Below are 454,628 nucleotides of genomic sequence, written 5' to 3' on the forward strand. Positions count from 1 at the left end.
GCGTGCCGTCGGGGCGGGGGCGGGGGCGGGGGGGGGGGGGGGGGGGCGGCCCCCCCCCCCCCCCCCCCCCCCCCCCCCCGCCGACCGCGCCGGGCCCGGATGCGGGGCCTCGCACGCCCCCCTCACGACTGCAGCGCCTCCGTCGGCGGGATGCGCGCCGCCCGCACGGCCGGCCAGAGCCCGGCCAGAGCCCCGATCACGAGCGTCGCGACGAGCCCGGCGACCAGCACCACGGGCGGTATCGCCGTCGGCCACCCCCGCAGCGCGGCGAACGCCGCGGTCACCGCCGCCCCGAGCAGCACCCCGGCGACCCCGCCGAGCAGCGACAGGACGAGCGCCTCGGCCAGGAACTGCCGACGGATGTGCGACCTCGTCGCCCCGAGCGCCCGCCGCAGCCCGATCTCGCGTCGACGTTCGAGCACCGAGATCACCATCGTGTTCGCCACCCCGATGCCGCCGACCAGCAACGCGACCCCGCCGAGGCCGACCAGCAACCCGGTGAACGCCTGGTCCGCGGCCTGCTGTGCGGCCAGCGCGTCGGACGGCCGCGTCACCTCGACGTCGGACGGGCTCCGCGGCTGGATGGACCGGGCGAGCAGGTCGCGCACCTCCTGCACGTGGGCGGGGTCGGCCCGGACGTGGACCGCCGTCGGGTGGACGGGCGCACCGGCCAGCGCCTCCGCGGCCCGTTCACCGATGAGCGCCGACGAGTCGATCTCGGCCGCCAACGGCACGGGTTCGAGGATGCCCGCCACCACGTACTCGGTGCCGCCGACGATCACGTGGCGCCCCGGCACGGTGATGCCCAACCGGGCCGCCGCCTCGGCCCCGAGCACGACCACGGGGTACCGCGCCATGCCGTCGGTGAGCCAGACGCCCGACGCCACGCGGGCCTCGAGCACCTCCAGCAGCGTCGGCGACGCCGACCGCACCGTGATGCCGTTCGTGTTGCCCGCGGGCACCGCGCTGCTGCGGTAGACGCCGACGTCGGCCACCGTGCCGGTCGTGGCGGCCGACCGGACCCCCTGGGTGTGCCCGGCCGACGCCCCCGCGGTGAGTGGCAGGTCGACCGCCTCGCCGAAGAAGTCCTTCCCCTGCGAGGCCGAGAGCAGGTTCGTGCCGAGCTCGTCCAGGGTCGCCGCGAGCGTCGCCTGGCTCGACGTCGAGATGCCGACCACGGCGATCATGGCCGCGATGCCGATGGCGATGCCGAGCGCCGACAGCACGGCCCTGGTGGGTCGCGACGCCAGCCCGGACACCCCCAGTCGCACGACGTCCGACCAGAGGAGGCGCGAGGGCGTCTCCGAGGCGTTCATGCGGTCACCCCCGCCCGCGTCGCGCTGTCGTGTTCGAGGTGCCCGTCGCGGATGGTCACCCGCCGCGGCAGCCGCCGGGCGAGCTCGACGTCGTGGGTGATGACGACGATCGAGGTGCCCTCGGAGTGCAGCTCGCCGAGGAGCGACACGATGCCCTCGCCGGCCTTCGTGTCGAGGTTGCCGGTGGGCTCGTCGGCGAGCAGCAGCGGCGGGCGGTGCACGACCGCCCGGGCGATGGCGACCCGCTGCCGTTCGCCACCCGAGAGCTGGTTCGGACGGTGCGTCAGTCGGTGGCCCAGCCCGACGCGCTCGAGCGCCTCGCGCGCCCGCGCCCGTCGCTGCCGGATCGGCACCCCCGCGTAGAGCAGGCCGTTCGCGACGTTGTCGGTCGCGCTCACGCCCTCGCTGAGGTGGAACTGCTGGAAGACGAAGCCGATGCGGTGCGCCCGCAGGGCCGACAGCTCGCGGTCGTTCCGGTCCGCCACGTCGACGCCGTCGACGAGCACGGTGCCCGAGGTGGGCCGGTCGAGCGTGCCGAGGACGTTCAACAGAGTCGACTTGCCCGATCCCGACGGGCCGACGATCGCGACGAACTCGCCGCGCTCGACCCGGAGCGACACCGACGACAACGCGGTCGTCGGGGGTCGGCCGTACTCGCGCGTCACGTCACGCAGCTCGATCACGGCGTTCATGCGGGCACCACGACCTCGTCGCCGGCCTCGAGGGCTCCGGACACCTCGACCCGGTCGCCGGCGAACAGGCCGGCCTCCACCGGCACGGCCGTGGTCGTGCCGTCCGGCTGCAGCACCTCGAGGACGAACCCGTCGCCGACGGCCGCACCCAGGGCGAGCACCGGCACGTGCAGCACGTCCTCCTCCACCTCGGAGACGAAGTCGACCTGCACGGACGCCTCGGTCAGGTCGCCGGCCGCCGCCGGGTCGTCGAGCGACACCGTGACGGGGACCGTCGTCGTGCCCGTGGTCTCGTCGGCCACGGCCGCGCCCACGTCGGACACGCGCCCGGGAACGCTGCCGTGGCCGGGCAGGTCGACCGACACGACCCCGTCGACGGCGGCGAGCGGCGACCCGACCGGCAGGTCGACCGACACGACCGCGTCGTCGCGCGCCGTGCCGTAGAGGTCGCCTCCCGAGGCGTCGCCGACGGCCGCCGTCAGGGTGCGGACCGTGAACGATCCCGTCACGAACTGCAGAGTGCCCTGGTCGATCGACCCGGTGCGCTCCTGGCCGGTGTCCTTCTGCCAGGCCGAGACGGCGGTCGCGGTGCGCCGGTCGAACCGGTCGTCCGGCGTGCCCGTGAAGTACCCCCAGGCTCTGAGGTTCTCCTCGACCTGCCGGACGTCCGGGCCCTCGGCCATGCCCTGTCCGAAGGCCCGCCACTGCGGCAGGGCGCCCTCGAACGCGGTGACCGGTTCGTCGTCGACGCGGAAGAGCTCGCTGCGTGCCGCGAGGACGTCGCCGACCTCCGGCAGCGACGTGATCGTGCCGGGTGCGGACCCCGTGATCGTCGGGCCGTCGAGGCGGCTGAGCGTGCCCGCCCTGGTCGTCGTGCCGGTCAGCGTGCCCTGCTCGACGACGGCCGTGGTCGGCCTCGGCGTCGTGCCCGCCGCGGCCTCCGCGTCGTCGTCACCAGACGCTCCGGGGGGCCCGACCATCAACACGGCGGTGACGGCCGTCCCGACGACGGCCACACCGGCGACGGACCACCAGGCGACGGCTCGGCGCGACGGCCTCACCGGGTCACCGTCGTGGGCATGCTGCCGAAGGCGCCGCACTCCTCGAGCACGCCCGCGGGGACGTCGTCCATCGTGGCCGTGCCGCCCGCGCCGTCGAGCTGGTCGGTCACGTCGTATCCCGCCTCACGCACGCACTCGGCCGACTCGCGCAGCCTCGCGTCGAACTCGTCCTGGCTCTTCTTCTCGGACGCGGTCACGGGGCGCTCGCCGAGTTCGTCGGTCGTCGCCTCCGTGCACCGCTCCGACGCGGCCAGCAGGGCGTCCATGTCCACGGCGTCGCCGCGGGAGATCGACACGCCCCCGCCGTCGCCGGAGGGGTCGCCGATGTCGACGCCCTCCTCGCGGAGGCAGTTCGCGTTCGCGAGGTCCCACGCCTGGGCGTCGGCGGCGATCTGCGACTCGGACTTCGTCTCGGCGGTGGCGTCGTCGGCGGCGGTCGAGCAGCCGGCGAGGGCGACGACGAGCAGGGGGAGGGCGGCGAAGAGGGTGCCACGGGTTCTGGGCATGAGGGGACTCCTGGTCTTCCACGGTCACGGGCCGCGACCGGCGGTCGCGGCGTCGCCCTCGTCGGGCGACGGGGTCCAGACCACCGCACGGCTCGTTGCCGGCCCGTAAACGGCGGGCTTTACGTTTCGGTGACATCCGACATGTCACCCTGGAGGAGGGCGTCCGCGTCCCGTCCGTCCCGACCCGAACAGGAGCCACCATGCGCGTACTCGTCGCCGAGGACGAGGTCTACCTCGCCGAGGCCGTCCAGAGCGTCCTCGAGCGCCATGCGATGGCCGTCGACGTCGTGCACGACGGCGACGCCGCCCTCGAGGCGATCGCGCTGAACGACTACGACGTCGTGCTGCTCGACCGCGACCTGCCGGGCACGCACGGCGACGACGTCTGCGCCGCGGTGGCGGCGGCCGGCGACGGTCCGGGCATCGTGATGCTGACCGCGGCCGGGCGCACCCGTGACAAGGTCGACGGTTTCGAGCTCGGTGCCGACGACTACCTCGCCAAGCCGTTCGAGTTCCCCGAGCTGATCGCCCGGATGCGCTCGCTCGCCCGGCGCCCGCGTCGGTCGCGCCCGCCGGTCACGGTCCGGGGCGACCTGCGGTACGACGCGTTCCGCCGCGAGGTCTACCGTGACGGCCGGTACGTGAGGCTCACCCGGAAGGAGTTCGCGGTGCTCGGCGTGCTGCTCGAGGCCGACGGGGGCGTGGTCAGTGCCGAGCGCCTGCTCGAGAAGGCCTGGGACGAGAACGCCGACCCGTTCACCAACTCGGTGCGGGTCACGATCTCGAACCTCCGGCGACGCCTCGGCGAGCCCTGGGTGATCCACACCGTCCCCGGCAGCGGCTACCGCATCGCCGCCGAGGACGCCGAGCACGCCGAGGACGCCGCCGACGGGGTCGACCGGTGACCGTCGAGACCCGGTCCTCGGCCGTAGAGCCCAGGAGGCGCGGGCTGCGTCACCGGGGCAGCGCCCGTCTCCGGCTCACCGCCACCGTCAGCGCGGTGCTGACGGTCGTGGGCCTGTCGATCGTGGCGTCCGTGTTCCTGGTGATGCGCTTCGTCCCGGACTACCGGATCACCGCCCTGCACCCGCCGGGCGCCGGCGCGGGCGACCCCGCATCGCCGACGGCGACGTGGGCGCCGGCGGGCGACGGCGGCGTCGCCACCGCCGGGCCGTCGCCCGTCGCCGAGACCGCCGAGCTGCGCGCGGCGGTCACGATCTCGGGCGAGAACGACCTCCTGCGCGTGCTGCTCACGACGTCGTCGATCGTGTTCGTCGTCGCGCTGGTCGTCGGCGTCTGGTTGAGCTGGGTCGTCGCCGGGCGCCTCCTCCGCCCGGTCGAGCACCTCGCGAGCGCGGCGCGCGAGGCCGAACACGGCGCCGCAGGGTCGTTCCGGCAGCGGCTCGCCGCGCTCGCACCCGGGCGCCCCGACGACGAGTTCGGCCGTCTCGCGACGACGTTCGACGACATGCTCGACCGGCTCGACCGCTCGTACGAGGCCCAACGTCGCTTCGCCGCCAACGCCTCGCACGAGCTCCGCACGCCCCTCGCGACGACGCAGGCGATGCTCGACGCGGCCCTCGCGGCCGGCTCGCCGCCGTCCCTGACGATCCGACGCCTGCGCGAGATGAACACCCGCAGCATCGAGACGGTCGAGGCCCTGCTGACGCTGTCCGACGTGCAGTCCGGTGACGGCGTCGCCGCCGACGCGGTCGACCTCGTCGCCGTGGTCGACGAGGTGGTGGCCGCCTCGGCGTCCGCCGCCGCCCGGGCGCGGGTCGAGGTGCACTGCGTCGCCCGCCCCGCGCAGGTCACGGGCGACCGGGCCCTGCTCTCGGTGCTCGTCGGCAACCTCGTCCGCAACGGCATCGGCCACAACGAACCCGGCGGCCGGCTCGACGTGACGGTCGGCACCGACGGCTCGGGGGCGCCGACCCTGATCGTGTCCAACGGCGGGGCCGTGCTCGACCCGGCCGAGGTCGGGCGACTGACCGAGCCGTTCCACCGGCCGGCGGGTCGGGTCGCCGGCTCCCACGGACTCGGCCTGGCCCTGGTCGCGGCCGTCGCCGAGACGCACGGGGCGACGCTGACCCTCGACGCGCCTCCTTCGGGCGGTCTGGTCGTGCGCGTGGTGTTCGCCGCGCCCGCGACCGGCCGGTGAACCGGCCCGGCGGGCACGCCGTCGCGTCGGTCCGGCCCCTGCGGGGGACACCGCGGTCGGCCAGCCAGCCGACTGTGCGACCGGCTCGTCGCTCCTAGGCTCGGAACGTGCCCGCGAGGCGGGCCGACCGGCCAGGGGCGCCGGCGCCGCGACCGGGGGTGGGACGTTGACCGAGCAGGGTGGCGTCCCCGCGGACCGCCCGACGACGGGCGGCGCCGCGACGGGCCGCCCGACCACGATCATGCGTCCGGGTCAGCCCCTCGGGTTGCGGCTCGACGCCCGGCACGACGAGTTCAGCGACCTGCTGCTCGACTGCTCGCTCGAGGACGTCGGGGCGACCGGCCGGTCGTGGCTGCGCGACCGGTACGCCGAGATCGTGCCGATCGTGCTCGGTCCGGCCCTCGCCGCGGTCGAGCACGGTCGTCCGGTGTCGGCCTCGTGCCTCGACGAGCTGCGTGCCGTCGCCCGCCGCAGTGCGGCCTGCCCCGACGTCGACCTGGCCGTCGTCCTGCGGGGCGCCCTGCCCGCGCTGCGCATCTTCTCGCTCGTCATGCACTCGGCATCGGGCGGGCAGGCCGGGGCGCTCGTCCTCGCGATGGCGCGCGCCTCGCAGGTCGCCCACGAACTCGGGACCTGCTGGGCCGAGGAGTGGGCGCGGCACCGGCCCCGTCTCGTCGCCGCCCCGCCGGGCGGGGGACCAGGAGGCGCGGGCGGCCCCCAGCCACCCCCTGCGGCCCCGGGGCCCGACGTCGTGCTCGACCTCGTGGCCGACGCCCCCGACCTCGACGACGTCGAGCGGCAGATGCTCACGCTCACCGCCTACGGCCTCTCGAACGCCGAGATCGCCCGCGAGACGGCCTACAGCCGCCAGGCCGTGGCCTGGCACCTGGCCCGTCTGATGCGGACGTGGAGCGCCCCGAACCGGACGGCGCTCGTCTCGGTCGCGTTCGTCAAGGGCGTCATCCGGTCGCGCATCGTGCGGCGGGGGCGCCGTCGGGACGGCCAGGCGGCGGTCGAGGCGCCGAACCGACCCGCGCCTCCTGCCCTGCCGCCGGCCTGACGGCGCACGCGGAACCGCCCCGGCGTCCGGTGAGGACGTCGGGGCGGTTCCGCGGTGCCGCGGCGGGGTCAGCCGCCGTTGATGCTGATGACGTTGTCGGTCTTGACGTTGTTGCCGAGCACGCCCCAGTTCAGGTAGCCGCCGTCACCGTTGTTGGTGACCTTGCCGGGGCCGTCGAACCAGTAGATGACGTAGCTTCCACCCTTGATGTCGATCGGCTGGGCGTCGGCGATCGAGCCCTCGACGGTGATGTCCTGGTTCTTGTTCACGACCGCGACCGTGAGCCGGTCGGGGTTGCCGGCGTTGTAGTAGCCGACGTCCAGGGCGGCCAGCACGGCGCCCGACCGGTCGCCCTGGTCGTTGACGGCGGCGCTGATCGCGCTGACGATCGCCAACGGGTCGAGGGTGACGCTGCCCGTGATCGGGCTGCCGGTGCTGGACTCCGGCGAGGCGGGGGCGGTGGTCGCCGCCTGTGCGGGAGCGGCGGCGAATCCGCTCAGCCCCGTGACGGCGACGCCGCTCACGGCGACGGCGGCGATGATCGTGGCGGTCTTCGACTTCAGCTTGCTCATGGTTCGTCCTCTTTCGTTGTCGTAGGAGTTCGAGTTGCGGTGCTTCGTGTTGTCGAGTGGAACTGCCTTGCGAGAACGATCCTGTGGCCACAGGCGGCGCGATGCACGCGATCACGGTCGACGTTGGTCGGGTGACCAACGATGGGCCCCGGTGGCGCGTCACCGGAGTACGACGCCGGCTCGTCGGGCCCGCGCGACCTGCTCAGAGGCTGCCCTCGGACACCACCCACTGCTACTGGAGGCGATGGAGGCGTCCCTCCACGGGCGCACGCCTTCGGGCACGCTCGGCGCCCTTCTGTGGAGGAGGCGATGGACGGGCGGTGACGCGTCAGTCCGACCGCGCCGCGACGCCGTCGAACAGCAGGTCCACCGTGGCCTGGAGCGCGGCCGGCCCGGGATCGCGGCGCGTCACGACGTGCAGCAGCACGGTGCCGATCAGCGACTCGACGAGGGCCTCGAGGGGGGCGCCGTCCCGGATCTGCCGCGCGCGCCTCCCGGACTCGAGGCGGGCGAGCAGTGCCGCCCGCGTGACCGAGGTGACACGCTCCTCATAGTGCTCGGCGACGGCGGCGTCCTCGGCGGTCGCCGCGATGGACGCGCGGATCAGCCCGCCCGCCGCGGGCGAGGCGAAGGTCGAGAAGGAGGCGCGGAGCCAGTCGAGCACGTCCCGACGGACGTCGCCCGTGTCGGCCACCTCGAGGTGGGGCAGCAGGTGTCCCGTGAGCATCCCCTCGGCCACCAGCGCCGCCTTCGCCGGGTACCAGCGGTAGATCGTCGCCTTGCCGACCCCCGCCGCCGCGGCGATGCGGTCGAGCGAGAGCTTGTCGTAGCCGCGCTCGGCCAGCTCGTCGCGGGTCGCGTCGAGGATCGCGAGGCGGGCGGCCTCGCTGCGGGCGCGGCCGGGGCGTGCGGTGGTCACCGGTCCATCCTCCCGCACGCCCGCCGCGGCCCCACCCCTCCTACTGGACCGACCAGCCGCCGTCGCTCGCGAGGATCGCGCCGTTGACGTTCACCGCGTCGTCGCTCAGCAGGAACGTGATCGACGCCGCGAGCTCCTCGGCCGTCGCGATCGTCGGGATCGCCGCCTGGAACGGACGGAGCCGCGCCGACCCCGCCTCGGACACGTTCGCCGGGAACGGGATGCCCGTCGCCACGCCGCCTGGTGCCACCGCGTTGACCCGGATGCCCTGCTTCGCGTACATGAAGGCCGCCGACTTGGTCAGGCCGACGACGCCGTGCTTCGACACCGTGTACGCGTTGCCCGACGCGTTGCCGCGCAGTCCCGCCTCCGAGGCCACGTTGACGACCGAGCCGCGCCCGGCCCCGAGCATCACGGGGATCACGGCGCGCGACAGCTTGAACCCGCCGGTGAGGTTGATGCCGATCACGCGGTCCCACATGGCGTCGCTCGTCTCGTGCAGGGGCGAGAAGTCGTCGTTGATGCCGGCGATGTTGGCCAGGGCGTCGATGCGGTCGCCGGCCGCCGCGACGATCGCGTCGATGTCGTCCTGCTTCGTGATGTCGCCGGCCACGGTGACCACGTCGGCGTCGGGCAGGGAGGTGACCAGTGCCTCCAGCTTGTCGGCGAAGAGGTCGACGGCGACGACGCGACCGCCCTCACGTGCCACCCGTGATGCCGTCGCCCGGCCGATGCCGGATGCCGCTCCCGTGACGATCACGGTCTTGCCGGCGAAGCGGCCGGGGGTGACGGTCTCGCGCCACGGACCGTCGGTCTCGACCGCTTCGTCGGGCACGACGCCGCCGTTGACCTGCAGCACCAGGCCGTCGACCAGCTCCTGCGGCACCTGCCCCTGGCTCATCGCGACCAGCTGCTGCAGCGGCAGGCCGCGGACCGGGGCCAGCGCGCCCTCGTCGAACGCGCCTCCCTGCCCGAGGGCGGCACGGAGCGCCGGCCCGCCCTCGGGGTGGTCGAGCCAGGTGCCGATGGTGCGGGAGCCGGTCAGGGGGGCGGTGGCGTCGGACATGTCGTCTCTTCTCTGAGGAGGGTCGGGTCACGGCGCGGAGACCACGCCATGAATCGAGACACTTCGTCTCGTAATGCGACGCTACCGCGGGCGGAGGCCCGCGCGGCTGTACGCCTGCCGAGAGAACGCCGACCGCCGACCCGGCCCCGGCGCATCCCGCCTAGCGTCCCCTGCATGACCGTCACCCTGCCTCCCGCCGCCCGCCTCGACGACCGGACCGTGGTCGTCACCGGAGCCAGCTCGGGCATCGGCCGCGCCGCCGCCCGCGAGCTCGCCCGCCTCGGAGCCACCGTCGCCGTCGTCGGCCGCAACCCCGACCGCACCCGCACCGTCGCGCACGAGATCGGAGGCACCGCCTACCTCGCCGACTTCTCCGACCTGTCGACCGTCCGTGACCTGGCCGAGCAGCTGCTCGCCGAGCTGCCGCGCATCCACGTCCTGGCGAACAACGCCGGCGCCACGATCCCCGAGCGCTCGCTGACCGTCGACGGCCACGAGACGACGTTCCAGGGCAACCACCTCGCTCCGTTCCTCCTGACCGCGTTGCTGACGCCGCGCCTCCTCGAGACGGCGAAGGAGGCGCCGGCCGGGTCGGTCCGCATCGTCCAGACCTCGAGTGCCGGCAACCTCTTCGGCAAGGTCGACCTCGACGACCTCGACAACGCACGGGGTGCGTGGGCCGGCGGCTTCCGCGCCTACGGCACCTCGAAGCTGCTCAACGTGCTGTTCACCCGTGAGCTGGCCCGACGCCTTCCCCGCGCCGGCGGCGGGGTCGACGCGTTCGCGTTCCACCCCGGGTTCGTCGCCTCGGGCTTCGGTGGCGACGGCGCGTTCATGACCGCGGCCAAGCGCCTGGCCGTCTCGACCGAGGACGGAGCCGAGCCGCTGATCCGCCTCGCGGGGGCGGCGACCGTGCCCGCGCCGAGCGGCAACTACTTCGACCGCCTCAAGGCCCCCGGTCGCGTGGCCCGTCAGGCGGCCGACGCCGACCTCGCCCGACGCCTGTGGGACGAGAGCGCCCGTCTGCTCGACCTCGACGAGACGATCTAGCGCGGCCCCGGCGGCGCCCGACCGGACGCCCCGGCCTCGACGGGCCGGTCGAGTGGGCAGAAGACGTCCTTCCGCCGCAGGGGACGAACATCTTCTGCCCACTCGATCGCATCGACGAGAAAGTACTTGCTTATCGGGAAAGTACTTTCTAGAGTGGGAGTCCTACGAGAGGACGACCACCATGACCGCTGACATCACCGGCACGACCGGCACCCCCGACTCCGCCGAGGCCCGGCGCCTGCTCGACCGGGCGGACGCCGTGGGCCGCAGCGCGACGTCGGCGGCGAGCTGGCCCGCCGTCGCCTTCCTGCTCGGCCTGGGTGCCGCCGCGTCGATGGGCACCCTCGCCATGGGGCTCACGACGGGCGCCGCCTACTTCGTCGCGATGGGTGGCCTGCTCGTCTGGATCGCCGTCCTGGTCGTGGCGTTCGTCCTGCTGAGGAGGTCGGCCCGCGTCGGCTTCGGCCGACGCTGGATGGCCTACCTGGCCGCGTTCTTCGCCTGCTACGTCGGGGCCATGCTCGTCGTCGGCTTCTCGCAGGGCCAGGACGTCGTCGGCAGTGCCGTCATGGCGGCGGTCCTGCTCGCGGTGTCGGTCGCCTGCGCGGCCGTCGAGGTGCGCGAGGCGCGACGATGACCGCGCGACCGCACCCGCGCCTCCGGCTGTCCGAGTTGTTGCACCAGCCCGTCCGTTTCTCGATGATGGCGGCGCTCGCCGCGGCCGAGGGTCTCGACTTCCGCGACCTGCGCGACGCCGTGCAGGTGACCGACTCGACGCTGAGCAAGCAGGTCAGCGCCCTCGAGGCCGCGGGCTACGTCGCCGTGACGAAGGGGTTCGTCGGCAAGCGGCCCCGGACGAGCCTCAAGGCGACGCCGGCTGGGCGCGAGGCCTGGGCCGCGCATCTCGCCACCCTCCGCGAGATCGCCGCGGACTAGCCGCCGGGGCAGGGGCGTCCCGTGGCCGTGCGCCGGGGGCGCCCCTGCTCGTCCGGTCGGCCGGACGGGGAGGCGCGGGGCGGCGGGGTACGGCGGCCGCGTCCCGGCCGCGCAAGTCCCAGCGACTCCCCAGCCGCTGTGGGTGCACCGAGTGCGTCGCTGCACTTAGTGTAGGCAGGTGACCGTCAAGACCCTGGTGCCCGACCGCCGTGCCGCCCTCAAGGCGAAGCACCGCCAGGCGATCCTCGACGCCGCCGACGCGCTCATCGCCGAGCGCGGGGCGCCCCGCTTCAGCGTCGACGAGCTCGCCGAGCGTGCCGACGTCTCGCGCCGCACGGTCTTCAACCACTTCTCGTCGCTCGACGAGGTCGTCATGACGGCCTGCACCCGCGTGCTCACCGGTGCCGTCGACGAGTTCCGGGCCGCGACCGCCGCGACGCCCGTCGGCGACGGCAGCCGCGCCTCCCTGTTCGCCGAGATCATCCAGGCCATGCAGGGCATCGACCTGCCGGCCGTCGTCTCGTACCTCTGGGGCGTCCTCGGCGACGACGGCGGCGACCCGCGGTCGCACAGCCTGATCCAGGACGTCTTCACCCGCGTCACCGAGCAGCTCTCGATCGAGATGGCCGAGCGCAGCCCGGCCACCGACCCGCTCGAGGCCGAGGTGCTCGTCAGCTCGCTGATGAACGGCATCGCCGTCGTCGCGCGCCACTGGATCACGCGGACCGGCGCCGTGGTCGACGCGGACAGCCGCGACGTCTGGGCCGATCTGCTCGACCGGGTGACGACGAGCATCCGCGCCGGCTACGGGGCGCCGCCGGCGGGCGCCCGGACGCCCGCGGTCGATGCGGCGCCCTCGGCCGCCGAGACCCCCGCGGCCGGCCCGATGGAGCCCGACCCGACCACCCCCTGACCCGTCGGCCGGCACGCCCGGCCGACCCGCACCTCCTTCTCGACGACGCGACGTGAGGCCCACCCCCGCAACCCGCATCACCCCGCACCACCCCTGGAGGAACAGACACCCATGGCATCCCTGCTCTATCGACTCGGCCGGTTCTCGGCCCGGCGGGCCTGGCTCGTCATCGTGGCCTGGCTGGTCGTGCTCGGCCTCGCCGGCGGCGCCTTCGCGCTGTTCGGCGGCACGCTGACCACCGCCGTCAGCATCCCCGGCACGGCGACCCAGAAGGTCAGCGACGAACTCGCCGAGAAGTTCCCCCAGGCGAGCGGCGGCACCGGCACGGTGGTCTTCACGACCACCGACGACTCGGCCTTCACCGACCAGCAGAAGTCCGACATCGCGGCCCTGCTGACCGACGCGAAGGACCTGGACGACGTCAAGGGCACCACCGACCCCTTCGCGACCCAGCAGCAGATCGACGACCAGGCCCAGAAGATCACGGACGGCCGCGCGCAGATCACCGCGGGCGAGGCCCAGATCACCTCGGGTCAGGCCCAGATCGACGCCGCGAAGGCTCAGATCACCGCCGGTCAGCAGCAGCTCGACGCCGCCAAGGCCCAGGCGCAGGCCGCCGGTGGGGCCGCCCTCGCCGCCGCCACGCCGCAGCTCGAGGCCCAGCAGGCCCAGCTCGACGCGGGCACGCAGCAGATCGCCACGCAGCAGTCCACCCTCGACGCGAGCAAGACCGAGCTCGAGACCCAGAGCGCCACGCTCGAGCAGGGCGCCTCACTGCTCGAACTGACCGACGGCATCCGCCAGGTGTCGACCGACGGCACCACGGCCGTGGCCAGCATCCAGTTCGACAAGGCCCTCAACCTCGTCACCAGCGAGAACAAGGAGGCCGTCGTCGAGGCGATGAACGACGCCGACATCGACGGCGTCGAGGTCGAGGTGTCGAACGACATCGCGGCCAGCATCCCCGAGATCCTCGGCCCGGGCGAGGTGGCCGGCGTGGTCATCGCGGCCATCGTGCTGTTCGTCATGCTGGGCACGCTCATCGGTGCCGGCCTGCCCCTCGTCAACGCCCTGATCGGCGTCGGCGTCGGCGTGCTCGCCTCGCTGTCGCTCTCTGGTGCCGTCGAGATGCTGTCGGTCACGCCCGTGCTGGGCGTGATGCTCGGCCTCGCGGTCGGCATCGACTACTCGCTGTTCATCCTCAACCGCCACCGCACCCAGCTGAAAGAAGGGGTGCCGCTGCACGAGTCGATCGGCCTGGCCAACGGCACGTCGGGCAACGCGGTCGTCTTCGCCGGCTCGACCGTGCTGATCGCCCTGCTCGCACTGAACCTGACCGGCATCCCCTTCCTCGGCCTGATGGGCACCGTCGGCGCCGTCTGCGTGTTCGTGGCGATCCTGATCGCCATCACGCTCACCCCGGCGCTGCTGCGCCTCGTCGGCCTGCGCATCCTCACCAAGAAGGCCCGGAAGAACGTCGGCAACACGGGCGCCGTCCGCGTGCCGACCAAGCCGATGAGCACCACCCGTGCCGTGCTGACCCTCGTGGCCGGCGTCGCCGTGCTGCTGATCGTCGCCATCCCCGCGCTCTCGATGCGCCTCGGCCTGCCCGCCGGGTCGTCCGAGCCGGTCGACTCGAGCGCCTACAAGGCCTACAAGCTGATCGACGAGAAGTTCGGCGCCGGCGTCAACGGCCCCCTGGTCGTCGTGGCCGACCTGCCGACCGCGATCTCGGACGACGACCTCGTCTCGGAGCAGGTGCGCATCGGCACGATCCTCAAGGACCAGGACGACGTCGCCGCGGTCGCCCCCATCGGCGCCTCGGACGACGACACCCTGCTGGCGTTCCAGGTCGTGCCGAAGGGCGGTCCGACCGCCGAGTCGACCGAGCAGCTCGTCCGCGACCTGCGTGGCCTCGACATCGACGACGTCTCGTCGCTCGGCGTGGCCGGCAACGCCTCGGGCAACATCGACGTCAGCGAGAAGCTGGCCGGTGCCCTGCCGCTCTACCTGCTCGTCGTGGTCGGGCTGTCGTTGATCATCCTGATCTTCGTGTTCCGCTCGATCCTCGTGCCGATCACCGCCACCATCGGCTTCGTGCTGTCGCTGTTCGCCGCGTTCGGCGGCGTCACCGCGGTGTTCCAGTGGGGCTGGCTCGGTCCGGTCTTCGGCGTGCACGACCCGGGGCCGATCCTGAGCTTCCTGCCGATCCTGATGGTCGGCGTGCTGTTCGGGCTCGCGATGGACTACCAGCTGTTCCTGGTCAGCGGCATGCGCGAGGCGTACGCCCACGGCTCGCCGGCCCGCCTGGCCGTGCAGCGCGGCGTCCACGCCGGTCGCACGGTGGTCACGGCAGCGGCGCTGATCATGACGGCGGTCTTCTCGGGCTTCGTGTTCTCGAACTCGGTGATGATCCAGTCGATCGGCCTGGGCCTCGCCCTCGGCGTGCTGGTCGACGCGTTCGTCGTGCGCCTGCTGCTCATCCCGGCCGTGATGCACCTGCTCGGCGACGCCGCGTGGTGGCTGCCGAAGTGGCTCGACCGCATCCTGCCCGACGTCGACGTCGAGGGCGCCTCCCTTGAGCGGTCGCGGCCGCACGCCTCGGCCGGCGACGCGTCGGGCTCGGGTTCGGGTTCGGCCGCGGGCTCGGGCTCGGGCTCGGGTTCCGGTGACGGGCACGTCTCGCACGTCGACCCGACCGCTCCCGTGGACGCCGTCCCCGACGGCAGCGACCCCGACCACCACGGGCGCCACGCGGGCTGACCCCGCACGTCGCACCGCCGACTGGACGTCGCACCGCCGAACTCGGCGGTGCGACGTCCATTTCGTGGTGCGTTGTGGCTGTGGCCGTGGCTGTGGCCGTGGCTGTGGCTGTGGCCGTGACTGTGGCCGTCGCCGGCCTCGGGGACGCGACCCGCGCCTCCTGGTCGGGACGCACCATCGTCGCGTCGTCGAACCGCCCTCGAGCGTGGTTCGACGACGCGGGCGTGGTGCGACCCGGCCAGGACGAGGAGGCGCGGGCGTCGTTGCCGAGGAGCGCTCACGGTCATAGGGTGGCCGGGTGATCATCTCGTCCGCACCTGCGACGCCCACCGGGCGTGAGGGGGTCGTCGGCGCCGCGTGCGCCGGCTGCAGGTAGTCGCGTCTCCGCTGCGGATCGACCGTCGAGGTCCGACCGCGCACCCGTGCCGCGTGGGCTGGAGCCCCGGCACGATCCCACGAGAACACCCGGGTCGGCCGACGCGTCGACGGCGGGCACCCGCGCGGTCGCCGATCGCGCGGGTGTGCGCGTCGACGTCACCGTGCCCGGGGCCCGACGACCGGAGAACCACATGATCCCCCTGACCGAGAAGACCGTCCGCGCCTCGTTCGTGAACGCGAGCCGCCGAGAAGCAGCCGACCTGACCCTGCCGCCCGACTTCGCCGACCTCGACTGGACCGACCTCGAGTACCTCGGTTGGCGAGACCCCAGGCTCGCCCGCCGGGCCTACGTCGTCGTGCCGACGCTCGACGCGGACGGCGAGCCGGGCCCCGCGGTCGCCGGCGTCGTGCTGCGGCAGGCCGAGGCCTCGCCCCGGCAGCGTGCGCAGTGCACCTGGTGCCAGGACGTCCGCCTGCCGGCCGACGTGTTGTTCTACGGCGCCAAGCGTGCCGGCGCGGCCGGACGCAACGGCGACACCGTGGGCACGCTCGTCTGCGGCGGGTTCGAGTGCTCGGCCAACGTGCACGTGCTGCCGCCCGAGGCCTACCTCGGGTTCGACGCCGAGGCGGCCCGACTCGAGCGCATCGCGAGCCTGCGCGTGCGGGCCGCGGGCTTCGTCGAGAACGTGCGCCGCGCCTCCTGACGTGCGCCGCGCCTCCTGACCGCCGCCGCGCCTCCTGGTCCGACGAGAACCGGGTGGCACCACGCCCGCGTCGTCGAACCACCCTCGTGCGTGGTTGGACGACGCGGGCGTGGTGCGACCTCGACCGGTCGGGCGCGGCGGCGGCCCGGTCGCCTGACCGCAGGAGGCGCGGGTCGCACCGCCGACTGAACGCCGCACCGCCGAAACACGCGGTGCGACGCTCAGTTGGCGGTGCGCTCCGCCCCGAGAGCGCAGGAGTCCCGCCCCGAGAGCGCAGGAGGCGCGGGTCGGCACCGTGGGACCCGCGGGTGGGCGGCGTCCCGGCCCGCTCCCCGGGGCCCGGCGGTACCCTGGTGGGCATGTCGTCACCCGCCTGCCCGTCCCGCGCCCCGCGCCGGGCGCGCACGGCGCAGCAGGCGTTCCCGAAGCGGCTCGTGCTGACGAAGCGCACCTGCGGCACGAACGGCTGGATGAGCCTGTGGGGCAGCAACGCCCACGGCGAGATCGCCGGGTGCCCGCCGCCCGTGGCCTAGCACCGCTCCTCGTCGTCGACGGGTCGAGCGGACGCCCCGCCCTGCCCGCCGACGCTCCCGAAGGACGACGACCATGACCGACCGCACGCCCGCCGACCGCACGCCCGCCGACCCCACTCCCGCCGCCCCCGCTCCCGCCACCGACCCGACCCCCGCCCCCGCCACCGACCCGACCGCCGCCCCTCCTGCCCCCGCCCACGCGCCCCGTGCCGAGGGCCGGGGTGCACGGCTCTCGCGGTTCCTCAGCCGCGACGCGACCGGCGGACTGCTGCTGCTCGCGGCGACCGTGCTCGCGCTCGTCCTGGCGAACAGCCCGGCCGGCTCGTTCTACTCGGCCGTGCGCGACGTGTCGTTCGGCCCCGAGGCGCTGCACCTGGACCTCAGCATGGGCAGCTGGGCGGCCGACGGGCTCCTCGCGATCTTCTTCTTCGTGGTCGGCCTCGAGCTGAAGCAGGAGTTCGTCGCCGGCTCGCTGCGCGACCCCCGGGTCGCCGTGCTGCCCATCGCCGCGGCGGTCGGCGGGGTCGCCCTGCCGGCGCTGCTCTTCACGCTGATCAACCTCGGAGCCGGCCCCGACGCCCTCCAGGGGTGGGCGATCCCGGCCGCGACCGACATCGCGTTCGCCGTCGCCGTGATCGCCGTCGTCGGCAAGCGGCTGCCCCCGGCCCTGCGCACCTTCCTGTTGACCCTCGCCGTGGTCGACGACCTGATCGCCATCACGATCATCGCGGTGTTCTACACGGCGGGCATCGCCTTCGTCCCCTTGCTGCTGGCGCTGCTGCCGCTCACCGCGTTCGCCGTGCTCGTCCGGCGTGGCGTGCGGGCGTGGTGGCTGCTGATCCCGCTGGGCGTCCTCGCCTGGGCACTCGTGCACGCCTCGGGGGTTCACGCCACGATCGCGGGCGTGCTGCTCGGCCTGCTCGTGCCCGCGGTGGCGACCGCCCGGGCCGGCGTCACGCACGTCGGACCCGACGGCCACGAGGTGCGGCACCCGCTGACCCACCACTTCGCCGAGCGCTGGAGCCCGGTCTCGTCGGGCGTGGCGGTGCCCGTCTTCGCGTTCTTCTCGGCAGGCGTGACGGTCGGCGGATTCGACGGGCTGGTCGAGTCGCTGAGCGACAGCGTCGCGATCGGCATCGTCGTGGCGCTCGTGCTCGGCAAGTCGATCGGCATCACCGGGGCGTCCCTGCTGGTGACGCGGCTGCCCGGCATCCGGCTCGATCCGAGCCTGCGCTGGGGCGACGTGCTCGGACTGTCGTTCGTGGCCGGCATCGGGTTCACCGTGTCGCTCCTGGTCGGTGAACTCGCCTACGGCGCAGGCAGCGAGCAGGACGACGTGGTCAAGGTCGGCGTCCTCGTCGGCTCGCTCCTCTCGGCCCTGGTCGGCGGCGCGATCCTGGCCGTGCGCGGCCGGGCCCGCGGCCGCCTCGACACCTGACGGTCCGCCGACCCGCGCCTCCTGCGGTCGCGTGCCTCGGTCACGGCAGCGCAGGAGGCGCGGGTCAGCTCGCGGGACGCGTCGCGACGATCGCCTCCGCGGCCGCGACCAGCTGGGCTTGCAAGCCCGCCTGGTCGAAATTGCCCGCACCGACCTGCAACCACGAGTTGTCGGTGAGGACGTTGACGTAGCAGCTGCTGCCCTCGCCGTACACGCAGACGTACTCGGCCTTCTCGGCACCCGCCACGGTGACCGGTGACCGGTCGACCTGGGGGGCCATCGAGTCCACCCGGTCCACCGCCCAGCCGCTGCCCGACGACACCATCACGGTCACGCTGTTGATCGGCGGGTCGGCGTCACCGTCCGATGGCGGTGCGTACCAGTCGCACTTCACGGTCCGATCGGCGGCCTGGGTGATGGCGCCCGGGAACTCGAACTGCAGTTCTCGCGGACCCTCGAGGCCGGGGGATCCGAGGACGTCGGCCAGGGGGACGTCCGGGGCCAGGGCCGAGCAGGCGTCGACGCTGCTCCACGAGGACGTCGGCCGGGTCCAACCGCGTGCCGGTGACGCTCCGTCGAGCTGCGCGGCCATGCTCGTCAGCGCCGCGGACGCGTTCGCGGCTCGCGTCTCGATCGACACCGTCTCGTCCGTGGCGTCGACGTCCGAGGTGAAGAACTCGAGCCACCAGGTGCCCGACACGACGGTCGCCTCACACCCCTGCGCGGTGCAGGACACCGCCGAGGCCTCACCTGCCCCTCCCTGCCGGGCCCCGCTGGCGAGCATGTCGCCTACCGCTCTCAGCCCTCTCTCGCGATCGGGCGACACCGAGACGGTGCTGATCGAGTACGGCTGCTCGGTCGAGCCCCACTCGCACCTGAGCACCCCGGCCTCGACGAGGGAGGCGTCGAACGGGTGGAGCAGGTCGGCCCGTCCCTGCAGGGACGACGGGATGAACAGGTCCATCCGCACGCCGCTCGCGAGCGTCGCGCAGTCGATGGGCAGGGCGGGCACCGGTGCCACCACCGGCGCCACCGTCGGCGTCGGCCGCGGCGTCGCCGTCGGCCGGACCGTCGGCGTCGGGGTGGGCGTGCTCGTCGGCGTGGCCGGAGCCGACGCCTGGAACGGCGAGGGCAGCATGCCGAGCGCCAGCGCTCCCGAGCCGCCGCCGATCGCCAGCAGGGCGGCCAGGCCGAGGCCGAGGCCGAGGTTCCGGTTGCGCTTCCGGCGCGGGGACTCCGTGGTGCGTTCGAGGACGTTCTGCTTCATCGTGACGAGCATGCGGTTCAGCTCGTCTCCGGTGGGGGGCTCAGAGTTCATCGTTCATCACCGCCTTCTTCTTCAGTCGCGATCGGGTGCGCGACACGCGTTGGGTGACGGCGCCGATGCTCAGGCCGACCTGGGCGGCGGCCTCGCCGTAGGGGCGCCCCTCGATGAGGCAGAGCTCGACGATCTGCCGGTCGACCGGGCCGAGGGCGTCGATCTCGTCGCGGACCCAGCGCAGCCGGTCGCGCGCCTCCTCGCCGTGGTCCGGGGCGACGAGGTCGTCGGGCAGTTCGTCGGTGGCGGCGCGGGCCTGCTTGCGGCGCAGGTTGGCGGCGTGGTTGCGGCAGACGACCAGCAACCAGGGCAGCAGCGAGTCCTCGGGCAGGTCGATCTGGTCGACCTTCTTCCAAAGGGTCACGAACGTGTCCTGCACGATCTCCTCGACGTCCATCCGGGTGGCGGCCAGCGCCCACGCGTAGCGGGTCACCGTCGCGGCGTGCCGGTCGAACAAGGCCGACAGCGCCCGCTGGTCACCCCCGACCGTGCGTCTGACGAGCTCGTCGTCGCCTTCCGTGTCGTGATCCACGTCCACCCCCTTCACTAGAGGAGTGTCGCGGAACCGGCGAACCTGACACGGGACCCCCGACGGATCGGCGGGCGGCGCGTCCCGACGGCACGGGACCCGGCCACCCGGGGTCGGTACGGTGTCCGCATGACCCAGACCCGCGCCTCCGTCCTGTTCGTCTGCCAGAAGAACGGGGGCAAGTCGCAGATGGCCGCCGGGCTGATGCGTGACCTCGCCGGCGACGACGTCACGGTCGTGTCGGCCGGCACGACGCCCGGCACCGACCTCAACGCGCAGTCGGTCGAGTCGCTCGCCGAGCTCGGCATCGACCTCGGCGACGAGCACCCCAAGGCCCTCACCGAGCAGATGGTGCGCGACGCCGACGTGGTCGTCGTCCTCGGTCGGGAGGCGCGGGTCCACGAGGTCCCCGGCACCCGCTTCGAGACCTGGATCACCGACGAACCGTCCGAGCGGGGCGTCGAGGGCATGGAGCGCATGCGCCTCGTCCGCGACGACATCCGCGCCCGCGTCGCCGACCTGCACGCCCGCCTCTGACGCCGGGACGAACGAACGGAGGCGGTGGTGACCTCTCAACGTCACCACCGCCTCCCGGGCCGCCGCTGCCACGGCCACGGCCCACCCGCTCCGACCTCCACCGTGAACCGGGGGTCGGGGCGGGAGTCCGACCGGCTACCCCTTGACGCCGCCGGCGCTCAGGCCGGACTGCCAGAAGCGCTGGAGGAACAGGAACGCCACGACCAGCGGCAGGATCGACACGAACGACCCGGTCAGCACGGTCGAGAACAGCACCTGGGCGCCGCCGCCGCCGGTCGCCGCCTGCTGCCACTGCGCCAGGCCGACCGTCGCCGGGAACAGCGACGGGTCGTTCAGCATGATCAGCGGCAGGAAGTAGTTGTTCCAGGTCGAGACCAGGGCGAACAGCAGCACCGTGACGATGCCCGGCGCGAGCAGCCGGGACGCGATCGTCAGGAAGATCCGCAGTTCGCCGGCCCCGTCGATGCGGGCCGCCTCGAGCAGGCTGTCGTCGACCGCCTCGCTCGCGTAGACGCGCATCAGGTAGACGCCGAACGGGCTGACCAGCGACGGCAGGATGATCGCCCACGGGGTGTCGACGAGGTTCGCCGCGCTGAACAGCAGGTAGGTCGGGATCGCCAGCGCCGTCAGCGGCACCATGACCGCCCCGAGGATCAGCCCGAAGACGAACGACCTGCCCTTGAAGACGTACTTGGCCAGCGAGTAGCCGCACATCGTGGCGAGCACCGCCGCACCGACCGAGCTGACCACGGCGTAGAGCACCGTGTTGCCCATCCACTGCACGAAGATGCCGTCCTGGAACGTGAACAGCTGCGCCAGGTTGTCGCCCAGGGCGAAGGTGCGGCCGAAGGCCAGGCCGAACGTCGAGAAGATGTCGCCGTTGGTCTTCGTCGCCTGGATCGCCAACCACACCAGCGGCAGCAGGAAGTACGCCAGCGTGATCCAGAGGATCACGGTGAGGATCGGCGTCTTGCGCTTGGACCGCTCGACGCGACGTCGCGGACGGCGATTGCCCGCGCCTCCCGAGCCCTCGAGGCGGCGGACGGGACGGTCGACGGACGTGGCCCCGGCGGTGTCGACGGGGGCGGGTGCGATCGTCACGACAGTCGCTCCTTGCGTGAGGTGGCGAGCTGCACCACGTAGCTGATGATCATGATGAGGAACCCGAGCAGGAAGGCGATGGCCGCGGCGTAGTTGACGTCCTGGTTCTTGAACGCGACGTTGTACGCGTAGAGGTTCGGGGTGAAGTCCGACCCGATCGCGTTGGGCGCGATGCTGTAGAGCAGGTTGGGCTCGTTGAAGAGCTGGAACGACCCGATCACCGAGAAGATCACGGTCAGCAGGATCGCCGAGCGGATCGCCGGGATCTTGATGCTCCACGCCACCCGCCAGGGCCCGGCGCCGTCGATCTCGGCGGCCTCGTACATCTCGGTCGGCACGCTGCGCAGGGCGGCGTACAGCACGATCATGTTGTAGCCGATGAACTCCCAGCTGACGATGTTCATCGTGCTGCCGAGGACGTTCTGCGGCGACAGCAGGTCGGGCGGCGTGAGGCCGACTCCGCTGATCACCTGGGCGATCAGGCCGGACTCGCGGCCGTAGAGGTAGCCCCACATCAGCGTCGCGACGACGCCGGGCACGGCGTACGGCACGAAGATCGCGAGGCGGACGAACTTGCTGCCGGCCACCCGGCCGGTGTCGAGGGCGAGGGCGACGAACAGGGCGATCACGAGCATGATCGGCACCTGTACGAAGAGGAACAGCGCGACCCGCCCGAGGCCGGCCCAGAAGCTCGGGTCGTTCAGTGCGCGGCTGTAGTTGGCGAGGCCCGAGAAGACCTGACCGCCGACGAGCTGCGAGGTGAAGGTGCTCAGGTAGCCCGCGTAGCCGAGCGGCACGAGGAACATCGCCGCGAAGACGAGCAGGAACGGGATCGCCAGGGCCCAGGCCGCGACGAGCTGCGGTCGGTGCAGCGAGCTCGTGCGCCGCGGGGTGGCGGGCTGACGGGACGAGGAGGCGCGGGTCGCGTCTCGACGAGGGGTGACGGAGGTGGACATGGGGCTCCTTGCCGGGCCGAGGGGGTGCCGCCCGAGGGCGGGCGGCACCCCGTGAGCGCTACTTGACGGTGAAGCCCTGCTGCTTCGCGTAGGCGGTGACGTCGTCCTGCCACGCCGTGAGGGCGGCGGAGAGGTCGGAGTGGTCGGCGATCGCCTTGCCGAGCGTGTCGTTGAAGCTCGAGTAGACGTAGTCCATGAACGGCAGCCACTGGAAGTCGGTGCTGACCGTGTCCGAGACGCCGGCGAAGAGCTCGTTGACCTTCTGGCCGCCGTAGAAGTCCGAGGCGGTGTCGGTGAAGTCGCTGCTCGAGAGGGTGTCGGTCGTCGTCGGGAACAGGAACTGCTCGTTCGCGAAGGCGAGGGTCGACTCGGGGTCGCTGTTCAGGAACTTGCTGAACTCGGCCGCGGCGATCGGGTTCTGCGTGCCCGTGATGACGGCGTCGCTCGATCCGCCCCAGTTGCCCGAGACGTCCTCACCGGCCTTCCACTGCGGGATCTTCGCGGCGGTCCACTTGCCGCTCGTGTTCGCGGCCGTGCCCTGCAGGAAGACGGGGCCCCAGGCGGCGGTCTGCCAGCTGGCGTACTTGCCCGACGAGAAGCCCTGGTACCAGGCGTCGTTGAAGTCGGCGTCGGTCGAGACGAGGTCCTTGTCGATCAGGTCCTGCCAGAACGTGACGACCTTCTGCGTCTCGGTCGAGTCGAGGTCGATGCCGACGGTCTTGTCGCCGTCGTACGAGAACGGCTTGGCGCCGGCCTGCCAGAACAGCCCGACGATCTGGCCGGGGTCGTTGCCGGGCAGGTTCGAGATGTACGAGTCCGTCTTGTCCTTGATCGTCTGCGCGTCGGTCGCGAAGTCGGCCCAGGTCTCGGGCGCCTCCGTCAGCCCCGCCTGCTCGTAGATGTCCGAGCGGTAGAGGTTGCCGAGCGGGCCCGAGTCCTGCGGCACCGACCAGACGCCGGTGTCGTCCGCGACCTGGTTCCAGACCCACGGGACGTACTTCGACTCGAGGTCCGCGCCTCCGTAGGGGGTCAGGTCGACGAGGCTGCCGGTCTGGCGGAAGGACGGGATGTACTGGTACTCGATCTGGGCGACGTCGGGTGCGCCCTTGCCGGCCTTCAGGGCCGTCCGCAGCTTCGGGTACTGCGCGGTGCCGGTGCCCACGTTGACGACGTCGACCTTGATCTTCGGGTACTTGGCCTCGAACAGGTCGACCTCCTTCTGGACGTCGGGCACCCAGGTCCAGAAGGTGAGGGTCGTGTCGGTGTCCATGGCCTTGTCGATGTCGGCCTGCGAGACGGGCGCGGTGTCGCCACCGCCACCCGCGCCTCCGCCGGACGGGGCGCAGCCGGTCAGCACGAACGCCGACACGACGGCGAGTGACACGAGCGCCTTTGCTGTGGTCTTTCTCTTCATGGTGGTTCTTCCTCGAGGGGGTGGGGGAGTGGTGTGGGGGATCGGGTGGTGCAGGGGGGACGTGGTGCGGGTCGGTGGGGTGGGGTGGTGCGGGCCGGGTGCTGCGGGGGACGTCGTGCGGGTCGGGCGGCCGGGTCGGGGAGGCCGGGTCGGGCCCCCTACGAGGCGTCGGCGTCGACGAGCTCGTACACGTGGGCCGCGCGCGGGGCGAGGGTCACGGTGGTGCCGGCGGCGACGACCTCCCGGGTCTCGAGGTCGCGCACCGCGGAGGGCGTGGTGACCGTTCCCTCGTGGGCCGACCAGTTCGACACGAACGCGAGCCCGGGGGCTCCGGCCCGTGAACCGGTGGTGACCGTGACCGTCTCGGTCGCCGCCCACGTGCCCGCCGCCGTGGCGGGCACGAGCCACCGGGCGATCGAGCGCGAGAGCTCGGGGTTGGGCACGGTCGCGACGTAGCTGACGCGGCCGGCTCCGGAGGCGCGGGTCGTCAGCATCGCGTCGGCCCCGATCTCGGTCGGCGCGGCCCGCAGCACGACGGTGGCGTCCTCGACGTGCAGGACGTCGGCCCAGCGGGTGCCGGCGGAGCCCGGCTCGAGGACGAAGGGTGCGTCGGCGGGGGAGGCCGGGGCGGTGACGTCCTCGGTGGCCGCGCCCGCGCCTCCTGCGGTCGTGCCGTCGGTGCGCTCGGCGGTGCCGGCGTCCGCGACGTGGACGGCGAGGGGGTGGTCGAGGTTGGTGTACTCCTCGTACCAGACCCCCGCGGGGCCCGAGAGCCGGGCGGGTGCCGGGTCGCGGCGGGCGCGGGCGAGCTCGTCGCCGTAGGCCGTGCGGATGCCGACCACCAGGTGGCCGCCCGCCTCGGCGTACGCGGTGAGCGCGGTGAGCGTGGCGTCGTCGACGACGTACAGCGCCGGCACGACGAGCACGGGGTGCGCCGCGGCCAGCTCGGCCGGGTCGGCGGCGAGGAACTGTGTCACGTGCTGGATGCGCACCTGCACGCCCGCCTCGGCGAGCCCGCGGTAGTGCGCGTCGAACAGGTGGAGGTACGACTCCGGGTCGGGGGTGCCGTCGGGCAGGGCCAGCGGCGGGTACGTCTCGAACGACCACTTGGTCTCGGTCGACCAGAGCATCAGCACGTCGGCGTCGGGCTCGAGGCCGTCGACGGCGCCGCCGACCGCCTTGAGCGTGGCGCCCAGGGCCGAGACCTCGCGGTGGATGCGACCGGGACGCTGGCTGTGCGGCAGCACGCCGCCCCAGTAGGTCTCGACGCCGAAGTGCAGCGTGTGCCAGTGCCAGTACTCGACCATGCGGGCACCGCGGGAGACGAGCGCGAGCGCGGCCTGCTTGATCTGCCCGTCGAACGGCGGGTGGTTCTGCCAGGGGCCGCCGATCGACTGCGCGTTGGTCTCGGTGACGAGGAAGGGGGCCTGCGCCGACGAGAACGCCCGGTCGCCCCACTGCTGCAGGGCCCAGACGCCGGTGTGCCACCAGCCGGCCTCGCGGGGCACCTCGACGCCGAGCGTCAGGCCGTCCTGCATCTTGTAGTACGGGTTCCCGGCGGTGACGTCGAGGCTCTCGACGAGCCGCTCGTCGGCGACCTGCGGGCGCGAGTACGAGATGCAGGTGGTGACGAACTGGTCGTCGCGGGCGTACTCGCGGACGACGTCGGCCTGCCAGGCGATCAGCTCGTCGGCCAGCTCGCCCTGGAAGCGCCGCCACTCGAGGTCGTACTGCGGCTGCACGTTGCCGTCGGGACGCCAGAGCTGCGACCACTCGGTCAGCCGGTGCGACCAGTAGACCAGGCCCCACTCCTCGTTCAGGCGCTCGACGGTGCCGTACTTGCGCTGCAGCCAGGCCACGAAGCGGTCGAAGACCTGGTCGTTGCGCGGGCGCTCGTTGCCGGGCTCGTTGTCGACCTGCCAACCGATCACGGCGGGGTGCTGCGCGTAGCGCTCGACGACCTTGCGCACGACGCGCTCGGCGTAGAAGCGGTAGGCGGGGTGGCTCTGGTCCATCTCCTGGCGGGCGCCCCAGCCGGCGCGCACGCCGGTCGTCCGCTCGGCGGCGATCTCGGGGTGGCGCACCTGCAGCCACGGCGGCACCGCGTAGGTCGGGGTGCCGAGCACCACCGCGATGCCGCGGGCGTGGGCGCCGTCGAGCACGGGCTGGAGCCAGTCGAGGTCGAACTCGCCCTCGCGCGGCTCCCACGTCGACCAGACCGACTCGCCCACGCGGATCACCGTGAAGCCCGCCTCGACCATCAGGTCGAGGTCGCGGTCGAGGGTGCCCGCCTGCTGGTACTCGGCGTAGTAGGCGGCTCCGAAGAGCACCCCGGAGTGGCGTGGAGCAGAAGTCATCGTTGACCCGTTCGTGTGTGTCGGCTGCGGTGGCGACCGCCGACGTCGTCCCGCGCGTGCTCGGGACGTCGATCGATGTTCGGTGGATGTTGTCGATAACATCGGCGTCTGCGGAGAACGTAACCCACGAGCCGCCACCTGCGCAAGACCCCGTCGTCGACGGGTCCCCGAGGGGGGAGGCGCGGGTCGGCCCGCGCGGCTCGGCCTGCGCCGGTGGGCCTGCGCCGATGGGCCCGCGCCCGGGGGCGTCAGCCGCGCGCGGGTGCGGTCGAGGCGCGCGCGACGAGGGACGGCACCGGCAGGCGGCTGGCCGTGTCGGGGCTGCGTCCCTCGATGTGGGCGATCAGCGACGTCATCACGTGTGCCCCCTCGAAGCCGAAGTCGAGTGCCACGGTGGAGAGCGACGGCACCATGAACCGCGCCTCGGGAGTGTCGTCGTTGCCGACCACGCTGACCTCGTGCGGCACCGAGACGCCCTCGGCGGCGAGGGCGGCGAGCAGCCCCATCGCCATGGCGTCGTTCGCGACGGCGATGGCGGTGAAGTCGTCCGTCCGGGCGGCCAGTCGCAGCCCGATGTCGTAGCCGGCCGCCGCGGACCAGTCGCCGACGTCGGTGACCGCCACCGCGCCTCCGGACCCGGTCACCGCCTGGCGGAACCCGTCGGCGCGCTCGCGGGCGGCCAGCCACTGGTCCGGCCCGGCGACGTAGGCCACACGGCGGTGGCCGAGGCCCACGAGGTGCTCGGCCGCGACCCGGCCGGCGTGCTCGTTGATCGACTCGGTGGTGCCCTCGACCATCAGCCCGAAGTCACGCGCCACGGGCACCGAGATCGCCCGGCGTTCGAGCGCCGACCGGGCGACGGCGGTCTGCGCGGTCACGACGATGCCGGCGATCTGCTGCCCGAGCATCAGGTCGAGGGCGTCGTCGACCGAGCGCTCGTCGCCGCCGTCCATCGAGACGATGTCGGTGACGTAGCCGAGCGAACGCGCGGCCTCCGTGGCCCCGGCGATCGTGCGGGCGGGCCCCGACTGGTGCATGTTGTCGGCGAGCAGCCCGATGCGGTTCGTCCGCTGCAGGCGCAGGTACCGGGCCGCCGAGTTGGGGCGGTACTCGAGCTCGGCGAGGGCCTGCTCGACCTTCTCGCGGGTGGCGGGACGGATGCCCTCGAACCCCCGCAGGAACCTGCTGACGGTCTGGTGCGAGACGCCCGCGCGCTTCGCCACGTCGTAGATCGTGGCGTCCTTCATGCCCCGAGGGTAGCGGTGCCCGGAGGCCCGTGCCCCGCCCGGGGGCGAGCCCGGGGCGTGGGCGAGCCCGGGGCGTGGACGAGCCCGGGACGTGGACGAGCCCGGGTGTGGACGCGCCCGGCTAGGCGGTGCGCTCGATCTCGCGGGTGATGCCGACGAGCACGCGGCGCATGTACGGCGCCCAGGCGAAGCGCACGATCCCGCGCACGATCGCCCCGCGCCCCGGTCGGGCGAAGAACGAGTAGGTCCAGTCGACCCGCGTGCGCCCGCTCGGGGTCGCCCGGTAGCTCCAGTCCGCGCGGCCGCCCGTCACCAGCCGCCCGAGCAGCCCGGTGAACTCGCTGAGCTCGTAGACGAAGACCCCGTCGGGCTCCACGCGCACGAGGCTCTCGACGACGCTGCTGCCGTCCGACAGCTCGAGCCGACGGGTGCGCCCCACGGCGTCCCACGGGCCGGTCTGGTCGTGGACGGCCACGACGGCCGGGATCACCCCCGCCCGCGGATAGAACCCGACGGGGGTCAGCGGCGTCGCGATGCTCCACGCCCGGTCGAGCGGAGCGGCGGCGACGCGCGCGGTGCTCGCGCTCGCGGTGACGGTCATGCCGGGGGGTTCGGAACGGAGGGCGCGAACGACGGGACGGGTCCTCCCCAGGCGCCCCGCGCCTCCTGACCGTCCCCCCAGGAGGCGCGGGTCGGCTCCCGGGGACGCCGGACGAGAGCAGACTGGCAGCGTGAAGACGACGACGTTACCCACCACCGACCGCCCCGCCTCGACCATCGTCCTCGGGCTCATGCGCATCTCGGGCATGACCGACGACGCGATCCGTGAACTCGTGGCCGAGGCCCGAGACCTCGGCATCGACTTCTTCGACCACGCCGACGTGTACGGCGACCACCCCCACCACTGCGAGCAGCGCTTCGGCGACGCCGTCACCATGACCTCGTCCGAGCGCGACGCGATCCAGCTGCAGAGCAAGGTCGGCATCCGTGACGGCTTCTGGGACTTCTCGACCGAGCACATCCTCGAGTCGGTCGACGCCTCGCTCGCCGCCCTGCACACCGACCGCCTCGACGTGCTGCTGCTGCACCGGCCCGACGCCCTCGTCGAGCCCGACGAGGTGGCCGCCGCCTTCGACCAGCTGCACGCCTCCGGCAAGGTGCGCCACTTCGGCGTCTCGAACCACACGCCCGGCCAGGTCGAGCTGCTGAAGCGCAGCGTGACGCAGCCGCTGATCGTCAACCAGGTGCAGCTCAGCATCACCCACGCTCCGCTGATCGCCGCGGGCGTCGCGGCCAACATGGCGGGGCTCGACCAGTCCGTCGACCGCGACAACGGCATCCTCGACTACAGCCGCCTCAACGACATGACCCTGCAGGCCTGGTCGCCGTTCCAGAAGGGCTTCTTCGACGGAGTGTTCCTCGGCGACCGCGACGGCTACCCCGAGCTCAACGACGTCATCGACGAGCTCGCCGCGAAGTACGACGTGCCGACGTCGGCGATCCCGGTCGCCTGGATCACCCGGCACCCGGCCGAGATGCAGGTCGTGCTCGGCACGACGAGCGTCGCGCACCTCCGCGACAGCGCCGCGGGGTCGGACGTGCCGCTGACCCGGCCCGAGTGGTACCGGCTCTTCACGGCCGCCGGGCACACGCTGCCGTAGCGCGCTGCCGTAGCGCGCTGCGCTGCCCTGCGCTGCCCTGCGCTGCGCTGCGCTGCGCTGCGCTGCGCTGCGCTGCGCTGCGCTGCGCTGGGCTGGGCTGCCCTGCGCTGGCCTGGGCTGCGCTGCGCCCGCCGGTCCGCCCCCATCCCTTTCCCCCCGCTCGCCGCCACGAAGTAAACACACCGCCACGAAGTAAACACGCCGCCATCTTTTTGCGTGGCGGGTTGTTTACTTCGTGGCGGGGTGGCGGGGTGGCAGGCCGAGCGGCCGAGCGGCCGAGCGGCGGAGCGGCGGGGCAGCGGGCCGCATGCGGGGTCACACTCCGACCGGCACGGAGGGAATGTCCTAGGGTCGACAGGGCGTTGGGACGCAGAGATCGGTGCAGAGACCGAGGTGCCTCCCGCGCCCCGTCCGCACCCCGAAGGGACCATCGTGACCCAGCCCAAGATGAACGTCGAGTCGTTCAACCTCGACCACCGCACCGTCGCCGCGCCCTACGTGCGCGTCGCCGACCAGAAGACGTTGCCGCACGGCGACGTCATCACCAAGTTCGACGTCCGGTTCACCCAGCCGAACGAGGCTCACCTCGACATGGCGTCGGTCCACTCGCTCGAGCACCTCTTCGCCGAGCACTCCCGCAACCGCTCCGGCGACGTCATCGACTTCTCGCCGATGGGCTGCCAGACCGGTTTCTACCTGATCCTGCAGGGCGATCCCGCGATGGACGACGTCCTGTCGCTGATCGAGGGCACCCTCACCGACATCACCACCGCGACCGAGGTCCCCGCGGCCAACGAGGTCCAGTGCGGCTGGGGCGCCAACCACACGCTCGAGGGTGCCCAGGGCGTCGCCCGCGACTTCCTCGCGGCCCGCGACGAGTGGTCGACCGTCACCCGATGAGCGGGACGCACGCCGCGCCTCCGGCCGACGGGGTCGCGGTGGTCGCCGTCCCCCCGATCATCGTCGTCGTGGCGATGGCCGACGAGGCGGCGCCGTTCGTCTCCCGGGCGTCGCGCGTCGACGAGCCGGTCGCCGTCGGCGGGTCGCTGCAGCGGGTCGTCGAGATCGACGGGGTCGAGCTGCTGCTCGTGCAGAGCGGCATCGGGTTCGTCAACGCCGCCGGAGCGGCCACGTCGGCCATCGTGCGAGCCGGTTCGCTCGAGGGTGTCGTGCCGACCGTGATCAGCGCCGGCACCGCCGCGGGCATGGGCGCCGGCATCGAGATCGGCGACGTCGTCGCGGGCTCGGAGTACGTCAACCTCGACGCCGACGCGCGCGTGTTCGGCTACCGGCTGGGGCAGGTCCCCGGGATGCCGGCCAGCTTCCACGCCGACGAGTCCCTGATGGAGGCGGCGGTCGCGTACGACACGTCCGTCCCGTCCGACACGTCGGCCGGCTCGGGCGAGACGTCGGCCGGGTCGGACGGCACGGCCGGTGGTCCGTGGGCCGTGCGCCCGGGGTTGATCGCGTCGAGCGACGCGTTCATGACCGCCGAGCGCGTGATCGGCGTGCGCAGCGCCTTCGCCGACGTCGTCGACGTGGACGCCGTCGACATGGAGTCGATGGCGATCGCGCAGACCTGCCACGTCCACCACGTGCCGTTCGTCTCGGTGCGCGGCATCAGCGACCTCGCCGGTCCGGACGCCCACGACGTGCACGACGAGAACCTCGCCCTGACGGCGGGGCGATCGGCGGACGTCACGATGCACCTCGTGCGGGCGATCACCGCGCGCTGAGCGACGGGCTGCGCCGGCCGCGCTGCGCCGGCTGCGCTGCGCTGGCTACCGCGCGGTGCGGCGCTGCGCGGCGCCGCGCCGCGCCCGCGTCGCCTGGTGACGGCGCCGGCTGCCGTCGCGCTCCTCGGCCGCCAGCCCGCGCCTCCTTCTCGATGCACCCGGTGTCGAACGATGCACCCGCTTGCTCGTGGGTGCATCGTTCGGAGGCGGGTGCATCGGCACGAGCGGCACCGAGCGCATCCACCCCGCTGACGACACGAGCCTGAAACACGCGTGCCGTCGCGACGAAACGCGCGTTTCGTACGCTGGCGGCGACCACCCGACATCCCCACGATCAGGAGTCCCGATGTCACAGTCCTCGCCCGAGTCACCCGAGCCGCCCGCTTCCCCGGTCGCGACCGCCGGGCCGCCCGAGACGACACACCCCGTCGACCGCGTCCCCCCGCTGCGGAGGCTCTTCCCACTCGGCCTGCAGCACGTGCTCGCGATGTACGCCGGGGCGGTCGCCGTGCCCCTCATCGTCGGCGGAGCGCTGGTCGGCATGGGCCAGCTCGAGCCCGGCGACATCGCCTACCTGATCAGCGCCGACCTGTTCGTGGCCGGCATCGCGACGATCGTGCAGTCCGTCGGGTTCTGGCGCTTCGGGGTGCGGCTGCCCCTGATGCAGGGCTGCACCTTCGCCGCCGTCGGACCGATGATCGTGATCGGCGGCGAGTACGGCATCACGGCCATCTACGGCTCGGTCATCGCGAGCGGCGTCTTCATGATGCTGCTCGCCCCGTTCTTCTCGAAGCTGGTGCGGTTCTTCCCGCCGATCGTCACGGGCACGGTCATCCTGATCATCGGCGTCTCGCTCATGGACGTCGCCGCCGGCTGGGTCGGAGGAGGCGCGGGTTCCGACGACTTCGGACGCCCGCTCGACGTCGCCTTCGCGGCGGGCACCCTGCTGCTGATCATCCTGATCGAGCGGTTCGCGCCTCCTGCGCTCCGCCGCCTGTCGATCCTGCTGGGGCTCGTCGTCGGCACCCTCGTCGCGTGGCCGTTCGGGCTGACCGACTGGAGCGGAGTGGGCGAGAGCGCCTGGTTCGGGCTCGCCCTGCCGTTCCACTTCGGGCTGCCGACCTTCCCGGTGAGCGCGATCGTGTCGATGTGCATCGTCGGCCTGGTGATCATGACCGAGACCACCGGCGACATCATCGCGGTGGGCGAGATCGTCGACCGCCCGGTGACGCCGCGACGACTGGCCGACGGGCTGCGGGCCGACGGCCTGTCGACCGTCATCGGCGGCGTCTTCAACACGTTCCCGTACACCGCGTTCGCGCAGAACGTCGGCCTGGTCAGCATCACCGGTGTGAAGTCGCGGTACGTGGCGACGCTGGCGGGGGGCATCCTCGTGGTGCTCGGGTTGGTGCCCGCGCTCGGGGCCGTCGTCGAGGGCGTGCCCGTGGCGGTGCTCGGCGGGGCGGGCGTCGCGCTGTTCGGCATGGTCGCAGCGAGCGGCATCCGGACGCTGTCGAAGGTGCGGTTCACGAACTCGAACATCCTGATCGTGGCGGTCGCGCTGGGCGTGAGCCTGCTGCCGACGGTCAGCCCCGAGATCTACGCGCAGTTCCCGACCTGGTTCACGATCGTCTTCGACTCGGGCATCAGCGCCGGCGCGATCGTCGCCGTGCTGCTGAACCTGCTGCTCAACTCGCCGCGGATGCAGGCGCGCGACGAGGGTGCGGACCGTGACGTGTCGGCGCACGACGCCGTGCGCGGGCCCGCGGCACCGGCCGGAGCGACCGAGCGCGAGGGCTGAGCCCGGGCCCCGGTCCAGCCCGCGCTCGCGTCGCACCACCGAGTGAACGTCGCACCGCGCATGTCGGCGGTGCGACGTTCACTCGGTGGTGCGACGCGTGGTCCGGCCCCGGCCCGCCCCGCTCTGCCCGGCTCAGCGACCGCCGGCGAGGCGCCAGAGGCGGTCGCGCGACATCGGCAGTTCGTGGGGCCGCACGCCGAGGGCGTCGCGGATCGCGTTGGCCAGGGCGGGTGCCACCGGGTTGTACGGCGCCTCGCTCATCGACTTGGCGCCGAGTGGACCGAGGTCGTCGTGCGTGGTCGCGAAGTGCACCTCGGTCTGGGGCACGTCGCCGAACTTGGGCATCCGGTAGTTGCGGAACGCCGTCGTCAGCACGCGACCTTCGTCGTCGAGCATCATCTCTTCGTAGAGGGCCGTGCCGATCGCCTGCGCCGTGCCGCCCTCGACCTGCCCCCGCAACTGCTCGGGGTTCAGCACGACGCCGGCGTCCGCCGCCTGCACCGAGCGCAGCAGGCGCACCTCGCCGCTCGCCCGGTCGACGGCGACCTCGAAGCCGTGCACGTTGAACGCCACCGAGCGTGGGGTGCCGTCGTGGGAACCGTCGGCGGTGAGCGGACCGTCGGCCAGCAGCCGGTCGCCGGACACCAGGACGGTCGCGTCGACACCGGGGCCGACCCGCACCACGACGCCGCCCGCGACCACCTCGGGGGCGGTGCCGGTGTCGACGGCGTGACCCGCGCCTCCGGCGATCGCCAGCGCGCGGTCGACCATCGCCGCTCGTAGCTTGTGGGCGGCGGCGAGCAGGGCCTTGCCGGCGACGACGACGCCGGCCGACCCGTACGCGCCCGTGTCGTACCGGGCCACGTCGGTGTCGGACTGCCGGACGACGACCCGGTCGGGCGTGGTGCCGAGCGCCGAGGCGACGAGCTGGGTGTGCACGGTCGTCGTCCCGTTGCCGAACTCGGCCGTGCCGACGCCGATGTCGTAGCGGCCGTCGGGCAGCAGCTCGATCGAGGTGTCGGCGAAGTGACCGCGTGGCGGGATCGTCGCGATCATGGCCAGCGCCATGCCGCGCCCGGTGACCCAGGTCGGGCCTACGGGGGCAGGAGGCGCGCCCTCGGGGGCAGGGGACTCCAGCGCCTGCTCGACCAGGTCGAGGCACTGGTCGAGACCGTAGCTGCCGATCAGCAGATCGCTCTCTTCGTCGGGGTCGGTGACCACCATCGGGTCGCCGGGGACGATCACGTTGCGGCGGCGCAGCTCGAACGGGTCGATGCCGAGCTCGCGGGCCAGTTCGTCCATCGCGGACTCGACGGCGAAGACGACCTGCCCCAGCCCGTACCCGCGGAACGCCCCCGAGGGCAGGTTGTTCGTGTAGACCGACTCGGCGTCCACGCGCTTGTTCGGACAGCGGTAGACGCTCGTCGACTCGTGCACCGAGTGGTACATCACGCCGACGCCGTGGTTGCCGTAGGCGCCCGTGTCCATCAGCTGGTCGACGTGCAGCGCGGTCAGCACCCCGTCGCTCGTCGCGCCGACGCGCACGCGGACGCGCATCGGGTGGCGGGTCGGCGCGATCGTGAACTCGTCCTCGCGGGTGAACTCGTACTGCACGGGTCGACCGGTGCGCAGCACGGCGAGGGCGACGAGGTCTTCGGTGATGAGCTCTTGCTTGCCCCCGAAACCGCCGCCCACGCGGGCGGCGAAGACCCGGACCTGTTCCTGCGGCAGTCCGAAGACGTGGGCCAGCTCGTCCCGCACGAGGAACGGCACCTGGCTCGCCGTGCGGACGACGAGGCGCCCGTCGTCGTCGAGCCAGCCTCGAGAGGCGTGCGTCTCGAGGGCGCCGTGCGAGACGCGCTGCGTGCGCCAGGTGCCCTCGACGACGGCGTCGGCCTGCGCCAGGCCGGCCTCGACGTCGCCCGTCTCGTCGTGCATCGCGGCCACGGTGTTGCGCTCGGGGAACGCGATGCGCGACGCCTCGACGGTCTTCTCGCCGTGCAGCAGTGGGGCCCCGGGGGAACGCGCCGTCTCGGGGTCGAACACGGCGGGCAACGGTTCGTACTCGACCACGATCGCGGCCAGGGCGTTCGTCGCCGTGCGGACGTCGTCCGCGACGACCGCGGCGACGCGCTGACCACGGAACCGCAGCACGGGGTCGAGGACCAGGCCGTCGTCCGGGTCGTCCTCGCGGTCCTCGTGGCGACCGGTCGAGAACAACGTCGCGGGGGAGTCGCGGTGGGTCAACACCAGGTGCACGCCGGGCAGCGCCTCGGCGGCACTCGTGTCGATCGAGGTGATGCGGGCGTGGGGGTGCGGGCTGCCGAGCACGGCGAGGTGCAGCAGCTTCGTCGTGCTGCGGAAGTCGAGCGTGTACGGCTCGCTGCCGGCCGCCACGCGCAGGGCCGCCGGGGCCTTCACCGACCGACCGGCCGCCTCGCCGTCGGCCGGGGCCACCGTGTTCGAGACGCCGCAGATCGCGTCTCCGATCGCCCGGTACCCCGTGCACCGGCAGAGGTTGCCCTTCAGGAGGCGCGGGAGGTCGTCCCCGTCGGCCTCGGTGAACGTCGAGGCCGTCACCACCATGCCGGCCGTGCAGAAGCCGCACTGGAACCCGGCCGCGTCGGCGAACGCCTGCTGCACGGGGTGGGGGTGCTCGGGGGTGCCGAGACCGGCCGCCGTCGTCACGGCCCGGCCCTCGAGCCGGTGCGCGGGATAGATGCACGAGTGTACGGGTTCGCCGTCGACCAGCACCGAGCACGCGCCGCAGTCGCCCGCGTCGCAGCCCTTCTTGACCGAGTGGACGCCGTGCTCGCGCAGCACCGTCCGCAGCACCTGGCCGGGGTCGACGTCGGCGTCGAGCGGGAGGCCGTCGACCTCGAACGTGACGTGTCTCGGGGTCATCGCGCGCCTCCGGGGGTCGTGGTGGTGGGCGGCGTCCGCCTCGCGCGGGCTGCCGCGCTGCGCGGGTCGTGGGTCGACTCGCGCGCGGGTCGCACCGGTGCGTCGGTGGCGGGCCGTCCGAGCTCGACCCGCAACTCGTCGGCGAAGCGGGCGCTCATCGCGCGGCGCCAGTCGGGGTCTCCGTGGGGGTCGGAGTACCAGCAGTCGATGCGGCCGAGAGCGTCCGCCAGGGCCCGCTCGCCGGGCACCTCGTCGAAGCGCAGCTGGACGGGACGGGTCGTCCCCGCCGTGATCGTGACCACGAAGTCGCCGTCGAGGCCGAGCCGGGCCGTGACCAGCGTGCCCGAGCGGCCCAGGGGGCTCAGCGAGATGCGCCGGAACCCGGTGCGGGAGCGCAGGGACCCGAGCGGCACCTCGAGGGTGCGCAGCACCTCACCCGGCTCGAGGGTGTTCTGCACCACTCCGGTGACGAAGGTGGACACGGGCTGGCGGCGCTCGCCGCCGTCGGTCGTCCAGACGGCGGCCGTGGCGTCGAGCGTGGCCATCAGCGACGTCATGGCGCCGGCCGGCAGCCCGAGGGCGACGTTGCCGCCGACCGTCGCGACGTTCCAGATCTTGAACGAGGCGAGCAACGAGTTCGCGCACTGGTCGACGAGCGGGTGGGCGACCCAGTCGTCGTCGGCGGGCAGTCGCAACAGCTCGGCGATGGTGCAGGTGGCGGCGACGCGGAGGACGTCGCCACCGCCGTCGACGTCGACTCCGCGCTCGACCGGCGTCCACCCGAGCGAGGTCAGGTCGACCAGGCCGGTCAGCCCGGGCTGCCGCTCCGAGAACAGCCACGTGCCGCCGCCGAGGGGGCGCTCGCCGGGCGCGAAGACGATCTCGTCGCGGCGTGAGGGGGTGCGGATCTCTCGAACGGTGGTCAGGTCCATGGGAGACCCCACTCTGCACGACCGGGGTTTCGAGCATGTGTCGGCTCGCTCGGCGTCGAACGACCGGCCCCGGCGCGGAGCCGCCGACACCGCAGCCGCGTCGGGTGGAGGGCCGGGACGGGAGCCGGGGCCGCGGCGAGGGCCGGGGACGGGGTCGCACCACCGTCGTGTGGTCGAACCACGCTCGCGGGTGGTTCCACGACGCGGACGTGGTGCGAGCGGACGCGGACGTGGTGCGAGCGGCCGCCCGGCCCGGCGCGCCTGGGTGCCGCGTCGCCCGACGCCCGGGAGGCGCGGGTCGGCCAGCCGTGCCCGTCGCCTCGGAGCACCGTCGCTAGGGTGTGCGTCATGATCGAGCTCGACGACGCCACCCTGCGTTCGCACCTGCTGGCCGCCCTGAACGTCGAGCGGTGGGCCGACGACGTCGCCGCGCAGTCGCCGTTCGCCGACGCCGACGCCCTGATCACGGTCGCGGCCGCCGCGGCGACGCCGCTCAGCGCCGCCGAGATCGACGAGGCGATGGCACACCACCCGCGGATCGGCGAGAAGCCGGTCGGCGACGGGGCCGCCCAGGAGTTCAGCCGACGCGAGCAGGGTTCGGCGGCCGACGCCGACGACGAGACCCTCGCGCAGCTGCTGGTCGAGGGCAACGCGGCGTACGAGCAGCGCTTCGACCGGGTGTTCCTGATCCGTGCCGCCGGTCGGAGCCGGGCCGAGATCGTGGGTGAGCTGCACCGCCGGCTCGGGCTCGACGACGACACCGAGCTGCGCATCGTCGGAGCCGAGCTGCGCGACATCGCCCTGCTGCGGCTGCAGTCGACCTTCGCCGGGTCGGCACCCGCCGGGTCGGCACCCGCCGGATCGGCACCCGCCGGATCGGCACCCGCCGGGTCGGCACCCGCCGGGTCGGCACCCGCCGGGTCGGCGTCCGCCGGGTCGGCACCCGCCGGGTCGGCGTCCGCCGGCCACGACGAGGCCCGAGCATGAGCCACGTCACGACGCACGTCCTCGACGCCGCACTGGGCCGTCCGGCCGCCGCCGTCCCCGTCGCGCTCTACGACGCACGGGGCAGCGAACTCGCCACCGGCGTCACGAACGCCGACGGGCGCGTGCCCGAACTCGGCCCGGACGCCTTGCCCGCCGCCGACTACCGGCTGGTCTTCGAGACCGCCGCCTACTTCGCGGCGGCCGGGCGTGACACGTTCTACCCGCGGGTGACCATCGACTTCACCCTCGCCGACGAGTCGAGCCACTACCACGTGCCCGTGCTGCTCAGCCCGTTCGCGTACTCGACCTACCGCGGCAGCTGACCCCCCTCGCACGACGGCTCAGTAGTCGGTGCGGTGGTCGTGGCTCGCCCACGCCTCGAACGGCGCCGGTGCGTTCGCCGGGCGCACCTCGTCGACGGGGAGGTCCCAGGTCGACCGGTCGCGCGCGAACAGTTCGTAGAACTCGAGGTCGTCGAAACCGCCTCGCGCGGCGTCGTGCCGGTCCGCGGCGTACACGACCCGGTCGACCCTGGCCCAGAGCGACGCCGAGAGGCACAGCGGGCACGGTTCGCACGAGGTGTAGAGGGTCGTGCCGGCGAGGGAGAAGTCGCCGACCGCCCGGCACGCCGCCCGGATCGCGGTCACCTCGGCGTGTGCCGTGGGGTCGAGGTCGGCCGTCACGCGGTTCCGACCCTCGGCCACGAGTTCGTCACCCCGCACGATGACGGCCCCGAACGGTCCGCCCCCGTTCGCGACGTTCTCGACGGCCAGTTCGATGGTGCGGGCCAGCCAGCGGGCGTCGTCGGCGTCGGTCACGGTGTCTCCTCGGGGTGGGGCGGGGGTGGGGCGGTTCGGCTCGACGAGGCTCATGCGAGACCCGCGGAGGCGCGCCACGCGTCGTGGGCCGGCGGGGCGTCGTCGCGCAGCACGGTCGCCTCGATCAGACCGTACGGGCGATCGGCGGCCCAGAAGACCTCGCCCGGGTTCTCGAGGCCGAAGGGCGACAGGTCGTAGGCGAAGTGGTGCTTGTTCGGTGCCTTCAGGCGCACCTCGACGATCGAGGGGATCGCCTCGAGGACGGCCGTGCCCATGTGCCACAGGGTCTGCTGCAGGGCGAGCGACTGCAGGGTGGCGAACTCGCGGACCATCAGGCGCTTGACCTCGGCGTACGTGGCCTCCCAGTCGACGTCGGTCGTGCCGAAGCGCCACTTCGCGTCGAGCGCCGTCGCCATGACCCGGTCGTGCGTCTCGGGCAGGGTCGTGAACTCGTCGGTCAGGAAGCCGGCGAACTCGGAGCCGGTCGACTTGAGCAGGACCAGGTCTTTCAGCCCGCCCACGACGTACTCGCCGGTGCCGTCGACCGTGACGGCGGCGGTGCGCACCTCTTGACCCGAACGCAGCCAGGTGTGGTCGTGCTCGCTGCCGTCGACCACGGCCCGCTGCCAGTCGTACTGCTCGATCTCGATGCGGGCACCCGTCACGGGTTCGACGTCGTGCACGAAGTGGCGGGCGAGCTCGAGCCCGAAGCGCTCGACGGCTTCGACGCCCTTCGACTTCGCGAACGCGAACGCGGTGTTCTTCTGGGTGTCGGTCGGCAGGACGGCACTCTGGTCGCCGCGGAGGTACGCCGCGTCGAAGGGGCCCCGCAGTGCCGTCGTGACGTTGACGTCGCGGATCTCGTGTCGGGGCCCGTCGCGGTAGAAGCGCACGAGCCGCGACTCCGCCTTGCCGTACTGGTTGTCGCCGAGGATGATCGCCATGCGGCGATGATCACACAACCGTGTGAACGACTTGTTTCACGATCGGCGATTTGTGAACAACTCGTTTCAGGGGGCTTATCGGGACGAGGCGTCCACTCGCTACTGTGCTGGGCATGGCGATCTCCGAGGCGACCCCCGCACCCCCGTCGGGCCCCGTTCCCGCGACTCCGATCCTGCAACCCCTGTCGCCCGGCGACCGTGGCGATGCCCTCCCCTACGTGCCGGCGACACTCGCCACGACCCTGTGGGGGCGCTTGCCCTGCGCCTCCGACGAGCCCGTGCTCACGATCGACCCGGGCACGGCCGTCCTCATCGACACCCTCAGCCACGAGGGCGTGCTCGACGACCAGGGCCGTGATCCTCGGGCCTTCTTCGCCCGCCACGGGGTGCCCCCCGAGCACGTGCTCGACGACGCGGTCGCCCTGGCCGCCGCGAGCGACGACCAGCACGGTCGCGATCCGGGTGCCGACGGCCCGCACGTCGTGACGGGCCCCATCGCGATCCGCGGTGCCCAGCCCGGCGACGTCGTCACGATGACCCTGCTCGACGCGACACCTCGCGTGCCGTACGGCGTCATCTCCAACCGCCACGGTCGCGGGGCCCTCGCCGGCGAGTTCCCGCTCGGCGCCGATCCGGTCAGCGTCTTCGCGGCCGTCGACCACGAACCCGACGGCTCCCTGGTCGGCACGTTGCCGCTCGTGCCCGGTGCCGGCCACACGGTGCGGTTCCCGCTGCACCCGTTCCTCGGCATCATGGGGGTCGCCGTCGCGGGCGACGAGCGACCGCACTCGGTGCCACCGGGTCCTCACGGGGGCAACGTCGACATCGCCCTCCTGACCGAGGGTGCGTCCCTGCACCTGCCGGTCCAGGTGCCCGGGGCGCTCGCCTACGTCGGCGACCCGCACTTCGCCCAGGGCGACGGCGAGGTCGCGCTCACCGCGATGGAGGCCAGCCTGCGCGTGACCGTCCGGTTCGACCTGGTGCCGCGCGCCGAGGCCGTGGCGATGTTCGGCGAGATCTCCGGGCCGCTCGCCAAGACCGCCGAGTCGCTGGTGCCGACCGGCCTCGACGAAGACCTCGACGAGGCGGTCCGCGCCTGCGTCCGAGCGGCGATCGACCTGCTCGAGGCCCGCTACGGCATGGACCGCAGCCTCGCCTACGCCTACCTCTCGGCGGCGACCGACTTCGACATCTCGCAGGTCGTCGACCTCGTCAAGGGCGTCCACGCCCGCATCCGCAAGGCGGACTTCGGTGGCTGACGCGACGCCCACCGACCTGCTCGGCCCCGAGGAGGCGCGGGTCGGCTCGGGCACCGTCCCCACCTCGGTCGAAGGCGAGCTGCCCGACGGCCTGCTCGAGGCGTTCGACGCCTACGAGCGCGCACTCGCCGCCGACGACCAGGCCGCGCTCGCCGCGGCCTTCGAACCGACCGCCACCGTCATGCGCGCCGACGCCGGTGGGCTGCTGGTGGGGCACGACGCGATCACGGCCTTCCGGGCGAGGCGCGGGTCCGGCCCTGTGCGACGGGTGGTCGAGTGCCACGTCCAGGTCGTCACCGCCGACGTGGCGACCGTCGTGTCGGTCAACGCCCCGGCCGCCGGGGGTCGTGGTGTCGTCACGCAGCTCTGGCGCCGCGATCCGGATGCCGGCCCGGGGGGTGCCCGCTCCTGGCGGATCGCCTCGGCCCAGGTGCAGGCGTCGCCGCCGGCGATCGACCGCCGGGTCTGGCGGGTCGTGGGCGAGCCGCTCGTCTCGGGAAGCCGAGGGGACGACCCGACCGGCACGGCGCCTCCTGCCCTCTCGGGCGAGACGGTCGCCGTGAAGGACTTGTTCGCGGTCGCAGGCCACGCGATCGGGGCCGGCGTGCCTGCCCGGCTCGCGGGTGCGGCCCCCGAGTCCCGGCACGCGGCCGCGGTGCAGCACCTGCTCGACGCCGGGGCCGACCTGCGCGGCATCGCGCAGACCGACGAGTTCGCGTACAGCATCGCCGGACGCAACTCGGCCTACGGCACCCCTCCCAACCCGGCCGTGCCGGGTGCGATCCCCGGCGGCTCGACCAGTGGCCCGGCGGCGGCCGTGGCCCTCGGGCAGGTGAGCATCGCCCTGGGCACCGACACCGGCGGATCGCTCCGCGTGCCCGCGTCCTACCAGGGGCTCTGGGGCATCCGCACCACCCACGGGGCGGTCGATCGCGCCGGGCTGCTCCCGCTCGCGCCGAGCTTCGACACGGTCGGCTGGCTGACCCGCGAGGTCGACACCCTCCGTCGGGCGGCCCGGGCATCGCTGCCCCTGGCCGACCAGGTGTCGGTCGAGCCGTCGTACGTCGTCGATCCGCGGGTGCTCGCGACGGTCGAGCCCGGCGTGCGCGCCGAGTTCGTGAGGGCTCTCGACGAGGCGACCGCCGCGGGGCGGGTCGAGCGTCCCGAGGAGGTCGTGCTGGGCGACGTCGCCCACCTCTTCGAGCTGTTCCGCGTGCTGCAGGCCTTCGAGGCCTGGCAGTCCGACGGCGACTGGATCACCGAGCACCCGGGCGAGCTCGCCGCCGACGTGTCGGCCCGCTTCGCGTTCGGCGCGACGGTCTCGCCCGGGCAGGCCGAGGAGGCGCGGGTCGCCCTCGGCCACGAACGTCGTCGTCTCGAGGCCCTGCTCGACGGCCGGGTGCTGCTCCTGCCCAGCGCGTCCTCGGCCGCGCCCGCGCTCGGTGCGACCGCTGCCGAGGTGGACGCCGTGCGCTCGGCGACCCTCGGGCTGACCTGCATCGCCGGCGTGCTCGGCGCCCCCGCCGTGTCGGCGCCGGTCCTCGAGGTGCCGCTCGCCTCCGGGCGGAGCGCGCCCGTCGGGCTGTGCCTCGTGGGCCCCCGCGGGGCGGACCTGTCCCTGCTCGATCTCGCGGCGACCTGGGCGACCTGATGCCCGCCCCGGCCTGTGCCCGACGAGTTCACCTGGTTGAAACACGGGTTGCGTAGGGTGGGACGGGTGAAACGCGTCTTCCAGCCGATCGACCCGCCCGCCCGCCTCCTGATGGGCCCCGGCCCGATCAACGCCGATCCCCGGGTGCTCCGCGCGATGTCGGCGCAGCTCGTGGGGCAGTACGACCCGGCCATGACCGCCTACATGGACGAGACCCAGGCGCTCTACCGCGAGGTGTTCCAGACCTCGAACGAGCAGACCCTGCTCGTCGACGGAACCTCGCGCGCCGGCATCGAGGCCTCGCTCGTGTCGCTGATCGAACCGGGCGACAAGGTGCTCGTGCCCGTCTTCGGTCGCTTCGGCCACCTCCTGCGCGAGATCGCGGAGCGCTGCGGGGCCGAGGTCCACGTCATCGAGGTGCCCTGGGGCCAGGTCTTCCCGCTCGAGACCATCGTCGAGGCGATCGAGCGCGTCCAGCCGAAGCTGCTCGCGGTCGTGCACGGCGACACCTCGACGACGGTCGCCCAGCCCCTCGAGGGGCTCGGCGAGGTCTGCGCCCGTCACGGCGTGCTGTTCTACACCGACGTCACGGCGTCGATCGTCGGCAACGCCTTCCGCACCGACGAGCTCGGCCTCGACGCCGTCAGCGCCGGCCTGCAGAAGTGCCTCGGCGGCCCCTCGGGCTCGTCTCCCGTCACCTACGGCGAACGGGCGGTCGAGGTCATCCGGGCCCGCACGTCGATCGAGGCGGGCATCCGCACCGACGGCGACACGACCAGCAGCCGACGCATCGCGTCGAACTACTTCGACCTCGCGATGATCTTCGACTACTGGGGTCCTCAGCGCCTCAACCACCACACCGAGGCGACCACCATGCTCTGGGGCGCCCGCGAGTGCGCCCGCCTCGTCGTCGACGAGGGCGTCGACGCCGTGGTGGCACGACACGAGCTGCACGGCCGCGCGATGCTTGCCGGGGTGCAGGGGCTCGGCCTCGAGACGTTCGGCGACCTCGTGCACAAGATGAACAACGTGGTCGCCGTGGTCATCCCCGACGGGGTCGACGGCGACCGGGTGCGCGGTGCCCTGCTCACCGACTTCGGCATCGAGATCGGCACCTCGTTCGGCCCGCTGCACGGCAAGGTCTGGCGCATCGGCACGATGGGCTACAACGCCCGTCGCGACACCGTGCTCACGACGCTCGCCGCGCTCGAGGCCGTGCTCCGCCGCGAGGGCGCACCGATCACGAGCGGGGGCGGCGTCGGGGCCGCGTACGACGTCTACCTCGACGCCGACCGGGCAGGAGGCGCGGCGTGAGCGACGAGGCCCGCCTCGTCCTCGAACGCTGCGACGCCCTGGCCGCGGTCTCGAGCAGCCCCACCGGCATCGAGCGCGTGTACCTCTCGCCTGAGCACGCCCGGGTGAACGCGATGGCCGGCGAGTGGATGCGACGGGCCGGCATGACCACCTGGCAGGACGCGGCCGGCAACCAGCGCGGCCGCTACGAGGGCACCGAGCCCGGCCTGCCCGCCCTGCTGCTCGGCTCGCACCTCGACACGGTGCCCGACGCCGGACGCTACGACGGCATCCTCGGCGTGCTGCTCGGCATCGCCCTGGTCGCGCGGCTCGAGGCGTCCGGCACCCGTCTGCCGTTCGCGATCGAGGTCCTCGCCTTCGGCGACGAAGAGGGCACCCGTTTCGGCACCGCCCTGCTCGGTTCCCGCGCGGTCGCCGGCACCTGGCTGCCCGAGTGGTGGTCCCTGGCCGACGCGTCCGGCACGACGCTGCGCGAGGCCTTCGTGGCGTTCGGTCTCGACCCCGACCGGGTCGGCGAGGCCGCCTACGAACCGGCCGACGTGATCGGCTACCTCGAGACCCACATCGAGCAGGGCCCCTACCTCGAGGAGGCCGACCGGGCGCTCGCCGTCGTCTCGTCGATCGCCGGGGCACGACGTTTCGAGCTGACGCTGACCGGGGTCGCCGGTCACGCGGGGGGCGTCCCGTTCCACCGTCGGCACGACGCGCTCGCCGGGGCCAGCGAGATCGTCCTCGCGGTCGAGCGACTGGCCCGAGAGGCCGACTGCATCGCCACGGTGGGTCGCCTGCAGGCGTTCCCCGGCGGCGTCAACGTCATCCCCGGGCTCGTCGAGTTCAGCCTCGACCTCCGCGGCGAGCGCGACGACCGACGCGACGAGGTCTGGGCCGGCATCCAGGCCGTCGCGGCCGAGGTCGGCGAGCGTCGAGGGCTGACCCTCTCGGTGGACGAGACCCACCGCGCGCCGGCCGTGGTGGCCTCACCGCGCCTCCGCGGGTTCGTCCGCGACGGCATCGTCGCGACCGGCGACACCGACCCGATGGTGCTGTTCTCGAAGGCCGGGCACGACGCCATGGCCGTCGCCGAGCTGACCGGGTGGGCCATGCTGTTCGTCCGATGCGGCAACGGCGGCATCAGCCACCACCCCGACGAGATCGTCTCGATCGACGACGTGGCCGTCGCGCTCGACGCCTTCGAGACCGCCGTGCACGCGGTGGCGGCGGCGCACCCGGTCGCGGCGCGGGCGTCCGCGTGAGCGGCCGCCGCGGAGACGGTGCTCACGGCGACGACACGCACGGCGATGTCGCCGCTGCCACCGCTGCCGCCGGCGCGGACGCGGCCGAGGGTGAAGGAGGCGCGGGCCCGGTCGAGGGGGCGGGCATCCGTGACCGCATCGACTCGGGCTACGGCCGCCTCTCGCCGCAGGAACAGCGAGCGGCCGACTTCATCCTCGACCACCTGGACGATCTCGCCGTCTACACCGCCACCGAGATCGCCGAGCAGAGCGGCGTCTCGAAGGCGACGGTGTCGCGGCTGTTCCGGCGGCTCGGCTTCACCGACGCGCAAGAGGTGCGCGACCAGGCGAGGGCGTCGCGCAGCCGTGGCGTCCCGGTCGGGCCGACCCGCGCCTCCGGTGGGCTCGCCGAGCACGCCGAGGCCGAACGTCACAACCTCGACGTGATGCTCTCGGGGCTCTCCGACGGCCGACTCGAGCGTGCCGCGGCGTTGGTCGCCGGGGCCGAGCGGGTCGTTGTGGCCGGGTTCCGCAACAGCTACCCGGTGGCGCTCCACCTGCGGCAGCAGCTGGTCCAGGCGCGGGACGACGTGCGCGTGGCGCCGCAGCCGGGCCAGTCCATCGGCGAAGAGCTGGTCGGGCTCGGGGCGCGCGACGTCGTCGTCCTGGTGGGGTTCCGTCGTCGGCCGGCCGGGTTCGCCGGCGTGCTGTCGTCCCTGGCTGCGCGCGGCGTGCCCGTGGTGCTCGTGGCCGATCCGTCGCTGCGTGGCGTCGACGTGACGGTGAGGCTCGACTGCCCGGTCGAGACCCCTGCCCCGTTCGACAGCTACGCGAGCGCGATGAGCCTGGCCGCCCTGCTGGCCGGGGCGGTGCTGACCGAGACCGTGCGCGCCGGCCGGCCCGAGGGTGGCCGCAGCCGCGTCGCCGAGATCACCGAGCTGTACGCCGAGCTGTCCGAGCTCGAATGAGCCTGACGTCAGCTCACGGGGCTGACCTCACGACCTCGGCTCGCGTCCAGAGTGGCCTGGGCCGGGTGGGTGGCACGCCGGGCGGCCGGGCGGCGGGGCGGCCTGCTCGGTGCCTCGCGGGTTCGCCCGGGCGCTATGTTGTCGGACGGAAACACCGGTCTCGGCTCGAGCGGTGGGGGTGACGAGAGGCGACGAGATGAACGAGATCGTGACGACGCGGCGGACGATCGGGGCATTGGTGGCCACGGCGGCGCTGACCGCCGTGTTCTGCACGTCGATCCCCGTATCCGCCCGGGCTGCGGAAAGCGACGCGGTCGTCGTCCGTGTCGCCGGCGACGACCGTTTCTCGACGGCCGTCCGCATCAGTCAGAGCGTCTTCTCGGACGACGAGACGCCCGTCGAGCCCGTCGGGCCTGCGATCGACAGGACCCGGGAGGCGCGGGTCGTCTACCTCGCCTCGGGACGCGGTTTCGCGGACGCCCTGAGTGCCGCCCCCGCGGCCGCACACCTCGGCGGGCCGTTGCTCTTGTCCGACACGACTGAGGTGCCGGCGGTCGTCCTCGCCGAGATCGCGCGGCTCGACCCCGAACGCGTCGTCGTGGTCGGTGGCGAGACGTCGCTCTCGCCCCGGGTCGTCGACCAGGTCGAGCGCGTCGTTCCCGGCGCCACCGTCGACCGTGTGTTCGGAGCGGACCGCTTCGCCACGTCGCGCGCCATCTCGATCGACGCGTTCGTGGACGACACCTGGCAGGCGCCGGCCGTCGGGAGGCCGCGAGACGTCATCTCCCTCTACGACCCCGCCGACCACACCGGCTACGACGTCAGCTTCGACGACGGAGCGCTCTTCGTCGCCACGGGTCGATCGTTCCCCGACGCCCTCGCGGCCTCGGCCGCTGCCGGCGCCCACGACATGCCACTCATCCTCGTACCCGGAGAAGCACCGTCACTCGACGAGCCGACCCGAGACCTCATCGCCGCCGTCGATCCGGGCTACCTGTATCCGGTCGGCGGTCCCGCGGTCATGAGCCAGGGCATCGTCGACGACCTGAGACGCGTCGCGCCCGTCGACGGCACGGCCCATGAAGTGGAGAGGCTGTCGGGTGGCGACCGCTACGAGACCTCGCACTGGACAGGGTCGACCGCTTTCTCGACGCACTGGGGACTGCCCTACGGCGTCGACCACTTCACCGAGACGAGCGTCTTCGTGGCGAACGGGGAGAACTTCCCCGACGCCCTGGCCGGTGCTGCCGCTGCGGGGTACCTGCGCCAACCCCTCTTCACGTCGCGCGCCGCGTGCATGCCCAGCGCGACGTACCATGCCGTGGACTTCCAGCAACCCGACGAGGTCGTGCTGCTCGGCGGTCCGTCCGCCCTCGCAGATCGGGTCGCGGACCTCAGCCGGCTCTGCTGACCGGGATCGCGCGCGTCGCCATGACCGGGGCCGGCGGCCGGCACGAGCCGGACGGCCCCGTGCTGTGTCGTCAGCGGCGCAGCACCGGCCCGTGACCCGGCAGCACCACCCGTGCCCCTCGGTCGACCAGCCGCCCGTAGGTGCGGCCCGCCTCGGCGAGGTCGGAGTGGAAGATCGGGTGCAGCATCTGCACGCCGTCGAGCCGTGAGGTCGGGTGGCCGGTGACAAGGGCGTCGCCCGTGATCAGGACGTCGTCGTCGGGTAGCGCGAAGACGGTGTGCCCGGGGGTGTGACCGACCGCGGCCGTCGGCACGACACGGTGACCGCTGAACGTGCGCGACGCCCCGAGGTCGAGCGGCACGACGTCGGTCACGGCCACGTCGCCCAGGCCTCCGGCGCGCACCGCGTGCAGCACCCAGCGGGCGAACCGCGGCTTGTACAGGTGCGGCAGGACGTCGCCGACGGTGACCTGGTGCAGCTGCTCGCGGGTCACGTTCGGCACCTCGGCGTGCGCCGCGAAGACCTCGAAGCCGTGCCGCCGACGCAGGGCCGAGACGGTGCCGATGTGGTCGCTGTGCCCGTGCGTCACGAGCACCGACGTGAGCCGGGCGTCACCGGCGCCCGTCGCCGACGCCACGGCCCGGAGCGACGACTCCACCAGCTCGAGGTCGGCCGGGTAGCCGGCGTCGACCAGCGTCAGGGTGCCGTCGCCCGCGAGGATCGTCCAGTTCGACGCGGGACCCTCGACGAAGTGCACGCCCGGTGCGACCTCGACGGGAGCCGCCGCCTTCGTCGGACTCACGCCGCGACCTCGGCGAAGGCGCTGGGGCCGCCCCTCACGAGGCGACCCCGGTGTCGGGACGGACGAGCAACCGCGCAGGAGGCGCGCTCGGCCCCGCCAGCCGGCCGCCCACCCACGTCGCCGCGACCTCGCCGAACAGGCGTGCGTCGTCGTACGCGGTCACGGGGTTGCGGTGCGAGAGGTCGTCGACGTCGATCGTCACGGGCGTCTCGGGGGCGAAGGCGACGAGGTCGGCGTCGGCGCCGACCGAGATCCGCCCCTTCGTCGGCAGGCCGACGAGCGCCGCCGTGCCCCGGGACATCCATCCGACGACGGCCTCGAGGGGGATGCCGCGCTGCCGTGCCCCGGTCCACACGGCGCGGAAGCTCAGCTCGAGGCCCGAGATGCCGCCCCACGCCACGTCGAAGTCGCCGTGTGCGGCGTCGGGGCCGCCGGCGAACTTGAGCTCGCGGGTCGACGGCGAGTGGTCGCTCGCGACGACGTCGATCGTGCCGTCGACCAGCGCCTGCCAGAGCAGTTCGCGGTTGGCCTCGCCGCGGATCGGCGGGCAGCACTTGAACTGCGTCGCCCCGTCGCCGATGTGCTCGGCGTCGAAGGTCAGGTAGTGCGGGCAGGTCTCGACCGTGAGCCGCAGCCCCTCGGCCTTGGCCGCCCGGATGGTGTCGAGCGCCGTCGCCGACGAGAGGTGCAGCACGTGGGCGCGTCCACCCGTGGCGCGCAGGGCGTCGACCACGTGCTCGATCGCCGTGCGCTCGACCACGTCGGGACGCGAGCGGACGAACGCCTCGTAGGCCGCGCCTCCTGCTGCGGGCACCTCGGGCACCTCGGTCGGGGAGGCCGCGGCGGCGTCGAGGCCGTCGGGGTCCTCGGCGTGCACGATCAGCAGACCGTCGAAGACCGCCAGTTCGGCCATCGCCTGGTGCAGCTGCTCGGTCGACAGGTGCGGGAACTCGTCGACCCCCGACGGTGACAGGAAGGCCTTGAACCCGAAGACGCCGGCCTCGTGCAGGGCCCGCAGGTCTCCCGTGCCGAGGTTCGCAGGGATCGCCCCGCCCCAGAACCCGACGTCGACGACCGACTGGGGGCCCGCGGCGGCGCGCTTCTGCTCGAGGGCCTCGACGGTCGTCGTCGGCGGGATGCTGTTGAGGGGCATGTCGACGATCGTCGTGACGCCCCCGGCGGCGGCGGCACGGGTCGCCGTCGCGAAGCCCTCCCACTCGGTGCGTCCGGGCTCGTTGACGTGCACGTGGCTGTCGACGACGCCGGGCAGCAGCACCTGGTCGTCGGGCAGGGTCACGTCGACGGTGGCGTCGACCTCGTCGGTGAGGCCGCCGATCGCGACGACGCGGCCGTCACGGATGGAGACGCTCGCCTCGCGCCAGACGCCGTCGACCCAGGCGCGACGGGCCCGGACGACCAGGTCGTGCCGCACGGCGTCAGCCACGGGTCGCCCCGGCCGTCGCCGCGGCCGCGGCCGCCTCGGCCTCGCGCGCCTCGAGCTCCCTGCGTCGCTCGCGCAGGAGGTGCCCGGTCAGGGCGACCAGCAGCGTCAGCCCGCCGGCGACGCCCATGCCCACGCCGATGTGCACCTGCAGCAGCAGGGCACCGACGGCCGCACCGGCGAGGATGAGCACCACGGCGAGCACGCGCCGGGGGAAGTTCTTGCCCGTGCCGCCGGCGAGCTTCGACTCGGACGCGAGCCCGACGATGGTCGACGTGACCACCACGGTCGTGACGTCGGCCACGGCGATCTTGCGCGCGGCGGCGGCCTGCAGCCCCATCGCGGCGCCCAGCAGGCCGGTGATCGTGAAGGCCCACGGCGTGTTCTCTTCGGGCACGACGAAGAAGGTCGAGATGCCGAGGCCGAGCAGCACGCCGCCGGTCACGCCGAACGAGGTCGTGCTGCGGCCCGACCACCCGGCACGGCCGCCGCGCAGCACCCGGCCGCCGATCGCCGCTCCGAGCAGGAACGCGGCGAGGGCCACGATCGGGCCCACGATCGGCAGACCGTCGGCCTGGGCGATGGCCATGCCGAGGATGACCACGTTGCCGGTCATGTTCGCGGTGAACACCCGGTCGAGGCCGAGGTAGCCGACGGCGTCGATGATGCCGGTGGTGAACGTCAGCGTCAGCATCATGACGAGGTGCATGCGCGCCTGGTTGCGGCGGAACTTCTTCACGGGGGTCCTCAGGTGCTCGGCGCCGGGGCACGGCGGGGCGGGCGAGTACGGCGACGTCGGCGCATCGGTTCTGCCGTCGATCGTATTGTCGCGGCTCGCTCGCACGCGAACCCCGGGCCGCGCCTGTGGATGAGAGGAGCCGCGCCTGTGGACGCGAGGAGCCGTGCCCGGGGACGAGAGGAGGCGCGGGCGAGGGCACCCAGGACGGACCGGCTCAGCGGCGGTGGACGACCAGGGTGTCGGCGAGGCCGGCCGTCGCGTCGGCTGCCACCGTGCCGGTGCGGGCGAAGTCGGCCCAGATCTGGCGCACCTTTCGGCCGCGGCGGTCGACGTCCTCCCAGTCGGTGGTGCCGACCAGGCGGGTGTGCGCCCAGGCCTCGCGGCCGCCGAGCAGCAGCGGCAGCTCGGTGATGTGGGCGGCGCCGAACGCCGTGCCCTCGGGCTCCCAGGTGAACTCGAACGTCGAGACGCGCCCGCCCGCGGCGCGGTGCCGCTCGGCGAAGGCCCGACCGGCCCGGTGGTAGACGGCCTTCGTCGTGGCGTCGATCATCAGGCGTCGGATCGCCCGGCCGACCACGGGCAGGCCGAACATCCGCTGCAGCAGGGGGGAGAACTCGGCGAACACCGCGGTCTCGTCGGCCGTCGCGCCGATCAGCAGGTCGATCTCGGGCGCGACCTCGCGCCACGCGGCGTCGGCGGCGGACTCGGTCGGCAGCGGTGCCCGCCCGTACTGCAGCCCGAAGGCCATGCCGCCGCGCAGGCCGAAGCGCTTCGCCGCCCGCTCGGCCACGGACTGCCCGGCGAGCAGCTCGTCGAGCGGAGCGTCCTTGCGGGGCGTGCCCACCGCCTCCGTCATCGCCTTCACCATGCGGCTGCGGCCGCGCACGATGCCGAGCGGGGCGCTCTGCACGATGGCCCGGGCGAAGAGCCCCCGGGCGCCCTCGCTGATCATCAGGTGCGCGATCGCGTCGCCGCCGGCCGACTGGCCGAACAGGGTGATGCGGCTCGAGTCGCCCCCGAACGCCTCGATCGTCTCGTGCACCCAGCGGACGGCCGCGAGCTGGTCGAGCAGTCCGAGGTTGGCGGGCAGCTCGTCGCCGACGCCGAAGAAACCGAGCATGCCCAGCCGGTAGGTCACGGTGACGACGATCACGCGCTGCTCGGCGACGAGGGCGCGCGGGTCGTAGACGCGCAGGTCGCCCGCCCCCGAGACGTACGAGCCGCCGTGGATCCACACCATGACCGGCACGCGCTCGTCGGCGAGGAGGTCGGCGGGCAGGGTGATCGAGAGGCGCTGGCAGTGCTCGTCGTCGACCATGCCGACGGCGGCGCCCTCGATCAGGGCGTCGAGCCCGGGCGACGCGACCTGCGGTGAGGCGGGGGCGCGGTCGAAGGCGAGCAGCGGGGAGGGCCAGGGTGCGACCGGACGCGGCGGCTCGAAGCGGTCGGCTTCGGCGTAGGGCACGCCGAGCACCCGCACGACCTCGCCGTCGACCCGACCCACGATGCGGCCCGACGGGGTGTCGAACTCGCGGCGGGCGGCGCGGTCGTCGGTGTCGACGACCGGTTCGCCGGGGGCGGTCGGCGTGCTGGCGGTGGGGCGGGGGGCGTCCTGGGTCACCCGACCATGGTGCCCCTCACCGCCCGTCTAGGCTCGCGGGATGACCGCCGACACCCCTCCCGCCCCCGGGTTCTACCGCCACTTCAAGGGCGGCCGTTACGAGGTGCTCGGCACCGCCCGCCACAGCGAGACCGACGAGCCGCTCGTCGTCTATCGCGCGCTCTACGGCGAGCAGGGCCTCTGGCTGCGGCCCCTCGCGGCCTGGTCCGAGCACGTGCGACGTGACGGGCACGACGGCCCGAGGTTCGCGCCCGAAGCCTGACCGGCCCACCCGGTGGCCGGTGCGCCCACCGTGCGGCGGTCGAGGGCGAGCCGAGGAGGCGCGGGGCGGGTCAGCGAAGTCACAGCCGGTTGATAGCCCCGCGGCCGGACACTCGGCTCATGAAGTTCTCACGTCGCTCCCAGCACCCCCAGGGTGCAGCCACAGACGGGGGCGTCGCGGACGACGCGACCCGCACCGCCGACCCGGCCGAGGCCGCGCCGCCCTCGGCCGTGCCGCCCGTGGCCGTGCTGCCCCCGGCCACGCTGCCCCCGGGCATGCTGATCGCGGGGGCCTGGGCCTGGCGCCTGCTCGCGGTCGCCGCGGCGCTGGCCGTGCTCTTCTGGCTGATCGCCACGCTCGAGGAGATCGTCGTGCCGCTGTTGATCGCGATCCTCGTGTCGGCGTTCCTGGTGCCGGTCGCGGGGTTCCTGCACCGGCACCGGTGGCCGCGGTGGCTCGCCATCGTGGCCGCGTTGCTGGCCGGGGTGGTCGTCGTCGGGGGCCTCGTGCTGCTCGCCGTGACGCAGATCCGGGCCGGACTGCCGCAGATCGAGAAGCAGTCCGTCGCGCAGTACGACCAGCTGACGACCCTGCTCCAGGGACCGCCGTTGAGCCTCACGAACGCCGACGTGACCGGCTACCTCAAGGACGCGCAGAACGCGCTGCAGACCGAGAGCAAGGCGATCCTCAGCGGCGTTCTGTCGATCGGCACCGCGGCCGGGCACCTGCTGGCCGGGGGACTGCTGACCCTGTTCGCCACGATCTTCCTGATGATCGACGGTCGCGGGGTCTGGGCCTGGACCGTCCGCCTCTTCCCGAAGGCGGCGCGCCCCGCCGTCGACGGGGCCGGCCAGGCCGGCTGGCACACGCTGACCTCGTTCGTCCGCGTGCAGATCGTCGTCGCCGCGGTCAACGCCGTCGGCATCGGCCTCATCGCGTTCTTCCTCGGGCTGCCGCTCGCCGTGCCGATCGCGATCCTCGTCTTCCTGGCGTCGTTCATCCCGGTCGTCGGGGCCATCGTGACCGGCGCGCTCGCCGTGATCGTCGCCCTCGTCTTCGCGGGGCCGGTCCAGGCCGTGGTCATGCTGGCCGGAGTGCTCGTCGTGCACCTGCTCGAGGCCCACGTGCTGCAGCCGCTGGTCATGGGTTCGGCCGTCCGCGTGCACCCGCTCGCGGTGGTCTTCGCCGTGGCGGGAGGGTCGTACGTGGCCGGCATCCCGGGCGCGCTCTTCGCCGTGCCGACGGTCGCCGTGCTGAACGTGATGGTCAAGTACGTGGCGACGGGGGCCTGGCGTCGAACTCGCGTCGCGGAGGACCTCGTGGCGGCACCCGAGGCGTCGTGATCGCGAGCCGCTGACCTGCCCGGCCCGCGCCTCCTTCGCTCGGATGAGGGAGGCGCGAGCCGATGTCATCCGCTGGGATGATGCGCCGGACTGCCCGGTTCGACAGTGCATTGTGTGGTTCTACTCAGGAAGTCTCTGCATACTCGTCACTTCGCCCGGGCGCGTGCGCCCCTCCCGACCGAGTCCCGACTCGGCAGGGCAGCTGCGGCGGACGAGTCGAGGCCCCACGGCCTCGCGAGACCGACACCGACCTGTCACGGCTTCCCCCGCCTCTGCCGCGGGGTCCCGCCGCCCCGAGCGCCCCGCGCCCGTGCGGCACCGCCGTGTGCGCCCTGCCCGAACGGAGGCGCGGGTCGGCCGAGCACGAGGACCACATGACCCCCGAGAACACCCCTGCCTCCGGCGCGGACGCCGCGGCCGCCGCCGAGGCTCCCGCCACGCGCCGCTCGCTCTCCGCCGGACGCCGTCGCACCGCCCGTCGTCGCCTCTCGCTGATCGGTGGCGTCGCCGCGGTCGCCCTCGTCACGGGCACCGGCTTCGCGGTCACCTCGATGTCGGCCGCCGGTGCCGACACCATCTCGGCCGAGCAGCACGCCGCCGACGTCAAGCAGCAGAAGGCGGACATCGCCACCTCGTTGGCCCAGGCCAAGGCGCGCTCGACGATCCAGATCGCGAACCAGGTCGTGGCCTCGACCTCGAGCCGGACCGACGCCAGCGACTTGCAGACCCAGGTCGCCTCCCTGGCCGACTACGAGAAGCTCGACGCCTCGACGCTGAACGACCGCGTCGAGAAGACCGCGCTCTCGGCGCAGACCGTCCAGTCCGCCGCCGCCGAGGCCGACCGACAGGCCGCTGCCGCCGCCGCTGCCGCGCAGGCCGCCGCAGAGGCCCAGGCCGCCGCCGAGGCGAAGGCCGCCGCCGACGCCGCGGCCGCCGCCGAGGCCGCCCGCGCCGCCGCCGACAACTCGGTCGACGGGGCCAAGGCCACGGCCCAGTCCCTCGCGTCGTCCCAGTACGGCTGGGGCAGCGACCAGTTCTCGTGCCTCGTCTCGCTCTGGACGAAGGAGTCGGGCTGGAACTACAAGGCCTACAACCCCAGCGGCGCGACCGGCATCCCGCAGGCGCTGCCCGGCAGCAAGATGGCCTCGGCCGGGAGCGACTGGGCCACGAGCGCCAAGACCCAGATCACCTGGGGGCTCGGCTACATCAAGTCGGTCTACGGCACCCCCTGCGGCGCCTGGTCGCACTCGCAGTCCGTCAACTGGTACTGAGCGGGTCGGCCCGGGCTCGGGTCGCACCGCCTGCCGGACGTCGCACCGCGGAGATCCGCGGTGCGACGTTCAGTTCGTGGTGCGATGCGACGCCACGGGGGCGCACTGCCGCGCCACGGGCCTGCACTGCCGCGACACGGGGGCGCACCGCCGCGCCACGGGGGCGCGACCGCTAGTTCTGCGGGGGGATCGTCTGCCGGTCGGTGGGCTTGTCGGTGGTGACCGGTGTGGGACGCGGGCTCGGGCTGGTCGGGCCCGGCGAGGGGGTCACGATGCCGTCGGTGGGAGGCGCGGGCGCCGGTGTCGGGCTCTCGGGCGTCGCCGACGGGCTGACGCTCGGGCTGACGGTCACCACGGGGTCGCCGTCGTCGTCGCTGCAGGCCGTCAGCAGCCCCGAGACGAGCAGGACCGTCGCCGCGGTCACCCCCGTGCGAGCAGTGGTCGTGAGCAGCGTCCGCGTCGTCGTCCCCATGTCGGGAGCCTACGCGCGGCGGGTTCCGTGCATCGAGGGATGCCGGCCCGACGTCACCCGGGTCAGACCGCGCCCACCAGCGTCCACGCCCCGCCGTCGCGGCGCGTCACGCGTCCCTGGACCACGTCGGCCAGCTCGCCCACGGTCGCCTCGACGACGGCCCCGATGCGGTGCGCGGGCTCGTCGGCGGCACATTCGTAGCGCACCACCAACCGCGGCTCACCGCGCACGAGCGTGACGTCACTGGCCTCGACGGTCGTCAACCCGGCCGCACTCGCAGCGGCCGCGGGCAGCACCGAATCGGGCCGCACCCCGGGGCGCAGGGTGCCGACGGTGAGCGTGACGCGGTACGAGGGCATGCGCTCATCCAACCCGCCACCACCGACATCGAGCGACGGTCCCAGCAGGGTCGCAGCCGCTTCACGGCGGACCCCGAAACACGTTCGACTCACGACCGTGCCACCCTCTGGTCATGAAGCGCACCGCGTCCGCCCGGCTCGAGTTCGACGTCGACGGCCCCGCCGAGTTCGTCCTGTCGATCGCCGCCTCCCGCGCCTACGCCGCGCCCGACGCGGTGGCGCAGGTCGGCACCGCCCGCATCACCGAGGAGGCGCTGGCCGTCACCCAGCACGGCGCACCCCTCGAGATCCGCGAGCTGCACGACCACCACGGCACCCTCCTCCACCTGTGCGAGGTCGGGGCCGGCCGGGTCACCGTCGACTACCGGGTCGTCGTCGACGGACGACTCGACGAGCCCGCCGTCGACGACCTCGACCTCGTGCGCTACCGGCGCCCCAGCCGCTACTGCGAGTCGGACACGCTCAGCCCGACCGCCCGCGCCGAGTTCGGCGGGCTCGAGGGGCGCGAGCTGCTCGCCGCGGTCGCGACGTGGGTCGGCTCGCACCTCGCCTACGTGCCCGGGGCCAGCGCGCCGACCGACGGCGCGGTGCAGACCCTGCTCGACCGGCAGGGCGTCTGCCGCGACTACGCGCACCTCGTGATCGCCCTGCTGCGGGGGCTCGACGTTCCCGCGCGGCTCGTCAGCGTCTACGCCCCGGGCCTGTCCCCGATGGACTTCCACGCCGTGGCCGAGGCCTTCGTCGACGGTGCCTGGCACGTGGTCGACGCGACCGGGCTGGCCCCGCGTCAGACGCTCCTGCGCATCGCGACCGGACGGGACGCCTCCGACACCGCGTTCCTCTCGAGCCACGGCGGCCGCGTCACGGTCGCGGGGATGCAGGTGGGAGCCGTCGCCGACGAGCTGCCGCGCGACGACGTGAGCACCTTCGTCAGCCTCGGATGACCGCCCGCCGGCACCGCGCCTCCTGCACTCGCGCCGCCCCTGCCTGCCGCCCCGCCCTGGCCCCGACCCACTCCGCCACGAAGTAAACACGCCGCCACACGATCGCGTGGCGGATCGTTCACCTCGTGGCGGCGTGCGCGAGGCGGCGTGCGCCTGCCGGGTCCGGCTCAGTCCTCGCGGTGCGCCAGCTTCGCGCCCTCGCGCGCGCGGACGGCGGGCTCGTTCTGGTGGACGCCTGCGGGCCAGGACGTCGGTCCGGCCGACCCCGCCGGGTACTCGTCGATCGCGACCTCGCCGGTCTTCCAGGCCTTGACGACGGGGGCGACGATGCGCCACCCCTCCTCCGCCGAATCGCCGCGCACCGAGAGCGTCGGGTCGTCGTCGAGGATGCCCTCGAGCACCTCGCCGTAGGCCGTCAGGTCGGCCGCGCCGAAGTCGGCGTGCAGGGAGGCGCGCGACAGGTCGTACGAGTCGCCCGGGCCGTTGACGTTCAGCTCGAGCGACATCTCGTCGGGTGAGATCGCGATGCGCAGGCGGTCGGGGGTGCCTCCGCCGACGAACTCCTTCGGGACGTGGGTGGGCGGCCGGAACGTGATGACGATCTCGCGGCGACGCGAGGCCAGGGCCTTGCCGGAGCGCAGCAGGATCGGCACGCCGGCCCACCGCCAGTTCGCCACCTCGACGACGACCTCGGCCAGCGTCTCGGTCTCGAGCGACGCGTCCACGCCGTCCTCGTCGACGTAGGCGGGCAGGGTGCGGCCGTCCACCTCGCCCTTCCCGTAGCGGGCACGGCGGGAGTTCGCGACGGCGTCGTCGTCCCAGACGTGGGTCGCGCGCAGCACCAACTCCTTCTCGTCGCGCAGGTCGGCCGCGCCGAGCGTGGCGGGGGCGTTCATCGTCAGCACGGCCATCACCTGCAGCAGGTGGCTCTGGATCATGTCGACCATGGCGCCGGCGTGGTCGTAGTAGCGCGCGCGGTTCTCGAGGCCGAGTTCTTCGTCGTAGACGATCTCGATGCTCTCGACGTGCTGGTTGTTGAGCATGGGCTCGATCAGGCGGTTCGCGAACCGCAGGCCGAGCAGGTTGAGCACGGTCGAGCGGCCCAGGAAGTGGTCGACGCGGTGCACCTGGTCCTCGTGCACGAGCTTCAGCACCTCGCGGTTGAGCTTCTTCGCGCTGGCGAGGTCGGTGCCGAACGGCTTCTCGAGGGCGAGCGCCGTGCCCTCGGGCAGGTCGACCTCGCGGAGGGCGGCACAGGCCTTCTCGGTGATGGCCGGCGGCAGCGCGAAGTAGATGGACGGAGGCGCGTCACAGGCCTCGAGGAGGCCGCGGAGGCCGTCGGCCCCGGTCACGTCGGCCGTGACGTACGTGGTCGACTCGAGCAACGCGTCGACGGCGGGGCCGCTCGCGTGGACGCTGTCGAACGACGTCTTCACGCGTGCCTTCCACTCGGCATCGGTGTACTCCTCGACGCCGGCGCCGATCAGCTGCACGCGCCGGGGCGGCTCGATCGACAACAGGCCGCCGAGGCCGGGCATCAGGAGGCGCGCGGCGAGGTCCCCGCTCGCGCCCAGGATCAACAGGGTCGCCGGCTCGGGGGCCTTCTTCTCGCTCATGCCGTGAACGGTAGTGGGCCGCGCCCGGCCGCGCCCGGGAGGGGGTGCCACGGACCGCCTCGGAGCACCCGGCGTACCGTCCACGCCATGAGCGACCAGACCTACACCGCCCGCTTCGTCGGCCACGACGAGACCACCACCGAAGAACTCACCCTCATCGACGGGCTGCCGCAGAAGAGCGTCACGCGTCCCGGGGCCTCCGACGGCGAGGACCTGATGTGGGAGCTCGACGACGACGCCAGCGAGGGCGGCGAGTACGTCTACCGCTCCCTCGGCGTCTCGGGCCACGACTACAGCTGACCCACCCGCGGTCGGCACCACCCGCGGTCCGCACCGCCCGCGGTCCGCACCACCCGCGGTCCGCACCACCCGATGGGCGTCGCACCGCCTGATGAACATCGCACCGCCGAAGTGGGCGGTGCGATGCTCAGTCGGCGGTGCGACATCCGTCCGGCGGTGCGATGCCCGCCCGGCGATGCGGCATCGGTCCGGGCAGGTGCCGGCTGCATCACCTTGGCGGGGGAGGCGCGGGACGCCACCCTGCCCTTAGCCTCGTCGGCATGTGGTTGCTGCTGTGGCTCGTGGTGCTCGTCTTCGGGGCCGCCCTCACGACGAACGCGACGGCGCGAGAACTCGCGGCCGTCGGCGACCGGCGGTTCCCGTGGTGGCGGCAGTCGCCGCACACGCCAGCGGGCCTCCGGTGGGGGCGCGGGCTCGGCACGGGCATGACCCTGCTGGGAGTCTTCGGCATCCGCGAGACCACCGACCTCGGCTTCTCGACCGTGGTCGTCTTCCTTGCCGTGGCCGCCGCCCAATGTGGTCAGATCGCCTGGCACAACCGTCGCGTCGCCCGTCTCTCCGACGTCGAGTCCGGCACTGCCGACGCCTCGGCCTCGCGTCGGTCCTCCTGACCCGGCCGGCGCCGCCAGCGCGCCCGGCGCGGGCCGGGCCGCGGCCGCTCGGCCCCGGCGGGTCAGGCGCGGCGGGTGGGGCGCACCGAGACGACCTCGGCGGTCGCCCCGTGCGGCAGGTCGACCACGAGCCGCACCGCGTCCGCGACGGACTGCGGTTCGAGGTAGAGCGACGTGTCGTACGTGCCGCCCTCGGCCGTGACCAACTCGTGCTGCATGTCGGTGTCGACGCGGCCCGGGTGCACCGAGCTGACCCGGACGCCGTGCGGACGTTCCTCCTCGCGCAGGGCGTCGGTCAGCGCGCGCAGGGCGAACTTGCTCGCCGCGTAGGTGCTGCCGTCGGCCCCTGCCGTGAACCCCGAGCCGCTGTTGATCGACACGACCGTGCCCTGCACCGCCCGCAGCGCCGGCAGCAGCTGCCGCGTCACCTCGGCGACGGCGAACACGTTGACCTCGAAGACGCGCCGCCAGTCGTCGCGCTCCGTGTCGGCGACGGCGCGCCCGCCGATGACACCGGCCGCGTGCACCAGCACGTCGAGTCCGTCGAGCGGCGGCACCGTGAGGGCCGGGCCCGAGAGGTCCGCGGCCCACGCCGTCGCGGACGGGAGGTCGGCGGTGATCGCCCGCAGCGCCTCCTCGTCCCGTCCGTGGACGATCACGTGGTGGGTGCGGGCGAGGTCTCGGACGACGGCGAGGCCGATGCCCCGCGAGCCCCCGGTGACGAGTGCGGTCTTCATCGGACCAGTCTGCCGGTCCCGCGGGCCGCCGGTCGGCCCGGTCGGCCGCCGGGCCGGTCGCCGGTCAGGCCAGCGGGTCGTGGCCCCAGTTCATGAGCGACCAGCGCCACTTCGTGTCGGTGACGTCGCCCGAGGGGCGCTGCTTCGAGTGCCGCGCGACGTAGCCGTGGACCTTCTCCATGTGCTTCCAGTCGGCGTCGGTCAGGTCGGCCTTCTTCTTCTCGAGGATGCGCACGATGTGCCGGCCGCTCTCGTGCCCGACGGACTCGCCGCCGTCCTTCTGCCCCACCTCGCGCGACTCGTCGGTGTCGAGCCACTCGCGCAGCGTCGAGGCCGTCATGTTCACGTCGTCGTGGAACTCGTCCCAGGTCTGCTGTCGTCCGTCGTCTGCCATGCGACGAGCCAAGCACGCCCCGCGCCGCACCGCCCCGCTCCGCACCGCTCCGCCGGATCGACGAAGATGGCACGGTGCGCACCCTGACCGCCGGCACCGCCGCCCTGCTGCTCGCCGCCTCGCTCGCGGTCACGATGTCGTCGTGCTCGGCCGACGGGAACAACCCGACGGTCGCGCCGCAGGCGAAGATCCCGGCAGGGCTCGCGGTCGAGGGCTACGCCATAGCCTCACCCGACGCGACGACGGCCGCCGTCGAGGCGCTCGACCGCAGCGGGTCGGCGATCGACACGGTCGGCGTCTCGGGCGTCGCGATCACGACCGGCGGGGCCGGGGTCGCACCGAGCGACGAGTCCGCCAACTCCCTCCGCGAGGCCGCCCAGTCGGCGGGCGGGAAGGCCGAGCTGCTCGTCGTCAACGCGGGCCAGGACGGCTTCAGCGGTGAGCTCGCGTCGCAACTGCTGTCGAGCCGGGCCAACCGCGAGTTCGTCGTGTCGGGCCTCACGGGAGAAGTCGTCAACGGCGGCTGGGACGGCGTCCAGATCGACTTCGAGTCGCTCTCGGCCGCGGACGCCCCGGGACTGGTGGACTTCGCCGCCGAGCTCCGCGACGCCCTGCCCGACGACGCGAGCATCTCGATGGCCCTGCAGCCCAGCACCGACCCGGCGGGGTACGCGGACCTCGGCTACGACCTCGCCGCCCTGTCCGACTCCGTCGACCGGTTCGTGCTCATGGCCTACGACCAGCACGGCGCCGGGTTCAGCGAACCGGGGCCCGTCGGCGGCCTGCCCTGGGTCGGCGAGGTCCTCGACGCCGCACTCGAGTCCGTCCCGGCCGACCGCCTCGACCTCGGCGTCGCGGGGTACGGCTACCGGTGGACGGGCGACGGCACCGCAGGAGGCGCGCTGTCGGTCGCCGAGGCCCGCACCGCTGCGCAGTCCACGGGTTCGTGGGACGCCGACCAGGCCGAGTACACCGCCTCGCCCGGCGACGGCTCGACCCTCTGGTGGTCGGATGGTCGCTCGATCACCGCGCGCGCCGATCTGGCCGAGTCGAAGGGGCTCCACGGCGTCGCGATCTGGCAGCTGACGACGGGCGACCCGATCCGCCGCGGCTGACGTCCGGGCGACGCGCCGCGCTGCGGCCACGGATGCGGCTCGTGCCGGATCGCCGCCGGAGGGTGCCGCCTACGGCGTGACGACGCCGATCGGGCCGGTCAGCTGGGGGATGTCCCGGTCGCTCAGCAGCCAGTGTTCCCCGCGGCCGGTGATCAGCAGCGCGAGCGGACCCGGACGGCAGACGACGAGCGCGCCGCCTTCTTGGTGCAGCACGCCGTCGAGGGCGCCGCCGAGGTCGCGGTCGTCTTCGGAACCCGACGCCGACAGGACGGCGCAGCGGCCCTCTGCTCCCATCGCCTGCAGCAGTCGGCGCATGCCCTCGGGGTCGCTGCGGTCGGGACCGAGCGGGTGGGCGACGGCCATGTCGACCCACTCGACCGACCCGGTCAGGTCGGCGAGGGCCTGCTCTTCGGGGCCGGCAGGGTCGACGGCGAGGTCGTGCACGGATTGTTTGCGATCGGGTGCGGCGAAGGCCTCGAGTGCGGTGATGACGGAAAGGGGGAGCGACGCCACGGGTGATCTCCTGTCGAGGGGTTCCCACCATCCTCCCACCCGAGCTGCCCTCACAGGTCCGTCCACAGGCGGAAACCGGAGCGGGCGCCGAGTCGAGCCGCCGCACTACGCTGCCGGAGAGCGGCCCGACGCGCGACGACGACCCGACCTGCCCACCCACGACGACGACGGAGACACCGTGAGCGACGCCCCCGGCCAGCAGCCCTGGCAGAACCCCCAGAGCCAGCAGAACCCCCAGAACCAGCAGGACCCCCGGTACTCCCCGCCGTACCAGGGCCAGCACCCCCAGGCGCAGCAGCCGGGGCAGCAGCCCTACCCCGGGCCCGGTGGCTACGCCGACCCGCTCAAGGGCACCAACCCCGGCGTCAGCACCTCGACCCCGTTCGTCTGGGTGCTCGTCCTGCTGCCGCTGGTGCAGCTGATCGGGCTCGCCTTCTGGGACGTCGGCGACTACCTCGAGCGCACCGCCACGATCACCCCGGGCGTCTACCAGTCGCCGTTCACGCCGGGCTACCTCGCCTACATGGGCATCGGCCTGCTCGTCTACGCACTGACGGTCGTCTTCGCCTGGCTCGACCACCGGGCGTTGACGGCCCGGGGCATCGTGAAGCCGTTCCCGTGGCCGTGGGCGTTCCTCACGGTCGTCTACGTCGTCGGTCGCTCGGTCGTCGTGAAGCGTCGCACCGGTGGCGGGCTAGCGCCGCTGTGGCTCTTCATCGCCGTCTACCTGATCACGATCGTGGTCGCGTTCTCGGTGTTCATCGTGGCCTTCGCCGAGTTCGTGCGGACGATGCCGTCCCTGCCGACCGCCCCGTAGCCGGACCTGCTGCGAGGATGGTCCCGTGACCTCCTCCAGCGCACCCCGACTCGGCCTGCTCCTCGACGTCGACGGCCCGATCGCCAGCCCCGTGACCCGCAGCATCGCGCTGCCCGCGATCACGCGCGACCTCGTGGCGCTCGCCGCCCTGGGCGTGCCGATCGTCTTCAACACGGGGCGCTCGGACGCGTTCATCCGTGAGGAGGTCGTCGGTCCGCTGCTCGCGGCCGGACTGCCCGAGGGGGCGCGGGTGCACGGCGTCTGCGAGAAGGGTGCCGTCTGGTTCACGATCGGCCCCGAGCACGGTGTCGACGGCATCGGCCCGATCGAGGTCGACTCGTCGCTCGCCATGCCCGCCGACTTCGGCGCCGAGATGCAGGCGTTGGTGGCGGACGAGTTCGCCGACCTGGTGTTCTACGACACGACCAAGCACGCGATGGTCTCGATCGAGCAGCTCACGAGCGTCGAGTCGTCGACCTACCTGGGCCGGCAACGCGACCTCGACGAGAAGGCGATGCAGGCGCTGGTCCGCCGGGGCTTCGGCGTGCGCCGACTCGACGACGTGCGGCCCGACGCCTCCGGGGCCGTGCAGTGGCGCGTCGACCCGACGATCATCTCGACCGACATCGAGTCGGTGCGGCTCGGCAAGGACCTCGGGGCCGAGCGGGCGCTCGAGCTGCTGGCGGCCGACGGCGAGCCCCCGCTCGCCTGGCGCACGGTCGGCGACTCGCGCAGCGACTACGCCATGGCCGACTGGCTGCACGCGCAGGGTCACGCGGTCGCGCACGTCGACGTCCGCCCGGCCGACGGCGTGCCGGCGACGCCGTACCCGGTGCTGACGAGCTCGACGGGCGCGATCCACGACGAGGCCGGGGCCGAGTTCCTGGCCGGTTGGCTGGCCGACCTCACCGTCTGACGCCCGGCCGCGACGCGTCCGGGTCCGCGACGGGCCCTGCCACGACGGGCGCGGGCCGCGACACGCCCGGGCGTGGCCGTCCTCGAGGACACCACCCGCGCCTCCTCGGCCCGCCCGCCGGGGTCGGTGCCACCCGCCCTGCGGCGTGCCCCCCGGACGGGTGAGACGGGTGAGCCTCGGGCCGGGACGGGTGTCACCTCCCCGCTGTCCATGCGGCCTGTGACCCCTTCGAGGGGGCGTACCCCCCGAACGGGTGTCGCGAATCGGCAGGAACGACCCTGTACTGTTTCGACACGTCCCCGGAACGGTCCCCCGAAAGGCCCACACCGGAGGCGAACCCGTCGATCGAGTGGCCCGAACCGCTCGCAGTCGACGGACCCGAAACGGGAGCCCCTGGCTCCCACCCGACCGCCGCCCACCCCGGCGCGTCACCTCGAGTCGCCGCCGTCGCCGACGCCCCTCCGGACGTCCGACGGCGGTCACCCACCGCCGCCGGCGTCCGGTCGTCTCTCAGACCCGAACCCGGAGAGAACACGCATGTCCCGAACCATGCGCGTCCGCGACAGCGACGCCGAAAACCGACCCGACACCGGTGCACCCGACACCGGCCCCGCCCTCGACGTGGCACCTCGCTCGCGCAGCGAACTGAGGCGCCTGGCACACCACGACGAGGAGCGGGGATCGCGGGCACGCCCCACGACGCGCATCACGAGCGACCACCACGCGTCGGTCGTCTCGCGCACCGAGGGGCGTGCCCACTCACCCTTCATGGTGCTGCTCGTGCTCGCCTGCACCATGGGCATCCTGCTCTACGGGCAGTTCCTGCTGAACCCCGCCAACCGCGGTGACCTGCTGCCCTACGTCGCGGTGATCATCGCCGAGGCCGTCCTGGTGCTGCAGGCCCTGCTGGCCATGTGGACGATCCTCTCGGGCGGTCAGAACCCCCGGGACTTCGACTTCCACTCGACGCAGGACACGCTCTACGACGAGGACGCGATCGACCGGCTCGGCGTCCGCGACCAGCCGCACCTGTGGCCGATCGTCGTCGACGGGAAGACCGTCGTCGTCGACGTCTTCGTCACGGTCTACGGCGAAGAACTGTCGAAGATCGCGATGACGGTCCAGGCCGCCGTCGCGATGCAGGGCGCGCACCGCACGTGGGTGCTGGACGACGGTCGGAGCGACGAGGTCAAGGACCTCACCGCGAGGCTCGGCGCCCGGTACATCCGCCGGCTGACCAGCCACGGCGCCAAGGCGGGCAACGTCAACTACGCCCTGTCGGTGGCCAAGGGCGACTACTTCGCCATCTTCGACGCGGACTTCGTGCCCAAGCCGATGTTCCTGCACGAGACCGTGCCGTTCTTCATCGACGAGAAGGTCGCCTTCGTCCAGACCCCGCAGTCGTACGGCAACCTCGTGAGCATCGTCAGCCGCGGCGCCGGCTACATGCAGGCCGTCTTCTACCGGTACATCCAGCCCGGCCGCAACCGGTTCAACGCCGCGTTCTGCGTCGGCACCAACGTCATCTTCCGCCGTGCGGCGATCGACGAGGTCGGCGGCATCGACACCGACTCGAAGTCCGAGGACGTCTGGACGAGCCTGTTCCTGCACGAGGCCGGGTGGCGCTCGATCTACATCCCGATGACGCTCGCGATCGGCGACGCCCCCGAGACCATCGAGGCGTACAGCAAGCAGCAGCTGCGCTGGGCGACCGGCGGCTTCGAGATCCTCTTCCGGCACAACCCGCTGAGCCCCCGCCGCACCCTGACGATGGACCAGCGCTTCCAGTACACGCTGACGGCGACCCACTACCTGACGGGCATCGCCCCGCTGCTGCTGATCATGGTGCCGCCGATGGAGATCTTCTTCGACCTGCGCCCGATGAACCTGCACATCTCGGTGCTGCAGTGGCTGCTCTTCTACTCGGGCTTCTACCTGCTGCAGATCGCGCTCGCCTTCTTCACCCTCGGGTCGTTCCGCTGGGAGGTGCTGATGCTCGCGTCGGTGTCGTTCCCGATCTACGTCAAGGCGTTGTGGAACGTGCTGAGCGGCAAGGACACGGCCTGGCACGTGACCGGCGGAGGCAAGGCGTCGAGTCCGTTCAACGTGCTCGTGCCCCAGGTGCTGTTCTGGCTCTTCCTGTCGCTCACCTCGCTCGTCGCGATCTGGCGGGACTGGGACAACCGGGTGCTCACGCTCGCCACGGTCTGGAACCTGATCAACACCGCCGTGCTCTCGGCCTTCTTGCTCGCGGCCCTGCGTGAGGCCGGAGCCATCAAGCGTGCCGCCCGCTCGGGGTCGAGCGCTCGCACGACCGTCGCCGGTCCGATCACGACCGGGCCCGTGGCCACTCAGACCCTCCGCACCCAGGTCGCCCGGCCCCTGCCCCGGAGCCACGACGAGTTCCTCGAGCTGTCGTCCGAGCAGCGACTCGAGCAGCGCCGGCGCGACGACGAGCGGCGTCACCTGCTCGAGGCCCGACTGGCCGTGGCCGACGACCAGCACGCCCACGAGGCGCAGCACGGCGACGAGGCGTCGCACACACCGCACGCGGGACCGGTGTCCGGACCCGACCGACACGACACGAACGACCGAGAGAAGGTGGTCTCATGACCTGGGGCAACAGGATCAAGATGACCGTCGGCATCCTGGTGGTGCTCGCCCTCGTGGCCGTCTTCACCGTCATCTTCACGCAGCGGCAGGCCCAGGTCATCAGCACCAGTGCCGCCATCGCGAGCCAGGACTTCTCCGTCGGCACCGACTACAGCGGCACGGTCACCTCGACCGACGCCGAGGTCGGCGACCGGGTGAAGAAGGGCGACGTGCTCTTCTCGCTGCAGAGCCCCTCGCTGCAGAAGGACCTCGCGGACGACGTCGTCGTCCCCGACACGGACGCCTACACGGTGGACGACGACGGCACCATCACCTTCATGGCCACCGTCGACGGCACGCTGTCGCAGCTCGACGTCCGCGAGGGCGGGTTCCTCGGTTCGGGCACGTCCGTCGCGACCATCGAGAAGGCCGGCACGCTCTTCGTGGACGCCGACTTCACGCTCACGCCCCGCGACTACGAGCGCATCCAGGACGGCGCGACCGTCGACGTGATGCTGCCCAACCAGCAGGTCGTCGAGGGCAGCGTCGACCTGGTCAGCGTGCAGACCAAGGACGGCGCGGCCGCGGCCACCGTCCGCGTGGTCAGCGACCAGCTGAGCGAAGGGGCCTACAACGGCCTCGTCGCGAGCGGCACGCCGGTCGAGGCGACCATGCACCTCCGCGACGACGGCATCCTCGCCGGGCCCGTGGACACCATGCAGGACTTCCTGCGCCAGATCGGGGTCTGACGATCCCCGGCGCACGGAGAAAGACGACGGGTCGGTCCGGCCGACGGGATCGTTCGGGATCACCGATCGGTTCCGGGCCGGCTCGTCACCCCCGGGAGGCGCGGGTCGAGATCCGACCCGTCCCGCGCCTCCCGACCCTCCGCCGGGTCCTCGCCGGCGTCGCCCTCGGCACGGCCGGCGTGCTCGTGCTGGCCGGCTGCATAGGCGGCTCGGACACGGACGGCGACACCACGGGCCGCCCCGACGCCGGAGGCGACGTGTTCCCCTCCTCGCAGGTCGACCCCCTGGTCGCCGCCCTGCCCCACGAGTCGGTCGGCACCGTCCCGACCATGCGCCTCGCCGACGGCCTCGTCCCGCCCACCAACACCTGGTTCTCGGGGCTGGTCTTCGGTGACGAGCCGACGCCCGTGTTCCCGTTCCCGATCTCGTTCCAGCTGACGCAGGCCGGCTTCGCCGCGGGACTCCCGGTGCCGGTGGCCTCCGAGAAGGCGATCGTGTCGCCCGCCCTGCCCGACGTCACCCTCGACGTCCAGGCCTCGGCGACCGAGATCAGTGCCTACGACGACGTCTCGGTGACGATCGCCCACCTCGACGGCGACGCGGTGCTCGGTCACACGACCGTCGCCGAGGGCTCGCCGGTCGTCTCGTACACCGCCGCGACCGCGCAGACCGACACCCTCGGGACTGCCGTCACGACCGTCGGCGACGGGCGCGGCACGTTCACCGTCGGCAGCACGACGTGGGGCGTCGCCGTGACGGACGGCAGCCTCGACGGCACGGCGGTCCGGCTCGACGAGGGCGGCTCGGTCGTCCTCGTGCCGCTGCCCGACGGGGCCACCGACGAGCAGGTGCGGACGGTGCTCGACGCGGCCGCCTCGCCGCTGACGTCGGTGACCACCGCGCACCGCGCCTCCGGGTCCGGGTCGTCGGCGGTGTCGACCACCGAGCTCGGCTACGAGACGGCGGCCGGGGGAGACACCCTGCTCGTCCCGGCCCCGCACATGGGCGGCGCGGCGACGGGTGGCGGCACCGGTCTGGGCTACGACACGATCTACGGCACCGTCCCGTTGTCGATCGGCTCGACGCTGGCGTTCGACGCACCGGTCACCACGGCCTCGACCGGGCTCGACCTCTCGGGGCTGAGCGACGACCAGAGGACGCAGCTCGAGGACCAGGTGCAGGTCGACGTCGCCCGCACGGCGGAGACGCCGGTCGACACCTACTACGGCGGCAAGGCGCTCTACCGGTCGGCGATGCTCCTGCAGCTCGCCCGGCAGCTCGGGGACGACGCGTCGGCCGAGACCCTCCGCGCGTCGGTCGTCGACCGACTCGACCGGTGGACCGACCCCTCGGGCTGCGAGACGCGCGAGCAGGAGTGCTTCGTCTACGACCCCGCCGTGAAGGGCGTCGTCGGCAAGGCGGCGTCGTTCGGCTCGGACGAGTTCAACGACCACTACTTCCACTACGGCTACTTCCTCTACGCCGCCGGCGTCGTCGCGGCCGACGACCCCGAACTGGCCGAGCGCTGGCGTCCGGTCATGGACCTGCTCGCCGCCGACATCGCCTCGGGCGCCGACAACGGGTCGTTCCCCGACCGTCGCGCCTTCGACCCCTACTGGTCGCACAGCTGGGCCTCGGGCTACTCGCCGTTCGCCGACGGGAACAACCAGGAGTCGTCGTCCGAGGCCGTCAACGCCTACGCGGGCCTGTCGCTCTGGGCCGCGGCCACGGGTGACGACGCGCTCGGCGACGAGGCGTCGTGGATGCTCAGCGGCGAGGCCTCGTCGGCGCTGGCCTACTGGCTCGCCCCCGACCTGACCGGCCCGACGTCCGCCGGCTACGGACACGCGATCGTGTCGCTGACCTGGGGTGGCAAGCGCGACTACGGCACCTGGTTCTCGGCCGAGCCGTCGGCGATCGCGGGCATCCAGTTGATCCCGCTGAGCCCGACCTCGGTGTCGTACCTGACGTCGTCGGCGGGTGGAGGCGCCCGGCAGATCGCGCGCGTGGTCGACGAGGCGAGCGCCTCGGGCTTCGACCGGCCGCTCGGCGACTACGTGCTGATGTACTCGGCCCTCGAGGGGCCCGACCAGGCCGCGGCGGCCCTGACGGCACTGGCCGACCTGCCCGAGACGGGCATCGACGACGGCAACTCGCGGGCCTACGCGATGGCCTACGTGATGACCGCCGGGGCGCGGTAGGGCCGAGCGCAGGAGGCGCGGGTCGGCCAGGGCTGGCCCGGCTCAGCCGACGAGGCGCACCGGCTCGACCAGGCGCACCGGGTCGACGAGGCGTTGCACGCTGCCGTCGGGGTGGTTCGCGACGAGCGTGCCGCCCCAGAAGCCGAGCTGGTCGCGCTCGGTGTCGAGCTGCCAGAGGCGGCGGCCGTCGGACAGGTCGAAGGCCGTGACGGTCGAGGTGCGACCGCTCGAGGCGGTCGTGGCGTAGCCGGTCGTGCGGCCGACGAGCGCGATCTGGGACTCGCCCGGCACCACCGCCCGGGCCAGCTCGTGGCCCGACGCCGCGTCGAGCAGGCGGACGGTGCGCTGGGCCGCCTCGTCCGACGTGAGGTCGCCGGACACCGCCGCCGCGCCTCCTGGTTCGAAGGTCTGGGCGAAGACGAGCGACCCCCGGTCGCCGGCCGGGTCGGTGGTCACCCGCGCGAGCCCGTGGCGGCGGTCGCGGGGCGGGGTCGTCCAGAGCTCGGCGCCCGTGCGGCGGTCGACGCAGACGACCCCGGGCGTGGTCGAGAAGACGAGGCAGTCGCCGGTCGCCTGCACCCCGCGGTCCTGGCGGAAGCCGTGTCGCCAGAGTTCGCGCCCGTCGAGCGAGAGCGCCACCACCGTGCCGTCCGTGTCGTCGGTCGAGGTGGGGATCGCCGGGTCGAGGCCCACCACGACGAGGTCGCCGTCGACGACGAGGGTCGTGGCGGTCGGCAGGTCGGGCCCCCAGTCGTGCGTCTCGCCGGTGAGTCCGTCGACCGCGGTGATGGTGCCGCCGTCGAGGACGAGCAGGCCGTCGGGGGTCAGGGCCTCGTCCTGGCTGCCGGTGGTCTCGCCCGTCCACACGGGGGTGTCGAGGTCGTCGGCCGCGTAGAGCGAGAACTCGCCCGTGCCGGGCTCCGCGTCGTAGTAGACGCGGGAGTCCTGGTACGAGAACTGCGGGTCGCTCGAGACGAGGGCCCAGGAGGCGGTGGCGTCGGTCAGGCGCGCACGCCCGTTCGGCGAGGTGGTCACGTCGGTCAGTTCGCCGGTCCCGAGGTCGAGGCGGGCGTACGACGAGGCGAACCCGTCCCCGCCGAAGCCCAACGTCGAGACGAGGGCGGTGTCGGTGGCGCCGTCGGCGGGCCAGACCTGCACGAAGCCGCTGCCGGCGTCGAGCTCGGTGCCGAGGTCGACCCACCAGCGGACGGTGCCGTCGACGGGGTCGACCCGTGCGAGCCGGCTGACGGCCTGCGCGGTGCTGCCGAAGCCGCCGTCGAAGCGGCAGTCGGCGCCGACGTCCGTGGCGGCGCTCGTGCCCCTGCCGTCGTCGCCCGCGGCACCGCCGGCGCTGACGAGGACGTCGCCGTCGAGCCGGTCGGGGCCCACCGCGGGCTCTGCCTGCCAGAGCAGGCACCGACCCTGGTCCGCCGGCACGCCGACGTCGGCGGGCGTCAGCGTCCACGACCCGGGGACCGGCTCGTGCCGCAGGTCGTCGCCGACGACGCCGTCGAGCGCGGCGGCCGACGAGTACCGCGGTGCCTCGACCAGGCCGGCGGTGGTCACGAGCGCCGCGGCGGCGACCACCGCGGCGGCCACGAGGGCGAGACGGCGAGGGCGGGAGGCGCGGTGCCAGACGGCGGCCCCGCGGCGGCGGGCGCGCGCGAACGGCTGGTCGCTCGGTCGGGCGTCGTCCGTCACCCGGCCATGGTACGAGGCGGGCGTGCGGGCGGGCCGTGAGCGGTCCCGGGGTCGCGACCCGCGCCTCCTGGGCTCCCGGGGTCGGCGGTTAGGCTGGTGCGGGCCGTCCGGTCCCGCCCGCCGGTGCACGAGCGGCTCCGCCCGTTCGCCCTCTCGTCGCCCGTCCCCCGAAGGAGCCGTGCCATCGAAGCCGTCGTCATCTCGATCCTCGCCCTGGCGATCGTCGTGCTCGTGGTCATCCAGGTGATCTACCGTCGCCGCGTGTTGCAGCGCCGCGAGGCCTCCGGTCAGCGGGTCGTCGGCCGCGGCACCTACGTCGTGTTCGGCGTGATGGCGGCGTTCTTCCTCTTCGCGGTGTTCGTGTTCCCGCTGCTGGTGCGGGGGTAGCCCGTGTCGAACCGGGTCGTGTCGCACCGGGTCGTGTGGCACCGCACCGCGTCTCGTGCATCCCACCGTGTCTAGTCGCGGTGCCGTGCACGAACTGCGGTGTGCTGTGCCGGCCGACGTCGAGGCGTGCCTGGCCGTCTGGGTCGCGGCGTGCGCCGCACGCGACGGGCAGGCGTTCGAGGGGGTCGCCGAACGGGCCCGACCGAAGTTCGACGCGGGCGTAGTGTGGCTGGTCGCGGACGGTCCCGACGTGGACGGGCCCGACGTGGACGGGCTTCGTGGCGTCGACGGTTTCGTGCTCGCGACGCGGCCCGGCAGCGGTTTGCCGGGCGACCCCGAGGACGCCCCCGTCGTCGGCCTGCTGGCTACCAGGCCCGGCGCCCAGGCGCGCGGGCTGGGGCGTGCCCTCTTGAGGGAGGCGACCCGCCAGCTCGGCGCGCTCGGCCACCACCGCGTCGTCTTGCACGCACTCCTCGACAACGTCGCCGCGGTCGGGCTCTACGAGAGCGAGGGGTGGGTGGCCGCGGGCGCCCCGTTCGAGCACTCGTTGCTGAAGCGGCCCACGCAGCGGTTCGACCGGCTGCTCTGAGCCGAGCTCGTCGGCGCCGCAGCCGTGTCGTCAGCGGTCGGCCACCGCCGTCGGATCGCCCAGGCGTCGGACGACGCCGTCCTGGGTCACGACGACCAGGTGCTGCCCCCAGAACTCGTACGTCAGCACGTCGTCACGCGACGTCCGCCAGAGCTCGCGGCCGCTCGACCGGTCGAGGGCGACGATCGCCAGACGCCCGTCGACCCCGAAGGCCTGTTGGTAGACGGTCGTGCGGGCCTGGGCGAGGGGTGCCGAGTACCCCGGCAGGGTCGCCTCGAAGACCACGCGCCCGTCGTGGGCGTCGAACGTCGTCACGGTCGAGGTCTCGTCGCCGAAGTCGCTGGACGGTGAGACGGTGACCTGCACGTCGTCGAAGGCGGAGCTCGGCGAGGGGTTCCACCCCGACTGCACCGTCTGTCCGCGGGCGACCGGGACCGTGGTCGACCACACGGTCTCGCCCGTCGAGGGCGACAGGCAGGTGACCGCGCTCCGACCCACGGGTCCGTCCGCGTCGGCGGTGCCGCCCGCGTCGTCGGAGCCCCTCGGCCCGGCGACCACCGGGTCGCCGCTCACGACGGGGGCCGTGACCGTGACGCACCGGTCCGACACGATCAACGAGGCGTCGCCCGACAGGTCGGCGGACCAGTCCACGGTGCCCGGCCGATCCTGCGAGAAGGCGACGAGCTGCTGCCCGGAGGGGGCGGCGAGCGTCACGACGACGTGGTCGCCGGCCGCCTCGGGCCAGCCGTAGGTGTCGTCGTCGATCGGCAGGCGGTGCACGTCACCGGTGGCGGCGTCGATCACCCGCGACCCGTCGCCGGCCGTCGTCAGCACGTAGAACTCGTCGTCGACGAGCCTCACGGTGGCCTGCGACGGTTCGTCGGCCCGCCACGACACGGCGTCGGGGGCGTCGAGGGCACGGAGCTCGTACCCCGTCACGTCGCCCTCCTCGGTGGTCGGCCCCGAGCCGTCGGGCCCGAACCTCGCCCGGGGCTGGTGCGAGACGAGGACGGTCGTCGACGAGACCTCCTCGATGCGCGTCACCTGGTCGGGATCGGACGACTCGACCGCCGCCGACCAGTCGGCGACCTCGCCCGTCCGCAGGTCCAGCCGGGCCAGGGTCGAACCCGCGTCGACCTCGACGACCAGGGTGGCGGTGCGTCCGTCGGCGTCCGGCGTCACCCGGACCGACCGCACCGCCCGCCCCAGGGCCGTGGCCACGTTCGCGCTCCACACCACGTCGCCGGTGTCGCCGTCGACCCGGGCCAGGCGTCCTCCGGCACCCCCGCAGCGGTCGGACTGCTCGGCCGACTGGGCGGTGACGAGCGCGTCGTCGCCGACCATCCCGGCGAACGCGTAGTAGGCGCACCCCGAGGGCATGCCGGGCGTGGCCGCACCGGCCAGGTCGGTCCGCCAGACGGTCGCCGTGGGCTCGGACCGCAGGTCGTCGACGAGCATCGCGGGGCGCACCGGCTCGTCGTACCGCGGCTGCATCGCGAGGCCCGCGCCGGCGACGAGCGCGGTCACCACGGCGACGGCGCCGACCGTCAGCCCGAGGCGGCGAGCCCGGGAGGCGCGGCTCCACCCCCGGCGCAGCGCCCGACCCGTCCGGCGTCCGACCGCCTGCAGCGGGGGTCGCCCCGCGCGCCGTCCTGCTCCGGTGGCCTCCACCCCGTCGTACCCGTCGCGAGCATCGACGTCGGCTGCGTGCTCGTCGGGGTGACCGGCCGCGGAGGCGGGCGTCGCCGGGGAGCCGGCCCGCGCCTCCCGGGCTGCCGCCGGGCGCTCGGGACGCGTCGGCTGCCACGGTCGTCCGTCCACGATGCCCCCCTCGCCCGCCATGCTACGAGACGCGGCCGGTCCGCCGGTATGCTGGCGCGTCGTCCCCCGAGACGGGGCGACCCCATCGCCCGCACCACCCAGGAGGCAGCATGAGCACCGTCCCCAAGGCCCGGGGTCTCAGCACCCTGTGGCGCACGAAGTCGGTCGAGTCGTCGCTCGCCGACTCGACGGGACCCGAGAACGGGCTGAAGCGCTCGCTCGGCGTCACCGACCTGACCCTCATGGGCATCGCCGTCGCCGTCGGGGCCGGCATCTTCTCGGTGGGCGCCAACGCCGCCGCGAACTTCGCGGGCCCGGGCGTGACGCTGTCGTTCATCCTCGCGGCCGTCACCTGCGGCCTGGCGATCATGTGTTACGCCGAGTTCGCCTCGACCATCCCCGTCGCGGGAAGCGCGTACACCTTCACCTACGCCACCCTCGGCGAGTTCCTGGCCTGGATCATCGGGTGGGACCTCATCCTCGAGACCCTCACCGGCGCGGCCGTGCTGGCCAAGTACTGGGGCATCTACCTCAGCACCGTGTTCTCCGGCTTCGGTCTCGACGTGCCCGACACCCTGTCGATCGGGCCGCTCGAGCTGAGCTGGGCGCCGTTCGTCATCGTCGCGTTCTTCACCGTGCTGCTCGTCCTGGGCACGCAGCTCAGCTCGCGCGTCGGCAGCGTCTTCACCGTGATCAAGGTCGCGATCGTGCTGTTCGTCATCGTCGTCGGCTTCTTCTTCGTCAAGTCGTCGAACTACACGCCCTTCGTCCCGGCGTCGCAGCCCCGCCCGGCCGGCGAGGGAGACGTCTGGACGCAGTCCCTCTTCTCGTTCGTCTCGGGTGCCGAGCCCGCGCAGTACGGCGTCTTCGGCCTGCTCGCCGGCGCGTCGCTCGTCTTCTTCGCCTTCATCGGGTTCGACGTCGTCGCGACCAGCGCCGAAGAGGTCAAGAACCCGCAGAAGACCATGCCCCGCGGCATCTTCCTGGGCCTGGCCATCGTCACCGTGCTCTACGTCATGGTGTCGATCGTGCTCACCGGCATGGTGTCGTACCGCGACCTCGCCGCCGTCGAGGCCCCGACCCTGGCCACGGCCTTCGACCTGGTCGGCGTCGGCTGGGCCGCTCAGGTCATCGCCATCGGAGCCCTCATCGGCCTGACGACGGTCATCATGGTGCTGCTGCTCGGCCTCGCCCGCATCGTCTTCTCGATGGCACGCGACGGCCTGCTGCCCCGCTGGCTCGCGAAGACCTCGGCCGTCCGCAAGACGCCCGTGCGCGTCCAGGTCATCGCCGGGGTGCTCGTCGCCCTGATCGCCGGGTTCACCGACGTCGGCGTCCTGGAGGAGATGATCAACATCGGCACGCTGTCGGCCTTCGTGCTGGTCAGCATCGGCGTCATCGTGCTGCGGCGCACCCGGCCCGACCTGCCGCGGGCGTTCCGGGTGCCGCTGTCGCCCGTGCTGCCGATCCTGTCGGCGGTGCTCTGCGTCTGGCTGATGTTCAACCTGACCACGCTCACCTGGGCACGGTTCGCCGTCTGGCTCGTCGTCGGCGTCGTCGTGTACTTCGCCTACGGGCGCCGGCACTCGCGGGTCGGTCTCGGCGAGGACGCCGCCGCCCCGGCACCCGCCGTCGACGCCGGTGGCCGTCCGAACTGAGCGGCACCGCCGACCGACGGAGGACCCCGTCCCGGACGATGCATCCCGATCCTTCGGGGGCCGTCGTCGGGGACGGGGTCCTTCGCTGTGTGCCCGGGGCGTGACCGGCGGGGCCGGGCCGGGCGCGCCTCCTCGGCCTCAGGAGGCGCGGTGCGGCCTCAGGAGGCGCGGTGCCGGTCAGGAGGCGCGGTGCGGCGCAGGAGGCGCGGTGCCGGTCAGGAGGCCGGGGGCGTGTCGAGCGCGTCGACGGCGGCGACGATCTCGTCGACCTCGGTGCGGGTCGTGTAGTCGACGTGGACGTCGGCGAAGACGACCTTGCCGTCGCGGTCGACGACGAGGACGGTCGGGAACGGAACGTCGGCGGTCGCGTCGGCGTTGCTGTCGGCGACGTCGAATCCGAGGTCGGAGTGCACCGCACGGGCGGCCGCGACCGGCTCGGTCTGGATGCCCAGGGCCCGGACGAACACGTTGCCCGGGTCGGACAGCACCGGGAACTCGAGGCCGCCGTTCGCGACGGACCGCTCGCTGCCCTCGGGCGTCTGGGGGCTGATCGCGACCAGGGCGACGCCGCGCTCCCGCAGTTCGGGCAGCAGGTCGGCCTGGTAGGTCTTGAGCGTCAGGTTGCAGTACGGGCACCAGGCGCCGCGGTAGAAGACCAGGACGGCCGGGCCCTCACCGACGGTCTCCGACAGCGAGACCTCGTCGCCGGCGGTCGTGACGAGCGTCGCGTCCACGATCGTGTCGCCCACCCGGACGGCGGCCGCGGGGACCCCCGAGTCGCGCAGTCCCGACTGCTCGTCGTCGAAGACCCTCGTGGCGTCCGCGCCGATCTCGGCGTTGAAGCCCTCGTTGAACTCGGTCACCTGGTCGGCGATGCGGGTGGGGATGGGGGAGTCGGCGTTCGACATGGGGTCCTCTCGACCGTGACGGGGTGCACCGGGTTCGGGCCGGTCACCTCGATCGAGGGTAGGCGGATGCGCGCCCGGGGGACCGCACGGGGCGGGGTGGTGTTCGCAATCGTCCGGCCGCGGCCCGGCTCGGGACCGGCCGCGCGCTCGTCCTCGACGGCCGCACGGCGCCCCGCACGGGCGTGTTGGCTGGTGCGGTGCAGACGTTCCTCCCCTACGCCGACTTCCGTGCCAGCGCCGAGGTGCTCGACGACAAGCGGCTCGGCAAGCAGCGGGTCGAGACGCTCCAGGTCATGCGGGCGCTCGTCGTGCCCGGCTACGGCTGGCAGAGCCATCCGGTCACCGCGATGTGGCGGGGGTACCGGCCGGCGCTGATGGCCTACCAGGTCGAGACCTGCGCGGCCTGGGTCGCTCGGGGCTTCGCCGACACCTGCCTGGACAAGACGCTGGCCACCCTCGACGAGGTCCCCGCCGACGCGGCGGCGTTCCGCGCGGACGAGTTCGAGCTGCCTCCGTGGTTCGGTCGGGAGGACGTCCACCGCTCACACCGGTCGAAGCTGCTGGCGAAGGCACCCGAGGCCTACGCCGCGGCGTTCGGCGACGAACCCGTCGACCTGGACTACGTCTGGCCCGTGCCGACCTCGGGCGACGCGTCGCGGTGACCGCGCGGGGTGACCGGGCGGGGTGACCGGACGGGGTGACCGGACGGCGTGACCGGGCGGGGTCAGGCCGGGCGCGGTGACCGGGCGAGGTCAGGCCGCGCGCGGTGACCGGACGGGGTGACCGGACGGGGTGATCGGGCGGGGTCAGGCCGCGCGCGCCTCCAGCAGGTCGAGGGCGGCGACGATCTCGTCGACCTCGGTCCGCGTCGTGTAGTCGGTGTGGACGTCGGCGAAGACGACGACCCCGTCGTGGTCGATGACGAGCACGGTGGGGAAGGGGATGTCGCCCGTCGCGTCCGCGTTGCTGTCGGCGACGTCGAACCCGAGCTGGGTGTGGACGGTGCGGGCGTCGGCACTCGGTTCGGTGCGGATGCCGAGCGCGCCGCTCAGCACGTTGCCCGGGTCGGACAGCACGGGGAACTCCAGGCTGCCGTTCGTCACCGACGCCTCGGAGCCCTCGGGGGTCTGCGGGCTGATCGCGACGAGCGCGACGCCGCGCTCCCGCAGGCGCGGCAGCAGCTCGGCCTGGTAGGTCTTGAGCGTCAGGTTGCAGTACGGGCACCAGGCGCCGCGGTAGAAGACGAGCACGGCGGGCCCCTCGCCGACGGTCTCGGCGAGCGAGACCTCGGTGCCCTGGGGCGTCAACAGTGTCGCCTCGACGACGGTGTCGCCGGGTCGCACGGCGTCGTCGGGCACGCCGGCCTCGCGCAGGGTGCTCTGCTCGTCGTCGAAGACCTTCGAGAAGTCGGGGCCGATCTGCGCGGTGAAGCCCTCGTTGAACTCGGTCACCTGCTCGGCGATGGTGGTGGGGGTGCTGGCGGTGCTGCGGGTGTCGGTGGGGTTGCTGTTCGACATGGTCGTCCTCTCGCGCTGACGGGCTCGCCGGGTACGGCCGTCGGGTGTCGCTGATCGTAGGCACGTCACCTCGGACCGACGCCGGGCCGCGTCACGGGGCGTCACACGCGGCCTGCTGCTCGGGCGCTCGGACCCTGCCCTGCCGATCGCCCCTGCATCCCGGCGCTGCTCGGCCGCCGACCCATGCCGCCACGATGTAAACATCCCGCCACACGATTGCGTGGCGGGATGTTTACATCGTGGCGGCGTGGCGGCGTGGCGGCGTGGCGGCGTGGCGGCGTGGTGGCGTGGCGGCGTGGCGGTCGGGCAGGCGACCGTCAGCTCTGGCAGTGAGGGCACCAGTACGTGTCGCGCAGCTCGAGTTCGCTCTCGCCGAGCTCGCCCCTCTTGATCTTGGTGCCGCAGCGCAGGCACGGTTTGCCCGCCCGGCCGTAGACCCAGTCGGTGGTGCCGCGGAGGTTGCCGGTCGTCGTGCGGTCGACGCGGTCTTTGTTGGCCTGGATCAGCCGGTGGGCGAGGTCGATCATCTTGGGTCGGTTCTCGACCTCGCCGACGGGACGGGTCGGGAGCACGCCCCTCAGGAAGCAGAGTTCGTTGCGGTACACGTTGCCGACACCCGCCAGCACCCGTTGGTCGAGCAGCGCGAGCCCCACCTCGCGGGACGGGTCGGCCTCGAGGTTGGCGAGGGCGCGCGCGGCGTCCCAGTCGGGGCCGAGGAGGTCGGGGCCGAGGTACGAGACCACGCTGTCGTCGTCGTCGCGGGCCACGAGCTCGACGATGCCGAGGTCGAACCCGACGGCGACCCAGTCGGCGGTCTCGAGCACGACGCGCGCCTGGTAGGCCGGACGTCTCCACTTCGTGCCGTGCCGGTAGACGTGCCACGAGCCCTCCATCTTGAGGTGCGTGTGCAGCGTCAGGTCGCCGATGTGGTGCAGCAGGTGCTTGCCACGGGCGATCACGTCGTCGATCACCTCACCGCTGAGGTCGACGGTCGCGAACGCCGGCACCCGGAAGTCGCTGGCGGTGAGCGTCTGACCGTGCAGGACCGCGTCGAGGTTCTTGGCGGCGCGGTAGACGGTGTCTCCTTCGGGCATCGGTCAGGCCCTCAGCCGGATGCCGCTCGGCGTCGGTGCGAACCCCGCGTCGCGCAGGGCGTCGCCGAGGGCGGTACCCAACACGAACTCGCCGTCGACCCGTTCGACCGCGAGCTTGCCGATGCGGTTGCGCACCGTGGCGGCCAGCGAACCCGCGGCCAGGGCGAGCTCGCGCTCGTCCGGCTCACCGAAGGTCAGCACCGTCTTGCCGCCGCGCTCCACGTAGACGACGAGCCGCCCGTCGACGAGCACCACGAGCGAACCGGCCTTGCGCCCCGGGCGGTGACCGGACTTCTTCTTGCCGCCCGCGCCTCCTGGGGTGTCGCTCGTCGCACGGTCGTCGCCCCCCGAGGAGGCGCGGGTCGAGCCGGCGGCGGAGCCCGCCTCGGCGCGCTCCCCGGCTCCGGTCGCCGTGGTCGCCGCCGCCGCGGTGGCGGCTCGTGCCGCCGCGCTCGCCACGGCCGCGGCCTCGTCGGCGGAGGCGCCGTCGAGCGTCTGCCCGGGCCAGGGCAGGGCCGCCCCGTAGGGGTTCGCCGGGTCGGTGGCGGCCAGGGTCACCACGGGCACGTCGCGCTGACGACCCGCGGCGACGAGGGTGTCGTCGTCGCGGCGGTCGCCCTCGTCGCGCACGAACGACCGCAGGCGGTCGACCGTGGGCCCGGTCGCGAACTGGGCCGCCCCGAGGCCCTCGACGAAGTAGCCCCGTCGGGCCCGCCCCGTCTCTTCGAAGCCGCTGAGCACCTTGTAGGCCGTCGAGAAGCCGCCACGGACGCCCTCGTTGACGACGGCGCCGCGGGTGACGACGCCGTGCCGCTCGAGGAGGATCTCGGCCGTCGCGGCGGCGCGCACGGTGCCGTCGGGTTCGGCCAGCGGCAACAGCGACCAACGGCCGCCGACGGTGGGCGGGCCCGCCTGTCGAGGCATGGCGACCCGGCCGCGGCTGCGGTACGACGAGCGCGACCGCGTCGGGGTGCGCGGCCTCGGCGTGCGTCCGCCGCCCACCTGGGTGCGCAGGGGCGCGAACGTGTCGTTGGTGATCTGCCCGGCCCAGACGAGCTGCCAGATCGCGGTGACCAGGGCGTCGTCGTCGGTGCTGCCCACGGCGTCCGACAACTGGCGGAAGAAGTACGCCCCGCCACCGGCCAGGGCCGCCAGCACCTCGCGTTGCAGGTCGTCGGTCTCGGCTCCGGACGGCTCGGGCAGGGTGACCTGGGCGCCGTCGGCGAGGTGCAGGCTGACCCAGCCGTCGTTGCCGGGCAGGGTGCCGGTGCCGGACCAGATGACGTCGCCGGTGGCCGTGAGCTCGTCGAGCATCGACGGGTTGTAGTCGATCACGCGCGCCGGCAGGATCAGGGACTCCCAGGCCGAGGCGGGCAGCGAGACCCCGCTGAGCTGGTCGACGACCTGCACGACGCCGTCGAGGCCGCGCAGGCCCGACCCCTTGAGCCCGGTGGCGACGTGCTGCCAGGCGGGCAGGAAACGCCCGAGCGTCTCGGGGGCGACGGGCTCGACCTCGTGCCGGAGCGCGGCCAGCGACTTGCCACGCAGTCGGCGCAGCACCTCGGAGTCGCACCACTCGCTGCCCTGCTGCCGGGGCCGGAACTCGCCCTCGACGACGCGACGCTGGGTGGCGAGCTTCCGCAGGGTGTCCATCACGACGGCGGTGCCGAGGCCGAGACGGTCGGCCACCATGGCGGGAGTGAAGGGGCCGTGGGTGCGGGCGAACCGGCCGATGAGGTCGCCCAGCGGGTCGTCGACCGGTTCGACGAAGGCGGTCGGCACGCCGATCGGCAGGGCGACGCCGAGGGCGTCGCGGAGGCGCGAGGCGTCCTCGATGCCGGCCCAGCGCACCGTGCCGGCGTGGGTGAAGCGCAGGACGCGGTTCGACCAGGCGAGGTCGGTCAGGGCGGTCTCGAGCGCGCGGTGGGCGTCGTCGCGGGCGGCCACGTCGCCGGCGACGAGGGTGGCCGCGAGCCAGCTGCGGTCGATGATCTCGTCGGTGGTCAGCGGGCCGAGCAGTCGCAACAGGTCGACGACGCCCTCGATGTCGCGGGCCCGGCGGTCGGGGGCGAGGCGCTGCAGTTCGAGCTCGTGCTGGTCGATGACGTCGGCGTCGAGCAGCTCGCGCAGCTCGGCCCGGCCGAGCAGCTCTTGCAACAGGCTCGAGTCGAGCGACAGGGCGGCCGCACGACGCTCGGCGAGCGGCGAGTCGCCCTCGTACATGAAGGCCGCGACGTAGCCGAAGAGCAGCGACCGGGCGAAGGGCGAAGGCACCTCGGTCTCGGTCTCGACGATGCGCACGGTGCGGCTGGCGAGGTCGCGGGTGAGGCTCATCAGGGCCGGCAGGTCGTACACGTCTTGCAGCACCTCGCGCACGGCCTCGAGCACGATCGGGAACTGCGGGTACTTGCGGGCGACGTCGAGCAGCTGCGACGAGCGCTGACGCTGCTGCCAGAGCGGCGACCGCTTGCCGGGGTTGTACCGGGGCAGCAGCAGGGCCCGGGCGGCGCACTCGCGGAAGCGTGACGAGAACAGGGCGGAGCCGCCGACCTCTTCGGTGACGATCTCGTCGAGGTCGTCGAGCTCGAACGAGAACAGCTCGGCCCCGGGAGGCTCGGCGTCGGTGTCGGGGATGCGCACGACGATGCCGTCGTCGGCAGCCATGGCCCCGCCGTCGACCCCGAGCTGGTCGCGGATGCGGGCCGAGACCGCCAGTGCCCACGGCGCGTGCACCTGCATGCCGTAGGGGGAGTGCAGGATGAGGCGCCAGTCGCCGAGCTCGTCGCGGAAGCGCTCGACCACGAGGGTGGTGTCGGTCGGCACGTACGACGTGGCGGCCTTCTGCTCGCCGAGGAACGCGATGAGGTTGCGTGCCGCGCGCTCGTCGAGCCCGCCGGCGGCGACGCGGGTGGTGGCGTCGGCCTCGCTCGAGTTCGACAGCTCGCGGACGTAGCCGCCGATGGCCTTGCCGAGCTCGGCCGGGCGGCCGATGCCGTCGCCCTTCCAGAAGGGGACGCGACCGGGCTGGCCGTAGGCGGGAGAGACGAGCACGCGGTCGTGGGTGATGTCCTCGATGCGCCAGCTCGTGGCCCCGAGGGCGAACACGTCGCCGACCCGGGACTCGTAGACCATCTCTTCGTCGAGTTCGCCGACGCGGGCGGCCTTCTCGCCGACCATGAAGACGCCGAACAGTCCCCGGTCGGGGATGGTGCCCCCGCTCGTCACCGCGAGGCGTTGGGCCCCGGGGCGACCGGTCAGGGTGCCGTGCACGCGGTCCCAGACGATGCGGGGTCGCAGCTCGGCGAACTCGTCGGAGGGGTACTTGCCGCTGAGCAGGTCGAGGGTGGCGTCGAAGGCGGAGCGCGGCAGGGTGGCGAACGGGGCGCTGCGACGCACGGTGTCGAACCAGGCGTCGGCGTCGAGCTCGTCGAGGGCGACGGCCGCGACGGTCTGCTGGGCCAGCACGTCGAGGGGGTTGGTCGGCACGCGCAGCTCTTCGATGAGCCCGGCGACCATGCGCTCGGCGGCGACGGCGGAGTGGATCAGGTCGGCCCGGTGCTTGGGGAACAGGACGCCGCGGGAGGTCTCGCCGACCTGGTGCCCGGCGCGGCCGACGCGTTGCAGGCCGCTGGCGACCGACGGCGGCGACTCGACCTGGATGACCAGGTCGACCGCACCCATGTCGATGCCGAGCTCGAGCGAGCTCGTGGCGACGACGCAGCGCAGTCGGCCGCTCTTGAGGTCGTCCTCGATGAGGGCGCGTTGGTCTTTCGACACCGAGCCGTGGTGGGCCCGGGCGAGCAGGGGATCGCTGCCGGCGGTCTGCCCCGAACCGCCCATGAGCTGGGCCGGCGCCCCGCCGCCGACGGCCGGGTTGCGCTGCGCGGCGGGTGCCGGGGCGAAGGGGTCGACGGCGTCGGCGGCCGCGTCGTCGCCGACCGGGCCGGCGGTGACCAGCTGGCCCCGCGCCTCCTCGGTGGCACGCTCGGCGGCCTCGAGGTCGCCGCCCTGGCGTTCGATCCAGATGTCGTTGAGGCGGGCCGTGAGGCGTTCGGCCAGGCGGCGTGAGTTCGAGAAGACGATGGTCGAGCGGTGCGCGGCGATCAGGTCGACGATGCCCTCTTCGACGTGGGGCCAGATGGAGCCCTGCGGCGCGGCGCCGGCGGCCGAGCCCTCGAGCGGGGCGGCGGTGCCGAGCTCGGTCATGTCGTCGACCGGGACGACGACCCGCAGGTCGAACTTCTTGTCGGCGCGGGGGTTGACGATGGTGACCGGTGCCGGGCCGGCGAGGAACCGCGCGACCTCTTCGGGCGGCCGGACGGTCGCGCTGAGCCCGATGCGCTGGGCGGGTTTCTCGAGCAGGGCGTCGAGGCGCTCGAGCGAGAGGGCCAGGTGAGCACCGCGCTTCGTCGAGACGACGGCGTGGACCTCGTCGATGATGACCGTCTGCACGCCCTTGAGGGTCTCGCGCGCCTGCGACGTGAGCATGAGGTAGAGCGACTCGGGCGTCGTGATGAGGATGTCGGTCGGCGTGCGGGCGAGACGGCCGCGGTCGCTCGAGCTCGTGTCGCCGGAGCGCACGCCCACCGTGATGTCGGGAGCCTCGGTGCCCAGGCGTCTCGCGGTCTGGGTGATGCCCACGAGCGGTGAACGGAGGTTGCGTTCGACGTCGACGCCGAGCGCCTTGAGCGGCGAGATGTAGAGGACCCGGGTGCGGTGCAGCTTCTCGTCGGGCGGGGGTGACGAGGCCAACGAGTCGATCGACCAGAGAAACGACGCGAGCGTCTTGCCCGAACCGGTCGGCGCGATGACGAGGGCGTGGTCGCCCTGGCTGATGGCCGTCCAGGCGCCTTCTTGAGCCCGGGTCGGCGCGGCGAACGCCCCCCGGAACCACTCACGGGTCGCGGGGGAGAAGCGGTCGAGCACGTCGGTCATCGTTGCCATCCTGCTCTGCACCACCGACATTCCGCCGAGGGGCTCAGCTCAGCACGGTGGCCTCGCCTCGGCGTCCCGAGCGTGCCGCGAACGCGTCCAACGCCTCGAGGACATCGTCCGCGCGCCAGATGGTGCCCATCTTGTACTCGGCCTTCTCCTTCAGCACTCCCGATTCGACCAGCCGTCGGAGCAGGGGGTAGACGTTGCTCGGGGCGAGCGAGAGCCGGGAAGCGGCCGTCGTGGCGTCGAGGACGGGTTGGTGGACGAGCAGGTCGAGCAGGCGCCAGACCGACGAGTCGCTCCGCGCGGTGACGCGGGTCGACCAGGATGCCCGGACGTCGTGGAGCTCGTCGACGAGCGTCCGGGCGTTCGCGACTGCCCGGAGGGACGCCTCGGCCGTCAATCGCACGATGGGGTCGAGTTCACCTGCCCGGTACGCCGTCAAGGCTCGGTGGTAGGCATCGACGTCGGTCAGCAGGCCTGCCGAGACCGGCACCGTCACGGACCGCGTGACCCCCTTGGACCGCAGCATCGCCTGGGTGAGGGAGCGCCCCGTCCGACCGTTTCCGTCGGTGAACGGATGGATCGTCTCGAACTGGGCGTGCGTCACGGCCGCCTGGACGAGGACGGGCAGGTCGTCGCGTCGTGCGAATTCCAGGCAGTCGTCGAGGAGTCCGGGGACCCGCGCGCTGACCGGGGCGACGAACTCGGCACCGAGGGGGCTGGCACTGCTCCGACCGATCCAGACCTGCTCGTTCCGGAGGGCGCCCGGAGTGTGTCGTGGGTCCGCAGCCATCAGCGTGGCGTGCATCGTGAGGACGGACGCCCTGGTCAGTTCGTCCGCCAGGTCGATCGCGGCCGACATGGCGCGTGTGTTCGCCGCGATCAGGGTCGCGTTGCGCTTGCGTTCATCCCCGAGCTCGGCCGAGAACACGGATCGGGCGTTGGCGGTCAGGTTCTCGATGCGCGACGAGGCGAGGGCCTCGCTGCGGAGCAGCAGCGGGGCGAAGGCCGCCACTTCGCCGCCGAGGGTGGCATCGAAGCGAGTCAGTTCGAGAGAGGCGTCCTCGGCCAGAGCGCGGACCTCGGGCGACGGAGCGGGGTCGAGTGCGCCGATGAGGGGCGGCACCGCCGCGCGGAACACGGTCGACCCGAACGGCTCGGCACGGAATCCGGCCGTCGGGCGACCGGACGGCACCCATGCGACCTCTTCGTGGTCGAGCGGCGGCCAGGTGGCGGTCACGGCACCTCACAAGTCAGAATCCGAGCGCGTACTTTTATGACTTATCACCTCAAGTCATAATTCGCTGGCACGAGATTATGGTGTCTCCACCCGGTGTGCAACCTCGCCGACCGTGTCGGTCGCCCCGGCTACGGTGGGCGCATGCCGAACCTGCTCCACCTCGACTCGTCCGCCGACCTCACGACGAGCCGCTCCCGTGCGATCACCGCCGCGTTCGCCGACGCCTGGCGCGACCTCGGCGCCGACCACGCGGTCACCCGGCGCGACCTGCACGTCGACCCGCTGCCTCACCTGAGCGACAGCTCGTTGCACTGGCCGCCGCGGCTCCGGCAGCCGGGCGACGCCCCCGATCCCGCCCACGAGGCCCTGCAGCAGGCCCTGATCGCCGAGCTCGTCGCCGCCGACGTCGTCCTGATCGGTGCGCCGCTCTACAACTACTCGCTGCCCTCGACGCTCAAGGCCTGGGTCGACAACGTCCACCTGCCCGGCGTCACCGCGCCCTTCGACGGCGACGACCAGCAGCCGATGCTCGGACGACCCGCGGTCGTGGTGACCAGCCGCGGCGGCGCCTACGACGACGGCACGCCCACGGCCGGCTGGGACCACGCCACCCCGGTCCTCGAGATCGTCCTGGGGGCCACGCTCGGCATGCGCGTCGAGACGATCGCCACGAACCTCACGCTCAGCGACCGGCTGCCCATGCCCGAGGCCGCCCGCGAGCGAGCGACGCGCGAACTGCGAGAGGCGAAGGAGGCGGCGGTCGCCTCGGCTCGTCGCCTCGGGTGACCGTGTCGTCGCGTCGACGAGGCGGCCGTCGGGCCGGGGCCGCACGCCGCGTGAAGTCGGTCGTCGCGCGCGTGTTCGGCATGCTGGCCGCTGCTCTCGCGATCGTCGGGCTCGTCCGGCTCCTGCAGGGGCAGGCCGGGTTCGGGGCGGCGTTCCTCTTCGCGGCGTTCGTCTCGGTCGTCGTCGCCTACGCGCTGGTCCGCAGCGTGAACGCGTCGCGCCGCTGAGCCCTCGAGGTCTGGGCGGGTCGACGTGCGGCGTGGCTAGGCTCGACGGCATGCAGAGCCGCACCCTCGGAACCCGTTCACCCTTCCTCGCCGACCGTCCCGTCTCGGTCATCGGTCTCGGCACCTGGCAGCTCGGTGCCGACTGGGGCGACGTCAGCGAGAGCGACGCGCTCGACGTGCTGGGCGCCTCCGTCGAGTCCGGGGTGACCTTCTTCGACACCGCCGACGTGTACGGCGACGGGCGCAGCGAGCAGATCATCGGGCGCTTCCGTGCGTCGAACCCCGACGTGCCCCTCACTGTCGCGACGAAGATGGGCCGTCGGCTCGACCAGGTGCCGTCGAACTACGTCCGCGACAACTTCGTGGCCTGGACCGACCGTTCGCGTCGCAACCTCGGCGTCGACACGCTCGACCTGGTGCAGCTGCACTGCCCGCCCACCCCCGTCTTCGAGAGCGATGCGGTCTACGACGCCCTCGACGAGCTGGTCGAGAACGGTGCGATCCGTGCCTACGGCGTCAGCGTCGAGGAGACCGCCCAGGCCCTCACCGCCATCGCCCGACCGAACCTCGCGACCGTGCAGATCATCTTCAACGCGTTCCGTCTCAAGCCCCTCGACGAGGTGCTGCCGACCGCACGACGGGCCGGCGTCGGCATCATCGCGCGCGTCCCCCTCGCCAGCGGACTGCTGTCGGGCAAGTACACGACCGAGACGACGTTCGCCGAGAACGACCACCGCACGTACAACCGCCACGGCGAGGCCTTCGACCAGGGCGAGACCTTCAGCGGTGTCGACTTCGAGCAGGGCGTCGCCGCCGCGCAGGAGTTCGCCGCGGCCGTGCCCGACGGCGTCACCGTGCCGCAGGCCGCCCTCGCGTGGATCGTCGAGCAGCCGGGCGTCAGCACGGTCATCCCCGGAGCGCGCAACGTCGCGCAGGCCACGGCGAACGCCGCGGCCGGCAGCGTCGGCGAGCTCGACGACGGGCTCGACAGCGAGGTCGTCCGCATCTACGACCAGTACTTCCGCGAGGCCGTCCACCCCCGCTGGTAGACCGGGTGCCGGCGGGCCGGCCCGGGGTCAGCGCCCGCGCGGTGCCGACACGAGTCGGCCCAGCAGTGCGACGCCCGACCCGATGAGCAGCCCGCCGACGACGTCGGACGTCCAGTGCGCCCCCACGTGGAGGCGCGACCACGAGACCGCACCGGCCAGCGGCAACAAGGCTGCCGCGGCTCCCGGCGACTCGATCGCGACGCCCGTCACGAAGCCGGCGGCACAGGCCGCGTGGCCGGACGGGAACGACGCGGACAGCGGCTGGCTGCGCAGACGTCGCTCGATCGGGACGTCGTCGATCAGGGGCCGGTTGCCGCCGAAGATGCGCTTGCCGACGATGTTCGCCATGGCGCTGGCGAAACCGAGCGACAGGGTGCCCCGCACCGCGGCACGACGCTGGCCGACGAGGGCGAGTCCTGCGGCGACCGCGGCCCACAAGAGTCCGTGGTCGGCGAAGTGGCTGAGGCGGCTGAGGTTGCGGTCGACGACCGGCACTCCTCGGACCGAGTTGATGCGTTTCGCGGCCCGTCGGTCGGCGCGCAGCACCCAGGCGGGCAGGACCTGACGGGGAGTCTCGGAAGGCAGTGGCAGCAGGGGCACGCGACCACCGTATCTTTCCCCGGGGGTGGTGCCGCGCCTCCTCGGTTACTGTCGTCGCTCCGCGCCGTCGACGTCACCCCCGACCGGGGTACAAGCTGGGCCGGCGCGCCCACTCCGCCGCGTACACCGGGGGCATGGCAGACAACATGTACACCCCGCAGAACCCCGTCACCCAGTACCCCCAGCCTCCGTTCGAGCACCAGCAGCAGAGCGCTCCCGGCGACGTCCACGCCATGAAGCCCGAGCCCGACCACGGCGAGACCAGCTACGTCGGCAGCGGTCGCCTCGCCGGCCGCAAGGCCCTCGTCACCGGTGCCGACAGCGGCATCGGCCGCGCGACGGCCATCGCCTTCGCCCGCGAGGGTGCCGACGTCGCGCTGAGCTACCTCGCCGAGGAGCAGTCCCAGGCCGAGGAGGTCGCCGCACTCGTCCGCGAGGCCGGTCGTACCGCCGTGCTGTTGCCCGGCGACCTGCAGGTCGAGCAGACCAACGTCGACGTCGTCGAGAAGACGGTCGCCGAGCTCGGTGGCCTCGACATCCTGGCGATCATCGCCGGCGTCATGCCGACCGTCAGCAGCATCGACGACTTCGAGACCGAGACGCTCGACCACGTCCTCAAGGCCAACATCTACCCGCTGTTCTGGTTGACCAAGGCCGCCTCGACGCACCTGAAGCCAGGGGCCTCGATCATCACGACCTCGTCGATCCAGGGCTTCCAGCCCTCGCCCGACCTCGCCGAGTACGCCGTGTCGAAGGCCGGCATCGCGAACTGGACCCGCGCCATGGCCCAGCAGCTGGCCGAACGCGGCATCCGCGTCAACGGCGTCGCGCCCGGCCCCGTCTGGACGCCGCTGCAGCCCGCCTTCGTGCCGAACGAGAAGATCGAGAGCTTCGGCTCGGAGGCCGCCTACGGCCGCCCGGGCCAGGCCGTCGAGCTCGCCCCGTCGTTCGTCTTCCTGGCGAGCCAGGAGTCGAGCTACATCAGCGGCGAGACCATCGCCGTCACGGGTGGCACGCCGATCCACTGATCACCCTTCGCCCTCGAGGACGCCGCCCAGCGAACGAGCCCCGCGACGCCACGCGGTGCCCCATTCGCTGGGCGGCGTCCTCGCGCGCGAGGCGGACGAGGTGGGCGACGTGACCCGCCCCGGTCCTACTGGTGGGCGGGGGTCTACCCGGTCCGTACCGGCGGGCGTGGGTCTACCCGGCCCGCACCTGCGGGCTTAGGTCCGACAGGCCCGCATCGCCTGGCCCGGGCCGGGCCCGGCTCAGGGGTGTCGCACGCCCTCGCCCGCGATCACGGCCCGGTACCCCTCGCGGAAGGTCGGGTATTCGAAGGTGAACCCCGTACCGCGCAGTCGTGCGTTCGACAACCGCTTGTCGCCGCCCGCCTGACGACCCCGAGGAGGCGCGCTCGGCGGCACGGGCGACCCCAGTTCGTCGGCCACGAACGCCAGCACGTCGTCGAGCCTCGACGGCTCGTCGTCGACCCCCACGTACAGGACGTCGGTCGGCGCCGAGGTGGTGGTGAGGTGCACGATCGCGGCCGCCGCGTCGTCACGGTGGATGCGGTTCGTGTGGGGGGAGCTGCCGGCCGGCTCGGCCAGTCGCGCGTCACCGTCGCGCACCTGGGTGATGAGCCGCTCCCGGCCCGGGCCGTAGATGCCGCCGAGGCGCAGGACGATGCCGTCGGGACGACGCGCGTGCAGCAGGGCCTCGGCCTCGAGGATGACCTCGGCCGTGGGGGAGGCGCCGGTCGCCGGCGTGGTCTCGTCGACGACGCTGCCGTCGTCGACGTCGTACACGGCGGTCGACGAGACGAACAGCACCTGGGCGTCGACCGCCCCGGCCTCGTCGAGTGCGTCGAGGACGTTCCTCAGGCCGTCGACGTAGGACGCCCGGTAGGTGTCGACGTCGCGGGACCCGGCCGAGAGGGCGACGACGACGATCTCGGTGTCGGCGGGCAGCGTAGGCCGGGTGGCGCCGAGGTCGATCGACACGCCGTCGATCGACGCGGGCAGCTTCTCGGCCGAGCGACGAAGCCCGAGGACGTGGTGCCCCAGGGCGGCGAAGCGCAGGGCCGCCTCGGTGCCGAGGTCGCCGCAGCCGGCGAGGACGACGGTCATCGGCTCGCCTCGTCACGCGAGGGCGTCGACTCGGACGCGAAGCGGTCGGTCGCCGTGATGAGCGCGTCGAGGATGCCCGGCTCGTCGTAGGCGTGGCCGGCGTCGTCGACCAGGACGAACTCGGCGTCGGGCAGGGCGGCGTGCAGGTCGAAAGCCGTCGTCGCCGGTGTGCACAGGTCGTAGCGGCCCTGCACGATGACCGTCGGGATGTGCGAGACGAGGTGTGCGTCGCGGATCAGCTGGCCCTCGTCGAGGAAGCCGCGATGGACGAAGTAGTGGTTCTCGATGCGGGCGAAGGCCAGCGCGAACGCCGGGTCGGAGTACCGCTCGACCAGGTCGGGGCGGGGCAGCAGGGTGATCGCCGAGGCCTCCCACGACGACCAGGCCACGGCGGCGGGCCCGTGGACGGCAGGGTCGGGATCGGCGAGGAGTCGCGCATAGGCCTCGATCAGCCCGCCGGGGCGCCGCTCGTCGGGGGGCACCGGGGCGAGGTAACCCTGCCACCGGTCGGGCAGGACGTTCGACGCCGGGCCCTCGTAGAACCAGTCGAGCTCGCTCTGGCGCAGGGTGAAGATGCCGCGCAGCACGAGCTCGGTGACGCAGTCGGGGTGGGTCTCGGCGTAGGCGAGCGCGAGGGTCGAGCCCCACGAGCCGCCGAACACCTGCCAGCGGTCGATGCCCAGGTGCTCGCGCAGGGTCTCGAGGTCGGCCACGAGGTGGCGGGTCGTGTTCGTCGAGAGGTCGGTGCCGAACGTGCCGGCGTGGGGCGTGCTGCGACCCGCCCCGCGTTGGTCGAGCAGCACGATGCGGTACCGGTCGGGGTCGAACAGGCGGCGGTGCGCGGATGACGACCCACTGCCGGGCCCGCCGTGCAGGAAGACCACCGGCTTGCCGTCGGGGTCGCCGCATTCTTCCCACCAGACCTGCTGGCCGTCGCCGACGTCGAGCAGGCCGGAGTCGTGGGGTTCGATCTCGGGGTAGAGCTGGCGCATGCGGACGAGCGTAGCCGGGGGAGCCGACACCGGCAGGGGAGGCGCGGCGCCTGGGGGCGACGACCCGCGCCTCCTCGTCCGGGGAGGAACCGTCGCCGACGGACGGTCGCGGACGGGCTCAGAGGCGGGCGACGGTCAGGTCGTCCTCGACGCCGTCGAACCATCGATCGAGCACGGCCCGGAACTCGGGTTCGGCCGGGTCGGCCCGCGCGAACAGGGTCATCGACGAGCGCAGCTTGAGGGCGTCGATCCCGCCCATCAGCTCGCCGGCGCTCGCGGCGTCCGCCCGGGCCGCGACGCCCGCCGCCTCGCGCAGGCGCGGGCCGAGCAGGGGATGGGCGAGGTAGGCCCGCGCCTCGTCGAGCGATCGGATCGCGTAGGTGCGGTCCATGCCGCTGCGGCCGAGGCCGGCGATCTGCGGGAAGACGAACCACATCCAGTGCGAGGTCTTCCGCCCGCGGCGCAGCTCGGCCAGGGCCTGGTCGTGGGTGCCGCCGGCGTCCTGCGCGTCGACGTACCGTCCGAGGTCGAAGGGATCGCTCATCGCCCCGTTCTACGCGCCGCGGGTCGAGCCGTCTCCCCCCTGGCGCGGAGGCCGAGGACGGCGCTACCCTGGTCGGCTGCCCTGCCGGGCGGCGGACCACGTCCCCGCCTCGACCCCGGAGCCCCCGTGACCGACATCGTGATCGACGAGATCGTCGTGCCCGACACCCTCGAGCCCCGTTCCGACGCCGGAGCCGACGCCGATGCCGGCCACGACGCCGATGCCAACCGCGCCGACCGCGCTGACCACGCCGCACGCGTCGCCGCCTACGTCGAGGCCATCGGCCTCGAGAACGCCGTCCAGGCCGAGGTGCTCGGCTTCGGCGACCTCGACTTCGGCCCGGCCGAACAGCTGCCGCAGTGGCACGACCGGTTCACGCCGCGGCGGCTGTTCGTGGTGCGGTCCGGTGGTCGCATCGTCGGCCAGGCCACCTACGAGACGCTCGCCGACCCGACCGTCACGACCTGCTGGCTCTGGGTCGCCGTCGCCCCCGAGCACCGCCGCCGGGGGCTCGGCACGGCCCTGCTCGACCACGTCGAGGCCGTCGCCCGCGCGGCGGGCAGGACCGACGCGATCTCCTTCGTCGCGTCCGGCCAGGGCTCGCGCCCCGCCCCGGGCGACCGCCTCGAGGCCTCGACCGGTCACGGATGGGTGCCCCGCGCCTCCTCGGAGGTCCGGTTCGCGCTCTCGCGCGGCTATGCGCTCGGCCAGGTCGAGCGCATCAGCCGCCTGCCCCTGCCGGTCGACGAGGAGGCGCTGGCCGCGATCCGCTCCGAGGCGCTCGCCGCGGCGGGGGACGAGTACCGCGTCCACACCTGGTCCGGCCCCACGCCTCCGCGCTGGCGGTCCGACGTCGCGGCGATGGCGACCGCGTTGAGCACCGACGCACCGATGGGTGACGTGCCGGAGCCCGAGGACGTCTGGACCGTCGACCGCCTGGTCGAGGCCGAGCAGCGACGCGCCGCGAGCGGGCGGGCCTCGCTGACCGCGGCGGCCGAGCACGTGCCGACCGGCCGACTCGTCGCGTGCTCCGACCTCGCGGTTCCCGACGACGCGTCGCGGCCCGCGATGCAGCAGATGACCCTCGTGCGGCGTGAGCACCGCGGGCACCGGCTGGGCTGGCTCGTCAAGGTCGCCAACCTCGACCGACTGATCGCGGAGAAGCCGGGACGCCCGTCCGTGCTGACCTTCAACGCCGAGGAGAACCGGCCCATGCTCGCGGTCAACGAGGCCGTCGGGTTCGTGCCGATCGGCGTCGAGGGGGTGTGGCACCGGCTGCTGTGAGGCGGGAGGCGGGCCTGCCGGTCGGTCGGGCCCGGAGACGGGTCAGGCGACGAAGTCGGCGCTGACCTCGGCGGTGACCTCGATGTCGTCCGGGTGCAGGTCGAACGCCACGGGGCCGCCCGACGAGAACGTCGCGACGGCACGGGCCAGGCCGAACGGGCTGCCTCCACCGGGAGCGCCGGGCCGCAACCCCGGCTCGAAGACCGACTGCAGCGTCGGCCGACCGAGCCCGAGCGCCTCGGCGTAGTCGCCGGCCCGGGTGACCGCGTCGGCGATCGCGGCGACCCGCACGGCCTTCTCGACCTCGGGCCGGCGGTCGTGGCTGAGCGACCACTCGATCCACTCGACGGTGACGCCCGGTTCGACGGCGACGTCGCCCACCCACGACGCCAACGCGTCGAAGTCGCTGAACCGCACGTCGACGGCGGCCCGGGTGCGGAACCGCACCACCGAGGAGGCGCGGGTCGCGTCGGCCCCGTCGCCCCGGTCGGTCGTCGCCTCGGTCTCGACCGCGACCGTGACGCTCTGTGCGCTCCACCAGGTGGCGGCCTCCTGGCGGCGCCAGGCAGTGGCCTGTTCGGTGAGGCGGGAGTGCACCGCGGCGGTGTCGCGGACGACCTCCTCGCGGTCGTCGCCGTCGAAGCCCACGGCGAGGTGGACGACGCCGCGCTCGGCACGGTGGCGGTGGGTGGCGGAACCGGACACCGAGAGCGTCGCCATCGCGCGCCTCCTTCGTTCGTCGGGTGGTGCGGGGCCGGGTGGGGCCCGGTGGTCAGTCGGCGGAGGCGGCCTCGCCGGCCACCACGGAGGCACCGCCGTCGACCACCGGCGCGGCGGTGACGCGACCGATGAACGCGTTGAGGTCGTCGAGTTCTTCTTGCGAGATGCCGTGGGCCAGCCCGGGGTAGACGGTCTGCTCGGCGTCGGCGTGCGTCTCGAGCCAGGCGGACGTGCGCTCGACGGCGTCGGCGGGGATGACCTGGTCGACGTCGCCGCGACCGTAGAAGACGGCGGGGCGGGCGGCCGTGACGGCGTCGTCGCGTGCGGCCGCGCGCTCGAGCGTGGCGTCGTCGCCCGCGGCGGGGACCACGAACCCGGCGAGCACGGCCGCGAACGCGAACCGCTCGGGCGCGTGACGGAGCAGCTGCAGCGAGAGCGACCCGCCCTGCGAGAACCCGAGCAGGCTGACGGACGGATGGTGCGCCCCGAGCGAGTCGAGCCAGGCGAGCACGGCCTCGGCCGCGTCGTCGACGGCGCCCGGATCGGGTGCGCCGGGAGTCGACAGCGGGTACCACGAGAAGCCGTCGCCGTGGGGCAGTGGTGCCCGCAGCGACGCGACCACGAACTGCTGCGGCAGGTAGGGGGCGAGCGCGATCAGGTCGCCCTCGTGCGAGCCCACGCCGTGCAGCAACACGAGGAGGGGACGCCCGTCACGCTCGGCCTCGACGGCGGACCACTGGACGAGGGACGGGTCGATCTGCACCATGGGCCGAGCCTAGCGACGGGTGCCGACATCGGGGCCGGTGCTGTTCGCCCGTAGCGTCACGTCACGCGATCGGGCCCCCGAGCCGGTAAGAATGGCCCATGAGCTCCGTGCGGACACCCGACCCCGACCCCAATCCCGGCTGGCTCTCGGAGGACGAGCTCTTCCAGGCGCGTCAGCACCTGCCGATCCTCTACGTCGAGGCCGTGCCCGTGCGGACCGACGGCCTGGGGGTCGTGACCGAGGTCGGGGTGCTGCTCCGCGCCTCCGACGAGGGGTCGATCTCGCGCATGCTCGTGTCGGGCCGGGTGATGTACGGCGAGAGCCTGCGCACCGCGCTGTTCCGCCACCTCGAGAAAGACCTCGGGCCGATGGCCTTCCCCCAGCTGCCGCCGTCTCCGGTGCCGTTCCAGGTCGCCGAGTACTTCCCGCTGCCCGGTTCGTCGGTCTACACCGACCCGCGTCAGCACGCGGTGTCGCTCGCGTACGTGGTGCCCGTCACGGGCACGTGCGACCCGCGGCAGGACGCCCTCGAGCTCACCTGGCTGACGCCGCACCAGGCCGCCTCCGACGAGGTCGCCGCCGAGATGGAGGGCGGGCGCGGCACCCTGCTGCGCAGCGCCCTCGCCTCCGTCGGCGCCCTGCACTAGCGCCGCTCGCAACACCCCCGATGCGGCGTGACACCCTCGGATCTCGGGGTGTCTCGCCGGTTCGGGGGTGTCGCCTGGCGCCTCTCCACAGGCGAGGAGGCGCGGGCCGCGTCCCGGGCGGCGCTCGGCCACGCTGGACCGATGCGCGACACGTCAGGCCTGCTCATCCGTCGTTCCCGGCTCGTCGACGACGGCGTGGATGCCTCGTCCATCGAGCGGGACGCGCGACGTGGCCTCGCGGTGAGGCTCGCCGCCGGCGTGTACGTCCGGACGGACGACTGGCGGTCGCTCGGCCCGGCGTCGCAGCACACCGCCCGCGTGCACGCGGTGCTGCCCCGGCTCGGACCTGACGCCGTCGTCTCCCACGAGTCCGCCCTCGCCATTCGGGGGTTTCCGCTGCTGGGCGAGTGGCCTCGACGGGTGCACGTCGTGGCACGTCAGCGCGCTCGCGACAAGGTGACCGGGTCCGTCCACCAGCACGCGGCGCCCCTCGGCGACGGCGAGATCGACACGGTCGACGGGCTGCCCGTGGTGGGTGCCGCCCGAGCGGCCGTCGACAGCGTGCGCCGGCGCGACCTGCGCGGGGCGACCGTCGTGCTCGACCACGGGCTGCACGCGGGCGCGTACGACCGGTCCGCGCTCGAGGCCGCCCTGGCCGCACGGCCCGGGGTGCCCGGGCGTCGACGGGCGGCGGTCGCCGTCGCGTTCGCCGACGAGCGGTCCGAGTCGCCGGGTGAGTCGCTGAGCCGGGCGGGCATGAGGGCTGCGGGGCTCACGGGGCCCGAGTTGCAGGCCCGGTTCCCGGTGACGGGCCCCCTCATCGGCTTCGTGGACTTCTGGTGGCCGCAGTTCGGTATCATCGGCGAGTTCGACGGCGAGGTGAAGTACCGCGACGAACGGATGCGGGCCGGGCGCAGCCCCGAGCAGGTCGTGATCGACGAGAAGCGGCGCGAGGACGATCTGCGAGCGCTGCCCGGCGTGCGCACGGTCGTCCGATGGACCTGGGGCGACGCCCTGCGCGCCGAGCCCATGGTGCGGGCCCTCGCGCGCGCCGGGGTGCGCTGAGGGGGCTGGCAGCGCAACACCCCCGAACCGGCGTGACACCCTCGGATCAGAGGGTGTCACGCCGGTTCGGGGGTGTGGCAGCGGGTCGGGTCAGCGACCGCCGCGCTGGCCGCCGCCGGTGCGGGCCTTGCCGCCGACGAGGCCGCCGACCTTGAGCGAGCCGGGACGGCCGCCCTCGGACGAGGCGCGGCGTCCGCCGCTGCGCTGGCCGCCGTCACGCTGGCCGCCCTCGCGCGAGCCGCCGAGCGATGCGGCGAACTCGGCCTGGTCGTTGCGGACGGCGTTGGTGCGGCTCTGGCCGCCGTCGCTCTGGGTGCCGCTGCTCTGGGCGCGGCGACCGGTCTGGCGGGTGCCACGGGTCTCGTCGCGAGCACCGTCGCGCGTGCCACGGGCGTCGTCGCGGACGGGCGTGGACGAACCGCGGCCCGACTCGGTCGAGTAGAAGGTCGAGGCGCCACCGCGGGGAGCGGCGTCGCGGCGGGCGCCGTCGCGGCCACCCTGGCGGCCGCCGTCACGCGAGCCACCCGAACGACCGGCACCGGCACCGGCGCGACCGGCGTCGGAACCGCGACCCGCGCCTCCTTGGCTGGGGCGACCCGAACGGTCCTGGCGGGCGATGGGGTTGCCCTGCGAGTCCTGACGGGCGGCGCGCTTGCGCTGGGCGTTCGCGCCCTGCGAGCGTCCGCCGCCACCCTGCTGCTGCTGGACGGCAGCCTTGGGCGAGGGCTTGACGTAGGCGGCGACCTGGCCGACGAGGGCGTCGACCTCGGGCGAGTTCGGCGTCACGGCGGTGATGGTCGGGCGGATGTCCGCCTTCTTCATCAGCTGGGCGACGTCGCGCTTCTGGCTGGGGATGACGAGGGTGACGACGTCGCCCTCGGCTCCGGCGCGGGCGGTGCGGCCCGAGCGGTGCAGGTACGCCTTGTGCTCGGTCGGCGGGTCGACGTGGATGACCAGCTCGATGTCGTCGACGTGCACGCCACGGGCGGCGACGTCGGTGGCGACGAGCACGCGGGCCGAACCGTCCTGGAAGGCGGCGAGGTTGCGGTCGCGCTGCGGCTGCGACAGGTTGCCGTGCAGGTCGACCGAGGGGATGCCCGACTCGGTGAGCTTCTTGGCGAGCTTCTTCGCGTGGTGCTTGGTGCGCATGAAGAGGATGCGACGGCCCTGGCCGCTCGCGAGCTTCTGGATGAGCGCGTTCTTGCTGTCGACGTCGGGCGTCTCGAAGACGTGGTGGGTCATCTTGGCGACGGGCGAGTTGGCCTCGTCGACCGAGTGCAGCACCTCGTTGTGGAGGAACTGCTTGACCAGCTTGTCCACGCCGTTGTCGAGGGTGGCGCTGAAGAGGAGGCGCTGGCCGTCGTTCGGGGTGGCCTTCAGGATGCGCGTGACGCCGGGCAGGAAGCCCAGGTCGGCCATGTGGTCGGCCTCGTCGAGCACGGTGATCTCGATCGCGTCGAGCTTGACGAAGCCCTGCTTCATGAGGTCTTCGAGGCGGCCGGGGCAGGCGATGATGATGTCGACGCCGGCCTTGAGGGCCTGCACCTGACGGTTCTGCGAGACGCCGCCGAAGATCGTGGTGGTGCGCATGCCGTAGGCCTCGGCGAGCGGGGCGAGGACGGCGTCGATCTGCGTGGCGAGCTCGCGGGTGGGGGCGAGGACGAGGCCGAGGGGGCGTCCGGCGCGGCGGTTGCCGCCGGCCAGCTTGCCGCCGAGGCGTGCGGCCATGGGGATGGAGAAGGCGAGGGTCTTGCCCGAGCCGGTCTTGCCGCGGCCGAGGACGTCGCGACCGCCGAGGGTGTCGGGCAGGGTGTCGACCTGGATCGGGAACGCGGTGGTCTTGCCCTCCGCGGCGAGGGACTTCACGATCGGGGCGGGCACGCCCAGCGAGCTGAAGGTGACGGCGTCGGCCGTCTCGTCGACGCTCGTGGCGCCGGTGGTGTTCTCGGTGTCGAGGGTGTTCGTTGACATGTGGTGCACCTTTCGGGGCATCGGTGTCGAGCCGGGCCGAGGCTGCCTGGCCGCCTGCTGGTGAGGAGGCACGTCGGGGACGTGCTCGCACGAGGGCGGGGCAGTGCCGGGAGGACGGCTGTCGTAGCCGGGCTCGAGGTGTGGCGACGGTGCAGGTGTGCACGATCGTTTCGCCGCAGAGTGAGCTTCGCGCGCCTGCTGGTCTGCCTGGGTGTGTGCCAGGACGGAGAGGCGGTGAGGGGCGTGCTACGACGCAGGGAGCCGATCGGGCCGGCTCGCAAGTGAACCCAGCCTAGCGGCTGGCGCCGGAAAACGCGACGGGTGTGGTGTGCACGGCCGTGCGGGGCGCCGCGTGGCGGCGCCGGGGACGAGCCGAGGAGGCGCGGGTCGGCCCCTCGGGACGCCTCGCCCCCACCGCGCCTCCTGACCTCCGACGACCGTCCGCTACGAGAACAGGCGCCGGATGGCCTTGCCCAGCGCCGTGCGTCGGCGGTGCCAGCCGTGGGCTTCGAGGGTGCGCTTGACCGGGCCGACGACCTTCGCCGAGTTGAACGTGTACGAGCCGCTGACCGAGCCGCGCTGCCGCTCGACGCCGATCTCGGACCTCTTGTACTCGGAGGTCTCGGGGATCAGCGTGATGCGCAGCCGGTACGACTGCTCCCGGCTGCCGAACGGCCCCGACGCCTTGTCGTAGACCCAGGTGAAGACGATGCGTCCGCCCTCGATGCTCGTGGTGAAGGGGTGCTCGGGTCGCGAGCCGAGGTCGAGCAGCGCCTGCGTCACGACCTCTGGGCTCGACGGGCTCGAGGGGCTCGACGGGGTGGTGGGCGGCGTCGTCGGGGTCATGATCCGACGCTAGTCGACGTGTGCGCGAGGATCGACCTGTCGTTCTACCGACCGGACGACGTGGTTGGCTACACGTCGGGGGCGCGAAGGCCGCGGCTCCGGGGGCACGCACCGCGGTCCCCTCCTCGTCCGGGAAGGCCTGCCCCCATGCGCACATCGACAGTCGTCTCGAGCGTGATCACCGCCTCCGTCCTGGCGACGGCCCTGGCCGGCTGCACCGCTTCGGCCTCGATCGACCGGACCGTGTCGTCCAGCGCCTTCGCCACCACGGTCGCCGACGCCCTCGAGAAGGAGGTCGGCATGCGCCCCGACGTCGACTGCGGCGACGACGCGGTCTCCGTCGTCGACCAGGCGGAGGTGCACTGCGACGTCAGGACCCCGGGCTCCGAGGTCGTCTACGACTCGGTCTCGGTGATCAGCACGGACGGCGGTGACGACTACGGCGTCGCGGTGGAGGTCGACTCCGAGCCGAAGGGCTAGGCGCGCGTCCCCCCGCGGGGTTCGAGCGGTGCGCGCGTCCGCCCGCGGGCCCCGATCAGTGCGCGCGCCCGTACCGTTCGCCGACGGGGATCTCGACCGCGACCGTGTTGCCGGGCTGGGCGAGCGGGCAGGCCCAGGCGGGGTCGTAGGCGCAGCTGGGGTTGTACGCGAAGTTGAAGTCGAGCACGATCGTGCCGGGTTCGCCGCCGGCGCCGAGGTCGGCACCCTTGACCGAGTCGATCAGGTAGCGCCCGCCGCCGTAGGTGCCGCCGGGCCCGCCCGCCAGCGCGTCCTTGACGGGGATGAACAGGCCGCCGGCGTACTGCGCCAGCTTCCACACGTCGAGGCTGCCGACGCCGGGCACGTCGGCCACGCCGACGAGGTCGAAGAGCACGTCGCCGTCGGTGCCGGTCTCGACCACCATGCGTCGCGGTTCGGCCGGCTCGACCGACACCTCGAAGCGCCAGGCCGGGTCGTACGGCTTCGTCGGCAGGCCGGTGAAGTCGGGGCGGTCCTCGGGCAGCAGCGGGGTCGAGGGGTGCGTCGAGAACAGCTCGTCGCGGGTGCGTCGCCACAGGTCGTGCGCCGCCGCCAGGTCGGTCGCCTCGCGCACGTCGCGGTAGAGCCCGTGGATCGTCCGCCGCCACGAGGCGATGTCGAGCGCTCCCTGGGCGGGCGTCGGGGAGGTGCTGTCGTCGGCGTCGGCGGTGGTCTCGGCAGAGGCGTCGACGCCGGCGTCGGCGGAGGTCTCACCGGTGGACGAGGAGGCGCGGGTCGGGTCGGTCACCTCTGCCACCGTACGCAGGCGGTCGCCCCGGTGCCCGTGGCTCGCTCACAGGCAGGTCGCCCGTCCACAGCTCGCCGTCCCGGCCGCGGCGGACGGTGCTCCCTGGCTACGCTCGCCCCATGACGACCGACACCACGACTCCCGACCCCACCGTCACCTCGGCCGACCTGGCGCGGTTGCACCGCGCGATCGTGGTCGCGCAGCAGGCTCGCGACCACGGCAACCATCCCTTCGGTTCCCTGGTGCTCACGGCCGACGGAGACGTGGTCGAGGCCGAGAACACGGTCGTCACCGAGGGCGACCCGACGGGCCACGCCGAGACGAACCTCGTCCGGCTCGTCGCGCAGCGCTTCGACAAGCCGACGCTCAAGGCCGCGACCCTCTACACGAGCACCGAACCGTGCGCGATGTGTGCCGGAGCGATCCACTGGGCCGGCATCGGCCGGGTCGTCTACGCGCTCGCCGAACAGCAGCTGCTCGGCATGGTCACCGAGCAGGAGGGCGAGGCGACGCTCGACCTGCCCTGCCGCGAGGTCTTCGCGCGTGGAGGAGGCGCGGTGTCGGTCTCGGGACCGGCCCTCCTCGACGAGGCCTCGGCCGTGCACGCCGGCTTCTGGGGCTGACGCGGAGCGGTCGACCTGCGACGGCCGACCTGCCACGGCTGAGTGCTGCTGCGGACCGCGGAGCGGGTCAGACGTGCTTCGGGTGGGTCGACGCCCCGCGCCAGGTCGGGGCGAGGGCCTTCATCCGCAGGGCGCGCCACTGCCAGGTCGCCCAGAGCCCGGGCCAGAGCACGAGGCCCAACGGCCCGGCGTGGAACTCGAGCCGGTCGCGCAGCAGCGTGTGGCCCGGACCGTCCGGCACGACGGCCATCCGGTGGTTGATGCGCATCCGGGCGAACTGGCCGCTCGTGCCCCGTCCGGTGTCGCGCTGGATCCACGCACCGTCGCGTTCGTGCCAGTCGAGGTCGACGTGCGTGCTGCCGAGCGGCAGGACGCCGAGGATGCTCGCCGACACCGGGTGCGCCTCCTCGGTCCAGCGGTCGGGGAAGCCCGACGGCGACTCGGACCGGTAGACCACCAGCGGCTTCGTCACGGCGACCATGACCCGAGGGTCGCGCAGGGCGTCGGTCGCGACATCGACGGGGCAGGCGAGGCGGAGCTTGAGCTGCACGTGCATGCCCCGATCCAACTCCCGCCGCCTGATCGCACGTCACGTCGCGTCACGCACGGGCGGCGTCCGAGTGCGGCTGCCTACGCTGGTCGGATGAGTCCGCACGGCCAGCAGAAGTACCAGGTGAGGTTCGACCACGGCGTGGCCGGAGCCGCCCGCATCGCCCCGGGCGCGCACGTCCTCGTCGTGGTCGACGTGCTCGACGGGCACGGCACGCTGACGCGGGACGAGACCGTGCGCGTCGTCGCCGGTCTGCCCGAAGTCGCGAGCGGGGCCGACGTCCTGGTCGTCACCGGCGCCGGGGCGGCACCCGAGGTGGCCCGGCACGTGGTCGAGCGTCAGGCCCGACGAGGCGACCGTGCCCTCGTGGCGATCGTCGCCGCGGGGGCGGTCGACGCGGACGGGTTCCGGCCCGCCGTCGAGGACCAGCTCGCCGCCGGAGCGGTGGTCGACGCGCTCGCCGCGGTCGGCATCGACTTCTCGTCCCCCGAGGCCGCCGTCGCCTGCGCCGCCTCCGGGGCGCTCGCCCGGGCCTCGTCGCACCTGCTGACGGCCTCGGCCTCGGCGGCCGAGCTGGTCGCCACCGACCGGGGCGACGTGGTCGACGCGGCCCGCGCCTCCTCGTCCTCCGCTGCCCTCGCCGTCGTGGCCCCGTCGGGCTCCCGAGGGGAATTCACCCCCTCGGCGTAGCGTTGCGGCCAGAGCGACCCGAACGTCGCCCCGACCGCAGGAGGAACCATGAAGGCAGTGCTCACCGACGGAACCGTCGTCGCCGAGGCCCCGAGGGACGAGCTGATCTCGATCGAGGGCAACTGGTACTTCCCGCCCGCGAGCGTGAACTCCGACCTGCTGACCGAGAGCCCCACCCAGTACCACTGCCCGTGGAAGGGCGACACGCAGTACTTCAGCGTCACGTCGGGCGACGACCTGCTGCAGGACCGTGCCTGGAGCTACCCGACCCCGATCCCGACCTCGTTCGATCGCGTCGGCAAGGACTACTCGGGCTACGTCGCCTTCTGGAAGGACGTCTCGGTCGTCGACTGACCGACCGTCGCCCGTCGCCCGTCGACCCCGCACCTGTTACGCCGCCACGAAGTAAACAGCCCGCCACGCGATTACTTGGCGGGTTGTTTACTTCGTGGCGGGGAGAGCGTGGCGGGGAGAGCGTGCGGGGTGCCGGGTGGCACGCCGGGCTGGGTGCCTGCGCGGAGGCTGAGCGGGTCAGCCGGCTCGGGCGGTGGCCGAGCGGGCCGGACAGGGTGGCCGAGCGGAGCGGCCGAACATCGTGCGCGACTCCGACCTCGGCCGGGGGAGGCTCAGCCCCTCGCGGCCCGGGCCCGGTGCGCCCGCACCTTGGCCCGGTTGCCGCACCGCTGCATCGAGCACCAGCGGCGGCTGCCCGCGCGCGACTCGTCGAAGAAGACGAGTCCGCACGCCTCGTTCGTGCACCGACGGAGGCGCGAGTCCGGTCCGCCGACGAAGCCGACGGCCGTGAAGAGGGTCACCGCGTCGCGCGCGACCGACGCCATCGCCTGCCCGAGCCGCAGGCGCCCGGCCCCGGCCTGGCGTCGTCCGCCCTCGAGCGACGGCGGGACGTCGGGCAGGGCCGCGAACAGGTTGAGGGTGTCGACGTCGTCGGGGTCGGTCGAGGTGCCGTCGGCCGCGGCGACCGCGAGCCGGGCGACCGCGTCGCGCAGGCCCCGGGCGTCGGCGAGCTCGCGGTCGCCGGCCGAGCCCGCGATGCCGTCGAAGCGCTCGCCGATCCAGTCGTCGAGGTCGGCGGGCAGCAGGAGGCCGTCCCAGGGGGTCGACCCGTCGGCGGGCAGGTCGAGGCCCGACTCCGGGCCGAAGCGCGACCCGGCACGGAACCCGCCGAGGTACGCGAAGTCGAGGCTGAGCGCGCCCGAGTCGAAGAACCACCGGGTGTCGGTGTCGGATCTGAGCCACTGTCCGGTCTGCACCTGACCACCCTAACCGGTTACGCGCTTCCTGACGGCCCTCGTCCGGCGCGGACCGGGCCCGGGAGGCGCGGTGTCAGACCGCGCGCTTCGTCCAGGTGATGAGGTGGGCCGGGTCGTACCGCCGCGAGCACTTCCCGCAGGCGAGGGGTCGCGCCGGTTGGCGGTAGCGGAAGTGCTCGTGCCCCGCCGGACAGACCCCGACCCACGGGGCGAGCTCGCTGGCGATGGCTCCGTCGTGCAGGCGCGAGCCGACGTAGCCCAGGTCGGTGGCGACGGCCTTCCACCGGGGACCGTGACCGGCGCGGGAGCCGGCGAGGGCGTGGGCGACCTCGTGGAGCAGCACCTGGTGGATCTCGTCGTCGTCGTAGCGGCCGGCGAGGTGCCGCGAGACCGTGATGCGCTTGGTCGTGTAGTTGCACAGGCCCGCGCGCGTCTTGGCGTTGTCGAAGCCGAAGGTCCACACGGCGGGGTCGAGGTGCAGGTCGATGAGCGCGGCGGCCCAGCGCCGCACCCGGTCGAGGTCGGCCACGTCGAGGTCAGGAGGCGCGGATCAGCGCCGCGGGAACGGCCAGGTGGTGGGCTCGTCGTCGCGCGGGAGGCCGTCGACCACGCCCGTCACGCCGGTGCCGCCCGTGCGGGGGCGGTCAACGGTGCGGCCCTCGTCGGCGCCGCGACGCCCGGCGTCGCCCCGCCGCTCGGCGTCGAACTCGTCGGAGTCGCGGTCGCGGTGACCCGCGGCACGCTCGGCGAGGTGGCTGATCTTGCCCCAGAGCCCACCGTCGCGTGGTGCGGCCGGAGCCGTCGCGGCGACCTTCTCGGCGCGGGCGGCGGCGGCCTCGGCCACCGGCGACGCCGCGGCCTCGTCGGGCATGGACTCGGGGTCGAAGCTGATCGCGGCGGTGCGCGCGGCGTCCATGGGCTGGCGGGCGGGGACGGCCTCGGCCCCCGCGCCGTCGCCGGAGGCCGCGGTGCCCGCGGGCACCTCCGGAGCAGAAGCCGGGGCGGGAGCGGACGCCGGCGTCGACGTGGGCGCACCACCGTAGAGCGAGGCGATGCCGTCGAAGCGGGGCACCTGGGTCCGGCCCTGGGATCGGGCCGGGGCAGTGGCCGACGTCGGCGACGCGGTCAGGGGCTGGAGCGGCACCGGGTTCGTGTCACCCACGGCCGGGGCCTCGAGTCGTGGCTGGGGGCCGGTGTCGCTGAGGTAGGCGCGCATGACGCCCTCGATCGCGACACGGAGGCCGTTCGTCCGGTCGCGCGGGGCACCGGACGCCTCGTACGCCTCGAGCGCCTTGGCCAGGGTCTCGCGCGCTTCTTCGTTGCGGCCCAGGTCGTAGAGCGTGTAGCCCTCGAGCTCGGCGGCGGCGGCCTCGAGCTCGCGCCATTCTTCGGTGGCGGCCGTGATGCGGCTGGTGTGCAGGTCGTTCAGTGCACGGTCGAGCTTGCCCTGCTCGCGGAAGATGTGGGCCCGTCGGATGCGGGCCGCCGTCGAGTCGGCCCGGTCGCCGGTGAAGTGCGCCAGACGGAACGCCTCTTCGGCGATGGCCAGGGCTTCGTCGAGGCGGCCGAGCAGGCGCAGCAGGTCGGCGCGCTCGCCGAGGGCGGCGGTGCTGCGGCTCTGGCCCAGGGCGGCGAGGCGGGCCTCGGCGACGGGCACGTCGACGGCCGTGCGCAGGCTGACGGGGTCGAAGCCGCCGGCGCCTCCGGTCCCGCGCACGACGGGCGCGGCGAACCCCGGCGGCACGGTCTGGGGGCGGGCGCTGCCGGGTGCTGTCGTGTCGGGTCGGTCGTGCTGGCTCATCGAGTACGAGGGTAACCGCCCGGCCCCCGAACGGGCCGCGCGGCGCGCAGCGTGTGAGCGAGTGTCGGGGCCGGTGTGCGGAACCCGACCCGCGCCTCCTGGGGCCGGTGTGCGGAACTCGACCCGCGCCTCCTCGGGTCGAGCGCGGAACTCGGCCACCGCCTCCACCGGTGGCGCCCGCCGGGTCAGGGGGCCGGGGTGAGGGTGACGCTGACGATGCGGTCGTCGCCGGCGCTCGGCGTGCCGCGCCCGTCCGTGTTGTTCGTCACGAGCCAGAGGGTGCCGTCGGGACCGGGCAGGACGTCGCGGATGCGGCCGAGCGACCGGTCGCCGGCGAATAGTTCGGTCGGCACGGCCTCGGAGCCGGGCGCCACCTGGATCTCGAACAGCTTCTCGCCGCCGAGCCCGGCCAGGTAGAGCGTCGTGCCGACCGCCGTGAGGCCGCTCGGGCTGGCGTCGTCGGTCGACCACTGCAGCACCGGGTCCGCGAAGCCCGCGACGTCGCCGCGCCCCTCGACGTCCGGCCAGCCGTAGTTCGCCCCGGGCTCGAGGGCGTTGAGCTCGTCGTAGGTGTTCTGCCCGAACTCGGCCGCCCAGGCGGCGCCGGTGGCGTCCCAGGCGATGCCCTGCGGGTTGCGGTGGCCGAGCGAGTAGACGAGCGACCCGGGTTCGGGGTTGTCGTCGGGCACGCCGCCGATCGCGGTCGCGCGCAGCACCTTTCCGCCGAGCGAGCCGGGGTCCTGGGCGTTCGGCCGCTGGTTCGCGTCGCCGGTCGTCACGTACAGGGCCCCGTCCGGGCCGAACGCGATGCGGCCGCCGTCGTGGTTGCTCGCCCTGGGGATGCCCGTGATCACCGTCTCCTGCTCGCCCAGGCCGTACGAGCCGACCTCACCCGTGATCGGCGCGCGCACGACGCGGTTGTCGTCGGCGGTCGTGGCGTAGGCGTAGAGGTACGACGGCGAACCCGCGAGCACGGCCAGGCCGAGCAGCCCGCCCTCGCCCTCGTGCACGACCCCGCCGATCGTGCCGGCCTCGCGGGTGCTGCCGTCGGCGAGCAGTTCGAGCACGGTGCCGGTGTCGCGCAGGCTGACGAACGACGACCCGGTGTCGAGTCGCACGACCGACCAGGGGGCGGCCAGGTCCGTGGCGACGTCGATCGTCACGGCGTCGGCCGCGACGGTGACGGCGGTCGCGTCGGTGGTCGGCGCGACCGGGCCGGGTCCGGCCGCGGCCGTCGGGTCGGTCGGGGTCTCGGACGCCGGACGCGTGGCGGCCGGGCCGCCCGAACCCGATGCGTCGTCCCCCGTGGAGCAGCCGACGAGCAGGACGGCGGTGACCGCCGCCATCGTGCCGACGGCGAACCGGTGCCGTGTGGTGCGGGGTGTCGTGATCATGATCGCGCCTCCTGGGTCCCAGGCAAGCCGATGGGCGCGACGGCCGCATCGGTCGTCACCACACCGTGACCGCCTTCGCAGCCCGTGCCCAGCCGAGGGGCGAGCCCGTGCCCAGCCGACGGGCGACCCGGTGCCCTCCCGCCGGCAGGCGGCTACGCGCGGGGGCTCAGCTCGGCGCGCAGCGGCCAGTCCTGGCCCTCGAGGATCAACTGGGCGCCCGCTCCGGTGCGCACGTTGACCACGATCGGCGCGAGCAGGTTGACCGTCATGCCGGTCGACGCGGGCGTCGCGACGACGAGCAGCAGGGCGTCGGCGGCGTCCTGCAGGTCGAGGGTGGCGGACTGGTCGTCCGACACGACGGGCGAGTAGTCGGGCAGGTGCACCGACGCGTCGAGCACGAACAGTCGCACCTCGGACCCGCTCGCCCGCAGGGCGAAGAGCCCGTGGGCGCCGTCGATGCGCTCGAGCGAGAAGTCGGTGAGCGGCTCGAGACCGAACGGAGGCGCGACGAACGTCACGACGGAGCCCGCGACCTCGCGGGCGGCGTTCGCGCTCATCGGAGGAAGTCCATCAGCGTGGGCTGCAGCACCTTGGCGGTGACCGCGAGGGCCGCCTGGTACGAGTTGTTCTGCATCTGCAGGTCGAGCACGGCCTCGCCGAGATCGAGGTCCATGATGCCGGCGCGCTGCGCCTCCAGCGTGGTCTTGGTGTCCAAGAGGGTGTCCTCGGCTCTCAGGATCTGGGACTGTCGTGCCCCGATGTCGGACTGTACGCCGCGCACGGCCGTCAACCGGGCGTCGACCTCGGTGAGCCGCGTGCCGACGTTGACGCCGGCGCGCAGGTCGGTGGCGATGCGGTCGAGCATGCTGAAGACCGAGTCGGCGCCGGTGCCGAAGGCGGCGGCTCCGTCGGCGTCGACGCGCACGTCGGTCTCGACGCCGATCTGGCGGGTGACCGACGAGCCCGGGGTGCCGGTGTAGCTGAAGTCGGGGCGGAAGGCGACGCCCGCGTCCGACGTGCCGGCGAAGACGCTGCGGCCGTTGTACGAGGTGTTCGCCACGGCGAGCAGGTCGGCCTTGAGACCGTCGATCTCGGTCGCGATGGCGTCGAGGGCGGGTTGCGACAGCGCGCCGGTGTTGGCGCCCTGCACCGTGAGGTCGCGCACCTTCTTGAGCACGTCGTCGGTGGACGACAGCGCCGAGTCGGCCAGCGAGAGCCACCCGTTGCCGTCGCCGACGTTGCGGGAGAACTGCACGTTGGCCGCCTGCTCGGCCTTGACCCGCAGGGCGTCCGCCGTGCCGGCCGGATCGTCCGACGGCTTCGAGATGCGGTCGAGGCTCGCGGCCCGCTGCTGGGCCTGGTCGACCCGGTACGAGCTGGTCTGCAGGTTGCGCTGCGCGGTGAGCATCGCCATCTGGTTCGTGGTGCGGGTGATCATCGGTTACCTCCCGACCCGTCCCATGCCGTTGATCAACGTGTCGAGCATCTCGTCGATCGCGGTCATGACGCGGGCCGCGCCCTGGTAGGCGTGCTGATAGGTGAGCAGGTTGACGTTCTCCTCGTCGAGGCTGACCCCGGCGGTCGAGAGCTGGCGCCCCTTGGCGGACGTCGCCGCGAGGTCGGTTAGGGTCGAGCGGTCGGCCTCGGTGCGGGCCGTGGCCCCGATCGTGCTGACGATCGAGCCCCAGGCGCGGTCGGGCGATCCGGTCGAGAGTCCGATCCGGCCGACGGCGCGGGCGATCGACCCGTCGAGGGCGCCCCCCGTGCCGTTGCCCGACGCGATGGTCGAGGCGCCGGTCGGCAGCACGGTGAGGCCGCGCGCCGCGGGCACCCCGGCGGTGAGGGCGAAGAAGTCGTGGCCCGTGGTGCCGTCGGCGGTCGTGCCGGTCGCGTGCACGGCGTTCACCTGGCTGGCGAGCTGGGTCGCGAGGGCGTCGTAGCTCGCGGCGGCCTCGGCCAGCACCCCGCCGGTGCCGCCGGGCGCGGCCGGGGCGAGCACCGACAGCGAACCGGCGATGCTGCCGCCGTCGAGCGAGATCGGGTCGCCGGCGCGGTGGGTCCATTCGAGCGAGACCCCCGAGGAGGCGGTGGCCAGGGTGTAGTCGCCGGTCACCTTCACCTGGCGGGCCGAGTCGCCCGACACCAGGGCGTTGCCGCCGACCAGGACGTCGACCGTGCCGTCCGCGTTGTCGCGCACCGTGCCTCCGGCGAGCGTCGCGATCTTCTCGGTCAGTGCCGAGCGGGCGTCCACCAGTTCGTTGGTGCTGACGCCCTGCTGGGTCGCGGTGCGGATGCGCACGTTGAGGTCGGCCACCTGGGTCGCGGCCGAGTTGAGCTGCGAGGCGAGGCCGTCGAGCTGCTGACGCTGCGAGGTCCACTGGTCGTCGACGGCCTTGTAGCCGGTCGAGAGGGTCTGGGCGATCGTGTTCGCCTGGCCGAGCAGGACGGCCGCAGGGGCCGCAGCCGAGGGGTCGTTCGACACGTCCTGCCAGGCGGACCAGAACTTCGTCAGCTGCGAGGCGATGCCGGTCGTGCTGGGCTCGTTCAGGGACGACTCCAGGGCGGCCGTGACCGACGCCCGCACGCCCTGGTAGCCGGCTGCCCCGGCGGCGCCGCGGACCTGGGCGTCGGCGAACCGGTCGCCGATGCGGGCGATGCCGTCGACCGACACGCCCTGTCCGGGCTGGACGCCGTTCGAGAACACGCCCACGCGGGCGGCCGCCTCGATCGAGGACTGCGTGACCCGTTGCCGCGTGTAGCCCTCGGTGTTGACGTTGGCGATGTTCTGGCCGACCACGTCGAGCCCGGTGCGGGCCGCGGTCAGCCCGCGGTATGCGGTGGCCAGGCTGCCGAAGGTGCTCACCACGTCAGAGCCGCCCGTCGAAGAGGTGACCGCCGGAGGCGCTGGCCGAGCTCGCGTGACCGGTCTGGCCCGTCGCGTCGTACGTCGCGGTCGCGGGGCCCGTGGACGCGGTGGCCAGGGTCTCCTGCGTGGCGCGGGCGGCGGCCCGCAGGAAGCGTTCGTTCTCGTCGCGCAGCTGGGCGATGCGCCCGGTCAGCTCGGTCATGGCGCGGAGGTGGGCGGTGAAGATCTCGCCCCACGGGCCGGACGGTGCCGCGGAGATGATCTCGCGCAAGGGGGCCTCCTCGTCGGTGCCCCACTCGCGGGCGACGGCCGACACCTCGACGCTCCGCTCGAGCCCCGCGGAACGGAGGCGACCGAGCACCTGCTCGACCTCGCGCGTGGCGTGGTCGACCCAGCGGCTGCGGCCCGCGGTGAGCAGCAGTTGCTCCTCCTCGAGCTTGAAGGTCAGCAGCTCGAGCAGCTCGCGCTCTCGCCAGAGCAGCGCGGAGAGTTCGTTCGCGCCCATGGGGGCCTCCTCGGTCGGTCGCATCGGGGTGTCGGGTTCGTCGTCCGTCGGCGAGGAGTGCCCGGCGTCCTCTGCACCGGTGACTATCGGCGGAGGCGCGGGGCCCGTTAGTCATCGGCCCGAACCCTGCGCCTAGCCTTAAAGCACCGCTCGGAGGAAGGGGCGGTCCGACCCAGTACGGGGGTGAGGGCACGAGGTGTGTCCCCCGAAGAGATGACGGTCGTTCCCCCGCACTGGGGGCAGTCCCGGCCTGCCGCCGCCCCCCTCCGGCTCGGTAGCGTTGCAGAGCAGCGACGGGCCCCCGACGGGTCGGTCGCCACGCATCATCTGCGGTCCGGACGACGTCTCGTCCGGTGCACCGCGCCTCCTCGGCGAACCCTGTCGACGTGCCCTGATCAGAGGGCCGTTCGTCGCGCCCGGAGTCACGATCACCGGACCACGAGGTCCCCTATCGCACTGGGAGTCGCGATGAACCGCACCGAACGGAACGCCATGGTGGTGGAGAACCTGCCACTGGTCGGCTACCTCGTCTCGGAGGTCTGCGCCCGCGCCACCCACCTGTCGCGTGACGACCTCGCCTCGGTCGGGGCCGTCGCCCTCGTCCAGGCCGCGGACGCCTTCGACCCCACGCTCGGCATCCCGTTCGGCGCCTACGCCCGCACCCGCATCGTCGGCGCGTTCGCCGACGACATGCGCTCGGGGGACTGGGCCAGCCGCGGCACCCGCAAGCGCATCAAGGAGACGCTGGCCGTCCAGGAGGCGCTCACCGCGACCCTGGGACGCGCCCCGAGCGTCGACGAGATCGCCGGAGCCCTCGGCGTCGACCGCCAGACGGCGGCCGGTGCCCTGACCGACGCGGCCCGGACCGTCTCGGCCCTCGACGACACCGTCGCGGACCACCTCGCGGCCGACCTGCCGCTGCCCGAGGAGAACCTGCTCGTCTCGGAGCGCAGCCGCTACGTCGCCGCCGCGGTCGAGGCCCTGCCCGAGCGCATGCGCCTGATCGTCGAGGGCGTCTACTTCGGCGACCGCACGGTCACCGAGATCGCCGACGAGCTCGGCATCACCCACAGCGCCGTCTCGCAGCAGCGCACCGAGGCGGTCCGCCTGCTGCGCGACGCCCTCGAGTCGCACTACGCCGACGACCCCGACGCCGAGTTCACGCCGGTCTCGAAGACCGCGCCGGCCCGCCGCAGCGCCTACCTGTCGCGCGTCGCGACGAACGCCGCCGTCGGCATCGCCCGCGCCATGCGCGAGCCCGACGCCGCCGGCATCAGCACGGCGGTCTGAGATCGCCCGAAAAAACTTCTGCGGCTGACTTACAGCCGCGGTCGACCGGCCGACAGTAGCCGGTGTCAGCCCACGGATGGGCCGACGAACACCACCCAGTCACGGAGGAGAACACCATGGGTATGCAGATCAACACCAACCTCGCGGCCAACAACACCTACCGCAACCTCAACAGCACGCAGAACGACCTGTCGAAGAGCCTCGGGAAGCTCTCCAGCGGTCTTCGCATCAACCGTGCCGCTGACGACGCGGCGGGTCTCGCGATCTCCGAGGGCCTGCGCTCGCAGGTCGGCGGACTCACGGTGGCCGCACGTAACGCCCAGGACGGCATCTCGGTCGTCCAGACCGCGGAAGGCGGCCTGACGGAGGTCCACTCGATCCTCCAGCGTGTCCGCGACCTCGCTGTCCAGTCGGGCAACGACTCGAACAACGCCGACGCTCGTACGGCGATCCAGACCGAGGTCACGGCCCTCGGCGACGAACTGACCCGCATCGGCAACTCGACCAACTTCAACGGAATCGACCTGCTCAACAGTGCCGGCTCGCTGACGTTCCAGGTCGGAGCCGGCTCGACGGCTGCGAACGACCAGATCTCGGTGAACCTCACCGACATCACGGCCGTCGCGACCGCCGTCAAGGCGCTCACGTTCGACTCGTCGGCCAACGCCCTCACCTCGATCGCCGCCATCGACACGCAGATCAAGGACGTGTCGTCGGCCCGTTCCGAGCTCGGTGCCGTGCAGAACCGCTTCGAGCACTCCATCGCGTCGACCAACGTCGCGAAGGAGAACCTCACGGCGGCTCAGTCGCGCATCCGCGACGTGGACATGGCCGAGGAAATGGTCAAGTACACCCGCTCGAACGTGCTCAGCCAGGCCGGCACCGCGATGCTGGCCCAGGCGAACCAGAGCAGCCAGGGCGTGCTGTCGCTCCTCCGCTAGTCGTAGCCGAGGAGGGTCCCGAGCTCCCAGCCCGGGCCTGACCCACCACCTCACCGCGGTTCGAGACCGGGTGGCGTCGACGGTGCAGCTGATCCTGCGCCGTCGGGCCACCCGGTCTCAGCGCTCCCCCCCCCACTTCGATCTGCCCCACGGTCCGACCCGGACACCCCACCTCGACAGGAGCACCTGATGGCCTCGCTCGGCATCGACGGCCTCGTCAGCGGGCTCGACACGACCACGCTCATCAACACGTTGATGCAGTCCGAGGCCGTGCCCCAGACGATCCTGAAGAACAAGGCCACCGTCGGCCAGACGCTCGTCACGGCCCTGCAGGGGCTCAACACGAAGATCGCCGACCTGGCGACCCTCGCGACCTCGACCGCCAAGGCGGGCTCGCTCTCCCTCTTCACCCCGACCAACAGTTCGACGGCGGTGACGGCCACCACCGCTCCCGGTGCCGTCTCCGGCTCGGTCGACCTCGTGGTCGGGGCCACCGCGTCGTCCAAGACCGCGGTGACCGCGGCGATGACGGCGTGGCCCGACTCGCCCGCGACGCTCACCTTCGTCTCGGCCGCGGGAACGACGACCGAGGTGACCGCCGCCTCCTCGTCGCTCGACGACGTCGTGACGGCGATCAACGCCTCCGCCGCCGGCGTCTCGGCCGTCAAGGTCGCCTCGGGCAAGGACGCCTCGGGTGCCGTCCAGTACCGTCTCCAGCTGTCGAGCCAGAAGAGCGGAGCCGAGGGTGGCTTCGACGTCTTCCGCGGCACCACCGCCGACGTGGCCGCCGGCACCGCCCCCGACCTCATCGCCCAGCCCGGCGCCGCCGTGATCTCGCAGGCGCGCGACGCCTCGATCACCCTCTGGGCGGGCACGGCGGCCGAACAGGTCGTCACGAGCAGCAGCAACACCTTCACCGACGTCCTGCCCGGCGTCTCGGTCACGGTCTCGGCCACGACGACCGAGCCGGTGCACCTCGCGATCGCCCGGGACGCGACCGCCGCCACCAAGGTCGCCACCGACCTGGTCGCCGGCGTCAATGCCGCGTTGAGCCTGATCAGCACCAGGAGCGCGGCCACCACCACGACCAACGCGTCCGGCGTGACCACGGTCACCGCGGGCGTCTTCGGTGGCAACTCCACCACCCGTGGCATCACACAACGCTTGACCGACTCCGTGCTCAGCCCCGTCGACGGGCAGTCGCCGAGCGTCATCGGCATCTCGATCGACGCCAAGACCGGCCAGTTCGCCGTCGACGCCACGAAGTTCGCCGCCGCCCTCGCGGCCGACCCGGCCAAGGTGCAGGCGACGATGAGCGCCATCGCGGCCCGGGTCGCCTCGACGGCCACGGCCGTCTCGGACAAGTTCGACGGTTCGCTGACGAAGACCATCACGGGGCAGCAGTCGGTCGTGAAGGACCTCAACAACCGCGTCAGCGACTGGGACGACCGTCTCTCCGCTCGGCGCGCGAGCCTCCAGAAGACCTATTCGGCCCTCGAGACCTCGCTCAGCGCCCTGACCGCGCAGCAGAAGTACATCTCGAGCCAGCTCGCCACCCTCTCGACGAGCAGCAGCTGATGGACGCCACCTCGTTCGCCGCCTTCGCCGCGGCCTCGGCCGGCCCCTCGGCCGTCGTGCAGAAGCAGCGCGCCCAGTACACGAGCGACGCCGTGCTGTCGGCGACGCCCGTCCAGCTCGTCACGATGCTCTACGACCGCCTCATGCTCGACCTGTCGCGCGCCGAGGCCGCGCAGGTCGCCGCGAACTGGGCCGCCGCCTCCGAGCAGTTGCTGCACGCCCAGGCGATCATCGCCGAGCTGTCGTCGTCGCTCAAGATCGACGTCTGGGACGGCGGCGAGGGCCTGCTCGCCCTGTACACCTACACGTCGACCGCCCTGGTCAACGCCAACGTGCACCGTGACGTCGCGCAGACCCGCGAGGTCGCCGGGCTGCTCGAGCCCCTGCGCCAGGCGTGGCACGAGGCCGCGGCCTCGCTGCAGGCCGGCGCCGCCTCGGCGGTCCCCGGCCTGGCCGGAGGCGTCGGTGTCGCCTAGGACCGAACGGACGCACGCCGCCTGGCGCGCGGCCCTCGACGAGCTGGAGGCGCTGGTCATCGAGGCGGACGCCTCGCTTCCCGCCGGCGACGGCGACCCCACCGCGCTGCCGACTCCGGCCCGTCGGTGGACGCCGCCCGTGGGATTGGGGCCGTTGCCGCAGGAGTTGGCGACCCGCGCCTCCTCGTTGGCCGAGCGCCAGCGCGACGTCCTCGGCCGCCTCGAGGCCGCCCGGGTCGCCGTGCTGCAGCACCTCGGAGCCGTCCGCACCGTCGAGGCGTCGCACGAGCCGTCGCGCCCGGTCTACCTCGACGCCACCGGCTGACCCCGCCCGGCTGACCCCGCCCGGGTGGCCTCAGCCGAAGGGGATGACCCCGACGACGACGGCGACCACGAGCATGACGACCGAGACGACGGCCGCCCGCCAGAGCACCTTCTTGTGGTGGTCGCCGAGGTTGACGTTCGCCAGGCTGACCAGCAGCAGGATCGCCGGCACGAGCGGGCTCTGCAGGTGCACGGGCTGGCCGATCACCGAGGCTCGCGCCATCTCGACCGGTTCGATGCCGAACGCCGCGGCGCTCTGGGCGAGCACGGGCAGGATGCCGAAGTAGAAGGCGTCGTTGCTCATGAAGAAGGTGAGCGGAAGGCTGAGCAGTCCCGTGATGACGGCCAGGTACGGACCCAGTTCGTTCGGGATCACCTGCACGAGCCACTGCGCCATCGCGTCGACCATGCCCGTCCCGTTGAGCACGCCGATCAGGACGCCGGCGGCGAAGACCATCGAGACGACGCCGACGATGCTCGGCGCGTGGGCGACGATCTCGGCCGACTGCTGCTTGACCTTCGGGAAGTTGATCAGCAGCGCGACCGCGACGCCCACCATGAACACGTAGGCCAGGGGGAAGAGGTCGAGCACGAGCAGCACCATCACCACGACGGTCAGCGCGAAGTTGAACCAGATCAGCCCGGGGCGCAGGGTCTCGCGAGTGGGGTCGAGCATCGTGTCGGCCATCGTGCCGGTCAGGGGCGTGCCGTTCTCGCTGGCGCCGCTGCCGCCGGGGTTGTCGACCGCGCGCTCGCCGGGGGCGTCTGCGCGGCTGCCGTCGGCGCGACCGCCGCGCAGGCCCAGGGCGACCGTGGGGCTGGTGAACATCGAGACGCCGACGCCCGCCTTGCCCGGTCCGCCACCGCGGGCGGCCGTGGCCAGCTCGCGCGACAGGGGCGACATCTTCTCGGCCGCGGCGGCCAGCACCGACCCGCCGAGCTCGACCGTGCCGAGGCGGCGGCGCTCGCGCAGGCCCATCAGCCAGGCGAACACGAACACGATGACGAGGCCCGTGATCAGCGACGGCACGAGGGGCACGAAGATGTCGGACGGCGCGACGTTGAGCGCCGCGGCGGCCCGCACGGTCGGCCCGCCCCACGGGACGATGTTGAGGGTGCCGTTGGCGAGGCCGGCGACGCAGGTCAGCACGACCGGGCTCATGCCGAGCTTGAGGTAGATCGGCAGCATGGCGGCGGTCGTCACGATGAAGGTCGTCGACCCGTCGCCGTCGAGAGAGACGGCCCCGGCCAGCAGGGCCGTGCCGAGCACGATCTTCGCGGGGTCGTTGCCGGTGACGCGGAGGATGAAGCGCACGAGCGGGTCGAACAGCCCGACGTCGATCATCAGCCCGAAGTACATGATCGCGAACATCAGCAACGCCGCGGTCGGGGCCAGGTCGCCGATCGCCTCGATCACCATGTCGCCGATGCCGAGGCCGGCCCCCGCGAACAGGCCGAAGATGGTCGGCACCATGATCAGGGCGAGCATCGGCGAGAGCCGCTTGGTCATGATCAGCACCATGAAGGTGGCGATCATCAGATAACCGAGGATGACGAGCATCTGGACTCCTTCGTCCGGTTCGTGTGTCCGGGCACGCTAGCCGCGCCTCCCGAGCCGCGTCGCGCTTGTGCGCATTGGCCGACTATCGCGCGTTGGCACCGTTCTGCGCGTTCTGCTCACGCCCGGCCTGCCCCCCGACCCCGACCCCACCCCGGCTTGGCACCGCGTTTCGTGCACCACACCGTGCCTAGACGAGGTGCGATGCACGGGACGCGGTGCGGCGCGTGCGCGAGGGCTGGGCGGGGCCGCGAGGAGGCGCGGGTCGCGTCGGCCGCGCCGGGTACCCTGGCGGGCGTGACCGACGACAGCTCACCACGGGGACGCCGCACGCCGGCGAGCCGTCGGGCGGGTGCGCGAGGCGGGTCGGGGCAGGGGACGGCGCCGCGCCTCCGGAAGCGGCGTTTCGCCACCGAGGTGCTGTTGCTCCAGCTCGCCGTCGTCACCGCCATCGTGCTGCTGACCAGTGCCGTCTTCGCGACCATCGCCGTCCAGCGCCTGGCGCGCGAGGCCGAGTCGACCGCGCTCGCCGTGGCGCAGAGCGTCGCGAGCGACACCGACGTCCGGGAGCAGGTCGCCCTGCTGAGCGTCGACGGCACCGAGATCGACCAGGAGGCGCTGGCCCGGGGAGCCCTACAGCGCACCGCGGTCGCGGCCCAGCAGCGCACCGGGGCGCTCTTCGTCGTCGTGACCGACGATCGCGGGGTGCGGCTGGCGCACCCGGACCCCTCCCGCATCGGCGAGCGGGTGAGCACCAGCCCCGACGCCGCCCTGCGAGGGGAGGAGGTCGTCGCCTGGGAGCGCGGCACGCTCGGCGACTCGGCCCGCGCGAAGGTGCCGATCTACGCTCCGGGCGTCTCGGTCGGCGCGGCGTCGGTGGCCTCCGGCTCGGCGGCGGACGTCGTCGGCGAGGTCAGCGTCGGGTACGCGCCGACCCGGGTCTACGACACCCTCGTGCAGGACGCCCTGCCCGTCGTCGGGGTGGCCGTGCTCGCCCTCGCGCTCGGCGTCGTCGCGTCGGTGCTGATCCGTCGGCGGCTCGACCGCGCCACCCTCGGGCTGCAGCCCGAGGAGCTGTCGAGCCTCGTCCAGAACCAGCAGGCCGTGCTCGGCGGGGTCGGCGAGGGGGTGCTGGCGGTGTCCGGCGACGGCGTCGTGACGGTGTGCAACGACCAGGCCGCGCGACTGCTGGCGGTCGACGCATCGACCGCCGTGGGGAGGCCGCTCGCCGGGCTCGGCCTGCCCGAGGGGCTCGTCGCGCTGCTCGGTCCGAGTGAGCCGCGCAGGCCGCGCGACGCCGTCGACGAGGCGTCGGCCGGCACCTCGGCGGGCACCCCGGCCGACACCACGCTCGTGGTCGGCCACCACGTGCTGCTCGTCGACGTGCGTCCGGTGTCGCGCGACGGGGTCGACCTGGGCCGGGTCGCGGTGGTGCGCGACCGCACGGCCGTCGAGGCCCTGACCCGCCGGCTCGACGCCGTCGGCGCGATGACCACGGCCCTCCGCGCGCAGCGACACGAGTTCGCCAACCGGCTGCACGCCCTGTCGGGGATGCTCGAGCTCGGTCGCGCCGAGCAGGCCCGCGCCTACCTCGCCGACGTCCTCGACCACGGGCCGTTGCGCTACCCGGTCGCCCACGCCGACCGGCTGACCGAGCCGTACCTGCAGGCGTTCCTCGGGGCGAAGGGCGTCGAGGCTGCCGAGCGGGGCGTCCTGCTGAAGCTCGGGCCCGAGACGCTCGTGACGGGGTCGGTCGTCGAGCCCGGCGACGTGACGACCGTCCTCGGCAACCTGGTCGACAACGCGGTCCGGGCGGCCGTCGCCGGACGGGTCACGCCCGCCTGGATCGAGGTCGAGGTGCTCGACGACGGCACCGACCTGCACCTGTCGGTGATGGACTCGGGCGACGGCGTCGCCGACGTGGACCAGCTGTTCGATCGTGGGCCGCACCGTGCCGACGACGAGCCCGACCCCGCACGCGTGCACGGTCTGGGGTTCGGGCTGCCGCTCTCCCGGGACATCGCCCGACGCCGCGGCGGCGACGTCTGGCTCGGCTCGCCGGGCGGCGACGGGCACGGCGCCGTGTTCTGCGCGAGGCTCGTGGGCGCGGTCTCGCGCGAGGCGGTGGCGACGGGCGAGGCGGTGGTGACGGGCGCGTCCGGGCCGGCCCGCGCCTCCTCGTCCCATGGCGGCGACGACCCGCGACCGCCCGGCGTCGGCACGTCCGCCGGCAGCGCCCCCGCCCCCGGACCGCCCGCCCCCGACACCCCCGAGAGGACCACCCCGTGACGACCGAACTCACCGTGCTCGTGGTCGACGACGACTTCTACGTCGCCGACCTGCACCGCCGCCAGGTCGAGCAGCTGCCCGGCCTGCGGGCGTTGCCGGCCGTCGGCACGGTCGCCGAGGTGCGCCGCGTCCTCGCCGAACGGCACGTCGACCTGCTGCTGCTCGACGTCCACCTGCCCGACGGCAGCGGGCTCGACCTGCTGCGCGAGGTCGACGTCGACGCGTTCGTGCTCAGCGCCGCGTCGGACGCCACGACCGTGCGGCGGGCCCTGCGGCGCGGGGCGCTGGGCTACCTGATCAAACCGTTCGCGTCGGGCACGCTGGTCGACCGGCTGCGCGCCTACCAGCGGTACCGCAACGTGCTCGACGAGCGGACGGCCGTCGACCAGGAGGCGCTCGAACGGGCCCTGCGCATCCTCCATTCCGGCGACGCGGCGAAGGCGGCCTCGCCGTCGCGGTCGGCGACGGAGCAGGCGGTGCTCGAGCAGTTCGGAGCCGAGGCGGATGCGGACGCCGCGGACGCCGACACCGAGGTCGGGGCCGGGGCCGGGGCCGGGGCCGGCGTCGGGCCGCTCGAACTGTCGGCGGCCGACGTCGCCGCCCGGGTCGGGGTCTCGCGGGCCACGGCGCAGCGGTACCTCGCGGCGCTCGCCGCCGACGGTCTCGTCACGATGAAGCTCAGCTACGGCACCACCGGCCGCCCCGAGCACCGCTACTCGCGCCCCTGACCCGACCCGCGCCTCCTGCTCGTCGCCCGCTCGCTCGTCCGCCTGCTCGCCACCGCGTCGCACCGCCCACTGAACATCGCACCGCCCACTGAACATCGCACCGCCCACGTCGGCGGTGCGACGTCCAGTCGGCGGTGCGAAGCCCCCCCGCTCGTCGGGGCGGGCCGCCGAGGAGGCGCGGGCCGGCTCAGTCCGCCGGTGCGGTCTCGACGACCGGACCGTTCACCTGCACGTCGACGAGGCGGCTGAGGGAACTGTCGGGTCCGCCCTGGAGGGTCACGGTGTAGGGCTCGTCCGCACCCTCACCGGGTCCGGTCACGATCCGCCGTGAGCCGCTCGGCGTGGTGTCGTCCTCGAAGACGGTGAAGCCCTCGGCGACGAGGGCGTCGACCAGCGCTGCCGTCGTCTCGTCCCGTGAGGCACCCGGGACGAGCACGACGGAATGCGCGACGGTCCACTGTCGGATGCTGCTGTCCGGGTCGTTCGGCGTGCCGGCCACACCGGCGTCGCCGTCCTCGAACACCTCGACGCTCTCGACGACGGCCGGGTCGACGAGCGCGACCACCCGGTCGACGAGGTCGTCGGCACGTCGGCCGGTCTCTTCGATGGAGGGGGTCGACTTCCCCGTGGGGGTCTCGTCGACGGTCGGTCCGACCACGCCGAGGAGGACGTAGTTCTGCCCGGTCGACGCCCCGTTGTCACCGGCCTGCACGGTCAGCTCGAAGCCGTCGTAGCGGTCCTCGTCCGAGGTCAACGTGACCCAGCGACCTCCCGCGTTCGACGTCTCCCGGTCGAGACCCACCGTCCAGCCGTCCGCGACGCGGGCATCGATCACGGACTCGGCGACGTCGAGCTGGGGTGCGTCCGGCACGAGGTTCACGTACCGCAGCACCCGCCACTCCTGGATGCTGCCGTCGGCGTCGTCCGCGGAGCCGCCGATCGACGCCGCGCCGTCCTCCTGGGCCTCGACGCTCGCCACGAGCGTCGGGTCGACCTGGGCCTGGAGGCCGTCGATCAGTTCCGTGGCGATCGTGCCGGTCTCCTCGAGGGTCCTTCCGTCGTCCACATCGCGAGGGCCCGTCGTGCCGGTGCTGCACGCGGTGAGGAGGGCGATGCCCAGCGCCGCGAGGCAGAGCGCTCGTCGATCACCCATGGAGACCCACGAACCACCAGAGCGACGCGATCTCGGCGGGCTGCCGCTGGAGGCCGATCCACAGACCGACCGGCCACAGGAGCAGGGGCAGCACGACCCCGACCGCGACCACCGCGACCACGAGGGCGAGGAACACGAGTCCGACCGCGGCACCGACCGACCGGCGACCCAGAGCGGCCTCCGCGGCCGCCTCGTCGTCGTCCACGACGATCTCCTCGTCCGGGTCGGGAGCGTGCTCGTCCCCGAGGCCCCACAGCCGTCGACCGTCCTCGTCCATGCGCGCGCCTCCGTCCCCCCGGTCCTGGGCGCGACGCTAGCAGCAGGGGCGGCCCGCCCCCAGTACGGGGCAGCCGCCTGCGCACCGCTTACGTCGCCCCGCGCCCCGCCGATAGAGCGCCGTGAGCACGGATCGCTCGCACACCGGCCACGGATCGGCCCCTCGCACTCCATCGACCCCACCGGGACAGGCATGCCACTCGAATCCGTGACGCAAGCGGCGCTGCAGAGCGCCCTCGACGGTCTCTCGCTGCGTCAGAAGACGATCGCCGCGAACATCGCGAACGTCAACACCCCGAACTACACCGCCAAGCGGGTGCAGTTCGAGGAGGCGCTGGGCCGGTCGGTCGCGTCCGGCAGCGGAGCGGTCCAGGCGTCCACGTCGCGCAGCCTCGAGCCGACGCGTCTCGACGGCAACAACGTGAACCTCGACACCGAGACCCTGTCGAACGTCGACACCGTGCTGCGGTACCAGTTCGCCACGCAGGCCATGAACTCCGAGCTGACGGCCGTCCGCGCCGCGTTCCGGACGAACTGATGACCGCCTTCGACGCGATCGGCATCGCGAGCACCGGCCTGACCGTGCACCGCAAGTGGCTCGACGCCGTGTCGGACAACATCGCCAACGTCAACACCGTGAAGTCGATGGACGACACCGCCTTCCAGGCGCGCTACGTCGAGGTGCAGGAAGGCGCCGGCACGTCCGGCGTCTTCGTCAAGGCCGACCGCTACGGCAGCGAGGCCGGCCGCGTCACGTACCTCCCCGACCACCCGCTGGCCGACGCCGAGGGGTACGTGCGCATGCCCGACATCGACCTCGGCGCCCAGATGGGCGACCTGATCATGGCGCAGCGTGGTTACCAGGCCAACGCCGCCGTGGTCGACCGTGCCAAGACGGCCTACGAGGCCGCACTCCAGATCGGACGTGGCTGATGCCCATCGCAGGAATCCAGGCCCTCGGGGCCGTGCAACAGACCGGCTTCGCCGACGTGGGCTCGCTCATGGGGGCCGGCGGTGCGTCCGACGTGACGGGCGTGGCCGGCGCGACCGGCGCCTCCTCGGCCTCGGGCGCGACCTTCGGCGCGACCATGACCGGAGCCGTCGAGGGGCTGCAGCAGCTGCAGTCGGAGGCGAAGACCCTCGCGGTCAAGGCCGTCACCGGTGACCTGACCGACATCCACGACGCGACCATCGCGGCGACGCGTGCCCAGGTCACGCTCGAACTGGTCAGCGCCGTCCGCAACAAGGGCGTCGACGCCTTCAACGAGATCATGAGGATGCAGGCCTGATGCCGAACGCCGTCAAGGGCCAGCTCGCCAAGCTCGGTGCCGCCCTCCAGAGCTTCACGGTCGCGCAGCGCACGATCGCCGTCATCCTGGTCGCCGCCCTCGTGCTCGGCGTCGTCGCGCTCGTCAGCTGGCTGGGCAAGCCCACCTACACGCCTCTGTTCAGCGGCATCGACCCGACCGACGCGAGCGCCATCGTCGAACTGCTGCAGACCGACGGCGTGCCGTACGAGCTGACCGCGGGCGGCGGCACGATCCTCGTGCCCGAGAACGTCGTCTACGACGAGCGCCTCAAGGCCGCGGCCGCGGGGCTGCCCGCCGCGAGCTCGGGCGGCGGCTACTCGCTGCTCGACACCATGGGCGTCACCTCGTCCGAGTTCCAGCAGAACGTCACCTACAAGCGTGCGATCGAGGGCGAGCTCGCCAACACGATCAAGGCGATGGACGGCGTCAAGAACGCCAGCGTGCAGCTCGCGATCCCCGAGGAGTCGGTGTTCGTCGCCGAGCAGCGCGACCCGACCGCCTCGGTGTTCGTCGAGACCCAGGCCGGTGCGACGCTGGACTCCAAGCAGGTGCAGGCCATCGTCAACCTGACCAGCGCCTCCGTCGACGGCATGAAGGCGACCGACGTCGCCGTCACCGACGCCTCGGGCACGGTGCTCTCGGCCGTCGGCAGCGGAGCGGTCGGAGGCGCGGACGGCGACGCGAGCGACTACGAGTCCAAGGTCCAGGCCTCGGTCCAGGCCATGCTCGACAAGATGGTCGGCCCCGGCAACTCGTCCGTCGTGGTGGCCGCCGACCTCGACCAGAGCTCGGGCACCAAGGTGACCGAGTCGTTCTCGCAGCCGACCTCGGGGCCGATCGCCCTGAACGAGTCGGGCACCACCGAGCAGTACGGCTCCGGGGCGAACGGGGCGAACGGCACCGGTGCGACCGGCGTGCTCGGCCCCGACAACATCGCGGTGCCCAACGGCACGGCGGCCGACGGCACGACCACCGCGGGCACCGGCGCCGACGGGGGCTACACCAACGAGTCGACCACCAAGAACAACGCCGTCGACAAGGTCACCGAGAGCCTCAACGTCCCGGCTGGCGAGGTCAGCCGCCAGACGGTGTCGGTCGCGCTGAACTCGGCCGCGGCCAACGGGGTCAACATGCAGAGCGTCCGCGACCTCGTCGGTGCCGCCGCCGGCATCGACGCCGCCCGCGGCGACACCGTCCAGGTCGCGCAGGTCGACTTCGACACCTCGGCCGCGGACGCCGCCGCCGAGGCGCTCAAGGCCGCCGACGCGGCGAGTGCCAGCGAGGCGATGTGGGGCACCATCCGCACGGTCGGCATCGTCGCGGCCATCGCGATCGCCGCCATCGTGGGGCTCATCGTCTTCGCCCGTCGCAGCCGCCGCCAGGACCGCGAGGACGTCGACCTCGGCGAGCTCTCCCCGCAGAACGGCGCCCAGACCTGGGACGCCACGATGCCGCTGTCGCTGGACGACGCCGTCGCCACCTCGCGCCTGACCCTGCCCGGCATGGGCGAGCCGAAGACCGAGCTGCTCGAGGTCGACGCCCCGACGCCGTCGCCCGAGTTCGTCTCGGCCGAGCGCCGCCGGGCCGAGATCGACGCGATGGCCGAGCGCGACCCGGGCAAGACCGCCGAGCTGCTCCGCGGCCTGATGGACGACCGGCAGCCCGCATGAGCCTCGTCCCCACCACCTTCGGCGCCCCCGCGGTCCCCGGGGTCGGCAAGCCGTTGACCGGCGCCCAGAAGGTCGCGGTCATCCTGATGCAGATGGACCAGTCCCGCGCGGCCGCGGTCATGAAGGAGTTCAGCGAGGTCGAGGCCGAGGAGATCGCGGCCGAGATCGTCCGCCTGCGTCGCGTCGATCCCGCGCTCGCCGAGGCCACCGTGGCCGAGTTCCACGACCTCAGCGTGAGCGGCCGCTACCAGCGCCGCGGCGGCCACGACGTCGCCGTCGGTCTGCTCGAGGCGTCGTTCGGTTCCGAGCGTGCCGCCGGCGTCATGGAGCGCATGGCCTCCAACATGGCCGGCAAGTCGTTCGAGTTCCTCGACGAGGCCGAGGCCGGTCAGGTCGTGGCGCTCCTCGACGGCGAGCTGCCGCAGACCATCGCCCTGGTGCTCGCGCACCTCAGGCCACAGCAGGGTTCCGCCGTGATGTCGGGCCTCGACGTCGAGCTGCGCGCCGACGTGGCCCAGGCCATCGCGACGATGGGCACGGCCACCCCCGAGTCGGTCGGCATCGTCGCGGCCACCCTCAAGGTCCGGGCCGGCGCCGTCGTCGCCCCGCGGGACCAGGTCGAGGTCGTCGGGGGCATCCAGCCGCTGATCGAGATCCTCAACCGCAGCGACGTGGCGACCGAGAAGGCGCTGCTCGAGGGCCTCGACGAACGTGACCCCGAGCTGGCCGAGGAGGTGCGCTCGCGCATGCTCACCTTCGAGGACATCGTCAAGCTCGAGTCGCGCGACATCCAGCAGGTGCTGCGCGGCATCGACGCGGCGATCCTCGCCACGGCGATGAAGGGCGCGCCGGCGGCCGTCACCGAGGTCATCCGCGGCAACGTCTCCGAGCGCAACCGCGAACTGCTGGACGACGAGCTGCAGTCGATGGGTCCGGTCCGCAAGTCGCAGATCGAGGAGGCGCGGGCGTCGGTCGTGCGCGCCATCCGCGAACTCGAGGCGATGGGCGCGATCACCATGCACCGCTCGGACGACGACGCCCTCGTCGAGTAGCCCGGCCCCCCTTCGGGGCAAGGGCTAACGCCGTCCCGGCCGAGGTCGAGAGTCGCCGGTGAGCACGGATCGCTCACCCACCCCAGGCCACGGATCGGCCGTCACCCCCAACGCCGAACGGCCCTGTGATGCTCGATTCCGTGATGACCCCCGAGGGCGCCGCCCCGGCCTTCGCGCGCGTCAGCTATCCGTCCGTCACGCGGCCGGGGTCCGACGCCGCCACCACGCGACAGGCGCACGACGCCCGCGCCGAGGCCCGGGGGCACGCCGCCGGGTACGCCGCCGGCCTCCGCGCGGCCGAGCTCGAACTCGCCGCCCGCCGGGCCGTCCTCGAGGCCGAGCACTCCGACCTGCTGCACCGCCTCCAGGCCGCCACCGTCTCGGCCGTCGAGGCCCTCGCCTCTTCGGCCCGCGCGCTCGACGCCCGCGTCGCGCCCGTCCTGGACGACGCCGAGGAGGCGCTGGTCGCGACCGCCTTCGAGCTCGCCGAGGCGGTCCTCGGCTACGAACTGCGCGCCTCCGAGTCCGTCGACGGCGGCCCGTACGGGGCCGACGCCACCGCCCGGGGCGCCGCCGACACGGTCGACCCCCGCGAAGGACGGACCGCCCGTGCGGCGGTCGCCCGCGCCCTCGCCGTGACCGATCCCGGCGACGTCGTGACGGTCCGCCTCCACCCCGCCGACCTCGCCCAGCTCGACGCGGCGACCCGCGACTCCGTGGCCGCCGAGGTGGCCTTCGTCGCCGACGCGACCCTGGCCCGCGGCGACGCCGAGGCCGAGCGTCGCATCGGCCAGGTCGACGCCCGCCTCGGCACCGCGCTCGACCGGGCGCGGACGGCCCTGCTCGGCGACCCGGCGTCGGACGGGGGCGCCTCGTGACCCTCACCGCGCCTCCTGCCGTCGTAGCGACGGGTGCCGTCGTCGACGGCGGGCGTCCGCGCGTGCCGGCCGTCCTCGCTCCCCGTCTCGCCGCCGCCCGCGTCGCGGCCCGTCCACAGCGCGTGGGCCGGGTCAGCTCGGCCGTGGGCCTCGGCCTCACCGTGCAGGGCCTCGACGCGGCCGTCGGCGAGATCGTCGCCGTGGGCGACGCGACCGCGACGTCCGGGGGCACCACCGCCGGTCCGGACCTCGCCGAGGTCGTCGCGACCACGCCCGACGGCGTGCGCTGCATGCCGCTCGGCCGTCTGACCGGCATCACGACCGGCACGCCCGTCCGGTCGACCGGCCGTCCGCTGCTCGTCCCCACCGGCACGGGCCTGTTCGGGCGCGTGCTCGACGGCCTCGGCCGACCGATCGACGGCAAGGGGCCGCTCGTCGGCGCCGACGGGGGTCGCGTCGACCTCGTGCCGCTCGACCACGAGACCCCGTCCGCGATGCACCGCGCGCGCATCGACACGCCCCTGCAGCTCGGCGTGCGCGTGCTCGACACCCTGACCACGGTCGGCAAGGGACAGCGCGTCGGCCTGTTCGCCGGCTCGGGCGTCGGCAAGTCGTCGCTGCTGTCGATGATCGCCCGCGGCTCGGACGCCCAGGTCAGCGTGATCGCCCTGGTCGGCGAGCGCGGCCGCGAGGTGCGGGAGTTCCTCGAGGACGACCTGGGGCCCGAGGGCCTCGCCCGCTCGATCGTCGTCGTCTCGACCAGCGACGAGCCCGCCCTGATGCGCCTCCGCGCCGCCTTCGTCGCGACCCGCATCGCCGAGTCGTTCCGCGACCAGGGCGCCGACGTCGTGCTGATGATGGACTCGCTCACCCGCGTGGCGATGGCCCAGCGCGAGATCGGCCTGTCGGTCGGCGAACCGCCCGCGACCCGCGGCTACCCGCCGTCGACGTTCTCGGTGCTGGCCGGACTGCTCGAACGAGCGGGGACCGACCGCATCGGCTCGGTCACCGGGCTCTACACGGTGCTGGTCGACGGCGACGACCACAACGAGCCCATCGCCGACGCGGCCCGCAGCATCCTCGACGGGCACGTCGTGCTCGACCGCAAGCTCGCCGTGACCGGGCACTTCCCGTCGGTCGACGCGCTCGGCTCGGTCTCGCGCGTCGCCTCGAAGGTGACCAGCCCGCCCCAGCGCGCCGCCGCGACGACGCTGCGCAAGGTCATGGCCGCGCGCCGGGCCGCGCAGGACCTGCTCGACGTCGGTGCCTACCAGCGCGGCACGAACCCGCTCGTCGACGCGGCGGTCGACCACCAGGGCGCGATCGACGCGTTCCTGCAGCAGGGCATGGACGACCGGGCGGCCTCGGCCGACTCGTGGAACGCCCTGGCCTCGCTGACCTCGCGGTTCGGAGCGATCTGATGGCGCGCCCGTTCTCGCTGCTCGGCCTGCTGCGGCTGCGTCACGCCCAGCAGGACCAGGCCGGTGCCGTCCTCGCCGAGGCCAACGACCGTCTGCGCGAGGCCGCCGACGAGCGCGTGCGCGCCAAGCGCACCCTGGCCGACGAGCCGTCCGAGGTCACCGACGCGGCCATGCTGAGCGCGCTGGCGGCCTCGCGGGCCTCGTCGCGCGGCATGCTCGCCGAGCTCGACGCCGTCACCCAGCGCCGTCAGGCCGACGCCGACGCCGCCCAGGCCGCCTTCAACGAGGCCCGTCGCGCGGCGATCGGCCTCGAGAAGCTCGAGCACAAGCACGCGGTGGCCGAGGCGGCCGCCGACCTGCGCGACGAGCAGATCGCCCTCGACGAGATCGCCTCGCGCCCCCGCGCCGACGGCTCGCCGTCCGGCACCGACCCCGAGAACCCAGGAGGCGCGGCGTGAGTCCCGTGACCGAGGTCCTGTCCCGCATCCAGGACATCCAGGCGACCATCGCCCAGCTGCGCGCCGGCACCACCGGTGCGACGTCCGCGACGGCCACCGCCGCGTCCGCGACGTCGGCCACTGCCTTCGCCGACGCGCTCGCCGGCACGTCCGGCACGGGGGCGACGGCGACCAGCGCCTCCGTGGACGCCGTGGCCGGGTCGGTCGCGAGCGGCAGCGGAGCCGACGGCTCGGACGTGGTCGAGTCCGCGAAGAAGTACCTCGGCGTGCCGTACGTGTTCGGCGGCGAGGACCGGACCGGCATGGACTGCTCGGGCCTCGTGCAGACCGTGTTCGGGGACCTCGGCGTCAGCATGCCGCGGGTCGTGCCCGACCAGGCGAAGATGGGCGCCGAGGTGCCCTCGCTCGCCGAGGCGAAGCCCGGCGACCTGCTCGTGCCGAAGGGCGAGGGCCACATCGTGATCTACCTCGGCGACGGCAAGGTGCTGCACGCACCCCGCCCGGGCAAGGACGTCCAGATCGTCGACAACTGGTACAAGGACTCCGACCTCAGCACGATCCGGCGCATCGTCCCGGCCGAGGGCGCGACGGGTGCCGCCTCGGCGTCGTCCGCCTCGTCCGCGTTGTCGAGCCTGTCGGGCCTGTCCGGCCTGTCGGGCTTGTCGGGTCTCTCCGGCGCCGCCGGTGCGTCGAGCGCGTCCTCGTCGGGGACCGACCTGATGACCGCGGCCCTGCAGAAGCTGATGAGCGCGGGGGTGGCCTCGTGACCCTGTCCCGCACCCTGCCGTTCGCGCCTCCTGCCTTGTCCGATGCGTCGTCGCTCCGCCCTTCCGCGGGGTCGCGGGGCCCGGGGGCCGGCACCGCCCGTGACGCCGACCGCGCGGCCACCGGCTTCGGTGCCGCCATGCGCGACGAAGGCTCCTCGACGCGAGGTGCCGACCGGAACGACCCTGTCGCGTCTCCTCCTGCCCCCACCCCGGCTCCGGCGTCCGCCTCGGCCGTGGCCGGGTCGTCGTCGCTCGACGCCCCGTCCGTCGTCCCCTGGCGCTGGCCCCTCGCCGAGGCGACCTCGGCACCGACCGCCCCGGTCGACGAGTCCGACACCGCGACCACCACGACCGAGGCCGCCTCGACGACCGGCGGCACCCCCGCCGTGCCGCGTGACGCGGTGGGCGACGCGTCGGTAGCCGGGGGCTCCGTGTCGGTCGAGGTCGCGACGTCGGCCGAGACGGTCGCCGCCGCCCTCGCCGCTCTGCTGCGCCCCTCCGCCCTCACCGCTCCGGTGCGCGTCGCGTCGCCGGCCGCCGGTGGCGCCGGGGCCGAGCCGCTCGACCCCGCGCGCGACGGATCGGCGCCCGATTCGTCCGCCGCCGCTCTCGCTCCGACGGCACCGGCTGTGCCGGCGGCACCGGCGGTGCAGGCAACCGCAGCTCCCGCCGCGGCCGCCCCCGCCGCAGCCCCCGCCGCGACCGTGCAGCCCGCGTCCGCTCCTGCCCCGGAGCCCGTCGGCACATCCGCGGTCGCGGCGAGCCCCGCGGCCGCCGGCGCGGGTGTGCCCGTCGCGCCCGGCGAGCCGACGCCGTCCGCTCCCGGTGGTGCGGTCCGCGCCGAGTCGGCCGCCGGTCCCGACACGGCCGCCGCCGTCGGCGACTCGTCCCGGAACGGTTCGCCGATGCGGGCACCCGCTCCCACTACCGTCCCGGCAGTGGTCGACCGCGCCCTCGCGCCGGCCGCCCTCGTGCTGCCCGGCACGCCCGGTCCGTCGAGCGCGACGACCGGTGCACCGTCAGCGACGCCCGCCGCGGCCTCCCCGGCCGGAGCCTCCGCCCCCGCGGCCTCCACGGCGACGGCTGCAGCCTCCACGGCGACGCCCGCGGCGTCCACCTCCGCACCCACCCCGGCACCCGCGACCACCGACCCGATCGTGTTCGCCGCCCCCGCGGTCGGCGCGACGTTCCCCGTCGCCGCGACCGCCGCCTCCTCGTCCGCGACCTCGTCGCCGGTCGCCACCCCGCCGGCGCCGTTGACCTCGCAGCTCTCCCGGCCCCTGTTCACGCTCGCCGCGGCGGGCCCCGGGGTGCACGTCGTCACGGTCGACGTCGCCCCCGAGGCGCTCGGCCCGGTCACCGTCCGGGCCCACGTCTCGGCGCACGGCACGCACGTCGAGATGTTCGCCGCGTCGGACGCCGGCCGTGACGCCGTGCGGGCGATCCTCGGCGACCTGCGCCGCGACCTCGCGACGGCCGCCTCCACGACCGCGGGAGGCGCGGGTCACCAGACCAGCGTCGACCTCTCGTCCCAGGACCAGCCGTCCGACGGCCGGGGGGACCGCTCCGGTCAGCTCGGCTCGCCCGGGGCGCAGGCCGGTGCCGACGGAGGCGCCGGGCGACAGGCCCGTGACGCCGCCGAGGCGCGCGGCGCCACCGGCCGCGCGCCGCGCGACGGAACCGACCCCCTCGACGCGACGGGCGCGGTCGACCGTGCCCGCGCCTCCTCGTCCCTCTCGACGTCCCTCGACGTCCTGGCCTGAACCGGAGACCCCATGCCCTCGATCGACCAGATATCGGGAACCGTCGACGTCGCGACCCAGATCGCCGCCGCCAACGCCGCGAAGAGCGGCTCGAGCCGTGCGACGGCGAACACGATGGACAGCGAGATGTTCATGAAGCTGCTCGTCACGCAGCTGAAGAACCAGGACCCGTCGACCCCGATGGACACCAACGCCATGATGTCGCAGACCACCCAGCTGGCGATGATGGAGCAGGTCACCGCGCAGACGACGACGGCCAACGAGAACTTCTCGCTGCAGATGCGCATCGCCGCGTCGAACCTGGTCGGCCGCGAGGTCAGCTACACGGGACCCGACGGCGTCGAGGTGAAGGGCACCGCGACGAGCGTGTCGTTCGCCGAGGCCGTCCCCAAGGTCTCGGTCGGTGGGAAGGAGGTCGCGTTGGATCTCATCTCGGGCATCGCCACCACGAAGGCGTGACACGCGTCCCCAGCGCACACCCCGCAGCACCAGCACCACCCGCACGACCCGCACGACCCGCACCACCCCTCGAACCACACCGGGAGCAGGACGCGACCGGCACCACCCGCGCAGGACGCGCCTCCAGATCTCTCCCCAGCTGAAAGGCAGCACCCATGCTCCGCTCCCTCTACTCCGGCATCTCGGGCCTCCGCTCGCACCAGACGATGCTCGACGTCACCGGCAACAACATCGCCAACGTCAACACCGCCGGCTTCAAGTCGTCGACCACCCAGTTCCAGGACACGCTGTCGCAGATCACGCAGGGCGCCGGCGGCCCGCAGACCGGCATCGGCGGCACGAACCCCGCCCAGATCGGCCTCGGCGTGCAGGTCGCCGGCATCTCGACAAACTTCGCCCAGGGGTCGGCGCAGGCCACGGGCAAGGCGACCGACCTGATGATCTCGGGCGACGGCTTCTTCGTCACCCGCCTCGGCAACGACACCGTCTACACCCGCTCGGGCGCCTTCGACTTCGACGCCGACGGCCGTCTCGTGTCGTCCGACGGCAAGATCGTGCAGGGCTACTCGGCCACGAACGGCGTCATCAACGACGGAGGCGCGCTCGGCGACATCACGCTGCCCCTGAACGCGGCGGCCCCCGCGACGGCGACCTCGAGCGCCACGGTCGGCGGCAACCTGCCGAGCGAGTCGGCGGTCGGCGACAAGATCGTCCGCGACACCAAGGTGTTCGACGCCAACGGCCTCGAGCGCACCCTGACGCTCACCTTCACCCGCACGACGGCCGGCTGGGACGCCTCCGCGACCGACGGCAACGGAGGCGCCACGGCCTCGCTGGCCTTCGCCGACGGCAAGCAGGCGGGCGCGGCGTCGCTGCGACTCAACGGCGTCACCGTCGACCTGTCCGGCATCACCGGGTTCGCGGCGCTGAACACGACGTCGATCACCGAGCAGAACGGCCGTGCGGCCGGCACGTTGCAGGGCTTCTCGCTGTCGAAGGACGGCACCCTGATGGGCCAGTTCAGCAACGGTTCGACGGTCGGCCTCGGCCGCGTCGTCCTCGCGACCTTCACGAACCCCGGCGGCCTCGAGAAGGAGGGCAACTCGGGCTACCGCGCCACCGCCAACTCGGGTGCCGCGACCGTCGGCGCCCCCGGCTCGCCCGGCATCGGCTCGCTCTCCAGCGGCTCGCTCGAGATGTCGAACGTCGACCTGTCGCAGGAGTTCACCAACCTGATCGTCGCCCAGCGCGGCTTCCAGGCCAACGCCCGCATCATCACCACCTCGGATGAGGTCCTGCAGGAGCTCACCAACCTCAAGCGCTAGTCGCCTGGCGGCAGCCCGCCGCTGGCCGCGGCTGCCCGCGGCAGTCCGCGGCACCCTTCGCACCGCGTTCCGTGCACCACACCCGATCTCGTCGCGGTGCGGTGCACGGTACGCGGTGCGTTCGTCATCAGGAGGCGCGGTGCCGGTCAGGAGGCGCGGTGCCGGTCAGGAGGCGCGGCGCCGGTCACCGGGGGACGCGCGCGAAGGCGGCGCGCAGCCGGGCCCCGCGCCCGGGGTTCAGCTGCTCGACCCAGCCGATGCGCCCCCAGAGCTGGGCCGCGAAGTCCGGGTGTCCGGCCCGGTTCTGTGCCTCGAGCCCGGTGGTGGCGGCGTTGTGCAGCACGGCCCGCAGCCGGTCGTACTCGGAGCGCATCGTGTTCGTGCCCGCGTTGACCACCACGCCGGTGACGACCTGTCGCGTGGCCGCTCCGCGCACCCGGGTCTTCGTCGCGTTCAGCAGGTGTCCCTCGTCGCCGACGATGCGTCCGACGCCCCGCACGAACGCGTCGGCCCGCCCCGCCAGCGTGCCGTCGCCGCTGAACGCCAGGTCGTCGGCGTACCGCGTGTAGGTCGCTCCCGCGGCCCGGGCGTAGCCGGCGAGCCGCGAGTCGAGCCTCCGGACCGCCACGTTCGCGAGGGTCGGCGAGGTCGGGGCTCCCTGGGCGAGGTGGGCGGCCGAGAGCGCGTGACGCAGGGCGAACCGCTGCTCGGGGCTGCCGCCCGGCGGCATGCGCGACAGCACGCCCGGCGGCACGGAGGTCGTGCAGAGCCCGGTGAGCACGTGGGCGACGGCGTCCGGCAGGCCCTCGCGGCGCAGCGCACCGAACACCTGCCCGGCGGTGACCCGGGCGAAGAACGAGGTCAGGTCGAGGGCGATGACGACCTCTCGGCCGACGTGCCGTCGCGCGCCGGTGACGGCGCTGCGCCCCGGGACGAAGCCGTGCGCCGCGTCGTGCAGCGGCACCGCCGCCAGCACCTCGTCGAGCACGACGCGTTGCAGGTCGCGCAGGCGGAACCCGGGCACCTCGAGCAGCCGCGGCGTGCGTCCGGGCCGTGCCCGCCACTCGTACCGGTGGTGCTGCAGCGGACCTCGCTCGATCCGGCGGTTCCACCGGCCGGGGTCGGCGAACCAGTCGAGCTCGCCCACGGTCAGGTGCAGCAGTCGGGCGACGTCGGCCACGGTGCCCAGACGCAGGAGGCGCGGGTCGGCCGAGCGCGCCTCCTGCGTCACGGGCACGTGGTGGACGATGCGCAGGGGCCGGCCGCGCCTCCCGGCCTCGGCCACCGCCTCGGTGAAGGCCGGATCACGGCGGATGAGGGCGGTGAGCGTGCGGGGGTCGTCGTGCGGTGCCCGGGGCAGGGCGCGGACGAGGCCGCGGGCGAGCGGACGCCAGAACCTGGCCGGTCCGTCGACGGCCTCGCCTGCGGCGGCGGCCAGTGCGCCCACGGTCCACTCGGCCGAGAGCAGGGCGTCGGCGAGGGCGGTCGCGACGGCATCGGGGCCCGGGTCGGGCTCGCGGGCGCCCACGGCGGACGCGGGGGAGTGGGCGGTCACCCGGTGGTCGTCCGACCGCCGGCCGCGCGGGTCGCGGTCGGGTGCCGCCGGGGCGGGTGCTGAGTCCGTGTCGGGGGTGACCCGCCTGCGTCCGCGGCGGGTGCGGTGGGGTGGCTGCGGCGGTGCCTCGGCGACTCGTGCATCGGTGCGGGCCGCGAGCCGCGCGGAGCGCGGTCACCGGCCTGCGGAGCGGTGCCGTGGTCGATCTGCGTGCCCCGGGGTGGCCCCGGAGAGGACGGCACAGCGCGTGTGCCCTCCACCTCGCCGAGACACCGTCGCATGCCCACACGCTAACGGCGACCCCCGACGAACGCGATCCCCCGCAGGGCCCCCCCCCCCCCCCCCCCCCCCCCCCGGGCGGCCCCCCCCCCCCCCCCCCCCCCCGTAGGGCGGGGCCCCCCGCAGGGCTGAGCCCTGTGCGTGATCGGGCCCACGGGCCCGCGACGCGAAGGAGGCGCGGTGCCTGCTCTGCAGACACCGCGCCTCCTGTGCTCCCCGGCTCGTGCGCCGGGTCGATCGACCTAGTAGGTCTGGACCTGTGCCATGCCGGCGCTGAACGCCGAGATGCCGATGATGATGCCGCCGACGAGGAAGACGGCGCTGAGGATCACGCCGGCCAGGGCGAGGCCGTGGCCGCGCTCGCCTGTCTTCTTGATCTGCGACAGGGCGATCAGGCTGACGATGAGGCCGGCGAGGCTGAAGACGAAGGCCAGGATGAACCCGACGATCGCGAGGACGTTGTAGCCCGCGGCGGTGCCGGCGGACTGGGGCATGGCGGTGTTGTTGGACATGGGACTCCTAGGTGGTGTGACGTCCGGAGACGTGCAAGAAGAAAGTGACCGCTTCGAGACGAGAATGCCTCAAACAGACCGGTCGTGCACGGAAGTCTGGCAGAAAGGTGTGATCACGTGTGTCCGACGTACCGGCCGGCCTTGTGGTTCATCGCCAGTACGAGGTTCAACACGACGGCGCCGAGGGCCGAGAGCAGCACGATCCACGGTGAGACGACGGTCAGCGAGGTCAGCACGATGACCACGTCGAAGCCCATCTGGACGTAGCCGGCGCGCAGCCCGGCGCGTTCCTGCAGCACCAGGGCGAGGATGTTGATCCCGCCGAGGCTGGCCCCGTGCCGGAACAGGATGAGCAGGCCGACGCCGACGAGCAGGTTGCCGGCGAGGGTGCCGTAGATCGGGTCGATCCCGTCGATGTCGAACATCAGCGGGTGCAGGTACGAGAAGGCGGACAGCATGACGACGGTCAACACCGTGCGCAGGGTGAACGGCCAGCCCTTCTTCCACACGGCGAGCGCGAAGAACGGCACGTTGACGAGGACGAACAGCACGCCGAAGGTCCAGCCCGTGGCGTAGCTCGTCAGCAGGGCGAGACCGGCCGTGCCGCCCGACACGGCCCCGCTCGTCTTCAGCAGGAAGAGTCCGAACGAGGCGAGGAAGACGCCGGTCACGACACCCATCACGTTCTCGGCGAGCGTGTGTTTGTTGACGTCGACGGTCTCGATCGAGCCGGTCAGGGCCGGGTCGTCGATGCCGTGCCGGGCGGGGGCTGCGGCGTCCGGGGTCGCGGCGTCCGGCAGGCCCGCGGGGGAGGACTCGGGGGCGGGCCCGTCGTCGTTGCCGACGGCGTTCCGCTCGGAGCTCGCGGCGCGGGACATGCTCGCGGTCGGGGTGGGGGAGGAGGTGCGGGTGACGTCGTCGGCGCGGGCGGCGGGGGTGGTGCCGGGGCGCGACTCGTCGAGGGGTTCGTGGGTCACCGGCACATCCTGCCAGCCCCCTGTTTCGTGCACGTGACGCGCCGCGCGCCCGCTTGTCAGCCTGCCGCACCGTCGAGTGGACGTGACGCCGCCGCATGCCGCGGTGTCTCGTCCACACGGCGGTGTCCTTCCGGAGCGATCAGGCCGCGCCGCTCATCACCATGGCGATCGGCACGACGACGGCGATCAGACCGGTGACCGCCACGAGGGCGCAGAGCACCGGACGGCGGGTCGTCAGCGGGATGACCCCGGGCACGATGGCGGCGGCGTTCTTGCCCGAGAAGACCTCATCGGCCGGCATGATCGTGAGTCGTCCGTGCTGGGCGATCTCGAGCAGTTGTCCTCCGGGCCAGTTGGCCTCGGTGAGGACGAGTCGGCGGCCCTTGCCGTCCCGGACAGCGAGGTATCCGAGCGTCTGCACGCCCTGGTTGAGCATGCAGAGGATGCCCTGGTGGTCGCCGTCCAGGGCGACGGTCGTCGTGCGTCCCCAGCGCCGACGGGCGACCGCCGTGCCCGACATCGAGAGGGTCGTCGTCCGAAGGTAGATCCCCAGGCCCACGGCCATCACGACCACCCCCGCCACGAGGTAGGGCAGGGCGGAGACGCCCATCCTGTTGATGCACACGAGGAAGGCGAGGGGGACGAGGAACACCCTGCCCTTGGCCTTCGACCAGAAGTGCGACCACGTCGGTCGGTAGGTGACGGGGGTTCTGAGGGGAGTGGTGGTCATCGGTCTTCTCTCCGGTCGGACGAGGCGTGGGGGCTGCCCTGCCGGTCGGAGCGCGTCGCGGCGTCCCGTCATCCGACATGAGCAATGTCACCAACCTACCGAGCGTCGAGCCGGGCACGGCAGGGCTGTGGACAACCGCGACCCGCACCTAACGCCCCGCCACCCCCGGCCGATAGTCACCCGTAGCCGCTCAGGACGAGCAGCGACACCTGCCCCACGGATGGCGGCAGGAGACACAGACCTAGGACGGGCCGATGATCGTCGTCACGCGACTCAACGACAGCAGATTCGCTGTCAACCCTGACCTCATCGAGCGCATCCACGAGACGCCCGACACGGTCCTGATCATGGTCGACGGCGCCAAGTACGTCGTGACCGAGCCGATGGCCGAGGTCATCGAGATGATCGCCCGTTACCGGGCCCGCATCGTCTCGCTCGCCTACGACGAGCCGTCCGCCACCGCGCCGACGCCTCAGGCGCTCGGCAACCGCACCTCCACCGGCCCGCAGCTCGGCATCGTCCGCGGCTCGTCGGGTGCAGGAGGCGCGGGTCGCGTCACCGAGTTCCGTCCCGCCGTGCAGGCTCCCGCCGTCCACGCGCCGACCGCGCCGGCTGCGCCGTCCGTGCCGACCGCGCCGTCCGTGCCGTCCGTGCCGGCCGCATCGGCCGACACCACGCAGGGACGCTGACCGTGGATCCCGCAACGATCATCGGCATCGTCCTCGCCCTGGGTGCCCTCTTCGGCATGATCCAGCTCGAGGGCGTCAGCATCGCCGGGCTGCTGTTGCCCGCCCCGATCATCCTCGTCTTCGGCGCCACCATCGGCGTCGGCATCGCCGGCACGACGATCAAGGACGCGATCCTCAGCTTCAAGAAGATCTCCCGCGCCTTCACCGGCAAGGTCGTCCCTCCGCAGTCGGTCATCGACGGGGTCGTGTCGCTCGCCGAGAAGGCCCGCAGCGAGGGCCTGCTCTCGCTCGAGCAGGAGGCCGAGAAGCTCGACGACCCGTTCATGAAGGGCGCCCTGCAGAACATCGCCGACGGCACCGACGGCGAGGAGCTGCGCATCCTGCTCGAGGACGAGATGGAGTCCCGCCTCGCCGCCGACCGCACGGCCAGCAAGTTCTTCATGAGCCTCGGCGGGTACGCCCCGACGGTCGGCATCGTGGGCACGGTCGTCAGCCTCACCCACGTGCTCGAGAACCTCGCCGAGCCCGACGAGCTCGGCCACATGATCGCCGCGGCGTTCGTCGCGACCCTGTGGGGCCTGCTGACGGCGAACTTCCTCTGGCTCCCGCTCGGCGCGCGCCTCAAGAAGCTGGCCGACCTCGACGAGCTGCGCATGACGCTGCTGATGGAGGGGGTGCTGGCGGTCCAGGCCGGAAGCCAGCCGCGCCTCCTCGGCGAACGACTCAAGGCCATGGTGCCGACGCACGCGCTCGACGGCGGCGACGGCAAGGGCGGCAAGGCCAAGGCCAAGGCCGGCGCCAAGACCGGTGGCGACGACCAGGGGCTGGCCGCATGAGCGGGGCACGCGGCGGTCGCAAGAAGAAGGGGCACGCCGAGGACGAGCACCCCGACGAGCGCTGGATGGCCTCGTACATGGACATGATCACCGTGTTGATGTGCATGTTCATCGTGCTGTTCGCCATGTCGAACGTCGACCAGGACAAGTACATCGCCCTGCGCAACTCGCTCGCGACCGGCTTCGGCCAGACCGACGTGGGCAAGGTCGACACGGCCTCGGGCACCGTCGTGAACGCCGCCGACGTGACGAAAGAGGGCAAGGGCTACTCGTCGGGCGACGAGACCGACCTGAGCAAGGCCGCCGCCTCGGGGGAGGCCCAGACCGCCGAGCAGGCCGCCGCCGCCACGGTCGCGGCCCAGGGCGAGCTCGACGACCTCACCGCCATCAAGGCCGCGATCGCCGCGAACCTCGAGGGCTCGGGGCTCAGCGCCGACGTCGAGTTCGCCGTCGACGCCCGGGGTCTGACCGTCCGCCTGATCGGCTCCGAGACCTTCTTCGGCACGAACAGCGCCGACCTCAGCGGCACGGCCGTGAACGTCATGAACGCCATCGGGCCGGTGCTGAAGACCTCGGGTCACGACGTCTCGGTCGAGGGCCACGCCGACCAGCGCAGCTCGACCGCGCCCTTCGCGACCAACTGGGAGCTCTCCTCCGCCCGCGCCACCCAGGTGCTGCGCGACCTCGTCGAGCGGGGCGGCGTGGGTGCGGACCACATCCAGTCGGTCGGCTTCGGCTCGTCGCGTCCGCTCAGCACCGGCACGACCGACGCCGACCTCGCGTCGAACCGCCGCGTCGACATCGTCGTCCTGTCGAACCAGTCCGACACGGTGAGCGCGCTGCTGCCGCAGCTCGAGCAGGCCGCCGCCGCCGCAGGAGGCGCGGTGACCGACGGTCGCAACCCCACCGTCCAGCAGGCGGTCGACACCTCGACCACGGCCGAGTCGGGTGACACGTCGACGGCGGACGCCGCGGCCGAGACGAAGACCGAGACGAAGACCGAGAAGAAGACGGAGAAGAAGACCGAGAAGAAGGAGGAGTCCTCGGGCCACTGACCCCCGACGGGCCCCTCCGGCCCGGGAGCGCGACCCCGCGCCGCAGCACGACGACGGCAACCCAGTCCGGGGGGTACGACCGATCCTGGGCTAACGCCCAGGTGGGGCGGGCCGATAGCTCCGTCCGTGACACTCCTCGACGCCCCGACGGGCAGCAGCGCACCGACCTCGACGGTCGGTTCGTCGACGCGCCCGCAGAAGACCGTCGAGGTCTACGACTTCCGCCGTCCGACGACCCTCGCCCGTGAGCACTCGCGCGTCCTCGAGCTCGCCTTCGACACCTTCGCGCGGCAGTGGGGCACCCAGCTCACCGCCAAGGTCCGGGTGCTCTCGCAGGTGACCTGCGACCAGGTCCAGATGCTCACCTACGACGAGTACGCCTCGTCCCTGCCGCCGACCACCGCCATGGTGCTCTGCACCCTCGAGGGCGTCTCGGCGAAGGCCGTCATCCAGTTCCCGTCGTCGGCCGCGCTCACCTGGGTCAGCCACATGCTCGGCGCCGTCAAGCCCGCCACGCTGCCCGAGCGCACCTTCACGCCCATCGAGCAGGCCCTCGTGCGCCGCCTGATGGACGACGCCCTCGACGACCTGCGCTACTCGTTCGGCACCATGCTCGCCGACCCGATCAGCGTCGGCGGGTTCCAGTACAACTCGCAGTTCGCCCAGGCCGCCCAGAAGTCCGACCTGATGATCGTCGCCTCGTTCGAGATCCGCGTCGGCGAGCGCGTCGCGCCCGGCACGGTCGCGATCCCCGCCGACGTCCTGCTGTCGCAGCTGGGCGAGTCCAACCCGACGATCGACGCCGCCGACGCCCGCGACCTGCTCGGCGCCCAGCTGGCCTCGGTGCCGGTCGGCGTCTCGCTGACCTTCGCCCCCGCCGCGGTGCTGCCGAGCGTCGTGCTCGGGCTGGCCGTCGGCGACCTGCTGCCGCTTCCCCACCCGCAGCACCGCCCGCTCGAGATCAGCGTCGACGGCCAGCCCGTCGGCCGTGCCGCCGTCGGAGCCGCCGGCTCCCGTCTGGCCGGCATCGTCGTCTCCACCTCCCTCACCGGCACCGAAGAAGGAACCTCATGACCGGCACGACCATCACCCTGCACACCGCGGCGGTCGAGGCGCTGGTCGCCCAGCTGCCGACGCCCACGCCCCTGCGTGCCGTGGCCGTCGACCCGGCCTCCGCGCACGGCCTCCGCCTCGCGGGCCCGTCCGTCGTGGTCACGTCGTTCGTCGGGTCGGTCTCGGCCGACACCGCGGTCCTGCTGGCCGACATGGACCAGCTCGCCGCCGCGGCGGGCACCGACAACCCGATGGTCTCGGTCTCGGACGTCCTGCGTCCCGCGCTCGAGGCCGCGACGGGCGTGCTCGGCACCGGCGTGCTCGGCGAGAGCCGTCGCGAGTCGGCCGACGCGCTCCTGACCGACCCCGAGACGGTCGTCTTCGAGCTGACGGCCGCGGGTCAGCCCGCCGGCTGGTTCGCCCTGCGCCTCCGCGAGACCGGCACGATCGGCGGCTCGTCGCCCGTGGCGCCGACCGTGGGCGCGGTGTCGACCGGCAACCTCGGTCGCATCAACAACGTCGAGATGGCCCTGACGGTCGAGATCGGCCGCACCCGCATGTCGGTCCGCGACGTCCTGGGCCTCGAGCCCGGTGCCGTCATCGAACTCGACCGCTCGGCCGGCGCCCCCGCGGACGTGCTGCTCAACGGTCGCCTGATCGCGCACGGCGAGGTCGTCGTCGTCGACCAGGACTACGCCGTCCGCATCACCAAGATCCTCGACGTCGCCGACGGCATCGCCTGATCGTGGACACCGTCGTCGTCGGCCTGCGGGTCGTCCTCTCGTTGGGCGTCGTCCTCGCCCTGCTCTGGGTGCTGCAGAAGCGCCTGGTGAAGGGCGGTCGTGCGGGCTCCCGCGCCACGTCGCAGGTCTCGGTCGTCGCCCGTCAGGGCGTCGGCGCGAAGGCCAGCGTCGTGGTGGTCGACGTCGAGGGCGAGCGTCTCGTGCTCGGCGTCACCGAGTCGTCCGTGACCGTCCTCGCGGCCGCCGACCGTCCCGTCGACGCCGGCGCCCTGACGCTGGTCCCCGAGCCCGAGGAGTCCGCGACCGAGTCCGTCACGCAGGAGGCGCGGGTCACGTCGATCGCCCCCGTCGCGTTCGCGTCCGTCCTGTCCGCCGAAGGCGCCGCGGCCCGCGACGAGCTGCCCGCCCGCCCGGCCGACGCGACCCCCGTCGACACGACCCCCGTCGAGTTGCTGCGCCCCCGCGGCGCCGCCCGCCGTGCCGCCGTCTCGCGTCCTCGTGACCTCGACGCACGTCGTCGCGGTCGCACCGCCAAGTCGATCGAGGGCTCGATCCTCGCACCCGACACCTGGCGTCAGGCGGCCGCGGCCCTGCGCAGCGGACGAGCCGGATGACCGGCCGCCGGTCGTCCGCGTCCCCGACCCGCCCCTCCTTCGCGTCCGCCCTGCGTCGCCTCGTCCGCCCGACGCTGCGGGACGGCCTGCACGGGGCCCCCCTCGGCCGCTCCCTGGTGGCCGCACCCGCGCGCTTCGCCGACACGCGCTTCGCCCGGGCCGTCGTCGTCACACTGCTCGCGCTCGTCGTGGCGTCCGCCCTCGTCATGTTGATCGGTCAGCAGGCGAACGCGGCCCCCGTCTCGCCGACGGCCCCCACCGCTCCCACCGCCCCGGCCACGGACGGCACCGAGGCCACCACCGGCACGACCCCCACCGACTTCACCGACACCGACCAGACCACGTCGGACGGCACCGGCTCGGGCGGCCTGAGCATCGACATCAACGGCCCCGACGGTGCGCCCAGCCAGGCCGTCGTCACCCTGATCGGCATCACGCTGCTGAGCGTGGCGCCCGCGCTGGTGCTGATGATGACGTCGTTCACGAAGATCTTCGTGGTGCTCGCGATGACGCGGAACGCGCTCGCGCTGCCGTCGATCCCGCCGAACCAGGTGCTCGCGGGGCTCGCCCTGTTCCTGAGCCTGTTCATCATGGCTCCGATCCTGACCCACATCAACACGGACGCCGTGCAGCCCTACCTCGACGGCCGCCTCGACCTGCAGGGCGCGATCGACGCCGGCATCGCGCCGTTGCGGGAGTTCATGCTGGCCCACACCCGCGAAGAGGACCTCGCGCTGATGACCCGGTCGGCGAACCAGCCGAACCCCGACAGCCAGGCCGACGTGCCCATGCTGACGCTCATCCCGTCCTTCATGATCAGCGAGCTGCGCGCCGCGTTCATCATCGGCTTCGTGATCTTCATCCCCTTCCTCGTCATCGACCTCGTCGTCAGCGCCGCGCTCATGTCGATGGGCATGATGATGCTGCCGCCGGTGATGATCTCGCTGCCGTTCAAGATCCTGCTGTTCGTCCTCGTCGACGGCTGGGGCCTCATCATCAAGAGCCTCATCGAGAGTTACCAGGTGGGTGCCTGATGGATTCCAACGCCGTCCTCGACCTCTCGATGCAGGCCCTGATCATCACGGGCAAGCTCGCCGCGCCCGTGCTGATCACCTCGCTCGTCGTCGGTTTCGCGATCTCGCTGCTGCAGTCGATCACGCAGATCCAGGAGGTCACCCTCTCGTTCGTGCCGAAGGCCGTCGCCGTCGGCATCGCGCTCATCGTCACCGGCCACTGGATGATCAGCGAGATGGTGTCGTTCACGACGATGGTGTTCGACCGCATCCCCCAGCTGCTCAGCGGCGGGTAGGGACGCACCGTGTCGTTCGACCTCAGTTGGCTCGAGGCCACCCTCCTCGCCGCCGTGCGCATGACCGCGTTCCTCGTGATCGCGCCTCCGTTCTCGTACCGGGCCTTCCCGGCGAGGGTGAAGGCCATGCTCGGCATCGGGCTCGCGCTCGCCGTCGCGCCCCGCGTCGCCCCCGGCTACGTGTCCCTCGAGACGGGACCGTTCGTCATGGCCCTCGTGCTCGAGCTCGTCGTCGGCGCCGTGCTGGGCTTCCTGGTGTTCGTCGCCTTCGCCGCGGTGCAGGCGGCCGGCAGCCTGATCGACCTCTTCGGCGGCTTCACGCTCGCCCAGGCGTTCGACCCGCAGTCGATGGTCAACGGCGCGCAGTTCACCCGGTTGTTCCAGATGACCGCGCTCGCCCTGATGTTCGCGACCGGGGGGTACCAGCTGATCATCGGCGGCCTCACGCGGTCGTTCGACGCCGTGCCGCTCGGCCTCGGCATGGACCTCTCCCGTCCGGTCGAGCTGCTGACGACCGGCGTCAGCCAGCTCTTCCTCTCGACCATCCAGATCGCCGGGCCGCTCTGCGTCGTGCTGTTCCTCGCCGACGTCGGCCTCGGGCTGCTCTCCCGCGTCGCGCCGGCCCTCAACGCCTACGCGATGGGCTTCCCGCTCAAGATCCTCATGACCGTCATGCTGGCCGGCGGCGTCTTCCTCGCCCTGCCCGGCGTCGTGGCCTCGTTGACCGGCGACGCCGCCGACATGCTGCTGGGGGTGGGCTGACATGGCGGACGACTCCGGCGAGCGCTCCGAGGCCGCGACCGAGAAGCGGATGAAAGAGGTCCACTCGAAGGGTCAGCTGTCCCGGTCGCAGGACCTCAGCGCCTGGGTGGGCGTCGGCGCCGCCGCCGTGATGATCCCTTCGACCATCGAGCGCGCCTCCTCGGCGGGCGTCGACCAGATGTTCTCGATCCGCCAGGCCATCACGCACCCCGACTCGGCGACCGTGGTCACCGAGCTGATGCAGGGCGCGGGTTCGATGGGGGCCACGATCGGGCCCATGCTGGCCGTCGTCGGCGTGGCCGTCCTCGCGACCGCGATCGTGCAGGGCGGCGTGCACATCAAGCGCATGACCGGCAACTACGAGCAGTTCAACCTGCTCAACGGCCTCAAGAACACCTTCGGCACGCAGGCGCTCTGGAACGGCGCGAAGGCGTTGATCAAGACGACCGTCGTCGGCCTCGTGCTCTGGTTCGCGATCCAGGGTCTGATGCCCGTGCTCATGAGCGGCGGCGGCCTCAGCGTCTCGGCCGTGCTCGAGGAGGCCAAGGCCGGCACCGGCATCCTGATCAAGGCCGCGATCGCGGCCGGCCTGCTGCTCGCCTTCGCCGACGTGTTCGTCGTCATGCGCCGCAACCGCAAGAAGACCCGCATGACCAAGAAAGAGGTCAAGGACGAGAACAAGTCGAGCGACGGCGACCCCCTGGTCAAGTCGCAGCGGCGTTCCCGTCAGCTCGCGATGAGCCGCAACCGCATGATCGGGGCCATCGCCGACGCCGACGTCGTCATGGTGAACCCGACCGACTACGCCGTGGCGGTCAAGTACGAACCCGGCAAGTCGGCTCCGCGCGTCGTCGCGAAGGGCGCCGGCACGGTCGCCGCCCGCATCCGCGAGCAGGCCACCGCCGACGGCGTCCCGCTCGTCGTCGACGTCCCGCTGACCCGAGCGCTCCACGCCGCCTGCGGCCTGGGCGAGGAGATCCCCGTCGACCTCTACACGCCGGTCGCCCGGGTGCTCACCTTCGTCATGGCGCTCAAGGCCCGCGGCACGCTGAAGGGGACGCACACGCCGCCCCGCGTCACCACGGCCGACGAGGTGGCCGGCGTCCTGGCTCCCGAGTCGCTCGAGGCCGACGCCGTGCCCCGCCGCCTCCGCATCGCCCGCGAGGCCGCGACCGGCGCGACCGGCACGACCGGCGCGACCTCCGCACCGTCCCGCACCGCGCCTCCTGCGCTCTCCCGCTCCGTCCGCCCCGCCACCCCTGGAGGCACCCGATGAAGTCCACCCTGCCCAAGCTCGCCGTCCCGGTCGGCATCGTCGGCATCGTGCTGCTGCTCGTCGTGCCGGTGCCCGCGCCGATGCTCGACGTGCTGATCATCCTCAACATCCTGTTGGCGCTGGTGATCCTGCTGACGACGCTGTTCGTCAAGAAGCCGCTCGACTTCTCGGTCTTCCCGTCGCTGCTGCTCGTGGCGACGCTGTTCCGCCTCGGGCTCAACGTGGCCTCGACGCGCCTCGTGCTCGGCGACGGCTTCGCCGGCGACGTCATCGCGGCGTTCGGGCACGTCGCCGTGAGCGGCTCGATCATCATCGGCTCGGTGATCTTCCTGATCCTCGTCGTGATCCAGTTCGTGGTCGTGACCAAGGGTGCCGAGCGCGTCGCCGAGGTGGGCGCCCGGTTCACCCTCGACGCCATGCCGGGCAAGCAGATGGCCATCGACGCCGACCTCAACGCGGGCCTCATCACCGACGAGGTCGCCAAGCAGCGTCGCGCCGACGTCAGCGCCGAGGCCGACTTCTACGGCGCCATGGACGGTGCGTCGAAGTTCGTCAAGGGTGACGCCATCGCCGGCATCATCATCATCATCATCAACCTGGTCGGCGGCATCGCGATCGGCGCGCTGCAGAACGGCATGGCCATCGGCGACGCCCTCTCGCACTACGGACTGCTCACCATCGGCGACGGCCTGACCACGCAGATCCCCGCCCTGCTGATGGCCGTCTCGACCGGCATGATCGTCACCCGCTCGGGCGCCGACACCGAGATGGGCGCGCAGGCCGCGTCGCAACTCGGCCAGTCGCGCATCGCGCTCGCCGTGGCCGGGACCGCCGCCATCGGCATGGGCTTCATCCCCGGCATGCCGATCGTCGCGTTCCTGCTGATCGGTGGGGCACTGCTGCTCGTCGCCTACCGGCTCGGCGTGGCCGCCAAGGCCGAGGAGGCGCGCGCGGCCCTCGCAGAGCAGCAGGCGGCGGTCGTCGCCCCCACCGACACGACCGACGACCTGCTCGAGCAGATGCGGGTGCACGCGCTCGAGATCCTGCTCGCGCCCGACCTCGTCGACATGGTCGGGGGAGCGTCGGACGACCTGCTCGGCCGGGTCAAGGCCCTGCGTCGCAAGATCGCGGTCGACCTCGGCATCGTCGTGCCGCCCGTCCGCACCCGGGACAGCGTCGACCTGCCGCCGGCCACCTACTCGATCCGCATCGCGGGCGTCGAGGCCGGTCGCGGTCAGGCGCCGGCCCGCTCCGTGCTGGCCCTCGGCGACGCGCTCGACGGCCTGCCCGGCACCGCCACGGTCGAGCCGGTCTTCGGCCTCGCCGGCAAGTGGGTTCCCGCCGAGATGCGCCACAGCGCCGAGATGACCGGCGCCACGGTGATCGACCGCGTCTCGGTGCTCGTCACGCACCTGTCGTCGATCATCGCCGACAACGCCGCCCGACTGCTGACCCGCGAGGACGTCCGCGTGCTGACCGAGGGCGTCAAGCAGGTCAACGCCCCGGCCGTCGACGACCTCGTGCCGAACATGCTGTCGCTCGCCGAGCTGCAGCGCGTCCTCCAGGGCCTGCTGTCGGAGCGCATCCCGATCAACGACCTCGCGCGGATCTGCGAGGGGCTGACGCTGCGGGCGAAGGTGTCGACCGACCCGGAGGGACTCGTCGAGGCGGCCCGCGCCTCCTTGGGCCCCGCGCTCACGGCGCAGTACCTCGACGGTCGCGTGCTGCGGGTCATCATGATCGACCCGACCCTCGAGCAGTCGATGCTCGAGGGGCTGCGACCGAGCGACCAGGGGACGCAGATCCTGCTCGACGGGCACCGGGTCGAGCAGGTGCTCGGGTCGCTGCGCGAGGCCGTGCAATCGGTCGAGGCGCAGGGTCTCAGCGCGGTGCTGGTCTGCGCTCCGGCGTTGCGACCGGCCATCCACCGGCTCGTGTCGGCGCAGCAGAACGGCCTGCCGGTGCTGTCGTACCAGGAGGCCACCGCCGCCGGCTCGACCATCGAGACCGTCGGCGTCGTCCGCGCGACCGACTCGATCGTGGCCTGAGATGCCGACCACGATCGTCATGACCGGCGAGACGCTCGACGGGCTGCGCCGCGAGGTGCGGGCGACCCACGGGGCCTCGGCGCGCATCGTCGCGGCGCAGAAGGTGACCGTCGGGGGAGTCGGCGGCTTCTTCGCCCGCAAGCACTACGAGGTCACCGTCGAGGTGCCCGACCCCGCGATCGACCTGCCCGTCGCCCGGGTGCGCATCACGACGCCGGTGCCGGCCGAGCGTGCGGGCATCGCGGCGTTGCTGGCGTCGGCCGACGAGGCCGAGGACGCCCTGCAGGCGGGGGCTCCGGCAGCCCGGGCCGCCTGGTCGGCGTCGCTGGCCGCGGGGGACGCGGCCGCGACGGCGGCGACGCCCGCGCGCGACGGCTTCGACGACGTGCTGACCGGTTCGGCCGTGCCCGTGAGCCCGCGTCGGGCCGCCCGCGCCGCGGCGGCCGCGGCGACGGGTCCCGGCGGGGCCTCGGCCTCGCCGTCGAGCGCAGGAGGCGCGGTGCCGGTCGCGTCCCCGGCCGACGTCTCGACGCGCACCGACGCGTTCGCCTCGATCATGGACGACCTCACCTTCAACGGCATCGCTCCGGCCGCCGGTGCCGCCGCCGGCCTCGGAGCCGGTGTCGCGGCGACGGGCCCGGGCCCCACCGCCTCCGCCGACGGTGACGCCGCCGACCCCGACGCGCCGCACGGGGCCGCTCCCCGTCGGACGGCGGCGTCGCTCGCGGCCGTTGCCGACGCCCTCGCCGCGCAGGCCCGGGCCGTGGCCTCCCCGGGCGTGCCGCCCGCCCCCGACGTGTCGCGCGGGGCAGGCGACCTCGTCGTGGTCGTCGGCCGCCCCGGCGACGCCTTCCGCGTGGCCGCCCAGATGGCCTCGACGTTCGGGCTGCGCTCCGTCGACGTGTCGGATCGCCGGAGCGGCATCCTGGCCCGGGCCACCGGCGTGCACGAGAACTCGGCCGTCGTGACGGCCCTCGCCTGGGACGCGGCCGCACCCGCCGCCCTCGAGGCGATCGCCGCCGACCAGGTCTGGGTCGCGGTCGACGTCGGGCGCAAGCACGACGACACGGCCCGCTGGGTCGAGGCCGTCCGGGCGGTCGCGCCCGTGGTCGCGGCCGCCGTGGTCGGCGAGGACGACACGGCGACCCCGGGCACGGTGCACCTGCTCGGCGTGCCGGTGGGCTGGCGCGAAGGAGGCGCGACCCGCTGAGTCGCGCCTCCTGTGGTGGTCGTCCTCCCGCGGTGGTGCCTCGTGGCCGGTGTCGTCCTGCGATCGCCGACCCGCGCCTCCTGCCTGTCGTCGTGGCCGGTGCGCCCCGCGCTCGGTAAGCTGGTCCGATGCTGGTGCTGACACGCAAGGTCGGAGAACGCATCGTGATCGGCGACGACATCGTCATCACGGTGCTCGACTCCCGTGGCGACGGCGTGCGCATCGGGATCGACGCACCGCGCGGGGTCAAGATCCAGCGCGAAGAGGTCATCAAGGCCGTGACCGAGGCCAACGTCGAGGCGTCGAAGGCCCCCGACGACGCCGAGGCCCGCCTGCGTGCCGCCCTCGGCGCCCCCGCCCCCCGCGCCGACCAGTAGCCCGCCGCGCGGCCCCCTCCGCACCTGGCCCGGGCCGCTCTGGCCTCGTGCCGCGGCGCGCTCGTGCCGCCACGCCGCCGTGCCCTCACGCCGCCACGAGATGGACACAGCGCCACCTTTTCGCCTGGCGTCGTGTCCACATCGTGGCGGGTTGCCGGAGAGAACCGCAGCCTCTGACGGTTCTGAGTAGTCGCGGCACTGTGGCTCGTGTTCCTCTCACCTGTCGCGCCCCTCGCCTCGGCCGCCGTCGTGGGCGCCACGGGGGCGGCCCACCGGCTGGAGCGGGGCGTCGTCAGCGCGCCCCGAACACGCTCCGTGACGGCTCGGGCGAGGGCACGGCCGTCGCGTCGGTGACGACGGGCGCCCCGGCGACGAAGTCGCGCAGCTCACGGCCGTGGACGACCTTGGCCGGCAGCGGGTCCGACGAGTAGAGCCGGGGCATGCGGTCGGTCGGCAGCGGCGACGGCGAACCGATCAGCACGACGTTGCCGAAGCGACGGCCCTTGAGCGTCGCGGGGTCGGCCACGGCGACGACGTGCTCGAACACGGTCGCGAGGGTCGACGCCTGGCCGCGGGCGAAGGCCAGCCCCGCGCCGTCGGCCGAGTTGACGATCAGCATGCCGGTCGGCGACAGGAACTCGGCCGCCGCCGTGTAGAACTCGAGCGACGTGACGTGGGCGGGGATCTGCGAACCGCCGAACACGTCGACGATCAGCAGGTCCACCGTGCCGCGCAGTCCGGCGGGCAGCTTCACCATGACCTCGCGGGCGTCGCCGTAGCGCACCCGGATCGAGGCCCCCCGCGGCAGCGGCAGGGTGTCGCGCACCAGGGCCACGAGGTCGGCCTCGAGCTCGATCACCTGCTGGCGCGAACCCGGTCGGGTGGCCTCGACGTAGCGGGGCAGGGTCAGGGCGCCGGCGCCGAGGTGCAGTGCGGTGACCGGCCCCTCGGGCAGCAGGTCGACGGCGTGCCCGATGCGCCGGACGTACTCGAAGGCCAGGTGCGTCGGGTCGTCGAGGTCGACGTGCGACTGGGGCGTGCCGTCGACGACGAGGGTGTACGAACCGGGGCGGTGCCGGTCCTCGTCCACGCGGGCGAGACCTGCCCCGATCGAGATCTCGACGGGCGGGTCGTCGTGCTGTGCGGCCATGCCCCAAGCCTCCCATCCCGGGGACGAGGAGGCGCGCGCGGCCCTCGATCCCGTGGAATGCCTGTGCATGCGCCCGGGTTATACCGAAGCTCGGGCGAAAGGTCAACGACAGGGCTTGCCAGGCGTGTCCGGGGCGACCTAGTATGGACCTTTGCGCTCCCCGTGCGTCCTGTCGTCATATTGCGGTCGACAACGTCTCGAGACACCCACCCCCGAATATGACGGCGGGGTGGATGGTGTCCGCCGGGTAGGGCCGTTCACTCACTCACCACATACTGTCCGACAGTGATGACCCGACGGGGTCCACGGAGGTTACTTCCTTGGCTGCTGCGAACAACGCATCCACCAACTCACCCAAGAACGGTCGCAACGCATCGCGGCTCTCGTTCGCCAAGATCACCGACACGCTGACGGTCCCCGACCTGCTGGCGCTCCAGACCGAGAGCTTCGACTGGCTCGTCGGCAACGACATCTGGAAGGATCGCCTCGCCGAGGCGACCGAGCAGGGTCGCACCGACCTGGCCCTCCACTCGGGCCTGGAAGAGATCTTCGAAGAGATCTCGCCGATCGAAGACCTCGGCGAGACCATGCAGCTCTCGTTCACGGCCCCCGAGCTCGAAGAGCCCAAGTACACGATCGACGAGTGCAAAGAGCGTGGCAAGACCTACGCCGCGCCGCTCTACGTGAACGCCGAGTTCATGAACCACCTCACCGGTGAGATCAAGACCCAGACGGTCTTCATGGGCGACTTCCCGCTCATGACCGAGCGTGGCACGTTCATCATCAACGGCACCGAGCGTGTCGTCGTCTCGCAGCTCGTCCGCAGCCCGGGCGTCTACTTCGAGCGCGCCTCCGACAAGACCAGCGACAAGGACATCTACTCGGCTCGCGTCATCCCGAGCCGTGGTGCCTGGCTCGAGTTCGAGATCGACAAGCGCGACCAGGTCGGCGTGCGCATCGACCGCAAGCGCAAGCAGAGCGTGACCGTCTTCCTCAAGGCCCTCGGCCTGACGAGCGAAGAGATCATGGAGGAGTTCAAGGGCTTCGCCTCGATCGAGGCCACCCTCGAGAAGGACGCCATCCTCACCAAGGAAGAGGCGCTCAAGGACATCTACCGCAAGCTCCGTCCGGGCGAGCAGGTCGCTGCCGAGGCCGCGCGTGCGCTCCTCGACAACTTCTACTTCAACCACAAGCGCTACGACCTGGCCAAGGTGGGTCGCTACAAGATCAACCGCAAGCTCGGCATCGACGCGCCCCTGGGCGACTCGGTCCTGACCGTCGACGACATCGTCGCGACGATCAAGTACCTCGTGTCGCTGCACGCCGAAGAGAAGTCGATGAACGGCACGCGCGACGGCGAGCCCGTCCAGCTGCGCCTCGACGTCGACGACATCGACCACTTCGGCAACCGTCGCATCCGCGCGGTCGGCGAGCTGATCCAGAACCAGGTCCGCACCGGTCTGTCGCGCATGGAGCGCGTCGTCCGTGAGCGCATGACCACGCAAGACATCGAGGCGATCACGCCGCAGACCCTGATCAACGTGCGCCCCGTCGTCGCCGCGATCAAGGAGTTCTTCGGCACCTCGCAGCTCTCGCAGTTCATGGACCAGAACAACCCGCTCTCGGGACTGACGCACAAGCGTCGTCTGAGCGCGCTCGGCCCCGGCGGTCTGTCGCGTGAGCGCGCCGGCGTCGAGGTCCGCGACGTCCACCCCTCGCACTACGGCCGCATGTGCCCGATCGAGACCCCTGAAGGCCCGAACATCGGCCTGATCGGCTCGCTCGCGTCCTTCGCGCGCATCAACTCGTTCGGCTTCATCGAGACGCCCTACCGTCGCGTGGAGAAGGGCAACGTCACCACGACGATCGACTACCTCACCGCCTCCGAAGAGGACGACTACGTCGTCGCCCAGGCGAACGCGCCCCTCGACGACAAGTTCGACTTCGTCGACGACAAGGTGCTCGTCCGCAAGAAGGGCGGCGAGGTCGAGCTCGTCGACAAGGCCGAGGTCGACTACATGGACGTCTCGCCGCGCCAGATGGTGTCGGTGGCCACGTCGCTGATCCCGTTCCTCGAGCACGACGACGCGAACCGCGCCCTGATGGGTGCGAACATGCAGCGTCAGGCCGTCCCGCTCGTCCGCAGCGAGAGCCCCCTCGTCGGCACCGGCATGGAGGGCTACACCGCGATCGACGCCGGTGACGTCGTCACCGCCGACGCCGCGGGCGTGGTCTCCGAGGTGTCGGCCGACGTCGTCACCGTCCAGCTCGACGACGGCGGCACGCAGGACTACTACCTGCGCAAGTTCGACCGCTCGAACCAGGGCGCCAGCTACAACCACCGCGTGATCGTCGACGCCGGCCAGCGCGTCGAGGTCGGCGAGGTCATCGCCGACGGTCCCGCGACCGAGAACGGCGAGCTCGCGCTCGGCAAGAACCTGCTCGTCGCGTTCATGCCCTGGGAGGGCTACAACTACGAGGACGCGATGATCCTGTCGCAGAACCTCATCAAGGACGACACGCTCTCGTCGATCCACATCGAAGAGTACGAAGTCGACGCCCGCGACACGAAGCTCGGCAAGGAGGAGATCACCCGTGATCTTCCCAACGTCAGCCCCGACCTGCTGGCCGACCTCGACGAGCGCGGCATCATCCGCATCGGTGCCGAGGTGCGCCCCGGCGACATCCTCGTCGGCAAGGTCACGCCCAAGGGCGAGACCGAGCTCAGCGCCGAAGAGCGCCTGCTGCGTGCGATCTTCAACGAGAAGAGCCGTGAGGTCCGCGACACGTCCCTGAAGGTGCCCCACGGCGAGCAGGGAACGGTCATCGGCGTCAAGGTCTTCGACTCGCAGGACGGCGACGACGAGCTCGGCTCGGGCGTCAACCAGCGCGTCGTCGTCTTCATCGCCCAGAAGCGCAAGATCACGGCGGGCGACAAGCTCGCCGGTCGTCACGGCAACAAGGGCGTCATCTCGACGATCCTGCCGGTCGAGGACATGCCGTTCCTCGCGGACGGCACGCCGGTCGACATCATCCTCAACCCGCTGGGCGTCCCCGGTCGGATGAACTTCGGCCAGGTGCTCGAGATCCACCTCGGGTGGATCGCGGCGCAGGGCTGGAACGTCGAGGGCGTCCAGGAGTGGGCGAAGAACCTGCCCGAAGAGGCGCTCAGCGCCGCTCCCGGCACGAAGGTCGCCACCCCGGTGTTCGACGGTGCCGCCGAGCGCGAGATCGAGGGTCTGCTCGACTCGACCCTGCCGACCCGCGACGGTGAGCGTCTGATCGGTTCGTCCGGCAAGGCGCGCCTGTTCGACGGTCGCTCGGGTGAGCCGTTCCCGAACCCGATCTCGGTCGGTTACATGTACATCCTGAAGCTGCACCACCTCGTCGACGACAAGATCCACGCGCGTTCGACGGGCCCGTACTCGATGATCACGCAGCAGCCGCTGGGTGGTAAGGCACAGTTCGGTGGCCAGCGCTTCGGTGAGATGGAGGTCTGGGCCCTCGAGGCCTACGGCGCCGCGTACGCGCTGCAAGAGCTCCTGACCATCAAGTCGGACGACATCCTCGGCCGCGTGAAGGTGTACGAAGCCATCGTCAAGGGCGAGAACATCCAGGAGCCCGGCATCCCCGAGAGCTTCAAGGTCCTCATCAAAGAGATGCAGTCGCTCTGCTTGAACGTCGAGGTCCTCTCGGCCGACGGACAGACGGTCAGCCTGCGCGACACGGACGACGAGGTCTTCCGTGCCGCCGAAGAGCTCGGCATCAACATCTCCTCCCGCTTCGAATCGTCGAACGTCGACGAGATCTAAGCCCCCTTCCCACAACGACACGTCGATACATCTGACAAGGGATTAAATTTTGATCGAAGCAACAACTTTCGATGAGCTGCGGATCGGCCTCGCCACTGCCGAGAACATCCGCGCCTGGTCGCACGGTGAGGTCAAGAAGCCGGAGACCATCAACTACCGCACGCTGAAGCCCGAGAAGGACGGCCTCTTCGGAGAGCAGATCTTCGGGCCGTCGCGTGACTGGGAGTGCGCGTGCGGCAAGTACAAGCGCGTCCGCTTCAAGGGCATCGTCTGCGAGCGCTGCGGCGTCGAGGTCACGAAGTCGTCCGTGCGTCGTGAGCGCATGGGCCACATCGAGCTCGCCGCTCCCGTCACGCACATCTGGTACTTCAAGGGCGTCCCCTCGCGCTTGGGCTACCTGCTCGACATGGCCCCGAAGGACCTCGAGAAGGTCATCTACTTCGCGGCCTACATGGTCATCTCGATCGACGAAGAGGGCCGTCACGCCGACATGCCCGGGCTCGAGAACGAGCTCCGCCTCGAGATCAAGCAGCTCGAGTCGCAGCGCGACACGCGCATCGCCGACCGCCTCCAGAAGCTCGAGGACGACCTGGCCGTCCTCGAGGAAGAAGGCGCGAAGAGCGACCAGAAGCGTCGTGCGAAGGACGGCGCCGAGAAAGAGATGTCGCAGACGCGCAAGTCGTTCGACGAGGACATCAACCGCCTCGAGCGCGTCTGGGAGGACTTCCGCAACCTCAAGGTCGGCGACCTCAAGCCCGAGGACGCCGTCTTCCACGAGCTGCAGGACCGCTTCGGCATCTACTTCGAGGCCCACATGGGCGCCGAGGCGATCAAGAAGCGCCTCGAGGGCTTCGACCTCACCACCGAGGCCGAGAACCTCCACCTGCAGATCTCCGAGGGCAAGGGTCAGAAGAAGATCCGCGCCATCAAGCGCCTGCGCGTCGTGAGCTCGTTCCTGGCCACCGGCAACTCGCCGGCCGCCATGGTCCTCGACGTCGTCCCGGTCATCCCGCCCGAGCTGCGCCCGATGGTGCAGCTGGACGGTGGCCGTTTCGCGACCAGCGACCTGAACGACCTCTACCGTCGCGTGATCAACCGCAACAACCGCCTCCGTCGCCTGCTCGACCTCGGTGCTCCCGAGATCATCGTGAACAACGAGAAGCGCATGCTGCAAGAGGCCGTCGACGCCCTGTTCGACAACGGTCGTCGCGGTCGTCCCGTCACGGGTACCGGCAACCGCGCCCTGAAGTCCCTGAGCGACATGCTCAAGGGAAAGCAGGGTCGCTTCCGCCAGAACCTGCTCGGCAAGCGCGTCGACTACTCGGGTCGTTCGGTCATCATCGTCGGCCCGACGCTGAAGCTGCACCAGTGCGGTCTGCCCAAGCAGATGGCCCTCGAGCTGTTCAAGCCGTTCGTCATCAAGCGCCTGATCGACCTGAGCCACGCTCAGAACATCAAGTCGGCCAAGCGCATGGTCGAGCGTTCGCGCCCGCAGGTCTGGGACGTCCTCGAAGAGATCATCCGCGAGCGCCCCGTGCTGCTGAACCGTGCGCCCACGCTGCACCGTCTCGGCATCCAGGCGTTCGAGCCCCAGCTGGTCGAGGGCAAGGCCATCCAGCTGCACCCGCTCGTCTGCGCGGCGTTCAACGCCGACTTCGACGGTGACCAGATGGCCGTGCACCTGCCGCTGTCCGTCGAGGCCCAGGCCGAGGCGCGCATCCTGATGCTCGCGTCGAACAACATCCTGAAGCCGTCCGACGGCCGTCCGGTGACCCTGCCCGCACAGGACATGATCATCGGTCTGCACTACCTCACGACGGTCACCGAGGGTGCCGAGGGTGAAGGCCGTGCCTTCTCGTCGGTCGCCGAGGCGATCCTCGCCAAGGACCAGGGCACGCTCGACCTCAACGCGATGGTCAAGATCCGCATGAACGGCGTGCACTTCGCCGAGGGCGAGGCTCCCGAGGGCTACGAGGTCGGGCAGGACATCCTGCTCGAGACGACCCTCGGTCGCGCGCTCTTCAACGAGAACCTGCCGGCGGACTACCCGTTCGTCCAGCAGGTGACCGACAAGGGCATGCTCTCGACGATCGTCAACGACCTCGCCGAGCGCTACCCGAAGGTCGCCGTCGCGGCGGCACTCGACAACATCAAGGACGCGGGCTTCTACTGGGCCTCGCGTTCGGGTGTCACCGTCGCGCTGTCCGACGTGCTCACGCCTCCGCGCAAGCCCGAGATCGTCGCGGGTTACGAGAAGCAGGCCGCCGCCGTGCAGTCCGAGTTCGACAAGGGCTTGATCTCGGACGCCGAGCGTCGCGCCGACCTGATCAAGATCTGGACGGAGGCCACGAACGAGGTCGCCGCCGAGATGCGCGCGAACTTCCCGATCGACAACACCATCAACCGCATGGTGACGTCGGGTGCTCGTGGTAACTGGCTGCAGGTGCGCAACATCGCCGGCATGCGAGGCCTGGTGAACAACCCGAAGGGTGACATCATCCCGCGCCCGATCATCTCCTCGTACCGCGAGGGTCTGTCGGTGGCCGAGTACTTCATCGCGACGCACGGTGCCCGCAAGGGTCTGGCCGACACGGCCCTCCGTACGGCCGACTCGGGGTACCTGACCCGTCGTCTCGTCGACGTGTCGCAGGACGTCATCATCCGTGAGGACGACTGCGGCACCTCGCGCGGCCTCGAGATGCCGATCGCCGCACCCGACGCCAACGGCGTCATGGTGCGCGACGCGACCGTCGAGAACACCGTGTTCGCACGGTCGCTCGCGGCTGCCGCGGTGGACGCGAATGGCACGGTGCTGGCCGAGGCCGGCGCCGACGTCGGAGACGTGCTGATCGACGAGCTCGTGGCGGCCGGTGTCGAGACCATCAAGGTCCGCTCCGTCCTCACCTGTGAGGCCGCCGTCGGTGTCTGCGCCCAGTGCTACGGCCGCTCGCTGGCCACCGGCAACCTGGTCGACATCGGTGAGGCCGTCGGCATCATCGCCGCCCAGTCGATCGGTGAGCCCGGCACGCAGCTGACCATGCGTACCTTCCACACCGGTGGTTCGGCCTCGGCCGACGACATCACGCAGGGTCTGCCCCGCGTGACCGAGCTGTTCGAGGCTCGTACCCCCAAGGGTGCGTCCCCGATCGCCGACTCGGCCGGTCGCATCACGATCGAGGACACCGACAAGGCTCGCCGCGTCATCCTGCAGCCCGACAACGGCGACGAAGAAGTGATCTACCCCGTGCTCAAGCGTTCGACCCTCCTCGTCGAGGACGGTCAGCACGTCGAGCTCGGCGAGCAGATCATCGCCGGTGCGGTGGACCCGAAAGAGGTCCTGCGCGTCAAGGGCGTCCGTGCGGTGCAGCAGCACCTCGTGGGTGGCGTCCAGGACGTCTACCGCTCGCAGGGCGTGCCGATCCACGACAAGCACATCGAGGTCATCGTCCGTCAGATGCTCCGCAAGGTCACCGTCGTCGACCACGCCGACACCGACCTGCTGCCCGGTGAGCTCGTCGACCGGTCGAAGTACAACGAGATCAACCGTGCGGCACTGACCGAGGGCAAGCGGACCGCGTCCGCCCGTCAAGAGGTCATGGGCATCACGAAGGCCTCGCTGGCGACCGAGTCGTGGCTGTCCGCCGCGTCCTTCCAGGAGACGACCCGCGTCCTGACGCAGGCCGCCATGGAAGGCAAGAGCGACCCGCTGGTCGGTCTGAAGGAGAACGTCATCATCGGAAAGCTCATCCCCGCGGGCACCGGCCTGTCGCGTTACCGCGACGTGTCGGTCGAGGCGACGGAAGAAGCGAAGGCGGAGCGGTACCCCAACCGCGTCTTCACCGACGACGCGTCGTTCAACGAAGCCGACCTGAGCTTCGTGGACTTCGACTCCTTCTCGTCGGACGACTTCACTCCCGGCACCTACAACTGAGAACCCCGTCAGGAGGCGCGGTGAGGGTCTGACCCCCACCGCGCCTCCTGAGGGCCTCACCTCGAAGGGCCCCGGCTCGCACTCCGTGCGGACCGGGGCCTTTCGTCGTCCCTCCCGGTCGGGGCGGTGACGCGAGCGGGAGGTTCCCCCGCCGGGCTGAGGCGACGTCGGGAGCCGACCCGGCAGGATGGAGGGATGCCTGACGACCAGCCCGCCGAGACCGCCACCCTGACGAGCGGCGTCGCCGCCACGGCTGCTGCCGCCACGGCCGACACCGCCGACACCGCCGTCGGAGCACCGGCCACACCGCCCCCGGTCGTCGTCGGCCGAGGCGAGGCCGCCGAGGGGGTCGGCATCGGCACGGCCGACCGCCCCGTCCGCGAGCGGGTGACGGCACCCGACGTCGTGGCGTCACCGGAGCCCGTCGCCGGTGTCACCTGGCGACCGCTCACCCTCGACGACCTCGTGCCCCTGCACGCGCTCTGTGCCCGCATGGGGTCGGTCGACCACCCCGACCGCGGCCATGCGCTCGAGGTCGTGCGTGACGACCTCACGTCGCCCGGCATCGACCTCGTGCGGGACAGCATCGTCGGGGTGGACGCCGAGGGCCGCTTCGTCGCCTGGGGCCTCAGCCACCTCGGCCCGACGCGGGTCAGCCTCGTGCGGGTGGGGGTCCCCGGCGGTGTCGACCCCGGCCGACGCGGCGAGGGTCTCGGTCGCCGCCTCCTGGACTGGCAACGGGTCCGGGGCGAGCAGCACCTGGCCACCTGTGACGAGGTGCTGCCGGCCGGTCTCGTGACCGACGTCGAGGAGGACGCCCTCGCCACGCGGGCGGCGTTCCGTCGGGCGGGGTTCGACGAGTCGCGGTGGTGGACCGAGCTGCGGCGCGACCTGACGGAACCGATCGAGCGCGTCGCGCTCGACCCGGCCGTCCGCCTGGTCACGATGACCGACGAGTGGGTCGAGGCGACGCGCCAGGCCCGCAACGACGCCTTCCGTGACCACTGGGGCAGCCAGCCGACGAGCGAGGAGCGATGGGGGCGGATGGTCGGTGCCGGCACGTTCCGGCAGGACCTCTCGCTGCTGGCCGTCGCCCGTCCCCTCGACGACCCCGAGGCCGCCGAGCAGGTCGTCGCGTTCGTGCTGAGCGACGTCGACCCCGAGGACTGGGCGGCCCTGGGGCGGCGGTGCGCCTACGTCGAGTACGTCGGCGTCCGGCGCTCCTGGCGGGGACGACACCTCGCGCAGTCCCTGCTCGCGTCGACGCTGGAGGCGCACGTCGCCGAGGGGCTCGAGGTCACCGTGCTCGACGTCGACTCCGTGAGCCCGACGGGCGCCCTGGGGCTCTACGACCGGGCCGGGTTCGTCGCCGCGAGGCGCTCCGCCACGGTGGTCCGCGCCTACTGAGTCCGACCGGGGGGCGACCGGCGCACCCCTTCGAGGGGCACCCGCTCTGGGACGTGCCGCCGACGGCGTCGCCACCGTAGCGTGAGGCAAGCTCGGACCCGACCCCGAGCGTCGAACGGCCTCGTCGTCCTACCCCCGAGGCCCTGTACTTCCGAGGAGGTACGCGTGGCTTCCATGACCGAGATCCTGATCTTGCACGGGCTGTTGCCGATCGAGCAGCTCGACGTGATCCCGCGCGGCCCTGCCGAGGAAGAGGCGTCCATCCGCGACCTCCTCTCGCGGGGCGTCGTCACCGAGATGCAGGTGGCGAGGGCCCGGGCCACCGCCGCCGACCTCGACTTCGTCGAGCTGATCGACTACCCGGTCGACCGCTCGGCCGTGACGATGGTGCCCGCGGCCGTGTGCCGACGGCACAAGGTCCTGCCGATCGGCGTGCGCGACGGTGCGTTGATCCTCGCCATGGAGGACCCGGGCGACGTCTTCGCGATCGACGACGTCCGCGCCGGCCTGCGCATGGGCGTCGACCCCGTCGTCGCCGAGAAGAACGACCTGCGCGCGGCCATCGACCGGTACCTGCGTGCCGACGACGAGTTGAACGACCTGACGTCGACCCTCGAGGAGGAGAGGGCGCACGAGACGGCGGCCGACATCACGGACGGCCCCGACGACGACGTGCCGATCGTCCGGTTCGTCAACCTGCTCGTCAGCCAGGCGATCACCGACCACGCCTCCGACATCCACATCGAGCCGTCCGAGACCGACGTGCGCATCCGGTACCGCATCGACGGCGTGCTGCACGAGATGCAGCCGGCGCCCAAGGCGATCCAGAACGGCGTGATCTCGCGCCTCAAGATCATGAGCGAGATCGACATCGCCGAGCGCCGCAAGCCGCAGGACGGCCGCATGTCGGTCCGCCACGGCGGCCGGCAGATCGACCTGCGGGTGGCGACGCTGCCGACCGTCTGGGGCGAGAAGGTCGTGATGCGCATCCTCGACAACTCGAACACCTCGATGAGCCTGCGCGACCTCAACCTGCTCGAGCGCAACTTCGACGTCTACGCCGAGTCGTACTCGAAGCCCTACGGCATGATCCTCGTCACCGGCCCCACGGGTTCCGGCAAGTCGACGACGCTGTACACGACGCTGAACGCCGTCGCCCGTCCCGAGATCAACGTCATCACGGTCGAGGACCCGGTCGAGTACCGGATGAAGGGCATCAACCAGGTGCAGGTCAACCCCAAGGCGGGCCTGACCTTCGCGAGTGCGCTCCGCAGCATCCTGCGGTCCGACCCCGACGTCGTCCTGCTCGGCGAGATCCGCGACCACGAGACGGCGCAGATCGCGATCGAGGCGTCGCTGACCGGCCACCTCGTGTTGAGCACGTTGCACACGAACGACGCCCCGAGCGCGATCACCCGACTCACCGAGATGGGCATCGAGCCCTTCCTCGTCGGGTCGGCCATCGACTGCGTCGTCGCCCAGCGCCTCGCGCGCCGGCTCTGCGACCGGTGCAAGACGCCCACGGCCTACTCCCCGTTGCAGCTGGCGCACCTGAAGTTCCGGGTCGAGCCCGACGAGAACCCCACGGTGTACCAGCCGGTGGGCTGCCAGCAGTGCTCGAACACGGGCTACCGCGGCCGCATCGCGCTGCACGAGGTGATGAGCGTCTCCGAGGACATCGAGCGGCTCGCGGTGAGCCGCGCGTCCAGCGCCGAGATCGGCCGGGTCGCCCGCGAGCAGGGCATGTTGAGCCTGCGTCAGGACGGATGGGAGAAGGCCAAGCTCGGCCTCACCAGCGTCGAAGAGATCCTGCGGGTCGTCGCGTGACGCCCGCCTCCGGCCGAGCCCGGACCGACCACGAGGAGCCCCTCTCATGAGCGCTTCGATCTACGACATCCCCGACGACGCAGCCGCCGAGGACGCCGCCCTCGCGGGGTGGACGCCGGGCCGTCCGGGCAACGAGGTCCGGTCCGCCACCGCGACCGCGACCGGCTCCGCGACCGCGTCGTCGACGGCTCCGGCCGACGCGTCGCCGTTCCCGTCCGCTCCCGCGTCGCCCGGCGGTGCCGCGACGGGCCCCGTCTACAGCCTCGACGGAGGCCAGGACCCGGTCATGGGCTGGACGCCCACGCGTGCCCCCTCGAGTCGTCGCGCCGCGCGGCTGGCCGAGGCGCTGGTCGACAAGGCCGCGCTCGCCGACCAGGAGGCCCTGCTCGTCCCCGACACCGGCCCCTCGCCCGTCCTGCCCCGATCGGCCGTGGCCCCGTCGTCGGTCTCCGCGCCCTCCTCCGTGGCCTCGTCGCCCTCGGCAACCGCCCCGGCGCCGCTCAGCCCGCCCCCCGCCGGCCACGTGCTCACCTCGACGCCGCGACCCGGCTGGGTCGACCCGCGCTTCGAGGAGCCGATCCGCGCCTCCCGGGCTCAGGCGTCCTCCCTGCAGGAGGCGCGGGCCGGCTCCGCGACGGACCTCGCCGCCCCCGCCCCCACCGTCGCGAACCCGGCCGCGGTCGGCACCCCGGCCGGCACGACGGCCACGTCGGCGTCGCTCGCGTCGTCCTCGCCGTTCGCCGCCCAGGGCGTCGTCCTGCCGAGCCCTGCCGGCACCTCGGCCGGCCCGACCGCGACGGCCCCCTGGGACGCGCCGGCTCCGCAGCACGTCGCCGCTGACGCGCCGACCGCCGTCCTCGCGACGGCCGAGGACGCGGCCGACTTCCACGGCATCGAGCTGCACCGCCACCCGCGCGACCACGCGCACGCCGGGCTCGTCTCGGCGCTGATCCAGGTCGTGCTGCAGAACGCCTCCGACCTCCACGTCACCACCGACGCCATGCCCACGATCCGCGTCGACGGCGACCTCCGACCCGCCCTCGCCGGCGGTACGGTCTGGGACGCGGCCATCGTCCGCACGGCGCTGGAGAGCCTGCTCACGCCCGAGCAGCAGCAGCGCTTCGACGAGGAGCTCGAGCTCGACTTCGCCTACTCGCTCTCGGACGAGTCGCGTTTCCGCGTGAACTTCTACCAGCAGCGCGGCTCGTTGGGGGCGGCCTTCCGGTTGATCCCCACCGAGATCAAGCAGCTCGGCGACCTGGGCGTGCCCGAGTCGGTGTCGACCTTCGCCAAGCTCCCGCGCGGTCTCGTGCTCGTCACGGGCCCCACGGGTTCGGGCAAGTCGACGACCCTCGCGGCGCTGATCGACCTCGTCAACCGCACGCGGGCCGACCACATCGTGACGGTCGAGGACCCGATCGAGTTCATGCACCAGCACAAGAAGTCGCTCGTGAACCAGCGAGAGGTCGGGCACGACACCCACAGCTTCGCGGCGGCGCTCAAGCACGTGCTGCGGCAGGACCCCGACGTCATCCTCATCGGCGAGCTCCGCGACCTCGAGACCATCTCGGTCGCGCTGACCGCCGCCGAGACCGGCCACCTCGTCTTCGCGACGCTGCACACGCAGAGCGCGGCGCAGACCATCGACCGCGTCATCGACGTGTTCCCGCCGTACCAGCAGGACCAGGTGCGCACCCAGCTCGCCTCGACGCTGCAGGGCGTCGTCTGCCAGACGCTGCTGCCCAAGGCCAGCGGCCGCGGCCGGGTCGTGGCGACCGAGATCATGATGATGACCCCGGCCATCGGCAACCTCGTGCGCGAGGGCAAGACGTACCAGATCGCGTCGTCGATGCAGGCGGGCCGCGACCTCGGCATGCACACGATGGACCAGAAGCTCGCCGACCTGGTGAACACCGGCGTCGTGACGCACAAGGCCGCGATGGAGAAGGTGCACGACCGTGAAGGGTTCGACCGCCTCGTGACGCGAGTGATCAACAAGTCCGAGAGCCAGGGGCTCGACAGCGGCATCGACTTCGGCGACTCGTTCTCGGGCGGGGCCGCCTGATGGCCGGGGCAGTCGCCTACGCCTACAAGGGGCGTGACGGGGCCGGCAAGGTCGTCAAGGGCAAGGTCGACGCGTCGAGCGAGGGCGCGGTCATCACCCGCCTCCGCACGATGGGCGTGCAGCCGATCTCGATCAGCGAGGCGGGTGCCGGCACCGGCCTGCAGCGCGAGGTGTCGATCCCCGGGCTCGGCGACCGTGCGGTCAAGATGAAGGACATCGCGGTCATGTCGCGCCAGATGGCGACCATGATCGGTTCGGGGCTGTCGCTGCTGCGCACCCTGACGATCCTCGCCGACCAGGTCGACAACAAGCGGCTGGCCAAGATCATGGCCGAGGTGCGCGACGACGTCGAGACCGGCGTCTCGTTCTCGGACGCGGTCGGCAAGCACGACAAGGACTTCCCTCCGCTGATGATCAACATGATCAAGGCGGGCGAGACCGGCGGGTTCCTCGACAAGGCGCTCGAGTCGACGGCCGAGAACTTCGAGAAGGAGGTGGCGCTGCGGTCGACGATCAAGTCGGCCATGACCTACCCCGTCGTCGTGCTCGTCATGTCGCTCGTCGCGGTCGTCATCATGCTGCTGTTCATCGTCCCGATCTTCCAGGACATGTTCACCAACCTCGGCGGCCAGCTGCCGTTGCCGACGATGATGCTCGTCTACGCGTCGCGGGCGATGCCGTACGTCGTGCCGGCCGGCATCGTCGTGGGGATCGCGTTCTCGATCTGGTGGCGGACGAACAAGAACTCGGTCAAGGTGCGGGCGTTCCTCGACCCGCTGAAGCTGAAGCTGCCCGTCTTCGGCGCGCTGTTCCGGAAGATCGCGATCGCGCGGTTCAGCCGCAACTTCTCGAACATGATCGGCGCCGGCGTGCCCATCCTCACGGCTCTGCGCATCGTGGGCGAGGTGTCGGGCAACTACGTGCTCGAGGAGGCGCTGGTCAAGGTGGCCGAGTCGGTGCGGCAGGGCGAGTCCATCGCCGGCCCGCTGACCGAGTCGGGCGTCTTCCCGTCGATGGTCACGCAGATGATCTCGGTCGGCGAGGACTCGGGTTCGCTGCAGACGATGCTCGAGAAGGTCGCGGACTTCTACGACCAAGAGGTCAAGTCGACGACCGAGTCGCTGACGGCCCTGATCGAGCCCCTCCTGATCGCCTTCCTCGGCGTCGTCGTCGGCGGCATGATCGTGGCGCTGTACCTGCCCATCTTCCAGATCACCTCGCTGATCAAGTAACGCACCAGGCACCCCCGCAGGAGGCGCGGGCCGGCTCACGAGGCCGGCTCGCGCCTCCTTCTCGTCCCGGACGTCCGGCGACCGTGCGGTCTACCCCGCAAACGGGTGCTGACCAGCGATTTCCGGCCTTTCGGGGGATACCCGAACTGGGGCCGTGTCGCAGGCCAAAACCCCCCTTCCAAGGGATTCTGGGGCACTTTCCCAGGTGGCACCATCGATCTCGGCGGGAGCTCAGTGACCGCCTCACCCCCTCACCGGGCATCACTCCCGCACCCGATCGAACAGGACCAGCGACATGTACTTCACCCTCATGGGCAAGCTCAGCGCCCGCCGCCAGAACCTCACCGAAGACAAGGACAAGGGCTTCACCCTGATCGAGCTCCTCGTCGTCGTCATCATCATCGGCATCCTCGCCGCGATCGCCATCCCGGTGTACCTCGGCGTGCAGAACAACGCCAAGGACTCGGCCGTGAAGAGCGACGTCACGAACCTCAAGACGGCCATCATCAGCCTGCAGACGAACGCGACGAGCACGCTCCCCGCCACGGCCACCTTCACCCAGACGGCAAAGCCTGCTGCGGGAACGGCGACGACTCCCGACTGGGCCGGTGCTGGTGCGACGATCAGCGACAACACGACCGAGCTGAAGTTCGGCAAGTCGTCCACGGACTCCTTCTGCATCATCGGGACGAGCTCGACCAACAAGAAGTTCTACGCCACCGGCAACTCCGGTGTCAGCGAGACGGCCTGCACCATCTCCTAGCCCTCCGGCTCCCCCTGAGGCGGGACGGCGGCTTGGCCCTCGTCCCGCCTCTTCCAACGTCCTCGCTGCATGAGGACACCCACGCCCTCGACCCGACCGGGAGGTGAACCACCATGCTCCAGCGCCTCAGCGCCCGTCTCCGCCCCCTCGACCCCGAGGCCCGCGACGCCGGCCTGTCGATCGTCGAGGTGGTGGTCGCCCTCCTGGTCTTCGCGATCATCACGGTCGGCTCGATCGTCGCCGTCGGCACCACGCTGACGATCTCGAGCGACAACCGCAGCCGCGAGGTCGCCACCAACCTCGCCGCCCAGGCCGTCGACGTCGCCCGCGCCGTGACCGACGTGATCGCGGTGGCCTCGGGCACCACGACGACCGTCGTCAACGGCACCACGTTCACCGTGGTCCAGACGGCCGCCTGGATCACCACCACCGGCGTGGACGCGACCTGCACCCCGGCCGCGTCGTCGGGCAACGGTTCGCTGTTCTACAAGCGCCTCCAGGTCGCGGTGACCTGGTCGGGCATGCGGAAGACGACCGCTCCCGTGCGCAGCGACACGATCCTGGCCCCCAACAGCCGCCTGAACGACCAGGACACCGGCACGATCGTCATCGGCGTCAAGGACACCAAGGGCGGCCCGGTCCCGGGCCTCGTGGTCACGGTCGAGCCCGACACCGGATCGAACGCCCCCGGCAAGGCGCTGACCTCGGGCTCCAAGCCCGGGGCGACCAACGCCGACGGCTGCGCCGTCGCCATCAAGGTGCTGGAGGGCTCCTACAAGGTGACCGTCTCGCGCGCCGACGCCGCGCCGTACCGCGACTCCCGGCAGCAGCCCGCACCGGTCAAGACAGGCACAGTCGTCGTCAAGGGCGACACGGCCGGCGTCTCGTTCACCTACGACCTCGGCGACGACTTCGAACTCGGCTACGCCTCGAACTACACCGGTGGCACCGTGCTCCTGCCGAACGACCTCAAGACCACCGTCCTCGGCGGGCCCGACCCGTACGTGCTCAACGGCCCGGTGAGCGACGCGTACCTCTTCCCCCTGACGACCGGCTACCAGTTGATCGCCGGCACCTACCTGCCCGCCGGCACGTCCGGCGGCAGCTGCCTCTCGCCCGACCCGGCTGCGTGGCCGGCCAACGCCGCCGGCAAGACGGCCACACGCCAGCCCTTCGTCGCCGCGTCGGACAAGACCGCTGCCTATCCGCTGCCGATGGGCGTGACGACCGTGAAGCTCGCCTCGAGCGGCGACACCCTCGTCCAGGCCCGATCGACCACCGCGCTGAACGGCGACCCCGGCTGCGCCGCCTCCCAGACCTACACCTTCACGGTCAAGAACAAGACGTCGGCCAACGAGGTGACGATCGCGCTGCCCTACGGCACCTGGGCGATCAGCTCGGGCACGTCGACCTCGAACCTCCGGTCGCTGACCATCAGCGGGTTGATCGGCAGCATCATCGGCGCCGTCTTCGGCGGCAGCGGTGGCACGGCGAACGTCGTCACACTCGACCCGAGGCCTGCCAAGTGACCGCGCTGCGGCGACTGATCGCCCGGGCCCGCCGTGACGACGGCATCAGCCTGGCCGAACTCCTGGTGGCCATCATGGTCTTCGGCATCGTCCTGACCGTCGTCTCGACGACGTTCGTCTCGCTGACGAAGGCCACGGCCCAGGCCCGGTTCATCGACGCCAACACCCGCGTCGCCTCGAACGGCCTGAACGACCTCAGCCGGACCATCCGGGCCGCCCGGACGATCGCCCAGCCCGGGGGCACCGAGGCGTCGGCGTTCACGCTCGCGACGACCGAGAGCCTCACCCTCACGACGGCCGTGAACACCGCCGACTCCCTGACCACGGTGCCGCGTCGCGTGACCTACCGCCTCGAGGCCGACCGCACCCTCAGTTCTTCGACCGTCGTGGCCACGCCCCTCCAGACCGACTTCTGGCAGTTCACCTCGCCGGCGACCAAGCGCGCCCTCGGGGGCACCGTCGTCACGGCCGCGAGCAGCGGTTCGCCGCTGTTCACCTACCTCGACTTCACGGGCAAGACGCTGACCCCCGACGCCTCGGGTGCGCTCACGGCGTCGCAGTTGCCTTCCATCGCCGCGGTGACCATCTCGTTGACCATCGACCGGACCAGCTCGATGTCGAGCCAGGCGGTCACCCTGCAGAACACCGTCTCGCTGTCCAACCTCGCCGGAGGGGCGACCACATGACCTCCTTGCGCACCCGTCTCGGGCTGGCGGGCCCGTCCGCCGAGAGCGGCATGGCCATGGCCATCACCCTCATCTTCGGCATGGTGCTCGTCATCATGGCCGCCACCGCACTGACCGTGGCCACGAGCGGGCTCAAGAAGGCCGACGGCGACCAGGACTTCAACGGTGCCCTCGCCGCGGCCTACGCCGGCGTCGAGGAGTACCAGTCCCGCCTCGCCAACGACAACAGCTACCAGCAGTACGGCGACTCCGACGCCCCGTTCAGCAAGGCGACCGCCAGCAAGCTGACCCTGCCGTCCGGCACTCAGGCCAACAAGGCGTTCGGGTCGGGTCCGTCGGGCTCGTGGGCCTCGGTGCCGGGCAGCGCCGACCTCGCGCAGTTCCGCTACGAGGTCGACAACTCGAAGTACGTCGGGTCGGGCGCCCTGCGCATCCGCTCGACGGGCAAGGTCGGTTCGGCCACGCGGTCGGTCATCGCCGACCTGCGCCAGAAGGGCTTCATCGACTACCTGTACTTCACCGACATCGAGTCCCAGGACCCCACGCTCACCCGCAGCACGAACGCGGACTGCACCAAGCACGCCTGGGAGGGACGCACCCAGGGGGACGACTGCGGCGAGATCGCGTTCAGCGGTGGCGACACCATCTACGGCCCGGCGCACTCCAACGACACGATGCGCGTCTGCTCGGCGACCTTCAAGGAGGTCGTGACCACGGCCGACCCGACCCTCGGCCGCACGTACGCCAAGGTCGACTCGAACAACAGCGCGTGCTCGGGTCAGACCTTCGACAAGGGCGTCCCCGGCCAGGTGGCGACCGTGCAGATGCCCGACACCAACAACGACAAGGTGCGCGAGACCCGCACCGACATCCCCTCCGAGGTCCCGCGCCCCGGCTGCCTCTACACCGGGCCGACCGACATCGTCTTCACCGCCGACGGCAAGATGACCGTCAAGTCGCCGTACACGAAGATGACGCAGCTCGCGAACGCCGAGGCCACCGAGGGCAGCGCACCGGCCGAGTGCGGCCTGCCGGGCACCGGGAAGGGCCAGCTCGGCTCGGCCGCCGGCGCGACCATCACCGTGCCCGTGAACAATCTGGTCTACGTCCAGGACATCCCGGTCCCCGCGTCAGGCAAGGGCAAGTCCAACGTCAACGCGTGGGCCTCCACGGGCGACCTCACCGAGACCTCGTGCTCCAACAACCACGTCGGCTACCCCCTGGCCGGCGAGTCCGTGCCGACGGCGACCACGGCCGGTGGTCCGGGCTCCGGGGCCTGCGCCTACGGCGCCCGCAGCGGAGACGCCTTCGTGAAGGGCACCTTCCAGGGGCAGCTGACCATCGCGGCCAAGAACTACCTCTACGTCACGGGCGACCTCACCTACGCGTCCACGAACGCGAGCACGAACATCCTCGGCCTGGCCTCCGACGGCGTGACCTGGGTGCACAACCCGGTCAACGCGTTCGGCGGTTCGATGCTCGGCGACCGTGACCGCGAGATCGACGCGGCGATCATCTCGGTCCAGCACTCGTTCCTCGTGCAGAACTACGGGCGCGGTGGCGACCGGGGCACGCTGACCATCAAGGGATCGATCTCGCAGGCGTACCGCGGCGTCGTCCGGAGTGGCTCCAACGGGTACATCAAGGCCTACGCGTACGACACGCGCCTGCGCTACCTCGCGCCGCCGAAGTTCCTCAGCCCGGTGACGACCTCGTACGGCGTCACCACGCAGACCGAGGTCAAGGCCGCCTTCACGTCGACCGGGGCCGCCTCGTGATCGCGGCCCCCTGGATCACCGCCGTCCTCGTGGCGGGTGGCTTCGGTCTGCTCATTGGGTCGTTCCTCAACGTCGTGGTGTACCGCGTCCCCGCGGGCATCTCGGTCGCGCGACCCGCGAGCGCCTGCCCGGGCTGCAGCACGCCGATCCGTCGACGCGACAACGTTCCCGTGGTCAGCTGGCTCGCCCTCGGCGGGAAGTGCCGTGACTGCCGCACGTCCATCTCGGCCCGGTACCCGATCGTCGAGCTGGCCACCGGCCTGTTCTTCGTGCTCGTCGCCGCCCGCCTGTGGCCGCTCGTCGGCGTGCCGACCGAGGCGCTGCCGCTCGTGGCGCGCCTCCTGTCCCTCGTCGCCTTCCTCTGGCTGGCCGGCGTGAGCGTCGCGCTCGCCGTCATCGACCTCGAACACCACCGGCTGCCGGACGCGATCGTCCTGCCGTCCTACGCGGTCGGGGGCGTCCTCCTCGCGGCGTCGAGCATCCTCGTGGGGGACTGGCCGGCGCTCGTCCGCGCCGCCATCGGCCTGGCCTCCCTCTTCGCCTTCTACCTGATCGCCGCCCTGTCGTACCCGGGTGGCATGGGCTTCGGCGACGTCAAGCTCGCCGGCGTGCTCGGCCTGTACCTCGCCTGGCTCGGCTGGGGCGAGTTCGCCGTGGGTGCCTTCGCGGCGTTCCTGCTCGGCGGCCTGTTCGCCGTCGTCCTCCTGGTCACCCGACGCGTCGAACGCACCGGTGGCATCCCCTTCGGCCCCTGGATGCTCGCGGGCGCCTGGGTCGGCGTCTTCGCCGGCGGCACCGTCGCCACGGCGTACCTCACCCTCCTCGGCCTGGCATGACCGGGCGAGCTGACAGAGAGCAGAACTGATGGGCAAGAACATCGTGGGCATCGACATCGGCAGCCGCTTCGTGCGCGCGGTCGAGGTCGCCGACGTCGACAAGGCCAAGCCGACCATCGTCCGGTTCAGCGAGGTGTCCCTGCCCGACGGTGCGGCGAGCCGCGGAGAGGTGATCGAGTCGCAGACCATGGCCGGCACGCTCAAGCAGCTGTGGTCGGCCGGGGGCTTCAAGAGCAAGCGCGTCGTGCTGGGCATGGGCAACCAGCGGGTGCTCGCGCGCGACATGACCGTGCCCAAGGCGTCGCACAAGCGCATCCGCGAGATGCTTCCGTTCCAGGTGCAGGACATGCTGCCCGTCCCGGTCGCCGACGCCCTGCTCGACTTCTACCCGTACGCCGAGGGGCTCGGCGAGAACGGTCCCGTCGTCCACGGGCTGCTGATCGCGGCGGTCAAGGACGCCGTCCTCGGCAACGTCCAGGCGAGCAAGCTCGCCGGCCTGACCACGCTGGGGGTCGACCTGATCCCGTTCTCGAACACGCGCCTCCTCGTCACCCGCCCGCGCATCGCGGGCACGGTCGCGCTGGTCGAGATCGGTCACAGCACGACCTCGGTGATCATGATCGCCGACGGGGTCCCGCAGTTCGTCCGCATCATCCCCTCGGGGGGCGACGACGTCACGCAGGCCGTCGCGACGAAGCTCGAGGTCTCGACCCAGGTCGCCGAGGGCATCAAGTTCGGCCGTGGCCTCGCCACCACCGTCACGACGCCCGACGAGCAGGCCGCGTCGTCCGCCATCTTCGAGTCCGTCAACGAGCTGCTCGGCAGCCTGCGCAACACGATCCAGTACTACGTCAACACCCGCCCGACCGAGACCGTCGCGGGCATCATGATCGCCGGCGGGGGAGCGGCCCTGCCGGGCCTGCCCGAGGCGCTCAGCGAGGTCACCCGCCTGCCGGTGGCCCTCGCCGACCCGTTCGCGACGGTGGGCTTCGCGAAGAACCTCGACGAGGCCGCCCTGCGGTCGCGCTCGACCGACCTGACCGTGGCCCTCGGCCTGGCCCTGGGGAGCGCAGCATGAGAACCCGCGGCAAAGACACCGGCATCACCGTGGGAGGCGCGCCCCGCGTCGACCTGCTGCCTCCCGAGGTCCGCGCGGAGCGTCGCGCCGCCGCCCTGACCCGTCGGGTCTGGGCCGGCGTCGTCGTGGTCGCCGTCGTGGTCGGGATCGGATCGGGTGCGGCGTTCCTCCAACGCATGCAGGCCGAGGACGGGTTGATGACCGCCCAGGGCGAGACCCAGTCGCTGCTCATGTCGCAGACGAAGTACGCGGACCTCAAGACCACGCAGGGGCAGCTCGACCTGGTCGAGGCCGCCCAGAAGGTCGGCGGTTCGACCGACATCGACTGGCCGACCTACCTCGAGAAGGTCCAGGGCACCCTGCCCGTCGGCGTGACCATCGTCAGCGTCTCGCTCGACCAGGCCTCGCCGCTCGTCCAGTACACGCAGCCCACGGCGCCGTTGCAGGGTTCGCGGGTGGCGACCCTCACGTTCCAGGCGTCGAGCCCGACCCTGCCGTCCGTGCCCGACTGGCTGAACGGGCTCGCGACCCTCCCCGGCTTCGCCGACGCCCAGCCGGGCTCGGTGACCCTCGAGGAAGGCGTCTACAAGGCGGACATCACGATGCACATCACGGCGGACGCCTTCTCGGGCCGCTTCGACCAGAAGGCTGGCGAGTGACCATGGACCGCAACCGGATGATGCTGATCGCCGCCGCCCTGACCGGCGTCGTGGTGCTGGCCCTCGGATTCTTGGTGGGGGTGCAGCCCCAACTCGTCGCCGCTTCGTCCGCCGAGTCGCAACAGCAGAGCGTCGAGGCGCAGAACGAGACCCTGCGCGAGAGCCTCGCGACCCTCGAGGCCGACAACGCCAAGCTCCCCGACCTGAAGTCCGAGCTGGCGACGCTCGACACGTCCGTGCCGTCCCAGGCCGCACTGTCGTCGTTCCTGACCGAACTCGACCAGCTGGCCGGGGCCTCGGGCACGACCGTGACGGGGTTCACCTCGTCCGACGCGACGGCCTACGAGCCGACGACCACGGACGTCGCCGCCCCCGCCGCGACCGACGCGGCGGCATCCGACGCGGCCGGGACCGCCCCGGCCGCCACCGCCCCGGCCGCGCCCACCGCACCCGAGCTCGTCACCGACCCGCTCGTCACCGCGACGAACTTCTCGTCGATCCCGATCACGGTCAGCATCCAGGGCAGCTACGCCCAGGCCCGCGACTTCCTGTCGAAGCTGCAGGGCGGGTCGCGGCTCTTCCTCGTGACGACGTTCGCCAGCACCGGCAGCTCCGAGGCCGGCGACGCGACCGGCGTCCCCGACCAGTGGACCGTCGGCGGCCTCGTCTACGTCCTCCAGGACGCCGCCGCCACCCAGGCCGACCAGGCCGCCGAGACCCCCGCCACCACGGCCGAGGGCGCCGACGACGCGAGCTCGGACACGGCCGCGGGCGAGTAGCCGCGCGCCCCCCGCACCCGCGGGCCCCCGGCACGCCCGCGGGCGCGTAGCCTCGAAAGATGTCCCGAGCCGTCTACGCCGTCATGGGCACCGTCCTCTTCGGTGCGCTCGTCATCATGGTGGCGGGGTTCGAGGCGCTGCTCCTCGACCGCGACCCGATCGACGAACCCGACGCCGGCACCCTGCTCGGCCCGTTGATGGTCGCCGCCGCCGTGTTCGTGGTGTTGCTGTCGCTGCTGCGGTCGGCGGCGGTCTCCGACGCCCGCGACGACAGGGCTCCGGAGGTGCGGGGCACGTTCCCCGCCCAGCCCGTCGTGTTCGCCCGCCCGGCCGGCGCGGGTGGGTCCCGCTCCGTCACCGGTGACGAGGTGGCCGGCCCTCGCGGGCCCGGACCGCACCTCCTCGTCGCCGCGCTCCTCACGGCCGCGCTCGTCTACGTGTCGATGCTCGCCGTCGGGGGAGTCGTCTACGGCCTCGTGCGAGAAGAGATCGTCTGGGTGCTGCTCTTCGCCGCCCGGTACGCCGTGTCGCCGTTCGTGATCGGTTCGGCGGTCTGCGCCGGGCTCGTGGTCGGGGGCACGCTGGCGGTGTCGCGCATCGACCCGGGGCGTTCCGACCCTCGACCATTTGATTAAGGCCCTACCTCAAGATAAGCTCTTTCGGGTGTGCGCCTGACCGCGCGCCCGAATAAAAGCCCCCTCGACCTCGCGGCCGAGACGGGCAGACCGTCTCGATCACCGAGACGAGGATGCCGGCTGATCAGCCGGACAGAGCAGAGCGATGCGAGAGCAGCGCGACTCGGCGTGTTCGCAAGGGCAGCGTCGAGATCCGATGAGGAGAACCAGTGCCAACTATTCAGCAGCTGGTCCGCAAGGGACGCACGCCGAAGGTCGTCAAGACCAAGGCCCCCGCCCTGAAGGCCAACCCCCAGCAGCGTGGCGTGTGCACCCGTGTGTACACCACCACCCCCAAGAAGCCGAACTCGGCGCTCCGCAAGGTCGCCCGCGTCAAGCTCTCCAACGGCACCGAGGTCACCGCCTACATCCCCGGCGAGGGCCACAACCTGCAGGAGCACTCGATGGTGCTCGTCCGCGGCGGTCGTGTGAAAGACCTCCCCGGCGTGCGCTACAAGATCGTCCGTGGCGCGCTCGACACCCAGGCCGTCAAGAACCGCAAGCAGGCCCGCAGCCGCTACGGAGCGAAAGCAGAGAAGAAGTAATGCCTCGTAAAGGACCCGCTCCCAAGCGCCCTGTCGTCGCCGACCCGGTCTACGGTGCGCCGATCGTCAGCCAGCTCGTCAACAAGATCCTCCTCGACGGCAAGAAGGGCCTCGCCGAGCGCATCGTCTACGGTGCTCTCGCCGGCGTCACCGCCAAGAACGACCAAGATGCAGTGGCCACGCTGAAGAAGGCGCTCGACAACGTGCGCCCCACGCTCGAGGTCCGCTCGCGTCGCGTCGGCGGTTCGACCTACCAGGTCCCCGTCGAGGTCAAGCCCCACCGCGCCAACACCCTGGCCCTCCGCTGGCTCACCAGCTACGCCAAGGCCCGTCGCGAGAAGACGATGACCGAGCGTCTCATGAACGAGATCCTCGACGCGTCGAACGGTCTGGGCGCCGCTGTGAAGCGTCGCGAAGACACTCACAAGATGGCCGAGTCGAACAAGGCCTTCGCGCACTACCGCTGGTAACCGGCACGAGGAGGCGCGGTGTGCGCACGACGCGCACCGCACCTCCTCGTCCCCCCAACTTCCCCACCTACCCCTTCGGAGGAACCTGTGGCACAGGACGTGCTCACCGACCTGAACAAGGTCCGCAACATCGGCATCATGGCGCACATCGATGCTGGCAAGACGACGACCACCGAGCGCATCCTGTACTACACGGGCATCACCCACAAGATCGGTGAGGTGCACGACGGTGCGGCCACCATGGACTGGATGGCGCAAGAGCAAGAGCGTGGCATCACGATCACCTCGGCGGCGACGACCTGCTTCTGGAACAAGAACCAGATCAACATCATCGACACCCCGGGACACGTCGACTTCACGGTCGAGGTCGAGCGTTCGCTCCGCGTGCTCGACGGTGCCGTCGCCGTCTTCGACGGAAAAGAGGGCGTCGAGCCCCAGTCCGAGACCGTGTGGCGTCAGGCCGACAAGTACGACGTGCCGCGCATCTGCTTCGTCAACAAGATGGACAAGCTCGGTGCCGACTTCTACTTCACGGTCGACACGATCATCAACCGCCTCGGCGCCAAGCCGCTGGTGATGCAGCTCCCGATCGGTGCCGAGAGCTCCTTCGAGGGCGTCGTCGACCTGGTCGAGATGCGTGCCCTCACGTGGCGTGGTGACGCCAAGGGTGACGTCGAGCTGGGTGCGAAGTACGAGATCGAAGAGATCCCCGAAGACCTCAAGGAGAAGGCGGCGGAGTACCGCGCCAAGCTCCTCGAGACCGTCGCCGAGTCCGACGACGTGCTGCTCGAGAAGTACTTCGGTGGCGAAGAGCTCACGATCGCCGAGATCAAGGGCGCCGTCCGCAAGATGACGGTCAACTCCGAGCTCTACCCGATCTTCTGTGGTTCGGCCTTCAAGAACCGCGGCGTGCAGCCCATGCTCGACGCGGTCATCGACTACCTGCCCTCGCCGCTCGACGTGCCTCCCATGGAGGGCCACGACGTCCGCGACGCCGAGAAGATCATCATCCGCAAGCCCGAGTCGACCGAGCCCTTCTCGGCTCTCGCCTTCAAGGTCGCGGTGCACCCCTTCTTCGGTCGTCTCACCTACGTCCGCGTCTACTCGGGCTCCATCGAGTCCGGCGCCCAGGTCATCAACTCGACCAAGGACAAGAAAGAGCGCATCGGCAAGATCTTCCAGATGCACTCGAACAAGGAGAACCCCGTCGACAGCGTGACCGCCGGTCACATCTACGCCGTCATCGGGCTCAAGTTCACCACCACGGGTGACACCCTCTGCGACCCGTCCGAGCAGATCGTCCTCGAGTCGATGACGTTCCCCGAGCCCGTCATCGAGGTCGCGATCGAGCCGAAGACCAAGGCCGACCAAGAGAAGCTGTCGCTGGCCATCCAGAAGCTCGCCGAAGAAGACCCGACGTTCCGCGTCGAGCTCAACGCCGAGACGGGCCAGACGGTCATCAAGGGCATGGGCGAGCTCCACCTCGACATCCTGGTCGACCGCATGAAGCGCGAGTTCAACGTCGAGGCCAACGTGGGCAAGCCCCAGGTCGCGTACCGCGAGACCCTCAAGAAGGGCATCGAGCGCTACGACTACACCCACAAGAAGCAGACCGGTGGTTCGGGTCAGTTCGCCAAGGTGCAGATCGCTCTCGAGCCCTTCGAGGTCACGGCCGAGTCGACCTACGAGTTCGTCAACAAGGTCACCGGTGGCCGCATCCCCCGCGAGTACATCCCCTCGGTCGATGCCGGCATCCAGGACGCCATGCAGGTCGGCGTGCTCGCCGGCTACCCGACGGTGGGCGTCCGCGCGCTGCTGCTCGACGGTGCGGCGCACGACGTCGACTCGTCCGAGATGGCGTTCAAGATCGCTGGGTCGATCGCCTACAAAGAGGCGGCTCGCAAGGCCCAGCCCGTTCTCCTCGAGCCGCTCATGGCGGTCGAGGTCCGTACGCCCGAGGAATACATGGGCGACGTCATCGGCGACCTCAGCTCGCGACGCGGGCAGATCTCGTCGATGGAAGACGCCAGTGGTGTGAAGGTCGTTCGGGCCAGCGTGCCGCTGTCGGAGATGTTCGGTTACGTCGGAGACCTGCGGTCGAAGACCTCGGGCCGGGCCGTCTACTCGATGACGTTCGAGTCGTACCAAGAGGTGCCCTCGGCCGTCGCCGAAGAGATCATCCAGAAGAACAAGGGCGAATAGTCCTGAACCGCGTGGTCGTCCGACGACCGCGTAACATGTACACACACCAATCCGCAGGGCGACCGGTAGGCCGGGTCATCGACCCGGCCCCCGGGCCGCACTGCAACCGAGTCCTGAGGAGGACCCACAGTGGCTAAGGCCAAGTTCGAGCGGACCAAGCCGCACGTCAACATCGGAACCATCGGTCACGTCGACCACGGCAAGACCACGCTCACCGCGGCGATCACCAAGGTCCTGCACGACAAGTACCCCACCCTCAACACGGCGTCGGCGTTCGACCAGATCGACAACTCGCCTGAAGAGAAGCAGCGCGGCATCACGATCAACATCTCGCACGTCGAGTACCAGACCGAGAAGCGCCACTACGCTCACGTCGACGCTCCCGGCCACGCCGACTACGTCAAGAACATGATCACCGGTGCGGCTCAGATGGACGGCGCGATCCTCGTCGTCGCCGCCACCGACGGTCCCATGCCCCAGACGCGTGAGCACGTCCTGCTCGCCCGCCAGGTCGGCGTGCCCTACATCGTCGTCGCGCTGAACAAGGCCGACATGGTCGATGACGAAGAGATCATGGAGCTCGTCGAGCTCGAGGTCCGCGAGCTCCTCTCGAGCCAGGAGTTCGACGGCGACAACGCCCCGATCGTCCAGGTCTCCGCTCTCAAGGCCCTCGAGGGTGACGAGAAGTGGGCCGAGACGGTCGCCGAGCTGATGAACGCCGTCGATGAGAACGTGCCCGAGCCCGTTCGCGCCACCGACCAGCCCTTCCTCATGCCCATCGAGGACGTCTTCACGATCACCGGTCGTGGCACCGTCGTCACCGGTCGTGTCGAGCGCGGTCAGCTCAACGTCAACGAAGAGGTCGAGATCGTCGGCATCCGCCCGACCGTCAAGACCACCGTCACCGGCATCGAGATGTTCCGCAAGCTGCTCGACTCGGCTCAGGCCGGCGACAACACCGGTCTCCTCCTCCGCGGCACCAAGCGCGAGGACGTCGAGCGCGGCCAGGTCGTCGTCAAGCCCGGTTCGGTCACGCCGCACACCGAGTTCGAGGCGAACGTCTACATCCTGTCGAAGGACGAGGGTGGGCGTCACAACCCGTTCTACGCGAACTACCGTCCGCAGTTCTACTTCCGCACCACCGACGTCACGGGTGTCATCACGCTGCCCGAGGGCACCGAGATGGTCATGCCCGGCGACACGACCGAGATCAGCGTCCAGCTGATCCAGCCGATCGCCATGGAAGCCGGTCTGCGCTTCGCCATCCGTGAGGGTGGTCGCACGGTCGGTGCCGGTACGGTCACCAAGATCAACAAGTAAGTCCTGTTCACGCAGAACTGCTGATCTGACGAGAGAGGTCAGGCCCTTCGGGGCCTGGCCTCTTTCGCGTCAGCAGGGCACGATGGGGGAGACGCCGGACGGACCGGCGCCGACGGGAGGACGTCATGGCAGGTTTCGACGACATCACCAAGAAGGCCCAGGCCTTCCTCAAGGACGGAAAGGTCCAGGAGGCGCTCAAGAGCGAGAAGGCCGAGGGTGTCAGCGACAACATCCTCGACGCGGTCGCCTCCGCGGCCGACAAGGCCACCGGCGGCAAGCACGCCGACAAGATCCAGCAGGCCAAGGAGCAGGCCGACAAGAAGCTGGGCAACCAGTAAGGCGCGAGCGATGCCCCCGCCGTCGAGCGGGGGCTTCGCTGTACCCCGCCCAGGCCCCTCGACGACGTGCGGTGTTCACTCGACCGATGCCGCGCCTCCGGAGGACCGATTCGAGCCGACCCGGGCTGACGCGGGTCCGGGCAGGACGAGGGTTCTCGTACCGGACGGCCGACGGGACCGCCGTCGCCGACGCCGAGCTGCGGGCCCGCATCGAGCACCTCGCCATCCCACCGGCCTGGACCGACGTCTGGATCTCCCCTTACGAGAACGGCCACATCCAGGCCACGGGAGTGGACGCCGCGGGTCGGCGTCAGTACATCTACCACCCGACGTGGCGTGAGCAGAAGGACCGCATCAAGTTCGACCGGGCACTCGCCCTCGCCGAGTCGCTGCCGACCGCGCGTCGATTCGTGACGCACGACCTGCGCGTCCAGGGGGCCGGCCGTGAGCGGGTCCTGGCCGCCGCCTTCCGCATGCTCGACACGGGCTCCCTCCGGGTGGGCTCCGAGCGCTACGCGCAAGAGCACGGCAGCCACGGGTTGTCGACCCTGCTCTGTGCGCACGCGACCGTCTCCGGCGACACGGTGTCGCTGGCGTTCCCCGGCAAGAGCGGCCAGGACTGGGACTCCGAGATCCGCGACGCCGACCTCGCCGCCGTCGTCCGCAGCCTCAAGCGGCGGGGCGGGCGGGCCCGGTTGCTCGCCTGGAAGGCCGACGGCGGGGGAGCGGGGGAGGCGCGCGCGGCCTGGCACCCGCTACGAGCGACCGAGATCAACGACTACGTCAAGGAGCGGGCCGGCGACGAGTTCACCGCCAAGGACTTCCGCACCCTGCACGGCACCGTCGCCGCCGCCGTCAGCCTGGCCCGCTCCGGGCCGCAGGCGTCGGCCTCCCGGCAGTCGAAGTCCCTCGCCCAGGCGATGCGGGACGCCGCCGCCGTGCTCGGCAACACCCCGGCCATCGCGAAGTCGTCGTACGTCGATCCCCGACTGGTCGATGCGTACCGGCACGGGGAGACCATCGATCCGGCCCGCCTGCACGCGGCCGAATCCGAGGTCCGGGCATTGCTGTTCCGCTGAGCCGTCGCACACCCGAGGTGGTCCGCGGTCTGCGAACGGTGCGCGTCGTGACGTAACCTAGAGGGTCGCGTCCCGTTCGGGTCGCCCGAGAGGAACAACTGCAGTGACTGACGAGTGCATCCACGGATTCGAGCGAGAGTTGTGCGACATCTGCGCTCCCCGCAAGCGCGAGGGCGTCGCCGACGGCATGCCCTCGACCGCCGCACGGTCGGTCACCACCCGCCGCCGCCCCTCCAACCGCAAGCCCGAGTCGCTGCGCAGCACGCCCGCACTCGCCCGTGACTCGGCCGCCGTCGCCGTGGCCGCGCAGGCGGCCGCCACACCCGTCCCCGAGTTCTCGACCCAGCGTGCCTACCACTGGACGCACGTGTCCAACCTGCCCGGCATCCTCGAGGCCGGCGCGCTGCAGGCCGGCGCGACTCCCGTGCTCGACGTCAGCTCCGAGGCGACGCGGGCCCTCCGCGCCTCCGTCACGACCGCGTCGGGTCAGCCCGTCGCTGCGCACGTGCCGTTCTCCCTGTCGCCTCATGCGACCGCCTGGGACGCCGTCCGTACCGGAGCCGAGGGCTACGAGTGGTCTGATGCGGCACGTGAGGCCCGTGCCATCGATTTCGTCATGCTCGTCGTTCCCGTCGCCTCGCTCGGCGACGACTTCGTCGTGACCGAGGGTGACGCGGCCGTCGAGGGCGTGCGTGCGGCCGCAGGGCTCGACGACGCATCGTCGATGGTGCGGCGGTTCAGCCTCAAGGACCCCGACCTGCTCGCTCCAGAAGTGCTCGTGCCCGGTTCCGTGCCCTTCTCCTCGGTGACGCTCGTCGGCGTCCCGAACGACAAGGTCCGCGACGCCGTGAAGGAGACGCTCGCCGGGCTGGGAGCCGAGGCGCCGCGCGTCGCCGTCTACCCGCCGTGGTTCCGGCCTGCACCGGTCGTCGAAGCCGTCTGACATCCGCGACACGCCCGGGTTGCAGCAAATGCAGGCGTGTGGCAAAATCGTCTAGTTCAACATTTCGAGCCTGGCCTCTGCGCCGGGTGTCGGATCACTGCCAGGCAGTGCACAGACGCAAGGCGTCTGGGCCGCGGGTAGCAGGACGCATCTCACAACGAAACCACCGCCGTGACCTCAGGTCGCGGTGTGCCGGGGCGAAGCCCCGGGTGCGGGTGGCGGTGGCGAAGATGGCCCTCCCCGGGTCCTTCCTCGCGGGCACCGGCCGGTTTCGGCAGATGGATTGACACAAGAACAGCGGTACGCGAGAGACACGTAGTGCCAACAGATGTTCGCCCAGCGAACAGCGTCAGGCGGCCCCCGAGGTGCGCGACGTCCGAACGAGAGAGAGTCACACATGGCGGGACAGAAGATCCGCATCCGACTTAAGTCGTACGACCACGAGGTCATCGACACTTCCGCGCGCAAGATCGTCGACACGGTCACCCGCGCGGGCGCTACGGTCGTCGGCCCCGTGCCGCTCCCGACCGAGAAGAACGTGGTCGTCGTGATCCGTTCGCCCCACAAGTACAAGGACTCGCGCGAGCACTTCGAGAAGCGCACGCACAAGCGCCTCATCGACATCGTCGACCCGACGCCGAAGGCCGTCGACTCGCTCATGCGTCTCGACCTGCCTGCCGACGTCAACATCGAGATCAAGCTGTAGGGGGGCGACCATGACCATCAGCACCACCAAGAACGTCAAGGGCCTGCTCGGCAAGAAGCTCGGCATGACCCAGGTCTGGGACGAGAACAACAAGCTCGTCCCCGTCACCGTCGTCGAGATCGCCCCGAACGTCGTGACCCAGGTCCGCTCGCTCGAGAAGGACGGCTACACCGCCGTCCAGATCGCGGCCGGCCAGATCGACCCCCGCAAGTCGAACAAGCCCTCCACGGGTCACTTCGACGCCGCGGGCGTCACCCCCCGTCGCCACCTCACCGAGGTCCGCACCGCCGACGCCGCCGAGTACGCACTCGGCCAGGAGCTCACGGTCGACACCTTCGAAGCCGGCCAGAAGGTCGACGTCGTCGGAACGTCCAAGGGCAAGGGCTTCGCCGGTGTCATGAAGCGTCACAACTTCAAGGGCGTCAGCGCCTCGCACGGTGCGCACCGCAACCACCGCAAGCCCGGTTCGATCGGTGCCTCCTCGACCCCCAGCCGTGTCTTCAAGGGCATGCGCATGGCCGGTCGCATGGGTGGCGAGCGCGTCACCATCCTCAACCTCACGGTGCACGCCGTCGACGCCGAGAAGGGTCTGCTGCTCGTCAAGGGCGCCGTCCCCGGTGCTCGTGGCCGCATCGTTTTCGTCCGCACCGCCGTGAAGGGGAAGTAGCTCATGGCCACCACTACCGCATCGGCCGCTTCGGTCGACGTCGTCGACGCCAAGGGCCAGAAGACCAGCACGGTCGAGCTCCCCGTCGAGCTCTTCGACGTCGTCACGAACGTCCCGCTCATCCACCAGGTCGTCGTCGCCCAGCAGGCCGCCGCACGTCAGGGCACGCACAAGACCAAGCGTCGCGGCGAGGTCTCCGGCGCCGGTCGCAAGCCGTTCAAGCAGAAGGGCACCGGCCGCGCCCGTCAGGGTTCGATCCGCGCTCCTCAGATGACCGGCGGTGGCATCGTCCACGGCCCGCAGCCCCGCGACTACGCCCAGCGCACCCCCAAGAAGATGATCGCCGCAGCCCTGCTCGGTGCTTTGTCCGACCGCGCTCGTGGCGCCCGCGTCCACGTCGTCGAGAGCTTCGTCGCCGACTCGATCTCGACCAAGGTCGCTCTCGAGCTGCTCGCGTCGATCGCCTCGAGCAAGCACGTCCTGATCGTCACCGACCGCGACGACACGCTGACCCTCAAGAGCGTCCGCAACGTGCCCACGGTCCACGTGATCACGTTCGACCAGCTGAACGCCTACGACGTCCTCGTCAGCGACGACATCGTCTTCACGAAGAGCGCCTTCGACGGCTTCGTCGCCTCGAAGACCAAGAAGGAGGCCACCGCATGAGCGGCTACGGAAAAGACCCCCGCGACGTCATCATCGCGCCCGTCGTCTCCGAGAAGAGCTACTCCCTGATCGACCAGGGCAAGTACACCTTCCTCGTGGACCCGCGTTCGAACAAGACCGAGATCAAGCTCGCCATCGAGAAGATCTTCGACGTCAAGGTCGACAGCATCAACACGCTCAACCGAACGGGCAAGACCCGTCGCACCCGCTTCGGCACCGGCAAGCGCAAGGACACCAAGCGCGCCATCGTCACGCTGAAGTCCGGTTCCATCGACATCTTCACGGCTGTCGGCTAGGGAGCAGAGGCATAAATCATGGCAATTCGTAACTACAAGCCCACGACCCCGGGTCGCCGCGGTTCGTCGGTCGCCGACTTCGCGGAGATCACGCGTTCGACGCCCGAGAAGTCGCTGCTGCGCCCGCTCTCGAAGTCCGGTGGCCGTAACAACGCCGGCCGCATCACGACCCGTCACATCGGTGGTGGCCACAAGCGCCAGTACCGCGTCATCGACTTCCGTCGCAACGACAAGGACGGCGTCAACGCCAAGGTCGCTCACATCGAGTACGACCCCAACCGCACGGCTCGCATCGCGCTCCTGCACTTCGTGGACGGCACCAAGCGGTACATCATCGCGCCGAACAAGCTGAAGCAGGGCGACGTCGTCGAGTCGGGTGCCGGCGCCGACATCAAGCCCGGAAACAACCTGCCGCTCAAGAACATCCCGGTCGGTACCGTCATCCACGCCATCGAGCTCAAGCCCGGTGGAGGCGCGAAGATGGCCCGCTCGGCCGGTGCCTCGGTGCGTCTCGTCGCCAAGGACGGCCCCTACGCGCAGCTCCGTCTGCCGTCGGGCGAGGTCCGCAACGTCGACGCCCGCTGCCGCGCCACGATCGGCGAGGTCGGCAACGCCGAGCAGTCGAACATCAACTGGGGCAAGGCCGGCCGCATGCGCTGGAAGGGCGTCCGCCCGACCGTGCGTGGTGTCGCCATGAACCCCGTCGACCACCCGCACGGTGGTGGTGAGGGCAAGACCTCCGGTGGACGCCACCCGGTCAGCCCGTGGGGCCAGAAAGAGGGCCGCACGCGTCACCCCAACAAAGAGAGCGACAAGCTCATCGTCCGTCGTCGTAACGCTGGCAAGAAGCGTAAGTAGGAGTTGTAGAAGATGCCACGCAGTCTTAAGAAGGGCCCCTTCGTTGACGACCACCTGCTTCGCAAGGTCGTCTCGCAGAACGAGGCCAGCACCAAGAACGTCATCAAGACCTGGTCGCGCCGTTCGATGATCGTCCCCAACATGCTTGGGCACACCATCGCCGTGCACGACGGACGCAAGCACATCCCCGTGTTCGTGACCGAGAGCATGATCGGCCACAAGCTCGGTGAGTTCGCGCCCACCCGCACCTTCCGTGGTCACGTGAAGGACGACAAGAAGGGTCGTCGCCGCTAACGCGGCGACGTGAAGGAGGAGAGAAATGGTGGAGTCGATCGCACGCGTGCGTCACATCCGCGTCACCCCCATGAAGGCCCGTCGTGTCGTCAACCTGATCCGCGGCAAGCAGGCCGCCGAGGCTCTGGCGATCCTGAAGTTCGCACCTCAGGGCGCCAGCGAGCCCGTCTACAAGCTCGTCGCGTCGGCCATGGCCAACGCCCGGGTGAAGGCGGACGCCTCGAACAGCTACCTCGACGAGCAGGACCTGTACATCAGTCGTGCATTCGTCGACCAGGGCGCCACCCTCAAGCGGTTCCAGCCGCGTGCACAGGGCCGCGCCTTCAAGATCCTGAAGCGCACCAGCCACATCACGATCGTCCTCTCGACGCCTGATGAGGTCGAGGCTGCCGACGCTACGAAGAAGGCGAGCAAGTAATGGGCCAGAAAGTCAACCCGTACGGCTTCCGTCTGGGCATCACCACCGACCACGTGTCGCGGTGGTTCACCGACAGCACGAAGCCGGGACAGCGTTACAGCGACTACGTCGCCGAGGACGTCAAGATCCGCACCCTGCTGAAGACCTCGCTCGACCGCGCCGGCGTGGCGAAGATCGAGATCGAGCGCACCCGTGACCGCGTCCGCGTCGACATCCACACGGCCCGTCCGGGCATCGTGATCGGTCGTCGTGGCGCCGAGGCCGAGCGCATCCGCGGCGACCTCGAGAAGCTCACGAGCAAGCAGATCCAGCTCAACATCCTCGAGGTGAAGAACCCCGAGGCCGAGGCCCAGCTCGTCGCCCAGGGCATCGCCGAGCAGCTCGCTGCTCGCGTGGCGTTCCGTCGTGCGATGCGCAAGGGGCTCCAGGGCGCCCAGCGTGCCGGTGCCAAGGGTGTCCGCATCCAGGTGTCGGGCCGTCTCGGCGGCGCCGAGATGAGCCGCTCGGAGTTCTACCGCGAGGGCCGCGTCCCCCTGCACACGCTCCGCGCCAACATCGACTACGGCTTCTACGAGGCCAAGACCACCTTCGGTCGCATCGGTGTCAAGGTCTGGATCTACAAGGGCGACATCACCAACAAGGAGCTCGCGCGCGAGCAGGCGAACCAGAAGTCGTCTCGCCCCGAGCGCCGCAACGACCGTGACGGCGCCCGCCGCGGCGGGGGCGACCGCGCTCCCCGCGAGCAGAAGGCACCCGCCACCACAGGAGCTGAGGCGTAACCATGCTTATCCCCCGTCGTGTCAAGCACCGCAAGCAGCACCACCCCGGCCGTAGCGGCCAGGCCACTGGTGGCACCAAGGTCAGCTTCGGTGAGTACGGCATCCAGGCCCTCACGCCCGCTTACGTGACCAACCGTCAGATCGAGTCCGCTCGTATCGCCATGACGCGTCACATCAAGCGTGGCGGAAAGGTGTGGATCAACATCTACCCCGACCGTCCCCTCACGAAGAAGCCCGCCGAGACCCGCATGGGTTCCGGTAAGGGCTCGCCCGAGTGGTGGGTCGCGAACGTCAAGCCGGGTCGCGTGCTCTTCGAGCTCAGCGGCGTGAGCGAGGAGATCGCCAAAGAGGCACTCACTCGCGCAATCCACAAGCTGCCCCTCAAGGCACGCATCATCAAGCGCGAGGAGGGCGACGCATAATGGCGATCGGTTCCAAGGAGCTCCGTCCTGTCGAGCTCGACACATTCGAAGACGAGCGTCTCGTCGATGAGCTGAAGAAGGCGAAGGAAGAACTCTTCAACCTCCGCTTCCAGTCGGCCACCGGCCAGCTCGAGAGCCACGGCCGCCTGCGTGCCGTGAAGCGCGACATCGCTCGCATCTACACGGTCCTGCGTGAGCGCGAGCTCGGCATCCGTGCCACCCCCGCCCCGGTCGAGGCGGCCCCCAAGGCCGCCAAGAAGTCGACCAAGAAGGCTGACAAGCCGGCCGAGACGGCTGACGAGACCGCCGAGGAGAGCAAGTAATGGCCACCGAGAACAAGACCGAGGTCGACTCGGCTGCCGTCGAGGTCCGCGGCTACCGCAAGACGCGTCGCGGCTACGTGACCAGCGACAAGATGGAGAAGACCATCGTCGTCGAGGTCGAGGACCGCGTGAAGCACCCCCTGTACGGCAAGGTCATCCGCCGCACGTCCAAGGTCAAGGTCCACGACGAGGCCAACTCGGCCGGCGTCGGCGACCTCGTCGTGATCAGCGAGACCCGTCCGCTCAGCGCCTCCAAGCGCTGGCGCCTGGTCGAGATCCTCGAGAAGGCGAAGTAGGCCTCGCGGCCTGCTTGCGTAGAAGGAGACACAAGTGATTCAGCAAGAATCCCGCCTCAAGATCGCCGACAACACCGGGGCAAAAGAGATCCTCACCATCCGCGTGCTCGGTGGCTCCGGCCGTCGTTACGCCGGCCTGGGTGACGTCATCGTCGCCACGGTGAAGGACGCCATCCCCGGTGGCAACGTGAAGAAGGGTGACGTCGTCAAGGCCGTCATCGTCCGCACCAAGAAAGAGGTCCGTCGTCCGGACGGCTCTTACATCAAGTTCGACGAGAACGCCGCAGTGATCCTGAAGGCCGACGGAGACCCCCGCGGAACCCGCATCTTCGGACCGGTCGGTCGCGAACTCCGCGACAAGAAGTTCATGAAGATCATCTCGCTGGCGCCGGAGGTTATCTAAGTCATGGCAAACATCAAGAAGGGTGACCTCGTGCAGGTCATCACCGGTGCCTCGCAGGCCCGCGGCGGAGACCGCGGCAAGCAGGGCAAGGTCCTCGAGGTGCTCGTCGAGCGCAACCGCGTGGTCGTCGAAGGCGTCAACTTCGTGACCAAGCACGTGCGCGTCGGCCAGACCCAGCGTGGTTCCAAGACCGGTGGCATCGAGACGCACGAGGCTCCGATCCACGTGTCCAACGTCGCCGTCGTCGACCCCAAGACCAAGAAGCCCACCCGCGTCGGCTTCCGCGAAGAGACGGTCACCAAGGACGGCGTGTCCAAGACCGTTCGCGTCCGTTACGCCAAGAAGTCTGGTGAGAACCTCTGATGACCGACACCACCACGCAGGCCGCCACGGCCCTCCCGCGGCTGAAGGCCAAGTACCGCGCCGAGATCATCGAGCAGCTGAAGTCCGACTTCGGTTTCACGAACGTGCACCAGGTGCCCGGGCTCGTGAAGATCGTCGTCAACACCGGTGTCGGTGAGGCCGCACGCGACAGCAAGATCATCGACGGTGCCATCAAGGACCTGACGGCCATCACGGGCCAGAAGCCCCAGGTCACCAAGGCACGCAAGTCCATCGCGCAGTTCAAGCTGCGCGAGGGTCAGCCGATCGGTGCCCACGTCACGCTCCGCGGTGACCGCGCCTGGGAGTTCCTCGACCGACTGCTGTCGCTGGCGCTGCCCCGCATCCGTGACTTCCGCGGTCTGAGCGACCGCCAGTTCGACGGAAACGGCAACTACACCTTCGGTCTCAACGAGCAGAGCATGTTCCACGAGATCGACCAGGACCGCATCGACCGCGTCCGTGGCTTCGACATCACCGTCGTCACGACCGCCAAGAACGACGACGAGGGTCGCGCGCTGCTCAAGGCGCTCGGGTTCCCGTTCCGTTCGGCCGACTCGGCCAACTAAGATCGTCCGGTCGGCAACTCTCTCGTAGAGTTGCCGGCCGTTCCCCTGAGGTCGACGAGAACCGCTTGTCGACCAATCGATCGCCCAGGTCGGCACCCGGTGTACCGGATGTCGAAACCGGACGAGAAAGTGACAAACCGCATGACGATGACAGATCCGGTCGCAGACCTGCTGACCAGACTGCGCAACGCGAACTCGGCTTTCCACGAGACCGTGTCGCTCCCGAGCAGCAAGCTCAAGTCCCACATCGCCGAGATCCTCAAGCGCGAGGGTTTCATCGAGTCGTGGAAGGTCGAAGACGCCCGCGTCGGCCAGACCCTCACGATCGACCTCAAGTACGGCCCCGCCCGTGAGCGCTCCATCAAGGGCATCAAGCGCGTGTCGAAGCCCGGCCTCCGCGTCTACGCCAAGTCGACCGAGATCCCCCAGGTGCTCGGTGGCCTCGGTGTCGCCATCCTGTCGACTTCCTCCGGTCTGTTGACCGACCGTGAGGCCCAGAAGAAGGGCGTAGGCGGAGAAGTCCTCGCCTACGTGTGGTAACTCGTCATGTCCCGAATCGGAAGACTCCCCATCTCGATCCCTGCCGGGGTCGACGTGAAGATCGACGGCCAGGCCGTCAGCGTCAAGGGCCCCAAGGGTGAGCTGTCGCTCGTCGTCAAGAGCCCCATCGAAGCCAAGATCGAAGAAGGCACGGTCGTCGTGACCCGTCCGGACGACGAGCGCGAGTCGCGTTCGCTCCACGGCCTCACGCGCACCCTGATCGCCAACCAGATCATCGGCGTCACCGAGGGCTACACCAAGGGCCTCGAAGTCGTCGGAACCGGTTACCGCGTCCAGGCCAAGGGCTCGAACGTCGAGTTCGCCCTGGGCTACTCGCACCCCATCACCGTCGAGCCGCCCGCGGGCATCAGCTTCACGGTCGAGGGCAACAACAAGCTCACCGTCGTCGGGATCGACAAGCAGGCCGTCGGCGAGATGGCTGCCAACATCCGCAAGCTGCGCAAGCCCGAGCCCTACAAGGGCAAGGGTGTCCGCTACGCCGGCGAGGTCGTCCGCCGCAAGGCCGGAAAGTCAGGTAAGTAATCATGGGTCTCGGTACACGAGGAAAAAGCAAGTCGGCTGCCACCAAGCGCCGTCACACCCGCCTGCGCAAGAAGGTCGTGGGCACCGAAGAGCGCCCCCGTCTCGTCGTCACCCGTTCGGCCCGGCACGTGTTCGTGCAGGTCGTCGACGACAGCAAGGGCTTCACCGTCGCCAGCGCATCGACCCTCGAGGCCGACCTGCGTACGTTCGACGGTGACAAGACCGCGAAGTCCCGCAAGGTCGGCGAGCTCGTCGCCGAGCGTGCGAAGGCTGCGGGCATCGAGGCCGTCGTGTTCGATCGCGGCGGCAACAAGTACGCCGGACGCGTCGCGGCCATCGCCGAAGGCGCCCGAGAGGCTGGTTTGAACCTGTGAGCGACGCTACGAACACCACTCCCCCCGCAGAGACCGAAGCGACCAAGGCACCGGCTGAGGCCGTCGTCGAGCGTCCCGTCGAGACCGCTGCCGGCTCGGAGTCGAACAACCGCGAGGGTGGTCGCACCGACCGCCGTGGCGGCCAGGGTCGCGGTGACCGCAACCAGGGTGGCCGCGGACGCGGCGACCGTGACGACAAGAGCCAGTTCCTGGAGCGCGTCGTCACGATCAACCGCGTGTCGAAGGTCGTCAAGGGCGGTCGTCGCTTCAGCTTCACCGCACTCGTCGTCGTCGGTGACGGCAACGGACTGGTCGGTGTCGGCTACGGCAAGGCCCGAGAGGTCCCCACGGCCATCAGCAAGGGCGTCGAAGAGGCAAAGAAGAACTTCTTCCGCGTCCCGCGCATCGGCAACACGATCCCGCACCCCGTGCAGGGTGAAGCCGCTGCAGGCGTCGTCATGCTGCGTCCGGCCTCGGCCGGTACCGGTGTCATCGCCGGTGGTCCCGTCCGCGCCGTGCTCGAGTGCGCCGGCGTGCACGACGTCCTGAGCAAGTCGCTCGGTTCGTCGAACACGATCAACATCGTCCACGCCACGGTCGAGGCGTTGCAGCAGCTCGAAGAGCCGCGTGCCGTCGCCGCCCGTCGTGGACTCGACATCGACGCTGTCATGCCGGCCTTCATGGTCCGTGCCGAGCAGGCAGCCCGTACCGCCGCGACCGAGAAGGCAGGTGCCTGATGGCCGCCAACCTCAAGGTGACCCAGATCAAGTCCGTAATCAGCGAGAAGCAGAACCAGCGTGACACGCTGCGGAGCCTGGGCCTCAAGCGCATCGGCCAGTCGGTCGTTCGCGAGGACACCAAGCAGAACCGCGGCTACGTCAACACGGTCGCCCACCTCGTGAAGGTCGAGGAGATTGACTAATGGCTGACGAGAAGAACGAGGCCGCCGCGAAGGCCGCCCCGAAGAAGGCCGCCGCCCCCAAGGCGACGACCACCAAGGCAGCAGCTCCCAAGGCTGCCGCCAAGAAGCCCGCAGCCGACAAGGCCGCTGCTTCGACGGGTTCGACCACCAAGGCCGCTCCCGCCTCGACGACGTCCTCCGACGACGTCGCGCGTCCCCAGGTGCTCAAGGTGCACCACCTTCGTCCGGCTCCCGGTGCCAAGAAGGCGAAGACGCGCGTCGGCCGTGGTGAGGGTTCGAAGGGTAAGACGGCCGGTCGTGGCACCAAGGGTCAGAAGGCCCGGTACCAGGTCAAGGTCGGATTCGAGGGTGGCCAGATGCCGCTCCACATGCGTACTCCGAAGCTGCGCGGGTTCAAGAACCCGTTCCGCGTCGAGTACCAGGTGGTCAACCTCGAGAAGCTGAACGAGCTCTACCCGCAGGGTGGTGACGTCACCGTCGGTGACCTCGTCGCCAAGGGTGCCGTTCGGAAGAACGAGAAGGTCAAGGTCCTCGGACAGGGCGACCTGAGCGTCAAGCTCACCGTCGCGGTCGACAAGGTCTCCGGCTCCGCCGAGGACAAGATCGTCGCCGCCGGCGGGTCCGTCAGCAAGTAAAAATCACCTGAGGGGGTGGTCCGCCAGGGCCACCCCCATCAGTCGTCTATCCTTCATACCGGGAGGCCCCACGTGTTCAGAGCTGTCGCGCGCATCATGCGCACCCCCGACCTGCGTCGCAAGATCGGGTTCACGCTCGGCATCATCGCGCTCTTCCGGTTGGGGAGCTTCATCCCCGCGCCGTTCGTCGACTACCAGAACGTGCAGGCCTGTCTCGCGGGCAACCAGGGCACCTCGGGTCTCTACGAGCTCGTCAACCTGTTCAGCGGCGGCGCTCTGCTGCAGCTGTCCGTGTTCGCGTTGGGCATCATGCCCTACATCACCTCGTCGATCATCGTGCAGTTGCTGCGCGTGGTCATCCCTCACTTCGACACCCTCTACAAAGAGGGCCAGTCCGGGCAGGCGAAGCTCACGCAGTACACGCGGTACCTCACCATCGCTCTCGGCGTCCTCCAGTCGACGACGCTCATCACCGTGGCCCGCTCGGGTGCCCTGTTCGGTTCGTCCGGCATCGCGGAGTGCAGCCAGCTGATCACGAACGACGCCTGGTACGCCGTCATGCTCATGGTCGTCACGATGACCGCCGGTACCGGCCTCATCATGTGGATGGGCGAGCTCATCACCGAGCGCGGCATCGGTAACGGCATGTCGCTGCTGATCTTCACCTCGATCGCCGCGCGCTTCCCGACCGCCCTCTGGAGCATCGCGCAGTCGCGCAGCTTCGAGATCTTCCTGCTCGTCATCGCGGTCGGACTGATCATCATGGCGCTCGTGGTCTTCGTCGAGCAGTCCCAACGGCGGATCCCCGTCCAGTACGCCAAACGCATGGTCGGTCGGCGCACGTACGGCGGCAACAACACGTACATCCCGATCAAGGTCAACATGGCCGGCGTCGTGCCGGTCATCTTCGCCTCGTCGCTGCTCTACCTCCCCGCCCTCGTCGCCCAGTTCAACCAGCCCTCCGACGGAACGGCTCCGCCCGCCTGGGTCAGCTGGGTGCAGGCCAACCTCACCTCGGGCGACAACCCGCTGTACATGGTGCTGTACTTCGCCCTCATCGTCGGGTTCACCTACTTCTACGTCGCGATCACCTTCAACCCCGAGGAGGTCGCCGACAACATGAAGAAGTACGGCGGGTTCATCCCGGGCATCCGGGCCGGTCGCCCCACGGCCGAGTACCTCGATTACGTCCTGACGCGTGTGACGCTGCCCGGTGCCCTGTACCTCGGCATCATCGCGCTCATCCCGCTGATCGCGTTGGCCACGGTCGGTGCGAACCAGAACTTCCCCTTCGGAGGCGCCAGCATCTTGATCATCGTGGGCGTCGGCCTCGAGACGGTCAAGCAGATCGACTCGCAGCTGCAGCAGCGTCACTACGAGGGCCTGCTCCGATGAGCGCCGCTGAGACCCGACTCAGCCCGCGCCTCCTCATCGTCGGTCCCCCCGGGGCCGGCAAGGGCACCCAGGCGGTCGCGATCGCCGAGTCGTTGGGCATCCCCGCGATCTCGACCGGCGACATCTTCCGCGCCAACGTCAAGAACGAGACCGAGCTCGGTCTCAAGGTCAAGGCGATCCTCGACGCGGGCGACTACGTACCGGACAGCCTCACCAACGAGCTCATCTCCGACCGGCTGTCGCAGGTCGATGCGAGCGAGGGCTTCCTCCTCGACGGCTACCCACGCACGCTGCAGCAGGTCCAATTCCTCGACGAGCACCTCGCTGCGCAGGGGCAGTCCTTGACGACCGTCGTCCAGCTGGTCGCCGAGCGGGACGAGATCGTCGAGCGACTGCGCCGGCGTGCCGTCGACCAGGGTCGTTCCGACGACACCGAGGACGCCATCCGCCACCGCCAGGACGTCTACCTCCGCGAGACCGCACCCCTGATCGACACGTACCGAGATCGAGGAATCCTCGTCGAGGTCGACGGTCTGGGCAGCATCGACGAGGTCGCCGGGCGCATCGAGTCGGCCTTGGCCGCTCGCGGCTTCACGTCCGTCGCCTCGGCCTCCTGACCTCGTGGCGTTCCGCCGCTCCGGCATCTACAAGACGGCCGACGAACTCAGACGTCTGGTCGCGCCGGGGCTGTTGACGGCCGCGTCGCTCGACGCCGTCCAGTCCGCCGTTCGTCCCGGCGTGTCCACGCTCGAACTCGACGCCGTCGCCGAAGCCGTCATCCGAGACGGTGGGGGAGAACCCAACTTCATGTTGGTGCCCGGCTACCGTCACACGGTGTGCGCGTCGGTCGGTGACGAGGTCGTCCACGGCATCCCCGGTGCGCGCGTGCTGGCGGCGGGGGACCTCGTCTCCGTCGACAGCGGAGCGCAACTCGACGGCTGGAACGGCGACAGCGCACGGAGTTTCGTCCTGGACGATGCCGGCCGCCCCGACGTGGTGGCCGAGCGGCGTCGGTTGAACGAGGTCACCGAGCAGTCCCTCTGGCACGGCATCGCCGCGCTGGCGTCGGCCTCGCACCTCAACGAGGTGGGGGGCGCCATCGAGGACTACATCGACGGGCAGGGCGACTTCGGCATCATCGAGGACTACACCGGCCACGGCATCGGTCGTTCGATGCACGAGGACCCGCCGGTGTTCAACTACCGCGTCCGCGGACGTGGCCCCGCCGTCCGGCCCGGCCTGGTGATCGCCATCGAGCCCATGGTCACGTCGGGCGGAATCGACACGGTGACCCACGACGACGGGTGGACCGTCAGCACGCGCGACGGCTCGATGGCCGCGCACTGGGAGCACTCGATCGCGGTGCACGACGGTGGCATCTGGGTGCTCACGGCACAGGACGGCGGCGCCGCGGGTCTGGCGCCGCTGGGAGTGACACCCGTCCCGATCGCCTGACCCGCGCCTCCTCGGCTCACGCCGACGACGCGAGGAGGCGCGGTGCGGCTCAGCGGGACGAGCCGACGCTGCAGGTGGCCTCGGCCGCCGACTGGCCCGTGATGGTCGAGGGCAGCGTGGTCGTCGGCGCGTCCGTCGCGGCCGGGGCGGCCGGCACGGCGGACTCCGACGTCGTGTCGGACGGCGTCGACGTCTCGCTCGGTGCGGCGGGGGGCGTGGTCGCGACCGGGGCCGTCCCGTCCGAGACGGAGCCACGTCCAGCGCTGTCGTCACCGAGGGTGAACTTCTGGTCGGCGTTCAGGGCGGCGTTCAGGGCCGCGGCGTCGGTCGTGGACTGCACCACCCTGTTCGGGTCCCGCGGATCGTCGACGACCGGGTACTGGACGAAGACGATCCCCGCGGGCTGGATGTCCCTCAGTGCGAGGGCCAGGCGCACGAGCGTGTCGGGGGAGTCGAGGGTGGACGACAACGTCATGTTGCTCAGGGCGGCCGAGGCGAGCTTGTAGAGCGTCGTCACGTCGCCGAGGGTGCCGCCCGAGATGATCTTGCGCATCATCGACGACAGGAAGACCTGCTGCGAGCTGATGCGCGCGATGTCGCTCCCGTCGCCGACGCCGTGTCGGGTCCGCAGGAAGGCGAGGGCCTCGGCGCCCTGCAGGGTGTGGGTGCCCGCAGTCAGGTCGATGCCCGAGTCGGTGTCCCGGATCGTCCGCGTGACGCAGACGTCGACCCCACCGATGGCGTTCGACATCTCGATGACGCCGTCGAAGGTGATCTTGCCGGCGTAGGGGATCGCCAGTCCGGTCATGCCCTCGACCGTCTTGACGGTGCACGAGAGCCCACCGCGTCCGAGGGTCGTGTTGAACTGCACGTAGTCCTCGGCCGGGTACACCTGGCCGTCGTCGCCGACGCATTCGGGCACGTCGATCATCAGGTCGCGGGGGAAGCTCACGGCCGTCAGCTGGGTGTGGTCCGCCGAGAGGTGGGCCAGGATCGTCACGTCGTTGCGGATGCCGTCGACCTCGCCGGCGTCGACCTGGCTGCCGTCGTCGCGTTCGTCGCTGCCCACCAGCAGGATGTTGGCGCCGCCCTGGATGGCCGAGATGTCGACCCCGGCGACCTCGTCCTCGTTGCCGAGAGAGACCGTCTGCACGCCCGAGGTCGCGGAGCGGACCGCGATGGCCGCGACGGACACGCCGCTCACGAGCACGACGGCCATCGTCCCGGCGACGAGCCCCAGGAGCATGCGGGCGGGGCCGCCGCGGCGGAGTCGGCCGTGACGAGCGACCCCCCGAGGGGAGGAGGGGGTGGTCGAGCGGTCAGGCATGGTGCTCCCGGCAGTCGTGACGCGTACCCGACGAGACGACGGCCGAGGTGGGCGGCAGAGGTCGGCGGGTGCTCCGGCGTGTCGGGTTGACCAGCCGGGTTGCTGAACTATACCGGCATCACCTAGGATCGACCTTTGGTGTTCCGTGTGCGTTTCTGCGCGCCTGGGCATCGCATCCCCGCACGACCAACACCCCTATTCTTAGCGACAGTGAGGCTATGGCCAAAAAAGACGGTGTCATCGAAATCGAAGGCGCAGTGATCGAAGCTCTGCCCAACGCGATGTTCCGCGTTGAGTTGACCAACGGACACAGGGTCCTCGCGCACATCTCCGGCAAGATGCGGCAGCACTACATCCGCATCCTGCCCGAAGACCGTGTGATCGTGGAGCTCAGCCCCTACGACCTGACCCGCGGCCGGATCGTCTACCGCTACAAGTAGGGCGTGCTGGAAAGGAACGGCCCCACGCACCCGTGGGGCACGAAGCCAGCGAGATCAAGGAATCAGCAATGAAGGTCAACCCCAGCGTCAAGCCCATCTGCGAGCACTGCAAGGTCATCCGCCGCAAGGGCAACGTCATGGTCATCTGCAAGAGCAACCCGCGCCACAAACAGCGCCAGGGCTGACTCGTCCGTCGCTCCGGCGACGTGCCGATGCCGACCCGGCCGAGCCGGGTCACACAGCAACACCCTCCCAGCAGCACCAGAACTCGTCACGGACGCCCGACAGGGTCGACGGAGGCGGGGGACACCCCGGGTCGGAGGCCCGGGCACCGGTGCTGTGACAGACCTCCACCATCTCTGAAAAGAGGCCATCATGGCACGTCTAGCAGGCGTTGACATCCCGCGCGACAAGCGCGTCGAAGTCGCACTGACCTACATCTACGGAGTCGGCCGCACCAGCGCGCTCAAGACTCTCGCCGAGACCGAGATCGACGGCAACATCCGCGTCAAGGACCTCACGGACGACCAGCTCGTCCTGCTCCGCGACTACATCGAGGGCAACTACAAGGTCGAGGGTGACCTCCGCCGCGAGGTGGCCGCCGACATCCGCCGCAAGGTCGAGATCGGTAGCTACGAGGGCATCCGCCACCGCCGCGGCCTCCCCGTCCGCGGCCAGCGCACCAAGACGAACGCTCGTACCCGCAAGGGCCCGAAGCGCACCGTCGCCGGCAAGAAGAAGGCTCGATAGGCCTCGGCTCCCGCCGTACGCCCCTCAAGGTTGTAGGAGAAAAAATTGGCAGCACCGAAGACGGCCGCGCGTAAGCCCCGCCGCAAAGAGAAGAAGAACGTCGCCGTGGGCCAGGCCCACATCAAGAGCACGTTCAACAACACGATCGTCTCGATCACCGACCCCTCGGGCGCCGTCCTGAGCTGGGCCTCGTCCGGCGCCGTCGGCTTCAAGGGCTCGCGCAAGTCGACCCCGTTCGCCGCGCAGCTCGCCGCCGAGTCCGCCGCCCGCCAGGCGCAGGAGCACGGTGTCAAGAAGGTCGACGTCTTCGTCAAGGGCCCGGGTTCGGGTCGCGAGACGGCGATCCGCTCGCTCCAGGCCGCAGGCCTCGAGGTCGGTTCGATCAACGACGTCACCCCCCAGGCGCACAACGGCTGCCGCCCGCCGAAGCGTCGTCGCGTCTAACTGAGTTACCGCCCGCCGTGCCCGACGGGCCCCGTCACCGGGGTCCGTCGGGTTCGGCGGGCTCCCCCGCGTCAGCACCGCCTCCCGCGTGTTCGCCCGAGGTGCCCACAACTCAACAGACCCGACGGGCCAGCCACCTGTCGTACCGCCAAGAGTCATATAGCGGACTCTTCGCCGAAAGGATTAAACAGTGCTCATTGCACAGCGCCCCACCCTCACCGAGGAGAACATCTCGGAGTTCCGCTCCCGCTTCGTGATCGAGCCCCTCGAGCCAGGCTTCGGTTACACCCTCGGCAACTCGCTGCGCCGCACGCTTCTCTCGTCGATCCCCGGCGCTGCTGTCACCAGCATCCGCATCGACGGTGTGCTGCACGAGTTCACGACCGTCCCCGGAGTGAAAGAGGACGTCACCGAGGTCATCCTCAACATCAAGCAGCTGGTCGTCGCCAGCGAGCACGACGAGCCCATCACGGCCTACCTGCGCAAGCAGGGTGCGGGTCAGGTCACGGCCGCCGACATCTCGGCTCCGGCCGGCGTCGAGATCCACAACCCCGAGCTCGTCATCGCCACGCTGAACGACAAGGCGAAGTTCGAGCTCGAGCTCACGATCGAGCGTGGCCGTGGTTACGTGTCGGCCGTGCAGAACCGCAGCGAGTTCAGCGAAGCCGGTCAGATCCCGATCGACTCGATCTACTCGCCCGTGCTCAAGGTCACCTACCGCGTCGAGGCGACGCGTGCCGGTGAGCGCACCGACTTCGACCGCCTGGTCGTCGACGTCGAGTCGAAGCCGTCGATCTCGCCCCGTGACGCCATCGCCTCGGCCGGTCGCACGCTGACCGAGCTGTTCGGCCTCGCCCGCGAGCTGAACACCGCCGCCGAGGGCATCGAGATCGGCCCCGCGCCGGTCGACGCCGTCCTGTCGAGCGAGCTGCAGACCCCGATCGAGGACCTCGACCTGTCGGTCCGCAGCTACAACTGCCTGAAGCGCGAGGGCATCAACACGGTGTCCGAGCTGGTCGCCCTGTCCGAGACCCAGTTGATGAACATCCGCAACTTCGGTCAGAAGTCGGTCGACGAGGTGAAGGACAAGCTCGTCGAGCTCGGCCTCTCGCTCAAGGACACGGTCCCCGGGTTCGACGGAGCCCACTTCTACAGCGGTTACGACGAAGAAGAGACCACCAACTAGGTCTCTCCGCCCGACGCCCTCCACTCTCGACTCACTTAGGAACAGACAATGCCCAAGCCCACCAAGGGACCCCGCCTCGGAGGCGGCCCGGCGCACGAGCGCCTCATGCTGGCCAACCTGGCCGCCTCGCTCTTCGAGCACAAGACGATCAAGACGACCGAGACCAAGGCCAAGCGCCTCCGTCCCGTCGCCGAGCGTCTCGTGACCTTCGCGAAGCGTGGCGACCTGCACTCGCGTCGTCGCGCCATGCAGACCCTGCGCAACAACAAAGAGGCCGCCCACATCCTCTTCACCGAGATCGCCCCGCTGGTCGAGAACCGTGACGGCGGCTACACCCGCATCACGAAGCTCGGCTTCCGCAAGGGTGACAACGCGTCGATGGTGTCCATCGAGCTCGTCCTCGAGCCCGTGAGCCCCAAGGTCAAGAACTCGAAGACCACCGCCGCGGCGGCTCCGGTCGCCGAGCCCGTCGCCGAGGAGCCCACCGAGGCTCCCGTCGACGAGACCGAGACCGTCGGGGAGTCGGCTCCCGTCGAGACCGAGACCGAGACGGCTGCCGCCGACGAGGTCGAGGCCGACGCCGCGGCGAAGTCGGACGACGAAGCAGCCAAGTAGTCCCACCAGCACCACCCGGAGGGCCCGTCACCGCGAGGTGACGGGCCCTTCGTCGTGCAGGGAGCAGGAGGGGGTCCGCACAAGAGAGGACTGGCCCCCCGGGCGGGGGTCGTTTACCTTGGCGATTGTTCTGCGACACCTGTGGTGCACCTGTGCCGCCTACGGTGACCGGAGCCCGACCCGATCACGAAGGACGTCATGTCGCCACGCCCCCGCCCACTCAAGGCCCTCGCCCTCACGACGGGCATGGCCCTCGCGCTCGGGCTCGCCCCTCTCGCGACCGCCGCGCCCGCCCTCGCCGCGCCCGACGGTTCGTCGGTGGTCATCAACGAGGCCTACCTCAAGGGAGGCAGCGCCAACGCTCCCTTCAACCGCAAGTTCGTCGAGCTATACAACCCCACGACGGCGTCGGTGTCGCTGGCCGGCTGGTCCCTGCAGTACCGCTCGGCGACGGGCGCCGGGCAGTTCTCCGCCGCCGAACTCGCCGGCACCATCGCGGCCGGTGGCTACTTCCTCGTGGCGATCCCGGGCAACGGCACCACGGGCGCCGACCTGCCCGCCCCCGACGCGAGTGCCTCGCTCAACCCGAGCGGCACCACGGGAACGGTCCTGTTGTCGAACGGCGCCGTTCCGTTGACGCTCGCACCCGGTTCGGTCCCCGCCGGGACGCCGGGCGTGGTCGACCTGCTCGGCTACGGCGCCTCGAACACCTTCGAGACGACCGTCGCTCCCGTGACGGGAACGAACCCGACGCCCAATTCGTTGGCCCGCACCGCTGGTGTCGACACCGACGTCAACGCGGCCGACTTCTCGACGCAGACCACCGTCACCCCGCAGAACTCCGGCGGCACGGGCACCGAGCCCGGTCCGGAGCCCGAGCCGCAGCCCGAGCCGACCCCCGAGGCCGACGTGACGGTCGCCCAGATCCAGGGTGCGACCGGCACGAGTCCTCTCGTCGGTCGCACGGTGACCACGCGGGGCGTCGTCACGGCCACCTACCCCACGGGTGGTCTCGACGGCTACGTCATCCAGACCCCGGGCACCGGAGGCGCACTCGACCTGGCGACGCAGGTCGCGTCGGACGCGCTGTTCGTGTACTCCGCGAGCACCGCCCCCTCGGTCGCCGTCGGCGACTACGTCGAGGTCGACGGGACCGTCACCGAGTTCTTCGGCCTGACGCAGATCACCGTCACCGGTGCGGCGTCGCTCCGGGCGCTCGACGCCTCGACCGTCGCGGCACCCCAGGCGGCGACCGTCGGCCTGCCCGCCACCGACGCCCAGCGCGAGACGCTCGAGAGCATGCTCGTGCTGCCTCAGGGCGAGTTCACCGTCGCGGACACCTACACGACGAACCAGTACGGCGAGGTCGAGCTCGCCTCGGGTGACCGGCCGCTGATCCAGCCCACCGAGGTCGCCCGACCGGGTTCGCCCGGCTACGCGGCGGTGGTCGCCGACAACGCGGCCCGTGCCGTGACCCTCGACGACGGTGCCACGACGAACTTCTTCACCGCGGCCAACCAGTCGATCCCGCTGCCCTACCTCTCGAACGAGAACCCCGTCACGGTGGGCGCCTCGGTCGCCTTCACGAAGCCGGTCGTGTTCGACTTCCGCAACTCGGCCTGGAAGTACCAGCCGACTGCCCGTCTCACCGGAGACACCGCCTACGGCGACCTGCCGGTCACGTTCGAGGACATCCGCACCGACGCCCCGCGCGAGGTGGGAGGCGACCTGAAGCTCGCCAGCTTCAACGTGCTCAACTACTTCACGACGACGGGCGACCAGCTGCGCGGCTGCACGTTCTACACGGACCGCGCGGGTGCGCCGGTGACGGTGAACAGCGGCTGCGACGCTCGTGGTGCCGCGAACGCCGAGAACCTCGCCCGCCAGCAGGTGAAGATCGTCACGGCGATCACCGCCCTGGGCGCCGACGTCGTGTCGCTCGAGGAGATCGAGAACTCGGCCCGCTTCGGCGAGGACCGCGACTCCGCACTCGCGACCCTGGTCGGGGCGCTCAACGCCGCGGCCGGCAGCGAGGTCTGGGACTACGCGCGCTCACCGGAGGCGCTGCCCGCCAACGAGGACGTCATCCGTCTGGCCTTCATCTACAAGAAGGCCGTCGCCGAGCCCGTCGGAGGGTCGACGATCCTGACCGGATCGGCCGCGTTCAGCAACGCCCGGCAGCCGCTCGCGCAGGCCTTCCGGCCCGTCGGCGGTGACGCCGGGTCGACCTTCGTCGCGATCGCGAACCACTTCAAGTCGAAGGGCAGTGGTTCGGGCCCGGACGCCGACCAGGGGGACGGTCAGGGCGGTTCGAACGGCTCGCGCGTCAACCAGGCGAACGCCCTGGTCGCCTTCGCCGCCGAGCGTGAGGCCGCTGCGGGGACCGACAAGGTGTTCCTGCTCGGCGACTTCAACGCCTACAGCCAGGAGGACCCGATCGAGGTGCTCCGCCAGGCCGGCTACGTCGACCTCGGCTCGACCGGGACCGACGAGTACAGCTACGTCTTCAGCGGTCTCAGCGGGTCCCTCGACCACGTGCTCGCCTCGCCCGCCGCGGCCGAGGCCGTCACGGGCGTGGACATCTGGAACATCAACTCGGGTGAGGGCATCGGCCTCGAGTACAGCCGCTTCAACTACAACGCCGAGCAGCTGTACCAGCCCGACCAGTTCCGCTCGAGCGACCACGACCCGGTCGTCGTCGGGGTGTCGCTGCTCGCCGCTCCCGTCGACCCCGCCCCGCCGGTGACCGACCCGGGCGCGACGCCCGGAGCCGGAGCCGGTCCGACCGTGCCGGGTGCCGGTCCCGGGGCGGTCACCCCGGGCACGACCGCACCGACCGCGGACGGCTCGCTCGCCTTCACGGGCTCCGCGCCCCTGGCCGGGTGGCTGGCGCTCGCCCTGGTGCTGATGGCGATGGGTGGCACGGTCCTCGTGGTCCGGCACCGCGCCTCCCGCATGGGCTAGGCGGAGGCGCCCGACGGCGGTCGTGACCCGGGTGACCGGGTCGCGGCCGCCGTCGTCGTCCGCCCACCCGGCAGGCCGAGGAGGCGCGGTGTCGGCCCCGTAGGATCGTCGGGTGACGATCGACGCCCCGGCCCTGACGCGCCTCCGCCTCGGGGTGGCGTACGACGGCACCGGCTTCTCGGGCTGGAGCGAACAACCCGGCCGCCGCACGGTGCAGGGCGAGATCGAGGCCGCTCTGCAGACGCTCTTCCGTCGGCTGGGGGACGTGCCGACCGTGACCGTGGCGGGTCGCACCGACGCCGGCGTGCACGCGCGCGGGCAGGTGGTGCACCTCGACCTCACCGACGCCCAGATCGCCCAGCTGCAGAAGCCGCACCGCGGCATGCGCGACCAGTCCCCGCTCGACGCCCCGACCGTGCTGGCACGGCGGCTGAACGGGCTCGCGGGCGCGTCCGACGAGATCGTGATCTCGGGTGCGCGAGTCGCGCCTCCGGGTTTCCACGCCCGTTTCGGCGCCCTCTGGCGCCGGTACGAGTACCGCATCGCGGACCGGGGGGCCGAGCGCGACCCCACGAGGCGCAGCCACACCCTCTGGTACGACCAACGCCTCGACCTCGAGCTGATGAACGCGACGGCGTCCGGCCTGCTCGGCCTGCACGACTGGGCCGCGTACTGCCGACACCGCGACTACGCGACCACCATCCGCGAGCTGCAGGAGTTCTCGTGGAGGCGCGAGGCAGACGGCGTGCTCGTCGCCTCGGTGCAGGCGGACGCGTTCTGCCACAACCTCGTGCGCAACCTTGTGGGCGCCTGCGTGGCCGTCGGCGAGGGAGCGATGGAGGCGCATCGTGCGGTGGGCGTGCGGCGCGAGGCCCAGCGCAACGGCGAGTTCCGGGTCGTGCCCGCCCACGGACTCACGATGGTCGAGGTCGGCTACCCGCCCGACGCCGAGATGGCCGCCCGGGTGGCCCTGACGCAGGTGAAGCGGTCGCACGATCAGCTGGGGGAGTGACTCCCCGGGGCGAGGCGGGCGATGGTTGACCGTCCGGCCCGTGTCGGGTAACGTGAACCCTTGGTGTCTGCGCAACTGCGCGCTTTCGCCCGAAGTTGAGCCCTCCACCTGACTCGTTCTCATCGCCTCTGCGGTGACAACGGCAACGGAGCGGGATTCACGAACCTCTCACCTCGACCAGAAAGCAGCACTACTGTGACGCGCACTTTCTCCCCCAAGCCGGCTGACGTTCAGCCGAACTGGCTGATCATCGACGCCAACGACGTCGTGCTCGGCCGCCTCGCGAGCCACGTGGCAGCCCTGCTGCGCGGCAAGCACAAGCCGACCTTCGCCCCCCACATGGACATGGGCGACTTCGTCATCGTCATCAACGCCGACAAGGTGGCCCTCACCGGCTCCAAGCTGGCCGAGAAGCTCTACTACCGTCACTCGGGTTACCCGGGCGGCATCACGGCCACCACGTACTCCGAGATGGTCGAGAAGCACCCCACCCGTGCGGTCGAGAAGGCCATCCGTGGCATGCTGCCGAAGAACTCGCTGGGCCGTGCCCAGATCAAGAAGCTGAAGGTGTACGCGGGTGCCGAGCACCCCCACGCTGCTCAGCAGCCCACGGTTTACACCCTCGACCAGGTCGCCCAGTAGCGTCCGCCTTCAGACTTAAGGACCCCCACACAGTGGCTCAGATCGCAGATTCCATCGACCAGGCTCCCGAGAGCTTCACCACCGAGAGCTCGGCCCCCGAGGCCGCCGCGACGCCCCGCCCCGTGCTGAGCGTCGGCGGTTCCGCCGTCGGTCGCCGCAAGGAGGCCATCGCTCGTGCGCGCCTCACGCCCGGCTCCGGCACGATCGTCGTGAACGGTCGCACCCTCGAGGACTACTTCCCCAACAAGCTGCACCAGCAGCTGATCAACGACCCGTTCAAGGTCCTCGACCTGCTCGGCTCGTACGACGTTGCCGTCAAGGTCACCGGTGGTGGCCCCTCGGGCCAGGCCGGTGCCCTCCGTCTCGCCATCGCCCGTGCGCTGAACGAGATCGACCGCGAGAACAACCGCGCCACGCTCAAGAAGGCCGGCTTCCTCACCCGTGACGCCCGCGTCATCGAGCGCAAGAAGGCCGGTCTCAAGAAGGCCCGCAAGGCCTCGCAGTTCTCGAAGCGCTAACCAGCACCACACAAGGCAGGTCTCGCGATGTCGCGTTTGTTCGGTACCGACGGTGTCAGAGGCCTCGCCAACCGTGAGCTGACCGCCGCGCTCGCCCTGGGGCTCTCCCAGGCGAGCGCGGTGGTGCTCACGAAGGGGCATCACGCCGATGCCCGTCGTGCCGAGGGGCGGCGCCCCGTCGCCGTCGTCGCGCGCGACCCCCGTATCTCCGGTGAGTTCCTCACCGCGGCCGTCTGTGCCGGGCTCGCCAGCTCGGGTGTCGACGTGCTCGACGCCGGAGTCATCCCGACCCCCGCCGCGGCCTTCCTGGTCGACGACATCGGCGCCGACTTCGGCGTGATGATCAGCGCATCGCACAACGCCGCGCCCGACAACGGCATCAAGTTCTTCGCCTTCGGCGGAACCAAGCTCCCCGACGAGGTCGAAGACCGCATCGAGGCCGCCATGTCCGATCCGCAGCTGATGCCGATCGGTGGCGACGTGGGCCGCATCCGTCGGTTCGCCGACGCCGAGGACCGCTACGTGCTGCACCTGCTCGGCGCCCTGCCCAACCGACTCGACGGCATCCACGTCGTCCTCGACTGTGCCCACGGGGCCGCCTCGGCCGTCTCGCCCGAGGTGTTCACCGACGCCGGCGCGACGGTCACCCTGATCGGCGCCGATCCCGACGGCGTGAACATCAACGACGGCGTGGGGTCGACCCACCTCGACAACCTCGCGAAGGCCGTCCTCGAGCACGGGGCCGACGTCGGCATCGCGCACGACGGCGACGCCGACCGCTGCCTGGCCGTCGACGCCACCGGCGCCGTGGTCGACGGCGACCAGATCATGGCCATCATCGCCCTGGCGCAGAAAGAACGTGGCGCCCTCGTCGACGACACGCTCGTCGCCACGGTGATGAGCAACCTCGGCCTCATCCGCGCCATGGCCGAGCACGGCATCACGGTCCGCCAGACCAAGGTCGGCGACCGCTACGTGCTCGAGGACATGAACGAGCACGGCTTCACCCTCGGCGGCGAGCAGTCCGGCCACATCGTCTTCGCCGACTACGCCACCACCGGCGACGGCATCCTCACCGGTCTCTCGCTCGTGGCCCGCATGGCCGCGACCGGCAAGAGCCTGGCCGAGCTCGCCTCGGTCATGACGGTCTTCCCGCAGATCATGATCAACGTGCGGGACGTCGACCGCTCGCGAGCCGCGTCCGACGAGGGCGTGGCCGAGGCCGTCCGCCGGTTCGAGGCCGAGCTCCGCGACACCGGCCGCGTGCTGCTCCGCCCCTCGGGCACCGAGCCCGTGGTGCGCGTGATGGTCGAGGCCGCCGACCAACCGACCGCCGACCGCGTCGCCCACTCGCTGGCCGACGTCGTGCGCGAGCGACTCGCCCTCTGACCCGGGCGGCGGACGGGGCGCGACGTCCCGGTGACGTCACCCGCGCCTCCTGACCGGACGCGGCGCGCGACCGGACGCGGTGCGCGACCGGACGCGGCGCCCGACCGGACGCGGTGCGCGACCGGCTGCGGCGCCCGCCCGGACGCGGCTCCTCAGCCGACCCGGCGTCGCCGCGGATCAGATCTTGCGCAGCAGGACCGAACTGACCTTGTGGTCGGCCGCCTTCCGCAGGACGAGCGTCGCCCGTGACCGGGTCGGCAACACGTTCTCGATCAGGTTGGGCTCGTTGACCGACTTCCAGATGCCCGAGGCGAACGACCGCGCCTCGGGTTCGCTCATGTCGGCGAAACGGTGGAAGAACGAGCGCTCCTGGGTGAACGCGCCCTTCTGCAGCGCGAGGAACCGTTCGACGAACCAGTTCTCGATGTCGCCGGTGCGGGCGTCGACGTAGACCGTGAAGTCGAACAGGTCGCTCAGGGCGAGCCGGCCGGCGACGGCGGGCTGCAGCACGTTCAAACCCTCGACGATCAGGATGTCGGGCCGCCGCACGACGACCTCGGCGCTCGGCATGATGTCGTAGCTGGTGTGCGAGTAGAACGGCGCCCGCACCTCTTCGGCGCCGCTCTTGACCTGCGAGACGAACCGCAGCAGGTGGCGGCGGTCGTACGACTCGGGGAACCCCTTGCGGCTCATGATGCCGCGGCGTTCGAGTTCGGCGTTCGGGTAGAGGAACCCGTCGGTGGTCACCAACTCGACGCGGGGGGTGTCGTCCCAGCGGCTGAGCAGCTCCCGCAGGAGGCGCGCGACGGTCGACTTGCCGACGGCCACCGACCCGGCGACGCCGATCACGAAGGGCGTGCGCTGGGCCCGTTCGCCGAGGAAGTCGCTCGTGGCCCGGTGCAGGTTGCGGGCGCCGGCGGCGTAGAGGTTGAGGAGGCGGCTGAGCGGGACGTAGACGTCCTGCACCTCGCGCATGTCGAGGCGGTCGCCGAGGCCGCGCAGCTGGACGATCTCGGTCTCGGTCAGCGGCAGGCGCGTCGTCGGGGCCAGGTCGGCCCAGGCGTCGCGCCCGATCTCGACGAAGGGGCTCGCGTGCACGGCGGAGGGCGCGGTCGTCGGGTTGGCTTCGGCCATGCGCACGAGGCTACCGGTCCGGGGTCGACGCGAGTCGGCACGGCCCGCCGGGCTCTCGGACGGGAACCTCTAGGATCGACCCCATGTGTGGAATCGTGGGATACGTCGGAACGGGTGACAAGAGCATCGAGGTGCTGCTGGGCGGCCTCAAGCGACTCGAGTACCGCGGGTACGATTCGGCGGGAGTCGCCGTGATCGACGCCGCGGGCGACCTCGGCACCCGCAAGAAGGCCGGCAAGCTGCAGATGCTCGTCGACGACCTCGAGGCGACGCCGCTCACCGACGGCACGACCGGCATCGGCCACACCCGGTGGGCGACCCACGGTGGCCCGACCGACGCGAACGCGCACCCCCACCTCGCGGACGACGGCAAGCTCGCCCTCATCCACAACGGCATCATCGAGAACTTCTCCGAGCTCAAGGCCGAGCTGCTCGCCGAGGGCGTCGAGTTCCTCAGCGAGACCGACTCCGAGGTCGCCGCGCACCTGGTGGCCCGGGCCTACCGTTCCTCCGGTGACCTGACCGAGGCCCTGCGCACGGTCGTCAACACCCTCGACGGCGCCTTCACGCTGCTCGTCGTGCACGCCGACCAGCCGGGCGTCGTCGTCGGCGCCCGCCGCAACTCGCCCCTCGTCATCGGCCTGGGCGAGGGCGAGAACTTCCTCGGCAGCGACGTCGCGGCCTTCGTCGCCCACACCCGTCGGGCCATGTCGATCGGGCAGGACCAGCTCGTGACGATCCGTCCCGACTCGGTCGAGGTCGTCGACTTCTCCGGGGCGCCCGTCGAGACGACCGAGTTCGAGGTCGACTGGGACGCCTCGGCCGCCGAGAAGGGCGGCTGGTCCAGCTTCATGGCGAAAGAGATCAGCGAGGAGCCCGAGGCCGTCGCCAAGACGCTGCTCGGCCGCATCACCGCCGAGGGCGCCGTGACCCTGACCGAGCTCGACGGCGTGCGCGAGCGCCTCCTGACCGTCGACCGCGTCATCGTCATCGCCTGTGGCACCGCCGCCTACGCCGGAATCCTCGGCAAGTACGCCATCGAGCAGTGGGCCCGCATCCCCGTCGAGGTCGAGCTGGCGCACGAGTTCCGCTACCGCGACCCGGTCCTCGACGAGAAGACCCTCGTGGTGTCGATCAGCCAGTCGGGCGAGACGATGGACACCCTGATGGCCGTCAAGTACGCCCGAGAGCAGGGCGCCCAGGTGCTGTCGATCTGCAACACGCAGGGCTCGACGATCCCGCGCGAGTCCGATGCCGTGCTCTACACGCACGCGGGCCCCGAGGTCGCCGTCGCGTCGACCAAGGCGTTCGTCGCCCAGGGCACCGCGCTCTTCCTGCTGGGCCTGCACCTGGCGACCCTGCGCGGCACGCTCAGCGCCGAGGCCATCGCCGAGCAGGTCACCGACCTGCACGAGATCCCCGGCAAGATCGAGCAGGTGCTCGAGTCGTCCGAGCGCATCAAGACCCTCGCCGGCTGGATGGCCGACACCCGGTCGGTGCTGTTCCTCGGGCGTCACGTGGGCTACCCCATCGCCCTCGAGGGTGCGCTCAAGCTGAAAGAACTCGCCTACATCCACGCCGAGGGCTTCGCCGCCGGCGAGCTCAAGCACGGCCCGATCGCCCTGATCGAGCCCGGTCAGATCGTCTTCGTCGTCGTCCCCAGCCCGCGCGACCCGCGGTCGTTGCACCCCAAGGTCGTCTCGAACATCCAAGAGATCCGCGCGCGCGGCGCCCGCGTCATCGCGATCGCCGAAGAGGGCGACGCCGCGGTGCTGCCCTTCGCCGACGAGGTGCTGCACATCCCGCTGGCGGCCCCGCTCTTCGAGCCCCTGCTGTCGGTCGTGCCGCTGCACATCTTCGGCATGGAGCTCGCCGCCGCCAAGGGCCTCGACGTCGACCAGCCGCGCAACCTGGCCAAGTCGGTCACCGTCGAGTAGCGGGTCGTGCAGCCGGGGCAGGGCGTCAGGCGAGTGAGGACGTGATCGTGGGCATCGGCGTCGACGTCGTCGACCTCGGGCGCTTCGACCGCTCGATCGAGCGCACGCCGGCGCTCGCCACGCGTCTGTTCCGAGCCGACGAGCTCGTCCTCCGGGACGGCAGCCCCCGCGGGCGCCCGTCGCTCGCGGCCCGCTTCGCCGCCAAGGAGGCGCTGATCAAGTCCCTGGGCGGCTCCACCGGGGTGCGCTGGCACGACGTCGTGGTCGTCTCCGACGACCAGGGAGCCCCGTCGCTCGTGCTCAGCGGGGGAGCGCGGTCGCTCGCCGACTCGCGAGGCGTCTCGCGCCTCCATCTGTCGCTCAGCCACGACGGCGGGGTGGCGGTCGCCTACGTCGTCGCCGAGGGCGACGGCCGGGCCCCCGTCGACCACGACGCACACCACGAAGGGGCGGGCCGATGACCCACGACGTCACCATCACCGTCGACACGGCCGCGCTGCGCCACAACGTCGAGGTCCTCCGGGCCGCGGTCGCGCCGTCGGCCGTCATGGCCGTGGTCAAGGCGAACGCCTACGGCCACGGTGCCGTCGAGTGCGCCCGGGCCTTCGTCGAGGCCGGCGTCGACTGGCTCGGGGTGGCCGACCTGACCGAGGCCGTGGCCCTGCGTCGAGCCGGTGTCGAGGCGCCGGTGCTCGCGTGGCTGCACGCTCCCGACGAGGACTTCGTCGAGGCCGCGGCGCTCGGCATCACCCCCGCGGTGTCCAGCGTCGACCAGCTCGAGGCGGCCGTGGCGGCCGGCGTCCGCGCGGTCCACCTGGCGATCGACACGGGTCTGAGCCGCAACGGGGCCGTCGAGTCCGAGTGGCCCGAGCTGTTCGACCGCGCGGCCGGCCATGACGCCGTCGTGCCGGTCGAGGGCCTCATGACCCACGTGTCGAACGCGTCGTCCGAGGACGACGGCCTGCAGACGGCCCGCTTCGCCCGGGCGTCCGCGATGCTCGACGAGCGGGGGGTGCGGCCGCCCCTGCTGCACGTGGCCGCCTCGGCGGCGGCGCTCGACTACGTCGGGACACGAGCCACGATGGTGCGCTTCGGCCTCGCGAGCTACGGGCTGAGCCCGTACGCCGACCGCACGTCCGCCGAGCTCGGCCTGCGCCCGGCCATGACCGTCACGGCGCCGGTGACCACCGTCAAGCGCATCCCGGCGGGCGAGGGCGTGTCGTACGGCTACCTCTTCCGTCCCGAACGCGACACGTCGATCGCCATCGTGCCGGTCGGGTACGCGGACGGCATCGACCGGGCCGCGAGCGAGCGCGCCTCCGTCACGATCGGTCGGCGCACCTACCGCGTCCGGGGGCGCATCGCCATGAACGCCCTCGTGATCGACGTGGGCGACGACCCCGTCGAGATCGGCGACGAGGTCGTGCTCTTCGGCGACCCGGCGCTGGGTCGGCAGTCCGCCGCCGACTGGGCCGAGGCGATGGGCGGCATCACCTACGAGGTCGTCGCCTGCCTGGCCGCCGGCCTCACCCGGAGGTACACCGCATGAGCGCCGCGACGTCCCTGCGACGGGCCACGGTCGACCTGGCCGCGTACCGGGCGAACCTCGAGTCGTTGATCGCCCGTGTCGACCCGGTCGAGATCCTGGCGATCGTCAAGGCCGACGCCTACTCCCACGGCGCCCACGTGCTCGTGCCCGAGGCCGTGGCGGCGGGCATCCGCTGGTTCGGCACGGTCGAACTCGCGCCGGCCCTCGAGATGCGACGGCTGGGCATCGGCGGCGACGCCTCGTTCTTCGCCTGGCAGCTCAGCCCGTCCGACGACCTCGAGGCGGCCGTCGACCTGCGCGTCGACCTGGGGGTGTCGACCTTCGACCAGCTCGACGCCGTCGCGGCGGTCGCGCGGGCCCGCGGCGGTGTCGCCCTCGTCCACCTGACGATCGACACGGGCCTGCACCGCGAGGGGTGCCTGCCCTCGGACTGGCCGGCCTTCGTCGCCCGTGCCGTCGAGTTGCGCGACGAGGGGGTGGTCCGCCTGCGCGGCATCTTCTCGCACGTCAGCGAGACGAGCGAGGCCGACGACCAGGCCGCGGCCCGCGTGTTCGAGCAGGCCGTGGCCGAGGCCGAGGCGCTCGGGGCCACCGTCGAGAAGCGGCACATGTCGTCGAGCTCGGCCGCACTCGAACACCCCGAACGACGCTTCGACATGGTGCGCATGGGGTCGAACGGCCTGGGCATCCCCGTGACCGAGGGCGTCACCGCCGCCGACCGGGGACTGCGGCAGGTGCTCACGCTGAGCGCGTCCGTGGTCAAGGTCAAGCGCGTCGCCGCGGGCACCGGCGTCTCGTACGACTACACGTTCCGTGCTCCGTCCGACACGACGCTCGCGCTCGTGCCCCTGGGGTACGCCGACGGCGTCAGCCGGCGGGCGCAGGGCACCGTGCACGTCATCGTGAACGGCGCGCCCCGCCCGATCGTGGGCCGGGTCGCGATGGACCAGTTCCTCGTCGACATGGGCGACGACCCCGTCGCGGTCGGTGACGAGGTCGTGTTGTTCGGGCCGGGCGGCCAGGGCGAGATGACCATCGGCGAGTGGGCCGACGCCACCGACACGATCCCCGAAGAGGTCGCCTGCCGCGTCGGAGCCCGGGTGCCCCGCGTCTACGTCGGCGGACGGCCGTGACCGTCCAGGGCGACCCCGTCGAGCTGACCGTCGCCGACGCCGACGCCATGGAGGCGCTGGGGCGTCGGATGGCCGGGTCGCTGCGGGCGGGTGACCTGCTGGTGCTGACCGGACCGCTCGGCGCCGGCAAGACGACCTTCACGCGTGGCCTCGGCGAGGGGCTCCAGGTGCGCGGCCAGGTGGCGAGCCCGACGTTCGTCCTGGCGCGCACGCACCCGACCGCGTCGGGCACGCCCCTGGTGCACGTGGACGCGTACCGGCTGTCGGGCGAGGCCGAGCTCGACGACCTGGACCTCGACTTCGAGGGCTCGATCGTCGTGGTCGAGTGGGGAGCCGGGCTGCTGGACGGCGTCGCCGAGTCGTGGCTCGACATCGTCGTCGAGCGTCCGACCGGGGCGGCCGAGGCGCCGGTCGTCGACGCGTCGGACGACGGGTCGGCGGGGCACGGGCCGGACGACGAGCAGGAGGCGCCCGCTCCCGAGGTGCTGGACGAGCCGAGACGCGTGACGATCACGCCGCACGGCACCCGCTGGGCCGACACGGCCCTGCTCGCGGACTGACCGTCACGGGCACGGGCACCCCCTCCGGGGGTCGTGAGGACCTCTCTGCTCCGGGTATGCTCGCCAGGTTCCACCACCTCAACCCGGGAGTGTCCGTTGGATCCTCAGCACTACTGGCGCGCTCTCCTGAAGAGTTGGCCCCTCGTCGTCGTCCTCGCCCTCGTCGGCGGAGGCGCGGGTTACGCGTACGCCCAGACGCAGCCCGACTCGTTCCGGGCCACGAGCAGCGTGTTCGTCTCGGCGACCGAGGGCTCCGACCCCAACGAGCTGTTGCAGGGGTCGTCGTACACGCAGAACCTCGTGCAGAGCTACACGCGTCTCGCCACGTCGTCGGTCGTGCTCGAACCCGTCATCCAGCAGATGGGACTCGACGTGACCCCGACGCAGCTGGCACGTCAGATCACCGCCGAGAACCCCCTGAACACCGTCATCATCGACGTCGCCGTGGTGGACGGCGACGCGCAACGGGCGGCCGACGTCGCGAACGCGGTCACCATCTCGTTGAGCCGGCAAGCCCGGGCGCTGTCGCCCGAGAACACCGCCGGCAACTCGACGCTGAGCGTCGCGCCGATCGCCGAGGCCACGCCCCCGACGTCGCCCATCAGCCCGAACCGCCGACTGATCGCCCTGAGCGGTCTCGCCGTCGGAACCGTCCTCGGCATCGCCCTGGCGCTGCTGCGATCGGTGGTCGACACCAGGCTCCGCACCGCCCGCGACGTCGAGGACCTGCACCTCGTGCCGTTGCTCGGCAGCGTCACGCGCCGCAACCGTGGCGTGCTGGCTCTCTCCGACGAACCCCAGGGCGCGGCGGCGGACGACTTCCGTCGCATCCGGGCCCAGCTGCAGTTCGCGGACGTCGACCGGGCCACCCGGACCATCGCCGTCTCGTCGGTCGCGGCCGACGAACGCGAGGGGAGGGCGGCGGTCGCCCTCGACCTCGCGCTGGCCTTCGCCGAGCGGGGCCTCGAGGTGCTCGTGGTGGACGCCGACCTGCGTGGCAGCGGACTCGCCGAGCTCGCCGCCGTCTCGGACGAGGTCGGCCTGACCGACGTCGTCGTCGGCCGACTCGAGTTCGCCGCCGCCGTGACGTCGTGGCGCGACGGCGTCGACATCCTCACGGCCGGCGACGTGCCGCCGAACCCGAGCCCGCTGCTGAGCTCGCGATCGATGGCCCTGCTGCTCGAGACCGCCGGGGAGCGCTACGACGTCGTCGTGGTCGACGCCCCCGCGGTGCTCACGTCGTCCGACACGCTCGAGATCGGTCGCCTGACCGACGGCGTCGTCATCGTCGCCACGGCGGGCCGGTCGACCCGGCCGCGGCTCGTGTCGGCCGTCCGCGCGCTGACGAACGTGAAGGTGCGCGTCATCGGCGTCGTGTTCGACGGGGTGGCCCCGGGCCGTCAGCGGGCGTCGCACGACCTGCCGCCGTCGGTGCTCGTGCCCGTCTCGACGTCGTCCGACGAGCAGACCTATCCCTTCGGCACCGCCACGACGGCCGACGCGACCGCCACGACGGCCGCCACGAGGGCCGCCACGACCGACGCCGCGGCCCCGGGCAGGTCCCGCCGTACCGCGGGCCGCCAGGGCGACGCCACGTCGTGAGCCCCACCCGCCTGGCCCGCCCGTCCCGGGGGCGCACGCCGCGCCTCCCGGCGGTCCGCCTCTACGAGTCCGTGCGCACGGCCCACCTCGAGCGGGCGCACGAGCTGGCGCCCGCCAGCATCGTCTACCGCGTCACCCGCTACGACTTCGACGACTCGCTCGCCGCGGGGCTCGACCTCGTGCAGGCCGGTCCGCTCGCCTCGGCCTGGCTGATCGCGCGGTCACGGGTCGAGACGCTCGAGGTGAACGAACCGCTCATGACGTCGAGCCTGCCGACCACGGCGCTGGTGCTGGCCGCCCTCGCGGTGCGACGCCGGCTGACCGGCCGCCGCACGGTCGTCGTCAGCTACCTGATCGGCAACGCCGACCCCTTCGACGCGGCCACGGCTCCGCGCCTGCGGACGCGACTGCGCCGACGAGGCGAACGCGTGCTGGCACGCGCGGTCTGGCGCCGTCTCGACCGGGTGGTCTTCGGGACGGACGCCGCGCGCGAGACGTACGCGCGCCTCCTGGGGGCCGCCTCGCCCCGTGTCACTATGACCACCGTGCCGGCCCTGCCGACCCGGCACGCGGACGCCCGCGGTGGCGGCGTCCGCCCGCCCGCGGTGGCCTTCGTCGGCTCGTTCGTCGAGCGCAAGGGGCTGCGCGTCCTGGCGGCGGCCTGGCCGCTCGTCGTCGCCGCCCGCCCCGAGGCGACGCTGACCCTGCTCGGCAAGGGCGCCCTCGAGCAGGAGGCGCGGGCCCTGTCGGTCGCGCAGCCCTCGGTCGCCGTCGAGGTCGACCCGCCCCGTCCCCGCATCCACTCCGTGCTCGAGGAGGCGCGCGTGCTCGTGCTCTGGTCGCAGCCCAGCCCGACCTGGCGCGAACAGGTGGGGCTGCCGATCGTCGAGGGGCTGTCGCACGGCTGCACCGTCGTCACGACCACCGAGACGGGGCTCGCCGACTGGCTCGACGCCCACGGTCACGTGGTCGCGTCCGACCCCCGCGCACCACAGGTGTTGGCCGACGCGATCGTCGAGGCGCTCGACGCCGGACGCTCCGCCGACGACGTGCTGGCCGACCTGCCCGACCGGGACGGGCGCCTCTCCGCGGACGACCGACTGTTCAGGAGCGCCTCGTGAGCCGGTCGACGACGGGCTCGGCCGGTCGTCCCCGCCGGGGCGGCGCGATGGCCGCCGTGGGCTCGACCGCGGCGACGAAGGTCATCGTGATGGGCCTGTCGGGCGTGCTCGGCATCATCACGAGCCGCATGATCATCCAGAACTTCGGCACCGACGCCTACGCGCAGTACGGGCTGCTCTCGACCTTCCCGACCCTGTTGCCGTTCGCCGACCTCGGCATCGCGGCCATCGTCATCAACGCGGTGGCCGGGTCGTCGTCGGTCCGCACCGACGACTTCGTCAAGCGCTCGATCGTCACCGCCTTCCGCGTGCTGCTGGTGTCGGGCGGCATCATGGTCGCGGTCGCCCTGCTCATCACCCTCGCGGGCTGGTGGCCCGTGCTGCTCGGCGAGGGGTTGCTGCCCGACGGCGGCTCGCTCGCGGCGGGACTCTGTCTCGCGGTGTTCGGCCTCGTGATCCCGCTCACGGTCGGGCAGCGCATCCTCGTGGGGCTGAAGAAGACCAGCACGCAGGTCGCCAGCCAGGCCGTCGTGGCACCGTTCATGCTGCTCGCCATCGGTTCGGCCGTCATGTTCAGCGTGCCGGTCGGCAGCTACCTCGCGGTCATCTCGTACGTGGCCAACAGCCTCGTCTCGGTGATCTGCCTGATCGTGGCGGCGCGCGCGCTGTCGCCGCAGATCGGGTCGGCCGTCAAGCTCGTGCCCCGCATCCGCAGCTACCGCGGCGTGCCCGCGCTGGGCCTGGCCTGGCCGATGCTCGTGCAGATGATCGCCCTGCCGGTCGCGATGCAGACCGGCCGCCTGCTCCTCAGCCACCTGGCCGGGCCGGACGAACTCGCGCAGTACAACCTCGCCTCGCAGCTCTTCGGCATCGTGCTGCAGACCGTCGCGGCCGCGGGCATCGCCCTCTGGCCGGTGTACGCCGCGGCCCGCTCGGCCGGGCGGGTGGAGTCGCCGACCGTGCCGACCCTGTGGTTCCTGCTGGGGGGACTCGTGCTGGGCACGGCGCTCGCCGTGCTGAGCCCGTTCCTGGCGCGCTTCGTCTCGGGCGGGGCGATCACGCTCGACGGCTGGATGCTCGTCGGCTTCGTCGTGTTCGTCGGCCTGCAGGCGGCGAAGTACCCGGTCGGCATGTACATGACCGACAAGACCGGGCTGGTCTTCCAGGTGCTGCCGATCGTGCTGATGGTGCCGCTCAACCTGGGGCTGTCGTGGTGGTTCATCGGGCAGGTCGGGGCCGCCGGACCCGTGCTGGGGTCGGCGATCTCGGTGGCGCTCTGCCAGCTCGTGCCGAACCTCTGGTACGTGTCGCGCGACCTCGGTCGCCGTCGGGCCGAGGCGGCAGCGGGCGGAGCGGCCGGCGACGATGCCGACGACGACGGCACCGTCGGCCTCGACGTCGACGAGCAGCGTGGCGACGAGACGGCGACCGACCAGGCCATCGTCGAGCGGGCGGCGGCCGAACAGGCCTCCGACGCACGGTCCGGCGACGGGCGTGGCGACGGACCCGAGGAGGCGCGGTGATCGAGGTCCTGTTCGCGAGCGAACGCGACGTCCCCGGTTGGGCGGCCGACCACGCGGCGGGCCTCCGCCCCGGCCTCTGGCCGTACGGCCTCGAGGCGCTGCGCGACGCGGACCCGGAGGCGCGCATCGCGTCCGTCCCGGAACCCGGCCGCCTGCAGGTGCTGCGCGACCGGGTGGTGCCGCGCCGCGCCTCCTCGTCCGGGGTGCCGTCCGACGACGTCGGGGTGACCTGGGACGAGAACGTCGCGCGTCGGATGCTGCTGGCACGGCCGCACGAGCACATGTACACGGGCGTGATCTGGGTGACGGACCGGGTCGAACGCGGGCAGGACGTCGGGCGCATGCGTGACGTGCTGCGACGCATGAGCGGGCTCTGGGTGATCAGCCGCGGGCAGGTCGAGCCGTTGCGACGGTTCGTCGGCGAGGACGGCCCGCCGGTCGGGTTCTTCACCTTCGGGGTCGACGAGGGCTTCTTCGCGGCGCGCCCGTGGCCCGCCCGGCCGATGGTGCTGAGCATCGGAGGCGACCGCGACCGCGATCCGGCGACCCTGTTCGCGACGCTCGAGCAGGTCCACGCCGAGCGACCGGACGTCGAGCTGGTCGTGCAGACGACGAGCGACGCGGCCCCGCCCGAGGGCGTCACCGTGGTGCCGCACGTCTCGCACCGCGAGCTGGCCGAGCTGTACGCCCGTGCCTCGCTCGTCGCCGTGGCGACGCGCGACAACCTGCACGCGTCCGGCATGACGGTCAGCCTCGAGGCGATGGCCACGGGTCGTCCCGTCGTGATGACGGACACGCCGGGCATCGAGGACTACGTGGTGCACGAACGCACCGGGCTGCTCGCGCCGGTGGGGGACTCGGCGGCCCTCGCCGGGCACGTGCTGCGGCTGCTCGGCGACGAGGCCCAGGCACGTGCGTTCGGCGCGGCGGGACGGGCCCTCGTCGAGGAACGGCTGACGACGCGGCACCTCGCGGCGTCGCTGGCGGAGTTCGTCGGCGCCTCGGCATGAGCTCGGGGGCGCCGAGGGGCATGGCCCGGTTGTGGCCGTTCAAGCGCAGGGACGCGAAGGTGCCGGGTGTCGGTGGCGGAACCGTCCGGACCGAGGCGAGCGAGGCCGTCGAGGGTGCCACGCACGTGAAGGTCCGCGTCCTGCTCGACCAAGAGGACGGGTGGCCGGACACGGAGTCCGAGGGGCTGTGGGCGCTGCCGCTGATCTCCGGTGACTACCGCCTCGAGAACACGCCGTTCTTCGCCTTCGGGATGTCGAACGGCGACGAGGTCGCGGTCTCGTCGGATGCTGACGGCGTGCTCTGGGTGAGCGGAGTCGTCTGGCGCAGGGGACGCATGACGGTCCGCATCATCACGAGTGATCGAGACGACTCGCTCGAGGGCATCCTCGCGGAGTTCGCGCCCCTCGGCGTGATGGGTGAGGGCTTTCAGCAGTTCCGGTTGCTGTCGTTCGACCTCGGCCCGGAGTCGGACGTCCCCGCCGCGAAGAGGCTGCTGGCGCACGGTGCGGCGTCCGGGCGCTGGGAGTACGAGGAAGCCGACGTGTCGGACGCGTGGCTGGCCCTCTGAGGTAGTCAGCGAGCGGCCGGCGGCTGCACATGTGGACCCCCAGGACTTCGTTCGCATCGCTGGTGGGCGACCGCGGTGACGACTTCGCGACGACGAGCTCCATGGTGGGCCCGTGTTCGCCTCGACCTCGATCTCAGCCGGCGGGCCGGCTCTCGACGCGGCCGAGCAGCACGAGGCGGTGGGCTCATCTGTCAACCCCCCGACGGTGAACGGCGGCTGTCATTTGCATGAACTGCAACCTTGTGATCGGCTATGAGTTCGCCCACACCGCCGTGGCTCAGGAAGGCCGAGATGACGACCGAACACCGCACCCCCACCGAGACACCGTCCCGCCGAGGCCTGACCGCCTTCCTCGCTGCTCCACCGCCCGCACCCCGGCTCGACGACGCGAGCGTCGCCCGTCGCTACCCGCGCCTCCGTCTGCAGGTCTTCATCGGGATCTTCATCGGGTACGCCGCCTACTACCTCATCCGCAACAACGTGCCGTTGGTGTCGACCATCCTCAAGGACGAGAACGGCTTCAGCACGCTCGGCCTCGGCGTCATCACGAACGGCGTCCTGCTGGCTTACGGGTTCAGCAAGTTCCTGAGCGCCATCGTGAGCGACAGGAGCAGCGCACGGTTCTTCCTGCCCATCGGCCTGGCGTTGTCGGCCCTCGCCAACCTCGTCATCGCCTTCGTGCCGGCGGTGGGCGCCTCGGTGGCCCTCTTCGCCGTCGTGATGATCGTCAACGGGTTCTTCCAGGGCATGGGCTGGCCGCCCAGCGGCCGCACCCTGGTGCACTGGTTCTCGACGTCCGAACGTGGTGGGAAGACCGCGATCTGGAACGTCGCCCACAACGTGGGAGGCGCGGGTGCCGGTGGCCTCGCAGGTGTCGCCCTCGCCTCGTTCGGCACCTGGCAGAGCGTGTTCTGGTTCCCCGCGATCGTCTGCCTCGTGATCGCCGTCGTGGCGCTCGTGCTCCTGCGCGACACCCCGGAGTCCGAAGGGCTCCCGCCCATCGAGGAGTACCGGAACGACCCGGCCCCCGTCGAGGCCGACGCCGCGGACGAGGGTGCCTCCACCTGGACCACCATCCGTCGATACGTGCTGACGAACCGCACCATGGTGAACCTGGCGCTGGCCAACGTCTTCGTCTACACGCTCCGCTACGGCGTGCTCGTCTGGGCGCCCGTGTACCTGTCCGAGGTCCGCGGCGCGAGCCTCGGCGAGGGCATCGCCGGGTTCTCGCTGTTCGAGCTGGCGGGCATCCCCGGCACGCTGCTCTGCGGCTACATCAGCGACAAGGTGTTCCGGGGCCGCCGGTCGCCGACGGGCATCCTCTTCATGAGCGCCGTCGGAGTCGCCGTCGCGGTCTACTGGCTTTCGCCGGTCGAGGGCCCCCTGTGGATCTCGCTCGCCATGCTCGTCGCCATCGGTGGCCTGATCTACGGCCCGGTCATGCTGATCGGCCTGCAGGCCCTCGACCTCAGCCCGCGATCGGTCGCCGGCACCGCGGCAGGGTTCACCGGCCTCTTCGGTTACGTGCTCGGCGCCACGCTCGCCTCCACCGGCATCGGCCTGGCCGTGCACGCGTTCGGCTGGGACGTCACCTTCGTGCTCATCCTCGTCTGCGTCGTGCTCGCGATCGTCCTGCTCGCGATCGTCGGACGCGACGAGCGGGCCCTGAACGCGAGGAAGCGCGCCCGCGAGGCGCAGTCACCGACGGCACGGTGATCCCGTCGCTCCGGGCGGCCGGCCCGGCCGTCGTCACGCGGTCGTGGTGGACACGGGCTGCGTGGCGTCGGGTCGGGCCGCCCGGACGACGAGCGCCAGCTGCACGCGGTTGCCGACGTCGAGCTTGTCGTACGCGTGGCCGACGTGGGTCTTCACGGTCGCGACGCTGACGAAGAGGTCGGCGGCGATCTCGGCGTTCGACGCCCCCTCGGCCACCGCGACGGCCACCTCCCTCTCGCGGTCGGTCAGCAGGGCCAGCCGGGCGCGGGCGTCGGCGGCCGAGCCCGCCTCGTCCGCCGAGGTGGTCCGGGTGGCGGCGGCGATGACGCGGTCGAGCACGCTCGGCGAGAGGATCGATCGCCCCCGCGCGACGGCGAGGACGGCCTCGACGAGTTCGTGCGGAGGGGTGTCCTTCACGAGGAACCCGCGGGCGCCGCGCTGGAGGGCCCCCAGCACGAGGTCGTCTGCCTCGAAGGTCGTCAGCACGATCACCCGCAGGTCGGGCCGTCGGACCAGTTCACGCTCGGTCGCCTCGAGCCCGTCGCAGCGCGGCATGCGGATGTCCATCAACACGACGTCCGGTTCCGTGCGGTCGATGACGTCCTCGGCGTCGAGCCCGTCCACGGCCTCGCCCACGACGTCGACGTCCGTGTGCCCGCCCAGGATGAGGCGCAGCCCCGACCGCACCAGGGCGTCGTCGTCGACCACGACGACCCGCACCGGACGCACGACGGTCATCGCGTCCACGGCAGGTCGGCCTCGACGACGAAGTCGTCCCCGTCGGGGCCGGCCCGGAACCGACCGCCCACCAGGCGGGCGCGTTCGGCCAGCCCGGCGAGGCCGTGGCCGTCCCTCGCGGCGTCGGACGGCCCGTGGGGCGCCGGGTTCGTCACGCGGATGCGGACGACGTCCGTCGGAGCCGCCTCGACCGACACCGTCACCCGGACCGGCTGCCCGGGAGCGTGACGTCGGGCGTTCGTGAGGGCTTCCTGGACGATGCGGTAGGCGTGCCGTCCGACGGCGGTCGGCACCTCGGCCGAGCGGGCCGCGTCGTCGATCACCGACGTGACCGGTGAACCGGCCTCCCGCGCCTCCTCGACCAGGGCGTCGAGCTCGCGCAGCGTGGGTTGAGGAGGCGCGGTGACCGTGACCTCGGAAGCTCCGCCCGCCTCCGGGTCGCGCAGCACCCCCAGCACGTCCCGCAGGTCGGAGAGGGCCGAGTGGGCCTCGGCCCGGACGACGGCCGCGGCGGCGACGGTCTCGTCGGGGTCGAGGTCGCGGCCCCGGTACTCGAGCGCCCCGGCGTGGAGGGCGACGAGGGATAGCCGGTGGCCGAGGAGGTCGTGCATCTCGCGGGCCAGGTGTGCCCGCTCTCCGTCGCGGGCCCGCTCCTCGCGGAGCACCTGGTCGCGTTCGACGAGGAGGGCCCGTTCGCGCAGCGAGGCGATCAGGGCGCGTCGGGAGCCGACGACCACCCCGACGAGAGCGAGGAGAGCGTAGGCGAGGGCGACGACGGCCAGGGCGACCGCCGCCCACCCGGCGGACCACCCGTCCTCCCACGAGCGGAACACGAGGAGTTCCGCGACCACCGTGGCCGCGACGAACACGACACCGGCGGCCACGATCTCGCCGGGCCGTCGGCGCGTGGCCAGCGACACGACGACCAGGACGGCGGCCCCGACCGCGAGCGTCGAGAACGATCCCAGGGCGAGGACCACGAGGCCGACGACGAGCGGTGCCCGGTGGCGGAAGGGGACGAGGGCGAGGGCGGTCAGCCCGGCGAGCACGTCTCCGACCAGGGAGGCCCCGAACCGGGCGTCGCTCCAGCCGCTCACGTCCGTCGACGGCCAGACCACGGCGAAGGAGACCAGCCCGACGAGGACGGCGACGGCGAGGCGCCACGAGCCCGCCCAGAGCCGGCGGGCGCGCGACGGCCCGGCACCACCCGCCGACCCCTCGCCGTCGGCGCTCGCCGGTGTCGCGGTCTCGGGTCGTGCGGTGGCTGTGCTCATGGGTCGAGCTTAGGAAGCGCCCAGCCACCGGGGATCGACCGATGGTCGGAGATCGTGGTGGCACCGACCCCCACCGGGGTGCGACTCCTGGTCGGGCTCAGGCGGTCCGGGGCCAGTCCGTCGTCAGGTACGCCTCGACGGCACGGTTGCGGAACGCGTACGGCTTGCCCCGGCTCACCACCCCGCGCACCGTGTCGAGCCGTTGCGACGTGGGCCCGAGCTGGGCGCCCGAGGCCAGGCCCATCGCCTCGGCGATGGCGTTCAGGGTGCGCTCTGCCGGGGGCAGCGACGCCATCGCCCGGAGGAACTCGTGCTCTCGTGGGGGGAGGCGGTTCAGGATGCGCTCGACGTGGGCCGACGCTTCGCCCTCGGCTCCGCGCCAGCCCGCCACGACGTCGTCCTCGGACACGACGGGTGCCGTCCCGAGGTTCCACGCCCGCTGCCCGGCGAGCTGGAACAGGAAGGGCTCTCCGCAGCTGAGGGCCGCGATGGCCCTGGCCGCCGCGGGGTCCATGCGGACGGTCTCGACGACGCCGTGTTCGCCCGGGGTCTCCCAGCCGGCGATCACGAACGGCTGGAGTGCCTCGAGGATGTCGCCCTCGTCGAGGGGGCCCAGCGTGGTGGTCCGGAACCGCCGGGCGAAGGTCGCCCCCTTGCGGGCACCCGCCATGTCCTCGAAGTCGGGGAGGCCGGTCAGGTAGACGGCGACGGGCAGGTGCCGGGACACGGTGCCTCCACCGGGGACGGCGACCTCGACCTCGTGCGAGAGGGTGTCGCCGAGCGCGATGAGGAGCTGCGAGAGGGCGGCCTCGTCGCCGATGTTCTGCACCTCGTCGACGTGGATCACGACGACGGCGTCCTGCTCGATCGCCGCCTGCCCGAGTTCGACGAGGAGTTCGAAGAGCGCCGTGAACGGCTCGGGGCCGTCGGCGCCGCGCGTCGTCACCGAGAAGCCGGTCACGGCCACCTGCTCGACCCTGGCGAGCAGGTCCAGCACGCCCCGACGGGTCGAGGCACGGAGCCCGGCGCCGTCGGCCAGACGCAGGACGGCGGAGGCGATGATCTTGAGCGGATCGGCCCCGGTGGGCATGCGCAGCTGAGGCGTGACCCAGTCGCCGGCCTCGGCGGCGTCGCGGGCGATGCGTCGGACGAGGCTCGACTTGCCGGTGCCCGGTTCGCCGAGGATCGTCCGTCCGGTCTCGTACAGACCCGCACGTCGTCGGGGTCGCAGGACCTGGTGCCAGTCGCTCAGCTGCTCGGTTCGGCCGGCCCAGACGTCGGGGACGACGTCGGAGCCCGCCTGGAACGGGTTGGTGAGGGGAGATCGCACGGTGATAAATTTATCAGAGCCCGGGTCGACCGTTGATAAATTTATCAGACCCTCTCTCGGGCTCGTCGTCGACGCAGCTCGGTCGCCACGATCCGTCGCCCCTCGAGGACGGCCCGCAGTCCGACGAGCAGCGTGCCCGGTGACCGGACGAACTGGCGCCGCCCGCCCTGCAGCAGCACCTCCCACGCGATGCGGGGGGTCAGTCGGCGCCACCGGCGGACGTCGTCGTCGCCGAGGTGCTTCGCGGCGAACAGCAGCCGGTTGCGGATGTTGTACCGGTAGTACCCCGCCGATTTCGCCTGCCCCGACCGGTCGGCCCCGCCGTCGGTCTGCGTGCCGCCCTCGGCGTGGACGACGGTGACGTCGTCGAGCAGCCGCAGCGCGCCTCCCGAACCGACGACGCGACGCGACAGGTCGACGTCCTCCCAGTACAGGAAGTAGTCGTCGTCGAAGCCGCCGCAGCGCTGCCAGAGGTCGTCGCTCAGCACGAGGCAGGCGCCGCTCAGCCACTCCTCGACGCGGGCGCCGGGCAGCCGTCGTCGCCGCGAGCGGATGCGGCCGTCGTCGAGGTACAGGTCGCTGCCCGCCGACCAGACGCTGCCGTCGGGGCGCAGCACGGTCGGCGCGCTCATCGTCAGCGGGTCGGACGAGGAGGCGCGGTGCAGGGCGGCGAGGGCTCCCGCGTCCGCGACGGCGTCCGGGTTGAGCAGCACGTGGTGACGCGCCCCGGCCTCACGGGCCCGGGCGACGCCGAGGTTGACGCCGGTGCCGAAGCCCTCGTTGCCGTCGGGCGCGACGAGGTGCCAGCCCTCGGCCGCAGCGAGCTCGCTCACGCGGGCGCGCTCGGCCGCTCCCGACCAGTTGTCGACGACGACCACGACGAGGCCCTCCGTCGCCCGTGAGACGGGCGCGAGGTTCTGGCGCAGCAGGTCGGTCGAACCGTAGTTGACGACGACCACCGAGAGGCCGGCGAGCGACTCACCCACGGTTCGTCCCCCGTCCACCCGCAGGAGGCGCGGTGCAGGGCCCGTCGCCCCTCACCGACCTGACATGCTGGGGGCCGTGACGACCGACCCGACCACGCCGCGCCTCCTGACCATCGCCGTGCTGACCTTCCGCCGGCCGCGCGATCTCGACGCGGTGCTGCCGCTGCTCGTCGAGCAGGCCCGCAGCGTCCGCGGACTCGGCGTCGAGGCGCGCGTGCTCGTCGTCGACAACGACGCGAGCGGGTCGGGCCGTGGACGCGTCGAGGAGGTGGCGCTCGCGGCGGCCGACCCGGGCGACGGTGCCGGACCCGTGACGGTCGACTACGTCGTCGAGGCCACGCCGGGCATCGCCTCGGCCCGCAACCGTGCGCTCGCCGAGAGCGGCGACGGCGACGTGCTGGTCTTCATCGACGACGACGAGCGGCCGTCCGACGGGTGGCTGGGCGCCCTGGTCTCCCTGCAGGCCGAGACGGGTGCCGCGGCCGTCGTCGGTCCCGTGCGCAGCGAGTACGAGGTCGAGCCCGAGCCCTTCATCGTCGAGGGACGCTTCTTCGTGCGACGCCGACTCGCGACCGGCACGCCCGTCGACGTCGCCGCCACCAACAACCTGCTGCTCGACCTCGTCGAGGTGCGTCGCCAGGGCCTGGCCTTCGACGTGGCCCTCGGCCAGCTCGGTGGCGAGGACACCCTCTTCACCCGCAGCCTGGTCGCCGGTGGCGGCACGATCCTGTGGTGCGCCGAGGCGGTCGTCACGGACGTCGTCCCCGCCCACCGCGTCACGCGGCGATGGGTCGTGCAGCGTGCCTACAGCAGCGGCAACGGTTGGAGCCTCACCTCGGTGATGCTGTCCGCGCGAGGGGCCTCGCGACTGTCCACGCGCCTCCGGCTGTCGGCCAAGGGCGGCGTGCGCGTCGTCGGCGGGCTGGGCCGGTACGCGGTCGGCACGGTGACCCGCCCCCTCGGTCGACGGTCGCTGGGGCAGCGGGCTCGCGGCATCCGGACGATGGCCCGGGGCGCCGGCATGGTGGCGGGCGCGTGGGGCGCGGGGTACCGGGAGTACGGCCGCGTCGACGGCTGAGCTCACGGGCGCGCCCGGCGTCCGCCGACGGCACGTCGACCACGGGTCGCGGCGATCGCCCGACGGTAGGCCGCGACGTGTGCCTCGCCGGCGCGGTCCCAGTCGCGGGCCGACAGGTCGGGGCGCGCGTCGTCGTCGAGCCGCGAGGCCGCGTCGAGCGCGTGCTCGACGTCGTCGGGACCGAGTTCGTCGGCGTACTGCCGGACCCAGTCGGCTCCGACCTCGTCGGCCAGGCGGGCGTTGACCTCGTTGGCGGGCACGAGCACGGGCCGGCCGAGCGACAACGCCGTCAGCACCCCGCCCGAGTTGTGCATCTCGCGGTAGGGCAGCACGACCAGCTCGGCCCGGCGCACCACGTCGATGAGGTCCTCGTCGTCGAGGAAACGCAGGTCGAGGCTGACCCGGGGATCGTCGGCCGCGAGCTGCTCGAGCCCGTGGGCGAGCTCGGGCGTCGAGGGCTTGCCGGCGGCGTGCAGCCTCCGGTCGTCGCCCCGGACGCCTCGGAAGGCCCGGACGAGGCCGTCGACCCCCTTGTAGCGGCGGATGAAGCCGAAGTACGACACCCGGCCTGCCTCGCGCGACGGCCACGGCCAGCGGGCGAACCAGTCGACGTAGTGGCCGTGGGGGATGAGCGCGCCGAGTGCGTCGGCGTGCTCGGGCGTCTCGTCGTTCAGCCGCACCCAGAGCGCGGTGCGTCGCTCGATCCAGCGCAACAGGACGCGCTCGCGCCGGGAGATGCCGCTCGGCAGCTCGAGGTTGTGCTCGGTGCGGACGATCGGGGTGCGCGTCAGCCGCAGCTTCGTCACCAGGGCGACGGTCAACGCCTGACGCACGAGCGCCTTGAGCGGGCTCTGCCCCGAGACGAGGATCTCGGGCCAGTGCACGTGGAAGACGTCGTAGCGGCCCAGGAGGGCGCCCTTCCAGTCGAAGGTGCGCACCTCCACCCCGGGCACCGCGCCGACGGCGTCCCGGAGCATCACGAGGTAGGGGTTCGTCGTCGGTCGCGGTCGCGGGAACGACTGCTGGACGACGAGCCTGCTCGCGTGCTCCGGGGCGGCGTCGGTCACGGCTTGAAGACGCTCAGGTCGTCGAACGAGACCGTCTGGGGGGCGTTGGTGGTGCTTCCCGAGGTGTAGGCGCCGAGGGCGACCCAGCCGGGTGCCTGCAGGCCGGCGAAGGTGTCGGTGGTCGACACCGTCCAGGCCGTGGGCTCCGCGGTGCCGTCCGCCCAGACCTTGGCGCGGATCGTCGTCGTGCCCGAGCCGCTCACCTCGAGTCGGACGTTGAGCTTCGCGCCGGGGACGATCGTGCCGGGCACGAGCGTCTCGCCCACCAGGTTCACGCCGGAGGCCGATCCCTTGAAGGCGGTCAGGGCGACGACGGCGCGTCCGTCGGAGCGGTAGCGCAGGGTCGCACGATACTCCGAGTTCGTCGCCACCTTGCGGCCGGTCACGTAGACGAAGGTGCCGCCACCGGTGGCCGCCTTGTCGAGGCTCACGCTGGTGCGCAGGTCGGCGTCGGTCGTGCTGACGCCGGTGAGTGCCATCGAGGTGTTGTAGCCCGCTGCCCCGAGGAACTGCGTGCCGACCCCGCCGGTCACCGCGTACTGCGACGCGCTGCCGGTGCGGGCCCAGGTGCCGCCGACCTCCGCCGTGCCCCAGCCGCCCGTCACCGAGCGTCCGAAGCCGTCCTTGACCGCGGCCGTGACCACGGGAGGCGCGGTGACCGTCACCGTGGAGGTGCGGGTCGCGGTGGCTCCCTTGTCGTCGGTCACCGTGAGGGTCACGGTGTAGGTGCCGCCGACGGCGTAGTCGTGGGCCGCCGTGCTGCCGGTCGCCGTGCCTCCGTCGCCGAAGTCCCAGGCGTACGCCGTGACGGTGCCGTCGGAGTCGGTCGAGGCGCGTCCGTCGGTCGAGACCGAGAGGGCCTTGGCCGACGTCGTGAACGAGGCCGTCGGAGCAGCGTTCGGGATCGGCGCGACGGTCACGCTGCCGGTCGAGGTGCCCGTGGCGCCCTTGTCGTCGGTCACGGTGAGGGTCACCGTGTAGGTGCCGGCCGCCGCGTAGGTGTGCGCGGCCGTCCTGCCCGTGGCCGTGCCTCCGTCACCGAACGTCCAGGCGTAGGCCGCGACGGTGCCGTCGGGGTCGGTCGACGCGGTGGCGTCGGTCGAGACGGCCAATCCCGTGGCGGCGCTCGTGAACGAGGCCGTCGGGGCCATGTTCACCGGGGGAGCCGGGGCGACCGTGACCGTCCCCGTCGAGGTGCCGGTGGCACCCTCGGAGTCCGTCACGACGAGCGTCACCGTGTAGGTGCCGGCAGCGGCGTACGTGTGGTTCGCGGTCGGGCCCGTCGCGGCCACGGTGCCGTCACCGAAGTCCCAGCGGTACGACGCGACGGTCCCGTCGGAGTCGGTCGAGGTGCTCGCGTCCACGGCGACGGCCAGGTGGTCGACCACCGAGGTGAACGAGGCGGTCGGTGCCGCGTTCACCCGGGGCGCCGTCACGGTGACGGTGGCGGTCGACGTGCCGACGGCTCCCTGGTCGTCCGTCACGGTGAGGGTGACGGTGTAGGTGCCCCCCGCGGCGTAGGTGTGCGAGGGGGTGGCGCCGCTGGCCGGGGCGCTCCCGTCGCCGAAGTCCCAGCCGTACGAGGCGATCGTCCCGTCGCGGTCGACCGAGGTGCGGCCGTCGAACGCGACGCCGAGACCGGTGGGCGTCGAGGTGAAGGCCGCCGTGGGCGCGGCGTTCGGCTTGTTCGCACCGAGCGCGTAGTGCTGCGCGACCGTGGTGGCGTCGAGGGGGCGGGCGTAGACCGCGGCCTCGTCGAGGCTCCCGGCCCAGTAGCCCGAACCCGAGTTCCACGAGCTGTCGCCGCCGAGGCGCCAGAACCCGCGGTAGCCGTCCGAGGCCGTGGTCGGGTTCGACCCGACCTGGGCGCCGTCGACGTAGAGCTTCATGCCGTCCGAGCCCTGCGTGGCGACCACGTGGTGCCAACGGCCGTCGTTGTAGCTCGCCGTGCTGCTCGCGAGGTTCATCCGACCGGTCCAGTTGCCGAACTGCAGGCGACCGTCCTGCTCCATGTACACGTGGCGGTCGTAGTTGCCGCTGTAGCCGGTCTGCTGGTTGCCGAAGCCGATCAGCTTGCCGCCCGAGGTCGTCGTCGTGTTGAACCAGGTCTCGAGCGTGTAGTTGTTCGGGGTGTCGTACGAGGTGGTGGTCGCGACGCCGGCGTCCTGGCCGTTGAACGTGGCCGACTGGCCGGAACCGCCGACGGCGGACGTGCCGCCCGTGGTCACGCCACCGCTGACGACGCCGTTGGTGCCGACGGGCGACGAGTCGGCCGAGACGGTGGAGGCGTCCCCGTCGAGGCGGAAGTACGCCTCGGGGTCGTCCTGGAACACCCGGGCGCCGTAGGCATCGGCCGGGGCCTTGGGCAGCTTGCTCGTGCGGCCCGAGGCGACCCACTGGCCGTCGACCTGCTTGGCGCTCAGGGCGGCCGGGTACACGGAGACGTCGTCGATGTCGCCCTGGAAGTACGGGGCGCCGTCCCAGTTGTTGTCACCGCCGATGCGCCAGTAGCCCGTGTAGTCCTGGCCACCCGTCGTGCCGGCGTCGGTCGCGACCTTCTTGCCGTCCACGAAGAACGACTGGCCGGCCGAGCTCAGCGTGCCCACGACCTGGTGCCACTCACCGTCGTTGAGGGCGGTCGGGCTGGTGATGATGCGGGACGAACCCGGGTAGACGCCGAAGGACACACGGCCCCGGGGGTCCATGTAGAGGTGCCGGTCGTACGAGTTCGAGGCGCCGGTGCGGTTGCTGCCGAAGCCGACGATCTTGCCACCGGTGGTCGACGTCGTGCGGAACCAGGCCTCGACCGAGAAGGTCTGCGGGCCGGCGATGGCCGAGGTCGTGGACGAGAGGCCCGTGTCGGTTCCGGAGAAGGTGCTGGCGCCGTCGGAGTCGGACGTGGTCTGACCGGTGGTGCCGCGGGTCACGCCGGCCTGGGCCTGCTGGTCGTCGTAGCCGACCCAGTCGTAGACGGTCGAGCCGCTCTTCTCGCCGAGGCGCCAGAGCGAGGTGGCTCCGTCGGCGGCGACCTGCTTGACGTAGGGCGAGGCCTTGTCGGCGGTCACGGTGACGTCCACGCCGTCGCCCAGCACGGTGTTGCCGAGCGGGTCGGTGGCCCGGATGCGGTAGCTGTGCGTGCTGCCGGGCGCGAGGTCCTTGTCGACGAAGCCGAGGGCGGGACGCTTCCAGAAGGTCGAGGCGGAGGTCGTCGTGTACACGGGGTTGGTGAGGTCACCGTCGCGGTAGACGGCGTAGCTCAGGTTCGCGTTGTCCTTGTCCCAGTTGGACTGCCAGCTGACCCGGACCGTGCCGGACGACAGCGAGACCAGGCTCGGGGTGAAGAGGGCGCCGGAGGCCTCGGGGCCCGTCTTGTTCGGGGCGATGCTCGACACCGCGAAGCGCACGAGGCCGTTCTGCGCCTTGCCGTTGACGGACGGGAACTCCCCGCCGTAGACCACGTACTTGTCGTTGGCGGCGACGCTCCACGGGCCCTGGCTCAGGCCGGTGTAGGTGCCGGTGGCGAAGTCGGGGAACCAGTTCAGGATGCTGGGGGCGGGAGTGCCGGCGAAGTTGTAGTAACCCATCGGGTCGTTGGTGATGGTCTGCGTGGCCGAGTCGCTGAACGCCATGGCGCGCTGGAAGGTCCAGGGGTTGGTCTGCGGCTGTCCGCCGATGTTGCCGCAGTAGTGCGGGTGGCCGGCGACGTAGACGGCGGTGCTGTTGGCCGCGACCGAGTAGGTGTCACCGTGGCAGTCCTCGACCCACTGGAGGTCGCCGTTCCAGGTCGCCTTGAAGGCGCCTTCGAGTCGACCGCCGCCGCCGAACGTGTAGCCCGACCCGTAGAAGCCGTTGGCCGTGGCGCTCAAGCTGTAGATGGCCGCCTGGCCGCCACCGTTGCGGACGACGTCGTTGGCCTGGACGGGCAGGTTGGCCGCCGAGGTCGCGTCGACCATGGCGAGACCGTACCCGGGCTGCGACGAGCCGTTCACCGAGCTGAACGAACCGCCGAGGACGATCTTCGAGCCGTCGGGGCTGGCGACGAGGCCGAGCACGTCACCGCCGGCGATCTGCGGAGCCCACGGGAGGTTCGTGCCGTTCGAGGCGGTGACCGCGGCCGCCTTGGCGCGCGTGTCCTTGCCGATGCTCGAGAAGACGCCGGCGATGTAGACGTTGGGGCCCACGGCGGCGATCGCGTTCACCGTGGCGTTCGTGCCGGGGTTCCAGCTGGTGACGAGGGCGCCGGTGGTCGGGTCGAGGGCCGCGAGGCGGTACTTGTTGACGCCGTTGACCTTCGTGAAGGCGCCGCCGATGTAGAGACGTTTGCCGTCGGGGGACGCGGCGAGGGCCTTGACCTGCCCGTCGATCACCGGCGCGAACGTCGTCGAGAGCGCTCCCGTGGTGATGTCGTACGCGAGCAGGTAGCTGCGGGGGACCTCGTCGACGCCCGCTGCCGAGCCCGCCGGGCGGGCCTTCGTGAACTTGCCCGCGGCGTAGACGGTATTGCCCACGATCACCTGCGTGAAGACGGACCCGTCGATCTGGGGTGCGGGGAGCGCGTCGGCCGTGACGGTCGCCGGCGTCGACGGCGACGTCGGGTCGAGGGGGGCGGAGTCGGCCGCAGCGGGCTGGACTCCGACCAGGACGGACAACAGCACGGCGGACGCAGCGACGATCGCGGGGAGACGAAGGCGCGACGAGACGGTTCTTCCCATGGGGGAGCCTCATTCGGGTCGGGTAGGCGTCATCGGCATTCGGGTACCGATGGCTTGACGACTATAAGGTCCCCCCAAGGGGGGACAATGGCCCCCGTTGTGGGTACAGGGGTATTACGAGGTCGATCCCTCGAAGACGACGACCGGCACGTCGACGGCGTAGTCGAAGGTCAGGCGGAGGTCGGAATGCCCGTCGACGGGCACGGCGAAGACGTAGACGCCGTCGGCCGTGGCGCCCGCGGCCACGCTCGCCGGGAACGAAGAAGTCCCGGTCGAGAACGTGTTCGCGGGTGTGCGGTCGGCACCGTAGGCCAGGTTGACCACGACGGTCGAGAGGTCCACGGGAGCAGCCGACGAGTTGTACACCTCGAGTTCGGCACGGACGGCCGGGCCGGTCACCTCACCGGGCAGCGCGGCCTCGCCGTCGACCGCGTCGAGGCTTTTCACCCGGACCGTCACCCCGTCCACGACGGCGGGCGACTCGTCGAGGCCCACGGGTGGTGCCTCGGGTGTGTCCGGCCCCGCGGCGGGAGGCACGGTGTCGGTCGGGGCCGTCGTCCCGTCGTCCGACGACTCGCCGGTCGTCGGCGAGCTCGAGCCCGACCCCGGTCCGGCGGCGCCGGGCTCGTCGGCGTCGCCGCCCGAGACGGCGGGCACGACCACGAAGGCGACGACGAGGGCGAGCGCCACGGCGACGGCGGCCAGCGCGATCACCAGGCGCCGACGGGACCTCGTCGGTGTGGGGTCGGGCGTCTGGTCGTCTGACGACATGGTGGCTCCTCGGTCGGGTGGCCCGTCCCGCCGGACGCCGGTGGGGTCCAGGGCCGCTGCTAGCATGCCAGCACTCCGGGCCACCCGCACCCGACCCGTCGGTCCGGTCGCCCTCTCCCTCGTCCACGAGGCGAGGGCTCGCGGTCGGCACGCACGAGGACGGCCATGACGACCACCACCCCGACGACGACCCGCCCGGCCGGGTCCACGGCGTCCTCGAGACGACCTCGCGCCTCCTCGATCGGCGTCCCGCTGGCGCTGGGTCTCGCCGGCACCGCCGTGGCGCTGGTCGGTTCGTCGACGGTGTCGCTGTGGACCGACGAGGCCGCGACGGTCTCGGCGGCCACCCGCAGCCTCCCCGAGCTCTGGGCCCTCGTCCAACGCATCGACGCCGTGCACGCCGCCTACTACCTGCTGATGCACGTCTGGACGACCGTCGCCGGGACCTCCCCGGTGGCTCTCCGCCTCCCGAGCGCGGTCGCGGCCGGAGTCGCCGTCGTCGGCGTCCACCGGCTGCTTGTCGTGCTCGGACGCCGGGACGCCGCCGTCGCGGGTGCGGTGGTCGCCGTCGTGCTGCCGCGCATCACCTGGATGGGGATCGAGGCGCGTTCCTTCGGGCCCAGCGCGGCCGTGGCCGTGTGGGCGACCGTCCTGCTCGTCGTCGCGCTGAACCGAGGAGGCGCGGCGCGGTGGATCGGGTACGCCGCCCTCGTCGGGGTGGGCACCGCCCTCAACATCTACGTCGCCCTGCTGGCCGTCGCCCACGCCGTGACCGTGGCCGCCTGGCGTCGGGTCCCGGTGAGGCGCCGCCTGGCCTGGCTCGCCTCCGCCGCGGCGGGCGGTCTCGTGGCGTCGCCGGTGGTGCTGCTGGCCGCCGGTCAGCAGGGGCAACTGGGCGACAACGACCTGGGTCTCGTGCAGATCGCCCGGGGGATCGTGGTCAACCAGTGGTTCCTCGGGGGGACCCCCACGCGCGTGGACTCGACGGCGTCGCCCACCGAGCCCTGGGCGCTCGCCTCCCTGGCCCTGGCCCTCGTGGGGTGGATCGCGATGGCGGCTGCGATCGTCGCCGGGGTGCGCGGCCGTCGTGCCGGGCCGCTGTGGGTCCTCGTCCCCGTGCTCGTCGTGCCCACCGCCGTCGTGGTCGGCTACAGCCTGCTGGTGAGCCCGCTCTACAACCCCCGCTACTTCACCTTCGCGGCGCCGGCGTGCGCGGCGCTGGTCGGAGTCGGCGTGACCGCACTCCGCCACCGTGGCGCCCGGGTGGTCGCCCTCGCCGTGATCGTCGCCCTGTGCGTCCCGGTCTGGCTGTCGCAACGTCAGGTCACGGGGAAGAGCGGCACCGACTGGTCCGAGGCGGCGGCGGTGGTCGAGCGGGGCGCGCGGCCCGGCGACGGGGTCTACTTCGCGCCTCTCGACGCCGATCCGCCTCGGGTCGTCGAGCGGTCGACGTCCAACGTCGCCGTCGTCTACCCGGATGCCTTCGACGGTCTCGTCGACGTCACGGTCCGCAGCCGGCCCGTCGACCAGGACAGCCTGCGGGGGACGGCCTGGCCCCTCGGCTCGCCGGAGGCGAGGCTCGACGCGGTCGACCGCCTCTGGGTCGTCGAGCCCGCCGACGAGCCCACGGCCCGCGCCGACGACGTCGTCCTCGAGACCGCCGGCTTCGAGGTCGTCAGCCGGTGGGCTGGCGGGATGACGGCAGTCGAGGAGTGGCGCCGACCCTGAACCGGTCGATCCCGTCGCGGGCCACCGGCACGAATGCCAGGGCCAAGGCGACGACCAGGGTCGGGAACGCGCTGTAGAACGGCGCGAAGAAGAGGTTCCAGCTGCTCTGCGCCGCGGTGTAGAGCAAGATGCCGCTGGCGGTGCCGTCCGCGATGCGACGGACGACGCCGACCCCGAGGACGCCGAGGACGACGGCGGACAGCACGAGCCCGACCACGCCCGACTGCGCCCAGAGGTCGCCGACGACCGAGTGCAGCTCGAAGTGCCCGCCGAACATGAACCGCTCGACGTAGCCGTTGTCGGGTTGGTACCCGATGCTGCTCATGCCCTCTTTGGCGATCTGGATGTCGCCCGCCGTCGGGACGACGCCGGCCCCGAAGCCCCAGGGGTGGTGCTCCATCAGGGCGGCGGTGGCCGCGAGCTCGGGGCGCCCGCCCAGGATGAGGGAGCCCGACACCCTGAGCTGCTCCACGCTGCGCGACTGGGTCGCGAGGCCGAGGTAGCCGTCGAGGATGAGGGCCTGACCGAGCTGGAAGACCACGACCCCGAGGACGCCGAGCCCGATCAGGACGGCGGCGGCCGACGGGCGCCGGTGCGGGCGGACGATCGCCAGCTGGGCGAAGACCAGCAACGCCGCGAGGAGCAACAGGCCGAACGCCGAGCGGAAGTCGCTGAGCGCGGCGACGATCGTCAGGGCGAGCAGGACGGCCAGTTCCCACCGGCGTCCGTACCGGGCGGCGAGGGCGAGGGCGATGACCGTCACCGGCAGGGCGAACCCGAACTTCCAGGGGTTGCTCGCGAAGAGCGGTGTGCCCGTGCTGAAGCCCAACGCCAAGCCGATGCCGAACCAGAGGACGGCCCGCTCGGGCGTCAGGACCTCCGTTCCCCACAAGAAGAGGCCGACGCCGAGGAGGGTCCCGAGGAGGATGACCGTCATCGGCACCGTCGAGGGCGACGACGAGACGTGGTCCCCCGAGTTGGCGACGCCCAGCCAGAGCCCGAGCGCGACGGCCAGGAGGCCCGCCACCATGAACGCGACCCCCCAGTGGTGGCGCCGCAGCGAGCCCCACCACACGGGCAGCAGCAGGGCGGCCACGACGAAACCCGCCTGCATGCCCTGCGGCAGGGTGAAGCGCATGCCGAGCACGACGAGCGCGGCGGCGGCGATCGCCCGGACCCAGGCGCGCGCGTCGCCGGGGGAGGCGCGGGACCGCTCGGGACGGCCGGCCGCCGGCGCCGACGGGGCGGCTCGGAGCAGCGTCATGGGACGAACTCTAGGCGACGCCCGCGACCTCGACGACCCCCGTCCTGGTGTCCCCCACAGTGCCGACACCCGAGGGGGAGCCACCTTGTTGGGGGCTGACGCCCCCTTGCGGAGTACGCGTGAATGTAACAAGATCACCTCTTGTCCTGACCGGGTGAGATTCCGTCCCCTCAGATCCATCCCGCGCAAGCCCCCGTCCTGGGGGCACGGCGTGGTGTTCTTCCTCTCGCACGAGCCTCCGTCCCCGAGGCATGTCGCGGGATCGCCCACACCTTCCCTTGATGAAAGCAGTGACGATGCCCAGCGCCCCCGAGCACCGCCTCTCTCCGCCCGTCCGCGTCCGCACCGCCGTGGGTGCCCTGGCGACGGCCCTCGCCGTCGTGGCCGGGGTCCTCGTCCCGGTCACCAGCGCCTCCGCGGCCCCGACCACGGTCGCCACCGACTCGTCGGCGCGCACGTCGACCACCGGTTGGGGGTCCGCCGACAAGGGAGGGGCCTGGTCGACCTGGTCCGGTCCGTCGAAGGCGTCCTTCACGGTCGGGTCCGGCACCTCCACCATCTCGGACCTCGCTCCCGGTTCGACCGCGACGGCGACCCTCGCGAGCGTGTCGGTCAAGGACGTCGAGGTCGAGGGCACGGTCTCCCTGCCGAAGACCAAGGCCGGCTTCTACCAGGGCTGGGAGCTCCGTCGCCAGGGTGACGGCTCCGCCTACCGAGGCCGACTGGAGTCGGGCAGCTCGGGCAAGGTGGCCCTCGCGGTGACCAAGGTGAAGAAGTCCGGCGAGACCCTGCTCGGCCGCGTCGCCCTTCCCGCCAGCGTGACTCCGGGTTCGACCCTGGCCGTCTCGTTCCGTGCCGAGGGCACGACCGCCGTCGCCCTCAAGGGCAAGGCCTGGGTCGACGGTTCCGCCGAGCCGGGTTGGCAGCTCGCCGTCTCGGACTCTGCGGCGGACCGCGTCTCGCAGGGCGGGTCCGTGGGCCTCTGGCAGTACGCCAGCGCCGGCAACACGGCCCGCTCGAGCACGTCGTTCGACGACCTCGTCGTCATCGGCAGCCCGTCGGACGCCACGCCGGCGCCCACGCCGACGCCCACGCCGACGCCGACGCCGACGCCTGCACCTGCACCTGCACCTGCTCCTGCTCCTGCGCCTGCTCCGGCACCCGCGCCCGAGGTCGCTCCCGTCGGCTCGCGGGGTTCGCTCCCGGTCGGCTCGGCCTCCTACCCCGTTCCCTCGGGCGCGATCGTCGTGTCGCCGTCGGGCGACGACGGCGCGGCCGGGACGCAGGCGGCGCCGCTGCGCACCCTCGCGGCAGCCGTCGCCAAGGCGAAGTCCGGGGCGACGATCGTCCTCCGTGCCGGCACCTACAACGAGAGCGTCGTCGTGCCCTTCCAGAAGAAGGTCACGATCCAGTCCTACCCCCGCGAGGCCGTCTGGCTCGACGGCTCCGTCCCGGTCACGTCGTGGTCGCGGTCGGGTTCGGGGTGGAGCACCCCGTGGTCGGCGTTCCCGTCGTCGGTCATGGACAACGTGGCGGACAACCCCCGCTTCGTGTCGCCGTCCTTCCCGCTCGCCGCTCGTCCCGACCAGGTCTTCCTCGACGGGGTGCAGCTCACCCAGGTGACTCCCGACCGTCTCGTCCCGGGCACCTTCGCGGCCGACCCGGGCTCCGGCCGCATGCTGATCGGCAGCGACCCGGCCGGTCACTCGATCCGCATCAGCAACAAGGCCCAGGCCATCTGGGTGCAGTCGCCCGACACGACGGTTCGTGGCTTCGGCGTCCGGGGATACGCGACTCCCTACGCCGAGCGAGGCGCCATCCGCCTGGGCAACACCGGGGCGACGGCCGAGAACCTCGTGATCCAGGACAACGCCATGATCGGCATCAACCTCGAGAACAACGGTGGCACCCTGTCGAAGCTGACGGTCGAGCGCAGCGGCCTGCTCGGCATCGGCACCAACGCCTCGTACGACCTGAGCATCACCGACTCGGTGATCCGTCAGAACAACTGGCAGCGCTTCAAGGAGGCGCCGGTCTCGGGCGGCATCAAGATCACGCGATCACGCGGTGTCACCGTGTCGAACAACGACATCAGCCGCAACTACAGCTCGGGTCTCTGGCTCGACGAGTCCGTCTACGACAGCAAGGTCATCGGCAACACGGCCGAGGGCAACGAGTGGACGGGCATCCAGCTCGAGCTCTCGAGCAAGGCCGTCGTCGCCGGCAACACCATCACGGGCGGCAAGGCCGGACTGCAGATCTTCAACACCGACGACGTCCGCGTCTACAACAACTCGATCGGCGGCTTCAGCCAGTTCGGCATCAAGGTCACGCAGGACGAACGTCGGCAGGCCACGGCCTCCACCGGCCAGGACCGTCGCCGTCCGTTGCCCGATCCGACGGTGACCTGGGTGACGGGCAAGATCACCATCGCCAACAACGCCTTCGGCAGTGGTGGTTCGTACCAGATCTTCGTCCTCGACGGCAAGACGAACCGGTCGGCCGACTCCATGGGCATCACGGTGACGGGCAACGCCTTCAACCAGCGACGCACCACGGCGCAGGCGACGCTCGTCGGCTGGGGAGCCGGGGACAACAAGACCGTGACCCGCCTCGACTCGGTCGCCGCCCTGTCGGCCAAGAACGGGTCGTGGCGCAACGTCGAGACGTCCGGGGTGCTCGACCTCGGCGGCATGGGCAGCCTGCTCGCCTCGTCGCTCGGCATCGTGTCCACCCTGCCGGCGGACGTCGCGGCGCTCCTCGGGCAACCCGGGACCGCCCGCCGCATCGGCGCCTTCTGATCGACCGACGACGCCCGGCACCTCGTGGTGCCGGGCGTCGTCGCGTCCGGTCCGGGGTCGACGGGGCACCGGTCGAGGAGGCGCGGGTCGCCTCGTCGACACCGCCTACGATTGACCCCGTGATCCTGGCCATCGACACCTCCGCCGGCTCGTCCGTCGCCGTCGTCGACCGCGACGGCGGCGTCCTCGCCGAGCACACGGTCGCCGACACCCGGCGACATGCCGAGGTGATCGGCCGTCTGATCGACGACGCCCTGCGCGAGGCCGGCGTGACCCCGTCCGAACTCTCGGCCGTGGTGGCCGGTCGGGGCCCGGGCCCCTTCACCGGCCTGCGGGTCGGCATCGCCGCCGCCCGGGCCTTCGCCTTCGGTGCGGGGGTGCCGTGCCTCTCGGTCGGCAGTCACGACGCCGTCGCGTTCGAACGACTCTCGGCGGCGGCGGGCCGTTCCGTCGGCGCCTCCGGCGGGTCCGTCGACTCGCCGCTCGTCGTCGTCACGGACGCCCGTCGCCGCGAGGTGGCACACAGCTCGTGGTCGGGGCTCGACGACGACGGCCTGCCCGTGCGGGTGGCCGGCCCCGCCCTCGTGAGGCCGGCCGACCTCGACGAGGCGACCGGCGCCTCCTCGTCCTGGCCGCGCACCGACCCCGACGCGACGACGGTCTCGGCGGCCGCGCTGGGAATGCTCGCCGAGCGGCTCTTCGAGCACGGCCGCGCCTTCGCCGCCGCCGAGCCGCTGTACCTGCGCGAACCCGACGTCACCCCGTCGGCCGGCCCGAAGCCGGTCACGCAGTGAGCGTGCTGCTGCGCACGGCCACCCTCGACGACCTCGACGGCATCATGGCCATCGAGACGTCGACCTTCCTCACCGACGCCTGGTCGCGGGCGAGCATGACGCACGAGCTCACCGCCCCCGGCGGTCGCTACCTGGTCGCCACAGCCGAGGGCGACGACACCACCGTCATCGGTTACGCGGGCATGCTGGCGCTGAAGGGAGCTCCCGAGGCCGACATCCAGACCATCGCCGTCCTCGCCGAGCACCAGGGGCGCGGGCTCGGACGGGCGATGCTGACCCAGCTGCTCACCGAGGCCCGTCACGGCGGGGTGCGCGAGGTGTTCCTCGAGGTGCGGGCCGACAACCCCGGAGCGCAGCACCTCTATGAGACGCTCGGCTTCGAGCGGCTCGCCGTCCGTGCCCGGTACTACATGCCCGACGGGGTCGACGCGGTCGTCATGCGACTGCGCGTCCCGCCGGCCGTCACCGAGACCACGGCGGGCGCCCTCGAGCCGATCGACGACGTGCCCCTCGACGAACAGGACGTCCGCCCGTGACCGCGACCCGCGCCTCCTCGTCCGCCGCCGAGCAGGCGGCCGCCGAGCCCGCCGTCCGCGAGCCCCTCGTGCTCGGCATCGAGACCAGCTGCGACGAGACCGGCATCGGCATCGTCCGCGGCCGAACCCTCCTCGCCAACGTCATCTCGTCGTCGATGGACGAGCACGCCCGCTACGGCGGCGTCGTGCCCGAGGTCGCCGCGCGCGCGCACCTCGAGGCACTCGAGCCCGCCCTCGCCGCGGCGCTCGCCGAGGCCGGCGTGACGACGGCCGAGCTCGACGCGATCGCCGTGACGAGCGGACCCGGGCTCGCCGGGGCGCTCATGGTCGGCGTCGGTGCCGCCAAGGCCCTCGCCCTGGCGACGGGCAAACCCCTCTACGCCGTGAACCACCTCGTCGGCCACGTCGGGGCGGACGTGCTCCGCGCCGACGGCAGCGAACTCGAGTTGCCGACCATCGCGCTGCTCGTCTCGGGCGGTCACACCTCGTTGTTGCACGTGCGCGACCTCGTCGACGACGTCGAACTGCTCGGCGAGACGATCGACGACGCCGCGGGTGAAGCGTTCGACAAGGTGGCCCGCCTGCTCGGCCTGCCCTACCCCGGCGGGCCGCAGATCGACCGTGTCGCCGAAGGCGGCGACCCGAGGGCCGTCCGCTTCCCGCGCGGGTTGACCCTCCCGAAGGACCTCGCGAAGCACCGGTACGACTTCTCGTTCTCGGGGCTGAAGACGGCCGTCGCCCGCTGGGTCGAACAGCGTCGCAGCGAAGGAGGCGCGGTGCCCGTCGCCGACGTCGCCGCCAGCTTCCGCGAGGCCGTCGCCGACGTCCTGCTCACCAAGGCCCTCGCGGCCTGCGCCGACCGAGGCGTCCCCCGCCTGCTGCTCGGCGGGGGAGTCGTCGCCAACGCCCGCGTGCGCGAGCTCGCGGCCGAACGCTGTGCGGCGGCCGGGGTCGAGCTGCGCGTGCCGCCCCTCTCGCTCTGCACCGACAACGGCGCCATGATCGCGGCACTCGGTGCCGAGCTCGTGTCGCGGGGTCGGGCGCCCTCGCCTCTCGACTTCGGGGCCGACTCGACGCTGCCCGTGACGACGGTCCAGGCCGTCTGAACCCCTCGGCGGGGCCCGGGCGACCCGCCCCCGGTCACAGGCCATGGGCCGCCGATAGCATGGGCGCTCGACCGACCGCGGCCGTCACCGGCCGACCCTCAGCAGAAGGACGTCTCCGATGACCGACCAGAACCCCACGCCCCACGGCCAGCCCTCGCCGCAGAACCCCTACCAGGGCCAGCAGCCGGCCTACCCGGGGCAGCCCTCCGGTGGTCAGCCCTCTTACCAGGGGCAGAACGGCGCTCGTCCCGGTCAGCGCAACACCCTCGCCCTCGTGTCGATGATCCTCGGCATCGCGGGCTTCGTGACCTCGATCACGGCCATCGGTGCCATCGTCACCGGCCACATGGCGTTGAGCCAGATCAAGAAGCGGGGCGAAGAGGGCCGGGGGATGGCCCTGACGGGGCTCATCCTCGGCTACGTCGTCGTGGCGCTGACGATCCTGACGATCATCCTGCTCTTCGTCGTCTTCGGTGCGATCGCCAGCAACCCCGACCTCTACGACGGCAGCTACAACTCCTGAGGCCGCGGGCGCGCCCGCGTGGGCGACGCCTCCCAGGGGCCGCTCATCGGCGGCCTCGCTAGCATGACGGGGTCCGCACCGGACGGTGCGGGCCCTTTCGTGTCCCGGGACGCGACCGTCACGGGTGTGACCGGCCGCCCCGATGGCACGACCGACGCACCGCTCGCGAAAGGCAGCTGATGGCCACCGACGACACCACCCCCGAGAAGCCGTCCTCGGCGCCGACCGCGCCCTCGGCTCCGACGCCGCCCGCGGCACCCACCGCGCCCCCGATGCGCCCGACCGAGGGTGGCGACGCGGCCACCGCCCCACCGCCGCTGCCTCCCACCGCCTTCCCGGGAGCCGCTTCCCAGCAGCCGTCGTCCCAGCCGCCCGCGTCGTCGCCCTACGCCGGGGCCGGCGTGCCGCCGACGGGGTCGGCGCCGTACGGGGCACCCCAGGGCGCCCCGGCGCCGCAGTCCCGTCCGGGGCAGGTCCCGCCGGGTGCTCCTCAGCCGCCCCGGCCGCCCTACGGCCAGCCGGGTGCACAGCCGCCAGCGGGGTACGGGCAGCAGGGCTACGGGCAGCAGGCGCAGAACCGGCCGCAGGGCTACGGGCAGCAGCCGGGGTACGGCCAGCAGCCGGGGTACGGCCAGCAGCCTCAGGGTCAGCGACCTGGCTACGGGCAGCCACAGGGGCAGCCCTCGGGCCAAGGCCAGCCTCAGGGCCAGCAGCCGGGGTACGGTCAGCCCCAGGGCTACGGCCAACAGCCCCAGGGGCATCAGCCCTCCGGGCAGTCCGGTGCGCCGTACGGTCAGCAGTCGTTCGGTCAGCAGTCTTTCGGCCAGCAGGGTCAGCCCGTCGGACAGTACGGTCAGCAGCCCTACGGCCAGCAGCCGTACGGCCAGCAGGGCCAGCCCGGCGGAGCGTACGGCCAGCAGGCCTACGGCTCGCCCTACCCGCCGTACGCCTCGGCCGGCGCCGCACAGCCCCCGCGCCTCCTCAGCCTCCTGGCGATGATCGGCTCCATCGCCGGTCTCGTGCTCGCGCCCTTCACCTTCGGGCTCTCGATCGTGGCGTCCATCGCGGGCATCGTGCTCGGGCACCTGGGCATGTCGCGTGAGCGTCACGCGAGGGGGTTCTGGCTCACCGGGCTCATCGTCGGCTACGCCGGCGTCGTGCTCATCGTGATCGGCTGGATCGCCTTCGGCCTCTTCATCGCCGGCTTCTCGTCGGGTTCCGACTACTACGGCGGGTACTGAGCCCGGCCCCACCTCGGTGGGGCACGAGTGGGCAGGAGGCGTCGCCGCAGGGGCGAGAAGCGTCTTCTGCCCACTCGTGCGTCACCACGAAGGCGCGACGGCGGGGGTCGGACAGCAGCGAGACCCGCCGCTCTCGCGTCCCGCCCGGCGTCAGACCAGGCGCTCGCAGAGCAGGGCGGTGTGCCGCCCCGCGACCCGGGTGAGGACGAGGGTCGCCGACCCGGTCCCCTGCAACGAGAGTCGCTTGCGGAACGTCGCGGGGTCGACGTCGACTCCGCGCTTCTTGATCTCGAGTCGCCCGATGCCCCGGGCCCGCAGCTCGCGCTTCAGCGTCCGCTCGTCGAGCGGGAACGTCTCGAGCACGCGGAATCCCTGTGCGAAGGGGGTCTCGACCCGCGCCTCCGTCGTCAACCAGGCGATGTCGCGACTGATCATCCGGGCGTCGATCGAGCGGGCCAGGTCGCCGATGAGGCGTGCCCGGATCACGGCGCCGTCGGGTTCGTAGAGGTACTCGCCGAGGTCGCCCGGGTCGACGTCGTCCGAGTCGGCGGCGGCCGTCAACTCCGACGCCCCGGAGGTGCCGATCACCAGGGCGGACCGACCCACTCCCGGCCGCGCGAGCGGCCCGAACCACACGCCCACCTCGACCACGTCGCGGTCGACCGAGATCCACTGGCACTCGGCGTCCGTCGGCAGGAGCTCGCGGTCGACGCCCGGACCGAGCTTGATCCCGGTGGGCAGGCGGTCGGCGAAGCCGAAGGCGACGTCGAGGCCGGGGGACCAGTCGGCCGGATCGGCGAGGCGCTTGGTGGCGGTGTGGCCGGACGTCCGTCGCGCCGGGTCGAGGAAGACCCCCTCGACGCCTGCGAGGTCGGTCGTGGCGGCGTCCCCCTGCTCGACCCGTGACGACGGCCACGGCGCGAGGTTGTACGAGGCGACGGCCGCGGTCACCTCGTCGCGGTCGACGGCGAGCACGTCGAGGTCGAGTGCGGCGAAGGCCAGGGCGTCGCCCCCGATGCCGCAGCCCAGGTCGGCGACGCTGCCGATCCCCGCCGCGGCGTAGCGTCCGGCGTGGCGGGCGGCGACCGGGAGGCGCGTGGCCTGTTCGAGGCCCGCCTCGGTGAACAGCATGCGGCTCGCGAACTCGCCGAACTTGGCCACGGCCCGGCCGCGGAGCCGGGCCTGTGTGAGCACCGCCGACACGAGGGCGGGGGAATGGCCCTGCTTGCGCAACGCGGCCACCGTGCCGACGACGTCGTCACCGGAGGCGCCGCCCGCCGGCAGCGAGTCGAGCAGCCGCAGCCCCTCGGGCGAGAGGACTTCGAGCAGCTCGGAGGAATCCATGTCGTCCAGTGTGACGCACGCGGGCAGACGCGTTGGCACTCGGATTGACCGAGTGCCAGTCTCGTCCTACAGTTGTTCTGGCACTCGCCCCCGGCAAGTGCCAGCCCCCATGTTTTCGTAGCACCGAGAAAGAAGAGGTCACCCGTGTCGGTCAGCATCAAGCCGCTCGAAGATCGCATCGTCATTCGTCAGGTCGAAGCCGAGCAGACCACTGCTTCGGGTCTCGTGATCCCCGACACCGCCAAGGAGAAGCCCCAAGAGGGTGAAGTGGTGGCGGTCGGCCCGGGCCGCATCGACGACAACGGCAACCGCGTGCCGCTCGACGTCGCCACCGGCGACAAGGTCATCTACAGCAAGTACGGCGGAACCGAGGTGAAGTACGGCGGAGAAGACCTCCTCGTGCTCTCGGCTCGCGACGTCCTGGCGGTCATCGTCCGCTAGCACCCCGGCACGGCTCCGGCCGTGCTCCGCGACCCCGGTCGCCGTCCCGAAGGCCCCTGCTCCGGCAGGGGCCTTCGCCGTGTCGGCACCGTGCCGGCCGACGAGGGCCCGTCCCCAGGCGTCGTCGTCCGTCGATCGATCCACGGTGGCAGGAGTGGCCGTTCCGGCGGCGGGCGCAGCCACCTAGAGTCGCCTGGTGACCTCGACCCGCGCCTCCTCGTCCCCCTCCGCCCCGACCTCGGGGCTCGGCGTCGACGGGGCCGGCGGGGCGGGCCTCGCCTACGCCCTGGGGGCCTACGGGCTCTGGGGCGTCCTGCCGGTGTACTTCCTGCTGCTGGCCCCGGCCGGCCCGTTCGAGATCGTCGCCTGGCGGGTGCTCTTCTCGCTCGTCTTCTGCGCGGTGCTGCTCGTCGTGACGGGGGCGCTGCGCTCGTTCCTGGCCCTGCTGCGACAGCCGCGCCTGGTGGCCACCATGGGGGTGGCCGGCGCGTTCATCGTCGTCAACTGGACGGTCTTCATCTCGGCGACGCTCAGCGGGCACGTGGTCGAGGCGGCGCTCGGGTACTTCATCAACCCGATCGTCACCGTCCTGCTCGGCGTGGTCGTGCTGCGCGAGCGTCTCCGCACGACCCAGTGGGTGGCCGTCGGGCTGAGCGCCGTCGCCGTCCTCGTGATCGCCGTCGGGGCTGGCCGGCCGCCGTTCATCTCGCTCGTTCTCGCGTTCTCGTTCGGGCTCTACGGCCTGGTCAAGAAGCAGGTCGGCGGTCGGGTCGACGCGGTCGGCGGGCTCACGCTCGAGACGCTCTGGATCGCCCCCTTCGCGGCCGTCACCCTGATCGTGCTGCACGTGACGGGCCTCGGCGGCGGCGTCGTGCTCGGCACCGTGAGCGTCGGGCACACCCTCGCCACGATCGGCACGGGCGTGATCACGGCCGTGCCCCTGTTGCTCTTCGCCTCGGCGACGCGTCGGTTGCCCCTGACGACCGTGGGGTTGACCCAGTACGTCGCTCCCGTGTTGCAGTTCGTCGTGGGGGTCGTCGTGCTCGGCGAGCACATGTCGACCGCGCGGTGGGTCGGCTTCGCCATCGTCTGGGTCGCATCGATCGTGCTGACCGTCGACATGGTCCGTGCAGGGCGACGATCGCGCCGGCCCCTCGCCGTGGCCCCGACCACCTAGAAGCGACCATCCCTCGCAAAGTCACGAATGGCTAACGAAACGTCACTTTGACGTCGAGAACACACGCCAGAAACATTCGACCCCTAGTTTCGGACCAATCGCGGCAGGTTCGACCGCCACCGGTCGGGCTGCACTGCCGCTGTCCACGAAAGGGTTCCACGGATGATCCGATCCAGCACCGCCCTCCGAGCACTGGCTCTCGCCGGCGCAGCCTCCGTGCTGCTCGCTGCCTGTTCGACGGCATCTCCCTCTGACGACGCCTCGTCGTCGTCGTCGGCCAAGGCCGATCCCGCCGCCAAGTGCGAGGTCGGGACGCCCAGCACCGATCCCTTCGCGATCGGCACCATGCTGCCGCTGACCGGAACCCTGGCCTACCTCGGCCCGCCCGCCATCGCGGGCGCCAACCTGGCCATCAGCGACATCAACGCCGCCGGCGGCGTGCTCGACCAGCCGGCCGAGATCTCGACCAGCACCGACTCGGGCGACAGCAACGACATGACCGTGTCGAGCAACGCCGCGACGCAGCTGATCGACGCCAAGGTGCCCGTCGTGCTCGGTGCCGAGTCGTCGAGCGTCACGCTCAACGTGGTCGACCAGCTCACCAGCAACTGCATCATCGAGATCTCGCCCGCCAACACGGCGAGCTCGCTCAGCGGCTACTCGTCCTACTACTACCGCACCGCTCCGCCGGACTCGGTGCAGGGCTCGGCGCTCGGCCAGCAGATCACGGCCGACGGCAACGCCAACGTCGCGTTCCTCGTCTTCAACGACACCTACGGCACGGGTCTGCGCGACTCGACGCAGAAGTCGATCGAGAGCTCGGGCGGCACCGTCGTCTACGGCGGCACCGGCAAGGGCGAAGAGTTCCCTCCCGGTCAGACCACCTTCTCGTCCGAGGTGTCGGCGGCCATCGCCGCCGAGCCCGACGCGATCGTCATCCTGGCCTTCGACGAGACCAAGTCGATCGTGCCCGAGCTGAAGAGCCAGGGCTGGGACATGAGCAAGGTCTACATGTCCGACGGCAACACGGCCGACTACAGCGCCGACTTCGAGCCCGGCACCCTCGCGGGCGCCAAGGGCACGATCCCCGGTGCCGACGCGAGCGCCGACTTCAAGTCGAAGCTCGTGGCCGGCTACAAGGCGAGCGAAGGCGGCGACCTGGCCGACTTCTCGTACGCGGCCGAGTCGTACGACGCCGTCATCCTGACCGCTCTCGCGGCACAGGCCGGTGGCGGCACCGACGCCGGGACGATCCAGGCCAACATGGCCGCGGTCTCCGGAGCGGACGGCGGCACCGAGTGCACGACGTACGCGGACTGCAAGACCGCGCTCGACGCCGGTGACGACATCCACTACACCGGCCCCTCGGGCATCGGAGCGTTCAACGACAACAACGACCCGTCGTCCGCCTCGATCGGCGTCTACACGTTCGACGACGACAACAAGCCCGTCTACCAGACCGGCATCGAGGGCAAGGTCGAATAACGGCACCTCGCACCACCCGGGGCCCGGCACGAGTCATCGTGCCGGGCCCTTCGGCGTGCCGAGGAGGTGCCGTGTCGGGTCTCGGCCCCGGCCCCGGCCCAGCACCTGTCCGCCCCGCCCCACACCTCGTCACACCGCGTTTCGTGCACCGCACCGCGTCGAGACCGGGTGCGGTGCACGAAACGCGGTGTGCACGACGGCACGTCCCGGCGCCAAGGCCCTTCTGCGTGCCAGGGAGGCGCGGAGGCGGGCCGCAGGACGGTCGCGACGTCCGCGCCCTCCGGGGCCGCGCCTCCTCGTCCCCTGGCCCCACCGGGCGTGGCGTCGCACTCCCTCCGCACCGCGTCTCGTGCACCGCACCGCGTCGAGACCGGGTGCGCTGCACGAGACGCGGCGCGCAGCACCCGCGTCCCCGGCGCCCGGCGCCAGACGCCGGCGCCCGGCCCCTGGCGCCGGACGCACGCACGAGGCCCCGACCACGCCGGGGCGTGATCGGGGCCTCAGGGCGCCACCGGGGGCGTCAGGACGCGTCGACGTCCTTCGCCAGGGTGCCGAGGTAGAGCTCGATGACCTTGGGGTCGTCGGCCAGCTCGCGGCCGGTGCCCGAGTAGGCGTTGCGGCCCTGGTCGAGGACGTAGCCGCGGTCACAGATCTGCAGGCAGCGGCGGGCGTTCTGTTCGACCATGATCACCGAGACGCCGGCCTTGTTGATGCGGCGGGTGCGGATGAACGTCTCGTCCTGGCGCACGGGCGACAGGCCGGCGGACGGCTCGTCGAGCAGCAGCACCTTCGGGTCCATCATCAGGGCCCTGGCCATGGCGACGGACTGCCGTTCACCGCCCGAGAGCGAGCCGGCACGCTGGCCGCGACGGTCGGCGAGCACCGGGAACAGGTCGTAGATGACCTCGAGGCGTTCGGCGAACTTCTTGGGCCGCAGGAACATGCCCATCTGCAGGTTCTCCTCGATGGTGAGCGAGGGGAACACGTTGTTGGTCTGCGGGACGAAGCCGACGCCCGCCTCGACCAGCTTGTTGGCCTTGAGGTTCGTGATGTCGGTCCCGCCGAGCGTGACCGATCCCGAGTGGATCTTGACCTGGCCGAAGAGCGCCTTGAGCAGCGTCGACTTGCCGGCGCCGTTCGGGCCGATGATGCCGATCAGTTCGCCCGGGTAGCAGACGAGGTCGCACCCGTTGAGGATGTTGACGCCGGGCAGGTAGCCCGCGACGAGGTCCGTCGCGTTCATCACCGGCTCGACGCCCGCGAACTTCTCGGTGCCCGGGTGCTTGGCCGCGGTGGTGGCGCCCGCGCCGTCCTGTGCCGTGCTCATCGCTTGTCTCCGCTCTGCCGTCCGTCGGACAGCTGGTCGTCGGCCGCGTTCGTGGCCTGCGGGGTCGAGGGGTCGGGGTGGCCGGGCAGGTCGCGTCCGGCGACGCCGCCCGTCGACGAGGAGGCGCTGGTCGCCTCGGCCGCGCGGGCCGCGTCCTCGCGTGCCACCTCTTCTTCGAGCTGTTCGAGCGTGGCGTCGTCGAGCAGCGAGTCGTCGCCCAGGTCGGTGTCGTGGTGTGCACCCAGGTAGGCGTCGATGACGGCCTGGTCGTCCATGACCGTGTCGGCCGGGCCCTCGGCCACGATGCGTCCCTCGGCCATGACGATCACCCAGTCCGAGATGTGGCGGACCATGTGCATGTCGTGCTCGACGAAGAGCACCGTGGTGCCGTCGTCGCGCAGGCTCTGGATGTGCCCCAGCAGCGACTGCGTCAGTGCCGGGTTCACGCCGGCCATCGGCTCGTCGAGCATGATCATGGCCGGGTCGCTCATCAGGGCACGGGCCATCTCGAGCAGCTTGCGCTGGCCGCCCGAGAGGCTGCCGGCGAAGTCGTCCTTCTTCTCGAGCAGCTTGAACCGGGCGAGGAGGTCCTCGGCCTTGGCCTCGATCTCGCGCTCGCGCTTGCGCCAGAGCGGCGCGACGATCGCGACGAAGAAGTTCTCCCCGGGCTGGTCCTTCGCGCCCAGGAGCATGTTCTGCATCACCGTGAGCCGCGAGAGCGCCTTGGTGAGCTGGAACGTGCGCACCATGCCCGAGCGGGCGACCTTGGCGGCGCCGACGTTGCCCATGGCCTTGCCCTCGAACACCCACTTCGCGACGCCCGGGCCGCTGCGCTTGAACGCCGTGGGGGCGGACGAGGCCTTGTCGAAGCCGGTCAGCAGGTTGAAGAAGGTCGTCTTGCCGGCGCCGTTGGGGCCGATCAGTGCCGTGATGGCACCGCGCTGCACCTCGACGTGGCCGACGTCGACGGCGGTCATGCCGCCGAAGCGTCGGACGACGTTGTCGACCGTGAGGATCGGGTCGGGCTTGGCGGACCCGGGGGTCCGCTCGACCGTGGTGAGCTTCGAACGCAGGACGCTGCGGTCGTAGTCGTAGCCCTCGCGGCGGGGCAGCGTGCTGCCGCTCGAGGCCGGTCCGTTGGTGGTGCTCGAGGTGTCAGACACTGAACGCCAACTCCTTCTTCTTTCCGAGGATGCCCTGTGGCCTGAAGATGATCAGCAGCATGAGGGCGATGCCGACGAGGATGTACGAGAACTGCTCGGCCTGCTGGCCGTTCATGATGCTCGACGGGATGAAGTCGCCGGCGAGGGTGCGCACCAGCAGGCGGGTGACGAAGAACAGGATCGCTCCGAGCACCGGGCCGAAGACGGTGGCGGCACCACCGAGCAGCAGGGCCGTCCAGATGAAGAAGGTCATCGACCGTCCCATGCTGTCGGGCTGCACCGAGCTCGGCAGCACGTAGATGATGCCGGCGAGCGACCCCATCAGCGCACCGAGCACGAGCGCCTGCATCTTGTACGAGTAGACGTTCTTGCCGAGGCTGCGCACGGCGTCCTCGTCCTCACGGATGCCCTTGAGCACGCGGCCCCACGGGCTGCGGCTGAGCAGGAAGACCAGGAGGCTGAGGAGGGCGACGATGCTCCAGCCGGCGATGCGGATCCACCAGCCGTTGACGCCGTTGTTCTCGTAGGTGAACCACAGGATCGTCGTCTGGCCGTCGGGCAGCGGCGAGAGGGCGGTGAAGGCCTCGCGGTACGAGGCCCCGGGGATGCCGTTCGAGCCACCCGTCGTGGTCGTCAGGATGCTCGACCGTCCCACGTACCGGATGATCTCGGCCGAACAGATGGTGACGATGGCCAGGTAGTCGCCCCTCAGCTTCAGCGTCGGCACGCCGAGGATGAGCGCGAAGACCAACGAGCAGAGCAGGGCGATGATGACGGCGAGGCCGAGGGGCAGGCCGTTGCTGATCGAGATGGCGAAACCGTAGGCACCGAGCAGCAGGAACGCCGCCTGGCCCATGTTGATCAGGCCGGTGAAGCCGAAGTGGATGTTCAGGCCGATCGCCGCGATGGCGAAGGCGGCCGTCGTGGGCGCGAGGGCCTCGGCGCTCAGCGCCCGCAGGAGTTCGATGAAGTACATGGTCGTGTCCCCTTAGCCCACTCGTTCTTTTCGCCCGAAGATGCCCTGTGGTCTGAACACGAGGATCAGGATCAGGATCAGCAGCGCCGTCGCGTACTTGAAGTCGCCGGGCAGCCAGATGTTGGTCAGCTCGACGATGATGCCGATGATCAGCGAACCGACCAGGGCCCCGAAGGCCGTGCCGAGGCCGCCCAGGGTGACGGCGGCGAAGATCAGCAGCAGGATCTGCAGGCCGGTCATCCAGTTGACGCCGTTGAGCACGAGGCCGAGCATGACGCCCGAGAGGCCGGCCAGGCCGGCGGCCAGCGTCCAGACCAGGCGGATGATGCGGTCGACGTCGATTCCCGAGGCCGCGGCGAGGGCCGGGTTGTCCGACACGGCGCGGGTGGCGCGGCCGGTGCGGGTCTTCAGCAGGAACAGTCCCGTGCCGACCAGCACGACCACCGAGATCGCCATGGCGACGTACGACTGGACGGTGAGGGTCACGCCGAGGAAGTCGACGGTGGTCGGGTTGTCGCGGTCGATGCGCACGGTGCCGGCGCCGTAGAAGTACTGGAAGGCGTACTGCAGGGCGATCGAGAGGCCGATGGTCACGATCATCAGCTGGGTGAGGCTGAGTCGGCGCTTCCGCAGCGGTTTCCAGATCGCGAGGTCCTGCAGGTAGCCCGTCGCCGCACAGATCACCGTGCTGAGCACCGCGGCCAGGATCAGCGGCACCCCGATCGAGGTGAACGAGTAGGCCAGCAGACCGCCGAGGGTCACCTGCTCGCCGTGCGAGAAGCTGCTGAGGCCCGTCGTGCCGTAGATCAGCGACAGGCCGATGGCGGCGAGGGCGAGCAGCAGGCCGAGCCGGATGCCCGAGGCGAACTGCTGCGCGAAGCGGTCCCAGTTGAAGCTCGACGCGGTCGCGGCGCCGCTCGTGGCGCCTTCCTCGGCGGTGAGGGCGAACAGGGCGCTCGCCGTGGCGCCGAGGTTCACGGTCACGGTGCGCTCGGCGTTGTCGGCGTTCACCAGGAACTGGCCGTCGGGCAGGGTGTCCTGGTCGACCGTCACGGTGTAACTGCCGGCCTCGGTCACCGCGATGCTCCACCGACCGGTGTCGTCGGTGGTCGCGGTCTGCTCGTCGCCGGTCGCGTTCGTCGCGATCACGTCGACGCCCGAGGCGGGCTCCCGCTCGCTGTCGTTGATCGTTCCCTGGATGCAGCCGGTCGTCGCGTCGGTGGTGCAGGCGGCGGCCGCGGCGTGGGCGGCCGTCGGGGCGAAGGCCCCCATGAAGGTCGCCAGGAGTCCGAGCAGTACGGCGGAGGCCGTCACGATCAGGGACTGCCGCAGCCGTGGCCGCGACGCGATGGTCGTCGAGAGTCTCACAAAACCTCCTGGTGGGAAGCGCCCCGTCGAGATTCGGGCGGTCTCGTTCTGCTCCCGGGGCGTCGTCGTCGCTGACAGTAACTCCGCTGTGTGTCGAGCATGTTTCAGGTGCGCGACGGAGTGGAGTCGGTACAGAATCCCCCATGTCGAGCGAGAATCACGAATCTTCCGTGTGTCGGATCGGTAACGGTGCCGTTCCGTTGCGTCCCGGGGGGCCGCGCGCGCCTCCTCGGCGATGCGGCGGGTGCGCCGCCGAGAGGAATGCAGGAGGCGCGGGCTGGGTTAATATCGACTACCGGGCTCGACGGCGATCCGGTGCCAACCCACCCACCCTCATCTCGCTCCTTCGAAGGGGACTCATGGACCAGCCGGACCCGTTCGGATTCATCGGACTCACCTACGACGACGTCATGCTGCTTCCGGGCCGCACCGACGTCATCCCGAGCGAGACCGACACCTCGTCGCAGCTCACCAAGCGCATCCGGGTCGCGGTGCCGCTGCTCTCGGCCGCGATGGACACCGTGACCGAGTCGCGCATGGCCATCGCCATGGCGCGCCAGGGCGGCATCGGCATCATCCATCGCAACCTCTCGATCGCCGACCAGGCCGCGCACGTCGACAAGGTCAAGCGCAGCGAGTCGGGCATGATCACCAACCCCGTCACGACGACGCCCGACGCCACGGTGGCCGAGGTCGACGCGCTCTGCGGGCAGTTCCGCGTCTCGGGCCTGCCGGTCGTCGAGGGCGACGGCACGCTGGTCGGCATCATCACCAACCGAGACATGCGATTCGTCTCGCCGTTCGAGATGTCGACGACGCTCGTCCGCGACGTCATGACGAAGGCCCCGCTGATCACCGCGCCCGAGGGCGTCGACCCCGACTCGGCGATCGCCATCTTCGCGCAGCACAAGATCGAGAAGCTGCCCCTGGTCGACGAGGCCGGGCACCTGCGCGGCCTCATCACCGTCAAGGACTTCGACAAGAGCGAGAAGTACCCCGACGCCACGAAGGACGACGAGGGCCGCCTGCGGGTCGGCGCCGCGATCGGCTTCTTCGGCGACGCGTGGGAGCGCGCCAGCGCCCTGCGCGACGCGGGGGTCGACGTGCTCGTGGTCGACACCGCCAACGGCGAGAGTTCGGGCGAGCTCGACATGATCCGTCGCATCAAGGCCGACCCGAGCTTCGCGCACATCGACGTCATCGGCGGCAACGTCGCCACGCGCAGCGGCGCCCAGGCCCTGATCGAGGCCGGCGCCGACGCCATCAAGGTCGGCGTGGGCCCGGGTTCCATCTGCACCACCCGCGTCGTCGCGGGCGTCGGCGTGCCCCAGGTCACGGCCGTCTACGAGGCGTCCCTCGCCGCTCGCGAGGCCGGCGTCCCGGTCATCGCCGACGGTGGGCTGCAGTACTCGGGCGACATCGCCAAGGCCCTGGTGGCCGGCGCCGACACGGTCATGCTCGGTTCGCTGCTCGCCGGCTGCGACGAGAGCCCGGGCGACCTGGTGTTCGTCAACGGCAAGCAGTTCAAGAACTACCGCGGCATGGGCTCGCTGGGTGCGATGCAGACGCGTGGCAAGAACACGTCGTACTCGAAGGACCGCTACTTCCAGGCCGACGTGCCGAGCGACGACAAGCTCATCCCCGAGGGCGTCGAGGGTCAGGTGCCCTACCGCGGCGCGCTCAACAACGTCGTGTACCAGCTCAGCGGTGGTCTCCGTCAGTCGATGTTCTACGTCGGAGGCCGCACCGTGGCCGAGCTCAAGGCGAACGGCAAGTTCGTCCGGATCACCGCCGCAGGCCTGAAGGAGAGCCACCCGCACGACCTGCAGATGGTCGTCGAGGCCCCCAACTACCGCCGGTGATGCCGCCGGGCCGGGGGCGCGACCCCCGGCTCCGGTAGGGTGGCACGGTGACTGAGGTAGAGATCGGCGTCTCCAAGCGAGCCCGCCGCGCGTACGCGTTCGACGACATCGCCATCGTTCCGAGCCGGCGTACGCGCGACCCGCGCGACGTCTCGGTCGGGTGGTCGATCGACGCGTTCCAGTTCGAGTCGCCGGTCATCGCCGCGCCCATGGACTCGGTGGTCAGTCCGGCCACGGCCATCCGCATCGGCCAGCTCGGCGGCCTCGGCGTCCTCGACCTCGAGGGCGTCTGGACGCGCTACGACGACCCCGAGCAGGTGCTGGCCGAGATCCGCGAGCTCTCCGACGACGACTCGGTCGCCCGCATGCAAGAGATCTACAGCGAGCCGATCAAGCCCGAGCTCGTCCGCGACCGCCTCGCCGAGATCCGCGCCGCCGGGGTCACCGTGGCCGGCGCCCTCAGCCCGCAGCGCACCCAAGACCTGTACCAGACGGTCGTCGACGCCGGCGTCGACCTCTTCGTCATCCGGGGCACGACGGTCAGCGCCGAGCACGTCGCGAAGAACAGCGAGCCGCTGAACCTCAAGAAGTTCATCTACGAGCTCGACGTCCCCGTCATCGTCGGTGGCGCCTCGACCTACACGGCCGCCCTGCACCTGATGCGCACCGGTGCCGCCGGCGTCCTCGTCGGGTTCGGGGGCGGCGCAGCCAGCACGACCCGCGCCTCCTTGGGCATCCACGCTCCCATGGCGAGCGCCGTGGCCGACGTGGCGGGCGCGCGCCGCGACTACCTCGACGAGTCGGGCGGGCGCTACGTGCACGTCATCGCCGACGGGGGCCTGGGCACCTCGGGCGACCTGGTCAAGGCCATCGCCTGCGGCGCGGACGCCGTCATGCTGGGTGCCGCGCTGGCCCGGGCCGACGACGTGCCCGGCGGTGGCTACCACTGGGGCGCCGAGGCGCACCACCCCGAACTGCCCCGCGGCCGACGCATGCACGTGGGCACGATCGGCTCGCTCGAGAAGATCCTCTACGGCCCCGCCACGACGGTCGACGGCACGTCGAACATCATGGGCGCGCTGCGTCGTTCGATGGCGACCACCGGCTACAGCGACCTGAAGGAGTTCCAGCGCGTCGAGGTGGTTGTGGCCCCCTACCAGCCTCACTAGCGTTTGATGGGGTGGTCCGGTCGAGAGACCGGGCCGACCGAATCCAACGATGGAGGCTCGCATGGCCAAGTCCGCGTCCGTTTCGCTCTCCACGAAGCTCGGCCCCGACGAACGGGCCGCAGCCGTCGAGGCGTTGAAGACGAAAGAACTCGACATCCTCGTGATCGGGGGTGGCATCGTCGGTGCGGGTTCCGCGCTCGACGCCGTGACGCGTGGGTTGAGCGTCGGCATCGTCGAGGCCCGTGACTGGGGCTCCGGCACGTCGAGTCGCTCGTCGAAGCTCGTGCACGGTGGCATCCGCTACCTCGAGCAACTGAACTTCCGTCTCGTGCGCGAGGCGCTGATCGAGCGTGGCCTGCTGTTGCAGCGCCTGGCACCGCACCTGGTGAAGCCCGTGCGGTTCCTCTACCCGCTCAGCAAGCCGGTCTACGAGCGGTTCTACATCGGTGCCGGCATGGCGCTCTACGACATCTTCAGCTGGACCGGTGGTCGCCCGCCCGGCGTCCCCCACCACCGTCACCTCACCAAGACGCAGGTGCTCCGCGCCATCCCGAGCCTGTCCAAGGACGCGGTCGTCGGCGGCCTCACCTACTACGACGCCCAGGTCGACGACGCCCGCTACGTCTCGTCGCTGGTGCGCACCGCGTCGAGCTACGGCGCCCACGCGGCGAGCCGCATCCGGGTCGAGGGCTTCGTCAAGGTGGGCGAGCGGGTCGTCGGCGTGAAGGCGCACGACTACCAGACCGGCGAGCACTTCGAGATCCGCGCCAAGCAGGTCGTCAACGCGACCGGCGTCTGGACGGACGACACGCAGGCCATGGTCGGCGAGCGGGGACAGTTCAAGGTGCGGGCGTCGAAGGGCGTGCACCTCGTGGTGCCGCGCGACCGCATCCACTCCGACATGGGCATGATCTTCCGCACCGAGAAGAGCGTCCTGTTCGTCATCCCGTGGGGCCGTCACTGGCTCGTGGGCACGACCGACACCGACTGGGACCTCGACAAGGCCCACCCCGCGGCCACGGCGGCCGACATCGACTACATCCTCGAGCACGTCAACAAGGTCATGGCCGTGCCGCTCACCCGGGCCGACGTCGAGGGCGTCTACGCCGGTCTGCGTCCGCTGCTGGCGGGCGAGTCCGACCAGACGTCGAAGCTCTCGCGCGAGCACATCGTCGCCCACACCGTGCCGGGCCTCGTCGTCGTGGCCGGTGGCAAGTGGACGACCTACCGGGTCATGGCCGAGGACGCCATCGACGAGGCCGTCGCGGCCCTCGACGGCCGCATCCCGTCGAGCACCACGATGGAGATCCCGCTGATCGGCGCCGAGGGGTACCACGCGGCGTGGAACAAGCGCGGCAAGATCGCGAAGGCGTTCGGCGTCCACAAGGTGCGCATCGAGCACCTGCTCAACCGGTACGGCACCACGACGGACGAGATCCTCGACCTCATCCGCGACGACCCGTCGCTCGCCGAGCCCCTCCCCGGGGCAGACGACTACATCCGCGCCGAGGTCGTCTACGCCGCGAGCCACGAGAGCGCCCTGCACCTCGAGGACGTCCTCGCCCGCCGCACCCGCATCTCGATCGAGGCGTGGGACCGGGGCGAGTCCGCCGCTCCCGTCGCCGCCAAGCTGATGGCCGGCGTGCTCGGCTGGAGCGACGACGAGGCCGAGGCCGAGGTGGCCAACTACCTCAAGCGGGTCGCCGCCGAGCGGGCGAGCCAGCTCGAGCCCGACGACGAGTCGGCGGACCGCGTCCGCCTCGAGGCGCCCGACATCACCTTCGGCTTCGACGAGGACGACATGGTCGTCGCCGGTGCCGACCAAGGAGGCGCGCCCAAGCCGGGCGAGGAGGTCACCGAGCCCGCGGGCACGCCGGGCGACGACACCTCGGCGGGCAGCCCGGGCGGTCGCCAGGGCTGATGCCCGGTCGCTCGCGCGACCACCTGCAGGAGGCGCGGTGCCCGTTCGTCGGGCACCGCGCCTCCCGCGGTTCCTCCGTCCGCGGACACGGGAACACCTGTGGAGGGTGACGGGTTGTCCCCACCGTGAGCAGCCCGGCTGCCGCGGCCGAACCCGCCGCTAGGCTGAGACGACTGCCCCCGAGTCCACTGGAGACGAACCATGGTTGACGTGCGTCGAGTCAAGCTCCCCGGCGTGGGTGTGCTGCACACCTTCATCACCGACGACGGCGGCAAATGCGGTGTCATCACGCACCGCTCGGGTCACAGCGACCTCATCACGTTCAGCGACGACGTCGACGGCGACCACGTCAAGAAGGTCTCGCTGCGCCTCAGCGAAGACGAGGCGCACACGCTCGCCGAACTGCTCGGCGGCACGCGCATCACCGAGTCGCTCTCGGCCCTCGACCAGATCCCCGGCCTCAGCATCGACTGGTTCACGGTCGACTACGACGACCACATCGCCGGTCAGCCGCTCGGCGACCTCGGCGCCAAGGGCGTCGTCGGCCTGACCGTCGTGGCGGTCGTCCGGGGCGACGCGGCCAACCCGGCGCCGTCGGGCGACTTCAAGGTGTTCCCCGGTGACACGCTCGTCGTGGCCGGTTCCCCCGAGAAGGTCGCGAAGGCGTTCTCGTTCTACCGCACGGGCGAGCTCAAGCACCGCTCGCCGGTCGACGCCCCACCCGGGGGCTAGGCCGATGCACCTGGGTGAAGAGCTGATCGTCCTCGGCATCCTGCTGCTGATCGCGTACGTGCTCGGCCGCGCCGGCAAGCTGATCGGCCTGCCGTCGATCCCGATCTACATGATCGTCGGCCTGCTCGCCAGCACGAACACGGGGTGGTTCCCGCTCAGCTTCGAGTCCGACAACATCGAGTTGATCGCCATCTTCGGGTTGATCCTGTTGCTGTTCAACCTCGGCCTCGAGTTCGACCAAGACGAATTCTTCTCGAACGCGGGGCGGCTCATCGTCTCGGGCGGCAGCTACATCGCCATCAACATGGGCGTCGGGCTGATCTTCGGCTTCATGCTCGGGTGGGGCACGCGCGAGGCGCTGATCATCGCGGGCATGACGGCGACGTCATCGAGTGCGATCGTCACCAAGCTGCTGATCGAGTTGAACCGCCTGGCGAACCGCGAGACGCCGATGATCCTCGGCGTCACGGTCGTCGAAGACATCTTCATCGCCATCTATCTCGCGATCGTGTCCGTCGTGCTCAGCGGCGAGACCGACCCCGGGCCGGTGATCCTGAAGCTCGGCATCGCCTTCGCGTTCCTCGTCGTGATGTTCGGCGTGGCCCGATGGGGTGGTCGCGTCGTCTCCCGGCTCATGCGCACACGTGACGACGAACTCTTCACCGTGCTGTTCTTCGGACTGGCCGTGCTCTTCGCCGGCCTCGGCGAGGTGCTCGGGGTGACCGACGCGATCGGCGCGTTCCTCATCGGCCTGATCATCGGGGCCACGAAGTTCCGCAACCGGGTCGAGCAGTTCGCCCTGCCCATGCGCGACGTCTTCGGGGCGTTCTTCTTCCTGAACTTCGGCCTCGGGCTCAACCCGGCCCTGTTCCCGAGCGTGCTCGGCCCCGTGGCCATCGCCGTGGGCATGACCGTGCTGCTCAACGTAGGTGCCGGGCAGTTCGTCGCGTGGCTCAACAAGCTGGGGCCGCAGGCGGGCATCAACACCACGGTCATCCTGGTCAACCGGGGCGAGTTCGCGTTGATCCTGGCGACCTTGTCCGCGGGTGCGGGTCTCGACGAGCGGTTGCAGCCCTTCGCCGGTCTGTACGTGCTGATCATGGCGGTGCTCGGGCCGGTCCTCGCCTCGAACAGCGAGCGCATCGGCTCGGTGCTGTTGCGGTCGCGCAAGAAGGCCGAGCGTGCCGAGGCCGAGGCCCGTCGTCTCGAACGCGAGGCGCGCAGCGGTGACGAGATCGCCCTGATGGAGGCCGCCCTCGCCGGTGACGACCTGGACCAGGCCGAGGTCACCGAGGACGACGACGAGCGCGAGACCGAGCGGGTCCGGGCCGGTGCGGCGCGGGCCGCCGCAGGCCGGGTCGACACCACGCGACACGGGGCCGACGCCGATGCCGACGCGGACGACGACCTGGACGACCTCGACGCGATGGACGCCGACGAGGCCCGCATCTGGGCCGAGCAGGCGGGCCAACAGAGCGACCAGCGGGCCACGCGCCGACGCGACCCCGAGTACTGAACCGCTCGCCGTCGTCCCAGCGGGTTCGTGGGCGACGCGAGGTACGATCGCCTCCGTGACCCAGACCGAGCAGCGCCCCGCCCTCCTCGGCGTCGACGGCGAACCGCTGCCCGCGACCATGTGGCACGTCGCCCGTCGACCCCGCTGGATCGCCCTGCTCGGCCTCGCCCTCGTCGTGGCGGCGATCTTCGCCTGGCTCGGTCACTGGCAGATCGAGCGCAGCGTCGAGAGCGTGCAGGTCGTCAACCCCGAGACCGAGACCAGCAAGGTGTTGTCGTCGGTCGCGACCCCGCAGACGCCCTTCGCCGACTCGCTCGGTGCCCAGCGCGTGTCCGTCACCGGTGAGTTCGACCCGGACGACTTCGCCGTCATCGGTGACCGCGTCAACGGCGGCGAGACCGGCTACTGGCTGATCGGCCGTTTCGTCGACGACGCCAACGGCGCCTCGCTGCCCGTGGGGCTCGGCTGGTCCGCGACCCGCGAGGGTGCCGAGGCCGCCGAGCCGTCCGTGGCCGCGACCTCGACCGTCACGGTCGAGGGCCGCTACTTCCCGTCCGAGTCGCCGACCGAGAGCGACTTCGAGAGCGGTGCGCAGACCGTCGTGTCCGTGGCCGCCCTGATCAACGAGTGGCCCGGCTTCGACGGCCAGGTCTACGGCGGCTACGTCGTCTCCGACTCCGCACCCGCGTCGCTGAGCGAGATCGACTCCGCGCCTCCGGCGTCCGACGTGCAGTTCAACTGGCTCAACGTCTTCTACGCGATCGAATGGGTCGTCTTCGCCGGCTTCGCCGTCTTCCTCTGGTTCCGGCTCGTCCGCGACGCGTTCGAGCGCGAGCACGAAGAAGCCGAGGAGGCGCGGGCCGAGGCGGACGCGCGCGGCGCGACCCAGCCGACCCGCGCCTCCTGACCCCGCGCGTCCCGACCTTTCGACATCGACAGGTGCCGTCCTGGCGCAGGGGCGGGCGCGGCTAGAATCGTCCCCATGCCTCTGAAGCCCCGGCAACGCGACATCCCGAAGATCCCGGGTGCCGTCAGGTTCTACAAGATCTCGGCGTACGTCACCGGCGTGATGCTGCTGCTGCTCATCTTCGAGATGCTGTTCAAGTACACGCCCCTGCAGCTCGAGATGCAGCTCGGCGGTCAGGGCGGGTTCCTCGTGCCCGTCGACTCGACCACGGGCTTCAACCTGTCGACCGCGATCCTCATCGCGCACGGTTGGCTCTACGTCGTCTACCTCTTCGCCGACTTCCGTCTCTGGAGCTTGATGCGGTGGCCGTTCTCGCGGTTCTTCCTCATCGCGCTCGGCGGCGTCGTGCCCCTGCTCTCGTTCTTCGTCGAGAGCCACATGACCAAGCTCGCGACACGGCAGTACGAAGCCCTGACCGCCGAGACCACCCCCACGACCGAGGGAGCCCCCGCGTGACCGACGCACCCGAGACCGCCGAGGCGTCGGCGACGACCGCCGCAACGGCCCCCGCACCGGCCGACCGAGCGCCCGAGACCGCGCAGAGCCCCGTGCTCGTGATCGACTTCGGCGCCCAGTACGCGCAGCTGATCGCCCGGCGCGTGCGTGAGGCAAACGTCTACAGCGAGATCGTGCCCCACACGATCACCGCGGCCGAGATCGCCGAGAAGAACCCCGTGGGCATCGTGCTCAGCGGCGGCCCGTCGAGCGTCTACGAAGAAGGCGCGCCGAGCATCGACGCGGGCATCTTCGACCTCGACATCCCCGTGCTGGGCATCTGCTACGGCTTCCAGGCCATGGCCAAGGCGCTCGGCGGCGAGGTCTCGCAGACCGGCCAGCGTGAGTACGGCGCCACCGACGTCACGCTCGCCGAGGGCGACAGCACGCTGTTGTCGGGCCAGCCGGCCTCGCAGACGACGTGGATGAGCCACGGCGACTCGGTGTCGAAGGCCCCCGAGGGCTTCGACGTGCTGGCCTCGAGCGCCTCGACCCCCGTCGCCGCGTTCTCGAGCGACGCCCGCAAGCTCTACGGCGTCCAGTGGCACCCCGAGGTCAAGCACTCGTCGTACGGCCAGGCCGTGCTCGAGAACTTCCTGCACCGCGCCGCCGGCATCCCCGCGGACTGGAACAGCGGCAACGTCATCGCCGAGCAGGTCGCCCGCATCCGCGAGCAGGTCGGTGACGCACGCGTCATCTGCGGTCTGTCGGGCGGGGTCGACTCGGCCGTCGCGGCCGCCATCGTGCACGAGGCCGTCGGAGACCAGCTGATCTGCGTCTTCGTCGACCACGGTCTGCTGCGCGCCGACGAGCGTCGTCAGGTCGAAGAGGACTACGTCGCCTCGACCGGTGTGCGACTCGTCACGATCGACGCCGAGCAGCAGTTCCTCGACGCCCTCGCCGGGGTGACCGACCCCGAGCAGAAGCGCAAGATCATCGGCCGCGAGTTCATCCGCAGCTTCGAGGCCGCCGCCGAGGCGCTGGTGCTCGAGGCCGCGGCCGAGGGCGACTCGGCCGTGAAGTTCCTCGTGCAGGGCACCCTCTACCCCGACGTCGTCGAGAGCGGTGGCGGTACGGGCACGGCGAACATCAAGAGCCACCACAACGTGGGCGGCCTGCCCGAAGACCTGCAGTTCGAGCTCGTCGAGCCGCTGCGCACCCTCTTCAAGGACGAGGTGCGCGCGATCGGGCGCGAGCTCGGTCTGCCCGAGGTCATCGTCGGGCGTCAGCCGTTCCCCGGCCCCGGTCTCGGCATCCGCATCGTGGGCGAGGTGACGCACGAGCGACTCGAGTTGCTGCGTGCGGCCGACGCGATCGCGCGGGCCGAGCTGACCGCGGCCGGCCTGGACGACGAGATCTGGCAGTGCCCCGTGGTGCTGCTCGCCGACGTCCGCTCGGTGGGTGTGCAGGGCGACGGTCGTACGTACGGTCACCCGATCGTGCTGCGTCCGGTGTCGTCCGAGGACGCGATGACGGCCGACTGGACGCGTCTGCCCTACGACGTGCTGGCCCGCATCTCGAACCGCATCACGAACGAGGTGGACGGCGTCAACCGCGTCGTGCTCGACGTCACCTCCAAGCCCCCGGGAACGATCGAATGGGAATGACCGGGCTGTTTTCGATGCGAAGCATCGAGCCCGGTCATTCCGGGGGAGCCTGCGACCCCGGTGCCCACCAGTAGCCGCGAACGTGGAGTGAGGCTGACGTCTCGCGAAGCGCAGTGACGCGGAGCCCCCTCCGGCAGACGCCTGCCCAGAGGGGGTTTCGTCGTCTCCGCGGGATGTCGTCGTTCCTGGATCTCGGGGTGCTCTCGGGCCAGGGTACGAACGAGCGGGCAGAACGTGCTCTTCATCTGCCCACGAGCAGCACCTTCTGCCCCCTCGGCCATCGACCCCCACCCCCTCGGCCGTCGACCCCCACCCACACAGAAGCGGGGCCCGTCCCGGTCGGAACGAGCCCCGCTTCGGGGTGGTGCGGGTGACGCCGCGCTGGCTAGTCGCTGCCGCGCAGGATGGCGAGCATGCGCAGGATCTCGACGTAGAGCCAGATCACGGTCATGACGATGCCGAAGGCGGCCGACCAGGCGTAGATGCGGGGTGCGCCGCGCTCGACGCCGGTCTTGACCTGGTCGAAGTCGAGGACCAGCGAGTACGCGGCCATGATCACGACGAGGATGCCCAGGATGAAGCCGAGCGGGATGCCGAAGATCTCCATGCCGCGGAGGCCCCAGGGGTTGCTGTTGGCACCGAAGATCATCAGACCGAAGTTGATCAGCGAGAAGACGCCGTAGCCGATCATCGCGATCATGAAGACCTTGGTGGCCTTGGCCGACGCGCGGATCTTGCCACTCTTGAAGAGCAGCAGGGTCGTGGCGAACACCGCGACTGTGCCGATCAGGGCCTGGGTGACGATGCCGTCCCACTGGCTCTCGAAGATCGACGAGATGCCACCGACGAAGAGACCCTGTGCCGCCGAGTAGGCGAGCACGAGCCCGGGGGAGGGCTTCTTCTTGAAGATGTTGACGAGCGCCAGCACGAAGCCGGCGATGGCCCCGACGAAGGCGAGGGCCGGGATGAACCATCCGATGGCCGCACCGACGAGCACGACACCGAACGCGAGCAGCGTCTTGGTGATGGTGTCTTCGTAGGTCATGCGGTCGGTCTGCGTGGGGCCGGCGGCGGGCTGCGAGTAGAGCTGCTGCAGCTGTTCGGCGGTCATGCCGTTGTACTCGACCGGCTGGGCTGCGCCCTGCTGCTGACGGATGACGGGCCCGCCGTTCTTCGAGAAGGCCGGCGACTGACTGAAGCCGGGATTCGAGAATGCCAAGGGGTTCCTCTTCTGATCGCTAGGGATGTGTGGATCGCCCGCGCAGGTTCACGAAGGCGTTTCCGTACAGATGAGGCTAACGCCTGTCGTGCAACGAATGGCTGAAGATCTGCCTGATGAGAGCCGCATTCTCGCAGGGCGAACGTGCGTGCCGTGCATCTTTTGCGTCTGCGGGGGGCGAGACGCCTCGTCCCCAGGGGCCGCGCCTCCTCGTCTCTCCACAGACGGTCTTTCCGCAGACGGCCTCTCGCCGGGAGGTCGGGCGGCTCGGGCTGCGCACGGGGACGCCGGTTAGCGTGACCGGGTGTCCACCTCGCCTCTCGTCATCGCCCATCGCGGCGCCAGCGGTCACCGACCCGAGCACGGCGAGGACGCCTACCGTCTCGCGATCGAACTCGGGGCCGACGCCATCGAGCCCGACCTGGTCGCGTCGAGCGACGGCGTGCTCGTCCTGCGGCACGAGAACGAGATCTCGGGCACGACCGACGTCGCCGACCACGACGAGTTCCGGCACCGCCGCACGACCAAGACCATCGACGGCACGAAGGTCACGGGCTGGTTCACCGAGGACTTCACCTGGGACGAACTCAGCACGCTGCGCATCCGCGAACGGCTGCCCGAGCTTCGGCCCGAGAGTGCGGCGCACGACGGCGAAGGGCGCATCCAGCGGCTGGCAGACCTGCTCGACCTGCTCGACGCGGCCGATCGGCCGGTCGGGCTCGTCGCCGAGGTCAAGCACGCCACCTACTTCGACTCCATCGGCCTGCCGCTCGGCGAGCTGCTCGCCGACGAGCTGCGGCAGCGGCGCTGGGTCGACGACCCGCGGCTGACCATCGAGTCGTTCGAGCAGACCGTGCTCGGTCGCCTGGCCGACCAGCGGCTCGGTGCCCGACTCGTCTACCTGCTCGAGAGGGCGGGCGTGGCGGCCGACCTGGTCGCGGCGGGGCGGACCTCGGTGGGCTACCGCGACCAGCTGCACGCCGAGTCGCTCGAGTCGTTCGTCGACGCAGGCCTGCACGGCGTCAGCCTCGACAAGCACACGCTCGTCGACGCGCAGGGGGCGACCGACGGTCGGGTCGTCGACCGGGCGCACGCGGCCGGCCTCGACGTCTTCACCTGGACGCTCCGTGCCGAGAACGCCTTCCTGGCCAAGGCCCACCGCGGCCCCGGTGGCAAGGCGGCCTTCGGCGACTGGCAGGCCGAGTTCACCTCCCTCATGACGCTCGGCGTCGACGGGGTCTTCGCCGACCAGCCCGAGCTCGCCGAGGAGGCGCGGGTCGCCTTCGCGTCCCGCTGACCCCGCGCGACGCCGCCTGCGCCCCTGGTCGCCCCGCGCCCTCTCGCCATGTCGGTGGTCGCGCTTAGACTCGACGGGCCATGACGATCGTGCTCGAGCCCTCTGACGCTGCCGGCGGTTCCGGCGACCCCCTGACCGCCGGTCTCAACCCCCAGCAGAAAGAGGCGGTCGAGTACCGCGGGCAGTCGCTGCTGATCGTGGCCGGCGCCGGTTCGGGCAAGACCAGCGTGCTGACCCGCCGCATCGCGGGCCTGCTGGCGACGCGCGAAGCGTGGCCCAGCCAGATCCTCGCCATCACCTTCACCAACAAGGCCGCGGCCGAGATGCGCGAGCGCGTGGCGCACCTCGTCGGTCAAGCAGGCGAGGGCATGTGGATCAGCACGTTCCACTCGGCGTGCGTGCGAATCCTCCGGCGCGAGGCTGAACAGTTCGGCTTCACCAAGAGCTTCACGATCTACGACTCCGCCGACTCGAGGGCCCTGCTCAAGCGCATCCTGAAAGAGCTCGACGCCGACCAGCTCGGGCTGACCGTCAGCATGGCCTCGGGCAAGATCTCCAAACTCAAGAACGAGCTCAGCGACGTCGAGTCGTACTCGCGCCAGATCAACATGAACGACCCGCAAGAGGTCATGTTCCTCGAGATCTTCCGGCAGTACACCCGCGAGCTGCAGCGGGCCAACGCCTTCGACTTCGACGACCTCATCGCCCAGACCGTCTACCTGTTCCGCGCCTTCCCGCACGTGGCCGCGCAGTACCAGCGGCGGTTCCGGCACATCCTCGTCGACGAGTACCAAGACACCAACCACGCGCAGTACTCGCTCATCCGTGAGCTGACCCGGCCGGTGCAGGCCGACCTCGTCGACGAGCTCGAGAGGGGCGGCCAGTTCGTCCAGTCGATGCGCGACGGCAGTGGCGGCATCCCCGGGGCGTCGCTCACCGTGGTGGGTGACTCCGACCAGTCGATCTACGCGTTCCGCGGCGCCGACATCCGCAACATCGTCGAGTTCGAGCGCGACTTCCCGAACTCGAAGGTCATCCTGCTCGAGCAGAACTACCGCTCGACCCAGAACATCCTCGACGCCGCCAACGCGGTCATCTCGAACAACTTCGACCGACAGGCCAAGAACCTGTTCACCACGGTCGGCGCCGGCCAGAAGATCGTCGGGTTCACCGGCTACACCGGTCACGACGAGGCCCAGTTCGTCGCGGACGAGATCGCGGCGTTGCACGAGTCCGGCACCGACTACAAAGACATGGCCGTCTTCTACCGGACCAACTCGCAGACGCGGGCGCTCGAAGAGATCTTCATCCGCTCAGCCATCCCCTACCGCGTGCTCGGCGGCACGAAGTTCTACGAGCGTGCCGAGATCAAGGACGCCATGGCGTACCTGATCACCGTCGCCAACCCGGCCGACCCGCTCGCCCTGCGACGCATCATGAACGTGCCCAAGCGCGGCATCGGTCCGGCGACCGAGACCGCGATGCAGCGCTGGGCCGACACCAACGAGGCGCCGCTGCGTGACGCGATGCGCAACGCCGACCAGCTCGGCCTCGGGCCGAAGGTCACCGGTGCGATCACGGGCTTGGCGAAACTGCTCGACGACGTGCAGGCAACGGCGGCGACCGCGCCCGTCCACGAGATCCTGTCGGCCCTGATCGCGGGCAGCGGCCTGGTCGAGGTGCTGCGCGCGTCGCGTGACCCGCAAGACGAGGCCCGCGCCGAGAACATCGACGAACTCGTCGCGGTGACGAAAGAGTTCCAGAAGAACAACCCCGACGGCACGCTGCTCGACTTCCTCACCGAGGTCACGCTGGTCGCGGCCGCAGACGACCTCGACGACACGAGTGGCACGGTGTCGCTGATGACCCTGCACACCGCCAAGGGGCTCGAGTACGAGGCGGTGTTCCTCACCGGCGTCGAAGAAGATCTGCTGCCGCACCGCATGTCGGCGAACGAGCCCGGCGGTCCGTCCGAAGAGCGACGACTGTTCTACGTCGGCATCACGCGTGCGCGACAGCGGCTGTTCCTGTCGCTCGCGATGACGCGGGCGCAGTTCGGCGAGGTCAACGTGGCGATGCCGTCTCGGTACCTGCAAGAGATCCCCGTCGAGCTCATCGATTGGAAGCAGTCGCCGGGCATGGCCACGAGCCGTGGGGGCACACAGCCGCGGGCGCTCAACGCCCGTCGCGAGGGTGGCGACGGCAACCGCGGAGCGACGCCTCGAGCGTCGGGTGGCTATGGCTCGGGCAGTTACGACCGGGCCACGGCGGCGGCCAAGACGAAGCCCAAGACCGAGTGGGCGAACCGGGTCACGGGTACCGTGCGCGACAACGGCGACATGGAGCTCGAGGCCGGCGACCGCATCTCGCACGTCGACTTCGGCGAGGGCCGTGTCATGGCCGTCACCGGCATCGGCGCCCGCCGCATCGCCGAGGTGCTCTTCGACGGCGCCGGCCGCAAGAAGCTCCTGATCAAGGTCGCGCCGATCGAGAAGATCTAGACCCCCTCCGCGTTCTCGCGAGAGGTCGTGTCGTGTGTCCTAGAAAGCAGGAGGGCCGCGGTCGTGTCGCTCTCAGGTCGGTGCCGGACGACCGTCACGCTGTGGTCGCCGATCGACAGCAGCGATCCGACCCGGGCGCGCGCCGGGGTGTGAGCCTCGAGTTCGGTGACCTCGCCGGTGGTCGCCACGAGGGTCGTGCCGTTTCCCGAGCCGAGATCGGTGACCCAGACGGCCGCGTCGGTACCGATCACGATCGAGACGTGATGGCGAGACAGCGACCGGCCGGCGTCGTCGAGGGGCACGACATCGGCGTCGGGCGGCGGGGGCAGGGGGCGGTCGGTTCGACGCCCGACCACGATCGCGCGCCGTGTGACGGGGACGACGCTCTCGTCCGGCAGCCGCAGGCCGTAGTGCCGAGGGCGAAGCGTCGTCGCCTCGAGATCGGGAACGGGTGGCACCGCGTCACCGCCGGCCGGCTGATCGGGGGCTGACCGCCTCGGGGTGGTGGCGGCAAATCGCGGCGCGTGAGGGATCGGGGCAGCGCGGGGTGCGAAGGTCGCGAGGGGCGCGGAGGGTGCGGCGGCGGACGGTGGCGTGCTCTCCGGGATGACGGGAGCCTGCTGTGCCGGCCCGCTTCGGCGCTCCTCGACGACGAACCCAGAGGAGGCGCGGGTCGGCGGGGGAGGGGACGTCACGATCGGCGCGGGCGGCTGGAGGGGCAGGGTGGTGACGCGCGAGAGCAGCCCTTCGGCACGTTGCTCACGAATCGTCTCGGCGGTGATCACCGGAGGTGGCGTCGGGTGTTGCTCGCGCCTCCTGGGCTTGTCCTTCTTGCGACGCATGTCGACTCCGATCTGTGGAGAACCGTTACGCAAACTATCAGGCATGACATATTGGTCGAGTCCGACCGACCGGTCGGCACCACCAACGAGAGGGACCACCTCATGGCCAATGTCACCGTCACCTACGACGACCTGCGCACGCAGGCCACCCAGCTGCGCAACGGGCAGCGTGCGATCGAAGACCAGCTGGGTCAGATGAAGTCGCAGATCGACAACCTCGTCGGCTCGGGCTACGTGACCGACAAGTCGTCGAAGGCATTCGACGCGACGTACACCGAGTTCACGACCGGGGCGTCGAAGACGATCTCGGCGGTCGAGAGCATGGCGACGTTCCTCGAGAACGCGGCAAGCACCCTTGAGGGCGCCGACCAGCAGCTCGCCAGCAGCCTGGGCTGACCGACCACACACGGGGACGGCCGGGGCGGGTCGCGGTGAGACGCGACGCGCTCCGGCTTCCGGCACGAGGGGAGGACCTCATGGCTCGAACGAGCCTCAACATCGACGGTGCGGGTCTCGAGGCGTTGCTCGCCGACCTGGCCAGCGTGAAGACCGAGTTCGAGTCGAACGACTCCTCGGTGTCGGCCACGGCCGAGGCTTGCGGGCACGTCCGGCTGGCGGCGAAGGTCACGTCGTTCGCGACGAACTGGAACGACCGGCGGGCGAAGCTCGCCGAGCAGATCACCGAGCTGGGCACGGCGTTGTCGACGATCGACGAGACCTTCACCGAGGTCGACGGAGAACTCGAGGGCGTCTTGGTCGGGGGCGACAGATGACGGCCGGCACGCTCGCCGGTGTGGCGGCCGATTCGCTGGTGGGGGTGTCGGGCGACCCGGTGCTGTTGAACTCCATGGCGAGCCATTACGAGTCGGTGGCGGCCTCGATCCGAGGTGCGGCAGCGAAGCTGCGATCGCTCGAGACGGGGTCGTCGTCCAGCGACGCCCTGGACGCGTTCGTGGTCAAGGCCGAGGAGGTCTCCGCGAGTCTCGGCAAGGCCGAGGGACGATACGGAGAAACGGGGGCTGCGCTCAAGGCGTACGCGTCCGAATTGTCGCTGGCCCAAGAGGCAGCTGCGCCGGCCCTGGCGAACCACCGAGACGCCGTCGACGACCTCGCCGCAGCCGAGAAGCTGGTCGAGCGGTACGAGCACTTCGCGCTGGTGGCCACCGACGAGGTGACGAAGCAGGAGCACCTCGACCAGGCCGCGGCGCAGCGCACGAAAGCCGAGGAGGCGCGGGGCCGGGTCACCCTCTACGCGCGCCGCCTCACCGATGCGCACACGTCCGTCGAGACCGCCGCGACGGCTGCCATCGCGAGGATCGACGACGCCACCGACGACGGCCTCGCCGACACCCTCTGGGACGACCTCGGAGGCGCGTGGGACGCGGGCTTCGCCGCCTTCCAGAAGTGGATGGAGGAGAACGACTCGTGGATCAGCACGCTGCTGGACGTCTTGACTGTCGTCGGGGTGGGGCTGGCAGCCATTGCTCTCCTCATACCAGGAGTCAACATATTGGCCGCCATAGTTGTCCTCGCCTCATTTGCCATCACGGCAGCTCGAGCGACCGCAGGAACAGGCACCTGGACCGACGTCGCCCTTGCTGGCCTCTCAGTCGTGACCATGGGGCTCGGAGGTCTCGCCGTAGGTTCGGCTCGCGGCATGATGGCGGGACTTGCTCGGACGAGAGCGAACCACCTAGTTTCGCAGGGCTACTCGAAGGGGCTCGCCTTCGGGTCCGTGAGCAGGAGTTGGCAGCGCGCCCGCCCCGGGTTAGGTGACTGGTCGCTCGTCAAGGGGTTAGGTGACGCCGACGTCGGCCGCATGCTTCATTTCATGAGGGCCAGTCGGCCGGGTGCGCTGGCTGATGATGCTTCGGAAGTCTCACGTGTGATGGTCCGCCTCAATGTGGCGCGGGGGTTACAGTCCTTCGACCACTTGCGCGGGTTGAGCGACGCGACGCAGCTGGGCATGAGGCAGATGCAAGAATCCAAGGGCTCGCAGAGCACGTGGCGTATGTCGCCGGGCACTCAACTCTGATGGCGGGCCGACGAGTCGCAGTGGTGTCGCCGCGTCAGCGACTAGACGGGCTCCTGCCCGTCATCGCCGGGGCCTTGTCTATCACGCCGGCTGTCTATTCACAGGCGATGCGCCTCACCCTCGGTCTCATCGCCATTCCGCAGGGCGGTAATCTCCGCGTGAACCCTGCGGGCAAATCCCTTTTCGAAGCGGGACAGAATTGGCCCCCCGCTCCCTGGCCTAGTTTTCCCTTCTGGGTTTCGGCAATAGGGCTGGCGCTGGTTGCCGTCCATCTCCTACGACGAGGGGGCTTCGATGTCCCCTACACCATGCATCCCTGGGTTTTGGCGTTCTGGTGCGGGCTCAGCGCTGGATACGCCTGGGTCTTCGGAGATCTCTTCAGAAGGTCCGCAGACTGGCCGCGCGATTCGGCTTTAGCCGTAGGTCTATTCCTCGCGGAGTTCGTCGCCTTCATCGGTTTGGGAATCGTCTTTCTGCAGCGAAAGAGAAAACACGGACGCGAGAAGACACGGGCTCCGGCAGAGGTGCCCCTCGCCGAGAATCGTCCATCGTGTTCAGCCAGCACGAACCCGAAGGACATTCCGTGAGCGGCCCGGGGCGCGTGGGGCGGACGGCCGGGACGGTGGCGGCGTCGTATTCGATCGTCGTGCCTCCGGGGTTCGTCCGGGTGCCGGGTGGAATGGACGCGCCTGACGCAGCGGCGTTCGTCGCCGAGCAGCTGGGAGACCAGCCCGCACCCGGAACCGGAACGGCCCCCGACGACTGGCGGATGCGGTTCGGGTCGGCACTCGGGCGTGCGCTCGCGGCCGACGTCAACGGCCGTGTGCTCGACTCGTACCTCAGTGCGGGCCCGCTGCCCGGCACCGACATCGTGTGCTCGATCGTCGTCGCGTCCGTGCCCGTCACCCGGACTCCGCATGCCGACCTCGACCGGCTGCTGCTGCGACGCGTCGCCACCCACGGGGCGGCTCCGATCGTCCTCGCCGGCGACCCGGCGGTGGTCTGGACCGACCCCGCAGCTGAAGCCCCGGCGCAGGACGACCGTGCCGCACCCGACGAGGTCGCCGACCTGACGCCCCTCCGCCGTCGGACCGTCCTCACGCGAGTCGCCGGTCATGACGACCGACTGCTCACCCTCGTCCTCACCATCGGCTCAGCGACCGATGCGTCGGCCGTGCCGGGCGACGCCGACGCCGACACCGGGTCCGACATCGACGCACGAACCCGCATCGTCGACGCCGTCACCGACGTCTTCGACGCCATGCTCAGCACCTTCCGCTGGCGTGACGCCGAAGGGCGCCTCGTCACCGACCGGCCCCTCGCCTGAACCCCCTCGACTGCCACAGAAAGCGACCTGCGCCATGACCGAAACCGGCACCGATGCCACCACCGACTTCGACATCCTCATCGGGCACGAACCCGAGACCTGGGTGGCCCTTCCGACCTCTTGGCCGCATGACGGTCACCGCGCGCCGCGATCGTGGATCAAGGCGACCGTGCGCACCGTGGCCGAGCGGTCCGAGGTGTCGACCCGCGCCTCCCGGTCCTGGCTGACGGAGGTGCTCTCGGCCCTCGCGCGCTGGTCGCCCGAGGACGAACGCCGGTACCTCTACCTGCCGGACATCGCGACCCCTCCGTCGCTGCTGCGCGTCCAGTACGGGTTCGTCGAAGGCGATCGTGATGTCGCCCTCCGGGCCATGGTCTTCGACAGCGACGTGGCCGCGGTCGAGCCTCCCGTCGTCGAGCAGGTCGAGGCGAGCGGTCTCGGGCAGGGGCTCCGAGGCGTGCGGTACGCGGCCTTCGACGGCGACGCCGGCCTCCACGCCACGCTCGTCTACGCCTTCCGGGCCGAGCCGTACGACCTCCGCGTCACCTGCCAGGTCGGCGGGCCGGAGGGCGTCCTCGGCATGATCGACGAAGTCGACGTGTTCGTGGACGACATCAGCGTGGTGCCCGCCGCGTGAGGCTGAGCGTCACCGTCCTGCACGTCCCGACGGGCCACCGGGCGGACCGCTCGGTCCTGGTCGATCCGGACACCACCGTCGACGCCGTGGCGCGGCACCTCGCGTCGTCACTGGGTCACTCGGGTCACGCCCCGCCCGCTGAGCCCGGGAGCATCACGGTCGACGGGGTGCCGGTCGACCCGACCGCGCGCATGAGTTCGGGAGTCCTGCTCGACGGCGCCGTCGTCGGCTTCGGCGGCCCGGCGACGCACCTCCGTTCGCCTGCCGATCTGCCCACCATCCGCATCATCGGAGGCCGCGGGGCAGGGACGATCCACGTCGTCGACGTCGGGCTCGTCCACCTCGGAAGCGGTCCCGACGCAGGCGTGAGGCTGGACGACGTGCGGGTGCCGCCGATCGTCGCGACGATCGAACTCGACGGCGCCGGGCGCTTCACGCTGACCCCCACGGCCGACGCCTTCCCCGAGTCCGACGACGAGGCTCGCGGGCCACTCGTGCTCGTCGACCGCGTTCCCGTCCGAGGTACGGCCGCCGTGGACGAACACTGCGTCATCACCATCGGCGACGTCCTCCTCGCCGTCGCGCCGGCCGGGCACCCGTCCGCCGCGATCACCGTGAGCGAGGGGGGAGGCACCCTCGACCACGCACGCCCACCGCGCCTCCTGCCGGAACCGCCGACCACGACGTTCCGGTTCCCCGCCGAACCCCAACAGGGTGCGAAGCGGCCCCTGCCGATCGTCGCGGCGCTGGCGCCGATGCTGATGGCCGTCGTCATGGTCAGCGTGTTCGGGAACGTCGCCTTCCTCGCCTTCGGGCTCATGTCGCCGGTGGTCATGATGGGCAACCACCTCTACGACAAGCGCAACGGGAAGGTCTCGCACCGGCAACGCCTCGCCGACCATCAGGCCACGAAGGAGGCGGTGGCGGCGGATGCCGAGAGCGCCGTGCGGCAGCTGCAGCGCGAGTTGCGACACCTCAGTCCCGACGCCGCCACCGTGCTCGACATCGCCGCCCGGCGTCGCTCACGGTTGTGGGAACGCCGTCGTGACGATCCGGACCACCTGCGCGTCAGGATCGGCACGGCGGATCTGCCCTCGGGTGTCACCATCGAGGACCCGGCCGAACTCGAGCACCGTCGGACCGTCGCTCGCCCCGCGGTCGACGTGCCCGTCACCGTCGATCTGGCCGACCACGGGGTCGTCGGGGTGGCAGGCCGATCCGAACACGCCAGACCTCTCGTCGCGTGGATGCTGGCTCAGCTCGCCGTCGCACAGAGCCCCCGCGACGTGCGGTTGGTCGTCCTGACCGAACACGCTGCGGGCGACGACTGGTCCTGGCTGGCCCATGTCCCCCATGCCCGTCCCGAGAACGGTCGTCCAGCCGCCGCCTGGGTCGGCAACGACGCCGAGACCGTCGCCCGCCGCATCGCCGAGCTCGGGGCCGAGATCGACTCTCGCCGGCGGGCGGTGCGGGAGTCGCAGGGGGCCCTCCGTGCGGCCACCGACATCGTCCTCGTCGTCGACGGTGCGCGGCGGTTGCGGGCACTGCCCGGGCTCGTCCGCGTCCTGCGGGACGGGCCCTCCGTCGGCGTGTACGCCGTGTGCGTCGACGCCGAACGCCGATCCCTTCCCGAGGAGTGCGTCGCCGTCGTCACCTGCGGCCTCGCGCGGCATTCCCTTGATGTGCACCGCACCGCCGACGTGCGCGAGGTCAAGGCCGACCTGCTGCCCGCCGGCTGGTTCGAGGCCGTCGCCCGGGCCGTCGCCCCGGTGGTCGACGTCGACGACGGCGGCGGAACGGGCGGGCTCCCGGCGCGTTCCCGGCTGCTCGACGTGCTGCAGCTCGAACCCCCCACCGCCGAGGCCGTACTCGACCGATGGGCTCGCACGGGCCCCACGACCGAGGTCGTCATCGGAGAGAGCCTCGACGGCCCGTTCGCATTCGACCTCCGTAGGGACGGTCCGCACGGTCTCGTGGCAGGCACGACCGGCTCCGGCAAGTCCGAGTTGCTGCAGAGCATGGTCGCGTCGCTCGCCGCCGCGAACACCCCCGAGTCGATGACGTTCGTCCTCGTCGACTACAAGGGTGGTGCCGCGTTCCGGGACTTCGCGCCGCTGCCCCACACCGTCGGGATGGTCACCGACCTCGACACGCACCTCGTGGAGCGGGCGTTGCACTCGCTCGGGGCCGAGCTGCGACGCCGCGAGCACCTCCTCGCCGACGCCGGAGCGAAGGACCTCGAGGACTACGTGGAGGGCGCGGTCGGTGACGATGCGAGGCCTCCGTTGCCGCGCCTCCTGATCGTGATCGACGAGTTCGCCAGCATGGTCCGCGAGTTGCCGGACTTCGTGACCGGCCTCGTCAACATCGCCCAGCGCGGGCGTTCTCTCGGAATCCACCTCGTGCTCGCGACGCAGCGGCCGACGGGCGTCGTCACCGGCGACATCAGGGCGAACACGAACCTGAGGATCGCCCTTCGCGTGACCGATGCAGGTGAGAGCAGCGACGTCATCGACGCGGGTGACGCGGCCGGCATCTCCAAGTCGACACCGGGTCGCGCCTTCGTCCGATTGGGGGCCAGTGCACTCGTCCCGTTCCAGGCAGGCCGTGTCGGTGGCCGACGCCCCGGGGCGGTGGCCGAGGTCGTGCCCGAGGTGTGGTCGAGTCCGCTCGACTGGCGGGACCTCGGGCGGGTCGTGGCCGAGCCGCCGCCACGGACGACGACCGAGTCCGCCGGTCGCACCGACCTGGCCGAGCTCGTCGACGCGCTCGCCGCGGCCTGCACCCGTCTCGGGATTCCTCGCCCGCATCGTCCGTGGCTCGACGCCTTGCCCGACAGGCTCGTGCTCGACGACCTGGCAGGGTCCCGGACGGGCTCGGACGTCGACGCGTGCGTCCCCGGCGACGTGGCCGTGCTGCCCTTCGGTCGGCAGGACTTCCCGGCCGAACAGCACCAGGCCCCGGCCGCGCTCGACCTGCAGACCCTGGGGCATCTCTTCGTCGTCGGCGCCCCGCGGACGGGACGCTCGCAGGTGCTCCGCACGGTCGCGGCCTCCCTCGCCGATCGGACGAGCTGCGCCGACGTGCACCTCTACGGCATCGACTGCGGCAGCGGTGCCCTGCTGCCGCTCGAGAGCCTTCCGCACGTCGGAGCCGTCGTCCAGCGGACCCAGCTCGACCGGGTCCGGCGCCTGCTGACGAAGCTCGTCGACGAGACCTACCGGCGGCAACAGGTGTTCGCAGCGGGAGGTCATGCGGGCGTGGTCGAGCAGCGACGAGCCTCTCCCGAGGGGGACCGCCTGCCGCACCTGGTCGTCATGATCGACCGGTGGGAAGGGTTCACGGGCAGCTTCGCCGAGATCGAGCACGGCAAGCTCGTCGACCAGGTGGGGGTGCTCTTGCGTGAGGGTGCCGCGGTCGGGCTCCACGTGCTCGTCACGGGTGACCGGCAGCTCGTCGCGGGCCGGCTCGCCGCCCTGGTCGACGACAAGCTGCTCCTGCGCCTGACCGACCGGGCCGACTACGCCCTCGCCGGTCTGAACGCGCGGGCACTGCCCGACGTCCTGCCCCCAGGGCGGGGCTTCACCGCCGAGACCTCGATCGAGACGCAGGTCGCCTTGATCGATGCCGAGGCCACGGGGCAGGCGCAGGCCGAGGCGCTGAGACGGCGGGCGGCGTCGGCGGCTCACCGTGACCGTGATGTTCCTGCCGCCCGTCGGCCCTTCCGCGTCGACGAACTGGCGGGCCCCATCTCGTTCGACGACGCCTGGTCCCGCCGGGGAGCGGCTGACCCGGCGAGCGTCTTCGCCTTGATCGGCGTCGGTGGCGACGACCTCGTTCCGTGGGGTCCCGACCTCGCCGACGGCCCGGGCAGCTATGTCGTGACGGGCCCCCCGAAGAGCGGGCGCAGCACCGTCCTGGTAGCCGTCGTCCGGTCGCTCACGGCCCAGCGCATCGGAGTGGTCGTCGTCGCCCCACGGCGATCGCCGCTGCGGGCGCTCGAGGGGTTGCCCGGCGTGGTCGCGGTGATCACCACCCGGACCGTCGAGGAGGCCCTCCTCGCGCCCTTCTTCGCAGACGCCGACGGCCCTCGCGTGCTCGTCATCGACGACGGCGAACACCTCAAGGACTGCCCCGCGGGCGAGTGGCTCGCGGAGTTCCTCAGGTCGTGCCCCGACACCGGTCGCGCACTCGTCGTGGCCGGGACGACCGGCGAGGTGTTGTCCGGGTGGGCCGGCTGGCAGGTCGACGTGAGGAACAACCGGTGCGGCGCCGTGCTCAGCCCACAGCTGCCCAACGAAGGTGACCAGGTGGGGCTCCGGCTGACGAAGTCCGACCTCGCCGACCGGCCGACGCCCGGGTTCGCCCTCGTGGACGACGGCAGCGGTCGAGCCGTCCGGGTGCAGGTGCCGTTCGACCGGGCCGGTTGAGCCCGGGCCGCTTCGGGGCACCTGCACCCGGGGGCTCATCGCGCCTCGCCCAGGCCGAACGACGACAGGGCGTCGGTCTCGACCGCACGGCAGGCAGTCTCCGAGCCCCGGTCCGGGCGGCGCCTCCGAAGGTGCAGCGCACCTGCCGCCGTCACGAGCACCAAGCCGGTACCCATGATGCCGAGGGCGACGAGCAACGGTTGCCCTCCACCGGTCGAACCGGTGAAGGCCAGCCTCGCCGGAGGCGCGGGGGCATCGGCCGGCGCCGGTTGTCGGACGGTCGTCATCTCGCTCCGGTAGACGGTGGTGTCGGCGAAGGCCGGCACGATCCTGCTGCCGTCCTCGGCGGCCGCCGACCCCTCCGACGAGAACAGGAAGACGTACGTGCCGGGTCGCTCGAGCGTGACGCAGGGCGTGGCGTAGGTGCCGTCCTCGCTGGTGGCGACGGTCTCGCGGGCCACGATCAGGTCCGGGTCGAGGCGGCCGATCTGTCCGAGGTCGCTTCCCACCTCGGGGGCCTCGGCGAACGGTCCGACGAGCACCGACTCGACGTCGATCCCGCCGGGCACGTCGGGGTGGAGGTCGACGACGGTGAGTTCGTCGCTGACGCAGGCACCGGGGTCGATCTCGGCGTCGGACACCACGGTCGAGATGGTCGGCGTCCAGGGCACGAACGTCGTCTCGGTCGCCGTGCCGAAGGGAGAGCGCCAGGAACCCACCCGGTCACGCCCCGCTTCGACCGGAGTGTCCGCAGGATCGATGGTCTCGACCCACGTGTAGTAACCGCCGGCGGGCAGCTCGCAGCCCGGCGTCGAGTAGGTGCCCGGACCGTCGACTACCTCGAGGGCGACCTCGCAGACCAGCGGGGCGTCGTCCGGCCACGCGGCGGCCTCGACCACCGGAGCGAGGAAGGGCCCCAGCAGGCGGCTCCGCACCGTGACCGGTACGGGACGCCAGCTCCCCGCGTCGTCGTATCGACCCCACTCGGACAGGAGCCCGTCTCCGGGCCGCACGCCGAGCGTCACCTGGTCGGTGACGACCGTCCCGGTCTCGGCCACGGTGTCGCTGGTGACGGTCGACACCGTGGGCTGGAACGGCAGGGGCGACAGCTGCTCGACACTCGCGGCTTCGGAGGCGGAGGCCGCGACCCCGCCCGAGAAGAGGATCATCTGTGAGCCCGCGGGACTGTTCCCCACCGTGGTCACCCGTCCGTACGGCAGGTCGACGAACTCGACCGAGGCGTTCACGGTGACGTGGGCAGCGTCACCGGTGGCGACGACGGACACGCTCTCGCCGTTGCGGACGACGGCCGTGGTCGAGCCGTCCGCGAACACGGCGCCGTCCAGGGTGACCGTGCCTGCATGTGTCGGTTCGAGGCTCGTCGGCCCGCCCGCCACACGGTCGACCGTGAGGTCGGGGCGGATCAGCCCGGTGCCGTCGTCCGAGAGTTCGACGGTGATCGATGCCGCGACGGATTTCGACGCGGCCGACGAGGCCTCGGCGAGCATCTGGTTCGCGCGTTCGAGCACGATCGGCCACCGCTCGTTGGCACGGCCGGCGTAGTACCGCTGCGTGTGGCCGTTCAGGCCGGTGATGGTCCAGACCGCGAGCTGTCCCGCGGCGGCCGTGTCGGCGTCGGTCGTGCCGCCCCAGGTGCGGGCGATGTACGCGAGCCGCGCGTGGTCGTCGGTCGAGACGCCGATCACGTCACCACCCGTGGTCGTGTCGTAGTGGTTGCCGACGGGCGAGCTCTTGCCGGCTTCGAGGCAGAACGCCTGGGTGCCGTCGTCGAGTCGGTAGGTGCCGAGCCACGAGACGTCGTCGCCACGCCAGAGGTGGCCCGGGCCGAGTCCCGTGCCGGTCACGGCGGCGGCCGGAGCGTGGCCGAGCAGCCCGACGGCGACGGAGAACAACAGGGCGAGGGCGAGCGCGAGGCGCCGTCTGGGGGGCCCGAGGGCCTTCGTTGGTGATGTCATGCACCGACGATCGGGCAGCCACCCCGGCTGCCGAGGCCGGCACCGCGCCTCCTGTGCACGGTTCCCGCTGACGCAGGCCGGGGGAGGAGCCGTGACGCGACGACGCCCCCGCCGCGAGGTGCGGCGGGGGCGTCGTCAGACGGTGGTGACCGAGGTCACTCGGTCTCGTCGAGGTCGATCTCGTCGCCCTCGAGGTCGTTCGAGGCGTACTCGGGCGAGCCCTCGCGGGGCGCGCCACCGGTGGGGCCGTCGTTGCCCTCGCCGACGCCGGGGAAGACCGTCTCGCCGGCCACGGCGTCGTTCGTCGCGATCTGCTCGGACTCGGCGAACTCGTCGGCCTGGTCGTAGGGCTGCTCGCCCGATGCTGCGGGGGTGTTGGTGTCGCTCATGGTGTGTCCTCTCGAAGGCGGTGCGGGGTGGTGGGGGAGCGGCTCAGGCCAGACCGAGTTGCTGCTTCATGCCGGCCTCGTCGGTGGCGCCCCAGCGCTCGACGAGCAGGCCGTCCTCGTCGAACCGGCCGACCTGGATGCCGCGCACGGTGAACGACTTGCCCGTGGGCTCCGCGCCCTGGAACGTGCCGGTGTGCGTGCCCGAGATCGTGAAGACGGCGGTGACGTTCTCGTCGTCGGCGACGAGGGTCTCGACCGCGAGGTCGGCGTCGGGGAAAGCCGCGAAGAACTCGGTCCAGAAGGCCTGGATGCCGGCGAGGCCGGCGGGTGCGTCGGGGGCCGGGTCGTGGTCGACGACGTCGGCGTGGAAACCCTCGCCGAGGCGGTCGATCTCACGGGCGGTCAGGATCTCGCCGAGGCGCTCCTGCGTGGCGAGGTTCTTCTCTTTCGACATGCGTGTCTCCGTCTTCTGGTTCTGTCGGGGTGTCTCTCGTCTACTCCCCAGGCGGCAGCTGGCCCCCGATGCTCACAGCAGACGCCACGCTCGGCGTACCCCTGGGGTCGCCCGCTAGGCTGACCGCGGCCCATATGTCTTCATGTCGAGATGGCTCGATGTCGAGACGGATCATGGTGAGACGACGCAGCGATGCGGATTGGAAGAACAGCGTGGATCTTTTCGAGTACCAGGCCAGAGACCTGTTCGAGCAGTACGGCGTGCCCGTGCTGCCGGGCATCGTGGCCGACACCCCCGAGGAGGCGCGAGCGGCGTCCGAGAAGCTGGGTGGCGTCACCGTCGTGAAGGCCCAGGTCAAGGTCGGCGGCCGAGGCAAGGCCGGCGGCGTCAAGGTGGCGAAGACCCCGGACGACGCCGAGGCCGCGGCGAAGGACATCCTCGGGCTCGACATCAAGGGCCACGTCGTCAAGCGCGTCATGATCGCCGGCGGCGCCCAGATCGCCCGCGAGTTCTACTTCTCGGTGCTGCTCGACCGTGCCAACCGTTCGTACCTGTCGCTCTGCAGCGTCGAGGGCGGCATGGAGATCGAGCAGCTCGCCGTCGAGAAGCCCGACGCGTTGGCGCGCATCGAGGTCGACCCCCGAGCGGGCATCGACCTCGCGAAGGCCACCGAGATCGCGAAGGCCGGCGGGTTCCCCGACGAGCTCGTCGAGAAGGTCGCCCCCGTGCTGGTGAAGCTCTACGCCGTCTACGAGGGCGAGGACGCGACCCTCGTCGAGGTCAACCCGCTCGTGCTCACCGAGCAGGGCGACATCGTCGCCCTCGACGGCAAGGTCTCCATCGACGAGAACGCCGAGTTCCGTCACCCCGGCCACGCCGAGCTCGAGGACGCCGACGCGGCCGACCCGCTCGAGGCGAAGGCCAAGGCCGCCGGCCTCAACTACGTGAAGCTCGACGGCGAGGTCGGCATCATCGGCAACGGTGCAGGTCTCGTCATGTCGACGCTGGACGTCGTCGCGTACGCCGGCGAGGCGCACGGCGGCGTCAAGCCCGCCAACTTCCTCGACATCGGCGGCGGAGCGAGCGCCGAGGTCATGGCGGCGGGGCTCGACGTGATCCTGGGCGACGCCCAGGTCAAGAGCGTCTTCGTCAACGTCTTCGGTGGCATCACCGCCTGTGACGCGGTCGCCAACGGCATCGTCGCCGCCCTCGGCATCCTCGGCGACGCGGCCACCAAGCCGCTCGTCGTGCGACTCGACGGCAACAACGTCGACGAGGGTCGACGCATCCTGGCGGAGGCGGCGCACCCGCTGGTCACCGTCGTCGCGACCATGGACGAGGCTGCCGACAAGGCCGCCGAGCTGGCTTCGAAGTAAGGACTGCACAGAACAATGTCGATCTTCCTCAACAAGGACAGCAAGGTCATCGTCCAGGGCATCACCGGCGGCGAGGGCACCAAGCACACCGCACTCATGCTCAAGGCGGGCACGAAGGTCGTGGGCGGCGTCAACGCCCGCAAGGCCGGCACGACCGTCACCCACGGTGACGTCGAGCTCCCCGTCTTCGGCACCGTCACCGAGGCCGTCGCCGAGACCGATGCGGACGTCTCGATCGTCTTCGTGCCGCCGGCGTTCGCCAAGGACGCCGTCGTCGAGGCCATCGAGGCCGAGGTGCCGCTCGTCGTCGTCATCACCGAGGGCATCCCGGTGCAGGACAGCGCCGAGTTCTGGGCGCTCGCCAAGGCCAAGGGCGGGACGACCCGCATCATCGGCCCGAACTGCCCCGGCATCATCACGCCCGGCGAGTCGCTGGTGGGCATCACGCCCGCCTCGATCTCGGGCTCGGGGCCCATCGGCCTCGTCTCGAAGTCGGGCACCCTGACCTACCAGATGATGTTCGAGCTGCGCGACCTCGGCTTCTCGACTGCCATCGGCATCGGTGGCGACCCGGTCATCGGCACGACGCACATCGATGCCCTCGAGGCGTTCGAGGCCGACCCCGACACCAAGGCGATCGTCATGATCGGCGAGATCGGCGGCGACGCCGAAGAGCGTGCAGCCGACTACATCAAGGCACACGTCACCAAACCCGTCGTCGGCTACGTCGCGGGCTTCACCGCCCCCGAGGGCAAGACGATGGGCCACGCCGGTGCGATCGTGTCCGGCTCGGCCGGCACCGCCCAGGCGAAGAAAGAGGCGCTCGAAGCCGCTGGCGTCAAGGTCGGCAAGACGCCGAGCGAGACCGCGGCGCTGCTCCGCGAGGTCTACGCCTCCCTGTAGGGGCCGACCCGCGCCTCCTCGACGGGCGTGTTCGTCACGGCTGGTCGTCCTCGGACGCCGGCCACGACGGACACGCCCGTCGTCGTGCGGACGGGCCGTCGGGTGCGGAGCGGCGTCGTCGTCGCGGGCGGCGGGGCAGCAGGCCGGCCCCGGTCGGCACCGGTACAGTCGCTCGCGATGAACCGCCCAGTCACCGCTCTCTTCTCCGCGCTCGAAGCCCTGCTCGTCGTGGCCATCGGCGTCGGCATCCCCCTCGTCGTGCTGACCTCGCTCTGGGCGTTCCAGTACGGCCTGCAGATCGACTGGGTCGTCTTCTGGCGCGCAGCCGTCGATTCGTGGCTCGTCGGGCACGGCGCCGACCTGACCGTCCAGCTCAGCGCCGACGCGGCCGCGGCGACCGGCATCCCCGGGGCGGACGCCCCCATCGTCATCTCGCTGGCCGCGCTCGGCTTCGCCCTGCTCACGGTGCTGATGGGCATCCGCGCCGGCCGCGCCGCGGCCGAGACCGCGCACCGCCTGACGGGCGTGCTCGTGACCATCGGCACCTTCGCCCTGCTGTCCCTCGCCCTGGCGGCCTCCGCGCAGCACGAGCTCGCACGCCCGTCGTTGTGGCAGGGCACGCTCCTGCCCGCGCTCGTGTACGCCGTGCCCGTCGTGGCCATGGCGGAGGTCACGCGCCGGCGTCGGGGTGAGGCCGCCGACCCCGTGACCGGTGCCGTGATCGGCCTCCTGTCGCGACTGCCCCGACAGGTGACCGGCATCGCGGCCGCCGGACTGCGGCTCGGGACCGTGGCCGCATCCGCCGTCCTGGCCGTGTCGGCCCTGATCGTCTCGGTGCTGATCGTGACGAACTACGCCCAGATCATCACCCTGTACGAAGGCGCGCACGGCGGGTTCCTCGGAGGGCTCGCGTTGACGCTCGGTCAACTCGCCCTGCTCCCCGACGTCGTCGTGTGGGCGGCGTCGTGGCTGGTCGGCCCCGGCTTCGCCATCGGCACCGGGTCGTCGATCTCGCCCCTGGGCACCGCCGTCGGCCCGATGCCCGCGATCCCGTTCCTCGGCGCCCTGCCCACCGCCGACCTGACGTTCGGTTTCGTCGGGCTGCTGGTCCCGGTCGTCGCCGCGTACGTTTGCGCGACCCTCCTGAGGCCGCGGCTGCAACGGATGCTCGCCGGGTACGGGGTCGACGACCTGGTCCGTCGCATCGTCGTCGCGGTCGTCGGCGGGGTCGTCGGGGGAGCGCTGCTCGGCCTGCTCGCCTGGGCGGCCTCGGGCTCGGCCGGGCCCGGACGCCTGACCGACGTCGGACCCGACCCGCTGCTGGTCGGCGGGTTCGCGGCGCTCGAGTTCGCCGTCGCCGGCGTGCTCGCGATGGTCGTGACGCCACCGAGGTTCGCGGGTGATCGAGCCGAGACGACGCCGGACGGCTCCGGTGCGAAGCGGCACGACGACCCGGTCGTCGACGACACCACGCCGACGGGCCCTGTGCCCGTGGCCACCCTGCGGCGCGACGGCGACGACACCGAGCGCATCGAGGGCATCACGCGCTGACGCCGTCGTCCGACGGACCGCCGCCCCCCCGGTGCGCGCGCCCGGGCCGCTAGGCTTGCCGGGTGCTGAAGCTCGTGGTGCTCATCTCCGGTGGCGGCTCGAACCTCCGGGCTCTGCTCGAGGCCGCGAGCGACGCCGAGTACCCCGCCCGGGTGGTCGCCGTCGGCGCCGACCGCGAGGCCGACGGCTTCGAGCACGCCGAGCACTTCGGGGTGCCGACCTTCTCGGTCGCCTTCTCGAACTTCGCCGACCGTGCCGCCTGGGGTGACGAGCTGTTGGCCCAGATCGAGCAGTGGCAGCCCGACCTCGTCGTGCTCAGCGGTTTCATGCGGCTCGTGCCGCCACGGGTCGTCGCCGCCCTCGCACCGAACCTCATCAACACGCACCCCGCCTACCTGCCCGAGTTCCCCGGCGCGCACGGCGTGCGCGACGCGCTCGCGGCGGGCGTCGAGCAGACGGGCGCGAGCGTCATCGTCGTCGACGAGGGCGTCGACAGCGGCCCGATCCTCGCCCAGCGTCGCATCCCCGTCCTGCCCGGCGACGACGAGTCGTCGCTGCACGACCGCATCAAGGTCGTCGAGCGCGAACTGCTCGTCCAGACCGTGCTCGACATCGCCAACGGAACGACCACCCTCGAACAGGAGCCCACCGCATGAGCGGCCACGCCATCGACCCCAGCCTCTACCGCGACCGTGACGCCGTGACCGTGCGTCGTGCCCTGATCAGCGTCAGCGACAAGACCGGCCTGCTCAACCTGGCCGCCGCCCTCTCGGCCTCCGGCGTCGAGATCGTGTCGACCGGCTCGACCGCCCAGACCATCCGCGACGCCGGTCACGCCGTCACCGAGGTCAGCAGCGTCACCGGGTTCCCCGAGTCGCTGGACGGCCGCGTCAAGACGCTGCACCCCGCGGTGCACGCCGGCATCCTCGCCGACCTGCGGCTCGAGTCGCACGAGGCGCAGCTGGCCGAACTCGACATCGCCGCGTTCGAGCTCGTCGTCGTCAACCTCTACCCGTTCGTCGAGACCGTCGCCTCGGGTGCCGACGTGCCGACCGTCATCGAGAACGTCGACATCGGGGGGCCCGCGATGGTCCGGGCCGCCGCGAAGAACCACGCCAACGTCGCGATCGTCGTCTCGCCGACGAACTATCCCCAGATCGAGAAGGCGCTCACGCTGGGGGGCACGACCCTCGCCCAGCGTCAGCGCCTGGCCGGCGAGGCCTTCGCCCACACGGCCGCGTACGACACGGCGGTCGCGGCGTACTTCGCCGCACACGTGGGTGTGCGCGCCGAGGCCGACGCGTCCGCCGCGGCGACCGGCGCCTCCTCGTCCGTCGTCGACCAGCAGGAGGCGCGGGCCGGCTTCGAGCCCACGGTCACCGTCTCGGCCGAGCTGCAGGACACCCTCCGCTACGGCGAGAACTCCCACCAGGCAGCCGCGATCTACGCGACGCCCGGCGCGCACGGCATCGCGCAGGCGACGCAGCTGCACGGAAAAGAGATGTCGTACAACAACTACGTCGACGCGGACGCGGCCCTGCGCGCCGCCTACGACTTCGACGAGCCCGCCGTCGCGATCATCAAGCACGCGAACCCGTGCGGCATCGCCGTGGCCTCGCCCGACGCCGTCGACGCCATCGCCGACGCGCACCAGCGGGCGCACGCCTGCGATCCCGTCTCCGCGTTCGGCGGCGTCATCGCGGCCAACCGCCCGGTGACCCGCGCCATGGCCGAGACCGTCGCGGACATCTTCACCGAGGTCGTCATCGCCCCGGCGTTCGACCCCGAGGCCGTCGAGATCCTCAGCGCGAAGAAGAACATCCGCCTGCTGACCCTGCCCGCCGACTTCACCCGCGACGCGCGCGAGGTCAAGCAGATCTCGGGTGGACTGCTCGTCCAGGACGCCGACCGGTTCGACGCGTTCACGTCCGACGGCTGGACGCTGGTGGCCGGCGACGAGGCCGACGCCTCGACGAGAGCCGACCTCGAGTTCGCCTGGAAGGCCTCGCGCGCCGTCAAGTCGAACGCGATCCTGCTCGCCTCGGGCGGCGCGTCCGTCGGGGTGGGCATGGGCCAGGTCAACCGCGTCGACTCGTGCCACCTCGCGGTCGACCGCGCCGGTGCGCGTGCCGCCGGGTCGGTCGCGGCGTCCGACGCGTTCTTCCCCTTCGCCGACGGCCTGCAGGTGCTGCTCGACGCCGGCGTGGCCGCGGTCGTCCAGCCCGGCGGGTCGATCCGCGACGACGAGGTCGTGGCCGCGGCGAAGGCTGCCGGCGTGACCATGTACTTCACGGGCGAGCGCCACTTCTTCCACTAGGTCGCCGTCGGCCGGGGCCCCGGAGGCGCGCGTCGCGTCGTCCACGATTCCGAACCGTTCCGTCTTGCGGCGGAGTCGACGGCACGCATATCCTGTAAGGCTGCTCACAGCCGGTCGGACACGACCGTACGGACGGATGACGACACTCAGGAGGACATGATGACGACGACGACACTGACCACGGTGGGCACGGCCACCGACGGTGCTCGCGTGGGTCGCGCCTCCTCGGCGTCTCCGAGCCCGGCGCCGATCGTCTAGACGAGACGGTCCGCCGCCCACCGGCACCCCTCCGACACACCGCCCGCCGACGTCTCCGGGCGCGACCGCGGGACCGCGCGTCCTCCCCGGACGGTCGCCGCACCACCTTCTCCACCACGGGTCACCGCTCCGTTCGGTCGCCCGTGCCAGATCACGACACTTGGATCACCCATGTCTCAGAAGTCCTCGTCCGCACGCCCGCCCGACCCGGCGAAGCGCCCCTCGACGGTGCAGTCGCTCGTGCGGCTCCACCCCTACGTCAAGCCGGCCCTGCCCCGCATCGTGCTGGGCATGGTCGCGGCCCTGCTCGCCGCCGTCGTCGCCCTGCTGATCCCCCTCGTCCTGCAACTGCTCGTCGACGGCCCCCTGTCGAGCGGTGACCGATCGCAGGTCTGGCCCGCGTTCGCCGTCGTGCTGGGCCTCGGAGTGGCCGAGGCGATCCTGATCGGTGCCCGCCGTCGCCTGGTGCTCACTCCGAGCACGCACGTCGAGGCGACCATGCGCAACGCCCTCTACGCCAAGCTGCAAGATCTGCCGGTGGCGTTCCACGACCGTTGGCAGAGCGGTCAGCTGCTCAGCCGGTCGGTCAGCGACCTGAGCCTCATCCGCCGCTGGCTCGCGTTCGGTGTCGTGCTGCTCGTGGTCAACGTGCTCACGATCGTCGTCGGCTTCGTCGTCCTGTTCTCGTACAGCTGGGTGCTCGGCCTCGTCTTCCTCGTGGCGTCGCTGCCCGTGTTCTTCGTCAGCTTCGCGTTCGAGAAGCGCTACTCGGTCGTCGCCCGCCGCAGCCAGGACCAGGTCGGCGACCTGGCGACCAGCGTCGAGGAGAGCGTCCACGGCATCCGCGTGCTCAAGGCCTTCGGTCGCGGCAAGCACTCGCTGCGCGAGTTCGCCAAGCAGGCCGAGGACCTCCGCGGGACCGAGATCGAGAAGGCGAAGGCCATCTCGAAGCTGTGGCTCTGGCTGCTGCTCGTCCCCGACGTGGCCTTCGCGCTCTGTCTGCTCGGCGGCGTCTGGTTGGCCGCCGACGGCCAGCTGACCGTCGGCCAGCTGTTCGCCTTCTTCGCGACGGCGACCGTGCTGCGCTGGCCGGTCGAGTCGATCGGCTTCCTCCTCTCGATGACCTTCGACACCCGCACGGCCGTCGACCGCTACTTCGAGGTGATGGACAGCGAGAACACGGTGACCGACCCCGAGGACCCGGCGACGATCGCCGAACCCCACGGTCGACTCGAGTTCAAGGGCACGCACTTCCGGTACCAGGACTCGCCGGCCCAGTTCTCCGACCTCGTCAACGGGGTCGACCTCGTCGTCGAGCCCGGCGAGACGATGGCCCTCGTCGGTCTCACCGGTTCGGGCAAGACGACGCTCCTGTCGCTCGTGTCCCGGCTCTACGACGTCACCGGCGGGCAGGTCCTGATCGACGGTGTCGACGTCCGCGACCTCAGCCGTGAAGAGCTCCGCCGTCACATCGGCATGGCCTTCGAGGACGCGACGCTGTTCAGTGCGTCCGTCCGTGACAACGTCCTGCTCGGTCGCCCCGACCTCGCCGACGACGCCGACGAGGCCGACCGGGTGATGCGCGAGGCACTCGAGATCGCGCAGGCCGACTTCGTCGAGCGGCTGCCCGAGGGCGTCGACACCCGCGTGGGTGAAGAGGGCCTCAGCCTGTCCGGCGGCCAGCGTCAGCGCCTCGCGCTGGCACGGGCCATCGCCGCGCGCCCGGCCGTGCTGGTGCTCGACGACCCGTTGTCGGCCCTCGACGTCGACACCGAGGCGCGGGTCGAGGCCGGTCTGCGACGCGTGCTCGCGTCCACGACCTCGCTGATCGTCGCGCACCGGCCGTCGACGGTCACCCTGGCAGACCGGGTCGCGCTGCTCCAGAACGGCACGGTCACCGCGGTGGGCCGGCACTCCGACCTCATCGCGAGCAACGAGCACTACCGCTACGTCATCTCGTCGCTCGACGACGACTCCACCACCACCCGAGAGGAGGTGCTCGCATGACCGACACGACACTCGAGGACGACCGTCCCGATCGTCCGGCGGTCGCCGACGGCCCCGTCGAGCGCGAGGCGTTGGACGGCCGCACGCCGGCCGAGAAGCGCGCCGAGCAGGGCTCGACGACGCAGGGCGTCCGCGGCGAGGAGCGCGAGAACTTCACCAAGGACGAGAGCAAGAGGCTCCGCCGTCGGTCGCTGCGCCTCCTCGGCTCGCTCGTGCACCCGCTGCGCTGGCGACTCGCGTTGATGGGCGTCGTCGTCGTGATCAGCACGGCCTCGCAGGTCGCGGGGCCGGCCCTGATCGCGATCGGCATCGACACCGCCCTGCCGGCCCTGATGGACGACCAGGACTGGGCACCGGCGATCCTCGTCGTGGTCGCCTACCTGGTGACCGGCGTGATCGGTGCGGTGCTGATGGCGCAGTACACGGTGCTGTCGGCGCGCATCAGCCAGGCGATCCTGTTCGACCTGCGCAAGCGGCTGTTCCTGCACACGCAGCGGCTCAGCCTCGAGTTCCACGAGACGTACACGTCGGGCCGCATCATCTCGCGCCAGACGAGCGACCTGGACTCGATCCGCGAGCTGCTCGACTCGGGCATCAACCAGCTCGTGTCGGGCCTGCTGTACATGGTCTTCACCGCCGTCGCCCTGGTCGCGCTCGACCCGCAGAGCGGCCTCGTCCTCGCGGTCGCCCTCGTGCCGCTCGTGGCGTTGACCCGGTGGTTCCAGGTGCGCTCGCAGAAGCTGTTCCGGGCCACGCGCGTCACGAGCGCCCGCGTCATCGTGCACTTCGTCGAGACGATGACGGGCATGCGCGCCGTGCAGGCCTTCCGCAAGGAGGCGCGCAACGAGAAGGAGTACGCCGGTCACGTCGAGGACTACCGGCAGGCCAACTCGAAGGTGTTCACGTTGTTCGGCACCTTCGACCCGGGCCTGGTGCTCATCGGCAACGCGACCCTTGCGGCGGTCGTGCTGTTCGGCGGCTTCCGGGTGATCGACGGCTCGCTCGAGATCGGTGCCCTGCTGGCGGTGGCGCTCTACGCGAAGCGGTTCTTCGACCCGGCCGAAGAGATGGCCATGTTCTACAACGGCTACCAGTCGGCGTCCGCCGCGCTCGAGAAGATCTCGGGCGTGCTCGAGGAGCAGCCGAGCGTGCCCGACCCGACGCGCCCGGTCGACCTGTGGGACGCCAAGGGGCAGGTGCACTTCGACGACGTCGAGTTCGCCTACAACGCCGACACGGTCGTGCTGCCCGGCTTCGACCTCCACGTGCCGGCGGGGCAGACCATCGCCCTCGTCGGATCGACGGGGGCCGGCAAGTCGACGTTGGCGAAGCTGATCTCGCGCTTCTACGACCCGACGCGCGGTGCCGTGACGCTCGACGGCGTCGACCTGCGCGACCTGCACCCTAAGGACCTCCGCCGCGCCATCGTCATGGTGACGCAGGAGGCGTACCTCTTCTCGGGTTCGGTGGCCGACAACATCTCGCTCGGCAAGCCCGACGCGACGCGCGACGAGATCGTGCGGGCGGCGAAGGCGGTCGGGGCGCACGAGTTCATCGAGGCCCTGCCCGACGGGTACGACACCGACGTGAACAAGCGCGGCGGCCGGGTGTCGGCCGGGCAACGCCAGTTGCTGTCGTTCGCCCGGGCGTTCATCGCGAACCCGAGCGTGCTGATCCTCGACGAGGCGACCGCGTCGCTCGACATCCCGTCCGAGCGCATGGTGCAAGAGGCCCTGCAGACGCTGCTCGCCGACCGCACCGCGGTCATCATCGCGCACCGCCTGTCGACGGTCGCGATCGCCGACCGGGTGCTCGTGATGGAGCACGGCAAGATCGTCGAGGACGGCACCCCCGACGACCTGATCGCGGGCACCGGCCGCTTCGCGCAGCTCCACGCCGCGTGGCGCGACTCGCTCGTGTGAGGCGGGGCCCGGACGGCGGGCCCCGCCCGCCGTCCGGGCTCGGCTAGCGTGGCCTCGATGACCGACGCGACGAGCTACCTGCAGGCCTACGACGAGCAACTCCGCACCGATGCCGAGACGCCGAGCGCGATCGCGGTCACCCGCCACGGTCCGTTGCGGCTCGTCACCTTCGCCGGTGGTCGCGGGTTCGTCACCTACCGCGACCTCGGCGACGCGGACGCCGACGCGGTGCGCGCGCTGGTGGCGGCCGCCGTCGAGCACTTCGACGCCGACGACGAGATCACCCGGGTCGAGTGGAAGACCCGGGGGCACGACCGTGCCCCCGGGCTGCACGACGCACTCATGGCCTCGGGTTTCGAACCCGGCGAGCCCGAGTCGATCATGATCGGGCCGCTCGCCGCACTCGCGGGCCTCGGCGAGGTGCCCGAGGGCGTGACGGTGCGTCGGGTCACCACCGAGGCGGACGTGCGGGCGATGAGTGCGATGGTCGACGAGGCGTTCGGCGAGGCGGTCGACGCGCGGATGGCCGACGCGCTGCTGTCCCGGTTGGTCCGTGGCGACGGCATGGAGCTCTGGGTCGCCGAGGTCGACGGCCGGATGGTCAGCGGAGGCCGGCTCGAACCCGTCCCCGGCACGGACTTCGTCGGCATCTGGGGCGGCGCCACGCTCGAGGCGTACCGCCACCGGGGCATCTACCGGGCGTTGACCGCGGCGCGCGCGCGTTCCGCCCTCGCGCAGGGCAAGACCCTCGTGCACAGCGACTCGACCGACGACTCGCGTCCGATCCTCGAGCGGTCGGGTCTGGTCGCCGTGTCGACGACGACCCCCTACGACCGGACGCGCTGAGGCGACCCGGGCGACGGCGGGCGGCGCCGGGGGAGGCGGGCGGTCGTGGACGACCGTCTCCGACGAACATGCCCGTCCCGGTGATGCCGGTGGTCCGTGGTGCAGTCGCTCAGGGACGGTGGGAGGCGCGCTCCAGATCGACGCGGAAGGTGCCCGACCGGCTCCACAGCAGAGGCGTGCCCTCGACCCGGTACTGCTCGAGGGCGCGCTGCTCGTGGTCGCGCGGGGCGTGGCCCGAGGCGCGGATCACCCGCCACCAGGGCAGGTCGGCCCCGGCGTAGGCCATCACCTGGCCGACGGCACGGGAGGCCCGCGACCCGAGGGCGGCGGCGACCGACCCGTAGGTCATCACGCGGCCCGGCGGGATCGACTCGACGACGGCGAGGACCTGCGAGACGAAGTCGTCGGGGTCGGGGTCGGGGCCGGGGCCGGGGGCCAGGCCGGGCCCGGGGTCGGGGCCGGGGTGCGGCGCGGGCTCGCCGCCGCGGGCGGAGGCGCCCGGGGTCACGACGTCGACCTCACGCGGTGCCGGCTCAGACCTGCGACGACGCCAGGGTCAGGCCCGCGACGTGCTCGCCGTAGGGCGTCTCGCCGATGACCTCGAAGCCGATGTGGTGGAAGAAGTCCTCGGGCCCGTCGTCACCCGGCTCGTAGATGACGGTGACCCGGTCGAAGCCGCGGCTGCGGGCCTCGTCGGCGAGGGCGTGCACGGCGAACCGGCCGATGCCCCGACCCTGGGCGTCGGCCTCGACGTTGATGCGCCAGATGCAGCTGCGCAGCGCCTCGTCGTCGGCCTCGGCGTCGAAGTTGCCCATGATGAAGCCGACCACCGTGTCGTCGTCGTCGACCACGACGCGGGGCCAGGCGGTGGTCGGGTTGACGTACGCCTCGGCGATCGAGTGCGAGACGGGGGCGACGAACTGCTCTTGCCCCGGCTTGAGGGTGAGGTTGTTGGCCGCGACGACGGTGGCGGCGGACAGTTCTTCGAGGCGCAGTCCAGACATGCGTTCAGGGTAACGGGGCGTCCCGACGGGCACCACCGTCGGGCGGATGACCGGCGGTGGTGCGCGCGCGACCCCCCGACGTCGTGGATGATGACGAGAATGAACCGCGGGACGAACCTGCCGGCGATCGGCGGCTACAACCGGTCGGTCGTGCTCGACGCCATCCGGCGGGAGAGCGCGGGCCTCAGCCGGACCGAGATCGCCGGGCGCACCGGACTCAGTCCCCAGGCCGTGACGAACGTCTCGCGCAGATTGATCGAGGCGGGGCTCATCCGCGAGAGCGGCACCGTCATCAGCGGTCCCGGCAAGCCCCGCACCATGCTGCAGCTCGAGTCCCGCGGGCGCTTCGCCGTGGGCGTGCACATCGACCCCGCCGTGCTGACGTTCGTCCTGCTCGACCTCGTCGGCACGGTCGTCGCCCACGCCCGAGAGTTGACGCCCTCCGCCAGCGAACCCGACGAGGTGGTGGCCCTCATGGCACGGGCCATCGACGGACTGGTCGTCACGAGCGGCGTCGACCGCGACCTGCTGCTGGGGGTCGGCATCGCCTCGCCCGGCCCGGTCGACATCGGGCCCGGCCTCGTGCTCGACCCCCCGATGATGCCCCTCTGGCGGCACGTGCCGTTGCGTCGGGCGCTCAGCGAGGCGACCGGTCTGCCGGTGCTGCTCGAGAAGGACGTCACGGCCTGCGCGGTCGCCGAGCTCTGGCTCAGCGACGGAGGCGCGGGTGAGCGCAGCGACTTCGCCTTCGTCTACTACGGCACCGGTTACGGCACCGGGCTCGTGCTCGGCGGCGACGTGCTGCGCGGGGCCAGCGCGAACGCGGGGGACTCGGGGCACGTGATGGTCGACGACCACGGCCACCGATGCACCTGCGGGCGCATCGGCTGCGTCGGGGAGCTCATCACGCCGCACGCCCTCGTGCGGGAGGCCGCGGCCACGGGAGTGCTGCTCGAGGGGGACGTCTCGGACGAGGCGCTCGCCGAGGCGGCTCGCAGCGGGGACGACGTCGACATGCGCCGCATCGACGAGGCGTTCGGCGCCCTGGTCGGCAAGGCCGACCTGGGAGACGCCGGCGCCCTCGGGGTGCTGCACGGCGCGGGCCGACACCTCGCGCGCGCCCTCGTGACCATCGTCAACCTGCTCGACCTCGACGAGGTCGTCTTCGGCGGCCCGTTCTGGGCGCCGCTGTCGCGGCACGTCCTCGCGGTGCTGCCGGCCGCGCTCCGCGACGACCCGGCGCTGATCCCGAAGCACCCGATCCGGCTCGTCGAGTCGTCGATCGGCATCGACGTCGCGGCCGTCGGAGCCGCCTGCCTCGTGCTCGACCAGACGTTCTCGCCGCGACCCTCCGCCCTGCTGATCCGCGCCTGACGGGGCCGACCCGCGCCTCCTCGGGTCCCGACCCGCGCCTCCTGCGGTCGTGACCCGCGCCTCGCGGGGGCCCGACCCGCGCCTCCTCGGCTCGGGCGCCGTTACCGGACCGATGCGGGCCGACGTCTTGACACGAGTTACTCCATACGATGTAGTAATCGCATCGCGGTCGGGCAGAGCAGCCCGGCGCCGACGCGACTGGAGCAAAGGAGCACCATGTCACGCACGTTCACCTCGGTCCGGGGGCGCAAGCGCGCACTGGCCGTCGCCGCCGCAGCGGTCGCCACGGCCCTGCTGGCCTCGGGTTGCTCGGGGGGCGCCGGCAGCGGCGACTCCGACACCATCAAGGTCGCGTACCAGAAGTTCGGGACGTTCACGCAGATGGACGCCCACATGAAGGAGACCGCGAAGACCTTCGAGGCGGCCAACCCCGGCATGAAGGTCGAGTTCGTGCCCATCGCGGCGCAGAACGACGACTACTTCACCAAACTCGCGCTGATGAACCGGTCGGCGGCCACCGCGCCCGACGTCATGTACGAGGACACCTTCAAGGTCAAGAGCGACGCAGCCGCCGGCTACCTGCTGCCGCTCGACGAGTACACCGACGCGTGGGAGGACTGGGACGCGTTCTACGACAACGCCAAGGAGGCCGGCGTCGGCGAGGACGGCAAGACCTACGGCATCCCGATGGGCACCGACACCCGGGCGCTCTGGTACAACAAGGACCTCTTCGCGCAGGCCGGCCTGCCCGTGCCGTGGGAGCCGAAGACCTGGCAGGACGTGCTCGACGCGGCCGAGACGGTCAAGGCGAAGGTGCCCGACGTGGTCCCGCTCAACGTGTACTCGGGCAAGCCGCAGGGCGAGGGCGCGACCATGCAGGGCTTCGAGATGCTGCTGTACGGCACGCCGACCGGCACCCTGTACGACGACGAGACCGGCAAGTGGCTCACCGACTCGCAGGGCTTCGTCGACTCGCTCGGCTTCATCGAGGACGTCTACCAGGGCGGCATCGGACCGAAACCCGAGGAGGCGCTGGACACCAACATCGCCACCATCGTCGGTGGGGAATGGCTCCCGCAGGGCAAGCTCGCGATCGCCCTCGACGGCTCGTGGATGAGCGGCACCTGGCTGGAGACCGGCACCAACCCGTGGCCCGAGTGGAACGACGTGATGGGCCAGGCGCCCATGCCCACCCAGGACGGTGCGAAGCCGGGTGCGACGAGCATGTCGGGCGGCTGGACGCTGGCCGTCGGCTCGAAGACCAAGAACCCCGACAAGGCGTTCGAGTTCATCGCCGACGCCCTCGACAAGGACGGTTCGCAGAGCTACGACATCGCCGCCAGCCAGATCGCGGTGCGCAGCGACGTCGCCGAGGACCCCGAGTACGTCGGCAGCAACCCGACCTTCGAGTTCTTCTCGTCGATCGTGCCGGTGACGCACTTCCGTCCGGCGACCACCGACTACAGCCGCATCTCGAACGAGATCACCGTCGCGATGGAGGCCGTCATGACGGGCCAGCAGAGCCCCGAGGAGGCGGCCGCCGCCTTCGACGACCAGCTGGTCGGCATCGTCGGTGAGGACCAGACGCAGAAGGCGGGGGACTAGCCACATGGCGACCATCGCCCCCACCCCGGTCGGCCGTGAGAGCGGCCGACCGGGGGCCTCCGGGCCCGGCCCCGGGCCCCACGGCGAGAAGCCGGGTCGCCGGGCGGGGGCGTCGAAGGCGCGCGCCCTGCGCACCGGCGCCCGCACCCTGCCGCTCGTCCCGGCCTTCGTCCTGCTGGCCCTGTTCCTGCTGGGGCCCGTCATCTCGAGCTTCTACGGCTCGTTCACCGACGCCTCGCTGACCGGCTACGCCGCCGGCGGCTCGGAGTTCATCGGGTTCCGCAACTACACCGAGCTGTTCGCCGACCCGGACTTCCCGAAGTCGGTGCTGCTGACGCTCGCCTTCGTCTTCTTCTCGGCCGTGGTGGGCCAGAACGTCGTCGGCCTGGGGCTCGCGCTACTGATGCGGAACGGCCACAAGGTCGTGCGCTCGATCGTCGGCACGTTCGTCATCGCCGCGTGGGTGCTGCCCGAGATCGTCGCCGCCTTCGCGGCGTACGCGTTCTTCAACGACGCGGGCACGCTCAACACGGTCCTGTCGTGGTTCGGCATCACGGGCGCCAACTGGCTCTACGCGATGCCGATGCTCTCGGTGATCCTCGCCAACATCTGGCGTGGTGCCGCGTTCTCGATGCTCGTCTACTCGGCGGCGGTGCAGGAGGTGCCCCCCGAGATCACCGAGTCGGCGGAGGTCGACGGCGCCACCGGTTGGCAACGCCTGGTCTTCATCACGCTGCCGGTCATCCGACGGAGCATCTCGACCAACCTCATGCTGACCACGTTGCAGACGCTCTCGGTGTTCACCCTGATCTACGTGATGACCGGCGGCGGGCCCGGCGTCAACAGCACGACCCTGCCGATCCTGGCCTACCAGGAGGCGTTCCAGTTCTCGCAGCTCGGCTTCGGGACCGCCATCGCCACGATCATGCTGCTCGTCGGCGCGGTCTTCTCGATCATCTACATCAGAGCCCTCAAACCGGAGGTCGACTGACCATGGCCATGACCTCACCCAGCGGCCGCAGCATGAAGGCCGTCTCGAACGCCGTGCTGATCGTCATCGCGATCTGCTTCGCCGTCCCGCTCGCCTGGCTGCTGCTGGCCTCGTTCGACCCGTCGGCCACGCTGTCGGCGAAGGTGCCGTCGCAGTTCACGCTCGACAACTTCACCGCCGTGCTGACGCCCGAGATCTCGTTCGTCCCGCTCGCCAACAGCCTCATCGTGTCGGGCGGCTGCGCCCTGGTGACCGTCGTCGTGGCGATCCTCGCGGCGTACCCGCTCTCGCGGTACCGGATGCGCATCAACAAGCCGTTCCTCTACGGCATCCTCTTCGGCACCGGCCTGCCCATCACCGCGATGATGGTGCCTGTCTACAGCCTGTTCGTCTCGCTGAACCTGATCGACTCGATCGGCGGCACGGTGTTCTTCCTGGCCGCGACCAGCCTGCCGATGGCGATCTGGATGGCGAAGAACTTCATGGACTCGGTGCCGATCTCGCTCGAAGAGGCCGCGTGGACCGACGGGGCCTCGATGTTCTCGACCCTGACGCGCATCGTGGTGCCGCTCATGCGGCCGGGCATCGCCGTGGTGTTCATCTTCGTGTTCATCCAGGCCTGGGGGAACTTCTTCGTGCCGTTCGTCCTGCTGCTCAGCCCCGACAAGCAGCCGGCGGCCGTGAGCATCTTCAACTTCTTCGGGCAGTACGGCTCGGTGGCGTACGGCCAGCTGGCGGCGTTCTCGATCGTCTACTCGGTACCCGTCATCGCGTTGTACGTCCTCGTCTCGCGGACCCTCGGCGGCTCGAACGCGCTGGCCGGCGCCGTGAAGGGGTGAGGCGCCTCCCCACCAGTGCCCCCGCCGCCCTCCCGGTCCACAGAACGACCCGCCCCACCGTGCGCCCCGGCGCGCCCGTCAGGAGACTGATCCCATGCACGACAACACCGTCCTCGTCGAGGCCCGCATCGACCGCTTCGTCCGCGACCGCATCACCCCGGCGGTCTACCGCCGGGCCGTCCCGCTGACGATCGCGGCCTGGGAGGCGCCGGGTGAGCCGGTCCCCTTCGCCGAGGCCGTCTCGCAGACGTTCGAGCCGTTCGCCGTCGGCTCGCCGTGGAGCAGGCCGTGGGGCACCACGTGGTTCCACGTCACGGGGACGGTGCCCGACGACCTCGGCACCGACCCGGCGACCGCCCTCGAACTCGTCGTCGACCTGGGCTTCAGCATCAGGCAGCCCGGGTTCCAGGCCGAGGGCCTCGTCTGGCGACCCGACGGCACGATCGTCAAGGCCATCGAGCCGTACAACGGCTACGTGCCGCTGACGGCGATCGGCGCGGGCGTCACCCCGGGCAGCACGATCGACGTCTACGTCGAGGCCGCGTCGAACCCCGACATCGGTGGCGACGACTTCCACGGCGAGACACCGCTCGGCGACCCCGAGACCGCGGGCGACGCCCCGATCTACGCCCTGCGCAGCATCGTGCTCGCCGAACGCGACGAGGTGGTCGCCGAACTCGACCGCGACGTCTGGACCCTCGTCGGGCTGATGCGCACCCTCGCGCTCACGTCGCCGCGACGGCACGAGATCCTGCGGGCGCTCGACCGGATGTGCGACGTCGTCGACCACGCGGACGTCGCGGGGACCGCGGCAGCCGGGCGTGCCGCGCTCGCCGAGGTGCTCGCGGCACCGGCGAACGCGAGCGCGCACCGGGTCGTCGCGACCGGCCACGCGCACATCGACTCGGCCTGGCTCTGGCCCGTCCGCGAGACCCAGCGCAAGGTCGCCCGCACCTTCTCGAACGTCGTCGCCCTGATGGACGACGACCCCGACTTCGTGTTCGCCGCCTCGAGCGCGCAGCAGTACGCCTGGTTGAAGGAGCGCTACCCCGAGCTGTTCGCACGGGTCGCGCAGAAGGTCGCCGAGGGCCGGTTCGTGCCGGTCGGCGGCATGTGGGTCGAGTCCGACACCAACATGCCCGGCGGCGAGGCACTGGCCCGGCAGTTCGTCGCGGGCAAGGGGTTCTTCCTCCGGGAGTTCGGCATCGACAACGACGAGGTGTGGCTGCCCGACTCATTCGGCTACACCGGGGCGATGCCTCAGATCGCCCGAGCGGCCGGCGCCAGCTCGTTCTTCACGCAGAAGGAGTCCTGGAACGAGACGAACCGCATGCCGCACCACACCTTCCTGTGGGAGGGCATCGACGGCAGTCGCGTGTTCACGCACTTCCCGCCCGTCGACACGTACAACTCCGACCTCTCGCCGGCCGAGCTCGCCCACGCCGAGAGCGGCTACGCCGAGAAGGGGTTCTCGAACGTCTCGATCGTCCCGTTCGGCTGGGGTGACGGCGGTGGCGGCCCGACCCGCGAGATGATGGCGGCCGCGCGCCGGGCCGGCGACCTCGAGGGCTCGCCCCGCGTGACCGTCGGCACCCCCGCCTCCTTCTTCGCGCAGGCACGGGCCGAGCTGGCCGACCCGGCCGTGTGGTCGGGCGAGATGTACCTCGAGTTCCACCGCGGCACGTACACGTCGCAGGCCCGCACCAAGCAGGGCAACCGTCGCAGCGAACACCTGCTGCGCGAGGCCGAGCTGTGGAGCGCCACGGCGACCGCACGCGGCCTGCTCGACTACCCCTACGACGAGCTCGAAGAGATCTGGCACGTCGTGCTGCTCCAGCAGTTCCACGACATCCTGCCCGGGTCGTCGATCGCGTGGGTGCACCACGAGGCCGAGCGGCACTACGCGCGGGTCGCCCAGCAGCTCGAGGCGATCATCGGTTCGGCCCAGCGGGCACTGGCGGGGACGGGGTCGGCGACGACCACGTTCAACGCCGGGCCGGTCCCGTCGGCCGGGGTCGACGCCGCGGCCGGGTCGGCCGCGGGACGGGCCCAGGAGGCGGGGGTCGGGTCGGTGGCACCGGTCGCCTCCGACGGCGGCTGGGTGCTCGACAACGGGTTGGTGCGTGCGGTGTTCGACGGTGACGGCCTGGTCGCCTCGCTCGTCGACGCCACGTCGGGACGCGACCTCGTCGCCCCGGGGGCCCGGCTCGGGCTGCTGCAGCTCTTCCGCGACACCCCCAACCAGTGGGACGCATGGGACGTCGACCAGGCCTACAAGAACGTCCGCACCGACCTGGTCGAGGCCGAGTCGGTCGTCGCCGATGGCGGGGCGCTCGTCGTGACCCGCCGCGTCGGCGACTCGACCATCCTGCAGCGCTGGTGGCTCGACGACGGCGAGGGCGAACTGCACGTGCAGACCGAGGTCGACTGGCACGAACGGCAGAAGCTGCTCAAGCTGGCGTTCCCGCTCGACGTGCACGCCGACCGGGCGGCCTCCGAGGTGCAGTTCGGTCACGTGCAGCGCCCGACCCACCAGAACACGTCGTGGGACTTCGCCCGGTTCGAGACCGTCGCGCACCGCTGGGTGCACGTCGCCGAGCCCGGCTTCGGCGTGGCCGTGGCGAACGACGCCACCTACGGCCACGACATCACGCGGAGCACCCGCGAGACGGCCGAGGGCGGCGACGGCGGCACGACGACGCTCGTGCGCCAGTCGCTGCTGCGGGCACCCACGTTCCCCGACCCGCACGCCGATCAGGGGCGGCACGTGCTGCGCTCGTCCGTGCGGGTCGCGCCCGACGTGCTCGACGCCGCGACCGCGGGCTACCGCATGAACCTGCCCGTCCGACGGGTCGAGGGGTCGTCGGGCGCCGGGGTCGCTCCGCTGGTGTCGTCGTCGTCGCCGGCCGTGCTGATCGAGGCGGTCAAGCTGGCCGAGGATCGGTCAGGCGACCTGATCGTGCGGCTCTACGAGGCTCTCGGTGCTCGGGCGGCCACCACCGTCACGGTCGACGCCGACAGCGGGTTCGGCGAGGCGTGGCGCACCGACCTCATCGAGCGCGAGCTGGCGTCGGGCACGGCCGGGGCCGGTCGGTGGGCGTCGGGCTCCGCGGTCGAGTTGACGCTGCGCCCGTTCGAGATCGTGACGCTGCGGGTGGCCCGGGCGTAGCGCCGCACCTGCGGGCACCGCACCTCGCGATGGTCACAGCGCCAGGTTTTCTCCTGGTGCTGTGACCATCTCGTGGCGACGTGGCGACGTGGCGACGTGGCGACGTGGGGGCAGGCCGTGGTGGCGGTCAGAGGGCGGCAGCGACGGCCGTCGCGGGTCCGCGGGCCCCGGTCGTCGCGGCACCGACGGCCGTCGCGGGTCCGCGGGCGCCGATCGTCGCGGCACCGACGGCCGCCACGGGGAACCCCGGCGGCAGCAGCTCGATGCGCGACGACAGCTCGAGCGAGGCGAGGAAGGGCGACCCCGCCGCCCACCGGTCGAGCACCCCGGCGACGTCGTCGAGCAGGGGTCGTCCCAGGTTGCTGAGGCCGCCGCCGATCACGACGGAGTCCACGTCGGTCGTCAGGACGAGGAGGCGCACCGCGGCCGCCACCCCCGCCGCGAGGTCTGCACGCACGCGGACGGCCTCGGGGTCGCCGGCGTCGGCCGCCGCGAACAGCGCCACGGCCGGGTACGCCCCCTCGGTCGGCCAGTGACGGGACACCGCGGCACCGGCCGCGACGGTCTCGAGGCAGCCGCGCTGCCCGCAGGGGCAGAGCTCGCCCCCGGGGTCGACGGGGACGTGACCGATCTCGCCCGAGACGCCCCGCGAGCCGCGCCAGAGTTCGCCGTCGACGACGAGGCCCGCAGCGAGGCCGGTGCCGAGGTTGAGGTAGCCGACGGACCCCGACAGCGACATGGCGAGGTACGCGCCGAGCGCGGCCGCGTTGACGTCGTTCTCGACCCGGACCGGGACCCCGAGCCGGGCGCTCAGCGTCGGCCCCACGGCGACGTCGTCGAAGCCGATGTTCACGGCGTGCCGCACGCGACCCGTCGTGCCGTCGACGAGGCCGGGGATGCCGACGCCGACCGACTCGAAGGCCTCGACGGCGACGCCGGAGCGGTCCGCCAACGAGGCGACCGCCGTGGCCGCGTTCGTCAGCACGGCATCGGGGCCGAACCCCGTGGGCAGGCGGAGGCGATGGACGGGGGCTCCGGACCCGTCGACGACGACCGCGTCGATCTTGGTGCCGCCGATGTCGAGGCCGACCCTCACGGCCACTCCGTCGACCCGGCTGCGGACGGTCCCGCCGGCGCACCGCCGACGGCGCCGTGAGGCGCGGCGACGGACACGGTGGCGAGCGTGGACATGTTTGTTAGTAAAGCTTACGAACCCGGTCGCGGCAAGGGGTCGCGGCCCGTGGGTCGCCGTGTTTCGGGTGTTGACCGCCGGTGTTTCGTGTGCGTAAACTCGCCGCCACGCACCTTGACACGTGTTTGTAAGGCCCATTTACTAACGGCACGCCACCACGGCGACGCCACCCGGCACCGCTGCCGACGGGCCCTCTCACCGGGTCCGAGGTCGGCGACGATGCCGAGACGAGAGGACGCGCCCGTGACCAGCACGACGATCACCCGGCAGCAGCAGCCGCCGGTCCGCGCCCACAACCGGTCCCTCCTCCTGCAGGCCCTGTACCGCGACGGCTCCATGAGTCGAGCCGACCTCGCGCGTCGCTCGGGTCTGACGCGTCCCACCGTCTCCGCCCTCGTCGCCGAACTCATCGACGACGGCATCGCCCGCGAGCTCGGCGTCCGCGACGACGCGCGGGTCGGCAAGCCGGCGACGCTCGTCGGCATCGAGTCGGACGCCTTCCACATCGTCACGGTCGACCTGTCGAGTGCCGAGCGTTTCGTCGGGGCCGTCGTCGACCTGCGGGGCGGGGTCGTGGAGCGCGCCGGGGTCGAACTCGACGGGGCCGTCGGCGAGGCCGCCGTGAGCCTGGTCGAGCGGCTCGTCGACGACCTCGCCTCGCGGACGACCCGCCGGCTGCTCGGGGTCGGCGTCGCGACCCCCGGCATCGTCGACCACGACGGCGTCGTGCGCACGGCCGTCCACCTCGGTTGGTACGACCTCCCGCTGCGGTCCCGACTGTCGGCCCGCACCGGTCTGCCCGTCCACGTGGGCAACGACTCCAACGCCGCGGCGATGGGCATCCGCACCTTCGGCGAAGAGGTCGGGAACGATGCGACCGGGCGGGGCGCGACCGGACCGGGCGCGACCGGACCGGCTGCAGCCGGGCAGAGCGGCGACGGGCGGTCCCCGGCGGGCCAGAGCCTCATCGTCGTCACGATCGACCACGGTGTCGGGGTCGGGCTGATCGTCGCGGGTGCGCTCGTCGAGGGCGACCAGTTCTCGGCCGGCGAGATCGGGCACGTGACGGTCGACGAGAACGGCGACGTGTGCGCGTGCGGTCGACGCGGCTGCCTCGAGGAGGCCATCGCCGCCCCGCAGCTGAGGGCGCGCCTCCGACAGCACGACGAGGGGTCGCGCGGCGCCGTCCTCCACGAGGCCGGTCGCGCGCTCGGCCTGGTGCTCGCCCCCATCGTCAGCGCGCTCAACATCGACGAGGTCGTGCTGTCGGGCCCGGCCGACCTGGTCGAGGGCGCGATGCTGCGCGCAGCCCGCGAGACCGTCCGGCAGCGCACGCTGTCCGCCGTCAGCAACGGCCTGACGATGCGGATCGCGGGCAGCGGCACCGACCTCGCCCTGCGAGGCGCCGCGTCGTTCGTGCTGCAGGCCGAACTGGGGCTGACGTGAGCCCGGCGTCGGCACGCCCGGCGTCGGCACGCCCGGTGCCCGGCTCGCCCGGTGCCCGGCTCGCCCGGGGCGACCGCCCCACCACAGACCTCGGGGGTCCACCCCCGGAGGCGGCGAGGGCCTCGGCCCGTGCCGCATTCCCGACCCGACGCTTGTGCGAGCGCGGGCCGGGACCACAGCGATGCGGCATCCCCGCTTCGAGAACGAGGAGATGAAATTGCGAATCCAACGCTACACGGCGGTCGGGGCCCTGGGCCTGGCCGCGGCACTCGCCCTGTCCGCCTGCTCGAGCTCGGGCACGGGCGGCAGCTCGTCCGACGAACCCCAGGCCGTGCCCACCACCAAGGGTGACGGCAAGACCCTCACGGTCTGGGTGATGACGGGCGACTACACGCCCGAGACCATCGATGCCGTCAACGAGGAGTTCACGAAGCAGACGGGCGCCGACGTCGACGTCCAGATCCAGCAGTGGGACGGCATCACCACCAAGATCAGCACGGCACTCGCCACGAGCACCCCACCCGACGTGCTCGACCTCGGCAACACGCAGGTCGCCAGCTACGCGGCCAACGGTGCACTCCTCGACCTGACGGCGTACCGCGACGACCTCGAGCAGGGTCAGACCTGGTTGACGGGCCTCGAGGAGCCCGCGACCGTCGACGACTCGCTCTACGCCGTGCCCGGCTTCGCCGGTGCCCGCGCCGTCATCTACAACAAGACGATGTGGGCCGAGGCCGGCGTGACCGAGGCGCCCACCACCTACGACGAGCTCACCGCCGACCTCGACAAGGTGAAGGCCGCGAACACGGCGTCCGACTTCTCGGCGTTCTACCTGCCCGGCCAGTACTGGTACGCGGGCATGCAGTTCGTCTGGGACGCCGGCGGAGAGATCGCCACGTCGAGCGACGGCACCTGGAAGGCGGGCCTGGCGAGCGACGAGGCGCAGCAGGGACTGGCCGACTTCACCGAGTTCCAGAACGCCTACTCGACGCCCGCCTCGCAGACCCTCGACACCGACGCGCCCGACCAGACGCAGGTCTTCGCGGACGGCAAGACGGCGACGATCCTGCACACCAACGGCTCGATCGACCTGATCCAGAAGGCCAACCCCGCCCTGACCGACGACGACTTCGGCACGTTCCCGATGCCGGGCAAGTCGGGCGAGACGCAGCCGGTCATGCTCGGCGGCTCGGACTGGGGAATCGCGGCCAAGAGCCAGAACTCCGACCTGGCCCTGCAGTGGACCAAGATCGCCACGAGCCCGGACATCCAGAGCGAGTGGGTCGTGGGCAACGACGGCTGGATCCCGAACAGCGAAGAGGGCATCGAGGCGGCCGGCAGCGTGGTGACGCCGATCCAGAAGGGCTTCTTCGACGCCGCGCTCAACTCGAAGGCCACCCCCGCCAGCGCGAACTGGGCGGCCCTCGAGGGCGACAAGAGCATCAACCAGCTCTTCTCCTCGGTGGTCTCGGGCTCGAAGTCGCCCGAGGCGGCCGCGAAGTCCTTCGACGAGGCCACCGACGAGGCGCTGAACGACTAGCACCGAGCCCTCGGCAGCACCCCGGGGGCGTCACGCGACCACCTGATCGCGCGACGCTCCCGCCCCCTCGACCCGCACCTCCTGGACTCGAACCGAAAGAGGAACCGTGGCCCTCTCGATCGCCCCCGGTCTCACCGAGACCCCGCCCGGCGCGGCACCCGACCGGAAGGGCGGCCGGCGCCCGAAGGCCGAACGGAAGGCCCCGGTGCGCCCCGGCGGGAAGCGCCAGCTCGCCCCGCTCTGGCTGCTGTCGCCCGCGGGCATCGTGCTGCTCGCCGTGACCGTCGCGCCCATCGTGTTCCTGGTCTTCACGTCGTTCACCGACTACGACCAGCGCTCGCTCTTCACCGGCGCGTACGACTCGGTCGGCGTGCAGCAGTACGCGACCCTGCTGGCCGACACCGACTTCTGGTGGTCGCTCGTCCGCACGCTGGTCTTCACGGCCGCGATGGTCGGCGGCAGCGTCCTGATCGGCACGGGCGTCTCGCACCTGCTGACCCGGCTCGGCACGCCGATGCGCTACACGGTGACCGTCGTGCTGATCCTCGCCTGGGCGATGCCCAACGTGGCGTCGTCGATCGTCTGGAAGTGGCTGTTCCAGCCCGGCTACGGCGTCGTGAACTGGCTGTTGACCCGGACCGGCCTGGTGGGCGACATGACCAACGTCGACTGGTCGAACGACGCGGCCCTCGCCTACACGAGCATCTGGCTGCTGATCGTGTGGCAGGCCGTGCCCTTCATCGCGCTGACCATGTACGCCGCCGAGACGCAGATCCCGCTCGAGTACAAAGAGGCCGCGCGGCTCGACGGGGCGAGCGAGTGGCGCGTGTACCGGACCGTCACCCTGGTCTTCCTCAAGCCGACGCTGCTGCTGATCACGATCCTGTCGATCATCTGGGACTTCAACGTCTTCAACCAGATCTGGCTCGTCTCGGCCGGCGGCCCCGACGACGCCACCTCGACCCTCGGCGTCTTCACCTACGTCACCGCGTTCGTCGGCTTCGACATCGGGCAGGGCGCCGCCATCTCGGTGGTCACCACCCTGCTGCTCGTCGTGTTGACCGCGTTCTACGTCCGCAACCTCGTCCGATCCGGAGAAGACCTGTGACCACGACCGCACCCGCCGGCGTCGGCACCACGACGACCGAGACCGTCGCGCGCGACGAGAGAAGCAAGGAGGCGCGCTCGGGCCACGGCACCGGCCGCCCGTCGCCCGCCCGCCCGACCCGTCGCCGCCGGAAGCCCCGCTGGGTCAGCAACGCGATCGCGATCGTCTTCAGCCTCGTGTGGCTGTTCCCCGTCTACTGGATGGTCAACACGGCGTTCAAGCCGCGCCCCGAGGTGATGACGGCCACCCCGCTGTTCTGGCCGCAGAACCCGACCCTCGACAACTTCGTCGTCGCGGTGACGCAGTCCGACTTCTTCACGAACCTGCGCAACAGCGTGATCGTCGTGGTCGGGGCCGTCGTCTTCTCGATCGTGCTCGGACTGTTCGCCTCGGCCGCCCTGTCGCGGTTCCGGTTCCGGGGGCGGCGCACGATCATGGTGTTCATCCTGATCGTCCAGATGCTGCCGGCCACGGCCCTGTTGATCCCGCAGTTCCTGATCTTCAACAGCCTCGGGCTGCTCGGCACCTACGGCGGGCTCATCCTGGCGTACGTCGCGTCGACGCTTCCGTTCTCGATCTGGGTCATGCGCGGGTTCTTCCTGGCGATCCCGGTCGAGGTCGAGGAGGCCGCGCAACTCGACGGTGCGAGCACCTGGCAGGTGCTGACGCGGATCATGTTCCCGCTCGTGCTGCCCGGCATGATCGCGACGAGCATCTTCGCCTTCATCGCCGCGTGGAACGACTACCTCGTGGCCTACACGTTCATGAAGGACCAGTCGATGTACACGCTGCCGGTCTGGCTGGCCTCGTTCAGCACGCCGACCAGCGGCACCGACTTCGGCGGACAGATGGCGGCCTCGGTGCTGTTCTCCCTGCCGGTCGTCGTCTTCTTCATGATCATCCAACGCAACCTGGTGACCGGCATGTCCGCCGGCGCCGTGAAGGGCTGACCCCGTGACGACCGACTCCTCGACCCCCTCGACCACCATGCGGGCCGGCACCGCGACCCCCGAGACCGCACCGGTCGCGATCGTGCCGCGTCCTGCCCGGCTGACCCGCGCCTCCGGGGCGTTCCGGCTCGACTCGGCGACGCGCGTCTCGGCGCCCGACGAGCTGGCCGGCGTCGTCGCCTGGCTGCAGCAGGCGCTGCGCCCCGCGACCGGCCTGCCGCTCCGCGAGGGCAGCGCCGACGGGACCGGCATCTCCTTCGACCTGGACGCCTCGCTCGGCGCCGAGGCCTACCGCCTGGAGGCGCGACCCGCGGGGGTGCGCATCACCGGTGGCGACGCGGCCGGCGCGTTCCACGGGGCGCAGGTGCTGCGACAGCTGCTGCCCGCGGCCGCGTACCGGACGGCCCTCGTGCCCGGGGTCGACTGGGTCGTGCCCGCCGTCGACGTCGAGGACCGACCACGTTTCGGCTGGCGGGGTACGCACCTCGACGTCGCCCGCCACTTCCTGCCCAAGCACGACGTCCTGCGGTTCGTCGACCTCATGGCCCTGCACCGGCTCAACACGCTCCACTGGCACCTCACCGAGGACCAGGGCTGGCGCATCGAGATCACGAAGTACCCGCGCCTGACCTCGGTCGGCGCGTGGCGGGGGTCGTCGCAGGTGGGGGCGGGGCCGGACGCGACCCAGGACGGCCGACCGCACGGCGGCTTCTACACGCAGGACGACATCCGCGAGGTGGTCGCCTACGCCGCGGCCCGCCACATCACGGTCGTGCCCGAGGTCGACGTGCCCGGCCACTCGATGGCGGCGATCACGGCGTACCCGCACCTCGGCGTCGGCGCCGTCGAGGTCGGCGGGACGCCCGTGGCGGCGCCCCGGCAGATCGCCGTGGGGACCGAGTGGGGCATCTTCGAGGACGTCCTCAACACCGAGCAGACGACCGTCGACTTCTACACCGACGTGCTCGACGAGGTGATGGAGCTCTTCCCGGGCACCTGGATCGGCATCGGCGGCGACGAGTGCCCCAAGGCGCAGTGGCGGGCCGACCCGCGCACGCAGGAGCTCATGCGGGACCGCGGCCTCGCCGACGAGGAGGAGCTGCAGGCGTGGTTCATCGGGCGGCTCGACGCGCACCTCACCGCGGCCGGGCGCCGCACCTTCGGGTGGGACGAGATCCTCGAGGGGAACGCCACGATGTCACCCGGCGCGACGGTCGCGTCGTGGCGGGGCATGACCGGCGCGATCACGGCGGCACGACGCGGCTACGACGTCGTGGCGTGTCCCGACGACCAGGTCTACCTCGACTACCGGCAGTCGGACGGGCCCGACGAGCCGATCCCGGTGTCGATCCCGCTCACCCTGGCCGACGTGTTCGCGTTCGAACCGGTGCCCGCGCAGCTCGCCGAGGACGAGGCCCGTCACGTGCTCGGAGGCCAGGCCAACATCTGGACCGAGCACATGGACTCGCCCCGCACCGTCGACTTCTTCGCGTTCCCCCGGTTGTGCGCCGTCGCCGAGGCACTGTGGACGACCGAACCGCGGGACTTCGACGACTTCTCCACACGGCTGGCCGTGCACCTCGGACGCCTCGACGCCCTCGGCGTCGAGTACCGGCGGGAGTCGGGGCCGCTACCGTGGCAGCAGCGTCCGGGCGTGCCCGGGCGGCCGGCCTCGCGCGAAGAACGCGAGGCGTACATCGCGTCGGTCGTGGCCAACATCGTCTGACGCCTCGGCAGCAAGGAGCCCCATGGAGATCGTCATCGTTCGCGACGCCGACGAGGTCGGCCGTGTCGCCGCCCTCAAGATCGCGTCCGTCGTCCAGCGCGACCCCGAGGCCGTGCTGGGCCTCGCGACCGGGTCGTCGCCCACCGGCATCTACGCGTCGCTCGCGGCCCGGGTCGCGGCGGGCGAGCTCGACTTCGGCCGCGCCTCCGGGTTCGCGCTCGACGAGTACGTCGGCATCCCGCTCGAGCACCCCGAGAGCTACGCCTCGGTGATCGAGCGCGACGTCGTCGTGCCCCTGGGCATGGACGCGTCGAAGGTCCACGTGCCCGACGGGCGGGCCTCCGACGTCGAGGCCGCGGTCGTCGAGTACGAGCGGGCCATCGCCGACGCGGGCGGCATCGACATCCAGATCCTCGGCATCGGGGCGAACGGGCACATCGGCTTCAACGAGCCCACCTCGTCCTTCGCATCGCGCACCCGCATCAAGACGCTCGCCCCGCAGACCCGGGCCGACAACGCCCGGTTCTTCGACGACCCGTCGCAGGTGCCGACGCACTGCCTGACGCAGGGGCTCGGCACCATCCTCGACGCGCACGAGGTCGTGCTCGTGGCGCAGGGGTCGTCGAAGGCGTCGGCGGTCGCGGGCATGGTCGAGGGGCCGCTCGGCGCGATGTGCCCCGGCAGCGCGTTGCAGTTGCACCGGCACGCCACGATCGTCGTCGACGAAGCCGCGGCGTCGCTGCTGCAGCTGGCGGACTACTACCGCTACACCTACGCGAACAAGCCCGTGTGGCAGCGCTTCGAGTAGCGCACCCGTCCTGGCGACGACCGGGGTGCTCCCGTGACGGTGGCGTCCCCGTGACGGCGGCGTCCGCGTGACGACGGCGTCCCCGTGACGACGCTGGTGCTCGCGGGCGGGACGGTCTGGGACGGGTCCGGAGGCGCGGGTCGCATCGCGGACGTCGTCGTGCGCGACGGCGTGGTCGCGGCCGTGGGGCCCGGGGCCGCGGCGTCCGCGGGTGACGGTCGCCGCGCCTCCTCGTCCGGTGTGCCGGCCGGGGTCGAGGTGGTCGACGCGAGCGGACTCGACGTGCTGCCGGGGTTCGTCGACGTGCACGCGCACGACGACGCCGCGTTGTTCCGCCCGGGAGGGGTCGCGCCCAAGACCGGGCAGGGCGTGACGACCACGATCGTCGGCAACTGCGGCCAGGGCGTCGCACCGTCGCCGTCCGACGCGCGGGACCGATCGCTCGAGGACTACTCGCGGCCGGTGCTCGGCGGGTTCCCTGCGCGACGATGGGCGACGTTCGCCGACTACGTGCGGACGCTGGCCGAGGGCGACGCCGACGGCACCTTCGGCCTGCACGCAGCGACCCTCGTCCCGCACGCCCCGCTGCGGGCGGGCGTGCTCGGCTTCGACCGTCGACCGGCCGACGGCGTCGAGCGGTCGCTCATCGCGGCGTCGGTGGGCGAGGCGCTCGACGCCGGGGCGCTCGGCGTCTCGCTCGGCCTCATGTATGCACCCGGCGACGCCGCCGACCGGCCCGAACTCGTCGCCCTGGCCCGGGAGTGCGCGGTGCGGGGCAAGCTGCTGGTCGCCCACGTCCGCAACGAGGCCGACGGACTCCGCGACTCGATCGACGAGCTGGCGTCGCTGGGGCGCGAGACCGGGGCCGCCGTCCACGTCAGCCACCTCAAGGTGACCGGGCCGCGGAACGTCGGCGGCATGCCCGCGATCGTCGAGCACCTCGACGCCCTGCGCGACGACGGTGTCGACGTCAGCGCCGACGTCTACCCCTACGACGCGGGCAGCACGACGGTCGCGTCGCTGTTCCCGCCGGCCACGGCCGACCACGGGGTCGAGAGCCTGCTCGAGGCGCTCCGACCCGGCAGGCGCTCGCGGCGGCAGGTGCTCGACGGGTTGCTCGAACCCTGGGCCGGCTCGACGCTCGAGAACCAGTACGCCGCGATCGGCCCCGAGCGGATCTCGGTGGCTGGGTTCACGCGGCCCGAGCACACGGGCTTCGAGGGGCGGCCGCTCGCCGAGATCGCCGAGGCGGTCGGGGCCGACCCGCGCGAGGTGCTCGCCGACCTCGTCCTCGCCGAACGGGGCGCCTTGACCGTCATCGTGTTCCACACCGACCTCGAGGGCATGCGGACGGCCCTGGCGTGGCCGAACACCCTGGTCGGCTCGGACGGGCTGCCGCGCGAGACCGGCACCGTGCATCCCCGCCTGTACGGGACGTTCTCGCGCGTGCTCGACGAGTACGCCGGGTCGGGGCCGCAGGCCGTGTTGTCGCGGGGCGAGGCGATCGCGCGCATGTCGACCCGCGCCTCCTCGCGGTTCGGGTTAGGGGGCACGGGTGCCCGCGCCGGCGGCGGCGTCGGCGCCGTGGGTGGTGGCCGGGCAGGAGGCGCGCTCGGCATCGCCGCCGGGGCCGTCGCCGACCTCCAGCTGGTGGACCCCGGGGCGTACGCCGACCGGGCCACCTACGCGACGCCCCGCCTCGGCCCGTCGGGGCTGGTCGGTCTCTGGGCCGCGGGCCGTCGCCTCCGCTGAGCTTGCCTCCGGTGACCCCGTCTCGTTGACCTGTCTCGGCTGGCCCGATCCGCCCTGTTCCGACCCGCCCTGCCCCGACCCTGCGCAAGCGTTCTCGGCCCGCTCTTGGTCGGACGGTGTTCGCTTCGATGAACGACAGGAGGCGCGATGAAGGTTCTGGTGTTGGGAGCGACCGGGGGCACGGGCTCCCACGTCCTGCGGGTCGCCTTGTCGGCGGGGCACGACGTGACGGTGCTCGTCCGCGATGCCTCGTCCCTCGACGTGACGGAGGGCGTCCGGGTGCTCACCGGGGACGCGACCTCGGCCGAGGACGTCCGCGCCGCCGTCGTCGGCCAGGACGCCGTGCTGAACGCGATCGGCTCGCGGAACATGCGGCACCCGGTCGAGGTCGAGGTCGGGCGGGCCTTGCTGCCGGCGATGCACGACGCGGGCGTCGACCGACTCGTCGTCTGTTCGGCCTTCGGCGTCGGCGAGAGTCAGACCGATGCGAACACCTTTCAGAAGATGTTCTTCCACACCGTGCTCGGCAAGGTCTACGCCGCCAAGGACGTCGCCGACGCCGAGGTGCGCGAGAGCGGACTCGACTGGACGCTCGTCTACCCGACGCGCCTCACCGACGACCCGGCGACCGGGTCGCTCGCCACGGGGGAGCGGTTGCCCCAGGGGGCGGGCAGCCACGTGACCCGGGCCGACGTGGCGCGCTTCATGCTCGCTCAGCTGACCGACGCGACGTGGTCACGGAAGATCGTGGTCGTGACGGGCGCGGCCGACTGACCTGCGCCTCCTGCGGTGGTGCCGCCTGGACGCCGCACGACCCCGAACACGGGCGTGTCCGGGGGCGGCGGGCGATCGTGTGGGCCCGGAAAGTTCGAACTGGCCCGCTGTCGACGAGCGGCAGGGCGGCAGCTCGGCAGGGCCGCAGGCCGCAGGCCCGGAGCGCGTCAGCTGAGGATCGCGAGCGCGTCGATCTCGACGAGCATGGCCTCGTTCGGCAGCTCGACGAACACCGTCGTGCGGGTGGGGAACACCCCGCTCGGGACGTTCTGCAGCAGGTAGGTCTCGTACGCGGCGTTCATCTCGGCGAAGTCGTCGCGCGTGGTGAGGAACACGCGCAGCGACACGACGTCGTCGAACGTCCCGCCGGCGCCCTCGACGATCGCCTTGACGTTGTCGAGCGTGCGGACGGTCTGCGACGTCAGGTCGCCGGGGTGCAGGTACTCGCTCGTGGCGGGGTCTTGCGGGCCCTGGCCCGACACGCTGAGGAACCCGTTCTTGAGCACGCCCTGCGAGAAGGTCGAGATGGGGGTGGGGGCGCCGCCGGTGCGGACTTCGGTCTTCTCGCTCACAGGTCTGCTCTTCTCTGGTGGATGGTCGGCGGGCCCGACGTGAGGTGTCGCCCGTCGGGGGTGGCTGCAAAACTACCGTCAGGTACCGACACACGGCCTGACCGCAGCACCACTCCGCCCACCCCCGAACCGCACCCGTCTGAAGGCACCATGACCACGTCGTCCTCGACCCCGTCCGCCCCCGTCCCCACCAAGGTGGGCTTCGGCCGCGAGCCCCGGCCGGTCCCGCTGATCGACCTCGCGACCCCGCTGCTCACGATCGACCTCGACGCCCTCACCCACAACGTCGAGACCATGGCCGCCTGGTGTCGAGAGGCCGGGGTCGACCTGGCGCCGCACGGCAAGACGACGATGGCGCCCGAGATCTGGCGCCGGCAGCTCGACGCCGGCGCGTGGGGCATCACGCTCGCGACGGCGTTCCAGGTCGCCGTCGCGCGCGAGGCCGGTGTGCCGAACGTCGTCCTGGCGGGCACCGCGTTCGCGCCCGCGACCCTCGCGGCGCTCGCCGCACCCGGCGTCGACGTGCTCATGTGGGTCGACTCGGTCGAGACGGTGCGCCTCGTCGACGCCGCCCTGGCGCGGGCCGAGGGCGAGCGTCCGCTCGCCGTGCTGGTCGAGTTCGGGTCGCCGCTCGGCCGGACCGGCGCGCGGTCCGTGCGCGAGGCGCTGCTCGTCGCCGAGGCCGTGGCGGCGGCACCGCACCTCGTCCTGGCCGGGGTGGCCGGGTACGAGGGCGCCCTCACGCACGACGTCGACGCGGCCGGCATCGCCGTGGTCGACGACTACCTGCGGGGGCTCCTCGAGGTGCTCGACGGCATCGGTGCGCCGGCCTTCGACCCGTGGCTGTCGAGAGGTCACGACGTGGTGGTGACCGCCGGCGGCAGCGTCTACTTCGACCGTGTCGTCGCCGTGCTCGGCGACCGGCACGACCCCTCGGGCCTGCAGGGGCCGCGCACGCGCGTCGTGCTGCGGTCGGGTTCGTACGTCGCCCACGACCACGACCTCTATCGCCGGCTGACCCCGTTCGCCCGCGACACGATGCCATCGACCCGCCACGCCGTGCCGTCGACCGCAGGAGGCGCGGCCGGCGTCGACGCCGACGTCACGGTCGTCGTCGGCGACGGTTCGGCGGGGTCGCAGGCCGACCGCGAGATGGGCGGGCCGACCGACGGCGAACTCACCGGGTTCGACGGAACGGCCGAGGGGTTCGACGCCGAGCAGGTCGAGGGGTTCGACGCCGAACAGGCCGAGGGGTCGACGGCCGAGCCCTCGTTCTTGCCGACCCTCGAGCTCTGGGCGTCCGTGGTGTCCCGTCCCGAGCCCGGGCTCGCCCTGCTCAACGTCGGACGGCGCGACACGTCGGACGACGAGGGGTTCCCGGTGCCGCTCGAGGCGTGGCGTCCGCAGGCGGCCGACCGGCGCCTCCCGGGGGTGCTCGACGGGTCGCACGTGTCGGCCCTCAACGACCAGCACGCCTTCCTGCGGCTCGACCCGGCGTCGGGGCTGCAGGTCGGCGACCTGGTGCGGCTCGGCGTCTCGCACCCCTGCACCACGATCGACAAGTGGAACGAGATCGCCACGGTGCGGGGCTCGGCCGACCGCCGCGGTGTGCCACCCGTCGTCGAGGGCAGCATCACCACGCGGTTCTGACGGAGCCTGCTGTTCTGACGGAGCCTGCTGTTCCGACGGAGCCTGCTGTGCTGACCGGTGCCGGCGCTTCCGAGCGGCCGGCGCCCTGACGGCCGGTGCGGCCGGCGGCCTACGAGCCCGAGCCCTCGTCGGTGCCGGGGGTGGGGGTCGGCGCGTCCGTGGGAGGGGCGGGCGCGTCCGTCGGCGGGGTGGGGCGGTCGGAGTCGTCCTCGGTGTCGCCGGAGTCCGTCTTCGGGCCGCCCTTCTCGCCGGGGCCGTGGCCCGGGCCGCGCTTCTCTCCCGGGCCCTGCGGTCCGCCAGCCATCGGGCCGCCGGCGGCGGGGCCGCCCTCCGGTGCCTCGGGCAGGGCCTTCCCGTCGGGGCCGGTGCCGGGGGTCGGCATGGCCTTCCCGTCGGGCCCGGTGCCGGGGGTCGGCAGGGCTTCGCCGTCGGGGCCGACGCCCGGGGTCGGCAGGGCCTCGCCGTCGGGCCCGGTGCCCTCGGCCGGAGTGCTCTCGTCCGAGTCGTCACCCGCAGCAGGCGGGGTCGGTGCGTCGGTGGGTGCACCGGTGGCGTCGTCGGAGCCTCGTCCTCCCGGCCCCTGGCGTGAGCCGTCGGCCTGGTCCGTCGCGTCGTCCCGGCCCGGCGTCGCGCTCGAGGAGGCGCTGGTCGAGCTCCCGGCGTTCGACACCGCGACGGCGGTGCTGGTCCCGACCAGGGCGAGGCCGGCCGCCGCGATGCCGATGCCGACGAGCAGGCCCTTCCTCGGGCGCCGTCGCGGGGTCGACTCCGCTTGGAACGCGCTGCCGTCCGTGGGCAGTTCGCGGGTGCGCTGGTCGTCGGCGACGATCGGGGTGGTCGGGGCCGTGGGCTGGCCCGACGGCCGGGCCGGCAGCTCGGTCGTCGCACGGGCGTCCTGGTCCTCGTCCTCACGACGCAGTCGCTCGGCCCACGCATCGTCCTGCGCAGGGGTGTTCTCGTCGCGACGGTCGTCGTCGCGGCCGTCGGGGGTGGTGTCCTTCGCCATGGTGTCTCCAGATGTCGGGTGCCGGGCGAGCCGCGGTGCGGCTGGCGGTCGGGGCGTTCCCTCCGGCAGACACCACTCTCGGAACCGAATCTGAAGCGGGGCTTAAGTCGCGTCGACACCGACTGCTACCGTCACGGCATGTCCGAGCAACGCGTCCTGGCACCCGAACCGCCCGCCGACGGCCAGACCGTCAAAGGGCCGGCGTCGTACTTCCCGAGCATCGAGCGCACCTACGGGCGGCCGGTCCAGGAGTGGCTCGACCTGGTCGACGAGCGTCTCGACGAGCACGCGCACATGCAGGTGGTGTCGTGGCTGAAGTCCGAACACGGCCTGGGCCACGGGCACGCCAACGCGATCGTCGCGTACGTGCGCCACGCCCGCGGCTGACGCGTCGTCGAGACGCGGTCAGCGGCCCCCGGCCGACTGGCGTCCCCTGAGCTCGACGACGACCTGGTCCAGGAAGTCGTCGACCTCGTCCTGGTCGTAGCCTTCCCTGAACCTCGTCGGTCGGAACCGGGCGGCCACGACGTCGACGTCCGCCAGGAGGCCGACGGTGGTCCCCTGCTCGTAGGCCGCGAGGGTGGCCCGGATGCGCTCAAGGAACGGGTCAACGTCCTCCATCGCGTAGCCGTCGCGGAAGCGGGTCGGGGTGAATCTCTTCTCGGTCACGTCTCGTGCGAGCACGTCGCTCCTCGGGGTCGGGTGTCGACAGATCTGTCCTGATCTTTCCATGCCCGTGGTCGCCCGGACGTCCGGAGGTGCGACGATGAGCCCATGCCCGTCGTCGAGTCCCGGTGCGTCGTTCCTGTCGACCTCCACGTCGCCTTCGCGGTGTCGCAGACCCAGGGGGAGGCGCGAAAGCGGTGGGACCCGTTCATCCGACGGCAGTACCTGGTGGGCGGGGCGACCCGGGCCGCCAAAGGGGTCCGGACGTTCACCGTGCAGCGTTTCGGGTTCCGGATGGAGAGCGAGTACGTCTCGTACAACCCACCGACGAACGTCGGCATGAAGATGACGAAGGGGTCGTGGTTCTTCGCGCGCATGGGCGGGGGATGGCGGTTCAGCGAGGTCGACGGCGACCCGAGCTCGACCGAGGCCGTCTGGCGCTACAACTTCTCGTGCAAGCCGGCGTGGCTGGCGCCCGTGGCCGAGCGCATCGGCGCCGTCCTCCTGCAGCGCGACATCGACCGACGCATCCGCGGTTTCGCCCGGGGCTGCGTCGACCCGTTCGTCCTCGCCCACCTCGACCCCGACCTCGGCGGCGGCCACGCGACCCACACCGCACCCCCAGCCCGTCCATAGCCTCCGCCCACCGACCGGCCCTACCGTTCGGAGGATGCTCAGCCCCGCCCGTGTCCTCGTGATCGACGACGACGAGACCATCCGCACCGCCGTCGTCACCGCACTGGGCGCCGAGGGCTTCGCCGTGCACGGTCTGGCCGACGGCTCCGACCTGTCCGAACAGCTGAAGGCGTTCGTGCCCGACCTCGTCGTGCTCGACTGGATGCTGCCCGGGGCGAGCGGCATCCGGCTCGCGAGCACGATCCGCACCTCGTCCGACGCGGCGGTCGTCATGCTGACCGCCCGCGACGAGGTCGACGACCGGCTGCGCGGCTTCTCCGAGGGCGTCGACGACTACGTGGTCAAGCCCTTCGCCGTCGCCGAACTGATCGCGCGCGTCACGGCCGTCCTCCGCCGCCGCGGCCGCATCCCGTCGGTGATCGAGATCGGCGACCTCGTCGTCGACCCCGAGGCGGCCCGCATCACGCGGGGCGGCGAACCACTCGACCTCACCGCGACCGAGTTCCGCCTGCTCGGCTTCCTCGCCGAGAGCCGCGGACGCACCGTCTCGAAGACCCAGATCCTCACCCAGGTCTGGGGCTACGACGACTACGACCCCAACCTCGTCGAGGTGCACCTCAGCGCCCTGCGCCGCAAGATGGAGACCCGGGGCCCCCGCCTCATCCATACCGTCCGCGGCCTCGGCTACCGGATGAGCGCGTGAAGCGCGCCCGCCGTCCCGCCGCGCTCACGACGGGACACCACCCCCGAGGAGGCGCGGTGTCGGCCCCCGAGGCCGCCGCCCCCGGGCTGCGCACCGGTTCGTTGCGCGTCCGCACGGTCGTCGCCGTGCTGCTGCTGCTGGCCGTCCTGCTGGCGGCGCTCGCCGTGACGGTCGAGCTCACGCTCGGCCAGCGACTCCGCGCCCAGGTCGTCGACCGGCTTTCGGACCGCGCCGCGGCCGCCGCCGCCCTTGTCGGCACGGTCGACGGCGACGAGCTCGCCGACCGGCTCTCGGCCCAGGGGCTCTCGGTCGTCATCCGCGACGTCGACGGCGACGCCATCGTCGCCGGCCCGAGCCCCGACCAGCTGCGCGAGGGCCCGCCCTCGCTCGGCGACGGCCCCGGACGCGGCGGCCCGGCCTCGGGGCTCGACGTCGGACCAGGAGGCGCGGGCGCCGGCAGCCCGGACGGCACCGGCACCGGCACCGGTACCGATGAGACCGGCACCGACTCCCCGAGCGGCACCGACGCCGGGGACGCGACCGGCACCTCCTCGTCCGACGCGGTCACGGTCACCTCGTCCGAGGTGCGGAGCGACGACGAGGTGACCACGCTCGTCTCGCAGCTCAGCGACGGGTCGACGATCACCCTGACCACGGACTCGCGGTCGGTGGGCGAGACCCTGGTGCAGCTGCGCTGGGTGATGATCGGCGCCTCCGCGGCGTTCCTGCTGATCGCGGCGATCGGCCTCGCCCTCGTGGTGCGGGTCACCCTGCGGCCGCTCGACCGGATGACCGGCGTCGCCCGGTCGATCGCACACGGCGACCGGGGACGACGCCTGCGGCCGGCCCGACGCGACACCGAGATCGGCCGGGTCGCCGTCGCCTTCGACGAGATGCTCGACGGCGTCGAGGGGGCCGAGCGGGCCGCGCTCGACGCCGAGACGCGGGTGCGGGCGTTCGTGTCGGACGCCGCCCACGAGCTGCGCACCCCCGTCGCCGGGATGCGCGCCGCGGCCGACACCCTCGTGCGGTCGCCCGGCACGGCCGACGAACGCGAGCGGCTGGCGACGCACGTGGTGCGCGAGGCCGAGCGCGCCTCCCGGTTGATCGACGACATGCTGCTGATGGCCCGCGTCGACCAGGGCATCTCGCTGGACGTCGCACCCGTCGACCTCGGGGCGTCGCTGCTCGCCGACGTCGAGCGTCAGCGGCTGCGACGGCCGTCGCTCGACCTGCGCGTCCTGCTGCCCGACGGCCCGGTCGTGGTGGCGGCCGACGCGGGTCGGGTCTCGCAGATCGTCGGCAACCTGGTCGACAACGCCGCCCGGGCGACGGGGGGCACGGGGCGGGTGACGCTCTGGCTCGACGCATCGCGTACCGACGAGGTCGCGGTGCTCGTGTCCGACGACGGCCCGGGCGTGCCCGAGCGCGACCGCGAGCGGGTGTTCGACCGGCTGGTGCGGCTGGACGAGGCCAGACGGTCCGGCGACGGAGGCGCGGGCCTGGGGCTGCCCATCGCCCGCGGTCTCGCGCGCGCCCACGGCGGCGACCTGGTCTGTGAGCCTCCCGGGGTCGGCCGGCCCGGCGCGGTGTTCCGGCTGACGCTGCCCGTCGCCGTGCGTGCGGTGCGGGCCGGATCGGAGGCGGCTGCGGCTGGTGCCCCGACGGCCGCGGCCGCGCCCGCGCTGCGTCGCACCGTCCACTGACCGTCGCACCGCCCACATCGGCGGTGTGACGTTCAGCCGGCGGTGCCTAGGGGGGCCGGTGGCCCGGCCCGGTGGCCCGGTGGCCCGGTGGCCCGGTGGCCCGGTGGCCCGGCCCGGTGGCCCGGCCCGGTGGCCCGGTGGCCCGGCCCGGGGCCGAGGTCGCACCACGCCCGGGTCGTGGAACCACGCCCCGGGTGGTTCGACGACGCGACGGTGGCGCGACGTTCCGCTGGCGGTGCGACGATGGCCCGTCCCGGGGCCGAGGTCGCACCACGCCCGGGTCGTGGAACCACGCCCCCGGGTGGTTCGACGACGCGACGGTGGCGCGACGTTCCGCTGGCGGTGCGAGGGTGGCCCGGTGGCCCGGTGGCCCGGTGGCCCGGTGGCCCGGTGGCCCGGCCCGGGGCCGAGGTCGCACCACGCCCGTGTCGTGGAACCACGCCCCCGGGTAGTTCGACGACGCGACGGTGGTGCGACGTCGACCCGAAGCTCCAACGGGCCGGGGCCGGGGCCGGGGGCCGGGACCCGAGCCCGGGCTAGAGCGCGACGAGCCGCTCGTAGGCGTCGTCGACCCAGGGGTCGACCGTTCGACGGGAGGCGTCGGCGTCGTGCCACGCGACGATCTGGCGGGCTCCCTCGGCGAAGGGGACCCGCGCCTCCCACCCGGGCACCAATGCGCGGATCTTCGACGTGTCGAACACGGCGGGGTGGCTGCGGTCGCCGCAGAGGTCGGCCGTCCACTCGGGCACCTCGTCGGTCAGGACCTGCGTCGTGCGGTGGACGACATGCAGCGACGCCCCAGCGGCGTCGGCGAGGTCGCGCGCGATCATGTTCCAGGTGAGCAGCTCGGGCGACATGATGTGGAACGCCTCGCCCAGGGCGCCGGGGTGCCCGAGCAATCCGACGAACGCGCGGGCGAAGTCGCTCGAGTGGGTCAGCGCCCAGAGCGAGGTGCCGTCGCCGTGCAGCACGACCGCGTCCCCGCGGCGCATGCGCTCGATCGGGGTCCAGCCGCCGAGCAGCGGCACGTGCGTCTCGTCGTAGGTGTGCGAGGGCCGGACCACGGTCGCCTGCACCCGCCCCGCGAGGTGCTCGTCGCGCAGCAGGCGCTCGCAGGCGATCTTGTCGCGCGAGTACGACCACCACGGGTTGAAGAGCGGCGTCGCCTCGGTGATCGGCAGCGTCACCGGGGGCTTCTGGTAAGCCGACGCCGAACCGATGAAGACGTACTGGTCGGTGAGCGGGGCCACCACGCGCAGCATCGAGGAGAGCTGGTCGGGCGTGAAGGTGAGGAAGTCGGCCACCGAGTCGAAGCGACGCCCGTCCAGGGCGGCGACCAGCGCCTCCTCGTCCCGGACGTCGGCGACGAGCTGCTCGACGCCCGCGGGCACGGGCCGGATCGTGGTGCTTCCGCGGTTCAGCACGGTCACGGCCAGACCGTCGCGCAGGGCCTGCCGCACCACCGAGGCGCTGATCTGCCCGGTGCCGCCGATCACGAGGAGGGACGTCGATGTCATCGCTCCACTGTGCACCCCCGCGACCGGGGGCGGTCGCCGAGGTGGTCAGGAGTCGGGCAGGAGGCGCGGGTCGGGACCCTGGGGAGGAGGCGCGGGTCGGGACCCCGGGACGGGCCCCGTCGGCGTCGCGGCGGCCGCGGCCTCAGGCCTGGTCGAGGGCGTGACGGGCGGCGCGGACCAGGTCGTGGTCGGTCTCGAACCACGAGTCGGTCGACGCCTCGGTGCCGAGCGACACGGTCGTCCCCGACCGGGACGAGGAGGCGCGCACGGCCCGCGCCCGCTTCGCCGAGAGGTGGACGGCGTCGACCCCCGCGGCCACGAGCGCCGGGACGTCGCCGAGCTGAACGCCGCCCCCGGCCATCACCTGCACGTCGCCCGCGACCTCGACCAGGCGCGGCAGCACCCCCGACGCCAGACCCGCCCCGACCGTGGAGGAGCCGCCCGACGTCAGCACGCGCGTGACGCCCAGCCCCGCCAGGGCCGTCACCGCCGCGACGGGGTCCGCCGCACGGTCCACGGCCCGGTGGACGGTGATCTCCAGTGGGCGCGGCTCCAGCGTGCGCGGCTCGAGCGTGCGCGGCTCGAGCGGGCGCGACTCCAGCGTGCGCGGCTCGAGTGGTGAGGCCCCGGGAACCCGCGCAGACCCCACGCCGCGCGGAGGGGTCTCGGCGAGGTCCTGGGGTCCGGCGACCCGGTGCCGAGGTGCGGCGGCGTCGAGCGCGGCTTCGACGAACCAGCGGAGGGCGTCGACGTCCAGCGAGCCGTCCTCGCGCAGCGCGCCCACGACGACGCCGGCCACGCCCGAGCGCACCAGCGCCCGGATCTCGCGCACCATCACGTCGAGCTCGTCCGCGTCGTACGCGAACCCGCCGGGCCGGCACCGCACCAGCGCGTGCACGGGCACGCCCGTCGCGACGGCCGCCTCGACGAGGCCCTGCGACGGGGTGACGCCCCCGAGCTCGAGGGCGCTGCAGAGTTCCACCCGGTCAGCTCCGCCGTCGCGGGCCGTGACGGCCCCGGCGGCGCTCGTCACCGCGATCTCGAGGGCGGGCCGCCGGCGGGCGGACGGGTCGGCGGATGAGGAGGCGCGGGTCGCGTCGTTCGTCATGTCACGACCCTAGGCGAGCGGCTCGACGGGCCCATGCCGGGCCGGGCATGGGGCGGGGTGCATGATGGCGGGATGTCCGACGCACCCGCATCCGCACCCGCCGAGGCCCCGGCCACCGCCGCCTACCGGGCGGCCCGCGACCACCTGCTGGGGCTCGGGCACGACCTCGACCGGGCGAGCGACGAGTTCCGCTGGCCGGACGTCGGCGACCGCTTCAACTGGGCGACCGACTGGTTCGACGTGGTCGCCGACGGCAACGACCGCACGGCGCTCTGGATCGTCGAGGAGGACGGCTCCGAGCAGCGGGTGTCGTTCGACGCCATGCGTCGGCGCAGCGACCAGGTCGCCGCGTGGCTGCACGACCTCGGCGTCGCCAAGGGCGACCACGTCATGCTCATGCTCGGCAACCAGGTCGAGCTGTGGGAGGCCATGCTCGCGGTGATGAAGGTGGGCGCGGTCATCCTGCCGACGTCGACCGTGCTCGGCAGCGCCGACCTCGCCGACCGCATCGACCGCGGGCTCGTCCGGCACGTGATCGCCAACGCGGCCGACGCCCCGGCGTTCGCGGGGGTCGACGGGGTCGAGGCCGTCACGCGGATCGCGGTCGTCCCCGAGGGCGACCAGGCCCCCGCGGGCTGGACGTCCTTCGGGGACTCGCACCGCGCCTCCTGGACTCGTCCCGACGTCACGACGGCGACGGAGGACGCCTGCCTCGTCTACTTCACGTCGGGCACGACGAGCAAGCCGAAGATGGTCGTGCACTCGCACGCCTCGTACCCCGTCGGGCACCTGACCACGACGTACTGGCTGGGCGTGCAGCCGGGGGACGTGCACATGACGATCTCGTCGCCGGGCTGGGGCAAGCACGCCTGGAGCTGCTTCTTCGCGCCGTGGACCGCCGAGGCCACCGTGTTCGTCTACAACTACGGGCGCTTCCGCCCGGCCGAGCTCCGCGACCAGCTCGAGCGCGCCCGGGTGACCTCGTTCTGTGCGCCGCCGACCGTGTGGCGGATGCTGATCCAGTCGTCCCTGGGTCCGCGGCCGAGTGCACTGCGTGAGGCGCTCTCGGCCGGCGAACCGCTCAACCCCGAGGTGATCGGGCGCGTGCAGCAGGGCTGGGGCCTGGACATCCGCGACGGGTACGGGCAGACCGAGACGACCGCCATCGTCGCGAACGCGCCCGGCGGCACGATCAAGGCCGGCTCGATGGGGCGCGCCCTGCCCGGCGTCGAGGTCGTGCTGGTCGACCCCGTCACGGGTGTCGTCGGTGACGAGGGCGAGGTCTGCCTCGACCTCACCACGCGGCCCGTCAACCTGATGACCGGCTACCTCGGCGACGCCGCCCGCACCGAGTCGTCGATGCGCGACGGGCTGTTCCACACCGGCGACGTGGCGGTGCGCGACGCCGACGGCATGATCACCTTCGTCGGCCGCACCGACGACGTCTTCAAGTCGTCGGACTACAAGGTCTCGCCGTTCGAGGTCGAGAGCATGCTGATCGAGCACCCGGCCGTCGCCGAGTCCGCGGTCGTGCCGGCTCCCGACGAGACCCGGCTGAACATCGTCAAGGCGTACGTGACCCTGGCCGAGGGGTGGGCGCCCGACGCCGAGACCGCTCGGGCCGTCCTGGCTCACGCCCGGGTGTCGTTGCCCGCCTACGAGCGGGTCCGGCGGGTCGAGTTCGCCGAGCTGCCGAAGACGATCTCGGGCAAGATCCGACGCGTCGAGCTGCGTGACCGCGAGGAGGCGCTGGCCCGGTCGGGCGAGCGGGCCGCGGCCGAGTGGCGCGACGCGGACTTCCCCGACCTGAAGGGATAGGGCCGCTCGGCGAGCCCGACGCCCCACGGCTCCGACTCACGGCACCGCGTTTCGTGCACGACACCGCAACTCGTCGCGGTGCCGTGCACGAAACGCGGTGCGGTGTCGGGCGGAGCGAGGCGAGGCGGGGTGGGGCGGGGCCGGCTGCCGGGGATCAGCCGGTGCGCAGTTCGCGGCCGGCGGCCCAGACCCGGGCGACCGTCCAGTCGTCGTGCCACGCGACGGCGTCGGCGGCGTGCCCGGGGGCCAGGCGCCCGAGCGACGGTCGGGCCCCGGCGGCCTGCGCCGTGCCCGGCGCCGTGCCCAGCCCAGCGCCCTGCGCCGGGTCCTGCGCCGTGCGCTCGACGCCGGCCTGCGCTCCGGACATGTCCGCTCGCCTGCCCCCGGCGTCGAGGCCGAGCACGCGGGCCGGCACGAGCGTCAGCGCCGCGACGGCGTCGACGGCCGAGAGCCCGGTCTGCAGGACGGCGATGCGCAGGGCGGCGTCCTGCGTCAGGGTCGAACCCGCGATGGTCGACGTGCCCGTGAGCGTGGCGACGCCGTGCTCGACCGTCACCGCGAGTTCGCCGATGCGGTAGTCGCCGTCGGCGGCTCCGGCCGCGGCCATCGCGTCGGTGATGAGGGCGACCCGCCGGGGCGCCGAGCGCAGCACGAGGTCCGCCACGGCCGGGTGCACGTGCACGCCGTCGAGGATCAGCTCGATCATCACGCGTTCGTCGCCGACCGCCGCGACGAGCGGCCCCGGGTCGCGGTGGTGGATGCCGGCCATGGCGTTGAACGCGTGGGTCACGAGGCTCGCGCCGCGATCGAACGCCGCGCGGGCGAGGTCGAAGTCGGCCTCGGTGTGCCCGACGGCGGCGACCACGCCCGAGCTGACGAGCCGGTCGATCGCGTCGAGCCCGCCGGGCAGCTCGGGGGCGAGGGTGACCTGACGGACGACGCCGTCGCCGGCCTCGAGGAGGCTCTCGACCGTGGCGGCGTCCGGTTCGAGCAGGAAGTGCGGGGCGTGGGCTCCCCGCCGGTCGGGCGCCAGGAACGGTCCTTCGAGGTGTGCCCCGAGCACGAGCGGATCACGACGCATCAGGTCACCGACCAGCCCGAGCGACCGGGACAGCACCGGCACCGGGTTCGCGACGAGGCTGACCAACGAGCGCGTCGTGCCGTGCCGGCGGTGCAGCGCGAGTCCCGCGTCGAGGTCGTCCGGCCCGCCGTCGAAGGCGTGCCCGCCGCCTCCGTGCGTGTGCAGGTCGATCAGCCCCGGGGTGAGCGTGGCGCCCGCGAGGTCGACCGTGACGTCCGCGGGGGGCGGCACCGCGCCTCCTGCGGTCGGGTCGTCGGGTGCACCCGACGCCGCCGAGGAGGCGCGGGTCGCATCGACCCCGTGCCTCGCCCCGGCCGCCACGCGCGACCCCGGCACCGTGGCGCCGGTGGCGATGATCACGTCGCCGTCGACGAGCATCCAGAAGCCCTCGACCACGCCGTCGGCGTCGACCTTGCGGGCGTCGGAGAACAGGGTGGTCGTCACCGGCGGGCCCCCCGGCCGTTCTCGCGACGGAAGGCCAGGACGCCCGTGACGCCGGCCAGGACGGCGAACGCCACGGCGACGACCGGGTAGCCGAGCATGGCCCAGGCGGCGACCACGGCACCCATGATCGCGATCTCGACCAGGGCCTTGCCGACGGCGTCGGTCGGGATCGGGGCGCGTGGCGAACGGAACAGGCCCCACACGACGATCGCGAAGAGCGGCGCGCCGATCATGAACGCCAGCGACGGGAACGGGAACGGCCAGGCGAGGTAGCCCCAGAAGCCGAGGCTCAGGAAGGCGAGGATCAGCGTGACGAACCGCACCACGTCGAGGGGGCCGACCGGGCCGCCGCGGGCCGGGACGGGGGAGGGAGCGGGGTCGGTCGGGGTCACGCGTCCAGCGTACGGCCGGTGTGCCCGGGCGGGGCTAGCGGAAGACGATGGTGCGGGCGCCGTCGAGCAGCACGCGGTCCTCGGCGAACCAGCGGACGGCCTGGGTCAGGGTGCGGCTCTCTTCGTCCTGGCCGATCGCCATCAGCTCGGGGGCGCTGCGGGTGTGGTCGACGCGGACCACGTTCTGCTCGATGATCGGCCCCTCGTCGAGGTCGCTCGTGACGAAGTGCGCCGTCGCGCCGATCAGCTTCACGCCGCGGGCGTGCGCCTGGCGGTAGGGGTTCGCGCCCTTGAACCCGGGCAGGAACGAGTGGTGGATGTTGATCGCCCGCCCCTCGAGCGCGGCGCAGAGTTCGGGGCTGAGGATCTGCATGTAGCGGGCGAGCACGACCAGCTCGACGTCGTAGCGGTCGACGACCTGCAGCACGCGCGCCTCGAACGCCGCCTTCGACTCGGGGTCGGTGACCGGGTGGTGCTCGAACCGCTTGCCGTAGAACTCGGCCAACCCCGACAGGTCGTCGTGGTTCGCCAGGATCAACGGCACCTCGATCGGCAGCTGTCCCGCCCGCTGCCGGAACAGCAGGTCGTTCACGCAGTGCGCCGCCTTGCTCGCGAGCACGAGGGTGCGGGTCGGGCGACCGACGACGTCGAGCTTCGCCCGGGCGTCGTAGTGCGCGAGCACGGGCGCCAGCGCCGCCTCGAACGCGTCGCGCTCGCCGGGGGCCTCGACCTGCAGGCGCATGAAGAACGTGCCGGTGTCGTGGCTCGAGAACTGCGCCGACTCGGTGATGTTGCCGCCCGCCTGCACCACGGCGCCGCTGATCGCGTGGACGATGCCGGGTCGGTCCTGGCAGACGAGCGTCAGCGTCCAGTGCGTCGTCGGGGCGGCCGGGGCAGCGGCCGGAGCGGCGTCGGCCGTCGCGGCGTCGGGGGCGGAGGAGGCGCGGGTGGCGTCGGTCACGTCGGTCACCCGCCCAGGGTAGTGCGGCCGAACCCGGTCACGCGGCGGCGATGAGCAGGGTGACGAGCGCCACGAGCGGGAGGAACCCCTGCGTGACCGCGGCGCGGGTCTTCGTGCGGTCCGAGAGCAGCAGGACGAGCGCGGCGGCGAGCATCGACCCCGTGCCCGCGACGAGCAGGGCGGTGCCCGAGGGGGATGCCTCGAAGGCGCTGCCCGCGCCTCCTGCCCCTCCGGCGGCGATCAGCACGACGCCCACGATCGTGACGATCGCGAGGAACAGGTTGTAGAAGCCCTGGTTGTAGGCGAGCGGCTTCGTGTGCTCGGCCTGCGCGTCGTCGGTGATGCCGAAGGTCGCGCGGACGCGGGGGGTGGTCCAGAGGAAGGACTCCATCACGAAGATGTAGAGGTGCAGCAGGGCGGCGAGCGAGGCCGCGACGAGCGAGACGATGAGCATGCCCCGACCCTAGGGCCGGGCGGTCCACGCGAGGGTGGCGGCTGCGGCGGGTCAGTAGCATCGTGGGGGCGCAGCGGGCGCACACGGGCATCGACACCGGCGAGGACGAGGAGGCGGGGCGTGGCAGAGCGGGTCACCATCGTCGAGGTCGCGGCCCGGGCCGGCGTCGCGATCAGTTCGGTCAGCAGCGCCCTCAACGGTCGCCCCGGCGTCTCGGAGCAGACCCGCGCGCGCATCCGGCAGGCCGCCGACGACCTCGGCTTCGTGCCGAGCGTCCGGGGCCGCAGCCTGAGCGCCAAGCGGGCCTTCACCGTCGGGCTCGTCGTGCACCGCGACCCGTTCGTGCTCGAGTCCGACCCGTTCTTCGGCAGCTTCATCGGCGGGCTCGAGTCGGTGCTCGACCCGCGCGGGTACGCGCTCATCCTGCAGATGGGGTCGGCGGCGGACGAACCGCTCGACCGCTATCGCCGGCTCGCGGCCGGACGTCGGGTCGACGGCGTCGTCCTGAACGAGCTGACGGTGGACGACCCGCGCGTCGAGCTGGTCCGCGAGCTCGACCTGCCCGCCGTCGGGGTCAACCCGGCCGGGGACTTCCCCCTGCCCGCCGTGCGCCAGGACGACTCGGCCGGCATCGGCGAGCTCGTCGAGCACCTCGTGTCGCTCGGTCATCGGCGGTTCGCCCACGTCGCCGGGCCCGGGCGCTTCGTCCACTCGCGGCGTCGCGGGGCCGCCTGGCGGGACGCCGTCGTCGGAGCCGGGCACGAGCCCGGGGCGGTCGTCGAGGCCGACTTCACCTACGACGGGGGCGCCCGGGCCGCCGCTCGCCTCTTCGGCCCGGACGCACCGGTCCACGACCGGCCCACCGCCGTCTTCTGCGCCAACGACCTGGCCGCCATCGGGTTCATGACCGAGCTCGACCGGCTCGGGGTCCGCGTGCCCGACGACGTCAGCGTGGCCGGGTTCGACGGCATCGAGCTCGGGTCGTACGTGCGCCCCGGGCTGACCACGCTGACGACGGCTCCGCGGCTGATCGGGGCCGAGGCGGCGCGCCTCCTGCTCTCGGCCGTCGAGGGCGAGGCCGTCACCGACGCCGAGATCGAGCCCGCCCGGCTGCTTGTCCGCGCGTCGACGGGCCGCGCCGCCCGCTGACCCCGCTGACCCCGCGGCGCCCCGCGCCGCCTCAGAGATCGCTCGGCGCCCGGGCGTCGAGGACGCACCACGCTCGCGTCGTCGAACCACGTCCCGGGGTGGTTCGACGACGCGAGCGTGGTGCGCCCTGCGGCGGGAGCCCGGTGGATGCCCGTCGGGCGTCCGGTCAGGAGGCGCGGGTCGGGAGATCGCGCCGGGAGGGGTTCCGGCGCAGCGGCGGACGTGCTAACTTCTCGATCTACCGAAACGTTTCGGTAGACGAGTGAGACCGCACACGACGAAGTGGGTGCCCCGATGACGACCGCCAGCGACACGACGAGCACCGAGGCGAGCGCCGACGCCACGCGCGCCGACACCGGGCCCGACACGACGCGCGCCGACACCGGGGCCTACACGACGCGCGTCGACACCGGGCCCGACGCCGACGCGGCGCGCGCCGCCTCGAAGCCGTATCTCGTCCCGCTGACCCGGGAGCGCCTCCGGACGGTCCTCGACGAGGCCCTCGTCCACCGCAACGAGCTCACCGGCGCCCTCTCGCAGCTGACCTTCTCGAGCCCCGCCGCCTACGAGCCGGCCCGCCCCGACTGGGCGGTCGGCCCCTTCACCGCCGACCCGGCGTTCACCTTCACGCTGGACGGCCAGTGGCCCGACCCCGACGGGCTCGGCTGGACGAGCGAGTCGCTCTACAACCCCAGCCTCATCGAGCACGACGGCACGCTGCACCTGTTCTACCGGGCCTCGCCCCGCAAGGAGAGCCTCGGCAGCCGCATCGGCCACGCCACCCTCGCCCTCACCCCCGACGGCGAACCAGCACCCGGCGCCGCCTGGGTCGACGACCCGGCCAACCCGGTCGTCCGTCCCACCCTCGACGACGAACTGCTCGGCACCGAGGACCCCAAGGTCTACCGCGCCGAGGGGCGCTTCTGGCTGTTCTACAACGGCGTCTTCCCGATCACCGAGGAGGCGCGGGTCGCGCACCCGAGCCCCGGTTACCCCGTCCAGGCGGTCGGCATCGACCTGCTGGTCGCCGTCAGCGACGACCTCGTCTCCTGGCAGAAGCTCGGCCCGATCGCCGACCACGAGCAGACGCGGCTCTGGGCCAAGGGCGCCGTGATCCCGCGCGACGAGCACGGGAACGCGGTCCGCCTCGGCGGCAACGGCAGCGGCAGCGGCAGCCACGACGACGGGGACTACCTCATGTTCGTCAGCGAGGGCTTCGACGGCGTGCTGCACGTCGGCCGCTCGGACGACCTGCGCCACTGGACCTTCGAGCCCGTGCCGTACCTCGACCTGTCGGGCGTCGGCGGCCACCTGCACGAGGTCGCCGCCGCGATCGTCACGGGCGACGGCCGACTCGTGCTGGACGTCTTCCACGACGTCGACGGGGTCTTCGCGGCGAGCCAGGCGCTCTACGACGTCGGGCGTCCGGTCGACCAGCTCGCCCTCACGTCCGGCGGGTCGCTCAGCTGGGGCGGCCTGCAGCAGATCGGCGGCCGCTGGACCTTCGCCCAGGGCTGGGACGCCCCCGCCGGCCACCGCGACCTGTACTTCTACCGCACCGACCCGCACGCCCCCGTGCCTCAGACCACCCCCTAGCCACACCCGCAGCACCACCCACCCAAGGAGAACACCGTGCAACGACGCACACGCTTCACCCGCCGCGCGACCCTCGGCGCGACCGTCCTGGTCGCCGCCCTCGGCCTGACCGCCTGCTCCGGCGGCGGCGGCGCCTCGAGCGACGCCCTCACCGCCAAGGGCCCCATCACCATCTGGTACTCGAACAACGAGCAGGAGGTGACCTGGGGCAAGGCCATGGTCGAGGCCTGGAACGCCGACCACCCCGACGAGCAGGTCAAGGGGCAGGAGATCCCCGCCGGCAAGTCGAGCGAAGAGGTCATCGGCGCCGCCATCACGGCCGGCAACGCCCCCTGCCTCGTCTACAACACGGCCCCCAGCGCGGTCGGGCAGTTCCAGAAGCAGGGCGGCCTGGTCGACCTGTCGAGCTTCGACGACGGCGCGAGCTACATCGAGGAGCGCAGTGGCGACCTCGCGAAGCAGTACCAGGACGCCGACGGCAAGTACTACCAGCTGCCCTGGAAGTCGAACCCGGTGATGATCTTCTACAACAAGGACCTCTTCACGAAGGCCGGCCTCGACGCCGAGAACCCCGACCTCTCCACCTACGACGACTTCCTCGCGACGTCGAAGACCCTGGTCGACGCCGGCGTCTCGAAGTACGCCATCCACCCGGCGCCGACGAGCGAGTTCTTCCAGTCGCAGTTCGACTTCATGCCGCTCTACGCGGCCGAGACCGGCGGCACCGGCCTCGTCGAGGACGGCAAGGCGACCTTCGCCGACACCGCCGGCGAGGACGTGGCGACCTTCTGGCGCTCGCTCTACGAGCAGGGGCTGGCCGGCCAGGAGCAGTACACGGGCGACTCGTTCGCCGACGGCGAGGCCGCGATGTCGATCGTCGGGCCGTGGGCCGTGTCGGTCTACGAGGACGTCAACTGGGGTGCCGTGCCCGTCCCGACCAAGGACGGCACGAGCGCCGACGAGACCTACACGTTCAGCGACGCGAAGAACGTCGGCATGTACACGGCCTGCGAGAACCAGGGCACGGCGTGGGACTTCCTGAAGTTCTCCACCAGCAGCGACCAGGACCGCGCCCTGCTCGAGACCACGGGCCAGATGCCGATCCGCACCGACCTGGCCTCGACCTACTCCGACTACTTCGACGCGAACCCCTCGTACGCGCTCTTCGGCGACCAGGCGGCCCGCACGGTCGAGGTGCCGGCCGGCCCGAACACCGTCGCCGAGTTGCAGGCCTTCCGCGACGCGTGGTCGAGCAGCGTGATCTTCGGCAAGGGTGACGTCGACTCGTCGCTGAAGGACGCCGCGGACAAGATCGACGAGCTCGCGGCGCAGGGCTGATCGTGTCCACCGTGCACGAGGCGGCGGCAGCGTCGCCGACCGCCGGACGAGCCGAGGAGGCGCACCGCGCCTCCTCGGGGGGTCCCGGCTCCGGGCACCGGGCGGGCCGTCGCCGCGACGGCGACCCGCGCGGGCGTCGGCGGGGCGGCCCCCTCGGCAAGCACCCGCTCGGCCTGCTGTTCAGCGCGCCCTACCTGGTGTTCGTGCTGGCGGTGTTCGCGTACCCGTTGGTCTACGCGGTCTACATCGCGTTCCACGACTACTTCTTCACGGCGCCCGGTGCCGTCGTCGCGCGGCCCTTCGTCGGCCTCGACAACTTCGTCACCGCGTTCACCGACCCGGCGGTCATCCGCTCGTTCGGCAACGTCGGCGTCTTCCTGGTGATCAACGTGCCGCTGACGGTCGTGCTGAGCATGGTGCTCGCCACGGCGCTCGACAAGGTCGCGCACTTCCGGGGGTTCCTGCGGGTGGCGTTCTACGTGCCGTACCTGACGGCGAGCGTCGCCGTCGTCGCGGTCTGGTTGTTCCTCTTCAACGGCGACGGTCTCGTGAACAACGTGCTCGGGCCGCTGGCCCCGACCCCGTCGTGGCTGATCAACTCGGCCTGGGCCATGCCCTCGATCGCGTTGTTCGTCACCTGGAAGCAGCTCGGCTTCTACATCCTGCTGTACCTCGCGGCTCTGCAGAACGTGCCGAAAGAGCTCTACGAGGCGGCCTCGAGCGACGGTGCCGGCCCGATCCGGTCGTTCTTCACCGTCACCGTCCCGGGCGTGCGTCCGGCCACCGTGCTCGTGCTGCTCGTCTCGACCGTCACCGGGGCGAACCTCTTCACCGAGCCGTACCTGCTGACCGGGGGAGGCGGGCCGAACGGCGCGTCGACCTCGCCCGTGCTGCTGATGTACCAGAAGGGCATCGAGCAGGGGAACCCCGACCAGGCCGCCGCGATCGGCGTCGTGCTCGTGATCCTCGTGCTGGTCATCGCCCTGCTGCAGAACCGGTTCGCCGGCGGAAAGGAGGACTGAGATGACCGTCTCCGACGAGACCACCGCCCGCCCCCTGCGGGTCGGCAAGAAGCCGCCGCTGACCCGGGCCCAGACCACGCTGCGCGGCGTCGTGCTGGCGATCGGCGCCCTGGCGTTCCTCTTCCCGTTCTACTACATGGTGATCGGGTCGCTGCAGACCAAGCCCGACCCGACCGTGGCCGGGGCGTTCCCGCACCCGTCGAACCTGACGGTCGAGAACTACGCCGCGATCGACAGCCGCATCGGGCTGCTCAGCGGCCTGCTCAACTCGGGCATCTTCACGGTGGGCGTGCTCGCCTGCACCCTCGTGTTCGGGGTGCTGGTCGGCTACGCGCTGGCCGTGCTGCAGTGGCGCGGTCGCGGGGTCACCTTCGCGCTGGCGCTGCTCGTGCAGGTGGTGCCCTTCCAGCTGCTGATCATCCCGCTGTACGTGCTCATCGCGCGCAACTACGGGCTGAGCGACAACTACCTGGGCATGATCCTGCCGTTCGCCATCAACTCGACGGCGGTGATCATCTTCCGGCAGTACTTCCTGCAGCTGCCGAAGGAGCTCTTCGAGGCCGCGCGCATCGACGGCACCGGCGAGTTCCGGCTGCTGTGGAACATCGCCTTGCCGCTCGTGCGCCCGGCGCTGGTCACGGCCCTGCTGCTGACCTTCATCGGTCCGTGGAACGAGTTCCTCTGGCCGTTCCTCATCACCAAGGAGGCGTCGATGCAGCCGCTCGCCGTGTCGCTGGCGAACTACATCAGCAACGTGGCGGCGACCGCGGCGAACCCGTTCGGCGCGACCCTCGCGGGCGCCGTCGTGCTGGCCGCTCCGGTCGTGCTGCTGTTCATCGTGTTCCAGCGCTACTTCATCTCGACCGACGTCGGCTCGAGCGTGAAGGGCTGACCGACCGCCTCCCGACCCGAGGAGGCGCGCTGCGCGACCGGCGCGCCCCGCGCCTCCTCGGCACCCCACCCCCAGACCGGGTCGTCGTGCCGACGGCCCCGACCGCAGGAGGCGCGGTGCGATCCCCCCTCGCATCGCGCCTCCGTCGCCTCCCGCCTCTCGCTTCTCGCCTCTCGAAAGGGCCTCCCATGGCTGACTTCCCGTACCGACTGACCCGCCTGGGCGTCGTGATGACCCCCGACCCCGACTCGCCCGACGAGGCCGAGGGGGTGCTCAACCCCGGTTCGGGACGCGGGCCCGACGGCGAGCTCTACCTGCTGCCGCGGCTCGTCGCCACGGGCAACGTGTCGCGCGTCGGGCTGGCCCGGGTCGTCGTCGAGGACGGCGTGCCCGTGGGCGTGACCCGCGAGGGCGTCGTGCTCGCGCCCGACCGCGGGTGGGAACGCGGCGCGACCCACGCCGGCGTCGAGGACCCGCGCGTCACGTGGATCGAGGAGCTCGGGCTGCACGTGATGACCTACGTCGCCTACGGGCCGCTCGGGCCGCGCACCGCCGTCGCCGTGAGCGACGACCTGCGCGACTGGCGCCGGCTCGGGCCCGCGACCTTCGAGTACGTCGACGAGCTCGACACCGACCTCGGGCTGTTCCACAACAAGGACACCGTGTTCTTCCCGTCGCCGGTCACCGCGCCGGACGGCGTGCGCAGCTTCGCCGTGCTGCACCGACCGATGTGGCACATCGGTGCGACGGTGCCGGGCGAGGGCAGTCCGCTGCCGGCCGGCGTCACCGACGGGCGGCACTCGATCTGGATCAGCTACGTGCCGGTCGACGCGGTCGCCGCCGACCCGCGGGCGTTGGCGCGGTGGGGGCAGCACCGGTTCGTCGCCGGCCCCGAGTTCCCGTTCGAGGAGCTGAAGATCGGCGGCGGCCCGCCCCCGCTGCGCGTCGACGAGGGCTGGCTGCTGCTGCACCACGGCGTCACCGGCGTGATCGACGACGCCTTCGCCCAGCAGCAGAACGTGAACTACGCGGCGGGCGGGATGATCCTCGACGCCGACGACCCGTCGCGCGTGGTCACCCGGTCGGAGGTGCCGCTGCTCGAGGCCGAGACCGCCGACGAGCGCGACGGCATCGTGCCGAACGTCGTGTTCCCGACCGCGATCGAACACGTCGACGGCGTCCCCTACGTGTTCTACGGCATGGCCGACTCGAAGATCGGCGTCGCCCGCCTCGACCGCGCCTGAGCTCGCGCACGGCCAGACGACACCCACGGCCCGGCGACACCCTCGGACCGACGGCACCCACGGATCACCGACAAGAAGGAGGCGGTCGACGATGATCGCACGCAACTCACGATGGACGGGCGCGGCACTGGCCGCGGCCCTGGCGACCGTGCTGGGGGTGACGGGGGCGCTGCCGGCTGCCGCCGCGCCTCCTGGTCCGGCGGCCGCGCCGCCCGGCTCGGCCGCGCCGACCGCCCCGGCGGCCGCACCGGCCGTGGCACCGTTGACGAACCTCGCGCACCTGGACTTCCTGCTCGACCGGACGACGCCCGTGCCCGAGGCCGGGCACTCGACCTACCGGCAGAGCGCGGAGCCGACGCTCACCCTGCCGTGGACCTACGCCGACGCCCGCGACGGCGGCACCTTCGCCCGGGTGGGCGGCGGTCCGCTCGACCCCGCGACCGGGTACTGGGGGCAGGGCGCGTACAACAGCGACGACGTCTCACGGACGGCCGTCGTGTACCTGCGCGACTGGAAGCAGACCGGCTCGGAGTCGAGCCGGCAGAAGGCCTACGAGCTGCTGCGGGCGACCGCGTACTTCCAGACGACCACCGGTGACGCCGCCGGCAACGTCGTCCTCTGGATGCAGCCCGACGGCACCTTCAACCGCAGCCCGGTGCCGGTCGAACTGCCCGACCCGTCCGACAGCGGCAACAGCTACTGGCTGGCCCGCAGCATCTGGGCGTTCGGCGAGGGGTACGCCGCATTCGCGGACGACGACCCGGAGTTCGCCGCGTTCCTGCAGCAGCGGCTGCAGCTCGGCGTGACGGCGCTGAACCGCGAGACGCTCGCCCGCTACGGTCGGTACGACGTGGCCGACGGGGCGAAGGTGCCCGCCTGGCTGATCGGCTCCGGAGCCGACGCCTCGGCCGAGGCCGTCCTCGGGCTGAGCGCCTACTCGGCCGTCGTGCCGGGTGACGCGGCCTCGCGCACCGCGCTGACGCAGCTCGCCGAGGGCGTCGCCGCGATGTCGTCCGGCGACGGGCAGACCTGGCCGTACGGAGCCGTGCTGCCCTGGGCGAAGTCCCGCTCGATGTGGCACGCCTGGTCGTCGCAGATGCCCGTCGCCCTGGCCCGGGCGTCGACCGTGCTCGCCCGACCCGACCTGCTGAAGCCGGCCGTGCTCGACCAGACCTCGTTCACGACGACCCTGCTCACGGCGAGCGGGCCCGACAACGCCTGGTACCCGACGCCCGTCGACCAGACGCAGATCGCCTACGGAGCCGACTCGCGGCTGCAGTCGGCGCTCGCCGTGGCCGGTGCCGGCGCGGGGGCCCCGGGTCTGAAGCGCGTCGCGGCCGTGGCCGCGAGCTGGTACTTCGGCACGAACCGCTCGGGCACCCCCGTCTACGACCCGGCCACCGGGGTGACCTTCGACGGCGTGCAGGCCGACGGCACGGTGAACCGCAACAGCGGTGCCGAGAGCACGATCCACGGCCTGCTGTCGATGATCGCCCTCGACGGCGCCCCCGACGTCTCGGCCGAGGCTCGAGGGCTGACGAGCGTCACGTCGCGTGACGGCCTCACGGTGGTCGAGGCCGAGACGGCGTCGCCCACGACGGGCACGGTCGTCACCCCCGACTCGGCGTGGACGGGTGAGTCGCAGTACGGCGGTGGGTCGGCGCTGCGGCTCGAGCCCGGGCAGAGCGCGACGATCACGGTGCCCGCGGGCTCCGGGTTGCGGCACGTCGAGCCGGTCCTGCTCGCCGCCGAGGGAGTGCGGTCGACGTCGGTCTGGAAGGCGGGACGCGTGCCCCTGGGGACGCTGACGACGCAGGCCGGGGCGCAGGGCATGACCGCCGCCTCCGGGGCTCTGCTGCCCCAGACGCTGCCGGTGCCGATCGGTGCCGGAGCGACGGCGATCACCGTGACCGCCGGCCGCGACGCGACCGTGGTCGACGGCCTGATCGTGCGGCCGCTCGTCCAGCGGCTCGTGCTCGCCGGGACGGCGGCCGACGGTCGCCCGACGACGACCGAGCTGCTGTCGTCGACCTCGCGGCTGCCGTTGCCGACCCCGGTCGGCGTGCGGGGCAGTCGGACGTCGGCGTCGTCGTACGACGCGCAGGGCCGCCTCGTGCAGCAGCGCGACGTGCAGGGCCGCAGCGTCGTGCTGGTCAAGCCTGGCGGCTTCGCCGTCCTCACCCGCTAGCCCGGCGCCAAGGCCCAGGAACCCGCTCGGACCCCATCGACCCACGTGAGGGTCTGGGCGGGTTCCTGGGGTCTCGTGCGCCAGGACCCGAGGAGGCGCGGGTACGGTCGACCGCATGAGCGACGACACGCAGGCCCCCGGTCCCGACGACGCCGGCCGCGACACCAGCCCGGGGCACGAGGTCGACCACGACCCGACCGGCATGACCGACGACGAGAAGCGGCACGACCAGCTGACCCGCGCCCCGAAGTCGGACGAGTCGGACGCCGCCCCGCGCATCACGACCGAGGACCGCGGCGGCGGGGTCACCCGCATCGACGTCGCCGACACCGCCAAGGTCCGCCCGGGCGGGGCCGGCTGACGCCGACGCACCAGGGGCTCGCCGAGACCCTCCTGCGCGCACGGGCGCCTCGGCGGAACCCGGGGGTCTCGCGCCTCAGCTGATCAGGTGGATGCTGCCGTCACGGTCGCGCAGCGGAGCCCGCGAGGCGCCCGACCGCACGGCGAGCACCTCGGCCAGGATCGACACGGCCGTCTCCTCGGGCGTGCTCGCCCCGAGGTCGAGCCCGATGGGGGAGTGCAGTCGTGCGAGCGCCTCCGGCCCGACTCCGCGATCGGCCAGGGCGGAGACGCGTCGGTCGTGCGTGACCCGTGACCCCATGGCCCCGACGTACGCCGCCGGGGACGCCAGGGCCGCCTCGACCAGGTCGGCGTCGAACCGCTCGTCGTGCGACAGCACCGCGATCACGGTGCGCTCGTCGACCCCGGTGCGCGCCAGGTAGTTCGGCGGCCACTCGACGACGACCTCGTCGGCCGACGGGAAACGCTCGCGGGTCATGAAGACCGGGCGCGGGTCGCACACCGTCACGCGGTAGCCCAGTACCGCCCCGGCGTTGCAGAGGGCGACGGCGAACTCGACCGCCCCGAAGACGAGGAGGCGCGGCGGCGGCACCGAGCGCTCGCTGAAGACCCGCAGACCCTCGCAGTCGTCGACGGTCGGCACGACCTCGCCGGTGCGGACCGGGCCGAGCACGACATGCGCCGACGCCTCACGCCCGGCGGCGGCATCGCGGAGGGCGGCGATCGTCTCGGCGTCGTCAGGGGTGACGAGCCGGGCGAACACCTCGATGCGCCCGCCGCAGCTGAGGCCGACCTCGAACGCCGTCTCGTCGCTGAACCCGAACGTCTCGAGCTGCGGCGTGCCGTCGTCGAGCACCTGCGTGCAGATCTCGTAGACCGCGCCCTCGACGCAGCCGCCCGAGATGCTGCCGATCACGGTGCCGTCGACGGTGACGGCCATCGACGTGCCGACGGTCCGGGGTGCGCTGCCCACGACCGATACGGCCGTCGCGACGGCGAGGCGCTCGCCGGCGTCGAGTCGCGCCAGCAGGCGGTCGGCGATCTCGAACACGGGGCTCCTCGGGTGCGACGGGCGAGCGGGTGGTCTCTGGTGGTGCCAGGTCTCGATGGTGTCACGGCCTCGGCCCCGCGACCTACCGCGACCTACCGCGACGTCGGACGTCGCCGGCCGGCGCGAGGTGCTCTCCGGGGTTGGCTAGCCTGACCTCGTGCCCGGTGACGACTCCTCGACGTCCGTCGGCCTGCTGCTCGCGGCCGGCGCCGGGACGCGCATTGGCCGTCCCAAGGCGCTCGTGGTCGACGAGCGCGGGCCGTGGCTGACCCGCGCCGTGACGACGCTGCTCGACGGGGGCTGTGACCGCGTCGTCGTCGTGCTCGGGGCGGGCGCGACCGAGGCGCGGGCGCTGCTGGCCGCCGACCCGCGCCTCCTGACGGTCGAGACACCGGTGCCGGGCGGGGCGACGGACGCGCCGCACGCCGACCCGCGCCTCCCGCCGGTCGACGGTCGGGCGAGGGTGGCGGTCGTCGTCGCGGACGACTGGGCCGACGGCCTCGCGACGTCACTGCGCGTCGGGCTGGAGGCGCTCGCCGCCCTCGACCCCGAGGAGGCGCGGCTCGCCCTCATCACGCTGGTGGACTACCCGGGTCTGCCGCCGTCCGCGGTGACGCGGCTGCTGTCGCCCCCGGCCGCCGACGTGCCCCTGGGCCCGGCTGCGCTGCGGCAGTCCGTCTTCCACGGACGCCCGGGTCACCCCGTCGTGGTCGGTCGGTCCCACTGGTCGGCCCTCGCGGCGTCCCTCACCGGGGATCGCGGGGCGGGCCCCTACCTGAGGGCGCACGCCGCCGAGCCGGTCGACTGCTCCGACCTCTGGGACGGCGCCGACGTCGACGCGCCCGCCTGACCTTCGCCGTTCCCGAGGGTCAGTTGCATTTCCCGCTGCCGCTGAAGCACGGGGTGTAGTTCGCGGGCAGGGGTTCCTGACGGGGGGTGGGGGACTCCCACCGGTCCCCGGGGACGGGTGCGCCGACGGCACCGATCACGACCAGCCCGGCGACGACGACGGCCGCCACGACGACACCTCGATGCCCGGCGGTGATCGCGGCGAACAGCGTCACGACGAGGCACGCGAGGCAGGCGACGAGGGTCCGGAGCCAGCTGTCCGCGGCCTCCTGGCTGACGGTCACGGGGGTGCCGAAGAGGCTGAACTCGGCCGAGAACCACTGCCCGGCCAGCGAGAGCGTGAGCAGGACGCCAGCCGCGAGGGCGAGCGCCTCGACGATCACGGCGACGCGGTGCACGAGGTGACGGGGCGGGCGGGGCGGGCGGGGCGCTCGGGCCGCGGGGGCGTCGACGGGGGCGTCGACGGGTGCGTTCTCGGCCGGACGTGCTCCGTCGTGCGCCGAGGCATCGCGGCCGCCCCGACCCGACCGCGCGGCGAGGACGACGAACGACGCCAGGCCGACGGTCGCGACGAACGGCAGGCTGACGAAGACGACGGTGGGCAGTGTGTAGAGGGAGAACCCCGCCCGGAGGCCCGACGTGACGCCCGACCCGACGGTGAGCTCGACGCCGGCCCGTGCCACGGCCGCCGCGGCGACGTAGAGCCAGGCCCGGCGTGACGCCGGCGCCTCGGACCACCGCCACGCGACGAGGACGACGAGGACGGCCCACACCACGAACGGCACGAGCGCGGTCTGCGCGAGCGCGCCCGGCAACTCGAGCAGCGACGCGACCACCCGCCCGGCCGAGGCCGTCAGGCCGACGAGCGCCGCGCCGGCGACGAACAGGGCCGCGGTGGTGCCGACGACCCACGCCACCTCGCGGCGGTCGACCCGCCGTCGCAGGCTCGCCGCCGCCCCCGCGAGCCGGCCCTCGTGCTGAGTGTTCGTCATGGGTCGACGGTAGCGGCGGGTCGCGGGGCCGACGTCATCCCGGAGGCGGATGTCGGCCGGGCGGTACGGATCGCCCGAGCCCCTGTCCCGCCGCGCCCCGTCCCCCCGCTCCCGCCGCGCCCCGCCGCGCCTCGCCCCGCCATGAACCCGGTTTCGAACCGTGCACCCGGTAGCAACCGGGTGCACGGTTCGAAACCGGGTTCCTCGCGTGGTCGCGGTTGGCGGCGGGGGCACCGACGTCGGCAGGATCTCGATGGCGGGTGTCGGGCCGCGCGCCCTAGCGTCGGTCCCATGCCGATCACGCCCGACACGAAGAACTGGACCTGGGTGCTCGAACGCCCCTGCGACGACTGCGGCTTCGACCCCGCCGAGGTCGCGTTCCGCGACGTGCCGCGCCTCGTCCGCGAGAACGCCGCCGCCTGGCCCGCCGAGCTCGCCCGGCCCGACGCCCGCACCCGGCCCGACGACGCCACGTGGTCGCCGCTCGAGTACGGGGCGCACGTGCGCGACGTGTTCCGGGTCTTCGACACGCGCCTCCGGCTGATGCTCGCCGAGGACGCGCCGACCTTCGCGAACTGGGACCAGGACGCCACCGCGCTCGACGACGACTACGCGTCCCAGCAACCTGCGGTGGTGGCCGACGAACTCGTGGCCGCCGCGGCCGTCGTCGCCGACGCGTTCGAGGCGGTGCCCGACGACCGGCTCGGTCGCACCGGCCTCCGCAGCGACGGCTCGGCCTTCACGGTCGACTCGCTCGCGCGCTACTTCGTGCACGACCCCGTGCACCACCTCCACGACGTCCGCCGCTGACCCGTGCCCCGGCCGGCACCATCGCCCGGGCCACCGCTGTCGCACCGCCGATTGAACATCGCACCGCCCATGTCGACGGTGCGACGTTCATTCGGCGGTGCGACCCACCCGGGCCGACCCACCCGGGCCGACCCACTCGGGCCGACCCGCCCAGCCCGACCGCCACCGGGCCCGGCCCCGCGCAGCGCCACCCTCGACCCCGGCGGCCGACGCGGGCAGACTGACGACATGACCCGCGCCTCCGTCCTCTCGGTCAACGTCGACGACGTCCACCGCTTCAGCAAGCCGCCCGTGGAGCGGGTCACCCTGCTCGCCGGGCTCGGCGTCGAGGGTGACGCCCACCTCGGACGCACGGTGCAGCACCGCTCCCGCGTGGCGCGCGACCCGAGTCAGCCGAACCTGCGGCAGGTGCACCTGATGCACGCCGAGCTCTTCGCCGAGCTGGCCGACCACGGCTACGACGTCGGGCCCGGCGACCTCGGCGAGAACGTCACCACCCACGGGGTCGACCTGCTCGGCCTGCCCGTCGGCACCGTGCTCACCCTCGGTCAGGAGGCGCGGGTCGAGATCACCGGACTCCGCAATCCGTGCCTGCAGATCGACCGATTCGAGTCGGGCCTGCTGAAGGCGGTCGTCGGACGCGACGAGGCCGGCGAGCTCGTCCGCAAGGCGGGCGTCATGGGCGTCGTGCTCGCCGGGGGAGAGGTGCAGCCCGGCGACGCGATCGGAGTCGACCTGCCCGTCGAGCCCTGGTCGGCCTTGCAACCCGTCTGATCCCGATCGGTCGCCCCGATCGTCCTCAGCGTCCCTGACAGCCCGCTCGCCCCGCGCGTCGAGTCGGCGCCCGGCTCAGGACCGGTGACGGCGGATGCGGATCGGGCCCTTCGCCGTGGACGGGTCGACCACCGAGCCACCCTGCGTGATGTCGACCTCGCCCGCGGCGACCAGTCGTCGGGCCGCGCGACGGACGGGCTCCATCAATCCGCGCCAGGCGTCCTCGTCGTCGGGGTGCAGCGACCGCGCGACGTCCGAGGGGCAGATCGTCGACGTGGCCGCCCGGGCCGCCAGGAGGTCGCGGATGCGCTGCTCGAGCTCGCGGTCCTGCGCCGTCACCTTGCGCTTGCGGCACGCGTCGCTGCAGTACGCGACCTCGTCCCAGTTCGACGCCCACTTCTTGCGCCACTCGATGGTGCGCCCGCACGATCGGCAGGTCTTCGGGTCGGGGGTCGCGGCGCTCATGCTGACAGTCAACGCGGGAGGCGCGGTGTGCGTTCCCGGGGATGCATCCGTCCGTCCCTGCGCCGCGGACCGCATCCGCGCCTCCTGACCTCGCGGCACCGCCTTTCGTGCAGCACACCCCGACGAGTCGAGGTGCCCTGCACGAGACGCGGTGCGACGCTGCGGGAGGGGACATCTCGCTCGCGTGGGGGATGGAGGCGCGGGCACGGTCCCCGTATCGTCGTCCCGATGAGCGAGGGCACGGCGGCAGGCACGACGAGGGGTTCGTGGTTCGAGGTCGACCGTCAGCCCCTGCCCGGCGCGACCCCGGTGCAGGCTCTCCGGCGGTTCGTCGGCAACGCCTACGTGGTGCACGCCCGCGCGGGCCGGGCCGAGTTCTGGTGGATCTGGCTCTTCCAGACCGTCCTCGCCCTCGTGCTCAACGTCGGCGTCGGGTCGCTGGTGCGCGGTGCGAGCGTGGCCTCGTGGTCGATCGGCGCTTACGGCTCGTCGCTCTTCGCGCCCTGGCCGGTCGTCGTCCTCGGCCGCCCGGCCGGTGCGGGCCCGGGCACCAGCCTGGGCCAGGGCGCGTCCCTCCAGATCGGACAGTTCTCGCTCGGCCCGTTCGGCCCCGCGGGTCCGGCCTGGGGCGGCACGACCTGGGTCGCCCTCGTCTGGGGTCTCTGGTGCCTGATGACCTTCGTCCCCATGGCGACGCTCACCATCCGTCGCCTGCACGCCGCCCGGGCCTGGGGGTGGGGCTGGTTCTGGCTCGGGGCGCTCATCCCGTTCATGCAGATCGTCGTCGTGTTCATGCTGGCTCGCGAGACCCAGCCGCCGAGTGCCCGCTTCCTGGACCGCGACCGCGACCGCGCCCGCGACCGCGCGCGTGACCGCGACCCCGACCCGCACCGCGCCTCCTGACGCCACCGCACCGCGTTTCGTGCACTGCACCGCGACTAGTCGAGGTGCAGTGCACGAAACGCGGTGCGCCGCCGCACACCGCGCCCCTGGCCAGGCCGGGCACGAGCGGGTAAGCTCGACCTCGGTCGGGCGGTACTCCCGGCCCCGGGCGTGCACGACAGCGCGCAGTCGGGATCACCATCCTCCCCGAGTCACCCACGGTCACGAACGGCACCTGCCGCGAAGGCCGTGCCGCCGGCAGATCGTCACGATCGGCCGGCCCGTGGCCACCATCGGGTCGAGAGAACGGCGCCCGCCGACCACCCCAGGTTCCATGACACTCGCACCCCCGCGCCCCACCGCGCCTTCGTCCACCCCGTCCGCCCGCTTCCCGTGGGCCGGCCTGATCGCCATCGCCGTCGCCACGTTCCTCTCGATCTCGGGCGAGATGCTGCCGACCGGCCTGCTGCCCGAGATGAGCGCCGACCTCGGCGTCACCGAGTCGAGCATCGGCCTGCTCGTCAGCGTCTTCGCCTTCACGGTCGTGCTCACCAGCACCGGCCTCACCCACCTCACCCGTCGCCTGCCCCGCCACCTGATCGTGGTCGGCCTGATCGTCGTCCTCGCGATCAGCGCCGGGCTCACCGCGATCGCACCGACCTACGAGCTCGTGCTCGCCAGCCGCGTGCTCGGCGGTCTCGCCCACGGCATGTTCTGGGCCATCGGCGGCGCCTACGCCGGTCACCTCGTGCCCCGGGCGCAGGTCGGCCGCGCGCTCGCCGTCGCGATGAGCGGGGGCACCCTCGCGTTCGTGCTGGGCGTCCCGCTCGGCACCGCGCTCGGCCAGGCCCTCGGCTGGCGTGAGGCGTTCGGCATCCTCGCCGGGCTCATGGCGCTCGGCGCGGTCTTCGTCTACAAGTTCCTGCCGCCGGTCGGTCGGGGCACGGCGCACGAGTCGGTGCCGGAGCCGGTGACCGACGCGGTCCCGACGCTGGTCGACGGCACCGCGCCTCCTGCGGGGGCCGTCCGTCGCCGTCGCTCGCTGCCGAGGCCGAGCGTGCTCGGCGTCGTCCTGAGCTGCGTGATCACGGCGGTCTTCATGATCGGCCACTACTCGTTCTTCACCTACATCACGCCCTACCTCGTGCGCTCGACCGGGGTGCCCGAGCAGGGCCTGGCCGCGTGGCTCTTCGCGTTCGGCATCGCCGGGGCCGTGGGGCTCGGCATGGTCGGGTGGTTCCTCGGGGCGCGACCGCGCGTGAGCATCCCGATCGGCGTGGCCGTGGTCGGACTGGCCGTGAGCGGCATGCTCGTGTTCGAGGGCATGCTCGTGCCGTCACTGGTGGCCTTCGTGCTGTGGGGCGTCACGTTCGGAGCGCTGCCGCCGCTGTTCCAGACCCGGATGCTGCAGGTCGCCCCCGAGCGGATGCGCGACCTCGCGAGCGCGTTCTACACGACCGGCTTCAACGCCGGCATCGGCGGCGGAGCACTGATCGGTGCCCTCGTGCTCGACGGGTCCGGGCTCGACTCGCTGCCCGTCCTCTACATCGTGGTCGCCGCGGTGGTGCTCGTCGCCGTGCTGGCGAGCGACCGTCTGCTCGCCCGTCGGTCGGCCCGCCCCGGCGCCTGAGCGGCGCCGCCGGGACGAACAAAGACGCAGGAGGCGCGACTCGCGTGAGTCGCGCCTCCTGCGTCCGAGGCGGTGCGGGTGGTGCCGGTGGGTCAGCGACGGCGACCGGGCTGCTGGTAGCCGCCGGCCTGGCCGTTGCCGCCACCGCGCTTGTTCATGATCTTCTTGATGACGAAGCCCACGATGAGCGGGGCGAAGCGTCGGAGCAGTGATGCCATGGGGTGCCTCCTGGGGCGATGGTGCACGGGTCGTGCGGTCGAGCCGGTCGGCTCGGTGGGGTGCGGCCCGCGGTGCTGCGGGGACGATCGTGTCGGGACGACCGCCGCGGGTACCAGTGAACTCGCTGTCTACTGAACCCGCTGCGAGTCGTTCGTGCCGTCCGAGTCGTCGTCCTGTCCGGCGATGAAGATGTCGCTGACCTCGATGTTGATCTCGACGACCTCGAGCCCGACGAGCTGGGTGATGGCGTCGGCGACGGCCTGGCGGACGTCGTCCGCCACCTGCTGCACCGACAGCGGGTAGTCGACGACGATGCTGAGGTCCGCGGCGGCCTGGGTCTCGCCGACCTCGACCTTGACGCCCTGGCCGTGGTCCTGCTGGCCGACGGCGGTGCGCAGCGCACCCACGGCACGCGACGCGCCGCCACCGATCGAGTGGACGCCGGGCACCTGACGGGCGGCGATGCCCGCGACCTTGGCGACGACGCCGTCGGCGATCCGCGTGGTGCCCGCGGCGTCGGACGACACGGTCGAGGCACCGTCCACGCGCGCGGCGCCGTCGACGCGCGAGCTGCTGGTCAGGGTGGCGGGGGTGGGAGCGGCGGTGTTCGACATCTCGGGTCCTCTTTCGGCTGGGGGAGTCGTGCGGATGGTCGTGCGGTGGTCGTCGTGCGAGCGGGCGTGTCCGGGCGAACCGGGGCGACCCGGGCTGCACGTCAATGAGACGCCGCGCCCGCCCCGTTCGTCACGGTGAACATGCTGGCAACCCGCTGAGTGCCCACGTCTACTGTCGGGGCATGCAGCGCACCCGGTGGATCTTCCTCGACCAGCTCGGCCCGCACTTCGACGACGGCGACCCGATGCTGCTGGTCGAGAGCCGGTCGTCGTGGCGGGGCCGCACCCTGCACCGCGCCAAGCTGCAGCTGATCCTGTCGGCGATCCGGCACCGGGCGGCCGAGCTCGGCGACCGTGTCGACTTCCGGCAGGTCGAGCACTACTCCGAGGCCCTCGAGGGGCGGGACGACCTGCAGGTGGTCGACCCCACCTCGTACCGGGCGCGCCGTCTCGTGCGGTCGGTGGGAGCCGAGGTGCTGCCGAGCCGCGGCTTCGTCTCGAGCGAGGCCGAGTTCGCCGAGTGGGCCGCGGGTCGGCAGGGCGGACGCGGTCCGGGCCGGTCCGCAGGCGCGACGGCGGACGCCGACGACGCCCGTCGAGGAGGCGCGGGTCGACCGACCGGCGCGTCCGGCGGTCGACCGGCACCGCGCCTCCTCATGGAGGACTGGTACCGGGCGGTGCGCCAGCGCACCGGACTGCTGATGGAGGGCCCGCAGCCCGTCGGAGGCCAGTGGAACTACGACCACGACAACCGCGAGAAGCCGCCGAAGGGGGCGGCCACGCTCGGGCTGCCGCCGCAGGAGTGGCCCGAGGAGGACGAGATCGACGCCGAGGTGCGGGGCGACCTCGAGCGCTGGGAGCGTGACGGGGTCGTCCGGCTCGTCGGCGACGACGCGCCCCGACGGTTCGCGGCGACCCGGGCCGAGGCGACGGCCGCGCTGGCGGACTTCGTCGAGGTGCGGTTGCCCGACTTCGGCCCGTTCGAGGACGCCACGCTGTCGGGCGACTGGACGATGGCGCACTCCCTGCTCAGCGCCCCCATGAACCTCGGGTTGCTCGACCCGCGCGAGGTCGTCGAGGCCGCCGTCGCGGCGTACCAGGCCGGCGATGCGCCCCTGCGCAGCGTCGAGGGGTTCACCCGGCAGATCGTCGGCTGGCGTGACTGGGTCTGGCACCTCTACTGGCACCTCGGCGAGGACTTCGCGACGACGAGCAACGCCCTCGGGGCGACGCAGCCCCTGCCCGACGTGTTCGCCGGGCTCGACGTCGAGGCCGTCGAGGCCGAGTGCCTCAGCGAGACGCTCGACGGCCTGCGGCGGCACGGCTGGAACCACCACATCCAGCGGCTGATGATCCTCGGCAACTGGGCCCTGCAACGCGGGGTCGACCCGGCGGCCCTCAACCAGTGGTTCGTCGACATGTACGTCGACGGCACGCCCTGGGTGATGCCGGCCAACGTCGTGGGCATGTCGCAGCACGCCGACGGCGGGATCGTCGCGACGAAGCCGTACGCGTCGGGTGGTGCCTACGTCAACCGCATGACCGACCACTGCGGCTCGTGCCGGTTCGACCCGAAGAAGCGGCTCGGAGAGGACGCCTGCCCGGTGACCGCCGGCTACTGGGCGTTCCTCGACCGTGTCGAGCCGGTGCTCTCGGGCAATCCGCGCATGGGCCAGCAGTTCGCCGGGCTCCGCGGGCTCGCCGACCGCGAGGCCGTCGTCGAGCAGGAGCGCACCCGCACGACCTGGTGAGCCGCGGCGACCGACGCCGCCGGAGGTCGCACCACCGTCGCGTCGTCGAACCAGTCTCCGGGGTGGTTCGACGACGCGGCGACGGTGCGTCCTCGGAGGTGCCCCTCGTTAGGGTGACGGGAGCACCGGGCACAGCGAGCCCGAGGCAGATCACGAGGGAGCCCCCGATGACCACGACCATGCGCAGAACGGCCGTGACGGCCACCACCACGGGCGTGCTCGCCCTCGGCCTGCTGCTCGCCGGCTGCACCCCAGGAGGCGCGGGTGACGGTGACGAGGCCGGTTCCGGTGGGTCCTCGGCCGGCTCGACGGAGGGCACCTTCGACGACCTCGCCAGCTGCGACGACGTCGGCTCGGCACTCGGCGGCGTCGTGGACGGCCTGGAGCTGCGCGGCGACAGCACGTTCTCGGGTGACCAGGCGAACTGCCAGTGGGCGACCCCGACGACGGAGGCCACCGACGCCGCCGACGTGACGGCGATCGTCGTCCTCGCCCAGCGCCAGGAGTTCAGCGCCGACGACATCAGCGCCCAGACCTCGCAGATCGAGGGCACCGAGGGCGTCGAGACCGTCGACGACTCGCGCGTCCAGGCGTTCGGCGGCCAGGCCTTCTCGCAATCGGTGACGCAGCAGGGCATCACGGCCTCGGCCAGCACGGTCCTCTCGCCTCACGGCCTGGTCGCCGTCACGGCGACCGGTGCGGGCGACGCCGCCCCGCTCAGCACCGACGAGACGCTCGACGCCGCCTACGGCCTGTTCGACTGAGCCCCGCCGGGGCGGGCGTCGTCCTCGTGACGCGCCCGCGCCTCCTCGTCCCGCTCGACACGTCGGTCGAGTGGTCCCGAAACGTCCTCGCGTGCGGGCCGAACCACGATTCGGGACCACTCGACGGGTCGCTCAGTCGACGCTGAGCTTCTCGAGCACGAAGTCGGCGATGACGCGTTGGCCGGCGTCGTTCGGGTGCACGCCGTCGGCCGAGAGCAGCGAGGCGACCCCGTCGGCGGGCAGGGCGTCGGCGAGGTCGACGTAGGCGCTGCCGGTCTCGGCCGCGAGGCGCTGCACGACGGCGTCGTACTCGGCGGCATCGCCGGCCAGCCCCTCGGTGAGGTTCGTGCCCGGCACGAACTCGCCCATCAGCAGGACCGACGGCGGGTCGTCGAGGCTCTGCAGGCCGTCGATCAGGGTGCGGTAGTCGTCCTCGAACTGGTCCGGCGTGCGGCTGAACGCGTCGTTGGCGCCGAGGGTGATCGTGACCAGGTCGGGCTTGGTCGCGGCGATCGAGTCGAGGAACCCGGGCAGGTCGGCCGTGAAGGTGCGGGCCGTGGCGCCGGAGCGGGACGAGTCGAAGAGCGTGATGCCGCGGTCGCGATCGCCGTCGAAGGCGGTCAGACCCTCGAGGTCGACCGGCGTCTGCGCGTGGATCGTCACGGTGTGTGCGCCCGCGTCGAGCCCGGTCACCGACGTGATCCCGCTGGTGGCCATGGAGTCGCGGGTGTCGACCTCGATCGCCTCGCCGTCGTCGACGGCGTAGTCGAAGGTGCCGCCTCCGCTCGACCACCAGAGGTCGAGGTCGGTGCCCGTGAACGGGTACGTGGTGGTCGCGCCGGCACCGAGGGTGACCGCGCGGTAGCCGAGGTCGGCGGTGCGGGACGACGCCGACACCGACCCCTCGCTGCTCGAGGCCCAGCGGGCCCAGGTCGACGCCGGGGGAGCGACGGCGAACGCGGCCGGCCGGTAGCCGACCCCGCCCGGAACGTCGTCGGTCGGGTAGCGCTCGCGCAGGCCGTCGAGTGTCAGGTCGATCCACCGGGAGTCCACGGTCGAGGCGCCCATGCCCTCGGAGATCGAGTCGCCGACGGCGACCCAGCGGGCGGAGTAGTCGTCGCGGGCGTCGAGGGCGGTCGCCCAGTCGGCGAGCTCCGAGGAGGCGCGGGTCGGCTGGGGAGAGGAGGTCCCGTCCGCGGAGGCGCCGCCCGTGGGCTCGCTCGGGGCGGTCGGGCCCGCCGTGCAGCCCGTGAGCAGGGCGAGGGCAGCGGCGACCGCGACCAGTCGGGTGGTTCGGGTCATGACGACGACGGTAGTCGAGGGGCGCGGGGGTCGTTCACCGGCGACGGCGTCGGCGCCCTCACGACTCGGTGACGGTGCCGCCCTCGACCCTCCAGTGGCGATCGAGCCGGACCGTCTCGAGCATGCGCCGGTCGTGCGTGACGAGCAGCAGCGTGCCGTCGTACGACTCGAGGGCCTGCTCGAGCTGCTCGATGGCGGCGAGGTCGAGGTGGTTCGTGGGCTCGTCGAGCACGAGCACGTTGACGCCTCGGGCCTGCAGCAGGGCGAGGCCGGCGCGGGTGCGCTCGCCGGGCGAGAGCTCGTCGACCGGACGCGAGACGTGGTCGGCCTTGAGCCCGAACTTGGCGAGCAGCGTCCGCACCTCGGCCTGGGGCCAGTCCGGCACGAGCGCCTCGAACGCGTCGGCCAACGGCACGTCGCCGGCCAGGAGTGCCCTGGCCTGGTCGATCTCGCCGACGGCGATGCTGGCTCCGCGACTCGCGCCTCCTTCGCTGGGGGCCTGGCGGCCGAGCAGGCCGCGCAGCAGGGTCGACTTGCCGGCGCCGTTCGGGCCGGTGATGCCGATGCGGTCGCCGCCGTCCACCTGCAGCGACACCGGACCGAGCACGAACTCGCCCGTCGCGGGGTCGCCCTGGCGGAACACCGCACCGCTGAGGGTCGAGACGACCGAGCTCGACCGGGGTGCGGCACCGATCGTGAACTCGAGCTGCCACTCTTTGCGGGGCTCGTCCACCTCGTCGAGGCGGGCGATGCGGCTCTCCATCTGGCGGACCTTCTGGGCCTGCTTCTCGCTCGACTCGGCCGAGGCCTTGCGACGGATCTTGTCGTTGTCGGGGGCCTTCTTCATCGCGTTGCGGACGCCCTGGCTCGACCACTCTCGCTGGGTGCGGGCGCGGCCGACGAGGTCGGCCTTCTTCTCGGCGAACTCGTCGTAGGCCTCGCGGGCGTGACGGCGGGCCGTCTCGCGCTCGTCGAGGTAGGCGTCGTAGCCACCGCCGAAGACGCGGTTCGACGACTGCGCGAGGTCGAGCTCGAGCACCTTCGTCACGCATCGGGCGAGGAACTCGCGGTCGTGGCTGACGAGGACGATGCCGCCCCGCTGCCCCTGCACGAAGCGCTCGAGTCGTTCGAGGCCGTCGAGGTCGAGGTCGTTCGTGGGCTCGTCGAGCAGTGCGACGTCGAAGCGGCTGAGCAGCAGGGCGGCGAGGCCGACGCGGGCGGCCTGGCCTCCGCTGAGGCCGGTCATCGGGCTGTCGGGGCCGACGGCTCCGTCGCCGTCACGGTCGAGGCCGAGGTCGGCGAGCACCTGCGGCAGGCGGTCGTCGAGGTCGGCTGCGCCGCTGGCGAGCCACCGGTCGAGGGCGGTCGAGTAGACGTCGGCGGGTTCGAGGCCGTCGGCTCGGGGCGCCGGGTCGGGGTCGCCGAGGGCGGCGGCGGCGGCGTCCATCTCGGCGGTGGCCTGCGTGCTGCCCGTGCGGCGGCCGATGTAGTCGGCGACGGTCTCTCCGGGGACGCGCTCGTGCTCCTGCGGCAGCCAGCCGACGAAGGCGTCGCCGGGGTTGAGGGTGACCGTGCCGGCCTGCGGCTCGTCGACCCCCGCCAGGAGGCGCAGCAACGTCGACTTGCCGGCCCCGTTCACGCCCACCACCCCCACGACGTCACCCGGGGCGACGGTCAGGTCGAGGTCGTCGAAGAGGGTGCGGTGCCCGTGGCCGCCGGCCAGGCCCTTGGCCACGAGTGAAGCGCTCATCCGCCCATTCTCGCGTACCGGGCGCCGGCCCGCGAGGCGGCCCTGGCGCCCTCCAGGCGGGGCTGGCATGCTCGGGGGCATGGCCTCCCTCACTCGTCCCCGCCGCGGCAAGATCATCGCCGGAGTCTGCGCCGCCCTCGCGAACCGCTTCGGCATCAGCGCCTTCCTGGTGCGCCTGATCTTCGTGCTGTCGATCATCCTCCCGGGGCCCCAGGTGCTCGTGTACCTCGTGCTCTGGGTCGTGTTCCCGAAGGAGAACCGCTAGACCTCGCCCCACGGGTCTGCCGATCCCCGGGTCGCGGCCCTCGCCCTGCGGGGCGCCGGGCGCGTGGCGCCGGGTTCGGGGCGCTGGGTCAGCCCTTGTGCAGGGACCGCAGCAGCGCCTCCTGCAGGTAGCCCAGCCAGTCGAAGACGTGGCCCATCGCCTGCAGCTGACGGTCACCGCCCTCGGGGAGGCCGTCACCCGTGACCCCCAGGCGCTCGCCGAGGGTCAGGCGAAGGTCGTTGAGGGTGCGCAGCCACGACTGCTGGGCGGCACGGTCGAGCGTCGACCCCGCTTCGCCGAGCGTCGCCAGCACCGCCCGGCCGTTCTCGACCTTGCGCCGGGTCAGGCCGTCGGCCGTGAACCGCCGGAACTCGGCGGCCGCCTCGGCGTCGTCGCGGTACGCCGCCGGCAGGAGGCGCGCCAGGGCCGGATCGCCCTCGTCACCGTTCTCGAGCAGCGACAGCAGTTGACCGACCAGGTCGGTGAGCAGGCCCCGCTCGTCGGCGTCGAGCCGCACGCGGATCTCGTCGCCGCCCCGGGGGCGGACGAACGGCACCAGCGTCACGCCTCGTCCTCCTTCGAGAGGGTCGCCCACAGGCCGTAGTCGTGCATCGCCTCGACGTGCCGCTCCATCGCTTCGCGGTTGCCCGTGGCGACGACCGCACGACCCTCGGTGTGGACCCGCATCATCAGGCGCTTCGCCTCGGCCCGGCCGAAGCCGAAGTAGGTCTCGAAGACGTGCGTGACGTAGGTCATCAGGTTGACCGGGTCGTCCCAGACGAGCGTCACCCAGGGGGTGTCGGGCGAGGTCAGGAGGCGCCGGTCGGCCTCCGTTCCCGTGCGGGTGTCGTCGAGGGTGGGGCTCACCCGTCCAGGGTGTCACACGGTCGCCGAGCGGGTTCCCCGTCAGGGGTCGTCTTGTTATGCTGTGCGGGTCGCGACTGGCGTTCAGATGGTCACCATCGGGGAGCGACTGACACACGTGCGTGGCCGTACGCCTGGGCCACGACATTCGACCTCCGTCCGTCCCGTGTGCCAAGGAGTCCTCCGTGACCATCTCCGACCAGACCAGCGCCCAGACCGCCGCCTCGTCCGCCGAGTCGACCGATCGCCAGCCGTCGACCTTCAACCAGCCGCTCTCGGTCGTCGACCCCGAGATCGCCGCCGTCCTCGAGCAAGAGCTGGGGCGCCAGCGCGACTACCTCGAGATGATCGCCTCCGAGAACTTCGTGCCGCGTGCCGTGCTCGAGTCGCAGGGTTCGGTGCTGACGAACAAGTACGCCGAGGGCTACCCGGGTCGTCGCTACTACGGCGGTTGCGAGTTCGTCGACGTCGCCGAGAACCTCGCCATCGAGCGCGCCAAGTCGCTGTTCGGCGCCGAGTTCGCCAACGTCCAGCCGCACTCGGGTGCCCAGGCGAACGCCGCCGTGCTCGCCGCGATCGCCGACATCGGCGACACGATCCTCGGTCTCGAGCTGTCGCACGGCGGCCACCTGACCCACGGCATGAAGCTCAACTTCTCGGGCAAGATGTACAAGGCCGTGGCCTACGAGGTCGACCCCGAGACCTACCTGATCGACATGGACGTCGTCCGTCGCCAGGCGATCGAGCACCAGCCCAAGGTCATCATCGCCGGCTGGTCGGCCTACCCCCGTCAGCTCGACTTCGCGGCCTTCCGCGCCATCGCCGACGAGGTGGGCGCCTACCTCTGGGTCGACATGGCGCACTTCGCCGGCCTCGTCGCCGCGGGCCTGCACCCGTCGCCCCTGCCGCACGCGCACGTGGTCTCGTCGACGGTGCACAAGACCCTCGCGGGTCCCCGCTCGGGCGTGATCCTCTCGAACCACGAGCCGCTGTTCAAGAAGCTCAACTCGGCCGTGTTCCCGGGCCAGCAGGGCGGCCCCCTGATGCACGTCATCGCGGCCAAGGCGACGGCGTTCAAGCTCGCCGCCGAGCCCGAGTTCAAGGACCGTCAAGAGCGCACCATCCGCGGTGCCCAGGCCCTCGCGGCCCGTCTGACGGCCGACGACGCCAAGGCCGCCGGGGTCGACGTGCTCACCGGTGGCACCGACGTGCACCTGGTGCTCGTCGACCTGCGCGCCAGCGAGGTCGACGGCAAGCAGGCCGAGAACCTGCTGCACGACGTCGGCATCACGGTGAACCGCAACTCGGTGCCGTGGGACCCCCGCCCGCCGATGGTCACCTCGGGCGTGCGCATCGGCACGTCGGCCCTCGCCACCCGTGGCTTCTCGGATGACGAGTTCGCCGAGGTCGCCGACATCATCGCGCTCACGCTGATGCCCTCGCCCGACGTCGAGGCCCTCGCGGCCCGCGTCAAGGCGCTGACCGACGCGTTCCCGCTCTACGCGTGAGCGCTGACGTCGCGGCCGGGACTCCGGCGGACGTCGGGGTCGGGGCCTCGTCACGGGGTGCGGTGGGCGTCGAGCGTGCCCGTTTCGTCCCCGGCGACGACTCGTCCGCCGTGAAGATCGACGGCACGGCTCTGGCCGCCGCCGTCAAGGACGACCTGCGCCTCCGGGTGGACGCCCTCAAGGCCCGGGGCATCGCGCCGGGGCTCGGGACGATCCTCGTCGGGGCGAACCCCGGTTCGCTGTCCTACGTCGCGGGCAAGCACCGTGACTGCGCCGAGGTCGGCATCGAGTCGATCCGCATCGATCTGCCCGACACGGCGACCGAGGACGAGATCCGTCGGGCGATCGAGACGATGAACGCCGACCCCGCGGTCACGGCGTTCATCATCCAGTTGCCGTTGCCCGCCGGCATCGACCCGACGGCGATGCTCGAGCTCATGGACCCGGCCAAGGACGCCGACGGCCTGCACCCGGTCAACCTCGGCGAGCTCGTGCTGGCCGTGCCCGGCGGCAAGGGGTCGATCGACACGCCCCTGCCCTGCACGCCGCGCGGCATCGTCGAGATGCTGCACGCCTACGACATCCCGATCGCGGGGACGCACGTCACGATCATCGGCCAGGGGCTGACGGTCGGGCGGCCGCTCGGGCTGCTGTTGACCCGCCTCGAGGCGACGGCGACGCTGACGCACTCCCGGACGGTCGACGTCGCCGCCGAGGTGCGCCGGGCCGACATCGTCGTGGCCGCCGCGGGCGTCGCGGGGCTGGTCAAGCCGGACTGGGTGAAGCCCGGGGCCGCCGTGATCGACGTGGGCATCACCCGCGTGCAGAACGAGGAGACGGGCAAGTACAAGCTGCGCGGAGACGTCGATCCGGCCGTCGCCGCGGTCGCGGGCTTCCAGTCGCCCGTGCCGGGTGGGGTCGGGCCGATGACCCGGGCCATGCTGCTGAAGAACGTGGTCGAGGCCGCCGAGCGTCCCTGACGCCGGGGCCCGCGGGGCGTGCTGCCGCTGGCCGCACCACGCCCTCACCCCGCCACGAACGACATACGCCGCCACGCAATGACGTGGCGGCGTATTGATCTCGTGGCGGGGAGCACTGCCGCCGCCCCCACCACGCCAGAAGATGGACACAGCGCCAGGTTTACCCCTGGTGCTGTGCCCATCTCGTGGTGCTGTGCCCACCTCGTGGTGCGCTGGCCGTCCCGTGGCGCTGCGTCGCGGTCGTGCCCTCATCCCGCCACGAACTCGACACCCCGCCACGCAATGACGTGGCGGGGTATTAATCTCGTGGCGGGGAGCACTGCCGCTGGCCCACCACGCCAGAAGATGGGCACAGCGCCAGGCTTTTCCCTGGTGCTGTGCCCATCTCCTGGCGCAACACCGACGCCGTGGCGCTGTGCCCGTGGCAGGGCAGCCCGGCGTCAGGCGTCGCGGCGGGCGCCCTCGGCGGCGTGCACCGTGAAGACGGTCGGAGCCGTGTAGCCGGCCTCGGCGAAGGCGGCGACGATCGCGGCTTCGACGTCGGCGCGGGCCTCGGTGGGGACGAGCGCGATGGCCGACCCGCCGAAACCGCCCCCCGTCATGCGGGCACCCACGGCACCGGTCGCCTGGGCGGTGGCGACGGCGAGGTCCAACTCGGGGACCGAGATCTCGAAGTCGTCGCGCATCGACACGTGCGAGGCGTCGAGCAGATGGCCGATCGCCTGCGGGCCGTCGGTGCGCAGCGTGCGGACGGTGTCGAGCACGCGCTGGTTCTCGGTGACGACGTGACGGACGCGACGGAAGGTCTCGTCGTCGAGCAGCTCTTCGGCCCGACCGAGGTCGTCGGCGTCGAGGTCGCGCAGGGAGTCGACGCCGAGGGCGGCGGCACCCTTCTCGCACGACGCGCGACGCTCGACGTAGCCGCCGGTGGCGTGGGCGTGCTCGACGTGCGTGTCGACGACGAGCACCTCGAGGCCGGCGGCGGCGAAGCCGAGGTCGATGACGTCGGCGTCGAGGCTGCGGCAGTCGAGGAACACCCCCGAGTCGGCCTCGCCCAGCAGCGACGCGGACTGGTCCATGATGCCCGTGGGTGCGCCGACGACCTCGTTCTCGGCGAGTTGCCCGACCGCGGCCAGGGCTGAGCGGTTGACGTCCAGCGACCAGAGCTCGGCGAAGGCCACGGCCACCGAGCACTCGAGTGCCGCGGACGACGAGAGCCCCGCGCCGACCGGCACCTCGGATTCGACGAACAGGTCGAGGCCGGGGACACCCGACAGGTCGATGGTCGACAGGTCGCCCCCGGCGGCCGCGAACGAGGGTGAGTCGGCGCGGTCGTGTGCGACCGACAACGCCCAGGCGATGCCGAGGGCGTACGCCGACCACCCCGACATCGATGCCGGGTCGAGGTCGTCGAGCGACACCTCGTGCACGCCGCCCTCGAACGACGACGCCACGCGCAGCAGGCGGTCGTCGCGCCGACCGACGGTGACGGTGGTGCGTCGGTCGATGGCGAAGGGCAGCACGAAGCCGTCGTTGTAGTCGGTGTGCTCGCCGATGAGGTTCACGCGGCCCGGGGCGGACCAGCGTCCGGCGACCTCGGTGTCGAAGACCTCGCGGAAGCCCTGGGGAGTGGTGGTGTCGGTCATGATCGCTCGATCGCCTCTCGGATTCGGTCGGCCTGCACCTCGGGGACGAGGTCGCCCACCCAGGCTCCCATCGCCGCCTCGGAGCCTGCCAGGAACTTCAACTTGCTCTCGGCCCGGCGAGGCGAGGTGATCTGCAGCATCAGGCGCACGGTGTCGCGTCCGACGCCGACGGGGGCCTGGTGCCAGGCGGCGATGTAGGGCGTCGGGTCGTCGTACAGGGCGTCGACACCCCGCAGGAGGCGCCGGTACATGACCGCGAGTTCGTCGCGTTCGTCGTCGGTCAGCGCCGCGAAGTCGGGGGCGTGACGGTGCGGCAGCAGGTGGATCTCGATGGGCCATCGCGCGGCGAACGGGACGAAGGCCGTGAAGTGCTCGCCGGCGAGGACGACGCGGGGGCCGGAGCGTTCGCGGTCGAGCAGGTCGGCGAAGAGGGTCGGCCCGTAGGTCTCGATGCTGTCGAGCAGCCGCGTGGTGCGCGGCGTGACGTAGGGGTAGGCGTAGATCTGACCGTGCGGGTGGTGCAGGGTGACGCCGATGGCCTGGCCGCGGTTCTCGAAGGGGAACACCTGCTGGATGCCGGGCAGCGCCGACAGGGCGGCCGTGCGGTCGGCCCAGGCCTCGACCACGGTGCGGGCGCGTGACTCGCTCAGGTCGGCGAACGACCCGTGGGTCTCGGGGCTGAAGCAGACGACCTCGCACCGGCCGACGCTGCGCAGGGTGCGTTCGAGGCCGATGCGGGTCAGGTCGTCGAGGCCCTCGGGAGCGTCGTCGCTCTCGAGCAGCGGCCCGAACGACGGCGAGCGGTTCTCGAACACGGCGACGTCGTAGACGTCGGGGATCTCGGACGGGTTGGTCTCGCTGGCCGGCGCCAGCGGGTCGAGCTCGGCCGGGGGCAGGAACACGCGGTTCTGCCGCGACGCGGCGACCGAGACCCACTCGCCGGTGAGGACGTCCTGTCGCATGGTCGCCGTGTCGGGCCGCGGATCGAGCGTGCGCGCGTCGACGCGTCGCTCGGCCGTGAGCGTGGTGTCGGCGTCGTCGAAGTAGATGAGTTCGCGACCGTCGGACAGGACCGTCGCGCGTTTCGTGATGGACGACATCGCGCCTCCTTCAGTTCGGGGCACTCGCGACCACGATTTGCAGTTGCGAAAGTACGTGAAAGCATACGAAACTAGCCGGGTGAACGGCAACTCGACCCCGCCCCCGGTGCCGCAGCCCGCGGCGCTGCCGGGCGAGCGGCGCCGCGACCGCATCGCCGACCTCGTCGGGCGTCGCGGCTTCGTCCGCACGGCCGAGCTGGCGCGCGAGTTCCGGCTGTCCGAGGTGACGATCCGCACCGACCTCGAGAGCCTGGCGGCCGACGGCCTCCTCTCGCGCGTGCACGGCGGGGCGCTGTCCGTCGACCGCCCGGCCGAGCGACCGTTCGAAGAAGAGAGCTCGGTCTCGACCGAGGCCAAGCGGGCCATCGGGGTCGAGGCCGCGTCGCTCGTGCGGTCGGGCGACTGCGTCGTGCTCGACGTCGGCACGACCACCACCCAGATCGCTCTGGCCCTGCTCGAACGGCACGACCTCGAGGGCGTCGTGGTCGTGACGAACGGCCTCACCATCGCGCTGGCGCTCGAGCAGGCCGTGCCCCGGTTCACGGTCATCGTGTCCGGCGGCACCCTGCGGCCGTTGCAGCACTCTCTGGTCAACCCGCTGGCGACGAGCGTGTTCGCCAGCGTCACGGCCGACCTGGCGTTCATCGGCTGCACCGGCGTCCACGCCCTGCACGGGGTGACGAACGTCAACCTGCCCGAGACCGACCTCAAGCGCCTCATGACCCAGACCGCCCGCCGGTCGTACATCGTCGCCGACGGCAGCAAGCTCGGCGAGGCCCACCTCGGCGTCATCGGTCCGCTCGACACCTTCGAGGCGCTCATCACGGCGGGGGCCGACGAGGCGCCCGTCGCCGAGCTGCGTCGAGCCGGCCTCGCCGTCGTCACCGCAGGAGGCGCGGGCGGGGTCGACGCGCCTCCTCGCGACCCTGCCCCCTCGCGTCCCTGAGCCCCGGCCCCCGTCGCGGGGCCTCGAGCGATCCCGGACGCCACCGACACCCGAGAGCGAGACTGGAACGATGACGACGAGCAGCCCGACCGGAGAACAGTACGACCTCGCCCTGGAGCACGACGGGCACCGCGTCACGGGTGTGGTCACGCAGGTGGCGGCGGGCATCCGCGCGCTGGCCGTCGACGGCATCGCCCTCACCGAGACCTTCGGTGCCGACGAGGTGCCGCCGTCCGCCTGCGGCATCACCCTCGTGCCCTGGCCGAACCGGGTCGCGCGCGGCCGATGGACGCTCGACGGCCGTGAGCAGCAGCTCGACCTGACCGAGCCGTCCAAGGGCAACGCCAGCCACGGGCTGCTGCGCTACACGGCCTACCAGGTGGTCGACCGCGAGCCCCACGCCGTGACGCTCGGAGCGACGGTGTTCCCCCAGCACGGCTATCCGTTCGAGCTCGACACGAGCGTGCGGCACGAGCTCGTCCCGGACGGCATGGTCGTGACGCACACCATCACGAACGTCGGCCCGGACCGGGCCCCGTTCGCCGTCGGGTCGCACCCGTTCTTCCGTGTGGGCGACCACGATCCGGCGACGCTGACCGTCACGCTGGCGGCCTCGACGCGGTACGAGACCGACGAGGCGAGCATCCCGGTCGGCACGGTGCCGGTGGCCGGCACCGCGTTCGACCTCTCGCAGGGCCCTCGCCTGGGCGACCTCGACCTCGACACGGGTTACCGCGACGTCGAGCCCGACGCCGACGGCATCCGCACGACGACCTTCACGGCCCCCGACGGCTCGGCGACCGAACTTTGGCAAGACCCGTCGTTCGAGTACGTGCAGGTGTTCACGCCCCGCAACTTCCCCCGGGGCGGGGTCGAGGGGCTGGCCGTCGCCGCCGAACCGATGACGGCACCGGCCAACGCGCTGGCCTCGGGCGAGGGCCTGCGCTGGCTCGAGCCGGGCGAGACGTGGACGGGCACGTGGGGCGTGCGGTACCGGGCGGTCGGCGCATGACGGTGACGTGGCGGTTCGTCGCGGCTCGCTCGACGGTCAATGTCCAGAAAACGCGAACCTGAGACCGGCACGATGCCGGGCGCGTAACGTCGACTGCTGTCTCCCCAGGGTCCCGTAACCCTGGCGTACCCCGTAACGACCGCGTCGGCTTGCCCGACACGTGTCGCGAGGAGGCCGAGCGCCCCTCCCGGCCCGAACCGGAGGGGCGCTTTCTCTCGCCCTCAACAGACTCGTCGAGACGCGGAGGCGGACAAGGCGTATGTTCTGCCCATGCCAGGTGGGTGGGACCCACCTGAAATCGGGGGACAGGATTCGGGTTCGGTCTCTCGTGGTGGGGCCGCCGCATTCGGGTGCGACGTCGGCCCCACCTTCCTGGTCGGAAGACGGCCGTCCGTGAACGCGACGACGACGTCGGAGCGATGTCGGCGACCGCGACGCATACAGGTGGGCCCCGTGGGGCTCGAACCCACGACCCGCGGATTAAAAGTCCGATGCTCTACCAACTGAGCTAGAGGCCCGTGCGCGTCCACTTTACGGGATGCCGCGCCTCCTGGCCGCCAGGCCGACCCGCGCCTCCTCGGTGTCGACGGGCGTCGACGGGTGCGCCCGGTGCAGCCGGTGGTGCCGTGGGCGAACGCCCGGCTCGGTGTCGGTGGTCGCGCCTATCGTGGGTCCGGTGCCGAGACCATTCCACCGCCCCACCCAGTTCTCGGGGTCCGAGTTCGAAGCCTTCCAGGGCGGAGACGACCCCGCGACGATGAACCGCGTCGCCCACGAGTCGGCCTCGGCCCTCGTCGCGCGCGTCAAGCACGACCCGAGCCCCGAGATCCTCGACCGGCTCGTCACCTTCACCGACCAGCACGGCATCGACGCGGTCGCCGAGCTCTGGGCCCGGGCCAGTCCCCACAGCCTGCCGGGCGCCCTCTGGCGCATCTACCTCGTGCGGGCCGTCATCCGGCAGAACCCGGTCGAGGTCACCCAGCTCTTCGAGCGCGGGGTCGAGGTCGCCACCACGATCGACCCGGTCGTCGCGGGTGCGCCCGCTCCGGCCAGCCCGGAAGAGATCCTCGAACTCGCCGATCTGATCCTCCGCGGGGTCTTCGTCGGCGACTTCGCCATCGCCCTCGAGCGGGGTGCCGCGTTCTGCCGCCTCGCCGCCGCCGGCGCCACCTCGGTCGCCGACGACCAGGACGCCGTCGGGTCCGACCGCGCGGGCGAACTCACCCGTCGCGCCCTGCGCTTCAGCGAGCTCGGGGTCGACCTCGTCGCCTGCGCCCACCTGTGGCGCGACGACAGCCTCGACTGAACGCCGCCACGCGCGGGCGGGCCTGCGCCGCGCTGCGGAGGGCGGCACGGCCGAGGGCGACCGCCGACGGCCGACCGCCCCACGCTCGACACGCGCGGACCCGCCTCGCGTTCGCACGACGCGAACTCGGCGGACCGCTCGGCCCGAGGCGGGTAAAGTCTTCCCTGTCGGGCCGCAGTAACCCCGGGCTCCAAATTTAGCCGCTTCGAGCGGCCTCGCGCCGAGAGGCGTTTCTGCGGTCCGGCGCCTCTTCCTCCCGAGGTGGGTCCTCGGTCGAGAGCCGCCGTGACGACCGACCGTCGGCCTCCTTTCCTCCGGCACCGCGCCTCCTCGGCTCGTCGGTGTGGGTACGTCGCGAGCAGGCGACGGCGTCGGGCGACCGGTGGGTGACGGTGACCGCGCATCGGGGCAAACCCATCGGGTCCAGGACGGCTGTCAGTCCGCCCCTCTCGGGTTCGACACCCGAGTTCCGGCCGGGCGACACGAGCGCGCCGGGATGTTCACCCAATCCGGCGGGCCCCCCGTGCCGAATCATTGACGTGAGGGATCCACGATCCCCCGCCGACACCCGTCCTCCCTTAGTTTCGGGCGTCGGCGGGCTGGTCTCCCTGCGATGCACCGGGCCTGAACGCCATCCCAGACGGACGCATCGCAGGGAGTCCCGTCCGCACCACGAACACCGCACCACGAACACCGCACCACATCACGATCCGCCCCGGATCGTGACCCACGACCCGACGAACAGTGCGACCGGAGGTGAACCCTGACATGCTCGAACTCGTGACCCGAGAGACAGAGACACCCGAGAGCGGGCCTGCTCCGTCGACCCCCGACATGTTGTTGCCGCGGGTCGCGCAGGGTGATCAGGCCGCTTTCGCCGAGCTGTACGACCAGACGGCGCCCCGCGTGCTGGGTCTGATCAAGCGCCTCCTGAAAGACCACGCCCAGTCCGAAGAGGTGGCCCAAGAGGTCTTCCTCGAGATCTGGCAGAACGCCACGCGCTTCGACTCCACCCGGGGCAGCGCCGCCAGCTGGATGCTCACGATGGCGCACCGACGGGCCGTCGACCGCATCCGCGCCTCGCAGGCCGGTCGCGACCGCGACCTCAAGATCGGCGTGCGCGACCTCGAGACCGACTTCGACTCGGTCACCGAGTCCGTCGAGATCCGCATCGAGCACGAGCGGGTCGAGCGGGCCCTCGGACGCCTCACCGAACTGCAACGGCAGGCGGTGAAGCTCGCCTACTACGGCGGCCTCAGCCACAGTGAGGTCGCGAAACTGTTGGACGTGCCGATCGGCACGGTCAAGACCAGACTGCGCGACGGCATGATCCGTCTGCGCGACGAGATGGGGGTGGCTTCGTGACCGACCACGACGAGCCCACGCACGGCCGCCACGCGGACGACGCGGGCACCACGAGAACCGACACCGACAACCTGTCCGGCGCCTACGTGCTCAACGCACTGAGCGACGACGAACGACACGCGTTCGAGGCACTCCTCGACGACACATCAGACCAGCACGACGACACCAGGACGGAGGTGGCCGAATTGAGAGAGACCGCATTGTTGCTCGCTCACGCGGCCCGGCCCGTCACCCCGTCGGCCGGGCTCCGCGCAAGCGTGCTCGACCTCATCGCGTCGACGCCGCAGCTCGCGCCGCTCACGGCGACGGCGGCCCCGACGAGCCCCACGGCAGACCACGACATCGCGACGACCGCAGGAGGCGCGGGTGACGACGACCACGCACGTCGCGTCGAGCGCACCCCCGCCCCCGAGATGGAGCCGAGCGAGTCCGAGGGCGCCCGCGTCCTCACGCCGACCGGCGCCGCGCACCGTCGTTGGTTCACGCGCCCCGTCGCCGTCCTCGGGGCGGCCGCCGCGGCCGCCGCGCTCTTCTTCGGCGGTGGAGCCCTCGTCGAGGGCCTCGGTCAGTCCGGCCAGCAGCAAGAACAGCAGGCCTCGGGCATCGACGAGATCTACGCCGCGAGCGACTTCCAGCGCTCGGTGGCCGACGTCAGCACCGGCGGCAAGGCGACGCTCATCTGGTCGGACGAGCTCGGTCGCTCGGCCGTGGTCGTCGACGGGATGACCTCGCTGCCCGGTGACCAGACCTACGAGCTCTGGTACATCAACGATGACGGCGCCGTCCCCGCGGGCACCTTCGACGCCTCGTCGAGCGCCCCGGCCACGCACCTGCTCAAGGGTGAGATGAACGCGGGCGACACGATCGGCATCACGGTCGAGCCGGCGGGAGGCTCGTCCTCGCCGACCAGCGACCCGGTCGTCGCCATCCCCAGCGCCTGACCCGTCGCCACGCCAGAAGAGGCGGTCCACCACGTGGTGGACCGCCTCTTCTCGTGCGCCCCTCACGGACACGCGGCGTGCGGGTGCGCCTCACCCCGAGGAGGCGCGGCGCCGATCAGCCGAAGCGTCCCGACACGTAGTCTTCCGTGGCCTGCACGCTCGGGTTCGAGAACATCTTCGCGGTGTCGTCGTACTCGATGAGCTTGCCGGGCTTGCCGGTGCCGGCGATGTTGAAGAACGCGGTCTTGTCGCTGACGCGGCTGGCCTGCTGCATGTTGTGGGTCACGATGACGATCGTGTACTGCTGCTTGAGCTCCTCGATGAGGTCCTCGATGGCGAGCGTCGAGATCGGGTCGAGGGCCGAGCAGGGCTCGTCCATCAGCACGACGTCGGGGGAGACCGCGATGGCCCGCGCGATGCAGAGGCGCTGCTGCTGACCACCCGAGAGGCCCGAGCCGGGCTTGTCGAGGCGGTCCTTGACCTCGTTCCAGAGGTTCGCGCCCTGCAGCGACGACTCGACGAGGCCGTCCTGGTCGCTCTTCGACATGCGACGGTTGTTGAGCTTGACGCCCGCGAGCACGTTGTCGCGGATGCTCATCGTCGGGAACGGGTTGGGGCGCTGGAACACCATGCCGACCTGTCGACGGACCAGGACGGGGTCGACGCCGGGGCTGTAGAGGTCGTTGCCGTCGATCAGCACCTCGCCCTCGACGTAGGCACCGGGGATGACCTCGTGCATGCGGTTCAGCGTGCGCAGGAAGGTCGACTTGCCACAGCCGGACGGGCCGATGAACGCGGTGACCGTGCGGGGCTCGATGGTGATGTTGACGTCTTCGACAGCCTTGAACTTGCTGTAGTAGACGTTGAGGTCGTTGACCTCGATGCGCTTGGACACGGTGATTCCTTCGGGGTGGGAGCCGGGCGGGAGCCGGGACGGGGTGTGGGTCGGGGCGGCCGGGTCAGCGGCCGAGCTTGGGGGCGAACACGCGGGCGATCAGGCGGGCCAGCAGGTTCAGCGCCATGACCATCAGGATCAGGGTGAGGGCGGAGGTCCAGGCCCGGTCGATGAAGGCCGCCGCGTCGGTGCCCTGGCTGACGTACGAGCTGTAGGCGAACACCGGCAGCGACTGCATGCGACCGTCGAAGAGGTTGTAGTTCATGCTCGCGGTGAAGCCGGCCGTGATCAAGAGCGGAGCGGTCTCGCCGATGATGCGCGCGATGGCCAGCATGACGCCGGTCGTGATGCCCGCGACCGAGGTGGGGATGACCACCTTGACGATGGTCAGCCACTTCGGGACGCCGAGGGCGTAGGCCGCTTCTCGCAACTCGTTCGGCACGAGCTTCAGCATCTCTTCCGTGCTGCGCACGACCACGGGGATCATCAGGACAGCGAGGGCCACGGAGCCGGCCGCGCCCATGCGGACCCCTTCGCCGAAGAAGATCACGAACAGGGCGTAGGCGAACAGGCCGGCGACGATCGAGGGGATGCCCGTCATGACGTCGACGAAGAACGTGATGGCGCGGGCCAGGCGGCCCTGACCGTACTCGACGAGGTAGATGGCGGTCAGCAGGCCGATCGGCACCGAGATGACGGCGGCCAGCGCCGTGATCAGCAGGGTGCCGGTGATGGCGTGCAGACCACCGCCGCCGGCTCCGACGACGTTGCGCATCGACATCGCGAAGAAGTCGGCATCGAACCGGTTGGAGCCCGACGTGACGACGGTGAAGAGCAAGGAGACCAGCGGAACCAGCGCGATGATGAACGCCGCACTGACGGCGGTCGTGACGACGCGGTCCTTCGCACGGCGGATGCCCTCGATCTGCATCGCGACGACGAAGACGAGCACGGCGTAGAGCACGGTGCCGAGGATGATCGCCCCGACCCAGTTGAAGGACTCGGTGACGCCCGCCGCGTTCAGGAGGGCGAAGACGACGCCCATGACGACCCAGCTGCCGAGCAGGATGACGAGGGGCGCGGCCTTGGGCAGGCGCCCCGTCGTGAGGGCGTTGACCGTGCGGGTGGACCGGCGCACGCCGGCGGTGGTGGTGGCCATCAGTTCGCTCCCGAGAAGGCCTTGCGGCGGTTGATGACGTAGCGGGCGATCGAGTTGACGATCAGGGTGATGACGAACAGCACGAGGCCGGTCGCGATGAGGGTGTTGATGCCGATGTCGTGCGCCTCGGGGAACCGGAGGGCGATGTTCGCCGCGATGGTCGAGGAGTTCGTCGACGTCAGGATCGCGGGGTTGATGACGAGGGCCGGCGAGAGCACGAGCGCCACCGCCATGGTCTCGCCCAGGGCACGACCGAGGCCGAGCATCGCGGACGAGATGACTCCGGGGCGACCGAACGGCAGCACGGCGATCTGGATCATCTCCCAGCGGGTGGCGCCGAGGGCGAGGGCGGCCTCTTCGTGCAGTACCGGCGTCTGGAGGAAGACCTCACGACTCAAGGCGGTGATGATCGGCAGGATCATCACGGCGAGCACGATCGAGGCGGTCAAGAGGGTGCGACCGGTGCCCGAGACCGGGCCGGCGAAGAGCGGGAACCAGCCGAACGTGCTGACCAGCCAGTCGTAGAAGGGCTGGATCGCGGGGGCGAGCACGATGCTGCCCCACAGGCCGAAGACGACCGACGGCACGGCGGCCAGGAGGTCGATCACGTAGCCGAGCCCCTGGGCGAGCTTGCGGGGGGCGTAGTGCGAGATGAAGAGGGCGATGCCGATGGCGACGGGGAGGGCCATCAGCAGGGCGAGCGCGGCGGCGTAGACCGTGCCGAACGCCAGCGGTCCGACGTACTCCCAGAACGAACCGGGGTAACCCGAGAGCGAGACGTCCTCGGGAGCGGCCGTGAGGGCCGGGATGCTCTGCACGATGAGGAAGAGCGCGACGGCCGCGAGGATCGCGAGGATGAGACCACCGGCGACGACCGTGCTGCCCGAGAAGATCCGGTCGGCAGGACGTCGCTTGGGCTTCGGGACGACGGCGGGGGCCGAGGTCGTGGCGGGGGCGGTCATCGGACGGGGTCCTCCGGAGGCTCGGGTGGGGTTCGGGGACGAACACGGGTGCTGGTGCTGGTGCTGGTGCTGGTGCTGGTGGTGCCTGTCAGGCCGACGGCCCGGGAACGCACGCGGTGCGTTCCCGGGCCCCCGGGGTGGTGCCGTGTTACTTGATGAGCGCGATGGCGTCGGCGACCTGACCCGAGAGGGTGCTCGAGATCGGGGCCGAACCGGCGGCGTCGGCCGCGACCTTCTGGCCGTCCTCGCTGGTGACGTACGAGAGGTACGCCTTCACGAGCTCGCCCTTGGCGGCGTCCTCGTAGGACTCGCAGGCGATCAGGTAGCTGACCAGGACGATCGGGTAGACGCCTGCGGCGCTCGAGGTGCGGTCGAGCTCGATGGCGATGTCGCCGTCGGTGCGACCCTCTTCTTCGGGCGACTCGTCGACGATGGCGGCTGCGGCCTCGGCCGAGTAGCCGACGAAGTCGTCGCCGACCTTGACCTTGGCGACGCCGAGGTCACCGGCGCGCGAGGCGTCGGCGTAGCCGATGGTGCCGGTGCCGTTGGTGACGGCGTCGATCACGCCGGTGGTGCCCGAGGCGCCCTCGCCGCCGAACGCGGTCGGCCAGGTGCCGTCGGCCTCTTCGGTCCAGGTGTCGCCGGCCGTGGCGTGCAGGTAGTCGGTGAAGTTCTCGGTGGTGCCCGAGTCGTCCGAGCGGTGGACGGCCGTGATGCCCGTGCTGGGCAGGTCGGCGTCGGGGTTGTCGGCCTTGATCTCGGAGGCGTCCCAGGTGGTGATCTTGCCGCTGAAGATGCCGGCGAGGGTGGCGGGCGTGAGGTTGAGCTCCTTCACGCCGTCGAGGTTGAAGACGACCGCGATGGGCGAGACGTAGGCGGGCAGTTCGACGATGCCGGTGTCGGGCGTGCAGCCGGCGAAGGTGCTCGACGAGATCTCGTCGGTCTTGAACGCACGGTCGGAGCCGGCGAAGTCCGCGGCGCCCGAGATGAAGCTCTCACGGCCGCCACCCGAACCCTGCGGGTCGTAGTTGATCGTGACGTCGGGGTTGGCGGTCTGGAAGCCCGCGACCCAGGCCTCCTGCGCAGCCTGCTGCGACGAGGCGCCGATGCCCGAGATGGAGCCGGAGAGGTCGCTGGCCGATGCGTCGCCCGAGGGCGAAGCGCCGCCTTCGTTGCTGGCGCAGGACGCGAGGAGCATGGTTCCGACCGCGGCGATCGCGACGATGCTGCCGGTGCGCTTGAAGTTCACAGGGGGGTCCTTTTCGGGATGTGATGGCTGGGTGCTGTGGGCCAGGTGCCGACCCGTGCGAGACGCTACGGCGACGGGTTAACCACGGTCGCCTGCCCCGGTGAACGGAAGGTGAACGAGGGGGGAACATCGGCCCGGACAGGCGCGTCCGGACGGCGGTCGACCCCGGCCCGGTGCGGGCGGGGGTCGACCGTCTCGGCGTCGCGACGAGCCGAGGAGGCGCGGGTCAGGCGGCCGGGCCGTGCGTCTCGATCGCGACGAGCGCCGTGTCGTCGACCGAGACGTGCAGCACCGTGAACTCGGCCGTGCCGAGCGATGAGGCACGGCGCAGGTCGATGCGGTCGCCCCCCTTGGTGCCCAGCGAGATCTGGCGGATGACCTCGGGCAGCACCGGGCCGTGGCTGCAGATGACGGCCGCGGCCTTCTTCTTGAGGCGCTTCTTGACGACCCCGGCGACGTCGTCCGTGCCCTGCTCGAAGGCGTCCTGGCTGATCGCGTCGGTCTGCTTGACGCCGACCCGGGTCAGCTCGGAGAGGGGCTCGAGGGTGGCCAGACAGCGCGCCGCCGTGCTGCTGACGATGCGGGTGGGGGCCCAGGCCGCGATGACGGGGGCGACCGACCTCGCCTGGCGGCGGCCCTGGGGCAGCAGGGGGCGCGTGGCGTCCGAGCCGTGCCAGTCGGACGGCGAGGTCGTCTTGGCGTGGCGGAGGGCCACGATCGGGAAGGTGCGGGCCGTGCCCGTCGCCACCCGGTCGGCGAAGCGCTGCAGGACGTCGGCGTCGCGGGCGTAGGTCAGCATGGCCTTCGCCTTCTCGATGCCGACCCACTCGATGGCCGCGACCTCGTGGTTGGGCGTGAACGTCCCGGCCGCGGCGAAGGACTCGTCGGTCACCTCGGCGGACCAGTAGTGCACCACCTTGTCGCGACCGCCGGGCAGCAGGTACTCGGCCGTGCCGAGCGGGGCGCCCAGCGTGACCCGGTAGCCCGTCTCTTCGTGGATCTCGCGCACGGCCGTCTGCGGCGTCGCCTCGCCCGGGTCGACCTTGCCCTTCGGCAGCGAGACGTCGCCGTGGTGGTCGCGGTGGATCAGCAGCACCCGGACCTTGCCGTCGACCAGCCGCCAGCAGACGGCACCCGCGGCGACGACCGTCGTCGAGGTGATGGTCATCGCTTGGAGCGCTTCCGCTGCGTGATGGCCTTCATCTGGGCGTTCTGCAGATCGGTCAGCGAGCGGCCGTCGGCGTCACGCGCGTGGCGGGTCCAGGTGCCGTCGGCCTCGAGCCACCACGAGGCGGTCTCGTCCGACATCGCCTGCTCGAACAGGTCGGCGACCTCGGCGAGGTGGTCGGCCTGCGTCAGGCGCACCAGGGCCTCGACGCGACGGTCGAGGTTGCGGTGCATCATGTCGGCGCTCCCGATGAAGACCTGCGGGTCGCCGTCGTTGAGGAACCAGAACAGACGGCTGTGCTCGAGGTACCGCCCGAGGATCGACCGCACCCGGATGTTCTCGCTCAGGCCCGGCTCGCCCGGCTTGATGGTGCAGATGCCGCGCACCCAGACGTCGACGGGCACACCCGCCTGGCTCGCCTTGTAGAGGGCGTCGATGATCTGCTCGTCGACGATGGAGTTGATCTTGATGCGGATTCCGGCGGGTCGGCCGGCCTGGGCGTTCTCGATCTCGTTCTGGATCTGCTTGAGCAGACCTCGGCGGAGGTAGCGGGGGGCCACGAGCAGCCGCTTGAACTTCTTCTCGATCGCGTAGCCCGAGAGTTCGTTGAACAGGCGCGTCAGGTCTTTCCCGACCTGGTCGTCGGCGGTGAAGAGCCCCATGTCTTCGTAGATGCGGCTGGTCTTCGGGTTGTAGTTGCCCGTTCCGATGTGCGTGTAGTGCTTGAGCGTGCCCTTCTCCTGGCGGATGACCAGGGCGAGCTTGCAATGGGTCTTGAGCCCGACGAGGCCGTAGACGACGTGCACGCCGGCCTTCTCGAGCTTGCGGGCCCAGGTGATGTTGTTCTGTTCGTCGAACCGCGCCTTGACCTCGACCAGCGCGAGGACCTGCTTGCCCGCCTCGGCGGCGTCGATGAGCGCCTCGATGATCGGGCTGTCGCCGCTGGTGCGGTAGAGCGTCTGCTTGATGGCCAGCACGTTGGGGTCGGCCGCGGCCTGTTCGAGGAACGCCTGCACGCTGGTCGCGAACGACTCGTACGGGTGGTGCACGAGGATGTCCTGCCGGGCGATGCTCGCGAACATGTCGGGCTTCATGTTCGGCTCGGTCTGCTGCAGCTGCACGGCGGTGGTCGGCAGGTGCTTGGGGTACTTGAGGTCGGCCCGCGGCATCTTGGTGATCTCGAACAGGCCGGCCAGGTCGAGCGGGGCCGGCAGCTTGTAGACCTCTTGATCGGTCACGTCGAGTTCGCGCACGAGCAGCTCGAGCGTGACCGGGTCCATGTCGTCGGTGATCTCGAGGCGGATCGGCGGACCGAACCGGCGGCGCAGCAACTCGCGCTCGAGGGCCTGGATGAGGTTCTCCGACTCGTCCTCGTCGACCTCGACGTCCTCGTTGCGGGTGACGCGGAACACGTGGTGCTCGACGACCTCCATGCCGGGGAAGAGGTCTTGCAGGTGGTTGGCGATCAGGTCCTCGAGGGGGATGAACCGCACGCGCCCGCTGTCGTTGTCGGGCAGCTGCACGAAGCGCGGCAGCATCTGCGGCACCTTGAGGCGCGCGAACTCCTGTCGCATCGTCTTGGGGTTGCGGACGCGGATGGACAGGTTCAGGGACAGCCCCGAGATGTAGGGGAAGGGGTGGGCCGGGTCGACCGCCAGGGGCATGAGGACGGGGAAGATCTGCTCGGCGAAGATCTCGCGCATGCGGACCCGGTCGGCCTCTTCGAGGTCGGACCAGTTCTCGATGTGGATGCCCGCGTCGTCGAGGTCGGGCTTGACCAGGTCGAGGAACGCCCGGGCGTGGCGCTCTTGCAGCTCGTGGGCCTTCCGGTTGATGTCGGCCAGCACCTCGTTCGGCCCGCGCCCCACGTTGGTCGGCACGGCGAGGCCCGTCGCGATGCGGCGCTTGAGGCCGGCGACCCGCACCATGAAGAACTCGTCGAGGTTGCTCGCGAAGATCGCGAGGAAGTTGGCCCGTTCGAGCAGCGGCGTGGTCGGGTCTTCTGCGAGCTCGAGCACGCGCTGGTTGAACGCGAGCCAGCTCAGCTCGCGGTCGAGGTAGCGCTCGGCCGGCAGGGTGCCGTCCTCGAAGCTGACGATCTCGTCGAAGTCGTCGAGGAAGTCGGGGGTGACGCCGGCGCCGTCGACGCGGGGTTCGCTGCTGTCCATCGCACCATCGTGCCACCCCCGACCGCCTCGCAGCGTCGTCCCGGGTAAACGCGAGATGACGTGTGGACACCCGGCCGCGGGGGAGGAGCGGTTGAGGGGACGACGACGCCCCCACCGGGTGGGCGGGGGCGTCGTCGTGGGGAGGTCCTGCGGTTACTTCTCTTCGTTCTTCAGGGCGAGGCCCAGGGCGAAGAAGGTCGGCGCCCAGTGGCCGATGAAGATGCCCCAGCGGTCGGACTGCGCCTTGTCGGACGAGTCCTTGCCCTGCGAGGCGAGCCAGGCCACGAGGGCGATGACGATCGAGGCGAAGCCGCCCCAGTAGGCGTGCTTGCTCTGGAGGCCGAGATCGGAAAGGAACTTGACGGGGTTCATGTTGTTCTCCTGACGATGGGATGCGTGCCTTGCGCGGTGCCTCAATCCACTCCCCGGTGCTGGGAGTGCGGTGGCAGGCCGGCTCTGACCCCAGGAGTAGGCCTCGCCGCCCCGCTTCTGTACCCCGGTTGTACCCCTCGGGTCAGGTGAGCGGCGTGGAGACGCTCGAGGTGAACGTGGCGCCGTCGGCGGTCACGTCGCTGATGAGACCGCCCACCCGCACGGGCACCGGGGCGAGCGAGCCGTAGACGCCGCTGTTGCCCGCAGCGTCGACGCCCTGGGCGGTGAAGGAGGCCGAGCCCGGTGTCGTGGTGCTCACCGTCCACCCGCCGTCCTGCCAGTCGCCGACGGTGAACTGCGGCGCGGACTCGAGGGTCCACTTCTGGCCGGACAGCGTGTACCGACCGGACTCCGTGTCGTACAGGCCGAAGCTGCAGCCCTCCGGACGCAGGTCGGTCGAGGCGATGCAGCCCGCCACCCAGGCGTCGACGGCCGCGGTCGCCGCCTCGGTGCCGGCGGGCGTGAGCGCGGTCGTGAGCAGGGTCGGTTGGGCGATGGCGTCGGCGCCTTCGACCACGGCGGTGGCGGCGGTCGCCGAGTACGACTCGTTCTCGGCGGCGAGGGCGACCTCGTAGCTGCCGGGGAAGGCCTTGAGGCTCACCGATCCGTCGGACCCCCGGGTCACGGGGGCCCCGTCGATGGCGATCTCCGCCGATGCCGGTCCGGCGACCTGCACCGAGACCGTGCCGAGGTCGACCGGCTGGAGCGCCCATCGGTCGAAGAAGAGCAGATCGCGCCCGTCGCGCACGAGCGTGAACTCCTGGGCGTGGGTCGACCCGTCGCCGCGGTGCACGACGGTCTCGACCTGCGCGTCGTCCCCGTCGGTCGAGACGGCACCCACCTGGAACCCGTCGACCCGGTCGCCGGCCGCGGCATAGGCCACGTCGGTCAGCAGCACGTCGCCCTTGGCGACCTCGGTGCCGTCGAGCGCGAGGGCGCGTTCGACCTCGCCGGCCTGGACGGCGCCGAGGTAGTCGCGGACGGTCGCCTCGGGCCGGTGGGAGGCGCTCATCGTGGCGAACGTCACGGCACCCGCCACGACCAGCACGAGCAGCAGGGCTGCTCCACCGATCAGGCCGATCAGCAGTCGTCGACGTCGTGCGGCCTCTTCGGGCGTCCTCGGTGCCGGGGGAGTCGGAGCCTGCGCGTACGCGAACTGCGAGGTCGGCTGGACCGAGGCGTCGTACGGCTGCTGGTACGCCCCCTGCGGCTGTCCCTGGTCGCCCGGCTGCGGCGAGGAGCCGTAGAGCTGGTCCCCGTAGCCGGTCGCCTGGTGCGGGTTCCCCTCGGGCTGCTGCCCGTACGGCAGTCCCTGGTACGGGAACGCGGCGGGCTGCTCGTGGCCCCCGGCCGGTGCCCCGTCGTGCTGCGGCTCGTCGTGCCCCTGGTCGTCGCCGTCCGGTCTGGTCTGATCGGTCATGATGCCCCCTCGATCGCTGTCATCCGATCCGCAGCATATCGGTGGACCGGAGGGGCCCGCACCCCCCGAGGACGGGCCGTGCCCGGGCGGGGTTCAGCGGGTGAGGGTGTACTGCACGTCGACGGCGTGGTCCGTGAACCCGCGGGCCGCGTAGAGCCGGAGGGCGGCGGTGTTGTCCCCTTCGACGTACAGCGCCGCGGTGCCGGCACCGCGCTCGGCGAGGCGCGCGAACCCGGCGTCGACCACCGCGCCTCCGAGTCGTTCGCCCTGGTGGTCCGGCGAGACGCCGACCGCGTAGAACTCCCCCGGCTGACCCTCGTCGAGCTTCAGCCAGCAGAAGGCCAGCAGGTCGTCGCCGCGCCAGAGCAGGAGGAAGTCGTCGGCGTCGAACCACGACTCGGCCTGCCGGGCGTCGAGGTCCGCCTGGACGAGCGAGCCCTGCTCGGGGTGGTCGGCGAACGCGCGGGCGTTGAGGTCGAGCCAGGCCTCGTCGTCGACTCCCGGCCGGAACGAGGCGACCCGGTCGGCGTCGCGGAGGCGGGGCGCACGGGGTCCGGCGGGGACGTCGGCACGCTGTTGCAGCAGGCGACGGGTCTCGGCGAGGCCGAAGCGCGCGGCGAGCACGCGGGAGCCGGGCTGGTCACCGTGTGCCCAGAAGAGCAGCGGGCCCTCGGTCTCGTCGACGAGTCGTTGCAGCAACTCGGCACCGCGACCCTGTCGGCGGTCGTCGGGATGCACGACGAGCTCGGCCTCGCCCTCGCGCAGCACCGCCGCGGCGTGCGCGTCGCCGACGACGGTCGCGACGCCCGACCGGACGTCGACCAGGGTCTGGTCGGAGAACGGCGGGCTGCCGTCGGCCGTGGTGGCCGCTCGGGCGAGCGTGGGCACGAAGGAGGCGCCGGTCGCGTCGGCGGCGTCGGTCACCGCGACACCGTGTTCACGAGACGACCGCCTGGGCGTCGTCGTCGTAGACGTTGAACCGGTAGCCCACGTTGCGCACCGTGCCGATCAACGACTCGAGGTCGCCGAGCTTGGCCCGGAGTCGTCGGACGTGCACGTCGACCGTGCGCGTGCCGCCGAAGTAGTCGTAGCCCCAGACCTCGCTGAGCAGCTGTTCACGGGTGAAGACGCGGGAGGGATGCGTGGCGAAGAAGCGCAGCAACTCGAACTCTTTGAAGGTGAGGTCGAGGGGGCGACCGTGCACCTTCGCCGAGTAGCTGGCCTCGTCGATGACGACACCGGAGGCGTGGATCTTCGAGCCGTTCTGCGACTGGGCGAGGCGACCGGTGACCAGTCGGATGCGGGCGTCGATCTCGGCGGGGCCGGCCGTCTCGAGGATGACGTCGTCGACGCCCCACTCGCTGTTGACGGCGGTCAGTCCGCCCTCGGTGAGCACCAGGACGAGCGGCACCGTGACGCCCGTGGTCCGCAGGATCTTGCAGAGCGACTTGGCGCTGGCGAGGTCGACGCGGGCGTCGACGAAGATCAGGTCGCTCGAGGGGGCGTTCACCAGTTGCGCGGGTTCGGCCGGGATCTGCCGGGTACGGTGGCTGAGCAGGGCGAGAGACGGCAGGACCTCGGGGCCGCCCGCAGACGTCAGTACCAAGAGCTGCGCCACACGACCTCCAGTGAATGTACTGTCGAGCAGTCTAAAACATGAGACCCCGCCACTCCGACCATCCGATGCTAGGGCAGGTCGGCAGAACGGCGGACACGAACGAGGGACGAACGGTGCAGACAGGCGAACGAGACGTCGACGCGACGACGGCACGGCTCAAGCCGATCACGGTCGTCCCGGTCTGGGCCGCCACGCTCGTCGTGGCCGTGCTGATCGGCCTGCGGTCGCCCGCCTCCGAGTACTGGGACCACGTCGTCCTGGCCCTCGGCGGGGCCATCGTCCTCACCTTCGTGCTGCAGCTCGCCACGAGCCAGAAGGACGGCCTGGTCTCGCGAACGATGCTCAGCACCTGCGGCAGCCTGGTGATCCTGGCCGTCGTGACGGGCGTCTTCGCACTCGTCTGAACGCCCGACCCCCGGCTCGTCTGAACGGTCGCCCCGAAGGGCTGGGCACGTCCGCGGTCGCCGGGTAGGCTCGACGGCATGGATTCCCTGCTCGCACTCGAGGTGTTCTACATCGGGCTCCTCGGCCTCGCCACCATCGCCATCGGCTTCGTCTCGGTCGTCGTCCTGCTCAAGTTGTTCAAGGGTCAGCGCTGACCGCTCCATGATCGACATCCCCACCGACCTGCCGTCCGAGCTCGTCCCCCTTTCCTGGTTGATCGGCGTCTGGCAGGGCACCGGCGTCGTCGACTACAAGATCGGCGAGGGCGACCCCGACTCCGAACCGGGCACCGAGCGTCGCACCCACGAGTTCGGGCAGCGCATCAGCTTCAGCCACGACGGCCTGCCCTTCCTCAACTACAGCTCGTTCACCTGGCTGCTCGACGACGAGCACACGCCACTGACGAGCGAGACGGGCTACTGGCGGCTCGAACGTCCGGCCGAGCCGGGTGACCGCGGCCCGGGCATGCTGCCCGGCGTCGGAGTCCAGCCCTTCACGTCGGCCCGGGCGGTCGAGATCCTCCGCACGCCCGACGACGGCTTCGGCCTCGAGGTGCAGATCGCCCACCCGACCGGCGTGAACGAGCTCTACCTCGGTCGGGTCAAGGGGCCGCGGATCGACCTCGCGACCGACGCCGTCGTCCGGTCGAGCAACGCGAAGGAGTACTCGGCGGCCACCCGCATGTACGGCCTCGTCGAGGGCAAGCTCTTCTGGGCGTGGGACATCGCGGCCCTCGGGCAAGAACTGCGCTCGCACGCATCCGGGCAGCTGGCGCGCGTTGACTGACGTCGCCGACGCGTCCCCCGACACCACGGGGCCCGTGGTCTCGCCCTTCTCGTCGCGCGACGGCTTCGTCGACGACGGCTCGGGCGTGGCGTCCCACTACGGCAATCCGCTCGGCGAACAGCGACTGCTCGCCCGGGGGGCGGCGATCGTCGACCTCTCCGACCGTGGCGTGCTGACCGTCACGGGGCCGGACCGGCTCAGCTGGCTCAACTCGCTGACGAGCCAGGCCCTGGTCGGTCTCGCGCCGGGCGTCTCGACCGAGACCCTGCTGCTCGACGCCAACGGCCGCCTCGAGCACGCCGCCCGCGTCCTCGACGACGGCGAGACCACCTGGCTGCTCGTCGACCGCTCCGAGGTCGAACCGCTCGGCACCTGGCTGGACCGGATGCGCTTCATGCTGCGCGTCGAGGTCGCCGACCGCACGGCCGACGTCGCGACGATCGGCTCGATGCACGACCTGCTCGACGGCCCCGACGGCTCCGACGGCCCCGACGGCTCCGCTCCGCTCGTCCCGGTCCTGACGTCACACGACACGGCGCTCGTGTGGGTCGACCCCTGGCACGAGGTCGCGGCCGGCGGTCACAGCTACGCCGACTCCGACCGTCACCCGGGTCACGACTGGACCTACCGCGAGAGCCTCGTCCGGCGCTCCGACCTCGACGCCCTCGCCGCGTCGCCGGCCGACCGGCTCGCCGTCGCGGGCACCCTCGCCCTCGAGGCCCTCCGCATCGAGGCCTGGCGTCCCCGGCTCTCGACCGAGGTCGACGAGCGGACCATCCCGCACGAGCTCGACTGGATGCGCAGCGCCGTCCACCTCACCAAGGGTTGCTACCGCGGGCAAGAGACCGTCGCCAAGGTGCACAACATCGGTCACCCGCCGCGTCGGCTCGTCATGCTCCACCTCGACGGCAGCGACGGCGTGCTGCCCCCGCGCGGTGCCGAGGTCGTGCTGGCCCCGGCCGCCGGCGGTGCCCCCGACGCGGCCGTCACCGCCGGAGGCGCGGTGTCCGATCCCGAGGCGACCGCACCCAAGTCGGTCGGGCACGTCACGAGCGTCGCCCTGCACCACGAGCTGGGCCCGGTGGCCCTCGCACTCGTCAAGCGCGGCACCGACGAGGCCGCACCGCTCGTCGTCGTCGTCGACGACCTGATGATCGCGGCCGCGCAAGAGATCGTCGTGCCCGCCTCGGCCGGTGCCGCCGCAGGCGTCCCCCGGTTGCCGCGCCTCGGCGCCGTCCGCCGCTGACGGCCTGGTGACGCGGTGCACCCGGGCCCGGTCGTGACCGGGCCGACGCGCGGCGGCGGGCTGCGACGCGGCTGGCACCGCGCCTCCTCGTCCTTCGACGTGCGCGACGCGACGGCGCGGACGATCGCGTCCGGTCCGGCGATCGTCCAGATCGTGCTCGCCGTGGCGGGGGCCTACGCCATCACGCACTACGGACTCGGGCACGCGGTCCCCCTGCTGGCCGTGACCGTCACGATCTCGTCGCTCGGCCTGGCCCGTGACGCCCGTCCGCGTCGGGTGCTCGAGAACGCGGTCGGCGTGCTCATCGGCATCGCGCTCAGCGAGGTTCTGCTCATGGTGGTGGGCAAGGGGCTGTGGCAGATCGCCCTGGTGCTGTTCGTGACGCTCCTCGTCGCCCGGTTCTTCTCGTCGAGCAGCGCCTTCGCGGCGGCCGCCGCGACCCAGTCGATGCTCGTCATGCTGCTGCCCGACCCCGACGGAGGGGCGTTCGTCCGCAGCATCGACGGCGCGGTCGGGGGAGCGGTGGCGTTGCTCGTCACGGCGATCGTGCCGCGCGACCCGGTCGGCCTGGCCCGCCACGACGCCCGGCGCCTGTTCGACGCCCTCGACCGGGCCTTCGCGGCGCTCGTCGGCGCCCTCCGCGCCGACGACGCCCCGCGGGCCGACGACGCCCTCGAGCGGTTGCGGTCGACCCAGCCGGTGCTCGACGACTGGTCGTCCACCCTCGAGTCCGCCGAGTCGATCGCGCGGCTGTCACCGTTCCTCCGCTCCCGGTTGCCCGACCTGCGGCAGCAGGCGACGGTCCGGCGCTACGTCGACCTCGCCGTGCGCAACCTGCGCGTGGTGGCGCGACGGCTCGACACGCAGCTCGGCGACGGCGTCGACCGGTCGGCCCTGGCCGACCTCCTCGAGTCGACCTCGCGCGCGGTCGCCGTGCTGGGCCGGTCGGTGCACGACGTCGAGCAGCGGCCCGTCGCCCGTGAGGCCCTGTCGGCCGTCGCCCGTCGACTCGATCCGACGGTCGTGCTGCCCGGGGCACCCGTGACCGAGGCGATGGTCGTGCTGATGCTGCGCCCGCTGCTCGTCGACCTGCTCATGGCCACCGGCCTGGACCACGACGAGGCCCGAGGCCGACTCGCCCACGTCTGAGGACACCCGCCCCGCCCCGCCCCGACCCGACCCGGCTCGCCCCGACCCACCCGACCGGGCTCGACCCGGCTCAGTCGCGCGGCGTCACGGCGGCCCAGGGCAGCGAGAGCTCGCCGAGCCGCCAGCGGGACCGCCCGCCGAGCACCGGCCAACCCATGTCGCGGAGCCCCTGCGCCGTCGCGAGCCACCGTTGGACCGGCCCGTAGACCGAGAGCGGGGCCGCCACCGCCCACTGCCGGTCGAGGTCGACGAGCAGGTCGTGCACGCGCTCACCCGGCACGTTGCGGTGGATCAGGGCCTTGGGCAGCCGTTCGGCCACGATCGAGGGCAGCTCGAGCCCGGCCAGGCGCAGCGAGATCGTGAACGTCGTGGGCCCCTCGGGGGTCACGTCGATCCAGCTCGCGACCCGCCCCACCTCGTTGCAGGTGCCCTCGACGAGGACGCCTCCGGGCTGCAGCCGGCCGGTCATCAACGCCCAGGCGTCGGCGACCTGGGACTCGTCGTACTGCCGGAGCACGTTGAACGCCCGGATCACCGCGGGTCGCCGGTCGCCGTCGAGCGGCACCTCGAAGCCGCCCCGCCGGAAGCTCACGCCCGGCCGCGCCGAGAGGCTCGCCAGCCGGACGCGCTCGGGCTCGATCTCGATGCCCACGACCTCGACGTCGTCTCGCACCTTCAGGAGGCGCTGGTGCAGTTCGAGAGGAGTCGTCGCGCTGGCCCCGTACCCCAGGTCGACGACCATCGGGTCGTCCGCCCGCCGGAACGACGGGTGCGCGGCGATCCAGCGATCGACGCGGCGCAGGCGGTTGGTGCCGGTCGTGCCGCGCGTGACGGAACCGATGGGCATGAGCCAAGTCTGCCATCGGGCCGTCGCGATACGCTGGCGGCATGACTTCGACCCTCATCCTCCTGCGTCACGGCAACAGCGAATGGAACGCGAAGAACCTCTTCACCGGATGGGTCGACGTGCGGCTCACCGAGCAGGGCCGCGCCGAGGCCAAGCGGGCCGGCGAGCTGCTGCGCGAGGCCGACCTGCTGCCCGACATCCTCTACACGTCGCGCCTGACCCGGGCGATCCAGACCGCCGACATCGCGCTCGAAGAGGCCGACCGGCTCTGGATCGACGTCAAGCGGTCGTGGCGACTCAACGAACGCCACTACGGCGCCCTGCAGGGCAAGGACAAGGCCCAGACGCTCGAGCAGTACGGGCCCGAGCAGTTCCAGACCTGGCGTCGCTCGTTCGACGTGCCGCCGCCCCCGCTCGACGACGACAGCGAGTTCTCGCAGGCGCACGACAAGCGCTATGCCGAACTCGGCATCGACGCGCCGCGCACCGAATCCCTCGCCCTCGTCATCGAGCGCATGCTGCCCTACTGGCACAGCGACATCACCGAGAGCCTGGCCGCCGGTGACGTCACCCTCGTCGTCGCACACGGCAACTCGCTGCGCGCGCTGGTGAAGCACCTCGACGGCATCGGCGACGACGAGATCGCCGAGCTGAACATCCCCACGGGCATCCCGCTCGTCTACGAGCTCGACGACGACTTCGTGCCCACCGGCCCGGCCCGCTACCTCGACCCCGAGGCCGCCGCCGCCGGTGCCGCCGCCGTCGCGAACCAGGGCAAGAAGTAGCGCCTCCCGACGTTCCCGCGCCCCGCGCCCCGTTCTCGGGGCGTGGGGCGCTTCGGCGTCCGGCACCCCCGGCACCCCCGGGTTCGGGGCGGTCGTCAGACGAACCGCTCGCTGATCTGCATGACCAGGTCGTCCATGTCGACGGGTGCGCTCGTGTCGACGCGGATCACGGGCCAGTCGCCGAGTGGCCCGGCCGCAGCGGCCCATGTCGGCCACGAGGCCCGGGCCGATTCGACCGTGCCGTGCGCCGGGTGACGGCCGCCGGACGCGAGCCGGTCGACCACGCGCTGCAGCGCGGTGTCGGGGTCGACGTCGCACCACACCTCGACCGTGCGGGGCGACCCGGCACGCTCGACGCCGGCCCGGGCGAACTCGAGGTCGCGCTCCCGGTGCCAGAAGGCGTCGACGACGACCCCCGCCTCGACCTCGCCCGCCATCGCCCAGACGGTGTCCATCGCGATGCCACCGAGGGCCTCGGGGGCGATCATCGGCCCGGCCAGGTCGACCAGCGCCTCCTTGACGGGGTCCTTCGCGAGCAGCGGGCATCCGAGCACCCCGGCGAGCGTGGCCGAGAGGGTGGTCTTGCCCGATCCGGGCAGACCGTTGACGAGGATCGCGACTGAAGCCATGCCCCCATCCTCGCGGACGACGCAGGCCGGACCGGACGCAGGAGGCGCGGTGCCCGTCGAACGGTCACCGCGCCTCCTGTGGTCCGAGGGTCGATCAGACCTCGGGCGCGACCCAGTCGCCGGTCGCGAGGTACTGGACCTTCTTGGCGATCGAGACGGCGTGGTCGGCGAAGCGCTCGTGGTAGCGCGACGCGAGGGTGGAGTCGACCGTGTCGACGGCCGCGCCCTTCCAGGTCTCGCCGAGCACCTTGTCGAAGACGCTGAGGTGCAGCTCGTCGATGCGGTCGTCGTCGTTGCGGATCTCTTCCGCCAGGCGGACGTCCTCGGTCGTGAGCAGCTCGGTGAGCTTGTTCGCGATGGCGACGTCGAGCTCGCCGAGCTCTTTGAACGTCGGACGCAGCGACTTGGGCACGACCTTCTCGGGGAACCGGTAGCGGGCGAGCTGGGCGATGTGCTCGGCCATGTCGCCCATGCGCTCGAGCGAGGCGCTGATGCGCAGCGCGCTGACCACGATGCGCAGGTCGCGGGCGACCGGGTTCTGGCGGGCCAGGATGTCGATGGCCAGCTCGTCGAGGGCGATGGCGCGCTCGTCGATCTTGTCGTCGTCGGCGATGACCTGCTCGGCCAACGAGACGTTCGACTCGTTGAAGGCCGTGGTCGCGTTCGCGATCGAGACGGCGACGAGGCCGGCGATCTCGACGAGACGCTCCTGCACCTCCAGGAGTTCCTGCTGGAATACCTCGCGCATGTCGTGTTCGACCCTCTCGTCGTTGGGGCTCGGTGGCCCTGGGAGCACGGTGGCTGTGAGCGACGTGCGGGACGCACGCTCGGCTCGTGACGTGGGGGCAGAGTCGCCCGCACAGTCCCGACGATGCTCTCCGGTGAAGGTTAACGACCGGTGATCACCGCCTGAACTCTGACCAAAGTACAGCGGATGGGACGACCTCCCGTTCATCCGCCCGCTGGGGGGTCACTACTGTGAACGACATGGAATCCGCCTGGCTGGTGCCGTTGTCGCTGGCCTTCGGGGTCGTCGTCGGCGCCGCGATCGTGGTGGTCGTCGTCTCGGCCCACCGACGAGCCGTGCGTGCCGCGGCACTCGTCGACGTCGCCCTGCCCGACGGCATCGACGCCGTGCTCGACGCACTCGAGTCGGCGGGCCTCGTGGTCGACCCGTCGGGCAACGTGCTCAAGGCCTCGGCGGCGGCACGTCAGCTCGGCCTGGTCTCGGCCCAACAGCACCTCGTGCATCCCGAGGTCGAGACGATCGTGGACGCGGTGCGTCGGCACGGCGACCCGGTGGTCGAAGAGCTCACCCTCCCGCGCCTGCCCGGCAGCGAGGCCACCATCGCCGTGCACGTGCGGGCTGCCGCACTCGGTGGACGATTCGTGCTGGTGCTCGCCGAGGACCGCACCGAGGGTCGTCGGCTCGACGACATGCGCCGTGACTTCGTCGCGAACATCAGCCACGAGCTCAAGACGCCGATCGGGGCCGTCGGCCTGCTCGCCGAGGCGCTGGAGTCCGCGTCGTCCGACCCCGAGCAGGTGCGCCACTTCGCCGCTCGGCTGACCCGAGAGGCCGGCCGCCTCGGCCGCCTCACGCAGGACATCATCGAGTTGTCGCGTCTGCAGGCGACCGACGCCCTCGAGACCAGCGAGTCGGTCGACGTGCGCCACGTGGTCGACACCGCCGTCGACCGCAACCGCGTGGGTGCCGAGGCGAGGGGCATCGACCTCGTCGTCCGGGGTGGCAAGCACGCGCACGTGATCGGTGACCAGGCGATGCTCGTCACGGCCGTCGACAACCTGGTCGCCAACGCGATCAACTACTCGCCGGACGGTTCGCGGGTCGGCATCGGCGCCACCCTCGACCAGGCCGGCGTGGTCGAGATCTCGGTGACGGACCAGGGCTACGGCATCCCCGACGACGAGCTCGACCGGGTGTTCGAGCGGTTCTACCGGGTCGATCCGGCCCGGTCGAGACGGACCGGCGGCACGGGACTCGGACTCGCCATCGTGAAGCACGTGGTGCAGAACCACGGCGGCGACGTGCGCGTCTGGTCGCAGGTCGGCAAGGGGTCGACCTTCACCCTGCGCCTGCCGGCGGCGGACGTCGACCCCGTCACCCGATCGATCCCGACCACGGCCGCCTCGGCACCCGAGCACCAGGAGACACGATGACCATGGAGACCCGATGACCCACATCTTGATCGTCGAGGACGAAGAGTCCCTCAGCGAGCCGCTCGCCTACATCCTGCAGCGCGAGGGCTACCAGGTGAGCGTGGCCGAGGACGGCCCGGCCGCCGTCGCGGCGTTCGACAAGACCGGTGCCGACCTCGTGCTGCTCGACCTCATGCTCCCGGGCATCCCGGGCACCGAGGTCTGCCGCGTGATCCGCACCAGGTCCCAGGTGCCGATCGTCATGCTCACCGCCAAGGACAGCGAGGTGGACATCGTGGTCGGCCTCGAGCTGGGTGCCGACGACTACGTCACGAAGCCGTACTCGACCCGGGAGCTGCTCGCCCGCATCCGGGCGGTGCTGCGCCGCCGCGTCGACCCCGACGACCTGTCCGACTCGATGCTCGAGGCAGGCGACATCCGAATGGACGTCGAGCGTCACGTGGTGACGGTCCGCGGGGACGACGTCGCCATGCCCCTCAAGGAGTTCGAGCTGCTCGAACTGCTCATGCGCAACGCCGGTCGCGTGCTCACCCGCGGTCAGCTGATCGACCGGGTCTGGGGTTCGGACTACTTCGGCGACACCAAGACGCTCGACGTGCACATCAAGCGCATCCGCTCGAAGATCGAGGCCGTGCCGTCCGAGCCGAAGGCGCTCGTGACGGTACGCGGTCTCGGCTACCGCATCGAGGCCTGATCCCGAGGGCGGGCCGTCGGCCCGTCCCCACCGCGCCGACGGCCCCGAGGAGGCGCGGTGTACGGAGTACGCGAGAGGCCCGGCACCGCACTCGGCGGGCCGGGCCTCTCGGCTGACGTGGCGGAGACGCTACGGCGTCGGCGACGAGGAGGGTGCCTGCTGGGTCGCCTCGGGCAACGGCGTCGACGACGGCGTGGCCTCGCCGGACGGCGTGGGCGAGGGCAGCAGGGTGGCGTACTCGCCCAGCGCTCCCGTGAGGACGGGCACGACGAACGACTTGCCGGTCTCGGTGCCGTACTGGACGAAGATCGTCACGAGGGCACCCGGGTCGGAGTCGAGGGACTCCATGAGGAACTGGTCCTGACCGGGCTCGGTGCCCAACGAGACCTGCGACGAGCCGTCGACGTCGACGGTCTGGGTCTTCTTGCCGTCGGTCGTGGGGTACTCGAACGAGACCTCGGCGGCCTCGTCGCTCGTGTTGAGCACGACCATGCTGAGGCTGGCGGTGCCGCCGTCGCCCTCGCTCGCGGTGAGGGCGATCGCGTTGCGCACCTGGATGTCGCCCACGTTGACGCTCGTGCCGTCGCTCGCATCGTACTGCTTGGTGGTGGCCTGGGGGCTGATGAAGTTGCAGCCGGCGGCGGTCAGGACGACCACGGCACCGACGGCGGCGGCCGAGACGAGCCGCGTCGTCAAGCCACGCGACTTCAGGGTTGGGGCTCGCACAGGTGTCCTCCAGGATCAGCGTCACGACAAACGTACGTCGTCCAGCTTATCCGCGCCCGCAGGGGTCGGTTCCTTAGGGCAGCCTTACCAACGACGGCTTATGGTATCCTGGGTGTCGCAGAATGGAGCCTGATTCATGCAGTTCGAGGTCGGCGAGACCGTTGTATACCCGCATCACGGGGCAGCGACAATCTCAGAAGTCAAGAAGCGGATCATCAAGGGCGAAGAGAAGCTGTACCTCAAGCTTCGCGTCACCCAGGGTGATCTGACCATCGAAGTACCCGCAGACAACGTCGACCTGGTCGGCGTGCGAGACGTCATCGGCAAAGAAGGGCTGGACCGCGTCTTCGACGTGCTCCGCGCCCCCTTCACCGAAGAGCCGACCAACTGGTCGCGCCGCTACAAGGCGAACCTCGAGAAGCTCGCCAGCGGTGACGTCATCAAGGTGTCCGAGGTCGTCCGCGACCTCTGGCGTCGCGATCAGGACCGTGGCCTCTCGGCCGGCGAGAAGCGCATGCTCGCCAAGGCTCGTCAGATCCTGATCAGCGAGCTCGCGCTCGCCGAGAAGACCGACGAAGAGAAGGCGTCGAGCGTCCTCGACGAGGTCCTTGCGTCCTAGCACTCCCGACGACCGCTCGGTCGACGACGGTGGGGTCCACACCCCGTCCGTCGCCGGTCGGGCGGTCGTCGTCGTTGCGGCCGGAAGCGGCACGCGCCTCGCCCTCGGCAAGCCGAAGGCGTTCGTCGAGGTGGCCGGGCGCAGCATCCTCGAACGCTCGCTCGACGCCGTCTTCGCCTCGGCCGTGCCGACGCAGGTCGTCGTCGTCGTGCCCGAGGCGCTCGTCGACGAGTCCCGCACCCTCGTCGACGCCCTCGCCGGCCCGGCCCGTGGCTACGCCTCCGTCGTCGTCGGCGGTGCCACTCGCCAGCAATCGGTCGCGGCCGGCCTGACGGCCCTGGGGCCCGACGTCGAGACCGTGCTCGTCCACGACTGCGCCCGGCCGTTCACGCCCACCGCCCAGTTCGACCTGGTCGCGACGACCGTCGAGGCGAGCGGTGACGGCGTCGTCCCGGGGCTGCCGGTCACCGACACGATCAAACGCGTCGACGCTGACGCCGCCTTCGTCGTCGACACCGTCGACCGCAGCGAACTCGTCGCCATGCAGACGCCGCAGGGGTTCCCGCGCGCCGCCCTCGACCACGCCTACGCGACGGCGTCCGTCGAGCACACCGACGACGCGGCGCTCTTCGCCGCCGCCGGTCACCGCGTCCGCGTCGTGGCGGGCGACCCCGTGGCCTTCAAGATCACCACCCCGTGGGACCTGCGCCGGGCCGAGACGATCGTCACCGAGACCGAGGCGACCCGGCCGGGTCCCGAGGCGAGCGGTGGACCGGCCCCGCGCCTCCTGACCGGGGTCGGCACCGACGTCCACGCGTTCGACGCGGCCCAGCCGATGCACCTCGGGCTGCTGCACTTCCCGGGCGAGGCGGGCCTCGCGGGCCACAGCGACGGCGACGCGGTCGCCCACGCGATCGTCGACGCCCTGCTCTCGGCCGCGGGCCTCGGCGACATCGGGTCGAGTTTCGGCACCGACGACCCCCGGTTCGCCGGGGCGTCCGGCGACGTCTTCCTCACGGCGACCCTCGAGCTGCTCGCGGCGGCGGGGGCCGCTCCGGTCAACGTCGCCGTCCAGGTCGTCGGCAACCGGCCCCGGCTGTCCTCCCGCCGCGTCGAGATGCAGGCGGGGCTGACGCGCGTGGTCGGCGCCCCGGTGAGCGTGTCGGCCACGACGACCGACGGGCTCGGCTTCACCGGTCGGGGCGAGGGCGTGGCCGTGATCGCGACGGCACTCGTCACGCGCGACGGGTCGTCCACGGGCCACGGGGCGTCCCCGGGCGACGCGACCGAAGCCGCGTCAAATAGGCTGATCACGTGACCATCAGGCTCTACGACTCCCGTCAGCAGACGCTCGTCGACTTCGTCCCGCTCGTGCCCGGCCAGGTCGGGCTGTACGTCTGCGGCCCCACCGTCCAGTCGTCGCCCCACATCGGGCACCTGCGCTCGGCCCTGGTCTACGACCTCTGGCGTCGGTGGTTCACCTACCGTGGCCTCGACGTCACCCTCGTGCGCAACGTCACCGACATCGACGACAAGATCCTCGCGCTGGCCGCCGACACGACCGAAGAATGGTGGGCGCGCGCCTACCGCTACGAACTCGAGTTCACCGCCGGCTACCAGGCGCTCGGCATCCTGCCGCCGACCTACGAGCCCCGGGCGACCGCCAGCGTCAGCGAGATGCAGCAGATCATCACGACGCTGCTCGAGAAGGGGCACGCCTACGTCGCCCCGGACGGCTCGGGCGACGTCTACTTCGACACCGCCGCCTGGCCGACGTACGGTGCCCTGACCAACCAGTCGATCGACGACATGGCACCCGCGGCCGACGCCGACCCGCGGGGCAAGCGCGACTCCCGCGACTTCGCCCTCTGGAAGGGCCACAAGGCCGACGAGCCCGAGTCCGCCTCGTGGGCCTCGCCCTGGGGTGACGGGCGACCCGGCTGGCACATCGAGTGCTCGGCGATGTCGGCCCGCTACCTCGGCGAGGCGTTCGACATCCACGGCGGCGGGCTCGACCTGCGGTTCCCGCACCACGAGAACGAGCTGGCGCAGTCGACCGCGGCCGGCATGGGCTTCGCCTCGTACTGGATGCACAACGGCCTCGTCGCCGTCGAGGGCCAGAAGATGTCGAAGTCCCTCGGCAACTCGATCTTCGCCGCCGACTTCCTAACGCAGGCCCGTCCCGTCGTCGTCCGCTACTTCTTCAGCGCCGCGCACTACCGGTCGACCATCGACTACCACGAGGGCGCGCTGCTCGAGGCCGAGGCCGCCCTCGACCGCGTCGAGACGTTCCTCGAACGGGCTCAGCGTCGCCTCGCCGACACGCGCTTCGCCGGGGTCGGTGCCCGCGTCGTGCCCGACGAGTTCGGCGAGGCGATGGACGACGACCTCAACGTCCCCCAGGCCGTGGCCGTGCTGCACGACACGGTGCGCGCCGGCAACGTGGCCCTCGACGACGGCGACCTCGACACCGCCGCGCGCTCCTGGCAGCACGTGGCCGCCATGGTGGCCGTGCTCGGCATCGACCCGACGGCGCCCGAGTGGCGCGCCGGTGACGAGGTCGACGCGCACCGCGCGCTCGGCACGCTCGTCGACGTACTCTTGGCCGAACGCCAGCAAGCCCGGGCCGATCGCGACTTCTCGCGGGCCGACGAGATCAGAGGCGTCCTGACGGGCGCCGGCATCACCATCGAAGACACCCCCAGCGGGTCGCATTGGAGCCTCGAACAGTGAAGAACACCAGCGGAGCACGCAAGGGCCGTCCCGGCAGCAGTGCCGTGCGTCAGGGCAGCAAGGGCAAGCAGGTCGGCAGCGGCGGCCAGGGGCGTCAGGCGCTCGAGGGCAAGAAGCCCACCCCCGCGGCGGAGGACCGCCCGTACCACCCCGCGGGCAAGGCCAAGGCGGCGCGCGAGCGACTCGAGGCGGCCCGTGGTCGTGGCGGAGCCGGCCCCCGTGCCGGGTCGCCGATCGCCGGTCGCGGCGGACCGGACGCCCCCCGTCGTCGCCCCAAGTCGGCCGACGACCACGAGATGGTGACCGGTCGCAACTCCGTCGTCGAGGCCCTGCGGACGCGCATCCCCGCCACGACGCTCTACATCGCCGCCCGCATCGAGATGGACGAGCGCACGAAGGAGATCCTGCAGCTCGCCACCCGCCGCGGCCTGCCGATCCTCGAGGTCATGCGCCCCGAGCTCGACCGCATCACCGGGCACGACTCCGTGCACCAGGGCGTCGCGCTCAAGGTGCCGCCGTACGAGTACGCGCACCCCGTCGACATGCTCGAGGCCGCGGTCAAGCGCCAGCAGAAGCCGCTCTTCGTCGCGCTCGACGGCATCACCGACCCGCGCAACCTCGGAGCGATCATCCGCTCGGTGGCCGCGTTCGGCGGGCAGGGCGTCATCGTCCCGCAGCGTCGTTCGGTCGGCCTGACGGCGTCGGCCTGGAAGACCTCGGCCGGTGCGGCCGCGCGCATCCCCGTCGCGATGGCGTCGAACCTGACCCAGACCCTCAAGTCGTTCAAAGAGCAGGGCGTGTTCGTCGTGGGCCTCGACGGTGACGGCGACGTCATGCTGCCGGGGCTGGAGCTCGCCGACCGCCCGATCGTGGTCGTCGTCGGCAGCGAGGGCAAGGGCCTGTCGCGCATCGTCGCCGAGACCTGCGACGCGATCGTGTCGGTGCCGATCACCGGTGCCGTCGAATCGTTGAACGCCGGCATCGCGGCCTCGGTCACGTTGTACGAGATCTCGAAGCTCCGCGCCGAGCGCAAGAAGAAGTAGCGAGGGCGCCCGCGAGACGCGGGGCCTCGAGGAGGCGCGGGTCGGCTGGTCGCCGGCCCGCGCCTCCTGCGTTCTCAGACCTTGCTGCGCCAGTCCTCGTCGGCGTCGGCCTCGTCGGCCTCGAGCTGGGCGGCCTCGGGCAGCGTGAGGGACTCGGTCGCGGGCTCGATCACCATCTGCTCGTCGCGACGGTGGCGCAGCACGTCGTTGATGTACGAGGTGAGGGCCTCGGCGATGGGCACGTCGCGGTTCTCGGCCTGCGACTGGTACCAGCGGTGCTCGAGCAGCTGGTGGAAGACCTCGGCGGGTTCGAGCCGTCCGCGCAGGTCGCGGGGGATCGAGCGCACGACGGGCTCGAAGACGCGCGAGGCCCATTCGTGGGCGATCATCTCTTCGTCAGAGTCCGACTGGTCGGTGCGCATGCGGTACGCGTCGAGGTCGTTCAACAGTCGACGGGCCTGGTTCTCTTCGACGTCGAGGCCGGTGAGTCGGAGCAGGCGGCGCGAGTGGTGCCCGGCATCGACGACCTTGGGCTGGATCTTGACCTGGCTGCCGCCCTCGGCCGTCTTGATGGCCAGTTCTTCGATGTCGAAGCCGAGGTCGTTCAGGCGCTCGACGCGGTCGTTGATGCGCCAGCGCTCCGAGCTGTCGAAGGTCTCGGCCCCGGTCAGTTCGGTCCAGAGGCTGCGGTACGCGGCGACGATGCCGTTGCTCACGTCGACCGGGTCGAGGTTGTCGTCGAGGCGACCCCCGGCCTCGAGGTCGAGCAGTTCGCCGGCGATGTTCACGCGGGCGACCTCGAGGTCGTTCTCGCGCTGCCCGTTCGAGAGTCCGCCCGGGTAGAGCTTGCCCGTCTCGGCGTCGACGAGGTACGCCGCGAACGCACCGGCGTCCCGGCGGAAGAGCGTGTTCGACAACGACACGTCGCCCCAGTAGAAGCCGATGATGTGCAGCCGGACGAGCAGGAGGGCGAGCGCGTCGACGAGGCGACGAGCCGTGTCGGGGCGCAACGTCTGCGAGTACAGCGCCCGGTAGGGGAGCGAGAACTTCAGGTGGCGCGTGACGAGCACCGGGTTCAGCGGCGACCCGTCGGCGTCCTGGCGGTTGGTGATGACCGCGAGCGGGTCGACGCACGGGATGTCCATGCGCTGCAGCGTGCGCAGCATCTCGTACTCGCCGCGGGCCATCTCGCCCGACGTCTCCTTGATGGCGATGACGAAGCCGCTGAGGTGCGCGAACCGGACGAGGTGGCGCGAGATGCCCTTGGGCAGGGTCGCGATGGCCTCGTCGGGCCACTCCTCGAGCGGGAGGGCCCAGGGCAGGTCGAGCAGCGCCGGGTCGGCCGTGGCCGAGGTGATGTTGAGGGAGTCGGGCATGAGGGCCTCTCGTGCGGGGGAGCGCCGCCTGAGGCGAGGCGGCGGGGGTGGTTCGGGAGGCGCGGGGCCGGAACGCGGGACGGCCCGCCGGGCCGATCGGAGGAGTGCTCCGAGCGGACTCGACGGGCCGACCCGACGGGGTGCTACGCGCTGACGACGGCCTTGTCGCCGAGGCGCTCGCCGCTCTCGGTGTCGAAGACGTGCACGTGGTGCGCCTGCGGGGTGACGTAGATCGTCTCGCCCAGCTTGGGGTGGTTGCGACCGTCGACGCGGACGACGACGTCGACGCGGTTGCCGTCGACCTCGGTGTGGCCGTAGAGGTACCCGTCGGCGCCGAGCTCTTCGACGACGTCGACGGTGACCGCGAGCCCCTCGCCGGTCGTGTTGACCACGACGTCCTCGGGACGCACGCCCACGGTCACGCTCTTGCCGTTGGCCTGGCCGACGGTGTCGCGGTCGACCGCGGTGACGGCGGTGCCGAACTGGATGCCACCGTCGACGACGTCGGCGGGCAGCAGGTTCATGGCGGGCGAGCCGATGAAGCCGGCGACGAAGACGTTCTGCGGCTTCTCGTACAGGTCGCGCGGCGTGCCGACCTGCTGCAGGACGCCGTCCTTCAGCACGGCGATGCGGTCGCCCATGGTGAGCGCCTCGGTCTGGTCGTGCGTGACGTAGACCGTGGTGACGCCCAGTCGGCGCTGCAGCGACGCGATCTGGGTGCGGGTCTGCACGCGCAGCTTGGCGTCGAGGTTCGACAGCGGCTCGTCCATGAGGAACACCTGGGGCTGACGCACGATGGCGCGGCCCATGGCGACGCGCTGACGCTGACCACCCGAGAGGGCCTTGGGCTTGCGCGAGAGGTAGGGCTCGAGGTCGAGCAGCTTGGCGGCCTCGAGGACGCGGGTGGCCCGCTCTTCTTTGCCGACGCCGGCGATCTTCAGGGCGAAGCCCATGTTCTCGGCGACCGTCATGTGCGGGTAGAGCGCGTAGTTCTGGAAGACCATCGCGATGTCGCGGTCCTTCGGCGGGACGTCGGTGACGTTGCGGTCGCCGATGTAGATGTCACCCGAGTTGACCTCTTCGAGGCCTGCGAGCATGCGCAGGGTGGTCGACTTGCCGCAGCCGGAGGGGCCGACGAGGACGAGGAACTCGCCGTCGGCGACCTCGAGGTCGATGCCGTCGACCGCGGCGCGGGTGCTGCCGGGGTAGAGACGAGTTGCCTTGCTGAACGTGACTGACGCCATGATCTTCTCCTTCACCGGCAGGTACGTGCCGGACGATCCGTTGTGAATGGACGGTGATCAACCTCAGAGGTCTGCGGTGACCACCACCGATCAGCATGCCATGAAAATCTCTCGGATCGCCACGGGAGCGCCTCTTCTCCACCCGCTCTCGCCCGCACCTGGCGGACTTCTGCCAGGCTCGCCTCGTACCATGTTTCGTGGCCACGACTCGTGGCGACCGTCCCCACCACCCGCTCGACGCGACCATGCGAGGCCGTCGCGCACCGGAGCCCCATGACTGACCTGAATCCCGACGACTCGTCGTTGACCAAGAACCAGCGGCGCGCGGCGGCCCGCCAGAAGGCCCAGCTGGCGCGCCAGAAGCAGAAGCGGCGCCAGCGCGCGGGCAAGTGGGCGCTGCAGGGCGGTCTCGCCCTCGTGGTGATCGCGATCGTCGTCGGCGTCGTGCTGGTGATCACGAACAGCATCCGCCCGGCCGGCCCCGGCCCCGCCAACATGGCCAGCGACGGCATCAAGATCGGCCAGGGCTTCGAGGCCGTGCAGACCGGGGCCCTCGGCCCCGACGACGAGCCCACGGCGTCGGCGTCCACGGCGTCGAGCGACACGGTCGACATCGTCGTCTACCTCGACTACCTCTGCCCCATCTGCGGCGAGTTCGAGCAGGCGAACAACGACTACATCAGCGGCCTCGTCGAGTCGGGGGCGGCGACGGTCGAGTACCACCCGGTCGCCATCCTCACGAACCAGTCCCTCGGCACGAAGTACAGCAACCGGGCGGCCAACGCGGCGGCCTGCGTGGCGAACTACTCGCCGAACTCGTTCTTCGACTTCAACACCGCGATGTTCGAGCAGCAACCCGAAGAGGGCACGCGCGGTCTCGACGACTCGCAGCTCGCCGACATCGCGACCGGCGTCGACGGGGTGACGAAGGCGAGCGACATCACCAGGTGCATCGACGACGACGAGTTCGGGTCGTGGGTGACGGCGGCGACCCAGCGGGCCATCGACGGTCCCTTGCCGAACAGCGATCTCGACGCCCTCACGGGCACGCCGACGGTCCTCGTCAACGGGCAGAAGTACGACGGCAGCCGTCCGTTCACGGTGCAGGAGTTCCGCAGCTTCGTCGTGACGGCGGCCGGCAACAGCTACACCGAGTCGGGCACGGCCAGCCCGTCGCCGACCCCGACCGAGTCGGCTCCTGCCGAGTCGGCCCCGGCCGAGACGCCGGCCGGCTAGGTCGTCATGCGGGGGTGCGGAAGCACCCCCGTGCGGTCCCGGGCGGCCACGGGCAGCTCGTGCAGCACCACGTCGCGCACCTCGCCCGCGTCGAGGGTCAGCGTGAGGTAGGTGGCGTGCGGCTGGCGACGCCGGTCCGTGGGCGACCCCGGGTTCAGCAGGCGCAGGCCCGCCGGGGTCGTCGTGTCCCACGGGATGTGGCTGTGCCCGAACAGCAGCAGGTCGGTCTCGGGGAAGTCACGGTCCATGCGTCGCTCGCGCGCCTCCTTGGCTCCCGTCTCGTGCACCACGGCGAGACTCACGCCCTCGATCGTCGTGCGGGCCACCTCGGGCAACCGGGCGCGCAGCGCGTCGCCGTCGTTGTTGCCCCAGACCCCGACCAGGAGGCGCGCGCGGGCCTCGAACTCGTCGAGCAGCGGTTCGCCGGTCCAGTCGCCCGCGTGCACGACGACGTCGGCCCTCTCGACCGCGGTCCACACGGCACCCGGAACGGCCTTGGCCTTCTGCGGCACGTGGGTGTCGGACACGACGAGGACGGAGGTCGGCATGCCTCCCACGCTAGGCGCGCGTCGGGTCGCGGGGGCACCGATCCGGCCCGATATTCTCGTGACGGGGTTGGCTGTCCTAGTCGGGCCGATCACCCCCGACGCCTCCGTCGGCACACCGGCACGCGGCCGTGCCCTTCCCGGCGCCCCTCTCGACCCCCGCACCCCAGAAACGAGGACGACACCGTGGCACTCTTCCGCAGCCAAGAAGCCGAGGTGGCCAAACAGGACGCCGCCGTCCGGCACTCCCTCTGGGCCGACGCGTTCGGCACGCTCGCGACGCGCGCCGTGCAGATCATCGCGGTGCTCGTCGTCGCGATCGGCGTCATCTACGTCTTCCTCAGCCTGAGCCTCGTCACCCTGCCGGTGCTGCTCGCGCTGATCTTCGCCTCGGCCATGCTGCCGGTCGTCGCCTTCCTGCGGCGCCACAAGGTGCCCTCGGTGCTCGCGACCCTGATCTGCCTCTTCGCCGTGTTGATCATCCTCGGGCTCGTCGCCTGGCTGATCGTCTGGGCCGTCGAGAGCCAGGCCAGCTCGCTCGCCGACTCGGCCACCTCGGGCTTCAACAAGCTGCAGGACTGGGTCACGACCCTTCCGTTCTCGATCAGCGACCAGCAGATCGACGACGTCCGCAACACGGCCGTCGACTTCGTGACGAGCTCGCAGTTCGGTTCGGGCGCACTCGCCGGCGCCTCGGCCGTGGGCAGCTTCGCGACGGGCCTCGTGCTGATGATCGTCGTGCTGTTCTTCTTCCTCAAGGACGGCCCGGCGATCTGGGAGTTCCTGCTCCGTCCGTTCAAGGGTGAGAACTACGCCCGCGCCCGTCGCATCGGCGACAAGACGGTCACCACCCTCGGCGGCTACGTGCGCGGCACGGCGACGGTCGCCGCCGTCGACGCCATCGGGATCGGCGTCGGCCTCTGGATCGTCGGCGTACCGCTGGCCCTGCCGCTCGCGGTCATCGTGTTCCTGACGGCGTTCATCCCCCTCGTGGGCGCCACGGCCGCGGGCATCCTCGCGGCGCTCGTCGCCCTCGTCGCACTCGGCCCCGTCCAGGCGCTGATCGTCGTCGGCATCGTGGTCGTCGTGAACCAGCTCGAGGGCAACTTCCTGCAGCCGGTGCTGATGGGCCGCACGTTGCAGCTCCACGGCCTCGTCATCCTCGTCGCCCTGACCGCCGGCACGATCCTCGGCGGCGTCGTCGGGGCCGTCATCGCCGTGCCGCTCATGGCCGTCGTCTGGGGCATCACCCAGGTCTGGAACGGCGACCACCAGCCGGCCGAGATGTTCCGCCAGAAGCGGCCCGAAGAGGTCCGCTAGCGCTCACGGGCGAGGCGGGCCCCGCAGGAGGCGCGGTGCGAGGACGACTCGCACCGCGCCTCCTGCGCGTCCGCGGTCGAGAGCCCCCCTCGCGCGGGCGTTCGAGAGAAATGTGCAGAAACTGCACTCAAATGGTTGCGGATCGTCAACGAAAGCGTATGGTTGACATTCGGCAACCAACGGACCCGGCCAACGGCGGTCAGTCCTCACCATCTCGAACCACCGGAGCGCACCTTGTCGCAGACCACGACCGCCGCGGGCACGAAGCCCGCGGCACCTCACGAACCGGGCGAAGCGCCCGGCATGAGCCACCGCGAAGTCCTCACGGCCCTGTCGGGCCTGTTGATGGGCATGCTCGTGGCGATCCTCTCGTCGACCGTCGTGTCGACCTCGCTGCCGCGCATCGTCAGCGACCTCAACGGCAGCCAGACCTCGTACACCTGGGTCATCACCGCGACCCTGCTGGCCACCACCGTCAGCACCCCGCTGTGGGGCAAGTTCAGCGACCTGACGAACCGCAAGGTGCTGCTGCAGGTCGCCCTCGTGCTGTTCGTGCTCGCCTCCGTCGCGGCGGGTTTCTCGCAGAACACCGCGACGCTGATCACCTTCCGGGTCTTCCAGGGGCTCGGTGCCGGTGGCCTCACCGCGCTGGTGCAGGTCGTCATGAGCGACATCATCAGCCCGCGTGAGCGCGGCCGCTACATGGGCTACCTCGGCGCCGTGATGAGCGTCGGCACCATCGGCGGGCCCCTGCTCGGCGGCGTGCTCACCGACTCGATCGGCTGGCGCTGGAACTTCTTCGTCGGAGTGCCCGTCGGCGTCGCCGCGCTCATCGTCATCCAGCGCACCCTGCACCTGCCCCCGAAGCCCAAGAAGGCCGTCGTCGTCGACTACTGGGGCGCGGGCCTGATCGCCGGAGGCGTCTCGCTGCTGCTCGTCTGGGTGTCGCTCGGCGGCAAGCAGTTCGACTGGAACTCGACCACCAGCTGGCTGATGGGCGTCGGCGCGGCCGTCCTGCTCGCGCTCGCCGTCGTCGTGGAGTTCCGCTCGAAGGAGCCGATCATCCCCCTGACGCTCTTCACGAACCGCACCTTCACCTTCGCGGTGATCGCCTCGCTCAGCGTCGGCGTCGCCATGTTCGGCACCAGCGTCTTCCTCGGCCAGTACATGCAGCTCGCGCGCGGCCAGTCGCCGACCATGGCGGGCATCCTGACCCTGCCGATGGTGCTCGGCCTGCTGATCTCGTCGATGGTCGCCGGTGCGCTCATCTCGAAGTACGGCAAGTGGAAGCCCTACATGATCGTCGGGTCGATCCTGCTCGCCGCCGGCCTCTTCCTCATGTCGACCATCGAGTACGACACCAACTTCGCCATCGTCTCCGTCTTCATGGCCATGATGGGGCTCGGCATCGGCATGGTGATGCAGAACCTCGTCCTCGTCGTGCAGAACTCGGTCGACGTCAGCGTCGTCGGTGCCGCCTCGTCGAGCGTCGCGTTCTTCCGCAGCCTCGGCGGCACGATCGGCGTCTCGGTCATGGGTGCCGTCCTCGGCACCAAGGTCTCGGGCTACATCACCGACGGCCTCACCGACGCCGGGGTCGACCCCAGCGCGCTCGGCAGCGGCGGCTCGACGAGCATCCCCGACCTCAGCACCGTGCCCGGCCCGATCCGGACCATCATCGAATCGGCCTACGGTCAGGGCGTCGCCGACGTGTTCCTGATCGCGGCCCCGCTGGCGATCATCACCATCGTGTTCGTCTGCCTGCTGCCCAACGTCGAGCTCGGCACCAAGACCGGCCTCCAGCGTGCGGCGGCGAAGACGGACGACCCGGCGGACGGCGCTGCCTCGGCCTCGGCCTCGGTCGAGCACGACGGAGGCGCGGCTCCGGTCGACGCGAACGCCGCGTCCCCGGCCGCCAAGGGAGCCGCGGCCACGGCCGGCCTGGCCCCCGCCGTGTCGAGCGCCCCGGCGACGGAGTCGACGCCGGCACCGGTCTCGCCGATCGACGAGGGCCAGCGCCGTCACCACGGCCACACGACGACCGCCACCGGTACCATCGACACGATCATCGCGACGGGTGCCGCCGAGGTGGCAGGGCACCCGGTGCCCGCCGACGAACTGGCCGAGAGCCCGGTGTTCTCGTCCCTGGTCGAGGAGAAAGATGTCGCAGCCGACCGTTGACGGCCAGCCCGAGGGTGCGGTGCTCGACGCGCCGCGCCCCTCGGGGGGCGACCCTGCCGACCAGGCCGCACCGCACCTCCTCGAGGCCGCGGGGCAGGCCGCACCGCACCTCCCGGGTCCCGACGACGACGGCCGCGAGGGCCTCATGGCCGGCGTGGTCGACGAGATCGGCTCGATGATGGTCGAGGCCAAGCGCACGATCGCCGCGGCGGCGTCGCGCTTCGACCCGGACGTGCCGCCCACGGCCTTCTACGTGCTGCGCTACGTGATGAAGCACCAGCCGTGCAGCGCCGGCGACATCGTCAAGGCGATGGCGATGGACAAGAGCGCGGTCAGCCGGCAGGTCACCCTGCTGCGCGAGGCCGGGTTCGTCGACGTGGTGCCCGACGCGGCCGACGGTCGGGTCATGACCCTGCGCAGCACCGAGCGCGCCGAGAGCCGCATGCTCGAGGTGCGCCACGAGAACCGCGCCGTGTTCCGCAACCACGTCGAGGGCTGGTCCGACGACGAGCTCGCCGAGTTCGCCGGCTGGCTGCGCCGGTTCAACACCCCCGCCGGGTAGCGCCGGAGCCGTCCGGCAGCGCCCCGCCCCGCGACGACGAAGGCCCCCTCCCGTGACGGGAGGGGGCCTTCGTGCGTGCAGGCGGGTGCTAGATGGTCGCGGTGTCGATCACGAAGCGGTAGCGGACCTTGCTGGCGACGACGCGCTCGTAGGCCTCGTCGACCTCGTCGGCGCCGATCGTCTCGATCTCGGCTCCGATGTGGTGCTCGGCGCAGAAGTCCAGCATCTCTTGCGTCTCGGGGATGCCGCCGATGTTCGAGCCGGCGAGGCTGCGACGGCCACCGATCAGCGAGCCGGCGCTGAACGACTGCGGGTTCTCGGGCAGGCCGACGAACACCATGGTGCCGTTCAGGCGCAGGGTGCGGGCGTAGGCGTCGATGTCCATGTCGGCCGAGATCGTGTTGATGATCAGGTCGAACGAGCTGCGCAGCTGCGTGAACGTCTCGGGGTCGCTCGAGGCGTAGTAGTGGTCGGCACCGAGCTTCAGGCCGTCCTCCTGCTTGGACAGGGTCTGGCTGATGACGGTGACCTCGGCGCCCAGAGCGTGGGCGATCTTGACGGCCATGTGGCCGAGCCCGCCCATGCCGACGACGGCGACCTTCTTGCCGGGACCGGCACCCCAGTGCTTGAGGGGCGAGTAGGTCGTGATGCCGGCGCAGAGCAGCGGCGCGGCCTCGTCGAGCGAGATGCCCTCGGGGATCGACAGCACGTAGTTCTCGTCGGCGACGATCTGCTTGGCGTAGCCGCCGTAGGTGGGCTCGCCCGAGTACTGGCGGCCGTTGTAGGTCGCGACGTTGCCCTTGACGCAGAACTGCTGTTCGCCCGCGAGGCAGTTCTCGCACTCGCGGCAGCTGTCGACGAAGCAGCCGATGCCGACGCGGTCGCCGACCTTGTGCTTCGTGACGTCGGAGCCGACCTCGGTGACGATGCCGGCGATCTCGTGGCCGGGCACCATCGGGAAGATGGCCTTGCCCCATTCTTCGCGGGCCTGGTGGATGTCGCTGTGGCAGATGCCGGCGAACGCGATGTCGATCTGGACGTCGTTCGGGCCGACGTCGCGCAGTTCGACGGTGGAGTGCTCGAAGGGGGCGCCGGCGGACGGCGTGAGCAGGACGGGGACGGTGGTGGGCATGAGATGACCTCTCTGCGAGTGGTGGTGCGGTGGTGGTGCGCGCCCCGCGGGCGCGACGGATTCCGACGACGTTGTGGGATGCAACCCAGCCTAGGCGGCGCCCCCGACAGCGGCTCCCAGAGAAGCGGCGGGCCGGAGGAGGCGCGGGTCGTCGACCCGAGGAGGCGCGGCTCAGCCGAGCAGCTCGGCCTGCCAGACGAGCGCCGCGGCACCGACCAGGGGGCTCTCGTCGCTCAACCCGGAGCGGACGACCCGGACGCGACGGGCGTACTCGTTGACCGGCGCCTCCTGGACCGCGGCCCGGACGAGGTCGAGGTAGTCGTCGCTGACGCGCGAGAAGCCGCCGCCGATGGCGACCACGTCGAGGTCGAGCAGGGTCGTGACCGACGAGATCGCCTCGCCCACGGCGTTCGCGGAGCGACGCACCGCCGCGACGGCGATCGCGTCCCCGGCGACGTAGCCGGCGGCGAGGTCCTCGCCGCGCTCGCCCGTCCAGCCTCGTTCCCGGGCCCAGGCGACGACGTTCGGGCCCGAGGCGATGACCTCGAGCGTGGCGGCCCAGGCGCTCTCGCCCTCGGGGCGGTCCGCGATCTGGATCTGGCCGATGTGACCGGCGTTGCCCGTGCCTCCCGAGAGCAGCCGGCCGTTGACGATCAGGCCGCCGCCGACGCCGGTCGAGACGGTGATCGCGAGGGCGTTGTCCGCCCCCTGCGTGGCACCCACCCAGTGCTCGGCGAGGGCGAGGCTGACGCCGTCGAGCCGCAGGGTGACCGGGGCCGCGTCGGCCAGGGTCGACGCCGCCAGGGCCGCGACCTGCTCCCGCAGCGGATAGCCGCGCCAGGCGTGCAGGTTGATCGGCGAGACGGTGCCGTGCACGAGGTCGACGGGCCCGGCGCTGCCGATGCCCGCCCCGACGAGGGCGTCACCCTCGGGCAGGGCGTCGAGGGCGTGCGCCACGACCGCGCGGACCGCCTCGGCGAGTTCGTCGGACGTCGACCCGGCACCGGTGGGGCGTCGGTCGCGACTTCCGTCGAGGAGGGCTCCGTCGGAGGCGACCAGCGCCGCCTCGACCTTCGTTCCGCCCACGTCGACGGCCAGTGCGTAATCGGTCACGTCGGCCAGCGTAGCGGGGGAGTGCGGCCCGACCGCGTGCCGGAATAGGGTGGCTGCCGGCACGCTGACGAAAGGCACCCCCATGGACACCACCGACGGTCGGGTCGCCGTGCTCGGCGACGCCCTCATCGACGAGCTCCGCACCGACGAGGGCTCGACCGACCACGTCGGCGGGGCCGGCCTCAACGTCGCCGTCGGGCTGTCGCGCCTCGGCGTGCCCACGACCCTGCTCGCCTCGATCGGGGACGACGCCGACGGCGAGGCCATCCGGTCGTTCCTCGCCGAGCACGGCGTCGAGCTCGTCCCGACGATCAACCCCCTCGGCACCGGCCGGGCGGTCTCGCTGCGGGTGGCCGGCGAGCCGACCTACGTCTTCACCGACGCCGCCGTCGCCCGCGGTCTCGACTTCTCGCCCGAGCAGCGGGCCGTGCTCGACGCCGCCCCCGTGGTCGCCGTCAGTTCGTACCCGTTCGACGACGCCCCGCTGACCGATCGCTTGCTGCGCGCGGTCGGCACCGACCCCGTGCGGCTCGTCGTCGACCCGAACCCGCGGCCGGGGTTCCTGCCCGGTGGGGCGGCCCAGATCGCCGACTTCGCCGCCGGCTTCGAGCGGGTCGCGGCCTCGGCCCTGCTCGTCAAGATCGGTGACGACGACGCCGAACTGGTCGCCGGGCGCACGCTCGACGACTGGCAGGAGGCGCTGCTCGCGGCGGGCACCGGGGGAGTGCTCGCGACCCGCGGCTCGGCCGGGGCGGGTCTGGTGCTGGCCCCGTCGGCCGGCGACACGGCGGGCACCTCGCTCACCCGCGGCATCTCGGACGCCGACGGCGAGGTCGTCGACACGATGGGTGCGGGCGACGCGACCTTCGCGTCGATCGTCGCGTCGTTGCTCGCCGAGCGGCGCGGGCCCGGTTCGGTCGACTGGGCGGCCGCCCTCGGGCGGGCCATGGACGTGGCGGCGGCGACGGTCAGGGCTCCGGGAGCGCTCCTCCGGCTGCCCCGGTGACGTCGGCGGGTCCGGTGGTGCGCGCCTCCTGAGCCCGCCCGCCTCGCCCGCCGGGCGGGAGGCTCAGCCCAGCGACTCGGCGACCGCCCGCGCCTTGCCCGACAGGTACCAGTGCGATCGGGCGCCGGTCTCGACCGGTTGCATGCCGACGACGACCTTGCCGCGCGAGTGCTGCTCGGCGAGGTCCTCGAACGCCTGGGCGATGTAGTCGAACGGGTAGAAGCCCGAGACGAGCACGCGCAGCTTGTTCTCGGCGATGAGCTTCGCGAGGGCCGAGAGGATCATCGCGGGTTCGGTGTCGTCGCGCTCGGCGCCGATGAAGCGGATCTCACGCTCGAGGCGGTCCTCGCTCGAGCTGAAGCGCGCCGGCAGCACGCCGAGGTCGGTGCTGAGGGCGGGGTTGTCCCCGCCGAAGTTGTCGATGAAGGCCGTCACGTGGCGGTCGGTGCCCGCGGCCTTGTCGATGCGCTCGCGGAGGCCTTCGCCGTAGTCGACGGGCACGACCCCGATCGAGCGGAGGTAGTCGTGGTTGCCCGGGCTGCAGGTGCCGATCACCTTGGCTCCGAGCTGCAGGGCGAGCTGGCACTCGATGTGGCCGACCCCGCCCGCCGCGGCCGTGATGACCACGACGTCGTCGGGTCCGAGGTGCAGGCTGCGGACCGTGTCGTAGGCGGTGGCCCCGGCGAGGTAGAGCCCACCGGCGACCTCCCACGGGACGTGCTGCGGCTTGGGCACCACGGCGCTGGCCGGCACGGCGATGTAGGTCGCGTGCGCGCCGCCGCCCACCGCGTGGCCGATCACCTCGGCGCCGACGGAGAAGTTGCGCACGGCGGCCCCGCGCTTCTTGACGATGCCGGCGAAGCACGACCCTTCGCGGGCCGGGAAGTCGAGGGGCAGCCGGTCGACGAAGTCCCCTTGTCGGATGAAGTTCTCGATGTGGTTGAGGCCGGCGCAGATCACCTCGACGACGACCTCGTCGTCGGCGGGCGTCGGCAGCGGCTGCTCGACGAAGTGCAGCTGCGAGACGTCTCCGTACCCGTCGAACTCGATGGCCTTGCCCGGTCGTGCCATGACGCGCCTCCACTGCTGTCGTCGCGGCGGCGCCAGTGCCGTCGCGAGGGTGAGTGAAGTGTGCGCCCTCCGGGCCGCCGTCGCCCGGAGGACGCGCTTCGAGTTGCCTGGACGCACCGTGCCGCGGTGCGGCGTCGACCGTCAGGAGGCGCGGGTCGGCCTCGTCGTCAGAGCTGGTCGGTCGGCACCGAGAAGGTGTCGCAGGCCGTCGCGCCCTGGCTGCGCCCGGTCTCGAACCACCTCTGACGCTGCTCGGCCGAGCCGTGCGTCCAGGTGTCCGGGTCGACCTGGCCGCCGCTCGCGGACTGGATGCGGTCGTCGCCGACGGCGGCGGCCGCGTCGAGCGCGTCGGCGACCTGCTGGTCGGTGACGGGCTCGAGGAACGTGGTGCCGTCGGCGTCCGCGATGGTCGACGCCGAGCCGACCCACGCCCCGGCGTAGCAATCCGCCTGCACCTCGAGCCGGATGGTGTCGGAGCCCGGCCCGGTGTCGCTGCGGTCGGCGCGGTCGAAGGCCCCGGTCAACTGCTGGACGTGGTGGCCCCACTCGTGGCCGACGACGTACATCTGCGCGAGGGGGCCGCCGCTGGCGCCGAACTGCGACCGGAGCTGCTCGAAGAAGTCGGTGTCGACGAAGAGGGCCTCGTCGGGCGGGCAGTAGAACGGCCCGGTGGCGCTCGTCGCCCCACCGCAGCCGGTGTCGGTCGAGCCGCTGAAGAGGAAGAAGTCGGGGGTGCGGTAGTCGGTGACGCCGAGTGCCGGGGCCTCGGCCGCCCAGTACGCGTCGAGCGAGTCGGCCGCGCCGACCATGCGGCAGTCGACGCTGTCGTTGGCCTGCGCGCCGGTGGTGCACTCGGACGACAGGTCGCCCTCGCTGACCGGCTGGGCGCCCCCGCCGGCCGTGCCGCCGCCGAGCAGCCCCGAGACGTCGACGCCGGTGACCTGGCTGATGAGGAAGACGGCGATCACGCCGACGATGCCGATGCCGCCGCCGGCGACACCCACCGTGCGACCGCGACCGCGTCGCTTGACCTTGCTGCCGTCGAGGCGCGCGTCGTCGTTGAAGGACATGTCGCCGACGGTAGCGCAGGGCGGGGGTCAGTGCCCTTCGGCGGCTTCTTTCGCCTCGCGCTCCTTGCGGAGGACCTCGCGGCCGGCGTTGCGCTCCTTGACGCGCAGTTCTTCTTCGCGCACGTCGGCGTGGATGCCGCGTTCGGTGCGCAGCCAGTCGGGCATCTCGTCGAGCAGGGCGTGGATCTCGTCGGTGGTCATGACGTCGTCGACGCCGGCACGGGCGAGGCCCGAGGTCGAGATGCCGAGCTTCTGGGCGACGACCGGCCGCGGGTGCGGACCGGTGCGGCGCAGGTCGGACAACCACTCGGGCGGGTTCGTGCTGAGCTCGGCGAAGGCCTCGCGCGTGACGGGGGCGGCCTGGAACTCGGCGGGCGTGGCCGGCAGGTACACGCCGAGCTTCTTGGCGGCCGTGAAGGGCTTGAGGGTCTGCGGCTGCTTGCCGGACGGCGCGTCGGAGGTCATCTGCCCAGGGTACCGGGCCGATACCCTCGACCCATGACGACCGAGCCGACCCGCGTCCCGTTCCGCATCGGGGTCGTGCCCGGCGTGACCCTGTCGAAGTGGTCGAGACTCTGGGAGGAGCGCCGCCCCGAGACCCCGCTGGCCTTCGTGCCGCTCGCCGACCTCGACGCGGTGCCCGCCCTCGACGACGACCGGGGCGACGACCGGGTCGACATGGTCCTGGCCCGACTGCCGATCGAGGTCGAAGGTTTGTCCGTGATCCGCCTTTACGACGAGCGGGCCGTCGTCGTCGTGCCGAAGGACCACGCCGTCGCCACGGCCGGCGCCGAGGACGAGGTCGAGGCCGCGGCGTTCGCCGACGAGCACCGGCACGACCTCGACCCGTCCCTGTCGCTCGCCGATGCCGTGGCCGTCGTCGCGACCGGGGCCGGCGTCGCCGTCATGCCGCAGTCGCTGGCACGGCTGCACGCCCGGAAGGAGGTCACCTACCGTTACGTCGCCGATCTGCCGCCGACCACGATCGCGCTGGTCTGGCCCGAGGGCGAGCTCACCGACGACCTCGACGACTTCATCGGCGTCGTGCGGGGTCGCACGGCCCGCAGCTCCCGGTCGAGGAGGCGCGACGAGCCCGAGCAGGAGGCCCCGGCCCGCAAGGGGTCGGCTCCCGACCCGCGCGGGGCGAAGCCGAAGCGCACGCCGCCGAAGGGCCGAGGGCCCCAGCGCGGCACCGGTCGCAGCCGACCGCGCCGAGGGCGCTGACCCCCTCGCCGACGGGCCGGCCGGTCTGCCAAGCTGAGCGGGTGTCGAAGGAGACCCGCATGTCGAAGAAGATCTGTCTGCTCACCGGTGCCGGCCGCACGAACTCGATCGCGAACGGCATCGCCCACGAGCTCGCCGCCGACGGCTGGGACCTCGCGCTGACCACCTGGGATGGTTACGACGCCGCCATGCCCTGGGGACTCGCGGCCGTCGACGTGGGCTCGCTCGTCTCCGAGCTCGAGGCCGCGGGTGCGCGCGTGGCCGTGTACCCGGCGGACCTGGCGGACCCCGGGACCCCCGCGCGCCTCCTCGGGGCGGTGAACGACGACCTGGGGCCGGTGACGGCGCTCGTGCTGTCGCACTCGCACAGCGTGGACTCGTCGATCCTCGACACGACGCTCGAGAGCTGGGACGCGCACTACGCCGTCAACGTGCGGGCGGCGTGGCTCGCGATCAAGGCGTTCGCCGAGCAGCTGCCCCCGGTCGACCTGCTCGACGACGGTGCCCGGATCGTCGCCCTGACGAGTGACCACGTCGTGCACAACCTGCCCTACGGCTCGAGCAAGGGCGCCCTCGACCGGCTCGTCATCGCGGCCGCCCGAGAACTCGGACACCTGGGCGTCTCGTCGAACGCCCTGAACCCTGGGCCGATCGACACGGGCTGGATGGACGACGAGATCCGCGCGAGCGGCACCGAGCGGCAACCGACCGGCCGTCTCGGCACGCCCGCCGACCTCGGTCGGGTCGTGCGCTTCCTGCTGTCGCCCGAGGGGCGCTGGATCTCGGGCCAGCTGATCAAGGCCGACGGCGGCTTCTCGGTCTGACCGGTCCGGCCCGCCGCCCGCCCGACCACGGATCGCCGCGCCCTGTACCCCGCGTCGCTGGGTGACGGGTCGGCGCAGGCGGGGTACCGTCCACGCCACCACCGCGCGGCATCGGACGCCGACGGACGGATCGACACACCAAGGAGGCGCGATGTCGTTCAGCAAGGGAGATCACGTCACCTGGAACACCCCCCAGGGCGAGACCCACGGCACGGTCGTGGAGAAGCGCGTCGAGGAGTTCCAGCTCGACGGGCAGAAGTTCAAGGCCTCGGACGACGAGCCCTACTTCGTCGTCGAGAGCGACAAGAGCGGGGCGAAGGCCGCCCACAAGGGTTCGTCGTTGAGCCCGAAGAAGAAGTAGCACCAGCCGCACCCCACCCACCACCGCCCCACCCCACGAGGAGAACACCATGGCCGACCTGAACGACGTGCGCTGGAACGACGAAGCGCGCGACAAGATCCTGACCGACGCCGACAACGTGCTGCGCGACGCCGTCCGCGACGCGGCCGCAGCCCACTCGGGCGAGTCGTGGGAGGAGTCCTTCAAGGCGATCAACGACGCCGTCAAGGACCGCTTCATCGACTACGAGCCCGGCCCGGACGTCCGCAAGTACGCCGAGGCGATCGAGCGCGGCGACTTCAGCTGACCCGCGCCTCCTGGCCGGCGTCGATCCGTCGCACCCGTGAGCTCAGCGCCACGGCCACCGCGACGGCGACCACGAGGCCGGCCAGGGCGGCGAGGGTGGCCGGGGTGCCGATCACCTGGGTGAGCGGTCCGACCACCACCTCGCCGACGGGCACGCCCGCCAACGACGCCAGCGTCAGGCACGAGAAGACGCGCCCCAGGTAGGCCCCCGGCACCTGCCGCTGGACGACCACGTCCAGCGGCACCGTGAAGACCTCGAGCCCGACGCTGGCGGCGAAGAGGCCGAGGCTGATCCAGAAGAACCAGTGCAGCGGGTCGAAGACCACCGGGTCGGTGCCGTAGGCGAACGACAGCAGCACGAGCGGCAGGGCCAGCGCCGCGGCGCCGAGGCAGGCGGCCCACAACCGGAGCCGCCCGCGGAGGGCCCCGGCCCAGTACGCCCCGACGATCAGGCCGAGGGTCTGCAGGGCACCCGCGAACCCCCAGAGCAGACGTCCGAACGACTGGTCGGCCACGAGCGGACCGACCACCTGGACCCCGCCCGCGAAGGCGAACTGGAACGTGAACGCGAGCGCCGCGGTCGAGACGAGCCAGCGCGTGCGCCAGACGAAGCCGAGTCCGCTGCCGAGGTCCTCGAGCACCGACGTCCCTCCGGAGGCGCGGGCACCGTCCCGGGGCAACCCCACGAAGACGACCGCCGCGACCACGAAGACGACCGCGCCGACGGCCAGGGCGACGCCCGATCCGGCGGTCGCCACCACGGCCCCGCCCACCGCCGTGCCGATCACCAACCCGACGTTCATGCCGACGCGGCTGAGAACCGTCGCGTCGCGCAGCCGGTCGTCGGGGACGGTCTCGCGCAGCAGGGCGCTCGTGGCAGGGCCGAAGAAGGCGGCCGCGGCGCCGTTCACCGCGCCCACCGCCGCGAGGGTGGGCAACGTCTCGGTCTGCGTCAGCATCAGGGCGGCCGCGACGACGAGCGACGCCGCCGACAGCCACGACGAGGCGATCGCGACGGTGCGTTTCGAGAAGCGGTCCGCGAGGGCCCCGCCGACCAGGACCAGGGCGATGTTGGGCACCGACCGGGCGACGACCACGAGCCCGAGGTCGACGGCGTCGGCCCCCAGGTCGATCGCCGCGAAGACGATGGCCAGGGGCGCGAAGCCGCTGCCCACCCACGAGAACAGGCGCCCGACCCAGAGGGCCCGGAAGGCAGGCGTTCTCAGCAGCGACCACGGCACCGCTGAACTCTATGCCGACGCACCGTGTGCGGACGCCGCGTCCCGCGGCGTCGTCATCCGCGCGGGGACGACCTAGGCTGACCCCGATGGACGCCCCCGAGCCCGACACGACCCGCGCCGACGTCACCGACGTCCCGCCGGTCGCTGCGGTGCGCGAACCCGGCCGCTACCGCAAGGGCATCGCCAAGCGCGAGGCGATCCTCGACGCGGCCCTGCCGGTCTTCGGCAAGGTCGGGTTCCACGGTGCCACCCTGCGCGAGATCGCGCGGCGGTGCGGCGTCTCGCACCAGTCGCTCATGCACTACTTCCCGACCAAGGACGAACTGCTGATGGCCGTGCTCCGGCGGCGCGACGAACGACTGCGACGCCACTTCGACGACGACGGTGGCATGCGCGTCGACGAGCTCGTCGCGCTCGCCGAGTACAACGTCGACGTGCCGGTCGTCATCTCACTGTTCATCACGGCGTCCGCCGAGGCCACCTCACCCGACCACCCGGCGCACCGCTACTACGCCGACTACTACGAGCGCATCGTCTCGTCGACGTCGGCCTACCTCGGGCTCGCCCAGGCCCGCGGCTGGTTGCGCGACGGCTACACCGCCGAGTCGGCGGCTCGCGTCGTGCTCGCGGTGCAGGACGGTCTGCAGTTGCAGTGGTTGTACGAGCGCGACGCCGTGGACGTCCCGGCCCTGATGCGCCTCGTGATCGCGAGCGTCCTCACGGTGCCGACGAGCGAACTCGACGCCGCCGTGCGCGAGGCGGCCGGGCACGCGGGCTGACCCGCGCCTCCTCGGCGGACGGGCGACGCCAACGGCAGGCGACGGGCGTCCGCTACTTCGCGCTGATGCGCTGGAACTTGCGGATGCACAGCGGCACGAAGACCACCAGCATCACGGTGATGCCGAGCAGGACGGTCGCGTAGGGGTGCTGCATCGTCCAGATGTCGGGCACCGGCGTGGCGCCCAGGTTGCCGAACGAGGTGCGGGCGGCCTGCACGAGCGACGACACCGGGTTCCACTCGGCGAAGACCCTCAACACGGTCGGCAGGGTGTCGCTCGGCACGAACGCGTTCGAGACGAAGGTCAACGGGAACAGGATCATGAACGACGCGTTGTTGATGGTCTCGGGCGTCTTGACGCTCATGCCGAGCAGGGCCATCACCCAGCTGAACGAGTAGCTGAACAGCAGCAGCAGGGCGACCCCGCCGACGAACGAGGCAGGTGAGGCGTTCACCCTCCAGCCGACGGCGAGACCGGTGAGCATCATGATGACCATCGAGATCGTGTTGAGCGCCAGGTCGCTGTTCGTGCGACCGATCAGCACGGCCGACGGGCTCATCGGCAGGGTGCGGAACCGGTCGATGATGCCCTCCTTCAGGTCTTGGGCCATGGCGGCACCGGAGAAGGTCGAGCCGAAGACCACGGTCTGCGCGAAGATGCCCGCCATGAGGAACTGCGTGTAGTCGGTGCCCTGGACCGCGATGGCACCGCCGTAGACCTGGCTGAAGAGCAGGACGAACATGATCGGCTGCAGCACGGCGAAGATCAGCATGTCGGGCGAGCGCTTCACCTTGATCAGGTTGCGCTTGGTGACCGTCCAGCCGTCCGAGGCCCAGGTGCCGAGGCCCGTGTCGGTCGACGGGACGAGCGTCTGCGCCAGGGCGGAGGTGGTTCCGGTGGTGGTCATGCCCGTGCCTCTCTCTTCTTCGCACCGCGCCGACCGCGACCTCGACCGCCGGCCGGGTCGTCGTCGGGGGAGTCGTGGTCGTCGCCCGCGTCGTCGTCGGCCGCGCGGTGGCCGGTGAGCTGGAGGAACACGTCGTCGAGGGTGGGTCGTCGCATGCCGGCGTCGTGCAGCTCGATGCCGGCCGCCCCGAGGTCGGCGAGCGTCCGCTGCAGGGCGGTCGGGCCGTCGGTGACCGCGACCTCGAGCTGGCGGCCGTCGGCCCCGACGGCCGGCTCGGAGTCACCGTGCCGCCGGAGCACCTCGACCGCCTGGTCGGCCCGCGCCTCGTCGACGAGGGCGACGACGAGGCGGTGGCCGCCGACCTGGGCCTTGAGCTGGTCGGCCGTGCCCTCGGCGATGACGGCGCCGCCGTCGATGACGGAGATGTCGTCGGCCAGGCGATCGGCCTCCTCGAGGTACTGCGTGGTCAGCAGCACCGTCGTGCCACCGTCGACCAGCCCGGTGATGATGTCCCACAGGGCGAGGCGGCTGCGGGGATCGAGCCCCGTCGTCGGCTCGTCGAGGAAGAGCACGCGCGGGTTCGTCACGAGCGCCCCGGCGAGGTCGATCCGTCGGCGCATGCCGCCGGAGAAGCCCTTGACCGGCCGGTCGCCCGCAGCGGCGAGGTCGAAGACCTCGATCAGCTCGCGGGCGCGGTCCCGACTCACGCGGCTGCCCAGGTGGTACAGCCTCCCGATCATGTCGAGGTTCTCGAATCCGGTGAGGTTCTCGTCGACCGCGGCGTACTGCCCCGAGACGCCGATCGAGCGGCGCACGGCCTGGGCGTCGGCGACGACGTCGAGCCCGGCGATCGTGGCCGTGCCGGCGTCCGGACGTTCGAGGGTGGTGAGCATCTTGACGCCCGTGGTCTTGCCCGCGCCGTTCGGCCCGAGCAGCGCCTTGACGGTGCCCTCGGGCACGATCAGGTCGAGGCCGGTCAGTGCGTGGACCGGGCCGGACTTCGACCGGTAGGTCTTCGTGAGGCCGCGGGCCTCGATCATCGCCATGGGTGCTCCCGGTGCAGGGGGCCCGTCCATCCGCAGACGGGTCCGTCTTGGCGGCCGCTGTGCACCGCCTGAACGCGCCCAAGGTAGCGCTGTCCGGCCCTCGCCGCCAGTGCCGATCGACCCCTCGTGGTGAAGGAGGCGCGGCCACGTTACGGTCTCGTGTCAAACCTTGCCAGGTGGCAAGTTCCGCCCTACATTCATCCCATGACCACCATCGACGAGACGGCGGGGCCGTCCACCGCTGAACAGCTCCTGCCCGTCGGCATCGGCGACGACGCCGTCGCCCTCGCCCGCCGCTGGGCGCACGAGGCGTCCGGCGCCCCGAGCACCGGTTCGGCCCACCTGCTCGCCCAGGTCCTCAAGGACGAGTCGGGCCTCGCGTTCACGATCGGTTTCGTCGACCGGGTCGTCCGGCCCGAGGACCTCGGCGTCGCGGCCCGCAACCTGTCGACCCTGGCGAAGCAGGCACCGGCCTTCCTGCCGTGGCACCTGCGTTCCGCTGTGCGTCTCGGCGGCGTCATGGCACCCGTGCTCCCCGGCGTGGTCGTGCCGATCGCCCGTCGCGTCCTGCGCGGCATGGTCGGCCACCTCATCGCCGACGCCCGCCCCGCCAAGCTCGGTGCGGCCATCGCGAACATCAAGAGGGACAGGACGCGGCTCAACCTCAACCTGCTCGGCGAGGCCGTCCTGGGCGACGCCGAGGCCGAGCACCGCCTCGCCGGTACCCGGGCACTGCTCGCCCGCGACGACGTCGACTACGTGTCGATCAAGGTCTCGTCCATCGTCAGCCAGCTCTCGATGTGGGCCTTCGACGAGACCGTCGAGCGCGTCGTCGAGAAGCTCACCCCGTTGTACGAACTCGCCGCCCGGTCGCCGAAGCCGAAGTTCATCAACCTCGACATGGAGGAGTACCGCGACCTCGACCTGACGATCGCGGTCTTCACGCGCCTCCTCGACCAGCCGCAGCTGAAGGGCCTCGAGGCCGGCATCGTCCTGCAGACCTACCTGCCCGACGCCCTCGGCGCCCTGCAGCACCTCACCACCTGGGCGACCGAGCGGGTCGACGCCGGCGGGGCCGCGATCAAGGTGCGCATCGTCAAGGGCGCGAACCTCGCGATGGAGACCGTGGACGCCACGGTGCACGAGTGGCCGCTCGCCACCTACGGCACCAAGCAGGACAGCGACACCAACTACAAGCGCGTCCTCACCTGGGCCTTCACCCCCGGACGCACCCGTGCCGTCCGCGTCGGCGTCGCCGGTCACAACCTCTTCGACATCGCCTTCGCCCACCTGCTCGCCGAGGCCCGTGGCGTGAGCGACCGGGTCGAGTTCGAGATGCTGCTCGGCATGGCCGAGGGGCAGGCCGAGCTGGTCAAGGCCGACGTCGGCGGGCTGTTGCTCTACACGCCCGTCGTGCACCCCCGAGAATTCGACGTCGCCATCAGCTACCTGATCCGCCGCCTCGAGGAGAACGCGTCGAGCGAGAACTTCATGTCCGCCGTGTTCGAACTCGCCTCGAACGAGGCCATGTTCGAGCGCGAGAAGGGCCGGTTCCTCGCCTCGCTCGCCGAGGTCGACGGAGACACCCCGGCAGCGCACCGCGTGCAGAGCCGCCTCGACGCGGCCCAGGCGTTGCAGCCCCGCGCGGCCGGCAGCGGCTTCGACAACGAGCCCGACACCGACCCCGCCCTCGCCGACAACCGCGCCTGGGGTCGTGAGATCGCCGCCCGCTCGGCCGACTCGCGCCTCGGCGTCGAGCTGATCGAGTCCGCCCGGGTGACCGACGAGGCCACGCTCGACGCGATCGTCGCCGAGGCCGTCGCCGCCTCCGCCGCCTGGTCCGACCGCGGAGGCGCGGGTCGTGCCGCGATCCTGCGCGAGGCCGCGGCCACGCTGTCGGCCCGCCGCGCCGACCTGATGGAGGTCGCCGCGAGCGAGACCGGCAAGACGGTCGCCGAGGGCGACGTCGAGGTCAGCGAGGCCATCGACTTCGCCAACTGGTACGCCCACCTCGCCGAAGAACTCGACCGGGTCGACGGTGCGACGTTCGTCCCCGAGCGACTCACCCTCGTCACGCCGCCCTGGAACTTCCCCCTGGCGATCCCGGCCGGCTCGACCCTCGCCGCGCTCGCCGCGGGCAGCAGCGTCGTCGTCAAGCCGGCGGGCCAGGCCAAGCGCAGCGGGGCCGTCATGGTCCAGGCGCTCTGGGACGCCGGCGTGCCCCGCGAGGTGCTGAAGCTGGTCGACGTCGACGAGGGCGACCTCGGTCGTCACCTGGTGTCGCACCCGTCGGTCGACCGCGTGATTCTCACCGGCGCCTTCGAGACGGCCGCGCTGTTCACCAGCTGGCGCACCGACCTGCCCCTGCTCGCCGAGACGAGCGGCAAGAACGCCATCATCGTCACCCCCAGTGCCGACCTCGACCTGGCCGCGTCCGACGTCATCAAGTCGGCCTTCGGCCACGCGGGTCAGAAGTGCTCGGCGGCGAGCCTGGTGATCCTGGTCGGCTCGGTCGCCACCTCCGAGCGCTTCCGCCGTCAACTCGTCGACGCGGCGTCGACCCTGCGCGTCGGACTGCCCTCCGACCCCACCACGCAGATGGGCCCGATCGTCGAGCCGGCCCACGGCAAGCTCGAACGTGCGCTCACCACGCTCGGCGCGGGCGAGACCTGGCTCGTCGAGCCGAAGCGACTCGACGACACCGGGCGCCTCTGGTCGCCCGGCGTGCGCGCCGGCGTCGCCGCGGGCAGCGAGTTCCACCTCACCGAGTACTTCGGCCCGGTGCTCGGCGTCATGACCGCGAAGACGCTCGACGAGGCGATCGAGCTGCAGAACGCGACCGACTACGGCCTGACCGCGGGTCTGCACACCCTCGACCCCGCCGAGCTGTCGACCTGGCTCGACCGCGTCGAGGCGGGCAACCTCTACGTCAACCGCGGCATCACCGGGGCGATCGTGCGTCGCCAGCCGTTCGGCGGCTGGAAGAAGTCGTCGGTCGGTGCCGGCGCCAAGGCGGGCGGGCCGAACTACCTCGTGCACCTGGGGTCCTGGCAGCCGACGACGCTGACCGAACCGCAGGAGGCGCGCCCGGGTCGCGAGGCCCTGGCCGCCCTCGAGGCCGCGTCGCCGCTGCTCGGGGCGTCGGGTGCGTCGGCCTCCGACGACCTGCGGGCCGCCGCCGCCAGCGACGAGCACTTCTGGGCCACCGAGTTCGGCGTCGCCCGCGACGTGAGCGACCTCGGCCTCGAGCGCGACCTGCTCCGCTACCGTCCCCTGCCCGTCACGATCCGCGCCGCCGACGGCGCGGCCCCAGCCGACGTGGTCCGCGTGTTGCTCGCCGGACGGCGCTCGGGCGCGCCGCTCACGGTGTCGTCGTCGGTCGAGCTGCCCGGCGCCCTCGTCCGTGCGCTCGGCCTCGCGGCCTCCGACGTCGTGCACGAGGACGACGCCACGTGGCACGACCGGGTGCGTGCGGGTCGCCTGTCGACCGAGCGCGTGCGGTTGGTGACCGGCGCCGGTGACGCGACCCGCGCCTCCTCGGCCCTGGCGGACGTCCTGGGCGGCGACCCGGCGGTGGCCGTGTTCGCGGCCCCGGTCACGCCGACCGGCCGCCTCGAACTGCTGCCGTTCCTGCGCGAGCAGGCCGTCGCCATCACGGCCCACCGCTTCGGCAACCCCGACGACTGGAGCGCCTCGGTCATCTGACCCCGCCGGCGCACGCAGACGCCCGAACCCGCCGGACCCTTCGGGAACCGGCGGGTTCGTGTCGTCCTCGGCGGTCCGGCGACGGCCCGCCGGGAGCGACGGGAACCGCCGGCCCGAGGCCCTAGCCGGGGACGACCTCGACCTTGGTCCAGCCGGGCTCGCGGCGGTCGAACGCCTCGTAGGCCTCGATGGCCGAGCCGATGCCCTCGTGCTCGGTGATGAACGCCGTGGGGTCGAACTGACCCGAAGCGACCAGGTCGATCAGCGGCGGGGTCACCGAGTGGTGGTCGCAGTTGCCCATGCGGATGGTGAGGTTCTTCAGCATCGCCTCACCGAAGGGGAACGACGTCACGGTCGGCGAGTAGACGCCGATGACTCCGATGCGGCCGTACTTCGCCACGACCTCGACGGCCCAGCGCAGGGCCTGGGTCGGCGCGTTGCCGGGCACCCACTGGTCGCCCTGCGGGTTCGCGTCGGGGGCGACCTGCTCGACCTCGGCGGCGAACTCGGCGGCCGTGTCGGAGTCGGGGGCGGCGGGACCGTGGCTCGCGTGCTGGGCGTCCACGCCGACCGCGTCGATGACGGCGTCCACACCGGCGCCACCGGTGAGGCGCTTGATGGTCTCGACCGGGTCCTCCTCGTCGAAGTTCACGATCTCGGCGTTCTGGGCGAGCGCCTGCGCCAGGCGGGTCTCCTCACGGTCGACCACGATCACGCGGCTCGCGCCCTGCTTGAAGGCCGAGGCGATCGCGAACTGGCCCACCACCCCCGCACCGAAGACGGCGACCACGTCGCCGCGGGTGACTCCGGCGAGTTCGGCGCCGAACCAGCCGGTGGGGAAGATGTCGCTCAACAGGATGGCCTGCTCGTCGCTGACCGTGTCGGGCAGGCGGTGCATGGTGTTCTGCGCGAACGGGACGCGCACCTGCTCGGCCTGCAGGCCGTTCACCGGGCCGGTCGAGGCCGGGCCGCCGAAGAAGCAGGTGCCGGCGTCGGGGCCGTTGGGGTTCGCCACGTCGCATTGAGCGGTCTGGCCCTGGCGGCAGTAGCGGCAGGTGCCACACGACACCGTCGAGTTGATGACGACCCGGTCACCGGCACTGAAGCCGCGCACGTCGTCGCCGACCGCGGTGACGACGCCCACCGCCTCGTGACCGAGGATCGTGCCCTCGGCCATGGGCGCCATCGTGCCGCGCACGAAGTGCAGGTCGGTGCCGCAGATCGCACTCCGGGTGATGCGGACGACCGCGTCGGTCGGGTCGACGACCGTGGGGTCGGCGACTTCGTCGAGTCGGATGTCGCCGATGCCGTGCCAGACGACTGCCTTCATGGGATGGTCCTTCCGTTGAGCCCTGGGCACCGGAGCTGCCCGGTACCCGTGCGACGGTAGGCGGCACGACGCCGGAGCGACGTGTGCCCTCACACAGAGAACGGGGGACGCCGCCTCGCCCTGGTTCCCTCCGCCCGGGGGAGTCGGCAGGCTCCCGCCACCCCTGGCGGGTCATCGCCGACCCGCCGGGCACGACGGGAACCCGCCGACCCGAGTGTGGCCGGGCGGCGGGCCTCAGGCGGCGGGCTGCCCGGCGGCGTACCAGGCGGCGAGACGACTCAGGCCCTCGTCGACGCTCACGACCGGTGTCCACCGCAGGTCGCGCTGGGTGCGTCGCTGGTCGAACCAGTGCGCCGTGGACAGCTGCTCGGCGAGGAACCTCGTCATGGGTGGTTCGTCGGTGCCCGGCCGCACGGCCCAGACGCGCTCGACCAACGACCCCGCGGCGCGGGCGATCCCGGCCGGCACCCGCAGGCGAGGCGCGGGCACCCCGGCGGCCGCGCAGATCCCGGCCATCAGGTCGGCGACGGTGCGGGGCTCGCCGTTGCTGATCACGTACGACTCGCCGCTGACCTCGTCGACGCGTGCGAGCGCGGCGGCGATGCCGGACGCCGCGTTGTCCACGTAGGTGGAGTCGATCAGGGCGGCGCCGTGGTCGAGCAGCGGCAGGCGGCCGGAGCGCGCACGGTCGACGATCCGCTCGACGAGCTGCGTGTCGCCCGGTCCCCAGACGAGGTGGGGGCGGACGGCCACCACGCGCAGGTCGGCGTCGGCGGCCCCGAGGGCGACCCGCTCGGCCGCGGCCTTGGTGCGGGCGTAGTCGCCTCGAGCGTGTCCGGGCGAGGCGGGCAGGGCGTCGTCGCCGACGATGGACGACCCGGCGTGCGCCACGGACGGCGACGAGACGAAGACCAGCCGGGGCACCGAGGAGGCGCGCATCGCCTCGACCAGGGAGCGCGTGCCCCCGACGTTGACGGCCTCGAACTCGGCCGGTTCACCGGTGAGCGACACCTTGGCGGCGAGGTGGACGACGGCGTCCTGGTCGCGGACGGCGGCGGCCACGGCCCGGGGGTTCGTCATCGATCCGAGCACGTCGCGGGCGCCGGGCACGCCGGAGGGTCGCCGTTGGAAGGTCGTGACCTCGTGTCCGGCGTCGGTGACGGCGCGCGCGACGGCACCGCCGAGCAGGCCGCTCGCGCCGGTGACCAGCACCCTCACGGGCGACGCATCCGGCCGCCGGACAGCACGGACGTCGCCCACGCGGCCAGGCCCGTGCGGTCGATCTTGCTGTTGTGCCGCACGTCGGTCGGCAACTGCGGCACGACGAGCACCGCGGCCACCGGTCGACCCGACGCCGACCGGACGGCCGAGCGGACCGAGGCCGCCAGGGCCGCGGACGCCAGCCCCGGGCGACGAGCCGGGGGGACGGTCTCGGCCACGACGACGACCTGCTGGGTGCCGGCCGGACCGACGCCGACGACGGCGGCGCGCGCGATGGCGGCCCGCGCCTCCACGGCCTGTTCGGACGCGACCGGCGTCAGCACGCCCGTCGACGTCGTCATCACGTGGGGCAGGCGGCCCTCGACCCAGAGTCGGCCCTGGGCGTCGAGGTGCCCGACGTCGCCGGTGCGGTGCCAGCGGGTCTCGGCGGTCGAGCCCAGGCGGCTGAGGCGGTGCGTCAGCCAGAGGCGGTCGTAGTGGTCCTCGACGTGGGGCGCCGAGACGATGATCTCGCCCGTGACGCCGGGGGCGTCGGTGAACGCCGAGGAGGCGCGACCCCCGTCGTCGAGCGGAGCGATCCGCACCGTCGTGGTCGCGCCGGGCAGCCCGACGCAGACCCCGCCGGCGTCGGGCGCACCCGCGGCGACGGCTGCCTCGCGGTCGGCGGCCGCGGAGCGCACGCCCTCGAGCGTGACGTCGGTCATCAGCAGGCCCTCGGTCATGCCGTAGGGCGTGTGGGGCGTCGCGTTCGGCATGAGGTCGCCGGCCGCCGCCAGCAGCGCCTCGGAGACGGGCGCACCCGCCGACAGGAAGGTCTCGACGCCGGCCAGCGCGCGGTGGTCCGCGTCGTCGAGGTCGTCCGACGTCGCGACGACGTTGGCGAGCGCGGCGGGGGAGAGGAACACCACGGTGGCGTCCACCGCCGCCGTGGCGGCCGCGACGGCCCGGGCGGTGAGGGTGCGCGGCTTCGTGACGTCCATGTCGGGGGTGACGCTCGTCGCCCCGAGCGCGGGGCCCAGCAGGGCGAACGGGGCGAAGCCGGCCACCAGGCCCGTGCCCGGACCGACGTCGTACTGCTCGGCCAGGGCGTCGCGCAGGGCCGTCAGCTGGCCGTGCCGGTAGACGACGCCCTTCGCGGGGCCGGTCGAGCCCGAGGTGAACAGGATGGCGGCCTCGGCGTCGGATGTGGGGGCGTCGGGCAGCTCGGCGAGGGCACCGTGGGCACGACGGCCGAGGGCGGCGATCTCGGGCAGCGACGCCTCGACGCCGAGTGCCCGGGCGGCGACCGGCGACAACGTCGTCGTCGAGATCTTGCGGCCCGGCCAACCGAGGGCGGTGGCCGCCGTGAGTCCCGGGAGCTGGCCGATCACGTGGTCGGGCCACGCGCCGCGGACGGCGCGGGTCAGGCCGCGCACGCCGAGACCGGCGTCGGCCACGACCACGACGGCACCGAGGCGGACGCAGGCGTAGAGCACCGCGGTCAGGTCGGCACCGGGCTGGACGAGCAGCGAGACGCGGTCGCCCGGGCGCACGCCGTGCTTCCGCAGGCCGAGCGCGATCTCGTGGACGCGACGGGCGAGCAGGCTCCAGCTGATCGAACGCGGGCCGTCGGCACCCGCGGGTGCCATCTCGACGAGCGCGGTGGCCGGGCTGTCGGCCAGGGAGTCCAGGTACGACCAGAGCGGGCGGTCCTGCGGGGAGGCGACCCGCGCCTCCTCGGTTCCGACCGGGGTGGCGACTCGGGCCTCGGTGGCGGCCCGGGCCGGGGCGTCGACGGCGGCCGTCCCGCCGGGCAGCCGGTCGCCCAGCCAGGTGAGCACGGCTCCGGCGTAGTCGACGTCCTCGGCGACGAGGTGGCCCGCACCCTCGAAACGGTGCACGTCGGCGTGCGGCAGGCGGTCGACCAGGTCGTCGAGGTACCGGTCGGAGAAGATCGGATCGCGCGGGCCCCAGAGCATCAGGGCCGGCACGGTGAGTTCGCGCAGGCCCTCGGCGATGCGGTCGAGCTCGGGGCTGCTGACGTGCCCGTCGTCGACCGGGATGTCGGCCACGAAGCCACCGATGCCGCCGCGGCGGTCGGCCTGGCGGTACGGGGCACGGAAGCCGGCCTTCACCTCGGGCGAGAGCGGCGGGTGGGCGAGGCCGAGGGTCACGTCGAGGAACCCGGTGGTGCCGACGGTCGCCCGGCCCAGCACGCCGCGGGCGAGGGTCAGGCGCAGGGGAGCGGGGATCTTCTCGCCCTCGGGCTGGTGGATCGCGGTGTTGAGCAGCATGAGCCCGGCCAGCCGGTCGGGGTGGTCGACCGCCCAGCCCATCGAGACGACGCCGCCCCAGTCGTGGCCGAGGGTGACGACGGGCCCGGTGACCTCGAGGGCGTCGGTGAGGTCGCCCAGGTCGGCGACGCGGCGGGCCAGCGTCTGCGGCGAGCCCGTGCGCTCGGAGAAGCCCATGTCGAGCTGGTCGACCGCGACGACGCGCCACGCGGGCCCCCCGGCGACGGCCGTCTCGACCGTGCGGGCGACGAGGCGGCGCCAGAGGTACGACCAGGTCGGGTTGCCGTGCACGCAGAGGATGGTGCCGACCTGTTCGGCGCCGACCTCGGCCAGCGCCTCGGCGTTGTCGAGGACGTGCCAGGTGCGGGAGGCGCGGTGTGCGCCGAGCCCGTACGGCACGTCGACGAGACGCGACCACGACGGGTCGAGCCCGTCGAGACCCGCGGGGGGACGTGACGCCGGCGCCGTGGCGGAGGCGGACCGCGGGAGCCGACTCACCAGGCGAGCTCCATCATCGCGGTGTTGATGCCCGAGCCGACGCCCATCAACAGGACGCGGTCGCCCTTGCTGAGGGTCTTGCTCTCCTCGACCAGCGTGATCGGGATCGACGCCGGGCCCACGTTGCCGAGGGTCGGGTAGGTGAGCGGGACGAGCTTCTTGTCGATGCCGGCGGCCTTGACGAAGGCACCCGTGTGCACGTCGCTGACCTGATGCATGATGTAGCGGTCCATGCGCTGCCAGTTCCAGTCGCGCTTGGCCTCTTTCCAGGCCGAGACGACGAGTTCCATGCCGCGCTTGAGCAGGGCCTTGGCGTCGGTGAACATGCCGTCGACGCTGCCGACGCAGAGGTCGTAGTTCTCCGTGGCGGCGCGGGTGACGCCGCCGACGATGCGGTGGCCCTCGGGGTGGAGGTCGGCGCGGCCGATGACGGCGGCGGCGGCCCCGGAGCCCAGGGTGAGGCTGGCGAACTCGCTCATGAAGTCGTCGCGGCCGTAGCCCTTGGTGAGGAGGCGGTCGATCGTGTTGACCTGGACGTCGTCGGCGTCCTCACCGTCGATGATGACGGCGTAGTCGATCTGACCCGCGTCGATCAGCTGGGCGGCGAGGGTCATGCCGTTGACGAAGCCGAGGCAGGCGTTGGCGATGTCGAAGTTCGTGGCCGACGAGGGCAGGCCGAGGCCGTGGTGCAGGCGCACGGCGACCGAGGGCTCGAGGTGGGGGCGCGTGACCGACGTGTTGATCAGCAGGCCGACCTGGTCGGGGCGGATGCCGGCCTCGGCCAGCGCACGCTTGCCGGCGTCGATCGCCGCCGCGTCGAAGCTCTGCTCGGTGCTCCAGTTGCGGCGCTCGTACACGCCGGCGACGCGCTGCAACAGGCCCGTGGGCAGCTTGAGGCGCTTGAGTACGGGGCCGAGCTTCTCGTCGATGCTCTCGGAGGTGGTGACCCGGTCGGCCATGGTGCTGGTGACCGACAGCAACGCGACGTTGCTGTGCCGGGTCGTAGCGTTTCCGTTCAACGGAACTCCCTGTCGAGTTGTGGCGGGGTGGGGCTGCACGCGCGCGCGGGGTCGCGAGCGGAGCCGAACGTCGTGGGCACCGGTTCGGTGCATCAGTCAGTTTACGGCGGCGCACGCTGGGCGGTTGCCAGGTTGACGGGGCACGTCCATGCCCTGAACGGCATGTGACGGGGGGTTCCGGCGTCAGGCCCCGGGGTCGCGGGGCAGCCGGACGATGCGGCGGCGGTCGTCGCGCGTCCACCAGACGAGGTCGGCCACCGCCCAGGTGACGGCACCCAGGCCGGCGGCGACGACGACGACGGTGACGACGGTGACGTGGCCGCCGCCGACCGTCAGGGCGGCGACGATGCTCGCGATCACGACGAGCGCGCAGAACGACGTGACGAGGGGCAGGGCGAGGCCGCCGCGTTTGGTGAGCAGCCAGTTCGGCACGTCGGGATCGACGTGGACGTCGCGTCGTCGCACGGTGCCTCCTCGGCGGATCGGGGTCCCGGCGATCGTAGCCCGCGCACCTTGTAGCCTCGGGTGCATGAGCGACCTGCGGCGACCCTGGTTCACCCTGACGAAGACGGGTGCCGTGGTGCCCGCCGTGTTCGAGGTGCTGATCGGCTTGTTCGGCCTCGTCGTGCAGGTGCTCAACATCGCCTCGGGGGTACCGGTCCAGGCGATCACGGTCATCATCCTGATCGTCGCCGTGCTGCTGATCGCGCAGGGCGTCGCCGACCTGGTCTGGTGGAGCAAGGACGGCCGCCGGGCGAGGGCGCGCCAGGCCTGACCGCTCGGCCGGGGCCACCCGGCCCCTCGGGTCAGACGGACGCCTCCGGCCGGGGCCTCCGCAGCCGGTGCGTCGCGAGGAGCACGACGACCACCACGCCAACCCCGATGGCGGTGTCGGCCGACCGGGCCGCCACGAGGGCGCCCACGTCGACGGGTGCGCCGCCGAGTGCCCGCATGCCGAGCGCCATGGGCGTGATGGTGACCAGCGCGAGCCCGTAGTTGCGGACGATCAGCAGCTCGGTCGCGAACTGGAGCACGCCGAAGGCGACGATCAGGGCCGCGACCCCGGGGTGCCACGCCAGCAGCAGAGCGGCGAGGCCCACCCCGACGAGGGTGCCGATGAGGCGGTGGCCGGCCCGCACGAGCTGGCCCGCCGTCGCGGTCCCCACGACGGGTACCACGGCCGACACCATGGCCCAGTACGGGCTCTGCACGCCGAGACCGAGGCTGATCAGCCCGGCCGCGATCGACGCGACCAGGCAGACGGCGGCGTGGACGACCGTCCGCCGGCCGTCCAGGGGACGGGGCCCGCGCCTCCATCGGCGTCCGTCGACGGTCGCGAGCGCGCGACGACCGGCGGGCAGCAGCACGCCCGCGAGCGACGCGAGCAGGGCGAAGGCGAGGCTCGCCGGGGCGACCACGGCCGCGACGGCGACGGTCGACCCGGTCGCGGGCACGAACGCGGTGACGCCCAGGCCGAAGACGAAGAAGAGCGGCCCGGGCGGGCTCCAGCGGCGCAGGTCGGAGAGGGCCGAGGTGATGCCGGCCATGACGCCGATCGTGACGACGAGCAGCCAGACCGGGGCCGCCGAGGCGGCCAGCGCGGTGCCGAGCACCACGCAGGCGACGAGGACGAGCCCGGCCTCGAGCTGCATCTCGAGCCGCTGGAAGCGGGGCAGCCCCCGGCCGAAAGCCGAGGCGAAGGCCCCGAACACCGCGTAGGGCGTCCACTCCACGTGGCCGATCAGCGCCAGCACGACCATCGGTGCCAGGACGGACGCGGCGACGCGGGCTGCCGGTCGGTGGGCGCCGTCGTGCGGGCCGAAGCGGACCAGGTCGCGCGGGTGCGGCAGCAGGCGGTGGGGGGAGGTCGTGGTCGTGATGGGCGGTCCTCTGGTCGGCGCGGCGTGGGCGCTCGTCGTCGAACTGCTTCACGGGTGAATGATCTGCGCATCACTTTACTCGTGAAGCATCGCTAGGCTCAAGGGCATGACCGATCCCGGGCTCCGAGACGTGATGGACGACGTCCACGACCGGTGGCGCGAACTCCGACCCGACCTCGACGTCTCGGCGATCCCGGTCGTCGGCCGGGTGAACCGGCTCGCCCGCATCGTGCAGCGTCGCAGCGACGACCTGCTCGCCGAGTTCGGCCTGGGGCGCGCGGACTTCGACCTGCTCGCCGCCCTGACGCGCCGCGGCGGACCGATGAGTCCGACGCAGTTGGCGGACGAGACCCTGCTCTCACCGCCGGCCGTGACGAAGCGCGTCAAGGGGCTGCTCGCGGCGGGCCTCGTCGATCGCTCGGCGAATCCCGCCGACCACCGTGGCTACTTCGTCGCGCCGACCGCGGCCGGGCGTCGTCTGATCGACCGCGTGCTCGAGGTCCAGCTCGCGGACGAGCGGGCCGTGCTCGCCGCCCTGCCCGAGGAGGCGCGCCCAGCTGTCGCGGACGGCCTGCGTCACCTGCTCGTCGCCCTCGAGGGGTGACCTCGGGGGGCCGGAGCTCTCGGCGGATGGTCGGTCGACCCTGGATACGCTCCTGACGTGCGACCGACGACGACCCGGCAGAGCTCCACGGGCGTGGGCCGCCGCGACGAGAAGACCCGATGGCGCAGGTTCGCCGTGATGACGGCCGGGCTGTGGGGCTCCGCGGCGCTGGTCGCCCTCGGGTTGGCCGCCGGGGGACCCGTGCCGCCACAGGCCTCGGCTCCGTCGGTCACACCCGTTCCCTCGAACTCCCCGTCCGCCGGGCAGCCCACCGTCGGCCCGGGCGCGGTCGCGGGCTCGACGGTCGAGACGTCGGACGGCACGGTCGTCGTCAGACCCCAGCGCCCCCGCGGCGACGTGGTCGTGTACTTCCACGGTGCCGGCCAGACCGCGTCGACGATCGTCGACGATCCCGAGACGAGCGGGCTGGTCGACGAGTTGGTGGCGGACGGCTACACGGTCGCGGCCCGAGACGCGGGCGGCAACTCGTGGGGTGACGGGCCGAGCGTGCGGGACTACCTCGACCTCGTCGGCGATCTTCAGCGCTCGTCGCCGGGTGCACGGATCTTCCTGGTCGCCGAGTCCATGGGCGCGGTCGCGGCGGCACAGGTCGCCGGACGCGCCGACGTGGCGGCATGGGTCGCGATCTATCCGGTCTGCGACCTGTCGACCATCTCGGAACCCGGCCTCCGGGCGCAGATCCGCTCGGTCCACGGCACCGACCCGCCTGCTCGGTTCTCGCCCCTCTCGTGGCCGGACGTGCCGGTGGCCACCTGGGCGTCTCCCGATGACACCATCGTCGACGCCGAGGCGAATGGTCGGTCCTGCACCGAGCGGGTGTCGGGCGTCTTCACGTCCACGGTGGGCGAGCACGGCGACGCGTCTAACTTCGACGGTGCCTCCGTCACCGCGTTCTTCGACGCACATCGCTGAACGGAGGACCGGTCCATGAGGTCTCCTCGGCGATGACTATGCTCGTCCTGTGAGTGACGCGTCGACCGAGCTGGCCCGCCGGCGGAACAACCTCGACGCCATCCGCCTGGGCGGTGCGCTGATGGTCGTCCTCGGACACTCGTACGTGCTCTCGGGCAAACCCGTCGCCCCGCCGGTCATCTTCGACGTGCCGATCCACACCCTCGGCGTCTTCGTCTTCTTCATCATCAGCGGCTACCTGATCACCAAGAGCTGGCTGCGACGACCGCAGTGGAAGAGCTACCTGGCCGCGCGGTCGCTCCGCATCTTCCCGGCGCTGATCGTCGCCGTGCTGCTCTCGGTCTTCGTCCTCGGGCCCGTCTTCACGGTCATCGACCTGCACGCCTACTTCACCGATCCGAACACGTGGCTGTACCTCCGGAACCTCTTCCTGCAACCCGTCTTCGGTCTGTCGGGCGTGTTCACGACCGTCCCGTACCCGAACGTGGTGAACGGTTCGCTCTGGACGCTCCCCATCGAGTTCTCCTGCTACCTGTTCGTCCCGTTGATGATGTTGGTCCCCCGTCGGGCCCGCGTCCCGGTGGTGGTCGTCTTCGGCCTCGCCTGCGTCGCCGCCGTCTTCTTCGCGACGCCCGCCCAGAACGTCTTCGGCTTCTACCTGCTCGTGACGGCGGCCGAGCCGTGGGTCTTCTTCGCCGGAGGCATGCTCTGTGCGCTCCTCCTCGAGCGTCACCTCTTCCGGCTCGACGCCGCACTGCTCGGCCTGTTCGCCCTCACCGTCGTCGAAGCGGTCCGACCGTCTCTCGGCCACGTCGTGATGTGGGTCGTCCTGCCCTACGCCGTGCTGGCCCTCGGGCTCGCGTCCTCGCCGATCATCCGTCGGGCGTCCCGTTTCGGTGACTTCTCGTACGGGATGTACATCTACGCGTTCCCGGTCCAGCAGATGGTCTTCGCGACGATCGGAGTGCGGAGCCTCACCGTGAACCTGGTGATCGTCGTCGCCGTGACCGCGGCCCTCTCGGTCGCGTCCTGGCACCTGATCGAGGCGCCGGCCCTGAAGCTCAAGACGAGGTTCGAGTCGACGGTGCCCGCCCGCGGGCGACGGCGGGCGAGTTCGAGCCCGAAGACGCTCGTCAGCAGCGACATCGTCGACTGACGTCCCCTCAGAGCCGGCCACGGGACTCGAACCCGTAACCTTCCGATTACAAGTCGGATGCGCTACCAATTGCGCCAGGCCGGCGAGGCTCGCCCATCTTACCCAGCCCGCGCCTCCTCACCCGGCGTGGTGCATGCGGTCGGTGCAGGATTGGCGTTCCGAGGCCGAGAAGTGGTGAAGTAGACGCAGCGCACCGCGCCCGCCGGACGCACCGACCTGAGGAGCCCCCTTGTCCACGATCTTGACCGCGCTCGGTTCGCTCGCCATGCTCTTCGTCAGCTTCGCCCTGTTCGCCTACTCGTTCGGCTCGGGCGAGCCCAACGCCTTCGTCTTCTTCGGGGGCATCGTCCTGATGACCGGGTCGTTCTGGCTGCCCATCACCGTGATCGGCAACAGCCACAAGACCTGGTGACCGGCGCGGCACCCGCGACCGGGTGCCGCCGAGGGCGGTCGACCCGCTACGGCGTGCTGACGAACTGCTCGGGGTCGAGCAGCTTGCGAGGCTTGGCGTCGTCACCGTCGCGTCCGCCCACGTAGAGCCAGCCCAGCAACTGCTCGCCCTCACGCAGGCCGTGTGCGGCCGCCACCTCGGGAGCCCGGGTCAGGACGCCCGTGCGCCAGAACACGCCCCAGCCCTCGTCGTCGAGCACGAGGGACAGCAGGTGCGCGACGCCCGAGGCGACCGATTCCTGCTCCCAGTAGGGCACCTTGCGGCTGTCGCGGGGCGAGACGACCACCGCGACGATCAGCGGCGCCCGCAGCGCCTTCTGCGTGAGCTTGTCGCGAGCGTGGCCCTCGGCCCCACCCGCGTCGGCCAGCGACCGGCCCACGACGAGCCGGTCGTCCCCGCGGAACTCGATCAGGCGCCAGGGCCTCAGCTCGGAGTGGTCCGCCACCGTCGCCGCCGACCGCACCGCGTCGAGCAACTGCTCGTGCGTCGGCGCGACGTCGGTGACCTTCGACCGCGACCGACGACGTCGGGCGGCGTCGGCGACGGCGCTCACTACTCGGCGGCCTTGAAGTCGAGCGAGATGCTGTTCATGCAGTAACGGTCGCCGGTCGGCGTGCCGAAACCGTCGGGGAACACGTGGCCGAGGTGCGAACCGCAGTTCGCGCACCGGACCTCGGTGCGGGTCATGCCGAGCGAGTTGTCCTCGATCAGCTGCACCGCGTCCGGGTTCACCGACTCGTAGAAGCTGGGCCAGCCGCAGCCGCTGTCGAACTTGGTGCCGCTCTTGAACAGTTCGGCGCTGCACGCCGCACAGGCGTAGACGCCCGCACGGCTCTCGTCGAGCAGTTCACCCGTCCACGGGCGCTCGGTGGCGGCCTCCCGCAGGACGGAGTACTGCTCGGCGTCGAGCTCTTCGCGCCACTGCTCGTCGGTCTTCTCGATCTTGTACGCCACGATGATCTCCTTGCTTGTCGGGACTCCTCATTCAACACGGTCGGCCGGTGCACGATTCCCCGGCCCCCACCGGGCTGTCAGACTCCTGCTCGTGAGCACCTCCGACCGCTTCCTGGCCGCGGCCCTCGCCTTCGACCGCGAGGGGTCGCCGTCGCAGGCAGAACTCGCGCGGGGCGTCGCGGGTGATCCGGCGGCGCTCGCCGTCGTCGATCGAGCCGAGGAGGCGCGGCGCCAGCCCGTCCTCGTCCTCGCGGTCTGCCGGTGGCTGGGTGCGCCGCACGGCCCCTGGTCGATGCTGCGGCCCTGGCTGCTCGCCCGCTCCGACGACGTCGTGGCCGAACTCGGCCGACGGCTCACCCAGACCAACGACGTGCGCCGCTGCGCGCCGCTGTCGATCGCGCTGGCTCGCGTGCCGGGCCCGATCGCCCTGATCGAGGTCGGCGCCTCGGCCGGGCTCTGCCTCGGTGTCGACCGCTACGGCTACCGCTCGGGCGACCGGAGCTGGGGCGATCCGTCGAGCACGGTGCAGCTCGGGATCGACGTCGTCGTCGAGGGCGCGGCCCGGTCCGAGGCGGAGCTGCCGACGGCCCCGCTTCCCGAGATCGTCTGGCGGGCGGGGATCGACCTCGACCCGGTCGACGTCCGCGACCCCGACCAGGTCGCCTGGCTCGCGACGCTGCTGCCCCCCGAGCGCGCCGATCGGCGGGACCTGCTGGGGCGGGCCGTCGCGCTCGCCCGCACCGCGCCTCCTCGTGTCGTGGCGGCGGACGCCGTCGACGGTCTCGCCCCGCTCGCGGCCGAGGCCCCGACGGGCGTCACGCTCGTCGTCGTCTCGACGGGCACGCTCGTCTACCTGCCGGGTCGCCGGCGTCAGGCCTTCGTCGACGAGGTCGGCCGGCTGGGCGCGCGGTGGATCTCGTACGAACGACGAGACCTGCTGACCGACGTCGTCGCCGAGGTGCCCCCGGGAGTGTCTCCCGACGACGCGTTCGCGGCCCTCGCCCTCGACGGCCGGGTGCTGGGGGTAGGGGACGCCCACGGCACGCGGCTGCACCTCACGGCCTGACCACGGGTCGGGAGCTCGCGGCACCGGGCGGCTCCCCGAGCGGGTGGACGGGTTGTCGGACCACGCCCCCGGCCTCCGCGATCGGTCGGGGCGCCGCCCATAGGATGACCCGGAACCCCGAGGAGGGCCTCGACGATGGACGAGAAGGCGACAGGTGACGACGTGCGCTCGAGCGCGTTGTCCGAGCTCGACCGTGCCGTCCTGGACTTCGAGCAGCACGCCCCGGCCGCCGCCGGTGCCCGGGAGGCCGCCGTCCGTCGCGAGTTCGGCCTCGGGATCGTCCGCTACCAGCAACTGCTCAACTCGCTCATAGACCGACCCGCTGCACTGGCCTACGCACCCATGCTCGTCGGCCGCCTGCAGCGCCTGCGAGTCGCCCGCCGCGACGCCCGATCGACCCGTTCGTTCGGTCCGACCCGCTGACCCACGAGAGACCACGCATGCCGAAATTCGACCGAGACCGGTTCGACGACGTCCCCGCCGACCTCGACCGGGTCGGAGCCCACCGGGCCGAGAAGCGCCCCGGCAGCGGCTGGATCGCCTTCGCCTGGGCCGCGTTGGCCGTCGGCGTCCTGGTCGGTGCCGGCGTGGTCTACCTCGGCGTCGCGAACAACAGCTTCCAGTTCGTCAACCCCTCGTCGTCGAGCACCGCCGAGGCCGGGGCTCCCGAGAGCGACACGCCGACCCCGACGGCCACGCCGTCGGTCACCCCCCTCACCGACCCCTCACAGGTCGACCCCTCGGTGACGACCATCACCGTCCTGAACGGCACCGCCACGGCCGGGCTCGCGGGTTCGGCCTCCGAGCGGCTCGAGACCGCCGGCTGGGTCGTCGGCACCCAGGGCAACGCCAGCGAGCGCGTCGCGACGTCGACCGTCTACTACTCGGCGGCCGTCGACGAGGCCGTGGCGCTCGGGCTCGCCCAGCAGCTCGGCATCTCGGACGTCGAGCTCACCGAGGCGTTCCCCGGGGCAGCGGTCACCGTCGTCCTCGGGGCCGACTACAGCGCCTGAAGACGCCGCTCCCGCGGCATCGATCCGAGGAGGCGCGCGTCCCGTCGGGCCCTCACCGCACCTCCCGTGTTACGCCCACGTTTAATAACCGGTGAAATCCTCGTTTTCTGCGGGTGTTTCTCGGTCGGGGCGCGCTTTTCCGCTTTTCCCGTGGTTACCATCTGGAATTGGTCGCCCCTCACGGCTCGCCGACCTGGTGTTCTGCACGAGTGACGCTGTCCCGTCCGGGTTCGCAGGTCGCTGCGTCGACGACCCGGCCCTGCAGCACCGCACGCGCCGTACCACCACAGCAAAAGGGGAGCGACACCATGGCAAACGGGACCGTGAAATGGTTCAACGCGGAGAAGGGCTACGGCTTCATCACCGTCGAGGGTGACGGCCAGGACGTCTTCGTGCACTACTCGGCCATCGACATGAGCGGGTACAAGGTGCTCGAAGAGGGCCAGGCCGTCGTGTTCGAGGTCGGCACGGGCGACAAGGGGCCGCAGGCGGAGTCCGTCCGGCTCGCCTGAGGCCCGTCGGAGCGCCTCGCCGCGCCCACTCCCACGCCGCACGCCGCCACGGTCCACCGTGGCGGCGTGCTCGTGCGTCCGGGCCCCGTCACGTCACTTGCACTCTCATCGGGCGAGTGCCAGAATCGTTGCTGGCACTCGCGACACGTGAGTGCCAATGCTTCTGCTTCATGACGTCCGGGAGGGACGAAAAACACACATGGCTAAGATCATTGCTTTTGACGAAGAGGCCCGTCGTGGCCTCGAGCGTGGCCTGAACATCCTGGCCGACGCGGTGAAGGTCACGCTCGGCCCGCGTGGTCGCAACGTCGTGCTCGAGAAGAAGTGGGGCGCCCCCACCATCACGAACGACGGCGTCTCCATCGCCAAGGAGATCGAGCTCGACGACCCCTTCGAGAAGATCGGTGCCGAGCTCGTCAAAGAGGTCGCGAAGAAGACCGACGACGTCGCCGGTGACGGCACGACCACCGCGACGGTGCTGGCCCAGGCCCTCGTCCGCGAAGGTCTGCGCAACGTCGCGGCCGGTGCCGACCCCATCTCGCTGAAGCGCGGCATCGAGAAGGCCGCCCAGGCCGTCTCCGACCAGCTGCTCGCCGACGCGAAGGACATCGAGACCAAAGAGCAGATCGCTGCCACGGCCTCGATCTCCGCCGCCGACCCCACCATCGGTGCGCTCATCGCCGAGGCGATCGACAAGGTCGGCAAAGAGGGCGTCGTCACCGTCGAGGAGAGCAACACCTTCGGCACCGAGCTCGAGCTCACCGAGGGCATGCGCTTCGACAAGGGCTACCTGTCGCAGTACTTCGTCACCGACCCCGAGCGTCAGGAGGCCGTCTTCGAAGACGCCTACGTGCTCATCGTCAACTCGAAGATCTCGAACATCAAGGACCTGCTGCCGATCGTCGACAAGGTGATCCAGTCGGGCAAGCAGCTGCTGATCATCGCCGAGGACGTCGACGGTGAGGCCCTGGCCACGCTCGTCGTGAACAAGATCCGCGGCATCTTCAAGTCGGTCGCCGTCAAGGCCCCCGGCTTCGGTGACCGTCGCAAGGCTCAGCTCCAGGACATCGCCATCCTCACCGGTGGTCAGGTCATCGCCGAAGAGGTCGGTCTCAAGCTCGAGAACGCGACGCTCGACCTGCTCGGCCGTGCCCGCAAGGTCATCATCACCAAGGACGAGACGACCATCGTCGAGGGTGCCGGCGACGACGAGCAGATCGCCGGCCGCGTCCGTCAGATCCGCAGCGAGATCGAGGCGACCGACAGCGACTACGACCGTGAGAAGCTCCAGGAGCGCCTCGCGAAGCTCGCCGGTGGCGTCGCCGTCATCAAGGCGGGTGCCGCGACCGAGGTCGAGCTGAAAGAGCGCAAGCACCGCATCGAGGACGCCGTGCGCAACGCGAAGGCCGCCGTCGAAGAGGGCATCGTCGCCGGTGGTGGCGTCGCCCTCATCCAGGCCGGCAAGACCGCTCTGGCCAACCTGCAGCTCGAGGGCGACGAGGCGACGGGTGCGAACATCGTCCGCGTCGCGATCGACGCTCCCCTGAAGCAGATCGCCTTCAACGCCGGCATGGAGCCCGGCGTCGTGGCCGACAAGGTCCGCGGGCTCGACATCGGTTGGGGCCTCAACGCCGCGACCGGCGAGTACGTCGACATGCTGGCCGCCGGCATCATCGACCCCGCCAAGGTCACGCGCTCGGCTCTGCAGAACGCCGCGTCGATCGCCGGTCTGTTCCTCACGACCGAGGCCGTCGTCGCCGACAAGCCCGAGAAGAACCCGGCCCCGGCCGGCGACCCCTCGGGCGGCATGGACTTCTAGTCCGCAGCCGCGCGGCTCACGCCGCGCACACGCTCAAGGGCGGTTCCCCTCCGGGGGAGCCGCCCTTCGGCGTCGCCGGGGGAGAGGCGCGCCTCGTGCTCGGTGGTTCGGCCGCTTCCGCGTCCGTGGAACCCGCCAGGACGTGGTCACGACGCCACGAGAAAACGTGGTGCAGTGCCCACTTCGTGGCGTCGTGGCACGGTCGCGGAGGCCGGGCGGGCCGTGCCGGTCGGGCTAGGCGGTCACGCCGGCGGGCTCGGCCGCGGTGACGGCGTCGGCGGGCATCAGCGGCAGGGCCACACGGAAGGTGGCTCCACCGCCGGGGGTGTCGTCGACGTCCACCGAGCCGCCGTGGGCCGCGACGATGCCCGAGACGATGGCCAGGCCGAGGCCGCTGCCACCGGTGTCGCGCGTGCGGGACGAGTCGGCACGCCAGAACCGCTGGAAGATCTTCTCGCGGATCTGCGGCGGGATGCCCTCGCCGTGGTCGACGATGGCGACGGTGGCCACACCGCGTCCGGGGTCGGACTGCACCACGAGTTCGATCGGGCTGTCCGGCTCGGTGAACCGCATGGCGTTGCCCATCAGGTTGGTGATCACCTGACGGATCTTGTTCTCTTCGCCGTGCACGATGGCCGGGGCCTCGAACCTCTGCACCTCGTCCTGCAGCTGGGCGGCCGTCGCCGTGTCGCCGTTGCGGACGGCCCGAGCCCTCAGGCTGCGGAGGCGCGCGAGGGTCGCGCCCGCGAACGAGATCGGGCTCGTCGCGCCGACGGCTGCGCCCGTGAGCGCCGTGCCCGTCGCGGGGGTGTTCGCGGCGGGCGAGGCCGTCTCGGGGGACCGTCCGTCGGCCTGGGTGTCGTCGCCGTCGGCCGGGGTGGGCGACGGCGCGAGGACGGGCTCGAGCACGATCACGTCGATGTCGCGATCGGGGTTCGACGCCATGGTGTCGAGGGCCGAGTCGCGGGCGAGCTGGACGAGGTCGACGGGGCCGAGCTCGAGCGGCTTGGACTCGTCGAGACGGGCGAGGGCGAGCAGGTCCTGCACCAGGACGCCCATGCGGATGGCCTCCTTCTCGATCCTGTCCATGGCCTGGGCCACGTCCTCGGGTTTCGTCAGGGCACCCATGCGGTAGAGCTCGGCGTAGCCGCGGAGGGAGACGAGCGGCGTCCGGAGCTCGTGACTGGCGTCGCCGACGAAGCGGCGCATCTGGTCGATCGTCTTGGCCCGGTCGTCGAAGGCGCTGTCGATCCGGTTGAGCATCGTGTTGAGGGATCGGTTCAGACGCCCGACCTCGGTGTTCGGCGTCGTCGAGTCGAGCCGCTGGGTGAAGTCGCCGTCGGCGAAGCGGGCCGCCGTGGCCTCGACGTCACGCAGCGGCGCGAAGGTCGACGTGACGAGCAGGCGGGTGAGGGCGGCGCCGAGCACGACGACCGAGAGGCCGAACCCCAGGAAGATGCCGCCGAAGCGCCCGATCGTCGCATTGGTGCCCGCCAGGTTGGTTCCGGCCACGATGACGGCGGGCACGGTCGTCACGCTGCCCTGGGCGTCGGTCGAGCGCAGGGCGGCCGCGTGGGCGAAGAGGCGCCACTCGTTGTCGCGGCTCGAGTTGTACCGGTTGAAGGCCTCGTCGAGGGGAGCGCCGGCGACGCCGACGCCCGTGAGGTCGGGGGCGTCGGTGGCACTCGACAGCTGCGAACGGGTGTCGCAGATGAGATCGCCCTCGTCGTCGAGGATCGCGACGTAGCTGCTGGTCAGGCCCGCGAAGTTCACGGTGCACGAGCGGGAGTCCGCCTGGTCGAACGAGGCGCTGGTGAAGTTGGTCGCCGAGTTCCGCAGGGACGTGTCGACCTGACCCATGAGGTAGGTGCTCAGGACGGTCATCGTGCCCAGGCCGGCGACGACGAGGCCGAGGGTGACCAGGGTCACCGTGATGCCGGTGATCTTGGTGCGGATGGAGATCTCGTTCCACCACTGCGAGAGGCGAGCGTGCATGAGGACAGACGCTAGCGGAACCGGCTGGGCGCACCCCGCCCGTCGGAGCACGCACGACGACGCCCGACCGCTCGGGGCGGTCGGGCGTCGTCGTGTTCGCGCACCAGGGCTGGTGGTCAGGCCTTCGTGGCCTTGAGCATGTAGCCGAAGCCCCGCTTGGTCTGGATGATGGGCTCCGTCGAGAACTGGTCGAGCTTGCGACGCAGGTACGAGATGTAGCTCTCGACGATGCCGGCGTCGCCGTTGAAGTCGTACTCCCACACGTGGTCGAGGATCTGGGCCTTCGACAGCACGCGGTTCGGGTTGAGCATGAGGTAACGGAGCAGCTTGAACTCGGTGGGGCTGAGCTCGATCGCGGTCTCGCCGATGGTGACCTCGTGGGTGTCCTGGTCCATCGTCAGCTCGCCGGCACGGATGATGGCGTCTTCGTCCTCGTTCATCGTGCGACGCAGGATCGCCTTGATGCGCGCGACGATCTCGTCGAGGCTGAACGGCTTGGTGACGTAGTCGTCGCCGCCGACCGTGAGGCCCGTGATCTTGTCCTCGGTGTCGTCCTTCGCCGTGAGGAAGAGGATGGGCGAGGTGTAGCCCGACGAGCGGAGGCGCTTGGTGACGCCGAACCCGTTCATGTCGGGCAGCATCACGTCGAGGATGATCAGGTCGGGTTCTTCTTCGAGGACCGCCGAGATCGCCTGCGCGCCGTTGCCGACCGCACGGACGGCGAAGCCGGCGAAACGCAGGCTGGTGGTCAACAGGTCGCGGATGTTCGGTTCGTCGTCGACGATCAGGATCTTGGGGCCGTCACTCATGCGCCCAAGTATCTGCGCGCCTCCTCGGTGTTTCCTGTGAGCCGGAGGCACGTCACCCGCACATGCCCGGAGCGGCAGCCCTCAGGTGGCCGAGACGGCGGGACGCATGATCGTGGACGCGGACGCTCAGGCGTCGGGGGCGGACCACTCGACGTTGGGCACCAGGGCGACGCGCGTCGTCAACTCGAGCAGCTCGTCGGGCACGGCCAGCGTGAAGTCGACGCCCTCGCGCCGCTCGAGCACCGCGGTGTAGCCCGAGGCCCGGGTGATCTGCCACCCCGGGAACTCCTCGACCGACGCCGCGACGACCTGGGCCTCGGAGGCGTCGTCGGTGGCGCCGATCGCGGTGAGGCCGGCGAACAGGTGGTCCTTGACCGGCGACCCGGCGAGCAGGTCGCTGCGTTCGATCACCTCGGGGTCGGGGCTCCAGGTCACGATGCTGAGGGTCGCCCCCGCGTGGAGGCCGCCCTGCACCTCGTAGGTGCGGGCGACCGACACGACGACGGACGGGTCCCACTCGGCGAACCGGGCGACCTGGCCGCGGAACTCCATGGCGTCGTGATCGAGGGAGGCCACGAGCGGGCCGAACGTCGCGAACGGGGCCTGGTCGGCCGCGAACACCCGGCGCAGGCTGTCGCGCCAGAGCTCGTCGTCGCCCAGGGGGAGGTCGGCGTCCGTGGCGTCGCTCACGCGGCGACCACCGGCGAGTCGAGGATCGTGTAGCTGTAGCCCTGTTCGGCCAGGAACCGCTGACGGTTCTGGGCGAAGTCCTGGTCGACCGTGTCGCGGCTGACGAGCGTGTAGAACGAGGCCGGCAAGCCCGACTTCTTCGGCCGCAGCAGACGACCGAGTCGCTGTGCCTCTTCTTGCCGCGACCCGTACGAGCCGCTCACCTGGATGGCCACGGTCGCCTCGGGCAGGTCGACCGAGAAGTTGGCCACCTTCGAGACGACGAGCACCTTGAGGTCGCCGTCGCGGAAGCGCTGGTAGAGGCGCTCGCGCTCGTCGATGGCCGTGCTGCCGGTCAGCGTGGGGGCGTCGAGCACCGCGGCGAGCTCGTCGAGCTGGTCGAGGTACTGGCCGATGACGAGGATCTGCTCGCCGTCGTGCCGGGCCACGAGGTGCTTGACCACGTCGAGCTTGGCCGGGGCCGTCGCGGCCAACCGGTAGCGCTCGTCGTCGGGGGAGGCCGCGTACTCGAGCCGCGCCTCCTGGGGGAGGTCGACCCGCACCTCGTAGCACGAGGCCGGCGAGATGAAGCCCTGGGCCTCGATCTCCTTCCACGGGGCGTCGAAGCGCTTGGGGCCGATCAGGCTGAAGACGTCGCTCTCGCGGCCGTCCTCGCGGACCAGGGTGGCGGTGAGGCCGAGGCGCCTGCGGGCCTGCAGCTCGGCCGTCAGCTTGAAGACCGGCGCGGGCAGGAGGTGCACCTCGTCGTAGACGACCAGGCCCCAGTCGAGCGCGTCGAGCAACGAGAGGTGGGTGTACTTGCCCCCGCGGCGGGCCGTGAGGATCTGGTAGGTGGCGATGGTGACCGGCTTGACCTCTTTCACCGAGCCGGAGTACTCGCCGATCTCGTCCTCGGTCAGCGAGGTGCGCTTGAGCAGCTCGTCCCGCCACTGTCGCGCGGAGACGGTGTTCGTGACGAGGATCAGCGTGGTGGTGCCGGCGGCCGCCATGGCCCCGGCCCCGACGAGGGTCTTGCCGGCGCCGCACGGCAGCACGACGACGCCCGAGCCGCCCTCGAAGAAGTTGTCGATCGCCTTCTGCTGGTAGTCGCGCAGGTGCCAGTCGCTCTCGTCGAGGTCGATGGCGTGCGGGGTGCCGGGCGTGTAACCGGCGTGGTCCTCGGCGGGCCAGCCGAGCTTGACGAGCTGTTGCTTGACCTCGCCGCGCGCCCACGGCAGGAGCTCCCACAGGTCGTCGGCCCGCTTGACGCCGAGCAGCTCGCCGACCTTCTTGGCCCGGGTGACCTCGCTCAGCACGGAGCTGTCGGTGCCGCGCAGCAGCAACTGGTCGCCGTCGCGCTCGATGACGATGCGGCCGTAGCGGGCGACGGTCTCGGCGATGTCGACGCTGACGCTCTGCGGCACCGGGAACTTGCTGTACTTCTCGAGCGTGCCGAGCATGTCGTCGGCACTGTGCCCGGCCGCCCGTGCGTTCCACAGTCCGAGGCGGGTGATGCGGTAGGTGTGCACGTGCTCGGGAGCGCGCTCGAGCTCGGCGAAGACGCTCAGGTCGTGCCGCGCGTCCTCCGCCTGCTCGTGCGCGACCTCGAGCAGGACGGTGCGATCGCTCTGCACGATCAGGGGTCCGGTCATGAGGGTCGAGTCTAGGCGCGCCCGGTCTCGGCTCTCACAGCCGGGCACCGGTCGGCGCCCACCCGGCAGGACGAGGAGGCGCGGCTCGGCCGACGAGGGGCGCTCGCCTCAGTCGCGACTCGCGACCGCCACCACGTTCTTCAGCGGCAGCGTGCGCTCGACGTCGGACTTCTTGTCGCGACCGCGGACGCGTCCGCCGCCGATGCCGGTGGGCTCCATGTCGAGGGTGGTGGTGCTGCCGTCGGGCATCGCGACCGTCACGGTGACCGTCAGACGGCCCTTCACGGCGGCGTCGAGCTGGCGGGCGATCCAGGCACGGTCCGTGGACTCGTCACCGGAGCCGGGGTCGGTGTGCAGACGCTGGACGAGTTCGCGCAGCGGGTCACGCGTCTCGATCGGGGCCGGTCGCCGGGGTCGGCGTCGGGACGGCGGGACGACCTCGGCACCGCCCTCGTCGACCACGACGACGGGGTAGCGCTCGTCGCTCAACGACCAGAAGACGGTGTCGCGTTCGAACCGGCTCGCCACGGTCGTCGCGTCGACCCGGGTCAGGGCGAGGGGCGAGAGCGACTGGTCGACCTCGAGGGTGTCGAGGCTCGCGCGGTCGTCCGCGACCACGAGCGACAGCGCGTCGCCCGGCACGCCCGCGGGGGCGCCGCCCGGCGCGATCGCGCGGACGCGGTAGCGCCCGTGCCGTTCGGCGCTCTGCTGGATCAGGTAGTCGAGCGGCTGGGGGATGCCCGTCGACGAGATGCCGCCGAGGAACTCGCGCAGCGAATCGGCGGACTCGCCCTCGCTCAGGGCCCGTTGCAGTCCGCCCTCGGTGATGCGGTAGGTGGCCGCGAGGCCTGCGCTCTCGACCACCGCGATGACGCGGAGCCGGGCGTCGATGGCGGGCGACAGGGGCCCGGGCGACACGACGCTGAGGTCGTGCTGCAGGTAGACCTGCTCGACCGCGTCGGGCAGCAGGGCGGCGACCCGGGTGCGGGCGGCGGCCGGACCGTCGCGGAACAGGGCGACGGCCGCCGAGGTGGGGGTGTCGTCGGAGGTCAGGCCCAGCACCTCGGCGCTGCGCGAGAACGCGGCGATGCGCTCGGTGATCCAGCTGCCCCCGGCCGGGTAGGACCAGTCGGAGAACTCGCGCAGCGGCAGTCCCCACGACGTGTCGACGCGTTGCTCGAGCACCGCGAGGATCTCGGTCGGCAGCGATGCGAGCCAGGCCCGCGTCAGCGTCTGCCACCGGTCGGGCCAGGAGGCGCGGAGCCAGTCGGTCGCGTCGGCGGCCACGACCCAGCCGTCCGGGCTCGGCGCGGCCAACCCGGCCCGCACGGCGATGGCGAGCACGGTCGCCACGTCGTCGACGTCGATGCGGGCGGCCTCGGCGAGGCGCCTCGACTCGGGCAGGGCCAGGCCCCCCTTCGCGAGCTCGCGGGCAGGTGACTGCTCGAGGGCACGGAGGATCTCGGCCACCTCGATGACGACGGCGTAGAGCCGCTCGGCCGAGCGGGCGTCGGCGTCGTCGCGGGCCTGGTCGAGGACGGTCTCGAGCACGACCGGCGGTCGCTCGGAGGTGAGGACCTCGAGGGCCAGGGCGGGGTCGTCGTCGAGTCGCTCGCCCACGGCGTCGAGGGTCGAGACGGAGTCGCCGCGGCGGACCACGAGGAAGGCCTCGTCCACGCGGTCGAGCGCGGCGGCCACCGTCTCGCGGTCGACGTCGAAGGCGGCGTCGATGCGCTCGTGCACGGCGTCGACGTCGCCCGGCACCCGCACGACCTGCAGCACGATGAGCGCGACGCGGTCGAGGTGGGCGAGGGCGTCGCGCACGCTGGCCGGCTCGAGCAGGACGTCCGCGAGGTCGAAGGCGTCGTGGACGCTCGACGCCCGGACCTGCCGTCGAGCGAGGCGGCGCAACAGGTCGTCGTCGTCGATGGCGCGCAGGACGCCTGCGAGGTCGAGTGCACTAGCCATGGTCGAGGCCTCCAGCCGTCGTGCAGCCCGGGTCTGCGGTTACCGTCTGGTGCCCCGTGAGTCGCGGCTGCGACGCACGGCGCTCGCCACCACGAATGCGAGGAGCATCGCGAAGGCGATCGGGAGCCCGATGAGGGGCAGGATCGTGAGTGCGGGCCAGACGCCCGCGGTGAAGTCGGTGACACCCGTCGCCACGCCCACGAACCTCGTGAAGAACGCGAGGACCGAGACGACGACGATGGCGAGGATCATGAAGAGGAGGACGCGCTCTGTACGATTGACGTCAGAGGGCGCACTCGGTTCGATCTTCTTGGCCACGGGTCAACGATAGTGCGGTGCGGCCCTACCCGGCGATCTAAGCTGGGGCGACCCACCCCCAGGGTCACCCGTCTTCACGAGAGGTCCAGTCATGCCCACCGGCAAGGTCAAGTTCTACGACGACGAGAAGGGCTTCGGCTTCATCAGCAGCGATGACGGCCAAGAGGTCTTCCTCCACGCGTCGGCCCTGCCCGCCGGCACCGTGGGTGTCAAGGCGGGAACCCGCCTCGAGTACGGCATCGCCGACGGCAAGCGCGGCGCGCAGGCCCTGTCGGTCCGCGTGCTCGAAGCCGCCCCCAGCCTCGCCAAGATGAACCGTCGCTCCGCCGACGACATGGCCGTCATCGTCGAAGACCTCGTCAAGGTGCTCGACAAGGCCGGCGGCGACCTCCGTCACGGCCGGTACCCGCAGAACGGCGCCCGCATCGCCGTCCTGCTGCGCACCGTCGCGGACTCGTTCGATGCCTGAGGCCGCCACGCGCACGCCCTGGTCCGAGCTCGCCCGTCGCGCCCTCACCGAGATCACGCCCGACGAGACGATCGGTGCCGAGGCCGACCCGATCGACGACGAGCCCGGCGTCACCTCGGTGCGCTTCGCCACGCTGCTGCCCGGCTACCCCGGCTGGCACTGGACGGTCAGCGTCGCCCACCTCGACGGCGAAGAGCCCTCGGTGCTCGAGGCCGAGCTCATGCCCGGTGACGGCGCCCTGCTCGCCCCGGACTGGGTGCCGTGGGCCGACCGCCTCGCCGACATGAAGGCCCAGGAGGCGCACGGCGACGACGGCGACGACGAGGACGACGAGTCGGACGAGGACGACGACGAAGACGACTCGGACGACGACGACGCGGACGACGAGGACGAGTCCGACGACGAGCGCGGGTCGATCGTGCACGGCGGCGACGTGGACGGCGTCGACATCGACGACCTGGTCGACGCCTCCGAGGACTCCGACGACGACTCCGACGATTCCGGGCGGGCCGTGGACGCACCCGTCGTGCCGGCCGCGCACCCCGAGGCGGACCTCGACGACGACTCGCACGACGACGACTGGGACGGCGAGGATGAAGACCCGCTGAGCAGGCGACGGAAATAGTCCCTCAGGCCCGACCCGCGCCTCCTGCGTCGGGGTCGGACCACGACGAAGGCCCCGACACGATCGTGTCGGGGCCTTCGTCGTGCGGGCGATCGGTCAGAGGGCGTCGACGACGAACTCGATCGACCGGATCAGCTGGCGGACGTCGTCGGGCTCGATGGCCGTGAAGGTCGCGACGCGCAACTGGTTGCGGCCGAGCTTGCGGTAGGGCTCGGTGTCGACGATGCCGTTGGCGCGGAGCACCTTCGCGATCGCGGCGGCGTCGATCGACTCGGCGAAGTCGATGGTCGCCACGACCTGGGAACGGTGCGACGGGTCGACGACGAACGGGGTCGCGTACTCGGAGGCGGTGGCCCAGTCGTAGAGCGCCGACGACGACTCGCGCGTGCGGGCGTCGGCCCAGGCGAGTCCGCCGTTCTCGAGCATCCAGCGGGTCTGGTCCTCGAGCAGCAGCAGGGTCGTCAGGGCGGGCGTGTTCAACGTCTGGTCGAGCCGCGAGTTGTCGACGGCGTTCTTGAGGCTGAGGAACTCGGGGACGTAACGGCCGCTGGCGGCGATCCGCTCGACGCGCTCGATCGCCGCGGGGGAGAAGAGCGCGAACCAGAGGCCGCCGTCGCTCGCGAAGTTCTTCTGCGGGGCGAAGTAGTAGACGTCGGCCTGAGAGGCGTCGACGTCGATGCCGCCCGCCGCGCTCGTCGCGTCGACGACGGTGAGGGCACCGGGGTCACCGGCGACCCGGGTGACCGGGGCCATGACACCGGTCGAGGTCTCGTTGTGCGGCCAGGCGTAGACGTCGACGCCCTCGAGCACCTCCACCTCGGCCAACGAGCCGCCCTCGGCGGTGACCACGTGGGGGGCCTCGAGCCAGGGGGCCGCGACGGCCTTGGCGAACTTCGAGCCGAACTCGCCGAACGACAGGTTCTCGGCACGCTTCTCGACGAGCCCGAACGCCGCGGCGTCCCAGAAGGCGGTCGAGCCGCCGTTGCCCAGCACGACCTCGTAGCCGTCGGGCAGGCGGAAGAGCTCGCCCAGTTCGGCGCGGACGCGACCCACCAGGTCCTTCACGGGGGCTTGACGGTGCGAGGTGCCGAGGATCGTCGCGCCGGCGGTGACGAGGTGCTCGAGCTGGGCGGCCCGCACCTTCGAAGGGCCGCAACCGAAGCGGCCGTCGGTGGGCAAGAGGTCAGTGGGAATCCGGATGTCCGCCATGCGCTCGATCCTAGTGACGCGGCGCGGTGCCCAGCGTGCAGCCGGTAGGCTTGCGGGGTAGTCCACGTGTTCCACCGGGAGGCCCCTGTTGACCGATCTCGTCGACACCACAGAGATGTACCTGCGCACGATCCTCGACCTCGAAGAAGAGAACATCGTGCCGCTGCGTGCGCGCATCTCCGAGCGTCTCGGCCACTCCGGTCCGACCGTGTCGCAGACCATCGCCCGCATGGAACGCGACGGCCTGGTCGTCGTCTCCGGCGACCGACACCTCGAGCTCACGCACGACGGACGCGCGAAGGCGACCCACGTCATGCGCAAGCACCGCCTCGCCGAGCGCCTGCTCGCCGACGTGATCGGCCTCGACTGGGCCTACGTGCACGACGAGGCCTGCCGGTGGGAGCACGTCATGAGCGAGCAGGTCGAACGACGACTGCTCGACATGCTCGACCACCCGACCGAGTCGCCCTACGGCAACCCGATCCCCGGGCTCGACGAGCTCGGCGACTCTCCTGCGGGGCGCTTCCTCGACGGCGTGGTCAACCTCGTGGCCGTGCTCGCCGAGCACCCCGAGGGCGTCACCCGGCCGATCCGTCGCCTGGCCGAGCCGGTGCAGTTCGAGCCCGAGCTGCTGCAGCAGCTGCAGGGCGCCGGCGTGCTGCCGGGCGGCGTCGCGACCCTTCGCTCGGCGGGGTCGTACGTCTTCGTCAAGGTCGAGGGCCACGACGAGGGCCTCGAGCTGCCGACCGAGGTCGCACAGCACATCTACGTCGGGCTCTGACCGCTCACCGAGGCGGGATGCGGCCACGCGGGATTCTTGCGTCCGTGCGCCGCGCCTCCTGCGTTCTGCCCCGGATCACGCAGTCGTTTACCGATCCGTTACAAATATCCCTCTCGAGGATGATCTCGCAGGGGTCGCTGGGCTACAGTCGCTGAGTCCCCAGGCTGCTGAACCGGCCGCCGGACCCGTGGCAGGACGTCTCTCACGCCCGTCTCCTGCCGTGTGTCGTCGCGATACGAACGAACGGACGGGACAGCTTCCCGAAAGCTGTCGAGACGCAGGAGACCCACCCTCTTGACCCTTCCCGGCTCAGACCACACCCCCGACGTGCGCCCGAACCGCACCGTCGCCACCCGCACCCCCGCCGATCTGCCGACCCGCTCGTCGCTGCGTCGCGGCCAGGCCACGGCCGCGCCCGCCGCCCGCCCGGGCCGCCCGTCGGTCAAGCGCAGCGTGGTCTCGGTGACCGTGATGACGCTCACCGCCGGTCTGATCGGCACGATGGCGCTGCCGGCGTTCGCGTCGAACCCGGCGGCGGCGAACGGCCCGAGCGTCGGCGCCTCGTCGACGAGCTCGTCGACCAGCCACGCGCAGAGCGTCGCGGTCGCGGACGACGTCGCCCTCGCCGACGCCACCCGGGACGGCTACACGGCGACGTCGCAGGCGGACCTCAACGCGGCCGCCCTCGCCAGCCAGCGTGAGGCCGAGCGTGCGGCGTTGGCCGCGAGCTACGCCAGCTACACGGGCCCGACGGCCGCCCAGAACGTGGCCGCCGCGACGACCTCGGCGACGGGCACGGTCGCGACGCCGGGCGCGTTCAGCCTCAGTGCCGTCTACGCGACGGCCCTGCAGTACGTCGGCACGCCCTACGTCTTCGGTGGCGCGACCCCGGCCGGCTTCGACTGCTCGGGCTTCGTGATGTACGTCTACTCGCAGTACGGCATCTCGCTGCCGCACTCGGTCACCCGCCAGGGAGCCCTGGGCACGCCGATCTCGGCCGCCGAGGCGCAGCCCGGCGACGTCGTCATCTTCAACGACGGGTCGCACGACGGGTTCTACGCCGGCAACGGCATGATCCTCGACGCACCGAAGCCCGGTGGCTCGGTCAGCGTCCGCCCGCTGTGGACCTCCGCGGTGCACTACGTGCGCTACGGGGCGTAGGCGACCCGCGCCTCCTGGGGCACCGCGCCTCCTGGGGCATCGTGCGCCCGGACGGCGCCCCGCGTGAACAACCTGTGAAGGGTCGTCCTGCCTCTAGGCAGTGCGACCCTTCCGGGGTTAACCTGGCGATCTCGGAGTTCCGTTGAGACCAGGAGCGTCAGATGCCTCGTTCGACCGCCACCCGCACCATGGGTGCGCTGTCGCACGAGCACATACGACACCCCGCCATGTGACAGAGCACCGTCCTCGTGACGGTGCTTTTTTCGTATCGGTGGGCCTGCTGGGCCTGCGCCGCCCCGAGAGATCGAATCCCTGGAAGCCGTCCAGGGTGCTTCGAAAGGGAAAGCATGCGCACTCTCGTCCTGAACGCCGGTTACGAGCCCCTCGCCGTCGTGTCCGACCGGCGGGCCCTCGTCCTCGTCATGAGCCAGAAGGCGACCGTCGTCGCCGCCGATGCGGAACACCCCGTGCTCGGGGCGGTGACGTCGTGGGATCGCCCGTCGGTCATCGTGCTGACGCGGTACGTGCGCATCCCGCACACCCGGCAGATCCCCGTCTCGAGGCGGGGCGTCATGCGGCGCGACTCGCACCGGTGCGCCTACTGCGGTCGGTCCGCGACGACGATCGACCACGTGCAGCCGCGGTCGCGGGGCGGGGCGGACAGCTGGGAGAACCTCGTCGCGTGCTGCCTCAAGTGCAACAACCTCAAGAGCGACCGCACCCCGCACGAGATGGGTTGGGAGCTGCTCTTCACGCCCAAGCCGCCGCACGGGGTCGGCTGGGTCGTGCGCGGCATGGAGCGGACGCAGGCGAACTGGGACGAGTACCTCGCCGCTGCGTGACGCCTGGCGCCGGCGCCCGCTCGTCTGCCCATGAACCCCGTTTGCGAAGACGAACCCCGCTTCATCGGGGTTCATCTTCGCGAACGGGGTGCATGGTGGGCCGGACGGCAGGAGGCGCGGGTTCGGTAGACTCGCGGGGTCAGCCTCTGTAGCTCAATGGAAGAGCAGTTCCGTCCTAAGGAAAGGGTTGGGGGTTCGAGTCCCTCCAGGGGCACCTGACGTCGCTTAGCGACGATGCCCCTGCAGGGACTCGAACCCCTGCGGCTCCGCGCTCTGCGCGCCCGTCCAGGGGCACCTGACGTCGCTTCGCGACGATGCCCCTGGAGGGACTCGAACCCCTGCGGCTCCGCGCTCTGCGCGCCCGTCCAGGGGCACTCCTCGCGAGCGCCGATCGGCTACGCGGGCAGCTCGGGCAGCGCCAGGAGGGCGATGCCGAGTGCGGCCGCCACCGCTCCCAACGCCGTGATCGCCACGCCCGGCAGGGCGCTGCCGCCGTCCCGCTGCCGGACGATCAGGACGCCGCCGACGATGCCGACGAGCCCCAGGACGAGGAGGGTGATCGAGAACACCATGAGGAGCCTTCCGGTTGGTGGGAACGGTGCTGACGTCGCCGAGCCTGCGTGGGGGAGTCGCCGGCGCACACGCCACCGTGAGTGCCCGTCGCGCTCAGACGGCCGGGAACCACGCTACCTGGAGGCCCCGATCGCCGAGGGGCCAGAGTGGGCTCATGCCGACCGCCGCTGAGACCGCCCGCACGACCCGCTACGACCGGCAGATCGGCCGTCGCGACCTCACCGAGTGGCGCTCGAGGCCGGGCCGGCGTCTCGCGTCGCGACACAAGGTCGTCGCGCAGAAGGTCGGCGCCCGCCGCGCCCTGGTCGCGACGCTCGCCGTCGGCGGAGGCATCGCCCTCGCGGCGACCGCCGGGGCGGCCTACATCTACGACGGTGTCACGGGTCGGGACGGCATCGAGAGCCTCGACCGGCCGGCGCTCGAGCGCGCGAAAAACCTCCGCTCCCCGGCGACGAACGGCGCGGCCGCCGCCCTCGCCCACGTCTTCGGGCCCGTCGTCCTGCCCGCCGTCACCGTCGGAGCCGCAGCGGCCTTCGGCTTCCGGGATCGCCACCCCAGCCCCGTCGCCCTCGTCGTGGCGGCCGGTGCGGGATCGCTCGCCATGACGGTCGTGGGCAAGAGGCTCATCAAGCGCAACCGGCCCGACCGTCACGAAGCCATCCCGCCGTACGAGAAGTCCCCGTCGTTCCCGTCCGGCCACACGCTGAACACCACCACGATCCTCGGCGTGCTCGCCTACCTCCTGGCTCTCCGGCAGGAGAAGCAGGCACCTCAGGTCGCCCTCGTCGGCGCCGCAGCCGGGACGGCCGGCGTCGTGGGGTTGTCCCGCGTGCTGCTCGGGGCCCACTGGTTCACCGACGTCGCCGTCGGCTGGGTCAGCGGCATCGGCTGGCTCTCGCTGATCGTCACGAGCCACCGGCTCTACCTGAGCACCCAGGACGACGACGACGTCCACGAGTGACGCGGAGCCCGACCGACGCGACCACCGCGGCGGGCGTGCGCCGCGCCTCCTCGTCCGGCGCCTCCTCGTCCGGGGCCTCGTGCTCGGATGGCGGCGACGGGCGTCACGCGCGGTCGTGCAGGGTGACCTGGTAGCCGTCGGGGTCGACGAAGGTGAAGGTGCGGCCGAAGGGGCCGTCGACCGGCGGGGTGGCGATCTCGACGTCGGCGGCGACCAGGGCGTCGTGGATCGCCTGGGCGTCGGGGGCGAGCAGCCAGAGGCCGACGCCGCGACCGAGCGGGGCCGCGTCGAGGTCGATGCCGGGCAGCGGGCCCCGCACGGCGAACGCGATCGGGGTCGTGGCGAAGACGACGGCGTGGGGCGGGCCGTCCTGCCGGGTGAGCCCGAGGTGCCGTTCGTAGAACGCGGCCGAGCGCTCGACGTCGCGGACCTGGAGGGAGATGAAGTCGGGGCCGGTGGCGGTCATGGTGCCTGCTCTCGTGTCGTGGTGGTTGATGTCAGTTGACTGACACAGCAGAACATATGTCAGACTACTGACATGAGTCAAGCCGCGTCGACCATCGACCTCGAGACCTCCGTGGGGTATCTGCTGAAGGAGGCGTCGAGCGCCCTCCGCGCCGCCATGGAGGCCGAGCTGCGCCCGTTGGGCATGACGATCACGCACTACTCGTGCCTCGAACTGCTGGCCCAGCGCCCCGGGCTCTCGAACTCCGAGCTCGCCCGCGGCGCCTTCGTCACGCGACAGTCCATGAACGTGCTGCTGCAGTCGCTCGAGCGCGACGGGCTCGTGCGGCGGGCCGAGCGGGCGCCGTCGGGGCGGGCGTTGCCGACCGAGTTGACGGCGGCGGGCCGCCGCCAACTGGCGACGGCGAGTGCGGCCGTGCGGGGCGTCGAGGACGCGATGACGCGAGGGCTCGACCAGGAGGCGCGGCGTCAGGTGGTCACGGCCCTGCGGGGATTCGCGGCCGCGTTGCGCTGACCGACGTCGTCGGGGCTCGTCTCGTCGCGCCTCCCCGTGTGGTGCCCGGGACGGGTCAGGCGCTCTCGCGCCACATGATCTCGGTCGGCAGCAGGAGCGCGGTGTGCGTCTCGTCGGTGCCGCCGAGCTGGTCGAGGACCTGGCGGGCGGCCCGTCGGCCCAGCTCTTCGGCGGGCTGGCGCACGGTCGAGAGGGGCGGGGTGCAGCGCAGCGCCCACGAGCTGTCGTCGAAGCCGACGATGCCGAGGTCGCCGGGCACCGAGATCCCGCGCCGGTGGAGGACGTCGAGGGCCCCGGCGGCGACGGCGTCCGACGCCGCGAAGACCCCGTCGACCCGGGGGTCCCGCTCGAGCAGCTCGGTCATGCCGTCGACGCCGGCCGAGTAGCTGTAGAACGGGTTGCGCACCACGAGGTGCGGGTCGTAGAGGTCGCCGAGCGCGGCGCGGAAGCCGGCGAGGCGGTCTTCGCCCGAGTCGCGGTCGAGTCCCGAGGCGAGCATGCCGACCCGGCTGCGCCCCGTCGACACGAGTCGGCGCACGATCGCCTCGGCGGCGGCCTGGTTGTCGATGCCGATGAACGGGATGTCGGGAGCGTCGCTCGGGTGGCCGACGAACGAGGCCGCCAGCCCGAGCTCGGCGACGGCCTGCGAGATGGGGTCGCCCGTCCGGGCGGACAGGATGATCGCCCCGTCGACGAAGCCGCCGCGCAGGTACTCGACCACGCGGTCGCTGTCGCGCTGGGAGTCGATCATCAGCGTGACGAGTTGGTGGTCGGCCTGCGACAGGACGGCGTTGGTGCCGATCAGGATGTTGCCGATGTTCGGGTCGTCGAGCACGACCGAATGGGGCTCGTGGACGATCAGCGCGATCGCGCGCGACCGCTGGGTGACGAGGTTGCGCGCGGCCGCGTTGCGGACGTAGCCCACCTTGGCCACGGCGGCCTCGACGGCCTCGCGCGCCTGGTGCGAGACGTACGGTTCGTTGTTCAGCACGCGCGACACGGTGCCCCGGGAGATGCCGGCCTCGGCGGCCACGTCGTGGATCGTGGCACGCCGACGCGGAGATCTCGGACCGGGCATGTCGGTCACCCTAGCGGAGCCCGGGACCCTCGGGATCGTTCCCGGGAGGGCGAACGGAGGTCGCACGGAGGGCGAAGGACGGGCGGCCGGTCGGGTCACCGTACGATCACGGTCGGCCCCTCCGCTTTGACAAACCGGCGACCGTGGGCTTAGCTCTGTGAACGTTCCCAGAAAATGCCATCCGATCCTTTGGGTCATCCTCTGGGAACGATCACAGAAACCCTGTGAACCTTCGCCGTCGAAGGGCCTCCGGCCGTTCGTGAAGGACACCCGCCGAAGAAGCCGAGGCCCCGTGTGACCCAGACTGCTGCCGAGCCCGCCGTCGTCGCCCCGCCGTCCCCGCGTCCGACGAGACCGCGAAAGCCGTTCCGGTACCGCAAGGCGATCGCGATCTTCATCGTCCCCTTCGCGGCGCTCTTCGCGGCGTTCTACCTGACGCCCATCCTCTACGCCGTCTTCCAGTCGCTGCAGAAGGTCGAACGCGAGGGCACGTTCGGTGCCCCGACCCAGGTCTTCGGCGGCCTCTCGCAGTACGCGTTGGTCTTCCAGAACACCGAGTTCTGGTCGTCCATCGGCCGGGTGCTGCTCTTCGGCGTCGTCCAGGTCCCCGTGATGCTGCTGCTCGCCCTGCTCTTCGCGCTGCTGCTCGACTCGCCCCTGCTGCGCGGCAAGCGGTTCTTCCGCCTCGCGTTCTTCGCGCCCTACGCCGTGCCCGGCGTCATCGCGGCGATCATGTGGGGCTACCTCTACTCGCCGAGCCTCTCGCCGTTCTCGGCCGTCACGTCGCGGGCCGGCCTCCTCGACGGCGGCACGGTGCTCTGGGCCGTGGCCAACGTCGTCACCTGGGTGTTCGTCGGCTACAACATGCTGATCATCTACTCGTCGCTCCTCGCGATCCCCACCGAGATCTACGAGGCGGCCCGCCTCGACGGGGCCTCGCAGTGGCGCATCGCCGTGTCGATCAAGATCCCGCTGGTCGTCCCCGCGATCGTGCTGACCGCCGTCTTCTCGGTCATCGGCACCCTGCAGCTGCTGACCGAACCGCTGGTCTTCCGCCAGTTCACGTCGACCATCTCGTCGACCTTCACGCCGAACATGCTCGTCTACTCGACATCCTCGGTGCCCAACTTCAACCTCGCGGCGGCGTTCAGCGTCGTCCTCGCGGTCGCCACGTTCATCCTCTCGATCGGGTTCCTCCGGTTGACCCAGCGGAAGGCCGACCAGTGACCGTCGACGCCCCCATCCGTCCCGCCCAGTCGTTCGACGACGCGACGACCCCTGCTCGCCGACGCGGCGGGGGGCCCCGCGAGAGCGTGATGTCGCGAACGGCCGCCATGGTCATCATGGGCGCCTTCACGCTCTACTTCCTCGTGCCGATCTTCTGGCTGCTGGTGTCGTCGACCAAGACGCTCGACAACTTCAACTCGAGCGCCGCCCTGTGGTTCTCGCCGACGTCGGCGCAGGACTTCGTCGGCAACGTCGGCCGGCTGTTCACGTACAACGACGGCATCTTCCCGCGGTGGATGCTCAACAGCATCGTCTACGCGACGGTCGCCGGCGCGCTCGGCACGATCCTGTCGGCGATGTGCGGCTACGCCCTGGCCAAGTACCGCTTCTGGGGTCGTGAGGCGCTGTTCAACATCTTCCTGGGTGGCGTGCTCGTGCCGGCGACGGCCCTGGCGCTGCCGCTGTTCCTGATCTTCAGCAAGGTCGAACTGACCGACACCTTCTGGGCGGTCTTCCTGCCCAGCATCGTGAGCCCGTTCGGCGTGTACCTCAGCCGCATCTACGCGGCGTCGAGCGTCCCCGACGAGATCGTCGAGGCCGCCCGCATCGACGGTTCGAGCGAACTGCGCACGTTCTTCACCGTGGCGATCCGGCTGATGTCGCCCGCCCTCGTGACGGTGTTCCTGTTCCAGTTCGTCGCCATCTGGAACAACTTCTTCCTGCCGCTGGTGATGCTGCGGTCCCAGGAGCTCTTCCCGGTGACCCTCGGCCTCTACACCTGGAACTCCAACGTGAGCCAGTACCCCGAACTGCGCACCCTGGTGCTCGTCGGCGCACTGGTCTCGATCATCCCCCTGCTCGTCGCCTTCCTCAGCCTGCAGCGCTTCTGGCGCAGCGGCCTGGGGTCCGGCGGCCTCAAGTAGCCGATCCCGCGGCCCCGGCCGTCCCGATCCGCCGCTCCCGTCCTGATCCACCGACCCGCACCTCCTCGACCTCCTCTCCGCAAGGCAACGACGTCGTTCCCTCCCGTGGCCGGCCCCTCCGGCTCCGCACCCCGATTGGACACCAGATGAAGACATCCCGAGTACTCACGATCGCGGCGGCCGCCGTGGTCTCGACCATGGCCCTCGCCGGTTGCAGCTCCGGCAGCGGCTCGGACGGCGCCTCCGGCGACTCCGCCTCGTGCGAGGCGTCCTCCGGCAAGGTCACCCTGAACTTCACGACCTGGGTGCCGAACATGGACAAGGTCGTCGCCCTCTGGAACGAGGAGAACCCCGACATCCAGGTCAAGGTCTCGATCGTGCCGAACGGCAACAGCGGCACCTACCAGAACTTCTTCAACCAGCTGCAGGCCGGCAACGCCCCCGACATCGGTCAGGTCGAGTACGACACCCTGCCCGCCTTCCGCGTGCAGGACGGACTGGCGAACATCGCCTCGTGCGAGGGCGTCTCCGCCGCGAAGGCCGACTACTCCGACGGCCTCTGGAACCAGGTCACCTTCGGCGAGGACGACTCCGTCTACGCGATCCCGCAGGACTCCGGTCCCATGGCGCTGTACTACCGCAAGGACCTCTTCGAGCAGGCCGGCCTCGACGTCCCCACCACGTGGGAGCAGTACGCCGAGGACGCCGTGACGATCAAGGAGATGGGCGGCAGCATCACCAACTTCGCCAAGGGCGACGTGAACCAGTTCGCCGGTCTGGTGTCGCAGGCCGGTGGCCAGTGGTTCGACACCGCGGACGGCACCTGGAAGGTCGACATGGGCGACGAGGCCTCGACCAAGGTCGCCGACTACTGGCAGGACCTCATCTCGAAGGACCTCGTCACGACCCTGCCGAGCTTCACCGACGAGTGGAACAACGCGTACAACACCGACCAGGACTGGACCTGGGTCTCGGCCGTCTGGGGTGCCAACACCATCTCGAGCGGCGCCCCCGACACGTCGGGCAAGTGGGCCGTCGCGCCCATGCCGCAGTGGAAGGACGGCGAGTCCGCGTCGGCCGCCTGGGGCGGATCGTCGAACGTCGTCTTCAAGGGCAGCGAGCACCCCGCCGAGGCGTCGAAGTTCCTGGTGTGGCTGAACACCTCGACCGAGTCGCTCGAGGCGCTGAACAAGGAGGCCAACCTGTACCCGGCCTCCACGACCGGTGCCGACCTGCCGGCCCTGACCTCGGGCGTCGAGTTCTACGGCGACCAGGCCATCTACGAGGACTTCGCGAAGGCCGCCGAGAACATCCAGCCCTTCACGTGGGGACCGACGATGACGCAGACCTACAGCGACATCTCGGACGGCTTCGGGGCGGCCGCCTCGGGTGACGGCACCCTCCTCGACGCCTTGAAGTCGGGCCAGGAGAAGACCGTGGCCGCGATGAAGGCCCAGTCGATCACCGTCGAGTAGCGATGATCCGAGGAGGCGCGGTGTCGGTGATCCCGGCACCGCGCCTCCTCTGCGTCTCCCGCCGGTATCGCGCCGGCCGGTGTCCGGCCGCGGCGCCTCAGCGCCCCGCGGTGGCCCGGTTCCTCGCCCGCGCGACGAGGTACAGCACGGTGCCCGCCGCGAGCAGGATCGCCCCGAACAGCCAGACCTGCCCGCTCTGCTGCGACATCAGCAGCAGGCAGGACGCGACGCCGGCCACCGGCACGGCCGTCCAGACGCGGAAGTGCGCGTGGTCGACCCGGTCCCGACGCAGCACCAGCACGGCCACGTTCGTGCTGATGAACACGAACAGCAGCAACAGGACGACCGTCTCGGCGAGGACGCTGATGTCGCCGACGGTGGTCAACGCCATGGCGACGGCCGTGGTGACCGCGATCGCGGCCCAGGGCGTCTTCCGTCGGGGCAGGACCGCACCGAGCGAGCGGGGCAACAGCCCCTGCTCGGCCATGCCGAAGGTCACGCGGCTCGCCATGATCATCGTCAGCAGCGCTCCGTTGGCGACGGCCACGAGGGCGATGAGGCTGAACACCCAGGTGGGCACGCCGACGCCGGTCGCGGCGACGACCGCCAGCAGGGGACCGGTCGAGTCCGCGAGCTCGGCGGGCGGCAACGCCACGGCGCTCGCGAGCCCGACGAGCACGTAGACCACGCCCGCCGTGGCCAACGCGCCGAACAGGGCGCGGGGGTAGACCCGGCTCGGTTCGCGCACCTCCTCGGCGACGTTCGCACTCGTCTCGAAGCCGACGAACGAGTAGTACGCGATGATCGCCGCACCGAGCGTGGCCAGGGCGGGGTTCGCGTCGACGGGGAACTCCCCGACACGCGAGACGTCTCCGCCCCCGCCGCCGAGCATCACGGCCACGACCGCGATCACGATGACGAGGCCGCTCACCTCGACGACGGTCATGACCACGTTGCCCCGCAAGGACTCGCTGATGCCCCGGGCGTTGAGCAGGGCGACGAGTGCCAGGAAGGCGATGGCGGTCGGCACCGGGGGCAGGTCGACGAAGGTGCCGAGGTAGTCGCCGGCGAAGGCCAGCGAGAGGCCCGCCGCACTCGTCACGCCGGCCGCCAGCATGCTGAAGCCGACCAGGAACGAGACCAGTGGCCGACGGAACGCCCTCTCGGCGAAGATCGCCGCCCCTCCTGCCTTGGGGTACTTGGTGACGAGCTCGGCGTACGAGCCCGCGGTCAGCAGCGCCAGGAGCAGGGCGAGCACGAGCGGGGCCCAGAGCGCCCCACCGACCTCGGCCGACAGGGTTCCCATCAGGGCGTAGATCCCGGCCCCGAGCACGTCGCCGAGGATGAAGAGGTAGAGCAGCGGGCCCGTGATCGCCTGCTCGAGCTTGGACTGCCCGACGGCCGGGCCTCCGGTCGGGGGCTGCGGGACGTCGCGGGTCGCCGGCTCGGCCATGGGTCCTCCTCGTCCGGGCCGGGCGGGGTGCGCAGGCCTCGCCGACGAACGAACCACGACCGAGCCGTCGGGGGCCGAGTGCCGGCCGGGGGTTGACGAACGGTCACCTCGTGGGTCATGAGCTGGCCGACGTGGTCGGCCGGGTCGCCGTGTCGGGGTGACCCGGTCGGGTGTTGCGGGCCGACCCGGTCGGGTGTTGCGGCCCGCTCAGTCGGTGGGGCGGGCGCCGTCCGACGGCCCGGCCGCCTCGGCGAGCCCGGCCCCGTGCGTCGGGGCGCCGTCCAGGGAGCGGCCGAGCGACACCGTGCCCTCGTCGTCCGCGTAGTGGCCGTAGGCCGCGATCGGCCCGTAACCGGCCGACTCGTAGAGGCGGATCGCGGTGTCGTGGGCCACGTTGGTCTCGATCACCATCTCGGTGACGCCGGCGTGTGCGGCCGACCGTTCGAGCCAGTGCAGCACGAGCCGGGACAGGCCGTGCCCGCGCCGGTCGGGCCGGACGTACATCCGCTTCAGCTCGGCCCGTCCGTCGGGCAGCAGGCGCCAGGCTCCGAGCGCCACGGGCTCGCCGGCCTCGTAGGCCACGGCGAACGTGCCCCTCGGCAGCTCGAACTCGGAGCGGTCGATCGGGCTGACGTCGCGCCCGCCGTAGATCTCGACGTACAGCTCTTGCAGTCCCTCGACGAGCTGCTGCACGTCGGGGTGGTCGTAGGGGCGGGGTTCGATGCTCGTCGCGGGCGCCGGAGTGGTCACCTGACCATCTTCGCCGATCAGGCGAGGTGTGGCTCGGCCCGGTGCGTCCCGGTGCGGTGCGGCTCGGGGCGGTGCGGCTCGGTGCGTCAGCCCGCGTCGCGCCCGGTCACCCGGTCGAGACCGGACGAGGAGGCGCGGCGAGCGTCCCCGAGGTCGCACCCGAGGGCCACGAGCACGCGGGCGACCAGCTCGACCGTCCACGCGGGGGTGACGAGTTCGGGGGTCGACCACCAGGTGTGCAGCCCGCCGAGGAGGCTGCCGCCGACCAGGGACAGCGCCAGGTCGACGTCCAGCTCGGCGAAGGAGCCCGCCGCCTGCCCGGCCTGCACAAGAGCCCGTGCCTGCGGCACCAGCGCGGCCTCGGCGTCGAGCAGGCGCAGGCCGTTGCGCGCGACGACCACGGCCACGGCCGGGTCGCTCTCGGCCAGTCCGAGGACCACGTGCATCGCGATCGCCGCGGTCGTCACGGGGGAGTCGTCCGCGCGCCCGAGCGCCGCCATGCGCTCGGTCTGCGCGTCGAGCACGCTCTGCACGGCCTCGTCGAACAACGCGTCCTTGCCGGCGAAGTGGTTGTAGAACGTGCCGAGGCCGACATCGGCCAGCTGCGTGATCTCGGCGACGGGGACGGCGGCGTAGTCGGCCCGCCGCAAGAGGACGACGCCGGCCTCGACCAGCTTGCGACGCGTGTCGCGCGTGCGGCGGGACGTCCTCGAGGGGGCGACCCGCGCCTCTTCGTCGTCCGGTTTCACAGCGGCCTCTCACGTGTCGGGCGGGATGTCTGGCTACATTCTGTCACGACTGACGAATCCGTCAATCATGACGAATCATTCGAGGAGACACCGTGCCCGACGTGACCATCACCGCCGCCCGCCCGGACCAGCTGGACGCGGCCGCCGCCGTGCTCGCCGAGGGGTTCCGCGACGATCCCGTCATGCTCGGGTTCGTCCCGCGCGGGCGGCGGCGCCATGCCCGTCTGGTCGACCTCTTCTCCGCGATGATGCGGTCGATCCCGGCGGGCCGTCGCACGGTCGACGTGGCCGTGGCGGACGCCGGCCGGGACGTCGTGGGGGCGGCCGTCTGGGAGGCGCCGCGCACCCGACCGTCCTCGCCGCTGCGCCTGCCGGTGTCGTTCGCGGAGCTCGGGCAGCTGCCGCGGTACCTGCGGGCGCTCGGACTCGGCGGGCTCGTGCCGGCGGCCCGCCACCAGGCGACCCTGGCGGCGCCCCGGCCGCGGCTGCCGCACTGGTACCTCGGCGAGATCGCGGTCGGCGACGCGGCCCGAGGGCTCGGCGTGGGCACCTCGTTGATCGAGCACCGCCTCGCGGCGATCGACGAGACGGGCGGCGCCGCCTACCTCGAGTCGTCGACCGAGCGGAACCGGGCGCTCTACCGGCGCCTGGGCTTCGTCGAGCTGGGGCCGATCCGCGGGCTCCCGGGGGCGACGCCCGCGGCGATGTGGCGCCCGGCGACACGGACGACCTGAGCCGCGCGGGCGGGCCGTCCAGACCGGGCATGTATCTTCATGTCGAGAGACTTCTGCGCGGTAGCGTAGAGGCAGCACCACCGAGCACACGCATGCCCGACAACGAGGGAGCACCTGCCGCATGGCGAAGATCATCTACACGCTGACCGACGAGGCGCCCATGCTGGCGACCTACTCGTTCCTGCCCATCATCCAGGCCTACGCCAAGACCGCGGGGGTCGACGTCGAGACCCGCGACATCTCGCTGGCGGCCCGCATCATCAGCCAGTTCCCCGAGCGCCTCACCGACGAGCAGCGCCAGGGCGACGCCCTCGCCGAGCTGGGGGCCCTGGCGAAGACGCCCGAGGCCAACATCATCAAGCTTCCGAACATCTCGGCCTCGATGCCGCAGCTCAAGGCCGCCGTGGCCGAACTCCGGTCGCAGGGCTACGACCTGCCCGACTACCCCGACTCGCCCTCGACCGACGCCGAGCGCGACGTCAAGGCCCGGTACGACAAGGTCAAGGGCAGCGCGGTCAACCCCGTGCTGCGCGAGGGCAACAGCGACCGTCGTGCTCCGCTCTCGGTCAAGAACTACGCCCGCAAGCACCCGCACCGCATGGGCGCCTGGACGGCCGACTCGAAGACGAACGTCGCGACCATGGGCGTCGACGACTTCCGTTCGAACGAGAAGACGGTCGTCATCCCGGCCGACGACACCCTGCACATCGAGTTCGTCGGCACCGACGGCGAGACCCGCGTGCTGCGCGAGTCGATCCCCGTGCTGGCCGGCGAGGTCGTCGACGGCACCGTGCTGCACGTCGCCGCGCTGCACGAGTTCCTGGCCGCACAGATCGCCCGGGCCGAGGCCGAGGGCGTCCTGTTCTCGGTCCACCTCAAGGCCACGATGATGAAGATCAGCGACCCGATCCTCTTCGGCCACGTGATCCGCGCCTTCTTCCCCCGCGTCTTCGAGCAGTACGGTGCCGACCTGCAGGCTGCCGGGCTCGACCCCGCCAACGGTCTCAACGGCATCCTGCAGGGCCTCGCGGCACTGCCGAACGGCGACGAGATCAAAGCCGCCTTCGACCAGGGGATCGCCGACGGGCCCGACCTCGCCATGGTCGACTCCGACAAGGGCGTCACCAACCTGCACGTGCCGAGCGACGTCATCGTCGACGCGTCGATGCCCGCGATGATCCGCACGTCGGGCCACATGTGGGGCCCCGACGGCGACGAGCACGACACCCTGGCCGTCATCCCCGACTCGAGCTACGCCGGCATCTACCAGGCCGTGCTCGACGACTGCCGTGCGAACGGCGCCTTCGACCCCGCGACCATGGGCTCGGTGCCGAACGTCGGCCTGATGGCGCAGGCCGCCGAAGAGTACGGCTCGCACGACAAGACCTTCGAGGTGCCCGGCGACGGCACCGTCCGCGTCGTGAACCAGGCGGGCGAGACGCTCATCGAGCACGAGGTCGCCACGGGCGACATCTGGCGCGCCTGCCAGACGAAGGACGTCCCGATCCGCGACTGGGTCAAGCTCGCCGTCACGCGGGCCCGCGCCAGCCAGACCCCGGCGGTCTTCTGGCTCGACGAGACCCGTGCCCACGACGCGACCCTGATCGGGCTCGTCCGCACGTACCTCGCCGAACACGACACCGAGGGCCTGCAGATCGAGATCCTCTCGCCCGTCGACGCGATGGCGTTCTCGCTCGAGCGCATCCGCCGTGGCGACGACACCATCTCGGTCACCGGGAACGTGTTGCGCGACTACCTGACCGACCTGTTCCCGATCATGGAGCTCGGCACCTCGGCCAAGATGCTCTCGGTCGTGCCGTTGATCAACGGCGGCGGCCTGTTCGAGACGGGTGCCGGCGGTTCGGCCCCGAAGCACGTCTCGCAGCTCGTCGAGCAGGACTACCTGCGCTGGGACAGCCTGGGCGAGTTCCTCGCCCTCGCGGTCAGCTTCGAGCACCTCGCGACGTCGACCGACAACGCGCGGGCGCAGATCCTCGCCGACACGCTCGACCGCGCCACCGGCACCTTCCTCGACGAGAACAAGTCGCCCGGTCGCAAGCTCGGCTCGATCGACAACCGCGGCAGCCACTTCTACCTGGCCAAGTACTGGGCCGACGAGCTCGCCGCCCAGACCGACGACGCCGAACTGGCCGCCGCCTTCGCCGGGCTGGCCGCCACCCTCGGCGGGGCCGAAGAGGCGATCGTCGCCGAACTGATCGAGCCCCAGGGCACGGCCGTCGACATCGGGGGCTACTACCACCCCGACGCAGCCAAGACCGAAGCCGTGATGCGCCCGTCGCGCACGCTGAACGAGGCGCTCGCGACGCTGTAGGTCGTCGGTCGCCGGGCGCAGGTCGCTCGAGAACAGGAGGCGCGGTGCCCGTCGGCACCGCGCCTCCCGTCGTCCGTCGGGTCGGGCCGTCGACTGGTCGCGAATCGTCCTTCGGGGGCGCGCGAAGGACGATTCGCGACCACTCGACCGGCGAGCCGGGGCGTCAGGGGTGCAGGGCGTGGCGCGCGGTGGCGCGGACGGCGTCGGTGACGGCCTCGAGGAGGGGCGAGGCGAGGGTCCAGCGCTGCCAGAAGAGCGGCACGTCGACCGGGTCGCCGGCGGCCAGTTCGACCAGACGGCCGGCGTCGAGTTCGGGGCCGGCCTGCGCCTCGGGCAGCATGCCCCAGCCGAGGCCGAGCACGACGGCCCGGGCGAAGTCGGCCGAGGCGGGCACGTGGTGCCGGGGTGCGAGCGGCTCGTGACCGGTGAGCCGACGCGCGAAGTCGTGCTGCAGGTCGTCGGCGCGGTCGAAGACCACCATCGGGGCACGATCGAGCCGTCCGTGGTCGAGGCCCCTGGGCTCGGCGGTTCCTCCCGCGCTCGGTCGGGCGCCCAGCCACCGTTCGACGAACCCCGGACTGGCGACCGCGCGGTAGCGCATGACGCCGAGCGGCTCCGAGCTGCAGCCCTGCACGGGCTCCCGGGTCGCGGTGACGGCGGCGAGCACGTCCCCCGATCGCAACAGCTCGGCCGTGTGCTGTTGGTCGGCCCGGCGCAGGTCGAACACCACGGGCACCGTGGGCGGGACGGCGGCCAGCGCGTCGAGGAACCAGGTCGCCGTCGAGTCGGCGTTGACGGCGATGGGCAGGGTGGTGGGGACGGGGTCGTCACCGTCGTCCCCTCCGTCGGGTCGGCCGGCGCCGAGCCGGGCCAGCGCGTCCGACGTGAGCAGGTCGACCTGGCGGGCGTGACGCAGCACCACGTCACCGGCCGCGGTCGTGGTGACCGGTGTCGTGCGTCGCAGCAGCACCTGCCCGGCCGCTCGTTCGAGCTGCTTGATGCGCTGCGACACCGCGGACTGCGTGACGTGCAGGCGTCTCGCCGCCGCCTCGAACGTGCCCTCGTCGACGACGGTGCGAAGGGTGTCGAGCTGGTCGAGCGCGAAACGGGCCATGAGTCGAGCTTATGCAGCATCACGAACATGAGTTGGCGTGATGGTCTGGCGCGCCCTTAGCGTGTCGCCATGACCTTCGCGACCGTGGTGCCCGCCGCCCTCTTCGGTTTCGGCACGAGCCTCGCCCTGATCGTCGCCATCGGTGCCCAGAACGCCTTCGTGCTGCGCGTCGGGCTCCAGGCCGTGACCCGCGTCGTCGTGCCGGTCGTCGTGGTCTGCGCGGTGAGCGACGCCGTGCTGATCAGCGCCGGGGTGGCCGGGGTCGGCGCGCTCGTCGAGGCCGCGCCGCAGGCGGTCGTCGTCGTGCAGATCGTCGGGGCAGGGTTCCTGCTGGTCTACGGCGTCTTCGCCGCGAAGCGCGCCATCCGGCCCGTGGGCGCGCTCACGGTCGAGGCCGGCGCGCCGCCCGCGCGGGTCGTCCCGGCCGTCCTGGGGGCCCTCGCCTTCACCTGGCTCAACCCGCACACCTACCTCGACACGATCGTGTTCCTCGGCTCGGTGGCGAACCACCAGCCGCCCGAGCTGCGGTGGTGGTTCGCGGGCGGGGCCGTCACGGGCAGTCTCGTGTGGTTCTCGGCGCTGGGGTTCGGCGCGCGCCTCCTGCGTCCCCTGTTCGCGAAGCCGGTCGCGTGGCGGGTGCTCGACGCGGTGATCGCCGTCGTGATGGTCGCCCTCGGGCTGCGGCTGCTGTTCGGGCTCTGACGGCCGGCCGCCCCTCGAGGGGTCGGGACGGGCCGCTCGGTTCCGCAGGGGAGCGGCACGTCGTGACGCCTCGCCGCCGGTAGGGTCGCCGCATGGTCAGCTTCGCCGACAAGCCCGTGCTCGACGTGACGGTCGAGCAGTGGCGCGAGTACCTCGAGGGCGACCCCGACGTGGGTGGGGTGCGACTGACGCTCCGCAAGGTGCGGTCGACGAGGCCGGGCATGACGTGGTCCGAGGCCCTCGACGTCGCCCTCTGCCACGGCTGGATCGACGGCCAGACCAGCCGGCTCGACGACGACTTCACGCTCACGGCGTTCCAGCCGAGGCGGAAGGACAGCCCCTGGTCCCAGGTGAACCGCGAACACGTCGCACGCCTGACCGCCGAGGGGCGGATGACCCCCGCGGGACAGGCCGAGGTCGACCGGGCGAAGGACGACGGCCGCTGGGACGCCGCCTACCGCCAGAAGGACGCCGTGCCTCCTGACGACCTGCAGGCAGCGCTCGACGCCGACCCGGTGGCGGCGGCGCACTTCGCGACGATGACGAAGACCGAGCGGTTCCGGGTGTACTTCCGGCTGGCCGCACTGAAGCGGCCCGAGACCCGGGCGGCCCGCATCCGCGACGTGGTCGCGGCGGCCGCCCGCGGCGAACAGCACTACCGCTGAGCCGCCCGCAGGAGGCGCGGGTCGCCTCAGCGGCGCGAGCGCTGCTTCCAGAAGCGGCCGGCGAGGCGCGCCAGACCGACCAGCGCGACCGACAGCACGGCGAGTGCGACGAGCAGCACGACCATGTAGAGCGCCACGGGGCCGTAGCCGCCCAGCGCCTCCGGGTCGTAGAAGGGGTAGGGGTAGAACGACGTGACGGCGCCGCGGACGAGCGAGTACACGCTGTAGAGGACGGGCACGACGAGGCCGAGGCCCGCGGCGGCCCAGGGCAGGCGACGGCCGACGGGCAACACGAGCCAGTCGACCAGCACGGCGACGGGCATCACCATGTGCACGACGACGTTGACCCAGGGCAGCACGCCGCCGGCCACCTCGGTCAGCAGCAGGTTGAAGACGAGGCCGACGAACACCATGTTCACGACCGCGATCAGCCGGACGACGTCCCAGGCCCGGCTGCCGGGACGGCGGCGCAGCGTCCGGACGCCGCCGACGGTGAAGACCACGACGGCGAACAGGTTGCTCAGGTTCGTGAAGAACGAGAAGAAGTTGACGACGCTGTAGTCGTTCTCGAGGGTGTCCGCGAACTGGGCGGAGACGGCCACGAGGGCGAGCGCGGCGAAGACGAACCGGTACGGGACCATGAGCTGAGCGCGCGTCATGTCCTCACCCTAGTGAGGCGGAGCCGACCCGTAGCCGCTCACGAGGTCATCGGGTCGACGCCGGCGTCCGGGTCAGGCCTGCTCGATCTTCTCGATCAGGGTCGCCTTGGTGTGACGCGACACGTTCGTGATGCCCTTGGTGCGGGCGAGGGCGCGCAGGGCGACGAGGGTCTGCGCGTGCAGGTCGACGTGGGCGTCGTGACCGTCGGACAGCTGGACGGTGGTCTCGTCGACCTCGGGCAGGGGCGGCGTGTAGATCGAGCGCGGCTTGGCCGGGGTTGCGGACGACGTGCTCGACGACGAACCGTTCGACGCCGAACCCTTCGAGCCCTGCACGGCACCCTTGGCCGTCTTCTTGGCGTCCTTCAAGCCGGACGTGGCGTCGTCGAGGGCGTTCTCGAGCGGCTTCACCGACGGGCGGCTCTTCTTGGCGAGCTTCTTCGCACGACGCTTGGCCTCGGCGACCGCGGCGCGGGCATCGGTGACGGCGTCCTCGGCCTTGTCGTAGGCCTTGGCGGCGGATTTCTTGAGCTTCTTCTGGTCGGCCACGGGATCGGCCCCTCTCTCGAACGTGCGGAAATCGTGCCTGTGAGCGTGGCACGCCCACCTGGGACGGCTGTCAGTCGACCGGCGTCGTCTTGCCGCTCGCGATGCGGTCCCGCTCGGCACGGAGCGACTCGATCGTCTCGGGATCGAGGAAGTCCACGAACGGGTTCGGCTGCCCCGTGCGGGCGGCCACCACCTCGGTGTAGGCGGCCGAGGCGCGGCGCACCTTCGCGGTGGCGCGACCGAGCCGTTTGGACGACGACGATTTCGCCGTGACGGCCTCGGCGTGGTGCTCGAGGGCGTCGACGAGTTCGGCGAGCGCGGTGGGGATCTTCTTGGCCATGCGGGGGCCTCTCGGGTGAGGGAAACGGGTGGAGGGGCGTCCCGGACCGGTCGGGAGGGTCACGGACGCCGACCGGATCATCACCCCACCCGGAGAACGGCAGGTGAACGGAGCCCCGGCGCGGGTGCGGACGCGGCTAGGCTCGCCTGCCGTGACGGGCGCGCGGGTGTGGCTGGTCGACCTCGACCTCGACCTCGGCCTCGGCCGAGAAGGCGACGCCGGCGCGCCTCCGGCGAGCGAGGTCTGCGACGCGTACGAGCGGGCCCGCGCGGCGGCCTTCGTGGACGCGACCGACGCGCGTCGGTACCTGGCCTCGCATCGTGCGCTGCGCCTCCTGCTCTCGTCCGTGACCGGCCGGGAGGCCGGGTCGATCGAGTTCGGACGCGAGGCCTGTCGCTCGTGCGGTGGTCCGCACGGTCGGCCGGTGCCGGTGCCGTCGGACGACCTGCACGTGAGCCTCAGCCGGAGCGGTCGTTGGGCCGCCGTGGCGGTGCGGGCCGGGGCGCCCGTCGGCGTCGACGTCGAAGGGGCCCGTCCGGCCGGTGCGCTCGAGCACCTCCGGCCCGACGTGAGCCCCGAGGACGTCGACGTGGACGTGCTGCGCGCCTGGGTGCGGAAGGAGGCGCTGCTCAAGTCGACGGGGGAGGGACTGACCACCGCGATGTCGGCGCTTCGTCTGGGGCCCGGGCCCGGGGGCACGACCACGGACGGTCGACGCGGACTGGTCCACGACCGGCGATCGATGACCGGCGTCCTCCTCGCCGTGGCCGGACCGGCCCTGGACGCGGTCGAGTTCACCGACGTGACACCTGGGGTCCCTACCGTGCGGCCGTGAGCCAGACACTGCCCGGCGTGATCGCCGGTTCGCCCGCGGCCCCCGCACCCCGGACGCTCGTCGACGTCCTGCGGGCCACGGCGCTCGAGCACCCGGACGCCTCGGCCCTCGAGGACGAGCGGGGCGCGTGGAGCTACGCGGAACTCGTCGTCCGCGTCGGAGCCGCTTCGCGCGCGCTCGCCGACGCCGGGGTGCGCCGCGGCGACCGGGTGGGCGTGCGCATGCCCTCGGGCGACTCGTCGCTCTACCTGACGATCCTCGCCGTCCTCGCCACCGGGGCCGCCTACGTGCCGGTCGACGCCGACGACCCCGACGAGCGGGCCGCCCTGGTCTTCGGTGAGGCCGGCGTCGCGGGCATCGTCTCGGCGGGGGGACTCTTCACCCCGCGTGACGCCGACCGACCCGACAGCCTCGTGCTCGCCGCGCCGGCCGGGCACGTCAGCGGGCGGGGCACGGCGCTCGCCGACGACGACCGGTCGCCGACCCCGGACGACGACGCCTGGGTGATCTTCACCTCGGGCTCGACCGGCACGCCGAAGGGCGTCGCCGCGAGTCATCGCTCGGCGGCCGCCCTGGCCGACGCCGAGGCGAGGATGTTCCTGTCGTCGCCCGGGCTCGATCCGCTCGGACCGGGCGACCGGGTGCTGGCCGGACTGTCGGTCGCGTTCGACGCCTCGTGCGAGGAGATGTGGCTGGCCTGGCGCAGTGGCGCCTGCCTGGTGCCGGCCCCTCGCAGCCTCGTCCGGTCGGGTGCCGATCTCGGGCCGTGGCTCGTCACCCACGGCATCACCGTCGTCTCGACCGTGCCGACCCTCGCGGCCCTCTGGCCGGACGAGGCCCTCGAGAGCGTCCGGTTGCTGATCTTCGGCGGAGAAGCGCTCCCGCCCGAGATCGTCGACCGGGTCGTCGGCGACGACCGCGAGGTGTGGAACACCTACGGGCCGACCGAGTCGACCGTGGTGGCCACCGGGGCGCTGGTGCGTGCCGGAGAGACGGTGAGGATCGGTCTGCCGCTCGACGGGTGGGACGTGGCCGTCGTCGACGCCGAGGGCGACCCGGTCGCGGAGGGCGAGGTGGGCGAGCTGATCATCGGCGGCGTCGGCCTGGCCCGCTACCTCGACCCCGCCAAGGACGCCGAGAAGTACGCCCCGCACGAGCAGCTCGGCTGGCAGCGCGCCTATCGCAGCGGTGACCTGGTGCGGTTCGACCGGGCCGGGCTCGTGTTCCAGGGGCGGGCCGACGACCAGGTCAAGGTCGGCGGGCGCCGGATCGAGCTCGGGGAGATCGAGACCGCGCTGCAGGCCCTGCCCGGGGTCGGCGGCGCCGCCGCGGCGGTGCGGACGACGGCGGCCGGCAACCAGGTGCTCGTCGGCTACCTCGCGGTCGCGTCGGCCGAGACCTTCGACCGAGGCGCCGCCCTCGCCCGCCTCCGGGACGGA

The 454,628-nt window shown here is 71.9% G+C and carries 430 protein-coding genes, 3 tRNA genes, 3 pseudogenes and 1 riboswitch (1 of these 437 running past the window's edge); of the genes and pseudogenes, 277 read left to right on the forward strand and 159 right to left on the reverse strand.

Annotated elements, in window-relative coordinates:
* Positions 1–122 precede the first annotated feature (122 nt).
* The 4 genes from QRN23_RS01500 to QRN23_RS01515 are packed head-to-tail and all read right to left on the reverse strand — an operon-like array spanning position 123 to position 3,575.
* Positions 123–1,316 carry an ABC transporter permease gene (locus QRN23_RS01500; RefSeq protein ID WP_285062206.1) on the reverse strand — a complete coding sequence of 398 codons (1,194 nt, stop codon included), beginning with the start codon at positions 1,314–1,316 and terminating at the stop codon, positions 123–125.
* Positions 1,313–2,008 (reverse strand): ABC transporter ATP-binding protein, encoded by a 696-nt coding sequence (locus tag QRN23_RS01505; RefSeq protein ID WP_056043927.1) that lies wholly within the window; start codon positions 2,006–2,008, stop codon positions 1,313–1,315. Before QRN23_RS01505 ends, QRN23_RS01500 begins: the two co-directional genes overlap by 4 nt.
* The gene (locus tag QRN23_RS01510; protein WP_056043925.1) at positions 2,005–3,069 is read right to left on the reverse strand and encodes a peptidoglycan-binding domain-containing protein; all 1,065 of its coding nucleotides are present in this window, start codon (positions 3,067–3,069) and stop codon (positions 2,005–2,007) included. Before QRN23_RS01510 ends, QRN23_RS01505 begins: the two co-directional genes overlap by 4 nt.
* The gene (locus QRN23_RS01515) at positions 3,066–3,575 is read right to left on the reverse strand and encodes a hypothetical protein (protein ID WP_056043921.1); all 510 of its coding nucleotides are present in this window, start codon (positions 3,573–3,575) and stop codon (positions 3,066–3,068) included. Before QRN23_RS01515 ends, QRN23_RS01510 begins: the two co-directional genes overlap by 4 nt.
* 200 nt (positions 3,576–3,775) lie before the next feature.
* Between QRN23_RS01515 and QRN23_RS01520 the strand changes: the two genes are divergently transcribed.
* The 3 genes from QRN23_RS01520 to QRN23_RS01530 all read left to right on the forward strand — a co-directional run bounded on the left by QRN23_RS01520 (position 3,776) and on the right by QRN23_RS01530 (position 6,796).
* Positions 3,776–4,480 carry a response regulator transcription factor gene (locus QRN23_RS01520; RefSeq protein WP_285062209.1) on the forward strand — a complete coding sequence of 235 codons (705 nt, stop codon included), beginning with the start codon at positions 3,776–3,778 and terminating at the stop codon, positions 4,478–4,480.
* Positions 4,477–5,736, forward strand: a complete 1,260-nt coding sequence (locus tag QRN23_RS01525) for a sensor histidine kinase (RefSeq protein WP_056043915.1) — start codon at positions 4,477–4,479, stop codon at positions 5,734–5,736. Before QRN23_RS01520 ends, QRN23_RS01525 begins: the two co-directional genes overlap by 4 nt.
* A gap of 166 nt (positions 5,737–5,902) precedes the next feature.
* Entirely contained in the window at positions 5,903–6,796 is an 894-nt protein-coding gene (locus tag QRN23_RS01530) for a helix-turn-helix transcriptional regulator (RefSeq protein WP_056043912.1), read from the forward strand.
* Positions 6,797–6,864: 68 nt separating this feature from the next.
* On the opposite strand, the gene QRN23_RS01535 is transcribed toward QRN23_RS01530, so the two are convergent.
* The 3 genes from QRN23_RS01535 to QRN23_RS01545 all read right to left on the reverse strand — a co-directional run bounded on the left by QRN23_RS01535 (position 6,865) and on the right by QRN23_RS01545 (position 9,353).
* Positions 6,865–7,368: a hypothetical protein gene (locus QRN23_RS01535; RefSeq protein WP_056043909.1), complete on the reverse strand. Its 504-nt coding sequence runs from the start codon at positions 7,366–7,368 to the stop codon at positions 6,865–6,867.
* A 328-nt stretch (positions 7,369–7,696) separates the two neighbouring features.
* Positions 7,697–8,287, reverse strand: a complete 591-nt coding sequence (locus tag QRN23_RS01540; protein ID WP_123571386.1) for a TetR/AcrR family transcriptional regulator — start codon at positions 8,285–8,287, stop codon at positions 7,697–7,699.
* A gap of 40 nt (positions 8,288–8,327) precedes the next feature.
* Positions 8,328–9,353 carry an SDR family NAD(P)-dependent oxidoreductase gene (locus QRN23_RS01545; protein WP_285062212.1) on the reverse strand — a complete coding sequence of 342 codons (1,026 nt, stop codon included), beginning with the start codon at positions 9,351–9,353 and terminating at the stop codon, positions 8,328–8,330.
* A gap of 174 nt (positions 9,354–9,527) precedes the next feature.
* Between QRN23_RS01545 and QRN23_RS01550 the strand changes: the two genes are divergently transcribed.
* From QRN23_RS01550 to nhaA, 8 genes are all read left to right on the forward strand, one after another.
* A complete protein-coding gene (locus QRN23_RS01550; protein WP_173153703.1) occupies positions 9,528–10,403 on the forward strand; it encodes an SDR family NAD(P)-dependent oxidoreductase in 876 nt (291 codons plus the stop codon).
* A gap of 181 nt (positions 10,404–10,584) precedes the next feature.
* A complete protein-coding gene (locus tag QRN23_RS01555) occupies positions 10,585–11,040 on the forward strand; it encodes a chemotaxis protein CheY (RefSeq protein WP_200413142.1) in 456 nt (151 codons plus the stop codon).
* A complete protein-coding gene (locus tag QRN23_RS01560) occupies positions 11,037–11,339 on the forward strand; it encodes a winged helix-turn-helix domain-containing protein (protein WP_056043893.1) in 303 nt (100 codons plus the stop codon). The genes QRN23_RS01555 and QRN23_RS01560 overlap by 4 nt, the downstream gene beginning before the upstream one ends.
* A 178-nt stretch (positions 11,340–11,517) precedes the next feature.
* The gene (locus QRN23_RS01565; RefSeq protein ID WP_285062216.1) at positions 11,518–12,252 is read left to right on the forward strand and encodes a TetR/AcrR family transcriptional regulator; all 735 of its coding nucleotides are present in this window, start codon (positions 11,518–11,520) and stop codon (positions 12,250–12,252) included.
* A 111-nt stretch (positions 12,253–12,363) separates the two neighbouring features.
* Complete coding sequence (locus QRN23_RS01570) at positions 12,364–15,015, forward strand: MMPL family transporter (RefSeq protein WP_285062218.1); 2,652 nt, start codon at positions 12,364–12,366, stop codon at positions 15,013–15,015.
* A 569-nt stretch (positions 15,016–15,584) separates the two neighbouring features.
* Positions 15,585–16,097, forward strand: coding sequence for an FBP domain-containing protein (locus QRN23_RS01575; protein ID WP_123571500.1), 513 nt, complete (start codon positions 15,585–15,587; stop codon positions 16,095–16,097).
* Between the two features lie 359 nt (positions 16,098–16,456).
* Positions 16,457–16,630, forward strand: a complete 174-nt coding sequence (locus tag QRN23_RS01580) for a hypothetical protein (RefSeq protein ID WP_157485188.1) — start codon at positions 16,457–16,459, stop codon at positions 16,628–16,630.
* 73 nt (positions 16,631–16,703) lie between these two features.
* Entirely contained in the window at positions 16,704–18,068 is a 1,365-nt protein-coding gene (gene nhaA / locus QRN23_RS01585) for a Na+/H+ antiporter NhaA (RefSeq protein WP_285062220.1), read from the forward strand.
* Positions 18,069–18,132: 64 nt separating this feature from the next.
* On the opposite strand, the gene QRN23_RS01590 is transcribed toward nhaA, so the two are convergent.
* Together QRN23_RS01590 and QRN23_RS01595 are read right to left on the reverse strand one after the other, a co-directional pair.
* On the reverse strand, positions 18,133–19,386 hold the full coding sequence (locus QRN23_RS01590; RefSeq protein WP_216844447.1) for a hypothetical protein: 1,254 nt from the start codon (positions 19,384–19,386) through the stop codon (positions 18,133–18,135).
* Positions 19,376–19,918: an RNA polymerase sigma factor gene (locus tag QRN23_RS01595; protein ID WP_082460151.1), complete on the reverse strand. Its 543-nt coding sequence runs from the start codon at positions 19,916–19,918 to the stop codon at positions 19,376–19,378. Before QRN23_RS01595 ends, QRN23_RS01590 begins: the two co-directional genes overlap by 11 nt.
* A 126-nt stretch (positions 19,919–20,044) precedes the next feature.
* Here QRN23_RS01595 and QRN23_RS01600 point away from each other — a divergent pair, with 126 nt between their 5' ends.
* Entirely contained in the window at positions 20,045–20,452 is a 408-nt protein-coding gene (locus QRN23_RS01600; RefSeq protein ID WP_277959937.1) for an arsenate-mycothiol transferase ArsC, read from the forward strand.
* Positions 20,453–20,587: 135 nt separating this feature from the next.
* Here the strand turns inward: QRN23_RS01600 and QRN23_RS01605 are convergent, their stop codons facing one another.
* The 6 genes from QRN23_RS01605 to QRN23_RS01630 all read right to left on the reverse strand — a co-directional run bounded on the left by QRN23_RS01605 (position 20,588) and on the right by QRN23_RS01630 (position 28,128).
* Positions 20,588–21,553, reverse strand: a complete 966-nt coding sequence (locus tag QRN23_RS01605; protein ID WP_082460077.1) for a carbohydrate ABC transporter permease — start codon at positions 21,551–21,553, stop codon at positions 20,588–20,590.
* Positions 21,550–22,509: a carbohydrate ABC transporter permease gene (locus QRN23_RS01610; RefSeq protein ID WP_056043881.1), complete on the reverse strand. Its 960-nt coding sequence runs from the start codon at positions 22,507–22,509 to the stop codon at positions 21,550–21,552. The genes QRN23_RS01605 and QRN23_RS01610 overlap by 4 nt, the downstream gene beginning before the upstream one ends.
* A 58-nt stretch (positions 22,510–22,567) precedes the next feature.
* Complete coding sequence (locus QRN23_RS01615) at positions 22,568–23,923, reverse strand: ABC transporter substrate-binding protein (RefSeq protein ID WP_056043877.1); 1,356 nt, start codon at positions 23,921–23,923, stop codon at positions 22,568–22,570.
* Between the two features lie 158 nt (positions 23,924–24,081).
* On the reverse strand, positions 24,082–26,280 hold the full coding sequence (locus QRN23_RS01620) for a beta-galactosidase (protein WP_285062227.1): 2,199 nt from the start codon (positions 26,278–26,280) through the stop codon (positions 24,082–24,084).
* 248 nt (positions 26,281–26,528) lie between these two features.
* The gene (locus QRN23_RS01625; RefSeq protein WP_285062229.1) at positions 26,529–27,527 is read right to left on the reverse strand and encodes a LacI family DNA-binding transcriptional regulator; all 999 of its coding nucleotides are present in this window, start codon (positions 27,525–27,527) and stop codon (positions 26,529–26,531) included.
* A gap of 121 nt (positions 27,528–27,648) precedes the next feature.
* The gene (locus tag QRN23_RS01630; RefSeq protein WP_056043870.1) at positions 27,649–28,128 is read right to left on the reverse strand and encodes an SRPBCC family protein; all 480 of its coding nucleotides are present in this window, start codon (positions 28,126–28,128) and stop codon (positions 27,649–27,651) included.
* A 130-nt stretch (positions 28,129–28,258) separates the two neighbouring features.
* Between QRN23_RS01630 and QRN23_RS01635 the strand changes: the two genes are divergently transcribed.
* From QRN23_RS01635 to QRN23_RS01650, 4 genes are all read left to right on the forward strand, one after another.
* Positions 28,259–29,188 (forward strand): aldo/keto reductase, encoded by a 930-nt coding sequence (locus QRN23_RS01635; protein ID WP_285062230.1) that lies wholly within the window; start codon positions 28,259–28,261, stop codon positions 29,186–29,188.
* A 447-nt stretch (positions 29,189–29,635) separates the two neighbouring features.
* Positions 29,636–30,088: an S-ribosylhomocysteine lyase gene (locus QRN23_RS01640; RefSeq protein WP_043597358.1), complete on the forward strand. Its 453-nt coding sequence runs from the start codon at positions 29,636–29,638 to the stop codon at positions 30,086–30,088.
* Entirely contained in the window at positions 30,085–30,924 is an 840-nt protein-coding gene (mtnN, locus tag QRN23_RS01645) for a 5'-methylthioadenosine/S-adenosylhomocysteine nucleosidase (protein WP_285062231.1), read from the forward strand. Before QRN23_RS01640 ends, mtnN begins: the two co-directional genes overlap by 4 nt.
* A gap of 346 nt (positions 30,925–31,270) precedes the next feature.
* A complete protein-coding gene (locus QRN23_RS01650; RefSeq protein WP_082460076.1) occupies positions 31,271–32,725 on the forward strand; it encodes a nucleobase:cation symporter-2 family protein in 1,455 nt (484 codons plus the stop codon).
* A 132-nt stretch (positions 32,726–32,857) separates the two neighbouring features.
* On the opposite strand, the gene QRN23_RS01655 is transcribed toward QRN23_RS01650, so the two are convergent.
* Both QRN23_RS01655 and QRN23_RS01660 read right to left on the reverse strand, forming a co-directional pair.
* Complete coding sequence (locus tag QRN23_RS01655; protein ID WP_285062232.1) at positions 32,858–35,629, reverse strand: molybdopterin-dependent oxidoreductase; 2,772 nt, start codon at positions 35,627–35,629, stop codon at positions 32,858–32,860.
* Complete coding sequence (locus QRN23_RS01660; protein ID WP_285062233.1) at positions 35,626–36,561, reverse strand: FAD binding domain-containing protein; 936 nt, start codon at positions 36,559–36,561, stop codon at positions 35,626–35,628. Before QRN23_RS01660 ends, QRN23_RS01655 begins: the two co-directional genes overlap by 4 nt.
* Positions 36,562–36,909: 348 nt before the next feature.
* Here QRN23_RS01660 and uraD point away from each other — a divergent pair, with 348 nt between their 5' ends.
* Both uraD and uraH read left to right on the forward strand, forming a co-directional pair.
* A complete protein-coding gene (uraD, locus tag QRN23_RS01665; RefSeq protein WP_285062235.1) occupies positions 36,910–37,548 on the forward strand; it encodes a 2-oxo-4-hydroxy-4-carboxy-5-ureidoimidazoline decarboxylase in 639 nt (212 codons plus the stop codon).
* Positions 37,545–37,871: a hydroxyisourate hydrolase gene (gene uraH / locus QRN23_RS01670; protein WP_285062236.1), complete on the forward strand. Its 327-nt coding sequence runs from the start codon at positions 37,545–37,547 to the stop codon at positions 37,869–37,871. Before uraD ends, uraH begins: the two co-directional genes overlap by 4 nt.
* An 18-nt stretch (positions 37,872–37,889) precedes the next feature.
* Here the strand turns inward: uraH and QRN23_RS01675 are convergent, their stop codons facing one another.
* Complete coding sequence (locus tag QRN23_RS01675; RefSeq protein WP_267659226.1) at positions 37,890–38,366, reverse strand: nucleoside deaminase; 477 nt, start codon at positions 38,364–38,366, stop codon at positions 37,890–37,892.
* A 50-nt stretch (positions 38,367–38,416) separates the two neighbouring features.
* Positions 38,417–39,310 (reverse strand): factor-independent urate hydroxylase, encoded by an 894-nt coding sequence (gene pucL / locus QRN23_RS01680; protein ID WP_056043854.1) that lies wholly within the window; start codon positions 39,308–39,310, stop codon positions 38,417–38,419.
* Positions 39,311–39,423: 113 nt separating this feature from the next.
* Between pucL and QRN23_RS01685 the strand changes: the two genes are divergently transcribed.
* The 6 genes from QRN23_RS01685 to QRN23_RS01710 all read left to right on the forward strand — a co-directional run bounded on the left by QRN23_RS01685 (position 39,424) and on the right by QRN23_RS01710 (position 47,145).
* Positions 39,424–40,569: an acetamidase/formamidase family protein gene (locus tag QRN23_RS01685; protein WP_285062239.1), complete on the forward strand. Its 1,146-nt coding sequence runs from the start codon at positions 39,424–39,426 to the stop codon at positions 40,567–40,569.
* Positions 40,562–42,220 (forward strand): AtzH-like domain-containing protein, encoded by a 1,659-nt coding sequence (locus QRN23_RS01690; RefSeq protein WP_285062240.1) that lies wholly within the window; start codon positions 40,562–40,564, stop codon positions 42,218–42,220. The genes QRN23_RS01685 and QRN23_RS01690 overlap by 8 nt, the downstream gene beginning before the upstream one ends.
* A 111-nt stretch (positions 42,221–42,331) precedes the next feature.
* Positions 42,332–43,534 (forward strand): pyridoxal-phosphate-dependent aminotransferase family protein, encoded by a 1,203-nt coding sequence (locus QRN23_RS01695; RefSeq protein WP_502874806.1) that lies wholly within the window; start codon positions 42,332–42,334, stop codon positions 43,532–43,534.
* Positions 43,531–44,787 (forward strand): allantoate amidohydrolase, encoded by a 1,257-nt coding sequence (locus QRN23_RS01700; RefSeq protein WP_285062243.1) that lies wholly within the window; start codon positions 43,531–43,533, stop codon positions 44,785–44,787. Before QRN23_RS01695 ends, QRN23_RS01700 begins: the two co-directional genes overlap by 4 nt.
* Complete coding sequence (locus tag QRN23_RS01705) at positions 44,784–45,734, forward strand: MurR/RpiR family transcriptional regulator (protein ID WP_233568466.1); 951 nt, start codon at positions 44,784–44,786, stop codon at positions 45,732–45,734. Before QRN23_RS01700 ends, QRN23_RS01705 begins: the two co-directional genes overlap by 4 nt.
* Positions 45,735–45,930: 196 nt before the next feature.
* On the forward strand, positions 45,931–47,145 hold the full coding sequence (locus tag QRN23_RS01710) for a cell wall-binding repeat-containing protein (protein WP_157485186.1): 1,215 nt from the start codon (positions 45,931–45,933) through the stop codon (positions 47,143–47,145).
* Between the two features lie 70 nt (positions 47,146–47,215).
* On the opposite strand, the gene QRN23_RS01715 is transcribed toward QRN23_RS01710, so the two are convergent.
* From QRN23_RS01715 to QRN23_RS01730, 4 genes are all read right to left on the reverse strand, one after another.
* Complete coding sequence (locus QRN23_RS01715) at positions 47,216–47,947, reverse strand: MBL fold metallo-hydrolase (RefSeq protein ID WP_123571365.1); 732 nt, start codon at positions 47,945–47,947, stop codon at positions 47,216–47,218.
* A 34-nt stretch (positions 47,948–47,981) separates the two neighbouring features.
* Positions 47,982–49,391, reverse strand: coding sequence for an allantoinase AllB (gene allB / locus QRN23_RS01720; RefSeq protein ID WP_285062248.1), 1,410 nt, complete (start codon positions 49,389–49,391; stop codon positions 47,982–47,984).
* Entirely contained in the window at positions 49,384–50,127 is a 744-nt protein-coding gene (locus QRN23_RS01725) for a DUF1275 family protein (protein ID WP_285062250.1), read from the reverse strand. The genes allB and QRN23_RS01725 overlap by 8 nt, the downstream gene beginning before the upstream one ends.
* A 214-nt stretch (positions 50,128–50,341) precedes the next feature.
* Complete coding sequence (locus tag QRN23_RS01730; RefSeq protein WP_082460074.1) at positions 50,342–51,748, reverse strand: carboxylesterase family protein; 1,407 nt, start codon at positions 51,746–51,748, stop codon at positions 50,342–50,344.
* Positions 51,749–51,788: 40 nt separating this feature from the next.
* Here QRN23_RS01730 and QRN23_RS01735 point away from each other — a divergent pair, with 40 nt between their 5' ends.
* From QRN23_RS01735 to QRN23_RS01745, 3 genes are all read left to right on the forward strand, one after another.
* Positions 51,789–52,010: a DUF1653 domain-containing protein gene (locus QRN23_RS01735; RefSeq protein ID WP_285062252.1), complete on the forward strand. Its 222-nt coding sequence runs from the start codon at positions 51,789–51,791 to the stop codon at positions 52,008–52,010.
* Positions 52,011–52,129: 119 nt separating this feature from the next.
* A complete protein-coding gene (locus tag QRN23_RS01740; protein WP_236557055.1) occupies positions 52,130–53,353 on the forward strand; it encodes an AI-2E family transporter in 1,224 nt (407 codons plus the stop codon).
* Between the two features lie 374 nt (positions 53,354–53,727).
* Positions 53,728–54,624, forward strand: coding sequence for an aggregation-promoting factor C-terminal-like domain-containing protein (locus QRN23_RS01745; RefSeq protein ID WP_285062255.1), 897 nt, complete (start codon positions 53,728–53,730; stop codon positions 54,622–54,624).
* A 172-nt stretch (positions 54,625–54,796) separates the two neighbouring features.
* On the opposite strand, the gene QRN23_RS01750 is transcribed toward QRN23_RS01745, so the two are convergent.
* Both QRN23_RS01750 and QRN23_RS01755 read right to left on the reverse strand, forming a co-directional pair.
* A complete protein-coding gene (locus tag QRN23_RS01750) occupies positions 54,797–55,096 on the reverse strand; it encodes a hypothetical protein (RefSeq protein ID WP_285062256.1) in 300 nt (99 codons plus the stop codon).
* Between the two features lie 62 nt (positions 55,097–55,158).
* The gene (locus QRN23_RS01755) at positions 55,159–55,455 is read right to left on the reverse strand and encodes a hypothetical protein (protein ID WP_043596776.1); all 297 of its coding nucleotides are present in this window, start codon (positions 55,453–55,455) and stop codon (positions 55,159–55,161) included.
* A gap of 113 nt (positions 55,456–55,568) precedes the next feature.
* Here QRN23_RS01755 and QRN23_RS01760 point away from each other — a divergent pair, with 113 nt between their 5' ends.
* Positions 55,569–56,399 carry a transglutaminase-like domain-containing protein gene (locus tag QRN23_RS01760; RefSeq protein ID WP_285062258.1) on the forward strand — a complete coding sequence of 277 codons (831 nt, stop codon included), beginning with the start codon at positions 55,569–55,571 and terminating at the stop codon, positions 56,397–56,399.
* A gap of 167 nt (positions 56,400–56,566) precedes the next feature.
* On the opposite strand, the gene QRN23_RS01765 is transcribed toward QRN23_RS01760, so the two are convergent.
* On the reverse strand, positions 56,567–58,015 hold the full coding sequence (locus tag QRN23_RS01765; protein ID WP_285062260.1) for a glucose-6-phosphate dehydrogenase: 1,449 nt from the start codon (positions 58,013–58,015) through the stop codon (positions 56,567–56,569).
* 87 nt (positions 58,016–58,102) lie between these two features.
* Here QRN23_RS01765 and QRN23_RS01770 point away from each other — a divergent pair, with 87 nt between their 5' ends.
* Both QRN23_RS01770 and QRN23_RS01775 read left to right on the forward strand, forming a co-directional pair.
* Positions 58,103–58,315, forward strand: coding sequence for a hypothetical protein (locus tag QRN23_RS01770; protein WP_043596779.1), 213 nt, complete (start codon positions 58,103–58,105; stop codon positions 58,313–58,315).
* A gap of 260 nt (positions 58,316–58,575) precedes the next feature.
* Positions 58,576–58,926 carry a hypothetical protein gene (locus tag QRN23_RS01775; protein WP_285062261.1) on the forward strand — a complete coding sequence of 117 codons (351 nt, stop codon included), beginning with the start codon at positions 58,576–58,578 and terminating at the stop codon, positions 58,924–58,926.
* Positions 58,927–58,988: 62 nt separating this feature from the next.
* Here the strand turns inward: QRN23_RS01775 and QRN23_RS01780 are convergent, their stop codons facing one another.
* Positions 58,989–59,663: an SDR family oxidoreductase gene (locus tag QRN23_RS01780; RefSeq protein WP_285062262.1), complete on the reverse strand. Its 675-nt coding sequence runs from the start codon at positions 59,661–59,663 to the stop codon at positions 58,989–58,991.
* 64 nt (positions 59,664–59,727) lie between these two features.
* A complete protein-coding gene (locus QRN23_RS01785) occupies positions 59,728–60,057 on the reverse strand; it encodes a DUF3140 domain-containing protein (RefSeq protein WP_056043833.1) in 330 nt (109 codons plus the stop codon).
* Between the two features lie 74 nt (positions 60,058–60,131).
* Here QRN23_RS01785 and QRN23_RS01790 point away from each other — a divergent pair, with 74 nt between their 5' ends.
* A complete protein-coding gene (locus QRN23_RS01790; RefSeq protein WP_123571357.1) occupies positions 60,132–61,172 on the forward strand; it encodes a glycosyl hydrolase family 18 protein in 1,041 nt (346 codons plus the stop codon).
* 69 nt (positions 61,173–61,241) lie between these two features.
* On the opposite strand, the gene QRN23_RS01795 is transcribed toward QRN23_RS01790, so the two are convergent.
* The gene (locus QRN23_RS01795; RefSeq protein ID WP_043596785.1) at positions 61,242–61,685 is read right to left on the reverse strand and encodes a hypothetical protein; all 444 of its coding nucleotides are present in this window, start codon (positions 61,683–61,685) and stop codon (positions 61,242–61,244) included.
* 178 nt (positions 61,686–61,863) lie between these two features.
* Between QRN23_RS01795 and QRN23_RS01800 the strand changes: the two genes are divergently transcribed.
* From QRN23_RS01800 to QRN23_RS01820, 5 genes are all read left to right on the forward strand, one after another.
* Positions 61,864–62,502 (forward strand): hypothetical protein, encoded by a 639-nt coding sequence (locus tag QRN23_RS01800; RefSeq protein ID WP_285062266.1) that lies wholly within the window; start codon positions 61,864–61,866, stop codon positions 62,500–62,502.
* Between the two features lie 25 nt (positions 62,503–62,527).
* Complete coding sequence (locus QRN23_RS01805; RefSeq protein WP_123571355.1) at positions 62,528–63,418, forward strand: hypothetical protein; 891 nt, start codon at positions 62,528–62,530, stop codon at positions 63,416–63,418.
* 537 nt (positions 63,419–63,955) lie between these two features.
* Positions 63,956–66,031, forward strand: a complete 2,076-nt coding sequence (locus tag QRN23_RS01810; protein ID WP_233568462.1) for a glycosyltransferase family 2 protein — start codon at positions 63,956–63,958, stop codon at positions 66,029–66,031.
* Positions 66,028–66,759, forward strand: coding sequence for an efflux RND transporter periplasmic adaptor subunit (locus QRN23_RS01815; RefSeq protein WP_056043811.1), 732 nt, complete (start codon positions 66,028–66,030; stop codon positions 66,757–66,759). Before QRN23_RS01810 ends, QRN23_RS01815 begins: the two co-directional genes overlap by 4 nt.
* 179 nt (positions 66,760–66,938) lie before the next feature.
* Positions 66,939–68,960: a glycosyl hydrolase gene (locus QRN23_RS01820; RefSeq protein ID WP_285062270.1), complete on the forward strand. Its 2,022-nt coding sequence runs from the start codon at positions 66,939–66,941 to the stop codon at positions 68,958–68,960.
* 42 nt (positions 68,961–69,002) lie between these two features.
* Here QRN23_RS01820 and QRN23_RS01825 read toward each other — a convergent pair whose 3' ends face one another.
* Positions 69,003–70,661: an outer membrane protein assembly factor BamB family protein gene (locus QRN23_RS01825; protein WP_285062272.1), complete on the reverse strand. Its 1,659-nt coding sequence runs from the start codon at positions 70,659–70,661 to the stop codon at positions 69,003–69,005.
* Positions 70,662–70,757: 96 nt separating this feature from the next.
* On the opposite strand from QRN23_RS01825, the gene QRN23_RS01830 reads away from it, so the two are divergent.
* Entirely contained in the window at positions 70,758–71,048 is a 291-nt protein-coding gene (locus tag QRN23_RS01830; RefSeq protein ID WP_285062274.1) for a hypothetical protein, read from the forward strand.
* 67 nt (positions 71,049–71,115) lie between these two features.
* Positions 71,116–71,637: a GNAT family N-acetyltransferase gene (locus QRN23_RS01835; protein ID WP_285062276.1), complete on the forward strand. Its 522-nt coding sequence runs from the start codon at positions 71,116–71,118 to the stop codon at positions 71,635–71,637.
* 30 nt (positions 71,638–71,667) lie between these two features.
* Here QRN23_RS01835 and QRN23_RS01840 read toward each other — a convergent pair whose 3' ends face one another.
* Positions 71,668–73,458: an outer membrane protein assembly factor BamB family protein gene (locus QRN23_RS01840; protein ID WP_285062278.1), complete on the reverse strand. Its 1,791-nt coding sequence runs from the start codon at positions 73,456–73,458 to the stop codon at positions 71,668–71,670.
* Positions 73,459–73,568: 110 nt separating this feature from the next.
* Here QRN23_RS01840 and QRN23_RS01845 point away from each other — a divergent pair, with 110 nt between their 5' ends.
* On the forward strand, positions 73,569–75,116 hold the full coding sequence (locus tag QRN23_RS01845) for an APC family permease (protein ID WP_285062279.1): 1,548 nt from the start codon (positions 73,569–73,571) through the stop codon (positions 75,114–75,116).
* A 215-nt stretch (positions 75,117–75,331) separates the two neighbouring features.
* Here QRN23_RS01845 and QRN23_RS01850 read toward each other — a convergent pair whose 3' ends face one another.
* Positions 75,332–76,024 carry a peroxiredoxin-like family protein gene (locus tag QRN23_RS01850; protein WP_285062281.1) on the reverse strand — a complete coding sequence of 231 codons (693 nt, stop codon included), beginning with the start codon at positions 76,022–76,024 and terminating at the stop codon, positions 75,332–75,334.
* A gap of 197 nt (positions 76,025–76,221) precedes the next feature.
* On the opposite strand from QRN23_RS01850, the gene QRN23_RS01855 reads away from it, so the two are divergent.
* Positions 76,222–76,686: an MSMEG_6728 family protein gene (locus tag QRN23_RS01855; RefSeq protein ID WP_123571491.1), complete on the forward strand. Its 465-nt coding sequence runs from the start codon at positions 76,222–76,224 to the stop codon at positions 76,684–76,686.
* 144 nt (positions 76,687–76,830) lie between these two features.
* Here the strand turns inward: QRN23_RS01855 and QRN23_RS01860 are convergent, their stop codons facing one another.
* From QRN23_RS01860 to QRN23_RS01875, 4 genes are all read right to left on the reverse strand, one after another.
* Positions 76,831–77,541: a peroxiredoxin-like family protein gene (locus tag QRN23_RS01860; RefSeq protein WP_173153594.1), complete on the reverse strand. Its 711-nt coding sequence runs from the start codon at positions 77,539–77,541 to the stop codon at positions 76,831–76,833.
* 317 nt (positions 77,542–77,858) lie between these two features.
* On the reverse strand, positions 77,859–78,635 hold the full coding sequence (locus tag QRN23_RS01865; RefSeq protein ID WP_123571347.1) for an Fpg/Nei family DNA glycosylase: 777 nt from the start codon (positions 78,633–78,635) through the stop codon (positions 77,859–77,861).
* Positions 78,636–78,638: 3 nt separating this feature from the next.
* Complete coding sequence (locus QRN23_RS01870) at positions 78,639–83,570, reverse strand: Lhr family ATP-dependent helicase (RefSeq protein ID WP_285062284.1); 4,932 nt, start codon at positions 83,568–83,570, stop codon at positions 78,639–78,641.
* A 43-nt stretch (positions 83,571–83,613) separates the two neighbouring features.
* Positions 83,614–84,813 carry a Fic family protein gene (locus tag QRN23_RS01875; RefSeq protein ID WP_056043780.1) on the reverse strand — a complete coding sequence of 400 codons (1,200 nt, stop codon included), beginning with the start codon at positions 84,811–84,813 and terminating at the stop codon, positions 83,614–83,616.
* A 141-nt stretch (positions 84,814–84,954) separates the two neighbouring features.
* Between QRN23_RS01875 and QRN23_RS01880 the strand changes: the two genes are divergently transcribed.
* The 3 genes from QRN23_RS01880 to QRN23_RS01890 are packed head-to-tail and all read left to right on the forward strand — an operon-like array spanning position 84,955 to position 86,875.
* Positions 84,955–85,599, forward strand: a complete 645-nt coding sequence (locus QRN23_RS01880) for an FMN-dependent NADH-azoreductase (protein WP_159827935.1) — start codon at positions 84,955–84,957, stop codon at positions 85,597–85,599.
* A 50-nt stretch (positions 85,600–85,649) separates the two neighbouring features.
* The gene (locus QRN23_RS01885; protein ID WP_157485182.1) at positions 85,650–85,826 is read left to right on the forward strand and encodes a hypothetical protein; all 177 of its coding nucleotides are present in this window, start codon (positions 85,650–85,652) and stop codon (positions 85,824–85,826) included.
* 50 nt (positions 85,827–85,876) lie between these two features.
* The gene (locus QRN23_RS01890) at positions 85,877–86,875 is read left to right on the forward strand and encodes an aldo/keto reductase (RefSeq protein ID WP_285062285.1); all 999 of its coding nucleotides are present in this window, start codon (positions 85,877–85,879) and stop codon (positions 86,873–86,875) included.
* Positions 86,876–86,902: 27 nt separating this feature from the next.
* Here QRN23_RS01890 and QRN23_RS01895 read toward each other — a convergent pair whose 3' ends face one another.
* On the reverse strand, positions 86,903–87,475 hold the full coding sequence (locus QRN23_RS01895) for a phosphatase PAP2 family protein (protein ID WP_056043774.1): 573 nt from the start codon (positions 87,473–87,475) through the stop codon (positions 86,903–86,905).
* Positions 87,476–87,609: 134 nt separating this feature from the next.
* On the opposite strand from QRN23_RS01895, the gene QRN23_RS01900 reads away from it, so the two are divergent.
* A complete protein-coding gene (locus tag QRN23_RS01900) occupies positions 87,610–88,503 on the forward strand; it encodes an SDR family oxidoreductase (RefSeq protein ID WP_123571344.1) in 894 nt (297 codons plus the stop codon).
* A gap of 240 nt (positions 88,504–88,743) precedes the next feature.
* Here QRN23_RS01900 and QRN23_RS01905 read toward each other — a convergent pair whose 3' ends face one another.
* The 3 genes from QRN23_RS01905 to QRN23_RS01915 form a co-directional block, all read right to left on the reverse strand.
* Positions 88,744–89,601: an NAD-dependent epimerase/dehydratase family protein gene (locus QRN23_RS01905; RefSeq protein ID WP_285062289.1), complete on the reverse strand. Its 858-nt coding sequence runs from the start codon at positions 89,599–89,601 to the stop codon at positions 88,744–88,746.
* Positions 89,598–90,593, reverse strand: a complete 996-nt coding sequence (gene pip / locus QRN23_RS01910; protein WP_285062291.1) for a prolyl aminopeptidase — start codon at positions 90,591–90,593, stop codon at positions 89,598–89,600. The genes QRN23_RS01905 and pip overlap by 4 nt, the downstream gene beginning before the upstream one ends.
* A gap of 118 nt (positions 90,594–90,711) precedes the next feature.
* On the reverse strand, positions 90,712–91,137 hold the full coding sequence (locus tag QRN23_RS01915; protein WP_056043763.1) for a DUF1810 domain-containing protein: 426 nt from the start codon (positions 91,135–91,137) through the stop codon (positions 90,712–90,714).
* A gap of 126 nt (positions 91,138–91,263) precedes the next feature.
* On the opposite strand from QRN23_RS01915, the gene QRN23_RS01920 reads away from it, so the two are divergent.
* Positions 91,264–92,421, forward strand: coding sequence for a GNAT family N-acetyltransferase (locus QRN23_RS01920; RefSeq protein WP_192123003.1), 1,158 nt, complete (start codon positions 91,264–91,266; stop codon positions 92,419–92,421).
* Between the two features lie 42 nt (positions 92,422–92,463).
* Here QRN23_RS01920 and QRN23_RS01925 read toward each other — a convergent pair whose 3' ends face one another.
* Both QRN23_RS01925 and QRN23_RS01930 read right to left on the reverse strand, forming a co-directional pair.
* Complete coding sequence (locus tag QRN23_RS01925) at positions 92,464–93,141, reverse strand: SIMPL domain-containing protein (RefSeq protein ID WP_123571340.1); 678 nt, start codon at positions 93,139–93,141, stop codon at positions 92,464–92,466.
* 52 nt (positions 93,142–93,193) lie between these two features.
* On the reverse strand, positions 93,194–93,907 hold the full coding sequence (locus tag QRN23_RS01930; RefSeq protein WP_082460069.1) for an alpha/beta hydrolase: 714 nt from the start codon (positions 93,905–93,907) through the stop codon (positions 93,194–93,196).
* A gap of 98 nt (positions 93,908–94,005) precedes the next feature.
* Here QRN23_RS01930 and QRN23_RS01935 point away from each other — a divergent pair, with 98 nt between their 5' ends.
* Both QRN23_RS01935 and QRN23_RS01940 read left to right on the forward strand, forming a co-directional pair.
* On the forward strand, positions 94,006–94,554 hold the full coding sequence (locus QRN23_RS01935) for an NUDIX hydrolase family protein (RefSeq protein WP_056043756.1): 549 nt from the start codon (positions 94,006–94,008) through the stop codon (positions 94,552–94,554).
* 141 nt (positions 94,555–94,695) lie between these two features.
* Positions 94,696–95,619 (forward strand): type IV toxin-antitoxin system AbiEi family antitoxin domain-containing protein, encoded by a 924-nt coding sequence (locus QRN23_RS01940; RefSeq protein WP_285062293.1) that lies wholly within the window; start codon positions 94,696–94,698, stop codon positions 95,617–95,619.
* A gap of 90 nt (positions 95,620–95,709) precedes the next feature.
* Here the strand turns inward: QRN23_RS01940 and QRN23_RS01945 are convergent, their stop codons facing one another.
* Both QRN23_RS01945 and QRN23_RS01950 read right to left on the reverse strand, forming a co-directional pair.
* Positions 95,710–97,590 carry a DEAD/DEAH box helicase gene (locus QRN23_RS01945; RefSeq protein WP_267659254.1) on the reverse strand — a complete coding sequence of 627 codons (1,881 nt, stop codon included), beginning with the start codon at positions 97,588–97,590 and terminating at the stop codon, positions 95,710–95,712.
* 444 nt (positions 97,591–98,034) lie between these two features.
* Positions 98,035–98,436: a hypothetical protein gene (locus QRN23_RS01950; RefSeq protein WP_285062296.1), complete on the reverse strand. Its 402-nt coding sequence runs from the start codon at positions 98,434–98,436 to the stop codon at positions 98,035–98,037.
* Positions 98,437–98,583: 147 nt separating this feature from the next.
* Here QRN23_RS01950 and QRN23_RS01955 point away from each other — a divergent pair, with 147 nt between their 5' ends.
* On the forward strand, positions 98,584–98,916 hold the full coding sequence (locus QRN23_RS01955) for a hypothetical protein (protein ID WP_285062298.1): 333 nt from the start codon (positions 98,584–98,586) through the stop codon (positions 98,914–98,916).
* A 55-nt stretch (positions 98,917–98,971) separates the two neighbouring features.
* Here the strand turns inward: QRN23_RS01955 and QRN23_RS01960 are convergent, their stop codons facing one another.
* Positions 98,972–99,571 carry a DUF1684 domain-containing protein gene (locus QRN23_RS01960; RefSeq protein WP_502874807.1) on the reverse strand — a complete coding sequence of 200 codons (600 nt, stop codon included), beginning with the start codon at positions 99,569–99,571 and terminating at the stop codon, positions 98,972–98,974.
* Positions 99,572–99,822: 251 nt separating this feature from the next.
* Between QRN23_RS01960 and QRN23_RS01965 the strand changes: the two genes are divergently transcribed.
* Positions 99,823–100,326, forward strand: a complete 504-nt coding sequence (locus QRN23_RS01965; RefSeq protein ID WP_285062300.1) for a nucleoside deaminase — start codon at positions 99,823–99,825, stop codon at positions 100,324–100,326.
* Between the two features lie 67 nt (positions 100,327–100,393).
* On the opposite strand, the gene QRN23_RS01970 is transcribed toward QRN23_RS01965, so the two are convergent.
* Entirely contained in the window at positions 100,394–100,882 is a 489-nt protein-coding gene (locus QRN23_RS01970) for a hypothetical protein (protein WP_173153562.1), read from the reverse strand.
* An 87-nt stretch (positions 100,883–100,969) separates the two neighbouring features.
* On the opposite strand from QRN23_RS01970, the gene QRN23_RS01975 reads away from it, so the two are divergent.
* Positions 100,970–101,566, forward strand: a complete 597-nt coding sequence (locus tag QRN23_RS01975; protein WP_192122994.1) for a hypothetical protein — start codon at positions 100,970–100,972, stop codon at positions 101,564–101,566.
* 48 nt (positions 101,567–101,614) lie between these two features.
* Positions 101,615–101,920 carry a DUF427 domain-containing protein gene (locus tag QRN23_RS01980; protein WP_056043735.1) on the forward strand — a complete coding sequence of 102 codons (306 nt, stop codon included), beginning with the start codon at positions 101,615–101,617 and terminating at the stop codon, positions 101,918–101,920.
* Between the two features lie 272 nt (positions 101,921–102,192).
* On the opposite strand, the gene QRN23_RS01985 is transcribed toward QRN23_RS01980, so the two are convergent.
* From QRN23_RS01985 to QRN23_RS02020, 8 genes are all read right to left on the reverse strand, one after another.
* Entirely contained in the window at positions 102,193–102,837 is a 645-nt protein-coding gene (locus tag QRN23_RS01985) for a CGNR zinc finger domain-containing protein (RefSeq protein WP_285062304.1), read from the reverse strand.
* A gap of 73 nt (positions 102,838–102,910) precedes the next feature.
* Complete coding sequence (locus QRN23_RS01990) at positions 102,911–103,366, reverse strand: SprT-like domain-containing protein (protein ID WP_123571329.1); 456 nt, start codon at positions 103,364–103,366, stop codon at positions 102,911–102,913.
* A 21-nt stretch (positions 103,367–103,387) separates the two neighbouring features.
* On the reverse strand, positions 103,388–104,638 hold the full coding sequence (locus tag QRN23_RS01995; protein WP_285062307.1) for a hypothetical protein: 1,251 nt from the start codon (positions 104,636–104,638) through the stop codon (positions 103,388–103,390).
* Positions 104,639–104,823: 185 nt separating this feature from the next.
* Complete coding sequence (locus tag QRN23_RS02000; protein WP_285062308.1) at positions 104,824–106,032, reverse strand: PQQ-dependent sugar dehydrogenase; 1,209 nt, start codon at positions 106,030–106,032, stop codon at positions 104,824–104,826.
* A 152-nt stretch (positions 106,033–106,184) separates the two neighbouring features.
* The gene (locus QRN23_RS02005) at positions 106,185–106,589 is read right to left on the reverse strand and encodes a flagellar assembly protein FliW (protein ID WP_123571326.1); all 405 of its coding nucleotides are present in this window, start codon (positions 106,587–106,589) and stop codon (positions 106,185–106,187) included.
* Positions 106,586–107,470 carry a flagellar hook-associated protein FlgL gene (gene flgL, locus QRN23_RS02010; RefSeq protein ID WP_285062310.1) on the reverse strand — a complete coding sequence of 295 codons (885 nt, stop codon included), beginning with the start codon at positions 107,468–107,470 and terminating at the stop codon, positions 106,586–106,588. The genes QRN23_RS02005 and flgL overlap by 4 nt, the downstream gene beginning before the upstream one ends.
* Positions 107,471–107,473: 3 nt before the next feature.
* Entirely contained in the window at positions 107,474–108,898 is a 1,425-nt protein-coding gene (gene flgK / locus QRN23_RS02015; RefSeq protein ID WP_350224681.1) for a flagellar hook-associated protein FlgK, read from the reverse strand.
* 1 nt (position 108,899) lies between these two features.
* Positions 108,900–109,403: a flagellar protein FlgN gene (locus QRN23_RS02020; RefSeq protein ID WP_056043714.1), complete on the reverse strand. Its 504-nt coding sequence runs from the start codon at positions 109,401–109,403 to the stop codon at positions 108,900–108,902.
* Between the two features lie 468 nt (positions 109,404–109,871).
* Here QRN23_RS02020 and QRN23_RS02025 point away from each other — a divergent pair, with 468 nt between their 5' ends.
* The 5 genes from QRN23_RS02025 (at position 109,872) to QRN23_RS02045 (ending at position 114,013) form a co-directional block, all read left to right on the forward strand.
* Positions 109,872–110,693, forward strand: a complete 822-nt coding sequence (locus QRN23_RS02025) for a sigma-70 family RNA polymerase sigma factor (RefSeq protein WP_056043710.1) — start codon at positions 109,872–109,874, stop codon at positions 110,691–110,693.
* Positions 110,694–110,809: 116 nt separating this feature from the next.
* Positions 110,810–111,634 carry a flagellin N-terminal helical domain-containing protein gene (locus tag QRN23_RS02030; RefSeq protein ID WP_285062311.1) on the forward strand — a complete coding sequence of 275 codons (825 nt, stop codon included), beginning with the start codon at positions 110,810–110,812 and terminating at the stop codon, positions 111,632–111,634.
* Positions 111,635–111,823: 189 nt separating this feature from the next.
* Entirely contained in the window at positions 111,824–113,212 is a 1,389-nt protein-coding gene (gene fliD, locus QRN23_RS02035; RefSeq protein WP_285062312.1) for a flagellar filament capping protein FliD, read from the forward strand.
* Positions 113,212–113,688, forward strand: a complete 477-nt coding sequence (fliS, locus tag QRN23_RS02040) for a flagellar export chaperone FliS (RefSeq protein WP_173153547.1) — start codon at positions 113,212–113,214, stop codon at positions 113,686–113,688. The genes fliD and fliS overlap by 1 nt, the downstream gene beginning before the upstream one ends.
* Complete coding sequence (locus tag QRN23_RS02045; protein WP_173153544.1) at positions 113,678–114,013, forward strand: hypothetical protein; 336 nt, start codon at positions 113,678–113,680, stop codon at positions 114,011–114,013. Before fliS ends, QRN23_RS02045 begins: the two co-directional genes overlap by 11 nt.
* 30 nt (positions 114,014–114,043) lie before the next feature.
* On the opposite strand, the gene QRN23_RS02050 is transcribed toward QRN23_RS02045, so the two are convergent.
* On the reverse strand, positions 114,044–115,573 hold the full coding sequence (locus QRN23_RS02050; protein ID WP_056043702.1) for a CitMHS family transporter: 1,530 nt from the start codon (positions 115,571–115,573) through the stop codon (positions 114,044–114,046).
* 294 nt (positions 115,574–115,867) lie between these two features.
* On the opposite strand from QRN23_RS02050, the gene QRN23_RS02055 reads away from it, so the two are divergent.
* Positions 115,868–117,859 carry a sensor histidine kinase gene (locus QRN23_RS02055; RefSeq protein WP_285062313.1) on the forward strand — a complete coding sequence of 664 codons (1,992 nt, stop codon included), beginning with the start codon at positions 115,868–115,870 and terminating at the stop codon, positions 117,857–117,859.
* The gene (locus QRN23_RS02060) at positions 117,856–118,587 is read left to right on the forward strand and encodes a response regulator (RefSeq protein WP_056043699.1); all 732 of its coding nucleotides are present in this window, start codon (positions 117,856–117,858) and stop codon (positions 118,585–118,587) included. Before QRN23_RS02055 ends, QRN23_RS02060 begins: the two co-directional genes overlap by 4 nt.
* A gap of 187 nt (positions 118,588–118,774) precedes the next feature.
* Here the strand turns inward: QRN23_RS02060 and QRN23_RS02065 are convergent, their stop codons facing one another.
* Both QRN23_RS02065 and QRN23_RS02070 read right to left on the reverse strand, forming a co-directional pair.
* On the reverse strand, positions 118,775–119,740 hold the full coding sequence (locus QRN23_RS02065) for a hypothetical protein (RefSeq protein WP_285062315.1): 966 nt from the start codon (positions 119,738–119,740) through the stop codon (positions 118,775–118,777).
* Positions 119,733–120,017, reverse strand: coding sequence for a hypothetical protein (locus QRN23_RS02070; RefSeq protein WP_285062316.1), 285 nt, complete (start codon positions 120,015–120,017; stop codon positions 119,733–119,735). Before QRN23_RS02070 ends, QRN23_RS02065 begins: the two co-directional genes overlap by 8 nt.
* 192 nt (positions 120,018–120,209) lie before the next feature.
* Here QRN23_RS02070 and QRN23_RS02075 point away from each other — a divergent pair, with 192 nt between their 5' ends.
* The 12 genes from QRN23_RS02075 (at position 120,210) to QRN23_RS02130 (ending at position 131,119) form a co-directional block, all read left to right on the forward strand.
* Positions 120,210–120,554: a flagellar basal body rod protein FlgB gene (locus QRN23_RS02075; RefSeq protein WP_043596821.1), complete on the forward strand. Its 345-nt coding sequence runs from the start codon at positions 120,210–120,212 to the stop codon at positions 120,552–120,554.
* Positions 120,554–120,949: a flagellar basal body rod protein FlgC gene (locus QRN23_RS02080; protein ID WP_043596823.1), complete on the forward strand. Its 396-nt coding sequence runs from the start codon at positions 120,554–120,556 to the stop codon at positions 120,947–120,949. The genes QRN23_RS02075 and QRN23_RS02080 overlap by 1 nt, the downstream gene beginning before the upstream one ends.
* Positions 120,949–121,305, forward strand: coding sequence for a flagellar hook-basal body complex protein FliE (gene fliE / locus QRN23_RS02085; RefSeq protein ID WP_123571316.1), 357 nt, complete (start codon positions 120,949–120,951; stop codon positions 121,303–121,305). Before QRN23_RS02080 ends, fliE begins: the two co-directional genes overlap by 1 nt.
* A complete protein-coding gene (gene fliF, locus QRN23_RS02090) occupies positions 121,305–122,996 on the forward strand; it encodes a flagellar basal-body MS-ring/collar protein FliF (RefSeq protein WP_123571315.1) in 1,692 nt (563 codons plus the stop codon). The genes fliE and fliF overlap by 1 nt, the downstream gene beginning before the upstream one ends.
* Positions 122,993–124,048 carry a flagellar motor switch protein FliG gene (gene fliG, locus QRN23_RS02095; protein WP_123571314.1) on the forward strand — a complete coding sequence of 352 codons (1,056 nt, stop codon included), beginning with the start codon at positions 122,993–122,995 and terminating at the stop codon, positions 124,046–124,048. The genes fliF and fliG overlap by 4 nt, the downstream gene beginning before the upstream one ends.
* Positions 124,049–124,188: 140 nt before the next feature.
* Complete coding sequence (locus tag QRN23_RS02100) at positions 124,189–124,926, forward strand: FliH/SctL family protein (RefSeq protein WP_158612908.1); 738 nt, start codon at positions 124,189–124,191, stop codon at positions 124,924–124,926.
* A gap of 62 nt (positions 124,927–124,988) precedes the next feature.
* Entirely contained in the window at positions 124,989–126,347 is a 1,359-nt protein-coding gene (locus tag QRN23_RS02105) for a FliI/YscN family ATPase (protein ID WP_056044531.1), read from the forward strand.
* Positions 126,347–126,805: a flagellar FliJ family protein gene (locus QRN23_RS02110; RefSeq protein ID WP_192122984.1), complete on the forward strand. Its 459-nt coding sequence runs from the start codon at positions 126,347–126,349 to the stop codon at positions 126,803–126,805. Before QRN23_RS02105 ends, QRN23_RS02110 begins: the two co-directional genes overlap by 1 nt.
* The gene (locus tag QRN23_RS02115; RefSeq protein ID WP_285062317.1) at positions 126,802–127,572 is read left to right on the forward strand and encodes a C40 family peptidase; all 771 of its coding nucleotides are present in this window, start codon (positions 126,802–126,804) and stop codon (positions 127,570–127,572) included. The genes QRN23_RS02110 and QRN23_RS02115 overlap by 4 nt, the downstream gene beginning before the upstream one ends.
* Complete coding sequence (locus QRN23_RS02120) at positions 127,569–129,335, forward strand: flagellar hook-length control protein FliK (RefSeq protein ID WP_285062318.1); 1,767 nt, start codon at positions 127,569–127,571, stop codon at positions 129,333–129,335. The genes QRN23_RS02115 and QRN23_RS02120 overlap by 4 nt, the downstream gene beginning before the upstream one ends.
* 12 nt (positions 129,336–129,347) lie before the next feature.
* The gene (locus tag QRN23_RS02125) at positions 129,348–129,794 is read left to right on the forward strand and encodes a flagellar hook assembly protein FlgD (protein WP_052505459.1); all 447 of its coding nucleotides are present in this window, start codon (positions 129,348–129,350) and stop codon (positions 129,792–129,794) included.
* 155 nt (positions 129,795–129,949) lie between these two features.
* Positions 129,950–131,119, forward strand: coding sequence for a flagellar hook protein FlgE (locus QRN23_RS02130; protein WP_056043669.1), 1,170 nt, complete (start codon positions 129,950–129,952; stop codon positions 131,117–131,119).
* A 184-nt stretch (positions 131,120–131,303) separates the two neighbouring features.
* On the opposite strand, the gene QRN23_RS02135 is transcribed toward QRN23_RS02130, so the two are convergent.
* From QRN23_RS02135 to QRN23_RS02150, 4 genes are all read right to left on the reverse strand, one after another.
* A complete protein-coding gene (locus QRN23_RS02135) occupies positions 131,304–132,674 on the reverse strand; it encodes a reverse transcriptase family protein (protein ID WP_285062319.1) in 1,371 nt (456 codons plus the stop codon).
* 521 nt (positions 132,675–133,195) lie between these two features.
* Positions 133,196–133,465, reverse strand: a complete 270-nt coding sequence (locus tag QRN23_RS02140) for a DUF4190 domain-containing protein (RefSeq protein ID WP_054146307.1) — start codon at positions 133,463–133,465, stop codon at positions 133,196–133,198.
* A 113-nt stretch (positions 133,466–133,578) separates the two neighbouring features.
* On the reverse strand, positions 133,579–134,217 hold the full coding sequence (locus QRN23_RS02145) for a YitT family protein (protein WP_285062774.1): 639 nt from the start codon (positions 134,215–134,217) through the stop codon (positions 133,579–133,581).
* Positions 134,218–134,581: 364 nt separating this feature from the next.
* Positions 134,582–135,172 carry a hypothetical protein gene (locus QRN23_RS02150; RefSeq protein ID WP_285062320.1) on the reverse strand — a complete coding sequence of 197 codons (591 nt, stop codon included), beginning with the start codon at positions 135,170–135,172 and terminating at the stop codon, positions 134,582–134,584.
* Between the two features lie 254 nt (positions 135,173–135,426).
* Here QRN23_RS02150 and QRN23_RS15440 point away from each other — a divergent pair, with 254 nt between their 5' ends.
* The 13 genes from QRN23_RS15440 (at position 135,427) to csrA (ending at position 147,144) form a co-directional block, all read left to right on the forward strand.
* Complete coding sequence (locus QRN23_RS15440; RefSeq protein WP_350224682.1) at positions 135,427–135,861, forward strand: flagellar FlbD family protein; 435 nt, start codon at positions 135,427–135,429, stop codon at positions 135,859–135,861.
* Positions 135,862–135,863: 2 nt separating this feature from the next.
* The gene (locus tag QRN23_RS02160; protein ID WP_285062321.1) at positions 135,864–136,697 is read left to right on the forward strand and encodes a motility protein A; all 834 of its coding nucleotides are present in this window, start codon (positions 135,864–135,866) and stop codon (positions 136,695–136,697) included.
* Positions 136,694–137,752 carry an OmpA/MotB family protein gene (locus QRN23_RS02165; RefSeq protein WP_350224683.1) on the forward strand — a complete coding sequence of 353 codons (1,059 nt, stop codon included), beginning with the start codon at positions 136,694–136,696 and terminating at the stop codon, positions 137,750–137,752. Before QRN23_RS02160 ends, QRN23_RS02165 begins: the two co-directional genes overlap by 4 nt.
* A 126-nt stretch (positions 137,753–137,878) precedes the next feature.
* Positions 137,879–138,826 (forward strand): flagellar motor switch protein FliM, encoded by a 948-nt coding sequence (locus QRN23_RS02170; protein WP_056043639.1) that lies wholly within the window; start codon positions 137,879–137,881, stop codon positions 138,824–138,826.
* A complete protein-coding gene (gene fliN / locus QRN23_RS02175) occupies positions 138,823–139,548 on the forward strand; it encodes a flagellar motor switch protein FliN (RefSeq protein ID WP_056043636.1) in 726 nt (241 codons plus the stop codon). The genes QRN23_RS02170 and fliN overlap by 4 nt, the downstream gene beginning before the upstream one ends.
* A gap of 2 nt (positions 139,549–139,550) precedes the next feature.
* Positions 139,551–140,162 (forward strand): FliO/MopB family protein, encoded by a 612-nt coding sequence (locus QRN23_RS02180; RefSeq protein ID WP_056043634.1) that lies wholly within the window; start codon positions 139,551–139,553, stop codon positions 140,160–140,162.
* A gap of 116 nt (positions 140,163–140,278) precedes the next feature.
* Positions 140,279–141,196, forward strand: a complete 918-nt coding sequence (gene fliP, locus QRN23_RS02185) for a flagellar type III secretion system pore protein FliP (protein WP_502874808.1) — start codon at positions 140,279–140,281, stop codon at positions 141,194–141,196.
* On the forward strand, positions 141,196–141,471 hold the full coding sequence (gene fliQ, locus QRN23_RS02190; protein WP_043596053.1) for a flagellar biosynthesis protein FliQ: 276 nt from the start codon (positions 141,196–141,198) through the stop codon (positions 141,469–141,471). The genes fliP and fliQ overlap by 1 nt, the downstream gene beginning before the upstream one ends.
* 9 nt (positions 141,472–141,480) lie before the next feature.
* A complete protein-coding gene (locus tag QRN23_RS02195; protein ID WP_255350769.1) occupies positions 141,481–142,233 on the forward strand; it encodes a flagellar biosynthetic protein FliR in 753 nt (250 codons plus the stop codon).
* 1 nt (position 142,234) lies between these two features.
* Positions 142,235–143,509 carry an EscU/YscU/HrcU family type III secretion system export apparatus switch protein gene (locus QRN23_RS02200; protein ID WP_192122979.1) on the forward strand — a complete coding sequence of 425 codons (1,275 nt, stop codon included), beginning with the start codon at positions 142,235–142,237 and terminating at the stop codon, positions 143,507–143,509.
* Positions 143,506–145,557, forward strand: coding sequence for a flagellar biosynthesis protein FlhA (locus QRN23_RS02205; RefSeq protein WP_056043626.1), 2,052 nt, complete (start codon positions 143,506–143,508; stop codon positions 145,555–145,557). Before QRN23_RS02200 ends, QRN23_RS02205 begins: the two co-directional genes overlap by 4 nt.
* Before the next feature lies 1 nt (position 145,558).
* Positions 145,559–146,767, forward strand: coding sequence for a hypothetical protein (locus QRN23_RS02210; RefSeq protein WP_285062323.1), 1,209 nt, complete (start codon positions 145,559–145,561; stop codon positions 146,765–146,767).
* Between the two features lie 128 nt (positions 146,768–146,895).
* On the forward strand, positions 146,896–147,144 hold the full coding sequence (gene csrA, locus QRN23_RS02215; protein ID WP_056043620.1) for a carbon storage regulator CsrA: 249 nt from the start codon (positions 146,896–146,898) through the stop codon (positions 147,142–147,144).
* 292 nt (positions 147,145–147,436) lie between these two features.
* Here the strand turns inward: csrA and QRN23_RS02220 are convergent, their stop codons facing one another.
* Positions 147,437–148,294, reverse strand: a complete 858-nt coding sequence (locus tag QRN23_RS02220; RefSeq protein WP_285062325.1) for a spermidine synthase — start codon at positions 148,292–148,294, stop codon at positions 147,437–147,439.
* Positions 148,295–148,614: 320 nt separating this feature from the next.
* On the opposite strand from QRN23_RS02220, the gene rpoB reads away from it, so the two are divergent.
* The 45 genes from rpoB (at position 148,615) to map (ending at position 191,189) form a co-directional block, all read left to right on the forward strand.
* Complete coding sequence (gene rpoB / locus QRN23_RS02225; RefSeq protein ID WP_056043614.1) at positions 148,615–152,106, forward strand: DNA-directed RNA polymerase subunit beta; 3,492 nt, start codon at positions 148,615–148,617, stop codon at positions 152,104–152,106.
* 49 nt (positions 152,107–152,155) lie between these two features.
* The gene (locus QRN23_RS02230) at positions 152,156–156,037 is read left to right on the forward strand and encodes a DNA-directed RNA polymerase subunit beta' (RefSeq protein ID WP_277959755.1); all 3,882 of its coding nucleotides are present in this window, start codon (positions 152,156–152,158) and stop codon (positions 156,035–156,037) included.
* Positions 156,038–156,232: 195 nt separating this feature from the next.
* Entirely contained in the window at positions 156,233–157,444 is a 1,212-nt protein-coding gene (locus tag QRN23_RS02235) for a GNAT family N-acetyltransferase (RefSeq protein WP_285062329.1), read from the forward strand.
* Positions 157,445–157,609: 165 nt separating this feature from the next.
* The gene (locus QRN23_RS02240; RefSeq protein ID WP_056043605.1) at positions 157,610–159,271 is read left to right on the forward strand and encodes a GspE/PulE family protein; all 1,662 of its coding nucleotides are present in this window, start codon (positions 157,610–157,612) and stop codon (positions 159,269–159,271) included.
* A 46-nt stretch (positions 159,272–159,317) separates the two neighbouring features.
* On the forward strand, positions 159,318–161,336 hold the full coding sequence (locus QRN23_RS02245) for a type IV pilus twitching motility protein PilT (protein WP_285062331.1): 2,019 nt from the start codon (positions 159,318–159,320) through the stop codon (positions 161,334–161,336).
* The gene (locus tag QRN23_RS02250) at positions 161,336–162,568 is read left to right on the forward strand and encodes a type II secretion system F family protein (RefSeq protein ID WP_056043602.1); all 1,233 of its coding nucleotides are present in this window, start codon (positions 161,336–161,338) and stop codon (positions 162,566–162,568) included. Before QRN23_RS02245 ends, QRN23_RS02250 begins: the two co-directional genes overlap by 1 nt.
* Before the next feature lie 295 nt (positions 162,569–162,863).
* Entirely contained in the window at positions 162,864–163,331 is a 468-nt protein-coding gene (locus QRN23_RS15445; protein ID WP_502874799.1) for a type II secretion system protein, read from the forward strand.
* A 113-nt stretch (positions 163,332–163,444) separates the two neighbouring features.
* Positions 163,445–164,860 carry a type IV pilus modification PilV family protein gene (locus QRN23_RS02260; protein WP_285062332.1) on the forward strand — a complete coding sequence of 472 codons (1,416 nt, stop codon included), beginning with the start codon at positions 163,445–163,447 and terminating at the stop codon, positions 164,858–164,860.
* Complete coding sequence (locus QRN23_RS02265; protein WP_173153463.1) at positions 164,857–165,546, forward strand: PulJ/GspJ family protein; 690 nt, start codon at positions 164,857–164,859, stop codon at positions 165,544–165,546. Before QRN23_RS02260 ends, QRN23_RS02265 begins: the two co-directional genes overlap by 4 nt.
* Positions 165,543–167,324 (forward strand): hypothetical protein, encoded by a 1,782-nt coding sequence (locus QRN23_RS02270; protein ID WP_285062333.1) that lies wholly within the window; start codon positions 165,543–165,545, stop codon positions 167,322–167,324. The genes QRN23_RS02265 and QRN23_RS02270 overlap by 4 nt, the downstream gene beginning before the upstream one ends.
* A complete protein-coding gene (locus QRN23_RS02275) occupies positions 167,321–168,160 on the forward strand; it encodes a prepilin peptidase (RefSeq protein ID WP_285062334.1) in 840 nt (279 codons plus the stop codon). Before QRN23_RS02270 ends, QRN23_RS02275 begins: the two co-directional genes overlap by 4 nt.
* A gap of 28 nt (positions 168,161–168,188) precedes the next feature.
* A complete protein-coding gene (gene pilM, locus QRN23_RS02280; RefSeq protein WP_159827822.1) occupies positions 168,189–169,238 on the forward strand; it encodes a type IV pilus assembly protein PilM in 1,050 nt (349 codons plus the stop codon).
* On the forward strand, positions 169,235–169,897 hold the full coding sequence (locus QRN23_RS02285; RefSeq protein WP_200412391.1) for a hypothetical protein: 663 nt from the start codon (positions 169,235–169,237) through the stop codon (positions 169,895–169,897). The genes pilM and QRN23_RS02285 overlap by 4 nt, the downstream gene beginning before the upstream one ends.
* Complete coding sequence (locus tag QRN23_RS02290; RefSeq protein ID WP_173153457.1) at positions 169,894–170,676, forward strand: hypothetical protein; 783 nt, start codon at positions 169,894–169,896, stop codon at positions 170,674–170,676. Before QRN23_RS02285 ends, QRN23_RS02290 begins: the two co-directional genes overlap by 4 nt.
* 59 nt (positions 170,677–170,735) lie before the next feature.
* Positions 170,736–171,311, forward strand: a complete 576-nt coding sequence (locus QRN23_RS02295) for a DUF6121 family protein (protein ID WP_285062337.1) — start codon at positions 170,736–170,738, stop codon at positions 171,309–171,311.
* 209 nt (positions 171,312–171,520) lie between these two features.
* Complete coding sequence (gene rpsL, locus QRN23_RS02300; protein WP_056043579.1) at positions 171,521–171,895, forward strand: 30S ribosomal protein S12; 375 nt, start codon at positions 171,521–171,523, stop codon at positions 171,893–171,895.
* Positions 171,895–172,365 carry a 30S ribosomal protein S7 gene (rpsG, locus tag QRN23_RS02305; protein WP_043593378.1) on the forward strand — a complete coding sequence of 157 codons (471 nt, stop codon included), beginning with the start codon at positions 171,895–171,897 and terminating at the stop codon, positions 172,363–172,365. The genes rpsL and rpsG overlap by 1 nt, the downstream gene beginning before the upstream one ends.
* An 87-nt stretch (positions 172,366–172,452) precedes the next feature.
* Entirely contained in the window at positions 172,453–174,567 is a 2,115-nt protein-coding gene (gene fusA / locus QRN23_RS02310) for an elongation factor G (protein ID WP_056043577.1), read from the forward strand.
* Between the two features lie 129 nt (positions 174,568–174,696).
* Positions 174,697–175,887 (forward strand): elongation factor Tu, encoded by a 1,191-nt coding sequence (gene tuf / locus QRN23_RS02315; protein ID WP_043593375.1) that lies wholly within the window; start codon positions 174,697–174,699, stop codon positions 175,885–175,887.
* Positions 175,888–176,012: 125 nt separating this feature from the next.
* A complete protein-coding gene (locus QRN23_RS02320) occupies positions 176,013–176,225 on the forward strand; it encodes an Rv0909 family putative TA system antitoxin (RefSeq protein WP_056043574.1) in 213 nt (70 codons plus the stop codon).
* Positions 176,226–176,311: 86 nt separating this feature from the next.
* Positions 176,312–177,304 (forward strand): DNA topoisomerase IB, encoded by a 993-nt coding sequence (locus QRN23_RS02325; protein WP_159827815.1) that lies wholly within the window; start codon positions 176,312–176,314, stop codon positions 177,302–177,304.
* Between the two features lie 103 nt (positions 177,305–177,407).
* Complete coding sequence (locus tag QRN23_RS02330) at positions 177,408–178,247, forward strand: DarT ssDNA thymidine ADP-ribosyltransferase family protein (protein ID WP_285062344.1); 840 nt, start codon at positions 177,408–177,410, stop codon at positions 178,245–178,247.
* A 397-nt stretch (positions 178,248–178,644) separates the two neighbouring features.
* Entirely contained in the window at positions 178,645–178,953 is a 309-nt protein-coding gene (gene rpsJ, locus QRN23_RS02335) for a 30S ribosomal protein S10 (RefSeq protein WP_043593369.1), read from the forward strand.
* A gap of 16 nt (positions 178,954–178,969) precedes the next feature.
* Entirely contained in the window at positions 178,970–179,620 is a 651-nt protein-coding gene (rplC, locus tag QRN23_RS02340) for a 50S ribosomal protein L3 (RefSeq protein WP_173154863.1), read from the forward strand.
* Positions 179,621–179,623: 3 nt separating this feature from the next.
* Positions 179,624–180,286 (forward strand): 50S ribosomal protein L4, encoded by a 663-nt coding sequence (gene rplD, locus QRN23_RS02345; protein ID WP_043593365.1) that lies wholly within the window; start codon positions 179,624–179,626, stop codon positions 180,284–180,286.
* Entirely contained in the window at positions 180,283–180,582 is a 300-nt protein-coding gene (rplW, locus tag QRN23_RS02350; protein ID WP_043593363.1) for a 50S ribosomal protein L23, read from the forward strand. Before rplD ends, rplW begins: the two co-directional genes overlap by 4 nt.
* Before the next feature lie 18 nt (positions 180,583–180,600).
* Positions 180,601–181,440, forward strand: coding sequence for a 50S ribosomal protein L2 (gene rplB, locus QRN23_RS02355; RefSeq protein ID WP_056043560.1), 840 nt, complete (start codon positions 180,601–180,603; stop codon positions 181,438–181,440).
* 12 nt (positions 181,441–181,452) lie between these two features.
* Entirely contained in the window at positions 181,453–181,734 is a 282-nt protein-coding gene (rpsS, locus tag QRN23_RS02360; RefSeq protein ID WP_043593360.1) for a 30S ribosomal protein S19, read from the forward strand.
* A 25-nt stretch (positions 181,735–181,759) separates the two neighbouring features.
* Positions 181,760–182,152 (forward strand): 50S ribosomal protein L22, encoded by a 393-nt coding sequence (rplV, locus tag QRN23_RS02365; RefSeq protein ID WP_043593358.1) that lies wholly within the window; start codon positions 181,760–181,762, stop codon positions 182,150–182,152.
* On the forward strand, positions 182,152–182,931 hold the full coding sequence (gene rpsC / locus QRN23_RS02370; protein ID WP_043593357.1) for a 30S ribosomal protein S3: 780 nt from the start codon (positions 182,152–182,154) through the stop codon (positions 182,929–182,931). The genes rplV and rpsC overlap by 1 nt, the downstream gene beginning before the upstream one ends.
* 2 nt (positions 182,932–182,933) lie before the next feature.
* Positions 182,934–183,353 (forward strand): 50S ribosomal protein L16, encoded by a 420-nt coding sequence (rplP, locus tag QRN23_RS02375; RefSeq protein WP_043593355.1) that lies wholly within the window; start codon positions 182,934–182,936, stop codon positions 183,351–183,353.
* Positions 183,353–183,676 carry a 50S ribosomal protein L29 gene (gene rpmC / locus QRN23_RS02380; protein ID WP_054145424.1) on the forward strand — a complete coding sequence of 108 codons (324 nt, stop codon included), beginning with the start codon at positions 183,353–183,355 and terminating at the stop codon, positions 183,674–183,676. Before rplP ends, rpmC begins: the two co-directional genes overlap by 1 nt.
* Positions 183,676–183,972, forward strand: a complete 297-nt coding sequence (gene rpsQ / locus QRN23_RS02385) for a 30S ribosomal protein S17 (protein ID WP_056043557.1) — start codon at positions 183,676–183,678, stop codon at positions 183,970–183,972. Before rpmC ends, rpsQ begins: the two co-directional genes overlap by 1 nt.
* 34 nt (positions 183,973–184,006) lie before the next feature.
* Positions 184,007–184,375, forward strand: coding sequence for a 50S ribosomal protein L14 (rplN, locus tag QRN23_RS02390; protein ID WP_043593350.1), 369 nt, complete (start codon positions 184,007–184,009; stop codon positions 184,373–184,375).
* Between the two features lie 3 nt (positions 184,376–184,378).
* Positions 184,379–184,738 carry a 50S ribosomal protein L24 gene (rplX, locus tag QRN23_RS02395; protein ID WP_043593348.1) on the forward strand — a complete coding sequence of 120 codons (360 nt, stop codon included), beginning with the start codon at positions 184,379–184,381 and terminating at the stop codon, positions 184,736–184,738.
* The gene (rplE, locus tag QRN23_RS02400; protein WP_043593346.1) at positions 184,738–185,325 is read left to right on the forward strand and encodes a 50S ribosomal protein L5; all 588 of its coding nucleotides are present in this window, start codon (positions 184,738–184,740) and stop codon (positions 185,323–185,325) included. Before rplX ends, rplE begins: the two co-directional genes overlap by 1 nt.
* A 141-nt stretch (positions 185,326–185,466) precedes the next feature.
* Positions 185,467–185,865 (forward strand): 30S ribosomal protein S8, encoded by a 399-nt coding sequence (gene rpsH / locus QRN23_RS02405; RefSeq protein WP_043593344.1) that lies wholly within the window; start codon positions 185,467–185,469, stop codon positions 185,863–185,865.
* A gap of 6 nt (positions 185,866–185,871) precedes the next feature.
* Positions 185,872–186,408, forward strand: coding sequence for a 50S ribosomal protein L6 (gene rplF / locus QRN23_RS02410; RefSeq protein WP_043593343.1), 537 nt, complete (start codon positions 185,872–185,874; stop codon positions 186,406–186,408).
* Positions 186,409–186,410: 2 nt separating this feature from the next.
* On the forward strand, positions 186,411–186,782 hold the full coding sequence (gene rplR / locus QRN23_RS02415) for a 50S ribosomal protein L18 (RefSeq protein WP_043593341.1): 372 nt from the start codon (positions 186,411–186,413) through the stop codon (positions 186,780–186,782).
* Positions 186,779–187,519, forward strand: coding sequence for a 30S ribosomal protein S5 (rpsE, locus tag QRN23_RS02420; protein WP_043593339.1), 741 nt, complete (start codon positions 186,779–186,781; stop codon positions 187,517–187,519). The genes rplR and rpsE overlap by 4 nt, the downstream gene beginning before the upstream one ends.
* A complete protein-coding gene (gene rpmD, locus QRN23_RS02425) occupies positions 187,519–187,704 on the forward strand; it encodes a 50S ribosomal protein L30 (protein ID WP_043593338.1) in 186 nt (61 codons plus the stop codon). The genes rpsE and rpmD overlap by 1 nt, the downstream gene beginning before the upstream one ends.
* Entirely contained in the window at positions 187,704–188,339 is a 636-nt protein-coding gene (rplO, locus tag QRN23_RS02430) for a 50S ribosomal protein L15 (protein ID WP_082460060.1), read from the forward strand. Before rpmD ends, rplO begins: the two co-directional genes overlap by 1 nt.
* A 72-nt stretch (positions 188,340–188,411) precedes the next feature.
* Entirely contained in the window at positions 188,412–189,734 is a 1,323-nt protein-coding gene (gene secY, locus QRN23_RS02435) for a preprotein translocase subunit SecY (RefSeq protein ID WP_043593336.1), read from the forward strand.
* Positions 189,731–190,351, forward strand: coding sequence for an adenylate kinase (locus tag QRN23_RS02440; RefSeq protein ID WP_285062360.1), 621 nt, complete (start codon positions 189,731–189,733; stop codon positions 190,349–190,351). Before secY ends, QRN23_RS02440 begins: the two co-directional genes overlap by 4 nt.
* Before the next feature lie 4 nt (positions 190,352–190,355).
* Entirely contained in the window at positions 190,356–191,189 is an 834-nt protein-coding gene (gene map / locus QRN23_RS02445; protein WP_159827809.1) for a type I methionyl aminopeptidase, read from the forward strand.
* 49 nt (positions 191,190–191,238) lie between these two features.
* Here the strand turns inward: map and QRN23_RS02450 are convergent, their stop codons facing one another.
* A complete protein-coding gene (locus QRN23_RS02450) occupies positions 191,239–192,516 on the reverse strand; it encodes an LCP family protein (RefSeq protein WP_285062363.1) in 1,278 nt (425 codons plus the stop codon).
* A gap of 218 nt (positions 192,517–192,734) precedes the next feature.
* Here QRN23_RS02450 and infA point away from each other — a divergent pair, with 218 nt between their 5' ends.
* From infA to glmM, 11 genes are all read left to right on the forward strand, one after another.
* Complete coding sequence (gene infA / locus QRN23_RS02455) at positions 192,735–192,956, forward strand: translation initiation factor IF-1 (RefSeq protein ID WP_043593329.1); 222 nt, start codon at positions 192,735–192,737, stop codon at positions 192,954–192,956.
* Positions 192,957–193,024: 68 nt separating this feature from the next.
* Positions 193,025–193,141 carry a 50S ribosomal protein L36 gene (gene rpmJ / locus QRN23_RS02460; protein ID WP_043593327.1) on the forward strand — a complete coding sequence of 39 codons (117 nt, stop codon included), beginning with the start codon at positions 193,025–193,027 and terminating at the stop codon, positions 193,139–193,141.
* 190 nt (positions 193,142–193,331) lie between these two features.
* Positions 193,332–193,706: a 30S ribosomal protein S13 gene (rpsM, locus tag QRN23_RS02465; protein WP_043593325.1), complete on the forward strand. Its 375-nt coding sequence runs from the start codon at positions 193,332–193,334 to the stop codon at positions 193,704–193,706.
* A 45-nt stretch (positions 193,707–193,751) separates the two neighbouring features.
* Positions 193,752–194,150, forward strand: coding sequence for a 30S ribosomal protein S11 (rpsK, locus tag QRN23_RS02470; protein ID WP_043593323.1), 399 nt, complete (start codon positions 193,752–193,754; stop codon positions 194,148–194,150).
* Positions 194,151–194,340: 190 nt separating this feature from the next.
* Complete coding sequence (locus tag QRN23_RS02475) at positions 194,341–195,336, forward strand: DNA-directed RNA polymerase subunit alpha (RefSeq protein ID WP_043593322.1); 996 nt, start codon at positions 194,341–194,343, stop codon at positions 195,334–195,336.
* 48 nt (positions 195,337–195,384) lie between these two features.
* Positions 195,385–195,951: a 50S ribosomal protein L17 gene (gene rplQ / locus QRN23_RS02480; RefSeq protein ID WP_285062369.1), complete on the forward strand. Its 567-nt coding sequence runs from the start codon at positions 195,385–195,387 to the stop codon at positions 195,949–195,951.
* Between the two features lie 198 nt (positions 195,952–196,149).
* Positions 196,150–198,915: an ExeM/NucH family extracellular endonuclease gene (locus QRN23_RS02485; RefSeq protein WP_285062371.1), complete on the forward strand. Its 2,766-nt coding sequence runs from the start codon at positions 196,150–196,152 to the stop codon at positions 198,913–198,915.
* Positions 198,916–199,027: 112 nt separating this feature from the next.
* Entirely contained in the window at positions 199,028–199,927 is a 900-nt protein-coding gene (locus QRN23_RS02490; protein WP_236557048.1) for a tRNA pseudouridine synthase A, read from the forward strand.
* A 195-nt stretch (positions 199,928–200,122) separates the two neighbouring features.
* Complete coding sequence (gene rplM, locus QRN23_RS02495; protein WP_043593314.1) at positions 200,123–200,569, forward strand: 50S ribosomal protein L13; 447 nt, start codon at positions 200,123–200,125, stop codon at positions 200,567–200,569.
* Positions 200,570–200,601: 32 nt separating this feature from the next.
* Positions 200,602–201,087, forward strand: coding sequence for a 30S ribosomal protein S9 (gene rpsI, locus QRN23_RS02500; RefSeq protein ID WP_082059799.1), 486 nt, complete (start codon positions 200,602–200,604; stop codon positions 201,085–201,087).
* 27 nt (positions 201,088–201,114) lie between these two features.
* Positions 201,115–202,476, forward strand: coding sequence for a phosphoglucosamine mutase (glmM, locus tag QRN23_RS02505; protein WP_285062376.1), 1,362 nt, complete (start codon positions 201,115–201,117; stop codon positions 202,474–202,476).
* Between the two features lie 177 nt (positions 202,477–202,653).
* On the opposite strand, the gene coaA is transcribed toward glmM, so the two are convergent.
* Entirely contained in the window at positions 202,654–203,610 is a 957-nt protein-coding gene (coaA, locus tag QRN23_RS02510) for a type I pantothenate kinase (protein WP_123571284.1), read from the reverse strand.
* Positions 203,611–203,693: 83 nt separating this feature from the next.
* On the opposite strand from coaA, the gene glmS reads away from it, so the two are divergent.
* The 11 genes from glmS (at position 203,694) to QRN23_RS02565 (ending at position 216,330) form a co-directional block, all read left to right on the forward strand.
* Positions 203,694–205,547 (forward strand): glutamine--fructose-6-phosphate transaminase (isomerizing), encoded by a 1,854-nt coding sequence (glmS, locus tag QRN23_RS02515; RefSeq protein ID WP_123571283.1) that lies wholly within the window; start codon positions 203,694–203,696, stop codon positions 205,545–205,547.
* 41 nt (positions 205,548–205,588) lie between these two features.
* A complete protein-coding gene (locus QRN23_RS02520; protein WP_173153434.1) occupies positions 205,589–206,008 on the forward strand; it encodes a holo-ACP synthase in 420 nt (139 codons plus the stop codon).
* Positions 206,005–207,096 carry an alanine racemase gene (gene alr, locus QRN23_RS02525; RefSeq protein ID WP_285062378.1) on the forward strand — a complete coding sequence of 364 codons (1,092 nt, stop codon included), beginning with the start codon at positions 206,005–206,007 and terminating at the stop codon, positions 207,094–207,096. Before QRN23_RS02520 ends, alr (QRN23_RS02525) begins: the two co-directional genes overlap by 4 nt.
* Positions 207,093–208,229: an alanine racemase gene (gene alr, locus QRN23_RS02530; protein WP_285062379.1), complete on the forward strand. Its 1,137-nt coding sequence runs from the start codon at positions 207,093–207,095 to the stop codon at positions 208,227–208,229. The genes alr (QRN23_RS02525) and alr (QRN23_RS02530) overlap by 4 nt, the downstream gene beginning before the upstream one ends.
* 47 nt (positions 208,230–208,276) lie before the next feature.
* On the forward strand, positions 208,277–208,789 hold the full coding sequence (gene tsaE, locus QRN23_RS02535) for a tRNA (adenosine(37)-N6)-threonylcarbamoyltransferase complex ATPase subunit type 1 TsaE (protein WP_159828764.1): 513 nt from the start codon (positions 208,277–208,279) through the stop codon (positions 208,787–208,789).
* Positions 208,790–208,885: 96 nt separating this feature from the next.
* Positions 208,886–210,391 carry a tyrosine-protein kinase domain-containing protein gene (locus tag QRN23_RS02540; RefSeq protein WP_285062380.1) on the forward strand — a complete coding sequence of 502 codons (1,506 nt, stop codon included), beginning with the start codon at positions 208,886–208,888 and terminating at the stop codon, positions 210,389–210,391.
* Positions 210,388–211,512 (forward strand): glycosyltransferase family 4 protein, encoded by a 1,125-nt coding sequence (locus QRN23_RS02545; RefSeq protein WP_285062381.1) that lies wholly within the window; start codon positions 210,388–210,390, stop codon positions 211,510–211,512. Before QRN23_RS02540 ends, QRN23_RS02545 begins: the two co-directional genes overlap by 4 nt.
* A complete protein-coding gene (locus tag QRN23_RS02550; RefSeq protein ID WP_199736336.1) occupies positions 211,509–213,035 on the forward strand; it encodes a lipopolysaccharide biosynthesis protein in 1,527 nt (508 codons plus the stop codon). Before QRN23_RS02545 ends, QRN23_RS02550 begins: the two co-directional genes overlap by 4 nt.
* The gene (locus tag QRN23_RS02555) at positions 213,032–214,045 is read left to right on the forward strand and encodes a glycosyltransferase family 4 protein (RefSeq protein WP_285062384.1); all 1,014 of its coding nucleotides are present in this window, start codon (positions 213,032–213,034) and stop codon (positions 214,043–214,045) included. The genes QRN23_RS02550 and QRN23_RS02555 overlap by 4 nt, the downstream gene beginning before the upstream one ends.
* Positions 214,042–214,614, forward strand: coding sequence for a DUF4265 domain-containing protein (locus QRN23_RS02560; RefSeq protein ID WP_082460056.1), 573 nt, complete (start codon positions 214,042–214,044; stop codon positions 214,612–214,614). Before QRN23_RS02555 ends, QRN23_RS02560 begins: the two co-directional genes overlap by 4 nt.
* Before the next feature lie 291 nt (positions 214,615–214,905).
* Positions 214,906–216,330 (forward strand): MFS transporter, encoded by a 1,425-nt coding sequence (locus QRN23_RS02565; protein WP_159824975.1) that lies wholly within the window; start codon positions 214,906–214,908, stop codon positions 216,328–216,330.
* 33 nt (positions 216,331–216,363) lie between these two features.
* Here QRN23_RS02565 and QRN23_RS02570 read toward each other — a convergent pair whose 3' ends face one another.
* From QRN23_RS02570 to QRN23_RS02585, 4 genes are all read right to left on the reverse strand, one after another.
* On the reverse strand, positions 216,364–217,068 hold the full coding sequence (locus QRN23_RS02570; RefSeq protein ID WP_285062387.1) for a response regulator: 705 nt from the start codon (positions 217,066–217,068) through the stop codon (positions 216,364–216,366).
* The gene (locus QRN23_RS02575; protein WP_285062389.1) at positions 217,065–218,342 is read right to left on the reverse strand and encodes a sensor histidine kinase; all 1,278 of its coding nucleotides are present in this window, start codon (positions 218,340–218,342) and stop codon (positions 217,065–217,067) included. The genes QRN23_RS02570 and QRN23_RS02575 overlap by 4 nt, the downstream gene beginning before the upstream one ends.
* Before the next feature lie 97 nt (positions 218,343–218,439).
* A complete protein-coding gene (locus tag QRN23_RS02580) occupies positions 218,440–219,672 on the reverse strand; it encodes an ATP-binding protein (RefSeq protein WP_285062391.1) in 1,233 nt (410 codons plus the stop codon).
* 44 nt (positions 219,673–219,716) lie between these two features.
* Positions 219,717–220,658: a glycosyltransferase family 2 protein gene (locus tag QRN23_RS02585; RefSeq protein ID WP_285062392.1), complete on the reverse strand. Its 942-nt coding sequence runs from the start codon at positions 220,656–220,658 to the stop codon at positions 219,717–219,719.
* A gap of 76 nt (positions 220,659–220,734) precedes the next feature.
* On the opposite strand from QRN23_RS02585, the gene QRN23_RS02590 reads away from it, so the two are divergent.
* Positions 220,735–221,736, forward strand: coding sequence for a glycosyltransferase family 2 protein (locus QRN23_RS02590; protein WP_236556826.1), 1,002 nt, complete (start codon positions 220,735–220,737; stop codon positions 221,734–221,736).
* Between the two features lie 2 nt (positions 221,737–221,738).
* On the opposite strand, the gene QRN23_RS02595 is transcribed toward QRN23_RS02590, so the two are convergent.
* The 3 genes from QRN23_RS02595 to QRN23_RS02605 form a co-directional block, all read right to left on the reverse strand.
* Complete coding sequence (locus tag QRN23_RS02595; protein ID WP_056043492.1) at positions 221,739–222,803, reverse strand: glycosyltransferase; 1,065 nt, start codon at positions 222,801–222,803, stop codon at positions 221,739–221,741.
* Positions 222,800–227,515: a PKD domain-containing protein gene (locus QRN23_RS02600; protein ID WP_285062396.1), complete on the reverse strand. Its 4,716-nt coding sequence runs from the start codon at positions 227,513–227,515 to the stop codon at positions 222,800–222,802. The genes QRN23_RS02595 and QRN23_RS02600 overlap by 4 nt, the downstream gene beginning before the upstream one ends.
* A gap of 114 nt (positions 227,516–227,629) precedes the next feature.
* Positions 227,630–228,286: a hypothetical protein gene (locus QRN23_RS02605; protein WP_200412374.1), complete on the reverse strand. Its 657-nt coding sequence runs from the start codon at positions 228,284–228,286 to the stop codon at positions 227,630–227,632.
* 165 nt (positions 228,287–228,451) lie between these two features.
* Between QRN23_RS02605 and QRN23_RS02610 the strand changes: the two genes are divergently transcribed.
* Positions 228,452–230,014, forward strand: a complete 1,563-nt coding sequence (locus tag QRN23_RS02610) for a glycosyltransferase family 39 protein (RefSeq protein WP_192122955.1) — start codon at positions 228,452–228,454, stop codon at positions 230,012–230,014.
* On the opposite strand, the gene QRN23_RS02615 is transcribed toward QRN23_RS02610, so the two are convergent.
* Positions 229,962–231,278, reverse strand: coding sequence for a hypothetical protein (locus tag QRN23_RS02615; RefSeq protein ID WP_285062399.1), 1,317 nt, complete (start codon positions 231,276–231,278; stop codon positions 229,962–229,964). The two genes, QRN23_RS02610 and QRN23_RS02615, sit on opposite strands and share 53 nt — an antisense overlap.
* A gap of 296 nt (positions 231,279–231,574) precedes the next feature.
* Here QRN23_RS02615 and QRN23_RS02620 point away from each other — a divergent pair, with 296 nt between their 5' ends.
* From QRN23_RS02620 to QRN23_RS02645, 6 genes are all read left to right on the forward strand, one after another.
* Entirely contained in the window at positions 231,575–234,079 is a 2,505-nt protein-coding gene (locus QRN23_RS02620) for a right-handed parallel beta-helix repeat-containing protein (RefSeq protein WP_285062400.1), read from the forward strand.
* 119 nt (positions 234,080–234,198) lie between these two features.
* Positions 234,199–234,873: a tRNA (adenosine(37)-N6)-threonylcarbamoyltransferase complex dimerization subunit type 1 TsaB gene (gene tsaB, locus QRN23_RS02625; protein WP_285062401.1), complete on the forward strand. Its 675-nt coding sequence runs from the start codon at positions 234,199–234,201 to the stop codon at positions 234,871–234,873.
* Positions 234,874–234,875: 2 nt separating this feature from the next.
* Entirely contained in the window at positions 234,876–235,409 is a 534-nt protein-coding gene (rimI, locus tag QRN23_RS02630) for a ribosomal protein S18-alanine N-acetyltransferase (RefSeq protein ID WP_285062402.1), read from the forward strand.
* Between the two features lie 68 nt (positions 235,410–235,477).
* A complete protein-coding gene (gene tsaD, locus QRN23_RS02635; protein ID WP_173154850.1) occupies positions 235,478–236,515 on the forward strand; it encodes a tRNA (adenosine(37)-N6)-threonylcarbamoyltransferase complex transferase subunit TsaD in 1,038 nt (345 codons plus the stop codon).
* A 118-nt stretch (positions 236,516–236,633) separates the two neighbouring features.
* Positions 236,634–237,038 (forward strand): DUF4190 domain-containing protein, encoded by a 405-nt coding sequence (locus QRN23_RS02640; protein WP_192122952.1) that lies wholly within the window; start codon positions 236,634–236,636, stop codon positions 237,036–237,038.
* A gap of 179 nt (positions 237,039–237,217) precedes the next feature.
* On the forward strand, positions 237,218–238,279 hold the full coding sequence (locus QRN23_RS02645) for a DUF4190 domain-containing protein (protein ID WP_285062404.1): 1,062 nt from the start codon (positions 237,218–237,220) through the stop codon (positions 238,277–238,279).
* A gap of 150 nt (positions 238,280–238,429) precedes the next feature.
* Here QRN23_RS02645 and QRN23_RS02650 read toward each other — a convergent pair whose 3' ends face one another.
* The gene (locus QRN23_RS02650) at positions 238,430–239,623 is read right to left on the reverse strand and encodes a class I SAM-dependent methyltransferase (RefSeq protein WP_159825000.1); all 1,194 of its coding nucleotides are present in this window, start codon (positions 239,621–239,623) and stop codon (positions 238,430–238,432) included.
* A gap of 144 nt (positions 239,624–239,767) precedes the next feature.
* Here QRN23_RS02650 and groES point away from each other — a divergent pair, with 144 nt between their 5' ends.
* From groES to QRN23_RS02665, 3 genes are all read left to right on the forward strand, one after another.
* Positions 239,768–240,064, forward strand: coding sequence for a co-chaperone GroES (gene groES / locus QRN23_RS02655; protein ID WP_043595988.1), 297 nt, complete (start codon positions 239,768–239,770; stop codon positions 240,062–240,064).
* A 196-nt stretch (positions 240,065–240,260) separates the two neighbouring features.
* Positions 240,261–241,241 (forward strand): EamA family transporter RarD, encoded by a 981-nt coding sequence (rarD, locus tag QRN23_RS02660; RefSeq protein WP_192122950.1) that lies wholly within the window; start codon positions 240,261–240,263, stop codon positions 241,239–241,241.
* Positions 241,242–241,403: 162 nt separating this feature from the next.
* A complete protein-coding gene (locus QRN23_RS02665; protein WP_056043452.1) occupies positions 241,404–242,726 on the forward strand; it encodes an ABC transporter substrate-binding protein in 1,323 nt (440 codons plus the stop codon).
* A 520-nt stretch (positions 242,727–243,246) separates the two neighbouring features.
* Here QRN23_RS02665 and QRN23_RS02670 read toward each other — a convergent pair.
* The 4 genes from QRN23_RS02670 to QRN23_RS02685 all read right to left on the reverse strand — a co-directional run bounded on the left by QRN23_RS02670 (position 243,247) and on the right by QRN23_RS02685 (position 247,560).
* Positions 243,247–243,969, reverse strand: coding sequence for an ABC transporter ATP-binding protein (locus QRN23_RS02670; protein WP_043595993.1), 723 nt, complete (start codon positions 243,967–243,969; stop codon positions 243,247–243,249).
* Positions 243,970–244,049: 80 nt separating this feature from the next.
* The gene (locus QRN23_RS02675) at positions 244,050–245,165 is read right to left on the reverse strand and encodes an ABC transporter ATP-binding protein (protein WP_123571475.1); all 1,116 of its coding nucleotides are present in this window, start codon (positions 245,163–245,165) and stop codon (positions 244,050–244,052) included.
* 43 nt (positions 245,166–245,208) lie between these two features.
* Entirely contained in the window at positions 245,209–246,192 is a 984-nt protein-coding gene (locus tag QRN23_RS02680; protein ID WP_056043448.1) for a branched-chain amino acid ABC transporter permease, read from the reverse strand.
* Between the two features lie 12 nt (positions 246,193–246,204).
* Entirely contained in the window at positions 246,205–247,560 is a 1,356-nt protein-coding gene (locus tag QRN23_RS02685; protein WP_233568456.1) for a branched-chain amino acid ABC transporter permease, read from the reverse strand.
* Positions 247,561–247,919: 359 nt separating this feature from the next.
* Between QRN23_RS02685 and guaB the strand changes: the two genes are divergently transcribed.
* The 8 genes from guaB to guaA all read left to right on the forward strand — a co-directional run bounded on the left by guaB (position 247,920) and on the right by guaA (position 257,829).
* On the forward strand, positions 247,920–249,422 hold the full coding sequence (gene guaB / locus QRN23_RS02690) for an IMP dehydrogenase (RefSeq protein ID WP_123571262.1): 1,503 nt from the start codon (positions 247,920–247,922) through the stop codon (positions 249,420–249,422).
* A 47-nt stretch (positions 249,423–249,469) separates the two neighbouring features.
* Positions 249,470–250,591 (forward strand): GuaB3 family IMP dehydrogenase-related protein, encoded by a 1,122-nt coding sequence (locus QRN23_RS02695; RefSeq protein WP_056043439.1) that lies wholly within the window; start codon positions 249,470–249,472, stop codon positions 250,589–250,591.
* Between the two features lie 61 nt (positions 250,592–250,652).
* On the forward strand, positions 250,653–252,512 hold the full coding sequence (locus QRN23_RS02700; RefSeq protein WP_082460137.1) for a glycerol-3-phosphate dehydrogenase/oxidase: 1,860 nt from the start codon (positions 250,653–250,655) through the stop codon (positions 252,510–252,512).
* Between the two features lie 201 nt (positions 252,513–252,713).
* On the forward strand, positions 252,714–253,244 hold the full coding sequence (locus QRN23_RS02705; RefSeq protein WP_043595745.1) for a cation:proton antiporter regulatory subunit: 531 nt from the start codon (positions 252,714–252,716) through the stop codon (positions 253,242–253,244).
* A 4-nt stretch (positions 253,245–253,248) separates the two neighbouring features.
* Positions 253,249–254,760, forward strand: coding sequence for a cation:proton antiporter (locus QRN23_RS02710; RefSeq protein WP_173153373.1), 1,512 nt, complete (start codon positions 253,249–253,251; stop codon positions 254,758–254,760).
* A gap of 55 nt (positions 254,761–254,815) precedes the next feature.
* Positions 254,816–255,667, forward strand: coding sequence for an SURF1 family protein (locus QRN23_RS02715; RefSeq protein WP_056043434.1), 852 nt, complete (start codon positions 254,816–254,818; stop codon positions 255,665–255,667).
* Positions 255,668–255,742: 75 nt separating this feature from the next.
* Positions 255,743–256,183, forward strand: a complete 441-nt coding sequence (locus tag QRN23_RS02720) for a DUF3817 domain-containing protein (RefSeq protein ID WP_043595742.1) — start codon at positions 255,743–255,745, stop codon at positions 256,181–256,183.
* A gap of 92 nt (positions 256,184–256,275) precedes the next feature.
* A complete protein-coding gene (guaA, locus tag QRN23_RS02725; protein WP_285062776.1) occupies positions 256,276–257,829 on the forward strand; it encodes a glutamine-hydrolyzing GMP synthase in 1,554 nt (517 codons plus the stop codon).
* Positions 257,830–258,214: 385 nt separating this feature from the next.
* Here guaA and QRN23_RS02730 read toward each other — a convergent pair whose 3' ends face one another.
* Positions 258,215–259,048: a Bax inhibitor-1/YccA family protein gene (locus QRN23_RS02730; protein ID WP_123571259.1), complete on the reverse strand. Its 834-nt coding sequence runs from the start codon at positions 259,046–259,048 to the stop codon at positions 258,215–258,217.
* A gap of 304 nt (positions 259,049–259,352) precedes the next feature.
* On the opposite strand from QRN23_RS02730, the gene QRN23_RS02735 reads away from it, so the two are divergent.
* Both QRN23_RS02735 and QRN23_RS02740 read left to right on the forward strand, forming a co-directional pair.
* Complete coding sequence (locus QRN23_RS02735) at positions 259,353–260,345, forward strand: glycerophosphodiester phosphodiesterase family protein (RefSeq protein WP_285062410.1); 993 nt, start codon at positions 259,353–259,355, stop codon at positions 260,343–260,345.
* Between the two features lie 80 nt (positions 260,346–260,425).
* On the forward strand, positions 260,426–262,846 hold the full coding sequence (locus tag QRN23_RS02740) for an ATP-dependent helicase (protein ID WP_285062411.1): 2,421 nt from the start codon (positions 260,426–260,428) through the stop codon (positions 262,844–262,846).
* Here QRN23_RS02740 and QRN23_RS02745 read toward each other — a convergent pair.
* The gene (locus tag QRN23_RS02745; protein WP_123571256.1) at positions 262,843–263,733 is read right to left on the reverse strand and encodes an FHA domain-containing protein; all 891 of its coding nucleotides are present in this window, start codon (positions 263,731–263,733) and stop codon (positions 262,843–262,845) included. The two genes, QRN23_RS02740 and QRN23_RS02745, sit on opposite strands and share 4 nt — an antisense overlap.
* 57 nt (positions 263,734–263,790) lie before the next feature.
* On the opposite strand from QRN23_RS02745, the gene QRN23_RS02750 reads away from it, so the two are divergent.
* From QRN23_RS02750 to QRN23_RS02775, 6 genes are all read left to right on the forward strand, one after another.
* Complete coding sequence (locus QRN23_RS02750) at positions 263,791–264,084, forward strand: WXG100 family type VII secretion target (RefSeq protein ID WP_043594286.1); 294 nt, start codon at positions 263,791–263,793, stop codon at positions 264,082–264,084.
* A gap of 80 nt (positions 264,085–264,164) precedes the next feature.
* Positions 264,165–264,461, forward strand: a complete 297-nt coding sequence (locus QRN23_RS02755) for a hypothetical protein (RefSeq protein WP_285062415.1) — start codon at positions 264,165–264,167, stop codon at positions 264,459–264,461.
* Positions 264,458–265,723 (forward strand): putative T7SS-secreted protein, encoded by a 1,266-nt coding sequence (locus QRN23_RS02760; RefSeq protein ID WP_285062416.1) that lies wholly within the window; start codon positions 264,458–264,460, stop codon positions 265,721–265,723. Before QRN23_RS02755 ends, QRN23_RS02760 begins: the two co-directional genes overlap by 4 nt.
* 583 nt (positions 265,724–266,306) lie before the next feature.
* Positions 266,307–267,050, forward strand: coding sequence for a hypothetical protein (locus tag QRN23_RS02765; RefSeq protein ID WP_285062417.1), 744 nt, complete (start codon positions 266,307–266,309; stop codon positions 267,048–267,050).
* Between the two features lie 34 nt (positions 267,051–267,084).
* A complete protein-coding gene (locus QRN23_RS02770) occupies positions 267,085–267,687 on the forward strand; it encodes a hypothetical protein (protein WP_277959133.1) in 603 nt (200 codons plus the stop codon).
* Complete coding sequence (locus tag QRN23_RS02775; protein ID WP_285062419.1) at positions 267,684–272,117, forward strand: type VII secretion EssC family protein; 4,434 nt, start codon at positions 267,684–267,686, stop codon at positions 272,115–272,117. The genes QRN23_RS02770 and QRN23_RS02775 overlap by 4 nt, the downstream gene beginning before the upstream one ends.
* 35 nt (positions 272,118–272,152) lie before the next feature.
* Here the strand turns inward: QRN23_RS02775 and QRN23_RS02780 are convergent, their stop codons facing one another.
* The 3 genes from QRN23_RS02780 to QRN23_RS02790 all read right to left on the reverse strand — a co-directional run bounded on the left by QRN23_RS02780 (position 272,153) and on the right by QRN23_RS02790 (position 274,936).
* Positions 272,153–274,093 carry a thioester domain-containing protein gene (locus tag QRN23_RS02780; protein ID WP_285062421.1) on the reverse strand — a complete coding sequence of 647 codons (1,941 nt, stop codon included), beginning with the start codon at positions 274,091–274,093 and terminating at the stop codon, positions 272,153–272,155.
* 155 nt (positions 274,094–274,248) lie between these two features.
* On the reverse strand, positions 274,249–274,482 hold the full coding sequence (locus tag QRN23_RS02785; protein WP_056043406.1) for a hypothetical protein: 234 nt from the start codon (positions 274,480–274,482) through the stop codon (positions 274,249–274,251).
* Positions 274,483–274,525: 43 nt separating this feature from the next.
* Positions 274,526–274,936, reverse strand: coding sequence for an ester cyclase (locus QRN23_RS02790; protein ID WP_056043403.1), 411 nt, complete (start codon positions 274,934–274,936; stop codon positions 274,526–274,528).
* A gap of 212 nt (positions 274,937–275,148) precedes the next feature.
* Between QRN23_RS02790 and sucC the strand changes: the two genes are divergently transcribed.
* The 8 genes from sucC (at position 275,149) to QRN23_RS02830 (ending at position 286,116) form a co-directional block, all read left to right on the forward strand.
* Positions 275,149–276,312, forward strand: a complete 1,164-nt coding sequence (sucC, locus tag QRN23_RS02795) for an ADP-forming succinate--CoA ligase subunit beta (protein WP_056043401.1) — start codon at positions 275,149–275,151, stop codon at positions 276,310–276,312.
* Positions 276,313–276,327: 15 nt separating this feature from the next.
* Positions 276,328–277,215, forward strand: a complete 888-nt coding sequence (gene sucD, locus QRN23_RS02800) for a succinate--CoA ligase subunit alpha (protein ID WP_277959130.1) — start codon at positions 276,328–276,330, stop codon at positions 277,213–277,215.
* Between the two features lie 177 nt (positions 277,216–277,392).
* Positions 277,393–278,766, forward strand: a complete 1,374-nt coding sequence (locus tag QRN23_RS02805; protein WP_285062423.1) for a cell division protein PerM — start codon at positions 277,393–277,395, stop codon at positions 278,764–278,766.
* A 62-nt stretch (positions 278,767–278,828) separates the two neighbouring features.
* A complete protein-coding gene (gene purN / locus QRN23_RS02810; RefSeq protein ID WP_054147430.1) occupies positions 278,829–279,422 on the forward strand; it encodes a phosphoribosylglycinamide formyltransferase in 594 nt (197 codons plus the stop codon).
* Complete coding sequence (gene purH / locus QRN23_RS02815) at positions 279,419–281,083, forward strand: bifunctional phosphoribosylaminoimidazolecarboxamide formyltransferase/IMP cyclohydrolase (protein ID WP_285062425.1); 1,665 nt, start codon at positions 279,419–279,421, stop codon at positions 281,081–281,083. The genes purN and purH overlap by 4 nt, the downstream gene beginning before the upstream one ends.
* 429 nt (positions 281,084–281,512) lie before the next feature.
* Positions 281,513–283,348: an ABC transporter ATP-binding protein gene (locus QRN23_RS02820; RefSeq protein WP_056043391.1), complete on the forward strand. Its 1,836-nt coding sequence runs from the start codon at positions 281,513–281,515 to the stop codon at positions 283,346–283,348.
* On the forward strand, positions 283,345–285,270 hold the full coding sequence (locus QRN23_RS02825; RefSeq protein WP_082460047.1) for an ABC transporter ATP-binding protein: 1,926 nt from the start codon (positions 283,345–283,347) through the stop codon (positions 285,268–285,270). Before QRN23_RS02820 ends, QRN23_RS02825 begins: the two co-directional genes overlap by 4 nt.
* Before the next feature lie 57 nt (positions 285,271–285,327).
* Positions 285,328–286,116 carry a GNAT family N-acetyltransferase gene (locus QRN23_RS02830; protein WP_277959331.1) on the forward strand — a complete coding sequence of 263 codons (789 nt, stop codon included), beginning with the start codon at positions 285,328–285,330 and terminating at the stop codon, positions 286,114–286,116.
* Positions 286,117–286,225: 109 nt separating this feature from the next.
* Here the strand turns inward: QRN23_RS02830 and QRN23_RS02835 are convergent, their stop codons facing one another.
* The gene (locus tag QRN23_RS02835; protein WP_285062429.1) at positions 286,226–286,624 is read right to left on the reverse strand and encodes an MGMT family protein; all 399 of its coding nucleotides are present in this window, start codon (positions 286,622–286,624) and stop codon (positions 286,226–286,228) included.
* 25 nt (positions 286,625–286,649) lie between these two features.
* Positions 286,650–287,120: a GNAT family N-acetyltransferase gene (locus QRN23_RS02840; RefSeq protein ID WP_043594266.1), complete on the reverse strand. Its 471-nt coding sequence runs from the start codon at positions 287,118–287,120 to the stop codon at positions 286,650–286,652.
* A gap of 99 nt (positions 287,121–287,219) precedes the next feature.
* Here QRN23_RS02840 and QRN23_RS02845 point away from each other — a divergent pair, with 99 nt between their 5' ends.
* The 5 genes from QRN23_RS02845 to QRN23_RS02865 all read left to right on the forward strand — a co-directional run bounded on the left by QRN23_RS02845 (position 287,220) and on the right by QRN23_RS02865 (position 295,098).
* Positions 287,220–288,494, forward strand: coding sequence for an ROK family transcriptional regulator (locus QRN23_RS02845; RefSeq protein ID WP_159825069.1), 1,275 nt, complete (start codon positions 287,220–287,222; stop codon positions 288,492–288,494).
* A gap of 216 nt (positions 288,495–288,710) precedes the next feature.
* On the forward strand, positions 288,711–290,099 hold the full coding sequence (locus tag QRN23_RS02850) for an extracellular solute-binding protein (RefSeq protein ID WP_056043385.1): 1,389 nt from the start codon (positions 288,711–288,713) through the stop codon (positions 290,097–290,099).
* 4 nt (positions 290,100–290,103) lie between these two features.
* Positions 290,104–291,090: a carbohydrate ABC transporter permease gene (locus QRN23_RS02855; RefSeq protein ID WP_056043381.1), complete on the forward strand. Its 987-nt coding sequence runs from the start codon at positions 290,104–290,106 to the stop codon at positions 291,088–291,090.
* Positions 291,091–291,092: 2 nt separating this feature from the next.
* Positions 291,093–291,929 (forward strand): carbohydrate ABC transporter permease, encoded by an 837-nt coding sequence (locus tag QRN23_RS02860; RefSeq protein ID WP_043594260.1) that lies wholly within the window; start codon positions 291,093–291,095, stop codon positions 291,927–291,929.
* A gap of 94 nt (positions 291,930–292,023) precedes the next feature.
* Entirely contained in the window at positions 292,024–295,098 is a 3,075-nt protein-coding gene (locus tag QRN23_RS02865) for an alpha-mannosidase (protein WP_285062434.1), read from the forward strand.
* Between the two features lie 127 nt (positions 295,099–295,225).
* On the opposite strand, the gene QRN23_RS02870 is transcribed toward QRN23_RS02865, so the two are convergent.
* Complete coding sequence (locus tag QRN23_RS02870) at positions 295,226–296,194, reverse strand: ROK family protein (RefSeq protein WP_285062435.1); 969 nt, start codon at positions 296,192–296,194, stop codon at positions 295,226–295,228.
* A 339-nt stretch (positions 296,195–296,533) separates the two neighbouring features.
* On the opposite strand from QRN23_RS02870, the gene QRN23_RS02875 reads away from it, so the two are divergent.
* The 8 genes from QRN23_RS02875 to QRN23_RS02910 all read left to right on the forward strand — a co-directional run bounded on the left by QRN23_RS02875 (position 296,534) and on the right by QRN23_RS02910 (position 306,394).
* The gene (locus QRN23_RS02875; RefSeq protein WP_285062436.1) at positions 296,534–297,736 is read left to right on the forward strand and encodes an ROK family transcriptional regulator; all 1,203 of its coding nucleotides are present in this window, start codon (positions 296,534–296,536) and stop codon (positions 297,734–297,736) included.
* A gap of 217 nt (positions 297,737–297,953) precedes the next feature.
* Positions 297,954–299,276, forward strand: a complete 1,323-nt coding sequence (locus QRN23_RS02880) for an extracellular solute-binding protein (RefSeq protein ID WP_123571471.1) — start codon at positions 297,954–297,956, stop codon at positions 299,274–299,276.
* A 106-nt stretch (positions 299,277–299,382) separates the two neighbouring features.
* Positions 299,383–300,384, forward strand: coding sequence for a carbohydrate ABC transporter permease (locus QRN23_RS02885; protein WP_285062437.1), 1,002 nt, complete (start codon positions 299,383–299,385; stop codon positions 300,382–300,384).
* Positions 300,381–301,334, forward strand: coding sequence for a carbohydrate ABC transporter permease (locus QRN23_RS02890; protein ID WP_199736328.1), 954 nt, complete (start codon positions 300,381–300,383; stop codon positions 301,332–301,334). The genes QRN23_RS02885 and QRN23_RS02890 overlap by 4 nt, the downstream gene beginning before the upstream one ends.
* 4 nt (positions 301,335–301,338) lie before the next feature.
* Positions 301,339–303,060 (forward strand): beta-N-acetylhexosaminidase, encoded by a 1,722-nt coding sequence (locus QRN23_RS02895; protein WP_285062439.1) that lies wholly within the window; start codon positions 301,339–301,341, stop codon positions 303,058–303,060.
* Between the two features lie 22 nt (positions 303,061–303,082).
* Positions 303,083–303,868, forward strand: a complete 786-nt coding sequence (nagB, locus tag QRN23_RS02900; RefSeq protein ID WP_056043373.1) for a glucosamine-6-phosphate deaminase — start codon at positions 303,083–303,085, stop codon at positions 303,866–303,868.
* A gap of 84 nt (positions 303,869–303,952) precedes the next feature.
* Positions 303,953–305,620 (forward strand): N-acyl-D-amino-acid deacylase family protein, encoded by a 1,668-nt coding sequence (locus tag QRN23_RS02905; RefSeq protein ID WP_285062441.1) that lies wholly within the window; start codon positions 303,953–303,955, stop codon positions 305,618–305,620.
* 147 nt (positions 305,621–305,767) lie between these two features.
* Positions 305,768–306,394 (forward strand): NAD(P)-dependent oxidoreductase, encoded by a 627-nt coding sequence (locus QRN23_RS02910; protein ID WP_285062443.1) that lies wholly within the window; start codon positions 305,768–305,770, stop codon positions 306,392–306,394.
* Between the two features lie 167 nt (positions 306,395–306,561).
* Here QRN23_RS02910 and QRN23_RS02915 read toward each other — a convergent pair whose 3' ends face one another.
* Positions 306,562–306,966, reverse strand: a complete 405-nt coding sequence (locus tag QRN23_RS02915) for a RidA family protein (RefSeq protein ID WP_056043363.1) — start codon at positions 306,964–306,966, stop codon at positions 306,562–306,564.
* A 150-nt stretch (positions 306,967–307,116) separates the two neighbouring features.
* Between QRN23_RS02915 and QRN23_RS02920 the strand changes: the two genes are divergently transcribed.
* Positions 307,117–308,616 carry an alanine racemase gene (locus QRN23_RS02920; RefSeq protein WP_285062446.1) on the forward strand — a complete coding sequence of 500 codons (1,500 nt, stop codon included), beginning with the start codon at positions 307,117–307,119 and terminating at the stop codon, positions 308,614–308,616.
* Between the two features lie 109 nt (positions 308,617–308,725).
* On the opposite strand, the gene QRN23_RS02925 is transcribed toward QRN23_RS02920, so the two are convergent.
* Complete coding sequence (locus tag QRN23_RS02925) at positions 308,726–309,622, reverse strand: ICP22 family protein (protein WP_285062449.1); 897 nt, start codon at positions 309,620–309,622, stop codon at positions 308,726–308,728.
* Between the two features lie 138 nt (positions 309,623–309,760).
* Here QRN23_RS02925 and QRN23_RS02930 point away from each other — a divergent pair, with 138 nt between their 5' ends.
* Entirely contained in the window at positions 309,761–310,009 is a 249-nt protein-coding gene (locus QRN23_RS02930) for a DUF4287 domain-containing protein (protein ID WP_123571236.1), read from the forward strand.
* A 45-nt stretch (positions 310,010–310,054) separates the two neighbouring features.
* Here QRN23_RS02930 and QRN23_RS02935 read toward each other — a convergent pair.
* Both QRN23_RS02935 and QRN23_RS02940 read right to left on the reverse strand, forming a co-directional pair.
* Positions 310,055–310,165, reverse strand: a pseudogene (locus tag QRN23_RS02935) (DivIVA domain-containing protein); the annotation flags it as partial.
* Positions 310,166–310,210: 45 nt separating this feature from the next.
* Positions 310,211–310,354 (reverse strand): annotated as a pseudogene (locus QRN23_RS02940) (DivIVA domain-containing protein); the annotation flags it as partial.
* Between the two features lie 42 nt (positions 310,355–310,396).
* Here QRN23_RS02940 and QRN23_RS02945 point away from each other — a divergent pair.
* Genes QRN23_RS02945 through QRN23_RS02955 form a run of 3 tightly spaced genes read left to right on the forward strand, consistent with a single transcriptional unit; the run spans position 310,397 to position 313,333 of the window.
* Positions 310,397–310,924 (forward strand): SRPBCC family protein, encoded by a 528-nt coding sequence (locus QRN23_RS02945; protein ID WP_123571234.1) that lies wholly within the window; start codon positions 310,397–310,399, stop codon positions 310,922–310,924.
* Positions 310,925–310,958: 34 nt separating this feature from the next.
* Entirely contained in the window at positions 310,959–311,627 is a 669-nt protein-coding gene (locus QRN23_RS02950) for a response regulator transcription factor (RefSeq protein WP_173153288.1), read from the forward strand.
* Entirely contained in the window at positions 311,624–313,333 is a 1,710-nt protein-coding gene (locus tag QRN23_RS02955) for a sensor histidine kinase (protein WP_285062451.1), read from the forward strand. Before QRN23_RS02950 ends, QRN23_RS02955 begins: the two co-directional genes overlap by 4 nt.
* Before the next feature lie 536 nt (positions 313,334–313,869).
* Here the strand turns inward: QRN23_RS02955 and QRN23_RS02960 are convergent.
* Positions 313,870–314,850 (reverse strand): NAD-dependent epimerase/dehydratase family protein, encoded by a 981-nt coding sequence (locus QRN23_RS02960; RefSeq protein ID WP_285062453.1) that lies wholly within the window; start codon positions 314,848–314,850, stop codon positions 313,870–313,872.
* Positions 314,851–314,992: 142 nt separating this feature from the next.
* Entirely contained in the window at positions 314,993–315,367 is a 375-nt protein-coding gene (locus QRN23_RS15450; RefSeq protein WP_350224688.1) for a copper homeostasis protein CutC, read from the reverse strand.
* A 6-nt stretch (positions 315,368–315,373) separates the two neighbouring features.
* On the opposite strand from QRN23_RS15450, the gene QRN23_RS15455 reads away from it, so the two are divergent.
* Complete coding sequence (locus QRN23_RS15455; RefSeq protein WP_350224689.1) at positions 315,374–315,472, forward strand: pentapeptide repeat-containing protein; 99 nt, start codon at positions 315,374–315,376, stop codon at positions 315,470–315,472.
* A gap of 90 nt (positions 315,473–315,562) precedes the next feature.
* Here the strand turns inward: QRN23_RS15455 and QRN23_RS15460 are convergent.
* Positions 315,563–315,958: pseudogene (locus QRN23_RS15460) on the reverse strand (copper homeostasis protein CutC); the annotation flags it as partial.
* A gap of 72 nt (positions 315,959–316,030) precedes the next feature.
* Between QRN23_RS15460 and QRN23_RS02970 the strand changes: the two are divergent.
* Entirely contained in the window at positions 316,031–317,776 is a 1,746-nt protein-coding gene (locus tag QRN23_RS02970) for an AMP-binding protein (protein WP_285062455.1), read from the forward strand.
* A gap of 154 nt (positions 317,777–317,930) precedes the next feature.
* Here the strand turns inward: QRN23_RS02970 and QRN23_RS02975 are convergent, their stop codons facing one another.
* The 4 genes from QRN23_RS02975 to QRN23_RS02990 form a co-directional block, all read right to left on the reverse strand.
* The gene (locus QRN23_RS02975; RefSeq protein ID WP_285062456.1) at positions 317,931–319,301 is read right to left on the reverse strand and encodes an N-acetylglucosamine-6-phosphate deacetylase; all 1,371 of its coding nucleotides are present in this window, start codon (positions 319,299–319,301) and stop codon (positions 317,931–317,933) included.
* Positions 319,298–319,693 (reverse strand): YrdB family protein, encoded by a 396-nt coding sequence (locus tag QRN23_RS02980; protein WP_056043326.1) that lies wholly within the window; start codon positions 319,691–319,693, stop codon positions 319,298–319,300. The genes QRN23_RS02975 and QRN23_RS02980 overlap by 4 nt, the downstream gene beginning before the upstream one ends.
* Positions 319,694–319,727: 34 nt before the next feature.
* Entirely contained in the window at positions 319,728–320,558 is an 831-nt protein-coding gene (gene purU / locus QRN23_RS02985) for a formyltetrahydrofolate deformylase (protein WP_123571467.1), read from the reverse strand.
* Between the two features lie 133 nt (positions 320,559–320,691).
* Positions 320,692–321,108, reverse strand: coding sequence for a DUF1304 domain-containing protein (locus QRN23_RS02990; RefSeq protein WP_285062459.1), 417 nt, complete (start codon positions 321,106–321,108; stop codon positions 320,692–320,694).
* Between the two features lie 120 nt (positions 321,109–321,228).
* On the opposite strand from QRN23_RS02990, the gene QRN23_RS02995 reads away from it, so the two are divergent.
* The 8 genes from QRN23_RS02995 to QRN23_RS03030 all read left to right on the forward strand — a co-directional run bounded on the left by QRN23_RS02995 (position 321,229) and on the right by QRN23_RS03030 (position 330,898).
* Positions 321,229–322,257, forward strand: a complete 1,029-nt coding sequence (locus QRN23_RS02995) for a LacI family DNA-binding transcriptional regulator (RefSeq protein ID WP_200413591.1) — start codon at positions 321,229–321,231, stop codon at positions 322,255–322,257.
* Positions 322,258–322,551: 294 nt separating this feature from the next.
* Positions 322,552–323,853 carry a glycoside hydrolase family protein gene (locus QRN23_RS03000; RefSeq protein WP_285062462.1) on the forward strand — a complete coding sequence of 434 codons (1,302 nt, stop codon included), beginning with the start codon at positions 322,552–322,554 and terminating at the stop codon, positions 323,851–323,853.
* Positions 323,854–323,889: 36 nt separating this feature from the next.
* Positions 323,890–325,191: an ABC transporter substrate-binding protein gene (locus tag QRN23_RS03005; protein ID WP_369794350.1), complete on the forward strand. Its 1,302-nt coding sequence runs from the start codon at positions 323,890–323,892 to the stop codon at positions 325,189–325,191.
* Positions 325,192–325,202: 11 nt separating this feature from the next.
* Positions 325,203–326,213: a carbohydrate ABC transporter permease gene (locus QRN23_RS03010; RefSeq protein ID WP_056044485.1), complete on the forward strand. Its 1,011-nt coding sequence runs from the start codon at positions 325,203–325,205 to the stop codon at positions 326,211–326,213.
* 136 nt (positions 326,214–326,349) lie between these two features.
* Positions 326,350–327,105, forward strand: a complete 756-nt coding sequence (locus tag QRN23_RS03015) for a carbohydrate ABC transporter permease (protein WP_218141852.1) — start codon at positions 326,350–326,352, stop codon at positions 327,103–327,105.
* Between the two features lie 188 nt (positions 327,106–327,293).
* Positions 327,294–328,349 (forward strand): glycoside hydrolase family 130 protein, encoded by a 1,056-nt coding sequence (locus tag QRN23_RS03020; protein ID WP_123571228.1) that lies wholly within the window; start codon positions 327,294–327,296, stop codon positions 328,347–328,349.
* Positions 328,350–328,440: 91 nt separating this feature from the next.
* Positions 328,441–330,537 (forward strand): hypothetical protein, encoded by a 2,097-nt coding sequence (locus QRN23_RS03025; RefSeq protein ID WP_285062464.1) that lies wholly within the window; start codon positions 328,441–328,443, stop codon positions 330,535–330,537.
* A 115-nt stretch (positions 330,538–330,652) separates the two neighbouring features.
* Positions 330,653–330,898: a hypothetical protein gene (locus QRN23_RS03030; RefSeq protein ID WP_285062466.1), complete on the forward strand. Its 246-nt coding sequence runs from the start codon at positions 330,653–330,655 to the stop codon at positions 330,896–330,898.
* 75 nt (positions 330,899–330,973) lie between these two features.
* On the opposite strand, the gene QRN23_RS03035 is transcribed toward QRN23_RS03030, so the two are convergent.
* Positions 330,974–331,948 (reverse strand): XdhC family protein, encoded by a 975-nt coding sequence (locus QRN23_RS03035; RefSeq protein ID WP_285062468.1) that lies wholly within the window; start codon positions 331,946–331,948, stop codon positions 330,974–330,976.
* A gap of 157 nt (positions 331,949–332,105) precedes the next feature.
* Between QRN23_RS03035 and QRN23_RS03040 the strand changes: the two genes are divergently transcribed.
* Positions 332,106–332,798, forward strand: coding sequence for a nucleotidyltransferase family protein (locus QRN23_RS03040; protein WP_285062469.1), 693 nt, complete (start codon positions 332,106–332,108; stop codon positions 332,796–332,798).
* Positions 332,799–332,817: 19 nt separating this feature from the next.
* Here the strand turns inward: QRN23_RS03040 and QRN23_RS03045 are convergent, their stop codons facing one another.
* Positions 332,818–333,789, reverse strand: coding sequence for a hypothetical protein (locus tag QRN23_RS03045; protein ID WP_285062471.1), 972 nt, complete (start codon positions 333,787–333,789; stop codon positions 332,818–332,820).
* 291 nt (positions 333,790–334,080) lie between these two features.
* On the opposite strand from QRN23_RS03045, the gene QRN23_RS03050 reads away from it, so the two are divergent.
* Together QRN23_RS03050 and QRN23_RS03055 are read left to right on the forward strand one after the other, a co-directional pair.
* Positions 334,081–334,599 carry a DinB family protein gene (locus QRN23_RS03050; protein WP_277959615.1) on the forward strand — a complete coding sequence of 173 codons (519 nt, stop codon included), beginning with the start codon at positions 334,081–334,083 and terminating at the stop codon, positions 334,597–334,599.
* A 228-nt stretch (positions 334,600–334,827) separates the two neighbouring features.
* On the forward strand, positions 334,828–335,373 hold the full coding sequence (locus QRN23_RS03055) for an MOSC domain-containing protein (protein WP_285062472.1): 546 nt from the start codon (positions 334,828–334,830) through the stop codon (positions 335,371–335,373).
* Positions 335,374–335,448: 75 nt separating this feature from the next.
* On the opposite strand, the gene QRN23_RS03060 is transcribed toward QRN23_RS03055, so the two are convergent.
* Positions 335,449–335,838 carry a DUF2256 and DUF3253 domain-containing protein gene (locus tag QRN23_RS03060; RefSeq protein WP_054147090.1) on the reverse strand — a complete coding sequence of 130 codons (390 nt, stop codon included), beginning with the start codon at positions 335,836–335,838 and terminating at the stop codon, positions 335,449–335,451.
* A 228-nt stretch (positions 335,839–336,066) separates the two neighbouring features.
* Here QRN23_RS03060 and QRN23_RS03065 point away from each other — a divergent pair, with 228 nt between their 5' ends.
* Together QRN23_RS03065 and QRN23_RS03070 are read left to right on the forward strand one after the other, a co-directional pair.
* Positions 336,067–336,741: a DUF805 domain-containing protein gene (locus QRN23_RS03065; protein WP_285062475.1), complete on the forward strand. Its 675-nt coding sequence runs from the start codon at positions 336,067–336,069 to the stop codon at positions 336,739–336,741.
* Positions 336,742–337,054: 313 nt separating this feature from the next.
* Positions 337,055–338,350 carry an MFS transporter gene (locus tag QRN23_RS03070; protein ID WP_285062477.1) on the forward strand — a complete coding sequence of 432 codons (1,296 nt, stop codon included), beginning with the start codon at positions 337,055–337,057 and terminating at the stop codon, positions 338,348–338,350.
* A gap of 92 nt (positions 338,351–338,442) precedes the next feature.
* Here QRN23_RS03070 and QRN23_RS03075 read toward each other — a convergent pair whose 3' ends face one another.
* Entirely contained in the window at positions 338,443–338,568 is a 126-nt protein-coding gene (locus QRN23_RS03075) for a hypothetical protein (protein ID WP_255349713.1), read from the reverse strand.
* A 129-nt stretch (positions 338,569–338,697) separates the two neighbouring features.
* Positions 338,698–339,183 (reverse strand): Asp23/Gls24 family envelope stress response protein, encoded by a 486-nt coding sequence (locus QRN23_RS03080; protein ID WP_123571216.1) that lies wholly within the window; start codon positions 339,181–339,183, stop codon positions 338,698–338,700.
* Positions 339,184–339,365: 182 nt separating this feature from the next.
* Here QRN23_RS03080 and QRN23_RS03085 point away from each other — a divergent pair, with 182 nt between their 5' ends.
* Both QRN23_RS03085 and QRN23_RS03090 read left to right on the forward strand, forming a co-directional pair.
* Positions 339,366–340,934 carry a cryptochrome/photolyase family protein gene (locus tag QRN23_RS03085; RefSeq protein WP_285062478.1) on the forward strand — a complete coding sequence of 523 codons (1,569 nt, stop codon included), beginning with the start codon at positions 339,366–339,368 and terminating at the stop codon, positions 340,932–340,934.
* Between the two features lie 167 nt (positions 340,935–341,101).
* Positions 341,102–341,698 (forward strand): hypothetical protein, encoded by a 597-nt coding sequence (locus QRN23_RS03090; RefSeq protein ID WP_285062479.1) that lies wholly within the window; start codon positions 341,102–341,104, stop codon positions 341,696–341,698.
* Between the two features lie 132 nt (positions 341,699–341,830).
* Here the strand turns inward: QRN23_RS03090 and QRN23_RS03095 are convergent, their stop codons facing one another.
* Together QRN23_RS03095 and QRN23_RS03100 are read right to left on the reverse strand one after the other, a co-directional pair.
* Positions 341,831–343,000 (reverse strand): SGNH/GDSL hydrolase family protein, encoded by a 1,170-nt coding sequence (locus QRN23_RS03095; protein ID WP_285062480.1) that lies wholly within the window; start codon positions 342,998–343,000, stop codon positions 341,831–341,833.
* A 58-nt stretch (positions 343,001–343,058) separates the two neighbouring features.
* Entirely contained in the window at positions 343,059–344,750 is a 1,692-nt protein-coding gene (locus tag QRN23_RS03100) for an ABC-F family ATP-binding cassette domain-containing protein (protein ID WP_123571212.1), read from the reverse strand.
* Positions 344,751–344,829: 79 nt separating this feature from the next.
* On the opposite strand from QRN23_RS03100, the gene QRN23_RS03105 reads away from it, so the two are divergent.
* A complete protein-coding gene (locus QRN23_RS03105) occupies positions 344,830–345,015 on the forward strand; it encodes a PspC domain-containing protein (RefSeq protein ID WP_054147120.1) in 186 nt (61 codons plus the stop codon).
* Positions 345,016–345,103: 88 nt separating this feature from the next.
* Here QRN23_RS03105 and QRN23_RS03110 read toward each other — a convergent pair whose 3' ends face one another.
* Both QRN23_RS03110 and clpS read right to left on the reverse strand, forming a co-directional pair.
* Positions 345,104–345,580 (reverse strand): DUF2017 domain-containing protein, encoded by a 477-nt coding sequence (locus QRN23_RS03110; RefSeq protein ID WP_285062481.1) that lies wholly within the window; start codon positions 345,578–345,580, stop codon positions 345,104–345,106.
* Entirely contained in the window at positions 345,577–345,882 is a 306-nt protein-coding gene (clpS, locus tag QRN23_RS03115) for an ATP-dependent Clp protease adapter ClpS (protein ID WP_502874800.1), read from the reverse strand. The genes QRN23_RS03110 and clpS overlap by 4 nt, the downstream gene beginning before the upstream one ends.
* 60 nt (positions 345,883–345,942) lie before the next feature.
* A riboswitch (ZMP/ZTP riboswitch) is annotated at positions 345,943–346,026 on the forward strand.
* Between the two features lie 44 nt (positions 346,027–346,070).
* Between clpS and glyA the strand changes: the two genes are divergently transcribed.
* Together glyA and QRN23_RS03125 are read left to right on the forward strand one after the other, a co-directional pair.
* On the forward strand, positions 346,071–347,387 hold the full coding sequence (gene glyA, locus QRN23_RS03120) for a serine hydroxymethyltransferase (protein ID WP_082460133.1): 1,317 nt from the start codon (positions 346,071–346,073) through the stop codon (positions 347,385–347,387).
* A 62-nt stretch (positions 347,388–347,449) separates the two neighbouring features.
* Positions 347,450–348,367 (forward strand): bifunctional methylenetetrahydrofolate dehydrogenase/methenyltetrahydrofolate cyclohydrolase, encoded by a 918-nt coding sequence (locus QRN23_RS03125; RefSeq protein ID WP_056044483.1) that lies wholly within the window; start codon positions 347,450–347,452, stop codon positions 348,365–348,367.
* 440 nt (positions 348,368–348,807) lie between these two features.
* Here the strand turns inward: QRN23_RS03125 and galK are convergent, their stop codons facing one another.
* Together galK and galT are read right to left on the reverse strand one after the other, a co-directional pair.
* On the reverse strand, positions 348,808–350,013 hold the full coding sequence (galK, locus tag QRN23_RS03130) for a galactokinase (RefSeq protein WP_285062483.1): 1,206 nt from the start codon (positions 350,011–350,013) through the stop codon (positions 348,808–348,810).
* Entirely contained in the window at positions 350,010–351,113 is a 1,104-nt protein-coding gene (gene galT / locus QRN23_RS03135) for a galactose-1-phosphate uridylyltransferase (RefSeq protein WP_285062485.1), read from the reverse strand. The genes galK and galT overlap by 4 nt, the downstream gene beginning before the upstream one ends.
* A gap of 79 nt (positions 351,114–351,192) precedes the next feature.
* On the opposite strand from galT, the gene QRN23_RS03140 reads away from it, so the two are divergent.
* Positions 351,193–352,059 carry a DeoR/GlpR family DNA-binding transcription regulator gene (locus QRN23_RS03140; protein WP_285062486.1) on the forward strand — a complete coding sequence of 289 codons (867 nt, stop codon included), beginning with the start codon at positions 351,193–351,195 and terminating at the stop codon, positions 352,057–352,059.
* A 70-nt stretch (positions 352,060–352,129) separates the two neighbouring features.
* Positions 352,130–353,071: an aldose 1-epimerase family protein gene (locus QRN23_RS03145; protein WP_285062488.1), complete on the forward strand. Its 942-nt coding sequence runs from the start codon at positions 352,130–352,132 to the stop codon at positions 353,069–353,071.
* Between the two features lie 445 nt (positions 353,072–353,516).
* Here QRN23_RS03145 and QRN23_RS03150 read toward each other — a convergent pair.
* Positions 353,517–353,589: transfer RNA gene (locus QRN23_RS03150), tRNA-Lys, on the reverse strand.
* Positions 353,590–353,747: 158 nt separating this feature from the next.
* On the opposite strand from QRN23_RS03150, the gene QRN23_RS03155 reads away from it, so the two are divergent.
* The 3 genes from QRN23_RS03155 to QRN23_RS03165 all read left to right on the forward strand — a co-directional run bounded on the left by QRN23_RS03155 (position 353,748) and on the right by QRN23_RS03165 (position 356,683).
* Positions 353,748–354,377, forward strand: a complete 630-nt coding sequence (locus QRN23_RS03155) for a hypothetical protein (protein WP_055977451.1) — start codon at positions 353,748–353,750, stop codon at positions 354,375–354,377.
* Positions 354,378–355,145: 768 nt separating this feature from the next.
* On the forward strand, positions 355,146–355,742 hold the full coding sequence (locus QRN23_RS03160; RefSeq protein ID WP_056043251.1) for a sigma-70 family RNA polymerase sigma factor: 597 nt from the start codon (positions 355,146–355,148) through the stop codon (positions 355,740–355,742).
* Complete coding sequence (locus QRN23_RS03165; protein WP_056043248.1) at positions 355,739–356,683, forward strand: anti-sigma factor; 945 nt, start codon at positions 355,739–355,741, stop codon at positions 356,681–356,683. Before QRN23_RS03160 ends, QRN23_RS03165 begins: the two co-directional genes overlap by 4 nt.
* Positions 356,684–356,798: 115 nt before the next feature.
* Here the strand turns inward: QRN23_RS03165 and pstB are convergent, their stop codons facing one another.
* From pstB to QRN23_RS03215, 10 genes are all read right to left on the reverse strand, one after another.
* Entirely contained in the window at positions 356,799–357,578 is a 780-nt protein-coding gene (gene pstB, locus QRN23_RS03170) for a phosphate ABC transporter ATP-binding protein PstB (protein ID WP_043597259.1), read from the reverse strand.
* A 64-nt stretch (positions 357,579–357,642) separates the two neighbouring features.
* On the reverse strand, positions 357,643–358,737 hold the full coding sequence (gene pstA, locus QRN23_RS03175) for a phosphate ABC transporter permease PstA (protein ID WP_159827668.1): 1,095 nt from the start codon (positions 358,735–358,737) through the stop codon (positions 357,643–357,645).
* A complete protein-coding gene (gene pstC / locus QRN23_RS03180) occupies positions 358,737–359,699 on the reverse strand; it encodes a phosphate ABC transporter permease subunit PstC (RefSeq protein WP_054146878.1) in 963 nt (320 codons plus the stop codon). Before pstC ends, pstA begins: the two co-directional genes overlap by 1 nt.
* A 148-nt stretch (positions 359,700–359,847) precedes the next feature.
* Positions 359,848–360,948 (reverse strand): phosphate ABC transporter substrate-binding protein PstS, encoded by a 1,101-nt coding sequence (locus QRN23_RS03185; protein WP_446718849.1) that lies wholly within the window; start codon positions 360,946–360,948, stop codon positions 359,848–359,850.
* Positions 360,949–361,174: 226 nt separating this feature from the next.
* Positions 361,175–362,116 (reverse strand): NUDIX hydrolase, encoded by a 942-nt coding sequence (locus tag QRN23_RS03190; RefSeq protein WP_056043236.1) that lies wholly within the window; start codon positions 362,114–362,116, stop codon positions 361,175–361,177.
* A complete protein-coding gene (locus QRN23_RS03195; RefSeq protein ID WP_056043235.1) occupies positions 362,113–364,284 on the reverse strand; it encodes an RNA degradosome polyphosphate kinase in 2,172 nt (723 codons plus the stop codon). Before QRN23_RS03195 ends, QRN23_RS03190 begins: the two co-directional genes overlap by 4 nt.
* A gap of 153 nt (positions 364,285–364,437) precedes the next feature.
* Entirely contained in the window at positions 364,438–364,656 is a 219-nt protein-coding gene (locus tag QRN23_RS03200) for a hypothetical protein (RefSeq protein ID WP_123355311.1), read from the reverse strand.
* Between the two features lie 142 nt (positions 364,657–364,798).
* Entirely contained in the window at positions 364,799–366,136 is a 1,338-nt protein-coding gene (locus QRN23_RS03205) for a proline-rich domain-containing protein (protein WP_285062508.1), read from the reverse strand.
* A gap of 93 nt (positions 366,137–366,229) precedes the next feature.
* On the reverse strand, positions 366,230–367,060 hold the full coding sequence (gene mshD / locus QRN23_RS03210; RefSeq protein ID WP_123571206.1) for a mycothiol synthase: 831 nt from the start codon (positions 367,058–367,060) through the stop codon (positions 366,230–366,232).
* 13 nt (positions 367,061–367,073) lie between these two features.
* Positions 367,074–367,754, reverse strand: a complete 681-nt coding sequence (locus tag QRN23_RS03215; RefSeq protein ID WP_056043227.1) for a winged helix-turn-helix domain-containing protein — start codon at positions 367,752–367,754, stop codon at positions 367,074–367,076.
* 113 nt (positions 367,755–367,867) lie between these two features.
* On the opposite strand from QRN23_RS03215, the gene QRN23_RS03220 reads away from it, so the two are divergent.
* From QRN23_RS03220 to QRN23_RS03235, 4 genes are all read left to right on the forward strand, one after another.
* Entirely contained in the window at positions 367,868–368,158 is a 291-nt protein-coding gene (locus tag QRN23_RS03220) for a hypothetical protein (protein WP_056043223.1), read from the forward strand.
* Between the two features lie 202 nt (positions 368,159–368,360).
* Positions 368,361–368,984: a heme-binding beta-barrel domain-containing protein gene (locus tag QRN23_RS03225; RefSeq protein ID WP_043597230.1), complete on the forward strand. Its 624-nt coding sequence runs from the start codon at positions 368,361–368,363 to the stop codon at positions 368,982–368,984.
* Entirely contained in the window at positions 368,977–370,230 is a 1,254-nt protein-coding gene (ygfZ, locus tag QRN23_RS03230; RefSeq protein WP_502874801.1) for a CAF17-like 4Fe-4S cluster assembly/insertion protein YgfZ, read from the forward strand. The genes QRN23_RS03225 and ygfZ overlap by 8 nt, the downstream gene beginning before the upstream one ends.
* 33 nt (positions 370,231–370,263) lie before the next feature.
* Positions 370,264–371,379, forward strand: a complete 1,116-nt coding sequence (locus QRN23_RS03235; RefSeq protein ID WP_285062510.1) for an FUSC family protein — start codon at positions 370,264–370,266, stop codon at positions 371,377–371,379.
* 70 nt (positions 371,380–371,449) lie between these two features.
* Here QRN23_RS03235 and QRN23_RS03240 read toward each other — a convergent pair whose 3' ends face one another.
* Positions 371,450–372,226, reverse strand: coding sequence for a class I SAM-dependent methyltransferase (locus tag QRN23_RS03240; protein ID WP_285062512.1), 777 nt, complete (start codon positions 372,224–372,226; stop codon positions 371,450–371,452).
* Positions 372,227–372,267: 41 nt separating this feature from the next.
* Between QRN23_RS03240 and QRN23_RS03245 the strand changes: the two genes are divergently transcribed.
* Positions 372,268–373,011 (forward strand): phosphoglyceromutase, encoded by a 744-nt coding sequence (locus QRN23_RS03245; RefSeq protein WP_159827656.1) that lies wholly within the window; start codon positions 372,268–372,270, stop codon positions 373,009–373,011.
* 95 nt (positions 373,012–373,106) lie between these two features.
* Here QRN23_RS03245 and QRN23_RS03250 read toward each other — a convergent pair whose 3' ends face one another.
* Together QRN23_RS03250 and phoU are read right to left on the reverse strand one after the other, a co-directional pair.
* Positions 373,107–373,640 (reverse strand): P-loop nucleotide/nucleoside kinase family protein, encoded by a 534-nt coding sequence (locus tag QRN23_RS03250; RefSeq protein ID WP_159827653.1) that lies wholly within the window; start codon positions 373,638–373,640, stop codon positions 373,107–373,109.
* Positions 373,641–373,734: 94 nt separating this feature from the next.
* Entirely contained in the window at positions 373,735–374,388 is a 654-nt protein-coding gene (phoU, locus tag QRN23_RS03255; protein WP_043597221.1) for a phosphate signaling complex protein PhoU, read from the reverse strand.
* Between the two features lie 239 nt (positions 374,389–374,627).
* Here phoU and QRN23_RS03260 point away from each other — a divergent pair, with 239 nt between their 5' ends.
* A complete protein-coding gene (locus QRN23_RS03260; protein WP_056044479.1) occupies positions 374,628–375,821 on the forward strand; it encodes a sensor histidine kinase in 1,194 nt (397 codons plus the stop codon).
* A gap of 13 nt (positions 375,822–375,834) precedes the next feature.
* The gene (locus tag QRN23_RS03265; RefSeq protein ID WP_056043202.1) at positions 375,835–376,515 is read left to right on the forward strand and encodes a response regulator; all 681 of its coding nucleotides are present in this window, start codon (positions 375,835–375,837) and stop codon (positions 376,513–376,515) included.
* Between the two features lie 129 nt (positions 376,516–376,644).
* On the opposite strand, the gene QRN23_RS03270 is transcribed toward QRN23_RS03265, so the two are convergent.
* The gene (locus tag QRN23_RS03270; protein WP_200412678.1) at positions 376,645–377,211 is read right to left on the reverse strand and encodes a hypothetical protein; all 567 of its coding nucleotides are present in this window, start codon (positions 377,209–377,211) and stop codon (positions 376,645–376,647) included.
* A 166-nt stretch (positions 377,212–377,377) separates the two neighbouring features.
* On the opposite strand from QRN23_RS03270, the gene QRN23_RS03275 reads away from it, so the two are divergent.
* The 4 genes from QRN23_RS03275 to rlmB are packed head-to-tail and all read left to right on the forward strand — an operon-like array spanning position 377,378 to position 381,636.
* Complete coding sequence (locus QRN23_RS03275; protein ID WP_043597211.1) at positions 377,378–377,860, forward strand: CarD family transcriptional regulator; 483 nt, start codon at positions 377,378–377,380, stop codon at positions 377,858–377,860.
* Positions 377,850–379,178, forward strand: a complete 1,329-nt coding sequence (gene ispD, locus QRN23_RS03280; protein WP_285062519.1) for a 2-C-methyl-D-erythritol 4-phosphate cytidylyltransferase — start codon at positions 377,850–377,852, stop codon at positions 379,176–379,178. The genes QRN23_RS03275 and ispD overlap by 11 nt, the downstream gene beginning before the upstream one ends.
* Positions 379,175–380,593, forward strand: coding sequence for a cysteine--tRNA ligase (cysS, locus tag QRN23_RS03285; RefSeq protein WP_285062520.1), 1,419 nt, complete (start codon positions 379,175–379,177; stop codon positions 380,591–380,593). The genes ispD and cysS overlap by 4 nt, the downstream gene beginning before the upstream one ends.
* Entirely contained in the window at positions 380,590–381,636 is a 1,047-nt protein-coding gene (rlmB, locus tag QRN23_RS03290) for a 23S rRNA (guanosine(2251)-2'-O)-methyltransferase RlmB (RefSeq protein WP_056043187.1), read from the forward strand. Before cysS ends, rlmB begins: the two co-directional genes overlap by 4 nt.
* Positions 381,637–381,710: 74 nt before the next feature.
* On the opposite strand, the gene QRN23_RS03295 is transcribed toward rlmB, so the two are convergent.
* Entirely contained in the window at positions 381,711–383,012 is a 1,302-nt protein-coding gene (locus QRN23_RS03295; RefSeq protein ID WP_056043184.1) for a DUF4032 domain-containing protein, read from the reverse strand.
* A gap of 143 nt (positions 383,013–383,155) precedes the next feature.
* Complete coding sequence (locus QRN23_RS03300) at positions 383,156–384,256, reverse strand: ABC transporter ATP-binding protein (protein ID WP_043597318.1); 1,101 nt, start codon at positions 384,254–384,256, stop codon at positions 383,156–383,158.
* A 273-nt stretch (positions 384,257–384,529) separates the two neighbouring features.
* Between QRN23_RS03300 and QRN23_RS03305 the strand changes: the two genes are divergently transcribed.
* The gene (locus QRN23_RS03305) at positions 384,530–385,492 is read left to right on the forward strand and encodes a DsbA family protein (RefSeq protein ID WP_159827640.1); all 963 of its coding nucleotides are present in this window, start codon (positions 384,530–384,532) and stop codon (positions 385,490–385,492) included.
* On the opposite strand, the gene QRN23_RS03310 is transcribed toward QRN23_RS03305, so the two are convergent.
* Positions 385,489–386,040, reverse strand: a complete 552-nt coding sequence (locus QRN23_RS03310) for a metallophosphoesterase family protein (RefSeq protein ID WP_285062525.1) — start codon at positions 386,038–386,040, stop codon at positions 385,489–385,491. The two genes, QRN23_RS03305 and QRN23_RS03310, sit on opposite strands and share 4 nt — an antisense overlap.
* A 183-nt stretch (positions 386,041–386,223) precedes the next feature.
* Between QRN23_RS03310 and QRN23_RS03315 the strand changes: the two genes are divergently transcribed.
* From QRN23_RS03315 to QRN23_RS03325, 3 genes are all read left to right on the forward strand, one after another.
* On the forward strand, positions 386,224–387,357 hold the full coding sequence (locus tag QRN23_RS03315; RefSeq protein ID WP_159827634.1) for an AI-2E family transporter: 1,134 nt from the start codon (positions 386,224–386,226) through the stop codon (positions 387,355–387,357).
* A gap of 303 nt (positions 387,358–387,660) precedes the next feature.
* Positions 387,661–389,538 (forward strand): MDR family MFS transporter, encoded by a 1,878-nt coding sequence (locus QRN23_RS03320; protein WP_192122892.1) that lies wholly within the window; start codon positions 387,661–387,663, stop codon positions 389,536–389,538.
* Positions 389,519–390,100, forward strand: coding sequence for a MarR family winged helix-turn-helix transcriptional regulator (locus tag QRN23_RS03325; RefSeq protein ID WP_173153175.1), 582 nt, complete (start codon positions 389,519–389,521; stop codon positions 390,098–390,100). The genes QRN23_RS03320 and QRN23_RS03325 overlap by 20 nt, the downstream gene beginning before the upstream one ends.
* An 88-nt stretch (positions 390,101–390,188) precedes the next feature.
* Here the strand turns inward: QRN23_RS03325 and QRN23_RS03330 are convergent, their stop codons facing one another.
* The gene (locus QRN23_RS03330) at positions 390,189–391,232 is read right to left on the reverse strand and encodes an NAD(P)-dependent alcohol dehydrogenase (RefSeq protein WP_056043170.1); all 1,044 of its coding nucleotides are present in this window, start codon (positions 391,230–391,232) and stop codon (positions 390,189–390,191) included.
* A 171-nt stretch (positions 391,233–391,403) separates the two neighbouring features.
* Complete coding sequence (locus tag QRN23_RS03335; protein WP_285062529.1) at positions 391,404–392,345, reverse strand: ROK family protein; 942 nt, start codon at positions 392,343–392,345, stop codon at positions 391,404–391,406.
* Between the two features lie 82 nt (positions 392,346–392,427).
* Between QRN23_RS03335 and QRN23_RS03340 the strand changes: the two genes are divergently transcribed.
* Positions 392,428–393,351 carry a carbohydrate kinase family protein gene (locus QRN23_RS03340; protein ID WP_285062531.1) on the forward strand — a complete coding sequence of 308 codons (924 nt, stop codon included), beginning with the start codon at positions 392,428–392,430 and terminating at the stop codon, positions 393,349–393,351.
* Between the two features lie 63 nt (positions 393,352–393,414).
* On the opposite strand, the gene QRN23_RS03345 is transcribed toward QRN23_RS03340, so the two are convergent.
* From QRN23_RS03345 to QRN23_RS03355, 3 genes are all read right to left on the reverse strand, one after another.
* Positions 393,415–394,422: an NADP-dependent oxidoreductase gene (locus QRN23_RS03345; protein ID WP_159827622.1), complete on the reverse strand. Its 1,008-nt coding sequence runs from the start codon at positions 394,420–394,422 to the stop codon at positions 393,415–393,417.
* Between the two features lie 167 nt (positions 394,423–394,589).
* Positions 394,590–395,492 carry a KPN_02809 family neutral zinc metallopeptidase gene (gene ypfJ / locus QRN23_RS03350; RefSeq protein ID WP_192122889.1) on the reverse strand — a complete coding sequence of 301 codons (903 nt, stop codon included), beginning with the start codon at positions 395,490–395,492 and terminating at the stop codon, positions 394,590–394,592.
* 27 nt (positions 395,493–395,519) lie between these two features.
* Positions 395,520–395,957 (reverse strand): DUF5997 family protein, encoded by a 438-nt coding sequence (locus QRN23_RS03355; RefSeq protein ID WP_123571708.1) that lies wholly within the window; start codon positions 395,955–395,957, stop codon positions 395,520–395,522.
* A 33-nt stretch (positions 395,958–395,990) separates the two neighbouring features.
* On the opposite strand from QRN23_RS03355, the gene QRN23_RS03360 reads away from it, so the two are divergent.
* The 4 genes from QRN23_RS03360 (at position 395,991) to QRN23_RS03375 (ending at position 398,187) form a co-directional block, all read left to right on the forward strand.
* Positions 395,991–396,716, forward strand: coding sequence for a LysR substrate-binding domain-containing protein (locus QRN23_RS03360; RefSeq protein ID WP_285062534.1), 726 nt, complete (start codon positions 395,991–395,993; stop codon positions 396,714–396,716).
* Between the two features lie 59 nt (positions 396,717–396,775).
* Positions 396,776–397,540, forward strand: coding sequence for an SDR family oxidoreductase (locus QRN23_RS03365; protein WP_285062537.1), 765 nt, complete (start codon positions 396,776–396,778; stop codon positions 397,538–397,540).
* Between the two features lie 151 nt (positions 397,541–397,691).
* Positions 397,692–397,901 (forward strand): hypervirulence associated TUDOR domain-containing protein, encoded by a 210-nt coding sequence (locus QRN23_RS03370; protein WP_056043151.1) that lies wholly within the window; start codon positions 397,692–397,694, stop codon positions 397,899–397,901.
* A 49-nt stretch (positions 397,902–397,950) separates the two neighbouring features.
* Positions 397,951–398,187 (forward strand): hypothetical protein, encoded by a 237-nt coding sequence (locus tag QRN23_RS03375; protein ID WP_043597179.1) that lies wholly within the window; start codon positions 397,951–397,953, stop codon positions 398,185–398,187.
* On the opposite strand, the gene QRN23_RS03380 is transcribed toward QRN23_RS03375, so the two are convergent.
* Positions 398,180–399,427 carry an MFS transporter gene (locus tag QRN23_RS03380; protein WP_123571705.1) on the reverse strand — a complete coding sequence of 416 codons (1,248 nt, stop codon included), beginning with the start codon at positions 399,425–399,427 and terminating at the stop codon, positions 398,180–398,182. The two genes, QRN23_RS03375 and QRN23_RS03380, sit on opposite strands and share 8 nt — an antisense overlap.
* A gap of 86 nt (positions 399,428–399,513) precedes the next feature.
* Between QRN23_RS03380 and QRN23_RS03385 the strand changes: the two genes are divergently transcribed.
* Positions 399,514–400,206, forward strand: coding sequence for a TetR/AcrR family transcriptional regulator (locus QRN23_RS03385; protein ID WP_158612926.1), 693 nt, complete (start codon positions 399,514–399,516; stop codon positions 400,204–400,206).
* 52 nt (positions 400,207–400,258) lie between these two features.
* On the opposite strand, the gene QRN23_RS03390 is transcribed toward QRN23_RS03385, so the two are convergent.
* Together QRN23_RS03390 and QRN23_RS03395 are read right to left on the reverse strand one after the other, a co-directional pair.
* The gene (locus tag QRN23_RS03390; RefSeq protein ID WP_123571703.1) at positions 400,259–401,113 is read right to left on the reverse strand and encodes an ABC transporter permease; all 855 of its coding nucleotides are present in this window, start codon (positions 401,111–401,113) and stop codon (positions 400,259–400,261) included.
* Positions 401,110–402,159 carry an ATP-binding cassette domain-containing protein gene (locus QRN23_RS03395; RefSeq protein WP_123571702.1) on the reverse strand — a complete coding sequence of 350 codons (1,050 nt, stop codon included), beginning with the start codon at positions 402,157–402,159 and terminating at the stop codon, positions 401,110–401,112. Before QRN23_RS03395 ends, QRN23_RS03390 begins: the two co-directional genes overlap by 4 nt.
* Positions 402,160–402,363: 204 nt before the next feature.
* On the opposite strand from QRN23_RS03395, the gene QRN23_RS03400 reads away from it, so the two are divergent.
* Positions 402,364–405,864: a bifunctional proline dehydrogenase/L-glutamate gamma-semialdehyde dehydrogenase gene (locus QRN23_RS03400; protein ID WP_285062539.1), complete on the forward strand. Its 3,501-nt coding sequence runs from the start codon at positions 402,364–402,366 to the stop codon at positions 405,862–405,864.
* Between the two features lie 121 nt (positions 405,865–405,985).
* Here QRN23_RS03400 and QRN23_RS03405 read toward each other — a convergent pair whose 3' ends face one another.
* From QRN23_RS03405 to QRN23_RS03425, 5 genes are all read right to left on the reverse strand, one after another.
* Complete coding sequence (locus QRN23_RS03405; RefSeq protein WP_285062542.1) at positions 405,986–407,194, reverse strand: alcohol dehydrogenase catalytic domain-containing protein; 1,209 nt, start codon at positions 407,192–407,194, stop codon at positions 405,986–405,988.
* A 234-nt stretch (positions 407,195–407,428) separates the two neighbouring features.
* Positions 407,429–408,412: an NAD-dependent epimerase/dehydratase family protein gene (locus tag QRN23_RS03410; protein WP_285062543.1), complete on the reverse strand. Its 984-nt coding sequence runs from the start codon at positions 408,410–408,412 to the stop codon at positions 407,429–407,431.
* On the reverse strand, positions 408,409–411,186 hold the full coding sequence (locus tag QRN23_RS03415) for an alpha/beta fold hydrolase (protein WP_285062545.1): 2,778 nt from the start codon (positions 411,184–411,186) through the stop codon (positions 408,409–408,411). Before QRN23_RS03415 ends, QRN23_RS03410 begins: the two co-directional genes overlap by 4 nt.
* Complete coding sequence (locus tag QRN23_RS03420; protein WP_056043127.1) at positions 411,183–412,205, reverse strand: 3-oxoacyl-ACP synthase III; 1,023 nt, start codon at positions 412,203–412,205, stop codon at positions 411,183–411,185. Before QRN23_RS03420 ends, QRN23_RS03415 begins: the two co-directional genes overlap by 4 nt.
* Before the next feature lie 183 nt (positions 412,206–412,388).
* On the reverse strand, positions 412,389–412,670 hold the full coding sequence (locus QRN23_RS03425) for a hypothetical protein (RefSeq protein ID WP_056043124.1): 282 nt from the start codon (positions 412,668–412,670) through the stop codon (positions 412,389–412,391).
* A 64-nt stretch (positions 412,671–412,734) separates the two neighbouring features.
* On the opposite strand from QRN23_RS03425, the gene QRN23_RS03430 reads away from it, so the two are divergent.
* Positions 412,735–412,980, forward strand: a complete 246-nt coding sequence (locus QRN23_RS03430; RefSeq protein WP_285062546.1) for a hypothetical protein — start codon at positions 412,735–412,737, stop codon at positions 412,978–412,980.
* A gap of 31 nt (positions 412,981–413,011) precedes the next feature.
* On the opposite strand, the gene QRN23_RS03435 is transcribed toward QRN23_RS03430, so the two are convergent.
* Positions 413,012–413,965 carry an FUSC family protein gene (locus QRN23_RS03435; protein WP_285062548.1) on the reverse strand — a complete coding sequence of 318 codons (954 nt, stop codon included), beginning with the start codon at positions 413,963–413,965 and terminating at the stop codon, positions 413,012–413,014.
* A gap of 226 nt (positions 413,966–414,191) precedes the next feature.
* On the opposite strand from QRN23_RS03435, the gene QRN23_RS03440 reads away from it, so the two are divergent.
* From QRN23_RS03440 to QRN23_RS03450, 3 genes are read left to right on the forward strand one after another with little or no spacing between them, the layout of a single operon-like run.
* On the forward strand, positions 414,192–414,689 hold the full coding sequence (locus tag QRN23_RS03440; RefSeq protein ID WP_082460032.1) for a MarR family winged helix-turn-helix transcriptional regulator: 498 nt from the start codon (positions 414,192–414,194) through the stop codon (positions 414,687–414,689).
* Between the two features lie 57 nt (positions 414,690–414,746).
* Positions 414,747–415,622 carry a serine aminopeptidase domain-containing protein gene (locus QRN23_RS03445; protein WP_123571696.1) on the forward strand — a complete coding sequence of 292 codons (876 nt, stop codon included), beginning with the start codon at positions 414,747–414,749 and terminating at the stop codon, positions 415,620–415,622.
* A 49-nt stretch (positions 415,623–415,671) separates the two neighbouring features.
* Positions 415,672–416,778, forward strand: a complete 1,107-nt coding sequence (locus QRN23_RS03450; RefSeq protein WP_285062550.1) for an acyltransferase family protein — start codon at positions 415,672–415,674, stop codon at positions 416,776–416,778.
* Between the two features lie 11 nt (positions 416,779–416,789).
* On the opposite strand, the gene QRN23_RS03455 is transcribed toward QRN23_RS03450, so the two are convergent.
* A tRNA-Thr gene (locus QRN23_RS03455) sits at positions 416,790–416,862 on the reverse strand.
* 145 nt (positions 416,863–417,007) lie between these two features.
* On the opposite strand from QRN23_RS03455, the gene QRN23_RS03460 reads away from it, so the two are divergent.
* Complete coding sequence (locus QRN23_RS03460) at positions 417,008–417,190, forward strand: hypothetical protein (protein WP_055974590.1); 183 nt, start codon at positions 417,008–417,010, stop codon at positions 417,188–417,190.
* A 46-nt stretch (positions 417,191–417,236) separates the two neighbouring features.
* On the opposite strand, the gene QRN23_RS03465 is transcribed toward QRN23_RS03460, so the two are convergent.
* A complete protein-coding gene (locus tag QRN23_RS03465) occupies positions 417,237–417,782 on the reverse strand; it encodes a nitroreductase family protein (protein ID WP_159827598.1) in 546 nt (181 codons plus the stop codon).
* The gene (msrB, locus tag QRN23_RS03470) at positions 417,782–418,183 is read right to left on the reverse strand and encodes a peptide-methionine (R)-S-oxide reductase MsrB (RefSeq protein WP_043593533.1); all 402 of its coding nucleotides are present in this window, start codon (positions 418,181–418,183) and stop codon (positions 417,782–417,784) included. The genes QRN23_RS03465 and msrB overlap by 1 nt, the downstream gene beginning before the upstream one ends.
* Positions 418,184–418,274: 91 nt before the next feature.
* Here msrB and QRN23_RS03475 point away from each other — a divergent pair, with 91 nt between their 5' ends.
* From QRN23_RS03475 to groL, 5 genes are all read left to right on the forward strand, one after another.
* The gene (locus QRN23_RS03475; RefSeq protein ID WP_277959124.1) at positions 418,275–419,249 is read left to right on the forward strand and encodes a DUF2332 domain-containing protein; all 975 of its coding nucleotides are present in this window, start codon (positions 418,275–418,277) and stop codon (positions 419,247–419,249) included.
* A gap of 135 nt (positions 419,250–419,384) precedes the next feature.
* Positions 419,385–419,672 carry a DUF3263 domain-containing protein gene (locus QRN23_RS03480; protein WP_056043106.1) on the forward strand — a complete coding sequence of 96 codons (288 nt, stop codon included), beginning with the start codon at positions 419,385–419,387 and terminating at the stop codon, positions 419,670–419,672.
* 17 nt (positions 419,673–419,689) lie between these two features.
* Positions 419,690–420,262, forward strand: coding sequence for a LytR C-terminal domain-containing protein (locus QRN23_RS03485; RefSeq protein ID WP_123571693.1), 573 nt, complete (start codon positions 419,690–419,692; stop codon positions 420,260–420,262).
* Positions 420,263–420,570: 308 nt separating this feature from the next.
* Complete coding sequence (locus QRN23_RS03490) at positions 420,571–420,774, forward strand: cold-shock protein (RefSeq protein WP_054146828.1); 204 nt, start codon at positions 420,571–420,573, stop codon at positions 420,772–420,774.
* Positions 420,775–420,973: 199 nt separating this feature from the next.
* Positions 420,974–422,593 (forward strand): chaperonin GroEL, encoded by a 1,620-nt coding sequence (groL, locus tag QRN23_RS03495; RefSeq protein WP_043593524.1) that lies wholly within the window; start codon positions 420,974–420,976, stop codon positions 422,591–422,593.
* A gap of 234 nt (positions 422,594–422,827) precedes the next feature.
* Here groL and QRN23_RS03500 read toward each other — a convergent pair whose 3' ends face one another.
* The 6 genes from QRN23_RS03500 to QRN23_RS03525 all read right to left on the reverse strand — a co-directional run bounded on the left by QRN23_RS03500 (position 422,828) and on the right by QRN23_RS03525 (position 430,004).
* Positions 422,828–424,588, reverse strand: coding sequence for a sensor histidine kinase (locus QRN23_RS03500; protein WP_285062554.1), 1,761 nt, complete (start codon positions 424,586–424,588; stop codon positions 422,828–422,830).
* Between the two features lie 116 nt (positions 424,589–424,704).
* The gene (locus QRN23_RS03505; protein WP_043593521.1) at positions 424,705–425,397 is read right to left on the reverse strand and encodes a response regulator transcription factor; all 693 of its coding nucleotides are present in this window, start codon (positions 425,395–425,397) and stop codon (positions 424,705–424,707) included.
* Between the two features lie 126 nt (positions 425,398–425,523).
* Entirely contained in the window at positions 425,524–426,087 is a 564-nt protein-coding gene (locus QRN23_RS03510; RefSeq protein WP_056043098.1) for a hypothetical protein, read from the reverse strand.
* On the reverse strand, positions 426,084–427,718 hold the full coding sequence (locus tag QRN23_RS03515) for a DNA repair helicase XPB (protein ID WP_056043095.1): 1,635 nt from the start codon (positions 427,716–427,718) through the stop codon (positions 426,084–426,086). The genes QRN23_RS03510 and QRN23_RS03515 overlap by 4 nt, the downstream gene beginning before the upstream one ends.
* Before the next feature lie 108 nt (positions 427,719–427,826).
* A complete protein-coding gene (locus QRN23_RS03520; protein ID WP_267659338.1) occupies positions 427,827–429,686 on the reverse strand; it encodes a helicase-associated domain-containing protein in 1,860 nt (619 codons plus the stop codon).
* 39 nt (positions 429,687–429,725) lie between these two features.
* Positions 429,726–430,004, reverse strand: a complete 279-nt coding sequence (locus QRN23_RS03525) for a hypothetical protein (RefSeq protein ID WP_054146822.1) — start codon at positions 430,002–430,004, stop codon at positions 429,726–429,728.
* A gap of 91 nt (positions 430,005–430,095) precedes the next feature.
* Between QRN23_RS03525 and QRN23_RS03530 the strand changes: the two genes are divergently transcribed.
* Positions 430,096–430,473, forward strand: a complete 378-nt coding sequence (locus QRN23_RS03530) for a cold-shock protein (protein WP_043593516.1) — start codon at positions 430,096–430,098, stop codon at positions 430,471–430,473.
* Positions 430,466–431,098, forward strand: coding sequence for a DUF3027 domain-containing protein (locus QRN23_RS03535; protein WP_173153109.1), 633 nt, complete (start codon positions 430,466–430,468; stop codon positions 431,096–431,098). The genes QRN23_RS03530 and QRN23_RS03535 overlap by 8 nt, the downstream gene beginning before the upstream one ends.
* Positions 431,099–431,194: 96 nt before the next feature.
* Here the strand turns inward: QRN23_RS03535 and serC are convergent, their stop codons facing one another.
* A complete protein-coding gene (gene serC / locus QRN23_RS03540) occupies positions 431,195–432,307 on the reverse strand; it encodes a phosphoserine transaminase (RefSeq protein WP_056228870.1) in 1,113 nt (370 codons plus the stop codon).
* Positions 432,308–432,395: 88 nt separating this feature from the next.
* Between serC and QRN23_RS03545 the strand changes: the two genes are divergently transcribed.
* The 4 genes from QRN23_RS03545 (at position 432,396) to QRN23_RS03560 (ending at position 435,305) form a co-directional block, all read left to right on the forward strand.
* Positions 432,396–433,088, forward strand: coding sequence for an iron-dependent transcriptional repressor DtxR (locus tag QRN23_RS03545; protein WP_056043076.1), 693 nt, complete (start codon positions 432,396–432,398; stop codon positions 433,086–433,088).
* A gap of 327 nt (positions 433,089–433,415) precedes the next feature.
* On the forward strand, positions 433,416–434,249 hold the full coding sequence (locus QRN23_RS03550; RefSeq protein ID WP_285062560.1) for a C40 family peptidase: 834 nt from the start codon (positions 433,416–433,418) through the stop codon (positions 434,247–434,249).
* Between the two features lie 347 nt (positions 434,250–434,596).
* Positions 434,597–435,091 (forward strand): HNH endonuclease, encoded by a 495-nt coding sequence (locus QRN23_RS03555; RefSeq protein WP_123571687.1) that lies wholly within the window; start codon positions 434,597–434,599, stop codon positions 435,089–435,091.
* A gap of 142 nt (positions 435,092–435,233) precedes the next feature.
* Positions 435,234–435,305: transfer RNA gene (locus QRN23_RS03560), tRNA-Arg, on the forward strand.
* A 181-nt stretch (positions 435,306–435,486) separates the two neighbouring features.
* Here QRN23_RS03560 and QRN23_RS03565 read toward each other — a convergent pair.
* Complete coding sequence (locus tag QRN23_RS03565) at positions 435,487–435,663, reverse strand: hypothetical protein (RefSeq protein WP_158612924.1); 177 nt, start codon at positions 435,661–435,663, stop codon at positions 435,487–435,489.
* Between the two features lie 155 nt (positions 435,664–435,818).
* On the opposite strand from QRN23_RS03565, the gene QRN23_RS03570 reads away from it, so the two are divergent.
* On the forward strand, positions 435,819–436,625 hold the full coding sequence (locus tag QRN23_RS03570; RefSeq protein ID WP_159827412.1) for a phosphatase PAP2 family protein: 807 nt from the start codon (positions 435,819–435,821) through the stop codon (positions 436,623–436,625).
* Positions 436,626–436,728: 103 nt separating this feature from the next.
* Here the strand turns inward: QRN23_RS03570 and QRN23_RS03575 are convergent, their stop codons facing one another.
* Positions 436,729–437,091: a VOC family protein gene (locus QRN23_RS03575; RefSeq protein WP_285062565.1), complete on the reverse strand. Its 363-nt coding sequence runs from the start codon at positions 437,089–437,091 to the stop codon at positions 436,729–436,731.
* Positions 437,092–437,163: 72 nt separating this feature from the next.
* On the opposite strand from QRN23_RS03575, the gene QRN23_RS03580 reads away from it, so the two are divergent.
* Positions 437,164–437,604 (forward strand): MarR family winged helix-turn-helix transcriptional regulator, encoded by a 441-nt coding sequence (locus QRN23_RS03580; protein ID WP_123571685.1) that lies wholly within the window; start codon positions 437,164–437,166, stop codon positions 437,602–437,604.
* Between the two features lie 55 nt (positions 437,605–437,659).
* Here QRN23_RS03580 and QRN23_RS03585 read toward each other — a convergent pair whose 3' ends face one another.
* The gene (locus tag QRN23_RS03585; protein WP_285062568.1) at positions 437,660–438,682 is read right to left on the reverse strand and encodes a LacI family DNA-binding transcriptional regulator; all 1,023 of its coding nucleotides are present in this window, start codon (positions 438,680–438,682) and stop codon (positions 437,660–437,662) included.
* 294 nt (positions 438,683–438,976) lie between these two features.
* Between QRN23_RS03585 and QRN23_RS03590 the strand changes: the two genes are divergently transcribed.
* From QRN23_RS03590 to QRN23_RS03600, 3 genes are all read left to right on the forward strand, one after another.
* Positions 438,977–439,909, forward strand: coding sequence for a carbohydrate ABC transporter permease (locus QRN23_RS03590; protein WP_056043057.1), 933 nt, complete (start codon positions 438,977–438,979; stop codon positions 439,907–439,909).
* Between the two features lie 89 nt (positions 439,910–439,998).
* Positions 439,999–440,832, forward strand: a complete 834-nt coding sequence (locus tag QRN23_RS03595) for a carbohydrate ABC transporter permease (RefSeq protein ID WP_056044474.1) — start codon at positions 439,999–440,001, stop codon at positions 440,830–440,832.
* Positions 440,833–440,978: 146 nt separating this feature from the next.
* Positions 440,979–442,307, forward strand: coding sequence for an ABC transporter substrate-binding protein (locus QRN23_RS03600; RefSeq protein WP_285062571.1), 1,329 nt, complete (start codon positions 440,979–440,981; stop codon positions 442,305–442,307).
* A 97-nt stretch (positions 442,308–442,404) separates the two neighbouring features.
* Here the strand turns inward: QRN23_RS03600 and QRN23_RS03605 are convergent, their stop codons facing one another.
* The 3 genes from QRN23_RS03605 to QRN23_RS03615 all read right to left on the reverse strand — a co-directional run bounded on the left by QRN23_RS03605 (position 442,405) and on the right by QRN23_RS03615 (position 445,259).
* A complete protein-coding gene (locus QRN23_RS03605; protein ID WP_285062572.1) occupies positions 442,405–443,760 on the reverse strand; it encodes an APC family permease in 1,356 nt (451 codons plus the stop codon).
* A gap of 207 nt (positions 443,761–443,967) precedes the next feature.
* Complete coding sequence (locus tag QRN23_RS03610) at positions 443,968–444,510, reverse strand: GNAT family N-acetyltransferase (protein WP_285062574.1); 543 nt, start codon at positions 444,508–444,510, stop codon at positions 443,968–443,970.
* A gap of 86 nt (positions 444,511–444,596) precedes the next feature.
* Positions 444,597–445,259 (reverse strand): TetR/AcrR family transcriptional regulator, encoded by a 663-nt coding sequence (locus QRN23_RS03615; protein WP_200412691.1) that lies wholly within the window; start codon positions 445,257–445,259, stop codon positions 444,597–444,599.
* Positions 445,260–445,351: 92 nt separating this feature from the next.
* Between QRN23_RS03615 and QRN23_RS03620 the strand changes: the two genes are divergently transcribed.
* Both QRN23_RS03620 and QRN23_RS03625 read left to right on the forward strand, forming a co-directional pair.
* Positions 445,352–445,993 carry a GNAT family N-acetyltransferase gene (locus QRN23_RS03620; protein WP_056043046.1) on the forward strand — a complete coding sequence of 214 codons (642 nt, stop codon included), beginning with the start codon at positions 445,352–445,354 and terminating at the stop codon, positions 445,991–445,993.
* A 121-nt stretch (positions 445,994–446,114) separates the two neighbouring features.
* On the forward strand, positions 446,115–448,325 hold the full coding sequence (locus QRN23_RS03625; RefSeq protein ID WP_285062576.1) for an NADP-dependent isocitrate dehydrogenase: 2,211 nt from the start codon (positions 446,115–446,117) through the stop codon (positions 448,323–448,325).
* 163 nt (positions 448,326–448,488) lie between these two features.
* Here the strand turns inward: QRN23_RS03625 and QRN23_RS03630 are convergent, their stop codons facing one another.
* Positions 448,489–449,439 carry a LysR family transcriptional regulator ArgP gene (locus QRN23_RS03630; protein WP_159827391.1) on the reverse strand — a complete coding sequence of 317 codons (951 nt, stop codon included), beginning with the start codon at positions 449,437–449,439 and terminating at the stop codon, positions 448,489–448,491.
* A 69-nt stretch (positions 449,440–449,508) separates the two neighbouring features.
* Here QRN23_RS03630 and QRN23_RS03635 point away from each other — a divergent pair, with 69 nt between their 5' ends.
* Together QRN23_RS03635 and QRN23_RS03640 are read left to right on the forward strand one after the other, a co-directional pair.
* Positions 449,509–450,141, forward strand: a complete 633-nt coding sequence (locus QRN23_RS03635; RefSeq protein ID WP_285062579.1) for a LysE/ArgO family amino acid transporter — start codon at positions 449,509–449,511, stop codon at positions 450,139–450,141.
* Positions 450,142–450,233: 92 nt separating this feature from the next.
* The gene (locus QRN23_RS03640) at positions 450,234–450,806 is read left to right on the forward strand and encodes a YdeI/OmpD-associated family protein (protein ID WP_285062581.1); all 573 of its coding nucleotides are present in this window, start codon (positions 450,234–450,236) and stop codon (positions 450,804–450,806) included.
* Between the two features lie 26 nt (positions 450,807–450,832).
* Here the strand turns inward: QRN23_RS03640 and QRN23_RS03645 are convergent, their stop codons facing one another.
* The 3 genes from QRN23_RS03645 to QRN23_RS03655 form a co-directional block, all read right to left on the reverse strand.
* A complete protein-coding gene (locus QRN23_RS03645) occupies positions 450,833–451,465 on the reverse strand; it encodes a Pr6Pr family membrane protein (protein ID WP_123571678.1) in 633 nt (210 codons plus the stop codon).
* Between the two features lie 72 nt (positions 451,466–451,537).
* The gene (locus QRN23_RS03650) at positions 451,538–452,014 is read right to left on the reverse strand and encodes a Rho termination factor N-terminal domain-containing protein (RefSeq protein ID WP_285062582.1); all 477 of its coding nucleotides are present in this window, start codon (positions 452,012–452,014) and stop codon (positions 451,538–451,540) included.
* A gap of 70 nt (positions 452,015–452,084) precedes the next feature.
* Positions 452,085–452,354, reverse strand: a complete 270-nt coding sequence (locus QRN23_RS03655) for a hypothetical protein (RefSeq protein ID WP_285062584.1) — start codon at positions 452,352–452,354, stop codon at positions 452,085–452,087.
* A gap of 151 nt (positions 452,355–452,505) precedes the next feature.
* Here QRN23_RS03655 and QRN23_RS03660 point away from each other — a divergent pair, with 151 nt between their 5' ends.
* Both QRN23_RS03660 and QRN23_RS03665 read left to right on the forward strand, forming a co-directional pair.
* On the forward strand, positions 452,506–453,189 hold the full coding sequence (locus QRN23_RS03660; protein ID WP_285062586.1) for a 4'-phosphopantetheinyl transferase family protein: 684 nt from the start codon (positions 452,506–452,508) through the stop codon (positions 453,187–453,189).
* Positions 453,186–454,628, forward strand: partial view of a Pls/PosA family non-ribosomal peptide synthetase gene (locus QRN23_RS03665; RefSeq protein WP_285062588.1) — the 5' portion only. The gene runs 2,550 nt beyond the window's last position; only the first 1,443 of its 3,993 coding nucleotides appear in the window; the start codon lies at positions 453,186–453,188; its stop codon lies off the right edge, out of view. Before QRN23_RS03660 ends, QRN23_RS03665 begins: the two co-directional genes overlap by 4 nt.

Origin of the sequence: Frigoribacterium sp. ME-P-080 (genome assembly GCF_030209595.1) — a bacterium.
Taxonomy (GTDB): Bacteria; Actinomycetota; Actinomycetes; order Actinomycetales; family Microbacteriaceae; genus Frigoribacterium.

Bases quoted from the DNA above. Each gene is read 5' to 3' on its own strand.
- QRN23_RS01500 (WP_285062206.1), bottom strand. From the start codon at position 1,316: ATGAACGCCTCGGAGACGCCCTCGCGCCTCCTCTGGTCGGACGTCGTG.
- QRN23_RS01505 (WP_056043927.1), bottom strand. From the start codon at position 2,008: ATGAACGCCGTGATCGAGCTGCGTGACGTGACGCGCGAGTACGGCCGA.
- QRN23_RS01515 (WP_056043921.1), bottom strand. From the start codon at position 3,575: ATGCCCAGAACCCGTGGCACCCTCTTCGCCGCCCTCCCCCTGCTCGTC.
- QRN23_RS01520 (WP_285062209.1), top strand. From the start codon at position 3,776: ATGCGCGTACTCGTCGCCGAGGACGAGGTCTACCTCGCCGAGGCCGTC.
- QRN23_RS01535 (WP_056043909.1), bottom strand. From the start codon at position 7,368: ATGAGCAAGCTGAAGTCGAAGACCGCCACGATCATCGCCGCCGTCGCC.
- QRN23_RS01545 (WP_285062212.1), bottom strand. From the start codon at position 9,353: ATGTCCGACGCCACCGCCCCCCTGACCGGCTCCCGCACCATCGGCACC.
- QRN23_RS01550 (WP_173153703.1), top strand. From the start codon at position 9,528: ATGACCGTCACCCTGCCTCCCGCCGCCCGCCTCGACGACCGGACCGTG.
- QRN23_RS01555 (WP_200413142.1), top strand. From the start codon at position 10,585: ATGACCGCTGACATCACCGGCACGACCGGCACCCCCGACTCCGCCGAG.
- QRN23_RS01560 (WP_056043893.1), top strand. From the start codon at position 11,037: ATGACCGCGCGACCGCACCCGCGCCTCCGGCTGTCCGAGTTGTTGCAC.
- QRN23_RS01570 (WP_285062218.1), top strand. From the start codon at position 12,364: ATGGCATCCCTGCTCTATCGACTCGGCCGGTTCTCGGCCCGGCGGGCC.
- QRN23_RS01575 (WP_123571500.1), top strand. From the start codon at position 15,585: ATGATCCCCCTGACCGAGAAGACCGTCCGCGCCTCGTTCGTGAACGCG.
- QRN23_RS01580 (WP_157485188.1), top strand. From the start codon at position 16,457: ATGTCGTCACCCGCCTGCCCGTCCCGCGCCCCGCGCCGGGCGCGCACG.
- nhaA (WP_285062220.1), top strand. From the start codon at position 16,704: ATGACCGACCGCACGCCCGCCGACCGCACGCCCGCCGACCCCACTCCC.
- QRN23_RS01590 (WP_216844447.1), bottom strand. From the start codon at position 19,386: ATGAACTCTGAGCCCCCCACCGGAGACGAGCTGAACCGCATGCTCGTC.
- QRN23_RS01600 (WP_277959937.1), top strand. From the start codon at position 20,045: ATGACCCAGACCCGCGCCTCCGTCCTGTTCGTCTGCCAGAAGAACGGG.
- QRN23_RS01610 (WP_056043881.1), bottom strand. From the start codon at position 22,509: ATGTCCACCTCCGTCACCCCTCGTCGAGACGCGACCCGCGCCTCCTCG.
- QRN23_RS01615 (WP_056043877.1), bottom strand. From the start codon at position 23,923: ATGAAGAGAAAGACCACAGCAAAGGCGCTCGTGTCACTCGCCGTCGTG.
- QRN23_RS01620 (WP_285062227.1), bottom strand. From the start codon at position 26,280: ATGACTTCTGCTCCACGCCACTCCGGGGTGCTCTTCGGAGCCGCCTAC.
- QRN23_RS01625 (WP_285062229.1), bottom strand. From the start codon at position 27,527: ATGAAGGACGCCACGATCTACGACGTGGCGAAGCGCGCGGGCGTCTCG.
- QRN23_RS01630 (WP_056043870.1), bottom strand. From the start codon at position 28,128: ATGACCGTCACCGCGAGCGCGAGCACCGCGCGCGTCGCCGCCGCTCCG.
- QRN23_RS01640 (WP_043597358.1), top strand. From the start codon at position 29,636: ATGAACGTCGAGTCGTTCAACCTCGACCACCGCACCGTCGCCGCGCCC.
- mtnN (WP_285062231.1), top strand. From the start codon at position 30,085: ATGAGCGGGACGCACGCCGCGCCTCCGGCCGACGGGGTCGCGGTGGTC.
- QRN23_RS01650 (WP_082460076.1), top strand. From the start codon at position 31,271: ATGTCACAGTCCTCGCCCGAGTCACCCGAGCCGCCCGCTTCCCCGGTC.
- QRN23_RS01655 (WP_285062232.1), bottom strand. From the start codon at position 35,629: ATGACCCCGAGACACGTCACGTTCGAGGTCGACGGCCTCCCGCTCGAC.
- QRN23_RS01660 (WP_285062233.1), bottom strand. From the start codon at position 36,561: ATGGACCTGACCACCGTTCGAGAGATCCGCACCCCCTCACGCCGCGAC.
- uraD (WP_285062235.1), top strand. From the start codon at position 36,910: ATGATCGAGCTCGACGACGCCACCCTGCGTTCGCACCTGCTGGCCGCC.
- uraH (WP_285062236.1), top strand. From the start codon at position 37,545: ATGAGCCACGTCACGACGCACGTCCTCGACGCCGCACTGGGCCGTCCG.
- pucL (WP_056043854.1), bottom strand. From the start codon at position 39,310: ATGGCGATCATCCTCGGCGACAACCAGTACGGCAAGGCGGAGTCGCGG.
- QRN23_RS01685 (WP_285062239.1), top strand. From the start codon at position 39,424: ATGGCGATCTCCGAGGCGACCCCCGCACCCCCGTCGGGCCCCGTTCCC.
- QRN23_RS01695 (WP_502874806.1), top strand. From the start codon at position 42,332: ATGGGCCCCGGCCCGATCAACGCCGATCCCCGGGTGCTCCGCGCGATG.
- QRN23_RS01710 (WP_157485186.1), top strand. From the start codon at position 45,931: ATGAACGAGATCGTGACGACGCGGCGGACGATCGGGGCATTGGTGGCC.
- QRN23_RS01735 (WP_285062252.1), top strand. From the start codon at position 51,789: ATGACCGCCGACACCCCTCCCGCCCCCGGGTTCTACCGCCACTTCAAG.
- QRN23_RS01740 (WP_236557055.1), top strand. From the start codon at position 52,130: ATGAAGTTCTCACGTCGCTCCCAGCACCCCCAGGGTGCAGCCACAGAC.
- QRN23_RS01745 (WP_285062255.1), top strand. From the start codon at position 53,728: ATGACCCCCGAGAACACCCCTGCCTCCGGCGCGGACGCCGCGGCCGCC.
- QRN23_RS01750 (WP_285062256.1), bottom strand. From the start codon at position 55,096: ATGGGGACGACGACGCGGACGCTGCTCACGACCACTGCTCGCACGGGG.
- QRN23_RS01755 (WP_043596776.1), bottom strand. From the start codon at position 55,455: ATGCCCTCGTACCGCGTCACGCTCACCGTCGGCACCCTGCGCCCCGGG.
- QRN23_RS01760 (WP_285062258.1), top strand. From the start codon at position 55,569: ATGAAGCGCACCGCGTCCGCCCGGCTCGAGTTCGACGTCGACGGCCCC.
- QRN23_RS01765 (WP_285062260.1), bottom strand. From the start codon at position 58,015: ATGAGCGAGAAGAAGGCCCCCGAGCCGGCGACCCTGTTGATCCTGGGC.
- QRN23_RS01770 (WP_043596779.1), top strand. From the start codon at position 58,103: ATGAGCGACCAGACCTACACCGCCCGCTTCGTCGGCCACGACGAGACC.
- QRN23_RS01775 (WP_285062261.1), top strand. From the start codon at position 58,576: ATGTGGTTGCTGCTGTGGCTCGTGGTGCTCGTCTTCGGGGCCGCCCTC.
- QRN23_RS01780 (WP_285062262.1), bottom strand. From the start codon at position 59,663: ATGAAGACCGCACTCGTCACCGGGGGCTCGCGGGGCATCGGCCTCGCC.
- QRN23_RS01785 (WP_056043833.1), bottom strand. From the start codon at position 60,057: ATGGCAGACGACGGACGACAGCAGACCTGGGACGAGTTCCACGACGAC.
- QRN23_RS01810 (WP_233568462.1), top strand. From the start codon at position 63,956: ATGTCCCGAACCATGCGCGTCCGCGACAGCGACGCCGAAAACCGACCC.
- QRN23_RS01815 (WP_056043811.1), top strand. From the start codon at position 66,028: ATGACCTGGGGCAACAGGATCAAGATGACCGTCGGCATCCTGGTGGTG.
- QRN23_RS01845 (WP_285062279.1), top strand. From the start codon at position 73,569: ATGAGCACCGTCCCCAAGGCCCGGGGTCTCAGCACCCTGTGGCGCACG.
- QRN23_RS01850 (WP_285062281.1), bottom strand. From the start codon at position 76,024: ATGTCGAACGCCGACTCCCCCATCCCCACCCGCATCGCCGACCAGGTG.
- QRN23_RS01860 (WP_173153594.1), bottom strand. From the start codon at position 77,541: ATGTCGAACAGCAACCCCACCGACACCCGCAGCACCGCCAGCACCCCC.
- QRN23_RS01865 (WP_123571347.1), bottom strand. From the start codon at position 78,635: ATGCCCGAAGGAGACACCGTCTACCGCGCCGCCAAGAACCTCGACGCG.
- QRN23_RS01870 (WP_285062284.1), bottom strand. From the start codon at position 83,570: ATGACCGACGTGCTCGACCGCTTCTCCCCCGCGACCCGTGAGTGGTTC.
- QRN23_RS01880 (WP_159827935.1), top strand. From the start codon at position 84,955: ATGCCGAACCTGCTCCACCTCGACTCGTCCGCCGACCTCACGACGAGC.
- QRN23_RS01890 (WP_285062285.1), top strand. From the start codon at position 85,877: ATGCAGAGCCGCACCCTCGGAACCCGTTCACCCTTCCTCGCCGACCGT.
- QRN23_RS01900 (WP_123571344.1), top strand. From the start codon at position 87,610: ATGGCAGACAACATGTACACCCCGCAGAACCCCGTCACCCAGTACCCC.
- QRN23_RS01905 (WP_285062289.1), bottom strand. From the start codon at position 89,601: ATGACCGTCGTCCTCGCCGGCTGCGGCGACCTCGGCACCGAGGCGGCC.
- pip (WP_285062291.1), bottom strand. From the start codon at position 90,593: ATGCGCCAGCTCTACCCCGAGATCGAACCCCACGACTCCGGCCTGCTC.
- QRN23_RS01915 (WP_056043763.1), bottom strand. From the start codon at position 91,137: ATGAGCGATCCCTTCGACCTCGGACGGTACGTCGACGCGCAGGACGCC.
- QRN23_RS01925 (WP_123571340.1), bottom strand. From the start codon at position 93,141: ATGGCGACGCTCTCGGTGTCCGGTTCCGCCACCCACCGCCACCGTGCC.
- QRN23_RS01930 (WP_082460069.1), bottom strand. From the start codon at position 93,907: ATGGTGCAGATCGACCCGTCCCTCGTCCAGTGGTCCGCCGTCGAGGCC.
- QRN23_RS01935 (WP_056043756.1), top strand. From the start codon at position 94,006: ATGAGCTCCGTGCGGACACCCGACCCCGACCCCAATCCCGGCTGGCTC.
- QRN23_RS01940 (WP_285062293.1), top strand. From the start codon at position 94,696: ATGCGCGACACGTCAGGCCTGCTCATCCGTCGTTCCCGGCTCGTCGAC.
- QRN23_RS01945 (WP_267659254.1), bottom strand. From the start codon at position 97,590: ATGTCAACGAACACCCTCGACACCGAGAACACCACCGGCGCCACGAGC.
- QRN23_RS01950 (WP_285062296.1), bottom strand. From the start codon at position 98,436: ATGACCCCGACGACGCCGCCCACCACCCCGTCGAGCCCCTCGAGCCCG.
- QRN23_RS01955 (WP_285062298.1), top strand. From the start codon at position 98,584: ATGCGCACATCGACAGTCGTCTCGAGCGTGATCACCGCCTCCGTCCTG.
- QRN23_RS01965 (WP_285062300.1), top strand. From the start codon at position 99,823: ATGACGACCGACACCACGACTCCCGACCCCACCGTCACCTCGGCCGAC.
- QRN23_RS01970 (WP_173153562.1), bottom strand. From the start codon at position 100,882: ATGCACGTGCAGCTCAAGCTCCGCCTCGCCTGCCCCGTCGATGTCGCG.
- QRN23_RS01975 (WP_192122994.1), top strand. From the start codon at position 100,970: ATGAGTCCGCACGGCCAGCAGAAGTACCAGGTGAGGTTCGACCACGGC.
- QRN23_RS01980 (WP_056043735.1), top strand. From the start codon at position 101,615: ATGAAGGCAGTGCTCACCGACGGAACCGTCGTCGCCGAGGCCCCGAGG.
- QRN23_RS01995 (WP_285062307.1), bottom strand. From the start codon at position 104,638: ATGAGCCAGCACGACCGACCCGACACGACAGCACCCGGCAGCGCCCGC.
- QRN23_RS02000 (WP_285062308.1), bottom strand. From the start codon at position 106,032: ATGATCACGACACCCCGCACCACACGGCACCGGTTCGCCGTCGGCACG.
- QRN23_RS02005 (WP_123571326.1), bottom strand. From the start codon at position 106,589: ATGAGCGCGAACGCCGCCCGCGAGGTCGCGGGCTCCGTCGTGACGTTC.
- flgL (WP_285062310.1), bottom strand. From the start codon at position 107,470: ATGATCACCCGCACCACGAACCAGATGGCGATGCTCACCGCGCAGCGC.
- QRN23_RS02020 (WP_056043714.1), bottom strand. From the start codon at position 109,403: ATGGGCGCGAACGAACTCTCCGCGCTGCTCTGGCGAGAGCGCGAGCTG.
- QRN23_RS02025 (WP_056043710.1), top strand. From the start codon at position 109,872: ATGAACCGCACCGAACGGAACGCCATGGTGGTGGAGAACCTGCCACTG.
- QRN23_RS02030 (WP_285062311.1), top strand. From the start codon at position 110,810: ATGGGTATGCAGATCAACACCAACCTCGCGGCCAACAACACCTACCGC.
- fliD (WP_285062312.1), top strand. From the start codon at position 111,824: ATGGCCTCGCTCGGCATCGACGGCCTCGTCAGCGGGCTCGACACGACC.
- fliS (WP_173153547.1), top strand. From the start codon at position 113,212: ATGGACGCCACCTCGTTCGCCGCCTTCGCCGCGGCCTCGGCCGGCCCC.
- QRN23_RS02050 (WP_056043702.1), bottom strand. From the start codon at position 115,573: ATGCTCGTCATCCTCGGTTATCTGATGATCGCCACCTTCATGGTGCTG.
- QRN23_RS02065 (WP_285062315.1), bottom strand. From the start codon at position 119,740: ATGGGTGATCGACGAGCGCTCTGCCTCGCGGCGCTGGGCATCGCCCTC.
- QRN23_RS02070 (WP_285062316.1), bottom strand. From the start codon at position 120,017: ATGGACGAGGACGGTCGACGGCTGTGGGGCCTCGGGGACGAGCACGCT.
- QRN23_RS02075 (WP_043596821.1), top strand. From the start codon at position 120,210: ATGCCACTCGAATCCGTGACGCAAGCGGCGCTGCAGAGCGCCCTCGAC.
- QRN23_RS02080 (WP_043596823.1), top strand. From the start codon at position 120,554: ATGACCGCCTTCGACGCGATCGGCATCGCGAGCACCGGCCTGACCGTG.
- fliE (WP_123571316.1), top strand. From the start codon at position 120,949: ATGCCCATCGCAGGAATCCAGGCCCTCGGGGCCGTGCAACAGACCGGC.
- fliF (WP_123571315.1), top strand. From the start codon at position 121,305: ATGCCGAACGCCGTCAAGGGCCAGCTCGCCAAGCTCGGTGCCGCCCTC.
- fliG (WP_123571314.1), top strand. From the start codon at position 122,993: ATGAGCCTCGTCCCCACCACCTTCGGCGCCCCCGCGGTCCCCGGGGTC.
- QRN23_RS02110 (WP_192122984.1), top strand. From the start codon at position 126,347: ATGGCGCGCCCGTTCTCGCTGCTCGGCCTGCTGCGGCTGCGTCACGCC.
- QRN23_RS02125 (WP_052505459.1), top strand. From the start codon at position 129,348: ATGCCCTCGATCGACCAGATATCGGGAACCGTCGACGTCGCGACCCAG.
- QRN23_RS02130 (WP_056043669.1), top strand. From the start codon at position 129,950: ATGCTCCGCTCCCTCTACTCCGGCATCTCGGGCCTCCGCTCGCACCAG.
- QRN23_RS02140 (WP_054146307.1), bottom strand. From the start codon at position 133,465: ATGTCCAACAACACCGCCATGCCCCAGTCCGCCGGCACCGCCGCGGGC.
- QRN23_RS02150 (WP_285062320.1), bottom strand. From the start codon at position 135,172: ATGACCACCACTCCCCTCAGAACCCCCGTCACCTACCGACCGACGTGG.
- QRN23_RS15440 (WP_350224682.1), top strand. From the start codon at position 135,427: ATGATCGTCGTCACGCGACTCAACGACAGCAGATTCGCTGTCAACCCT.
- QRN23_RS02165 (WP_350224683.1), top strand. From the start codon at position 136,694: ATGAGCGGGGCACGCGGCGGTCGCAAGAAGAAGGGGCACGCCGAGGAC.
- fliN (WP_056043636.1), top strand. From the start codon at position 138,823: ATGACCGGCACGACCATCACCCTGCACACCGCGGCGGTCGAGGCGCTG.
- fliQ (WP_043596053.1), top strand. From the start codon at position 141,196: ATGGATTCCAACGCCGTCCTCGACCTCTCGATGCAGGCCCTGATCATC.
- QRN23_RS02200 (WP_192122979.1), top strand. From the start codon at position 142,235: ATGGCGGACGACTCCGGCGAGCGCTCCGAGGCCGCGACCGAGAAGCGG.
- QRN23_RS02205 (WP_056043626.1), top strand. From the start codon at position 143,506: ATGAAGTCCACCCTGCCCAAGCTCGCCGTCCCGGTCGGCATCGTCGGC.
- QRN23_RS02210 (WP_285062323.1), top strand. From the start codon at position 145,559: ATGCCGACCACGATCGTCATGACCGGCGAGACGCTCGACGGGCTGCGC.
- csrA (WP_056043620.1), top strand. From the start codon at position 146,896: ATGCTGGTGCTGACACGCAAGGTCGGAGAACGCATCGTGATCGGCGAC.
- QRN23_RS02220 (WP_285062325.1), bottom strand. From the start codon at position 148,294: ATGGCCGCACAGCACGACGACCCGCCCGTCGAGATCTCGATCGGGGCA.
- QRN23_RS02235 (WP_285062329.1), top strand. From the start codon at position 156,233: ATGCCTGACGACCAGCCCGCCGAGACCGCCACCCTGACGAGCGGCGTC.
- QRN23_RS02245 (WP_285062331.1), top strand. From the start codon at position 159,318: ATGAGCGCTTCGATCTACGACATCCCCGACGACGCAGCCGCCGAGGAC.
- QRN23_RS02250 (WP_056043602.1), top strand. From the start codon at position 161,336: ATGGCCGGGGCAGTCGCCTACGCCTACAAGGGGCGTGACGGGGCCGGC.
- QRN23_RS15445 (WP_502874799.1), top strand. From the start codon at position 162,864: ATGTACTTCACCCTCATGGGCAAGCTCAGCGCCCGCCGCCAGAACCTC.
- QRN23_RS02260 (WP_285062332.1), top strand. From the start codon at position 163,445: ATGCTCCAGCGCCTCAGCGCCCGTCTCCGCCCCCTCGACCCCGAGGCC.
- QRN23_RS02270 (WP_285062333.1), top strand. From the start codon at position 165,543: ATGACCTCCTTGCGCACCCGTCTCGGGCTGGCGGGCCCGTCCGCCGAG.
- pilM (WP_159827822.1), top strand. From the start codon at position 168,189: ATGGGCAAGAACATCGTGGGCATCGACATCGGCAGCCGCTTCGTGCGC.
- QRN23_RS02285 (WP_200412391.1), top strand. From the start codon at position 169,235: ATGAGAACCCGCGGCAAAGACACCGGCATCACCGTGGGAGGCGCGCCC.
- QRN23_RS02295 (WP_285062337.1), top strand. From the start codon at position 170,736: ATGTCCCGAGCCGTCTACGCCGTCATGGGCACCGTCCTCTTCGGTGCG.
- rpsG (WP_043593378.1), top strand. From the start codon at position 171,895: ATGCCTCGTAAAGGACCCGCTCCCAAGCGCCCTGTCGTCGCCGACCCG.
- QRN23_RS02320 (WP_056043574.1), top strand. From the start codon at position 176,013: ATGGCAGGTTTCGACGACATCACCAAGAAGGCCCAGGCCTTCCTCAAG.
- QRN23_RS02325 (WP_159827815.1), top strand. From the start codon at position 176,312: ATGCCGCGCCTCCGGAGGACCGATTCGAGCCGACCCGGGCTGACGCGG.
- rpsJ (WP_043593369.1), top strand. From the start codon at position 178,645: ATGGCGGGACAGAAGATCCGCATCCGACTTAAGTCGTACGACCACGAG.
- rplD (WP_043593365.1), top strand. From the start codon at position 179,624: ATGGCCACCACTACCGCATCGGCCGCTTCGGTCGACGTCGTCGACGCC.
- rplW (WP_043593363.1), top strand. From the start codon at position 180,283: ATGAGCGGCTACGGAAAAGACCCCCGCGACGTCATCATCGCGCCCGTC.
- rplB (WP_056043560.1), top strand. From the start codon at position 180,601: ATGGCAATTCGTAACTACAAGCCCACGACCCCGGGTCGCCGCGGTTCG.
- rpsS (WP_043593360.1), top strand. From the start codon at position 181,453: ATGCCACGCAGTCTTAAGAAGGGCCCCTTCGTTGACGACCACCTGCTT.
- rplV (WP_043593358.1), top strand. From the start codon at position 181,760: ATGGTGGAGTCGATCGCACGCGTGCGTCACATCCGCGTCACCCCCATG.
- rpsC (WP_043593357.1), top strand. From the start codon at position 182,152: ATGGGCCAGAAAGTCAACCCGTACGGCTTCCGTCTGGGCATCACCACC.
- rplP (WP_043593355.1), top strand. From the start codon at position 182,934: ATGCTTATCCCCCGTCGTGTCAAGCACCGCAAGCAGCACCACCCCGGC.
- rpmC (WP_054145424.1), top strand. From the start codon at position 183,353: ATGGCGATCGGTTCCAAGGAGCTCCGTCCTGTCGAGCTCGACACATTC.
- rpsQ (WP_056043557.1), top strand. From the start codon at position 183,676: ATGGCCACCGAGAACAAGACCGAGGTCGACTCGGCTGCCGTCGAGGTC.
- rplX (WP_043593348.1), top strand. From the start codon at position 184,379: ATGGCAAACATCAAGAAGGGTGACCTCGTGCAGGTCATCACCGGTGCC.
- rplE (WP_043593346.1), top strand. From the start codon at position 184,738: ATGACCGACACCACCACGCAGGCCGCCACGGCCCTCCCGCGGCTGAAG.
- rpsH (WP_043593344.1), top strand. From the start codon at position 185,467: ATGACGATGACAGATCCGGTCGCAGACCTGCTGACCAGACTGCGCAAC.
- rplF (WP_043593343.1), top strand. From the start codon at position 185,872: ATGTCCCGAATCGGAAGACTCCCCATCTCGATCCCTGCCGGGGTCGAC.
- rplR (WP_043593341.1), top strand. From the start codon at position 186,411: ATGGGTCTCGGTACACGAGGAAAAAGCAAGTCGGCTGCCACCAAGCGC.
- rpmD (WP_043593338.1), top strand. From the start codon at position 187,519: ATGGCCGCCAACCTCAAGGTGACCCAGATCAAGTCCGTAATCAGCGAG.
- rplO (WP_082460060.1), top strand. From the start codon at position 187,704: ATGGCTGACGAGAAGAACGAGGCCGCCGCGAAGGCCGCCCCGAAGAAG.
- QRN23_RS02440 (WP_285062360.1), top strand. From the start codon at position 189,731: ATGAGCGCCGCTGAGACCCGACTCAGCCCGCGCCTCCTCATCGTCGGT.
- QRN23_RS02450 (WP_285062363.1), bottom strand. From the start codon at position 192,516: ATGCCTGACCGCTCGACCACCCCCTCCTCCCCTCGGGGGGTCGCTCGT.
- infA (WP_043593329.1), top strand. From the start codon at position 192,735: ATGGCCAAAAAAGACGGTGTCATCGAAATCGAAGGCGCAGTGATCGAA.
- rpmJ (WP_043593327.1), top strand. From the start codon at position 193,025: ATGAAGGTCAACCCCAGCGTCAAGCCCATCTGCGAGCACTGCAAGGTC.
- rpsM (WP_043593325.1), top strand. From the start codon at position 193,332: ATGGCACGTCTAGCAGGCGTTGACATCCCGCGCGACAAGCGCGTCGAA.
- rplQ (WP_285062369.1), top strand. From the start codon at position 195,385: ATGCCCAAGCCCACCAAGGGACCCCGCCTCGGAGGCGGCCCGGCGCAC.
- QRN23_RS02485 (WP_285062371.1), top strand. From the start codon at position 196,150: ATGTCGCCACGCCCCCGCCCACTCAAGGCCCTCGCCCTCACGACGGGC.
- glmM (WP_285062376.1), top strand. From the start codon at position 201,115: ATGTCGCGTTTGTTCGGTACCGACGGTGTCAGAGGCCTCGCCAACCGT.
- coaA (WP_123571284.1), bottom strand. From the start codon at position 203,610: ATGGCCGAAGCCAACCCGACGACCGCGCCCTCCGCCGTGCACGCGAGC.
- glmS (WP_123571283.1), top strand. From the start codon at position 203,694: ATGTGTGGAATCGTGGGATACGTCGGAACGGGTGACAAGAGCATCGAG.
- alr (WP_285062378.1), top strand. From the start codon at position 206,005: ATGACCCACGACGTCACCATCACCGTCGACACGGCCGCGCTGCGCCAC.
- alr (WP_285062379.1), top strand. From the start codon at position 207,093: ATGAGCGCCGCGACGTCCCTGCGACGGGCCACGGTCGACCTGGCCGCG.
- tsaE (WP_159828764.1), top strand. From the start codon at position 208,277: ATGGAGGCGCTGGGGCGTCGGATGGCCGGGTCGCTGCGGGCGGGTGAC.
- QRN23_RS02560 (WP_082460056.1), top strand. From the start codon at position 214,042: ATGAGCTCGGGGGCGCCGAGGGGCATGGCCCGGTTGTGGCCGTTCAAG.
- QRN23_RS02565 (WP_159824975.1), top strand. From the start codon at position 214,906: ATGACGACCGAACACCGCACCCCCACCGAGACACCGTCCCGCCGAGGC.
- QRN23_RS02570 (WP_285062387.1), bottom strand. From the start codon at position 217,068: ATGACCGTCGTGCGTCCGGTGCGGGTCGTCGTGGTCGACGACGACGCC.
- QRN23_RS02575 (WP_285062389.1), bottom strand. From the start codon at position 218,342: ATGAGCACAGCCACCGCACGACCCGAGACCGCGACACCGGCGAGCGCC.
- QRN23_RS02600 (WP_285062396.1), bottom strand. From the start codon at position 227,515: ATGGGAAGAACCGTCTCGTCGCGCCTTCGTCTCCCCGCGATCGTCGCT.
- QRN23_RS02605 (WP_200412374.1), bottom strand. From the start codon at position 228,286: ATGTCGTCAGACGACCAGACGCCCGACCCCACACCGACGAGGTCCCGT.
- QRN23_RS02610 (WP_192122955.1), top strand. From the start codon at position 228,452: ATGACGACCACCACCCCGACGACGACCCGCCCGGCCGGGTCCACGGCG.
- QRN23_RS02615 (WP_285062399.1), bottom strand. From the start codon at position 231,278: ATGACGCTGCTCCGAGCCGCCCCGTCGGCGCCGGCGGCCGGCCGTCCC.
- QRN23_RS02620 (WP_285062400.1), top strand. From the start codon at position 231,575: ATGCCCAGCGCCCCCGAGCACCGCCTCTCTCCGCCCGTCCGCGTCCGC.
- QRN23_RS02640 (WP_192122952.1), top strand. From the start codon at position 236,634: ATGACCGACCAGAACCCCACGCCCCACGGCCAGCCCTCGCCGCAGAAC.
- QRN23_RS02645 (WP_285062404.1), top strand. From the start codon at position 237,218: ATGGCCACCGACGACACCACCCCCGAGAAGCCGTCCTCGGCGCCGACC.
- QRN23_RS02650 (WP_159825000.1), bottom strand. From the start codon at position 239,623: ATGGATTCCTCCGAGCTGCTCGAAGTCCTCTCGCCCGAGGGGCTGCGG.
- QRN23_RS02665 (WP_056043452.1), top strand. From the start codon at position 241,404: ATGATCCGATCCAGCACCGCCCTCCGAGCACTGGCTCTCGCCGGCGCA.
- QRN23_RS02670 (WP_043595993.1), bottom strand. From the start codon at position 243,969: ATGAACGCGACGGACCTCGTCGCGGGCTACCTGCCCGGCGTCAACATC.
- QRN23_RS02680 (WP_056043448.1), bottom strand. From the start codon at position 246,192: ATGTACTTCATCGAACTCCTGCGGGCGCTGAGCGCCGAGGCCCTCGCG.
- guaB (WP_123571262.1), top strand. From the start codon at position 247,920: ATGGACCAGCCGGACCCGTTCGGATTCATCGGACTCACCTACGACGAC.
- QRN23_RS02700 (WP_082460137.1), top strand. From the start codon at position 250,653: ATGGCCAAGTCCGCGTCCGTTTCGCTCTCCACGAAGCTCGGCCCCGAC.
- QRN23_RS02705 (WP_043595745.1), top strand. From the start codon at position 252,714: ATGGTTGACGTGCGTCGAGTCAAGCTCCCCGGCGTGGGTGTGCTGCAC.
- QRN23_RS02710 (WP_173153373.1), top strand. From the start codon at position 253,249: ATGCACCTGGGTGAAGAGCTGATCGTCCTCGGCATCCTGCTGCTGATC.
- QRN23_RS02720 (WP_043595742.1), top strand. From the start codon at position 255,743: ATGCCTCTGAAGCCCCGGCAACGCGACATCCCGAAGATCCCGGGTGCC.
- QRN23_RS02740 (WP_285062411.1), top strand. From the start codon at position 260,426: ATGACGATCGTGCTCGAGCCCTCTGACGCTGCCGGCGGTTCCGGCGAC.
- QRN23_RS02745 (WP_123571256.1), bottom strand. From the start codon at position 263,733: ATGCCTGATAGTTTGCGTAACGGTTCTCCACAGATCGGAGTCGACATG.
- QRN23_RS02750 (WP_043594286.1), top strand. From the start codon at position 263,791: ATGGCCAATGTCACCGTCACCTACGACGACCTGCGCACGCAGGCCACC.
- QRN23_RS02755 (WP_285062415.1), top strand. From the start codon at position 264,165: ATGGCTCGAACGAGCCTCAACATCGACGGTGCGGGTCTCGAGGCGTTG.
- QRN23_RS02760 (WP_285062416.1), top strand. From the start codon at position 264,458: ATGACGGCCGGCACGCTCGCCGGTGTGGCGGCCGATTCGCTGGTGGGG.
- QRN23_RS02770 (WP_277959133.1), top strand. From the start codon at position 267,085: ATGACCGAAACCGGCACCGATGCCACCACCGACTTCGACATCCTCATC.
- QRN23_RS02780 (WP_285062421.1), bottom strand. From the start codon at position 274,093: ATGACATCACCAACGAAGGCCCTCGGGCCCCCCAGACGGCGCCTCGCG.
- QRN23_RS02785 (WP_056043406.1), bottom strand. From the start codon at position 274,482: ATGAGCGACACCAACACCCCCGCAGCATCGGGCGAGCAGCCCTACGAC.
- QRN23_RS02790 (WP_056043403.1), bottom strand. From the start codon at position 274,936: ATGTCGAAAGAGAAGAACCTCGCCACGCAGGAGCGCCTCGGCGAGATC.
- sucD (WP_277959130.1), top strand. From the start codon at position 276,328: ATGTCGATCTTCCTCAACAAGGACAGCAAGGTCATCGTCCAGGGCATC.
- QRN23_RS02805 (WP_285062423.1), top strand. From the start codon at position 277,393: ATGAACCGCCCAGTCACCGCTCTCTTCTCCGCGCTCGAAGCCCTGCTC.
- purH (WP_285062425.1), top strand. From the start codon at position 279,419: ATGAGCGGCCACGCCATCGACCCCAGCCTCTACCGCGACCGTGACGCC.
- QRN23_RS02820 (WP_056043391.1), top strand. From the start codon at position 281,513: ATGTCTCAGAAGTCCTCGTCCGCACGCCCGCCCGACCCGGCGAAGCGC.
- QRN23_RS02825 (WP_082460047.1), top strand. From the start codon at position 283,345: ATGACCGACACGACACTCGAGGACGACCGTCCCGATCGTCCGGCGGTC.
- QRN23_RS02830 (WP_277959331.1), top strand. From the start codon at position 285,328: ATGACCGACGCGACGAGCTACCTGCAGGCCTACGACGAGCAACTCCGC.
- QRN23_RS02840 (WP_043594266.1), bottom strand. From the start codon at position 287,120: ATGTCTGGACTGCGCCTCGAAGAACTGTCCGCCGCCACCGTCGTCGCG.
- QRN23_RS02845 (WP_159825069.1), top strand. From the start codon at position 287,220: ATGAACCGCGGGACGAACCTGCCGGCGATCGGCGGCTACAACCGGTCG.
- QRN23_RS02850 (WP_056043385.1), top strand. From the start codon at position 288,711: ATGTCACGCACGTTCACCTCGGTCCGGGGGCGCAAGCGCGCACTGGCC.
- QRN23_RS02855 (WP_056043381.1), top strand. From the start codon at position 290,104: ATGGCGACCATCGCCCCCACCCCGGTCGGCCGTGAGAGCGGCCGACCG.
- QRN23_RS02860 (WP_043594260.1), top strand. From the start codon at position 291,093: ATGGCCATGACCTCACCCAGCGGCCGCAGCATGAAGGCCGTCTCGAAC.
- QRN23_RS02865 (WP_285062434.1), top strand. From the start codon at position 292,024: ATGCACGACAACACCGTCCTCGTCGAGGCCCGCATCGACCGCTTCGTC.
- nagB (WP_056043373.1), top strand. From the start codon at position 303,083: ATGGAGATCGTCATCGTTCGCGACGCCGACGAGGTCGGCCGTGTCGCC.
- QRN23_RS02910 (WP_285062443.1), top strand. From the start codon at position 305,768: ATGAAGGTTCTGGTGTTGGGAGCGACCGGGGGCACGGGCTCCCACGTC.
- QRN23_RS02920 (WP_285062446.1), top strand. From the start codon at position 307,117: ATGACCACGTCGTCCTCGACCCCGTCCGCCCCCGTCCCCACCAAGGTG.
- QRN23_RS02925 (WP_285062449.1), bottom strand. From the start codon at position 309,622: ATGGCGAAGGACACCACCCCCGACGGCCGCGACGACGACCGTCGCGAC.
- QRN23_RS02930 (WP_123571236.1), top strand. From the start codon at position 309,761: ATGTCCGAGCAACGCGTCCTGGCACCCGAACCGCCCGCCGACGGCCAG.
- QRN23_RS02945 (WP_123571234.1), top strand. From the start codon at position 310,397: ATGCCCGTCGTCGAGTCCCGGTGCGTCGTTCCTGTCGACCTCCACGTC.
- QRN23_RS02950 (WP_173153288.1), top strand. From the start codon at position 310,959: ATGCTCAGCCCCGCCCGTGTCCTCGTGATCGACGACGACGAGACCATC.
- QRN23_RS02960 (WP_285062453.1), bottom strand. From the start codon at position 314,850: ATGACATCGACGTCCCTCCTCGTGATCGGCGGCACCGGGCAGATCAGC.
- QRN23_RS02970 (WP_285062455.1), top strand. From the start codon at position 316,031: ATGTCCGACGCACCCGCATCCGCACCCGCCGAGGCCCCGGCCACCGCC.
- QRN23_RS02990 (WP_285062459.1), bottom strand. From the start codon at position 321,108: ATGCTCATCGTCTCGCTCGTCGCGGCCTCGCTCGCCGCCCTGCTGCAC.
- QRN23_RS03000 (WP_285062462.1), top strand. From the start codon at position 322,552: ATGACGACCGCCAGCGACACGACGAGCACCGAGGCGAGCGCCGACGCC.
- QRN23_RS03015 (WP_218141852.1), top strand. From the start codon at position 326,350: ATGGTGATCGGGTCGCTGCAGACCAAGCCCGACCCGACCGTGGCCGGG.
- QRN23_RS03020 (WP_123571228.1), top strand. From the start codon at position 327,294: ATGGCTGACTTCCCGTACCGACTGACCCGCCTGGGCGTCGTGATGACC.
- QRN23_RS03025 (WP_285062464.1), top strand. From the start codon at position 328,441: ATGATCGCACGCAACTCACGATGGACGGGCGCGGCACTGGCCGCGGCC.
- QRN23_RS03030 (WP_285062466.1), top strand. From the start codon at position 330,653: ATGAGCGACGACACGCAGGCCCCCGGTCCCGACGACGCCGGCCGCGAC.
- QRN23_RS03045 (WP_285062471.1), bottom strand. From the start codon at position 333,789: ATGACGAACACTCAGCACGAGGGCCGGCTCGCGGGGGCGGCGGCGAGC.
- QRN23_RS03050 (WP_277959615.1), top strand. From the start codon at position 334,081: ATGCCGATCACGCCCGACACGAAGAACTGGACCTGGGTGCTCGAACGC.
- QRN23_RS03055 (WP_285062472.1), top strand. From the start codon at position 334,828: ATGACCCGCGCCTCCGTCCTCTCGGTCAACGTCGACGACGTCCACCGC.
- QRN23_RS03060 (WP_054147090.1), bottom strand. From the start codon at position 335,838: ATGAGCGCCGCGACCCCCGACCCGAAGACCTGCCGATCGTGCGGGCGC.
- QRN23_RS03065 (WP_285062475.1), top strand. From the start codon at position 336,067: ATGAGCGAGGGCACGGCGGCAGGCACGACGAGGGGTTCGTGGTTCGAG.
- QRN23_RS03070 (WP_285062477.1), top strand. From the start codon at position 337,055: ATGACACTCGCACCCCCGCGCCCCACCGCGCCTTCGTCCACCCCGTCC.
- QRN23_RS03075 (WP_255349713.1), bottom strand. From the start codon at position 338,568: ATGGCATCACTGCTCCGACGCTTCGCCCCGCTCATCGTGGGCTTCGTC.
- QRN23_RS03080 (WP_123571216.1), bottom strand. From the start codon at position 339,183: ATGTCGAACACCGCCGCTCCCACCCCCGCCACCCTGACCAGCAGCTCG.
- QRN23_RS03085 (WP_285062478.1), top strand. From the start codon at position 339,366: ATGCAGCGCACCCGGTGGATCTTCCTCGACCAGCTCGGCCCGCACTTC.
- QRN23_RS03090 (WP_285062479.1), top strand. From the start codon at position 341,102: ATGACCACGACCATGCGCAGAACGGCCGTGACGGCCACCACCACGGGC.
- QRN23_RS03095 (WP_285062480.1), bottom strand. From the start codon at position 343,000: ATGACCCGAACCACCCGACTGGTCGCGGTCGCCGCTGCCCTCGCCCTG.
- QRN23_RS03100 (WP_123571212.1), bottom strand. From the start codon at position 344,750: ATGAGCGCTTCACTCGTGGCCAAGGGCCTGGCCGGCGGCCACGGGCAC.
- QRN23_RS03105 (WP_054147120.1), top strand. From the start codon at position 344,830: ATGGCCTCCCTCACTCGTCCCCGCCGCGGCAAGATCATCGCCGGAGTC.
- galK (WP_285062483.1), bottom strand. From the start codon at position 350,013: ATGACCGACACCACCACTCCCCAGGGCTTCCGCGAGGTCTTCGACACC.
- galT (WP_285062485.1), bottom strand. From the start codon at position 351,113: ATGTCGTCCATCACGAAACGCGCGACGGTCCTGTCCGACGGTCGCGAA.
- QRN23_RS03145 (WP_285062488.1), top strand. From the start codon at position 352,130: ATGACGACGAGCAGCCCGACCGGAGAACAGTACGACCTCGCCCTGGAG.
- QRN23_RS03160 (WP_056043251.1), top strand. From the start codon at position 355,146: ATGCTCGAACTCGTGACCCGAGAGACAGAGACACCCGAGAGCGGGCCT.
- pstA (WP_159827668.1), bottom strand. From the start codon at position 358,737: ATGGCCACCACCACCGCCGGCGTGCGCCGGTCCACCCGCACGGTCAAC.
- pstC (WP_054146878.1), bottom strand. From the start codon at position 359,699: ATGACCGCCCCCGCCACGACCTCGGCCCCCGCCGTCGTCCCGAAGCCC.
- QRN23_RS03190 (WP_056043236.1), bottom strand. From the start codon at position 362,116: ATGACCATCACCTCGACGACGGTCGTCGCCGCGGGTGCCGTCTGCTGG.
- QRN23_RS03195 (WP_056043235.1), bottom strand. From the start codon at position 364,284: ATGGACAGCAGCGAACCCCGCGTCGACGGCGCCGGCGTCACCCCCGAC.
- QRN23_RS03200 (WP_123355311.1), bottom strand. From the start codon at position 364,656: ATGAACCCCGTCAAGTTCCTTTCCGATCTCGGCCTCCAGAGCAAGCAC.
- QRN23_RS03205 (WP_285062508.1), bottom strand. From the start codon at position 366,136: ATGACCGATCAGACCAGACCGGACGGCGACGACCAGGGGCACGACGAG.
- QRN23_RS03225 (WP_043597230.1), top strand. From the start codon at position 368,361: ATGATCGACATCCCCACCGACCTGCCGTCCGAGCTCGTCCCCCTTTCC.
- QRN23_RS03240 (WP_285062512.1), bottom strand. From the start codon at position 372,226: ATGCCCATCGGTTCCGTCACGCGCGGCACGACCGGCACCAACCGCCTG.
- QRN23_RS03245 (WP_159827656.1), top strand. From the start codon at position 372,268: ATGACTTCGACCCTCATCCTCCTGCGTCACGGCAACAGCGAATGGAAC.
- QRN23_RS03250 (WP_159827653.1), bottom strand. From the start codon at position 373,640: ATGGCTTCAGTCGCGATCCTCGTCAACGGTCTGCCCGGATCGGGCAAG.
- phoU (WP_043597221.1), bottom strand. From the start codon at position 374,388: ATGCGCGAGGTATTCCAGCAGGAACTCCTGGAGGTGCAGGAGCGTCTC.
- QRN23_RS03260 (WP_056044479.1), top strand. From the start codon at position 374,628: ATGGAATCCGCCTGGCTGGTGCCGTTGTCGCTGGCCTTCGGGGTCGTC.
- QRN23_RS03265 (WP_056043202.1), top strand. From the start codon at position 375,835: ATGACCCACATCTTGATCGTCGAGGACGAAGAGTCCCTCAGCGAGCCG.
- QRN23_RS03275 (WP_043597211.1), top strand. From the start codon at position 377,378: ATGCAGTTCGAGGTCGGCGAGACCGTTGTATACCCGCATCACGGGGCA.
- QRN23_RS03295 (WP_056043184.1), bottom strand. From the start codon at position 383,012: ATGCCCGACTCCCTCAACATCACCTCGGCCACGGCCGACCCGGCGCTG.
- QRN23_RS03300 (WP_043597318.1), bottom strand. From the start codon at position 384,256: ATGGCGTCAGTCACGTTCAGCAAGGCAACTCGTCTCTACCCCGGCAGC.
- QRN23_RS03305 (WP_159827640.1), top strand. From the start codon at position 384,530: ATGACTGACCTGAATCCCGACGACTCGTCGTTGACCAAGAACCAGCGG.
- QRN23_RS03310 (WP_285062525.1), bottom strand. From the start codon at position 386,040: ATGCCGACCTCCGTCCTCGTCGTGTCCGACACCCACGTGCCGCAGAAG.
- QRN23_RS03320 (WP_192122892.1), top strand. From the start codon at position 387,661: ATGAGCCACCGCGAAGTCCTCACGGCCCTGTCGGGCCTGTTGATGGGC.
- QRN23_RS03325 (WP_173153175.1), top strand. From the start codon at position 389,519: ATGTCGCAGCCGACCGTTGACGGCCAGCCCGAGGGTGCGGTGCTCGAC.
- QRN23_RS03330 (WP_056043170.1), bottom strand. From the start codon at position 391,232: ATGCCCACCACCGTCCCCGTCCTGCTCACGCCGTCCGCCGGCGCCCCC.
- QRN23_RS03340 (WP_285062531.1), top strand. From the start codon at position 392,428: ATGGACACCACCGACGGTCGGGTCGCCGTGCTCGGCGACGCCCTCATC.
- QRN23_RS03345 (WP_159827622.1), bottom strand. From the start codon at position 394,422: ATGGCACGACCGGGCAAGGCCATCGAGTTCGACGGGTACGGAGACGTC.
- ypfJ (WP_192122889.1), bottom strand. From the start codon at position 395,492: ATGTCCTTCAACGACGACGCGCGCCTCGACGGCAGCAAGGTCAAGCGA.
- QRN23_RS03355 (WP_123571708.1), bottom strand. From the start codon at position 395,957: ATGACCTCCGACGCGCCGTCCGGCAAGCAGCCGCAGACCCTCAAGCCC.
- QRN23_RS03360 (WP_285062534.1), top strand. From the start codon at position 395,991: ATGACGACCGAGCCGACCCGCGTCCCGTTCCGCATCGGGGTCGTGCCC.
- QRN23_RS03365 (WP_285062537.1), top strand. From the start codon at position 396,776: ATGTCGAAGAAGATCTGTCTGCTCACCGGTGCCGGCCGCACGAACTCG.
- QRN23_RS03370 (WP_056043151.1), top strand. From the start codon at position 397,692: ATGTCGTTCAGCAAGGGAGATCACGTCACCTGGAACACCCCCCAGGGC.
- QRN23_RS03375 (WP_043597179.1), top strand. From the start codon at position 397,951: ATGGCCGACCTGAACGACGTGCGCTGGAACGACGAAGCGCGCGACAAG.
- QRN23_RS03385 (WP_158612926.1), top strand. From the start codon at position 399,514: ATGGACGCCCCCGAGCCCGACACGACCCGCGCCGACGTCACCGACGTC.
- QRN23_RS03390 (WP_123571703.1), bottom strand. From the start codon at position 401,113: ATGACCACCACCGGAACCACCTCCGCCCTGGCGCAGACGCTCGTCCCG.
- QRN23_RS03395 (WP_123571702.1), bottom strand. From the start codon at position 402,159: ATGGCGATGATCGAGGCCCGCGGCCTCACGAAGACCTACCGGTCGAAG.
- QRN23_RS03400 (WP_285062539.1), top strand. From the start codon at position 402,364: ATGACCACCATCGACGAGACGGCGGGGCCGTCCACCGCTGAACAGCTC.
- QRN23_RS03405 (WP_285062542.1), bottom strand. From the start codon at position 407,194: ATGAAGGCAGTCGTCTGGCACGGCATCGGCGACATCCGACTCGACGAA.
- QRN23_RS03430 (WP_285062546.1), top strand. From the start codon at position 412,735: ATGAGCGACCTGCGGCGACCCTGGTTCACCCTGACGAAGACGGGTGCC.
- QRN23_RS03435 (WP_285062548.1), bottom strand. From the start codon at position 413,965: ATGGTCGTGCTGGCGCTGATCGGCCACGTGGAGTGGACGCCCTACGCG.
- QRN23_RS03440 (WP_082460032.1), top strand. From the start codon at position 414,192: ATGACCGATCCCGGGCTCCGAGACGTGATGGACGACGTCCACGACCGG.
- QRN23_RS03480 (WP_056043106.1), top strand. From the start codon at position 419,385: ATGGACGAGAAGGCGACAGGTGACGACGTGCGCTCGAGCGCGTTGTCC.
- QRN23_RS03485 (WP_123571693.1), top strand. From the start codon at position 419,690: ATGCCGAAATTCGACCGAGACCGGTTCGACGACGTCCCCGCCGACCTC.
- QRN23_RS03490 (WP_054146828.1), top strand. From the start codon at position 420,571: ATGGCAAACGGGACCGTGAAATGGTTCAACGCGGAGAAGGGCTACGGC.
- groL (WP_043593524.1), top strand. From the start codon at position 420,974: ATGGCTAAGATCATTGCTTTTGACGAAGAGGCCCGTCGTGGCCTCGAG.
- QRN23_RS03500 (WP_285062554.1), bottom strand. From the start codon at position 424,588: ATGCACGCTCGCCTCTCGCAGTGGTGGAACGAGATCTCCATCCGCACC.
- QRN23_RS03505 (WP_043593521.1), bottom strand. From the start codon at position 425,397: ATGAGTGACGGCCCCAAGATCCTGATCGTCGACGACGAACCGAACATC.
- QRN23_RS03515 (WP_056043095.1), bottom strand. From the start codon at position 427,718: ATGACCGGACCCCTGATCGTGCAGAGCGATCGCACCGTCCTGCTCGAG.
- QRN23_RS03520 (WP_267659338.1), bottom strand. From the start codon at position 429,686: ATGGCTAGTGCACTCGACCTCGCAGGCGTCCTGCGCGCCATCGACGAC.
- QRN23_RS03530 (WP_043593516.1), top strand. From the start codon at position 430,096: ATGCCCACCGGCAAGGTCAAGTTCTACGACGACGAGAAGGGCTTCGGC.
- QRN23_RS03535 (WP_173153109.1), top strand. From the start codon at position 430,466: ATGCCTGAGGCCGCCACGCGCACGCCCTGGTCCGAGCTCGCCCGTCGC.
- serC (WP_056228870.1), bottom strand. From the start codon at position 432,307: ATGGCGGACATCCGGATTCCCACTGACCTCTTGCCCACCGACGGCCGC.
- QRN23_RS03555 (WP_123571687.1), top strand. From the start codon at position 434,597: ATGCGCACTCTCGTCCTGAACGCCGGTTACGAGCCCCTCGCCGTCGTG.
- QRN23_RS03565 (WP_158612924.1), bottom strand. From the start codon at position 435,663: ATGGTGTTCTCGATCACCCTCCTCGTCCTGGGGCTCGTCGGCATCGTC.
- QRN23_RS03570 (WP_159827412.1), top strand. From the start codon at position 435,819: ATGCCGACCGCCGCTGAGACCGCCCGCACGACCCGCTACGACCGGCAG.
- QRN23_RS03575 (WP_285062565.1), bottom strand. From the start codon at position 437,091: ATGACCGCCACCGGCCCCGACTTCATCTCCCTCCAGGTCCGCGACGTC.
- QRN23_RS03580 (WP_123571685.1), top strand. From the start codon at position 437,164: ATGAGTCAAGCCGCGTCGACCATCGACCTCGAGACCTCCGTGGGGTAT.
- QRN23_RS03585 (WP_285062568.1), bottom strand. From the start codon at position 438,682: ATGCCCGGTCCGAGATCTCCGCGTCGGCGTGCCACGATCCACGACGTG.
- QRN23_RS03595 (WP_056044474.1), top strand. From the start codon at position 439,999: ATGTCGCGAACGGCCGCCATGGTCATCATGGGCGCCTTCACGCTCTAC.
- QRN23_RS03600 (WP_285062571.1), top strand. From the start codon at position 440,979: ATGAAGACATCCCGAGTACTCACGATCGCGGCGGCCGCCGTGGTCTCG.
- QRN23_RS03605 (WP_285062572.1), bottom strand. From the start codon at position 443,760: ATGGCCGAGCCGGCGACCCGCGACGTCCCGCAGCCCCCGACCGGAGGC.
- QRN23_RS03625 (WP_285062576.1), top strand. From the start codon at position 446,115: ATGGCGAAGATCATCTACACGCTGACCGACGAGGCGCCCATGCTGGCG.
- QRN23_RS03630 (WP_159827391.1), bottom strand. From the start codon at position 449,439: ATGGCCCGTTTCGCGCTCGACCAGCTCGACACCCTTCGCACCGTCGTC.
- QRN23_RS03635 (WP_285062579.1), top strand. From the start codon at position 449,509: ATGACCTTCGCGACCGTGGTGCCCGCCGCCCTCTTCGGTTTCGGCACG.
- QRN23_RS03640 (WP_285062581.1), top strand. From the start codon at position 450,234: ATGGTCAGCTTCGCCGACAAGCCCGTGCTCGACGTGACGGTCGAGCAG.
- QRN23_RS03645 (WP_123571678.1), bottom strand. From the start codon at position 451,465: ATGACGCGCGCTCAGCTCATGGTCCCGTACCGGTTCGTCTTCGCCGCG.
- QRN23_RS03655 (WP_285062584.1), bottom strand. From the start codon at position 452,354: ATGGCCAAGAAGATCCCCACCGCGCTCGCCGAACTCGTCGACGCCCTC.